The organism is Neorhizobium sp. USDA 3394 (assembly GCF_056280385.1).
Genome location: NZ_JBWCDU010000001.1, coordinates 3,235,755 through 3,676,120, shown reverse-complemented (window position 1 = coordinate 3,676,120; position 440,366 = coordinate 3,235,755). Strand labels below are relative to the sequence as shown.

447 protein-coding genes, 4 tRNA genes, 1 other RNA gene and 5 pseudogenes (2 of these 457 cut by a window edge) are annotated in these 440,366 nt (G+C 62.2%); 221 read left to right on the top strand and 236 right to left on the bottom strand.

The window, feature by feature from the left end; translation table 11 throughout:
* The 3 genes from ACZ9EJ_RS18205 to ACZ9EJ_RS18195 all read left to right on the top strand — a co-directional run.
* Window positions 1–123, top strand: partial view of an NAD(P)-dependent alcohol dehydrogenase gene (locus ACZ9EJ_RS18205; protein WP_046641191.1) — the final stretch only. Its footprint begins 933 nt before the window's first position; only the last 123 of its 1,056 coding nucleotides appear in the window; its start codon lies off the left edge, out of view; it ends in the stop codon at window positions 121–123.
* A gap of 153 nt (window positions 124–276) precedes the next feature.
* On the top strand, window positions 277–1,554 hold the full coding sequence (locus ACZ9EJ_RS18200) for a peptidoglycan-binding domain-containing protein (protein WP_476099511.1): 1,278 nt from the start codon (window positions 277–279) through the stop codon (window positions 1,552–1,554).
* Complete coding sequence (locus ACZ9EJ_RS18195; protein WP_476099509.1) at window positions 1,505–4,555, top strand: hypothetical protein; 3,051 nt, start codon at window positions 1,505–1,507, stop codon at window positions 4,553–4,555. Before ACZ9EJ_RS18200 ends, ACZ9EJ_RS18195 begins: the two co-directional genes overlap by 50 nt.
* A gap of 6 nt (window positions 4,556–4,561) precedes the next feature.
* Here ACZ9EJ_RS18195 and ACZ9EJ_RS18190 read toward each other — a convergent pair whose 3' ends face one another.
* From ACZ9EJ_RS18190 to ACZ9EJ_RS18140, 11 genes are all read right to left on the bottom strand, one after another.
* Window positions 4,562–5,266 (bottom strand): ParA family protein, encoded by a 705-nt coding sequence (locus ACZ9EJ_RS18190; RefSeq protein WP_046641189.1) that lies wholly within the window; start codon window positions 5,264–5,266, stop codon window positions 4,562–4,564.
* Window positions 5,267–5,382: 116 nt separating this feature from the next.
* Window positions 5,383–6,465 (bottom strand): protein-glutamate methylesterase/protein-glutamine glutaminase, encoded by a 1,083-nt coding sequence (locus tag ACZ9EJ_RS18185; RefSeq protein WP_046633530.1) that lies wholly within the window; start codon window positions 6,463–6,465, stop codon window positions 5,383–5,385.
* 3 nt (window positions 6,466–6,468) lie between these two features.
* On the bottom strand, window positions 6,469–7,332 hold the full coding sequence (locus ACZ9EJ_RS18180; protein ID WP_046641188.1) for a CheR family methyltransferase: 864 nt from the start codon (window positions 7,330–7,332) through the stop codon (window positions 6,469–6,471).
* A gap of 38 nt (window positions 7,333–7,370) precedes the next feature.
* Window positions 7,371–7,862 (bottom strand): chemotaxis protein CheW, encoded by a 492-nt coding sequence (locus tag ACZ9EJ_RS18175; RefSeq protein WP_046633534.1) that lies wholly within the window; start codon window positions 7,860–7,862, stop codon window positions 7,371–7,373.
* Window positions 7,862–9,784: a methyl-accepting chemotaxis protein gene (locus ACZ9EJ_RS18170; protein WP_046641187.1), complete on the bottom strand. Its 1,923-nt coding sequence runs from the start codon at window positions 9,782–9,784 to the stop codon at window positions 7,862–7,864. Before ACZ9EJ_RS18170 ends, ACZ9EJ_RS18175 begins: the two co-directional genes overlap by 1 nt.
* Before the next feature lie 185 nt (window positions 9,785–9,969).
* The gene (locus ACZ9EJ_RS18165; RefSeq protein ID WP_046641186.1) at window positions 9,970–11,784 is read right to left on the bottom strand and encodes a methyl-accepting chemotaxis protein; all 1,815 of its coding nucleotides are present in this window, start codon (window positions 11,782–11,784) and stop codon (window positions 9,970–9,972) included.
* A gap of 186 nt (window positions 11,785–11,970) precedes the next feature.
* Window positions 11,971–13,677, bottom strand: a complete 1,707-nt coding sequence (locus tag ACZ9EJ_RS18160) for a methyl-accepting chemotaxis protein (RefSeq protein ID WP_046641185.1) — start codon at window positions 13,675–13,677, stop codon at window positions 11,971–11,973.
* 24 nt (window positions 13,678–13,701) lie between these two features.
* Window positions 13,702–14,217, bottom strand: a complete 516-nt coding sequence (locus ACZ9EJ_RS18155; RefSeq protein WP_046633542.1) for a chemotaxis protein CheW — start codon at window positions 14,215–14,217, stop codon at window positions 13,702–13,704.
* Window positions 14,214–16,223, bottom strand: coding sequence for a chemotaxis protein CheA (locus tag ACZ9EJ_RS18150; protein ID WP_046641184.1), 2,010 nt, complete (start codon window positions 16,221–16,223; stop codon window positions 14,214–14,216). The genes ACZ9EJ_RS18155 and ACZ9EJ_RS18150 overlap by 4 nt, the downstream gene beginning before the upstream one ends.
* Window positions 16,220–16,588, bottom strand: coding sequence for a response regulator (locus ACZ9EJ_RS18145; protein ID WP_037080177.1), 369 nt, complete (start codon window positions 16,586–16,588; stop codon window positions 16,220–16,222). Before ACZ9EJ_RS18145 ends, ACZ9EJ_RS18150 begins: the two co-directional genes overlap by 4 nt.
* On the bottom strand, window positions 16,585–16,914 hold the full coding sequence (locus ACZ9EJ_RS18140) for a hypothetical protein (protein ID WP_052764640.1): 330 nt from the start codon (window positions 16,912–16,914) through the stop codon (window positions 16,585–16,587). The genes ACZ9EJ_RS18145 and ACZ9EJ_RS18140 overlap by 4 nt, the downstream gene beginning before the upstream one ends.
* A 334-nt stretch (window positions 16,915–17,248) precedes the next feature.
* Here ACZ9EJ_RS18140 and ACZ9EJ_RS18135 point away from each other — a divergent pair, with 334 nt between their 5' ends.
* From ACZ9EJ_RS18135 to ACZ9EJ_RS18110, 6 genes are all read left to right on the top strand, one after another.
* Complete coding sequence (locus tag ACZ9EJ_RS18135) at window positions 17,249–18,982, top strand: hypothetical protein (RefSeq protein ID WP_052764639.1); 1,734 nt, start codon at window positions 17,249–17,251, stop codon at window positions 18,980–18,982.
* Between the two features lie 179 nt (window positions 18,983–19,161).
* Window positions 19,162–19,569 (top strand): 30S ribosome-binding factor RbfA, encoded by a 408-nt coding sequence (gene rbfA, locus ACZ9EJ_RS18130; RefSeq protein ID WP_046633547.1) that lies wholly within the window; start codon window positions 19,162–19,164, stop codon window positions 19,567–19,569.
* 12 nt (window positions 19,570–19,581) lie between these two features.
* On the top strand, window positions 19,582–20,511 hold the full coding sequence (gene truB / locus ACZ9EJ_RS18125; RefSeq protein WP_046641183.1) for a tRNA pseudouridine(55) synthase TruB: 930 nt from the start codon (window positions 19,582–19,584) through the stop codon (window positions 20,509–20,511).
* A 155-nt stretch (window positions 20,512–20,666) separates the two neighbouring features.
* Complete coding sequence (rpsO, locus tag ACZ9EJ_RS18120; RefSeq protein WP_007762572.1) at window positions 20,667–20,936, top strand: 30S ribosomal protein S15; 270 nt, start codon at window positions 20,667–20,669, stop codon at window positions 20,934–20,936.
* A 334-nt stretch (window positions 20,937–21,270) separates the two neighbouring features.
* On the top strand, window positions 21,271–23,403 hold the full coding sequence (gene pnp, locus ACZ9EJ_RS18115; protein WP_046633550.1) for a polyribonucleotide nucleotidyltransferase: 2,133 nt from the start codon (window positions 21,271–21,273) through the stop codon (window positions 23,401–23,403).
* 89 nt (window positions 23,404–23,492) lie between these two features.
* Window positions 23,493–24,500 (top strand): class I SAM-dependent methyltransferase, encoded by a 1,008-nt coding sequence (locus tag ACZ9EJ_RS18110; RefSeq protein WP_046641182.1) that lies wholly within the window; start codon window positions 23,493–23,495, stop codon window positions 24,498–24,500.
* A 7-nt stretch (window positions 24,501–24,507) separates the two neighbouring features.
* Here the strand turns inward: ACZ9EJ_RS18110 and ACZ9EJ_RS18105 are convergent, their stop codons facing one another.
* The 5 genes from ACZ9EJ_RS18105 to fabA all read right to left on the bottom strand — a co-directional run bounded on the left by ACZ9EJ_RS18105 (window position 24,508) and on the right by fabA (window position 27,772).
* The gene (locus ACZ9EJ_RS18105; protein WP_046641181.1) at window positions 24,508–24,903 is read right to left on the bottom strand and encodes a type II toxin-antitoxin system HicB family antitoxin; all 396 of its coding nucleotides are present in this window, start codon (window positions 24,901–24,903) and stop codon (window positions 24,508–24,510) included.
* 9 nt (window positions 24,904–24,912) lie between these two features.
* On the bottom strand, window positions 24,913–25,095 hold the full coding sequence (locus ACZ9EJ_RS18100) for a type II toxin-antitoxin system HicA family toxin (RefSeq protein WP_046641180.1): 183 nt from the start codon (window positions 25,093–25,095) through the stop codon (window positions 24,913–24,915).
* 79 nt (window positions 25,096–25,174) lie between these two features.
* Window positions 25,175–25,981, bottom strand: a complete 807-nt coding sequence (gene fabI, locus ACZ9EJ_RS18095; RefSeq protein ID WP_046641179.1) for an enoyl-ACP reductase FabI — start codon at window positions 25,979–25,981, stop codon at window positions 25,175–25,177.
* A gap of 4 nt (window positions 25,982–25,985) precedes the next feature.
* The gene (gene fabB, locus ACZ9EJ_RS18090) at window positions 25,986–27,209 is read right to left on the bottom strand and encodes a beta-ketoacyl-ACP synthase I (RefSeq protein WP_046641177.1); all 1,224 of its coding nucleotides are present in this window, start codon (window positions 27,207–27,209) and stop codon (window positions 25,986–25,988) included.
* A gap of 47 nt (window positions 27,210–27,256) precedes the next feature.
* Window positions 27,257–27,772, bottom strand: coding sequence for a 3-hydroxyacyl-[acyl-carrier-protein] dehydratase FabA (gene fabA, locus ACZ9EJ_RS18085; protein ID WP_046633559.1), 516 nt, complete (start codon window positions 27,770–27,772; stop codon window positions 27,257–27,259).
* Window positions 27,773–28,088: 316 nt separating this feature from the next.
* Between fabA and irrA the strand changes: the two genes are divergently transcribed.
* Window positions 28,089–28,505, top strand: a complete 417-nt coding sequence (gene irrA, locus ACZ9EJ_RS18080) for an iron response transcriptional regulator IrrA (protein WP_046633561.1) — start codon at window positions 28,089–28,091, stop codon at window positions 28,503–28,505.
* 6 nt (window positions 28,506–28,511) lie between these two features.
* Here the strand turns inward: irrA and ACZ9EJ_RS18075 are convergent, their stop codons facing one another.
* On the bottom strand, window positions 28,512–29,168 hold the full coding sequence (locus ACZ9EJ_RS18075) for a trimeric intracellular cation channel family protein (protein WP_046641175.1): 657 nt from the start codon (window positions 29,166–29,168) through the stop codon (window positions 28,512–28,514).
* Window positions 29,169–29,284: 116 nt separating this feature from the next.
* On the opposite strand from ACZ9EJ_RS18075, the gene ACZ9EJ_RS18070 reads away from it, so the two are divergent.
* On the top strand, window positions 29,285–29,761 hold the full coding sequence (locus ACZ9EJ_RS18070; RefSeq protein ID WP_080955782.1) for a hypothetical protein: 477 nt from the start codon (window positions 29,285–29,287) through the stop codon (window positions 29,759–29,761).
* A 15-nt stretch (window positions 29,762–29,776) separates the two neighbouring features.
* Here ACZ9EJ_RS18070 and ACZ9EJ_RS18065 read toward each other — a convergent pair whose 3' ends face one another.
* From ACZ9EJ_RS18065 to ACZ9EJ_RS18050, 4 genes are all read right to left on the bottom strand, one after another.
* Window positions 29,777–30,565: a YdcF family protein gene (locus tag ACZ9EJ_RS18065; protein WP_046641173.1), complete on the bottom strand. Its 789-nt coding sequence runs from the start codon at window positions 30,563–30,565 to the stop codon at window positions 29,777–29,779.
* 18 nt (window positions 30,566–30,583) lie between these two features.
* The gene (locus tag ACZ9EJ_RS18060; RefSeq protein WP_046641172.1) at window positions 30,584–31,300 is read right to left on the bottom strand and encodes a YoaK family protein; all 717 of its coding nucleotides are present in this window, start codon (window positions 31,298–31,300) and stop codon (window positions 30,584–30,586) included.
* Between the two features lie 110 nt (window positions 31,301–31,410).
* Window positions 31,411–32,622 carry a TIGR03862 family flavoprotein gene (locus tag ACZ9EJ_RS18055; protein WP_251090370.1) on the bottom strand — a complete coding sequence of 404 codons (1,212 nt, stop codon included), beginning with the start codon at window positions 32,620–32,622 and terminating at the stop codon, window positions 31,411–31,413.
* 16 nt (window positions 32,623–32,638) lie between these two features.
* Complete coding sequence (locus ACZ9EJ_RS18050) at window positions 32,639–36,265, bottom strand: hydantoinase B/oxoprolinase family protein (RefSeq protein ID WP_046641170.1); 3,627 nt, start codon at window positions 36,263–36,265, stop codon at window positions 32,639–32,641.
* A gap of 203 nt (window positions 36,266–36,468) precedes the next feature.
* Between ACZ9EJ_RS18050 and ACZ9EJ_RS18045 the strand changes: the two genes are divergently transcribed.
* The 4 genes from ACZ9EJ_RS18045 to ACZ9EJ_RS18030 all read left to right on the top strand — a co-directional run bounded on the left by ACZ9EJ_RS18045 (window position 36,469) and on the right by ACZ9EJ_RS18030 (window position 39,967).
* A complete protein-coding gene (locus tag ACZ9EJ_RS18045; RefSeq protein ID WP_046633574.1) occupies window positions 36,469–37,053 on the top strand; it encodes a TRAP transporter small permease in 585 nt (194 codons plus the stop codon).
* Window positions 37,054–37,056: 3 nt separating this feature from the next.
* Window positions 37,057–38,370, top strand: a complete 1,314-nt coding sequence (locus ACZ9EJ_RS18040; RefSeq protein WP_046633576.1) for a TRAP transporter large permease — start codon at window positions 37,057–37,059, stop codon at window positions 38,368–38,370.
* A 34-nt stretch (window positions 38,371–38,404) separates the two neighbouring features.
* On the top strand, window positions 38,405–39,385 hold the full coding sequence (locus ACZ9EJ_RS18035; protein ID WP_046633578.1) for a TRAP transporter substrate-binding protein: 981 nt from the start codon (window positions 38,405–38,407) through the stop codon (window positions 39,383–39,385).
* 123 nt (window positions 39,386–39,508) lie between these two features.
* On the top strand, window positions 39,509–39,967 hold the full coding sequence (locus ACZ9EJ_RS18030) for a winged helix DNA-binding protein (protein WP_476099495.1): 459 nt from the start codon (window positions 39,509–39,511) through the stop codon (window positions 39,965–39,967).
* On the opposite strand, the gene ACZ9EJ_RS18025 is transcribed toward ACZ9EJ_RS18030, so the two are convergent.
* The gene (locus tag ACZ9EJ_RS18025; protein ID WP_046641169.1) at window positions 39,964–40,788 is read right to left on the bottom strand and encodes an alpha/beta hydrolase; all 825 of its coding nucleotides are present in this window, start codon (window positions 40,786–40,788) and stop codon (window positions 39,964–39,966) included. The genes ACZ9EJ_RS18030 and ACZ9EJ_RS18025 overlap by 4 nt on opposite strands.
* A gap of 202 nt (window positions 40,789–40,990) precedes the next feature.
* Here ACZ9EJ_RS18025 and ACZ9EJ_RS18020 point away from each other — a divergent pair, with 202 nt between their 5' ends.
* From ACZ9EJ_RS18020 to ACZ9EJ_RS17985, 8 genes are all read left to right on the top strand, one after another.
* A complete protein-coding gene (locus ACZ9EJ_RS18020) occupies window positions 40,991–42,616 on the top strand; it encodes an AMP-binding protein (RefSeq protein ID WP_046641168.1) in 1,626 nt (541 codons plus the stop codon).
* A 142-nt stretch (window positions 42,617–42,758) separates the two neighbouring features.
* A complete protein-coding gene (locus ACZ9EJ_RS18015; RefSeq protein ID WP_046633585.1) occupies window positions 42,759–43,895 on the top strand; it encodes an ABC transporter substrate-binding protein in 1,137 nt (378 codons plus the stop codon).
* A gap of 9 nt (window positions 43,896–43,904) precedes the next feature.
* Complete coding sequence (locus tag ACZ9EJ_RS18010) at window positions 43,905–44,828, top strand: branched-chain amino acid ABC transporter permease (protein ID WP_046633587.1); 924 nt, start codon at window positions 43,905–43,907, stop codon at window positions 44,826–44,828.
* Between the two features lie 4 nt (window positions 44,829–44,832).
* The gene (locus ACZ9EJ_RS18005; RefSeq protein ID WP_046641225.1) at window positions 44,833–45,810 is read left to right on the top strand and encodes a branched-chain amino acid ABC transporter permease; all 978 of its coding nucleotides are present in this window, start codon (window positions 44,833–44,835) and stop codon (window positions 45,808–45,810) included.
* The gene (locus tag ACZ9EJ_RS18000; RefSeq protein WP_046641167.1) at window positions 45,803–46,552 is read left to right on the top strand and encodes an ABC transporter ATP-binding protein; all 750 of its coding nucleotides are present in this window, start codon (window positions 45,803–45,805) and stop codon (window positions 46,550–46,552) included. Before ACZ9EJ_RS18005 ends, ACZ9EJ_RS18000 begins: the two co-directional genes overlap by 8 nt.
* Window positions 46,552–47,235: an ABC transporter ATP-binding protein gene (locus ACZ9EJ_RS17995; RefSeq protein ID WP_080955780.1), complete on the top strand. Its 684-nt coding sequence runs from the start codon at window positions 46,552–46,554 to the stop codon at window positions 47,233–47,235. Before ACZ9EJ_RS18000 ends, ACZ9EJ_RS17995 begins: the two co-directional genes overlap by 1 nt.
* A 2-nt stretch (window positions 47,236–47,237) precedes the next feature.
* Window positions 47,238–47,750 carry a MarR family winged helix-turn-helix transcriptional regulator gene (locus ACZ9EJ_RS17990; protein WP_046633591.1) on the top strand — a complete coding sequence of 171 codons (513 nt, stop codon included), beginning with the start codon at window positions 47,238–47,240 and terminating at the stop codon, window positions 47,748–47,750.
* 39 nt (window positions 47,751–47,789) lie between these two features.
* Window positions 47,790–48,719: a glutaminase gene (locus ACZ9EJ_RS17985; RefSeq protein ID WP_046633593.1), complete on the top strand. Its 930-nt coding sequence runs from the start codon at window positions 47,790–47,792 to the stop codon at window positions 48,717–48,719.
* 48 nt (window positions 48,720–48,767) lie between these two features.
* On the opposite strand, the gene ACZ9EJ_RS17980 is transcribed toward ACZ9EJ_RS17985, so the two are convergent.
* The 4 genes from ACZ9EJ_RS17980 to ACZ9EJ_RS17965 all read right to left on the bottom strand — a co-directional run bounded on the left by ACZ9EJ_RS17980 (window position 48,768) and on the right by ACZ9EJ_RS17965 (window position 53,049).
* Window positions 48,768–50,285, bottom strand: a complete 1,518-nt coding sequence (locus tag ACZ9EJ_RS17980) for a tripartite tricarboxylate transporter permease (RefSeq protein ID WP_046633595.1) — start codon at window positions 50,283–50,285, stop codon at window positions 48,768–48,770.
* Between the two features lie 22 nt (window positions 50,286–50,307).
* Window positions 50,308–50,802 (bottom strand): tripartite tricarboxylate transporter TctB family protein, encoded by a 495-nt coding sequence (locus tag ACZ9EJ_RS17975; protein ID WP_046633597.1) that lies wholly within the window; start codon window positions 50,800–50,802, stop codon window positions 50,308–50,310.
* Window positions 50,799–51,743: a Bug family tripartite tricarboxylate transporter substrate binding protein gene (locus ACZ9EJ_RS17970; RefSeq protein WP_046641165.1), complete on the bottom strand. Its 945-nt coding sequence runs from the start codon at window positions 51,741–51,743 to the stop codon at window positions 50,799–50,801. Before ACZ9EJ_RS17970 ends, ACZ9EJ_RS17975 begins: the two co-directional genes overlap by 4 nt.
* A 235-nt stretch (window positions 51,744–51,978) precedes the next feature.
* On the bottom strand, window positions 51,979–53,049 hold the full coding sequence (locus ACZ9EJ_RS17965; RefSeq protein ID WP_046641164.1) for an ABC transporter substrate-binding protein: 1,071 nt from the start codon (window positions 53,047–53,049) through the stop codon (window positions 51,979–51,981).
* A 77-nt stretch (window positions 53,050–53,126) separates the two neighbouring features.
* Here ACZ9EJ_RS17965 and ACZ9EJ_RS17960 point away from each other — a divergent pair, with 77 nt between their 5' ends.
* The 3 genes from ACZ9EJ_RS17960 to ACZ9EJ_RS17950 all read left to right on the top strand — a co-directional run bounded on the left by ACZ9EJ_RS17960 (window position 53,127) and on the right by ACZ9EJ_RS17950 (window position 55,914).
* Window positions 53,127–53,744, top strand: a complete 618-nt coding sequence (locus ACZ9EJ_RS17960) for a DUF1993 domain-containing protein (RefSeq protein ID WP_311523380.1) — start codon at window positions 53,127–53,129, stop codon at window positions 53,742–53,744.
* Window positions 53,745–53,827: 83 nt separating this feature from the next.
* Window positions 53,828–54,505, top strand: a complete 678-nt coding sequence (locus ACZ9EJ_RS17955) for a response regulator transcription factor (RefSeq protein ID WP_046602848.1) — start codon at window positions 53,828–53,830, stop codon at window positions 54,503–54,505.
* A complete protein-coding gene (locus tag ACZ9EJ_RS17950; protein WP_046641163.1) occupies window positions 54,502–55,914 on the top strand; it encodes a sensor histidine kinase in 1,413 nt (470 codons plus the stop codon). Before ACZ9EJ_RS17955 ends, ACZ9EJ_RS17950 begins: the two co-directional genes overlap by 4 nt.
* A gap of 173 nt (window positions 55,915–56,087) precedes the next feature.
* Here the strand turns inward: ACZ9EJ_RS17950 and nagA are convergent, their stop codons facing one another.
* Genes nagA through ACZ9EJ_RS17930 form a run of 4 tightly spaced genes read right to left on the bottom strand, consistent with a single transcriptional unit; the run spans window position 56,088 to window position 59,942 of the window.
* Window positions 56,088–57,248 (bottom strand): N-acetylglucosamine-6-phosphate deacetylase, encoded by a 1,161-nt coding sequence (gene nagA, locus ACZ9EJ_RS17945; RefSeq protein WP_046641162.1) that lies wholly within the window; start codon window positions 57,246–57,248, stop codon window positions 56,088–56,090.
* Window positions 57,245–58,276, bottom strand: a complete 1,032-nt coding sequence (locus ACZ9EJ_RS17940; RefSeq protein ID WP_046641161.1) for an SIS domain-containing protein — start codon at window positions 58,274–58,276, stop codon at window positions 57,245–57,247. Before ACZ9EJ_RS17940 ends, nagA begins: the two co-directional genes overlap by 4 nt.
* Before the next feature lie 17 nt (window positions 58,277–58,293).
* Window positions 58,294–59,058 carry a GntR family transcriptional regulator gene (locus ACZ9EJ_RS17935; protein ID WP_046641160.1) on the bottom strand — a complete coding sequence of 255 codons (765 nt, stop codon included), beginning with the start codon at window positions 59,056–59,058 and terminating at the stop codon, window positions 58,294–58,296.
* Window positions 59,055–59,942 carry a glucosamine kinase nucleotide-binding domain-containing protein gene (locus ACZ9EJ_RS17930; protein ID WP_046641159.1) on the bottom strand — a complete coding sequence of 296 codons (888 nt, stop codon included), beginning with the start codon at window positions 59,940–59,942 and terminating at the stop codon, window positions 59,055–59,057. The genes ACZ9EJ_RS17935 and ACZ9EJ_RS17930 overlap by 4 nt, the downstream gene beginning before the upstream one ends.
* Window positions 59,943–60,151: 209 nt before the next feature.
* On the opposite strand from ACZ9EJ_RS17930, the gene ACZ9EJ_RS17925 reads away from it, so the two are divergent.
* The 6 genes from ACZ9EJ_RS17925 to ACZ9EJ_RS17900 all read left to right on the top strand — a co-directional run bounded on the left by ACZ9EJ_RS17925 (window position 60,152) and on the right by ACZ9EJ_RS17900 (window position 66,429).
* Window positions 60,152–61,066, top strand: coding sequence for an N-acetylmuramic acid 6-phosphate etherase (locus ACZ9EJ_RS17925; protein WP_046641158.1), 915 nt, complete (start codon window positions 60,152–60,154; stop codon window positions 61,064–61,066).
* 26 nt (window positions 61,067–61,092) lie between these two features.
* On the top strand, window positions 61,093–62,361 hold the full coding sequence (locus ACZ9EJ_RS17920; protein WP_046633616.1) for an ABC transporter substrate-binding protein: 1,269 nt from the start codon (window positions 61,093–61,095) through the stop codon (window positions 62,359–62,361).
* Between the two features lie 179 nt (window positions 62,362–62,540).
* Window positions 62,541–63,485: a carbohydrate ABC transporter permease gene (locus tag ACZ9EJ_RS17915; protein ID WP_370649697.1), complete on the top strand. Its 945-nt coding sequence runs from the start codon at window positions 62,541–62,543 to the stop codon at window positions 63,483–63,485.
* Between the two features lie 15 nt (window positions 63,486–63,500).
* Window positions 63,501–64,340 carry a carbohydrate ABC transporter permease gene (locus ACZ9EJ_RS17910; RefSeq protein WP_007773655.1) on the top strand — a complete coding sequence of 280 codons (840 nt, stop codon included), beginning with the start codon at window positions 63,501–63,503 and terminating at the stop codon, window positions 64,338–64,340.
* Window positions 64,337–65,401 (top strand): Gfo/Idh/MocA family protein, encoded by a 1,065-nt coding sequence (locus ACZ9EJ_RS17905; protein ID WP_046641156.1) that lies wholly within the window; start codon window positions 64,337–64,339, stop codon window positions 65,399–65,401. Before ACZ9EJ_RS17910 ends, ACZ9EJ_RS17905 begins: the two co-directional genes overlap by 4 nt.
* A gap of 26 nt (window positions 65,402–65,427) precedes the next feature.
* Window positions 65,428–66,429, top strand: a complete 1,002-nt coding sequence (locus ACZ9EJ_RS17900; protein ID WP_046641155.1) for an ABC transporter ATP-binding protein — start codon at window positions 65,428–65,430, stop codon at window positions 66,427–66,429.
* Window positions 66,430–66,432: 3 nt separating this feature from the next.
* Here ACZ9EJ_RS17900 and ACZ9EJ_RS17895 read toward each other — a convergent pair whose 3' ends face one another.
* Genes ACZ9EJ_RS17895 through ACZ9EJ_RS17870 form a run of 6 tightly spaced genes read right to left on the bottom strand, consistent with a single transcriptional unit; the run spans window position 66,433 to window position 72,957 of the window.
* Window positions 66,433–67,332, bottom strand: coding sequence for a carbohydrate kinase family protein (locus ACZ9EJ_RS17895; protein WP_046641154.1), 900 nt, complete (start codon window positions 67,330–67,332; stop codon window positions 66,433–66,435).
* Window positions 67,329–68,369: an ABC transporter ATP-binding protein gene (locus tag ACZ9EJ_RS17890; protein ID WP_046641153.1), complete on the bottom strand. Its 1,041-nt coding sequence runs from the start codon at window positions 68,367–68,369 to the stop codon at window positions 67,329–67,331. Before ACZ9EJ_RS17890 ends, ACZ9EJ_RS17895 begins: the two co-directional genes overlap by 4 nt.
* Complete coding sequence (gene argH / locus ACZ9EJ_RS17885; RefSeq protein ID WP_046641152.1) at window positions 68,369–69,883, bottom strand: argininosuccinate lyase; 1,515 nt, start codon at window positions 69,881–69,883, stop codon at window positions 68,369–68,371. The genes ACZ9EJ_RS17890 and argH overlap by 1 nt, the downstream gene beginning before the upstream one ends.
* A 4-nt stretch (window positions 69,884–69,887) precedes the next feature.
* Window positions 69,888–70,730, bottom strand: coding sequence for a carbohydrate ABC transporter permease (locus ACZ9EJ_RS17880; protein ID WP_046633631.1), 843 nt, complete (start codon window positions 70,728–70,730; stop codon window positions 69,888–69,890).
* Complete coding sequence (locus ACZ9EJ_RS17875; RefSeq protein WP_046641151.1) at window positions 70,727–71,662, bottom strand: carbohydrate ABC transporter permease; 936 nt, start codon at window positions 71,660–71,662, stop codon at window positions 70,727–70,729. The genes ACZ9EJ_RS17880 and ACZ9EJ_RS17875 overlap by 4 nt, the downstream gene beginning before the upstream one ends.
* A 29-nt stretch (window positions 71,663–71,691) precedes the next feature.
* Window positions 71,692–72,957, bottom strand: a complete 1,266-nt coding sequence (locus tag ACZ9EJ_RS17870; protein ID WP_080955779.1) for an extracellular solute-binding protein — start codon at window positions 72,955–72,957, stop codon at window positions 71,692–71,694.
* Window positions 72,958–73,206: 249 nt separating this feature from the next.
* Between ACZ9EJ_RS17870 and ACZ9EJ_RS17865 the strand changes: the two genes are divergently transcribed.
* From ACZ9EJ_RS17865 to ACZ9EJ_RS17855, 3 genes are all read left to right on the top strand, one after another.
* Entirely contained in the window at window positions 73,207–74,433 is a 1,227-nt protein-coding gene (locus ACZ9EJ_RS17865) for an ROK family protein (RefSeq protein ID WP_046641223.1), read from the top strand.
* A gap of 18 nt (window positions 74,434–74,451) precedes the next feature.
* Window positions 74,452–76,854 (top strand): PIG-L family deacetylase, encoded by a 2,403-nt coding sequence (locus ACZ9EJ_RS17860; RefSeq protein WP_046641150.1) that lies wholly within the window; start codon window positions 74,452–74,454, stop codon window positions 76,852–76,854.
* A 77-nt stretch (window positions 76,855–76,931) separates the two neighbouring features.
* Window positions 76,932–77,762 carry a DMT family transporter gene (locus tag ACZ9EJ_RS17855; RefSeq protein WP_080955784.1) on the top strand — a complete coding sequence of 277 codons (831 nt, stop codon included), beginning with the start codon at window positions 76,932–76,934 and terminating at the stop codon, window positions 77,760–77,762.
* On the opposite strand, the gene ACZ9EJ_RS17850 is transcribed toward ACZ9EJ_RS17855, so the two are convergent.
* Complete coding sequence (locus ACZ9EJ_RS17850; protein ID WP_370649696.1) at window positions 77,689–77,970, bottom strand: cytochrome c3 family protein; 282 nt, start codon at window positions 77,968–77,970, stop codon at window positions 77,689–77,691. The two genes, ACZ9EJ_RS17855 and ACZ9EJ_RS17850, sit on opposite strands and share 74 nt — an antisense overlap.
* Here ACZ9EJ_RS17850 and ACZ9EJ_RS17845 point away from each other — a divergent pair.
* The gene (locus ACZ9EJ_RS17845) at window positions 77,875–78,108 is read left to right on the top strand and encodes a hypothetical protein (protein WP_251090351.1); all 234 of its coding nucleotides are present in this window, start codon (window positions 77,875–77,877) and stop codon (window positions 78,106–78,108) included. The genes ACZ9EJ_RS17850 and ACZ9EJ_RS17845 overlap by 96 nt on opposite strands.
* Here ACZ9EJ_RS17845 and ACZ9EJ_RS17840 read toward each other — a convergent pair.
* From ACZ9EJ_RS17840 to ACZ9EJ_RS17830, 3 genes are all read right to left on the bottom strand, one after another.
* Entirely contained in the window at window positions 78,105–79,244 is a 1,140-nt protein-coding gene (locus ACZ9EJ_RS17840) for a TIR domain-containing protein (protein ID WP_476099476.1), read from the bottom strand. The two genes, ACZ9EJ_RS17845 and ACZ9EJ_RS17840, sit on opposite strands and share 4 nt — an antisense overlap.
* A gap of 198 nt (window positions 79,245–79,442) precedes the next feature.
* Window positions 79,443–79,518: transfer RNA gene (locus ACZ9EJ_RS17835), tRNA-Ala, on the bottom strand.
* Window positions 79,519–79,686: 168 nt separating this feature from the next.
* Entirely contained in the window at window positions 79,687–80,076 is a 390-nt protein-coding gene (locus tag ACZ9EJ_RS17830; RefSeq protein ID WP_037080075.1) for a TIGR02300 family protein, read from the bottom strand.
* A gap of 249 nt (window positions 80,077–80,325) precedes the next feature.
* Between ACZ9EJ_RS17830 and ACZ9EJ_RS17825 the strand changes: the two genes are divergently transcribed.
* From ACZ9EJ_RS17825 to rpsA, 3 genes are all read left to right on the top strand, one after another.
* Window positions 80,326–80,967, top strand: coding sequence for an FMN-binding negative transcriptional regulator (locus ACZ9EJ_RS17825; RefSeq protein ID WP_046633643.1), 642 nt, complete (start codon window positions 80,326–80,328; stop codon window positions 80,965–80,967).
* On the top strand, window positions 80,964–81,623 hold the full coding sequence (cmk, locus tag ACZ9EJ_RS17820; protein WP_046641147.1) for a (d)CMP kinase: 660 nt from the start codon (window positions 80,964–80,966) through the stop codon (window positions 81,621–81,623). The genes ACZ9EJ_RS17825 and cmk overlap by 4 nt, the downstream gene beginning before the upstream one ends.
* Before the next feature lie 140 nt (window positions 81,624–81,763).
* Window positions 81,764–83,470, top strand: a complete 1,707-nt coding sequence (gene rpsA / locus ACZ9EJ_RS17815) for a 30S ribosomal protein S1 (protein ID WP_037080073.1) — start codon at window positions 81,764–81,766, stop codon at window positions 83,468–83,470.
* 76 nt (window positions 83,471–83,546) lie between these two features.
* Here the strand turns inward: rpsA and ACZ9EJ_RS17810 are convergent, their stop codons facing one another.
* From ACZ9EJ_RS17810 to ACZ9EJ_RS17800, 3 genes are all read right to left on the bottom strand, one after another.
* Complete coding sequence (locus ACZ9EJ_RS17810; RefSeq protein WP_255737319.1) at window positions 83,547–85,196, bottom strand: hypothetical protein; 1,650 nt, start codon at window positions 85,194–85,196, stop codon at window positions 83,547–83,549.
* Window positions 85,197–85,435: 239 nt separating this feature from the next.
* Window positions 85,436–86,482 carry a hypothetical protein gene (locus tag ACZ9EJ_RS17805; RefSeq protein WP_046641145.1) on the bottom strand — a complete coding sequence of 349 codons (1,047 nt, stop codon included), beginning with the start codon at window positions 86,480–86,482 and terminating at the stop codon, window positions 85,436–85,438.
* Between the two features lie 129 nt (window positions 86,483–86,611).
* Window positions 86,612–87,235, bottom strand: a complete 624-nt coding sequence (locus ACZ9EJ_RS17800; RefSeq protein WP_046633655.1) for a ribonuclease D — start codon at window positions 87,233–87,235, stop codon at window positions 86,612–86,614.
* Window positions 87,236–87,726: 491 nt separating this feature from the next.
* On the opposite strand from ACZ9EJ_RS17800, the gene ACZ9EJ_RS17795 reads away from it, so the two are divergent.
* The 4 genes from ACZ9EJ_RS17795 to ACZ9EJ_RS17780 all read left to right on the top strand — a co-directional run bounded on the left by ACZ9EJ_RS17795 (window position 87,727) and on the right by ACZ9EJ_RS17780 (window position 91,985).
* Entirely contained in the window at window positions 87,727–89,478 is a 1,752-nt protein-coding gene (locus tag ACZ9EJ_RS17795; RefSeq protein ID WP_046641144.1) for an alkaline phosphatase, read from the top strand.
* A 79-nt stretch (window positions 89,479–89,557) separates the two neighbouring features.
* Complete coding sequence (locus tag ACZ9EJ_RS17790) at window positions 89,558–90,022, top strand: hypothetical protein (protein WP_046633658.1); 465 nt, start codon at window positions 89,558–89,560, stop codon at window positions 90,020–90,022.
* Between the two features lie 2 nt (window positions 90,023–90,024).
* Window positions 90,025–90,714 carry an ABC transporter ATP-binding protein gene (locus tag ACZ9EJ_RS17785; RefSeq protein WP_046641220.1) on the top strand — a complete coding sequence of 230 codons (690 nt, stop codon included), beginning with the start codon at window positions 90,025–90,027 and terminating at the stop codon, window positions 90,712–90,714.
* Entirely contained in the window at window positions 90,711–91,985 is a 1,275-nt protein-coding gene (locus tag ACZ9EJ_RS17780) for an ABC transporter permease (protein ID WP_046641143.1), read from the top strand. Before ACZ9EJ_RS17785 ends, ACZ9EJ_RS17780 begins: the two co-directional genes overlap by 4 nt.
* Here the strand turns inward: ACZ9EJ_RS17780 and ACZ9EJ_RS17775 are convergent.
* From ACZ9EJ_RS17775 to rimP, 10 genes are all read right to left on the bottom strand, one after another.
* Entirely contained in the window at window positions 91,982–92,971 is a 990-nt protein-coding gene (locus tag ACZ9EJ_RS17775) for an Ldh family oxidoreductase (protein ID WP_046641219.1), read from the bottom strand. The genes ACZ9EJ_RS17780 and ACZ9EJ_RS17775 overlap by 4 nt on opposite strands.
* 51 nt (window positions 92,972–93,022) lie before the next feature.
* Entirely contained in the window at window positions 93,023–94,012 is a 990-nt protein-coding gene (gene tolA, locus ACZ9EJ_RS17770) for a cell envelope integrity protein TolA (protein ID WP_046641142.1), read from the bottom strand.
* Complete coding sequence (gene exbD, locus ACZ9EJ_RS17765; protein WP_046641141.1) at window positions 94,009–94,506, bottom strand: TonB system transport protein ExbD; 498 nt, start codon at window positions 94,504–94,506, stop codon at window positions 94,009–94,011. Before exbD ends, tolA begins: the two co-directional genes overlap by 4 nt.
* Window positions 94,507–94,512: 6 nt before the next feature.
* Entirely contained in the window at window positions 94,513–95,655 is a 1,143-nt protein-coding gene (gene exbB / locus ACZ9EJ_RS17760; RefSeq protein WP_046641218.1) for a tonB-system energizer ExbB, read from the bottom strand.
* A gap of 293 nt (window positions 95,656–95,948) precedes the next feature.
* A complete protein-coding gene (gene kduD, locus ACZ9EJ_RS17755) occupies window positions 95,949–96,707 on the bottom strand; it encodes a 2-dehydro-3-deoxy-D-gluconate 5-dehydrogenase KduD (RefSeq protein WP_046641140.1) in 759 nt (252 codons plus the stop codon).
* Window positions 96,708–96,841: 134 nt separating this feature from the next.
* Window positions 96,842–97,156, bottom strand: coding sequence for a hypothetical protein (locus tag ACZ9EJ_RS17750; protein WP_046641139.1), 315 nt, complete (start codon window positions 97,154–97,156; stop codon window positions 96,842–96,844).
* 144 nt (window positions 97,157–97,300) lie between these two features.
* Window positions 97,301–100,129, bottom strand: coding sequence for a translation initiation factor IF-2 (gene infB, locus ACZ9EJ_RS17745; RefSeq protein ID WP_251090391.1), 2,829 nt, complete (start codon window positions 100,127–100,129; stop codon window positions 97,301–97,303).
* A gap of 100 nt (window positions 100,130–100,229) precedes the next feature.
* Window positions 100,230–100,934: an RNA-binding protein gene (locus tag ACZ9EJ_RS17740; RefSeq protein WP_046634159.1), complete on the bottom strand. Its 705-nt coding sequence runs from the start codon at window positions 100,932–100,934 to the stop codon at window positions 100,230–100,232.
* Complete coding sequence (gene nusA, locus ACZ9EJ_RS17735) at window positions 100,931–102,547, bottom strand: transcription termination factor NusA (RefSeq protein ID WP_046639613.1); 1,617 nt, start codon at window positions 102,545–102,547, stop codon at window positions 100,931–100,933. Before nusA ends, ACZ9EJ_RS17740 begins: the two co-directional genes overlap by 4 nt.
* Window positions 102,548–102,613: 66 nt before the next feature.
* Window positions 102,614–103,204: a ribosome maturation factor RimP gene (gene rimP, locus ACZ9EJ_RS17730; protein WP_038592094.1), complete on the bottom strand. Its 591-nt coding sequence runs from the start codon at window positions 103,202–103,204 to the stop codon at window positions 102,614–102,616.
* A 241-nt stretch (window positions 103,205–103,445) separates the two neighbouring features.
* Between rimP and ACZ9EJ_RS17725 the strand changes: the two genes are divergently transcribed.
* The gene (locus tag ACZ9EJ_RS17725) at window positions 103,446–105,077 is read left to right on the top strand and encodes an MFS transporter (RefSeq protein ID WP_046639614.1); all 1,632 of its coding nucleotides are present in this window, start codon (window positions 103,446–103,448) and stop codon (window positions 105,075–105,077) included.
* Here the strand turns inward: ACZ9EJ_RS17725 and ACZ9EJ_RS17720 are convergent, their stop codons facing one another.
* Both ACZ9EJ_RS17720 and recR read right to left on the bottom strand, forming a co-directional pair.
* Window positions 105,078–106,346, bottom strand: a complete 1,269-nt coding sequence (locus ACZ9EJ_RS17720) for a lytic murein transglycosylase (RefSeq protein WP_046639615.1) — start codon at window positions 106,344–106,346, stop codon at window positions 105,078–105,080.
* A gap of 266 nt (window positions 106,347–106,612) precedes the next feature.
* Window positions 106,613–107,218, bottom strand: coding sequence for a recombination mediator RecR (gene recR, locus ACZ9EJ_RS17715; RefSeq protein WP_037080040.1), 606 nt, complete (start codon window positions 107,216–107,218; stop codon window positions 106,613–106,615).
* A 52-nt stretch (window positions 107,219–107,270) separates the two neighbouring features.
* On the opposite strand from recR, the gene ACZ9EJ_RS17710 reads away from it, so the two are divergent.
* Window positions 107,271–107,882, top strand: coding sequence for an MOSC domain-containing protein (locus ACZ9EJ_RS17710; protein ID WP_046639616.1), 612 nt, complete (start codon window positions 107,271–107,273; stop codon window positions 107,880–107,882).
* On the opposite strand, the gene ACZ9EJ_RS17705 is transcribed toward ACZ9EJ_RS17710, so the two are convergent.
* From ACZ9EJ_RS17705 to ffs, 4 genes are all read right to left on the bottom strand, one after another.
* Entirely contained in the window at window positions 107,879–108,490 is a 612-nt protein-coding gene (locus tag ACZ9EJ_RS17705) for a LysE family translocator (protein ID WP_046634147.1), read from the bottom strand. The genes ACZ9EJ_RS17710 and ACZ9EJ_RS17705 overlap by 4 nt on opposite strands.
* A 30-nt stretch (window positions 108,491–108,520) precedes the next feature.
* Complete coding sequence (locus tag ACZ9EJ_RS17700) at window positions 108,521–108,844, bottom strand: YbaB/EbfC family nucleoid-associated protein (protein ID WP_046634145.1); 324 nt, start codon at window positions 108,842–108,844, stop codon at window positions 108,521–108,523.
* 18 nt (window positions 108,845–108,862) lie between these two features.
* Window positions 108,863–110,749 (bottom strand): DNA polymerase III subunit gamma/tau, encoded by a 1,887-nt coding sequence (locus ACZ9EJ_RS17695; RefSeq protein ID WP_046639617.1) that lies wholly within the window; start codon window positions 110,747–110,749, stop codon window positions 108,863–108,865.
* 86 nt (window positions 110,750–110,835) lie between these two features.
* Window positions 110,836–110,932: signal recognition particle sRNA small type (gene ffs, locus ACZ9EJ_RS17690), an RNA gene on the bottom strand.
* Window positions 110,933–111,018: 86 nt separating this feature from the next.
* Here ffs and ACZ9EJ_RS17685 point away from each other — a divergent pair.
* From ACZ9EJ_RS17685 to ACZ9EJ_RS17670, 4 genes are all read left to right on the top strand, one after another.
* Window positions 111,019–111,426, top strand: a complete 408-nt coding sequence (locus ACZ9EJ_RS17685; protein WP_046639618.1) for an HIT family protein — start codon at window positions 111,019–111,021, stop codon at window positions 111,424–111,426.
* On the top strand, window positions 111,423–112,394 hold the full coding sequence (nudC, locus tag ACZ9EJ_RS17680; protein ID WP_046634139.1) for an NAD(+) diphosphatase: 972 nt from the start codon (window positions 111,423–111,425) through the stop codon (window positions 112,392–112,394). The genes ACZ9EJ_RS17685 and nudC overlap by 4 nt, the downstream gene beginning before the upstream one ends.
* A 119-nt stretch (window positions 112,395–112,513) precedes the next feature.
* Entirely contained in the window at window positions 112,514–113,209 is a 696-nt protein-coding gene (locus ACZ9EJ_RS17675; RefSeq protein WP_046639826.1) for a helix-turn-helix transcriptional regulator, read from the top strand.
* Window positions 113,210–113,278: 69 nt separating this feature from the next.
* A complete protein-coding gene (locus ACZ9EJ_RS17670) occupies window positions 113,279–113,647 on the top strand; it encodes a VOC family protein (protein ID WP_046639619.1) in 369 nt (122 codons plus the stop codon).
* Between the two features lie 268 nt (window positions 113,648–113,915).
* Here the strand turns inward: ACZ9EJ_RS17670 and ACZ9EJ_RS17665 are convergent, their stop codons facing one another.
* Both ACZ9EJ_RS17665 and ACZ9EJ_RS17660 read right to left on the bottom strand, forming a co-directional pair.
* Entirely contained in the window at window positions 113,916–114,779 is an 864-nt protein-coding gene (locus tag ACZ9EJ_RS17665; protein ID WP_046639620.1) for a prephenate dehydratase, read from the bottom strand.
* Between the two features lie 11 nt (window positions 114,780–114,790).
* Window positions 114,791–115,549, bottom strand: coding sequence for a 3-deoxy-manno-octulosonate cytidylyltransferase (locus tag ACZ9EJ_RS17660; RefSeq protein ID WP_046639621.1), 759 nt, complete (start codon window positions 115,547–115,549; stop codon window positions 114,791–114,793).
* 152 nt (window positions 115,550–115,701) lie between these two features.
* On the opposite strand from ACZ9EJ_RS17660, the gene ACZ9EJ_RS17655 reads away from it, so the two are divergent.
* Window positions 115,702–116,283: a c-type cytochrome gene (locus ACZ9EJ_RS17655; protein WP_046634131.1), complete on the top strand. Its 582-nt coding sequence runs from the start codon at window positions 115,702–115,704 to the stop codon at window positions 116,281–116,283.
* Between the two features lie 85 nt (window positions 116,284–116,368).
* Here the strand turns inward: ACZ9EJ_RS17655 and ACZ9EJ_RS17650 are convergent, their stop codons facing one another.
* Entirely contained in the window at window positions 116,369–117,313 is a 945-nt protein-coding gene (locus ACZ9EJ_RS17650) for an AEC family transporter (protein WP_046639622.1), read from the bottom strand.
* A gap of 388 nt (window positions 117,314–117,701) precedes the next feature.
* Between ACZ9EJ_RS17650 and ACZ9EJ_RS17645 the strand changes: the two genes are divergently transcribed.
* Window positions 117,702–118,694, top strand: a complete 993-nt coding sequence (locus ACZ9EJ_RS17645) for an adenosine kinase (RefSeq protein WP_046639623.1) — start codon at window positions 117,702–117,704, stop codon at window positions 118,692–118,694.
* Window positions 118,695–118,712: 18 nt separating this feature from the next.
* On the opposite strand, the gene ACZ9EJ_RS17640 is transcribed toward ACZ9EJ_RS17645, so the two are convergent.
* A complete protein-coding gene (locus ACZ9EJ_RS17640; RefSeq protein WP_046639624.1) occupies window positions 118,713–119,255 on the bottom strand; it encodes an SH3 domain-containing protein in 543 nt (180 codons plus the stop codon).
* A 252-nt stretch (window positions 119,256–119,507) separates the two neighbouring features.
* Here ACZ9EJ_RS17640 and ACZ9EJ_RS17635 point away from each other — a divergent pair, with 252 nt between their 5' ends.
* Window positions 119,508–120,512: a 2-hydroxyacid dehydrogenase gene (locus tag ACZ9EJ_RS17635; RefSeq protein WP_046639625.1), complete on the top strand. Its 1,005-nt coding sequence runs from the start codon at window positions 119,508–119,510 to the stop codon at window positions 120,510–120,512.
* A 2-nt stretch (window positions 120,513–120,514) separates the two neighbouring features.
* Here ACZ9EJ_RS17635 and ACZ9EJ_RS17630 read toward each other — a convergent pair whose 3' ends face one another.
* From ACZ9EJ_RS17630 to recF, 3 genes are read right to left on the bottom strand one after another with little or no spacing between them, the layout of a single operon-like run.
* Window positions 120,515–120,985: a GNAT family N-acetyltransferase gene (locus ACZ9EJ_RS17630; RefSeq protein ID WP_046634189.1), complete on the bottom strand. Its 471-nt coding sequence runs from the start codon at window positions 120,983–120,985 to the stop codon at window positions 120,515–120,517.
* A 14-nt stretch (window positions 120,986–120,999) separates the two neighbouring features.
* Entirely contained in the window at window positions 121,000–121,785 is a 786-nt protein-coding gene (locus tag ACZ9EJ_RS17625; protein WP_046639626.1) for a molybdopterin-synthase adenylyltransferase MoeB, read from the bottom strand.
* Window positions 121,786–121,828: 43 nt separating this feature from the next.
* On the bottom strand, window positions 121,829–122,953 hold the full coding sequence (recF, locus tag ACZ9EJ_RS17620; protein WP_046639627.1) for a DNA replication/repair protein RecF: 1,125 nt from the start codon (window positions 122,951–122,953) through the stop codon (window positions 121,829–121,831).
* A gap of 361 nt (window positions 122,954–123,314) precedes the next feature.
* On the opposite strand from recF, the gene ACZ9EJ_RS17615 reads away from it, so the two are divergent.
* From ACZ9EJ_RS17615 to ACZ9EJ_RS17605, 3 genes are all read left to right on the top strand, one after another.
* Window positions 123,315–124,814 carry a globin-coupled sensor protein gene (locus ACZ9EJ_RS17615; RefSeq protein ID WP_046639628.1) on the top strand — a complete coding sequence of 500 codons (1,500 nt, stop codon included), beginning with the start codon at window positions 123,315–123,317 and terminating at the stop codon, window positions 124,812–124,814.
* A gap of 70 nt (window positions 124,815–124,884) precedes the next feature.
* Window positions 124,885–125,442, top strand: coding sequence for a cupin domain-containing protein (locus tag ACZ9EJ_RS17610; protein ID WP_046639629.1), 558 nt, complete (start codon window positions 124,885–124,887; stop codon window positions 125,440–125,442).
* Window positions 125,435–125,641: a SlyX family protein gene (locus ACZ9EJ_RS17605; protein ID WP_046634112.1), complete on the top strand. Its 207-nt coding sequence runs from the start codon at window positions 125,435–125,437 to the stop codon at window positions 125,639–125,641. The genes ACZ9EJ_RS17610 and ACZ9EJ_RS17605 overlap by 8 nt, the downstream gene beginning before the upstream one ends.
* Window positions 125,642–125,656: 15 nt before the next feature.
* Here ACZ9EJ_RS17605 and ACZ9EJ_RS17600 read toward each other — a convergent pair whose 3' ends face one another.
* The gene (locus tag ACZ9EJ_RS17600) at window positions 125,657–126,835 is read right to left on the bottom strand and encodes a low temperature requirement protein A (RefSeq protein WP_046639630.1); all 1,179 of its coding nucleotides are present in this window, start codon (window positions 126,833–126,835) and stop codon (window positions 125,657–125,659) included.
* 352 nt (window positions 126,836–127,187) lie between these two features.
* On the opposite strand from ACZ9EJ_RS17600, the gene ACZ9EJ_RS17595 reads away from it, so the two are divergent.
* Together ACZ9EJ_RS17595 and ACZ9EJ_RS17590 are read left to right on the top strand one after the other, a co-directional pair.
* A complete protein-coding gene (locus ACZ9EJ_RS17595; RefSeq protein ID WP_046639827.1) occupies window positions 127,188–127,769 on the top strand; it encodes a LysE family translocator in 582 nt (193 codons plus the stop codon).
* A gap of 204 nt (window positions 127,770–127,973) precedes the next feature.
* Entirely contained in the window at window positions 127,974–128,957 is a 984-nt protein-coding gene (locus ACZ9EJ_RS17590; RefSeq protein WP_046639631.1) for a carbon-nitrogen hydrolase family protein, read from the top strand.
* 66 nt (window positions 128,958–129,023) lie between these two features.
* On the opposite strand, the gene dnaJ is transcribed toward ACZ9EJ_RS17590, so the two are convergent.
* The 3 genes from dnaJ to ACZ9EJ_RS17575 all read right to left on the bottom strand — a co-directional run bounded on the left by dnaJ (window position 129,024) and on the right by ACZ9EJ_RS17575 (window position 134,824).
* Entirely contained in the window at window positions 129,024–130,157 is a 1,134-nt protein-coding gene (gene dnaJ, locus ACZ9EJ_RS17585; RefSeq protein WP_046639632.1) for a molecular chaperone DnaJ, read from the bottom strand.
* A 97-nt stretch (window positions 130,158–130,254) separates the two neighbouring features.
* Window positions 130,255–132,156 (bottom strand): molecular chaperone DnaK, encoded by a 1,902-nt coding sequence (dnaK, locus tag ACZ9EJ_RS17580; protein WP_046634103.1) that lies wholly within the window; start codon window positions 132,154–132,156, stop codon window positions 130,255–130,257.
* Window positions 132,157–132,352: 196 nt separating this feature from the next.
* Window positions 132,353–134,824 (bottom strand): transglycosylase domain-containing protein, encoded by a 2,472-nt coding sequence (locus ACZ9EJ_RS17575; protein WP_046639633.1) that lies wholly within the window; start codon window positions 134,822–134,824, stop codon window positions 132,353–132,355.
* 198 nt (window positions 134,825–135,022) lie between these two features.
* Here ACZ9EJ_RS17575 and ACZ9EJ_RS17570 point away from each other — a divergent pair, with 198 nt between their 5' ends.
* The 7 genes from ACZ9EJ_RS17570 (at window position 135,023) to ACZ9EJ_RS17540 (ending at window position 137,467) form a co-directional block, all read left to right on the top strand.
* Window positions 135,023–135,196 carry a hypothetical protein gene (locus ACZ9EJ_RS17570; protein WP_255736467.1) on the top strand — a complete coding sequence of 58 codons (174 nt, stop codon included), beginning with the start codon at window positions 135,023–135,025 and terminating at the stop codon, window positions 135,194–135,196.
* A 149-nt stretch (window positions 135,197–135,345) separates the two neighbouring features.
* A complete protein-coding gene (locus ACZ9EJ_RS17565) occupies window positions 135,346–135,528 on the top strand; it encodes a hypothetical protein (RefSeq protein ID WP_037079960.1) in 183 nt (60 codons plus the stop codon).
* 119 nt (window positions 135,529–135,647) lie between these two features.
* Window positions 135,648–135,848, top strand: a complete 201-nt coding sequence (locus ACZ9EJ_RS17560; protein WP_046639634.1) for a hypothetical protein — start codon at window positions 135,648–135,650, stop codon at window positions 135,846–135,848.
* Window positions 135,849–135,982: 134 nt separating this feature from the next.
* Window positions 135,983–136,225 (top strand): hypothetical protein, encoded by a 243-nt coding sequence (locus tag ACZ9EJ_RS17555; protein ID WP_046634097.1) that lies wholly within the window; start codon window positions 135,983–135,985, stop codon window positions 136,223–136,225.
* A gap of 92 nt (window positions 136,226–136,317) precedes the next feature.
* Window positions 136,318–136,512, top strand: coding sequence for a hypothetical protein (locus ACZ9EJ_RS17550; protein WP_046639635.1), 195 nt, complete (start codon window positions 136,318–136,320; stop codon window positions 136,510–136,512).
* Between the two features lie 295 nt (window positions 136,513–136,807).
* Complete coding sequence (locus tag ACZ9EJ_RS17545; RefSeq protein WP_172716915.1) at window positions 136,808–137,020, top strand: hypothetical protein; 213 nt, start codon at window positions 136,808–136,810, stop codon at window positions 137,018–137,020.
* A gap of 75 nt (window positions 137,021–137,095) precedes the next feature.
* Window positions 137,096–137,467, top strand: a complete 372-nt coding sequence (locus ACZ9EJ_RS17540) for a hypothetical protein (RefSeq protein ID WP_046634095.1) — start codon at window positions 137,096–137,098, stop codon at window positions 137,465–137,467.
* Here the strand turns inward: ACZ9EJ_RS17540 and ACZ9EJ_RS17535 are convergent.
* The gene (locus tag ACZ9EJ_RS17535; RefSeq protein ID WP_046639636.1) at window positions 137,464–137,949 is read right to left on the bottom strand and encodes a YbaK/EbsC family protein; all 486 of its coding nucleotides are present in this window, start codon (window positions 137,947–137,949) and stop codon (window positions 137,464–137,466) included. The genes ACZ9EJ_RS17540 and ACZ9EJ_RS17535 overlap by 4 nt on opposite strands.
* Before the next feature lie 471 nt (window positions 137,950–138,420).
* Between ACZ9EJ_RS17535 and ACZ9EJ_RS17530 the strand changes: the two genes are divergently transcribed.
* Window positions 138,421–138,630 (top strand): cold-shock protein, encoded by a 210-nt coding sequence (locus ACZ9EJ_RS17530; RefSeq protein WP_007754264.1) that lies wholly within the window; start codon window positions 138,421–138,423, stop codon window positions 138,628–138,630.
* A 480-nt stretch (window positions 138,631–139,110) separates the two neighbouring features.
* Here the strand turns inward: ACZ9EJ_RS17530 and ACZ9EJ_RS17525 are convergent, their stop codons facing one another.
* Together ACZ9EJ_RS17525 and ACZ9EJ_RS17520 are read right to left on the bottom strand one after the other, a co-directional pair.
* Window positions 139,111–140,499, bottom strand: coding sequence for a M20/M25/M40 family metallo-hydrolase (locus ACZ9EJ_RS17525; protein ID WP_046639637.1), 1,389 nt, complete (start codon window positions 140,497–140,499; stop codon window positions 139,111–139,113).
* Window positions 140,500–140,630: 131 nt separating this feature from the next.
* Entirely contained in the window at window positions 140,631–141,062 is a 432-nt protein-coding gene (locus ACZ9EJ_RS17520; protein WP_037079940.1) for a MarR family winged helix-turn-helix transcriptional regulator, read from the bottom strand.
* A gap of 414 nt (window positions 141,063–141,476) precedes the next feature.
* On the opposite strand from ACZ9EJ_RS17520, the gene polA reads away from it, so the two are divergent.
* Window positions 141,477–144,467 (top strand): DNA polymerase I, encoded by a 2,991-nt coding sequence (polA, locus tag ACZ9EJ_RS17515; protein WP_046639638.1) that lies wholly within the window; start codon window positions 141,477–141,479, stop codon window positions 144,465–144,467.
* Between the two features lie 8 nt (window positions 144,468–144,475).
* Here the strand turns inward: polA and ACZ9EJ_RS17510 are convergent, their stop codons facing one another.
* The 16 genes from ACZ9EJ_RS17510 to phnG form a co-directional block, all read right to left on the bottom strand.
* The gene (locus ACZ9EJ_RS17510; protein WP_046634086.1) at window positions 144,476–144,772 is read right to left on the bottom strand and encodes a hypothetical protein; all 297 of its coding nucleotides are present in this window, start codon (window positions 144,770–144,772) and stop codon (window positions 144,476–144,478) included.
* 76 nt (window positions 144,773–144,848) lie between these two features.
* Entirely contained in the window at window positions 144,849–145,448 is a 600-nt protein-coding gene (gene phnN, locus ACZ9EJ_RS17505) for a phosphonate metabolism protein/1,5-bisphosphokinase (PRPP-forming) PhnN (RefSeq protein ID WP_046639639.1), read from the bottom strand.
* The gene (locus ACZ9EJ_RS17500) at window positions 145,448–146,587 is read right to left on the bottom strand and encodes an alpha-D-ribose 1-methylphosphonate 5-triphosphate diphosphatase (RefSeq protein WP_046639640.1); all 1,140 of its coding nucleotides are present in this window, start codon (window positions 146,585–146,587) and stop codon (window positions 145,448–145,450) included. Before ACZ9EJ_RS17500 ends, phnN begins: the two co-directional genes overlap by 1 nt.
* The gene (locus ACZ9EJ_RS17495; RefSeq protein WP_046639641.1) at window positions 146,584–147,297 is read right to left on the bottom strand and encodes a DUF1045 domain-containing protein; all 714 of its coding nucleotides are present in this window, start codon (window positions 147,295–147,297) and stop codon (window positions 146,584–146,586) included. Before ACZ9EJ_RS17495 ends, ACZ9EJ_RS17500 begins: the two co-directional genes overlap by 4 nt.
* A 112-nt stretch (window positions 147,298–147,409) precedes the next feature.
* A complete protein-coding gene (phnE, locus tag ACZ9EJ_RS17490; RefSeq protein ID WP_251090386.1) occupies window positions 147,410–148,753 on the bottom strand; it encodes a phosphonate ABC transporter, permease protein PhnE in 1,344 nt (447 codons plus the stop codon).
* Window positions 148,753–149,733, bottom strand: coding sequence for a phosphonate ABC transporter, permease protein PhnE (gene phnE, locus ACZ9EJ_RS17485; RefSeq protein ID WP_046639643.1), 981 nt, complete (start codon window positions 149,731–149,733; stop codon window positions 148,753–148,755). Before phnE (ACZ9EJ_RS17485) ends, phnE (ACZ9EJ_RS17490) begins: the two co-directional genes overlap by 1 nt.
* Before the next feature lie 71 nt (window positions 149,734–149,804).
* Window positions 149,805–150,716 carry a phosphonate ABC transporter substrate-binding protein gene (gene phnD, locus ACZ9EJ_RS17480; RefSeq protein WP_046634075.1) on the bottom strand — a complete coding sequence of 304 codons (912 nt, stop codon included), beginning with the start codon at window positions 150,714–150,716 and terminating at the stop codon, window positions 149,805–149,807.
* 80 nt (window positions 150,717–150,796) lie between these two features.
* On the bottom strand, window positions 150,797–151,654 hold the full coding sequence (gene phnC, locus ACZ9EJ_RS17475) for a phosphonate ABC transporter ATP-binding protein (RefSeq protein WP_046639644.1): 858 nt from the start codon (window positions 151,652–151,654) through the stop codon (window positions 150,797–150,799).
* Window positions 151,655–151,769: 115 nt separating this feature from the next.
* Entirely contained in the window at window positions 151,770–152,387 is a 618-nt protein-coding gene (locus ACZ9EJ_RS17470; RefSeq protein ID WP_046639645.1) for a DapH/DapD/GlmU-related protein, read from the bottom strand.
* A complete protein-coding gene (gene phnL / locus ACZ9EJ_RS17465) occupies window positions 152,384–153,094 on the bottom strand; it encodes a phosphonate C-P lyase system protein PhnL (protein ID WP_046639646.1) in 711 nt (236 codons plus the stop codon). Before phnL ends, ACZ9EJ_RS17470 begins: the two co-directional genes overlap by 4 nt.
* Window positions 153,095–153,106: 12 nt before the next feature.
* Window positions 153,107–153,883 (bottom strand): phosphonate C-P lyase system protein PhnK, encoded by a 777-nt coding sequence (phnK, locus tag ACZ9EJ_RS17460; protein ID WP_007758030.1) that lies wholly within the window; start codon window positions 153,881–153,883, stop codon window positions 153,107–153,109.
* A gap of 241 nt (window positions 153,884–154,124) precedes the next feature.
* Window positions 154,125–155,006 carry an alpha-D-ribose 1-methylphosphonate 5-phosphate C-P-lyase PhnJ gene (locus ACZ9EJ_RS17455; protein ID WP_046639648.1) on the bottom strand — a complete coding sequence of 294 codons (882 nt, stop codon included), beginning with the start codon at window positions 155,004–155,006 and terminating at the stop codon, window positions 154,125–154,127.
* Window positions 155,003–155,212, bottom strand: coding sequence for a hypothetical protein (locus ACZ9EJ_RS17450; RefSeq protein WP_251090385.1), 210 nt, complete (start codon window positions 155,210–155,212; stop codon window positions 155,003–155,005). The genes ACZ9EJ_RS17455 and ACZ9EJ_RS17450 overlap by 4 nt, the downstream gene beginning before the upstream one ends.
* Window positions 155,209–156,315 carry a carbon-phosphorus lyase complex subunit gene (locus ACZ9EJ_RS17445; protein ID WP_046639649.1) on the bottom strand — a complete coding sequence of 369 codons (1,107 nt, stop codon included), beginning with the start codon at window positions 156,313–156,315 and terminating at the stop codon, window positions 155,209–155,211. The genes ACZ9EJ_RS17450 and ACZ9EJ_RS17445 overlap by 4 nt, the downstream gene beginning before the upstream one ends.
* A gap of 90 nt (window positions 156,316–156,405) precedes the next feature.
* Window positions 156,406–157,008, bottom strand: a complete 603-nt coding sequence (gene phnH, locus ACZ9EJ_RS17440) for a phosphonate C-P lyase system protein PhnH (protein ID WP_046634061.1) — start codon at window positions 157,006–157,008, stop codon at window positions 156,406–156,408.
* Window positions 157,008–157,481 carry a phosphonate C-P lyase system protein PhnG gene (phnG, locus tag ACZ9EJ_RS17435; protein ID WP_046639650.1) on the bottom strand — a complete coding sequence of 158 codons (474 nt, stop codon included), beginning with the start codon at window positions 157,479–157,481 and terminating at the stop codon, window positions 157,008–157,010. The genes phnH and phnG overlap by 1 nt, the downstream gene beginning before the upstream one ends.
* 84 nt (window positions 157,482–157,565) lie before the next feature.
* Between phnG and phnF the strand changes: the two genes are divergently transcribed.
* Genes phnF through ACZ9EJ_RS17420 form a run of 3 tightly spaced genes read left to right on the top strand, consistent with a single transcriptional unit; the run spans window position 157,566 to window position 158,977 of the window.
* On the top strand, window positions 157,566–158,306 hold the full coding sequence (gene phnF, locus ACZ9EJ_RS17430) for a phosphonate metabolism transcriptional regulator PhnF (protein ID WP_046639651.1): 741 nt from the start codon (window positions 157,566–157,568) through the stop codon (window positions 158,304–158,306).
* Between the two features lie 58 nt (window positions 158,307–158,364).
* Window positions 158,365–158,664, top strand: coding sequence for a BrnT family toxin (locus ACZ9EJ_RS17425; protein WP_251090384.1), 300 nt, complete (start codon window positions 158,365–158,367; stop codon window positions 158,662–158,664).
* A complete protein-coding gene (locus ACZ9EJ_RS17420) occupies window positions 158,648–158,977 on the top strand; it encodes a BrnA antitoxin family protein (protein ID WP_046639653.1) in 330 nt (109 codons plus the stop codon). The genes ACZ9EJ_RS17425 and ACZ9EJ_RS17420 overlap by 17 nt, the downstream gene beginning before the upstream one ends.
* Before the next feature lie 13 nt (window positions 158,978–158,990).
* Here the strand turns inward: ACZ9EJ_RS17420 and ACZ9EJ_RS17415 are convergent, their stop codons facing one another.
* The 5 genes from ACZ9EJ_RS17415 to mepA form a co-directional block, all read right to left on the bottom strand.
* Window positions 158,991–159,626: a 2,3-bisphosphoglycerate-dependent phosphoglycerate mutase gene (locus tag ACZ9EJ_RS17415; RefSeq protein ID WP_046639654.1), complete on the bottom strand. Its 636-nt coding sequence runs from the start codon at window positions 159,624–159,626 to the stop codon at window positions 158,991–158,993.
* Between the two features lie 25 nt (window positions 159,627–159,651).
* Window positions 159,652–160,470 (bottom strand): 4-hydroxy-tetrahydrodipicolinate reductase, encoded by an 819-nt coding sequence (dapB, locus tag ACZ9EJ_RS17410; protein WP_046639655.1) that lies wholly within the window; start codon window positions 160,468–160,470, stop codon window positions 159,652–159,654.
* 154 nt (window positions 160,471–160,624) lie between these two features.
* Window positions 160,625–161,647, bottom strand: a complete 1,023-nt coding sequence (locus tag ACZ9EJ_RS17405; RefSeq protein WP_046639656.1) for a glucokinase — start codon at window positions 161,645–161,647, stop codon at window positions 160,625–160,627.
* Window positions 161,648–161,655: 8 nt separating this feature from the next.
* Window positions 161,656–162,036: a methylglyoxal synthase gene (locus tag ACZ9EJ_RS17400; RefSeq protein ID WP_046639657.1), complete on the bottom strand. Its 381-nt coding sequence runs from the start codon at window positions 162,034–162,036 to the stop codon at window positions 161,656–161,658.
* A gap of 119 nt (window positions 162,037–162,155) precedes the next feature.
* A complete protein-coding gene (gene mepA / locus ACZ9EJ_RS17395) occupies window positions 162,156–163,175 on the bottom strand; it encodes a penicillin-insensitive murein endopeptidase (RefSeq protein ID WP_046639658.1) in 1,020 nt (339 codons plus the stop codon).
* A gap of 232 nt (window positions 163,176–163,407) precedes the next feature.
* Between mepA and ACZ9EJ_RS17390 the strand changes: the two genes are divergently transcribed.
* The 9 genes from ACZ9EJ_RS17390 to pncB all read left to right on the top strand — a co-directional run bounded on the left by ACZ9EJ_RS17390 (window position 163,408) and on the right by pncB (window position 172,964).
* Window positions 163,408–165,243 (top strand): extracellular solute-binding protein, encoded by a 1,836-nt coding sequence (locus ACZ9EJ_RS17390; RefSeq protein ID WP_046639659.1) that lies wholly within the window; start codon window positions 163,408–163,410, stop codon window positions 165,241–165,243.
* A 144-nt stretch (window positions 165,244–165,387) separates the two neighbouring features.
* A complete protein-coding gene (locus ACZ9EJ_RS17385) occupies window positions 165,388–166,473 on the top strand; it encodes a microcin C ABC transporter permease YejB (protein ID WP_046639660.1) in 1,086 nt (361 codons plus the stop codon).
* Window positions 166,473–167,621, top strand: a complete 1,149-nt coding sequence (locus ACZ9EJ_RS17380; RefSeq protein WP_046639661.1) for an ABC transporter permease — start codon at window positions 166,473–166,475, stop codon at window positions 167,619–167,621. Before ACZ9EJ_RS17385 ends, ACZ9EJ_RS17380 begins: the two co-directional genes overlap by 1 nt.
* Before the next feature lie 63 nt (window positions 167,622–167,684).
* Complete coding sequence (locus ACZ9EJ_RS17375; RefSeq protein WP_046634036.1) at window positions 167,685–167,981, top strand: hypothetical protein; 297 nt, start codon at window positions 167,685–167,687, stop codon at window positions 167,979–167,981.
* Window positions 167,981–168,478 (top strand): type II toxin-antitoxin system VapC family toxin, encoded by a 498-nt coding sequence (locus tag ACZ9EJ_RS17370; protein WP_046639828.1) that lies wholly within the window; start codon window positions 167,981–167,983, stop codon window positions 168,476–168,478. Before ACZ9EJ_RS17375 ends, ACZ9EJ_RS17370 begins: the two co-directional genes overlap by 1 nt.
* On the top strand, window positions 168,475–170,103 hold the full coding sequence (locus tag ACZ9EJ_RS17365; protein WP_046639662.1) for an ABC transporter ATP-binding protein: 1,629 nt from the start codon (window positions 168,475–168,477) through the stop codon (window positions 170,101–170,103). Before ACZ9EJ_RS17370 ends, ACZ9EJ_RS17365 begins: the two co-directional genes overlap by 4 nt.
* 28 nt (window positions 170,104–170,131) lie before the next feature.
* Window positions 170,132–171,082, top strand: a complete 951-nt coding sequence (locus ACZ9EJ_RS17360) for a 2-hydroxyacid dehydrogenase (RefSeq protein WP_046639663.1) — start codon at window positions 170,132–170,134, stop codon at window positions 171,080–171,082.
* Window positions 171,083–171,163: 81 nt separating this feature from the next.
* The gene (locus tag ACZ9EJ_RS17355; RefSeq protein WP_046639664.1) at window positions 171,164–171,493 is read left to right on the top strand and encodes a hypothetical protein; all 330 of its coding nucleotides are present in this window, start codon (window positions 171,164–171,166) and stop codon (window positions 171,491–171,493) included.
* A gap of 166 nt (window positions 171,494–171,659) precedes the next feature.
* The gene (gene pncB / locus ACZ9EJ_RS17350) at window positions 171,660–172,964 is read left to right on the top strand and encodes a nicotinate phosphoribosyltransferase (RefSeq protein WP_046639665.1); all 1,305 of its coding nucleotides are present in this window, start codon (window positions 171,660–171,662) and stop codon (window positions 172,962–172,964) included.
* Between the two features lie 83 nt (window positions 172,965–173,047).
* Here the strand turns inward: pncB and ACZ9EJ_RS17345 are convergent, their stop codons facing one another.
* Entirely contained in the window at window positions 173,048–173,446 is a 399-nt protein-coding gene (locus ACZ9EJ_RS17345) for a DUF1236 domain-containing protein (RefSeq protein WP_046634025.1), read from the bottom strand.
* 247 nt (window positions 173,447–173,693) lie between these two features.
* On the opposite strand from ACZ9EJ_RS17345, the gene ACZ9EJ_RS17340 reads away from it, so the two are divergent.
* A complete protein-coding gene (locus ACZ9EJ_RS17340; RefSeq protein WP_046625484.1) occupies window positions 173,694–174,089 on the top strand; it encodes a response regulator in 396 nt (131 codons plus the stop codon).
* 103 nt (window positions 174,090–174,192) lie between these two features.
* On the top strand, window positions 174,193–175,200 hold the full coding sequence (locus tag ACZ9EJ_RS17335; RefSeq protein WP_046639666.1) for an NAD-dependent epimerase/dehydratase family protein: 1,008 nt from the start codon (window positions 174,193–174,195) through the stop codon (window positions 175,198–175,200).
* Between the two features lie 88 nt (window positions 175,201–175,288).
* Here ACZ9EJ_RS17335 and ACZ9EJ_RS17330 read toward each other — a convergent pair whose 3' ends face one another.
* From ACZ9EJ_RS17330 to ACZ9EJ_RS17320, 3 genes are all read right to left on the bottom strand, one after another.
* Window positions 175,289–176,122, bottom strand: coding sequence for an FkbM family methyltransferase (locus tag ACZ9EJ_RS17330; protein ID WP_052764549.1), 834 nt, complete (start codon window positions 176,120–176,122; stop codon window positions 175,289–175,291).
* A 93-nt stretch (window positions 176,123–176,215) separates the two neighbouring features.
* The gene (locus ACZ9EJ_RS17325) at window positions 176,216–177,643 is read right to left on the bottom strand and encodes a mannose-1-phosphate guanylyltransferase/mannose-6-phosphate isomerase (RefSeq protein ID WP_046639667.1); all 1,428 of its coding nucleotides are present in this window, start codon (window positions 177,641–177,643) and stop codon (window positions 176,216–176,218) included.
* A 30-nt stretch (window positions 177,644–177,673) separates the two neighbouring features.
* On the bottom strand, window positions 177,674–179,098 hold the full coding sequence (locus ACZ9EJ_RS17320; RefSeq protein WP_046639668.1) for a phosphomannomutase: 1,425 nt from the start codon (window positions 179,096–179,098) through the stop codon (window positions 177,674–177,676).
* Between the two features lie 236 nt (window positions 179,099–179,334).
* Between ACZ9EJ_RS17320 and ACZ9EJ_RS17315 the strand changes: the two genes are divergently transcribed.
* Window positions 179,335–179,664: a hypothetical protein gene (locus ACZ9EJ_RS17315; RefSeq protein ID WP_046639669.1), complete on the top strand. Its 330-nt coding sequence runs from the start codon at window positions 179,335–179,337 to the stop codon at window positions 179,662–179,664.
* A gap of 66 nt (window positions 179,665–179,730) precedes the next feature.
* On the opposite strand, the gene ACZ9EJ_RS17310 is transcribed toward ACZ9EJ_RS17315, so the two are convergent.
* From ACZ9EJ_RS17310 to ACZ9EJ_RS17295, 4 genes are all read right to left on the bottom strand, one after another.
* Window positions 179,731–180,000 (bottom strand): hypothetical protein, encoded by a 270-nt coding sequence (locus ACZ9EJ_RS17310; protein ID WP_255758420.1) that lies wholly within the window; start codon window positions 179,998–180,000, stop codon window positions 179,731–179,733.
* Window positions 180,001–180,175: 175 nt separating this feature from the next.
* On the bottom strand, window positions 180,176–182,083 hold the full coding sequence (locus ACZ9EJ_RS17305; RefSeq protein ID WP_046639670.1) for a methyl-accepting chemotaxis protein: 1,908 nt from the start codon (window positions 182,081–182,083) through the stop codon (window positions 180,176–180,178).
* Window positions 182,084–182,093: 10 nt separating this feature from the next.
* Complete coding sequence (locus tag ACZ9EJ_RS17300; RefSeq protein WP_046639671.1) at window positions 182,094–183,083, bottom strand: cytochrome-c peroxidase; 990 nt, start codon at window positions 183,081–183,083, stop codon at window positions 182,094–182,096.
* Between the two features lie 486 nt (window positions 183,084–183,569).
* Window positions 183,570–183,659: transfer RNA gene (locus ACZ9EJ_RS17295), tRNA-Ser, on the bottom strand.
* A gap of 223 nt (window positions 183,660–183,882) precedes the next feature.
* Between ACZ9EJ_RS17295 and ACZ9EJ_RS17290 the strand changes: the two genes are divergently transcribed.
* The 9 genes and pseudogenes from ACZ9EJ_RS17290 to deoA all read left to right on the top strand — a co-directional run bounded on the left by ACZ9EJ_RS17290 (window position 183,883) and on the right by deoA (window position 192,707).
* A complete protein-coding gene (locus tag ACZ9EJ_RS17290) occupies window positions 183,883–184,209 on the top strand; it encodes a hypothetical protein (RefSeq protein WP_052764550.1) in 327 nt (108 codons plus the stop codon).
* A gap of 252 nt (window positions 184,210–184,461) precedes the next feature.
* Window positions 184,462–185,454, top strand: a complete 993-nt coding sequence (locus ACZ9EJ_RS17285; RefSeq protein WP_046634009.1) for a BMP family lipoprotein — start codon at window positions 184,462–184,464, stop codon at window positions 185,452–185,454.
* A 75-nt stretch (window positions 185,455–185,529) separates the two neighbouring features.
* Window positions 185,530–187,053, top strand: coding sequence for an ABC transporter ATP-binding protein (locus tag ACZ9EJ_RS17280; RefSeq protein WP_046639672.1), 1,524 nt, complete (start codon window positions 185,530–185,532; stop codon window positions 187,051–187,053).
* A gap of 76 nt (window positions 187,054–187,129) precedes the next feature.
* Window positions 187,130–188,233, top strand: coding sequence for an ABC transporter permease (locus ACZ9EJ_RS17275; RefSeq protein ID WP_046634006.1), 1,104 nt, complete (start codon window positions 187,130–187,132; stop codon window positions 188,231–188,233).
* Between the two features lie 4 nt (window positions 188,234–188,237).
* On the top strand, window positions 188,238–189,209 hold the full coding sequence (locus ACZ9EJ_RS17270; protein ID WP_046634004.1) for an ABC transporter permease: 972 nt from the start codon (window positions 188,238–188,240) through the stop codon (window positions 189,207–189,209).
* Window positions 189,210–189,213: 4 nt separating this feature from the next.
* Window positions 189,214–189,606 carry a cytidine deaminase gene (locus ACZ9EJ_RS17265; RefSeq protein WP_046639673.1) on the top strand — a complete coding sequence of 131 codons (393 nt, stop codon included), beginning with the start codon at window positions 189,214–189,216 and terminating at the stop codon, window positions 189,604–189,606.
* Window positions 189,607–189,616: 10 nt separating this feature from the next.
* Entirely contained in the window at window positions 189,617–190,405 is a 789-nt protein-coding gene (locus tag ACZ9EJ_RS17260) for a purine-nucleoside phosphorylase (RefSeq protein ID WP_046639674.1), read from the top strand.
* A 212-nt stretch (window positions 190,406–190,617) separates the two neighbouring features.
* Complete coding sequence (gene deoC, locus ACZ9EJ_RS17255) at window positions 190,618–191,388, top strand: deoxyribose-phosphate aldolase (protein ID WP_046639675.1); 771 nt, start codon at window positions 190,618–190,620, stop codon at window positions 191,386–191,388.
* A 4-nt stretch (window positions 191,389–191,392) separates the two neighbouring features.
* Window positions 191,393–192,707 (top strand): annotated as a pseudogene (deoA, locus tag ACZ9EJ_RS17250) (thymidine phosphorylase).
* Here deoA and ACZ9EJ_RS17245 read toward each other — a convergent pair.
* From ACZ9EJ_RS17245 to ACZ9EJ_RS17215, 7 genes and pseudogenes are all read right to left on the bottom strand, one after another.
* On the bottom strand, window positions 192,708–193,241 hold the full coding sequence (locus ACZ9EJ_RS17245; protein ID WP_046634180.1) for a TIGR02281 family clan AA aspartic protease: 534 nt from the start codon (window positions 193,239–193,241) through the stop codon (window positions 192,708–192,710).
* Between the two features lie 106 nt (window positions 193,242–193,347).
* Window positions 193,348–193,977 (bottom strand): uracil phosphoribosyltransferase, encoded by a 630-nt coding sequence (upp, locus tag ACZ9EJ_RS17240; RefSeq protein WP_046639677.1) that lies wholly within the window; start codon window positions 193,975–193,977, stop codon window positions 193,348–193,350.
* Window positions 193,978–194,039: 62 nt separating this feature from the next.
* A complete protein-coding gene (locus tag ACZ9EJ_RS17235) occupies window positions 194,040–195,056 on the bottom strand; it encodes an adenosine deaminase (RefSeq protein WP_046639831.1) in 1,017 nt (338 codons plus the stop codon).
* On the bottom strand, window positions 195,053–196,273 hold the full coding sequence (locus tag ACZ9EJ_RS17230; protein ID WP_046639678.1) for a phosphopentomutase: 1,221 nt from the start codon (window positions 196,271–196,273) through the stop codon (window positions 195,053–195,055). The genes ACZ9EJ_RS17235 and ACZ9EJ_RS17230 overlap by 4 nt, the downstream gene beginning before the upstream one ends.
* 112 nt (window positions 196,274–196,385) lie before the next feature.
* On the bottom strand, window positions 196,386–196,979 hold the full coding sequence (locus ACZ9EJ_RS17225) for a TadE/TadG family type IV pilus assembly protein (protein ID WP_046639679.1): 594 nt from the start codon (window positions 196,977–196,979) through the stop codon (window positions 196,386–196,388).
* Window positions 196,979–197,617 (bottom strand): TadE/TadG family type IV pilus assembly protein, encoded by a 639-nt coding sequence (locus ACZ9EJ_RS17220; RefSeq protein ID WP_052764551.1) that lies wholly within the window; start codon window positions 197,615–197,617, stop codon window positions 196,979–196,981. The genes ACZ9EJ_RS17225 and ACZ9EJ_RS17220 overlap by 1 nt, the downstream gene beginning before the upstream one ends.
* Window positions 197,618–197,717: 100 nt before the next feature.
* Window positions 197,718–198,114 (bottom strand): annotated as a pseudogene (locus ACZ9EJ_RS17215) (pilus assembly protein N-terminal domain-containing protein).
* Window positions 198,115–198,533: 419 nt separating this feature from the next.
* Between ACZ9EJ_RS17215 and ACZ9EJ_RS17210 the strand changes: the two are divergent.
* The 9 genes from ACZ9EJ_RS17210 to ACZ9EJ_RS17170 all read left to right on the top strand — a co-directional run bounded on the left by ACZ9EJ_RS17210 (window position 198,534) and on the right by ACZ9EJ_RS17170 (window position 207,415).
* A complete protein-coding gene (locus ACZ9EJ_RS17210) occupies window positions 198,534–198,725 on the top strand; it encodes a Flp family type IVb pilin (RefSeq protein ID WP_046639680.1) in 192 nt (63 codons plus the stop codon).
* Window positions 198,726–198,844: 119 nt separating this feature from the next.
* A complete protein-coding gene (locus tag ACZ9EJ_RS17205; protein ID WP_046639833.1) occupies window positions 198,845–199,360 on the top strand; it encodes an A24 family peptidase in 516 nt (171 codons plus the stop codon).
* A gap of 113 nt (window positions 199,361–199,473) precedes the next feature.
* Entirely contained in the window at window positions 199,474–200,286 is an 813-nt protein-coding gene (cpaB, locus tag ACZ9EJ_RS17200; protein ID WP_037080285.1) for a Flp pilus assembly protein CpaB, read from the top strand.
* A 13-nt stretch (window positions 200,287–200,299) separates the two neighbouring features.
* Entirely contained in the window at window positions 200,300–201,841 is a 1,542-nt protein-coding gene (locus tag ACZ9EJ_RS17195; protein ID WP_046639681.1) for a type II and III secretion system protein family protein, read from the top strand.
* 6 nt (window positions 201,842–201,847) lie between these two features.
* Complete coding sequence (locus tag ACZ9EJ_RS17190; RefSeq protein ID WP_251090373.1) at window positions 201,848–202,591, top strand: CpaD family pilus assembly protein; 744 nt, start codon at window positions 201,848–201,850, stop codon at window positions 202,589–202,591.
* Window positions 202,592–202,602: 11 nt separating this feature from the next.
* Window positions 202,603–203,898 carry a CpaE/TadZ family protein gene (locus ACZ9EJ_RS17185; RefSeq protein WP_046633988.1) on the top strand — a complete coding sequence of 432 codons (1,296 nt, stop codon included), beginning with the start codon at window positions 202,603–202,605 and terminating at the stop codon, window positions 203,896–203,898.
* Between the two features lie 15 nt (window positions 203,899–203,913).
* Window positions 203,914–205,401 (top strand): TadA family conjugal transfer-associated ATPase, encoded by a 1,488-nt coding sequence (locus tag ACZ9EJ_RS17180; RefSeq protein WP_046633987.1) that lies wholly within the window; start codon window positions 203,914–203,916, stop codon window positions 205,399–205,401.
* Between the two features lie 13 nt (window positions 205,402–205,414).
* Window positions 205,415–206,428: a type II secretion system F family protein gene (locus tag ACZ9EJ_RS17175; RefSeq protein WP_046639682.1), complete on the top strand. Its 1,014-nt coding sequence runs from the start codon at window positions 205,415–205,417 to the stop codon at window positions 206,426–206,428.
* Window positions 206,429–206,440: 12 nt separating this feature from the next.
* The gene (locus tag ACZ9EJ_RS17170; RefSeq protein ID WP_046633983.1) at window positions 206,441–207,415 is read left to right on the top strand and encodes a type II secretion system F family protein; all 975 of its coding nucleotides are present in this window, start codon (window positions 206,441–206,443) and stop codon (window positions 207,413–207,415) included.
* Window positions 207,416–207,723: 308 nt separating this feature from the next.
* On the opposite strand, the gene ACZ9EJ_RS17165 is transcribed toward ACZ9EJ_RS17170, so the two are convergent.
* Window positions 207,724–208,557, bottom strand: coding sequence for a tetratricopeptide repeat protein (locus ACZ9EJ_RS17165; RefSeq protein ID WP_046633981.1), 834 nt, complete (start codon window positions 208,555–208,557; stop codon window positions 207,724–207,726).
* A gap of 141 nt (window positions 208,558–208,698) precedes the next feature.
* On the opposite strand from ACZ9EJ_RS17165, the gene ACZ9EJ_RS17160 reads away from it, so the two are divergent.
* The 9 genes from ACZ9EJ_RS17160 to ACZ9EJ_RS17120 all read left to right on the top strand — a co-directional run bounded on the left by ACZ9EJ_RS17160 (window position 208,699) and on the right by ACZ9EJ_RS17120 (window position 218,664).
* Entirely contained in the window at window positions 208,699–210,090 is a 1,392-nt protein-coding gene (locus tag ACZ9EJ_RS17160) for a leucyl aminopeptidase family protein (RefSeq protein WP_046639683.1), read from the top strand.
* A 102-nt stretch (window positions 210,091–210,192) separates the two neighbouring features.
* Complete coding sequence (locus tag ACZ9EJ_RS17155; RefSeq protein WP_046633977.1) at window positions 210,193–210,534, top strand: MarR family transcriptional regulator; 342 nt, start codon at window positions 210,193–210,195, stop codon at window positions 210,532–210,534.
* 37 nt (window positions 210,535–210,571) lie between these two features.
* Window positions 210,572–211,432 carry a C40 family peptidase gene (locus ACZ9EJ_RS17150; RefSeq protein WP_046639684.1) on the top strand — a complete coding sequence of 287 codons (861 nt, stop codon included), beginning with the start codon at window positions 210,572–210,574 and terminating at the stop codon, window positions 211,430–211,432.
* Between the two features lie 92 nt (window positions 211,433–211,524).
* Window positions 211,525–211,887 (top strand): hypothetical protein, encoded by a 363-nt coding sequence (locus tag ACZ9EJ_RS17145; protein WP_046633973.1) that lies wholly within the window; start codon window positions 211,525–211,527, stop codon window positions 211,885–211,887.
* A 157-nt stretch (window positions 211,888–212,044) separates the two neighbouring features.
* The gene (locus ACZ9EJ_RS17140; RefSeq protein WP_285229968.1) at window positions 212,045–213,193 is read left to right on the top strand and encodes an isovaleryl-CoA dehydrogenase; all 1,149 of its coding nucleotides are present in this window, start codon (window positions 212,045–212,047) and stop codon (window positions 213,191–213,193) included.
* A complete protein-coding gene (locus ACZ9EJ_RS17135; protein ID WP_046639686.1) occupies window positions 213,193–214,800 on the top strand; it encodes a carboxyl transferase domain-containing protein in 1,608 nt (535 codons plus the stop codon). Before ACZ9EJ_RS17140 ends, ACZ9EJ_RS17135 begins: the two co-directional genes overlap by 1 nt.
* Window positions 214,801–214,992: 192 nt before the next feature.
* On the top strand, window positions 214,993–217,008 hold the full coding sequence (locus tag ACZ9EJ_RS17130; RefSeq protein WP_046639687.1) for an acetyl/propionyl/methylcrotonyl-CoA carboxylase subunit alpha: 2,016 nt from the start codon (window positions 214,993–214,995) through the stop codon (window positions 217,006–217,008).
* Window positions 217,001–217,858, top strand: coding sequence for a hydroxymethylglutaryl-CoA lyase (locus ACZ9EJ_RS17125; protein WP_046639688.1), 858 nt, complete (start codon window positions 217,001–217,003; stop codon window positions 217,856–217,858). Before ACZ9EJ_RS17130 ends, ACZ9EJ_RS17125 begins: the two co-directional genes overlap by 8 nt.
* Window positions 217,858–218,664, top strand: coding sequence for a crotonase/enoyl-CoA hydratase family protein (locus tag ACZ9EJ_RS17120; RefSeq protein WP_046639689.1), 807 nt, complete (start codon window positions 217,858–217,860; stop codon window positions 218,662–218,664). The genes ACZ9EJ_RS17125 and ACZ9EJ_RS17120 overlap by 1 nt, the downstream gene beginning before the upstream one ends.
* A gap of 30 nt (window positions 218,665–218,694) precedes the next feature.
* Here the strand turns inward: ACZ9EJ_RS17120 and ACZ9EJ_RS17115 are convergent, their stop codons facing one another.
* From ACZ9EJ_RS17115 to ACZ9EJ_RS17100, 4 genes are all read right to left on the bottom strand, one after another.
* Entirely contained in the window at window positions 218,695–219,651 is a 957-nt protein-coding gene (locus ACZ9EJ_RS17115; protein ID WP_046639690.1) for a Bug family tripartite tricarboxylate transporter substrate binding protein, read from the bottom strand.
* A gap of 82 nt (window positions 219,652–219,733) precedes the next feature.
* Window positions 219,734–220,609, bottom strand: a complete 876-nt coding sequence (locus tag ACZ9EJ_RS17110) for an amidohydrolase family protein (RefSeq protein WP_046639691.1) — start codon at window positions 220,607–220,609, stop codon at window positions 219,734–219,736.
* Window positions 220,606–221,283, bottom strand: coding sequence for a TetR/AcrR family transcriptional regulator (locus ACZ9EJ_RS17105; RefSeq protein WP_046639692.1), 678 nt, complete (start codon window positions 221,281–221,283; stop codon window positions 220,606–220,608). The genes ACZ9EJ_RS17110 and ACZ9EJ_RS17105 overlap by 4 nt, the downstream gene beginning before the upstream one ends.
* A 125-nt stretch (window positions 221,284–221,408) precedes the next feature.
* Window positions 221,409–223,343, bottom strand: coding sequence for an FAD-binding monooxygenase (locus ACZ9EJ_RS17100; protein ID WP_046639693.1), 1,935 nt, complete (start codon window positions 223,341–223,343; stop codon window positions 221,409–221,411).
* 124 nt (window positions 223,344–223,467) lie between these two features.
* Between ACZ9EJ_RS17100 and ACZ9EJ_RS17095 the strand changes: the two genes are divergently transcribed.
* Window positions 223,468–223,956, top strand: a complete 489-nt coding sequence (locus ACZ9EJ_RS17095; RefSeq protein ID WP_046639835.1) for a MarR family winged helix-turn-helix transcriptional regulator — start codon at window positions 223,468–223,470, stop codon at window positions 223,954–223,956.
* A 21-nt stretch (window positions 223,957–223,977) separates the two neighbouring features.
* Here the strand turns inward: ACZ9EJ_RS17095 and ACZ9EJ_RS17090 are convergent, their stop codons facing one another.
* A complete protein-coding gene (locus ACZ9EJ_RS17090) occupies window positions 223,978–224,577 on the bottom strand; it encodes an ankyrin repeat domain-containing protein (protein ID WP_251090371.1) in 600 nt (199 codons plus the stop codon).
* Between the two features lie 263 nt (window positions 224,578–224,840).
* Here ACZ9EJ_RS17090 and ACZ9EJ_RS17085 point away from each other — a divergent pair, with 263 nt between their 5' ends.
* A complete protein-coding gene (locus tag ACZ9EJ_RS17085) occupies window positions 224,841–225,092 on the top strand; it encodes a hypothetical protein (protein WP_046609485.1) in 252 nt (83 codons plus the stop codon).
* 862 nt (window positions 225,093–225,954) lie between these two features.
* On the opposite strand, the gene ACZ9EJ_RS17080 is transcribed toward ACZ9EJ_RS17085, so the two are convergent.
* From ACZ9EJ_RS17080 to ACZ9EJ_RS17065, 4 genes are all read right to left on the bottom strand, one after another.
* Window positions 225,955–226,902 (bottom strand): flagellin N-terminal helical domain-containing protein, encoded by a 948-nt coding sequence (locus ACZ9EJ_RS17080; RefSeq protein WP_046639694.1) that lies wholly within the window; start codon window positions 226,900–226,902, stop codon window positions 225,955–225,957.
* Window positions 226,903–227,115: 213 nt separating this feature from the next.
* A complete protein-coding gene (locus tag ACZ9EJ_RS17075) occupies window positions 227,116–227,346 on the bottom strand; it encodes a type II toxin-antitoxin system CcdA family antitoxin (protein WP_046639695.1) in 231 nt (76 codons plus the stop codon).
* A 55-nt stretch (window positions 227,347–227,401) separates the two neighbouring features.
* Window positions 227,402–229,228, bottom strand: coding sequence for a translation elongation factor 4 (lepA, locus tag ACZ9EJ_RS17070; RefSeq protein ID WP_007770491.1), 1,827 nt, complete (start codon window positions 229,226–229,228; stop codon window positions 227,402–227,404).
* An 82-nt stretch (window positions 229,229–229,310) separates the two neighbouring features.
* Window positions 229,311–230,564, bottom strand: coding sequence for an MFS transporter (locus ACZ9EJ_RS17065; RefSeq protein WP_046639696.1), 1,254 nt, complete (start codon window positions 230,562–230,564; stop codon window positions 229,311–229,313).
* Between the two features lie 175 nt (window positions 230,565–230,739).
* Between ACZ9EJ_RS17065 and ACZ9EJ_RS17060 the strand changes: the two genes are divergently transcribed.
* The 3 genes from ACZ9EJ_RS17060 to ACZ9EJ_RS17050 all read left to right on the top strand — a co-directional run bounded on the left by ACZ9EJ_RS17060 (window position 230,740) and on the right by ACZ9EJ_RS17050 (window position 232,365).
* Complete coding sequence (locus ACZ9EJ_RS17060; protein ID WP_046639697.1) at window positions 230,740–231,315, top strand: helix-turn-helix domain-containing protein; 576 nt, start codon at window positions 230,740–230,742, stop codon at window positions 231,313–231,315.
* A 31-nt stretch (window positions 231,316–231,346) separates the two neighbouring features.
* Window positions 231,347–231,868: a GNAT family N-acetyltransferase gene (locus ACZ9EJ_RS17055; protein WP_046639698.1), complete on the top strand. Its 522-nt coding sequence runs from the start codon at window positions 231,347–231,349 to the stop codon at window positions 231,866–231,868.
* Window positions 231,869–232,002: 134 nt separating this feature from the next.
* Window positions 232,003–232,365, top strand: coding sequence for a hypothetical protein (locus ACZ9EJ_RS17050; protein WP_046634163.1), 363 nt, complete (start codon window positions 232,003–232,005; stop codon window positions 232,363–232,365).
* A gap of 47 nt (window positions 232,366–232,412) precedes the next feature.
* Here ACZ9EJ_RS17050 and ACZ9EJ_RS17045 read toward each other — a convergent pair whose 3' ends face one another.
* The 4 genes from ACZ9EJ_RS17045 to ACZ9EJ_RS17030 form a co-directional block, all read right to left on the bottom strand.
* Entirely contained in the window at window positions 232,413–233,033 is a 621-nt protein-coding gene (locus tag ACZ9EJ_RS17045) for an HAD-IA family hydrolase (protein ID WP_046639699.1), read from the bottom strand.
* Window positions 233,034–233,172: 139 nt separating this feature from the next.
* Entirely contained in the window at window positions 233,173–234,246 is a 1,074-nt protein-coding gene (locus tag ACZ9EJ_RS17040) for an alpha/beta hydrolase family protein (RefSeq protein ID WP_046639837.1), read from the bottom strand.
* Window positions 234,247–234,357: 111 nt separating this feature from the next.
* Window positions 234,358–235,551, bottom strand: a complete 1,194-nt coding sequence (locus ACZ9EJ_RS17035; RefSeq protein WP_370649698.1) for an MFS transporter — start codon at window positions 235,549–235,551, stop codon at window positions 234,358–234,360.
* 55 nt (window positions 235,552–235,606) lie between these two features.
* Entirely contained in the window at window positions 235,607–236,215 is a 609-nt protein-coding gene (locus ACZ9EJ_RS17030) for a TetR/AcrR family transcriptional regulator (RefSeq protein WP_046639701.1), read from the bottom strand.
* A gap of 189 nt (window positions 236,216–236,404) precedes the next feature.
* Between ACZ9EJ_RS17030 and ACZ9EJ_RS17025 the strand changes: the two genes are divergently transcribed.
* Together ACZ9EJ_RS17025 and ACZ9EJ_RS17020 are read left to right on the top strand one after the other, a co-directional pair.
* A complete protein-coding gene (locus ACZ9EJ_RS17025; protein WP_251090428.1) occupies window positions 236,405–236,575 on the top strand; it encodes a hypothetical protein in 171 nt (56 codons plus the stop codon).
* Between the two features lie 200 nt (window positions 236,576–236,775).
* Window positions 236,776–237,990, top strand: coding sequence for an MFS transporter (locus tag ACZ9EJ_RS17020; protein ID WP_046639702.1), 1,215 nt, complete (start codon window positions 236,776–236,778; stop codon window positions 237,988–237,990).
* Window positions 237,991–238,051: 61 nt separating this feature from the next.
* On the opposite strand, the gene ACZ9EJ_RS17015 is transcribed toward ACZ9EJ_RS17020, so the two are convergent.
* The 6 genes from ACZ9EJ_RS17015 to ACZ9EJ_RS16990 all read right to left on the bottom strand — a co-directional run bounded on the left by ACZ9EJ_RS17015 (window position 238,052) and on the right by ACZ9EJ_RS16990 (window position 241,569).
* On the bottom strand, window positions 238,052–238,273 hold the full coding sequence (locus tag ACZ9EJ_RS17015) for a hypothetical protein (RefSeq protein ID WP_046633939.1): 222 nt from the start codon (window positions 238,271–238,273) through the stop codon (window positions 238,052–238,054).
* A gap of 41 nt (window positions 238,274–238,314) precedes the next feature.
* Complete coding sequence (gene rpsU, locus ACZ9EJ_RS17010) at window positions 238,315–238,557, bottom strand: 30S ribosomal protein S21 (protein WP_037079713.1); 243 nt, start codon at window positions 238,555–238,557, stop codon at window positions 238,315–238,317.
* A 51-nt stretch (window positions 238,558–238,608) separates the two neighbouring features.
* Window positions 238,609–238,896: a hypothetical protein gene (locus tag ACZ9EJ_RS17005; protein WP_037079707.1), complete on the bottom strand. Its 288-nt coding sequence runs from the start codon at window positions 238,894–238,896 to the stop codon at window positions 238,609–238,611.
* 126 nt (window positions 238,897–239,022) lie between these two features.
* Window positions 239,023–239,232, bottom strand: a complete 210-nt coding sequence (locus ACZ9EJ_RS17000; RefSeq protein WP_007770461.1) for a cold-shock protein — start codon at window positions 239,230–239,232, stop codon at window positions 239,023–239,025.
* A gap of 358 nt (window positions 239,233–239,590) precedes the next feature.
* Window positions 239,591–240,697: a TRAP transporter substrate-binding protein gene (locus ACZ9EJ_RS16995; RefSeq protein WP_046627753.1), complete on the bottom strand. Its 1,107-nt coding sequence runs from the start codon at window positions 240,695–240,697 to the stop codon at window positions 239,591–239,593.
* Window positions 240,698–240,840: 143 nt separating this feature from the next.
* Window positions 240,841–241,569 (bottom strand): SDR family oxidoreductase, encoded by a 729-nt coding sequence (locus ACZ9EJ_RS16990; protein ID WP_046639703.1) that lies wholly within the window; start codon window positions 241,567–241,569, stop codon window positions 240,841–240,843.
* Window positions 241,570–241,736: 167 nt separating this feature from the next.
* On the opposite strand from ACZ9EJ_RS16990, the gene ACZ9EJ_RS16985 reads away from it, so the two are divergent.
* Entirely contained in the window at window positions 241,737–242,630 is an 894-nt protein-coding gene (locus ACZ9EJ_RS16985) for an AraC family transcriptional regulator (RefSeq protein WP_476099442.1), read from the top strand.
* Between the two features lie 55 nt (window positions 242,631–242,685).
* On the opposite strand, the gene ACZ9EJ_RS16980 is transcribed toward ACZ9EJ_RS16985, so the two are convergent.
* Window positions 242,686–243,792, bottom strand: a complete 1,107-nt coding sequence (locus tag ACZ9EJ_RS16980; protein ID WP_046639705.1) for a TRAP transporter substrate-binding protein — start codon at window positions 243,790–243,792, stop codon at window positions 242,686–242,688.
* 239 nt (window positions 243,793–244,031) lie between these two features.
* On the opposite strand from ACZ9EJ_RS16980, the gene mbfA reads away from it, so the two are divergent.
* Window positions 244,032–245,015: an iron exporter MbfA gene (gene mbfA / locus ACZ9EJ_RS16975; protein ID WP_046627760.1), complete on the top strand. Its 984-nt coding sequence runs from the start codon at window positions 244,032–244,034 to the stop codon at window positions 245,013–245,015.
* A 158-nt stretch (window positions 245,016–245,173) separates the two neighbouring features.
* Here mbfA and ACZ9EJ_RS16970 read toward each other — a convergent pair whose 3' ends face one another.
* The 3 genes from ACZ9EJ_RS16970 to ACZ9EJ_RS16960 all read right to left on the bottom strand — a co-directional run bounded on the left by ACZ9EJ_RS16970 (window position 245,174) and on the right by ACZ9EJ_RS16960 (window position 248,442).
* Window positions 245,174–246,754: a sensor histidine kinase gene (locus ACZ9EJ_RS16970; RefSeq protein ID WP_255742831.1), complete on the bottom strand. Its 1,581-nt coding sequence runs from the start codon at window positions 246,752–246,754 to the stop codon at window positions 245,174–245,176.
* Between the two features lie 139 nt (window positions 246,755–246,893).
* Window positions 246,894–247,508: a transglutaminase-like cysteine peptidase gene (locus ACZ9EJ_RS16965; RefSeq protein ID WP_046627765.1), complete on the bottom strand. Its 615-nt coding sequence runs from the start codon at window positions 247,506–247,508 to the stop codon at window positions 246,894–246,896.
* A gap of 130 nt (window positions 247,509–247,638) precedes the next feature.
* On the bottom strand, window positions 247,639–248,442 hold the full coding sequence (locus ACZ9EJ_RS16960; protein WP_046639707.1) for an alpha/beta hydrolase: 804 nt from the start codon (window positions 248,440–248,442) through the stop codon (window positions 247,639–247,641).
* Window positions 248,443–248,624: 182 nt separating this feature from the next.
* Here ACZ9EJ_RS16960 and infC point away from each other — a divergent pair, with 182 nt between their 5' ends.
* The 8 genes from infC (at window position 248,625) to ACZ9EJ_RS16920 (ending at window position 255,090) form a co-directional block, all read left to right on the top strand.
* Entirely contained in the window at window positions 248,625–249,161 is a 537-nt protein-coding gene (gene infC, locus ACZ9EJ_RS16955; RefSeq protein WP_046603008.1) for a translation initiation factor IF-3, read from the top strand.
* A 196-nt stretch (window positions 249,162–249,357) separates the two neighbouring features.
* Entirely contained in the window at window positions 249,358–249,561 is a 204-nt protein-coding gene (gene rpmI / locus ACZ9EJ_RS16950; protein ID WP_007751830.1) for a 50S ribosomal protein L35, read from the top strand.
* 39 nt (window positions 249,562–249,600) lie between these two features.
* Window positions 249,601–250,005: a 50S ribosomal protein L20 gene (gene rplT, locus ACZ9EJ_RS16945; protein ID WP_046627769.1), complete on the top strand. Its 405-nt coding sequence runs from the start codon at window positions 249,601–249,603 to the stop codon at window positions 250,003–250,005.
* A 157-nt stretch (window positions 250,006–250,162) separates the two neighbouring features.
* Window positions 250,163–251,245, top strand: coding sequence for a phenylalanine--tRNA ligase subunit alpha (pheS, locus tag ACZ9EJ_RS16940; RefSeq protein ID WP_046639708.1), 1,083 nt, complete (start codon window positions 250,163–250,165; stop codon window positions 251,243–251,245).
* A gap of 17 nt (window positions 251,246–251,262) precedes the next feature.
* Window positions 251,263–251,499, top strand: coding sequence for a DUF4160 domain-containing protein (locus ACZ9EJ_RS16935; protein WP_046627773.1), 237 nt, complete (start codon window positions 251,263–251,265; stop codon window positions 251,497–251,499).
* On the top strand, window positions 251,459–251,755 hold the full coding sequence (locus ACZ9EJ_RS16930) for a DUF2442 domain-containing protein (protein ID WP_046639709.1): 297 nt from the start codon (window positions 251,459–251,461) through the stop codon (window positions 251,753–251,755). Before ACZ9EJ_RS16935 ends, ACZ9EJ_RS16930 begins: the two co-directional genes overlap by 41 nt.
* A gap of 39 nt (window positions 251,756–251,794) precedes the next feature.
* Window positions 251,795–254,218, top strand: coding sequence for a phenylalanine--tRNA ligase subunit beta (pheT, locus tag ACZ9EJ_RS16925; protein WP_046639710.1), 2,424 nt, complete (start codon window positions 251,795–251,797; stop codon window positions 254,216–254,218).
* A gap of 254 nt (window positions 254,219–254,472) precedes the next feature.
* Complete coding sequence (locus ACZ9EJ_RS16920; protein WP_046639711.1) at window positions 254,473–255,090, top strand: hypothetical protein; 618 nt, start codon at window positions 254,473–254,475, stop codon at window positions 255,088–255,090.
* Window positions 255,091–255,105: 15 nt separating this feature from the next.
* On the opposite strand, the gene ACZ9EJ_RS16915 is transcribed toward ACZ9EJ_RS16920, so the two are convergent.
* The 3 genes from ACZ9EJ_RS16915 to ACZ9EJ_RS16905 form a co-directional block, all read right to left on the bottom strand.
* The gene (locus tag ACZ9EJ_RS16915; protein ID WP_046639712.1) at window positions 255,106–255,465 is read right to left on the bottom strand and encodes a nuclear transport factor 2 family protein; all 360 of its coding nucleotides are present in this window, start codon (window positions 255,463–255,465) and stop codon (window positions 255,106–255,108) included.
* Between the two features lie 76 nt (window positions 255,466–255,541).
* Window positions 255,542–256,537, bottom strand: a complete 996-nt coding sequence (locus ACZ9EJ_RS16910) for an aldo/keto reductase (RefSeq protein ID WP_046639713.1) — start codon at window positions 256,535–256,537, stop codon at window positions 255,542–255,544.
* A gap of 62 nt (window positions 256,538–256,599) precedes the next feature.
* Window positions 256,600–257,550 carry an aldo/keto reductase gene (locus ACZ9EJ_RS16905; protein WP_046639714.1) on the bottom strand — a complete coding sequence of 317 codons (951 nt, stop codon included), beginning with the start codon at window positions 257,548–257,550 and terminating at the stop codon, window positions 256,600–256,602.
* Window positions 257,551–257,741: 191 nt separating this feature from the next.
* On the opposite strand from ACZ9EJ_RS16905, the gene ACZ9EJ_RS16900 reads away from it, so the two are divergent.
* Window positions 257,742–258,728 (top strand): Gfo/Idh/MocA family protein, encoded by a 987-nt coding sequence (locus tag ACZ9EJ_RS16900; protein ID WP_046639715.1) that lies wholly within the window; start codon window positions 257,742–257,744, stop codon window positions 258,726–258,728.
* 6 nt (window positions 258,729–258,734) lie between these two features.
* On the opposite strand, the gene ACZ9EJ_RS16895 is transcribed toward ACZ9EJ_RS16900, so the two are convergent.
* Both ACZ9EJ_RS16895 and ACZ9EJ_RS16890 read right to left on the bottom strand, forming a co-directional pair.
* Complete coding sequence (locus ACZ9EJ_RS16895; protein WP_046639716.1) at window positions 258,735–259,109, bottom strand: GtrA family protein; 375 nt, start codon at window positions 259,107–259,109, stop codon at window positions 258,735–258,737.
* Window positions 259,106–260,104 (bottom strand): glycosyltransferase, encoded by a 999-nt coding sequence (locus tag ACZ9EJ_RS16890; protein WP_046639838.1) that lies wholly within the window; start codon window positions 260,102–260,104, stop codon window positions 259,106–259,108. The genes ACZ9EJ_RS16895 and ACZ9EJ_RS16890 overlap by 4 nt, the downstream gene beginning before the upstream one ends.
* A 137-nt stretch (window positions 260,105–260,241) precedes the next feature.
* Between ACZ9EJ_RS16890 and ACZ9EJ_RS16885 the strand changes: the two genes are divergently transcribed.
* A complete protein-coding gene (locus ACZ9EJ_RS16885; protein WP_251090423.1) occupies window positions 260,242–262,083 on the top strand; it encodes a hypothetical protein in 1,842 nt (613 codons plus the stop codon).
* 16 nt (window positions 262,084–262,099) lie between these two features.
* Here the strand turns inward: ACZ9EJ_RS16885 and ACZ9EJ_RS16880 are convergent, their stop codons facing one another.
* From ACZ9EJ_RS16880 to ACZ9EJ_RS16870, 3 genes are all read right to left on the bottom strand, one after another.
* On the bottom strand, window positions 262,100–262,330 hold the full coding sequence (locus ACZ9EJ_RS16880; RefSeq protein WP_046627791.1) for a hypothetical protein: 231 nt from the start codon (window positions 262,328–262,330) through the stop codon (window positions 262,100–262,102).
* A 140-nt stretch (window positions 262,331–262,470) separates the two neighbouring features.
* Window positions 262,471–262,746, bottom strand: coding sequence for a hypothetical protein (locus ACZ9EJ_RS16875; protein ID WP_046639718.1), 276 nt, complete (start codon window positions 262,744–262,746; stop codon window positions 262,471–262,473).
* A gap of 18 nt (window positions 262,747–262,764) precedes the next feature.
* A complete protein-coding gene (locus tag ACZ9EJ_RS16870) occupies window positions 262,765–263,028 on the bottom strand; it encodes a spike base protein, RCAP_Rcc01079 family (RefSeq protein ID WP_046639719.1) in 264 nt (87 codons plus the stop codon).
* 127 nt (window positions 263,029–263,155) lie between these two features.
* Here ACZ9EJ_RS16870 and ACZ9EJ_RS16865 point away from each other — a divergent pair, with 127 nt between their 5' ends.
* From ACZ9EJ_RS16865 to ACZ9EJ_RS16855, 3 genes are read left to right on the top strand one after another with little or no spacing between them, the layout of a single operon-like run.
* Window positions 263,156–263,323: a hypothetical protein gene (locus ACZ9EJ_RS16865; RefSeq protein WP_255742833.1), complete on the top strand. Its 168-nt coding sequence runs from the start codon at window positions 263,156–263,158 to the stop codon at window positions 263,321–263,323.
* Window positions 263,324–263,332: 9 nt separating this feature from the next.
* Window positions 263,333–264,940 (top strand): exodeoxyribonuclease VII large subunit, encoded by a 1,608-nt coding sequence (gene xseA / locus ACZ9EJ_RS16860; RefSeq protein WP_046639720.1) that lies wholly within the window; start codon window positions 263,333–263,335, stop codon window positions 264,938–264,940.
* Window positions 264,940–265,533 carry an NAD(P)H-dependent oxidoreductase gene (locus ACZ9EJ_RS16855; protein ID WP_046639721.1) on the top strand — a complete coding sequence of 198 codons (594 nt, stop codon included), beginning with the start codon at window positions 264,940–264,942 and terminating at the stop codon, window positions 265,531–265,533. The genes xseA and ACZ9EJ_RS16855 overlap by 1 nt, the downstream gene beginning before the upstream one ends.
* Here ACZ9EJ_RS16855 and ACZ9EJ_RS16850 read toward each other — a convergent pair whose 3' ends face one another.
* The 4 genes from ACZ9EJ_RS16850 to ACZ9EJ_RS16835 form a co-directional block, all read right to left on the bottom strand.
* Entirely contained in the window at window positions 265,534–266,475 is a 942-nt protein-coding gene (locus ACZ9EJ_RS16850; RefSeq protein ID WP_046639722.1) for a cyclase family protein, read from the bottom strand.
* Window positions 266,476–266,584: 109 nt separating this feature from the next.
* Entirely contained in the window at window positions 266,585–266,872 is a 288-nt protein-coding gene (locus ACZ9EJ_RS16845; protein ID WP_046639723.1) for an addiction module antidote protein, read from the bottom strand.
* On the bottom strand, window positions 266,872–267,168 hold the full coding sequence (locus ACZ9EJ_RS16840) for a type II toxin-antitoxin system RelE/ParE family toxin (protein ID WP_046628511.1): 297 nt from the start codon (window positions 267,166–267,168) through the stop codon (window positions 266,872–266,874). Before ACZ9EJ_RS16840 ends, ACZ9EJ_RS16845 begins: the two co-directional genes overlap by 1 nt.
* Window positions 267,169–267,218: 50 nt before the next feature.
* Window positions 267,219–268,472, bottom strand: a complete 1,254-nt coding sequence (locus ACZ9EJ_RS16835) for an aminopeptidase (protein WP_046639724.1) — start codon at window positions 268,470–268,472, stop codon at window positions 267,219–267,221.
* A gap of 79 nt (window positions 268,473–268,551) precedes the next feature.
* On the opposite strand from ACZ9EJ_RS16835, the gene ACZ9EJ_RS16830 reads away from it, so the two are divergent.
* The gene (locus ACZ9EJ_RS16830; protein WP_251090422.1) at window positions 268,552–269,361 is read left to right on the top strand and encodes a hypothetical protein; all 810 of its coding nucleotides are present in this window, start codon (window positions 268,552–268,554) and stop codon (window positions 269,359–269,361) included.
* A gap of 18 nt (window positions 269,362–269,379) precedes the next feature.
* Here the strand turns inward: ACZ9EJ_RS16830 and ACZ9EJ_RS16825 are convergent, their stop codons facing one another.
* The 3 genes from ACZ9EJ_RS16825 to ACZ9EJ_RS16815 are packed head-to-tail and all read right to left on the bottom strand — an operon-like array spanning window position 269,380 to window position 271,118.
* The gene (locus tag ACZ9EJ_RS16825; protein ID WP_046639839.1) at window positions 269,380–270,267 is read right to left on the bottom strand and encodes an MBL fold metallo-hydrolase; all 888 of its coding nucleotides are present in this window, start codon (window positions 270,265–270,267) and stop codon (window positions 269,380–269,382) included.
* 8 nt (window positions 270,268–270,275) lie between these two features.
* On the bottom strand, window positions 270,276–270,749 hold the full coding sequence (gene ybaK / locus ACZ9EJ_RS16820; RefSeq protein ID WP_046627812.1) for a Cys-tRNA(Pro) deacylase: 474 nt from the start codon (window positions 270,747–270,749) through the stop codon (window positions 270,276–270,278).
* Window positions 270,750–270,764: 15 nt separating this feature from the next.
* On the bottom strand, window positions 270,765–271,118 hold the full coding sequence (locus tag ACZ9EJ_RS16815; RefSeq protein ID WP_046627815.1) for an ArsC family reductase: 354 nt from the start codon (window positions 271,116–271,118) through the stop codon (window positions 270,765–270,767).
* A 174-nt stretch (window positions 271,119–271,292) separates the two neighbouring features.
* Between ACZ9EJ_RS16815 and ACZ9EJ_RS16810 the strand changes: the two genes are divergently transcribed.
* Both ACZ9EJ_RS16810 and ACZ9EJ_RS16805 read left to right on the top strand, forming a co-directional pair.
* Window positions 271,293–271,457 (top strand): hypothetical protein, encoded by a 165-nt coding sequence (locus tag ACZ9EJ_RS16810; RefSeq protein ID WP_251090421.1) that lies wholly within the window; start codon window positions 271,293–271,295, stop codon window positions 271,455–271,457.
* Between the two features lie 132 nt (window positions 271,458–271,589).
* Window positions 271,590–273,032 carry a methyl-accepting chemotaxis protein gene (locus tag ACZ9EJ_RS16805; protein WP_046639726.1) on the top strand — a complete coding sequence of 481 codons (1,443 nt, stop codon included), beginning with the start codon at window positions 271,590–271,592 and terminating at the stop codon, window positions 273,030–273,032.
* A gap of 19 nt (window positions 273,033–273,051) precedes the next feature.
* Here the strand turns inward: ACZ9EJ_RS16805 and ACZ9EJ_RS16800 are convergent, their stop codons facing one another.
* Both ACZ9EJ_RS16800 and ACZ9EJ_RS16795 read right to left on the bottom strand, forming a co-directional pair.
* The gene (locus ACZ9EJ_RS16800; RefSeq protein WP_046639727.1) at window positions 273,052–273,534 is read right to left on the bottom strand and encodes a VOC family protein; all 483 of its coding nucleotides are present in this window, start codon (window positions 273,532–273,534) and stop codon (window positions 273,052–273,054) included.
* Between the two features lie 76 nt (window positions 273,535–273,610).
* On the bottom strand, window positions 273,611–274,174 hold the full coding sequence (locus ACZ9EJ_RS16795; protein ID WP_052764553.1) for a 2'-5' RNA ligase family protein: 564 nt from the start codon (window positions 274,172–274,174) through the stop codon (window positions 273,611–273,613).
* A gap of 515 nt (window positions 274,175–274,689) precedes the next feature.
* Here ACZ9EJ_RS16795 and ACZ9EJ_RS16790 point away from each other — a divergent pair.
* Window positions 274,690–275,247, top strand: coding sequence for a methylated-DNA--[protein]-cysteine S-methyltransferase (locus ACZ9EJ_RS16790; protein ID WP_046639728.1), 558 nt, complete (start codon window positions 274,690–274,692; stop codon window positions 275,245–275,247).
* 46 nt (window positions 275,248–275,293) lie between these two features.
* On the opposite strand, the gene ACZ9EJ_RS16785 is transcribed toward ACZ9EJ_RS16790, so the two are convergent.
* From ACZ9EJ_RS16785 to ACZ9EJ_RS16715, 15 genes are all read right to left on the bottom strand, one after another.
* Complete coding sequence (locus tag ACZ9EJ_RS16785) at window positions 275,294–276,211, bottom strand: oxidoreductase (protein ID WP_046639729.1); 918 nt, start codon at window positions 276,209–276,211, stop codon at window positions 275,294–275,296.
* Window positions 276,212–276,259: 48 nt separating this feature from the next.
* A complete protein-coding gene (locus ACZ9EJ_RS16780; protein ID WP_046639730.1) occupies window positions 276,260–276,829 on the bottom strand; it encodes a TetR/AcrR family transcriptional regulator in 570 nt (189 codons plus the stop codon).
* Between the two features lie 254 nt (window positions 276,830–277,083).
* Window positions 277,084–278,661: a glutamine-hydrolyzing GMP synthase gene (gene guaA, locus ACZ9EJ_RS16775; RefSeq protein WP_046639731.1), complete on the bottom strand. Its 1,578-nt coding sequence runs from the start codon at window positions 278,659–278,661 to the stop codon at window positions 277,084–277,086.
* 61 nt (window positions 278,662–278,722) lie between these two features.
* Window positions 278,723–279,376, bottom strand: a complete 654-nt coding sequence (locus ACZ9EJ_RS16770) for a 5'-methylthioadenosine/S-adenosylhomocysteine nucleosidase (RefSeq protein ID WP_046639732.1) — start codon at window positions 279,374–279,376, stop codon at window positions 278,723–278,725.
* A complete protein-coding gene (locus ACZ9EJ_RS16765) occupies window positions 279,373–279,822 on the bottom strand; it encodes a PaaI family thioesterase (RefSeq protein WP_046639733.1) in 450 nt (149 codons plus the stop codon). The genes ACZ9EJ_RS16770 and ACZ9EJ_RS16765 overlap by 4 nt, the downstream gene beginning before the upstream one ends.
* Before the next feature lie 72 nt (window positions 279,823–279,894).
* Window positions 279,895–280,347 (bottom strand): TspO/MBR family protein, encoded by a 453-nt coding sequence (locus tag ACZ9EJ_RS16760; RefSeq protein ID WP_046639734.1) that lies wholly within the window; start codon window positions 280,345–280,347, stop codon window positions 279,895–279,897.
* Between the two features lie 37 nt (window positions 280,348–280,384).
* Complete coding sequence (locus ACZ9EJ_RS16755; protein WP_046639735.1) at window positions 280,385–281,467, bottom strand: DUF1513 domain-containing protein; 1,083 nt, start codon at window positions 281,465–281,467, stop codon at window positions 280,385–280,387.
* Window positions 281,468–281,471: 4 nt separating this feature from the next.
* Window positions 281,472–282,575, bottom strand: coding sequence for an imelysin family protein (locus ACZ9EJ_RS16750; protein WP_046639736.1), 1,104 nt, complete (start codon window positions 282,573–282,575; stop codon window positions 281,472–281,474).
* Window positions 282,575–284,044, bottom strand: coding sequence for a di-heme oxidoreductase family protein (locus ACZ9EJ_RS16745; protein ID WP_052764561.1), 1,470 nt, complete (start codon window positions 284,042–284,044; stop codon window positions 282,575–282,577). The genes ACZ9EJ_RS16750 and ACZ9EJ_RS16745 overlap by 1 nt, the downstream gene beginning before the upstream one ends.
* Window positions 284,045–284,164: 120 nt before the next feature.
* Window positions 284,165–285,442, bottom strand: coding sequence for an imelysin family protein (locus tag ACZ9EJ_RS16740; protein ID WP_046639737.1), 1,278 nt, complete (start codon window positions 285,440–285,442; stop codon window positions 284,165–284,167).
* A gap of 133 nt (window positions 285,443–285,575) precedes the next feature.
* Window positions 285,576–286,865, bottom strand: coding sequence for an RsmB/NOP family class I SAM-dependent RNA methyltransferase (locus tag ACZ9EJ_RS16735; protein ID WP_046627842.1), 1,290 nt, complete (start codon window positions 286,863–286,865; stop codon window positions 285,576–285,578).
* Between the two features lie 97 nt (window positions 286,866–286,962).
* Complete coding sequence (locus tag ACZ9EJ_RS16730) at window positions 286,963–287,373, bottom strand: septal ring lytic transglycosylase RlpA family protein (RefSeq protein ID WP_046639738.1); 411 nt, start codon at window positions 287,371–287,373, stop codon at window positions 286,963–286,965.
* Window positions 287,374–287,755: 382 nt separating this feature from the next.
* Window positions 287,756–288,628, bottom strand: coding sequence for an SDR family oxidoreductase (locus tag ACZ9EJ_RS16725; RefSeq protein ID WP_046639842.1), 873 nt, complete (start codon window positions 288,626–288,628; stop codon window positions 287,756–287,758).
* Complete coding sequence (queG, locus tag ACZ9EJ_RS16720) at window positions 288,628–289,803, bottom strand: tRNA epoxyqueuosine(34) reductase QueG (RefSeq protein ID WP_046639739.1); 1,176 nt, start codon at window positions 289,801–289,803, stop codon at window positions 288,628–288,630. Before queG ends, ACZ9EJ_RS16725 begins: the two co-directional genes overlap by 1 nt.
* Window positions 289,784–290,476 carry a glutathione S-transferase family protein gene (locus tag ACZ9EJ_RS16715; RefSeq protein ID WP_037079594.1) on the bottom strand — a complete coding sequence of 231 codons (693 nt, stop codon included), beginning with the start codon at window positions 290,474–290,476 and terminating at the stop codon, window positions 289,784–289,786. Before ACZ9EJ_RS16715 ends, queG begins: the two co-directional genes overlap by 20 nt.
* A gap of 156 nt (window positions 290,477–290,632) precedes the next feature.
* Between ACZ9EJ_RS16715 and ACZ9EJ_RS16710 the strand changes: the two genes are divergently transcribed.
* Window positions 290,633–291,439, top strand: coding sequence for an undecaprenyl-diphosphate phosphatase (locus ACZ9EJ_RS16710; RefSeq protein ID WP_046627851.1), 807 nt, complete (start codon window positions 290,633–290,635; stop codon window positions 291,437–291,439).
* 41 nt (window positions 291,440–291,480) lie between these two features.
* Here ACZ9EJ_RS16710 and ACZ9EJ_RS16705 read toward each other — a convergent pair whose 3' ends face one another.
* From ACZ9EJ_RS16705 to dnaN, 7 genes are all read right to left on the bottom strand, one after another.
* On the bottom strand, window positions 291,481–291,633 hold the full coding sequence (locus ACZ9EJ_RS16705) for a hypothetical protein (RefSeq protein WP_251090415.1): 153 nt from the start codon (window positions 291,631–291,633) through the stop codon (window positions 291,481–291,483).
* Between the two features lie 260 nt (window positions 291,634–291,893).
* On the bottom strand, window positions 291,894–292,874 hold the full coding sequence (locus ACZ9EJ_RS16700) for a complex I NDUFA9 subunit family protein (protein WP_046639740.1): 981 nt from the start codon (window positions 292,872–292,874) through the stop codon (window positions 291,894–291,896).
* Window positions 292,875–292,977: 103 nt separating this feature from the next.
* On the bottom strand, window positions 292,978–293,265 hold the full coding sequence (locus ACZ9EJ_RS16695; RefSeq protein WP_046639741.1) for a DUF1330 domain-containing protein: 288 nt from the start codon (window positions 293,263–293,265) through the stop codon (window positions 292,978–292,980).
* Between the two features lie 146 nt (window positions 293,266–293,411).
* Window positions 293,412–294,104 carry an orotidine-5'-phosphate decarboxylase gene (gene pyrF, locus ACZ9EJ_RS16690; RefSeq protein WP_046639742.1) on the bottom strand — a complete coding sequence of 231 codons (693 nt, stop codon included), beginning with the start codon at window positions 294,102–294,104 and terminating at the stop codon, window positions 293,412–293,414.
* Window positions 294,101–294,694, bottom strand: a complete 594-nt coding sequence (locus ACZ9EJ_RS16685) for a histidine phosphatase family protein (protein WP_046639743.1) — start codon at window positions 294,692–294,694, stop codon at window positions 294,101–294,103. Before ACZ9EJ_RS16685 ends, pyrF begins: the two co-directional genes overlap by 4 nt.
* Before the next feature lie 2 nt (window positions 294,695–294,696).
* Window positions 294,697–295,290 carry a phospholipid N-methyltransferase PmtA gene (pmtA, locus tag ACZ9EJ_RS16680; protein WP_046639744.1) on the bottom strand — a complete coding sequence of 198 codons (594 nt, stop codon included), beginning with the start codon at window positions 295,288–295,290 and terminating at the stop codon, window positions 294,697–294,699.
* 120 nt (window positions 295,291–295,410) lie between these two features.
* A complete protein-coding gene (gene dnaN, locus ACZ9EJ_RS16675) occupies window positions 295,411–296,529 on the bottom strand; it encodes a DNA polymerase III subunit beta (protein WP_046639745.1) in 1,119 nt (372 codons plus the stop codon).
* A 270-nt stretch (window positions 296,530–296,799) separates the two neighbouring features.
* Between dnaN and rsmI the strand changes: the two genes are divergently transcribed.
* The 9 genes from rsmI to ACZ9EJ_RS16630 all read left to right on the top strand — a co-directional run bounded on the left by rsmI (window position 296,800) and on the right by ACZ9EJ_RS16630 (window position 305,826).
* Window positions 296,800–297,717: a 16S rRNA (cytidine(1402)-2'-O)-methyltransferase gene (gene rsmI / locus ACZ9EJ_RS16670; protein ID WP_046639746.1), complete on the top strand. Its 918-nt coding sequence runs from the start codon at window positions 296,800–296,802 to the stop codon at window positions 297,715–297,717.
* Window positions 297,704–298,087: a YraN family protein gene (locus tag ACZ9EJ_RS16665; protein ID WP_080955697.1), complete on the top strand. Its 384-nt coding sequence runs from the start codon at window positions 297,704–297,706 to the stop codon at window positions 298,085–298,087. The genes rsmI and ACZ9EJ_RS16665 overlap by 14 nt, the downstream gene beginning before the upstream one ends.
* A gap of 123 nt (window positions 298,088–298,210) precedes the next feature.
* Window positions 298,211–299,533, top strand: coding sequence for a sn-glycerol-3-phosphate ABC transporter substrate-binding protein UgpB (ugpB, locus tag ACZ9EJ_RS16660; RefSeq protein WP_046627868.1), 1,323 nt, complete (start codon window positions 298,211–298,213; stop codon window positions 299,531–299,533).
* Between the two features lie 77 nt (window positions 299,534–299,610).
* Window positions 299,611–300,495 carry a sn-glycerol-3-phosphate ABC transporter permease UgpA gene (ugpA, locus tag ACZ9EJ_RS16655; RefSeq protein WP_046639747.1) on the top strand — a complete coding sequence of 295 codons (885 nt, stop codon included), beginning with the start codon at window positions 299,611–299,613 and terminating at the stop codon, window positions 300,493–300,495.
* A 9-nt stretch (window positions 300,496–300,504) separates the two neighbouring features.
* Window positions 300,505–301,353 carry a sn-glycerol-3-phosphate ABC transporter permease UgpE gene (gene ugpE / locus ACZ9EJ_RS16650; RefSeq protein WP_046639748.1) on the top strand — a complete coding sequence of 283 codons (849 nt, stop codon included), beginning with the start codon at window positions 300,505–300,507 and terminating at the stop codon, window positions 301,351–301,353.
* Window position 301,354: 1 nt separating this feature from the next.
* Window positions 301,355–302,455, top strand: a complete 1,101-nt coding sequence (locus tag ACZ9EJ_RS16645; RefSeq protein ID WP_046639749.1) for a sn-glycerol-3-phosphate import ATP-binding protein UgpC — start codon at window positions 301,355–301,357, stop codon at window positions 302,453–302,455.
* Window positions 302,456–302,565: 110 nt separating this feature from the next.
* The gene (locus ACZ9EJ_RS16640; protein ID WP_046627877.1) at window positions 302,566–303,069 is read left to right on the top strand and encodes a cupin domain-containing protein; all 504 of its coding nucleotides are present in this window, start codon (window positions 302,566–302,568) and stop codon (window positions 303,067–303,069) included.
* 75 nt (window positions 303,070–303,144) lie between these two features.
* On the top strand, window positions 303,145–304,095 hold the full coding sequence (gshB, locus tag ACZ9EJ_RS16635) for a glutathione synthase (protein ID WP_046639750.1): 951 nt from the start codon (window positions 303,145–303,147) through the stop codon (window positions 304,093–304,095).
* A gap of 195 nt (window positions 304,096–304,290) precedes the next feature.
* On the top strand, window positions 304,291–305,826 hold the full coding sequence (locus ACZ9EJ_RS16630) for a YifB family Mg chelatase-like AAA ATPase (RefSeq protein ID WP_046639751.1): 1,536 nt from the start codon (window positions 304,291–304,293) through the stop codon (window positions 305,824–305,826).
* A gap of 187 nt (window positions 305,827–306,013) precedes the next feature.
* On the opposite strand, the gene cysK is transcribed toward ACZ9EJ_RS16630, so the two are convergent.
* Together cysK and dut are read right to left on the bottom strand one after the other, a co-directional pair.
* Entirely contained in the window at window positions 306,014–306,982 is a 969-nt protein-coding gene (cysK, locus tag ACZ9EJ_RS16625) for a cysteine synthase A (protein ID WP_046639752.1), read from the bottom strand.
* A gap of 129 nt (window positions 306,983–307,111) precedes the next feature.
* Entirely contained in the window at window positions 307,112–307,582 is a 471-nt protein-coding gene (dut, locus tag ACZ9EJ_RS16620) for a dUTP diphosphatase (RefSeq protein ID WP_046639844.1), read from the bottom strand.
* Between the two features lie 98 nt (window positions 307,583–307,680).
* On the opposite strand from dut, the gene ACZ9EJ_RS16615 reads away from it, so the two are divergent.
* A complete protein-coding gene (locus ACZ9EJ_RS16615) occupies window positions 307,681–309,264 on the top strand; it encodes a peptide chain release factor 3 (protein WP_046627890.1) in 1,584 nt (527 codons plus the stop codon).
* Window positions 309,265–309,279: 15 nt separating this feature from the next.
* Here the strand turns inward: ACZ9EJ_RS16615 and ACZ9EJ_RS16610 are convergent, their stop codons facing one another.
* Together ACZ9EJ_RS16610 and ACZ9EJ_RS16605 are read right to left on the bottom strand one after the other, a co-directional pair.
* The gene (locus ACZ9EJ_RS16610) at window positions 309,280–310,224 is read right to left on the bottom strand and encodes a threonine/serine dehydratase (RefSeq protein WP_046639753.1); all 945 of its coding nucleotides are present in this window, start codon (window positions 310,222–310,224) and stop codon (window positions 309,280–309,282) included.
* 62 nt (window positions 310,225–310,286) lie between these two features.
* On the bottom strand, window positions 310,287–311,180 hold the full coding sequence (locus ACZ9EJ_RS16605; RefSeq protein WP_046639754.1) for a LysR substrate-binding domain-containing protein: 894 nt from the start codon (window positions 311,178–311,180) through the stop codon (window positions 310,287–310,289).
* Between the two features lie 110 nt (window positions 311,181–311,290).
* Between ACZ9EJ_RS16605 and ACZ9EJ_RS16600 the strand changes: the two genes are divergently transcribed.
* Entirely contained in the window at window positions 311,291–311,998 is a 708-nt protein-coding gene (locus ACZ9EJ_RS16600; protein ID WP_046639755.1) for a glutathione S-transferase family protein, read from the top strand.
* A gap of 72 nt (window positions 311,999–312,070) precedes the next feature.
* Here the strand turns inward: ACZ9EJ_RS16600 and otsA are convergent, their stop codons facing one another.
* On the bottom strand, window positions 312,071–313,447 hold the full coding sequence (gene otsA / locus ACZ9EJ_RS16595; RefSeq protein WP_046627898.1) for an alpha,alpha-trehalose-phosphate synthase (UDP-forming): 1,377 nt from the start codon (window positions 313,445–313,447) through the stop codon (window positions 312,071–312,073).
* Window positions 313,448–313,464: 17 nt separating this feature from the next.
* Entirely contained in the window at window positions 313,465–314,280 is an 816-nt protein-coding gene (otsB, locus tag ACZ9EJ_RS16590) for a trehalose-phosphatase (protein ID WP_046639756.1), read from the bottom strand.
* Between the two features lie 191 nt (window positions 314,281–314,471).
* On the opposite strand from otsB, the gene ACZ9EJ_RS16585 reads away from it, so the two are divergent.
* Window positions 314,472–315,266, top strand: coding sequence for a class II glutamine amidotransferase (locus ACZ9EJ_RS16585; RefSeq protein ID WP_046639757.1), 795 nt, complete (start codon window positions 314,472–314,474; stop codon window positions 315,264–315,266).
* Window positions 315,267–315,269: 3 nt separating this feature from the next.
* Here ACZ9EJ_RS16585 and coaBC read toward each other — a convergent pair whose 3' ends face one another.
* On the bottom strand, window positions 315,270–316,475 hold the full coding sequence (gene coaBC, locus ACZ9EJ_RS16580) for a bifunctional phosphopantothenoylcysteine decarboxylase/phosphopantothenate--cysteine ligase CoaBC (RefSeq protein ID WP_046639758.1): 1,206 nt from the start codon (window positions 316,473–316,475) through the stop codon (window positions 315,270–315,272).
* Between the two features lie 124 nt (window positions 316,476–316,599).
* On the opposite strand from coaBC, the gene ACZ9EJ_RS16575 reads away from it, so the two are divergent.
* Both ACZ9EJ_RS16575 and ACZ9EJ_RS16570 read left to right on the top strand, forming a co-directional pair.
* Complete coding sequence (locus ACZ9EJ_RS16575; RefSeq protein WP_046639759.1) at window positions 316,600–316,959, top strand: hypothetical protein; 360 nt, start codon at window positions 316,600–316,602, stop codon at window positions 316,957–316,959.
* Between the two features lie 223 nt (window positions 316,960–317,182).
* On the top strand, window positions 317,183–317,743 hold the full coding sequence (locus ACZ9EJ_RS16570) for a glyoxalase superfamily protein (protein WP_046639760.1): 561 nt from the start codon (window positions 317,183–317,185) through the stop codon (window positions 317,741–317,743).
* 28 nt (window positions 317,744–317,771) lie between these two features.
* Here ACZ9EJ_RS16570 and ACZ9EJ_RS16565 read toward each other — a convergent pair whose 3' ends face one another.
* The 4 genes from ACZ9EJ_RS16565 to ubiE form a co-directional block, all read right to left on the bottom strand.
* Window positions 317,772–318,548 (bottom strand): COG3904 family protein, encoded by a 777-nt coding sequence (locus tag ACZ9EJ_RS16565; RefSeq protein ID WP_046639761.1) that lies wholly within the window; start codon window positions 318,546–318,548, stop codon window positions 317,772–317,774.
* Complete coding sequence (locus tag ACZ9EJ_RS16560) at window positions 318,535–319,896, bottom strand: hypothetical protein (RefSeq protein ID WP_046639762.1); 1,362 nt, start codon at window positions 319,894–319,896, stop codon at window positions 318,535–318,537. Before ACZ9EJ_RS16560 ends, ACZ9EJ_RS16565 begins: the two co-directional genes overlap by 14 nt.
* A gap of 149 nt (window positions 319,897–320,045) precedes the next feature.
* Complete coding sequence (gene ubiB, locus ACZ9EJ_RS16555) at window positions 320,046–321,608, bottom strand: 2-polyprenylphenol 6-hydroxylase (protein ID WP_046639763.1); 1,563 nt, start codon at window positions 321,606–321,608, stop codon at window positions 320,046–320,048.
* Window positions 321,609–321,612: 4 nt separating this feature from the next.
* Window positions 321,613–322,389 carry a bifunctional demethylmenaquinone methyltransferase/2-methoxy-6-polyprenyl-1,4-benzoquinol methylase UbiE gene (ubiE, locus tag ACZ9EJ_RS16550; RefSeq protein WP_046627918.1) on the bottom strand — a complete coding sequence of 259 codons (777 nt, stop codon included), beginning with the start codon at window positions 322,387–322,389 and terminating at the stop codon, window positions 321,613–321,615.
* Between the two features lie 151 nt (window positions 322,390–322,540).
* Between ubiE and mutM the strand changes: the two genes are divergently transcribed.
* The 6 genes from mutM (at window position 322,541) to ACZ9EJ_RS16520 (ending at window position 328,331) form a co-directional block, all read left to right on the top strand.
* Entirely contained in the window at window positions 322,541–323,419 is an 879-nt protein-coding gene (gene mutM / locus ACZ9EJ_RS16545) for a bifunctional DNA-formamidopyrimidine glycosylase/DNA-(apurinic or apyrimidinic site) lyase (protein WP_046639764.1), read from the top strand.
* 32 nt (window positions 323,420–323,451) lie between these two features.
* Window positions 323,452–324,225, top strand: a complete 774-nt coding sequence (locus ACZ9EJ_RS16540; RefSeq protein ID WP_046639765.1) for an enoyl-CoA hydratase — start codon at window positions 323,452–323,454, stop codon at window positions 324,223–324,225.
* A 191-nt stretch (window positions 324,226–324,416) separates the two neighbouring features.
* Complete coding sequence (gene rpsT, locus ACZ9EJ_RS16535) at window positions 324,417–324,683, top strand: 30S ribosomal protein S20 (RefSeq protein WP_038594489.1); 267 nt, start codon at window positions 324,417–324,419, stop codon at window positions 324,681–324,683.
* An 856-nt stretch (window positions 324,684–325,539) separates the two neighbouring features.
* A complete protein-coding gene (gene dnaA, locus ACZ9EJ_RS16530) occupies window positions 325,540–327,105 on the top strand; it encodes a chromosomal replication initiator protein DnaA (RefSeq protein ID WP_046627924.1) in 1,566 nt (521 codons plus the stop codon).
* Between the two features lie 5 nt (window positions 327,106–327,110).
* A complete protein-coding gene (locus tag ACZ9EJ_RS16525) occupies window positions 327,111–327,728 on the top strand; it encodes a LysE family translocator (RefSeq protein ID WP_046639766.1) in 618 nt (205 codons plus the stop codon).
* Window positions 327,729–327,737: 9 nt separating this feature from the next.
* Window positions 327,738–328,331: a class I SAM-dependent methyltransferase gene (locus tag ACZ9EJ_RS16520; protein WP_046639767.1), complete on the top strand. Its 594-nt coding sequence runs from the start codon at window positions 327,738–327,740 to the stop codon at window positions 328,329–328,331.
* 11 nt (window positions 328,332–328,342) lie between these two features.
* Here the strand turns inward: ACZ9EJ_RS16520 and hemW are convergent, their stop codons facing one another.
* The 4 genes from hemW to rph are packed head-to-tail and all read right to left on the bottom strand — an operon-like array spanning window position 328,343 to window position 331,342.
* A complete protein-coding gene (gene hemW, locus ACZ9EJ_RS16515; protein WP_046639768.1) occupies window positions 328,343–329,536 on the bottom strand; it encodes a radical SAM family heme chaperone HemW in 1,194 nt (397 codons plus the stop codon).
* A 6-nt stretch (window positions 329,537–329,542) separates the two neighbouring features.
* Window positions 329,543–330,187 carry an RdgB/HAM1 family non-canonical purine NTP pyrophosphatase gene (rdgB, locus tag ACZ9EJ_RS16510; protein WP_046639769.1) on the bottom strand — a complete coding sequence of 215 codons (645 nt, stop codon included), beginning with the start codon at window positions 330,185–330,187 and terminating at the stop codon, window positions 329,543–329,545.
* Between the two features lie 8 nt (window positions 330,188–330,195).
* On the bottom strand, window positions 330,196–330,603 hold the full coding sequence (locus ACZ9EJ_RS16505) for a VOC family protein (protein WP_046639770.1): 408 nt from the start codon (window positions 330,601–330,603) through the stop codon (window positions 330,196–330,198).
* 22 nt (window positions 330,604–330,625) lie between these two features.
* Window positions 330,626–331,342 (bottom strand): ribonuclease PH, encoded by a 717-nt coding sequence (rph, locus tag ACZ9EJ_RS16500; RefSeq protein WP_038583334.1) that lies wholly within the window; start codon window positions 331,340–331,342, stop codon window positions 330,626–330,628.
* Between the two features lie 177 nt (window positions 331,343–331,519).
* Here rph and hrcA point away from each other — a divergent pair, with 177 nt between their 5' ends.
* The gene (gene hrcA, locus ACZ9EJ_RS16495; RefSeq protein WP_037079489.1) at window positions 331,520–332,599 is read left to right on the top strand and encodes a heat-inducible transcriptional repressor HrcA; all 1,080 of its coding nucleotides are present in this window, start codon (window positions 331,520–331,522) and stop codon (window positions 332,597–332,599) included.
* Between the two features lie 117 nt (window positions 332,600–332,716).
* The gene (gene grpE / locus ACZ9EJ_RS16490; protein WP_046639771.1) at window positions 332,717–333,358 is read left to right on the top strand and encodes a nucleotide exchange factor GrpE; all 642 of its coding nucleotides are present in this window, start codon (window positions 332,717–332,719) and stop codon (window positions 333,356–333,358) included.
* Between the two features lie 197 nt (window positions 333,359–333,555).
* Here grpE and ptsN read toward each other — a convergent pair whose 3' ends face one another.
* The 7 genes and pseudogenes from ptsN to lptC form a co-directional block, all read right to left on the bottom strand.
* A complete protein-coding gene (gene ptsN / locus ACZ9EJ_RS16485) occupies window positions 333,556–334,020 on the bottom strand; it encodes a PTS IIA-like nitrogen regulatory protein PtsN (protein ID WP_046627940.1) in 465 nt (154 codons plus the stop codon).
* 76 nt (window positions 334,021–334,096) lie between these two features.
* Window positions 334,097–334,672 carry a ribosome hibernation-promoting factor, HPF/YfiA family gene (gene hpf / locus ACZ9EJ_RS16480; protein ID WP_037079483.1) on the bottom strand — a complete coding sequence of 192 codons (576 nt, stop codon included), beginning with the start codon at window positions 334,670–334,672 and terminating at the stop codon, window positions 334,097–334,099.
* 248 nt (window positions 334,673–334,920) lie between these two features.
* Window positions 334,921–336,229, bottom strand: a pseudogene (gene rpoN / locus ACZ9EJ_RS16475) (RNA polymerase factor sigma-54); the annotation flags it as partial.
* 78 nt (window positions 336,230–336,307) lie between these two features.
* Window positions 336,308–336,478, bottom strand: a pseudogene (locus ACZ9EJ_RS16470) (RNA polymerase factor sigma-54); the annotation flags it as partial.
* 189 nt (window positions 336,479–336,667) lie between these two features.
* Window positions 336,668–337,474 (bottom strand): LPS export ABC transporter ATP-binding protein, encoded by an 807-nt coding sequence (gene lptB / locus ACZ9EJ_RS16465; protein ID WP_370649725.1) that lies wholly within the window; start codon window positions 337,472–337,474, stop codon window positions 336,668–336,670.
* Window positions 337,475–337,486: 12 nt separating this feature from the next.
* Window positions 337,487–338,041 (bottom strand): LptA/OstA family protein, encoded by a 555-nt coding sequence (locus ACZ9EJ_RS16460; protein WP_046627945.1) that lies wholly within the window; start codon window positions 338,039–338,041, stop codon window positions 337,487–337,489.
* 12 nt (window positions 338,042–338,053) lie between these two features.
* Window positions 338,054–338,722: an LPS export ABC transporter periplasmic protein LptC gene (lptC, locus tag ACZ9EJ_RS16455; protein WP_046627946.1), complete on the bottom strand. Its 669-nt coding sequence runs from the start codon at window positions 338,720–338,722 to the stop codon at window positions 338,054–338,056.
* Between the two features lie 206 nt (window positions 338,723–338,928).
* Here lptC and sppA point away from each other — a divergent pair, with 206 nt between their 5' ends.
* The 3 genes from sppA (at window position 338,929) to ACZ9EJ_RS16440 (ending at window position 340,649) form a co-directional block, all read left to right on the top strand.
* On the top strand, window positions 338,929–339,885 hold the full coding sequence (sppA, locus tag ACZ9EJ_RS16450; RefSeq protein ID WP_046639773.1) for a signal peptide peptidase SppA: 957 nt from the start codon (window positions 338,929–338,931) through the stop codon (window positions 339,883–339,885).
* A gap of 26 nt (window positions 339,886–339,911) precedes the next feature.
* Window positions 339,912–340,211 carry an integration host factor subunit beta gene (locus tag ACZ9EJ_RS16445; protein WP_046627950.1) on the top strand — a complete coding sequence of 100 codons (300 nt, stop codon included), beginning with the start codon at window positions 339,912–339,914 and terminating at the stop codon, window positions 340,209–340,211.
* A gap of 102 nt (window positions 340,212–340,313) precedes the next feature.
* Window positions 340,314–340,649 (top strand): lipopolysaccharide assembly protein LapA domain-containing protein, encoded by a 336-nt coding sequence (locus ACZ9EJ_RS16440; RefSeq protein ID WP_046627952.1) that lies wholly within the window; start codon window positions 340,314–340,316, stop codon window positions 340,647–340,649.
* Window positions 340,650–340,665: 16 nt separating this feature from the next.
* Here ACZ9EJ_RS16440 and ACZ9EJ_RS16435 read toward each other — a convergent pair whose 3' ends face one another.
* A complete protein-coding gene (locus ACZ9EJ_RS16435; protein WP_046627954.1) occupies window positions 340,666–341,121 on the bottom strand; it encodes an SRPBCC family protein in 456 nt (151 codons plus the stop codon).
* A 175-nt stretch (window positions 341,122–341,296) separates the two neighbouring features.
* On the opposite strand from ACZ9EJ_RS16435, the gene ACZ9EJ_RS16430 reads away from it, so the two are divergent.
* From ACZ9EJ_RS16430 to olsB, 5 genes are all read left to right on the top strand, one after another.
* Complete coding sequence (locus ACZ9EJ_RS16430; protein ID WP_080955698.1) at window positions 341,297–342,406, top strand: class I SAM-dependent methyltransferase; 1,110 nt, start codon at window positions 341,297–341,299, stop codon at window positions 342,404–342,406.
* Window positions 342,403–343,263, top strand: coding sequence for a TrmH family RNA methyltransferase (locus ACZ9EJ_RS16425; protein WP_046639774.1), 861 nt, complete (start codon window positions 342,403–342,405; stop codon window positions 343,261–343,263). Before ACZ9EJ_RS16430 ends, ACZ9EJ_RS16425 begins: the two co-directional genes overlap by 4 nt.
* Entirely contained in the window at window positions 343,260–343,751 is a 492-nt protein-coding gene (gene lspA, locus ACZ9EJ_RS16420; RefSeq protein ID WP_046639775.1) for a signal peptidase II, read from the top strand. Before ACZ9EJ_RS16425 ends, lspA begins: the two co-directional genes overlap by 4 nt.
* Before the next feature lie 120 nt (window positions 343,752–343,871).
* On the top strand, window positions 343,872–345,587 hold the full coding sequence (locus ACZ9EJ_RS16415) for a hybrid sensor histidine kinase/response regulator (protein WP_251089682.1): 1,716 nt from the start codon (window positions 343,872–343,874) through the stop codon (window positions 345,585–345,587).
* 99 nt (window positions 345,588–345,686) lie between these two features.
* Window positions 345,687–346,559: a l-ornithine N(alpha)-acyltransferase gene (gene olsB, locus ACZ9EJ_RS16410; RefSeq protein WP_046627958.1), complete on the top strand. Its 873-nt coding sequence runs from the start codon at window positions 345,687–345,689 to the stop codon at window positions 346,557–346,559.
* A 36-nt stretch (window positions 346,560–346,595) separates the two neighbouring features.
* On the opposite strand, the gene ACZ9EJ_RS16405 is transcribed toward olsB, so the two are convergent.
* The 3 genes from ACZ9EJ_RS16405 to ACZ9EJ_RS16395 form a co-directional block, all read right to left on the bottom strand.
* On the bottom strand, window positions 346,596–346,985 hold the full coding sequence (locus ACZ9EJ_RS16405) for a type II toxin-antitoxin system VapC family toxin (RefSeq protein ID WP_046639776.1): 390 nt from the start codon (window positions 346,983–346,985) through the stop codon (window positions 346,596–346,598).
* Window positions 346,982–347,239 carry a type II toxin-antitoxin system Phd/YefM family antitoxin gene (locus tag ACZ9EJ_RS16400; RefSeq protein WP_046627962.1) on the bottom strand — a complete coding sequence of 86 codons (258 nt, stop codon included), beginning with the start codon at window positions 347,237–347,239 and terminating at the stop codon, window positions 346,982–346,984. The genes ACZ9EJ_RS16405 and ACZ9EJ_RS16400 overlap by 4 nt, the downstream gene beginning before the upstream one ends.
* A gap of 66 nt (window positions 347,240–347,305) precedes the next feature.
* Window positions 347,306–349,603, bottom strand: coding sequence for an NADP-dependent malic enzyme (locus ACZ9EJ_RS16395; protein ID WP_046639777.1), 2,298 nt, complete (start codon window positions 349,601–349,603; stop codon window positions 347,306–347,308).
* Window positions 349,604–349,800: 197 nt separating this feature from the next.
* Between ACZ9EJ_RS16395 and mutS the strand changes: the two genes are divergently transcribed.
* The 4 genes from mutS (at window position 349,801) to murJ (ending at window position 358,130) form a co-directional block, all read left to right on the top strand.
* Window positions 349,801–352,449 (top strand): DNA mismatch repair protein MutS, encoded by a 2,649-nt coding sequence (gene mutS, locus ACZ9EJ_RS16390; protein ID WP_255743083.1) that lies wholly within the window; start codon window positions 349,801–349,803, stop codon window positions 352,447–352,449.
* Between the two features lie 120 nt (window positions 352,450–352,569).
* The gene (locus ACZ9EJ_RS16385) at window positions 352,570–353,601 is read left to right on the top strand and encodes a helix-turn-helix domain-containing protein (RefSeq protein WP_046639779.1); all 1,032 of its coding nucleotides are present in this window, start codon (window positions 352,570–352,572) and stop codon (window positions 353,599–353,601) included.
* Between the two features lie 112 nt (window positions 353,602–353,713).
* Window positions 353,714–356,551, top strand: coding sequence for a [protein-PII] uridylyltransferase (locus ACZ9EJ_RS16380; RefSeq protein WP_046639780.1), 2,838 nt, complete (start codon window positions 353,714–353,716; stop codon window positions 356,549–356,551).
* 10 nt (window positions 356,552–356,561) lie between these two features.
* A complete protein-coding gene (gene murJ / locus ACZ9EJ_RS16375; RefSeq protein ID WP_046627973.1) occupies window positions 356,562–358,130 on the top strand; it encodes a murein biosynthesis integral membrane protein MurJ in 1,569 nt (522 codons plus the stop codon).
* Here the strand turns inward: murJ and ACZ9EJ_RS16370 are convergent.
* Window positions 358,127–358,567: a peptidoglycan L,D-endopeptidase MepK gene (locus tag ACZ9EJ_RS16370; RefSeq protein ID WP_046627975.1), complete on the bottom strand. Its 441-nt coding sequence runs from the start codon at window positions 358,565–358,567 to the stop codon at window positions 358,127–358,129. The genes murJ and ACZ9EJ_RS16370 overlap by 4 nt on opposite strands.
* 373 nt (window positions 358,568–358,940) lie before the next feature.
* On the opposite strand from ACZ9EJ_RS16370, the gene ACZ9EJ_RS16365 reads away from it, so the two are divergent.
* The 16 genes from ACZ9EJ_RS16365 (at window position 358,941) to trmB (ending at window position 373,020) form a co-directional block, all read left to right on the top strand.
* Window positions 358,941–359,339, top strand: coding sequence for a VOC family protein (locus ACZ9EJ_RS16365; RefSeq protein ID WP_046639781.1), 399 nt, complete (start codon window positions 358,941–358,943; stop codon window positions 359,337–359,339).
* A 97-nt stretch (window positions 359,340–359,436) separates the two neighbouring features.
* Window positions 359,437–360,501, top strand: a complete 1,065-nt coding sequence (gene trpS, locus ACZ9EJ_RS16360; protein WP_046627979.1) for a tryptophan--tRNA ligase — start codon at window positions 359,437–359,439, stop codon at window positions 360,499–360,501.
* Window positions 360,502–360,636: 135 nt separating this feature from the next.
* Window positions 360,637–361,116 (top strand): universal stress protein, encoded by a 480-nt coding sequence (locus ACZ9EJ_RS16355; RefSeq protein WP_037079425.1) that lies wholly within the window; start codon window positions 360,637–360,639, stop codon window positions 361,114–361,116.
* Window positions 361,117–361,231: 115 nt separating this feature from the next.
* Complete coding sequence (locus ACZ9EJ_RS16350; protein ID WP_046627982.1) at window positions 361,232–361,798, top strand: NifU family protein; 567 nt, start codon at window positions 361,232–361,234, stop codon at window positions 361,796–361,798.
* 18 nt (window positions 361,799–361,816) lie between these two features.
* Entirely contained in the window at window positions 361,817–362,482 is a 666-nt protein-coding gene (gene tsaB / locus ACZ9EJ_RS16345) for a tRNA (adenosine(37)-N6)-threonylcarbamoyltransferase complex dimerization subunit type 1 TsaB (protein ID WP_046639782.1), read from the top strand.
* Between the two features lie 17 nt (window positions 362,483–362,499).
* On the top strand, window positions 362,500–362,994 hold the full coding sequence (locus tag ACZ9EJ_RS16340) for a GNAT family N-acetyltransferase (RefSeq protein ID WP_046628535.1): 495 nt from the start codon (window positions 362,500–362,502) through the stop codon (window positions 362,992–362,994).
* Window positions 362,995–363,035: 41 nt separating this feature from the next.
* A complete protein-coding gene (locus ACZ9EJ_RS16335) occupies window positions 363,036–363,464 on the top strand; it encodes a Fur family transcriptional regulator (RefSeq protein WP_046603134.1) in 429 nt (142 codons plus the stop codon).
* Window positions 363,461–364,264, top strand: a complete 804-nt coding sequence (olsA, locus tag ACZ9EJ_RS16330; protein WP_046639783.1) for a lyso-ornithine lipid O-acyltransferase — start codon at window positions 363,461–363,463, stop codon at window positions 364,262–364,264. The genes ACZ9EJ_RS16335 and olsA overlap by 4 nt, the downstream gene beginning before the upstream one ends.
* Before the next feature lie 43 nt (window positions 364,265–364,307).
* The gene (gene miaB, locus ACZ9EJ_RS16325) at window positions 364,308–365,720 is read left to right on the top strand and encodes a tRNA (N6-isopentenyl adenosine(37)-C2)-methylthiotransferase MiaB (RefSeq protein WP_046639847.1); all 1,413 of its coding nucleotides are present in this window, start codon (window positions 364,308–364,310) and stop codon (window positions 365,718–365,720) included.
* A gap of 25 nt (window positions 365,721–365,745) precedes the next feature.
* On the top strand, window positions 365,746–366,801 hold the full coding sequence (locus ACZ9EJ_RS16320; RefSeq protein WP_046627988.1) for a PhoH family protein: 1,056 nt from the start codon (window positions 365,746–365,748) through the stop codon (window positions 366,799–366,801).
* Between the two features lie 18 nt (window positions 366,802–366,819).
* Window positions 366,820–367,329 (top strand): rRNA maturation RNase YbeY, encoded by a 510-nt coding sequence (gene ybeY, locus ACZ9EJ_RS16315; protein WP_046639784.1) that lies wholly within the window; start codon window positions 366,820–366,822, stop codon window positions 367,327–367,329.
* A 9-nt stretch (window positions 367,330–367,338) separates the two neighbouring features.
* Window positions 367,339–368,523: a hemolysin family protein gene (locus ACZ9EJ_RS16310; RefSeq protein ID WP_046639785.1), complete on the top strand. Its 1,185-nt coding sequence runs from the start codon at window positions 367,339–367,341 to the stop codon at window positions 368,521–368,523.
* Between the two features lie 95 nt (window positions 368,524–368,618).
* Window positions 368,619–370,220 (top strand): apolipoprotein N-acyltransferase, encoded by a 1,602-nt coding sequence (lnt, locus tag ACZ9EJ_RS16305; protein WP_046639786.1) that lies wholly within the window; start codon window positions 368,619–368,621, stop codon window positions 370,218–370,220.
* Window positions 370,221–370,372: 152 nt separating this feature from the next.
* The gene (locus tag ACZ9EJ_RS16300; RefSeq protein ID WP_037079404.1) at window positions 370,373–370,789 is read left to right on the top strand and encodes a helix-turn-helix domain-containing protein; all 417 of its coding nucleotides are present in this window, start codon (window positions 370,373–370,375) and stop codon (window positions 370,787–370,789) included.
* Window positions 370,790–370,974: 185 nt separating this feature from the next.
* The gene (gene metK / locus ACZ9EJ_RS16295) at window positions 370,975–372,234 is read left to right on the top strand and encodes a methionine adenosyltransferase (protein WP_046627996.1); all 1,260 of its coding nucleotides are present in this window, start codon (window positions 370,975–370,977) and stop codon (window positions 372,232–372,234) included.
* An 84-nt stretch (window positions 372,235–372,318) separates the two neighbouring features.
* On the top strand, window positions 372,319–373,020 hold the full coding sequence (trmB, locus tag ACZ9EJ_RS16290; RefSeq protein WP_046639787.1) for a tRNA (guanosine(46)-N7)-methyltransferase TrmB: 702 nt from the start codon (window positions 372,319–372,321) through the stop codon (window positions 373,018–373,020).
* A gap of 4 nt (window positions 373,021–373,024) precedes the next feature.
* Here the strand turns inward: trmB and ACZ9EJ_RS16285 are convergent, their stop codons facing one another.
* Together ACZ9EJ_RS16285 and ACZ9EJ_RS16280 are read right to left on the bottom strand one after the other, a co-directional pair.
* Entirely contained in the window at window positions 373,025–373,282 is a 258-nt protein-coding gene (locus ACZ9EJ_RS16285; protein WP_037079396.1) for a BQ00720 family protein, read from the bottom strand.
* Between the two features lie 44 nt (window positions 373,283–373,326).
* Complete coding sequence (locus ACZ9EJ_RS16280) at window positions 373,327–373,755, bottom strand: Hsp20 family protein (RefSeq protein WP_046627998.1); 429 nt, start codon at window positions 373,753–373,755, stop codon at window positions 373,327–373,329.
* Between the two features lie 194 nt (window positions 373,756–373,949).
* Here ACZ9EJ_RS16280 and ACZ9EJ_RS16275 point away from each other — a divergent pair, with 194 nt between their 5' ends.
* The gene (locus ACZ9EJ_RS16275) at window positions 373,950–374,891 is read left to right on the top strand and encodes a nucleoside hydrolase (protein WP_046639788.1); all 942 of its coding nucleotides are present in this window, start codon (window positions 373,950–373,952) and stop codon (window positions 374,889–374,891) included.
* Between the two features lie 48 nt (window positions 374,892–374,939).
* Here the strand turns inward: ACZ9EJ_RS16275 and ACZ9EJ_RS16270 are convergent, their stop codons facing one another.
* The gene (locus tag ACZ9EJ_RS16270; protein WP_046639789.1) at window positions 374,940–375,839 is read right to left on the bottom strand and encodes a ribokinase; all 900 of its coding nucleotides are present in this window, start codon (window positions 375,837–375,839) and stop codon (window positions 374,940–374,942) included.
* Window positions 375,840–375,888: 49 nt separating this feature from the next.
* On the bottom strand, window positions 375,889–377,094 hold the full coding sequence (locus tag ACZ9EJ_RS16265; RefSeq protein WP_046639790.1) for a DNA recombination protein RmuC: 1,206 nt from the start codon (window positions 377,092–377,094) through the stop codon (window positions 375,889–375,891).
* A 111-nt stretch (window positions 377,095–377,205) separates the two neighbouring features.
* Between ACZ9EJ_RS16265 and def the strand changes: the two genes are divergently transcribed.
* The 3 genes from def to truA are packed head-to-tail and all read left to right on the top strand — an operon-like array spanning window position 377,206 to window position 379,479.
* A complete protein-coding gene (gene def / locus ACZ9EJ_RS16260; protein WP_046628003.1) occupies window positions 377,206–377,721 on the top strand; it encodes a peptide deformylase in 516 nt (171 codons plus the stop codon).
* A gap of 58 nt (window positions 377,722–377,779) precedes the next feature.
* On the top strand, window positions 377,780–378,715 hold the full coding sequence (fmt, locus tag ACZ9EJ_RS16255; RefSeq protein WP_046639791.1) for a methionyl-tRNA formyltransferase: 936 nt from the start codon (window positions 377,780–377,782) through the stop codon (window positions 378,713–378,715).
* Window positions 378,715–379,479 carry a tRNA pseudouridine(38-40) synthase TruA gene (truA, locus tag ACZ9EJ_RS16250; RefSeq protein WP_046639792.1) on the top strand — a complete coding sequence of 255 codons (765 nt, stop codon included), beginning with the start codon at window positions 378,715–378,717 and terminating at the stop codon, window positions 379,477–379,479. The genes fmt and truA overlap by 1 nt, the downstream gene beginning before the upstream one ends.
* Before the next feature lie 13 nt (window positions 379,480–379,492).
* Here the strand turns inward: truA and ACZ9EJ_RS16245 are convergent, their stop codons facing one another.
* The 4 genes from ACZ9EJ_RS16245 to dapD are packed head-to-tail and all read right to left on the bottom strand — an operon-like array spanning window position 379,493 to window position 382,787.
* Window positions 379,493–380,089, bottom strand: coding sequence for a hypothetical protein (locus ACZ9EJ_RS16245; RefSeq protein ID WP_046628537.1), 597 nt, complete (start codon window positions 380,087–380,089; stop codon window positions 379,493–379,495).
* Window positions 380,090–380,122: 33 nt separating this feature from the next.
* Complete coding sequence (locus tag ACZ9EJ_RS16240; protein ID WP_052764556.1) at window positions 380,123–380,743, bottom strand: hypothetical protein; 621 nt, start codon at window positions 380,741–380,743, stop codon at window positions 380,123–380,125.
* Window positions 380,727–381,923, bottom strand: coding sequence for a succinyl-diaminopimelate desuccinylase (dapE, locus tag ACZ9EJ_RS16235; RefSeq protein ID WP_046639793.1), 1,197 nt, complete (start codon window positions 381,921–381,923; stop codon window positions 380,727–380,729). Before dapE ends, ACZ9EJ_RS16240 begins: the two co-directional genes overlap by 17 nt.
* A gap of 9 nt (window positions 381,924–381,932) precedes the next feature.
* A complete protein-coding gene (dapD, locus tag ACZ9EJ_RS16230) occupies window positions 381,933–382,787 on the bottom strand; it encodes a 2,3,4,5-tetrahydropyridine-2,6-dicarboxylate N-succinyltransferase (RefSeq protein ID WP_046628012.1) in 855 nt (284 codons plus the stop codon).
* A 136-nt stretch (window positions 382,788–382,923) separates the two neighbouring features.
* Between dapD and ACZ9EJ_RS16225 the strand changes: the two genes are divergently transcribed.
* The gene (locus ACZ9EJ_RS16225; RefSeq protein ID WP_046628014.1) at window positions 382,924–383,790 is read left to right on the top strand and encodes an LOG family protein; all 867 of its coding nucleotides are present in this window, start codon (window positions 382,924–382,926) and stop codon (window positions 383,788–383,790) included.
* A gap of 73 nt (window positions 383,791–383,863) precedes the next feature.
* On the opposite strand, the gene ACZ9EJ_RS16220 is transcribed toward ACZ9EJ_RS16225, so the two are convergent.
* Together ACZ9EJ_RS16220 and ACZ9EJ_RS16215 are read right to left on the bottom strand one after the other, a co-directional pair.
* Window positions 383,864–384,520, bottom strand: a complete 657-nt coding sequence (locus ACZ9EJ_RS16220) for a hypothetical protein (protein WP_046639794.1) — start codon at window positions 384,518–384,520, stop codon at window positions 383,864–383,866.
* Window positions 384,521–384,629: 109 nt separating this feature from the next.
* A complete protein-coding gene (locus ACZ9EJ_RS16215) occupies window positions 384,630–385,343 on the bottom strand; it encodes a pyrimidine 5'-nucleotidase (RefSeq protein ID WP_046639849.1) in 714 nt (237 codons plus the stop codon).
* Between the two features lie 105 nt (window positions 385,344–385,448).
* Between ACZ9EJ_RS16215 and ACZ9EJ_RS16210 the strand changes: the two genes are divergently transcribed.
* Entirely contained in the window at window positions 385,449–386,351 is a 903-nt protein-coding gene (locus ACZ9EJ_RS16210; protein WP_046639795.1) for a DMT family transporter, read from the top strand.
* A gap of 71 nt (window positions 386,352–386,422) precedes the next feature.
* Window positions 386,423–387,196, top strand: coding sequence for an isocitrate lyase/PEP mutase family protein (locus ACZ9EJ_RS16205; protein WP_046639796.1), 774 nt, complete (start codon window positions 386,423–386,425; stop codon window positions 387,194–387,196).
* 19 nt (window positions 387,197–387,215) lie between these two features.
* Here the strand turns inward: ACZ9EJ_RS16205 and argB are convergent, their stop codons facing one another.
* Window positions 387,216–388,103 (bottom strand): acetylglutamate kinase, encoded by an 888-nt coding sequence (argB, locus tag ACZ9EJ_RS16200; protein ID WP_007771514.1) that lies wholly within the window; start codon window positions 388,101–388,103, stop codon window positions 387,216–387,218.
* Between the two features lie 352 nt (window positions 388,104–388,455).
* Here argB and ACZ9EJ_RS16195 point away from each other — a divergent pair, with 352 nt between their 5' ends.
* Complete coding sequence (locus tag ACZ9EJ_RS16195; protein WP_046639797.1) at window positions 388,456–389,013, top strand: fasciclin domain-containing protein; 558 nt, start codon at window positions 388,456–388,458, stop codon at window positions 389,011–389,013.
* Window positions 389,014–389,102: 89 nt separating this feature from the next.
* Here the strand turns inward: ACZ9EJ_RS16195 and yihA are convergent, their stop codons facing one another.
* From yihA to rpmH, 4 genes are all read right to left on the bottom strand, one after another.
* The gene (gene yihA / locus ACZ9EJ_RS16190) at window positions 389,103–389,750 is read right to left on the bottom strand and encodes a ribosome biogenesis GTP-binding protein YihA/YsxC (RefSeq protein WP_046639850.1); all 648 of its coding nucleotides are present in this window, start codon (window positions 389,748–389,750) and stop codon (window positions 389,103–389,105) included.
* 153 nt (window positions 389,751–389,903) lie between these two features.
* Window positions 389,904–391,709: a membrane protein insertase YidC gene (gene yidC, locus ACZ9EJ_RS16185; protein ID WP_046639798.1), complete on the bottom strand. Its 1,806-nt coding sequence runs from the start codon at window positions 391,707–391,709 to the stop codon at window positions 389,904–389,906.
* Entirely contained in the window at window positions 391,709–392,101 is a 393-nt protein-coding gene (gene rnpA, locus ACZ9EJ_RS16180) for a ribonuclease P protein component (RefSeq protein WP_046628031.1), read from the bottom strand. The genes yidC and rnpA overlap by 1 nt, the downstream gene beginning before the upstream one ends.
* 28 nt (window positions 392,102–392,129) lie before the next feature.
* Window positions 392,130–392,264 carry a 50S ribosomal protein L34 gene (rpmH, locus tag ACZ9EJ_RS16175; RefSeq protein ID WP_080719113.1) on the bottom strand — a complete coding sequence of 45 codons (135 nt, stop codon included), beginning with the start codon at window positions 392,262–392,264 and terminating at the stop codon, window positions 392,130–392,132.
* A 490-nt stretch (window positions 392,265–392,754) separates the two neighbouring features.
* Between rpmH and ACZ9EJ_RS16170 the strand changes: the two genes are divergently transcribed.
* The 3 genes from ACZ9EJ_RS16170 to ACZ9EJ_RS16160 all read left to right on the top strand — a co-directional run bounded on the left by ACZ9EJ_RS16170 (window position 392,755) and on the right by ACZ9EJ_RS16160 (window position 396,677).
* Window positions 392,755–394,794: a HAMP domain-containing methyl-accepting chemotaxis protein gene (locus tag ACZ9EJ_RS16170; protein WP_046639799.1), complete on the top strand. Its 2,040-nt coding sequence runs from the start codon at window positions 392,755–392,757 to the stop codon at window positions 394,792–394,794.
* Between the two features lie 237 nt (window positions 394,795–395,031).
* Complete coding sequence (locus tag ACZ9EJ_RS16165; protein ID WP_251089701.1) at window positions 395,032–396,462, top strand: sensor histidine kinase; 1,431 nt, start codon at window positions 395,032–395,034, stop codon at window positions 396,460–396,462.
* Window positions 396,463–396,600: 138 nt separating this feature from the next.
* Window positions 396,601–396,677: transfer RNA gene (locus ACZ9EJ_RS16160), tRNA-Arg, on the top strand.
* Window positions 396,678–396,741: 64 nt separating this feature from the next.
* On the opposite strand, the gene ACZ9EJ_RS16155 is transcribed toward ACZ9EJ_RS16160, so the two are convergent.
* Both ACZ9EJ_RS16155 and ACZ9EJ_RS16150 read right to left on the bottom strand, forming a co-directional pair.
* Window positions 396,742–396,954 carry a hypothetical protein gene (locus tag ACZ9EJ_RS16155; RefSeq protein ID WP_080955699.1) on the bottom strand — a complete coding sequence of 71 codons (213 nt, stop codon included), beginning with the start codon at window positions 396,952–396,954 and terminating at the stop codon, window positions 396,742–396,744.
* 112 nt (window positions 396,955–397,066) lie between these two features.
* The gene (locus ACZ9EJ_RS16150; RefSeq protein ID WP_046639800.1) at window positions 397,067–397,975 is read right to left on the bottom strand and encodes a LysR family transcriptional regulator; all 909 of its coding nucleotides are present in this window, start codon (window positions 397,973–397,975) and stop codon (window positions 397,067–397,069) included.
* 121 nt (window positions 397,976–398,096) lie between these two features.
* Between ACZ9EJ_RS16150 and ACZ9EJ_RS16145 the strand changes: the two genes are divergently transcribed.
* The 4 genes from ACZ9EJ_RS16145 (at window position 398,097) to ACZ9EJ_RS16130 (ending at window position 402,242) form a co-directional block, all read left to right on the top strand.
* A complete protein-coding gene (locus ACZ9EJ_RS16145) occupies window positions 398,097–398,729 on the top strand; it encodes a pyridoxamine 5'-phosphate oxidase family protein (protein WP_046639801.1) in 633 nt (210 codons plus the stop codon).
* Between the two features lie 138 nt (window positions 398,730–398,867).
* Complete coding sequence (locus ACZ9EJ_RS16140; RefSeq protein ID WP_251089676.1) at window positions 398,868–400,400, top strand: ArnT family glycosyltransferase; 1,533 nt, start codon at window positions 398,868–398,870, stop codon at window positions 400,398–400,400.
* Window positions 400,401–400,482: 82 nt separating this feature from the next.
* Window positions 400,483–401,190, top strand: coding sequence for an SDR family oxidoreductase (locus ACZ9EJ_RS16135; protein ID WP_046639802.1), 708 nt, complete (start codon window positions 400,483–400,485; stop codon window positions 401,188–401,190).
* Window positions 401,191–401,204: 14 nt separating this feature from the next.
* Window positions 401,205–402,242: a 4-hydroxyproline epimerase gene (locus ACZ9EJ_RS16130; RefSeq protein ID WP_046628041.1), complete on the top strand. Its 1,038-nt coding sequence runs from the start codon at window positions 401,205–401,207 to the stop codon at window positions 402,240–402,242.
* 3 nt (window positions 402,243–402,245) lie between these two features.
* On the opposite strand, the gene ACZ9EJ_RS16125 is transcribed toward ACZ9EJ_RS16130, so the two are convergent.
* Together ACZ9EJ_RS16125 and ACZ9EJ_RS16120 are read right to left on the bottom strand one after the other, a co-directional pair.
* Complete coding sequence (locus tag ACZ9EJ_RS16125) at window positions 402,246–402,932, bottom strand: tetratricopeptide repeat protein (RefSeq protein ID WP_476099396.1); 687 nt, start codon at window positions 402,930–402,932, stop codon at window positions 402,246–402,248.
* The gene (locus ACZ9EJ_RS16120; protein WP_476099394.1) at window positions 402,922–403,173 is read right to left on the bottom strand and encodes a hypothetical protein; all 252 of its coding nucleotides are present in this window, start codon (window positions 403,171–403,173) and stop codon (window positions 402,922–402,924) included. The genes ACZ9EJ_RS16125 and ACZ9EJ_RS16120 overlap by 11 nt, the downstream gene beginning before the upstream one ends.
* 231 nt (window positions 403,174–403,404) lie before the next feature.
* Here ACZ9EJ_RS16120 and pyrC point away from each other — a divergent pair, with 231 nt between their 5' ends.
* The 5 genes from pyrC (at window position 403,405) to ACZ9EJ_RS16095 (ending at window position 408,097) form a co-directional block, all read left to right on the top strand.
* Window positions 403,405–404,448, top strand: coding sequence for a dihydroorotase (gene pyrC / locus ACZ9EJ_RS16115; RefSeq protein WP_046639803.1), 1,044 nt, complete (start codon window positions 403,405–403,407; stop codon window positions 404,446–404,448).
* A 121-nt stretch (window positions 404,449–404,569) separates the two neighbouring features.
* A complete protein-coding gene (locus ACZ9EJ_RS16110; RefSeq protein ID WP_046639804.1) occupies window positions 404,570–405,748 on the top strand; it encodes a GGDEF domain-containing protein in 1,179 nt (392 codons plus the stop codon).
* 85 nt (window positions 405,749–405,833) lie between these two features.
* Entirely contained in the window at window positions 405,834–406,529 is a 696-nt protein-coding gene (locus ACZ9EJ_RS16105) for an orotate phosphoribosyltransferase (protein WP_046628047.1), read from the top strand.
* A 75-nt stretch (window positions 406,530–406,604) separates the two neighbouring features.
* The gene (locus ACZ9EJ_RS16100; protein WP_046639805.1) at window positions 406,605–407,531 is read left to right on the top strand and encodes a carbohydrate kinase family protein; all 927 of its coding nucleotides are present in this window, start codon (window positions 406,605–406,607) and stop codon (window positions 407,529–407,531) included.
* Between the two features lie 11 nt (window positions 407,532–407,542).
* Window positions 407,543–408,097 (top strand): hypothetical protein, encoded by a 555-nt coding sequence (locus ACZ9EJ_RS16095; RefSeq protein WP_046639806.1) that lies wholly within the window; start codon window positions 407,543–407,545, stop codon window positions 408,095–408,097.
* Window positions 408,098–408,299: 202 nt separating this feature from the next.
* On the opposite strand, the gene pgi is transcribed toward ACZ9EJ_RS16095, so the two are convergent.
* The 3 genes from pgi to ACZ9EJ_RS16080 all read right to left on the bottom strand — a co-directional run bounded on the left by pgi (window position 408,300) and on the right by ACZ9EJ_RS16080 (window position 413,092).
* The gene (gene pgi, locus ACZ9EJ_RS16090; protein WP_046639807.1) at window positions 408,300–409,925 is read right to left on the bottom strand and encodes a glucose-6-phosphate isomerase; all 1,626 of its coding nucleotides are present in this window, start codon (window positions 409,923–409,925) and stop codon (window positions 408,300–408,302) included.
* Between the two features lie 88 nt (window positions 409,926–410,013).
* A complete protein-coding gene (locus ACZ9EJ_RS16085) occupies window positions 410,014–411,258 on the bottom strand; it encodes an alpha/beta hydrolase (RefSeq protein WP_046628053.1) in 1,245 nt (414 codons plus the stop codon).
* A gap of 136 nt (window positions 411,259–411,394) precedes the next feature.
* Window positions 411,395–413,092: a long-chain fatty acid--CoA ligase gene (locus tag ACZ9EJ_RS16080; protein WP_046639808.1), complete on the bottom strand. Its 1,698-nt coding sequence runs from the start codon at window positions 413,090–413,092 to the stop codon at window positions 411,395–411,397.
* A 275-nt stretch (window positions 413,093–413,367) separates the two neighbouring features.
* Here ACZ9EJ_RS16080 and ACZ9EJ_RS16075 point away from each other — a divergent pair, with 275 nt between their 5' ends.
* Both ACZ9EJ_RS16075 and ACZ9EJ_RS16070 read left to right on the top strand, forming a co-directional pair.
* On the top strand, window positions 413,368–413,760 hold the full coding sequence (locus tag ACZ9EJ_RS16075; RefSeq protein WP_037079326.1) for a PRC-barrel domain-containing protein: 393 nt from the start codon (window positions 413,368–413,370) through the stop codon (window positions 413,758–413,760).
* 98 nt (window positions 413,761–413,858) lie between these two features.
* Window positions 413,859–414,971 carry a hypothetical protein gene (locus tag ACZ9EJ_RS16070; protein WP_046639809.1) on the top strand — a complete coding sequence of 371 codons (1,113 nt, stop codon included), beginning with the start codon at window positions 413,859–413,861 and terminating at the stop codon, window positions 414,969–414,971.
* Between the two features lie 20 nt (window positions 414,972–414,991).
* Here the strand turns inward: ACZ9EJ_RS16070 and nadE are convergent, their stop codons facing one another.
* The 3 genes from nadE to ACZ9EJ_RS16055 are packed head-to-tail and all read right to left on the bottom strand — an operon-like array spanning window position 414,992 to window position 417,805.
* On the bottom strand, window positions 414,992–415,990 hold the full coding sequence (gene nadE / locus ACZ9EJ_RS16065; protein ID WP_046628058.1) for an NAD(+) synthase: 999 nt from the start codon (window positions 415,988–415,990) through the stop codon (window positions 414,992–414,994).
* Complete coding sequence (locus ACZ9EJ_RS16060) at window positions 415,987–417,540, bottom strand: class I adenylate-forming enzyme family protein (protein ID WP_046639810.1); 1,554 nt, start codon at window positions 417,538–417,540, stop codon at window positions 415,987–415,989. Before ACZ9EJ_RS16060 ends, nadE begins: the two co-directional genes overlap by 4 nt.
* A gap of 10 nt (window positions 417,541–417,550) precedes the next feature.
* Window positions 417,551–417,805 carry an acyl carrier protein gene (locus tag ACZ9EJ_RS16055; RefSeq protein WP_046628063.1) on the bottom strand — a complete coding sequence of 85 codons (255 nt, stop codon included), beginning with the start codon at window positions 417,803–417,805 and terminating at the stop codon, window positions 417,551–417,553.
* Between the two features lie 159 nt (window positions 417,806–417,964).
* Here ACZ9EJ_RS16055 and xth point away from each other — a divergent pair, with 159 nt between their 5' ends.
* Window positions 417,965–418,738 carry an exodeoxyribonuclease III gene (xth, locus tag ACZ9EJ_RS16050; protein WP_046628065.1) on the top strand — a complete coding sequence of 258 codons (774 nt, stop codon included), beginning with the start codon at window positions 417,965–417,967 and terminating at the stop codon, window positions 418,736–418,738.
* Here the strand turns inward: xth and ACZ9EJ_RS16045 are convergent.
* Together ACZ9EJ_RS16045 and ACZ9EJ_RS16040 are read right to left on the bottom strand one after the other, a co-directional pair.
* Window positions 418,735–419,574: a GNAT family N-acetyltransferase gene (locus tag ACZ9EJ_RS16045; protein WP_046628067.1), complete on the bottom strand. Its 840-nt coding sequence runs from the start codon at window positions 419,572–419,574 to the stop codon at window positions 418,735–418,737. The two genes, xth and ACZ9EJ_RS16045, sit on opposite strands and share 4 nt — an antisense overlap.
* A gap of 24 nt (window positions 419,575–419,598) precedes the next feature.
* Window positions 419,599–420,549 (bottom strand): D-2-hydroxyacid dehydrogenase, encoded by a 951-nt coding sequence (locus ACZ9EJ_RS16040; protein ID WP_046628069.1) that lies wholly within the window; start codon window positions 420,547–420,549, stop codon window positions 419,599–419,601.
* A gap of 127 nt (window positions 420,550–420,676) precedes the next feature.
* Here ACZ9EJ_RS16040 and ACZ9EJ_RS16035 point away from each other — a divergent pair, with 127 nt between their 5' ends.
* Entirely contained in the window at window positions 420,677–421,789 is a 1,113-nt protein-coding gene (locus tag ACZ9EJ_RS16035) for an NAD(P)/FAD-dependent oxidoreductase (RefSeq protein WP_046639811.1), read from the top strand.
* 171 nt (window positions 421,790–421,960) lie between these two features.
* Here ACZ9EJ_RS16035 and ACZ9EJ_RS16030 read toward each other — a convergent pair whose 3' ends face one another.
* On the bottom strand, window positions 421,961–422,887 hold the full coding sequence (locus ACZ9EJ_RS16030) for a dihydrodipicolinate synthase family protein (protein WP_046639812.1): 927 nt from the start codon (window positions 422,885–422,887) through the stop codon (window positions 421,961–421,963).
* Window positions 422,887–423,591 carry a ribonuclease activity regulator RraA gene (locus ACZ9EJ_RS16025; RefSeq protein WP_046628075.1) on the bottom strand — a complete coding sequence of 235 codons (705 nt, stop codon included), beginning with the start codon at window positions 423,589–423,591 and terminating at the stop codon, window positions 422,887–422,889. The genes ACZ9EJ_RS16030 and ACZ9EJ_RS16025 overlap by 1 nt, the downstream gene beginning before the upstream one ends.
* 163 nt (window positions 423,592–423,754) lie before the next feature.
* On the opposite strand from ACZ9EJ_RS16025, the gene ACZ9EJ_RS16020 reads away from it, so the two are divergent.
* The 6 genes from ACZ9EJ_RS16020 (at window position 423,755) to ACZ9EJ_RS15995 (ending at window position 427,681) form a co-directional block, all read left to right on the top strand.
* A complete protein-coding gene (locus ACZ9EJ_RS16020) occupies window positions 423,755–424,786 on the top strand; it encodes a uroporphyrinogen decarboxylase family protein (RefSeq protein WP_080954026.1) in 1,032 nt (343 codons plus the stop codon).
* Window positions 424,787–425,022: 236 nt separating this feature from the next.
* Complete coding sequence (locus ACZ9EJ_RS16015) at window positions 425,023–425,730, top strand: alpha/beta fold hydrolase (protein WP_046639813.1); 708 nt, start codon at window positions 425,023–425,025, stop codon at window positions 425,728–425,730.
* Complete coding sequence (locus tag ACZ9EJ_RS16010; RefSeq protein ID WP_046639814.1) at window positions 425,727–426,080, top strand: extradiol ring-cleavage dioxygenase; 354 nt, start codon at window positions 425,727–425,729, stop codon at window positions 426,078–426,080. The genes ACZ9EJ_RS16015 and ACZ9EJ_RS16010 overlap by 4 nt, the downstream gene beginning before the upstream one ends.
* Window positions 426,073–426,915, top strand: a complete 843-nt coding sequence (locus ACZ9EJ_RS16005; protein ID WP_046639815.1) for a class III extradiol dioxygenase family protein — start codon at window positions 426,073–426,075, stop codon at window positions 426,913–426,915. The genes ACZ9EJ_RS16010 and ACZ9EJ_RS16005 overlap by 8 nt, the downstream gene beginning before the upstream one ends.
* Window positions 426,905–427,246, top strand: coding sequence for a YciI family protein (locus ACZ9EJ_RS16000; protein ID WP_251089861.1), 342 nt, complete (start codon window positions 426,905–426,907; stop codon window positions 427,244–427,246). Before ACZ9EJ_RS16005 ends, ACZ9EJ_RS16000 begins: the two co-directional genes overlap by 11 nt.
* Before the next feature lie 180 nt (window positions 427,247–427,426).
* Window positions 427,427–427,681 (top strand): DUF6074 family protein, encoded by a 255-nt coding sequence (locus ACZ9EJ_RS15995; RefSeq protein ID WP_046639817.1) that lies wholly within the window; start codon window positions 427,427–427,429, stop codon window positions 427,679–427,681.
* A gap of 66 nt (window positions 427,682–427,747) precedes the next feature.
* On the opposite strand, the gene ACZ9EJ_RS15990 is transcribed toward ACZ9EJ_RS15995, so the two are convergent.
* A tRNA-Thr gene (locus ACZ9EJ_RS15990) sits at window positions 427,748–427,823 on the bottom strand.
* Between the two features lie 130 nt (window positions 427,824–427,953).
* Window positions 427,954–428,910: an NAD(P)H-dependent flavin oxidoreductase gene (locus tag ACZ9EJ_RS15985; protein WP_046639818.1), complete on the bottom strand. Its 957-nt coding sequence runs from the start codon at window positions 428,908–428,910 to the stop codon at window positions 427,954–427,956.
* Window positions 428,911–429,159: 249 nt separating this feature from the next.
* Here ACZ9EJ_RS15985 and ACZ9EJ_RS15980 point away from each other — a divergent pair, with 249 nt between their 5' ends.
* On the top strand, window positions 429,160–430,401 hold the full coding sequence (locus tag ACZ9EJ_RS15980) for a hypothetical protein (protein WP_046639819.1): 1,242 nt from the start codon (window positions 429,160–429,162) through the stop codon (window positions 430,399–430,401).
* Window positions 430,402–430,404: 3 nt separating this feature from the next.
* Here ACZ9EJ_RS15980 and ppk2 read toward each other — a convergent pair whose 3' ends face one another.
* On the bottom strand, window positions 430,405–431,283 hold the full coding sequence (ppk2, locus tag ACZ9EJ_RS15975; RefSeq protein WP_046628093.1) for a polyphosphate kinase 2: 879 nt from the start codon (window positions 431,281–431,283) through the stop codon (window positions 430,405–430,407).
* Window positions 431,284–431,496: 213 nt separating this feature from the next.
* On the opposite strand from ppk2, the gene phoR reads away from it, so the two are divergent.
* Both phoR and ACZ9EJ_RS15965 read left to right on the top strand, forming a co-directional pair.
* Complete coding sequence (gene phoR / locus ACZ9EJ_RS15970) at window positions 431,497–432,744, top strand: phosphate regulon sensor histidine kinase PhoR (RefSeq protein ID WP_046639820.1); 1,248 nt, start codon at window positions 431,497–431,499, stop codon at window positions 432,742–432,744.
* A 24-nt stretch (window positions 432,745–432,768) separates the two neighbouring features.
* Window positions 432,769–432,865, top strand: a pseudogene (locus tag ACZ9EJ_RS15965) (DNA-binding response regulator); the annotation flags it as partial.
* A gap of 10 nt (window positions 432,866–432,875) precedes the next feature.
* On the opposite strand, the gene ACZ9EJ_RS15960 reads toward ACZ9EJ_RS15965, so the two are convergent.
* Window positions 432,876–433,313 (bottom strand): PACE efflux transporter, encoded by a 438-nt coding sequence (locus tag ACZ9EJ_RS15960; RefSeq protein ID WP_046639821.1) that lies wholly within the window; start codon window positions 433,311–433,313, stop codon window positions 432,876–432,878.
* 185 nt (window positions 433,314–433,498) lie between these two features.
* Window positions 433,499–434,035: a GcrA family cell cycle regulator gene (locus tag ACZ9EJ_RS15955; RefSeq protein ID WP_046639822.1), complete on the bottom strand. Its 537-nt coding sequence runs from the start codon at window positions 434,033–434,035 to the stop codon at window positions 433,499–433,501.
* A gap of 409 nt (window positions 434,036–434,444) precedes the next feature.
* Between ACZ9EJ_RS15955 and ACZ9EJ_RS15950 the strand changes: the two genes are divergently transcribed.
* The 3 genes from ACZ9EJ_RS15950 to ACZ9EJ_RS15940 all read left to right on the top strand — a co-directional run bounded on the left by ACZ9EJ_RS15950 (window position 434,445) and on the right by ACZ9EJ_RS15940 (window position 437,813).
* Window positions 434,445–435,641 (top strand): aspartate aminotransferase family protein, encoded by a 1,197-nt coding sequence (locus ACZ9EJ_RS15950; RefSeq protein ID WP_046639823.1) that lies wholly within the window; start codon window positions 434,445–434,447, stop codon window positions 435,639–435,641.
* A 52-nt stretch (window positions 435,642–435,693) separates the two neighbouring features.
* Window positions 435,694–436,611, top strand: coding sequence for an ornithine carbamoyltransferase (gene argF, locus ACZ9EJ_RS15945; RefSeq protein WP_046628103.1), 918 nt, complete (start codon window positions 435,694–435,696; stop codon window positions 436,609–436,611).
* Window positions 436,612–436,823: 212 nt separating this feature from the next.
* The gene (locus ACZ9EJ_RS15940; RefSeq protein ID WP_046628105.1) at window positions 436,824–437,813 is read left to right on the top strand and encodes an Hsp33 family molecular chaperone; all 990 of its coding nucleotides are present in this window, start codon (window positions 436,824–436,826) and stop codon (window positions 437,811–437,813) included.
* Between the two features lie 38 nt (window positions 437,814–437,851).
* Here the strand turns inward: ACZ9EJ_RS15940 and ACZ9EJ_RS15935 are convergent, their stop codons facing one another.
* The 3 genes from ACZ9EJ_RS15935 to ACZ9EJ_RS15925 form a co-directional block, all read right to left on the bottom strand.
* Entirely contained in the window at window positions 437,852–439,438 is a 1,587-nt protein-coding gene (locus ACZ9EJ_RS15935; RefSeq protein ID WP_052764559.1) for a tannase/feruloyl esterase family alpha/beta hydrolase, read from the bottom strand.
* 115 nt (window positions 439,439–439,553) lie between these two features.
* Window positions 439,554–439,946, bottom strand: coding sequence for a Co2+/Mg2+ efflux protein ApaG (gene apaG / locus ACZ9EJ_RS15930; protein WP_046628107.1), 393 nt, complete (start codon window positions 439,944–439,946; stop codon window positions 439,554–439,556).
* A 160-nt stretch (window positions 439,947–440,106) separates the two neighbouring features.
* Window positions 440,107–440,366, bottom strand: the end of a protein-coding gene (locus ACZ9EJ_RS15925) for an O-succinylhomoserine sulfhydrylase (protein WP_046639824.1). It continues 925 nt past the right edge of the window; 260 of the gene's 1,185 nt are visible here — the last part of the coding sequence; its start codon lies beyond the right edge, outside the window; the stop codon is at window positions 440,107–440,109.

Below are 440,366 nucleotides of genomic sequence, written 5' to 3'. Positions count from 1 at the left end.
CCGTTGATCACCGGCGTCTTCGATTTCAAGGATTCGATCCAGGCCTTCGAGCGCGCTGCAGCCGGACATCCCTCGGACGTCAAGCTGCAGATCGTGCTGAACGGCAAGGCCGCCCGACCGTAACCACTTGGCCGAGACCCCGGCCGATCCAAATCCAGGCTCGCCATTTTCATGAGCTGTTCGGCTCCTGCTATCGTCCAAAAGTGGTAACCGCGGTCGTTGTTCTACTGAGAGGTACGTGTATCGTTTGCGACAGCAACGGCGCGGGAGCTCAAAATGTCGGTCAGCAGTCGTGGGGTTGCAGCCTTCGGGCTGCTTCTTGGTTTGGTCTGTATCTCTGTTCCAGCCAACGCAAATGACAGCGATCGGATTCTCTCGCTATTTGGCGCATTGATCGACGGTTCCGGCCAACAGCAGGCACGAGGCCGCGCGCCCTCGCGGCAGGCTAGTACCGAGAGCCTTGGCTCGAAGGAGATGTACACCGCCCAGAACCGCCTGCGCGAGCTTGGCTACGACGTCGGCCAGCCCGACGGGCAGGCCGGGCCGAGGACACGCGAGGCAATCCGGCGTTTCCAGCGCGACAACGGGTTCAATCCCGATGGCACGCTGACCGGCGCGCAGTTTCACCACATGATGCAGAGCAGCGGTCCGTCTTCCGGAGAGCCGGCGCAAGCCACCGAAATCCCGCTCTCATCGAGTGAAATGGCGGACATGCAGAAAAGCTTGGGCAAGCTCGGCTTCGATGTCGGGGAGGCGGAAGGAAAGGGCGGCGCGAAAACTGGCCGAGCGATCGCAAAGTTTCTTTCGGACCGGGGTCACGATCCCTATCAGACATCCGTGCAGACGGCCTATCAGCTGGTGACCGAGGCGGCAGACGCCACGTCCAAGGATGCTCAAGGCGAGACTGGCGATCCGGCGATGACCGCCGCATCCAATGGCAATCCGGCCGATAAAGCGGTGGACCTCAACCTGGCCGATGTCGCGGGGGAATATATCGACTGGCCGCGCACTTCGACAACTTACGATGCGGACCGCGCCGCACTTCACAAGGAAATCACCCGCCGACTGATCGGCAGCGATCCGGAAATGCTGGACAATCCCGCCATCATGGCGCGATGGCTGGAGGAATTGGGCCGCGGCTATCGCGGGGTGTGGTCTCCACCCGAGATCGCCGGCGCCTATCGACGTTATGTTGATGGCAGCGAGTTCGACAGGCAGGCTGCTGTCGTCGATTTCCGGACGTTCATGTCGGGTCAGGGCGTGAAGACATCGATCCGCGTGACACGGATCCGCCCGGCGGAGTTCGGGGCCTACGATTTCAAGTCCGGGACTTTTCCGCTTCGTTACGACAGTGAATTCGAGACCGAGATGCAATTCTACGGTGCCGGCTCAAACTACTTCGTTGCCGAGGCCCCGGCTTTGAAAATACCCGCCAACCTGTCCATGGCCCCGGGCGAAAGCGGAAGCGCTCGCGGCCAGATTCAAGGCAAACGGCACGCGGTCCGTGAACATGTCCGCCCGGCTGAAAATCGGGAACTTCAAGGTCGAGAATGACAAGTCCAGCCAGAGAACGATCTTCGCTGAAGCCGTGGTCGAAAGGATCGCGTTTCACGAGCGTGCCAAAAATGGTGAAAATGGCCTCGGCCCGGTGATTACGGAGATCGAGATCAAGCAGCCGGAACTCGCCGCATCCCAGGCGAAGGTGCCGACAGCTAGCAACAGTCTGGAATCCTGGACACGCCTCGGCTTGGTTCCCCGGGATGGCCGTGTGCTATTGCCAGCCTGGAGTGAGGAGGCGCAAGCCCAAAAGGCAAAAACGGCGTTTGGCTTGCTTGTCGCCGGAAATCTACCCGCCCAGCCAAAATCATTGGGGACCGTTCGCCGTCTTGCGAGTTTGGCATCGCCCGCCGTCTATAAATCGCTGTTTCCGGCTGGTCGTGATGAACGGCAGTTCTTTGGGGATCTGGCAAACGACCCGTTCCGCCAGGACGAGATCATCAAGCGCTTCAACGCAGAAGTGCTCCCCCAAATCGTCTCCGACGCACCGCGGCTTCCTGTCCGGGCGCGCGTTTCGGTGGCGGTAGAACTCAGTGGGTACGATATCAGCCAGCAAGCCTTCGCGACAGGCTCTCATGCGGTGTCGCTGCCCGGAATAGAGCTTGCCTCAAATCTCCAGTTTCCGCGCATGCTCAAAGTCGGCACTCAGCAGGCAAGGGGCCTGGTCGAACGCGCGAAGCGAAACCAAGGGCGGCTCAAGCTTTATTACGGTGTGGACATGGAACTCACCAAGCTTTCCGTACAGATGCGCGAGGATCGCCTGGGTGTATATGAAAACGCCGACATTCGTTCGAAGTTGACCGGGTCGGCGACGGCAATTTCTCTGTTTGAAGATCCGGAACTGACACGCCTCGTCTTGACCCTTCCCCTGCATGACTTCGTTCCTCCGCCGGAAATATTGCCCGGTTCGCCTGCGCCGGATGGCCATTACCTTTCGCGCTGGAACATTTCCGCAATGGCGGCGGACCTGGCCGGTGATCCGGACCTGCCTCGTCGGCTGGTTGAAGCCTCGCGTTTCGTGACTGAAAAGAACGAGTTCGATCGCCCGGATGCGGTGCGCAAAGGCCTGAGCAGATTTGCCGCGTCAAAGCCGGATCCATCACGGTCGCTCTATCTGATGGGTGAGGTCACGCTCGGAACGTACGACGGCAATGAAGCATTCCAGATCTCAAAGGCACAATTTGCGGTCACGCTCGAACAGGAGGGCGAGCAGTTGGAGGGCGGTCTTATCAATGTGCAGGCGGAGAATTCCGATGCGCTGACACGCCTGCCGTTCGAAAGGGCGGCCGCGGAAAAACTGGTCAAGGATTATCCGGCCCGGAGTTTCCCCGTGCTGTTCAAGGTTCGTCCGCTGCGGGCGGAAATACTTGCCGGAGAGAAACCGCTCGCAAGAATGGACATCGCCATCGATGAAGTCCTGTTGATGGACAGGAAGCGCGCGGATCGGGTGCTTTTCTCCATTCCAACTCGCCCCGCGCCAACCGTCGCAAGCGGACCGTCCGCCCGGCTCGAGCGGGTTCCCGAACGGCTGGCGCTCAATCCCGAAAGCGCGGCACTCCTGCTTGCCAAATACGGCAAGATCACACTGGATGACGCGGCCCTCCGCTCACTCCTTGCCAGGCGCTGGGAAGAGGAACGCAACACAAGGAGTGATGTCATCAATCTCGATGCTGCGCCTTGGGGGCGCTTCTTTCCGCAAAGCTATCGTGAGCTGACCGACGCCGATTACGTGCGGCTGTTGCCGCGTTTTCGCCAATGGACCGAGCTGCGCATCGCTGCCTTACCCGACAAGCTGCGTTACGAAAACTACTACGACATGAGTGGTTCCGATAAATATTTCGGCTGGCCTGCCGAGCAGTATGCCGAGGCTTTTCAGGAAATCGGCATTGGGCGCCGGGAATTCACGGGGTATCGTGGCCACCTCTTTAACGAGCAGATCGAACAGGCCGGTGCCTGGGTAACGCCCAAAACCGTGTTGTCTCTGGTTCAGGACCTGAAGCCGCAGGCGCGCGCCGATGTCTATGTTCCGTTGGAGAACCTCCCGGCCCCACCGCGCGATGCCTTTGCGAGAGCGATTAGCCTGGACCTGGATGTTCGCGGCTCGGTGGTCGGGACCAGCCCGAGCGATGGAAAGCCGATGGTCATCCTCGACACGGTGCCGACCGAGGTCCGGTGGTTTGGCGAGAAGACTGCTGTCACACTGCGCAGCATGATCGCAAAATTCCGCATTGCACCGATCGGACCGCGCAAGTCCGTTGCTACTTCTACGCTGGATATCGTCGGCATCACGATCGGCATGACGCTGGGTGAGGCGGAAGCAGCGATCCGAAAGCACATGGCGGTTGATCGGGTTCTGGAGCTCAAGGGGGACTCACGGAACGTTTCCGTCGTGGCGGAAAGCGCGCGGCTTTACGTTGCCGCCGGCGGCATGGATATGATTGGCATCCTTTATGGCCCTATGGTTCTGGAGCCCAAGGTCTACGGTGTCGCGCGCAGCGTCTTTTCTCCGCTTGGATCGGTCACGCAGGATCACGTCCTTGCCGCACTCACGAAAAAATACGGGCCGCCTTCCAGCGCAGATGGATGGCGCTGGGGCGAAAGCACGGATCTGGGTGTCTGCGGCGATCAGGGCACGCCCAATAACGTGAACTGGACCGGTGCGACGGTGATCGAGGGCAAGCCGCTGTTCGCCCGCCAGGTAACGCTACAGCAGGTTATGGAAGATCCCACCGTCGCCGCCGAATTGCGCCTGTTGCGGCGCGTTCAATATCACAATTGGGGCTTTGATATCCGCACCAATGTGGAGGGCTGCAAGCCGACATTCATCGCTCAGTTCCAGGACAGCTACCGGGTCGGCTTCGCGGGCGAGCGAATTCCCGACGCCGATACCACGATATTGCGGAGCTGGCTGTTCGATCACGCCCCGCATTATCGCGCATTGAGGGAAGCCCAGAATGCTCCGAAGCCTGTAGCAGAAGCGATCGACCTCAAGCTCTGACGTGTGTCAGGCGGCGCGGACGAAGCGCTTCGAAAGCGAGGCCGGCTTGTGGAGCGGCACGCGGCGGAGCATTTCGAGCGCGAACAGGCGCGCGTTCTGCCGGGCCTTGTCGAGATTGCTGATGCGGTTCTCGTCCATCGTGTAGAGCGTGCCGCCGAGATCGAAGATGTCGCGGAAGGCGGCGCGTTCGATGATCGGCGTGTCCAGCACTTCGACCTTGCGTTCGGCAAGCAGCGTCTTGACCGCAAGCAGGGCGCGGGTGGTGACCATCGAGTTGACGCGGGTCAGCACCACCGAATGCGGCACGCGCAGATTGGCCTTTTCCTCGAGATAGCGCAGCAGTTCCAGCACGTTGGCGCCGCCTTGGGCGTCCATGGCGCAGCCCTGGATCGGGATCAGCACGTGGTCGGAAAGCCCGATCGCCTTGGCAAGCAGCGGGCTCTGCGCGCCCGGCAGGTCGAGCACGAAATAATCGGTCTTGTGGCGGTTCTCGGAAATATGCCGGTCGATCGAAGCCTGCGTCACGTAGGAAATGACGTTGAGCTTCTCATTGTGCGGCGAGAGCATGTGCCAGCGGGTGATCCAGTATTGCGGATCGGCATCCAGGATCGTGACGCGGTAGCCTTGCTCAACGAGTTCGGTTGCAAGAAGAAGCACAGCGGTGGTCTTGCCCGCTCCGCCCTTGGTGTTGGCAAAGGTAATGACTGGCATCTTGGGTCCCTGTCCGGCTACGAGCGTAAGATTGCTCTCTCACCGCACCCTCATGATGCGTTGCCCCATTCTTGCCAAACATGGTTAACGAGACGTGAAAAATCCGTTGCCAGATCTTACCGCCGACGATCGGCGGCGAGGATTTCCCGGGCGATCTGTTCGAGCGAAACGACCTTGTCGACGCCGCCATGGGCGATGGCTTCCTTGGGCATGCCGAAGACGACGGACGACGCCTCGTCCTGGGCAACCGTATAGGCTCCCGCCTGATGCATCTCGTTCATGCCGCGGGCGCCGTCGTCGCCCATGCCGGTCATGATCACGCCCATGGCGTTGCCGCCGGCCGAGCGGGCGGCAGACCGGAACAGCACATCGACCGAAGGCCGATGGCGGCTGACGAGCGGACCCGAGCGGATCGAGACCTCGTAACGCGCGCCGCGCCGTTCGAGCAGCATATGCTTGTCCCCGGGGGCAATCAGCACGTGGCCACGCAGCACGGGATCGCCGTCGGCGGCTTCCTTGACCTCTACTTCGCAGAGGCTGTTGAGGCGCTTGGCGAAGGCGGCGGTGAATTTTTCCGGCATGTGCTGGACGATGACCATGCCCGGAGAATTGGCTGGCAGGGCTTCGAGAAGCTCGCGCAGGGCCTCGGTTCCGCCGGTCGAGGCGCCGACGCAGACCACCATCTCGGTGGTCTTTGCCATGGCTCCGGCTCTGGGAGGTGGAAGCACCGCGTCCGCCGTCAGCTTGGCGGTCGTTCCGCCGTCAGAGATGCGTGACGGGCGCAGCCGGCCGACGCGGGCGCGAGCGGCTCCCTTGACCGCGGTGCGGATCCTTTCGCCGGATTCGGCAAGGTGGTCGGCCGCGCCGATCTTCGGCTTCAGGATGATGTCGACTGCGCCCGCCTCAAGCGCCTGCATCAGCGTTTCCGAGCCGCTTTCGGTCAAAGACGAGCACATCACCACCGGAATGGGATGCTGGGACATCAGCTTGCGCAGGAAGGTGATGCCGTCCATCTGCGGCATTTCCACATCGAGCGTGATGACGTCGGGGATTTCCTCGCGCAGCTTCCGCGCGGCCATGAAGGGATCGCTGGCCGCGCCTATCACTTCGATATCCGGGTCTGCAGACAGGACTGCCGTCAGGGTCTGGCGGACGCTGGCGGAGTCATCGATGATCAGAACTCGGATTTTGCCGCTCATGGTTCATACCCGCTTGAACACAGTATTTGCCACCTGCCTGATCGGCAGATCGAAGCCGGTCACGGTTTCAGAATGACCGATAAACAGATAGCCTCCGGGAAGCAGGGCTTCGCAAAGGCGTGACAGCACATGCTGCTGAGTAGGCTTATCAAAATAGATCAGCACGTTGCGGCAGAAGATCATGTGCATAGGATCGCCGATGGGATAGGCGTTATCCATCAGGTTCAGCCGCGCGAAACCGACGCGCGAGCGCAGTTTCGGCGAAATCCGCACTTCCTGCCGCCGGCTGTCGGACGAACGCATGACATATTTGCTCATCATGTCGGCCGGAACGGGCGCCAGGAGATCGCTCTGATAGATGCCGCGCTGGGCCTTCTGCAGCACGTCGGTCGACAGATCGGTGGCAAGCACGAAATAGTCGCGTTCCGGCGTCGACGAGCTCAAAAATTCCGAAAGCACCATGGCCATCGTATAGGGTTCGGCGCCCGTCGAGCAGGCTGAACTCCAGGTGCGGATGCGCCGGTCGGGGTAGGTTTTCAGGATGTCCGGCAACGCTGCCTGGATCATGTAGTCGAAGTGCTTCGGCTCGCGGAAGAAGTCGGTTTTGTTGGTGGTCACCGCATCGATGAGGAAGATCGATTCGGCCTCGATACCCCCGTGCTTGAAGAGGTAGTCGCAATAACTGTCGAAGGTCGGCATGGCCGTGACGCGCAGGCGCCGGCGAAGCCGTCCTTCGAGCATGGTCAACTTGCTGTGCGGCATCTTGATGCCGCTATAGTCGTAGATGTACTTCGAAAGCAGATCGAAGTTGCGCTTGCTCAGCCGGTCGTCGAGCGGCTGGCTCCTCATTGCTGCACTCACGCGCATGCCCCCGTACAAGAACCTATTCGGTTATGCGAATTCCATCATGCGACCTGGGACTGCGGCCCCACATCGGAGAGTGCCGACCCGGAATCCGAAAACAGCCGTGCAAGGTCGACAACGACAACGAAGCCGCTCTCCCGGCGCACCACGCCGGCGATGTAGTCGGAGCGCCAGCGTATCCCGATATCCGGCGCCGTCTCGATCTGTTCCTTGCGGAACGGCACCACTTCGAAGACCCGGTCCGCGACGAGGCCGAGCACCAGGACGCGATCGGCGACCGGCACATCGAGCACGAGGATGCGGGTATGCGGCGTCTTTACCGTTCTCGTCATGCCGAGGCGAAGACGAAGGTCGATCACCGGGACGCCCTGTCCGCGCACGTCGCGCAGGCCGAGCAGATAGTCCGGCCCGTGCGGGATCTTGAACGGCTCCTCGTGGTCGAGGATCTCGCGGACCACCTCCACGGGGACCGCGAAAATCTCGTCGCCGAGGCTGAAGGTTACGAACTGGGATTCGGAGGATATGCCTGCCATTACGCGCTCTCCCTGAAATCGTCATCGTCCGCGTCCGGGCCGCCCATCGACAGGTCGAGGGCAAACCCTTTCAAGCGGGCCTGTTGTGCGTTGACCGAATGACCGGCCGAATAGGCCTTGGACGTCGGCTGTGGTCTGGATTTTGCCGGTGCGGGCTTGGCGACCGTGACCGGCTGGCTCCGCTGCTTGGATCCGGCCCGATCGACCTTGAAGAAGGCGATCGAGGCCTGGAGTTCTTCGGCCTGGGCGGCGAGTTCTTCCGAAGTCGCCGACATCTGTTCGGAGGCCCCGGCATTCTGCTGGGTCACCTTGTCGAGCTGCTGGATCGCTTCGTTGATCTGGCTGGCGCCGATATCCTGCTCGCGGCAGGCGGCCGATATTTCCGACACGAGTTCCGCGGTCTTGTGGATGTCCGGCACCAGCTTGTTGAGCATCTCGCCGGCTTCCGTCGCGACCTGCACCGTTTCGCCGGAGAGGGCGCTGATTTCGGCAGCGGCAGCCTGGCTGCGCTCGGCAAGCTTGCGCACTTCCGAGGCGACGACCGCAAAGCCCTTGCCATGTTCGCCGGCACGTGCGGCTTCCACCGCAGCGTTCAGGGCGAGAAGGTCGGTCTGGCGGGCGATCTCTTGGACGATCGAGATTTTTTCCGCAATCGTCCGCATCGCCGAGACGGCGCGGCCGACAGCCTGGCCAGAGCTTTCCGCATCTCGCGACGACTGGCGGGCGATCTTTTCCGTCTGTGCAGCGTTGTCGGCGTTCTGCTTGATGTTGGCGGCCATCTGCTCCATCGAGGCGGACGCTTCTTCGGCAGAAGACGCCTGTTCGGTCGCGCCCTGGCTCAGCTGCTCCGAGCTCGATGAAAGTTCCTGGCTGCCCGAGGAGACGTTGTTCGACGCAGCAAGCGCATCGGCAACGACGCCGCGCAGGCGCTCCACCATGCTCTGAAGGGCGAGGCCTAGTGTATCCTTGTCGGAAAGCGGCTTCGGCGAAATGGTCAGGTCGCCATTGGCAATCTGGTCAGCGACATGCGAGGTCGTGCGCAGATTGGTGACCATGCTCTGCATGGCAATCCCGAGCACATCCTTGTCGGAAAGCGGCTTGGCATCGACAGAAAGGTCGCCCTCGGAAATCCGCTCGGCAATTGCCGCCGTGTTGCGCAGATTGCCGGTCATCACGTTGATGGTATCGATCAGATCCTTGATCTCGTCATTCGTCTTGACCTCGACCTTCTGGTTGAGGTCGCCGATCGCCACTGCATTGGCAACGGACGCAATCTTCTTGAGGCCGTTGTTGATGCCGAACGTGATCCACAGGGCGGCGCCGATGGCGATCAGCACGGCCGCAACCGAGGCGACACTCAAGACCATCATCGTCGAGGCGAACAGATCCTGGTTCGCTTTTTCGGTATTTGCCATGCCCCTGCGCTGGATATCGAGGAGAACCTTGATGGCCTCGCCCATATCGGCGGTCATGGTGCGCAGATCGCCCATGGAGAGCGCCAGGGCGCCGGCCTGGTCGCCGCGTGCCTGGATAGCCTGCAGCTCGTCGGATTTCTGCTGGAACTGCTTGCCGATCGTCAGCAGCTTTTCCCAATAGGGCTTGCCTTCCACGGAGGCGATCGAAAGCCCTTCCTGAACGGCCTTGAACATCAGTTCCGTGTTGACGTCCGCTTCCTTGTGGAATTTCGCGGCATCCGCGAGATTGGTCGCAAGCAGCGCGTTCTTCTGGGCGCGCACCGCATCGACCTCGTTCACATTGGCGGTGAGCGCAAGTTCCAGACGACGGACCGGGCCATCGACCATCTTGACGCTGGCGTCGTTGAGGCCGCCAAGGCTCAGGCTGCCGTAGACTGCAATGCCGACCAAGAGCAGCGTCAACAGGGCGAAAGCCAATCCCAATTTCAGTTTGATTGTAAACCGCATCTTAAATCCCCCAGTTCCTTCAAAAAGCCGACAAAGCTGCCTTACATTTCTGAGATGCGATCGAACAAAGCCTGACCCTAAGGCCGATAAGCCGGCGGCAGGAACCTCTTCGTTGTTCGCACCAACGTAGTCACGCTGGCGATCACGGGGCCGCCTGGCGGCCCCGCTTATTGATCAGGAAGCGCTCAGGCGCTTTCCCGGAAGTCGTCGTCGTCAGAATCAGGGCCGCCCATCGACATATCGAGGGCAAATCCCTTGGCGCGTGCCTGCTGGGATGCGACCGAATGGCCGGTCGGCCGGTGCGCAGGAGCTTTCGACGGCTGTTTTGCGCCAGGCTTTGCGGCTGCGTGAACCTTGACGCCCGGCTGAGGCCGAGCCTTCCCGCCGGCGCGTTCGACCTTGAAAAAGGCGATCGAGGCCTGCAGCTCTTCGGCCTGGGCGGCGAGTTCTTCGGAGGTCGCCGACATCTGTTCGGAGGCGCCGGCATTCTGCTGGGTCACCTTGTCGAGCTGCTGGATCGCTTCGTTGATCTGGGCTGCGCCGACGTCCTGCTCGCGGCAGGCGGCGGAGATTTCCGAGACCAGCTCGGCCGTCCTGTGGATGTCCGGCACCAGCTTGTTGAGCATTTCGCCGGCGTCCGTCGCGACCTGCACCGTCTCACCAGAGAGGGCGCTGATTTCGGCAGCGGCAGCCTGGGAACGCTCGGCAAGCTTGCGGACTTCCGAAGCGACGACCGCAAAACCCTTGCCGTGTTCGCCGGCACGGGCGGCTTCCACCGCAGCGTTCAGGGCGAGAAGGTCGGTCTGGCGGGCGATCTCCTGGACGATCGAGATCTTCTCGGCGATCGTGCGCATGGCACCGACCGCACGGGAGACGGCTTCGCCACTTGCTTCCGCGTCCTTCGACGACTGGCGGGCGATCTTTTCCGTCTGGGCGGCGTTGTCGGCGTTCTGCTTGATGTTGGCCGCCATCTGCTCCATCGAGGCGGAGGCTTCTTCGGCCGACGAGGCCTGTTCGGTCGCACCCTGGGACAGCTGTTCCGAGCTCGCGGAAAGCTCCTGGCTGCCGGACGAGACGTTGTTCGACGCCGCAAGCGCATCGGCAACGACGCCGCGCAGGCGTTCCACCATGCTCTGAAGGGCGAGGCCTAGTGTGTCCTTGTCGGAAAGCGGCTTCGGCGAGACGGTAAGGTCGCCGTTCGAAATCTGGTCGGCGATGATTGCAGTGTTGCGCAGGTTGCCGGTCATCACGTTGAGGGTGTTGACCAGATCCTTGATTTCATCGTTCGTCTTGATCTCGACCTCCTGGTTGAGATCGCCGACCGCCACCGCATTGACGGCATCCATGATCTTGCGCAGCCCTTTACCGATGCCGAGTGCAATCCACAGGGCGGCGATGATCGCAATCACCAATGCGATACCCGTCAGGCCGATTATGAAGTTTCGTGTCGTCTGATATTGCTCATCCGTATCGCGGTCGGCCTGTTCCATCAGGTCCTTGTTGGCCTCCACGCGCGCTTGGATCGTTTTTTCGATGTCGTCGATGACGGCGCGCCCGTCGCCTTTTGCAAGGGTGAGGGCCTGGTCGGCATTTCCATTGCGTACCGCCGACCGGATCGCGTCGTCGATACTGAAAAGCCGCTCGGCTTTCGTCGCCACGTCTCCCCAGGCCTTCCGGGCCTCATCCGTGGCCGAGAGATCCTGGAGCTTCTTCAGCGTCTCGTTGAAAAGCTTACGGTTGCGGTCGCTGGCCTGGATGTACTTGTCGATATCCTCTGCCGTTTCCGACGTCGCAAGGTTCATCTGCGCACGCGCAATGCGCAATTGGGTGCCCGAGAAATTTTCGGCTAGTTCCAGCCGCAATGCCGGACCGGCAATCAAGGCGCTGATGGCGGAATTGAGGTTGGCGAGGCTGTAAATTCCGTAGCCGGCGGTGACACCCAGAAGGCAAATCATCAGGCCGAAAGCCAGTCCTAGTTTTAGCTTAATCGTAAATCGCATAGCCCTATCCCCTCAAGGCAATAAAGTGCATCGGTTATTGCTTCCCTCCCCAACGGGCGGAAACGTTTGAAAACGAGAAGACCGATACATTCACCCTTCTGCGACGGTCCGGCTGTCCGGACATTCTCCCGCTTACATGCGGGAGGCGATCCCGGATCTCTGTCGATCCGGGATCGTTCAATTTCTTCAGGCGCTTTCGCGGAAGTCCGCGTCGTCGGCATCCGGTCCGCCCATCGACATGTCGAGGGCAAAACCCTTGGCGCGGGCTTGCTGGCTGAGCACCGAATGATCGGCCTTGTGAGACGGCTGGCCCGCAGCGCGGCGCATCGGGGCCGGCTTGCCAGTGGGCTTGTGGGCCGCAACGGTAGACGGAGCCCGCTTGACCTGCTTTTTGCCGCCGGCCTGATCGACCCGGAAGAAGGCGATCGAGGCCTGCAGTTCTTCGGCCTGCGAGGCAAGTTCTTCGGAGGTCGCCGACATCTCTTCGGAGGCGCCGGCATTCTGCTGGGTCACCTTGTCGAGCTGCTGGATCGCTTCGTTGATCTGGCTGGCGCCGATATCCTGCTCGCGGCAGGCGGCGGAGATTTCCGACACGAGTTCCGCGGTCTTCTGGATGTCCGGCACCAGCTTGTTGAGCATTTCGCCGGCTTCCGTGGCGACCTGCACCGTATCGCCGGAAAGCGCGCTGATCTCGGCAGCGGCGGCCTGGGACCGTTCGGCAAGCTTGCGGACTTCCGAGGCGACGACCGCAAAGCCCTTGCCATGTTCGCCGGCACGGGCGGCTTCCACCGCGGCGTTCAGGGCGAGAAGGTCGGTCTGGCGGGCGATTTCCTGGACGATCGAGATCTTCTCGGCGATCGTGCGCATCGCGCCGACGGCACGGCCGACAGCCTGGCCGGATGCTTCGGCGTCGCGGGACGACTGGCGGGCGATCTTTTCGGTCTGGGCGGCGTTGTCGGCGTTCTGCTTGATGTTGGCCGCCATCTGTTCCATCGAGGCGGAGGCCTCTTCGGCCGACGAGGCCTGTTCGGTCGCGCCCTGGGACAGCTGTTCCGAGCTTGCCGAAAGCTCCTGGCTGCCGGACGAGACGTTGTCGGATGCGGCGAGCGCATCGCCGACGACGCCGCGCAGGCGCTCGATCATGGTGTTGACGTAGCCAAGCAGTTCGCCGATCTCGTCCTTGCTGGTGATCGAGGCAAACTTGGTCAGGTCACCGTCGGCGACGTTCTGTACTGCCGTTACCGCATTGCGCAGACCCCTGTTGATCGAAAGGGCGATCCAGAGGGCGGCCAGCACGGCGACCAGGAAGGCGAAGCCCGCGACCGAAATCATGATCAGGCGGGTCTGGGCGTAATCCAGATCGGTTTGTTTGTCGGCCTCGTTGAGGCGGCTCTCCTCGAGTTTGACCACATCCGAAAGCAGCGCGTCGATCTCGTTGGTGACGGCGCGGGCCTCATTGTTGGAAATGCGCAGCGCGGAGGCTGAGTCACCGCCGAGCATGGAGTTGCGGATCCGGTCGTCCTGCTTGCGGAATTCGGCCGTGAAACCTGCAAGCTTCGCCCAAAGAACCTTGCCCTGTTCGGTTGCGTGCGCTTCAACCGTCTTGAGCGTCTCGTCAAAAACGCGGCGGGCCTCATCGCCCTTTGCGATATATCCCTGCATCTCTCCAGGATTGGCAGCCAGAAGCAGGTTCTTCTGCTGCCGGATCTGCTGGAGCTGCTCGTTGTTGAGGTTCTGGGCCAGTTTCAGACGCAGAGCCGGTCCCTGCAGCACGTTTTCGAGCGTGTCGTTGAGGCTGCCGAGGCTGAAGATGCCGTAGGTGGCGGTCGCCAGCAGCATGATGATGATGAAACCGAATGCTGAAGCCAGTTTAAGCTTGATTGAAGCGTGCATTTTGTGAATCCATCGAAAGGGTGATCAACCGTGGGAAGCCCCGGTCGCGGAACGGTCGTGTTGGGCAGAGAAGATCGCCTGGAGATTGGGGAGGATGATGAACTCCGCCCCCCGCTTGACGAGGCAATCGATAAAATCCGGCCGCCAGCGCATGCCCACGCTCGGCGGCGGTTCGCCGGCGGCGCGGAGCAGGGTGGTGACCTCATGCACTTTATCTGTACGGATACCCGCAAGAACCGGTTCGCCGCCGATGTTGATCGCGATCACGATGATCCGGCTGTCGATCGTCGGCTTGGTCGCTTCCATGCCGAATGCAAGCCGGATGTCGGCGAGCGGAATGACCTTGCCCCGGAAGTTGATGACGCTGCCGACGAAGGCTTTTGCGCCGGGAACCATGGTCTCGGGCAGGAGATCGAGGATTTCCTGCACGCTCACCGCTTCCAGCGCGAACATCTCGCCGGCGATGTCGAATGTCAGGACTTCCAGCTCGTCGCGGCCGCCCCATAGGTTTTCGGAGATCTTTCTGACTGCTTCGTTCATCCGGCCGCGCGCAGATGCGCCTCCTGTTGTTGTCCTTCGGCCACGAGATGGCCGACATCGAGGATCAGCGCCACGTCCCCGTCGCCGAGGATGGTCGCGCCCGAGAAGGTGGCGACGTCATGGTGCAGCTTCGACATTCCCTTGATGACCGTCTGGTGGTCGCCGATGATCTGGTCGACGACCAGGCCCACCCGCTCGGAACCCGTCGAGACGACGACTACCTTCTGGAAGGGATCGGGCTTGGTGCCGGTGCGGAAGAGGTCGCGAAGCCTGAGGAACGGCACCAGGCTGTCGCGCAGCGAGATGAAGCTGCGGCCGCGTGAGCGCATGTCTTCTTCGATCGGAAGTTCGAGGCATTCCTCTACCGCCGAAAGCGGAATGACATAGCGGCCGTCGCCGACCCGTACGAGCAGTCCGTCGATGATCGCGAGCGTCAGCGGGATGGCCAGCGAAATCTCGGAGCCCTTGCCAACGTGGCTTGTGACGTTGATCGTGCCGCGCAACGCGTCGATCGTCCGCTTGACTACGTCCATGCCGACGCCGCGGCCGGAAAGGTTGGTGACCGTCTGGGCCGTCGAGAAGCCGGGCTGGAAGATCAGCTGATAGAGTTCCTGGTCGGTGAGGTTGGCATTGGGTGCGATGAGACCGGAGGATTCCGCCTTGGCCCGCACCCGCTCCTTGTTGATCCCGCGGCCGTCGTCCTTGATGGTGATGATGACTTCGCCGGCCTGCTGGCGGGCGGAAAGCAGGATGTGGCCCGCCTCCGGCTTGCCGGCGGCGCGTCGCTCCTCGGGCGTCTCGAGACCATGGTCGCATGAATTGCGCACGAGATGCACGAGGGGATCGGCAAGGCGTTCGATCACGCTCTTGTCGACTTCCGTGGTTTCGCCCTCGGTCAACAGCTCGATCGTCTTGCCGGTTTCATGCGCCAGATCGTGTACCAGCCGGCGGAAGCGGCCGAAGAGTTGCGTGACCGGCACCATGCGCAGCACCATCATCGTATCCCGCAGTTCGCCGGAAAGGCGTTCCACGTCTTCCGAGACGGCCCTCAGCTGCAGATCGCCGCTGCCGCCTGCGAGCTGGCTGAGGCGCGACTGGGCGATCACGAGCTCGCCGACCCGGTCCATCAGCTCGTCGAGCTTTTCGGCCGGCACACGGACGTTTTCGGCGGTCTTTTTCTGCTTTGCATCGACAGGTGCCGGAGCAATCGGCGCAGGCGAGGCGACCGGTGCCGCGGCAGCGGCCTGGGTTGCCGCGGCAGGCCCGGCTTCCGTACTCGCCGTTTCGGTCTTGCCCGGCGTTCCGGCAGCGAGCGGAGGCTCCACCGTGACGACGTCGAGCTGCATCTCGTCCATGACGAAGATGAACACGTCGTCGATCGCCGAACGCGGTTGGGTGGTCAGGAGCTCGACTTCCCAGGAGATATAAAGATCGGTCGGGGCGAGAAGTTCGAGCGATGGGATGGCGGACCGGTCCGCCACGATCTTGCACTCGCCGAGCTCGCGCAGTTCGTCGAGAAGCGGCAGCGGATTGGTGCCGTTTGCCATCGCGTTCTGCGGCAGGCTGAAGCGGATCTTGAAATGGTTGCGGCCCGGCGCAGCCTTGGTGGGGCTGGCTGCTCCCGGGCTGTTGGCTCCATCGACGGCGGCGCGCAGATTGGCAAGAAGCGCTTCGCCCGTTGCCTCATGGTCGCCATTCGGCGTGTCGACCAGGGCTCGCATGTGATCCTTGGCTTCCAGAACTGCGGTAACCAGTTCCTGGGTTGCCGGAACCTCGCCCTTGCGGACGCGGTCGAAGGCCGTTTCGCAGTGATGGGTGAAAGCGGCGAGGGCATCGAAGCCGAACATCGCTCCCGATCCCTTCAACGTGTGGAGGCCGCGGAAGACCGCGTCCACCTGATCCTTGTCGCCGAGGTTTACGTTCAGGTCGAGAAGCCCTGCTTCGATCTGTTCCAGAAGCTCGGCCGCTTCTGTCCTGAAAACCGCGATAGGATCGGGAAAGCTCATCTGCCGAGTACCTTTCGGACGATCTTGACCAGGCTTTCCGGGTCGAATGGTTTGGTGAGCCAGCCGGTGGCACCGGCGGCCTTGGCTTCCTGCTTGATGTCGTTGTCGGATTCCGTCGTCAGGAAGATGACCGGAACGCCCATATGGGCCGGCATCTTGCGCAGTTCGCGGATCATCGTCAGGCCGTCCATGTTCGGCATGTTCAGATCGGTGACGATCAGGTCGAACTGTCCGGCCTTGAGTTTGGCGATGCCGTCCAGGCCATCAACGGCCTCGGTGATCTGATATCCGGCGTTGCTGAGGGCGACGCGCGTCGTCAGCCGGATGCTGGCGGAATCGTCCACTGTTAAGATGCTGGCGCTCATTGAATACCCCCTTGATGAAGCCAGAATTTCAGATCTTCGACGGACATCCCTTCGAGGAAGCCGCTGCGCTTCAGAACATCGAGCGTCGAGCCGCTGGCGGGCCGGGCCAACGCGATGTGCTTCCCGGCGGTATCGGCATAGATGCGTGCCGCCTCCAGGAGCTGAATGAAGCTGATGTCCACCTGGCAGTCATCGTCGAGTTCGATGGTTGCGGAGGCGGTCTTGTCGAGAAATTGCAGCATTTCCTGCTGGACGATGGTGATCGCGCGAACGGTGAGGTTCTGCGGCAGGCGAAGGCAATCTTCTTTAACATCGGAAGCAGGCATTGTTACCTCAAGATAATTCCGAAAGAGCTGAAATAGTTGGCCGAATTTGAACTTGCATCGTTAATGGTGGGTTAATCGCTTATGGCGACTTTTCGCGAAACAATACTTGCAGGTTGTATTTTGCACCATCGCGGAGACGGAAAAATTAACCACAAGTCGCAAATGAAGCTGAGTATTCCGCGAGAATTAACCCCTGCGCGCTCACAGTCCTTTTCGCACGGGACAAACCGTATCGGCAATCTGCCGGTGCGGGTCGTTCCAGAACAATACAGACGAGTCATCGTCGCTATCTTCAGCAGGCAGAGGTCCCGCGGGACCTGAAAGGTGAGGCAAAGTGGCTGTCAGGGCATCCATTTTCGACATCGCGAGTAGTTCGACGGGCGTTCTTGCCTTCGTCGACCGGATGGAAACGGCGCGGTCGCGTATCGAGGAACGCTTTCTTGACGGTGGGGCGGCGCTCCTGTCGATCCTTGACGTGCTGAACAAGCTGATCAGCTCTCTCGACCAGTTGACCGGTTCGCTGGATGAAGGAACGGCAAACGCCACGATGGCCGAGTTGAAGAGCACGGTCGAGCGCCTGTCGCACCTGACCAGGCTCGAATCCGGGCGCCAGATCGGCTTCCAGGAAATAGCCTGCGCAGAGCGCAAGCTCCGGCCCCAGATCGAGGAGATGCAGGAAACGCTGCGCTATCTGCGCACTTTCGCCGTGACCGCCAAGATCACCGGTGCCGGCATCTCTGATTTCGCCGGTTTCGCGGAGGAAATTCTTGCAAGAATTCAGGAGGGCTCGGGCCAGGTCAACGATCTGGCCGGCAAGCTGAGCACCCTCGGCCACGGTCTTGGACCTGTGATGGTCAAGGGAAAGGCGATCCTGGCGAGCTACGAGCAAACGGTGCCGCAGATCGTCGTCGGCCTCTCCAACGGTGCCACCGAGATCGGCAAGCACCGCAAGCTGCTGGTCGAGCGCGCCGCGAGGGTGCGTACCGTCGCAAGCGGCATCCAGTCGAAGCTCGCCTCGACGCTGTCGGCCATGCAGGTCGGTGATATCACCCGCCAGCGCATCGAACATTGCCAGTCGAGCCTGCGCATCCTTTCCGAGTATCTGGAGTCGCCCGCGGCCGCCAGGCTGACTGGCGACCAGCGCGAAAGCCTGTCGCTGATCATTCGTAAGCTCGTATCGCTACAGCTCAATCAATCCATCTCCGACTTCGATCGCGATACCGCAAAGATCGTCGCCATCGTCGCAAGCTTCCGGTCCGATCTGTCGCAGATCGAGGCGCTGCGTGCGACGATGACCGATGCCGACAGCGGCGACAACGACAATGCGATCCGGCAGCTCGAGAGCGGCGTGGCCGTAGCTCGCGGTGCCGTGCGCGAAATCGAGGAGGTTGCCCACCACGCCGGTGAGCTCAGCCGGTCGACCAGCGATACAGTCCGCGAACTTCTCAACGGCATCGGCATCGTCAAGGTCGTGCGCACCGACATTCACTATATGGCGCTCAACACCAACCTCCGTTGCGGCAAGATCGGTGAGGAAGGCAGGGCGATCAATGTCGTGACCGCCGAACTGCGCAACTTCGCCGCGGTGCTCGACGAGACTGCCGAAAAGATCCTGATCGAACTCCAGACACTTGAAATCGCTGCCAACAAGCTGACCGGCGCCACTGACGAAGAGAGCGAACAGAGCCTCGACCAGCGTCTGGAAAACGCGCTCGAAAACATCCGAGCCGTCGGCGACCGGATGGATGCCCAGATGCTGGCGCTCGGCGATCAGAGCAAGACGGCAGTCAGCGAGATGGACATCTCGCTCGCCCGGCTGAACTTCAACGCCGAACTCGGCGAGGTGCTGCGCTCCTGCGCCAATGAGATGGAACTCGATGAGGACGTCTTCGAAGCGCCGGGTCTCGAAGAGGCGCTGGCCGATGTCGGTGGCCGCATTGCCCGCCTTTACACAATGGTGAGCGAACGCGAGCTGCACGCGGCACTGCTCGGTACCGAGCCGCCGGTGGAAACCGTTGCCGTCACGACCGCCATGTCCGACGACGATATCGACGACGCCCTGTTCTGATCGGCCTGTGCCTGCAGGAGCCGGGTTTGGTGGGGGCTGCATCCGGCGGCCTGTCCTGTTAAGATAAAGCGAAGGCCGCGCCTTGACCTTTGGGCGCGCCTGGGTCATGTGACCGCCTTTGCTGACGCAGCGCTTGGAATACGGGACGAACCCCGCCAGTGCTCTAGAAGAGAAACACAATGAGCAAGCCAACATCCTCGGCGCCCTCCCAGCGCATGCTTCGCGTTGGCGAACAGGTCCGCGCCGCCATAACCCAGGTCCTCCAGCGCGGCGAAGTGCGCGACGACCTGATCGAGAAGACCGTGATCTCCGTGTCCGAAGTCCGCATGTCGACGGACCTGAAAGTCGCCACGGCCTACGTGACGCCCCTTGGCGTGCCGGATCACGCGGCGGTCATCGAGGCGCTGAACCGCAACGCCAAATACATTCGCGGCCGTATCGGCGGCCAGCTCCGGCAGATGAAATACATGCCGGAAGTCCGCTTCCGCGACGATACCAGCTTCGACAACTACAAGAAGATCGATGAGCTGCTGCGCTCGCCGGAGGTCCAGCGGGATCTCCAAGGCGACAGTGAAGACAAAGAATAGTCAAGAGAACGCATGTCCAAACCCCGCAAACCAAAGGGCCGCCCGGTTTCCGGCTGGCTGATCCTCGACAAGCCGGTGGATTTCGGCTCGACCGAGGCCGTCTCCAAGATCAAGTGGCTGTTCAACGCCCAGAAGGCCGGACACGCCGGCACGCTCGATCCGCTTGCCTCCGGCATGCTGCCGATCGCGCTCGGCGATGCGACGAAGACCGTGCCCTACGTCATGGACGGCCGCAAGATCTATGAATTCGCCGTCAGTTGGGGCGAAGAGCGCTCGACCGACGACCTCGAAGGCGAAGTGACGGCGGCATCGGATACGCGTCCCGACGAACAGTCGATCCGCGATCTCCTGCCGAACTATACCGGCACGATCAGCCAGATCCCGCCGCAGTTCTCGGCGATCAAGATCGCCGGCGAACGCGCCTATGACCTTGCCCGCGACGGCGAGACGGTCGATATCCCATCCCGTGAAGTGGAGATCTTCCGGCTGACGCTGCTTGGCGTGACCGCCGACAAGGCGCATTTCGAGGTGGAATGCGGCAAGGGCACCTATGTGCGCGCGCTCGCCCGCGATTTCGGCCGCGATCTCGGCTGTTATGGCCATATTTCCGAACTGCGCCGCACCTTTGTCGCGCCGTTCGCCGAGGAAAAGATGGTGCCATTGGCCGATCTCGTGGCGCTTGAAGAGATCGAGGACCGCGACGAACGCCTGGCGGCGCTTGATGAGTTCCTGATCGATACCGCCGAGGCGCTGTCCAGCCTGCCGCATCTGCCCGTTACAGACGATCAGGCGCATAGGCTGAAAATGGGCAATCCGGTCATCCTGCGCGGCCGCGACGCACCGCTTGCGGAGGCCGAGGCCTATGCGACGGTCCGCGGCAAGCTGGTCGCCATCGGCGAGATCGGCCAGGGCGAATTCCGGCCGAAGCGGGTGTTCGGCTGAGCGAAACATCCGCTCTTCCAATCCGGGCATGAATGGTTTATAGGCAGCGCCAGCAAGAAGGCAGCCTCTGGCGTTCATTTTGCTTTCACGGCCAATGCTGGACGACATCCCGGCCTTTGGCGTCCCTGTTTCCTCTCAAAAGAAAGGATCATCCGATGTCGATCACTGCCGAGCGTAAGACTGCCCTGATCAAGGAATATGCAACCGTCGAAGGCGACACTGGTTCTCCGGAAGTCCAGGTCGCGATCCTGACCGAGCGCATCAACAACCTGACAGAGCACTTCAAGGGCCACAAGAAGGACAACCACTCCCGTCGTGGCCTGCTGACGATGGTTTCGAGCCGCCGTTCGCTTCTTGACTATCTCAAGAAGAAGGACGAAGGCCGCTACACCAAGCTGATCACCAGCCTGGGTATTCGCCGCTAACAAATTTCCGGCGGGCCTGGGAACAGTGCCCGCCGGACGCCTTTTCGGGCATAGGCCCGATGAAACGCTGGAGCCGCGCTCAAGACTTGCGTGGTGGACTCCCGGCGGACCCGGATGGGCCGGATCTGCCAAACAAACCGTTGACCTGTCATGGGGCAGGATTGCCGGATGCTTTCGGCCAAAGCCCTCGGGGCTTTAGCCACGGCTCCTTTTGAGGATGCCGGCGACGTAAAGCCTCCCGTTGTCTTGCCCATGATGTGTCACATTGATTGCGGTCGACTGTGCGCTGCGCCGATATCGGCGATGCGTGTGCTCCCGCATTGAAGGACAAGACATGTTCAATACACATTCCGTCGAAATCGAATGGGCAGGCCGCCCGCTGAAGCTGGAAACGGGCAAGATCGCCCGCCAGGCTGACGGCGCGGTACTCGCCACCTACGGTGAGACCGTCGTTCTCGCGACCGTCGTTTCCGCCAAGGCTCCGAAGCCTGGCCAGGATTTCTTCCCGCTCACCGTCAACTACCAGGAAAAGACCTATGCCGCCGGCAAGATCCCGGGCGGCTATTTCAAGCGCGAAGGCCGCCCGTCGGAAAAGGAAACGCTGGTTTCCCGCCTGATCGACCGTCCGATCCGCCCGCTCTTCCCGGAAGGCTACAAGAACGACACCCAGGTCGTCGTGACTGTCGTGCAGCACGACCTTGAAAACGATCCGGACGTCTTGTCGATGGTCGCGGCGTCTGCAGCGCTGACGCTCTCCGGCGTTCCCTTCATGGGCCCGGTCGGCGGCGCCCGCGTCGGTTACATCAACGGCGAATACGTCCTGAACCCGCATCTCGACGAGATGGACGAGTCCACCCTCGACCTCATTGTCGCCGGTACGGGCGATGCCGTCCTGATGGTTGAATCCGAAGCCAAGGAACTCAACGAAGACATCATGCTCGGCGCCGTCATGTTCGGTCACCGTGGCTTCCAGCCGGTCATCGACGCGATCATCAAGCTCGCCGAAGTTGCCGCCAAGGAGCCCCGCGAGTTCGAACCGGAAGACCATTCCGAACTCGAAGCCGAAATGCTCAAGCATTTCGAAGCCGAGCTTCGCGAAGGCTACAAGATCACCCAGAAGGCTGACCGCTACGCAGCCGTCGACGCCGTCAAGGCGAAGGTCAAGGCACACTTCTTCCCGGAAGGCGTCGAGCCGAAGTACAGCGCCGAAGTCATCGGTGCCGTCTTCAAGCACCTGCAGGCCAAGATCGTTCGCTGGAACATCCTCGACACCAAGAGCCGCATTGACGGCCGCGACCTGTCGACCGTTCGTCCGATCGTCTCGGAAGTCGGCATCCTGCCGCGCACCCACGGTTCTGCCCTCTTCACCCGCGGCGAGACCCAGGCGATCGTTGTCGCCACGCTCGGTACCGGCGAAGACGAGCAGTACGTGGACAGCCTGACGGGCATGTACAAGGAACGCTTCCTGCTGCACTACAACTTCCCGCCCTACTCGGTCGGTGAAACGGGCCGCATGGGCTCCCCGGGCCGCCGCGAAATCGGCCACGGCAAGCTCGCATGGCGCGCCATCCGCCCGATGCTGCCGACCGCCGAGCAGTTCCCTTACACGCTGCGCGTCGTTTCCGAGATCACCGAGTCCAACGGCTCGTCCTCGATGGCGACCGTCTGCGGCACCTCGCTCGCACTGATGGACGCCGGCGTACCGCTGGCAAAGCCCGTTGCCGGTATCGCCATGGGCCTCATCCTCGAAGGTGAACGCTTCGCCGTTCTCTCCGACATCCTCGGCGACGAAGACCACCTCGGCGACATGGACTTCAAGGTAGCGGGTACTGCCGACGGCATCACCTCGCTGCAGATGGACATCAAGATCGCCGGCATCACCGAAGAGATCATGAAGGTCGCGCTCAGCCAGGCACAGGGCGGCCGCAAGCACATCCTCGGCGAAATGGCCAATGCCATTACCGAGAGCCGCGGCCAGCTCGGCGAATTCGCACCGCGCATCGAAGTGATGAACATCCCGGTCGACAAGATCCGCGAAGTTATCGGTTCGGGCGGCAAGGTCATCCGCGAAATCGTCGAAAAGACCGGCGCCAAGATCAACATCGAGGACGACGGCACCGTCAAGATCGCTTCGTCTTCCGGCAAGGAAATCGAAGCGGCCCGCAAGTGGATCCACTCGATCGTTGCCGAGCCGGAAGTTGGCGCTATCTATGAAGGCACGGTCGTCAAGACCGCCGACTTCGGCGCTTTCGTGAACTTCTTCGGCGCCCGCGACGGCCTCGTGCACATCTCGCAGCTCGCTTCTGAGCGCGTTGCCAAGACCCAGGACGTCGTCAAGGAAGGCGACAAGGTCTGGGTCAAGCTGATGGGCTTCGACGAGCGCGGCAAGGTTCGCCTGTCGATGAAGGTCGTTGACCAGGCCACCGGCCAGGAACTCAAGAAGGCTGAAGGCGAAGCCGCCGAATAAGGCCCTCTTTTTCCGAGACATCGAGGCGCGGAAGCTCTTCCGCGCCTTTTGTTTATCTGCTGTCACGAGACGAACCGACGAGACGAGCCATGAGCCGAGACGCCCTCAAGACCCTGTTCCACCCCTTCGATACCGAGGCAGTACCGATGCCGGGCGAAGGCGAGCGTGTGCTCTTCCTGGGCGCCGAGGCCGGCAATGCTTTGCCTGATGGGTTCGCAGCCGAGATCACCGCCGTACAGCCCTTCCGGCCGCTCTTCCGTGGCCTTCGCGAAGGCGCCTTTCCCGAGGCCGAGGGCGAGGGCTACGACGTGGGGCTGGTGCTCTGTGGCAAACATCGCGGCGAGAACGAGAACCGCGTAGCGGAGGCCTTGGAGCGCGTCAGAACGGGCGGCGTGATTATTGTGGCCGGCGGTAAGGAAGACGGCATCCAGCCGCTCCGCAACACTCTGCTGAAGCTTGGCATCGAACTCGACTACACGCCGAAATATCACGGCGTCGCGATATGGTTCGCCAGGCCCGCCGATGCCGATGCGGCGATCAAGGCGTTGAAGAAGTCGACCGTAGTGATCGATGCCCGGTTCGAGGCGGCACCCGGCATGTTCTCCCATGAACGCGTGGATGCGGGCTCGGAACTGCTTGCAGGCCGCCTGCCGACGGATTTCGACGGCAACGCCGCCGATTTCGGCGCCGGCTGGGGTTATCTCTCGGTGATGCTGGCGGAGAAGTCTAAGCGCGTGAACCGTATCGATCTCTTCGAGGCCGACTACCAGGCGCTGGAATTTGCCAAGCGTAACGTCGCGCGCAACTGCCCGGACCTCAACGCCCGTTTCTACTGGCAGGATCTCGGCGCCGAGCCGCCGAAGGAAAAATACGACCTCGTGATCATGAACCCGCCGTTCCACGAGACGCAGGCGACCGATCCCGAACTCGGCAAGACGATGATCCGCACTGCCGCCGCAGCGCTCAAGAACGGCGGCCGCCTGATGCTGGTCGCCAATCGCGGCCTGACCTACGAACCGGTGCTGGCCGAAGGTTTCCGCGAAAGCGGCGAAACTTGCCGCAACGCTCGATTCAAGGTTCTATGGGCGAAGAAGTAAGCCGATCCTAAGCCGCTTCGATATCCTTGCGGGCTGCGCTGGCCAGGAAGGCTGAACGCGTCAGCCCGCGCTCCTTTGCGGCGGCATCGATCGCATCCAGCATGCCCTTCTCGAAAGTCACGTTGGCGCGCACGACGCGTGTATCGTCTTCAATGAAGGGAATTCGCGCGAGGAACGCGCCGTTGGCAAGCTCCGCACGGATTTCGGTGCGGGACATCAGCTCTTCATACGAGGTGGGCACCGGCAGGGGATCATCCTCCGCCCAGAGGCGGAGCGCTTCGATCGCATTCGCGGTCAGATCGTCGTCCACGTCGGAAGCGGAGAAAACCGAAGGCAAATCCGGAAAGCTGATGCCGAAGGCGCTGTCACTGTCCTTGTGCACAAGCGCGATGAAGTATTTCATCGATCTACCTCAAACCCATCCTGCCTGCTTGGCAATCGCGAGCGCGGTCCCAGCAGGCAAATCTTTCTTCGGGTGCGGAACGATGATCGTTTGCGTACCCTTGCGGAGCTTGTGCTGTGAGCCCTTAATGGAGACGGGTTCGTAATCGTCGCGTTTCAATCTGGCGATGATCTTGTGACTGTTCCGCTCCACGGGCTCACCCCTGCTATCGCAAGAAGGTAGCGCAACTGAGGGGAGGGATCCAGGATGCGCATCATTGTGCGCATCTTGCTTATTCCGAATCCGCGTTCCGCAGCCGGTCGAGGCTCGGCAGCGACGTGATGTTGTAGCCGGCATCCACGTAGTGGATTTCGCCGGTTACGCCGCTGGAGAGGTCCGAGAGCAGATAAAGCGCCGAGCCGCCGATATCCTCGATGGTCGCGGTGCGGCGGAGGGGCGCGTTCTTCTGGTTCCAGGAATAGATCGCGCGGGCATCCGAAATGCCGGCGCCGGCAAGCGTGCGCACCGGGCCTGCCGAGATCGCGTTGACGCGGATGTCGCGCGGGCCGTAGTCGGCGGCGAGATAGCGCACCGAGCTTTCCAGCGCCGCCTTGGCGACGCCCATGACGTTGTAGTTCGGGATCACCCGCATCGAGCCGCCGTAGGTGAGCGTCAGGATCGCGCCGCCATCCGTCATCAGGTCGGCAGCCCGCTTGGAGATCTCCGTGAAGGAGAAACAGGAAATCACCATCGTGCGGCTGAAATTGTCGCGCGTCGTGTCCGCGTAGAGGCCCTTGAGCTCGTTCTTGTCGGAAAAGCCGATCGCGTGCACGACAAAGTCGAGCTTGCCCCAGCGCTCCTTGATCGCCGCGAAGGCTGCGTCCACCGAGGCGATATCCTCGACATCGCAAGGCACGACGAAATCCGAATTGAGTTCGGCTGCGAGCGGCTTGACGCGCTTGCCAAGTGCTTCGCCCTGGTAGGTGAAGGCGAGTTCCGCACCCTGTGCGGCGACGGCTTTCGAGATCCCCCAGGCAATAGAGTGATTGTTGGCGACCCCCATGATCAGGCCGCGTTTCCCCTGCATGATTCCGTTCATGGAATTACCCGTTAAAGCGCTGGAAGACGAGCGTGGCGTTGGTGCCGCCGAACCCGAAGGAATTGGAAAGGACCGTGTCGATCTTGGCGTCGTCGATGCGCTTGCGCACGATCGGAACGCCCTCGAATTCCGGATCCAGGTTTTCGATATGGGCGCTTTCGCCGATGAAGCGTTCCTGCATCATCAGAAGGCCGTAGATCGACTCCTGCACGCCGGCGCCGCCGAGCGAATGGCCGGTCAGCGACTTGGTCGACTGGATGTGCGGGATCTTGTCCCCGAAGACCTGGCGGATCGCGCCGATCTCCTTCGAGTCCCCGACAGGCGTCGAGGTGCCGTGGGTGTTGATGTAGTCGATATCGCCCTTTACGGTCGCCAGCGCCTGGCGCATGCAGCGCATCGCGCCCTCGCCCGACGGGGCGACCATGTCGTAACCGTCCGACGTCGCGCCGTAGCCGACGATTTCGGCATAGATCTTCGCGCCGCGGGCCTTGGCATGCTCGAGCTCTTCGAGAACCAGTACGCCCGCACCGCCGGCAATGACGAAACCGTCTCGGTCGACGTCATAGGCGCGCGAGGCCTTGTCGGGATCGTTGTTGTACTTGGTGGACATCGCGCCCATCGCGTCGAACAGGTTCGACATGGTCCAGTCGAGGTCCTCGTGGCCGCCGGCGAACATCACGTCCTGCTTGCCCCACTGGATCATCTCGGCGGCGTTGCCGATGCAATGCGCCGATGTCGAGCAGGCGGACGAGATCGAATAGTTGACGCCGTGGATCTTGAACCAGGTGGCAAGCGTCGCCGATGCCGTGGACGACATCGCCTTCGGCACGGCGAACGGGCCGATGCGCTTCGGGCTGTTGTTCTTGAGGGTGATCTCGGCGGCTTCGATCAGCGTGCGGGTGGACGGGCCGCCCGAACCCATGATGATGCCGGTGCGTTCGTTCTCGCCGATATCCTTGTCCTCGAGACCAGAATCGGCGATCGCCTGTTTCATGGCGACATGGTTCCAGGCGCCGCCCTGGCTGAGGAAGCGCATGGCGCGGCGATCCACCAGCTCGGTCGGATCGAGCGTCGGCCTGCCCCAGACCTGGCACTTGAAGCCGTGCTCGGCGAAATCGGGAGAGAAGGAAATGCCGGACTTTGCCTGACGCAAGGATTCTGTGACTTCGGCGGCGTCGCTCCCGATCGAGGATACGATACCGAGACCCGTTACAACTACCCGTCTCATCTCATCAAACCTTTTCTGCTTGTTCTTCTTTGGCCGCGAAGCAGGGATCAGGCGGCCTTTTCCTTCGACAGGCCGACACGAAGGTCCGTTGCCTGGTAAATGGTTTCGCCATCCGCCTTGAGCCAGCCATCAGCGGTGCCAAGCACCAGACGACCACGCATGACGCGCTTGAAGTCGATGCCATACTCGAGCAGCTTGGTGTCCGGGCGTATCATGCCCTTGAACTTCACTTCGCCGGTCGACAAGGCCATGCCGCGTCCGGGTTCGCCAAGCCAGCCGAGGAAAAAGCCGGTCAATTGCCACATGCCGTCAAGGCCGAGGCAGCCCGGCATGATGGGATTGCCTTCGAAGTGGCAGGGGAAATACCAGTCGTCGGGCTTAACGTCGTATTCGGCGCGAAGATAACCCTTGTCGAACGCTCCGCCCGTTTCCGAAATGTCGGTGATACGGTGGACCATCAGCATCGGCGGCAGCGGAAGCTGCGCATTACCGGGTCCGAAAAGTTCGCCATGGGCGCAAGAGATGAGTTCTTCGTAAGAGAAGCTGGACTGCCTGGGTGCCATAAATTTCCGTTCCCCCCGTTGAACCTTAGACCTTTTGTTTCAGCAGCTTTAGTGCAAGATCGGTCGGAATTGAAGCGTAACGATGAACTTGCGCTCCGCCTGGGGATGGCAGCCGAGCCACTGGAACATGCGTTTGTTCTGGTCCGCATATAGGAAGCTACAGACGCAAACCAGAGGCTTGTAGCGAAATTGCGCGTTTTTGGCGCTCCCGCGGCAGGTATCCTCCGGAAACTATTGAAAGTGCCCGCCGTAAAAGTTATATCGGAAAGTCAAGATACCTGACATGGGCGTTAAACGGCGGGAGCTGGCAGACAATATGGCAGAAGCCATTACGGACATCGAGACGAGACTGCGCCATTGCGGCCTTCGTCCGACGCGGCAGCGTGTTGCGCTTGCCGACCTGCTGTTCGCCAAGGGGGACCGCCACTTGACCGTCGAGGAACTGCACGAGGAAGCCACCTTCGCCGGCGTTCCGGTCTCGCTCGCGACCGTCTACAACACGTTGCATCAGTTCACCGAGGCCGGCCTTATCCGCGTGCTGGCGGTTGAAAGCGCCAGGACCTATTTCGACACCAACATTTCCGATCACCATCACTTCTTCGTCGAGGGCCGCAACGAGGTGCTCGACATTCCGGTCAGCAATCTGGAGATCGGCAACCTGCCGGAAGCCCCGGAAGGCATGGAAATCGCCCATGTGGACGTCATCATCCGCCTGCGCGAAAAGAAAAGCTGACGCTTCCTACTCTTTCCCTTTGTTTCCCCTCATGGCTTCGTCCTGGGCCCGTCCGGGCCGTGGTCTGTAGCGCGGCAATGTCCAGCCGTAGTGGATAGCGCCGCCGCGCAGGCCGAAGGCAAGAGCCGCACCCAGCCCGGAACTCGCGTAAAGCGGCAGGCCGAGCGCATTGGCGGCGGTAAACCCGCAGGCGCCGGCAAGTGCAGCGGTAATGTAGATTTCAGGTCGGAGCAGCACCGAGGGTTCGTTGGCGAGAAGATCGCGCAGGATGCCGCCGAAGGCTGCGGTCAGTGCACCGGTGACGATCGCGATTGTGGGTGACCCGGTAGCGGCCAGCCCCTTTGCCGCGCCTAGCACGCTATAGGCGGCAAGCCCGATCGCATCGAGCCAGATCAGCAGGCGAAAGCGCCATTCCACCCGATGCGCCGTGCAAAAGACAAAGGCGCCCGATATGACGCAGATCAGGATATAGGTCGGGTCGAGTACCCAGAAGACCGGCGTGCGGCCGAGGATGATGTCCCGTAGCGTGCCGCCGCCGAGCCCGGTGACCGCCGCGAAAAACAGGAAACCGACCAGATCGAGCTGCTTTCGCGAAGCGGCCAGCGCGCCGGTCGCGGCAAAAAGCGCTATGCCGGCATAGTCGAGTATCGTCAGCAATGACATGTCAGACCTTGTGATCCAGCGTCGCGCAAGTGCAGGCCGTTAGCATAGCCGCCGATCGTTGCGTGCGTCATCCTTCGACTTGCGCCGTGAACAGATGAATTTGCAGGGGTTCGCCAGTGAAAAAGCTCTTGATCATTGTCGCGCAGGCGCTCGTCCTGGTGTTTGCGTCAACGCTTGCTTTCGCCCAGCAGCCCCAGCGTTTCAGCGATCCGGAAATCTACGAGAAGAATTACTTCCGCAAGGAATGCAAGACTTCCGATTTCGGGCCGGCCTTCATCAAGCGCTTCGACATCAACAATGACGGCATGCTCGACCTCGTTTCCAACCAATCCGACATGACCTGCGACGGGGTCAAGGGACCGCGCTGCACCAGTGAAGGCTGCCCCTACAATTTCTATGTCCAGATCAAGGAAGGCGGCTACGTCATGGTCGCCACCGCTCAGCTTTATAAATATGATTTCGTTCAGTACTTCGGCAACATGGTCTTCGAATTGACGATGCATCCGCGCTTCTGCAGTCGCACCGACGCCGCGCCCTGCGAAATGCGCGTCCGGGTGCGCGGCCTTGATTTCAACATTCTGTCGAAAAAATAGAACGACCCGGGGGGCTCATCCCGGAAAGATCTCGCCGATCCGCCCGGCGAGATAATAGGCCGTCAGGCTCATCCACTCGCGGGCGGCGGTTGTCGTCAGCTGTGCGTTTAGCGCCGGCTGGGTGAAATCCAGCGACAGGCGGACGATGCCGCTGGTGCGGTAATCGACCGGCCATGGCGTGACCGTCATCCCGGCCGCCCGGAACAGGCCCATCGAGCGTGGCATGTGGAAGGCGGAGGTGATCAGCAGGCAGTTATCCAGCCCCTGAGCCTTGAGAAGCCCTGCGGTGTTGAGCGTATTCTCATATGTCGTGCGGGACGCGTTCTCCTTCAGCAGACGATCGGCGGGAATGCCGAAGGCGGAGAAGAACCGTTCGGAGGCCTGCGCTTCCCCTTCATACGCGCCACTGATCGAGCCGTCGCCGCCGGAAATCAGGATGCGGGCTTGCGGATGATTGCGGGCGAGCCGCAGCGCCTCGACGAACCGGTCGGCCGCCTGGTTGAGTTCGATGCCGCCGCGCACGGTCGTCACCTCGTTTTCGAGCACGCCGCCGAGCACGATCATGCAGGCAACCGCCTGCGTCTCCTGTGCCGGTTTTGGAATGCGCTCTTCGAGCACCTGCAGCGCAACCGTGCCGGTCGTCGTGAAGAGTGTCACGAACAGCACCAGCCCGGTCAGCAGTGCCGAGAGACCGGCGAGCCGGCGCCAGCCGACAAAAATGAGAATTGCGGCAAACGCGGACAGCAGAAAGGCAATCGAGAGAGGCTGGGCAAACACCCAGAAGAGCTTGGAAAGCAGGAACATCAAGAACTTTCGGAACGATCAGGCGCGGCGGCGGGCGGAGACGATCGGCTGCTGGAAATGCAGGTGCAGCGGGCGCGGAAGAAGCGCCGTCGCCAGTGCCACCGCAAGGGCCAGAACCGAAACGATCCAGAGCGCATGGCTGCCAGCATATTTCGTCAAAAAAGCGCCCGTCACGGCACCGCATGCCATTCCGGTCCAGGGAACCGTCTGGATCAGCCAGCCGGTCGGATTGCGGTCGCCGATCAGCCAACGGCCGATGCCGCGGCCGAAGCGGGAAAGCGCCCCGGTCACATAGGTGAGGCCGATCGGCAGCCCTTCGATATGTTCGACCGTCGCATTGATCATGCCCATCGACAGCACGATCAGATAGAATTGCAGCCGTGGATAACCGACCGTGGGGACGATCGAAGCCGCGGCCAGCAGGAGCGAGACGCCCGAGAGTACCACGAAGGTGCGGCGTGCCGAGACCGTATAGGCGAGCACGATGCCTAGCGCGTTGCCGAGGATGAAGACCCAGAGCGCGATGAAGAGGATGATCGCATGGCTGTAGTCGCCGTCGGCGAAGGAGATTGCCGCGCGGGTCGTGTTGCCGGTCATGAAGGACACGAAGTCGCCCGAGAGAAGCAGGCCTACCGCATCCGTCATGCCCGCCACGAAGGAAATCGCGGCAACGAGCGCAAGACCCGTCACGGTCCGCCGCCTGCGGATGATGCGTCTTCGTCTTTCCCTGGTCATGGAGGTCCTTTCCTCCGCGTAAATCTGCGCGAATCACGCCCCGAGACGTTGATCCAGGACAATGTCGGATAACTAGGAAAGAAATCGCAAATCGAGCGCCGAAGCGAGTCCTATTGCGAGTCCAGCCATGCCCCGAGGCCGTGTGCCGCAGAACGGCCCGTGGCGAGGCAGGCGGTCAGCAGGTAGCCGCCGGTCGGCGCCTCCCAATCGAGCATCTCCCCGGCGGCAAACAGGCCGGTAAGCGGTTTCAGCATGTAGTTTTCGTCCAGATCGCTCCAGGCGATGCCGCCGGCGGACGAGATCGCTTCCGCAATCGGCCGGGGACGAAGAACCGGGATCTGCAGGGCCTTGATCTGTTCCGCCAATTCCTGGGGAGCCATGCGGCTGGCATCCGGCACAAGTTCGCGAAGCAGCGCGGCTTTTACGCCCTCCAGCCCGGCGCCCTTGCGCAGCCGGTTCGAGAAACTCGCCTTGGCATCCTGCCGGGCAAGGTCGCGTGCCAGACGCTCCGCGGTACGGCCGGGCGTGAGATCGACGGTCAACGCCGCGCGGCCTTCGGCAACAAGCAGGTCCCGAAGTGCCGCGGAATGGGCATAGACAAGGCTGCCCTCGATACCGTGTTTCGATACCACGAATTCGCCCTGGAACGTGCCGGCGCCAGAGGTCGTCGAAACCGATTTCAGCGGCTCGCCGGCGAAACGCTCGCGAAACGCCTCGCTCCACGCGACATCGAAACCGCAATTGGCTGGCCGCAGGTCGGCGATCACGATGCCTTTGTCTCTCAGCCACGGCACCCACGCGGCATCCGAGCCAAGCCGTGGCCAACTGGCGCCGCCCAAAGCCAGCAGAGCTGCGTCGGGGCGAACGGTGACCGGCCCTTCCGGCGTTTCGAACCGATAACCGTTTTCGGCAAATCCCACCCAGCGATGCCGTGTGCTGAGCGTCACGCCCTGCGCCTCCAGCCGCCGCAGCCAGGCGCGCAACAGGGGCGAGGCCTTCATGGCTTTCGGAAACACGCGTCCGGACGTCCCTACGAAGGTCTCCGTGCCGAGACCGGCCGCCCAGGCCCGAACGTCGTCCGGCGTAAACGCCTCCAGGGCAGGGCGCAGGCGCGGGGAGGCGTTCCCGAATCGCTCTGCGAAACTCGAAAAATCTTCCGAATGGGTGATGTTCAGCCCGGACTTGCCGGCGAGCAGGAATTTCCGCCCGAAGGTCGGCATCGCCTCGTAGACCGTCACGGCATGGCCGGCAGCGGAGAGAACCTCCGCTGCCATCAGCCCTGCCGGGCCGCCGCCAATGATCGCGATCTGCTTCGTCATGATCTCCGGTTACGGCAGATCAGTCCGCTTTGCCATAGCCCCCGGCCGTCGGCGTCTGAACGGTCACCGCTTCACCGGCCTCGATGATCGTCTGGGCGCAGCCGCCGAGCTCTTCGAGCGTGCCGTCGAGGCGCCGCACGGTGGTGTGGCCAAGCTCGCCGGTTTCGCCGCCAGCAAGCCCGTGCGGCTTGATCGTCCGGTGCGAGGAGAGGATGGCGCAGTCCATCTTTTCGAGGAAGCGGATCGTCCGCTTCGTTCCGTTGCCGGCCGAGAACTTGCCCCTGCCGCCGGAATTTTCGCGGATATGGAAGTCTTCGAGCAGGACCGGATAACGGGTTTCGAGGATTTCCGGGTCGGTGAGGCGGGAATTGGTCATGTGCACATGGACCGCATCCGTGCCCTCGAAGCCGGTCCCGTCGTTGAACACACCGGCCGGCGAACCGGAGCACAGCGTCTCGTAATACTGGTAGGTCGCGTTGCCGAAGGTGAGATTGTTCATCGAACCCTGGCTCGCTGCCATCGCGCCGAGCGCCCCGAACAGCGCATTGGTCACATGCTGGCTGGTCTCGACATTGCCCGCCACCACGGCCGCCGGATATTGCGGCTTCAGCATCGACCCTTCCGGGACGATGATGCGGATCGGCCGCAGGCATCCCGCATTCATCGGAATGGAGCTTTCGACCATGACGCGGAAGACATAAAGCACCGCCGCGCGGGTCACCGGCTCCGGCGCGTTGAAATTGTTCTTCTTCTGCGGGCTGGTGCCGGTGAAATCGACGGTCGCCTCGCGCTTGGCCTTGTCGACCGTGATCTTTACCCGGATCACGCTGCCCTGGTCGGTCGGGTAGGAGAATTCCGAATCGCCGAGCTTTTCGATGACCCGGCGCACACTCTCTTCCGCATTGTCCTGTACGTGCCCCATATAGGCCTGCACCACGTCCAGCCCGAACTGCGCGATCATCTTGCGCATCTCGTGCACGCCCTTTTCGTTGGCGGCGATCTGGGCGCGCAGGTCGGCGACGTTCTGGGCGACGTTGCGGGCGGGGTAGGGGTGGTTGGAGAGGAGATCGGTGATGCCGGCCTCGTCGAAACGGCCACGATCGAGGAGAAGCACGTTGTCGAACAGCACGCCTTCCTCGTCCACTGTGGTCGCAAGCGGCGTCATCGAACCCGGCGCGGTACCGCCGACATCGGCATGATGGCCGCGCGAGGCGACGTAGAAGAGAATGTCCTTGCCCTCGGCATCGAAGACCGGCGTGACCACGGTGATATCCGGCAGATGGGTGCCGCCGTTATAGGGGGCGTTCAGCGCAAACACGTCGCCGGGGCGGATCCTGCCCTGGTTCTGGGCGATGACGCTTTCGACCGAGCGGTCCATGGAGCCGAGATGCACCGGCATATGGGGAGCGTTCGCCACCAGCGCGCCGTCAGCATCGAAGACGGCGCAGGAGAAATCCAGCCGTTCCTTGATGTTGACCGAGGAGGCGGTGTTCTGCAGCGTCACGCCCATCTGTTCGGCGATCGACATGAAGAGGTTGTTGAACACTTCAAGCAGAACCGGATCCGCCTGGGTGCCGATCGGCCTGGCGCGCGAAAGTTCCGCAACGCGCTTCAGCACGACATGGTTCAGCTTCGTGATCTCGAACGCCCAGCCGTCCTCGACGACGATCGTCTGATGCGGCTCGACGATCAGGCAGGGCCCATTTGCGCGCGAGCCCGGGTTGATATCGGCACGGCGATAGACCGGCGCCTCGCGCCATGCGCCGCCGGAGAAGAACTTTGTCTGTTCTGCCGCGGTCGGTGCGCTGTCATCGGTTGCAAATTCCGGTTCGTCGGAATCGGCGCCACCGCCGATCGCCTCGACCTCATAGGCCTCGAAGATGATCTCGCGGTTTTCGAAGATGAAGCCGAACTGCTTCCTGTGCGCCGTCTCGAAGGCGGCCGTCATCTCAGCCGCGCTGGCGAGTGTGACGGGCAAGGTCGTATCCGTGCCCTGATAGCGCAGGTGGGCGCGGTGAAGCACTTCGGTTTCGGATGCAGTCACCCCCTGCGAGGCCATTTCTTCCAGCACGCTTGCAGTCAGGTCATCGCGGATGGCTCCAAGCGTTTCCAGCGCGGCCGCAAGCTCGTGCGAGACCGTGCGCTGGCGGGTGGCGCGGATATCCGCAAGCCCCATGCCATAGGCGGAAAGGATGCCCGAGAACGGGTGGATCATCACGGTCGAGATGCCGAGCGCGTCTGCCGTCAGGCAGGCATGCTGGCCGCCGGCACCGCCGAAGCAGGTCAGCACGTAATGGGTAACGTCGTAACCGCGCTGGACGCTGATCTTCTTGACGGCATTCGCCATGTTCTCGACCGCGATCGCCAGGAAGCCGTCGGCCACTTCTTCCGGCGAACGGCCGTCGCCGATCACCTTGGCCATATTCTCGAAGGCGGCGCGCACGGCATCCGCATCGAGCGGCTGGTCGCGGTTGGGTCCGAAGATCGCCGGGAAGAGTTTTGGCGAGAGCTTGCCGAGCATGACGTTTGCGTCGGTGACCGTCAGCGGGCCGCCGCGGCGATAGGCCTTCGGACCGGGATTGGCACCGGCCGAATCCGGGCCGACGCGAAAACGGCCGTTCTCGAAATGCAGGATCGATCCGCCGCCGGCGGCAACCGTGTGGATCGACATCATCGGCGCGCGCATGCGCACGCCCGCCACTTCGGTTTCGAACGAGCGTTCCAGCTCGCCGTCATAATGCGACACGTCGGTGGACGTGCCGCCCATGTCGAAGCCGACCATCCGGTTAAAGCCCGCAAGCCGCGACGTCTCGACAGCGCCGACCACGCCGCCGGCCGGGCCGGACAGGATCGCATCCTTGCCCTGGAACAGCCGCGCTGCGGTCAGTCCTCCGGAGGATTGCATGAACATCAGCTGTGCGCCTTGGCCGTCCGTGGCTTCGAGCCCGGTGCCGAGTTCGCCGGCCACCTGCTCCACATAACGGCGCAGGATCGGCGACAGATAAGCGTCGACGACCGTCGTGTCGCCGCGCCCGACCAGCTTGATCAGCGGCGAGACTTCGTGGCTGACGGAAACCTGGGTGAAGCCGATATCGCGGGCGATCCCGGCCACCAGCTGTTCATGAGCCGGATAGCGATACGCGTGCATGAAGGCGATGGCGACGGCACGGAAACCAGCATCAAATTGCTCTTGCAACTGGCCGCGGATCGTCTTCTCGTCCGGTGCGGCCTCGATCGTGCCGTCGGCGCGAACCCGCTCGTCCACTTCGACCACGTGTTTGTAGAGCAGTTCCGGCTTGATGATCTTCTTGGCAAAAATGTCGGCGCGGGCCTGATAGCCGATCGCCAGCGCATCGCGGAAACCGCGGGTGGTGACGAGCAGCGTGTGCTCGCCCTTGCGCTCAAGCAGCGCATTGGTGGCGACCGTCGTGCCCATCTTCACCGCGCCGATCGCGTCGGCAGGGATGGCGGCCCCGGTCGGCACGCCGAGGAGCTCGCGGATGCCCTGCACCGCGGCATCGCGGTAGGCCTCCGGATTCTCCGACAGGACCTTGTGGGCCACGAGCGATCCGTCAGGCTTTCGGCCCACGATGTCGGTGAACGTGCCGCCGCGATCGATCCAGAAATCCCACTTAGCCTCGGTCATAATCCGCCCCTCAAATCAACTGACATGCCCTAACGAAAACATTTCGTCGATAAAACGTCAATGATTAGTTGACAGGAAAATGCACATTGAAGCATCATGCTCGCTGAACGGGCAGGAAGCCGCCAAGAGCTCCACCCGGATAACCGGCAACCGAGGGGAGCCGACCATGCCGTTTTTTCGATCCTGTAACGGGAGGGCCATCCATGTCCTCCGTTGATCCCCGCCACAGCATATTCCCGGATTGGCTCCGGAAGGTGCTGGATGGACTCTATCTGTTTTCCGGCTATCTCGCCGGACTTTTTCTCGTCGCCATTTTCCTGATCATGCTGGGGCTCTCGGCCGGGCGCCCGCTCGATATCGACTTGCCGTCCGGTGACGACTTCGCCTCCTGGTGCATGGCCGCAAGCGCCTTCCTCGGCCTCGCCCACACGTTCCGCTCCGGCGAGATGATCCGTGTCGGATTGCTGATCGAGCGTTTCAAGGGGCGTCTGCGGCAGGTCATCGAAATCGTCGCCCTGGCCACGGGCACTGCCGCCGCGGTTTACTTCGCCTGGTTCGCCTTCGACATGACGAAGACCTCCTGGCAGTTCAACGACCTGTCTCAGGGCGTCATCGCAGTGCCCTTGTGGATCCCGCAGCTCGGTTTCTGCGGCGGCCTGATCATCCTCGCGATCGCCTTCGTCGATGAACTCCTCCATGTCCTGTTCGGCGGCTCGCCGCGCTATGAGAAGCCGGAGCCGCAAACGGCCGAGGAAGTCATCGAGCGCGCCATGCAGAGTGGGGCGTGATCCATGAGCACGATCGAACTCGTTGAAATCGCCGGCGTCGTTCTTGTCGCCCTTCTGGCGCTGCTGGCCGGCGGGGTGTGGATCGGCATTTCGCTGCTGATCTGCGGCTTTATCGCCATGCTCTTCGTGCCCGGCATCCCGATCGGCGCCGTGCTCGCCACCAATTCCTGGAGCGGCGGCGCATCTTGGTCGCTCGCGGCCCTGCCTCTGTTCGTCTGGATGGGGGAAATCCTGTTTAGAACGCGGCTTTCGGAAGAGATGTTCCGCGGCTTGGCTCCCTGGCTCGGCTGGCTGCCCGGCCGCCTCATGCATGTCAACGTGCTCGGCTGCGGCCTGTTCGGCTCGATCTCCGGCTCGTCGGCCGCCACCACCGCCATGATCGCCAAGATCGCCCTGCCGGAATTGAAGAAGCGCGGTTACGACGAGATGGTCAGCCTCGGTTCTCTCGCCGGTGCCGGCACGCTCGGCATCCTCATCCCGCCGTCGATCACCATGGTCGTTTATGCGGTCGCTGCGAACGTCTCGATCATCCAGATCTTCCTCGCCGGCTTCCTGCCGAGCCTCATCGTCATGGTGCTTTATTCCGGCTACATCATCGTCTGGTCGCTTCTGAACCCGGACAAGCAGCCGCCCGCACCGCCGAAGATGAGCTTCATGGAGAAGCTCAAGGAATCGGCCAACCTCATCCCCGTCACGCTGCTCATCGTGCTCGTCTTCGCGACCCTCATTCTCGGCTGGGCGACGGCGACGGAATGCGCGGCCTGGGGCGTGCTCGGTTCGCTTGCCATCGCCGCCTGGTCGCGGACGCTGACGATGAAGGCCTTCTGGGACAGCGTCATGGGCGCCACCCGGCTTACCTGCATGATCATGCTGATCCTCACAGGCGCCGGCTTCATGTCGATCGCCATGGGTTATACCGGCATTCCGAACGCGCTCGCCGCCTGGGTCGACAGCTTCAACCTCAGCCCCTATGCGCTGATCGCGGTGCTGACGGTCATGTATATCCTGCTCGGCGCAGCGCTCGACGGGCTGTCGATGATCGTGCTCACCACGGTCGTGGTCCTGCCGATGATCCAGCAGGCCGGTTTCGACCTCGTCTGGTTCGGCATCTTCCTGGTGCTGATCGTCGAGATGGCGGAAGTCTCGCCGCCGGTCGGCTTCAACCTCTTCGTGCTGCAAACGATGAGCGGCCGCGACAGTCTGACTGTCGCCCGCGCCTCGCTGCCGTTCTTCTTCCTGCTTGTGGCGACTGTCGCCATCATTACGGTCTTCCCGGAAATCGTGATGGTTCTGCCGAAAATGGCATTCCCGGGTTAATCAGAGAAAGAAAAAGGGAACTGATATGAGGAAAATGATCTCTACTCTCGTTCGCTCGGGCCTTGCCGGCGCAGCGCTTCTGGCGGCTTCCGGCGCCGCTCTCGCCCAGACCGCCTGGGTCCTGCCGTCGGCCTATCCGCCGGCGAACTACCATGTCGAGAACCTGATGCAGTTCGCCAAGGACGTCGAAACGGCCTCGGGCGGCAAGCTGAAGATCACCGTTCATCCGAGCGCCTCGCTGTTCAAGGCGCCGGATATCAAGCGCGCCGTCCAGACCGGCCAGGCCCAGGCCGGCGAAGTGTTGATCTCGCTGCACGAGAACGAAAACCCGGTCTTCGGCATCGACGTCGTGCCGTTCCTGGCAACCAGCTTCGACGCGTCCAGGAAGCTCTATGCTGCCTCCAAGCCGGCGATCGAGAAGGCGCTCGATGCGCAGGGTCTCAAGCTCCTCTATGCGGCGCCGTGGCCGCCGCAGGGCATTTTCACCAAGAAGGACGTCAACAGCACCGCCGACCTCAAGGGCCTGAAATGGCGCGCTTACAACGTCGGCACGTCGCGCATCGCCGATCTCGTCGGTGCCCAGCCGGTCACGGTCCAGGCGGCCGAACTGCCGCAGGCTCTCGCAACCGGCGTCATCGATGGCCTGATGACCTCGAGCGCCACCGGCGTCGACAGCAAGATCTGGGAATCGCTGACCCACTACTATGACACCCAGGCCTGGATCCCCAAGAACGTCATCTTCGTCAACAAGGCCGCCTTCGCTGGCCTCGACCCGGCCGTCCAGAAGGCGGTCACCGATGCAGCCGCGGCAGCAGAGACCCGCGGCTGGGCGCTCGGTGCCGAAAAGACCTCGGCCTACATGGAAACCCTCAAGAAGAACGGCATGAAGGTTCTCGAACCGAGCGCCGATCTCAAGAAGGGTCTGGCCGATGTCGGCGCCAAGCTGACCGAGGATTGGCTGAAGAAGGCCGGTGCTGACGGTGCCGCCATTCTGGACGCCTACAAGAAGATGTGATTTGAGAGGCGCCGCAGGCATCCGCCTGCGGCGCGCTCGTCCCGGGAGGAAAAAACATGGCACTCATCGGAAAAGAGTGAATTCGGCCCGATCGTATCCTCCGGGCACCTGGCGAGCGGCGCATTGCCGGCGCTGTCGGAGATCGAATTCGGCATGATCATGCTGAACCACGCGTTCGGCCGCTGGATGGTCCGGTGCATGTCGGCTGCCGGCGTGCCGGATCTGTCGCCGATCGATATCCTCGTGCTGCACAATATCAACAGCCGCAACAAGGCAAAGACGCTGGCCGATATCGCCCTCGTCCTCAATATCGAGGACACGCATGTGGTGACCTACGCGCTGAAGAAGCTCGAACGCCTGAAGCTGATCAAGTCCGGCCGCCGCGGCAAGGAAAAGCTGGTCATGGTCACGGAAGCGGGCGCCGAAGCCTGCAATCGCTATGCGGCAGTGCGCGAGGAACTGCTGGTCAAATCGGTGCTGGCCACCGAGGTTTCGGGGGATACCCTGTCGGCCATGGCAGCCCGCCTGCGCGCGCTGTCCGGCCACTACGACCAGGCGGCCCGCGCCGCCGCATCGCTTTAGGAAAACAGCGCATCCATCAGCGGGTGGTCGGGGTCCGCCATGCCGTCGAGGATGGTGAAATGATGCTTGTCCGGCTCCTCGACCGCCTCCGTCTCGGCGCCAAGCCCCTTCCAGATGCTGGCAAGCAGCGCGTTCTGGCGGATGAACTCGGCGCGTTCGCCGGCCCCCACCCAGCAGGTCACTCGAGTTCCCGGCAACGGCTCCAGCAGGGCCGGGCTTTCCCGGTAGGCTTCTTCGGCGTCGATCCGCTGCTTTTCGTTCATCTTGGTCTTCATGATCGGCCGCAGATCGTGCACGCCGGAAAGCGAGACCGTGTTGACGATGCGGCTGCGCACGGCCTCCGGAAGCGGTGACGTGGCCGAGATCATCCGCGTCACCAGATGGCCGCCCGCCGAATGGCCGATCAGCCGGATCGGTCCCGCCACGTCCTTTGCAGCAGCCTCGATCGCCTCGCCGATTTCCACCGTGATGCCCGAAATGCGGTTCTCCGGGGCGAGCGTGTACATCGGCATGGCAACCGCATAACCGCGCTCCACGGCGCCGTTGGCGAATTGCGACCAGTAGCTGTTGTCGAGACCGATCCAGAAGCCGCCGTGGACGAAAACCACGAGGCCGGCCGGGTCGGCTTCGGGCAGGAAAAGGTCGAAGCGGTTGCGCGGCTTTTCGCCATAGGAAAGACCGAGCCTGGCGCGACCGGCGGCGGCAAGCGTCTCGCGATAAAGTCGTGCCGGTTCCACCCAAGCCGCCGGCCAGCGGTCGCCCTGGGGAATGTTGATGCCGTTGGCATAGGCATTGTCCCAGTCGCTAATCCGATGGCGCATGTTCACTTCTCTCGATCCGCTTGATTTCGAACATCATACTGTCACCGCATGAGCCCGCTTGGAAGCCCGTCGCAGCTTCAAAAATCGCAAGGAGGAAAATTATTACAAACTTAAACTTTCTCTCTTGCAACCGAGGGAAAGCAGTGCTTTTCTGAGTGAAAGGCAAAAAGCCGCTATATAAAAAACGCTTGGGAACGAAAATATGCTGGGACCGTCAGGCCATCTGGATACGTTTGCCCGCGACAATCTTCCGCCTCCGGATCAGTGGCCGGAAATCAGGCTTGATGGCTTCGATTATCCGGAATGGATGAACGCGGGGGTCGAGCTCACCGACCGTATGGTCGAGCGCGGCTTCGGCGACAACACCGCTCTCATCGGCAACGGCCGCCGCCGCACCTACAAGGAATTGTCCGACTGGACGAACCGCATCGCTCAGGCACTCACCGAGGACTACGGCCTGAAGCCGGGCAACCGGGTGCTGATCCGTTCCGCCAACAACCCGGCCATGGTCGCCTGCTGGCTGGCCGCGACGAAGGCGGGCGCGGTCGTGGTCAACACCATGCCGATGCTGCGCTCCGGCGAGCTCGCCAAGATCATCGACAAGGCTGAAATCTCGATCGCGCTCTGCGATACGCGCCTGATGGACGAGCTGGTCGCCTGCGCCAAGGAAAGCCGGTTCCTGAAACAGGTGATCGGCTTCGATGGGACCGCCAATCATGACGCCGAGCTCGATCGGGCGGCGCTCAACAAGCCGGTTCGTTTCGAAGCGGTGAAAACCGGCCGCGACGACGTCGCCCTGCTCGGCTTCACCTCCGGCTCCACCGGCGTGCCGAAGGCGACCATGCATTTCCACCGCGATATCCTGATCATCGCCGATGCCTATGCGAAGGAAGTGCTGGGCGTGACCCCGGACGACGTGTTCGTCGGCTCCCCGCCGCTCGCCTTCACCTTCGGCCTCGGTGGCCTTGCGGTCTTCCCGCTGCGTTTCGGTGCGGCCGCGACCCTCCTGGAGCAGGCGACGCCACCCAAGATGATCGAGATCATCGAGACCTACAAGGCGACGATCAGCTTCACTGCACCCACGGCATACCGCGCCATGCTGGCGGCGATGGATGCGGGCGCCGATCTGTCGTCGCTGCGCATCGCCGTTTCCGCCGGCGAGACCTTGCCCGGCCCCGTCTTCGACGAATGGGTCAAGAAAACCGGCAAGCCGATCCTCGACGGTATCGGGGCGACCGAGATGCTGCATATTTTCATCTCGAACCGGCTCGGCGATTCCAAACCGGCCTGCACCGGCAAGCCGCTCACCGGTTACGAGGCGATCGTCGTCGACGACGACATGAACGAAGTGCCGCGTGGCACGATCGGCAAGCTGGCGGTCAAGGGACCGATCGGCTGCCGTTACCTCGCCGACGACCGCCAGAAGGAATACGTCAGGGACGGCTGGAACCTGACGGGCGACAGTTTCGTCGAGGACGAGGACGGTTATTTCCACTTCGCGGCCCGCTCCGACGACATGATCGTCTCGGCCGGCTACAACATCGCCGGTCCCGAGGTCGAGGCGGCCCTCCTCAAGCACGAGGCGGTGCTCGAATGCGCCGTGATCGGCGTCTCGGACGAAGCGCGCGGAACGATCGTCGAGGCGCATGTGGTGCTGGTAAAGGGCGCCGAGGCAAGCGAGCTGATGGTCAAGATCCTGCAGGATCACGTCAAGGCGGTGATCGCCCCTTACAAATATCCGCGTTCGGTCGTCTTCACCGATGCGCTGCCGAAGACCGAGTCCGGCAAGATCCAGCGCTTCCGCCTGAAGCAGAAGCCCTCGGCTTAACCATGGTGATTGGCGGTTGAATTTCGCCTGACATGTAGAGTGGAAGTTTCCACGCAAATGTGGAAGACAAAGAAGACCCGGCGGATGTTGAAGTCCGTCGAAGGCATCGGGAACGACATAACAACAAACGGGAGTTCGTCACATGAAGAAAATGCTTGCTGCAGCCACTTTGGCGCTGAGCGTTGGCACCACCGGCATGGCTTTCGCCGAGCCTTTGAAGATCGGCATGATCACCACGCTTTCGGGCGGTGGCGCCGGCCTTGGCATCGATACGCGCGACGGTTTCATGCTGGCGATCAAGAATGCCGGCAACAAGGACATCACCGTTGTTACCGAAGACGATGCGCAGAAGCCGGAACTGGCCGTGCAGATCGCCGACAAGATGATCCAGAGCGACAAGGTCGACGTCCTGACCGGCATCGTCTGGTCGAACCTCTTGATGGCCGTTGCCCCGAGCGCGGTGGCCCAGGGCAAGTTCTACGTCTCGACCAATGCCGCGCCTGCAGCGCTTGCCGGCGCCAACTGCAACAAGCTCTATTTCAACGCCGCCTACCAGAACGACAACCTTCATGAAGCCATGGGCGAATATGCCAACAAGGGCTACAAGAAGATGTTCATCCTCGCCCCGAACTATCCGGCCGGCAAGGATTCGCTGACCGGCTTCAAGCGTTATTACAAGGGCCAGCTCGCTGCCGAAGTCTACACCCAGGTCGGACAGACCGACTATGCCGCCGAAATCGCCCAGATGCGCGCGTCCGGCGCCGACGGCATCTTCGTCTTCCTGCCCGGCGGCATGGGCATCGCCTTCATGAAGCAGTTCGCCCAGTCGGGCGTCAAAATCCCGGTCATGGGCCCGGGCTTCTCTTTCAGCCAGGATGTCCTGCCGGCAATCGGGGATGCAGCGATCGGCGCCAAGGCGTCCGGCCAGTGGGCTCCGGACTTCGACAATGCCGCGAGCAAGAAGTTCCTGGCGGATTTCCAGAAGGAATATAACCGCCTGCCGTCCATCTATGCCGTCCAGGCCTATGACGCCGCCCAGCTGATCGTTGCCGCAGCGTCCAAGGCCAGCGTCAAGAACGCCGCTGCCTTCGGCGCCGAGCTGAAGAAGGCCGACATCCAGTCTCCGCGCGGAAAGTTCAAGTTCAACACCAACCAGCATCCGATCCAGGACATCTACCTGACGGAAGTGGTGAAGCAGAACGGCGTCATCACCAACAAGACGGTGGAGAAGATCTTCGCCGATCACGGCGATGCCTATGCCAAAGACTGCAAGATCTAAGGTCCGCCCGTGACTTTGGCACTTGCTCTCGAGCAGTTGCTTAATGGCCTGCAGCTCGGCGTCATGTTGTTTCTCATGGCTGCCGGGCTGACGCTGATCTTCGGCGTCATGGGCCTGATCAACCTCGCTCACGGCTCGCTCTACATGGTCGGCGCATTCGCCTGCGCCACCGTGGCGGCATGGACCGGCTCGTTCTGGATCGGCCTGATCGCCAGCCTCGTCGCGGCTGCCGCCGCCGGGGCGATCGTCGAACTCGTGGTAATCCGCAGGCTCTACGACCGCGATCATCTCGACCAGGTGCTGGCCACCTTCGCGCTGATCCTGATGTTTTCGGAAGGCACGCGCTGGCTGTTCGGCTCCTTCCCGCTCTATCTCGATATTCCTCCCTTGCTGCAGGGCGCCGTCGCGCTGCCGGGCGGCACGGAATATCCGGTCTATCGCCTGGCGATCATCCTTGCCGGCGCGATCGTCGCCTTCGGCCTCTACCTGCTGATTTCCCGGACCCGGCTCGGCATGCGCATCCGCGCAGGCGAAAGCGACCGCGAGATGATCGGCGCGTTAGGCGTCGATATCCGCACGCTTTACACCGTCGTATTCGCGCTCGGCGCAGCCTTGGCCGGTCTTGCCGGCGCCATGGTCGGCGCGCTGCAGTCGGTGCAGGTCGGTATGGGCGAACCGGTGCTGATCCTCGCCTTCGTGGTCATCGTCATCGGCGGCATAGGCTCGATCAAGGGTGCGCTGCTCGGTGCGTTGCTGGTCGGCGTCACCGATACGATGGGACGTTTCCTGCTGCCGAAGATCCTGGCGCTGTTCGTCGCCCCGGCCCAGGCCGGCATGATCGGCGGCGCCGTGGCTTCGATGCTGATCTATATCGTCATGGCGGTCATTCTCGCGGTCAAGCCGCGCGGCCTCTTCCCCGCGGCACATGCGTGAGATCATGATCGTGACCCGCGAAAACCTCATCAACCTAGTCCTGGCGGCCGCGCTGCTCGCCGTGCCCTTTGCGGCGGACGCGCTCGGCCAGCCGTTCTACATCACGCTCGCAACCCGTATCGCCATCCTCGCGCTCGCCGCAACCGGCCTCAATCTGGCGCTCGGCCTCGGCGGTCTCGTCTCCTTCGGCCACGCCGCCTTTTTCGGCATTGGCGGATACGTTGCCGGCATCCTGGCCGCTCACGCCTTTTCCGGCGATCCGCTGCTGTTCGGGCTTTCCGGGACGAAGCAGATGTGGGTGATCTGGATCGTCGCAGTGATCATTTCAGGCCTTGTCGGCTTGGCGATCGGCGCGATCAGCCTAAGGACCTCCGGCGTCTATTTCATCATGATCACGCTCGCCTTCGCGCAGATGGTCTATTATTTCGCGATCTCCTGGCCGGCCTATGGCGGCGAGGACGGGTTGTCGATCCTCGTCCGCAACCAGTTCCCGGGCGTCATGACCATGATTCCGCTGAACTTCTTCCTGATCTGCTACGTCGCCCTGCTGCTGGCGCTCGGTCTCTTCGCCCTGATCCGCGCCTCGCGTTTCGGCACGGCGCTGCAGGCGGCGCGGCAGAACGAGGTGCGCGTCGCGACCGTCGGCATCCAGCCCTATCGCATCCGGCTCACCGCCTTCGCGATCTCGGCGGCGATCACCGGCCTTGCCGGCGCGCTGTTTGCCGATCTCAACCGTTTCGTCAGCCCGTCCATGCTCTCCTGGCATATGTCGGGCGAACTGATCGTGCTGATCATTCTCGGCGGCACCGGCCGGCTGTTCGGGCCGCTGGCGGGCGCGGCACTCTACGTGATCTTCGAATATGCGCTCGGTGGCCTCACCGAGCGCTGGCAGTTCTTCCTCGGCCTCATCCTGCTCGCCGTCGTGCTGTTTGCGCGGGGCGGTCTTCTGGGCCTGCTTGCCGGAAAGGCCAGACATGGTTGAGCCGGTTCTCCAGATCTCCAACCTCGTCAAGAATTTCGGCGCGCTGCGGGCGACCGATGGCGTGACGCTCGACCTTCGCCCCGGCGAAATCCACGCCCTGATCGGCCCGAACGGCGCCGGCAAGTCGACGCTCATCCACCAGATCTGCGGCACGCTTCGGCAGGATAGCGGCACGGTGCGTTTTGCCGGGCAGGATATCGGCTCGCTCGGCGTGGCCGATCGTGCCCGGCTCGGGCTTGGCCGCACCTTCCAGGTCTCGTCGATCGCTCCGGATTTTTCAGGGCTGCGGAACGTCATGCTGGCGGTGCAGGCGAAACAGGGCTCGAGCTTCCGCTTCTTCAAGCCGGTCATGCGCGACAGGTCGCTGATCGACACCGCGATGGCCATGTTGGAACGTGTCGGCCTCACCGCCCGCGCCCGCATTCCGGCGGCCGAGCTTTCCCATGGCGAACGCCGGCAGCTCGAAATCGCTATGGCGCTCGCGCTCGGCTCGAAAGCCTTCCTGCTCGATGAGCCGATGGCGGGAATGGGCCCGGAAGGCTCGAAATCGCTGACCCGCTTCCTCGATACACTGCGGCAGGAAGCGCCGATCCTGCTGGTCGAGCACGACATGGACGCGGTCTTCGCGCTTGCCGACCGGATTTCGGTGCTCGTCTACGGCCGCATCATCGCGACGGGGACGGTCGAGGAAATTCGCCGCGATCCGACCGTGCGCAGCGCCTATCTCGGAGACCACGCCTGATGCTGCTCGATGTGACCAGGATCGAAGCATTCTACGGCGCCAGCCAGGCGCTTTTCGGCGTCGACCTTTCGGTCGCGGAAGGCGAGGCCGTCGCCCTGATGGGCCGCAACGGCATGGGCAAGACGACCACCATCCGCGCCATCTGCAATCTCAATCCGCCGCGATCAGGCGCGGTGAAGATCGGCGGCACGGATACGAAGGGCAAGCGGCCGCACCATGTCGCCAAGCTCGGCATCGGCCTCGTGCCGGAAGGCCGCCGTTGTTTTCCGAACCTCACGGTGCACGAAAACCTGGTCGCCGCCGCCCGGCCCGGCCAATGGACGCTGGAACGCGTCAACGAACTGTTCCCCCGGCTTGAGGAGCGGCATGCGCAGATGGCGAGATCGCTCTCCGGCGGCGAGCAGCAGATGCTGGCGATCGGCCGGGCGCTGATGACCAATCCGCGCCTGCTCATTCTCGACGAGGCGACCGAAGGCCTTGCCCCGGTCATCCGCCAGGACATCTGGAAGGCGATCAGGCGGCTGAAAGCCGAGGGTTTGTCTATCCTCGTGGTGGATAAGACGCTTTCGGAGCTTCTGCCGGTTGCGGACCGCTGTGTCATCCTTGAAAACGGAAGAAGCGCCTGGAGCGGCAGGCCGACGGACCTGACGATGGAACTGCAGGATCGATATCTCGGGGTGTAGGCATGGAAGCAGAAGCGGCAAGCGCCGACCTGGAACTGATCGCCCATGGCCCTCATGGGAAGAACAAGCCTGAGACGCGGCTGTGGCTGCGCATGCTCTCCACCACCAAGCTGATCACCACAGAAATCCGCCGCCGCCTTCGCACCGAATTCAGTGCGACGCTTCCCCAGTTCGATTTGATGGCACAGCTCTATCGCGAGGCCGACGGCCTGCGGCTCGGCGAGCTCTCGAAGCGCACCATGGTCACCAACGGCAATGTCACGGGTCTGGTGGAACGGCTCGAGGCGGACGGCTTCGTGCAGCGCGTCACGCCCGATGGCGACCGCCGCGTCACCGTCGCCAAGCTGACGCCCGCCGGTACCGAGCTTTTTGTCGCCATGGCCGCCGCCCACGAGGGCTGGCTGCGCGACATCATGGCCGATGTCGATCCGGCGATGATCGCCTCATTGTGGTCGGAGATCGGCGCGGTGAAGGCTTCCGCCAGCAACCACCTTTCCGGCAGCGCCTTCGAATAGTAAGGCTCGTCTTGGGGCGCAACAATTCGGGGTGAAGAGATGGCAGACCTGCAGGCGATCGTCGACGAGATCCACGCGAAGCTGACGCCGCGGCTCGGCGAAGGCAAGGTGGCCGACTACATCCCGCAACTCGCCCATGTCGATCCGAAGAAATTCGGAATGGCGATCATCGGTGTCGACGGCCAGGTCTTCAAAGCTGGCGATTGCGACGAACCCTTCTCGATCCAGAGCGTCTCGAAGGTCTTCACCCTGACGCTGGCGCTCGGCAAGCATGGCGAGACCACCTGGAACCGTGTCGGCCGCGAACCCTCCGGCTCCGCCTTCAATTCGATTGTCCAGCTCGAGCACGAGGAAGGCAAGCCGCGCAATCCGTTCATCAATGCCGGCGCCATCGCGGTCAGCGACCTGGTGCTTGCCGGGCATACGCCGCGCGAGGCGATCGGCGAGATCGTCCGCTTCGTGCGCTATCTTGCCGACGACGATTCGATCGCCATCGACCCGGAAGTGGCGAAGTCGGAACAGGCGACCGGTTTCCGCAATTTCGCGCTCGCCAATTTCATGCGTTCCTTCGGCAAGCTCGACCATCCCGTCGAACATGTGCTGGGCGTCTATTTCCATCATTGCGCGCTCGCCATGACCTGCACCCAGCTCGCCAAGTCGGCCCTTTTCCTCGCCGCCTCCGGCCGCAATCCGCTGACCGGGCACACCGTGGTATCGAGGCAGCGGGCGCGGCGCATCAACGCGCTGATGCTCACCTGCGGGCATTACGATGGGTCGGGGGATTTCGCCTACCGCGTCGGCCTTCCCGGCAAGAGCGGTGTCGGCGGCGGCATCATGGCGGTAGCACCTGGCAAGGCGTCCGTCGCCGTCTGGTCGCCGGGCCTCAATCACAACGGCAATTCGCTGCTGGGTTCGCTGGCGCTCGAAATGCTGGCCACCAGAACCGGCTGGTCCGTGTTCGGCCAATAAAAAAAGCCCGACCGGAGCCGGGCTTTCAGTCTGTTGGCAGCTTTGTAATCAGTCTTCGCTGGCTGCCATCTGCGATAGGGCATCGCCGCGTCCGCGTGCACGCAGGACGAGGGGAAGAATGAGCGCGATCGCCGCAAGGCTCAGCAGTACTGCTGCGATCGGCGAGGTGAACAGCACCGTCACGTCACCCTGGCTGATCGCGAGCGCACGGCGAAGCTGCTGTTCGGCCAGCGGCCCGAGAATGAGGCCGACGATGACAGGCGCGATCGGATAATCGAAGACGCGCATGATGTAGGCAACGAGCCCGAAGACCAGAAGCATGCCGAGTTCGAACACCGAGGGATTGGCGCCGATCGTGCCGAGCGTCGCGAACACGAGGATGCCCGCATAGAGCCACGGCTTCGGAATGGTCAGCAGCTTCACCCACAGGCCGACCAGCGGCAGGTTGAGGACGAGCAGCATCAGGTTGGCGATCAAAAGCGAGGCGATCAGGCCCCAGACGAGCTGCGGGTTGGTCGCAAACAGAAGCGGACCCGGCTGCAGGCCGTACTGCTGGAAGCCGGCGAGCATGATCGCCGCGGTCGCCGAGGTCGGCAGGCCGAGGGTTAGGAGCGGCACCAGCGTGCCGGCGGCGGACGCATTGTTGGCGGCTTCCGGACCGGCCACGCCTTCGATTGCACCATTGCCGAATTCTTCCGGATGCTTCGAAAGGCGCTTTTCGGTCGCGTAGGACAGGAAGGTGCCGATTTCGGCGCCGCCGGCCGGCATCGCGCCGATCGGGAAGCCGATCACGGTGCCGCGCAGCCAGGCTTTCCAGGAGCGCCCCCAATCCTGGGCGGTCATCCAGACCGAACCCCGGATCGCTTCGATCTTGTCCGGCGCCGCTTCGCCCTGCGCGGCGATATAGAGCGTCTCGCCGATCGCGAACATGGCGACCGCCATCGTCGTCACTTCGATGCCGTCGAGCAGATCGGGAACGCCGAAGGAGAGCCGGTTCTGGCCGGTCAGCTGGTCGATGCCGACGAGCGACAGGGCAAGGCCGATGAAGAGCGAGGTGAGGCCGCGCAGCGTGGAATTGCCGAAGGCGGAGGAGACGGTGACGAAGGCGAGAACCATCAGCGCGAAATATTCGCGCGGACCGAAGACCAGTGCCAGCTTGACGATGTAGGGCGCGATGAAGGCAAGCGCCAAGGTGGCGATCAGGCCGGCGACGAACGAACCGATCGCCGCCGTCGCCAGTGCCGGGCCGCCACGTCCCGCGCGGGCCATCTTGTTGCCCTCGAGGGCGGTGACGATCGAGGCGCTTTCTCCCGGCGTGTTCAGGAGGATCGACGTCGTCGAGCCGCCATACATGCCGCCGTAATAGATCCCGGCAAACATGATCAGCGAGCCGGTCGCATCGAGCTGGTAGGTCACCGGCAGAAGCAGGGCGACGGTCGTTGCCGGACCGATGCCGGGAAGCACGCCGACCATGGTGCCGAGCGTCACGCCGATCAGGGCGTAGAAGAGGTTCATCGGCTCCATTGCCGACACGAGCCCCTGGAGAAGGAATTCGAATGTGCTCATGATCTTACTCTCGAGGGTCGTGTCACTGGATCAGGTGTTCCAGCGGACCTGCCGGAAGCGAAAGTTGCAGAACGCCGGCAAACAGCCACCAGATGCCAAGACAGACGACGATGCCGATCGGAATGCTGATCCACAGCCTGCGGGCGCCGAAACCCGCCGCGGCGAGGCCGAACAGCGTGCCCGTGGCGATCGAGAAACCGGCGATCCGAATGAGGATCATCTGCGCCAGGAGGCCGGCGACGACCCAGGCGACAGGCCCGAATTCCTGTTTTTCGCGCGCCGGAAAGTCACGCCGAAACGCGGCGAATACGGTCCAGATGGCGAGGCCGATCAGTGCGAAGGCAATCCAGTTGGGAACGGTGGCAGGGCCGACCTGGCTATAGCCGCCCATGTCCCGCAGCCGGTCGACATCCAGGAAGATGACGGCAGCGACGGCGACGAGGATGGCGGCAATAACAAGCGCCGCCCAATCGGGGCGGCGCTGTTCGGTGCTCGTTTTGTTGTTGTCGAGGCTCATTTAACCAGTCCGATGTCCTTCAGGATGGTTTCAGTCGCGGCAATGTCCTTGGCAAGCTGCGCGTCGAATTCCGGACCGGAGAGATAGGTGTCGATCCAGCCCTTGGTCTTCAGGCTGTCCTGCCAGGTCTTGGACTTGACGAGCTTTTCGACGTCGGCGGTCACGGCCTTCTTCTGCTCGGGGGTAAGGCCCGGAGCGGCAGCGACCATGCGCCAGTTCTGGATCACGACGTCAAGACCGGATTCCTTCAGCGTCGGGGCATTGATGCCTTCGAGCTTCTTTTCGGAGGAGATGGCGAGCAGACGCAACGCGCCGGCCTTGATCTGCGATTCGAACTCGCCGTAGGACGAGATGCCGGCCGTGACTTGGCCGCCGAGGATGGCGGCGAGTGCTTCACCGCCGCCGGAAAACGCGATGTAGTTGACCTTCGTGGGATCGACACCGGCAGCCTTTGCGATCAGCCCCGCCGTGATGTGGTCCGTACCGCCGGCCGAACCGCCGCCCCAGGAAACGGCGCCCGGGTTTGCCTTCAGCTTGGCGACGAGGTCGGCAACCGTCTTGATCTCGGATGCTGCCGGCACGACGATCACTTCGTATTCGCCGGTGAGGCGGGCGATCGGGGTGACGTCCTTCAGGGTGACCGGCGACTTGTTGGTCAGGATGGCGCCGACCATGACGTAGCCGCCGACCATCAGGGCGTTTGCATTGCCCTTCTGCTGGCTGGCGAACTGGGCGATGCCGATCGTGCCGCCGGCGCCCGGAACGTTCATGACCTGCACTTTGCCGGAGATCTTCTCCGTCTGCAAAGCGGTCTGCATGGTGCGGGCGGTCTGGTCCCAGCCGCCGCCCGGCGCTGCCGGAGCCATGATCGAATAGTCGGCCGCAGCGGCCGGAAGTGCGATTGCGCCGGCGAGAAGGGAAGCAAGGAAGAAATGTTTCAAGGGTCGATCCTCCGTTGGCGTCTTGATCCGACGCGATATGTTTGTGGCAAACGAGGGGGAGGGCTTGGCAAGCGGGAACCGCCTGGCCGATGTCCTCCCATCGTCAATCGAGTCCCCACCTCCAAATGGGGGCCGAATGCCCTAAGCCAGCATATGAAGCTGACATTAACCTGACATCTTCCCTGGACTTGCGGTTTGGCAAGGGGTTTCGACCCACCGCCGCCGAATTTTGTGTCTATTGCAGCCTGAGGACCTCGTTCCAGCGGGAAATCAGCCGCGCCCGCTTCACCTGGTCGAGATAGACCATCAGCCCGAGGCTGACCGGCACCGGCTTCAATTGTCCGCCAAGCATCTCCCGCAATGTCGTCGCTGTGTTATTGCCGGCGACCTCCGGGCTGACGGCCGGGATCTGCAACTCGCGGGCCATGATCGTCTGCCCTTCCTTCGACATGAAGAATTCCAGATAACGTTTGCCGAGATCCGGAGCGGTGGCGGCCTGCGGCACCAGGCCGATACGCGACATCACTACGGTGTAGTCCTTCGGCAGCACGATGCCGACATCCGGATGACGGGAAGCCCAGTCTGCGGCATAGGAGCCGAGAATGTTGTAGCCGAGCAGGAACCGCCCGTCGGCGACGCGTTCCAGGATCGCCTGACTGGTCGAGTAGAGCTTTACGCCCGCAGCACCCATGGCCCGGATCACCGACCAGATGTCGCCAAACTGCTCCTGGTCGCGCGCCATGAACAGGAAACCGACGCCGGAACGCTCGATGTCGTAGGTGCCGATCCGGCCATAGACAGCATCGCCCTGCTTCTGCAGGAATTCGACCAGTTCGGCCCGGGTCGAGGGTGGGGAAGAATCCTTGAAACTCGGCTTGTGATAGACGAACACGGCCGGTTCGAAGGTCAGTGCGTAGGCGGTATTGCGCCAGTTCGCCCAACCCGGCCATTGCCCGCTCATCGGCAGATCGCTGCGCTGGGCGTAGCCGTCATTGGCAAGCTTCACCTGCAGGTCCATGGCGGAGGAAAAGGCGAAGTCGGCCGTCTTGTTGCCGGCGTCCGTTTCCCTGACGATCCGGTCGTAGATCTCGCCGGTCAGCATGTCCTCGTAACGCACCGCCACGTCCGGATTGGCCGTCTGGAAGCCGGCGATCATCGGCTTGGCGAGCGGCTCGTCGAGCGAGGAATAGACCGTCAGCGTCGGCCCGTCGTCCCGACCGGAAAGTGCCCGGAACAGCTTGGTATCCGCCCCGGCGACGCCTGGCGAAAGGGCAAGACAGAGGAATGGGAAAAGCAGCCTTTTCATGTGGCCACAATGCCCCACCGCGCCGGCCGCGACAAGCCGATCGGGTGATCCGTAACATTCCCGCCACAGGGCACGCGATGCAACCGCCTGCCGGCTTGTTTTCCGATGCCGTTCCACTACCTGTGGGCGGTCTTTTCGCGCCGGAAGCTCCGGCGTTCCCGTCCGTCAACGAAAGTTTTCGCACCATGTCGCTTACGCTCTACGATATCACGGTACCGGTTTTCATCCGCGCTTTCGGCAACCTCACGGAAATCCTGAAGAAAGGCGAAGCCTTCGCCGACGAAAAGGGCATCGCCCACAAGGAACTGCTGGAAACCCGGCTGGTCGATGACATGTATCCGCTGACCTCCCAGGTCCAGCGTGCCAGCGACAGCGCGAAATTCGTGCCGGTCCGCGTCGGGCAGATCGAGAATCTCCCGATGGCGGATAACGAAGTGACCTTCGCCGATCTGCATGCCCGCATCGAAAAGACCGTAGCCTTCCTGAACAGCGTCGATCCGGCCAGCATGGCGGACCGCGAGGACGCCGAAGTGATCATCAAGTCCCGCGGTGGCGAGACGAAGTTCAGCGGCCGCAACTACGTCCTGGGCTTCGCGCTGCCGAACTTCTATTTCCACGTCACGACGGCCTATGCGATCCTGCGCCACAAGGGCGTCCCGATCGGCAAGATGGATTATATCGGCCGTTCGCAATAACCGTCGAAGTAACCACGGCATCACCACGTCCGTGACATCCCCGCTTCCGCGTTTATAATCATCCACGGAAGCGGGGAGATTTCGTGCGTATTCTTCTGGTCGAGGACAATCAGGCGCTGGCGGAGGGGCTGTCGACGATCCTGCGCGGCAGCGGTTATGCGGTCGATGCGGTCGCGGATGGCGCCTCCGCCGAGGCCGTCGCTGCGGCCGAAACCTATGATCTCGTCATACTGGACCTGAACCTGCCGGAAATGGACGGGCTCGACGTGCTGCGCGCCATGCGGGCGCGGGCGAACAAGGCGGCGGTGATGATCCTCACCGCCCGCGGCACGCCCGAGGAGCGGGTGAAGGGGCTCGATCTCGGCGCTGACGATTACATGATCAAGCCGTTCGACATCCCGGAATTCGAGGCGCGCATCCGCGTGCTGCTGCGCCGTCAGGCGGGTCTTCGCAGCTCGATCGTCAACTATGGCGGCGTCACCTTCGACTTGAATTCACGGACCTTCTCGAGCCAGGGCGTGACCCTGGACCTGCCCGCACGCGAGGTGGCGCTTCTCGAACTGCTTTTTCTGCGCGCCGGCAAGGTGGTCTCCAAGGATGCGATCATGGCCTCGCTGACCGGTTTCGACGATGACCTTTCCGCCAATGCCATCGAGCAATATGTCAGCCGCCTGCGCCGGCGTCTCGCCCCGCACGGGCTGACCGTGAAGACCGCCCGCGGCATCGGCTATTATCTCGAAACCACGGCACCGACGGCATGACATCCGTCTCTCCCGGCGCCCAACCCGTCTCGCCGATTGCCGCCTATTCCCTGCGCCGCCGTCTGCTCGCCTGGCTTCTCGCCTCGACGGCGGTGATCGGCACGATCGCCATGGTCGATACCTGGGACGAGGCGGTGGATACCGCCAACGACGTGTCCGACCGAGTGCTGGCCGGTTCAGCTCTTGCCATCGCCGAGCGGGTGATCGTCGCCGAAGACGGTTCTCTCGAAGTCGACATCCCCTACGTGGCCTTGGAAATGCTGACCTCGGCCGCCCAGGACCGCGTCTTCTACCGCGTCGATGGACCGCCCGGAAAATTCATCACCGGCTACCAGACGCTGCCGTCGATCCCCCGCCGGGAAGGCCAGGCAGCGGCGTTCGAGAATACCACGTTCCGCGGCGAGCCGATCCGCGTCGCCGCCCTTGCCCGTTCCGCCTCCACGGGCATCAATTCCGTGCCGTTCACGGTGACCGTGGCGGAAACCACCATCGCCCGCCAGCAGCTGACCCAGACGATCCTGATCCGCTCCGCGCTGCGCCTGCTGTTCATGATCGTCGGCGCCGCGATCATCGTCTGGGTGGCGGTGACGCTGTCGCTCCGGCCGCTCTACCGCTTCAGCGAGGCGATCGCCGAACGCAGCCCGGATGATCTCCACCCGATCAGCGAGCGCGTGCCGAACGAAGTGCAGGGCCTTGTCGATACGGTCAATTCCTTCATGGTCCGGCTCGAAAGCGCGCTGGAGGCGCTGAGGCATTTCACCGGCAACGCCAGCCATCAACTGCGCACGCCGCTCACCATCATCCGCACCCAGCTCGCACTCGCCGACCGCGCGACCGAGCTTGGCGAGGTGAAGGAGGCTGCCCGCAAGGCCGACGAGGCGGTGGCGGATGCCGAGCGCATCCTCGCCCAGCTCCTGCTGATGGCGAAGATCGACGCGGCCACCCGTTCCGCCTCCATGCAGCGGACTGACCTGACGGCGCTGGCGCGCGGAGCAACTGCCGACAATGTCCCGCTTGCCGCCGATGCCGGCATCGATCTCGGCTTCGAGGGGGAGGGGGAGATCATGATCTTCGCCGAACCGCTGCTGATCGGCGAACTGATGAAGAACCTGATAGGCAATGCGCTGCTTTACGCCGGAAACGGCGCCGAGGTGACGGTTCGCGTCAAGTCGAAAGACGGTGCCGCTGTGCTGGAGGTCGAGGACGATGGTCCCGGCATCCCGCCGGAAAAACGGGCTTCGGTGCTCAGGCGTTTCGATCGTGGCGACCGCTCGGACAAGCTGGGCACCGGCCTCGGCCTGCCGATCGTGGAGGAGATCGCCCGCCTGCACGGCGCGACGATGATCCTGGCGGAGGGGCGCGAGGGTAGGGGTTTGAAGGTCGAAATAAGGTTTCCGGTAGCCGGCTAAATTTGCACCGGGGCGTGGAGCAATTGCCCCTCATCCCCCTGCCGGGACCTTCTCCCCGCATGCGGGGCGAAGGAGGCTGGAGCGCCGGCAGTGCCACATATCCCTTCTCCCCGTCAAAACGGGGAGAAGGTGCCCGGCAGGGCGGATGAGGGGCTACACTGGGCCGAAAAGCCCTACTCCTGATGAACCTTGGCCCCGCCGATCCAGGTGCTCTTCATGCCAAGCTCGTTGGTGAGGATCACAAAATCCGCATCGAATCCCGGCTTCAGCGCGCCCTTGCGGTCGGCAAGGTAAGCTGCTTCCGCCGGATAGGTGGATGCCATGCGCAACGCTTCCTCGACCGGCAGGTCGAGCGCCTCATGCGCGAACCGCACCGACGAGATCATGTCGATATCGGCGCCGGCGAGCGTGCCGTCGGCAAGCGTCAGGCGCCCGTCCTGGCGAAGGATCTCGCGGCCGTTCAGCGTAAAGCTCTTCATGTCGGTGCCGATAGTCGACATCGCGTCGGTGACGATGAAGATCTTGCCCGGTCCGTTTTTTGAACGCAGCGCGACGCCCATCGCGGCCGGATGGACATGGATGCCGTCGGCGATGATCCCCACATGGAGCGAGCCGATATCGAGTGCTGCGCCGACGACGCCCGGCTGGCGATGGCCGAGCGGGCTCATGGCATTGAAGAGGTGGGTCACGGTGCGAACACCCGCCTCGGCATAGGTCTTTGCGGTCTCGTAGGTCGTATCGGTATGGCCGAGGCTCACCATGAAACCGGCCTGCGCCAGTCTTGCTGCCTGTTCTACAGTCACGTTCTCCGGCGCGACGGTAATCATCATTGCATCGAAGACGCCTTTGCAGGAGAGCATCAGTTCGATGTCCTTCTCCTCCATCGGCCGGATCAGCTTCGGATCATGCGCACCCTTGCGAGCCACCGAGAGATGCGGGCCTTCGAGATGCAGGCCGAGGAAGCCCGGCACGCCTTCGGCCTTGGCCTGCTTGCCGGCCTCGACCGTCCGGGATGTGATCTCATAGGTGTCGGTAATCAGCGTCGGCAGCAGTGCCGTGGTGCCGAACTTGGCATGCGCGGCGCAGATCTGCCTGAGACCCGCCACCGTTGGCTCCTCGTTCAGCAGCACGCCGCCGCCGCCATTCACCTGCAGATCGATGAAGCCGGGCACGATCAGCCCGCCGCTGGCATCGATCCGCTCGATGCCTTCCGGCAGCTTGGCCCTCGATTGGATCGCCTCGATCCTGTCGTCTACTAAAACGAGCGCGGCATCGTCATGCCAGAAGGTACCGTCGAAAATGCGGGCACCGGTAATGGCCTTTCGCGTACTCATAGCGTCTCGGTCACCTTCTTGAGCGCGACCGGTGCATCCGGATCAAAACCCTTGGCGCGCGACCAGGCTTCGACGAAACCGTAGAAGGGCAGGATGAGCGTCAGCGCATCGGTGATCGGATGGCCGGTTGCCACAAACGGCAGCCTGCGGGCGTCCTTGACCTTGTCGGAGGTCGCAAAGGCGAGGGCGCCCTTGGCGGAAAGGCTGTCGGCGATCTCGACGGCCGAAGCTTCCGCTGCATCGCGGGCCGCGAAGGTGACGACCGGAAAGCGCTTTTCGACCAGCGCTACAGGCCCATGCAGCACTTCCGCCGCTGAATAGGCCTCGGCGTGCATGTTGGAAGTCTCCTTGAACTTCAGTGCCGCCTCGCTGGCGATTGCCAGCGCCGGGCCGCGGCCGAGCATGTAGAGCGATTCCGCATCACCGAGCTCGTGCGCAAGCTCGCTCCAGTCGAGCTTGACCGCCTTTTCGAAATGCCCCGGCAGGTCGCGGATGGCGGTTTTCAGCGCCTCGTCGCCGACCCATTCCGACAACAGCGCAAGGCCGGCGACGATCGAGTTGACGAAGGATTTGGTCGCGGCAACGGCGAGTTCCGGCCCGGCATTGATATCGACCGCATAGGCCGAGGCGCTGGCGATCGGCGAGGGAAGCGTATTGGTGAGTGCCACGGTGACGGCGCCGGCCTTGGTCGCGGCTTCCGCCATCGCGACAATATCCGGGCTCTTGCCGGACTGCGAAATGGCGATCGCCGCACCGCCGTCGAGCTTTAGCTTGGCGCCGTAGATCGAGGCGAGCGACGGACCGAGCGAGGCGACCGGCCGGCCGGCGGTCAGTTCGACGGCATATTTGATGAAGGTTGCCGCATGGTCGGAGGAACCGCGCGCGATGGTGATCAGAAAGGCCGGGTCCTTTTCGCGCAGCGCCCGGCCGGCAGCAGCAAGCTCGGTCGCCGAGCCGTCGAGCAGACGTGCCACCGCTTCCGGTATCTCGTCGATCTCTTTGCGCATATTGGTCATATTGGTCAGCATAACATCGTCCTCGAACGTCAGTTTTCGCCAAGCGAGAGCTCGGCCACGAAATCATAGGCATCGCCGCGATAGAGCGAGCGTGTGAGCTCCACCACCCGGCCGGATGCCAGGTAGGAAACACGCTCGATCGAAAGCCCGGCGGAGCCGATCGGCACGGCCAGCAGCCCGGCATCCGGGTTCTTCATATTGCACGCCGATATCCGTTGTATGGCGCGCACCGGCCTCGCATCCTTTTTTCCAAGTTCGGCATAGAGCGAATTGGTCACCACGGAAGGATCGGGCAGGAAATCGGCGGAAATGCTGGCGCGCTCGATCGCGAGCGGCATGTCGTTGCCGAGGCGCAGGCGTCCGAGACGCGCAACCTTCGTGCCGGGCGCAAGGCCAAGCATCATCATCTCCTCGGGCGAGGGGTGGAAAAGTCCGCGCTCCAGCCATTCGGATCGCGTCACCAGGCCGCGCCTCGCCATGTCCTCGGTAAACGAAGTGAGCCGGGTCAGAGGCTGCTCGACGCGCGACATCGGCTTGACCACGAAAGTGCCGGACCCGTGCCTGCGTGTAAGCAGCCCGTCCTTGACAAGGTCATCGACGGCCTTGCGCACCGTGACGCGGCTGACATGGGCATAGTCGGCGAGATCGCGTTCGGCGGGCAGGGCGTCGCCATGGCCGAGCTTGCCGGTGCGGATCGCCTCTTCGAGGCTCTGGCGCAGCTTGCGGTAAAGTGGCCCGGTGCCGGCCGATTGCAGGCCGTCGAGCGGCAGGATGGCGGCGAGCGTCTGGTTCATGCGCGAAGCTCCGCCCGCGCCCCATAGGTCTTGACGGCAAGTGCCACCGCGCCGGTCAGCGCATCGGCAAGCGGTTCGGAAAGCCGGGCGCGATGCCGTTCGGCCAGATATTCGGGATAGAGCGGAGCGAGACCGCCAAGCAGGCAGAGCCGGCCCTTGCCTTTGGTGATTCCGTTCACCGCATCGAGCGCCTCGTCGATGCCGGTTGCCCCGGTCTTGAGGATCCGGATCGCCGCCTCGTCGCCCTGCCGCGCAAACTCGAACACCTTAGGCGTATGGCGACCGAAATCGCCTGGCTTCGCCAGCCGCGCGAAATCGACGACCTTTTCAGGATTGTTGTCGAACTCGGCGAGAACGGCCTTCGACAGGCCGGTCATCGGATGGATATTGTCATAGGCGAGCAGGCTTTCCTGCAGCGCAAGCTGGCCGAGCCGGGCGCCGCTGCCGAGGTCGCTCACCTGAAAACCCCAGCCGGCGACCGAATGAAGCTTGCCTTCATGCCGGGCGATATAGACTGTGCCGGTGCCGACGATCCCGATCGCCCCATCCTCGTTGCCGATTGCTCCCTGCAGCGCGATCACGCCGTCCGACACGATATCCGACTGCTCGAAAGGAAGTCGTGCCTGCACATAACTCACAGCATCGCCGACATTGTTACCCGCAAGGCCGAGCACGGCGGATGTGGCAGAAAGGTCCGGCTCAAGCCCGGCTTCGGCAAAAGCGAGGCGGGAGGCCTCGGCGATATGCCTGAGGGCCGTGTCGGGGTCGGTTAGAATATTGGAAGCGCCGCTTTTGCCGCGGCCGAGGATCATGCCGTTTCCGTCAGCAAGTGCCGCGCGGCAGCTTGTTCCGCCGCCATCGATTCCGATAAAATAGGCCGCCATGGGTACCTCCGCATCGAATAATACCAAAAACGTACCAATAACCAAGCATGATTTCAAAAAATCTCAGGTGAGATAGCTCATCCTGTTGATTATATAATCATATTTTGCAGGATTTTTGTCCAAATTATCGATCTGTTCATAAAAGTTAATTTTCCTTCTGGACAATTGGTATTTTTTTGGCATCATTTTGGACCAGAGGGAGAAACCGGATGAGCACAACTGCCACCGAAGCGAGACATGGGAAAGCGGAAGGGCTCGATATGCTCGAGCCCGCCGAAATTCTTGCGCTTCTCGCATCCGGTCAGCAGGCGGCTGCCAAGGTTGCCGATCAAGCCATTCCGGCGATCGCCAAGGCCGCCGATCTTGTTGCTGCAGCTTTGAAATCCGGCGGCAAGGTGGTCTATGCGGGCGCCGGCAGCGCCGGCCTCGTGGCGATGGCCGATGCCATGGAACTGCCCGGCACATACGGCATACCGCCCGAACGGATCGTCATCCTGTTTGCCGGCGGTGTTTCCACCATTGCCGATCTGCCCGGTGGTCCCGAAGACGATGCCTCGCTCGGCGAGCGGGACGCCGATATCGTCGAAGCCGCGGATTGCGTCATCTGCGTTTCTGCGAGCGGTTCGACGCCCTACACGGTTGCCGTCGCCGAAGCAGCGAAACGTCGCGGTGCGAAACTCGTGGCGATGGCCAACAATGCCGGCGCAAAGCTGTTCGAAGGGGCCGATGCGGCGATCCTGCTCGAAACGCCGTCGGAAGTTGTCGCCGGCTCCACCCGCATGGGTGCCGCCACGGCCCAGAAGATCGCCTTCAACATGCTGTCCACGCTCGCCGCCGTCAAACTCGGCCACGTGCATGACGGCCATATGGTCAATCTGCGTGCCGACAACGGCAAGCTGCGCATCCGCGCCGCCCGCATGGTGGCCGATATCGCCGGAATCGGTTTCGACGAGGCCCGTGCCTGGGTTGAGGCCTCCGAAGGTTCGGTCAAGGTCGCGGTCCTGCTCGCAGCCGGCGCGGCCGATGTCGAGGCCGCCAAGGCCCTGCTTGCCCGTTCGGACGATGTGCTGCGCATAGCGCTTGCCGAATTGCAGGCGTCCAAGAGTTCCATGAAACGCGCCTGAAAGGCGCATATAAAAGGGAGAACATCATGACACGCATATTGAAAAGCATTCTTTTTGCCACGACCGTACTCGCACCGGCGGGCTTTGTTGCCACCGGAGCGTCCGCTCAGACCGCCACGCTCACCATCGAGAGCTGGCGCAACGACGACCTGCCGATCTGGCAGCAGAAGATCATTCCCGCCTTCGAAGCCAAGAACCCGGGCATCAAGGTAACCTTCGCGCCGATGGCGCCGACGGAATACAATTCCGCCGTCAACGCCAAGCTCGAGGCGGGCACCGCGGGCGACCTCATCACCTGCCGTCCGTTCGACCTGTCGCTCGCCATGTTCCAGAAAGGCCAGCTTGCCTCGCTGAACGACCTGCCGGGCATTTCGAACTTCTCCGACGTCGGCAAGTCCGCCTGGAGCACCGACGACGGCAAGACCACCTTCTGCGTGCCGATGGCCTCCGTCATCCACGGCTTCATCTACAACAAGAAGGCCTTCACGGATGTGGGCGTCCAGATCCCGAAGACCGAGGACGAGTTCTTCGCGGTCCTCGAAAAGTTCAAGAAGGACGGCAAGTACATCCCGCTCGCCATGGGCACCAAGGACCAGTGGGAATCGGCGACCATGGGCTATTACAATATCGGCCCGAACTACTGGAAGGGCGAGGACGGCCGCAAGGCGCTGATCGCAGGCAAGGAAAAGCTGACCGACGCCGCCTGGGTCGAGCCCTACAAGACGCTCGCCAAGTGGAAGCCTTATCTCGGTGACGGTTTCGAAGCCCAGACCTATCCGGACAGCCAGAACCTCTTCACGCTTGGCCGCGCCGCCATCTATCCGGCCGGCTCCTGGGAAATCGCTCCGTTCAAGGCGCAGGCCGATTTCGAAATGGGCGCCTTCCCACCGCCGGTGAAGAAGGCCGGTGATACCTGCTACATTTCCGACCACAACGACATCGGCATCGGCCTCAACGCCAAGGGCAAGAACCTCGAAGCCGCCAAGAAATTCCTGTCCTGGGTCGCTTCGCCGGAATTTGCCGATCTCTACGCTAACGCCGCACCGGGCTTCTTCAGCCTCAACTCGACGCCGGTGAAGATGACCGACACGCTCGCTCAGGAATTCGTCTCCTGGCGCCAGAACTGCAAGCCGACGATCCGCCCGAGCGCGGCCATCGTCGGCCGCGGCCAGCCGAACCTCGACCTCGAAATGTGGCGCGTCTCGGCCAACGTGATCAACGGCACGCAAACCCCGGAACAGGCCGCTGCCGAAACCCAGAAGGGCCTCGACAGCTGGTACAAGCCGGCGAAGTAAGCCCATTGTGAATGGAGGGGGCTGCGCAACCCGCAGCCCTCATCCCTGTGCTTGTCACAGGGATCCAGCAGCGTCGCGTCTGCGACGCGGAAGACCCTTTCACGCGAAGGACTTCGCGTGGCTGGATTCCTGTGACAAGCACAGGAATGAGGGAGGAGAAGGCAAACCCGGAGCAAGCCGTGACAGATACACCATCGACAGAGGAAACCGCGATCAAACGCCCCACCCGCTGGCATATCGCCGTTTTCCTGGCGCCGGCTTTCCTCGTCTATACGGCGGTGATGATCCTGCCGCTGATCGAGACGCTCAGACTGTCACTCTTCAACATGGTCGAGGGCCAGCTTGCCTTCGTCGGCCTCAGCAATTTCAAGGTGCTCTTCGGCGATCCGCGCCTTTCCGCAGATTTCTGGAATGCGCTGCGCAACAACGTTATCTTCTTCATCATCCATATGCTGGTGCAGAACCCGGTCGGCATTGCAATCGCCGCCATGCTGTCGCTGCCCGGTCTCAGGTTCGCCGCCTTCTACCGCTCGGCGATCTTCGTGCCGACGCTGCTGTCCTTCGTCATCGTCGGCTTCATCTGGAAGCTGATCCTGTCGCCGATCTGGGGCATCGCGCCGAGCCTGATGGATCTCGTCGGCCTGAAATGGGCCTTCGCGCCCTGGCTCGGCAAGGCCGAAACCGCGCTGATCGCCGTCTCGCTGATCTCCGTCTGGCAGTATGTCGGCATCCCGATGATGCTGATCTATGCGGCGCTCTTGAACATCCCGGACGAGGTGCTGGAAGCCGCCGAATGCGACGGCATTACCGGCTGGAGCCAGTTCTGGAAGATCAAGCTGCCGCTGATCCTGCCGTCGATCGGCATCGTCTCGGTGCTGACGTTCGTCGGCAATTTCAACGCCTTCGACCTGGTCTACACCGTGCAGGGCGCGCTTGCCGGTCCCAACGGCTCGACCGACATTCTCGGCACGCTGCTTTACCGTACCTTCTTCGGTTTCCAGAACCAGATGGGCGACCGCTCCATGGGTGCCACCATCGCCGCGGTCATGTTCCTGATCATCCTCGCCGGCGTGGCACTCTACCTTTTCGTCATCCAGCGGCGCATGCGCCGATACCAGTTCTAAAAGGGAGCGTTAGACATGTCGAAAGCCCGCTCCGCCCCCGTCCGTGCCGCCTTCATCCACCTGGCGCTGATCGCCTATACGCTGGTGGCGCTGTTTCCGGTGTTCCTGACGCTGGTCAATTCGTTCAAGAGCCGCAGCGCAATCTTCAGCCAGCCGATGGCCCTGCCGACACCCTCGACCTTCAGCCTGATCGGTTACCAGACCGTGCTGAGCCAGGGCAATTTCGTCGGCTATTTCCAGAACAGCCTGATCGTTACCGTCGCCTCGATCGCGCTGGTCCTGCTGTTCGGCGCCATGGCCGCCTTCGCGCTGTCCGAATACCGCTTCCGCGGCAACACGCTGATGGGACTCTATCTCGCGCTCGGCATCATGATCCCGATCCGGTTAGGCACGGTGGCGATCCTGCAGGGCATGGTGGCCGCCGGCCTCGTCAACACGCTGACCTCGCTGATCCTGGTCTACACGGCTCAAGGGTTGCCGCTTGCGATCTTCATCCTGTCGGAATTCATGCGCACCGTCTCGGACGACCTGAAAAGCGCCGGCCGCATTGACGGCCTGTCCGAATACGCGATCTTCTTCCGCCTCGTCTTGCCGCTGGTGCGCCCCGCCATGGCGACGGTCGCGGTCTTCACCATGATCCCGATCTGGAACGACCTGTGGTTCCCGCTGATCCTCGCCCCCGGCGAGGCCACCAAGACGGTGACTTTGGGCGCCCAGATGTTCATCGGCCAGTTCGTCACCAACTGGAACGCGGTGCTTTCGGCCCTGTCGCTGGCGATCCTGCCGGTCATGGTTCTCTACGTCATCTTCTCGCGGCAATTGATCCGCGGCATCACCTCCGGAGCCGTCAAGTGACATCGTCCACCCGCCCCATCCGCGTCCTCGTCGCTGGCCTCGGCAACATGGGCAAAAGCCACGCGGTCGCCTATCATGAGAACCCGGGTTTCGAGATCGTCGGCCTCGTCAACCGTTCCAGCCGCGACCTGCCGGCCGGGCTCGAAGCCTATCCGATGTTTTCCGATTTCGAGCAGGCACTGAACGACACGAAGCCCGACCTCTGCTCGATCAACACCTATTCCGATACCCACGCGGACTATGCGGTCATGGCTTTCGAGGCCGGCTGCGACGTCTTCGTCGAAAAGCCGCTGGCAACCACCGTAGCCGATGCCGAGCGTGTTGTCGCAGCCGCCAAGAAGCACGGCCGCAAACTCGTCGTCGGTTATATCCTCCGCCACCATCCCTCCTGGATGCGGCTGATCGAGGAAGCGAGAAAGCTCGGGCCGCCCTTCGTCTTCCGTATGAACCTCAATCAGCAGTCCTCCGGCGCCAAATGGGACGTCCACAAGGCGCTGATGCAGACCACCTCGCCGATCGTCGATTGCGGCGTGCATTATATCGACGTCTGGTGCCAGATCACCGATGCGAAGGCCGTCGAAGTCCGCGGCATGGGCCTCAGGATGACCGACGAGGTCGCGCCGGACATGTACAATTACGGCCACATGCAGGTCCTGTTCGAGGACGGTTCGGTCGGCTGGTACGAGGCCGGCTGGGGGCCGATGATGTCGGAAATGGCCTTCTTCGTGAAGGACGTGATGTCGCCCAAGGGCTCGGTCTCGATCCTCGTCGACGCCAAGGCGAAGTCCGACGACATCGATACGCACACCAAGACCTCGGTCATTCGCGTTCATTCGGCCGAAACCGGCCCGGACGGCCAGTTCGTCCGGCGTGACGAGGATCTCGCCATGACCGGCGAGCCGGATCATCAGAAACTCTGCGATCTCGAACAGGCCTATGTGCTGAAGGCCATCCGCGAAAATATCGATCTCACCCGGCACATGGACGATGCCGTCCAGTCGCTGCGCATCTGCCTCGCGGCGGACGAGAGCGTGCGCACCGGCGCGCCCGTCCGCCTGTAAAAGCCTAGTTTGTAAGGAAAACGCCCTTGGGTTCGCTTCAACTGAAATCCATCCGCAAGGCCTTCGGCAGCAACGAGGTGCTGAAGGGTATCGACCTGGAGGTCAAGGACGGCGAGTTCGTGATCTTCGTCGGCCCCTCCGGCTGCGGCAAGTCCACGCTGCTGCGGGTCATCGCCGGCCTCGAGGATGCCACGTCCGGCTCTATCCGCATCGACGGCCAGGAAATGGCGACCACACCGCCCGCCAAGCGCGGCATCGCCATGGTCTTCCAGTCCTACGCCCTCTATCCGCACCTGACGGTCAAGGACAATATGGGCCTCGGCCTCAAGCAGGCCGGCACGGAAAAGGCGGAGATCGACACCCGCGTCGCCAAGGCCTCCGGCATGCTGTCGCTCGATCCCTATCTCGCCCGCCGCCCGGCGGAACTCTCCGGCGGCCAGCGCCAGCGCGTCGCCATCGGCCGCGCCATCGTCCGTGAACCGAAACTGTTCCTGTTCGACGAACCGCTCTCGAACCTCGATGCGGCTTTGCGCGTCCAGACCCGCCTGGAGATCGCCGGCCTGCACCGGCGTCTGAAGGCGACGATGATCTATGTCACCCACGACCAGGTCGAGGCGATGACGCTCGCCGACAAGATCGTCGTGCTCAATGCCGGCGCGATCGAGCAGATCGGCTCGCCGATGGAGCTCTACAACAAGCCGGCCAATGTCTTCGTCGCAGGCTTCATCGGCTCGCCGCAGATGAATTTCATCCCGGCCGAAAAGCTCGGCCAATCGGGCGCCAAGACGATCGGCGTTCGCCCCGAACATGTCGCCCTGTCACGCGAAAGCGGCGACTGGAAGGGCAAGGTCATCCATGTCGAGCATCTCGGCGCCGACACGATCGTCTATCTGGAAACCGAAGCAACCGGCCTTCTGACCGTGCGCCTGTTCGGCGAACATGCCTATGCACCCGACGACGTGGTGTTCGCGACGCCGGACAGGGCGAGCCTGCACCGCTTCGACGCGAACGACCGCGCCATCGTCTAAAAACTACTCGTTGCTCGCAAGCAGCTTGGCACCGCCGGCGGCCTGGACGGCGCGGCTGCCGAAGCGGATGCCTGCCCTGAGGCAGGCTTCTTCCGACGCCTCGTCCAGCCAGGCATCGATGAAGCCGGCATTAAAGGCGTCGCCGGCGCCGGTCGTGTCGATCACCGGCACGGTTTCGGCCGGCGCATGCAGCATCCTGCCGTTGGACATCAGCCAGGCGCCTTCGGCACCACCCTTCAGGAGGACGAGCGGAAAGGCGAGCGACAGCTTGGCGAGCGCGACTTCCGGATCGGCCGACCCGGTGATCGCTTCGGCCTCTTCGAGATTGGGTAGGAACAGATCGACGCCTTCGCAGGCCTGCAGCAGGCCGCGGTCATAGATCAGCGTCGCATCCCAGCTCGGATCGAGCGAAACGGTCAGGCCCTTTTCTTTGGCGCGGGAGACCAGATCCGGGATCTCGTGCAGCGTCGCATATTCGGCAATGTGCAGGTGGCGGACTTCCTCCCAGTCGAGAGCCGCTTCGAGCGTCGCGGGAAGCGCAGGCCCGGCGCGGCGGGTGAGGAAGGCGCGGTCCTGGCCGACCACCGCCGCGACTGTGACCTGTGGTCCGGCATCTTCCGCATGTTCGATGAAACGCAGGTCGACACCGCTGTCCCGGATTTGCTCTTCGACGCCTGATGACAGCGAATCCGTGCCGAGCCGGGCGGCAAGCGCCACCTTGCGGCCCGCATGGGCAAGATGCGCGGCCGCGATGAAGGCGCCGCCGCCGGCCGCGATCTCCATGCCACTGGCATAGATCTCTCGCCCGAGCACCGGCAGGTGGCCGAGGCCTGTAAAAATCAGGTCGCAATAGATCCGGCCGATGCTGAGCACCGCGGATCTGGTCTCTGCATGCGTCATCATGAACGGCCCAGAAATCTCTCTGTGCTGGCATCGAAAAGGTAGAGATCGCCCGGCGCGGCTTCGCAGGTGAGCGTACTTCCGACCGCCGGCACGAATTTTTCGCGCACGGTGGCGATGATTGGGGTGTCGGCAACATCCAGATGCACCAGCGTTTCCGGCCCCAAGGGTTCGACGGCGGAGACCGTTCCGGTCACCGTGAAACCACCTCTGCCGGAGACGGTCGCATGGGCGATCAGGTCGTGCGGGCGCACGCCGATCAGGATATCTCCCGCGGGCGCCATTTCCACGCCCGACCCCGTCCGGCGGCCGCGCACCAGGTTCATCGACGGGCTGCCGATGAAACGGGCGGTGAACACGTCGACCGGGGCATCGTAGAGTTCCGAGGGCGTGCCGACCTGCAGGATGACGCCGTCCTTCATCACCACGATCCGGTCGGCCATGGTCATGGCTTCGATCTGGTCATGGGTGACGTAGACGGTCGTGGTCTTCAGCTTTTGGTGCAGCCGCTTGATCTCGATGCGCATCTGGGCGCGAAGCTGGGCGTCGAGGTTGGAAAGCGGCTCGTCGAACAGGAAGGCGGACGGATCGCGCACCATGGCGCGGCCGATCGCGACACGCTGGCGCTGGCCGCCGGAAAGCGCGGCCGGGCGACGGTCGAGCAGGGCTTCGAGGCCGAGTATCTTGCCGGCCGCCTCGATCCGCTTGTCCTTCTCGGCCTTGCTGAGCTTCGAGGTATAAAGGCCGAAACCGATATTCTGGCGCACGGTCATATGCGGATAGATCGCATAGTTCTGGAACACCATGGCGATGTTGCGCTGCTTCGGCTCGCGCTCGTTGACCACTTCCGAGCCGATCTTCAGCGTGCCGCCGGAGATTTCCTCCAGCCCCGCGATCATCCGGAGCGTCGTCGACTTGCCGCAGCCGGACGGGCCGACGAAGACGACGAATTCGCCATCGGCGATCTGGAGATCGATGCCCTTGACGGCCTCGACCTTGCCGTAACGCTTCACCAGTTTTTCAAGTTCGATCGTCGCCATCAGCGGGCTCCCGTCAGGGCGGTGAATTTCTGGTTCAACTCGGCGGCTGCCTTCGCCTCATGCTCCGCAGCCTTTTTGGCTTCGGCCTCGAAGGCGGCGAGCTTGTCACGATAGGCTGTTATCGCAGCCTTCATCGGCTCCGGCGCGGGACCGCCGAAACGGGCGCGCACGGCGACGAAATGCTCGGGCGAGACGATTTGCCTGAATTTCTGGAGATCGACCGAAGGCTTGCGGCCGGCTGAATGTTCGAAAGCCTTGAGGAGGGGCTCGTAGCCGTCATTCGGCAGGTCGCCCTTGGACGCCACGACGCTCCTTGCCGTCGCAGCGGCAATCTCATGCGCCTCGCGGAATGACAGGCCTTCGATGCGAACCAGCGAATCGGCAAGCTCGGTAATGGTGATGCAGGACCGGCGGATATTCTGGTCGACCCGCTCCGGATCGATGCTGATCTGGCTGATCAGCGCGGCGAGCAGATCGAGCACGCGGCCGGCGGAGGCAAACGCCTCGTAGCCCATCCCTTGAGTCTCGCCTTCGCTGTCGTTCATGTCGGTGAAGGGCGTGTTGTGCATCACGTCGAGAACGGTGCGCGCCCGGCCCATCGTCTGGCTGGCAAGATGGCGCAGGTGTTCGATCGGCACCGGATTGCGCTTCTGCGGCATGATCGAGGAGATCTGCACCAGCGCGTTCGGCACGTAGATCTGGCCCACTTCGAAGCTCGTCCAGAACTGGAAGTCCTGGATCAGGCGGCCGAGATGCAGGAACATCAGCTCGATCGCCGAATAGGTCGAGGTCGTGTAGTCCACGGCCGCGATGCAGCTATAAGAATTGCGCAGCGGGCCTGAGAAGCCCAGCAGTTCGGCGACGCGGGCGCGGTCGATCGGAAAGCCGGACGTAGTGATCGCGGCTGCCCCCATCGGCGACAGGTCGACGATTTTCCGAGCTTCGGCGAACCGCTCGATATCGCGGATCAGCACTTCGATCGCGGCCGAGAGATAATGCCCGAACGTCGTCGGCTGGGCGGGCTGGCCATGCGTATAGGCAACGATCAGCGTCGCCTTCTCGCGCTCGGCGGCATCGACCATCGCGGCGAGCAGATTGCGGGCCTTGCCCATCAGCGCGTCGATCTTCTCCTTCAGGCCGAGCTTGAAGAGCGTGTGGTCGATGTCGTTGCGCGACCGGGCGGTATGCAGGCGTCCGGCGATATCGACGCCGATGCGGGCCTTCAGCTCCTTCTCGATCAGGAAGAAGAAGTCCTCCACCTCGCCGGTATAGACGAGCGTGGACGGATCGATTTCCGTGTCGATCGCCTCCAACGCGCCGGCGATCTTGGCCGCGAGATCCTTGTCGAGGATACCGGTCTCGACCAACATGACGAGGTGGGCGCGGTCGATCCGGCGGAAGCCGTCGACGTGATGGCTCTTGGCGCCGTCGAAGAGCGGCCGGAGCACGGTTTCCTTGTAGACCGGATCGGGGAACTTGCTGGTGTCGGAAAGGCGCGGGTTGATGTCGGCCATGGCTTTATCCTTTCAGGCCCGCCAGCATCACACCGCGGACGATGTAGCGCTGCAGGACGAGGAAGACGAGAAGAGTGGGAAGGGTGGCGATCGCCGCCCCCGTCATGATCATTTCCCACTGGATGGACTGCTCGACCGCGAAGCTCGAAAGCCCGACCGGCAGCGTATAGAGTTCCTTGCTGGTGGTGACGATCAGCGGCCAGAAGAACGCGGTCCAGTTGCCGAGGAAGGTGAAGATCGCGAGCGCCGAAAGCGCCGGCGTCACCAGCGGCAGCGCCACTTTCCACCAGATCTGGAATTCGTTGAGCCCGTCGACGCGCGCCGCCTCGATGAAGTCGTTCGGCACGGTTTCGAAGAACTGCTTCATCAGGAAGGTGCCGAAGGCCGTCATCATGCCGGGGAACATGATGCCCCAGTAGCTGTCCAGCCAGCCGAGCTGGCTCGACATCAGGTACCACGGGATGACCAGCATCTCGGTCGGGATCATCAGCGTCGAGAGGATCGCGATGAAGATGAAATAGCGCCCGCGGAACTCGAACTTGGCGAGCGTATATCCGACGAGGCTGTCGAAGAAGCAGTTCGACACGGTGACTAGGACGGCGATCAGCGTCGAGTTGAAGAACCAGCGCATGAACCGCCCGTCGGCGAGCACCGCGATATAGTTTGCCAGCGTCGGCGCGGCCGGAATGAGGCGCAGGTCATAGATCTGGTCGGCCGTCTTCAGCGATGTCGAGAACATGAAGGCGAGTGGCGAGACCATGATCAGGCCGCCGATGAACAGCACGGTCCAGGTGACGATCAGGCCGGGGCGGATCCTGCCGTGGCTGAGGCGAGTGGCTTCGCTCATTTCTTTTCCCTCAGGATCCAGAGCTGCAGCAATGAGACGATCAGCAGGATGGTGAACAGCACCACCGTCTGCGCTGCCGCGTACCCCATCGCATAGGAGTTGAAGGCGGTCTGGTAGATCATCAGAACCAACGGCTTGGTCGATCCGAGCGGTCCGCCGGGATCGTTGGTGGTCATGTTGTAGACCTGGTCGAAGATGCGCAGGAAACCGATCGACGAGAACACCACGAGGAAGACGGTGGTGGGTTTCAGGAGCGGCAGGGTGATCTTGCGCAGGATCGCCCATTCGCCGAGCCCGTCGATGCGCGCCGCCTCGTAGAACGTGCCCGGAATGGCGCGCAGGCCGGCCATGAAGATGATGATCTGGAAGCCAAGGCCGGCCCAGATCGCCGTCACCATGATCGAGAACAGCGCCTGGTCGGTCGAGCGGATGAACGGCTGCTGCGGAATGCCGAGCATGCCGAACACGTCGTTGATGACGCCGATCGGCGGCGGCTGGTAGAACCAGCGCCAGACCCAGGCCATCGCCGCCGCCGTGGTCAGGAACGGCAGGAAATACAGCGCCCGGATGAGATTGTGCATGAAGCGGACGCGATCGAGGAAAAAGGCGATCGTGAACGCGAGCACGAGGCTGATCGGCGTACCGATGATCAGGTAGGTGAACGTGTTCTTGAACACCTTCCAGAACTGCGGGTCCTTGAAGAGCTTGATATAGTTGGCGAACCACACGAGCTTCGGCGGCCGCACCAGATCCCAGTTTGTGAGTGACAGGTAGAAGGCCTGAAAGGTCGGGTAGAAGCGGATGATCGTGTAGAACAGGATCGGTACCGCCAGAAAGCTCCAGACCCAGAGGAGCCGTTTCGTCCGCATGGACAGTCCGCCACCGGAGCCGGGGCGGCCGGATGCCGCCCCCTGTTGTTCAATTGCTGCCATGACCGGCTCCGCTCGGCTTGATCAAGGGATTACGGCTTGGCCGCGTCGATCATTTCCTGCTCGGCTTCGGCGGCCTGAGCGAGCGAATCCTTGGTCGACTGACCTTCGAGCAGCACGCGGTTGACCATGTCGATCGCGTTCTGGCGCTGGCCCTGCTCATCCTTGAAGAGTGTCGTGTGGGCGTATTCCAGGCCTTTCAGGAACGGCGCGTAGATCGGGTCCTTCAGGTTGGCGTCCGTGAGCGCCGCAGAGCGCAGCGCCGGCAGTTCGCCCACCGTCTTCAGCCAGATCTCCATGGCGGCAGGCGAGGTGATGTAGGCGAGGAACTTCTTGGAAGCTTCCAGTTCTTCGCCCTTGGTCTTGGCGCTGATGCCGTTGGCGAAATAGCTCGCATAGTTGGAGCGCACGCCTTGCGCATTTGCCGGCAGTTCGGTCACGCCCCATTCGAAGTCCTTGATGGACTTGAACGAGCCGAGGCGGAAGGTCCCGTCGATCGTCATGCCGGCCTTGCCGCCGCGGAAGGCGGCCTGGCCTTCGTCCATGAAGCCTGCCTTGCCGATCTTCTTTTCAAGCTGCAGGCTGGTGTAGAAGTTGAGCGCCTTGAGGCCCGCCTCGTTGTTGTAATTGACCTTGGTGTCGCCGTCCTTGTAGGGCTCGCCGCCGAACTGGCGGATCAGCACTTCGCGCCACCACTGGTGATCCTGGCCGCCCATGTCGACCGTGGAGCCGGCAACCACGATATTGCCAGAGCCGTCGAGCTTGGCGATCTTCTGGCCGGCGGCGACAAATTCATCGAGCGTCTTCGGCGGGTTGTTCGGGTCGAGGCCGGCTTCGGTGAAGAGTTTCTTGTTGTAGAACAGGGCGAGCGAACGCACGGCCGTCGGCAGGCCGTAGTATTCGCCGTCGCGCTTCATGGCGGAAACGATCGGGAAGAAGTCCTTCTCGATCTTGTCATGCGGGAAGGCGTCCTTCGGCAGCGGGGCAAGAAGGCCGCCGGCGACGAATTTGTCGAGCCAGCCGTAGAAGAGCTGCATGACGTCCGGCGCGTTGCCGGCCATGTTGGCGGCGATCACGCGCGTCTGGTAGTCGGCATAGGGGAAGGTGACCTGCTTGACGGTGATGCCCGGATTGGCCTTCTGGAACTCGGCGATCAACTGGTCCATCGCCTTCACACGCGTATCGAAGACATACTGCCAGTATTCGATTTCGACCGCCTGCGCGGCATTGAATGCGAACGTGCTGAAACCGGCGACGAGTCCGGCGAACAAAGTTGCCTTGCGCATGTGAGCCTCCATTTGCCCCGCCGGGTGCACCGGTCTTGGGGTCTGATTGTTCCCTGCATTCGGACGCGACCTGCAGCCCGACGCGTTTATTGGTTTTCGGGAGACGAACCTCCCTTTCAAGCGCTGCGGCGCTTTGCCCCAGCCCTCCCCTTACGCTTTCCTGAGTGAGGTCGTTTGTCAATAAGATAATTTACTTGAATTATTCTATTGCGGGATGCCGTTTTCCGGCGTTATGAATTCTGCCAACCTAAGGTGGGCGAGATGACCATACACACGATCGGCACACACCCGGTGGCTATCGGCAAGAACCCCGAACGGAGCCGCGAGCACAATCGCCGCGTCGTGCTGGATGTGGTGCGCCGCCACGGTTCGCTCGGCCGCGCCCACATTGCCAAGCTCACCCAGCTGACGCCCCAGGCCGTCGCCAATATCGTCGACGAACTCGCCGGCGAGGGCCTGCTGATGGAAATGGGTCGGCTGAAATCCGGCCGCGGCCAGCCGCCGATCCAGTTCGCGGTCAATCCCGAGGGCGGTGCCACCATCGGTGTCGAAATAGCCGCCGACCACATGGTGACGGTGGCGCTCGACCTCTCCGGCGGGCTCCGGGCAAAGCGCATCACGCCGCTGAAAGATACCACCCCCGGGCATATTCTCGCCGCTTTCGCAGCGGAGCTTGCCGCGGTCACGGAACTGGTCGGTGCAAAGCTGCTCGGCACCGGCGTCGTCATGCCGGGTCCGTTCGAGATCGACGGCATGACCTCGGTCGGCCCGACGACGCTGCCGGGCTGGGCAGGGCTCGATGCCGCTCAGGCGCTCAGCGAAGCCTGCGGCCATTCGGTGATCGTCGAAAACGACGCGACGGCCGCCGCCGTCGGCGAGCGGCTGTTCGGCGCGGGTCTGGCGATCTCCAATTTTTGCATGATCTATTTCGGCGTCGGTATCGGCCTCGGCATCATCCAGGACGGCGCGCCCTATCGCGGCGCATTCGGCAATGCCGGCGAAATCGGCCACGTCACCGTCGTACCGAAGGGCAGGCCTTGTCCCTCCTGCGGCCAGCTCGGCTGCCTGGAAGGTTATGTTTCCGCCTATGTGCTCAAGGAAAAACTGAGCTGCGTCGGGATTTCCGACACCGAGTTTTCCGATCTCGAAAAGCTCCATGCCGACCGCCATCCGGTCGTCGAGGAATGGATCGACGAGGCGGCGACTTATCTCGGCCCAATGGTCGCCATGCTCGAAAACATCCTCGATCCGCAGACCGTCATCCTCGGCGGCGCGCTGCCGGATGCCATTATCGAGGACATCGTCGCGCGCATGGGCAACCTGCCGACCTCTGTCGCCAGCCGCAGGCAGCGCGATCTGCCCCGCGTGTTGCGCGGCCAGACGGGACAATTGACCGCAGCACTCGGCGCTGCCGCCCTTCCGCTTTTCGACATGGTGACGCCCAAGCTGGAGACCTCGCTTGCAGCGCCTGCCGATATTTCCGCCTGACCGATTGGAGAACCTTTCATGCTGACCGCCCGCGAACGCATCGAACGGCAGATGGCCGATCCCTCGCTCGTCCGGCTCCATCGCAAGCTTTCGCGATTGAAGTCGACGGTCACGATGATGAACACCGGCGCGCATCCGGATGACGAGCAGAACGGCATGCTCGCCTGGTTCCGTCTCGGCCTCGGCATGCGCGTCATCATCGCCTGCTCGACGCGCGGCGAGGGCGGCCAGAATGCGCTGGGCCCCGAACGTCTCGGTCCGCTCGGCGTCATCCGTTCCCGCGAGCTGGAAGAGGCGGCTCGGGCGATCGACAGCGACGTCTCCTGGCTCGGCCACGGCCCCACCGACCCGGTCCACGATTTTGGCTTCTCCAAGGATGGCGACGCCACCTTCACCCGCTGGGGCGAGGCCCGCACGGTCGAACGCCTGGTGCGCGCCTACCGCATGGAACGCCCGGATATCGTCATCCCGACCTTCCTCGACGTGCCCGGCCAGCACGGCCATCACCGCGCCATGACACGGGCCGCCGAGACGGCGATTACGCTCGCAGCCGACCCCAATGCCTATCCGGAACATTTCACCGAAGGCCTGAAGCCCTGGAAGGTCGCCAAATATTACCTGCCGGCCTGGTCGGGCGGCGGCGATACCTATGACGACGAAGTGCCGCCGCCGGATACGACGGTCACGGTTCTGGCCAAGGGTCGCGACCCGGCCACCGGCGCGGACTATGACCGGATCGGCGAATGGTCGCGTTATTACCACGCGTCCCAGGGCATGGGTCACTGGCCGAAACGCCCGGAGAAGGACTGGCAGCTGCATCTGAAGCTCTCCGCCACGCGCTTGAAATCCGAGCAGTCGGTGCTCGAGGGCCTGCCGGCATCGCTGACCGTGCTTGCCGGTTTCGCCGGTCTGCCCGCCAATGTGGCGGAAGCCCTGCGCTCTGCGGACGCCGCCATTGCAGTGGCATCAGCGGCCTTCCCGGACCGCGATGCGATCATCAGGGCGCTGACCGAGGCCGCCGGCTGGCTGGACATCGTAGCCACCTCCGCACCGGAAGAGTTTGCGACCCTGCAGGGTCACCGCATCGCCCGCAAGCAGAAGGAAGTCGATGCCGCGATCCTCGATGCCGCGGCGATCTTCGAACGCGCCTATGCCGATCCCTCCGTCATTTCCCCAGGCGGTGCGGCAGCGCTCACCGTCGAGCTTGGCGAAGGCGCTTCGACCCACAAGGTCGATGTCGCCCCGGTTCTCCCCGCTGGCGTCTTGTCCTCCATCCAGTCGCTCGCCCATGACCGGGTGTTCGCGCTGACCGCGGCATCGGACGCGCCGCTCTCCGGCCTCTATTTGCCCGCCTGGTCAGCGCTCGGCGGCAATGGCCATGCGCATGTAAAAATCTCGGCCGAGATCGGCGGACGTTTGGTCTCCGGCACATTCGATCTCGAAGAGCCGTTTGCCGTAACGCCCGCCCAGTCGCTGACCCTGCTGCCGGATGCGCTGCTCGTTCCCCTCGGCACGAAACAGACGGAATGGCCGATCAAGGCCAACGTCTCCGGCGTTAACGCGCCGGTCTCGTTCAAGACGCCCGGCGGCTGGGTGATGAAAAAAACCGATGACGGCTGGACTGCCTCTTCGACCGATGCGGCCAAGCCCGGCCTCGTCGATCTCGAACCGCAGATCGACGGCCGCCCGGCCTTCCAGGTCACGCCGATCGCCTACCGGCATATCGGCCGCACCAGTTTTCGCGCGCCCGCTACCTTAAAAATCCTGTCGGTCGATCTGAAGCTGCCTGAAGGCGCGCGCGTCGGTTATGTCGGCGGCGGTGCCGACCGGGTTGGCCTATGGCTCGCCCGCATGGGCCTCGACGTCACCGAGCTCGATGCACAGGCGCTAACCGGTGATCTGTCGCGCTTCACCACCATCGTCCTCGGCATCTTCGCCTTCGGCGTCCGCAAGGACCTTGCCGCTGCCACTGAGCGCCTGCGCCGTTTCGTCGAAGAAGGCGGCCACCTCGTCACCCTCTACCACCGCCCGACCGATGGTTGGGACCCGAACGAGACCCCGGTTCGCCGCATCGAGATCGGCTCACCGTCGCTGCGCTGGCGCGTCACCGATCCGAAGGCCGAAGTCACCGTGCTGGCCCCCGACCACGTTCTGCTCAATGGCCCGAACGCCATCGGCCCGCAGGACTGGCAGGGATGGGACAAGGAGCGCGGCCTCTATTTCGTCTCTCGCTGGGATGACGTCTACGAACCGCTTCTGGCCATGCACGACGCCAACGAACAGCCGCTCAAGGGCGCGCTGATCTCCGGCGTCATCGGCAAGGGCCGCCACACCCATACCAGCCTCGTGCTGCATCACCAGCTCGACAAGCTCGTTCCCGGTGCCTTCCGGCTGATGGCGAACCTCGTGCAGCCGGCGTGAGCACGGAGGCAGCGCCAGAACCGGAAGGCGTGCGGGCCTCGAATGCCCGCACCGGCATCGGCTGGCTGCTGCTCGACATGACGCTGGTCTCCGGCGGCATGACGGCGCTGGTGAAGGCGCAAGGGGCGACCTACCCCGCCTTCCAGCTGGTCTTCATCCGGGCGATGATCGGGCTGTTGTTCATCCTGCCGCTGATCTGGCAGCACCGCGCCGAAATGCGCCGCGTCAAACACCCGTGGCGCAACATTTTTCGCATTTCCTGCAATGCCGTGGCGCTCACCAGCAATTTCCTCGCCATCACCATGCTGCCGCTCGCCATGGTCAATGCCGTCGGTTTCTCCCGGCCGCTGATCACCATGGCCATGGCGGTCGCCATGCTCGGCGAAACGGTGAGCCGAATCCGCTGGCTCGGTGCCGGTTTCGCCTTCATCGGCGTGCTGATCGTCATGGCGCCGGGTACCTCGAGCTTCGATGTCGAGGTTCTGGTCGTGCTGATCTCGGTCGTCTTCGGTTCGCTGGCGATCATCCAGACCCGGGCGCTGAAGGACGAGAACACCACCGTGATGATGGTTTTCTACACGGTGGGGCTCGCCGTCATCACCGCCGTGCCCGCCGCCTTCACCTGGCAACCGGTTTTGCCCTTCGACTGGATTCCGTTGCTCGGCATCGGCTTCCTCGCCCAGCTCGGACAATATTGTTTCCTGCGTGCCTATCGGATCGCCGATGCGAGCGTGCTCGCCCCCGTCGGCTACCTCTCGATCGTCTTCGTGACGGTCACCGGCTACGTCTTCTTCGACGAGGTGCCCGAGGTGAGGGTGGTAATCGGCGTGCTGATCATCCTGGCAGCACTCCAGGGCGCCGCCTGGCTCGACCGCCGCCGCGGCCGGGCGCTGAGCAAGACGACCTGAGCTTGAGCGAAGGCCCCTTGAGCAAAGGGATGTGATGCGATGTGAGCGTCATCGGACTATGATTGCCGAACTTTATCCGCTTCCGCACGTTACGCAGGAGCAGGAGGCGCATATGGTCGCTCTTATGTTCGTTATGGCAATCGTTGCAGTTCTGGCCGGCATATTCGCAGTCGTCATCCAGCAGATGGCCAAGGTGCGTCGCCAGCAATATATCGATGAGCTTGCCGTCGACGACCTGGCCTGCACGAGCTTGCCGGAGCTGGAACGAAAGGCCGAGTGCCAGAACGCCGTCCGTCGGCGTTCTCGCCCGCTCTCGAGCAAACTTAGGTTCTCCTCTCCCTCTTAGTCGTGCTCATGTGCCGACATCCAGATTGAACAAGCGATTTGCATGTTCACGTGTTCGATGTTCACCCTGTCGTGTACCTCCTGCCAGATTGCTTCATGGTCTTTTTCAGGGTTTCTGTTCTGCGCTCGTTCTAGAGAACCTAAGACGAATTTAACATCATCGATGTCTGCGCCTTCAATACTGAATTCGGCGATAAAGCCCTCGATCACTGAGGTGACCATCTGGTCATGCTCTTCGGCCTGAGCTGCGTCTTCTCCACCACGATCGATGCTGATGACATGCTCTGGTAAGAATACGATAGTGCTGTCGAAGCTCAAATCATGCCAAGTATCGGTGCATACAGGGTCGTTAGAAAGCGTGCCAATATAATAGGGGCCGTTGGTCCCTGTGATCTTAATCCACATACGCTCGCCGCCGCCATCCTCCTCGTCGCTGCCAGGAGGGTAGGAGTATTTGAAGGCAGCCTTCACAAAGTCGCCGATCTGGAGATTGCGGCGGCTGGCGTCATTTGGAATTTCGAACGTGTCTGGATAGAGTTCGTTCATCACGACGCCGCTCTCTAACTCCCAGTGCTCGATCTCAAGATGCGCTAGCCGCACCGATGTGGTTGTAGCGTTAGAGATAAGGTCGCCGCCCAAAAATGCTGGCGGGCTGCCCAAAGGGGGGCGCTGGAGTGCAGGTTGGCCGTAAATGTGGCGCAAGAGATCTTCGAACTTGCGATCAAAGTCGTCATCGTTGCGCATATCGATGGCGAGTATTCCAGCGAAATGCGGCGGAACCGCGCAATCATTGGTGCCTAAGCTCATGCTCCCGGACCGGATTAGCGGCACGAACTTCGAGCGTGCTATACCGGCTGCTATGTGTGCGGTGATGATTTGCGCCTCATAACCCACTCCTCCGGCTCGGCTCAGTGACTTTGTGGCGTAGCTCGGGGTCGTTACCACCAGCACGAAATCTGCGGTAGGAAGATTTCTATCCATGAATAGAGTTAAGCTGTCTCCGGGCTGCACGTCCCACTGATCTAGGTGTACGTGTACGCCGTTTGCGACAAGGCGCTCCGCAAGTGCTCTGACCCAAGACTTATGTGTGTCGTCGTCCCACGAGTAGGAAATGAAGGCGGATTTGGTAGCAGTCATTTGTCAGTCTTGGTTTCTGGCGGATAGGGAGCATGGTTTAGACCGTAAATGCCAAGGCTTTCAAGCTGAAGTTGCGAGTGATTGCCACACAATCGAGAAGGAGCATTCGCACGCCCACGCGATCTGCATGGGTACGCACTTTTCCACGGCTGCGCGTAAGCCTTTGTTGGCAAGGATATTTCGGAAGCGCAAAGAATTTGGTGGAGCTAAGCGGGATCGAACCGCTGACCTCTTGCATGCCATGCAAGCGCTCTCCCAGCTGAGCTATAGCCCCATCAGGGTGGTCCGGTAGTTGCCGGTCCTGGGAAACTCCGCCGGGTGCCTGTAAGGGCTGTCCCGCTGGAGTGGCGGCTTATTACTTCCGGTTTACGGAGAGTGCAAGCCGTATTTTGTCCGCCCGGCAATTTTTATTGAATTGCCGGGCGTTAACTTGAAAATCGGATCAGACTTCGTCGTCGTCGCCGGTCACGCCGATGATGCCCGACATGTCGTCGTCATCTTCATCTTCGTCGGCTTCCAGGAAGGTATCGTCGTCGTCATCGCCGATATCGACATCGTCGTCATCGCCGATATCCGGGATATCGTCGCCGCTGGCCGCCTCGTCGCCCTCTTCGAGCGAGACGAGTTCGACTTCCGGATTTTCGGTATCGACTTCCTGGACGTCTTCTTCCTCGGCCTGTTCCATCTTCTTGGCGGCGCTGTGCTCCTCGAAGAAGGACAGCGGCCAGGATTTGCCGGAATAGGGAGAAACGACCGGATCGCGGTTCAGGTCGTAGAATTTCTTGCCGGTATCGGGGTCGGTTCGCTTGGTTCCGAGTTCCGCTTTTGCCACAGTCAGAGCCTCATGGGATGGCCGAATAGTTCGGCGCGCCGCTTGTATCGCGGCTTTATAGGGTGAAAATCTAAGCCGGTCCCCATAAGGCCTGCGCTCTTTGTTGTCAAAGACAAACTTTTCATGAACCCCATAAGGGCGAAAGCGGTGACCGATCCCAGGCTTTATGTTAGTCAGGACGGCAAAATTCCACCACGACGGGCAGGCCCCGCCGCCCGCCGCGGGCGGAAGCCACAAGAGGTCGAGACCATGTACCAGCCGCCGCATTTTCGCGAAGAGGATCTGCGAACCCAGCACGCGCTGATCCGCGCCCATCCGCTCGGTCTGCTGGTCTCATCCGGCAATTCCGGCCTGCTTGCCAATCCGGTGCCGTTCCATCTGGATGCCGAGGCTTCCGTTAACGGAACACTCCGGCTGCATCTTGCCCGCGCCAACGGCCAGTGGAAGGACATTCGCGATGGCGCGTCGGTTCTGGCCGTCTTCCAGGGCGCGGAATCCTACGTCACGCCCTCCTGGTACCAGACCAAGCGCGAGACCGGAAAGGTCGTGCCGACCTGGAACTATGCAATCGTCCAGGCCAGGGGCCCGGGGCGCATCGTCGAGGATGCCGACTGGCTGCTGTCGCAGATCAACGCCATCACCAGCCAGCATGAGGGGAGCCGCGCCATGCCCTGGGCCGTCACCGACGCACCCGACGATTTCATCCGGGCCCAGCTGAAGGGCATCGTCGGCGTCGAAATCGAGATCGCCGAGATCGAAGGCAAATGGAAGGTCAGCCAGAACCGTCCGGTCGGCGATAGGGAAGGCGTTGCGGCAGGGCTTGATGAAATGCCAGGCCAAGGCGATATGGCAGATCTCGTCCGCCAGTATGGGGCGAAGCGGGAAGCATGAGTTTGAATTCGAAGCCTGCAATCGTCATCGCCATCGACGGCCCCGCCGCAGCCGGCAAGGGCACGTTGTCGCGCCTGATTGCCGACGCCTATGGTTTTCACCATCTCGATACCGGGCTGACCTATCGCGCCACCGCCAAGGCGCTTCTCGATGCGGGCCTGCCGCTCGATGATGAGAAGGTCGCCGGGAAAATGGCGCGTGAGGTCGAACTCGCAGGGCTCGATCGAGATATATTATCCGCCCATGCCATCGGCGAGGCGGCCTCGAAGATCGCCGTGATGCCGTCGGTCCGCCGCGCGCTGGTCGAAGCGCAGCGTGCCTTTTCCCTGAGGCGGCCGGGCACGGTGCTCGACGGCCGGGATATCGGCACCGTCGTCTGCCCCGATGCTCCGGTGAAGCTTTATGTCACCGCATCCGCGGATGTCAGGGCGAAACGCCGTTACGACGAGATCGTCGGCAAAGGCGGCGAGGCGGATTACGGCGCGATCTTCGCAGACGTGAAGAAGCGCGACGAGCGCGACATGGGCCGGGCCGACAGTCCTCTGAAGCCCGCCGACGATGCGCACTTGCTTGATACCTCGGAAATGAGTATAGAGGCCGCGTTTCGGGCAGCGAAGACCATCATCGACGCCGCCCTGAAGAGACAATCGAATTAGAATAGCCCGAAGTTCGGTCCCCGCGCCGGATTGCCTCCCCCGGATAGTTCCGATGAGGGAGGCGGACCTGAACCTTTGGGCATGTGCAACACGAACCACCGGCGCTGTATGGGCCCGTATAGGGTACCTCAGGAGATTTCATGGCAGTATCTAACCCCACGCGGGAGGACTTCGCAGCCCTCCTCGAAGAATCCTTCGCTACCAACGATCTGGCTGAAGGCTACGTCACCAAGGGTCGCGTCACCGCGATCGAAAAGGACATGGCCGTCGTTGACGTCGGCCTCAAGGTCGAAGGCCGCATCGCGCTGAAGGAATTCGGCGCCAAGGGCAAGGACGGTTCGCTGAAGGTCGGCGACGAAGTCGAAGTTTACGTCGAGCGTATCGAAAACGCGCTGGGCGAAGCAGTTCTGTCGCGCGAGAAGGCTCGCCGCGAAGAGAGCTGGGTCAAGCTCGAACTCAAGTTCGAAGCTGGCGAGCGCGTCGAAGGCGTTATCTTCAACCAGGTCAAGGGTGGCTTCACTGTCGATCTCGACGGCGCCGTCGCCTTCCTGCCGCGTTCGCAGGTCGACATCCGTCCGATCCGCGACGTCACCCCGCTCATGCATAACCCGCAGCCCTTCGAAATCCTCAAGATGGACAAGCGTCGCGGCAACATCGTCGTTTCGCGCCGTACGGTTCTCGAAGAGTCCCGCGCGGAGCAGCGTTCTGAAATCGTTCAGAACCTCGAAGAAGGCCAGGTTGTTGACGGCGTCGTCAAGAACATCACCGATTACGGTGCGTTCGTTGACCTCGGCGGCATCGACGGCCTGCTGCACGTCACCGACATGGCATGGCGCCGTGTGAACCATCCGTCGGAAATCCTGTCCATCGGCCAGCAGGTCAAGGTACAGATCATCCGCATCAACCAGGAAACCCACCGCATCTCGCTCGGCATGAAGCAGCTCGAGTCGGATCCGTGGGATGGCATTGCCGCCAAGTATCCGGTCGGCAAGAAGATTTCCGGTACCGTCACGAACATCACCGACTACGGTGCGTTCGTCGAGCTGGAGCCGGGCATCGAAGGCCTCATCCACATTTCCGAAATGTCCTGGACCAAGAAGAACGTCCATCCCGGCAAGATCCTGTCCACGACGCAGGATGTTGACGTGGTCGTTCTCGAAGTCGATCCGTCCAAGCGCCGTATCTCGCTTGGCCTGAAGCAGACGCTCGAAAATCCGTGGCAGGCATTTGCCTACAGCCATCCGGCCGGCACTGAAGTCGAAGGCGAAGTCAAGAACAAGACCGAATTCGGCCTGTTCATCGGCCTCGAAGGCGACGTTGACGGCATGGTCCACCTCTCCGACCTCGACTGGAACCGTCCGGGCGAACAGGTCATCGAGGAGTTCAACAAGGGCGACGTCGTCAAGGCTGTCGTTCTCGATGTGGACGTCGACAAGGAGCGCATCTCGCTCGGCATCAAGCAGCTCGGCAAGGACTCGGTCGGCGACGCTGCTGCTTCCGGCGAGCTTCGCAAGAACGCCGTCGTTTCGTGCGAAGTCATTGCCGTCAACGACGGTGGTGTGGAAGTGAAGCTCGTCAACCACGAAGACATCACCTCCTTCATCCGCCGCAACGACCTGGCACGCGATCGCGACGATCAGCGTCCGGAGCGTTTCTCGGTCGGCCAGGTCTTCGATGCCCGCGTCGTCAACTTCTCCAAGAAGGACCGCAAGGTCATGCTGTCGATCAAGGCTCTCGAGATCGCAGAAGAGAAGGAAGCAGTTGCTCAGTTCGGTTCGTCCGATAGCGGCGCTTCGCTCGGCGACATCCTTGGTGCGGCTCTGAAGAACCGCGGCAGCAACGAGTAATCGAAGCTTCTCTGAGAATCAAAAACCGCCGGATGCAAGTCCGGCGGTTTTTTCATGCGCAGTTTTATGGATCGAATTACGTCCAGCCGGCCATGCGCCAATAGAGGTCGTTGGCCCGGTCGGCATCTTCGACGGCTTCCTTCGAAGCGTCGTCGCCTTCATCTTCCCGGGCGTGGTCCTCGTCCTCGCCCTCTTCGCTGAACGCCTGCTCGCCGGCCGAATGCTGCTGTTCGCCGTCCTCGTCGGTCTCCGAAAGCGCCTTGGTCTTGCGTTCCTCGGAGTCCCGCTCGCGCTCTTCCGGCGGATAGGCGACATAGGGCAGGGCAACGCCTTCGCGAAAGGCATGCGGCACGGCGATCGGAAGCGCGAGCTGTTCGGCAAGTTCCGTCGCGCCCGAGGCTCGGCCGCTTGCGTTTGCGGAAGGACCGGTCGTGCCGCCGGTCGAACCGGTGCTTTCCGGTTCGTCGGTAGCCGGCGGCAGGGATTTCGCCGCGGCGGTACTTGCCGCCTCGTTTGCCTGCATGGCGGATTTTCCGAGAAGCTCCTTGTCGGTCAGCTGCTGCAGCGCCTGTTGTTCCGGCAATTGCCTTGCCGCGACCGGCAGGCCGTCGAGAAGTTCGCTGGTGGCTTCGGCAAGCACTTCCGCGAGCCATATCGTCGTGGCCTCGTTCGCCATCTTCTCTGCGTTCGGTCCGCGAACGCCATTCTGCTGTTCGAGGCCGCGCTGCGAAAGCCGGGCCAGTGCAGGACCATCGTAAAAGACGGGTTGAGACATGCGCCGATCGCCGCCGGCGGCGCTTGCGGTCTGCCGGCCGTCCGGACGCGCGGCGGACGGGTTCTCCGTTGTCTCGTCTGGCCGAGCGGCTGCGGTTTCCGGCGCCTCGCTCTCGGGGAGCTCGGCCGCTTCCTGCGCGGATATAGACGCGGGTGCCGCGTCGAGATCGTTCTCGGCGCTCATCGGAGATGGATTGTTGTCGGTTGGTGTCGGCGAGGCCGCTGCTTCCGCCGAAAGCATGGTCGGGCCTGGAGTGGTGCTGGAAGTTGCCGTCGCATCCGGGTCCTGCGTAGCCGCACCCGCGGCCATAGCCTCAGGTGGCGCTCCGTCGGTCGCAGTTTCCTCGCCGGGCTGCGCAGCTTGGCTCTCGGCCTCTGCCGTGAGCACGGAAGTCTCGCTGGATGCCGATGGCGCCGCATTCGCCGGCTGCGGCAAAGTGCTCGGCACCTGTTCCGCCCCGGCATTCTGCCGGTAGGAGCTGACGACGGCCTTTGCCACGAGGTCACGCTCGAGCAGCTGCGCGGTCTCCAGCTGTATAGCGACTCGGGCAGCTTCCGGACCGGCCGGATTGTTGAGGATTTCGGTGAGCAGGCGTATCGAAATGCCCTTGACGAGCTGGTTGAGCGTGCGTTCGAGGGCCGCTTTTTCGGCCGGGTTCATCGTCTTGACCGCCTCGGAAAGGCGCTGGGCATAATCGGCCAATGCCTCGCCTTCGCGACGCGGAACCTTGATCAGCCTGCCGATGGTTTCGGCGAAGATGGAAAAACCCTGGGCGAGCTGGAGCTGCGCCGAGAGCGAAAGAACATCGAGCCGCCCGGCCGACATCGGCGAGGAACCGATCATCCCGCTGTTCGCGACGGTATTGGCCACGTCGATCCGCTGACGCAGCATCGGTTGTTGCGACGGTGTCTGGTAGTCGACGAATGAACTGGTACGAACCGGGGGCAGCATCGTCCGCTCCAATGTCTGATAGAGACGATAGGACAGCTCGGCTGAACGGGTTCTTGTCTTTTCGCAACGAACGGCGTTGCGACCGGAACGCCTCATGGCGTCGCCAGTGCCGATACACGGATATGACTATGGGGAAAAAAGGTTAACGAACCGCTAACGGGCCCCGCCTTTCGCTGACGGCTCAGCGAAAATGATCCATTGCGATGCAGATGAGGGTGGGACTGGGGGTTATTGCAGCGTCACGCAGCCAACTTCTTCTTCAACAATTCATAGATGCCGATCTCGTCCACGCGCACGGGCACGATATCGGCTTGGGATTCCTCGGCGCTGTCGGCGGCAAGCTCCTCGATTGCTTTCGCGGCCATTTCATTGGTCGGCGCTTCTTTGTCTGCCAGGACTTCGTCGGAGGCGGTGGATTCGTCCTCGGCGGAACTGTCGTCGGAAACGAGGCTGTTAGCCGCGTCGCCCGTGTCGGAATTGCCCACCTGTTCGGCGGCTGCGGCGAAAAGGGCCAGCAGCTCGGTATCGTCGACGGAGGCCGTATCGGTCGCACCATCGGCGGCCGGTTTTGCCGCCGCGTCATTCTTCTTCTCGATGGCATCCTGGATCTTCTGGACGTCTTCAAGTTTCTGGCCGGCCTCGGCCGCCTCGATGTCGGCCTGGCGTTCGGCTCGGGTTCCGGCATCTTCGACACGGGTCGGGTCGTAGCCCTGTGGACCGAGCTTCAGCTCTTCGAGTGTCTTCGGATCGGCGACATCCTCGAGCCGCTGCACGACGCGCTCGACTTCCGTATCGAGCTTGCCGCCATTGGCCTTTCGGTTGAGGCCGTCCATCAGGCGCTGGTTGTCATCGCCGTAGGGGTTCTTGATCGCCGAGAGCAGGGTGTCCATCGAGATGCCGATGTCTTCGAGGCCGAGATCTTCGACGAGTTCGCCGATCTCGTCCGGCATCATCTCTTTCAGCGCGTCTTCCAGCGCTTTTCCGAGCTTGTAGGACGAACGCGCTTCGTCGATATCGATGCCGAGCTTGGCGGCCAGGCGATCGACAAGCTCGATCTTCAGCTCGTTGGGGTCTGTCTTGGTAACGCCGAAAAGCGCGGAAGTGATCTTGTCGCGGGCCCGCCGGGCGTCTTCGCTGGCGCTGATACGGGCTTCGGTAACCGGGTCGCTCTTCTTGCCGGTCCGCTGGTCTTCGTCCTTCTTGCGCTGCTCCTCGATGCTGTCGAGCATCGACTGCATCATGTTGGTCGCGGCAAGCCCATAAGTCTGCTGGGTAGGGAGCAACATGCCCGAAATCCGGTCTCGTCGAGAGGTATACCGCGGGCAAAATTAGATTCGAACAGTTAACGGAACGTTACCGGACAACGAGAGGTTATGCCGCTCTTTCTCAGTTTTGAGCGGAAGCCCGCGCGGACGTCAGCTATGGGCGAAGATATCGGCCTCTTCCCAGCCCAGCAGGTCCAGCTTCGCCCGCGTCGGCAGGAATTCGAAACAGGCCTGGGCGAGCTCGGCACGCCTGTCGCGCACCAGGCGGTAGCTCAGCTTGTCGCGGAGCGCATGCAGATGCAGCACGTCGGAGGCAGCATATTCGAGCTGCGCCGGCGAAAGGACCTCGGCTGCCCAGTCGGATTGCTGCTGCGCCTTGGAAACGTCGACATCCAGCATCTCCTTGAGATTGTCCTTCAGCCCGTGCCGGTCCGTGTAGGTGCGGGTCAGGCGCGACGCAATCTTGGTGCAGAATACCGGCGTCGTGGTCACGCCGAACGTATGGAAGAGAACGGCGATATCGAAGCGGCCGTAGTGGAAGATCTTCTGGCGCGCCGGATCGGCAAGCATGGCGACGAGGTTTGGAGCCTCGTTCTGCCCGGCGGCGATGCGGATCACGTCAGCGGACCCGTCCCCGGGCGAAAGCTGCACGACACAAAGCCGGTCGCGTCGCGGTACCAGGCCCAGGGTTTCCGTATCGATGGCGATCGCCCCCGTATAACGCGCCGCGTCCGCTGCCGGAATGTCGCCTTCGTGGTACCTGATCTCTGCCATGTTGGTCTCCGTCCGTCTGTCTGCCGGAATTCGCTATAAACCACGTTTTTCCAGAGCGATATGGTGATCTTAGGGGCGCGGCGCAGCAGCCGCCGAAAAAGCCCCGCGAGCGATTCGATCGATCCCGGGCATTTGCTCAGCTCTGCGCTCAGCGCATTGCTGCATTGCGGCAAGATGGGTTGGCGTGATTAAACGATTAGCCTATATATTTACTCATCGAGCGACGCACTCCTCCTCCCAGTGTTGCTCGATACGGATCGACAACATCCTCCTCCTCCCAGTTGTCGATCAAGTTTAAAAGCCTGGCGCACCTCCTCCCGCGCCAGGCTTTTTCCGTTTCTGGAGCAGGATTTCCCTTCAAAAATGCTGTTGCTTTTGCCTCGCGGCAGTCTGGTTCGCGCGGGTCGCGACCTGTGGCTGGCGTCACGTGTGTGTCACGCACCGCCGATATACGAACCTCGCCTTCCCTTTGAATTTTTCGTGAGGTTACTATGCGCAAGATTTTTGCCGCCCTGGTCGTTTCGACCGTGCTTGCCGGCGCCGCCCAGGCCGCCACCGTATATCCGCTGGATCGCGCCACGATCCTCGCCGGCTCCCCCTTCGACTTCAAGGTCGAGTTCAACTCGGTCGTAAAGCCTGAAGACGTCAGGATCACCGTCAACGGTCAGGACTACAAGACCGCTCTCGGCAAGGAAATCCAGTTCGTCGCGGAAGAAAAGAACAAGGACAAGCTCCTCGGTTCTGCCGTCATCCTGCGCGGCCTGGCGCTCGCCAACGCGGGCGACTACAAGGTCGAGGTCTCGGCCGGTTCCGAAACCAGGACCGTCACCTGGAACGTCTACGGCACGGGCGCTGCCCCGAAGGCCAAGAACGTCATCTTCCTGCTCGGCGACGGCCTTTCGGTTGCCCACCGCACCGCTGCCCGCATCATGTCCAAGGGCATGACCGAAGGCAAGGCAAACGGCCGCCTCGCCATGGACGACCTCGATCGCATGGCTTTCGTCGGCACCTCGGCCACCAACGCGATCAACACCGACTCGGCCAACACGATGTCGGCGTACATGACCGGTCACAAGACCGCGGTCAACGCGATCGGCGTCTACGCCGACCGCACGCCGGACCCGCTGGACGATCCGAGGGTCGAAACGATCGCCGAAGCCCTCCGCCGCCAGACCGGCAAATCGATCGGTATCGTCGCCACGTCCGAAATCGAAGATGCCACCCCGGCGGCCGTCGTCGCCCACACCCGCAACCGCAACGACAAGGCAGAGGTCGTCGGCATGCTGCTCGACGTGAAGCCGGAAGTCGTGCTCGGCGGCGGTTCCGCTTACTTCCTGCCGCAGGCGACTGCCGGCTCGAAGCGAAAGGACGACAAGGACTTTATCAAGCTCTTCAAGGATGCCGGTTACACGCTGGCTACCGACAAGAACGAACTTGCCGCCGGCGCAAACGCCAACGGGCTGCTGCTCGGCCTGTTCCATCCCGGCAATCTGGACGTCACGCTCGACCGCGAGTTCCTGAAGAAGGGCACCGTCGAAAAGTATCCGAACCAGCCGGGTCTCGTCGCCATGACCAAGGTTGCTCTCGATCGCCTTTCCAAGGATCAGGACGGCTTCTTCCTGATGGTCGAAGCCTCCTCGATCGACAAGATGTCCCATCCGCTCGACTGGGACCGCGCCGTCGTCGACACCATCGAATTCGACCAGACGGTGGCGGTTGCCCGCGAGTTCCAGAAGACGCATCCGGATACCCTGATCGTCGTCACCGGCGACCATACCCATGGCGTTTCCATCATCGGCACGGTTGACGACGAAAAGCCGGGCACCGAGATGCGCGAAAAGGTCGGCATCTATGCGGAAGCCGGATTCCCGAACTACAAGGACGAAAACGGCGACGGTTATCCGGACAAGATCGACGTCTCTCGCCGCCTGTTCCTGGCCGCCAACAACGGCCCCGACCACTATGAAACCTTCCGCCCGAAGATGGATGGCCCGTTCGTTCCCGCCGTCCAGAACGAGAAGAAGGAATATGTCGTCAACGAACAGTACAAGAATGTACCCGGCGCAGTCTTCGTCCAGGGCAATATTCCGAAAAGCGGCGACAGCGGCGTACACTCGGTTGACGACATCGTCCTGCAGGCGGCCGGTCCAGGTTCGGAAGGGTTCAAGGGCTATATGGAACAAAGCGACATCTACAAGGTGCTCGCCGATACCTTCGCCCTCGGCAGCAAGCAGACCAACTAAGGCTGGCCGCCCGCCGCACCCGTGGTAAAACAATGTTCCCGGCCGAGACTTGGCCGGGAACACCGTTTCTGGAGGTTTCATGGAAAAGCGTTTTCCCCGGGGTTTCAGCCGGCGCAGCTTGCTGGGCCTGGCAGCCGCCGCTCCGTTGCTTGCGGCCGCCCGTTCCGCTGTCGCTGCCGATGACCTTGGTTTTAACGAACTCTATGGCAAGTACGGCGTTCTGGGTCTCGAATTTTCCGACAAGGTGAAGAAACTGGCTGGCCGGGAGGTTGCGATCCGCGGTTTCATGGCCCCGCCGCTGAAAGCCGAGGCCGCTTTCTTCGTGCTGACGGAAGTGCCGATGGCCCTTTGCCCCTTCTGCTCCTCCGACGCGGACTGGCCCGACAACATCATCGTCATCTATCTTAACCGCAAGCAGACATTCACCCAGGCGAACGAAACGATCGAAGTGCGCGGCACCCTTGAGGTCGGTTCCTGGAAGGATCCCGAGACCGGATTTGTCAGCCTTCTGAGGATCCGAGACGCGGCATATCAGGCCGCATGACCATGCTTTCCCTGCATTTGGACAGTCTGGGAAAATCGTTCCCCGGCCTCGGCAGCCCGGTTTTACTGGTCGACTTCCTGGCGATCACAGCCGGCGAGCGCGTTGCCGTCACCGGCGGTTCAGGCTCCGGCAAGAGCACGTTCATCAATCTCATTACCGGGCTCGAACGCCCGACCTCCGGAAAGGTCGTCTGGAGCGGTGAAGACATAACCCGGCTTTCCGAAACGGCGCGCGACCGCTGGCGGGCCGAACATGTCGGCCTCGTCATGCAGGATTTTCATCTCTTTCCTGGCCTCTCAGCCGTCGAGAACGTGCTTCTGCCGGCGCGGCTGGCGCGGGTCTCCGATAGGGCGCTGATCGCCCGCGCGCACGATCTCCTCGAAAGCGTTGGGCTTTCCCGCCCGGACCAGAAGATCGAGACCATGTCGCGCGGCGAGATGCAGCGCGTTGCGATTGCCCGCGCGGTCCTGCGCAAGCCGGGTGTGATCGTTGCCGACGAACCGACCGCCAGCCTTGATGTGGAAGCGGGCGAGACCGTCGGCCGGTTGCTTCTCGACATGGCGGCAGAGGCGAAAAGCATGCTGATCGTCGTCTCCCATGACCAGCGGCTGATCGATCGTCTGGATCGCCGCATCACGCTCAGCGCCGGCCGCATCGTCGCAGATGACCTGCGCGAAGAGGTGGCCGCATGATCCGTTTTATCCTCGCCGATCTGCGCCGTCTCTGGGCCGGCGCCGTCGTCGTCGTGCTTCTCGTGACGCTTGCCACCGCGCTCGGCGTCACCGTCACGCTGCAGGAGCGCGCCTTGCGGCTCGGCAGTGCCCGCGCCGCAGACAAGTTCGATCTGGTCATCGGCGCGGCGGGCAGCGAAACCCAACTCGTGCTCTCCTCGATCTTTCTGCAGCCGGCGCCGCTGCCGCTGATGCCGGGCGAGGTGCTGGCAAAACTCTCGAAGGATCCGCGGGTTGCCTGGGTGGCGCCGGTCGGCTTCGGGGATTCCTTTGCCGGCTACCCTTTGGTCGGCACCACCCGCGCACTGATCGGAAGCACCGTTTCCGGCTTTGCCGAGGGCCGCATGTTCGAGAAAGAGGGCGAGGCGGTGGTCGGCGCGGCCGTGAAGCTGCCGGTCGGTGCCGAAATCAAGCCGATGCACGGCACGGCGCAGATGGGCGGCGAGACCCATGCGGGCGTGGTATATCACGTGACCGGCAAACTGCCGCCGACGGGCACGCCCTGGGACCGCGCCATTCTCGTGCCGATCCAGGCGGTCTGGCACGTCCATGGCCTCGGCCGCGATCATGGGCATGAAGAGGAAGAACAGCACCACGAAGGCGAGGTCGCTGCGGCTGACCACCCCGACGAGGATCACGATCATCACGGCGCCATCGATGCCGATGCGCCGATCGACGAGAATTTCACAGCCGATGCGCCAGGGCTTCCGGCAGTCCTCGTTAAGCCGAAGACGATTGCCGATGCCTACAAGCTCCGCCAGGAATACCGCAACGGCAATACGCTGGCGGTTTTCCCGGGCGAGGTTCTCACCAGCCTCTATGCCACGCTCGGGGATGCCAGGATGGTTTTGAGCGCCGTCGCAGCCGGCTCTCAAGGGCTGGTGGCTGCTGCCCTGGTTCTGGTCACCGTCACCCATATCGGCCAGCGTCGGCGCCAGATCGGCGCGCTGCGGGCTTTCGGCGCGCCGCGGCTCTCGGTTTTCGCGATTGTCTGGCTCGAACTCTTCCTGCTGGTGGCTGCCGGCATCGGCCTCGGCTTCCTGACCGGCCTTGCCGCCGCCCGGCTGATCGCCAATGCCTTCACCGTTAAGAGCGGCATCATCCTGCCGGTCGGTTTTACCGGCGAAGATTGGCGCATGGCGCTGATCCTGCTTGGTGCATCGGCGGTCTTGTCCGCCGTGCCGGCCATCCTCGCCTACCGTCAATCGCCGGCGGCGGCGCTCCGGGCCTAAGCCAGCGCCTTGATCGCGGCGATCACTTCGTCTTCGACGTCCAGCCCCTGCTCGATCGCCTTCCGACGCGCGTTCTGGCCGCGCCGCCCGGGCAGGCGCACGCCCTCTTCGGAGGCCATCTCATGAGCCAGTTCGGCGATCCGCTCGGCCGTCGAAGCCGTGCTCGCGGAAGGATCGATGACGATCAGCGTCTGACCGACCGATGGCGGCGGCCCTTTTTCGTCCATGAACGAGCTTGCCTCGTAGGAGAAGTTCGATCCCGTGAGGCCCGCCGAGAGAACTTCCACCATCAGGGCCAGCGCCGCTCCCTTGGCGCCGCCCGAGGGCGCCATCAGGCCCTTGTGGGCCGCGTGCGGATCGGTGGTCGGCTTGCCGTCGGCATCGAAGGCCCAACCTTCGGGAATGCTCTCGCCCTTCTGCCGCGCCGCCATGATCTTGCCGGCCGCGACGGTGGAAAGTGCGAGATCGATGACCAGAGGATCCTCGCCGGCGACCGGCGTCGCGAAGGCGATCGGATTGGTGCCGAACAGCCGCTTCCTGCCGCCCCACGCGGCCATGGAGGCCGGCGCATTGGCAAACATCAGCGCCACGAGGCCCTGCTCGGCAAACCGCTCCACGGTCAGCGCCATCACGCCGGCATGATGCGACCGATGGATGGCGCCAAGCGCGATACCCTGTTCCCGGGCGATCTTCGGAAGCTCGGCCACCGCGAGATCGAAGGCCGGGTAGGCGTAACCGAGCGCCGCATCGACGACAAGCACGGCCGGACGCGGCCGGGTGGCGATGGCCTTCGCCTTGCCATCCACCTTGCCGGTGCGGGTCTGGCCGATATAGGCGGGAACACGGCGGAGGCCATGACCGTATTGCCCGGCCGCTTCCGCATGCACGAGGGCATGGGCGACGGAACGGGCGGTTTTGGGGAGAACGCCATTGGCTTCGAATACGCCCTGTACCAGCGTCTCGGCTTCACTCAAAGTAATATGCATGCAGGAGATCCAGGTGAGTTCACGGGCGAACACCGCGAGGAAATCAAGCGGTTATTCGCACTTTACCGGCTGGCTGAGTGAACTTGCAACACCGGAGGGCGGAGCAGGGATGGGCGAAGCGCGTCGGACAGCCGATGCGACATAGTCATCGATAGACGAGTTGCCCGACGATCCCGCGACCGCCACGTTGCTGATATTGCCGCCGCCGTCGAAGCTGAAACGGACCGTCACGACGCCAGTTCCGTTGCCGGGGCATTTGCGGGCGTATCGAGCAATCTTTGTCCGCACACGCGTCATCCACTGCTGCGGCGAGACCGACGAAGAGAAGAGGCTCGTGGAATTCTGGCTGGCGGCGGTGCGGTCCGATTGCCTGGCCTGTATCTTTGCCTCGGCCATGTCCGGCCGGGCCTGCTGCTGCTGTGGCTTCGGCTTCTGGACCTTCGTCACCGGCTCCTTTCTGGGCTCCGGCTTTTTCGGCTGTTCCGGCGGCTTTTCCGCGACCGGCGGAGGCAGAGGCCGCATTGCCGGCAACGGCACTTCGACATTTTCGAGCGCCGCCGTCATCTGTTCGTCGACCGGCTTGATCTCCTCGATCGGTTCCGGCGGCGGTTCGGGGATGGTTTCGGTAACCTGGGGCTCCGGCTCCGGCAGCGGTTCCACCATGGGCGGCTGCACCGGTTCGGGCTCCACCGGTTCGGCGACTTCCTGCGGCGGCGGTTCGACCGGCTGCTCGACGGGTTCGGCAACGGGCTCCGGCTGCGGTTCCTCGACCGGCTGGGTCTGCTCGCTCACCACCTGCTCCTGCTCCTGCATCTCAGGAGAGATCTGTTCTTCCTCGGTATTGGCAGATTCCGGCTCCGGCGCGAGCTCGATCATGATTGCCGCCGGCGGGGCGTTCTCGGCGAGGACTTCCGGCTGTTCGCGCATCAGATAGGCCGCGGCGCCGAAATGCACCGTCAGCATCAGCAGTCCGGCAGCGCCCCACAGCGCCAGCTCGCCGACGCGTCCGCCCGGACCTGCCTGCGAGACGACGAGGCTCATGGATTGCCTCCGGTTGCCGGTACGGCGGGTGCGGCCGCAGGAGCGTTGCCAGCAGGCGCGGGAGCGGCCGGTGCCGGCAGCGTTTCAAGCCCGACCAGCGCGATCTTGAGGTAGCCGGAATCGCGCAGCAGGTTCATGACCTCCATGAACTGGCCGTAGTCGACCGCCTTGTCGGCACGCAGGAAAACGCGGGTGTCCTTCTTGCCTTCCGTGACACGGTCCAGGGTCGCGGCAAGCTGCTCGCGCTGCACGGCGTCATTGCCGATATTGAGGCTGAGGTCTTCCTTGACCGTCAGGTAGAGCGGTTCTTCAGGCCGTTCCGCCGGCTTTGCGGTCGAGGCGGGAAGATCGACATTGACGTCGACGGTTGCCAGCGGCGCCGCCACCATGAAGATGATCAGCAGCACCAGCATGACGTCGATGAACGGCGTCACGTTGATCTCGTGGTTTTCGGAAAGCTCGTCGCCGTGCTGTTCGCGGATGCCGCCGGCCATGGTTGATCAGCCCCCTGCCACCAGCGACACCGGCGCCTTGCGGCCGCCCGGAGGAACCTTGCGGAAATCGAGGTCGCGGCTCACCAGCCGTTCCACACCTGCTGCGGCATCCGCCAGCAGCTGGCGGTAGCCGGTGATGGAGCGCGCGAAGACGTTGTAGATGACAACCGCCGGAATGGCCGCAACGAGGCCGATTGCGGTCGCCAGCAGCGCTTCGGCGATACCGGGCGCGACGACGGCGAGGTTGGTGGTCTGCGATTCCGAAATGCCGATGAAGGCGTTCATGATGCCCCAGACGGTGCCGAACAGCCCCACGAACGGGGCGGTGGAGCCGATCGTCGCAAGCGCGCCGGTGCCGCGCGACATGCGCCGGCCGGCATAGGCCTCGATGCGGGAAAGCGCCGATCCGACCCGCTCCTTCACGCCGTCGCCATGGGCATGGTCGATTGCGGCCTCGGAGAGCTGCATTTCTTCTGCCGCGGATCGCAGCATCAGCGCGGCGGGACCGCCGCGGCCACCGGCGGCGCCGACGGCTTCCGAAAGCGTGCGGGAGGTGCGGATGACCTTCAGCGTGCGCGCGGCGCGGGTACGTGCGCCCGCAAGCTCCAGCGTCTTTGCGAGCCAGACCGTCCAGGTGACGAGCGAGGCGAAGGCAAGCCCGATCATCACGCCCTTGACGACCCAGTCGGCCGCCATGAACATGCCCCAGGGCGAAAGGTTATGCGGCAGGTCCGAACGCTGTTCAGGCTCCAGGAACTGCGTGAACATGTCGATGGGCTGGCGCGCCGCCGGTGCCTGGGCCGGGCTGCTTGGCGCGGGCTGGGCGCTGTTGCTCGGCGGCGCTTGCGTCGGAATGGCGGGCTGCGCAGCAGAGGCTTCCGGCTGAGGGGCAGCGGGATTGGTCGGCTGCGCGGCGGACGGTGCGGCTGCCGGCTCGTTCGGTGCCGTGCGGGAGGTTGTCGGCGCTGCCTGCGCGGCGGGAGCGGGAGCGGCCTGCGTCGGCTGTGTGCTGGAAGGTGAGGTCGCCTGCGGCAAGGGCGGTGTTTGCGTCGACGCATCCGGTGCAGGCGCCTGCGCCATCACCGTCGAAGCCGTCAACACCACGGCCGCGAGAACGATCGGGAACCGGCTCCTGATTGGCTGGCGCATCGAAAAGGCGGGCTTCAGGGCAGCAGGCATGGCAGGCGATACTCCGGACTATTCGGCATCGCGGAAGGCGCCTTGGAGGCGCTGGTCGGCGATGACGGAAACGGGACATCGGAACGCCGCCGGCCACTGCCGCCGGGTTCGCGATGTTGCAGCTACCGGATAATAAACATGAGTAGAAATGGCAACTAATAAATCTGCGGGATGCCGATCAAATTTATGCGTGTCGGGGCAATTGCCCCGTTCGCGCATGGGATGAGCGCTCCTTGCCCGGAGAACCGTGCGGTTGGACGCGCTTAACGCGCCAGCCAGCCGCCATCGACCGGCAGCACAACGCCATGCACATAGTCGGATGCCGGCGAAGCGAGGAATACCGCGGCTCCGCCGAGTTCTTCCGGCCGGCCCCAGTGTCCGGCTGGAATACGGCTGAGGATTGCCGCATTGCGGTCCGGATCGTTGCGCAGCGCCTCAGTATTGTTGGTCGAGAAATAGCCGGGCGCGATGGCGTTGACGTTGATGCCCTTGCCCGCCCATTCGCAGGCGAGCAATCTGGTCAGGCCGGCAAGACCGCTCTTCGAGGCCGTATAGGAAGGGATGCGGATGCCGCCCTGGAAGGAGAGCAGCGAGGCGATATTGACGATCTTGCCGCCCTTGCCCTCGGTGATCAGCCGGCGTGCGAACGCCTGGGAGAGGAAGAACACGGTCTTCAGGTTGACGTCCATCACCGCATCCCAATCGGCCTCGGTGAAGTCGATCGCGTCGGCCCGGCGGATGATCCCGGCATTGTTGACGAGGATGTCGGCACGCCCGGTCCATGCGACCGTTTCGCTGATGACCCGATCGACCGGTTCTAGGCTCGAAAGGTCCGCCTGGATGGCCAGGCTACGCCCACCCGCCGCGCTGACCGCGGCTTCCGTCTCGGCCATCGAGGAGCGGCCAACCAGCGCCACATCCGCGCCGGCCTGCGCCAGCGCCACGGATATCGCCTGGCCGAGGCCTGTATTGGCGCCGGTGACGATCGCCGTCTTGCCTGTCAGGTCGAATGAAATCGGCATGTTGTCCTCCTCGGAAACTGAAAATGCGGATAAGGTAGATGCTTACCGTCGCGAACTCTCCGATAGAAGCTGAAAATTTTTGCCACGTCAGAAGTCGACGTCGAAAGCGGGATAAGCGCTGGATCCACGGCGCGCTATCGGCGGCGTATCAGGCCACGAACATAACTGATGTAACGTTCGGCTGTTGTAGCGTCGGGAAAAATTCGCCGAGGCAAAAGCAGATGCCCGCCGTCGTAGAAAAGAACCAGCCAGTTGCCCAGCGTTATCAACTTCCTGAGCCGTTTCGGATCCAGTTCGATCAGCAGGCCGTCGCCCTGCGCCCGGACGATGTCGGGCCCGAATTCCGCCTTTATGGAGCGAATCTCGCGCTTTTCCGAAACGATAAGCGGGGAAGGGCCCGTCTTCCGGAACCTCTTTGCCAGGGCATCGTAAAACCCCAGCAATCCCATCAGCTTCTGCCGCCTCTCGAAATGGCACGACAAGATCGATGCCCTTCCCGAGTTCCGCATCGGAAAGCACGTAGTCAAAATGCCAGGAGACGTCCGTGAAACTCACGGACGGCTCCTGAAATTGCTGAGGCTTGTCGCCGGAGGTCACAGCGTGCGCGTGATATGCTCCACGCGGAAGCATTCGATCGTATCGCCGACGCGCATGTCTTCGTAGTTCTCGAAGGCCATGCCGCACTCCTGACCCATCGGCACTTCGCCGACTTCGTCCTTGAAGCGCTTGAGCGTCTTGAGCTTGCCTTCGTGGACAACGACGTTGTCGCGGATAAGGCGGACGCCGGCTCCACGCTCGACCTTGCCTTCGACGACGCGGCAACCTGCGACCTTGCCGACCTTGGTAATGTTGAACACTTCCAGGATCTCGGCATTGCCGATGAAGGTTTCGCGGCGTTCCGGCGAGAGAAGGCCCGACATCGCCTGCTTCACGTCATCCACCAGATCGTAGATGATGTTGTAGTAGCGAATCTCGATGCCGGAGCGCTCGGCTGCGGCACGGGCCTGGGTGTTGGCGCGGACGTTGAAGCCGATGATCGCAGCGTTGGAAGCCTCGGCAAGCGAGATATCCGATTCCGTGATCGCGCCGGCGCCTGAGTGAACGATGCGGGCACGGACTTCGTCGGTGCCGAGCTTGTCAAGCGAGGCGATGATCGCTTCGATCGAACCCTGCACGTCACCCTTGATGACCAGCGGGAATTCCTTGAAGCCGGTATCCTGCAGCTTGCTCATCATCTGTTCGAGCGAACCGCGCTGACCGGACTGGCGGGCAGCCGCCTTGTCGCGGGCAAGACGCTGGCGATATTCGGAAATCTCGCGAGCGCGGCTTTCGTTTTCGACGACTGCGAACTTGTCGCCTGCAGCCGGCGTGCCGGAAAGACCGAGCACTTCGACCGGGGTCGCCGGCCCGGCTTCCTTGACGTGGTCGCCCTTGTCGGTGACGAGCGCGCGAACGCGGCCCCACTGATCGCCGGCGACGATGATCTGGCCCGGCTTCAGCGTACCCTTCTGGACCAGCACGGTCGCAACCGCACCGCGGCCGCGGTCGAGCTGGGCTTCGATGACGGTACCTTCCGCCGTACGGCTCGGGTCGGCCTTCAGGTCGAGGATTTCGGCCTGCAGCAGCACGGCTTCGAGCAGCTTGTCGAGGTTCGTCTTGTTCTTTGCCGAAACCTCGACGTCGAGCACTTCACCGCCCAGAGATTCAACGAAGACTTCATGCTGCAGGAGCTGCTGGCGGACCTTGTCCGGCTTGGCTTCGTGCTTGTCGATCTTGTTGATCGCCACGATGATCGGAACACCGGCCGCCTTGGCGTGGTTGATGGACTCGATCGTCTGCGGCATCACGCTGTCGTCGGCCGCGACCACCAGGATCGCGATATCCGTCGCCTGCGCACCACGGGCACGCATGGCCGTAAAGGCGGCGTGGCCGGGGGTGTCGATGAAGGTGATCTTCTGGCCGTTCTGTTCGACCTGATAGGCACCGATATGCTGGGTGATGCCACCGGCTTCGCCGGAGACCACGTTCGCATGGCGGATGGCGTCGAGCAGCGAGGTCTTGCCGTGGTCGACGTGACCCATGATGGTGACGACCGGCGGGCGGGAAACCATTTCGCCTACGTCGTCGGCAACGTTGAAGATGCCTTCTTCGACGTCGGATTCCGAGACGCGCTTGACGGTATGGCCGAATTCGCCTGCGATGATTTCGGCGAGGTCGGCGTCGATGACGTCGCCCGGCTTCATCATCTGGCCTTCCTTCATCAGGTACTTGATGACGTCGACGGCGCGTTCGGACATGCGCTGCGACAGTTCCTGGATGGTGATGGTTTCAGGCAGGATGACTTCGCGCATGACCTTTTCGCGCGTTTCCTGCATCTGGCTGCGGCGGAACTTTTCCTGCCGGCGGCGGGTTGCGGCCATCGAACGGCCACGGGCATTGCCGTCGTCGTCCGTGCTGACCGTGGTCACCGTCAGCTTGCCGCGGCGGCGTTCGTCCTCGGTCTTCGGGCGGGCCGGAACCTTGGCAGGAGCAGCGACGGGCACGCGGCCACGGCCGGGTGCGCCACGCGGCGGGCCGCGATCTTCGTCTTCTTCGTCAGCGCCCTTGCGGCGGCCGGCAACCGGCAGTGCCGCAGGTGCGGCGCCGGGAGCTGCAGGCCGGGGAGCCTGGGGACGTGCTTCGCCCGGACGGGCCGCAGGGGCTCCGGTGGCGGCGCGTTCGACGGGCTTTTCGGCAACCGCGGGTGCGACGGCAGGAGCCTCGGCCGGGGCGGCTTCCACCGGCTCGACCTTGGGTTCGGCAGCGCGGCGGGCAGCCTCGGCGGCTTCCTCGATCTTGCGGCGTTCTTCCTCGACCTTGCGGCGTTCCTCGTCTTCAGCGCGCTGCTTTGCCTCGATGACTTCGCGGGCCTGCGCTTCCATCAGCGCGCGGCGACGGGCTTCCATCTCTCCGGCGGAGAGATCGTGCAATACGGCACCGCCCTGCCGTTGCTGCGGACGCTGCGGCTGGCTGGATTGCGGGCGCTGCGGCTGACCGGACTGCTGCGGGCGCTGCGATTGATTGGATTGCGGCGGGCGCTGGCCGTGCTGCGGCTGTTGCGGCCGCTGGTTCTGAGCACCCGGCTGATGGACGCGCGCTGCAGGAGCAGCCGCTTGCGGCTGGGGCGGACGCTGGGGAGCGACGACCGGCTGCTGCGCAACGGCCTCTACCACCCGCGGCGCAGGCGCCGGGGCTGCTGCAGGCGTGATTGCAGGCTTCTCATCGAGCGGCCGGGTCGGCCGCCGCTTCACTGTCTCGACGACGACCGCCTTGGTGCGGCCGCGACCCATGTCCTGGCGGACGGTACCCTGGCTCATCCCCGATGGCTTCAGTGTAAGGGTCTTCTTTACGCCCAGTGTCTTGTCGTCTTTGTTGTCGGTCATTCCGTTCCTGTTCCTTCGGACAGGAACGGATGGAAGCCATCAGAACCCGTCGTTTAATCCGTACATCCAAAATGGCGGCCGGCTTCAGCCGGTGACCGCGTCATAGTTTTCGCTGGCCAGCGCCGCCATCTGCTCCGGATTGACCGACATCGCGGTACCTTTCGAGCATGGTTGCGCGCTTCACTACACCCTCACCCGCCTGCCCTGCAAGCGCGCAAGCATGGATAAAAGCATTCTGGCCCATCACTTCGTCCAATTCCGCGCTCGTAAAGAGCGAAAAGGACGGAATGTCTTCCCCGGTATTCGAACCGAGCTTCCAGGCCTTGCGGGCCTGGTCTATTTTCCTCACCCCATCGGCGGCCGCATCGGCCGCATGGAACACTGCGAGCGCCGCGCCGGAGCGCACGGCGGCATCCACCTTCGTAGCGCCGGTGACGAACTGGCTCGCCTTGCGTGCCATGTTCATCATGCCGACGAGATCGGCGGCGAGCAGGCGGTCCACCAGCGCGCCGAGATCCGCATCCGCCTTCGCCTCTGTCTTGAGGGCACGGGCGAAAAGCTTTTTCTGGACCGCCCGGTCGACGAGCGACCGTTCAGCCTTGATCCAGCAGCCACGGCCCGGAAGCTGACGCTTCAGGTCGGGCACGACCTGGCCATTCGGGCCAGCCACGAAGCGGATCAGCGTTTCCGGTGATCCCGCCTCGCGGGTGACGATGCAGGTCCGGTCGTTCACGACGATCTCGCCCAGGTCATCATCGACACGTCCGTCGTCGTTCTCGTCCGGCTCATTCGCGAGCGGGATCATTCCTGCTCAACGGCGTCCGCCTCCTCCGCTTCAGCTTCCGGCTCGGCGGCACCCTTTGCGAGATCTTCCTCGGTGATCCAGCCTGCGGCGAGGCGAGCCTGGACGATCATGTTTTCAGCCTCGACGCGGGATACGTCGAACTTCGAGAACAGGCCCTCGAACTTCTTCGTCACGCCGTCCTTGCGTTCGCTCCAGCCAACGAGGTCGTCGGCCGCGCAACCGGCAAAGTCCTCGATCGTCTTGATGCCGTCTTCGCCAAGCGCGACGAGCATCTGGGCGTTCAGGCCGTTGATCTGGCGCAGTTCGTCCTCGACGCCGAGTTCCTTGCGCTTGGCATCCATCTCGCTTTCGATCCGCTCCAGGTATTCGCGGGCGCGGGTCTGGATCTCGCTGGCGGTGTCTTCGTCGAAACCGTCGATCGAGGAGATTTCGTCGAGATCGACGTAAGCCAGTTCCTCGACCTGGGCAAAGCCCTCAGAGGCCAGCACCTGGCCGACCATTTCGTCGACGTCGAGCGCGTCCATGAAGAGGTTCGTGCGCTCGTTGAATTCCTTCTGGCGACGCTCCGACTCTTCGGCTTCCGTCATGATGTCGATGTCCCAGCCGGTCAGCTGCGACGCGAGGCGGACGTTCTGGCCGCGGCGGCCGATGGCGAGCGACAGCTGCTCGTCCGGAACCACGACTTCGATCCGCTCGGCATCCTCGTCGAGAACCACCTTGGCGACTTCGGCCGGCTGCAGCGCGTTGACGATGAACGACGCCGGGTCCTGAGACCACGGAATGATGTCGATCTTCTCGCCCTGCAATTCGCCGACGACCGCCTGGACGCGCGAACCGCGCATACCGACGCAGGCGCCGACCGGATCGATCGAGCTATCGTTCGAGATGACGGCGATCTTGGCGCGCGAACCCGGATCGCGGGCGACCGACTTGATCTGGATGATGCCGTCGTAGATTTCCGGCACTTCCATCGTGAACAGCTTCACCATGAACTGCGGATGGGTACGCGACAGGAAGATCTGCGGGCCGCGCTGTTCGCGACGGACATCATAGACGTATGCGCGCACACGATCGCCATAACGCATGTTCTCGCGCGGGATCATCTCGTCGCGGCGGATGATGCCTTCGCCGCGACCAAGGTCGACGATGACATTGCCGTATTCGACGCGCTTGACGGTGCCGTTGATGATTTCGCCGACGCGATCCTTGAACTCGTCGAACTGGCGGTCACGCTCGGCTTCGCGCACCTTCTGGACGATGACCTGCTTGGCCGACTGGGCGGCGATGCGGCCGAAATCCATCGGCGGCAGCGGATCGGCGATGAAGTCGCCGATCTTGGCATCAACGTTGCGGTCGAGCGCAAGTGCCAGCGGGATCTGCGTGCCGTAGTCTTCGGCGTGATCGACGACTTCCAGCAGGCGCTGGAGCCGGATTTCGCCGGTCTTGGAATTGATGTCGGCGCGGATATTGGTTTCCGAGCCGTAGCGGGAGCGGGCAGCCTTCTGGATGGCGTCGGCCATCGCAGCCAGCACGATCTCGCGGTCGATGACCTTTTCGCGCGCCACTGCATCCGCGATCTGCAGAAGTTCAAGCCGGTTCGCACTCACTGCCATTGTCGTTGGTCTCCGTAGGTCAAACGATGAGGCCCTTCCTGGGAAAGGCACAAGTCTCTGTTCGGTTTATTCGTCTTCTGCTTCTTCGTTCTGGTTCGCGGCCTGCGCCTTGGCGAGCTTGTCGGCCCGAAGCGCGTCGCGGATCAGATCGTCGGTCAGAATGAGCTTTGCCTCGGCCAGTGCCGAAAACGGGATCGTTACCCGTGGTTCCTCGCCATAGGCGACCTGATCCCGCTCGATCGTGAAGCCGTCCGCATCGCTTTCGGTGATCCTGCCGCGGAACCGCTTGCGATTGTCGATCATGATCGACGTTTCGCATTTGACCAGATGGTTCAGCCAGCGGGTAAAATCCGACTTGCGGACCATCGGGCGGTCGATGCCCGGCGAGGACACTTCCAGATGATACTCCCGATCGATGGGATCTTCCACATCCAGGACCGGTGAAATTGCCACGGATACGGCTTCGCAGCCCTCGACGTCCATGGTGCCGTCGTTGCGCTCGGCCATGATCTGCAGCGTCGCGCCGTTCTGGTTCAGCATCCTCACACGCACCAGGCGATAGTCCATGGCGGTCAGGACTGGCTCGATGATCTCGGCGACCCTCAGGTCAAGCCCGGTCTCGATGATGAGCCGCGGCTCGTATTCGGTTTGCGGCATAAGCTCTCCGGCAATCATTGCCCCATAGCTGGGCCCAATGTCTGGGTTACAGTGATCGCCTAACAAAAAAGAGCGGGTCCGGTGGGGCCCACTCTTCATCGGACGATCAAGAATATGGGGTGCATATACGCTTTCAGCCCCCCGAATGCAAGAGTCGCATATTCTGGGGCTACAGCGACTGGAATTTGCCTCTGCCGCGTCTATAACCGTTTGGTACGACGCACGAAAGAACGAGGACAAAGTGCCCGATCGGATATCGACCCTGGCTCCCTTCAGGCACCAAACCTTCAGAACGATCTGGATCGCCAGCCTCGCCTCCAATTTCGGCAGCCTGATCCAGGCGGTCGGCGCGGCGTGGATGATGACCTCGATCACCGATTCCGAGGACATGGTCGCGCTGGTCCAGGCTTCGACGGCGTTGCCGATCATGCTCTTTTCGTTGATCGCGGGCGCGCTGGCCGATAACGTCAACCGCCGCACCCTGATGCTGACCGCGCAGTTCTTCATGCTGGTCGTGTCGTTGACGTTGACGCTGTTTGCCTATCTCGACCTCCTGACGCCCTGGCTGCTTTTGGCATTCACCTTTCTGCTCGGCTGCGGCGTGGCGCTCAACAATCCCGCCTGGCAGGCGTCGGTGGGCGACATGGTTCCCCGCGAGGTTCTGCCGGCGGCGGTGACGATCAACAGCGTCGGTTTCAACATCACCCGCAGCGTCGGCCCCGCGATCGGCGGGGCGATCGTTGCGGCTGCGGGCGCCGCCGCCGCGTTTGCTGTCAATTCCATGAGCTATTTCGCTCTGATCTATGCCTTGATGCGCTGGAAACCGGAAGGCCGCGACAATGCGCTGCCGCGCGAGACGCTTATGCGGGCGCTTTCGGCCGGTCTCGGCTATGTCCTCATGTCGCCGAACATTCTCAACGTGCTGTTCCGCGGCCTCATCTTCGGTCTTTCGGCAAGTGCCGTCCTGGCGCTTCTGCCGATCGTCGCGCGCGATCTCGTTTCCGGCGGCCCGTTGACCTACGGCATCATGCTCGGCGCCTTCGGCGTCGGCGCGATCGCCGGTGCCATGGGCAATTCGCGCCTGCGCGAAAAGCTGTCGAGCGAGTCGATCGTCCGCCTGTCGTTTCTGGGTTTTGCTGCGAGCGCCGCGATCATCGCGATGAGTTCAAGCACGCTGCTGACCGCGGTCGTCCTGCTCGTGCCCGGCGCCTGCTGGGTGCTGGCATTGTCGCTGTTCAATACGACGGTGCAGCTGTCGACGCCGCGATGGGTGGTCGCCCGTGCGCTTTCCTTCTACCAGACCGCGACCTTCGGTGGCATTGCCGGCGGCAGCTGGGTGTGGGGTATCCTGTCAGATACGTTCGGCGTCTCGATTGCCCTGACGCTGTCGAGCCTGGTCATGTTGCTGGGCGCTCTGGTCGGCATGCGCTTGCCGCTGCCGCAGTTCAGCGATGCCAATCTAGACCCGCTCAACCGCTTCAACGTGCCGATGCTGAGCCTCGACCTGCAGCCGCGCAGCGGACCGATCGTCTCCCTGGTGGACTACACCATCGCCGATGAAGACGTGCCGGAATTCCTGGCGCTGATGTCGCAGCGACGCCGTATTCGCATCCGCGATGGTGCACGACAGTGGGCGCTGATGCGCGATCTGGAACATCCGGAGATCTGGACGGAGACCTATCATACCGCCACCTGGGCCGATTACGTGCGCCACAACCAGCGTCGCACCCAGGCGGATGCCGAGGTCTGGGACGCGATCCGCACTCTTCATCGCGGCGAAGAAGGCCCCCGAGTCCACCGGTTGATCGAGCGCCAGACGATCCCGCCGAGCGACGACATTTTCCACAAGTCGCCGCCCGACCTGCACCACTGACTACCGGATCTTCCCCTTGAGCGACGGATCGGGAAAACACGTTGGAGCAAGCCCGTTCTTCGCCTGCCAGTCGCCGAGCGCACGCCGGGTCTTGTAGCCCGGCAGGCCGTCGACATTGCCGACATCGTAGCCCTTGGCGACCAGCGCCTTCTGCATGGCGAGGACGTCGGAGCGCAGCATCTTGCCGACATCGCCCCAGGGTGCCTGGAACGGACCCCCGCCGGAGGCGATCCGATCGGCGAGATTGCCGATGAACAGCGCATAGAGATCCGAGTTGTTATATTCCTTGATCACGTAGAAATTCGGCGTGACGACGAATTCCGGTCCGTTGCGCCCTGCCGGCACCAGCATCATGCCGTCCGCCTTGAGGTCGGCCGCGGGAAAGGCCTTGCCGGAAATGCGGGCGATGCCGGTCGCCGCCCAGGCCGAGATGGGCTTGGCGAGATCCGGCCCCTCCTGCGCGCAGGAGACCTTTGCGGGGATCGTCACTTCGAACCCCCAGTCGCGGCCGCGTTGCCAGCCTTCCTTCTGCAGGTAGTGGGCAATCGAGGCGAGCGCATCCGGCACCGAATTCCAGATGTCGGGACGGCCGTCACCATCGAAGTCGACGGCATATTTGAGGTAGCTCGACGGCATGAACTGCGGCTGGCCGAGCGCGCCCGCCCAGGAACCCTTCATCGTCGCCGCATCGACATCGCCCCGTTCGATCATTTTCAGTGCTGCGATCAGTTCCTCGCGGAACATGTCCTTCCGGGTCGACATGAAGGCCTTGGTTGCCAGAACCTGCACGGCCGAATAGGGCATCCGCGCCTTGCCGAAACCGGATTCACGGCCCCAGATGGCAACGACGATCTCGCCCGGCACGCCATAGGCTGCCTCGATCTTCTTCAGCGTCGCCGAATAGGTCTCCGCCAGCCCGCGGCCGGTGGCGGCCAGTCCCTGCAGCCGCTTTTCGGAAAAATAGGCGCCGGGAGAGGAAAACTCCGCCTGGCTCTGGTCCTGCTGCTTCGGCGGCGTTGACCCCGGCGGCACCAGGTCCGGCAGGTCCCAGTTCAGCGTCACGCCCTGGAAGGCGGTTTTCAGCGTCCTCTCGGAAATCCCCGACTTCCTGGCCACCGGCCCCAGATCGCCGGCGATCCATCGCTGGAACTGCTTTTCGACGTCGGGACGGTTCTGCGCGAGAGCGGGGAGGGGGAGAAGGGTTGTGAATATGGCGAAAACCAATGCGAGGACTCGCCTGGAGGCACCCCCCTCTGTCCTGCCGGACATCTCCCCCTCAAGGGGGGAGATCGGATGGGGGTGACGTTCTGCCCAAATCACAGCAAGCGATCGGAAGAATTGCGGCATGCGCAGCCTGATGGAGGCCGGCGCAGGATTCTTAGGAGGAAGCGAAGGGCGTGCCTCTGGCCGATCTCCCCCCTTGAGGGGGAGATGCCCGGCAGGGCAGAGGGGGGCGAACTTGCTCAACGTTATCCTCATCAAGGCTCCAACCAGCGAGGTAGATGGGATACGTCTCCACATACTCAATGCTTCCTCTAAATCGCCGTCCGCGCCCGGAGCGCCGCCGTCAGTGTGCCCTCGTCGAGATAGTCCAGCTCCCCGCCAACCGGTACACCATGCGCCAGCCTTGTGATCTTCACGTCGATGCCGGACAGCTGGTCGGTGATATAATGTGCCGTGGTCTGCCCCTCGACGGTCGCGTTGACGGCGATGATGATCTCGCGGATGACGCCCTCGTTCACCCGGTCGATCAGTCCGCGGATGTTGAGGTCGTCGGGGCCGATGCCGTCGAGCGGCGAGAGCGTGCCGCCGAGCACGTGATAAGCGGTGTTCATCGCGCCCGTCCGCTCAAGCGCCCAGAGGTCGGAGACGTCTTCGACGACGATCAGCATCGTCTGGTCACGGCGGATATCGGTGCAGACGGTGCAGGGATCGACGGTATCGACATTGCCGCAGCGCGAGCAGATCTTCACCTTGTCATAGGCTTCGCCCATCGCGCTCGAAAGCGGCCCGAGCAGCTGTTCCTTCTTCTTGATGAGATGCAGCGCTGCCCGTCGCGCCGAACGTGGCCCGAGGCCCGGGACTTTTGCCAGAAGCTGGATGAGTTTTTCGATTTCGGGGCCGGTGACTCGCTTTGCCATGTTCTCCCTTTAGCCCATATGCTTGAAAAACGGAATCGCGGAAGGACCGCTCATGAAACTTCTCGCCATCTGCCTCGGCCATCCGGAAAGGCTCCAGGGCAAGAGCTTCAAGACCGGCATCTACAAGTCGGCCGTCAATGCCGCCGTTTTGATCGACAGGCTCGGCCTCGTCGGGGATGCGGTCTGCAATGCCAAGCACCACGGTGGCGAGGATCAGGCGATCCTGCTCGAGGGCACGCTGACACTGGACTGGTGGGCGGCCGAACTCGGCCGTGATCTTCCGCCCGGCGCATTCGGCGAAAACCTGATCATCGAAGGCCTCGACAACCGCGACGTCGCCGTCGGCGACCGTTTTCATATAGGCGAAGTCGTGCTTGAGGCGACGTGCGCCCGCTCTCCCTGCAACACGCTTGCGGTGAAAATGGACGATCCGAAGTTCCTGAAGACCTATACCAAAGCTGGCCGCCCCGGCATCTATTGCCGCGTTGTCACCCCTGGCATGGTTTCCGCCGGCGATCTCATCCGCCGCGAACTTTATACCGGCGAGCGCGTCATGATCGCGGAAATGCTGGCGGCCGTCGGCAGGAAACTCTCGGAAACCGAAAGAGCCCGCTTCCTGGCCGCACCCATCGGCCACCGTTGGCGGCCGACATTCGAGACCTAGCGGGTCGCGATCGCCGCTGCCGCACTGGCCATCGCCCCGGCCGAAACCCGGTTTGCGATCCTCACGGCCCGGGGGCTCTTCAGAAACTGACGGGCCTTGGCGGCAAGCAGCACCCAAGCTAGGTCGACGACCACGAGCACCAGGAACATCGCGGCGACCAGTTCCAGCCAGCCGGTCAGTGTCACGCCGCCGAGATCGATGATCGAAGGCAGCAGCGCCACATAGAACATCATGATCTTCGGGTTGCCGAGAGTCACGGTGAGGCCGGCGAAAAACATCTTGAGCACGGAGCGATTTTCCGGAAGCTCTTCGCCTGAGCCGGCAGGCTCGGTGAACCACATCTTCCATGCGAGATAGAGGAGGTAGGCGACGCCGATCCACTTGATGGCCACGAAGACGGCATGGAAGCTCTCCGCAATGGCGGCAAGGCCTGCGACCGCAAACGAAAGCCATATGGCCTCGCCGACCCACATCGCCGCGAGAAACGGCAATACGTCGCGATACCCCTTGGATAGAACGCGCGCCACGAGCGCAGCTATGCTGGGACCGGGCGAACCTGCAGCGACGAAAAGTGCCGCTGCGAAAACCAGAAGTGACGTCAACGTCATGGGACCCTCCCTATTCCGTCAGACCCAGGATCAGAACGGCATCTTGAAGCCGGGAGGGATCGGCAGGCCGGCGGTCAGTTCCTTGGTCTTTTCGGCGGCGATCGCCTCGGCGCGCTCCTTGGCGGCCTTGTGGGCGGCGACGATCAGGTCTTCGAGGATCTCGACATCGTCTTCCTTGAACAAGGACGGATCGATCTTGAGGCCGAGCATCTCGCCCTTGCCGTTGAGACGCACGGTCACCAGCCCGCCGCCGGATGTGCCTTCGACGTCGAGAGCGGCGATTTCCGCCTGCATCTGCTCCATCTTGGCCTGCATTTCCTTGACCTTGCCCATCATGCCCATGATGTCGCGCATCTGTCTCGTCCTCTTCTCTTATAGCTCGATGTCGTCGCCGGGCAGGATGTCGCCCTCTTCGGATTCCGCGGTCGCCGGCGCCGGCAGGTCCTCGGTCTCGCTCTCATCCTCTTCCGTCACGCGGATACGTACGTCGGTGATCCGGGCGCCGGGGAACTGGGCGAGGATCGCCGCCACGTCCGGATCGGCGCGGGCGTCCGTGAACTGCGCTTCCCGCACGCTCTTTTCGGATTCGACCAGGGTCGGCTCTCCGGCCTCGTTGCTGAGCGTCACCCACCAGGTAATCCCGGTCCATTCCTCCAGCCGCGCCTTCAAGTCGCCGGCAATGGTCTTCGGCGCGTCGCCGGAAAGGTTGATCTCCAGCCGGCCGGGCTCGATCTTCACCAACCGCACGAAGTTGCGCAACAGCGCCTTCAGCCGCGGATCGCGGTTCTTGGAGCAGAGATCGGCGATATCCGATATCGAATTGACCGCAACCTTCGGCACCGGCTTTTCAGCCGGCTGTTCTTCCACGCGGCCGACGGGGATTTCCCGCGGCATGGTGTTCGGCACGGCCTGCAGCATGGCGGTCGGCCCACCGGCCGGAATGCGCGGGGCCGACATCTCGGTGCCGCGCGCATTGACCGGCGACTGCGGCGGCGAAACGGGACGCCCACCGCCATTGCCGTTCGGAACCGGCGCCCGCTGGCCGTCGCCATTGGAGAAATCGGCAAGCCTGCGGGCGGCATCTTCCGGCGAGGGAAGGTGGGCCGCATGCGTCAGCCGGATCAGCACCATTTCGGCCGCACCCGCCGGGCGCGAGGAGTTTTCCGCTTCCGGAATGCCCTTCAAGAGCATCTGCCAGATGCGCGACAGGGTGCTGACCGCCACGCCGTCCGCAAATTCCCGGCCGCGCACGCGCTCCACTTCGCTGATCGAAGGATCGTTGGCGGCGTCCGGGATATATTTGAAACGGGTGGTCAGATGGGTGAAATCGGCAAGGTCGGTCAACACCACGACCGGATTGGCGCCGGCCTCGTATTGCGCCGTGAATTCCGAAAGCGCCGCCGTCACGTCGCCGCGCACGATGTGCTCGAAGAGGTCGACGATGCGCGCTCGGTCGGCAAGCCCCAGCATGCCGCGTACCGTTTCGGCAACCACACTGCCGCCGCCATGCGCAATCGCCTGGTCGAGCAGCGACAGGCCGTCGCGCGCCGAACCTTCGGCGGCACGGGCGATCATCGCGAGCGCCTCCTGCTCGGCCGGAATGCCTTCCTTATCGAGGATCGTCGTGAACAGCCCAACAAGATCGGCGGCGCTGATGCGGCGCAGGTCGAATCGCTGGCAGCGCGACAGCACGGTGATCGGAACTTTGCGGATCTCGGTCGTCGCGAAGATGAATTTCACATGTTCCGGCGGCTCTTCGAGCGTCTTCAACAGGCCGTTGAAGGCCTGTGTCGAGAGCATGTGCACTTCGTCGATGATGTAGACTTTGTAACGCGCCGAGACCGGGCGGTAGCGCACCTGCTCGATGATCTCTCTTATATCGTCGATGCCGGTATGGGAGGCGGCGTCCATCTCGATCACGTCGACATGCCGGCCTTCCATGATCGCCTGGCAGTGTTCGCCGGGTATCCTGAGGTCGATTGTCGGTTTGTCGATGTCAGTCGTCCGGTAGTTCAGCGCACGGGCGAGGATACGGGCGGTCGTCGTCTTGCCGACTCCGCGAACGCCGGTCAGCATATAGGCCTGGGCGATGCGGCCGGTCTCGAACGCGTTGGTCAGCGTGCGGACCATCGGCTCCTGGCCGACCATCAGGTCCGAGAAATCCTTGGGGCGGTATTTGCGGGCGAGCACGCGGTACCCGCTGCCTGCGGCGGGATTGGCGGCGGAGGTGCTTGAAGATGTGGGCCCGGTATCGCTCATTCAGTCCTGCCAGCCTGCGCGGGCCAATCCTGAGCACGGTCTTGACCGGGCCGGAAGCTGACCAAGATGGTAGTACAAGTAAAAGGGTGGGAGGCTGGCACGGCGACCCGTGCCTGGCTCGTTAGGGCTGCTTCCTTCCGGACCTGACCCGGTTGGCGAGTGGCTCGTCCACCACCAACCTCCCGCTTCCCATATCGTCAATAACGCTTCCAAATGCAAGCCAACCCTGTAAAAAACTGCTATCGAACAGAAAAACAAGCGAGGAAAGTTTGAGCGAATTCGAACTGGACGGCAGGATTGCCCGCGATTCCGATCTTGTGACGGTGCTCGGCCTCTGCCAGCTCCGCATCCAGAACGACAGCCGCTGGCCCTGGCTGGTCATGGTGCCGCAACGCGCGGGCATGACCGAGATCTTCGAGCTTTCGCCGGAAGAGCAGGCGCTGCTCTCCGCCGAGGTCAACAAGGTGGCAGCGGCCCTGAAGACGGTGACCGGCGCCACCAAGATCAATGTCGGCGCGCTCGGCAATATCGTCCGCCAGCTGCATGTCCATGTCATTGCAAGGTTCGAAGGCGATCCGAACTGGCCCGGCCCGATCTGGGGTTTCGGCCAGGCGGCGCCTTACGGCGAATCACAGAAACAAGATTTCCTCAACAAACTGGTTGAAGCGCTTTCATGACCGCGACCCTTTTCGAGACCGACGCACCCCATCCCGAACCGAGCACGCTGACGGCGTTTTCCGGCAACAAGCTGGATCGCCGGGCCGAGTACCGAGAAGACGACTGCGTCGAAAAGGCGCTTGCCGTCGAGGGCGCCCATATCCTCGCCTTCACCGGCAGCCGGGTGATCCTCAAGCATGACAGCCAGATCCTCGACCCGCTGTTTTCGCCCTACGAGCTTGCGGAACTCAAGCCGGATTTCGACAATGCCGTGCTGCTCGGTTACCACGAGACGGGCGAGCCGCGCATCGCCGTCCCGGTGCTGATCGCCGCAGAAGAGCTGGCAGGCCACTACAAGCCGACCGAGGCCCGCGCGCTTTTCCGCGACCAGCTGATCGAAGGCGAGCTGCAGGGCGAGGTCGCCCAGGCTGTCGCGCTGCTCAACTGGAACGCCGCCAACAAGTTCTGCGGCAAATGCGGATCGCCGACCGAAACCAGGATCGGCGGCTACAAACGGGTCTGCACCCAGTGCCAGCACATGACCTTTCCGCGCACCGATCCGGTGGTGATCATGCTCACCATAGACATGGAGCGCGACCGCTGCCTGCTTGGCCGCAGCCACCATTTCCAGGAGGGCATGTATTCCTGCCTCGCCGGCTTCGTGGAGCCGGGCGAAACGATCGAAGATGCGGTTCGCCGCGAGACCTTCGAGGAATCCGGCATCGAGACCGGCCGGGTGCGTTACCACGCCTCGCAGCCCTGGCCGATGCCGCATTCGCTGATGATCGGCTGTTACGCCGAGGCGAAATCCACCGAGATCAAGATCGATCCGCAGGAAATGGCGGATGTCCGCTGGTTCGAGCGGGCCGAGGCCGAGGCCATGCTCGATGCCGGCCCGGACGCTCCGGTTTTCGCTCCGGTCAGGGGGGCGATCGCCCATCGCCTGCTGCGCGACTGGATCGAGTGGGCGAGGAGCGATCAGGCGTAGCCTGAGCAATCGATCCAGTGAATCGATCGCAGCGTCGAACGCCCTGAGCCCAAGCGAAGGGCCGGCGGTCCGGCCGAATCGAGCTCGACTTCATCATGGGGCCGGAGGGTTTCAGCAAAATGACCGTTGCCCGCTCCGAGCGCCTGCTGGCCCTTCTCCAGACGCTCCGGCGCTACCGCCAGCCTGTCAGCGGCGCCAAGCTCGCCGCGGAGACCGGCGTCAGCCTGCGCACGCTTTACCGCGATATCGCGAGCCTACAGGCTCAAGGCGCCTTCATCGAAGGCGAGGCGGGTCTCGGCTACGTATTGCGGCCCGGTTTCATGCTGCCGCCAATGATGTTCTCGCAGGAGGAGATCGAGGCTTTGGTGCTTGGCTCCCGCTGGGTGGCGAAGACTGCCGATCCGCGGTTGGCCGCGGGCGCCGTCGATGCGCTGGCAAAAATTGCCGCCGTCCTGCCGGCAGATCTCAGGCAGGAACTCGACAGTTCGACGCTACTTGTCGCCTCGCCGCGGCGAGGTGAGGACAGGGCCGATCTCGGCATGATCCGAAGGGCGATCCGCGCCGAGCGTATCCTCGACCTCACCTATGAGGACGAAAAGGGGGCTTTGACCCATCGGAAAGTCTGGCCGTTCGCCCTCGGCTTCTTCGACAGCGTCAGGGTCATGATCGCCTGGTGCGAGCTCCGGCAGGATTTCCGGCATTTCCGCACGGACCGTATTGCATCCGCAGTCTCGACGGAAAAGCGTTATCCGCGCCGCAGGCAGGTGCTTCTCAAGGAGTGGCGGGAGAAGGAGGGAATTCCGCCTCAGCCGTGAAGGCTGCTGCCATTATCTGACAGTAGGCTGCGATAATCTCCGGTCAGTCCCAACCAAAGGAGAACTGACATGGTCCACCCCGATTTCACCATCCTCTTCGTCGACAATCCGCTCGCCAGCGCCGATTTCTACCAGTCCCTGTTCGGTACCGATCCCGTGGAAAGATCCCCGACCTTTGCTCTCTTCGTGCTGAACACCGGTATGAAGTTCGGTCTCTGGTCGCGCCACACCGCCGAGCCCTCGGTAACGGCCGGCACGGGCGCATCGGAGATCTGCTTCAAGCTTGATAACGCTGCCGGCGTCGACAAGGCCTATGCCGACTGGACAAGCCGCGGCCTGCGCGTGCTGCAGACGCCGGTAGAGCTGGACTTCGGCTATACGTTCGTTGTGACCGATCCGGACGGGCATAGGCTGCGGGTCTATGCGATGGGAGAGTGAACCGCCTGATGGTGCGGCATCCCAAACCCTCCCCTTGTGGGGGGTAGCCGGCAGGCTGGAGGGGTTTCGATATGGAGCGAAGTCCCCTCCCCAACCCCTCCCCACAAGGGGGAGGGGCTCCACGCGAAGTCGCGTGTCACCCAGCTACTTTCATACGAGGCACACCAAGTGTCCCGGTCGATCCTCGGGTTTTATCCGAGGATAAAAACGCCAACAGCACCAAGGTGCTAGTGTGTCCAGCTTGGGCAACCGTTCCCAGGCTCGCCTGTCAGTTCTTCTGCAGCGCCCCGCGCATCGGGTGGCCCTTGTACGTTCCGAGAACCCTGACCTTCTCCGAAAAGAACCGCAGTTCTTCCAGCGCCCGGCGCACCGGCGCGTCGTCCGGGTGGCCTTCGATGTCCGCATAGAACTGGGTCGCCACGAACTTGCCACCGAGCTGGTAGCTTTCGAGTTTCGTCATGTTGATGCCGTTGGTCGCAAAGCCGCCCATCGCCTTGTAGAGCGCGGCCGGAATGTTGCGGACGTTGAACACGAAGGTGGTGACCAGCACCTCGTCGGGATTGTTCCGCTGCACCCATTTTTCGTCGCGGGAGAGCACGACGAAGCGGGTGACGTTGTCGTCCCGATCTTCGACATTTTCCGCCAGTATTTCGAGACCATAGAGGTCAGCCGCAAGCCGCGGCGCGAGAGCGGCCATGGTGCGGTCGCCCTTTTCGGCCACCATCTTGGCGGAGCCGGCCGTGTCGCCCGCGACGACGGCCTTCCAGCCGTTCGAGCGGATGATCTTGCGGCACTGGCCGAGCGCATGGATATGGCTGTGTACGGTACGGATTTCCTCGTGTGTCACGCCGGGCAGCACCATCAGCTGGAAGCGGATCGGCATGAAATATTCGCCGATGATATGCAGCCGCGATTCTGGCAGCAGGTGATGGATATCTGCGACGCGTCCGGCGATCGTGTTCTCGATCGGGATCATCGCCAGGTCCGCATCGCCGTTTTCGAGCGCCTGGAAGGCGTCCTCGAAAGTCGGGCAGGGAAGCGGTTCCATGGTGGGGAACATGTCGCGGCAGGCCATGTCGGAATTGGCGCCGAAATCGCCCTGGAAGGCGATGCGATTGGTGAGTGCGTTCATGGGGTTATCCGTTACGAGGAGGCACGGGCAAAGAGGATCGCGCGGGCCTTTTCAAGGTCGGCGGGAGTATCGACGCCTAATGGAACCGAGTCAACGATCTCGGCGTCGATGCGCATGCCGGCTTCGAGCGCTCGGAGCTGTTCCAGCGATTCGCGCTTTTCGAGCACGGACGGCCCGAGCGACACGAACTTTTCGAGCGCGGCGCGGCGATAGGCGTAGAGCCCGATATGGTGGTAGAGCGGCCCGTTGCCATAGGGGGCTGTGGCGCGGGTAAAATAGAGGGCCTTCAGCCGGGTGGCCGAAATCGGCGAGCCGACGATTTTCACCACGTTCGGATTGGTCTTTTCGTGTTCGTCGGTGATCTCGACGGTGAGGGTGGCGATATCGGTCGAGGGATTGTCGAGCGGGCGCAACGAGGCGCGCACCGCTTCCGGCTCGATCGTCGGCAGGTCGCCCTGGACGTTGATCACGAAGTCCATCTGCGCGTCCGGATCGGCCTTCTGGACGGCCTCGAAAATCCGGTCCGAACCGCTCTGATGGTCCTGCCGGGTCATCACCACGTCGAAGCCCGCGGCGGCCACGGCGTCGTAGACGTCCTGGTGGTCGACGGCGACGATGATTCGCCCGGCTTGCGCTTCCTCGGCCCGTTTTGCTACCTGCACGATCATCGGCAGGCCGGCAATATCAGCCAGAGGTTTCCCCGGCAGGCGGGTCGATGCCATTCGCGCCGGGATCAACACCAGCGTCCGGTCAAAAGCCGAATTCTTCATGAGAGACCCTTCTATTCCCGCGTAAACAGTGTCAAAAAGTCTCACGCGCGGGACGATAATCGTGTTGCAACAACCATGCAAAAGACATAGGTTCCGCGCGATTTCAAGATGGTCCGCTTTCTCATGAGGCGGTTGCGAAGGAGCATTTGCGGATGAACCCCTATGTCAATATGGCGGCAGGCGCCCTGCTTGCTACTGTTTTCGTCTTGATGTCGGTGTCCATTGCCTCGGAAGGCATTTTCCATTCGGAGGTACCCGAGAAGGCAGGTTTTGCCATCGTCGCCGCCGAAGAGCCTGCAGCCGGTGAAGCCGCAGCACCCGCTGCCGCCGCCGTTCCGATCGCGCAGCTGCTGGCGAAGGCCGACGCCAAGGCCGGGGAAACCGCATTCAAGAAGTGTCAGAGCTGTCATTCCGGAGAGAAGGGCGGACCGAACAAGGTCGGCCCCGATCTCTGGAGCATTGTCGACCGCCCGATCGCCGGACATGAAGGCTTCTCCTATTCGGCCGGCATGAAGGAGTTTTCCAAGGGCGGTGCCGAGCACTGGACCTTCGACAACCTCAACCATTTCCTCGCCGCCCCGAAGGCTTTCGTGAAGGGCACGGCGATGGGCTTCGCCGGCCTGAAGAACGATGCCGAGCGCGCCAACCTGATTGCTTACCTGCGCACGCTGGCTGATTCGCCGGTTCCGCTTCCGGATCCGAATGCAGCCGCTCCGGCGCCCGCCACCAACTGATCGGCAATTCCAGGAATTGCAATTGAAATGCCCGGCGTCAGTCGGGCATTTTTGTTTGGGGCTTCGTGATCGAGGTGCGGCCGGCTCAGCCGAGCAGCCATGCCCAGAAGCCGACGGTGAAGACCCCGAATGCGGTGGTCATGCTGATCACCGAGGCTGCAAGGCTATGGCCGGAGCGGAAGCGTTGGGCGATCAGCCAGGCATTGATGCCGGTCGGCACCGAGGCGGTCAGCACCAGCGCCGCGGTCCAGTCCTTCGGCAGGGCAAACAGATAACTCATCAGGAAGACGAGCGCCGGCAGTACAAGGAGCTTCAGCACCGCGGCTGCCCCCGAAAGGCCGATATCGCCGCGGATCGGATATCTCGTCAGCGCCATGCCGATCGATATCAGGGCGACCGGGCTCGCCGCGGCGGAAATCTGATCGACGACGATGGCGATCGCCGACGGGAGATGCAGGCCGAGGAAATTGAAGGCGACGCCGATGATAAGGGCGATCACCAGCGGGTTGCGGGCAAGGTTGGAGCCCACCTGCCTGAGGACCGCGACGATGCCGCGTTTTTCGCCGCCGTCGACCTTGGCGGCCGCGCCCTCCATCAGGATAGTGCCGGCCACCATCATCAGCGGCAGGTGGATCGCAAGCAGGATGGAGATCGCCACCAGCCCATCCTTGCCGACGACTTGGGCGACCAGCGGCAGTCCGATGAAGACGTTGTTGGCGAAGGAGCCGGACATGCCGGCGATCACGCCGATCTTCGCATCCCTGCCGAAAACGCGGGTGGTGAGGATATGGCCGATCGTCCAGGTCATGGCGACCCCGAGGAAATATACGGTCCACAGCCGGAACGGTGAGGCGCCTTCGAAATGCGCATCCGCCAGCGTCCGGAAGATCAGCATCGGCACGGCGATCTTGAACACGAATTCGCCGAGCGCGTCGCCGGTCTCCTCCTTCAATATCCCGGTTTTCGCTGTCATCCAGCCGATCAGGATCAGGATGAAGAGGGGCACGACGTTCAGGAAGACGGAGGACAAGGGACAGGCTTTCTGTGGAGACGTTTTTATGCGTCTAACGCATGTCGCGGCTTGCGACAAATGCGTTTGGTGCAGAGAACCTATTTGGCAGGAACGCGCGGCGACAGGCGTCCAACAAAAAAGCGGGGCAATCCCCGCTTTCCCTCCTGGTCTCGTCCAGGACATCCGGTGGTCGGCCGCCAGTTCATCCGTGGTCGGCAACACAACCGGATCACCGAACGTATAACCTGTGATCGTGACAGCGAAGTGACGGCCTGGTGTCGGCTTATTGAGAGTAGGGGCAAAACGCCCGGATTACGGGCGGCGCGGTTATTTTCCCTTCCAATCGGTTCAAAACCCGAATACCGGTTTTCGCGACAAACTGCTTCCCAAAGAGGATAAAGACCGGATGCCCAAGTTCGACGTGCTCACCATCGGCAATGCCATCGTGGATATTCTCGCCCGCTGCGACGACGATTTCCTGAGCGACAATGCGATCACCAAGGGCGCGATGAACCTGATCGATGCCGAACGCGCCGAACTTCTCTATTCCAAGATGGGCCCCGCGGTGGAAGCGTCCGGCGGTTCGGCCGGCAACACGGCAGCCGGCATTGCCGGTTTCGGCGGCAAGGCCGCCTATTTCGGCAAGGTTGCGGAAGACCAGCTCGGCCAAATCTTCCAGCACGACATCCGCGCCCAGGGCGTGCACTACCAGACCAAGCCGGAAGGCACCCACCCGCCGACCGCCCGCTCGATGATCTTCGTGACGCCGGATGGCGAGCGTTCGATGAACACCTATCTTGGCGCCTGCGTCGATCTCGGCCCGGAACATGTCGAAGAGGACGTCGTTGCCGAGGCCAAGGTAACCTATTTCGAAGGTTACCTCTGGGATCCGCCGCGCGCCAAGGAAGCGATCCGCGAATCGGCCCGCATTGCCCATGAGCATGGTCGCGAAGTGTCGATGACGCTGTCCGATCCCTTCTGCGTCGGCCGCTACCGTGCGGAATTCCTCGACCTGATGCGTTCCGGCACGGTCGACATCGTGTTCGCCAACAAGCAGGAAGCGCTGTCGCTCTATGAGACAGAGGATTTCGAACTGGCGCTGAAGAAGATTTCGCAAGATTGCAAGCTGGCGGCGGTGACGCTCAGCGAAGAAGGCGCGATCATCGTTCGCGGCGAAGAACGCGTGAAGATCGACGCCTATCCGATCAGGGAACTCGTCGATACGACCGGGGCAGGCGACCTCTTCGCGGCCGGTTTCCTGTTCGGCTATACCCAGGACCGTTCGCTCAAGGATTGCGGCAAGCTCGGCTGCCTTGCGGCCGCCATCTGCATCCAGCAGATCGGCCCGCGTCCGATGGCGTCGCTCACTGAAGCTGCCAAGAAGCAGGGCCTCCTCTGAGGCCCCGCAGGGAAAAACTTACTTAAAGGCCTCGCCGGGATAGGCGCCCCAGATTTCGGCCTGGGCGATCCAACCCTCTGCGCCGTTGGTTTCGGCGCGGCACCAGTTGCCGTTGCACTCCTTGATCTGCAGCACGACGCCCGGCTCCAGCTTGGCGAGGATGGCGGCCGTCGCCTGCGGGTCGCGGCGCATGTTGACGTAGATATCCTTGCCCTTGCCGCGCATCCACGGGGCGGCCACTGCTGTCCGGTCGCCGGAGAGCAGGGCCTGGTTCACCCAGCCCTCGGTACCCTCGGCATCGCGAACCCGCCGCCAGTTTTCGTACTCCTGGATGATTTCCATCGGCGTGCCGGACTTCATATACATCCAGGAAACCGCGTAGTCCGTGCTCGGGCCGATGCGGATGTTGACCTTCCTCGACTTGAGGCTGACGAAACGCGGCAGCGGCAGGCCGCTCGGACCCTTGGCGGCGCCCTGAGCGTAACTCGGGGCGGATGCGGAAAGGGAGGCGACAAGCCCGAAGGAAAGAGCGATGAAGGAGCTGAGAATGGCGCGACGCATATGTTTGGTTCCGGCTGAGCGATCTCGGGCTTTCGGGAACCTCGCGAGGTTTTGTTTGTCTTCGCTGACGGGTCTGGTAGAAAACGCCCTGGATAAACCGAATATCGCGCGACTTGGTTAAGGACCTCCTAAAGCAGGTCGCCCGAAAGCGGGTACCGGTTTCGGGATAACGACATATGTCGAACAGAGCTTGAAGCACGAACCCCGAATACGTTCAGGTTTCGTGCTTCAAGGCGTCAGGCAGAGAGTTTCATGACGGCGAAGAAGAAACCCAAGGTCTACATTACCCGTAAGCTGCCTGATGCGGTGGAAACCCGCATGCGCGAGCTGTTCGAAGCCGAACTCAATATCGACGACACGCCCCGTTCGCGCGACGAACTGGCGGCCGCCATGAAGTCGGCCGACGTGCTGGTGCCGACGGTGACGGATCGTATCGACGAGGCGCTGATCGAGGAGGCAGGTCCCCAGCTGAAGCTGATCGCCAGCTTCTCCAACGGCTTCGATCATATCGATGTCGATGCCGCCGCCAGGAAGGGCATCACCGTCACCAACACGCCGAACGTGCTGACCGAGGACACGGCCGACATGACCATGGCGCTGATCCTCGCCGTCAACCGCCGGCTTGCGGAGGGGGCACGCATCCTGACGGAAAAGCCCGGCGAGTGGACCGGCTGGAGCCCGACCTGGATGCTCGGCCGGCGGATCTGGGGCAAACGTATCGGCATCGTCGGCATGGGCCGCATCGGCACTGCCGTCGCCCGCCGTGCCAAGGCTTTCGGCCTGTCGATCCACTACCACAACCGCAAGCCCGTCAACCCTGCGACGGAAGAAGAGCTGGAGGCGACCTATTGGGACAGCCTCGACCAGATGCTCGCCCGCGTCGATATCGTCTCGATCAATTGTCCATCGACACCGGCCACGTTCCATCTGCTGTCGGCGCGGCGCCTGGCGCTGATGCAGCCGGGTTCGATCATCGTCAACACCGCCCGCGGCGACATCATCGACGAGGCGGCGATGATCCAGCTTTTGCGGGACAACAAGATCGCCGGTGCCGGTCTCGACGTCTACCAGAACGAGCCGGCGGTGAACCCGAAACTCGTCAAGCTCGCCCATCAGGGCCGGGTCGTGCTGCTGCCCCATATGGGCTCGGCAACGATCGAGGGCCGGATCGACATGGGCGACAAGGTGATCATCAACATCCGCACCTTCTTCGATGGCCACCGCCCGCCGAATCGGGTTTTGCCCGGCCGCAACTGATCTCAGGTCAGCCGCTTTTGCATCTCGATCGAGGTGATGCGGGTAAAGCCCGGATGGGAATTTTCCGCGGTCTTCGCGAAACCCCATCTGGCGAACGTCGCGTGATTGGCGGTGAGTTCGATGCGGGTTTCGAGCCGCAGCACAGGCAGCCCGTTTTCCCGGGCGACGCCTTCCGCGACCGCCAGCAGCCGACGGCCGATACCCTTGCCCTGGCTTGCCGGCGCAATGGCGAGCTTGCCGATATAGAGGAAGCCGGGTTCCGGTTTGCAGAAGACGCAGCCGGCGAGCGTGCCGTTTTCGATCGCCGCAAACGCGATCTCGTCGCCGGCCTTCCGGGCGAGCGAGGCGAGCGTCAGGCGATGGGCGGAGGAAGGCGGATCGATGACGCCGTCCATATAGGCGAAGGAGGCGAGGATGAGCGCCAGAAGTTCGTCCCAGCGCCCGAAAGCTTCGTCGATGCGGGCAATCTCGATCGCCGGCACCTCGATCACTCCGCGGCAGCCTTGGCCGTGCGGCGCTTGTATTTGATCATGTCGAAACGGGCTGACAGAGAATCGTAGAGCATCAGCCGCCCGACCAGCGGTTCGCCGATGCCGGTCACGAGCTTGATCGCCTCCATCGCCATCAGCGTGCCGATGACACCGGTCAAAGCCCCGACGACGCCGGTCTCGGCGCAGGAGGGGATCAGCCCGGCCGGCGGCTTTTCCGGAAAGAGGTCGCGATAGCCGGGATTGAGGATGCCATCCGGCCCCGCCTCATAGGGTTTCATCACCGTCACAGAACCGTCGAACCGGCCGACCGCGCCTGTCACCAGTGGGATCCGGGTGAGTTCCGCGGCATCGGCCGCCGCGTAACGGGTGTCGAAATTGTCGGATCCGTCGATCAGAAGGTCGAACAGGGCGAGCTTGCGGGCCGCCCATTCGGCGGAAAAACGCTCCTCGAAATCGACGACCCGGACATGCGGGTTGAGCCGGGCGATCGCCTCGCGGGCGCTCCTGGTCTTCATCTCGCCGATCGTGCCGGTATCGTGGATGACCTGCCGCTGCAGGTTGGAGAGCGAAACCACGTCGTCGTCGATGATCCCGAGCGTGCCGATGCCGGCGGCCGCCAGATATTCGAGGATCGGCGCGCCGAGCCCGCCGGCGCCGATCACCAGCACACGGGCATTCTTCATCTTCTGCTGCCCCGTACCGCCGATTTCCGGCAGCAGGATATGGCGGCGGTAACGCTCGATCTCGTCTTGGCTCAATTTTTCCGGGGTCAGGCTTTCCATGGTGAAATCATATCACCGGCTGCCAGGTCGCGTAAGGTGGATTTCAAGCGCCGATGCCGCCATGCGCGACGGTAAAGAACTGTGCCCGGTCGGCCAGCGCCGAAAACATCGAGCGATCCGTGCCGGTCATGAAGGACTGGCCGCCGAGACCGTGGACGAGGTCGAAGAGGGCAGCCCGCCGGCCTTCGTCGAGATGGGCGGCGATCTCGTCGAGCAGCAGGATCGGCGCATAACCCGTCATGTCGGCGGTGAGCCGCGCATGGGCGAGGATGAGGCCGATCAGCAGCGCTTTCTGCTCCCCGGTCGAACAGCGTGCAGCATCCATGTCCTTCTCGCGATGGCGCACCAGCAGGTCGGAACGGTGCGGGCCGTCGAGAGTGCGACCGGCGGCGGCATCGCGGCCGCGGCTGTTGCGCAACATCGCGAGATAGTCTTCCTCGAGGTCGGCTGCCGGGCGATCCATCGCACCGTCCATGAAGCCCTCGAGCGCCAGGACCGGCGTTGGGAACGGTGTCTCGCCGGAATTGGCCGAAAGCGTGCGGAGAAGCCCGAGCATCTCCTGCCGGGCCGCGGCCATGGCAATGCCGAGGCCTGCCATCTGCGCTTCGATCGCGGACAGCCAGGATGGATCGAAGCGGCCTTCCGACAACAGCCGATTGCGGCTGCGCATGGCGCGCTCGAAATCGCTCGCCCGCCGGCCATGGGCGGGATCGAGCGAAAGGACGAGTCGATCGAGGAAGCGGCGGCGGTCCGATGAGGCACCGGTGAACAGCCCGTCCATCGCCGGCGTTAGCCACAGGACGCTCAAGTGATCGGAAAGCTCCTCGGTCGATTTGGCCGGCGTGCCGTTGATCCTGAGTTTGCGGGCGACGCTCTCGCCTTCGCCGGGTTCGATGCCGGTGCCGATCGAAACCTCGCCGTCCATGCCGTCGATATCCGCGAAGATGGTGAAACCGCCGGCAGCACCGACGCGCGTCACGTCGGACAGCACGGCCCGGCGCAGCCCGCGGCCGGGCGACAGGAAGGAGACGGCTTCGAGCAGATTGGTCTTGCCTGCACCATTCTCGCCGGTCAGCACCACATGGCGCCCGTCGAGCAGCAGTGCCGCTTCCGCATAGTTGCGGAAATCGGTGAGCTTCAGCCGGGAGAGGGAGGTCTTCTGCGCCATCGGGAATCTTAAAGTTTCGTGAAACAGGAGCTAAGGGCTCGAAGCGGGGATGGCAAGCTTTTGCTTGGGGATCGATTTCCTCCAACCTGGCCCCTGGTGAGGTCGTGGGCCGACGGCTGGTCGCCTTGGTCCTCCCGCCAGTTCCATATTTGAAACAGAGCGTCGACGGCCCGATCCGCGAACACCCGATGGGCGTTTCGCCGAAACATCATTTTCAATAACTCTAATTTATAATTATTCAAAAATTGGGAGGCATGGATAACAGGGCGTTAAAGCTTCGGTGCTAGAAATGCGGGGACACGCATACGCATCTCATATCCGGATGGCCGTGTGGACACCCTTCAATCTCCGGAGACCTCCCATGAAAGACCAGAACCACAAAGCCGATCTCGCCGAGCGCCTTGAATTTATCGGCCTTGGCCAAGAGCAGCGCCGGTCTCTGGCCGAGATTCGGCCCGTCATCAAGGACACGATCGGTGGCGCGCTGGATGCCTTCTACCGCAAGATCAAGGGCAATCCGCAGACCGCCAAGTTTTTCTCCAATGATGCCCATATCGCCCACGCCAAGAGCCGCCAGGTCACCCATTGGGATAGCATCGCTTCCGGCAGATACGATGCCGAATATGTGGAGGCGGTTTCGACGATCGGCCGCACCCATGCCCGTCTCGGTCTCGAACCGCGCTGGTATATCGGCGGTTACGCGCTGCTCCTCGATGGCATCATCCGCGCGGTGATCAGCCGGGAGATGAGCGGCTTCTTTCAGGAGAAAAAGGCGAAGGTGCTTTCCGAACATCTCTCCTCCGTCGTCAAGGCCGCCCTTCTGGACATGGACTACGCCATCTCGGTCTATCTCGAGGCGCTGGCCGACGAACGCAAGCAGGTCGAAGCCACGCAGGAAAAGGCCAAGCTCGAGCAGGACGCAGCGCTTGCGGCGCTCGACAGCGCGCTGAAGAGCCTTTCCGATGGCGATCTGACATTCGAACTCTGGCAGGAACTGGCACCGAATTTCGCCAAGCTGCGGCAGAACTACAATTCTTCCGTTGCCGAACTCGACGCGGCCATGCGCGAGATCAGCACCTCCGTCGAACAGGTGCGCGCAGAATCGGACGGAATTTCGTCGGCTACCGAAAACATGGCCAGGCGCACCGAGCAGCAGGCTTCCGCGCTTGAACAGACAGCCGCGGCATTGGAAGAGATTACCACCATTTCCGGCCAGGCCGCGCAACGGACCCGCGAAGTGCAGGTGATTGCCCGTGAATCCGCCTCGGAGACGGTCCGCTCCGGCAAGGTGGTCGAGGAAGCGATTGCCGCGATGGGCGACATCGAGCAGTCCTCGCAGAAGATGACCCAGATCATCGGGGCGATCGACGAGATCGCCTTCCAGACCAATCTTCTGGCGCTGAATGCCGGTGTCGAAGCGGCCCGCGCGGGTGAGCAGGGCAAGGGTTTTGCGGTCGTCGCGCAGGAAGTTCGCGAACTGGCGCAGCGCTCCGCCGCGGCCGCCAAGGAAATCAAGGAACTGATCGACCAGTCTTCGAACGACGTCCACCGCGGCGTCGAACTCGTCAACAAGACGGGGCAGGCGCTGGTCGGTATCGGCGATCGCGTCAAGTCGATCGACGACCATATCTCGTCGATCGCCCGTTCGGCCCAGGAACAGGCTTCGGGCATCGAGGAGATCAATTCCGCGATCCGCAGCATGGACCAGATTACCCAGCAGAACGCGGCGCTGATGGAAGAGACCAATGCCTCGACCCGGAGCCTCGTTGGCATCAGCGGCCGGCTGGCGGCGCTGCTCGGCCACTTCAAGACAAGGGCCGTGCGCGAGACCCGCGTCGAGCGTCCGCGCCTGCGCGCCTGATCTTCGACCTGAAACATGGACCGGGCGGTTCCGGTCGGCTAGTGTGCAGGCTCCATAGGGAGCCTGTGACATGACTGATCCGACCCGTGACGGGGACCGCCCTTCCCATATCCGCCACTGGACTGAGGTGGAAAAGCCCCAGGAGAAACACTATCGCGGTGATGACGAGCTGATGGGCTTCGGCGCCGCGCTCGCCCGGCAGTTCGGCCTCACGCGGCTCGGCATTCATCATCATCGCCTGCCACCCGGCCGCCGCACCTCCTTTCCGCATGCGGAGGAACTCGAGGAAGAATTCATCTACGTGATCGAAGGCAATCCGGAGGTCTGGTTGGATGGCGAGGTCTATCCGCTGAAACCGGGCGACTCGGTCGGTTTCCCGGCCGGAACGGGGATTGCTCATACCTTCATCAACAACACGGATGCGGAAGTGCGCCTTTTGGTCATCGGGGAGGCCAACAAGGACGAAAACCGGCTGTTCTATCCGAAGAACCTCGACCTGAAGGCGATCCGTTCGGACTGGTGGGACGACGCGCCTCGGCGCCCGCTCGGCGACCATGACGGCATGCCGGACAAGGTACGGGTCTGGAAGGCCGGTCAGACAGCAGCGAAGGAAACGACAGGTGAGTGACGAGGAAAGACTGGTCAGGCTGGAGGAGCTTGCCGCCTACCAAACCAAGGTGATCGAGGAATTGTCCGACCAGCTCGCCGAGCAGTGGAAGGTGATGGAACAGACACGCGCCAAGCTCGACCGGCTGACCGAGCGGTTTCTGTCGCTCGAGGAATCCTCGCTGGAAGCGCCGGCCGTCACCAGGCCGCCGCATTATTGATTGCCCGGTTGCCGCTCAGGCGGCGCGTGGCATGCGCCGCCTGAGCGCGACATATTCCCAGGTGGCGACGAAAAACAGGATCGCGGTGGCGAGGACCTGCATCGCGAAACTGGCGATGAAAGGTACCAGCAGGAAGCAGCCGGCAAGGAGAACGACGCCGGCGGCATGCGAATAGGGAATGAAGCGCGACGAGACCGTCTTCATCCAGGCCGTGCCGGCGAGGAACAGGATCGGCCCGCCGAGCAGCGCCAGTGCGTGGGCGTAGGAGCCTTTTTCCTGTGGATGCGAGAGGCTGAAATCCTCGCCGACGGCAGTGAGGATGATGCCAGCGACGATCGGCAGGTGGCCGTAGGTGAAGAGATGCTGGGCGGTGGCCTGCGGCTCGGCGGTTTCTTCCGCCTTGTCGGCCGCCTTTTCCTGCCCGTCATGGAAATAGATCCACCACATGATGATGGTCGAGAGAAACGCGAAGCACAGCACCAGCGGAGTGCCGGCATTGTCCATGTGGCTCGCGGCATTCTTGCCTGTGGTGACAATGGTCTCACCGAGCGCGATGATGACGAAGAGCGCGCAGCGTTCGGCCAGATGTTCGCCGTTGATGTCGAGCGTTTCGGGCGGCGAGGCGCCGATCGCCGGCACCCAGTAGCGCATCGCCGGCCCGGCATATTCGATGGCAAGGGCCGCCATCCAGAAGGTTGCCCGTATCTGCGGCTCCGCAAGCCCCCCGGCGATCCACAGCGCGCTGGATACGCCCAGCCAGGCGGTGATCCGGAAGAAGGTCATGAAGGAGGCGGCATCGGTTCCCCGGAACGCATAAAGCGCAAACAGCGAGCGGATGAGCTGCATCGCCGAATAGGCGAGCGCGAAGACGAGGCCCATGTCCGTGAAGGCCTTGGGCAGCGCGATGGCCAGCACGATGCCGCAGAACATCAGCGCGAAGAGCAGCAGCCTGACGGGTTCGATTTCGGTGTCGAGGAGGTTCGTGACCCAGGTCGTGTGGATCCACACCCACCAGAGCGCGAAGATGAACAGGATGGCCTCGGCGGCGATGCCGAAGCTGAAATCCGAGGCAAGCGTCTCGGAAAGCTGGATCAGCGCGAAGACGAAGACGAGATCGAAGAAAAGCTCCGGAAAGCTCGCCTTGGTCGATCGGGCATCGTCCTTTCTAAGCCAGTGGTGCTCGCTCTCGCTCATCCGGTTCCTCAGCTGGCGTTACGTGATTTCGGCCCGCGCTGCTATTTAGGGCGCCGTCCGTGAAAGCCGAGGTGTGGCCGCACGATGTGCCGGAGGCTTATCTGACCTTGAGGCCATGAACGAGTGTCGAACCACGAGGCCGAGCTCTCCCGGCTTAATATCCGGCCGGTCGGTGAGCAGCCGTTTCCATGCAAAGCTCGTTATGGTCTCCATGGCGAGCTTCGGCACGACCCAATCGGCCAGCATGCCGCGGCCGATAAACTAACTGATTTGACGGGTGTCAAACCGCGTGCTGAAAACGCTGTTAGAGATGAGGGGCCGGACCATGCCGGCCACTTCGACAGGCAGTTGCATGACCATTCCGGAATTTACCCTCGCCATCCTCCTGCTTCTCTGCACGCCAGGGCCGACCAATACGCTGATGGCGCTTGGTGGATATGCGCGCGGCTGGCTGAAGGGTCTGCCCCTGATCGCCGGCGAACTCGGCGGCTATCTGCTGGTGATCGTGCCGGTGGCAACCCTTGCGGCGCCTTTCTTCGATGCCTATCCGCAGGCGCTGGTCTGGGCGAAGCTCGCGGCAGGCGTCTGGGTGCTCTATTTGGGGTATCGTTTATGGACGTCCGAGAAGCAGGCGAAGGAAGCGGTGGAGATTTCCATCCGCCAGGTCTTCGTCACCACGGTTTTGAACCCCAAGGCGCTGATCATCGCGCTCGTCATCATGCCGCATGGCGGCCTCACCGAACTCGCGCCGTGGCTTGCGCTGTTTGCCGGACTGGTGCTCCTGGCCGCCAATGGCTGGATCGCCTTCGGCAGTTTCATGCGGCACACCGAGCGTTTCGAGGTGAAGCCGATCGTCGTGCGCCGCATCGCTGCCGCCTGCCTCGTGCTCTTCGCCATGATCCTCGCCAGCGCGTCGATCCAGTCGCTGGCCTGAGATAGACGACCTCGGCCCGAGTTGACGAATCAAGGCCGGGTCGGCATCTTTCGTTTTGCGTGGCCTACGCCGAACCTCCCCGGACCTTCCCCAGCATGGTCCTGACACGGAGGCAAAGGGACTTCAGTCTCGGGTCGCTATCTTGGTCCGACCGTTTCGGATGTGGTTGCTGGGGAACTCCGTCCGGGACGTGAAAGGCTCAAGATGACCCAGAACGGAAATTTCAAGCGCCGTGTCCGTGCCCGTGCCGCAAAGACAGGCGAATCCTATACCGCAGCCCTCAGCCATATCCGCGAGACTGCCCCGAACGATCCAGGGCCGCAGGCCAGATCGGTGCGCCTGGCCGTGGCCCAGACCACTCCCTATGTCGATCCCCGCAACGCAGCCGAGCTTCGCGCAAGCGGGGAGGAGATGCGCCACCTGATGCGCGAGGCGCAAAAGGCGAGCGTCCGGGTGATCCACTTTCCCGAAGGTGCGACCTGCTCTCCCAACAAGCGCATCATGTCTTCGACCGGCCGCGATCCGGTCGGGTCGTCCGACTGGAGCCGGTTCGAATGGACCGTCTTGCGCGAAGAACTGGATGCGACGCGGGCGTTGGCACGCGAACTCGGGCTGTTCGCGGTGATCGGTTCCGTGCACCAACTCACCGAGCCGCATCGGCCGCACAACAGCCTCTATATCGTCTCGGACAGAGGAGAGCTGGTGACGCGCTATGACGAGCGCCTGCTGTCGAACACCAAGATCTCGTTCATGTACACGCCGGGTTCGACGCCGGTGACCTTCGAGGTCGATGGCGTCCGCTTCGGCTGCTCGCTCGGCATGGAAACGCATTTTCCCGAAATCTTCAGGGAATACGAGCAGCTTGATGTCGATTGCGTCCTGTTCTCGACCACCGGCGCAACGCCGGCCTTCGCGGCCGAGGCGCTGGGACATGCGGCGAGCAACAGATACTGGGTGAGTTTCTCGGTGCTCGCCTATCCCGGCTTCATGCCGCCTTCCGGGATCGCCGCTCCGAGTGGCGAATGGGTGGCCCAATGCCGGGCAGATGCGACGCCCTCGCTTGCGATCGTCGATATCGACCACAATCCGGGAGAGATCGCCCGGCCCTGGAGGCGAATGGCGCGGGCCGGCATCTATGAGCCGCATATGGTGAACGACCCGCGCAGCGGCGGCCGTGACGCGTTCTAGGCGCCCAACGAAAAAGCCGCCCGCAACGGCTTGTTGCGAGCGGCTTCAAAGGGTCGGCTCAAAAACTCAGTTCTCGAAGAATTCCTTCATCCGGGCGAAGAAGCCCGTCGATTCCGGATTGTTCTCCTTCGAGGACAGTTCCTCGAATTCCTGCAGCAGCTCGCGCTGCCTCTTGGTGAGTTTCTGCGGCGTCTCGATCTGGATCTGGATGTAGAGGTCGCCCGTCTGCGAGGATCGCAGCACCGGCATGCCCTTGCCCTTCAGGCGGAACTGCTTGCCCGGCTGGGTGCCTTCCGGCACCGTCACGCGGGACTTGGTTCCGTCGAGCGTCGCCACGTCGAACGTGCCGCCGAGGGCGGCCGTCGTCATCGAGATCGGCACGGCGCAATAAAGGTCGGCGCCGTCGCGCTGGAAGAACTGGTGGGGCTTCACCGACAGGAAGATGTAGAGATCTCCCGCAGGTCCGCCGCGCGTACCGGCTTCGCCTTCGCCCTGCAGGCGGATGCGGGTGCCGTCCTCGATGCCGGCCGGGATGTTGACCGACAGCGAACGTTCTTCGGTGACGCGGCCCTGGCCGTGGCACTTGCCGCAGGGATCGGTAATCGTCTGGCCGCGGCCGTGGCAGGTCGGGCAGGTGCGTTCCACCGAGAAGAAGCCCTGGCTTGCGCGCACGCGGCCGGAACCCTGGCAGGTGCCGCAGGTCTTCGGTTGCGTGCCGGGCTTGGCGCCCGAACCGGAACAGACGTCGCAGGTGATCGAGGTCGGAACCCGGATCTGCGCCGTCTTGCCGGCAAACGCTTCTTCCAGCGTGATTTCCATATTGTAGCGAAGATCGGCGCCGCGTTCGCGACCGCCCGACGACCGACGGGCACGCCCGCCGCCCATCATTTCGCCAAAGATGTCTTCGAAGATATCGGAGAAGCCGCCCGCGCCTGCGCCCGAGAAGCCGCCGCCACCGCCGCCCATTCCGCCCTGTTCGAAGGCGGCATGGCCGAAGCGGTCATAGGCCGCACGCTTCTGGGGGTCCTTCAAGGTCTCGTAGGCTTCGCCGAGCTCCTTGAACTTCTTTTCCGCTTCTGCGTCGCCCGGATTCTTGTCGGGATGATATTTCATCGCGAGCTTGCGGAAGGCGCTTTTCAGCTCCTTCTCGTCGGCCGTCTTGCCGACACCCAGCGTTTCGTAAAAGTCTGCTTTTGCCATGGAGGTAACCGGCTCCGGAAAGGATTCCGGCTGCACGAAGGCAGCCGGATACTCTAGTCAACTATGGTCGAGGTCTGGCCATCAGGCAACCGGCGGATTAGGCGGACTTCTTGTCGTCCTTGACTTCCTCGTAGTCGGCATCGACGATATCGTCCTTGCCGTCCTCGGAGCCTGCGCCGCCTTCGGCCTGCTGGGCCTCATAGATGGCCTGTCCAAGCTTCATCGACACTTCCATCAGGGTCTGCGTCTTCGCCTGGATGTCATCGGCATCCGGCTCGGGAGCTTCGATGGCGGTCTTCAGCGAAGCGATAGCATCCTCGATCGCCTTGCGGTCGGTCTCGGAAACCTTGTCGCCATATTCCTTCAGCGACTTCTCGGACGAGTGAACGAGGCTTTCGGCCTGGTTCTTGGCTTCGACGCCGGCACGGCGCTTCTTGTCGGCTTCGGCATTGGCCTCGGCGTCCTTGACCATCTTCTCGATCTCGGCGTCGGAGAGACCGCCGGATGCCTGGATGCGGATCTGCTGTTCCTTGCCGGTGCCCTTGTCCTTGGCCGAAACCTGGACGATGCCGTTGGCGTCGATGTCGAACGTGACTTCGATCTGCGGCATGCCGCGCGGCGACGGCGGCAGGCCGACGAGGTCGAACTGGCCGAGCAGCTTGTTGTCGGCAGCCATTTCGCGCTCGCCCTGGGACACGCGGATCGTCACAGCCTGCTGGTTGTCCTCGGCGGTCGAGAAGACCTGGGACTTCTTGGTCGGGATCGTCGTGTTACGGTCGATGAGGCGGGTGAAGACGCCGCCGAGCGTTTCGATGCCGAGCGACAGCGGGGTCACGTCGAGCAGCAGAACGTCCTTGACGTCGCCCTGCAGAACGCCAGCCTGGATGGCGGCGCCGAGAGCGACCACTTCATCCGGGTTGACGCCCTTGTGCGGCTCCTTGCCGAACAGCTGCTTGACGACTTCCTGGACCTTCGGCATGCGGCTCATGCCGCCGACGAGAACCACTTCATCGATTTCCGCGGCGGTAACGCCGGCATCCTTGAGGGCTGCCTTGCACGGAGCGATGGTGCGCTGGACCAGATCGTCGACCAGGCTTTCGAACTTGGCGCGGGTCAGCTTCAGGGTCAGGTGCTTCGGACCGGAAGCATCAGCCGTGATGAACGGCAGGTTGATTTCGGTCTGCTGCGAGGAGGAGAGTTCGATCTTGGCCTTTTCGGCAGCTTCCTTGAGGCGCTGCAGAGCGAGCTTGTCGTTCTTCAGGTCGATGCCGTTGTCCTTCTTGAACTCGGCTGCGAGATATTCGACGAGACGCATGTCGAAGTCTTCACCGCCGAGGAAGGTGTCGCCGTTGGTGGACTTCACTTCGAAGACGCCGTCGCCGATTTCGAGAACCGAGATGTCGAACGTGCCACCGCCAAGGTCGTAGACGGCGATCGTCTTGCCGTCCTTCTTGTCGAGGCCGTAGGCGAGCGCGGCAGCGGTCGGCTCGTTGATGATGCGGAGAACTTCGAGGCCGGCGATGCGGCCCGCGTCCTTGGTGGCCTGGCGCTGCGCGTCGTTGAAGTAGGCCGGAACGGTGATGACGGCCTTTTCGACCTTCTCACCAAGATAGGATTCGGCAGTTTCCTTCATCTTCTGAAGGATCATCGCGGAAATCTGTGCGGGGGAATAGTTCTTGCCCTGGGCCTTGACCCATGCATCGCCATTGTCGCCCTTGACGATATCGAACGGAACGAGGCCTTTGTCCTTTTCGACGGTCGGATCTTCGTAGCGGCGGCCGATAAGGCGCTTCACGGCGAAGAGGGTATTGGTGGGGTTGGTCACCGCCTGGCGCTTGGCCGGCTGGCCGACGAGGCGTTCGCCGTCATCGGAAAATGCGACCATGGAGGGCGTGGTACGCGCGCCTTCGGCGTTCTCGATCACCTTCGCATCTTTGCCGTCCATGATGGCGACGCAGGAGTTGGTGGTTCCGAGGTCGATGCCAATTACTTTTGCCATTTTCTTCTCTCTCCTTTAAGCGAACCATCGGAACCCCTCAAAGGCATTCCATTGACAGTTCCTCGACTGGGATGGTGCGCAGCATCGGCTGCGGTCATGCGGCGTATATAAGGACGGGTTTTTAGGACTGCAAGGCGAGAAATCGCCCGTATCCGAGCAAAAAGAAGACTTTGCCGAGCAATACTGCGAATACGCTTCACTGACCCATGATCAAGTCGAAAAGCGTGGTCTGTCGGGCCTGGCCTCCGGGGCCCGCAATGCCGACGTCGCCGGGCGGAACGGGGCCGCCGCCGATCGCTCCGGGAGGCACCGGAGCAGACGAATCATAGGGGCCGCGATACTGGCGATAGTCGCGGACCGGGACGTCGCCAGGCGGTATCACCTCTCCCCGACGGCCGCGGTCGCCATAGATCTGCCGATTGTCGTAGATCTGTCTGTTGTCCCTGTTGTCGTATCCCTGGCTGTCGCCGTAGACCGGCCGCACGCGGGCAGGTTCCCGTTCGATCGAGGCAGAATCCTGGGCGGGAGGGCGCGGCGCCGGCGGGTAATCGGCGGGCGGTTCCGGAGCCTGGCGGGCGCCCGGCAGGATGCCGGAAATGATGTCGCCGATCGTCGTCGAGGGTGAATCCGGCTGGGCGGCAGGCGGCGGCAGATCGAGGCCGCGCCCGGTGCCGAACAGCGGCGTCGGCGTATAACCCTTCATCGCCGCCGTCATGTATTCCTTCCAGGCTTTTGCCGGAAGTCCGCCGCCGGTCACCTTTTTCATGAAGGCGCCGTCGTCGTTGCCGACCCAGATGCCGGTCGTCATGATGCTGGTATAACCGACGAACAGCGCATCGCGGAACGACTGGGTGGTGCCCGACTTGCCGGCTGCCTGCCAACCGTCGATCTTCGCGGCCTTGCCGGTACCCTCGTTGATGACGCGGTTCATCATGCCGTTCATCGTCGCCGCCACCGGCTCGCTGAGCACGCGCGGCGGGTTGGCGTAATCGGCCTCGTAAAGCACCTTGCCGTCCGGATCGGTGATGCGTTTGACGATATGCGGGGTCGCCTTGTAGCCGCCGTTCATGAACGACGCATAGGCCGAGGTCAGCTCGACCAGCGAGACTTCCGAGGTGCCGAGCGCGATCGAGGCATTCGCCTGGATATCGGAATCGATGCCGAGCCGGTGCGCGAGGCTTACCACCTTGTCCGGGCCGACCTGCATGACGAGCTGTGCGGCGACCGTATTCAGCGACTGCGCGAAGGCCGAGGCGAGCGTTACGGGACCGCGGTACTTTTCGTCGAAATTTTCCGGCGACCAGTTGCCGATCTTGACCGGCGCGTCGTTGACCATCGAGTCCGGCCGGGCGCCGGCTTCGAGTGCCGAGGCATAGACGAAGGGCTTGAAAGCCGAGCCCGGCTGGCGCTTGGCCTTGACCGCGCGGTTGAACTGGCTCGTTGCATAATCGCGGCCTCCGACCAGCGCCCGGATCGCACCGGTCGCATCGACCGAGACGAGGGCGGCCTGAGAGGCGTTGAGCTTGCTGCCTTCCTTCTTGAGAACATCGTTAAGCGACTTTTCGGCGGCAGCTTCTAGGCGCATGTCGAGCGTCGTTTCGACGGTCACGTCGACTTTCGGCTCGCCGATCAGGCTCTTCACCTCGTCGACAACCATGTCTGCGGCATAGTGCTGGGCGCCGGTCCAGTAGCTCTTCGCCTTGGCCGGTGGCTGCGACATGGCGGTCTTGAGGTCGCTGTCGGTGACATAACCTTCCTCGCGCATCGTGCCGAGCACGACCTGGGCGCGGGCCTCAGCCGCCTTCGGATCACGGGCGGGCGACAGGCGGGATGGGGCTTTCAGGAGGCCTGCAAGCGTCGCCGCCTCGCCGAGGTTCACGTCGCGGGCAGACTTGTTGAAATACCGCCGGGAAGCAGCCTCCACGCCATAGGCGTTCGAACCGAAGAACACCCGGTTCAGATACATGGCGAGAATCTGGTCCTTGGTGAACTTGTGTTCCAGCCAGAAGGACAGCAGCACTTCCTGGATCTTGCGCTCGAACGTGCGGTCCGGCGACAGGAACAGGTTCTTGGCAAGCTGCTGGGTGATGGTCGAGCCGCCCTGGATCGGCTGGCCGGTCAGGTTGTTGACCAAGGCGCGCGCCAGGCCGAGCGGATCGACGCCGAAATGCGAATAGAAACGGCGGTCCTCGATGGCGATCACCGCCTGCGGCAGGTAGGGCGACATTTCCTCGAGCGCCAGGGCTTCACCGCCGGTCGAGCCGCGATTGGCGACGACCGAGCCATCGACTGCGGTGATCTTCATGTTCGGCGGACGATCCGGGATCGACCAGGTGCTGGCGGCCGGCATTTTCGCGCCGTAATAAAGCACCAGCCCGCCGACGGCGATGCCGGCCCATATGCCGAGCACGAAACACCAGTATACGAGCCTGCGGAGCGGCGCGAAGAACCCGCCGCCCTGGCGACGGGGCGGAGCCTTCCTGTTGCGAGAGGAACGGGCACGTTCCGGGCGCTCGTCACGGTCTTCGTTTTCGGTTCTCGACGGGCGTTTGCCAGGCCGGCCGTTGCCCACGACCCGTTCGTCCGCGTCGAGGCGGAAATCGTCGCTCGGTCGCGAACCCTCGAAGGACGGTTCAACGCGTTTGTCTGATCTGCCTCTGGCTGCCATGGTGAGCCGGCATACCCCCGTTACGCGCCTGCCAAAACAGGCTGTTACTCGAATGTCTGATCGCCCAAGCTTTGGCTGGACTCTAAATGCGGCGATTTAAGGAGGCGTAAAGGAATGGTTTATCGGCTGTTACTTCTTGAACCGCTTGACTTCCATCTCTATTTATGAGAACAAATAGAGAACATTTGGAGGGTGCTGATGAGCAGAACCGAACAGGTGATCGAACGTGCAATGGCCGCGGTCGCGGCATCGAGGGCCCTGCGCGAGGCTGAAGCACAGCGGCGGCAAGAGACGTTTCAGAAGATACAGATCGCCAACCAGCGACGCCCGACCATTCCCAAAGGCATCCAGCTGCCGCTGGACCTTCATTGAGATGCCGCAACGCCCTGTTATGCCGGGCGTTGGCCTCCGTCATAAAAGCTGCCCGATACCGTATCCAACCTTAAAAAAATCCGATTCCTGATGGAACATGGAGACAAGATCCGCGTTACGACGGATTCGACCTTGGAGGAGGGGAGGATATGCAGAAAATCGTTGAGGCAGTCGTCCGGAACGGCGACCAGCGTGTCCCGGTTGGTCTGGTCACCGTCAAGCAGGCGCTTGAAATGCCTGAAAGGGGGGTGCTGGAATTCAGTCACCCCGCCTATGAGGCCGGAAAGACCGATATATTCGTCAACCGCGAAACCCTTTCAAAGCTGATGTAATCGCGGCAGGCGACGAAAAACAGGCAGTATGATGGCAGCTCGAAACGCGAATTCGTGATTTCGGGTTCATCGCGTTGCGGGCTAACTTGGCGACCGCAACCACAGCGAAGGAGAATGGCATGAAGACAGTTCTCGTAATCGCCGCCGTGATCGGCCTGTCGTCCACCGCAGCTCTTGCGGAATGCGCCGGCCACGTCACGGCTTCCGCCACGGTGGACAAGGACATCACCACGGCAAGCATTGCGGCTCCGAAAATGGACCCGCGCGAGGAAGCCGTCGTGCTGAAGCAGTCCGAAGGACAGGCTAAAGTCACCGAATAATCTTTCTGCCCGCGCCGGCTTCTCGTCGGCGCGGGCTCATTCGCCTTCAGATAAAGGGCCTGCCCTTCGAGATGGGAAGCTGGAGACGGAACCTCGCGTTCCGTTTGGGTGTTGTTCCCGAAAAGGAGACTCCCATGGCCAAAAAACCTCTCGCAGCCGGTTTTACCGGCGATGTCGCCGAAGAGACCGGCGTTGTCGCCCGCACGAAATCTGCTGTTCATCATGTCAAGGACGAGGCGGGCATGGTGGCCGCTCATGCCGTCGATCATCCGGCCGCTACCGGCTCGGCAATTGCCGTCATCGGCCTGCTGGGCCTAGCGATCGGCTATATGCTCGGCGTGTCGTCCGCTTCTCGCGACCGTCGCTGGTATCGCTGAAGGCGAGCGAGGTATTTCTTCGAAATACGGGCAGTTCCCGGAACCGTGGTCGGCTTCAGTCGTTGGTTTCCTGACATTAAAAGGAGACCATCATGCCCAATCGAGACCCCATAATGACCCCGAGCCCTCAGCCGCGCGGGCCGACACCGGCGGGCGGTATCCCCAACCGGACCCAGGAAAAACCGCCATTGACGCCTGCACAGGATCCTAGCGACACCAAGAACCCGCAGGATCCGACACTCGATCCCGCGCTTATGCCAACCGGCGATCCGGCGGGCATGGCATAAGCCGAGGTTGGAGCTTCATGCATCGTCTGTGGACACTTGTTGGACCCGTATAGGTAGTAACCCGTACGGGTCCACCCTTATATTGCACCCGTCTATTATTGTTATTGTCAATTTATTAGCCAAGGCTCAAAATCCTCGCTCCTGTGGCTTGTAGACCTTTTTGTCCTCGGGCGCCGACAAGGCCGGCGCAAGTCTGTCGCAATAGAAGGCCGCTGGTATTTTCTCCAGCCGCCATTGCTGAGCAGGGCGAGGGAAATGGTCCGCCGGTCGGGCGCCGTATGATCGGGAGGGTTATATGCCTACACAGATGGTTAGAAATCCTGTCAATCCCGACCAGCTCAGCTTGCTGCAGCAGGTCTTTGACCAGGCTTGCGCCGAACACCAGATCGACAAGGCGAGCCCTGATGCGGAGGCGCTCGCACTGATCCTGGTGAACTCCCTTCAAAAGGGCTCGGACGACAAGCAGAAGCTCTCGGCGCTGGCCGAGGCGCTGGCAAAAAGCCGATAGGTTCTGCTTTAAACGAGGAACCTATCAGTCCTTCGGCAGTTGAACGGTCTCTCGATCAACTCAAGGAGGCCGGTAATGGCAGAGCCAATCAGAAACCTGAATACACCCGCGAAGTCGGATACGCCCTCTTTCGACCACGAACCCAGCGAAAACGTCCGGACCGAGATTGCGACGCTTCGTTCCGAGATCGCCAATCTGCGCGAGATGCTCGCCGAAAAGACCGGCGCTGCCTATGACAAGGTCGCCGAGCGGGCCGGCAGTGCCGCGAGCTATGTCCAGCACGAGGCAAGCTCGGTCGCCGGTACCATCCGCGAACATCCCGCAGCCACCACGACGCTGTTCACCCTGATCGGCGCAATCGGTTTTGCGATCGGCTACGTGGTTGCGACCGCTTCGGCGGAAAACAAGCATGCCTGGTATGACCGCTATCTGAGCGGGCGCCTTTAAGCGGCATCGCCACCCGAAACCGGATCCTGACCGACATCGACCCAGGTCGCTGCGGTCAGGTCCGCCATACGGTCGGGACTGATGCGCACAGCGGCATTGATGGCGCCGGCCGCCGGCACGACTTCCGGGAATCTCCGAAGCGACACGTCGCAATAGATCGGGATCGGGGAGGGCAGTCCGAACGGGCACACGCCGCCGATGGGATGGCTGGTGATCTCGGCCGTCTCGCTACCGCCGAGCATGCGCGGCTTGGCGCCGAAATGATCCCGGAATTTGCGGTTGTCCAGTCGGCTGGTTCCCGAGATCACCACAAGCATGGTGATTTCGCCGGCGCGCAGGCAGATCGTCTTGGCGATCTGTTCGGGCGACACCCCGTGAGCGGCGGCGGCAAGCGGCACGGTGGCCGAGCTTTCCTCGGTAATGATGACGTGGACATCGGGCGCGTTGGCGGCGAAAAAGGCGCGGACGGATTCGAGACTCATGGCCGGAAATTGACGCAGGATACGGCGCGCCGCAAGTGGGCAATCAAGCCATGCGAGATTTGCAATGCTGCACTGCGATATCGTGACTGTTTTTTAAGCTCAGATCCTCTATGTTTAGATCATCGACGGGCGCACTCCTCCTCCCAGCGCCCCCGATGGGACCGACAACACCTCCTCCTCCCAGTTGTTGGTCAGTATCGGAAACCCGGCGCACCTCCTCCCGCGCCGGGTTTTCTGTTTTACGCGCCTTGAAATCGCTGGCTATTTCGCTTTCGAAAGCTAGCCGTAATTTTCCCGATCTTGACCTTTTTGACCGGAGCCATTATCTGGTTCGCCATCGATATTTGTTTGATAGCCAGCACTATGCGCCTCGCGGCGTTTGCGACGATCTCTCTTCAAATACGAAACTTCAACGTTCCAGGCGCTCGAGCGTGGAATAGTCGGTCATATTTGCAAGGGAAAGGCATCGTTATGGCTACCGGTACTGTAAAGTGGTTCAACGCAACCAAGGGCTACGGCTTCATTCAGCCTGACGACGGTTCGCAGGACGTTTTCGTTCACATCTCCGCCGTTGAGCGCGCTGGTCTCGGCCAGCTCAAGGACGGTCAGAAGATCTCCTACGAACTCGTCAGCGACAAGCGTTCTGGCAAGGTTTCCGCAGACCGCCTCCAGGGCGCATGATCTGCTGAAGACCTCGCTGTCGAACTCGCGAAAGGCCGGCTTGTCCGGCCTTTCTGCTTTTCTGGACCGAGTCGTTTCATTGTTTAGAGCGATTCTAAGTTTGGCCTCTTGTAAACGAAAACCGCAGCTCCCATCTAGGGTTCAATAGCGTTTCCGACGCACCGCATGCTCGGGGCTCCAAAAGCTTCAGCGAGCATGTGTGTTACGGCAAATACGGGCGACCGTGCCGTCTCAAGGCAGTTTTCATATCCGCGTTAACGGGATGTTTACTTAACCGAGGGACGATGACCGCTAGAGCCGCAGTGATCTGAAAAGGTCGAAGAGCGGCCGCGTCGGAAATGCTTGTCCCATTTCGAGTGACCACGGATGTACTGGCACCAGTGAATGGGAGTGGAAAGGTCGGGCTTGCCCGGCCTTTTTGTTTTTAAGGGCCTGGCGCGGAGACGCGTCAGGCCCTTCTCGGTTTCAGGCCTTCTGGGGTCAGTCCGCCAGCGCGGCGATGATGCGCGCCCACGAGCGGATACCCTTGTGGAAGGAGCGCAGGTCGTATTTTTCATTCGGCGAGTGGATGCGGTCGTCGCTGAGGCCGAAGCCCACCAGCAGCGATTCCATGCCGAGCGTCTTCTGGAAATCGCCGACGATCGGGATCGATCCTCCGACGCCGACGACCAGCGCCGGCTTCGGCCACTCTTCCGAAAGCGCCGTCTTCGCCTTGGTCAGCACCGGCGAATCGTAACCGAGCTGGATCGCCGGCGAGCCGCCATGCTTCAGGAACTCGACCGTGCAATCGGCCGGAATCTTCGAGCGCACATAGGCGCGGAAACTCTCGCGGATCTTTTCAGGATCCTGGCCTCCGACGAGACGGCAGGACACTTTGGCCGAGGCCTTCGACGCGATGACGGTCTTGAAGCCCTGACCCTCGTAACCGCCGCTGATACCGTTGAATTCGCAGGTCGGCCGCGCCCAGATGAGTTCGAGCAGCGAACGGCCCTTTTCGCCGGCCAGTTCCGACAGACCGACTTCGCCGAGAAAATCGTCGCGACCGGCGACCAGGCTTTCCCAGGCGGCCTTGATGTTGGACGGTGTCTCCTCCACGCCGTCGTAGAAGCCTTCGAGCGTCACGCGGCCGGTATCGTCATGCAGGCCTGCGAGGATCTTCGACAGGATCTGGATCGGGTTCGCGGCAGCGCCGCCATACATGCCGGAATGAAGGTCGCGGTTGGCGGCCGTGACGATGACTTCCTCGCCGACCAGGCCGCGCAGCGAAGCGGTGATCGCCGGCGTATCCGCATCCCACATGCCGGTATCGCAGACGAGTGCGTAATCGGCCTTCAGCTCGGCGGCATTCGCATCGAGAAACGGCTTCAGCGACGGCGAGCCGGATTCTTCCTCGCCCTCGAAGAGAATGGTGACACGCACCGGCAGCGAGCCGTGCACATCCTTGTAGGCCCGGCAGGCTTCGACGAAGGTCATCAGCTGGCCCTTGTCATCGGCAACGCCGCGGCCCGTCACCACCTTGCGGCCGGCACCGAGATCCTTGACCTTGGGGTCGAAGGGATCGTCCTCCCAGAGCTCGATCGGATCGACCGGCTGGACGTCGTAGTGACCGTAGAAGAGCACATGCGGCGCGTCGGCGCTGGCGCCCGGGTGATGACCGACGACCATCGGGTGGCCGGTCGTATCACGAACCGACGCCTCGAAACCGAGATCCTTCAGTTCCGAAACCAGCCATTCGGCCGCCTTGCGGCAATCCGGCTTGAAGGCGGGATCGGTGGATATCGACTTGATGCGGACGAGGCCGAACAGGCGCTCCAGGCTTGCGGGAAGATTCTGGTCGGCGCGGTCGAGGACGGAGGAAAGATCGGTCATGGGAATCCTGTCTTTGAAATGCGAGACCCTTGAGCCCAGGAGGCGGGAAGCGGCCCATCGTTTCGGATGTCCGACCTTGTTAGCAAGTCAGGGGCCGCGGAGACAATGGCAAAGACGCGAAGCCGCTGGCTTCAAATCTTGCGGGCGTTCTCGACGATCATGCGCATGTACTCGATCATCAACTCGCGCTCGAAGCGACGAAAGCCTGAGAACAGGGCGGCATCCGCCTCGGAGGCAGCTTCCACGGCCTGGACTTCCAGTTCGCGGCCGAGCGGGGTCAGCGTGATGATCTGAGCACGACGGTCGTTCGGATGGGGGGTGCGCTGGATCAGCCCGTCGCGCTCCATGCGGGCGAGCGTGTTGGCGAGCGTCGCCTGTTCGACTTCCAGCTTGTCGAGGAGCTGCTTCTGCGTGAGGCCGTCTTCCTGCCAGAGTTCGAGCAGGACGGGAAACTGACCGGGAGAAAAGCCAAGCACCATGGCCCGCTTCTGCAAGGAGCGCGCAAAGCCTTTGGCGAGTTGGCCCGCCAGGTATGTCGCCGAATGCGAGCGGTCGAATCCCATGGCTGGTCTTCATCCCTCCCTGAACGAGCCCGTTTGCGAGCAATATCTGCCAGATATATCGCACGCCATGCTTTCGCCAAGCCTGTGCGAATATGGGGGAAATGACAAGTCTTTCCTGCGAAAGGGCAATAAAAAACCGCCACGGCAGGGAGGGGACAGCCGTGGCGGTTCTGATGGAAGGACAAAGGCCCGGAGAGGGGGATAGGCCTTTGTCCGGTCTGGTTCGGCGGGGGACAGGCCGGCTGCCAGACTGCGGCGTGATCAATCGCCGGTGATTAGAAAATGTGGGGCCGAACCGGGGTTTTCAAGAGAAAGGCATATTACAAATCGGTAACGTTCCGGTGAGGGGTCGGAGGCCTCGCGGCGCTCAAGTTTTCGTGGACGGATCAAATGCCCCACGCTATTCCTTGCGCCATGAAAAAAGGCGATCATCTTTTCCTTATCGACGGTTCCGGCTTCATTTTCCGCGCCTTCCATGCGCTGCCGCCGCTCACCCGCAAATCCGACGGCCTGCCGGTCGGCGCCGTCTCCGGCTTCTGCAACATGCTGTGGAAGCTGCTGACCGATGCGCGCGACACCTCGGTCGGCGTGACGCCCAGCCATTTCGCCGTCATCTTCGACTATTCCGCGAAAACCTTCCGCAAGGACCTATACGACGCCTACAAGGCCAACCGTTCGGCGCCGCCGGAAGAGCTGATCCCGCAGTTCGGCCTGATCCGCCAGGCGACCCGCGCCTTCAACCTGCCCTGCATCGAGACCGAAGGTTTCGAGGCTGACGACATCATCGCGACCTATGCCCGCCAGGCGGAAGCGACCGGCGCCGATGTGACCATCGTCTCGTCCGACAAGGACCTGATGCAGCTCGTGACGCCGAACGTCCATATGTATGACAGCATGAAGGACAAGCAGATCGGCATTCCGGACGTCATCGAGAAATGGGGCGTGCCGCCGGAAAAGATGATCGACCTGCAGGCGATGGTCGGCGATTCGGTCGACAACGTACCGGGCATTCCGGGCATCGGCCCGAAGACGGCGGCCCAGCTTCTCGAAGAGTTCGGCGATCTCGACACGCTGCTTGCCCGCGCCGGCGAAATCAAGCAGGTGAAGCGCCGCGAGAACATCGTCGCCAATGCGGATCTGGCCCGCCTCTCGCGCCGGCTGGTGTCGCTGCGGCTCGATGTGCCGCTTGATCTGGATCTCGATGCGCTGGTGCTGGAGCCGCAGGACGGGCCGAAACTGGTCGCCTTCCTGAAGACCATGGAATTCGGCACGCTGACGCGCCGTGTCGCCGCCGCCTGCAACTGCGATGCCGATGCCATCGAACCCGCCGTCGTGAATGTCGAATGGGGTCAGGCCGCCCGAGGCCCGGATCTCGATGCCGGCGGGTCGCCCGCGGTCGATACCGGCGAGGCGGCGGCCGAAGCGCCCGCCAATCCGGCCAAGGCGCCGGTCGCCAAGGGCACCAGTGAAGCCACGCCTTCGGAATTTGCCAAGACCCGCATAGACGCCTTTGCCAATGCGAAGCTCGATCCGAACTGCTACGTGACCATCCGCGACCTCACAGTGCTGGACGACTGGATCAAGGCCGCGCGGGAAACCGGCCTCGTCGCCTTCGATACGGAAACCACCTCGCTCGATCCGATGCAGGCGGAATTGGTCGGCTTTTCGCTGGCGCTTGCGGACAATATTGCCAGCCCGTCCGGCCTTGAAGTCCGCGCGGCCTATGTGCCGCTCATCCACAAGACCGGCGTCGGCGACCTGCTCGGCGGCGGGATGGCGGAAAACCAGATCCCGACCAGGGATGCGCTCGCCCGCCTGAAGCCGCTGCTTGAGGACCCGTCGGTCCTGAAAGTGGCGCAGAACATGAAGTTCGATTACCTGCTGATGAGGCGTCACGGCATCACCGTCGAGGGTTACGACGACACGATGCTGATGTCCTATGTGCTGGAGGCCGGCAAGGCGAGCCACGGCATGGACGCACTGTCGGAGCGCTGGCTGAACCACAAGCCGATTACCTTCAAGGAAGTCGCCGGCAGCGGAAAGGCCGGCGTCACCTTCGATTTCGTCGATATCGACAAGGCGACCGCCTATGCGGCGGAAGACGCCGATGTGACGTTGCGCCTGTGGATGGTGCTAAAACCGCAGCTGGCGGCCGCGGGGCTGACGCGCATCTATGAGCGGCTGGAGCGGCCGCTGGTCTCCGTGCTCGCCCGCATGGAAGAGCGCGGCATCACCATCGACCGGCAGATCCTGTCGAGGCTTTCCGGCGAGCTTGCCCAGCGGGCCGCCGCCTTAGAAGACGAGATCTACGAACTGGCGGGCGAAAAATTCACCATCGGTTCGCCGAAGCAGCTCGGCGACATCCTGTTCGGCAAGATGGGCCTGCCGGGCGGCGCCAAGACCAAGACCGGCCAGTGGTCGACCTCGGCCAGCGTGTTGGAAGATCTGGCCGCCGAGGGTCATCCCCTGCCGCGCAAGATCGTCGACTGGCGCCAGCTCACCAAGCTGAAATCCACCTATACGGATGCGCTGCCGGGTTACGTCCATCCCGAGACGAAGCGGGTCCATACCTCCTATGCGCTGGCCTCGACGACGACCGGCCGCCTGTCTTCCTCCGAGCCGAACCTGCAGAACATTCCGGTGCGCACGGCGGAAGGCCGCAAGATCCGCACCGCCTTCATCACGACGCCCGGCCACAAGCTGGTTTCCGCCGACTACAGCCAGATCGAGCTGCGCGTGCTGGCCCATGTGGCCGACATTCCGCAGCTGCGCCAGGCCTTTGCGGATGGGATCGACATCCACGCGATGACCGCTTCGGAAATGTTCGGCGTGCCGGTGGAAGGCATGCCGAGCGAAGTACGCCGCCGCGCCAAGGCGATCAACTTCGGCATCATCTACGGCATTTCCGCCTTCGGGCTCGCCAACCAGCTGTCGATCGAACGTTCGGAAGCGGGCGATTACATCAAGAAGTATTTCGAGCGCTTCCCGGGCATTCGCGACTACATGGAAAGCACCAAGACCTTCGCCCGCGAGAACGGTTACGTCGAGACGATCTTCGGCCGCAGGGCACATTATCCGGAGATCAAGTCCTCCAACCCTTCGGTGCGCGCCTTCAACGAACGTGCGTCGATCAACGCGCCGATCCAGGGTTCGGCAGCCGACATCATCCGCCGAGCGATGGCGAAGATGGAACCGGCGCTGGAAACGGCGGGGCTGAACGGAAGAGCCCGCATGCTGCTGCAGGTGCATGACGAACTGATCTTCGAGGTTGAGGATGAAGAGATCGACAGGACCTTGCCGGTGATCATCTCGACCATGGAACAGGCGGCCATGCCGGCGATCTCGATGCGGGTGCCGCTGAAGGTCGATGCCCGCGCCGCCAGCAATTGGGACGAAGCGCATTGAGCTTGGGCTCAGTGTCCCTTCGGATAGAGAGATAGAAGAGCGGTCGAAAGCAGCTCGTCCGCATAGGTGCAGGCGGTGAGCCGGGTATCTTCCGGCATGTTCATCTCGTGACAGCGTTGGTGCACCGCTTCGAGAACGAGGTTGCTGATCCCGCGGGCGTGCTCGATGTCTGCGTTCTCGGACGTGTCCATGGCAAGCGCCAATGCCGTCATCGACACGATTTCCAGAACGACGACGCGCGCTTCCAGATCGACGGCGGTTGCCCCATCGGGATGTTGCCCTTCGCGCGGCTTGCTCTGGCTCATGATTTTTCCTTTCCTAATATAGGAAAGGCACATAGAGCCGGCTCAGGGACTTTAAAGGACGATCGAACGTTTTTCGCTAACCAATCCGGTGGCTCGCAAAGCAACCTTTGAGCGCCTCGACCAAGGCCCTGCCGGCGTCTTCGAGCGATCCGCTATTGTCGATCGTCACGACAGGGTAGTCGCCGGTCACGGCAAGCGAACTGCGTTCGAGACGCCGAAGTATCTCCTCGCGGGTTTCCCGTCCGCGCGCTTCGAGCCGGGCCGCGAGCACGTCGAGGCTGGCGGTGATGTTGATGACCACCAGCGACGGGTAAACATCCTTGAACCGGGCAAGTGCGGAACGTGAGCCGTTGGCGATGACCAGCCGGCCTTGAGCCACGGCCTCCTTCGTCTCGACAGGGATGCCGTATCGCAGGCCATGAGCACCCCAGGAGACGGCAAAACGGCCGGCCTGTTCCAGAGCCTCGAATTCCGCTTCGGAAACGCCATCATGGTCTTCACCGCCGGCGGCAGCGTTGCGGGTAATGACGCGTCGTACGAAGACGACATCATCGCGACCTTCGAGGAACCGGGCGGCATAGGCCATCAGCGTGTCCTTGCCAGCCCCGCTCGGGCCGACGACCGCGACCATGCAGCCGCCGGGTCCAGGTCCCGTTGTTGTCGGCTTGGCGTCCATCAGGCGACCCGCCGGCCTTCCCGCCAGACGGCGCGGGAGACGGGAACCCCCTCTTCGTGGTGGACGCGGACGATATCGGCGCGCAGACCAGTCGCGATCCGGCCCCGGTCGTCGAGGCTGACGGTGCGGGCAGGGGTGGATGTCACCATGGCGAGCGCCTTGGGCAGGGAGATGCTTTCAACTTCCGAGGCAAGCACGAAGGGCGCATGCAGCAGGCTGAGCGGCACGTAGTCGGAGGAGAGCACGTCGAGCACGCCGCGCTCGGCAAGGTCGCGAGCGGCGATATTGCCGGAATGCGACTTGCCGCGAACGATGTTCGGCGCCCCCATCAGCACGCTCATGCCTGCTTGGTGCGAAGCCTTTGCCGCGTCGAAGCTGGTCGGGAATTCCGCAAGCCGGACGCCATTGTCGATCGCCTCGTCCACATGCGAGAGGGTCGCGTCGTCATGACTTGCGACGGTGATGCCACGCTCGGCGCAGACCTTGGAGATCGCCGCGCGGTGCGGTGTCGCGTTGCGTGCGGATTCTTCCTGGCGTTTGGCCACGAAGGCGGCGAATGCCTCGTCGCTGAGGCCGCGCTTCTTCTGGTAGTAGAGCGTGTATTGATCCATCGTCTGGAACTGCCGCTGCCCTGGCGCATGATCCATCAGCGAGACGAGCCGCACATGCGGATCGTTCTCGAAGTCGACGAAATGCTCCATGCAATTGTCGGCGGAGACTTCGCAGCGCAGATGCAGGAAATGTTCGGAGCGCAGGCGGCCGTAGGCGCCGGCGGCGGCAATCGCATCCGCCATGGCGCGCATCTCGCCATGGGCAAAGCCGCCGTCCTCGTCGGCGCCCATGCGCAGGCAGTCGAAGACCGTGGTGATGCCGGAGGTGGCAATCTGTGCGTCATGAGCCTGGATCGCCGCAGTGGTGTTCCAGCGCACGCCCGGGCGCGGCGAGTAATGCTGTTCCAGATGGTCGGTATGAAGTTCGACGAGGCCCGGGATCAGGTAGTCACCCTCGAAATCCTCGCCGCTATGGACATTGCCTTCCGAGATATCGGTGATCCTGCCGTTCCGGATCTGGACGGAACCGGAGATCACGCTGTCCTCGAGCACGATGCGGGCATTGGTGAGCACGAGTTCGGCGGTCATGATGCGGTCTTTCTGTTTTCGAAGGCGGGCGCCAGCGGAAGCCAGCGATGGGCGATGAAGGGTGCGCCGCGCTCCGGCTCCACGAAGATGGCGAGCCCATCGACAGCCAGCGGCGCGTTTGCGAAATCGGCGAAGCGGCGGTCGAGTTCGCGGCGCATGATGGGCGCCTGCTCGGGCGGGACTTGGCCCGTCAGCGTCATGTGGAAGCGGAACTCGTCCATGACATAGGGATAACCCCAGCGGTCGAGATTGGCGCGCTGGGCGGAACTCAGCATATCAGGGTTGCGCCGTGCGATATAGGCCTCCGTCAGCGGCGCGCGAAAATGTTCGAACTCTTCGACGACGCGTCCGGCGTAGTGCTGGAGCTCGGGGTAAATGGTATCGGGAACCAGCGCGAAGAACCGCCCCAACTGGCCGACGATGATGTTCGGGATGTCGAACGCCGTGGTCTCTGCGGCAAAGCGCTCGACGGCCCTGAGCAACTCGGCTTCCGTCCGGTCCGGATGCAGTTCGAAGGGTGCCTTGAGCGTCGCGTGAAAAGCGTAGCGGCGCGGATCGGCGGTCAGTTCATGCACGGCTTCGCGGGGCAGGCCTTCGACATCTGGCGTCGGAAACGTTTCGGCGGTGAAGGCGTCGCGGCCGAGCCAACGCGCTGCCGCTTTCGTCAGCGGATGGTTTTCAGCGGGCGAAAAATAGAGAGCGTAGCGCAAAGCGGGATTCCGGAATCAGGAGAAGGCCGGCCGACCTTACCTGTCTGCCGGCCCGCGAAACAGGACCTTCGGCTAAAAGATTTCCATGACAGAATGATGATAATCAGGCCTTTCAGTGGCCCTTTTTACCCATGACGCGCGAACGCAGCGTGTTCGAGAGGTTGTCGAAGACGAAGACCACCAGAAGGATCAGCAGGACCATGTAGGCTACCTTGTCCCAGTCGGCATTGGTCTTCATGGATTCGAGCAGCTTGAGGCCGATACCGCCCGCGCCGACGGCGCCGATCGCGGTTGCCGAACGGGTGTTGGACTCCCAGAAATACAGCGATTGCGAGATGAAGATCGGCAGGACCTGCGGCACGACGCCGTAACGCTGCACGATGACCGGTGCCGCACCCACCGATTTGACGCCCTCGCGCTGCTTGTCGTCGACATTCTCCAGCGCCTCCGAATAGACCTTGCCGAGCGCGCCGGTGTCCGTGAAGAAGATGGCGGCGATGCCCGGCAGCGGCCCCGGCCCGAAGGCGCGGGTAAAGAACAGCGCCCAGATCAGCATGTCGATGGAGCGCAGGAAGTCGAAAAAGCGCTTCATGCCCCAGTTGAGCGGCCGGCTCGTCGTGATGTTGCGTGCCGCGACGAAGGCGAGCGGGAAGGCGATGATGGTGGCAAACAGCGTGCCGACAAAGGCCATGACCAGCGTCTGCATCAGCTTGGAGAGAATATCGCCATGCTGCCAGCTGCTATTGTTCAGAAAATTGTCGAGCGCCAGCGAGGCATTGGGCTGGGCCGGGTCGATCCGCTCGCCGAAGAGCATCAGCCCGGCGACGCTGGTGACGCTGCGGCCCCAGAAGGGCGATTGCGTGTCGAAGAAGAAATTTGCCCAGCCGAGGAAACGCCGCTGCACATAGACCTGGCTGTTGCGGATTTCCGCCTGGCCGGCAAAGCCGAAATGGACATTGACCTTGTTGCCGTCCTGTATCATCCGCGCCGGCGCACCGGCTGGCAGGATAGCCCGGTCTCCTTTGATCGCTACGGGATAGAGTTTGCCGTCGATATAGACGTCGACTTGGCTCGGGGTTACGTCGAGCCGGTCGTCGCTACCGAAGATAACCGTGTAGCCGCCATTGGAGGTCGGCTTCAGCCAGTCGATCGCTGCGCCGTCCGGATATTGCCCGCGGCTCGTCCATTGCGGGACGACCTGACCGTTCTGGAAGCGCAGGCGCGGCTGCGCGCGCCATGAATACCAGTCCTGGAGGTAGATCGCCGCGCGATCCCAGTTGCCGTTGACGAAGGTCGGGATGACGTTGAAGAAGGAGAAGCAGAACGCGAGGTAGACGAAGACTGCGACGGCCGCGATCGCCAGGCCCCAGCGCTGCAGGAAGCCGCGGTGAAAGACTTCCGGATAGGTGCTAAGCAGGCGTTCGCGATCGGCGGCATTGACGGCGAGATTGGACATCAGGCAGCTCCCCGGCCGAATTCGAACGATTGCTTGCCGATCAGCCGGCGGCGCAGCCAGGCCGAGAACTGGTCGACGCAGATGACCGTAATCAGAAGAAGAATGATGATTGCGTAGGTCTTGGCGGCGTGGTCGCGTCCGATCGACAGGCTGAACACTTCCCCGATGCCGCCGCCGCCAACGGCGCCGATAATGGTCGAGGCGCGCACATTGATCTCGGTCCGCAGCAGTGTGTAGGAGACGAAATTCGGCAGGACCTGCGGCAGGATCGCGAAGCGGACGCGCTCCAGCCAGCTGGCGCCCGAAGCGCGCAGGCCCTCGTCCGGCTTCATGTCGGCATTCTCGACCACTTCGAAGAACAGCTTTCCGAGCGCGCCGATGGTATGGACCGACACTGCGATGATCGCCGCGATCGGACCGATCGACAGGATCGCGGCCAAAAGGCCTGCGACGACGATTTCCGGAAAGGCGCGCAGGATTTCCATGATGCGTCTCACCACCCAGCGCGTGAGACCGGCGCCGACGAGATTGGTGGAGGCGAAGAAGCAGAGAAGGAAGGCGCCCGTGGCCCCGAGGATGGTCGAAACGATGGCGATGTTGATGGTGATCGCCAGCTGGTAGAAGAAGTTCGGAATATAGAAACTGTCGGTGATCCAGATACGGTCGCTCGTATAGTCGAACTTGATCGATCCGTCCGCATAGGGCGACGGCAGGTCGAACATGGCGCGGAAGATCTCCAGCGGGCTGTTCGGCACGAAGCTCTTGATGAAATCGAAGAAATACGGAAGGCGTTCGAAGAACTTGCCGGAATTGGCTTCGTTGGCGAAATCCAGCGACGCGCCGAGAACGATCAGGAAAACGACGATCGAGACGACGGTATAGATCCGCCGCGTCCGCACCTGGCTCTGGTAATGGTCGAGGATGGTGCGGGAGCTTTCCTGCAGCCCGCTGAACTGGGCGGGTTCGGCCGCGTGCGCCATTCTAGGGATCCTTGTTGAACGAGCGGCGGCATCGTCATGATGCCGCCGCAGGGTATTGATCAGACGTTGGATCAGCCGCCGATGACAGCCTTACGGGCGTCGATGATGGTCTGGTAGAAGCTCTGGTCGACCGGCGACCAATCAACGTAACCGCCGCCTGTGAAGGACTGGAAGCAGGTCTTGTCGGTCTTTGGCAGTTCGGCGAAGTAGGCGGTGACCTTCTTCTGAAGGTCGGCTGGCAGCTTCTGGGATACCATCAGCGGACCGTTCGGGATCAGCGGCGACTTCCAGACTTCGACGAGGTCGTCCATGTCGATCAGGCCCTTGTTGACCATGATGTGGAGGTTGCCCGAGGAATAACCCTGAGCCCAGTCGCCGGTGCCGGAGCCGAAGGTCGTGCCGACGTCGAACTTCTTGTCGAGAACGCCGAGAACGAGGTTCTCATGGCCGCCGCCGAAACCGGTTTCCGAGAAATACTGCTTGACCGGGGCGCCGACGGCCTTCGGGAGCGAGACGTTCGGGACGAGGTAGCCCGAGGTCGAGTCCGGATCGGCGAAGCCGAGCTTCTTGCCCTTGGCGTCGGCGAGCGTCTTGATGCCCGAATCCTTGCGGGCAACCATGATCGAGTAGTAGCCGGTCGAACCGTCGGCCTGCTTGGTGGTCAGGACCGGGGTAACGGCATTCGGGTCCTTGATGTAGATCGCTGCGTAGGAAGCCGCGCCCATGACGGCGAGGTCGATCGTGCCGCCGAGCAGGCCCTGGATGACGCCGTTATAGTTCGGCGACGGGAAGAGCTTGACTTCGGCAACGCCGGTCGCCTTGGAAAGGCCGGCCTTGACGCATTCGGTGCGGCGGATCTGGTCGGCTTCATTTTCACCGCCGTCGAGGCCGATACGCAGAACCTTGACGTCTTGGGCGAGGGCCTGGCCGGCGAGAGCGGAAATGGCGATCGTCGCCATCAGGATCTTGCGGAATGCAGACATGGAAGTCTCCTTTGGTGATTGGGGTGGTCAACCCGGAAAGGGCGTCAGTCTTCCGGCCGCGGGTCGCAGCCGGAAACGGGTCAGCGCATGGCGGCAGCTTCGGTCACCATGCCGGATGTGTCGATTGCGACCGCAGCCTCGCCGCGGCGGGTGGCTGCAAGGCTGGTCGATGTCATGGTCTCGTCGATCCCGGCGCCATCCTTGTCGGAACCGTAGATTTCGCGCACTGCATTGGCATTGAGTTCCTGCGGCGGACCGTCGAACACGACGCGGCCGCCCGCCATGCCGATGATCCGCTCGCAATAGCTGCGGGCGGTATCGAGCGTATGCAGATTGGTGATGACCGTGATGCCTTCGCGTTCGTTGATGTCGCGCAGCGCATCCATGACGATCTTGGCGTTGAGCGGATCGAGCGAGGCGATCGGCTCGTCGGCAAGCATCATTTTCGGTGCCTGCACCAGCGCCCGGGCAATCGCCACACGCTGCTGCTGGCCGCCCGACAATGTTCCGGCCGCCTGCAGCGCCGTCTGTTCGATGCCGAGCCGCTCGAGCGCCGCCATCGCCATGACGCGCTCGTCACGGCTGAAGATTTTCAAGAGGCTCATCGTCGTCGAGCGGTGATTGAGACGGCCGAGCAGCACGTTGGTCATCACGTCGAGGCGCGGCACCAGGTTGAACTGCTGGAAGATCATCGCGCAGTCGCGCTGCCAGTTGCGCAGTGCCCTGCCCTTGAGGGAGGAGACCTCGGATCCGTTGAAGTGGATGGAGCCGGAACTCGGCTCCTGCAGGCGATTGATCATGCGCAGCAGGGTCGACTTGCCGGCGCCGGAGCGTCCGATGATGCCGACCATCTGGCCCTGGGGAATCTCGACGTTCACGGCGTTCACCGCGATACGGTCGCCGAAACGGCGGGTGATGTCCCTCAACTCGAACTTCATGCTCTCTCGCCAATGCAGCCTTTTTCTGACTGCTCGATTAGCGATGGTTGATGAAGTCTGAATGTCGGTTTTATGTCGGTTTTATTATATTCCGAAAGCGCCTGCCGCGCTTTGGTTACGGGGCATGACGCGACACGAATTCTTCGGCCGAAAGTGCCCGGAAATCGTCGAGAGCTGCCCTCAGCTTCCGGTGGTCCCAATCCCACCAGGCAAGCCGGTCCATCGCGTCGCCGACCGCTTTTGTGAAACGCTCGCGGATGAGTTTTGCCGGCACGCCGCCGACGATCGTATAGGGCGCGACGTCCTTCGACACGACCGCGCCGGCACCGATCACCGCACCGTTGCCGATGGTGACGCCCGGCAGCACGGTGGCGCCATGCCCGATCCAAACGTCGTGGCCGATCGTGACGCGATGGTCGCGCCGCCATTCGAAGAAGCTCTTCTCGTCTTCGGCGTCGTCCCAGTAGCTGGCGGCGCGATAGGTGAAGTGGTGCAGCGTCGCCCGCCATGTCGGATGGTTGGTGGCGTTGATGCGCACGGAAGCCGCCATGTTGACGAACTTGCCGATCGTGGCGCACCAGATCGAGCCGTCCTGCATGATGTAGGAATAGGCGCCGATCTCGGCCTCGCTGATGCGGCAGCGCTCCGAAACTTCCGTGTACGGACCGAGCGTGGAATTGCTGACGTTCGCCGTTTCGTGGATCGCGGGCTGGAGCCCAACCTTGACGCTCATGCTGCGACTGCCTTTCGCGGAGAAAACTGCGAGACGTCGAGAACGCGGTCGGCAACGGCCTCACGCACTTCCTCGTCGTGGAAGATGCCGAGAAGGGCGACGCCTTCCCGCTTCTTGTCAGCGATCATGTCCACCACGACGCGCCGGTTGATCGCGTCGAGCGAAGCGGTCGGCTCGTCGAGGAGCAGGATGCGGTGGCTGGTGATGAAACCGCGGGCGATGTTGACCCGCTGCTGCTCGCCACCCGAAAACGTGGCTGGCGGCAGGCTCCAGAGCTCCCGCGGCAGATTGAGCTTGGCCAGAAGCTCGGCCGCCTTGTCGCGCGCTTCCGCGGCGGCGATGCCGCGGGCGACGAGCGGTTCGGCGACCACGTCAAGCGCGGAGACGCGGGGCACGGTGCGCAGGAACTGGCTGACATAACCGAGCGTATGGCGGCGCACGTCGAGCACGGTGCGCGGATCGGCACGGGCGATATCGACGATCCGGTCCTTGTGATCGACGAGGATCTGCCCGGCGTCGACGGCATAGTTGCCGTAGAGCATCTTGAGGATCGAGCTCTTGCCGATGCCCGACGGGCCGCCGAGCACGACGCATTCGCCGCTCGCGACCGAAAAGTTCACATCGTTGACGACCGGCAGCTTGATGCCGTCGCGCAGATGCATGGTGAAGCTCTTGAAGACCTCGGAAACGACGAGGGGAGTAGCCATGATCGTTTTTCCTCAGACCTGAAGAATGGAAGAGACGAGGAGCTGGGTATAGGGCTCGCGGGGGTCGTCGAGCACCCGATCGGTCAGCCCGTGTTCGATCACATGGCCGTCCTTCATCACCATCATCCGGTGCGAGAGGAGGCGGGCAACCGCGAGGTCGTGGGTGACGACGATCGCCGACAGGCCGAGATCGTTGACGAGGCCGCGCACCAGGTCGAGCAGGCGGGCCTGGACCGAGACGTCGAGGCCACCGGTCGGCTCATCCATGAATACCAGGCGCGGGCCGGTTACCAGGTTGCGGGCGATCTGCAGGCGCTGGCGCATGCCGCCGGAAAAGGCGCGTGGCTGGTCGTCGATGCGGTCGGTGCCGATCTCGACGCGGGTCAGCCAGTCGCTCGCCGTCTCGCGGATCTTGCCGTAATGCCGGTCGCCGACCGCCATCAGCCGCTCGCCGACATTGGCGCCGGCCGAGACCGTCATGCGCAGGCCATCGGCCGGGTTCTGGTGCACGAAGCCCCAGTCGGTGCGCATCAGGAAGCGCCGTTCGGCCTCGCTCATATGGTAGAGGTCGCGGAAATTGCCGTCGCGCATCCGGTATTCGACGCTGCCGGTGGTCGGCATCAGCCGGGTCGACAGGCAGTTGAGCAGCGTCGTCTTGCCCGAACCGGATTCGCCGACGATGGCCAGCACTTCGCCCGGCCAGAGCTCGAAGGAGACGTCCTTGCAGCCGATCCGGCTGCCGTAGAATTTCGAGACGCCGCTGACTTTGAGGAGGGGGGTGTCGGTCATGGCGTGTAGTCCTTGGATGTCGGTGCGTGTGGTTTATTCCTCTCTGTCCTGCCGGACGCCACTGCCTTCGCCGTCATCCTCGGGCTCGACCCGAGGATCCAGGCCATCGCGCTCCATGCGTCGAAATTTGGAGAGCCGCTGCGGCAAAAGAGTGTGGATCCCCGGGTCAAGCCCGGGGATGACGGAAGGTGAAGAGGGGGAGATGTCCGGCAGGACAGAGGGGGGTAAGCCACAACCGCCATCACTCAGCTGCCTCCTTGGCAGGCGCCAGCATGGCGCCGGCATGGCCGTGTTCGCGGCGGCCCTCGCAATTGTCGGTGTCTGAACAGACGAACATGCGACCGCCCTTGTCGTCCAGCACAACCTCGTCGAGATAGACGTTTTCGGCCCCGCAGAGCGCGCAGGGCTTGTCGAACGTCTGGATTTCGAACGGATGATCCTCGAAGTCGAGGCTGACGACGTCCGTATAGGGCGGCACGGCGTAGATGCGCTTCTCGCGGCCGGCGCCGAAGAGCTGCAGCGCCTCCGACCGGTGCATCTTCGGATTGTCGAACTTCGGCGTCGGCGACGGGTCCATCACGTAGCGGCCCGCGACCTTGACCGGATAGGCATAGGTCTTCGAAATCCGGCCGTTATGGGCGATATCCTCGTAGAGTTTCACATGCATGAGGCCGTATTCTTCCAGCGCATGCATCTTGCGGGTCTCGGTCTCGCGCGGCTCGAGGAAGCGCAACGGTTCCGGGATCGGCACCTGGTAGACGAGGATCTGGCCCTCGGCGAGCTTGTGCTCGGGAATGCGGTGGCGGGTCTGGATGATCGTCGCGTCCTTGGTGTGGGTGGTGACGGCGACATTGGCGACCTTCTGGAAGAAGGCGCGGATCGAGACCGCATTGGTCGTGTCGTCGGCGCCCTGGTCGATCACCTTCAGCACGTCTTGCGGGCCGATGATCGCCGCCGTCACCTGCACGCCGCCGGTGCCCCAGCCGTAGGGCATCGGCATCTCGCGGGAGGCGAACGGCACCTGGTAACCGGGGATGGCGATCGCCTTGAGGATCGCGCGGCGGATCATCCGCTTCGTCTGTTCGTCGAGATAGGCGAAGTTGTAAGTGGCGAGGTCCGTCATTTACGGCTACCTTTGAGCAATTGGGAGGGCATTTCATGGAATTCAGTGCCGAGACGCTTTCGAGTATCGTGCTCTTTGGCCTTATCGCGCTCGCGCTGCTCTATCGCGCCATTTTCGGACCGGGAAAGGGCAGCAGCAGTTTTGATGCGGATGGCGGCGATGGAGGAGACGGCGGCGACTGAAGGATGTGCGGCGGTTTCGGTCATTCCGCCGCCTCCCGCAGGTCCTTTCCGGCATTTCTGGCGGCTTCGACATCGGCGCGCATCTTGCGCACAAGCGCAAGCTCGGCCTGGAAGTCGACATAATGCGGCAGCTTCAAATGCTCGACGAAACCGGTCGCCTGGACGTTGTCGGAATGCGAGATCACGAATTCCTCGTCCTGCGCCGGCGCGGTAATGTCCTCGCCGAGCTCTTCGGCGCGCAGGGCGCGATCCACCAGCGACATCGACATCGCCTTGCGCTCGCTCTGGCCGAAGACCAGGCCGTAACCGCGGGTGAACTGCGGCGGCGCCTTGGACGAACCCTTGAACTGGTTGACCATCTGGCATTCGGTGATCCGGATGCGGCCGAGCGAGACGGCAAAGCCGAGTTCGGCGACTTCGATCTCGACTTCTACTTCCCCGATACGGACCTCGCCGACGAACGGATGGTTGCGGCCGTATCCCCGCTGGGTGGAGTAGCCGAGCGCCAGCAGGAAACCCTCGTCGCCGCGGGCGAGCGCCTGCAGGCGCAGATCCCGGCTCATCGGGAACTCCATCGGCTCGCGGGTGAGGTCGCCGGCCTGATGGTCCTCGGAAAACTCCCCATCCGCTTCGATCAGGCCTTCATGGGCGAGAATGTCGGAGACGCGCATGATGTGCTCCTGCGGCGCATCGCGGCGCTCCGGCTCCTCGACCGCCTCGTCGGTGAGCAGAGAAGGATCGAGCAGCCGGTGGGTATAGTCGAACGTCGCCCCGAGAAGCTGCCCGCCCGGCAGGTCCTTGTAGGTCGCCGAAACCCGCCGCTCGACCTTCATGGCAGCCGTATCGACCGGAACGGAAGAGCCGAAGCGCGGCAGAGTGGTGCGATAGGCCCGCAGCAGGAAGATCGCCTCGATCATGTCGCCGCGCGACTGGCGGATCGCAAGCGCTGCGAGCGCCTGGTCATAAAGCGAGGCCTCGGCCATCACGCGGTCCACTGCGAGGCCCAACTGCTCGACGATCTGCTCGATGGTGACGGAGGGAAGCGAGCGATCACCCCGGCGTCGGTCGGCCAGCAGTCTGTGAGCATTGTTGATGGCGGCCTCGCCACCCTTGACGGCAACATACATGGTTCATTCTCCTTGCCATTACCGGCATCCCATCAAGACGCGGGAAGGTTTGGTCGTTCGGCTTCGAAGGTTAAAAAGTCGGTCGACCGTTCATTGGGTGGCGATGCGTACAGTCCGCGGCAGGCACAACAGGTTCTTGCCGGCCGTCAGGATGACGTCGACGCCGCGCGGGAAGAGCGCCCGGTTGTCGGCCCAGAGCCGCAGAAAGACTTCCGGAAGGCCCTTCACCATGACGGTGGTCGCGTGCGGAATGCCAGGACCCGTCAGTGTCAGCGGCAGGCCTTCGCCAAGTGCTGCGACCTCGATCACCAGCGTCGTCGAGCGGTCCGGATATTCCTGCGTGCCGGCCGAGAAGAGGCCGAACGAGGCAAGCGCCGCGCCGGCTTCCACGAAAGCGAAGCGGGCCTCGGCCTTCTCGCGGGTGATCGGCGCACCGGTGTGGAAGCCGATCCACTCGCCGACGGCCGATTTGAAAAGCCCCGCACTCAGCCACACGGACGTTTCATGGTCGCAGAGCGTCATGGCGATCGCCCCGGCCGCTCCTCCAAGCGGCTCCGGCTGGCCGACATCCGGCCCGACGGTACGGATCGTTCCCGGACGGGCCATGCTGTCCATCAGCATGCGAAACACGTCCTGGGATTCGAAGACCGGCTCTCCGAACCCGCCGGAAAGCGCTTGCGTCTTGATGTTCATCAGTCGTCCCCCCGTACCATGGTGAAGAAATCGACGCGGGTCGCAGCCGTCTCCTCCGCCTTCTGTTTATCTTCCGTCGCGACGCGGGCCTCGATCGGACCGAGCAGCGCAGCCTCCACGAAATCGCGCGTGCCGGCCTCCTGCCAGAGCGCGTCGAAAATGGCTGCGAGCCGGACATTCGCCTTCGCGGTGCCGAGCGCCTGCGCATGGCCGGCGGTGCCGGATGCCAGAAGCACGGTCGCACGCGTCACCGTCGCCTCGCCGAGATTGAAGGGTGCGCCGCCACCGCCGATGCGACCGCGGACCATCACCAGTCCGGTCTCGGGCCCGCGCACCGGCTTGACCTCCGGTTTGGCTGGAAGCTTTTCCCAGGCGTCATGCAGTTCGTTCGTCGTCGCGCGCGCAAGAAGCCCGGCGGCGCGTCGGCGCGCGGCGATTTCTGCGTTCGGCTCGATTTGTTTCGCCAGGTCCATTGCCAAGCTCCTAAATGTCTATTGATATAGACAACCATACAAGTTATATGTACTACTAACTTTCTGATATAACAAGCGTGTGACATGGATACGGGGCAGACAAACGTTCACCGTCAAAACGGCGTGGCGCTATGGCGGCAGATCGCCGACCGCATTCGCGCCTCGATCGCCGATGGCGACTACGACGCGACCGGCAAGGTGCCGCCGGAATTCACGCTGGCCGCGCAGTTCGGCGTCAATCGCCATACGGTCAGGAGCGCGCTTGCCGCACTCGCTCAGGAGGGCATCGTCCGTTCGGTGCAGGGGCGCGGTACGCTGATCAAGCGCAAGGAACGGCTGAACTTCCCGATCACGCGTCGCACCCGGTTCAGCGAGGGCATCGGCGACCAGGCGCGGGAAAAGGAAGGCCTGCTGCTGCATTCGGCCCAGGAACCGGCCTCAGTCGACCTGTCGGCCCGGCTGCGCATTCCTGAAGGTGCGCAGGTGATCCGGCTGGAAACGCTGAGGAAAGCGGATCACCGCCCGGTTTCCCGCTCGACGACATGGTTTCCGGCCGACCGTTTCGGCGGCATCGAGGAGGCCTACAGCAAAAGCGGCTCGATCACGGTTGCATTCCGGATGCTCGGCCTTTCGGATTATCTGCGTGTCTCGACGGAGGTGACGGCTACCCATGCGGACGGTGCGGATCTCGCCGACCTGCAACTGTCGCCGGGAGCCATCATCCTCGTGGCCCGCGCCCTCAACACCGATCCGGACGGTGTCCCGGTGCAATACGCCGTCAGCCGCTTTCCGGCCGACATGGTGCAGTTCACGATCGAGAATTGAGTATCGGGATATGCTTGTGTAGTTGCAAAATTATAATTATATATTTGCAATGAACCTGATGCGTTTCGAATGGGATCTCGCAAAGGCGGCGACGAACGTCAAGAAGCACGGCATCAGCTTCGAGACCGCGGCGCGTGTTTTCGCCGACCCTTTCGTCCTGATCGAGCAGGATCGTATCGAAGGTGGAGAGCAGCGTTGGCAGGCCCTGGGTTCTGTTGATGGTCTCGCCATCCTGCTGGTTGCTCACACCGTCTATGAGGATGCGGAGGATGACGGTCAGACCTACGAGGTGATCCGCATCATTTCGGCACGAAAAGCCGATCCGAGAGAAAGACGACGTTATGAAGAAGAGCGCTGAGATCGTCAGATACGAAGTTGATAGGGATAGTCTGCCGCCTCTGACCGAGAAGCAGAAAGCTGAGCTTGCAGCCCTGTCGGAGCTTCCTGACGAGCAGATTGATTACAGTGACATTCCAAGGCTGACCGACGAACAACTCCAAAATGCCGGAAGGGGACGTTTCTATCGCCCCCTGAAACAGCAGATCACAGCCCGAGTGGATGCTGATGTGGTGGACTGGCTCAAGTCGCAGGGCAAAGGTTATCAGGCCCGCATGAATGCAATCCTTCGAAGGGAAATGCTGGCGTCGCTGAAATCCCAGAAGCGGACCTGATTGCTTCCGGCGCTCAATGCGCGCCGGACATGTCGCCGAGAACATCCTTGGAAGCGACGGTCGAGTCGGCCTTGAGCGTGTAGACCATCGGCACGCCGGTCGCGAGGTTGAGCTTGAGGATTTCTTCCTTGCTCAGCCGGTCGAGAACCATCACCAGCGAGCGAAGCGAATTGCCGTGTGCGGCCACGAGCACCTTTTCGCCGCGAAGCACGCGCGGCAGGATTTCCGTCATGTAGTAGGGCCAGACGCGGGCGCCGGTATCGCGCAGGCTTTCGCCACCCGGCGGCGGAATGTCGTAGGAACGGCGCCAGATATGCACCTGCTCCTCACCCCACTTGGCGCGCGCATCGTCCTTGTTGAGTCCGGAAAGATCGCCGTAGTCGCGCTCGTTGAGCGCCTGGTCGCAGATCGTCTCGAGATCCGGCTGGCCGACCTTGTCGAGGACGATCTTCAGCGTGTCCTGGGCGCGCTTCAGCACCGAGGTGAAGGCAATGTCGAACTTGATGCCCGTTGCCGCCAGCGCTTCGCCGCCGGCCTCAGCTTCCTGGATGCCGAGCGGCGTCAGATCCGGATCGCGCCAGCCGGTGAAAAGGTTCTTGAGATTCCAGTCGCTCTGGCCGTGGCGAACGAGGACGAGAGTTCCGCTCATGGGATGAATTCCTCCGGGAAGATTTTCAGGAAAGCCCGAGCACGTCGAGCATGGAATAGTTGCCGGGCTTCTTGTCGCGCGCCCAGAGCGCCGCGGCAACCGCGCCGCGGGCGAAGATCGAGCGGTCGCGCGCGCTGTGCGAGAGCGTCACCAGTTCCCCTTCGCCGGCAAGGACGACCGAATGGTCGCCGACGACCGAGCCGCCGCGCAGCGTCGCAAACCCGATCGTGCCGGTCGGGCGGGCGCCCGTATGGCCGTCGCGCACTCGGACCGACTGGCTTGCGAGATCGATGCCGCGGCCTTGCGCTGCGGCTTCGCCGAGCAGCAGCGCCGTTCCGGATGGCGCATCGACCTTGTGCTTGTGATGCATTTCGACGATCTCGATATCCCAGCCGGCGGCGGGCAAGGCCTTCGCCGCCTGCGCGACGAGCACGCCGAGCAGGTTGACGCCGAGGCTCATATTGCCGGACTTGACGACGCGCGCGTGACGGCCGGCCGCCTTGAACTTTTCCTCGTCCTCGACCGAGCAGCCGGTCGTACCGATCACGTGGACGATCCGCGCCTGCGCGGCGAGGACCGAGAAGGCGACGCTGGTCGCCGGCGTGGTGAAATCGAGCACGCCGTCGGCGTCGAGAAAAGCCTTCAGCGGATCGGAGGTTATGGGAACGTCGAGAGTTCCGACACCGGCAAGCTCGCCCGCGTCCTTGCCGATGAACGGCGAACCTTCGCGCTGAACGGCCGCGTGCAGCGTCACGCCTGCTGTTTCATGGATGACCCGGATCATGGCCTGGCCCATCCGGCCTGCAGCACCAACCACCACGAGTTTCATGTCATTTGCGGTCATGCGCGGTGCAGTCCTTGCTTCGTCGGTCGATCTTTTCGAGCGGTTACAGCTTGTTGGGACGAGCGTAAAGGCCGCTTTCGCACTGCGCAAGCATCTCTTGCCGCTCGTGTCCAGGAAAACGAGCCTCGCCCGCGACGATGATCTCGGGCCACTTCTAGCGTTGCCAGCGGCGGCCGTCCATGGAAAGGCCGTAGGCGGAAGGCGTGCGGGCAAAGCTCGCAAGGCCGGCGAGCGCCGCTTGCGGATGGGTTACCACGAAGGTCGGGATAGTGCCCATCAACTCCGTATGCGGCGCCTTGTCCTCGAAGGCGGCACGGAATTCAGGGCCTTTGAGCGCCGGGATGATCTTCTGTGAGATGCCGCCGGCGAGATAGACGCCGCCGCGCGCCATGAAGATCAGCGCCATGTCGCCGGCGACCCGGCCGAGATAGGTGGCAAATAGCGAAAGCGTTTCAACGGCCTGGGAATTGCCGCCATTCAGCCCATGGGCCGTGACGTCCGCCGGGTCGGAAAACGCGGGCTGCACCGCGTCCGCCGCGCAGACGGCCTGATAGATGTTCACGACGCCGCGCCCGCTCAGGATTTCTTCCGCGGAAACGCGGCCCTCGATGCGCTTGAGGTGCGGAAAAATCTCGAAATCCCGCTCCGAGCGTGGCCCGACATCCACATGTCCGCCTTCACCGGGAACCGGGAACCACATGTGGCGGGCATAGACGAGGCCGGCGACACCCAGGCCGGTGCCGGGACCCAGCACGACACGCGATGCCATATGCGGCTCGTTGTTTGCACCGAGCGTCTCGCGGTATTCGTCGGGCATGGCTGCGATAGCAAGCGCCTGGGCTTCGAAATCGTTGACCACCAGCACGTCCTCGAAGCCGAGATCGGCGATCATGCCCTTCGGCCGCACCACCCAGTCGCAATTGGTCAGATCGATCTCGTCGCCATCGATCGGCCCTGCGATGGCAAGGATCGCCGAACGGGGCTTTATCGAACTCCCTTCGAGCACGATTTTCTGGATCGCCTCATCGATCGTCGGATAGTCGGCGGTGCGCACGTTCGGGAACGGCTTCGGTTCCCCATCGGCGTCGAGGAGGATGGAGAAGCGGGCATTGGTGCCGCCGATATCGCCGATCAGGATCGGAAACGGCAACGTGTCGGTCTTCATGGTATCGGCCATCGGGAAGCTTAGTCCTTCTGAAAGTCGATGAGTTTTTCGGCGGTGGCGCGGTTGAGCGCCATCGGTATGTCATAGACCGTCGCAAGCCGCGTCAGCGCCTTGACGTCGACATCGTGGGGAAGGGCGCTCAGGGGGTCGATGAAGAAGATCAGCATCTGGACCTCGCCCGTGGCGATCATCGCGCCGATCTGCTGGTCGCCGCCGAGCGGGCCGCTCTTCAGCCGCGTCACTTCGAGGCCGGGGCAGGCATCCTGAACCCGGCCGCCCGTCGTGCCGGTAGCGACGATGCGGAACCGCGAAAGCGCTGCCTGGTGATGACGGGCAAAATCCGCCATGTCGTTCTTCTTCTGGTCGTGCGCGATCAGCGCAATGCAGGGCTTGGCCGACATGACTGGGTATCCTCGCCAGAACGATATTCAATCGATTTGTGACGCGTTCTAGCGTGCCGCTTCGCTCTTGGAAAGGTGGCGTCGAGACCGGCGTTTTCGATTGCCGGCCTCATCCGGACCTATTGCAGCGGACGCGGCGTCGGGATCGGCGTGTTATCGGAGGCGGGTGGCGGATCGTTGACGATCGCCTCGATGGTCTTTGCCGGTGCCGACGCGGCAGGCTGAGCCGTGTAGGCCACGGCGCTGCCGCCGAAGGTGGCGTCGTCTTCGGAGCGCGAGGGAGCGGCAAGCACGGCTGCACAGGCTTTCGGCAGATCCGAGAGCATGACCTGGCGAGGCTTGACCGGCTTCTTGTTCGGATCCGGCTTCGGCGGCGGCGCCCACGGCTCCTTGCTGAACCACCAGGCGAGGGAATTGTCGCAGCCGTCGCCCCTGGCGACCGGCGCCTGGCTCTGGCAGGCCGCAGCGCCGGCCGGGCAGTGGATGCGGATATGGAAATGTTCGTCATGGCCGTAGACCGGCCGCACCTTGCCGAGCAGGCTTCGGTCGCCGGTCCAGGTTTCGCATAGCTTCTTCTTGATGGCGGGGTTGACGAAGACCCGCTCCACCTGCGGATAGCTCGCCGCCTGCATGACGACCTTGGCGTGGGTGCTGGTCCAGCGGCTGGGATCGACGGTCAGGAACTTGCTCTTGTCGAGCATGGAGGTGAAGGGCAGGCTTTCGCGTTGCTGCGCGCTCAGAGGCTGGGCGGGTTTCGGCGTGAACCAGATATCGGCGTCGAGGCCGATCTGGTGTGAGGCATGGCCGGTAAGCATCGGACCGCCGCGCGGCTGGGAAATGTCGCCGACGAGGATGCCGGAACCCCAGCCGAGCCTTGCGGCATCGCCGGAGAACCGTTCGAGCAATGAGATCATTGCCGGATTGCCCCAGCGGCGGTTGCGCGAGAGGCGCATCGCCTGCCAGGTCGGTCCGTCGGTCGGTAGCGCCACGGCGCCGGACATGCAGCCCTTCGCATAAAAACCCAGCGGCTCCGCCTCCGCCATGCTCGGGAGCTTCACGGTGCCAAAAAGCTGTTTCGCCGGCGTGCCTTCCTGCGCTGCCACCGGCCCTGTGAAGGTGCCGCAAAGGAAAGCGGTCATCGTCAACCGCAAAATAGTACCCGAAATCGATCTCATGCCCATCCGCCGCAAATCACCTGATCGCCTCGAATCTACCGTGAAACAGGATTTTGGTGAAATGGAGATGGCGGAAGCCCAGCCGATTTCCGGTAGATAAACGCCGGATAAAACGGATGTGAGCGCCGGACTCCTGTTTTTCGCCGCCTTTTGTCCTATGCTTCACCGCAACAGAGAAACTCGGAAGAGGTAACGAATGGTTCTGGCTCGGCTGAAGGTAGGTTTCGCGATCGTCATGGCGACGGTTCTAGCAGCGTCGAACGTGCCGGCCCAGGAACCGAAATGGCGGCATGGCATGGCCGTTGTCGGTGACCTCAAGCTGCCGGAAGGCTTCAAGCAGCTTCCCTATGTCGATGTGAACGCGCCGAAGGCCGGCGAGCTGCGCCTCGGCGACGAAGGCACGTTCGACAACCTCAACCTAGTGATCGACCGGGGTGCGGTGGCTTCGGGCGTCAGCCTGATCTACGACACGCTCATGAAACGGTCGGAGGACGAGGTTTTCGGCACCTACGGCCTTTTGGCCGAGGCGGTGTCCTATCCCTACGATGTGTCTTCGGTGACGTTCCGGCTGAGGCAGGAGGCGAAATGGGCGGACGGGAAGCCGGTCACTCCGGAGGACGTAATCTTCAGCCTGGAGAAGCTGAAGGAGCACAGCGCCCTCTATTCCGGCTACTATCGGCACGTCACCGCTGCTGAAAAGACCGGCGATCGCGAAGTGACCTTCCGCTTCGACGAAAAGAACAACCGCGAACTGCCTTCGATCGTCGGCGATTTTCCGGTCCTGCCCAGGCACTGGTGGGAAGGCAAGGACGCACAGGGCAACCAGCGCGACATTTCCCGCACCACGCTGGAGCCGCCGATCGGGTCCGGCCCCTACAAGATCGGCGCCGTTCAGCCGGGCTCCACCATTCGTTACGAGCTGCGCGACGACTACTGGGGCAAGAACCTGCCGATCAACCTCGGCCAGTATAACTTCCGGACGATCAGCTATACCTATTTTTCGGATGCCGACGTGGAATTCGAGGCTTTCCGGGCGGGCACGATCGACTACCGCCAGGAAAACAGTTCGAGCCGCTGGGTCACCCGTTATGATTTCGATGCGGTGAAGGACGGGCGGGTTATCAAGGAAGCACTGACCAATCCGTTCAAGGCCGTCGGCGTCATGCAGGCTTTCGTGCCGAACATGCGGCGCGACATCTTCAAGGATTCGCGCGTCCGCGAGGCGCTGAACTACGCCTACGACTTCGAAGATCTCAACAAGAACCTTGCCTATGGCGGCCTGAAGCGGGTCGACAGCTTCTTCTGGGGCACCGAGCTTGCTTCATCCGGCCTGCCGCAGGGGAAAGAGCTGGAGATCCTCAACGGATTGAAGGACAAGGTTCCGGCGCGGGTCTTCTCCACTCCGTACACCAACCCTGTCGGCGGTGACCCCAACAAGGTGCGCGATAACCTGCGCACGGCCATCAGCCTGCTGAAGGAGGCGGGCTGGGAGCTGAAGGGCAACCGGATGGTCAATGCCAAGAGCGGGCAGGCCTTGGGTTTCGAAATTCTCCTGAACAGCCAGTCGCAGGAGCGAACCGTGATGCCGTATGTGACCAGTCTCAAGAAAATCGGCATCGATGTCCGGCTCCGGATAGTCGACGCGTCGCAATATATCAATCGAATCCGCAGCTTCGATTATGACATGATGTACGGGGTTTGGGCCCAGACCATGAACCCCGGCAACGAACAGGCGGACTACTGGGGATCGGCGTCCGTCAACCGGCCTGGATCACGCAACTATGCAGGCATCGCCGATCCTGCGGTGGATCAGCTGATCAACATGATTACCTTTGCCCAGAACCGGGATGATCAGGTGGCGGCCGTCAAGGCGATGGACCGGGTGCTGCTCGCCAACCACTTTGTGGTCCCCATGTTCTATTCAGGCGAAGCGAGGATCGCCTACTGGAACCGTATCACGCATCCGCAGAGACTGCCGGAATACAGCACAGGTTTCCCCGAGACCTGGTCGGCCAGAAGCGCCTTGAAGTGAAGATCTGGCGCGCCCTTGCGCCGCCGACCGGCACCTGTTCCAAATGAACCCGTATGATTCGCACCGGAAAAGAGGAAAGAGCCATTTGATCGGCATTGGGATATGCGGTGAGACAAGCCCCGTGGCCACGGGCGGGGCGCTCTGATGGGCGCCTATATTCTCCGCCGTCTTCTGCTGATGATACCGACGATCGTCGGCATCATGGCGATTTCCTTCCTCGTGGTGCAGTTCGCGCCGGGCGGCCCGGTCGAGCAGGTGATCGCCCAGATCCAGGGCCAGGATACCGGTGATCGGCTTTCCGGCGGTGGCGGCGACGTGCTCCAGCAACAGGGCGGAGGCGAGGAAAGCCGTTACCGCGGCGCTCAGGGCCTCGACCCCGAATTCATCGCCAAGCTCGAGAAGCAGTTCGGTTTCGACAAGCCGCCGGTGACGCGGTTCCTCGACATGATGTGGAACTACATCCGCTTCGACTTCGGCGAGAGCTTCTTCCGAAATACTTCGGTTCTGGATCTCATCATCGACAAGATGCCGGTGTCGATTTCGCTCGGCTTCTGGATCCTGATCGTCTCCTATCTGATCTCGATCCCATTGGGGATCCGCAAGGCGGTCAAGGATGGCTCGACCTTCGACGTATGGACCTCCGGCGTGATTATCATCGGTTATGCAGTGCCGAGCTTCCTGTTCGGCATCCTGCTGATCGTGCTTTTCGCGGGCGGTTCCTTCTTCGACTGGTTCCCGCTGCGCGGCCTGGTTTCGGACAACTTTTCGGAACTTTCCTGGTGGGAAAAGATCATCGACTATTTCTGGCACCTGGCATTGCCGCTGATCGCCATGTCGCTATCGGCCTTCGCAACCACCACTCTGCTCACCAAGAACTCGTTCATCGACGAGATCAAGAAACAGTATGTGACAACCGCGCGCGCCAAGGGCCTCAACGAGCGGCAGGTTCTCTACGGCCACGTCTTCCGCAACGCCATGCTCATCGTCATCGCCGGCTTTCCGGGCGCCTTCATCTCGGCCTTCTTCACCGGTTCGCTGCTGATCGAGAACATCTTCTCGCTCGATGGACTGGGGCGCCTCGGTTATCTCGCGATCGTCAACCGCGATTACCCGATCGTTTTCGGCACGCTCTACATCTTCTCGCTGATGGGCCTGTTCGTCAGCCTGATTTCGGACCTGATCTATACCTGGATCGATCCGCGCATCGATTTCGAGCGGAGGGATGTCTGATGGAGGCGACCGCCGCAAAGACCACCGTGCAGACGGCACCGCCGCAGAAGCGGCCCTGGATCACGCCGACCAACCGCCGGAGACTCGCCAATTTCCGCGCCAACGGGCGCGGTTACTGGTCCTTCTGGCTGTTCATGGTCCTTTTCGTGCTCAGCCTGTTTGCGGAACTCATCGCCAACGACCGGCCGATTATCGCCTCCTATAAGGGCGAGATCCTCTACCCGGTCCTCGTGGATTACCCGGAAGAGAAGTTCGGCGGCTTCCTGGCGACGACCGATTACCGGTCCGATTATATTCAGCAGGAAATCGAGGCGAACGGCTGGATGGTCTGGCCGCCGATCCGCTATTCCTACCAGACGGTCAACTCGAACATCCCTCATTCGGCGCCGACCGAACCCTTCTGGCTGATGGAGAAGGCGGATCGCTGCGCGGCCTATCCGCAGAAGGATCAGGACCCGAACTGCGTCCTCGGCAACCTGAACTGGCTCGGGACCGACGATCAGGCACGCGACGTGACCGCCCGCATGATCTACGGCTTCCGCATCTCGGTCCTTTTCGGTCTGGTGCTGACGATCTGCTCGGCAGTGATCGGCGTGACAGCCGGCGCGGTCCAGGGTTATTTCGGTGGATGGACGGACCTGCTGATGCAGCGGTTCATCGAGATCTGGTCGTCCATGCCGGTTCTCTACATCCTGCTGATCATCGCCTCGATCCTGCCGCCGGGTTTCTTCGTCCTGCTCGGCATCCTCCTGCTGTTCTCCTGGGTCGGCTTCGTCGGCGTGGTCCGCGCCGAGTTCCTGCGGGCCCGCAATTTCGAATATGTCCGCGCCGCCCGCGCACTCGGCGTCGGCAACTGGACGATCATGTCCCGGCACCTGCTGCCGAACGCCATGGTCGCGACACTGACCTTCCTGCCCTTCATCCTGTCGGGTTCGATCGCCACGCTGACCTCGCTGGACTTCCTGGGCTTCGGCCTGCCGGCCGGCTCTCCGTCTCTCGGCGAGATGATTTCGCAGGGAAAGAACAACCTGCAGGCGCCATGGCTCGGCTTCACCGCCTTCTTCACCATGTCCATCATGCTGTCATTGCTGATCTTCATCGGGGAAGCGGTGCGCGATGCCTTCGATCCCAGAAAGACGTTCGGGTGAGCGCGGGTCGTAATTGCGCGATGGATGCGCTAGATTGTCGGGGAGGCCAGCGAGCGTGACGCCATGAACAAGATCGTCAGAGAGCACTATCCAGTTGCCAACCTTCCCGAGGACCTGCGGGAGGGACTGGCTGCTGACGCGACCGTGAAGATCGTCGTTGAGGTGGAAGATGCCGCGATACAGAACGATATCGACAGATATCCCGGTTTCAAGGATATCCCGATGGTCGAGCGAAAGCCGATGAGCATTGCAGATACGCTGGAAGCCATCAGGAAATACAAGGCCGAAGGCAGGCCGTCTGTCAGCGTGGAAGAAGCCGTCTCCCGCATACGCGAATTACGCGATGAATGGGACGATTGATGCACGGGCTCGGAAAAATCTATCTCGATACGAATATCTTTATTCTGGCATTTGAGAACAACAGCGAAATCAGCGCCGCGTTGGGCAATCTCCTTTCGATAGACGACCATTCTCAGCGTTTCGCCACCAGCGAACTGACGCTGTCCGAATTGTTGGTCAAGCCGTACCGAGACGGAAATGATAGCGCCATCGACAAATATGAGGGGCTGATTCAAACAAACGAATGGCTCGAAGTGCTGCCCGTTTGCAGGCAGATGCTATGGCACGCCGCGATCCTAAGATCTCAAAACCTGGGGCTGAAGCTTCCGGACTCGATCCATATCTCTACCGCGTTCGGTGCCGGTTGCACTCACATGCTCACCGCCGATATGGGGCGGAAGGACATTTATGAAATTACGCATTTCCGCTACGGTCTCACCAAGAGTAGCTCACCTTTAACCGTCCTTCGCCCAGACGAAACGACGCTTAATTCACTCATCGAAAGCCTTGGCCGATGACAGAGCCGCTTCTTTCCGTCCGTGATCTCTCCGTCGCCTTCCATCAAGGCGGGGATACCTCGATCGCCGTCGATAGGGTTTCGTTCGACATCATGCCCGGCGAGGTGCTGGCGCTGGTCGGGGAATCCGGATCCGGCAAGTCGGTGACGGCCAATTCCATCCTCAAGCTGCTGCCTTATCCCTCCGCCAGCCACCCGTCGGGCCAGATCCTGTTCGACGGCAAGGACATGTTGAAGGCGCCCGAGCCGGAACTGCGCCGCGTGCGCGGCAACGACGTCACGATGATCTTCCAGGAGCCGATGACCTCGCTCAATCCGCTTCATTCGATCGAGAAGCAGATCGGCGAGATCCTAGAGCTTCATCACGGAATTGCGGGCCAGGCGGTGCGTATCCGCACCCTCGAACTCCTGAATCAGGTCGGCATACGCGAGCCGGAAAAGCGGCTGAAAGCCTATCCGCACGAACTGTCTGGCGGCCAGCGCCAGCGCGTCATGATCGCCATGGCGCTCGCCAACCGCCCGAAACTGCTGATCGCCGACGAACCGACCACGGCGCTTGACGTCACGGTGCAGGCCCAGATTCTTGACCTCCTGCGTGGCCTGAAGGGCGAGCACGGCATGTCGATGCTGTTCATCACCCACGACCTCGGCATCGTCCGCAAGTTCGCCGATCGCGTCTGCGTGATGACCAAGGGCAAGATCGTCGAGACCGGCACGGTGGAGGACGTATTCGCCAATCCGCAGCACGACTATACGCGTCATCTGCTCGCCTCCGAGCCCCGCGGCGAGCCACCGCCGGCCGATCCTTCCAAGCCGGTGGTGATGGAAGGCAAGGACATCCGCGTCTGGTTCCCGATCAAGGCAGGCTTCCTGCGCAAGGTTGTCGATCATGTGAAGGCCGTCGATGGCGTCGATCTGCAACTGCGCGCCGGCGAGACGCTCGGCGTTGTCGGCGAATCCGGCTCCGGCAAGACGACGCTCGGTCTCGCGCTTGCAAGGCTCATCTCCTCACAGGGCCGCATCGCCTTCGTCGGAACGGACATCGACAAGTTCTCGTTCAAGGAGATGCGCCCGTTCCGCGACCGTCTTCAGGTGGTCTTCCAGGATCCGTATGGGTCGCTGAGCCCACGCATGTCGGTCGGCGATATCGTCGCCGAGGGGCTGAAGGTGCATGAACGGTCGCTTTCCGCCGACGGCCGCGATGAGCGTGTCGCCTGGGCCTTGAGCGAAGTCGGCCTCGATCCGGCGACACGCTGGCGTTATCCGCACGAATTTTCCGGTGGCCAGCGCCAGCGTATCGCGATTGCCCGCGCCATGGTGCTGAAACCGCGTTTCGTGATGCTCGACGAGCCGACATCGGCGCTCGACATGACTGTTCAGGCGCAGGTCGTCGATCTCTTGCGCGATCTGCAGAAGAAGCACGATCTCGCCTATCTCTTCATCAGCCACGATCTGAAGGTCGTGAAGGCGCTCGCCAACCACGTCATTGTCATGCGGCTCGGCAAGGTGGTGGAAGAAGGTCCCGCGGACCAGATTTTCCAGGCGCCGAGAGAGGATTATACCCGTGCCCTGATGGCCGCCGCCTTCAATCTGGAAGCCGTCGAAATCGAAGCCATCAATCAGTAAACCTGAACCATATCAAGGTCATTTGCCCATGCCTGCCAGACATCCGGTCGTCGTCGATCTTAAATTCGAGCGCCGCGAGATTGATGCCGCACTCGCCAGCGCCTTTACCGGCCGCACCGTGCTGCACGCCTCCGATCCGGGAGCCGACATTTCCGAGGCGCGCTACGCGGTGATCTGGAAGCCGGACCCGGACCTGTTCCAGCGGGCGCCGAAGCTGGAGGTGCTGTTTTCCGGCGGCGCCGGCGTCGATTATATCCTCACCATGGCTGACCTGCCGGATATCCCGATCGTCCGTTTCGTCGACGAAAGCCTGACGACGCGGATGAGCGAATGGGTCGTGCTGCAGGCCCTGAGCCATCTGAGGCAGGTGCCGGCCTATCTCAGGCAGCAAAGCGAACGCCAGTGGCGCGAACTCTCCCAACCGGAAGCGAAGGACCTGACCGTCGGCGTCATGGGCCTTGGCGTGCTCGGCCAGGACTCGGTCCGCAAGCTGAAGATCATGGGTTTCGACGTCGTCGGCTGGTCGCGCAGCAAAAAGACGATCGAAGGCGTCGAGACCTTTGATGGCGGTGAACTCGATGCTTTCCTGGCTCGCACGGACATTCTCGTTGGCCTCCTGCCGCTGACGCCGGAGACGCGCGGCATCTTCAATGCGTCGTTGTTTGCCAAGCTTCGCCAGGGCGGGGCCTTGGGCAAACCGGTCTTCATCAATGCCGGACGCGGCGGCAGCCAGGTCGAGAGCGATCTTGTTGACGCGCTCGACAACGGCATTCTCGGCGGCGCATCGCTGGATGTCTTCGAGAAGGAACCGCTCGGTGCGGATAGTCCGCTCTGGACGAGGGGCAACGTCATTATTACCCCACACGCGGCTTCCGCGTCCGATGTGAGGGCGCTGTTTCGCAACGCGGAAACCCAGATGGAGCGTTACGAGGCGGGCGACCCCCTGCAGCACGTGGTGGACCGCCAGGTGGGCTACTGAGCCCTCCTGCCGGAACATTCGTATTCGCCGACCGTTTCTTGTGCATGAGCCGGGCATTCCGGCCGAACAAGGAGCGAAATCATGAATACCCGTTTCGATCCCCAGGAAGCCGAGACCCGTCATCCGAACCCGATCGGTTCGCCGCCGGTTGTTGAGACTGCCACGGAAGCGCGGCAGGGAAGCTGGGGCGCACCGGTCCTGAAGGTGCTGATTGGCGGCCTTATTCTGGCGATGGTCGCCTGGGCCGGCGCCGAGTGGTACGGCCAGAGCACCGCACCCCCGGCAGAGCAGACCGCAACGCCGCCGGCCGGTAGCACGACGCCCCAGAATCCGAATGCGCCGCCGACCGCCAGCCCTTCCACGCCGCCGGCCGCCGCGCCGCCGGCAACCAATTCGCAGTCCGGCAACTGACGCGCATCATTTCCGATTTTTTCGGCCGCGATCCCTCGCGGCCGAATTGCGTCTGGACTTGTTCTGCATTTTTTTCGATAAAAATGCCCGGAGGTTGATCAGCCGCTGCCTCCATAAGCATCGAAATCGGCGGAGCCGGCCCGGAAGGGCCGGGGCAGGGGCAGGCATGACCAAGACCGATATCGCGAGCAGGGTTTACAATCACACCTGGAAGCTCGACCCGATCATCCGCAGTCTGATCGATACGGATTTCTACAAGCTCCTGATGCTGCAGATGATCTGGAAGCTCTATCCGGACGTTGACGCCACGTTTTCGCTGATAAACCGCACAACCAGCGTCAAGCTGGCGGAAGAGATCGACGAGGGTGCGCTGCGCGAACAACTCGACCACGCCCGCACGGTCGGCCTGTCCAAGAAGGAGATGATCTGGCTCGCGGGTAATACGTTTTATGGCCGCAAGCAGATCTTCGAGCCGGAATTCTTGAACTGGCTGTCCACTTACAAGCTGCCGGAATACGAGCTTTCGAAGCGCGACGGCCAGTACGAACTGACCTTCCACGGCAAGTGGATGGAAACGACGCTCTGGGAAATTCCAGCCCTTGCGATCATCAACGAATTGCGTTCCCGTTCCGCCATGCGCTCGCTCGGCTTCTTCACGCTCGACGTTCTCTACGCACGGGCCAAGGCCAAGATGTGGGAAAAGGTCGAGCGCCTGCAGGCATTGCCGGGCCTGCGCATCTCCGATTTCGGGACGCGTCGCCGTCACAGCTTCCTGTGGCAGCGCTGGTGCGTCGAGGCGCTGAAGGAAGGCATCGGCCCGGCCTTTACCGGCACCAGCAACGTCCTGCTTGCGATGGACTCCGATCTCGAGGCCGTGGGGACCAATGCGCACGAGCTGCCCATGGTGGCTGCGGCCCTTGCCGAGACCGACGAGCAGCTGCGCGCCTCGCCCTACCAGGTCCTGAAGGACTGGAACCGGCTTTACGGCGGCAACCTGCTGATCGTCCTGCCGGATGCGTTCGGCACGGCGGCGTTCCTGCGCGATGCGCCGAACTGGGTGGCCGACTGGACCGGTTTTCGCCCCGACAGCGCCCCGCCGATCGAGGGGGGAGAGAAGATCATCGCCTGGTGGAAGAAGATGGGCCGCAACCCCAGGGACAAGCTTCTGATCTTCTCAGACGGACTGGACGTCGATGCGATCATCGACACTTACCGGCATTTCGAGGGCCGCGTGCGCATGAGCTTCGGCTGGGGCACCAACCTGACCAACGATTTCGCCGGCTGCGCACCGCACGCGATTGCCGGCCTGATGCCGATCTCCATCGTCTGCAAGGTAAGCGAGGCGAATGGCCGTCCAGCGGTGAAACTCTCCGACAATCCGCGCAAGGCGACCGGAGATCCGGCCGAGGTGGAGCGTTATCTCAAGTTCTTCGGCCAGGAAGACCGCGTCGATCAGGTCGTGCTGGTCTGATTGAAGCGTCAAACGACAACAGGCCCCGCGGGAAATCGGCGGAGCCTGCTTTTGTTGGTTGGCTATAGCCGCTGATCCGTGGCCTATCGGATGACCTGAACCACGGTATGGGTCTGCGGATCGACGATTACGCGCTGATTGTTGACCACCGTATAGGCATATTTCGGATTGCTTGGGACCGGGGTCACGACGACGCCCTGCGGAATCGGCTTGCCGACTGCGATCGGCTGTTCGACCACCACGGATGTGGTCGGCGCAGGCTGTTCCTGCACGTAGGTAACGACTTCGCGCGGCGGCGGATCGATGGCGGTACCGGCTACGGCGCCGACGACCCCGCCCACTGCGGCGCCGACTGGACCGCCGACGATGGCACCGGTAACGGCCCCACCGGCTGCACCGTTGACGGTGCTCTGCTGGGCCACGGCCTGAGTTGCGAAGGAAGCGGCGAGAATGGCGCAGGACGCCAGGATGATCTTCTTCATGGGTCTTCTCCCTTTCGTTGGACTTCCGAAGGGCTAACCCACCAGTTTCCGACTGGTTCCTGTCTCTCAGTCACCTTTCGTAAGCGGCTGAAATCTTGGGCGAGGAAGGATTGGGAGGAAAACAGGGCATGTTGACGGCCTCGCCAATCAGCGGGCTAGATCAAAAAATCGATGTCCGGACCTCCGATCCTATTGCCAAGCAGCGATCGGAGTCTATTTGCCTCCTTCAGTCTGGGAGGATCTGCCCGTGGAATATCGTTTCCTGATCGTCGAAGACAGTCTGCTGGTCGCGATGGATATCGAAGACGCCATCCATCGAAGCGGTCATGACGTCGTCGGAATAGCACCCGACATGACCGTGGCGCTGAACTATACCCGTGACACGGATATAGCCTTCGTGGACGTGCGCCTTGCCGACGGCGAGACCGGCCCTGAAATCGCCAAGGCGCTGGCGGAGTATGGCATCGTGGTGATCATGATCACCGGCAATCCGGGGCTCGTGGCGGCGGGCGTTTCCGGCGTTCTCGGCGTGATGGCAAAACCGCTGACCGACCAGGCGTCGATGGACCTCATCCAGTTCGCGGTCGATCGCAAGAACGGCCGGCCGGGCGTGCCGCCTGCGCGGCTGCGGCTTTTTCACTGAGGGCGGCCTGATTATCGGGCGGTCTAAATAACTTCTGCCCCTGAGATGACAGGGCCGGATATCCGCGCTATGGGATCGGCCCCAGAGCGACAGCGGGGCATACATGCGTTATTTCATCACCGGAACGGCAGGCTTCATTGGTTTCCACTTGGCGCGACGCCTGCTGGAGGATGGCCACGAGGTTCTCGGCTTCGACGGGATGACGCCTTATTACAGCCTGCGCCTCAAGGAAGCCCGCAACGCCGGGCTCGCGCAATTCCCGGCCTTTCGCCCGATCATCGGCATGCTGGAAGACAAGCCGCTGCTCGACAAGTCGGTCGAGGACTTCAAGCCGGATGTCCTGATCCACCTCGCCGCCCAGGCCGGCGTGCGCTACAGCCTCGAAAACCCCAAGGCCTATCTCGATTCCAATCTCATCGGCTCCTGGAATATCCTGGAGATTGCCCGCAACTACGGCGTCGGCCATCTGATGCTTGCTTCGACGTCGTCGGTCTACGGCGCCAATCCGGACATTCCTTTCCGCGAAAGCGACCGCGCCGACGAACCCTTGACCTTTTATGCGGCGAGCAAGAAGGCCATGGAGCTGATGGCGCACAGCTACGCCCATCTCTACAAGGTGCCGATTACCGCCTTCCGCTTCTTCACGGTCTACGGCCCCTGGGGCCGGCCGGACATGGCGCTCTTCAAGTTCGTCAAGGCGATGATCGAGGATCGCGAGATCGAGATCTACGGCGAAGGCAAGATGAGCCGGGATTTCACCTATATCGACGACCTGGTGAATTCGATCATCGACCTGTCCAAGGTCTATCCCAGCGAAGACAATCGCGTCGCGGACATCGACACGCTTTCCCATCAGGCACCGTTCCGTGTCGTCAATATCGGCGGCGGCCAGCCGTCTGGCCTCCTCGATTTCGTCGAGACCATCGAACGGATCATGGGAAAACCGGCCAAGCGCAAGATGCTGCCGATGCAGAAGGGCGATGTGCCGAGAACCTTCGCCAGCCCCGATCTTCTCGTGGCGCTCACCGGCCGCAAGCCTGAGATCGGCCTGGAGGAAGGCGTCAAGGCCTTCGTCCAATGGTATCTCGACCACCGCCACGAGATCGACTGAGCGGCTTCCTGCCGAGAAGGTGCATGCCGAAAACCGCACCGGAAAACACCGGAGCGGTCCTGACGGCTCGACGACTCGGTGTCATGTCCTAAAGCAATGGCGCGGCGATCTCGAAGGGTGCTCCCGACCTCAGTTCCGAGGAAACGTACCATCCATCCCACTGCGAGAACTGCGGAAAAACGCGAGTGTAGCCGTTTCTCAGCAAGAGTTCCTCGATACCCTTCTCGGTCCTGGGATTTTGCTCGACCGAAATGAGATTGAAACGTCGCCGGGCAAAATCGAAAGCGGAGAGGATATCGAGTTCGCTGCCTTCGGTATCGATGGAAATATAGTCGATCTCTCGTGGAGCGTCGTATTTGTCGAGGAGATCGTTCAGAGAGATCGTCCTGATGTCGAGAGCCGTTCCGCGCTTGCGAATGTCAGCGAAGTGATCGCCGTCAGCGAAAGACGCGATCGCGCTGAGCTCAGGATCGACGCCGTCCATGGCCAGAAACCTCACGACTTCTTCCGACCTGGAAGACACGCATAGATGTTCGATATGAACCGTCCGGTTTCTAGCAAGTTCGGCATGCCAGACGGGATTTGGCTCCGCCAGGATCCCGCGCCAATTGAGTTCTTTCTCAAGCAACCACGTATTGCTGTTGATCAGTCCATTCGTAGCGCCGAACTCGACAAAGAACCCGCCGCTCTTTTCCCCAAGCTCATAACAAACCCAGAGATCCTGCAGTATTTGCGCCTTGGATTTCCGGCGCCGCGCAATCGAGTATGCCATGAACGACAAGTCCTCGGATTGCAGCCAGTCCGTTACCTCGGGACGGTTCAGCCGCACGGCGTTGAATATTCTCCTTTGAAGGGAAGGCTTGTGCAGCCACGATCCGATGCTTCGCGCTGATGCAGACAACAGAAAATTCCGGGAGCGCATGCGATACCCTTTCCACTATCGGCGGATAATCCGCCTGTTTCAGAGCTGCAGAGAAAATAACCGAACAGGCTGCCGTAAACTTCCAGGAAGGCCTCAGCCGCGTCCGAACTCGTCGACGATGCGGATGATGTCGTCCTCGCCGAGATAGGAACCGGTCTGCACCTCGATCACTTCGAGCATGATCTTGCCCGGATTGGCGAGCCGGTGCACTTCGCCCTGCGGAATATAGATGGACTCGTTTTCCCTGACGATCCGGGTTTCCTCGCCGATCGTCACTTCCGCTGTGCCCTTGACGCAGATCCAGTGCTCCGAGCGATGGTGATGTTTCTGCAGCGAGAGCTTCTTGCCGGGCGTCACGAACAGCCGCTTGACCTGGAAACGGTCGCCGTTCAGCACCGACGTGTAGCCGCCCCAGGGCCGATAGGATGTCGGATGGGTTTCGGTGAGCGCCGCGGTCGCCTTGGCGGCGGCGAGCTGCTTGACGATCTTGCCGACATCCTGGCTGTCTTCCAGACGGCCGATATAGACCGCATCCTCGCTGGCGATGACGGCGACGCCGTCCAGTCCCTGTACGGCGAGATGGCTTGTGCGGGACATCACGAGCGAATTCTTCGTGTTGATCAGCGTCGCATTGCCGGAAGTGACGTTGCCGGCCTCGTCGCGGGCGCCGAGTTTCCAGACCGCGTCCCAGCTTCCCAGATCCGACCAGGCGAACGAGGAAGGCACGACCGCCGCATTGGAGGTCTTCTCCATGAGCGCGTAGTCGACGGAAATGTCCGGGCTTGCGGCAAATTCCTGCGCGTCGAGGCGGGTGAAGTCGAGGTCGCTCGACGCCTTGGCAAGAGCCGCGCGGGCGGCCACTTCCACCTCGGGCGCGAAGACGCCGAGTTCGCTCAGCACCTGACCGGCCTTGAACATGAAGATGCCGGAGTTCCAGGCAAAGCCGCCGGCCGACAGCATCTTCTCGGCCTCGGCCAGGATCGGCTTTTCGACGAAACGCTTGACCTTGCAGGCGCCGGAAGGCAACGCCTCGTCGATCTCGATATAACCATAACCGGTGGCGGGTTCCGTCGGAGCGATGCCGAAGGTGACGAGCTTGCCGGACAAGGCTGTCTCCCTGGCGATGCGGATCGCCTCGAAATAACCGGCATCCGCGGTGATCTCGTGGTCGGAGGCAAGCACCTGCAGGACGGCGTCCTCGCCGAACCGGCTTTCGACGAAGGCGGCAGCAGCGGCGACCGCCGGGGCGGTGTTGCGGGCGACGGGCTCCAGCAGGATGCCGGAAAGCTTGATGCCGAGTTCGCGGGCCTGTTCGGCCACCAGGAACCGGAAATCCTCGTTGGTGATGACGACCGGAGCCTCATAGAGCGTCTGGTCCGAAACGCGCGACAGCGTCGCCTGGAACAGCGTCTTGTCGCCGATGAACTGGATGAACTGTTTTGGGGCGCTGGCGCGCGACAGCGGCCAGAGCCGCGTTCCCTTGCCGCCGGCCATGATGACGGGGATGATCTTGCTATTCATTCCAATATCTCCGGCAGTTCTCGTCCAAAATTATCGTTCAAGCTTTGAAGCCCAGGCGCGGATGAGGTTCAGCCCCTCATGAAGCAAGGCTTTCGCTTCGTCCTCCGTCCCGGCCTCGACGTAACAGCGCATTTCCGGTGCGTTGCCCGATGGTCGGAAATGCACGATGCGCCCGTCTCCGAGCGTCACCCGCAGGCCATCGATATCGCTTTTGCCGGCAACTGTCGAAATCGGCGCGAGGAAGGCTGCAAGATTGGCGTCGGATTGTCTGAGATGCGCCATCAGCGCGGCGCTGGTCTCGACCGGGAAATTTTCGAGCCGGTCGGCTGCGGCAAACGGCAGCCGGAAGGCGGCGGCGACTTGGGACAGGGGTTTCTTTTCACGGGCGGCGAGCACAAGCGTCGCCAGCACCGGCAGGAAACTGTCGCGGGTCGGCAGCGCTGAGAGCGTGCCCGTGCCGGTATCGAAAGGCGAGGCGGTCAGAAGCCCGCCATTCGCCTCGAAGCCCATGATCCCCGTCTTGCCGGCTTCGACTGCTGCGAGCATGCCGGCGATCACGAAAGGCGATCCGACCTTGGTGCGGACAACCTCGAAATCCCCGGCCGCCTCGATGCCCGAATTGGAGGTTACCGGCGTCACGACGACCCGCGCTTTCAGGAACTTCGCCGCGATCAGGCCGAGCAGGTCGCCGCGCAATGGTTCTCCCGTTTCGTCCGAAACCAGCGGCCTGTCGCCGTCGCCATCGGCCGAAACGATCGCGTCGAGCCGGTGCTCACGCGCCCAGCCCTTGAGGAGCCCGATCGTCTCGATCGAGACCGCTTCCGTATCGACCGGAATGAAATCTTCGGAGCGGCCGAGCGGCATGGCATCCGCGCCATAACCTTCAAGAACCTGGACCATGAGGTCGCGGGCGACCGTCGAATGCTGGTAGACGCCGATCTTGAGGCCGGTGAGCGCGCCTTTCGGCAACATTGCGGCATTGCGGGCGAGGAACAGCGCCTCGGCCTTGGCCGAATGATCCGGCGCTTCGCCGGGCGTCGCATCGATCTCGCTTTTGTCGAGTTCGGCGGCGATCGCCGTAATCCGCGTTTCGTCCTGCTTGTCGATCTCGCCGTCGGGTCGGTAGAACTTGATGCCGTTGCGGTCCGCTGGGATGTGCGAGCCGGTGATCATCAGCGATGCCGCCTTGAGCTGAAGGCCGTAGAGCGCCAGCGCCGGCGTCGGCACCGCGCCGCAATCGATCGGCGAAAGGCCGGCGCGCTTCAGGGCCCCGATGCAGGTGGCGGCAATGCCGGGGCTCGATGGGCGGAAATCGCGGCCGACGAGCACGGTATCACCGGCTTGTGCCGCGCCCGTTTCCAGAAGATGCCGGGCAAAGGACTGGGTGTAGAGCGATGAAGCGCGCCCTTCCAGGTCAGTCACAAGGCCCCGAAGGCCGCTCGTTCCGAATTTCATGCGCTACCCACCAAGGAGATTCCAGCCCTGATCGTCCTAGTTCATTTCCTATGAAAATAAAGCCGAAACTGGCAAGACCCCAAATCGGTGGTGATTGGGGGAGGTACGCTCCTTCCGCAAGCTTGGCGGGCCAGGCGGAATGGTGCTATCATTTCTCCATGATCGGGCCTCCTTTGGAAGGACTGGCCTTCTTACTGAGTTCGGCTGCTTCGGGTTCGAAGTTTGGGAGAGCCGTGATGCGAGCGAATATCGCAAAGAGCGTCGCCTTCGTGGTACCGATCGCCGGCCTCGCGTTTCTCATGGCCGTGGGCGAGCCGGCCGAAGACGAGCTGTGCCCGGGCAACCTCGCGTTTGAGAAGTCCCGCCAACTCATCGAACAGCGCCCCGATATCGTCGATGTCGCCTGGGGCGATTTCCGCTGGATCGCCGATTGTCGGTTCTCCATGGGCGGCTATGCCGACATCAACACCGACAAGGGCCTGGACCGCAGGGATTTCGAACTCGTGGTCGCTTTCGATCCGCAGCTGCGCCGCTGGCAGCAGGTCAGCTTTTCGATCTCCCAATAACGCAACGCGCGCGCCGCGAACCGAGCGACCCGCAAGCCATGTCGGGCTAACGGGTCGGGATTGATTTTATCGGCAGATGCGTGTCGTCTTGGTGACCCATCGCCCGTGATGGCGGTACTCGACGCTCCGGACCCTGCAGTGCGGTCGGTAATGGTGCCTGGAATATTGCCGGTAGTAGGGGCGATGGTAGCGATGGTACCCCGGCCGATAATGGTGTCCGGCCGGCCGATATCCTCGATCGCCAATCGTTATGCTGAAACTGTCGGCGAGGGTCGGGGCCGCGGTCGTGGTGAGACATCCAAGCCCGATGATGCAGGCGGCAATGAATTTTTTCATTTTCTCCTCCTTCAGGTTGGCCGCTGGATTGGCGGTTTCCGTGAAGGTAGGCCGCGGAAAATGAACGAAGGCTGAGGGCTGCGTTCATGTTCCGTGAGAGTTGGCGGCCGGGGCGGAGCTCTCCGGGAAAGCTCCACCCATATCGGCAGCGCGACGCCCTGCGGCGTTGCCCGTCTCAGGCAGCCCGACCCGATCTGGTGCGGGATTGACCGCGATTGTCGATGCGGAACAGATTGACGATCTCGGCCAGTGCCTCCATTTCCCGGCTTGTCCGCTCGGTGGAGGCTGAAAGATCGCCAACGAGCCGGTTGCTGTGGGCGTTGAGCTCATCGAGATCTTTCATCGCGCTCGACAATTGCCGAAGGTTGGCACTTTGATTGTTGCTCTCGCTGGTTATCTGGCTGGAAAGCGAAGAGACGAATGCGATGGACGAGACGATCTGGGAAAATTGCTCGCTGGCCTGGCGGACCAGTTCTGCGCCGGCCTTCACCTCCGCCTGGCTTTTCTGAATGAGCGCCTTGACTTCGTGGGAAGCATTGGCCGTCGACTGGGCGAGAGAGCGCACCTCGGTTGCGACGACCGCGAACCCTCTGCCGCTTTCGCCCGCACGCGCAGCTTCGACACCGGCGTTGAGCGCCAGCAGGTTTGTCTGGAATGCCACATCCTCGATGACTCCGATGATTTCGGAAATCTTGCCGGAGGAGACGGTGATCTGCGCCATTGCGCTTTCCGCGCCGTTCATGACCTGGCTGCCGTTTTCAGCCATGTGGCTGGTATCCGAAATCACGCTGGTGGCCTCACCCGCCCGTTTGGAGTTCTGACCGACGGTTTCGGCAACGGCGTTTGTTGTCACAGCCGTTGTCTGAAGCATCGAAGACTGGCGCGTCGACCGCCCGTTCAATTCAGTGGTCCCACGCAGAATCTCGTCGCTGGATGCCGAGACGGAGGCGCAAGCATCGGCCAGTCGTGACACGACCGCCGAGAGGCGGCTCGTCACCGCATTGGCATTGTTCTGCAGTTCGGCAAATGCACCCTTGTGGACACCTTCGAACCGGATCGTCAGGTCGGCATTGGCAAGTGCATCCAGAACGCGGCTGGTTTCGTTCAGTCCGCCTTCGAAGCTCGATATCAGCGTATTGAGGCTTTGAGCCAGTTCGTGATGCTCGGGACGGTCGAATGGACCGTTGACGCGGCCGGAGAAATCGCCCTCGGTCGCCTTGTTGACGACGCCGCGCACCTGGCTCTGCAGCAGCCGCGCTTCCGCCGAGACATTGGCGAGGCTGGCGGTCTGGGATTGCGCTTCCTTCTCCAGCGTATCACGCATCCGGGCATTTTCACGGAACACGGCCAGGGCATCGATCATGGCGCGAATTTCCTTGGCACCCCGACGCTTCGGCACGACGACCTCGATGTCGCCGCCCGCAAGTAGCTTCATGGACGCCGTGATCCGCACGATCGGACCGGCAATCCGCTGCGCCACGAACAGCAGGATGACGACGCCCACGACCGCGAGTGCGGCGGCGGTCGTCAGTTCGTTGCGTATCTCGGTCTCAAGCGTGTCGCCGGCTGAAGCGACCCTGTCGGATGCTGCCTTGTCCACGACCGTGTTGATGTCGAGGATCTTTGCCAATATGGCCGTGCGCGAGCGGGTAAGCTGCTCGGTCGTCGGAATGGCGTTCGCCGGATCGAGTCCGAGCATGACACGCACATTGCTTCGCCATGCAGCGTGCAAATCGGTGAGATTTTTGACGTTGTCGGAAACGGCAGGCGACAGCGAGTTGCGGCTGAACTCGGCAAGCGTCGTCTCCAAAGCCCCATTCGTCGTGTCAAACCGCTTTTTGACCTCTTCGACCGAAACGAACGTCGTCATCGCCAGGAGATTTGTGACCACGCCTGACACATTCTCGAACTGTGCTCCGGTCCTTGCAGCCAGCGTCTTGGCGGCAATCGCGTCTTGCACGACGCGTTCCACATGCGCCTGGCCGTCGATCGCTTGCGATCCGACGAGAGCGGCAGCTCCCAGACCCGCGAGAATGGAGAGAATGAGGGGAAGAAGGATTTGGAATCGGACTGAAAGTGCCATGGCGTGCTACTCAGTTTGGTAATGTCGGCAGGAGCAAATCCTGCTGCTCGGGAGTGAGGGTCTTCAGGAAAGCGATCAGGTCTTCCCGCTCGCGGTCGGTCACGAAAAATGGGGATATGTGATCCGAGCGGGACGGGCTTTCGACACCGCCGCTTTCGTAGTGAGCAATCACGTCCTCCATGGTCGCCAGGCTGCCGTTATGCATATACGGGCCTCGATAGAGAGTGTTGCGAAGGCTCGGCGTCTTGAAAGCATACAGGGCTTTGGGATTGTTCGGCTCCACCTTGGCCCGCCCTATGTCGCCTGTGGGCAGCCCGGTATTGTGAAACTTGTGGTCGGTGAAGTTCCAGCCCGTGTGACAGACGGAGCAATTTGCTTTGCCGGTAAACAAGTCAAACCCTCGCTTGGCACTGTCCGAGACCGCTGCCTGGTCGCCGTCCACCCAGCGGTCGAACGGCGACCATGCGGAAACAACGGTGCGTTCATAGGTCGCGATCGCCGCCAGCAGCGTCTCCTGGGTCGCGCCCTTGTCCGGGAATATCTGCTTGAACCAGCTGTCGTAGTCGGAAATGGCCCGCAGGTCGGCGACAATCTGGTCAAGCTTGCCATTCATCTCCGCGGGTGCCGTGATTGGTCCTGCGGCTTGCGCCTCGAGCGTCGGCGAACGACCGTCCCAGAACAGGGAAGTGGTCCACGCAACGTTCAGGATTGTCGGTGCCTGCCGGGACAGATGTGTGTTGGCTGCCCCCACCGGCGTCTTGACCGGTACTTCGAACCCGAAGGACGGATTGTGACAGCTGGCGCAGTTCATGTTTTTCGCGCCCGATAGCCGCGGATCGAAAAACAACATCTTTCCAAGTGTCGCCAACTGCAACGAATAGGGCGTCACCTTGTCGAAGGGAATCGCGAGAGGCCGCTTGAAATCGGCAAGATTGCCAGCTGTCGCGCCCTGGAATGACGCGGTTGAAAAGAGGGCGAGGCAGAGAACCGAAAGGCGCATGGCTGAATTATCCAGAAGGTGAATTTAGCGCTCGAAGACCGGCCAGCTTGCGTTGGAGCCATCCGGTTGTCGTCTGAAAAGAAAGTAACCAGAAAGAGTAAAATTTTTGCATAACAAATTTCTAACTCAACCTATTATTGAAAATTGGCAAATGATAAGAAGCGACTTCAACCCGGCGTTCGGGCTGGCGGGGCGGCGTATCCCGTTGAAGGGCCTGACATGGCTTGGTTCGCCAGCCTCGCGCGATGCGCATTCTAGCGCTTTTGTCTTCCATCCTCGGACGGCGATACGGCTGCAGACATACAACCGATGCCGGCCGACCCGAAAACTCATGGATGATGGTTCGAATAATTCCTGGGGATTGCGCGACGGTTCCGAGGAACGGGGGCGCCGTTCGGCCCGAACGCCATTCGGGCAGGATGTGAGCAATCGAGGGGATTAGCTCCGGCCAGCAAATACGCAGCGAAAAAATCTATTAAAGGCCAATGGCGGACAAGGTGGGATTCGAACCCACGGTACGCTTTCACGCACACACGCGTTCCAGGCGTGCGCCTTAAACCACTCGGCCACCTGTCCTTGGTTGCTTTGCGTCGTCTGAGAAGCAAAACGTTGGAACGGCCGCGATATATACCGATCAATTCCCCGGGATCAACCCGAATCTGAACGTTTTTTGACAGTGGGCGGGAAAACCCGCCCGGGCGCGTTGCCAAGCATCGGCGTGCGGACTATTTCTTCTGCCATAAACGCCGTCGTGCTGCAGGCGGCGCGGTCTTGATCTACGACGCGGGCTTGTTCGGAAATGGCAGTCATACGATTCGTTTTCCATCTGCTCAGCGGGCTTGCGCTGGTTGCCGCGATCATTGCCGGCACCCTGGATTCGATCCAGTCGGTGTCATCCTCGTCGGTGGTGCTGACCAGTCTTGGCAACGCCTGGCTCAATCTCGATCCGGAAAGCCTGACGCTCGCGGAATTCGTCGTGAGCACATATGTCAGCCAGGATATCTGGCGGCCCTTCGTGACACCGGTGCTGGCGCAGCCGGCATTCGTGGTGTTTCTGGCAATCGCCCTGATCTTCTGGATGGCCGGATACAGCAGGCCGCATTTTGCGGGACGGTTTTCCGCCTGAAGCGGCTGGTCCTGCCGGCTCTTCCGAGGGCCGGCTTGAAGCCGCATGTTTGTGCAGTTTTTCCACAGCATTGTCGAAGTTTTCAGCAGGTTTGTTGTTTTTTACCAGTTGAAAAAAATCTCGTGAATTTTTCCGAAACCCGTGCAAGAGTGACCGAAGCCAGACCCTTGAAGAAAAAGGGCCGGTGGCCGCAGACATGCCCGGAAAACGGGATTGCGGGGGGACCTAACAGCTAAAAAACAGGGCTGCACGATGAAGAAAACCCTTTTGAGCCTCATTGCCATGGCTGCCATGTCGGCAACCGCGCTTGCCGCGGATATCAAGCCGGCGCTGGTCTATGGCACGGGCGGCAAGTTCGACAAATCCTTCAACGAAGCCGCTTCCGTCGGCGCCGAAAGGTTCAAGAAGGAAACGGGCATCGAATTCCGGGATTTCGAACCGACCAGCGACACCCAGGGCGAGCAGGCTATCCGCAACTTCGCAAGCCGCGGCTTCAACCCCGTGGTCGCCGTATCGTTCGCCTGGACCTCGGCCATGGAAAAGGTCGCCGCTGAATTCCCGGACACCAAATTCGTGATCGTTGATTCGGTCGTCAAGCTGAAGAACGTCCGCTCTGTCCTCTATAAGGAAGAAGAAGGCTCCTACCTCGTTGGCCTTCTCGCCGGCATGGCGTCGAAGACCGGCAAGGTCGGTTTCGTCGGTGGCATGGACATCCCGCTGATCCGCAAGTTCGCCTGCGGTTACGTTCAGGGCGTCAAGGCGGCCAAGCCCGATGCGCAGGTCTTCCAGAACATGACCGGCACGACCGGTGCTGCCTGGAACGACCCCGTCCGCGGTGGCGAGCTCACCAAGAACCAGATCGACCAGGGTGCTGACATCGTTTACGCGGCTGCCGGTGCGACCGGCCTCGGCGTGCTGCAGACTGCCGCCGACAACAAGAAACTGTCGATCGGCGTCGATTCCAACCAGAACCACCTGCATCCGGGTTCGGTCCTGACCTCGATGGTCAAGCGCGTCGATCTCGCCGTCTACAATGCCTTCAAGGACACCAAGGAAGACAAGTTCACGGCCGGCATCCTGTCCCTCGGCGTCAAGGAAGACGGCGTTGCCTACGCGCTGGACGACAATAACAAGGCGCTGATCACGCCCGAAATGAAGACCGCCGTCGAAAAAGCCAAGGCCGACATCATCGCCGGCACCATCAAGGTGCACGACTACATGTCGGATAAGGCCTGCAACAAGTAAGGCAGGTTTTGAGGGGCGCAGGGCGGTGATGATCGCCATGCGCCCTTTTTGCATATCAGGCGGAAGGGCGGACCATTGAGCCTCGATTCTCCGAAGGAGGCCGCGATCGAGCTTGTCGGCATCGACAAGAAATTCGGTACGGTACACGCGAACAAGAATATCAATCTGACGGTCGCCAAAGGCTCGATCCACGGTATCATCGGGGAAAACGGCGCCGGCAAATCGACCCTGATGTCGATCCTCTACGGCTTCTACCAGGCCGATCATGGGGAGATCCGCATTTCGGGAAAGCCGGTGACCATCCGGGATAGCCAGGCAGCGATCGCCGTTGGCATCGGCATGGTGCATCAGCACTTCATGCTGGTCGAGAATTTCACCGTGCTCGAAAACGTCATGCTCGGCGCCGAAGGCGGCCAGCTCCTCGCCAAGGGCGTTGCGAGCGCCCGCAAGGAGCTGAAGCGGCTGGAGGACGACTACGGCCTCGAGGTCGATCCGGATGGGATCATCGAGGAACTGCCGGTCGGCAGCCAGCAGCGCGTCGAAATTTTGAAGGCGCTTTATCGCGGCGCCGATATCCTCATCCTCGATGAACCGACGGGGGTGCTGACCCCGCCGGAGGCCGACCACCTCTTCAAGGTCCTGCGCGTGCTGCGCGATCAGGGCAAGACGATCATCCTCATCACGCACAAGCTGCGCGAGATCATGGCAATCACCGACACGGTGTCCGTCATGCGCCGCGGCGAAATGGTCGCGACCCGCAAGACCGCCGAAACGACCGTCGAAGAGCTCGCCGAGCTGATGGTCGGCCGCCGCGTCCTGCTGCACGTCGAAAAGGGGGCGGCCAATCCGGGAGCGGTTCTGATGTCGGTCAGGAACCTGACCGTCAAGGACAGCCGCGGGGTCACCATGGTCGACGACGTCTCCTTCGACGTGCGCGCCGGCGAGATCGTCGGCATCGCCGGCGTCGCCGGCAACGGCCAGTCGGAGCTTCTGGAAGCGATCGCCGGCATCCGCAAGCCGTCGTCCGGCGAGATCTTCATCGATGGCAAGCCCGTCGCCGGTGTCGATCCGGCGGGCCTGCGCGATCTCGGTCTTGCGCATATCCCGGAAGACCGCCACCACATGGGCCTGGTCCTGAAATTCGAGGAATACGAAAACTCGATCCTCGGTTATCACCGCGATCCCAGATACGGCCGCGGCCCGTTCCTCGACCTCGATGCGATGCGCAAGGATGCCGAGGAAAAGATCGCGAAATACGATATCCGCCCGCCGAACCCGCGGCTGCGGACCGCCAATTTCTCCGGCGGCAACCAGCAGAAGATCGTCGTGGCGCGCGAAATCGAGCGCGATCCGAAAATGCTGATCATCGGTCAGCCGACCCGCGGCGTCGATATCGGAGCGATCGAATTCATCCACAAGCGGATCATCGAGATGCGCGATGCCGGCAAGGCGGTACTGCTGGTCTCGGTGGAGCTCGACGAGATCCGTTCGCTCTCCGACCGCATCCTGGTGATGTTTGCCGGCAAGATCGTCGGCGAAAAGTCGGGCGAGGCGGGCGAACAGACGCTGGGTCTGATGATGGCCGGTATCGCCGCATGACGCTTTCAGCAATGACCCATCCGGAGCATGGAATGATTGAACTTTCGGCGGCAGCACGGCGGACGAGGGCAGGGGCATGAGCACCGCATCCGTTCCGCTTCCCGCCTGGATCAATTACGGCCTCATTCCGCTGCTCAATCTCATCCTGGCATTCTTCTTTTCCGGTCTGGTCGTGTGGGCGATCGGCGAAAGCCCGTTCGAGGCGCTGCAATTGCTGCTGGTCGGCGCACTCGGCCGTGGCGAGGGCATCGGTTTCACGCTGTTCTACACGACGAGCTTCATCTTCACCGGTCTTTCGGTGGCGGTCGCGATCCATGCCGGCCTGTTCAACATCGGTTCGGAAGGCCAGGCCTATCTCGGTGGTCTCGGCGCAGCGCTCGTGGCGCTCGCCATGGACAGTTATGTGCCGTGGTATGTGACCATGCCGTTCGCTGTCATCGGCGCCGCGCTGTTCGGCGCGGCCTGCGCCGCCATTCCCGCCTGGCTGCAGGCCAAGCGGGGCAGCCATATCGTCATCACCACCATCATGTTCAATTTCATCGTCTCGTCGCTGATGAACTACATGCTGGTGCGCCTGCTGATCGTGCCGGGCAAGATGGCGCCGGAAACCCGCACCTTCCTGCCCGGCGGCCAGCTCCCCAAGCTCGACTGGCTGATCGCCATGTTCGGCGGCAAGATCGGCGCAGCCCCGTTCAACTTCTCCTTCCTGATTGCGCTGGTCATGTGCTTTCTGGTCTGGGTGCTGATCTGGCGCACGAAGCTTGGGTATGAAATGCGCACGCTCGGCATCAGCCCGACGGCCGCCAGTTACGCCGGCATCCGCTATTCCAGGATCGTCATGATCACCATGCTGATCTCCGGCGGCCTTGCCGGCATGATGGCGCTCAACCCGGTGATGGGCGCCTCCGCCCGCCTGCAGATCGAATTCGTCGGGGGCGCCGGTTTCGTCGGCATCGCCGTCTCGCTGATGGGCCGCAATCATCCGGCCGGCATCATCCTGGCAGCGCTGCTCTTCGGCATTCTCTATCAGGGCGGGGCTGAACTCTCTTTCGACATGCCGGGCATCACGCGCGACATGATCGTCGTCATCCAAGGCATGGTGATCCTGTTCGCCGGTGCGCTGGAATATATGCTGCGCCCGTCCATCGTCCGGCTCTACCAGCAGCTCACCGGGAAGTAGGCTCATGGATTATTTCGATATTTTCATCAGCATCCTCGGTTCGGCGGTCCGCCTTTCGATCCCGCTCCTGTTCACGGCGCTTGCCGGCCTCTTTTCGGAACGCGCCGGCATTTTCGATATCGGCCTGGAAGGCAAGATGCTGGCGTCCGCCTTCGCGGCAGCCTGTGTTGCCTATTGGACCGGAAATGCCTGGTTCGGCCTGCTCGGCGGCATCGGCGTGTCCATCGTGTTTTCGTTCGTGCACGGCTTTGCCTCGATCACCAATCGCGGCAACCAGATCGTCTCCGGCGTGGCGCTGAACTTCGTGGCTGCCGGTCTGACGATCGTGCTCGGCCAGGCCTGGTTCAGGCAGGGCGGACGCACGGGGCAGGTTCCGCCCGAAGGCCGCTTCTCGTCCATCGTCCTGCCGGGCGCCGACATGATGCGCGACGTGCCGATCATCGGCCCGCTTTATGCCAACGTGATCTCCGGCAACAACATCCTCACCTACATCGCCTTCCTGATGGTGCCGATCTCCTGGTGGGTTCTCTATCGCACCCGCTTCGGGCTGCGCCTGCGCGCCGTCGGTGAAAATCCGGGCGCGGTGGATACCGCCGGCATTTCGGTTGCCTGGATGCGTTATCGCTCGCTGATCGTCGCCGGGTTCCTCTGTGGTTTCGCAGGCACCTATCTGTCGATCGCCCAGTCGGCCGCTTTCATCAACAACATGTCGGCCGGCAAGGGTTATATCGCGCTCGCGGCGCTGATCTTCGCCAAGTGGAAGCCGGTGCCGGTTATGCTCGCCTGCCTGCTCTTCGGGTTCCTCGATGCGTTCGCGAACTTCATGCAGGGCAAATCGATGCCGCTGATCGGCGAAGTGCCGGTACAGATCTTCCAGGCGCTGCCCTATATCCTCACCTGCGTATTGCTTGCCGGGTTCATCGGCACCGCTCGCCCGCCGAAGGCCGGCGGCGTGCCCTATACCAAGGAGCGCTGATCAGATGTCTCACGACCTTTTCGAAGCCGCCCGCGATGCGATGGCCAAGGCTCATGCCCCCTATTCCAAATTCCCGGTGGGTGTGGCGATCCGCGCCGATGACGGCCAGGTCTATCTCGGCGCCAATATCGAGAACATCTCCTTCCCTCAAGGGTGGTGCGCCGAGCCGACGGCGATCGGCGCGATGATCATGGGCGGGGGAAAGAAGATCGTCGAACTGGCGGTGATCGCCGAAAAGCTGGCGCTCTGCTCGCCCTGCGGCGGCTGCCGGCAAAAGATCGCCGAGTTCGCCTCCGCCGATACGCGCATCTATCTCTGCGACGATCTCGGCGTGCAGAAGACCGTCACCATGGCGGAACTCCTGCCTTTTGCTTTCGAAACCGACGTGATCGGCTGAGGAGGCAGGCATGAAGGACGTGATCGATCTGCTCGTCGAGCGCCTGGACGGCCTGATGCCGCGCCACGCGATCGTGCTGGGCTCCGGCCTCGGCTCGCTGGTGAATGAGGTGACGCAGGCCGTCCGCATCCCCTATGGCGCGCTGGAGGGCTTTCCGGTGAGCGGCGTCACCGGCCATGCGGGTGAGATCGTCGCCGGTTATCTCGGAGCCCAGCCGGTCATCATGCTCTCCGGACGTGCCCATTATTACGAGCACGGCGATGCCAAGGTGATGCGCTTTCCGATCGAGGTGATGAAGGGCCTCGGCGTCCAGTCGCTGATCCTGACGAACTCGGCAGGCTCCCTCAGGGAGGATATGCCGCCGGGCTCGGTGATGCAGATTTCCGACCACATCAACTATTCCGGCATGAACCCGCTGATCGGCGAGGAAGGTGACGGGCGTTTTGTCGGCATGACCACCGCCTATGACGCAGACCTTGCGCTCGACATGCGCAATGCGGCGATCCGTTGCGGTATTCCGCTGTTTTCCGGGGTCTACATGTGGTTCTCCGGACCGAGCTTCGAGACGCCGGCGGAAATCCGCATGGCGCGAACCCTCGGTGCCGATGCGGTCGGCATGTCGACTGTGCCGGAAGTCATCCTGGCACGTTATTTCGGGCTCAAGGTCGCGGCCGCGTCGGTCATCACGAATTTCGGCGCAGGCATGACCGGTGCGGAGCTCAGCCACGCGGAAACCAAGGACATGGCCCCCGTCGGCGGGCAGCGCCTGGCGGCCATCCTGAAAGAAATGTTGGCCTGATTGCACGATATATTTCAATCGGATACGTCTCGTGGGACCATGTGTCGCCCGGGTGCGGCTTGCATCTAATCGTTTGAACGATAAATATGGGCGAGCCGCTTGACCCGGAAGTCGAACAGATTTCGACGGGACCTGCGTCGCCTTTGAATTTACCGCGTCCCCGGCGCGCCACAGGCGCACGGTGCGGTAAGCAAGCCGGGGAGGCATTCGACATGGAACTCTTGAGCCCGCGCGAGGCGGCAGCCTTCGCGCTATCGCTTCTCGACCTGACGAACCTGCGCGAGGACTGCGACAACGCCGCGATCGAAAACCTGTGCCTGCGGGCGCAGACGCCCTATGGCAATACGGCGGCAATCTGCATCTGGCCGCGTTTCGTCGCCCATGCCCGCCAGATTTTGGGCCCTGAACATCCGGTCCGCATTGCGACCGTCGTGAATTTTCCGTCGGGCGATCTGGCGGTCGCGACCGTGATCGAAGAGACGCGGCAGGCGATCGAAGACGGCGCCGACGAGATCGACATGGTCATTCCCTATCGCAAGCTGCTCGCGGGCGACGAGGCGGCGGTGACCGAAATGGTCGAAGCTGTCCGCGCAGCCTGCCCCGATGCCTGCATGAAGGTGATCCTGGAGACGGGTGAGCTCAAGGACAGCGCGCTGATCCGTCGCGCTTCCGAACTGGCGATCGCCGCCGGCGCCGATTTCATCAAGACCTCGACCGGCAAGGTCGCCGTCAATGCGACGCTCGAGGCCGCCGACACCATGCTGCAGGCGATCCGGGATTCGAAGAAGCGGGTCGGATTCAAGCCCGCCGGCGGGATATCGACCGTTGCAGACGCCGATCTCTACTTCCGGCTTGCCGAAACGATCATGGCCCCCAACTGGATCATGCCCTCCACTTTCCGTTTCGGCGCATCCAGCCTGCTTGACGATATTCTCGGCGTGCTGAGCGGCGGTACCACCGTCCGCGCATCAAGCGGCTACTGACAGGATGATCCCGCAGGAAATCATCCGCCGCAAACGCGACGGAAAGGTTCTCGCCGGCGAAGAGATCGCGGCCTTCATTGCGGCCCTGACAAGCGAGGAAATCTCCGAGGGACAGGCGGCCGCATTTGCCATGGCTGTCTTCTTTCGGGGCATGTCCCGTGATGAGACGGTGGCACTCACTCTCGCCATGCGCGATTCCGGGACAGTGCTGAATTGGGACGGTCTTGGCCGGCCGGTGGCGGACAAACATTCGACAGGCGGCGTGGGCGACAATGTCTCGCTGATGCTCGCCCCGATCGTGGCGGCCTGCGGCCTTGCGGTTCCGATGATTTCCGGCCGCGGGCTTGGTCATACCGGCGGCACGCTCGACAAGCTGCAGTCGATTCCAGGTTACAACGTGATGCCGGATGAGACATTGTTCCGGAAGGTCGTCGACGAGGTCGGCTGTGCCATTATCGGACAGACGAGCGATCTCGCCCCCGCCGACCGCCGGCTCTACGGCATCCGCGACGTGACGGCCACCGTCGAATCCGTACCGTTGATCACCGCCTCCATCCTCTCCAAGAAGCTCGCGGCCGGGCTCGGCAGCCTCGTGCTCGACGTGAAGGTCGGCAACGGCGCCTTCATGGAAAGTGCGGACGAGGCGGAGACGCTTGCCCGCTCGCTGGTCGAGGTGGCGAACGGTGCCGGCGTCAAGACTGCGGCACTCATCACCGACATGAACCAGCCGCTCGCCGATGCGGCCGGTAATGCGCTCGAAATCGTCAACTGTCTCGATTTCCTCGCGGGGCTTAAGGCCGGCACGCGGCTGGAAACCGTCGTCCTGGCGGAGGCGGCGGAAATGCTGGTTCAGGCAGGCGTTGCGAGCGATCCGGGACAGGCCGAGGAAACCGCGCGGATGGCGCTGGCATCAGGCGAAGCGATGGAGCGTTTCGCCCGCATGGTCCATGCGCTCGGCGGACCAGCGGATTTCTGCGAACGGCCGGATGTCTATCTGCAGCGCGCGCCCGTGCGGTTGCGCGTGCCGGCGCCGCGCGATGGATACCTAGCCGCCTGCGAGAACCCGCGCCCTCGGCCTTGCCGTGGTCGAACTCGGTGGAGGCCGTAAACGCGCGGCGGATCCGATCGATCATCGCGTCGGTATCAACGAGCTGCTGCCCCTCGGGAGCCAGGTGTCGGAAGGCGAGCCGATCGCCATGGTGCATGCGGCAAGCCGTGAAGATGCCGAGCGGATTGCCGGGGATATCGCGCGGTTCTATACGGTCTCAGACGTTCCGCCCGCAGCCACGCCGGTCATCTTGAAGCGTATCGGCTGCTGATCACTGGATCAGCTTCAGGTTCCCGCCTTCCACCTGGAAGGATTTCAGCTTCTTGAGAAAGCTCATGCCGACGAGGGTGCCGGTCAGCGCCTTGTCGCGCAGCACGAACGCGTCGACGTCCTTGACCCGCACGCCGCCGATCTCGACCCGGTCGAGGACCACATGCGCCGCCTCGGTGCCGCCATTGGCGGTATTGACCGTGTAGCGGAAGTCCAGGCCGTTGGCGCTGTAGCCCAGCTTGCGCGCCGTGCTCTCGTTGATCGCCACCAGCGACGCGCCGGTATCGACGAGGCCATCGACGGGTTTGCCGTTCATTCGGAACGTGCCGTTGAAATGCCCGCGGCCATCCGCTTCCAGCGTCACGCTGCCGGACGTCACAGAAACCGGCATGGCCTTTGCCGGCGCCTCGACCCCGACAGTCGCCGCCGACGGATGATCGGCACGCTGGATCAGTGCGGGGATCTGTGTCGCCAGCAGCGCCGTAACGGCTGCAAAAATGACGGTGCGCAGAAGCATGAACAACCCTCTCGGCATGAACCGGACATCCGCTTCCTGCATAACCGACAAACCATAAGAAAACGGCCCGCGAAATCTCCGCAGGCCGTTCATTTCAAAGCTTGGTAAGCGAACTCTAAATTACTTACTTCGTACCGTACATGCGGTCGCCGGCGTCGCCTAGACCGGGCACGATATAGCCCTTCTCGTTGAGATGGCTGTCGATCGAGGCCGTGTAGATCCTCACGTCCGGATGCGCCGCGTGGAAGTTTGCGATGCCATCGGGGGCCGCCAGCAGGCAGAGGAAGCGGATATTGTGCGCACCGCGTTCCTTGAGCTTGTCCACGGCGGCGATCGAGGAATTTCCGGTCGCCAGCATCGGGTCGACGACGATGATCAGCCGTTCGGCGATATCTTCCGGCGCCTTGAAGTAATATTCGACTGGCTGCAGCGTCTCGTGGTCGCGATAGACGCCGATATGCGAGACGCGGGCCGAAGGCACCAGTTCCAGCATTCCTTCGAGAAGCCCGTTGCCGGCGCGCAGGATCGACGCGAAGACCAGCTTCTTGCCCTCGACGACCGGCGCCTGCATTTCGACGAGCGGCGTCTCGATGGTTTCCATGGTCAGTTCGAGGTCGCGTGTCACCTCGTAGCAGAGCAGCATCGAGATTTCCCGGAGCAGCCGCCGGAACCCCGCCGTCGAGGTTTCCTTCTTGCGCATGATCGTCAGCTTGTGCTGCACCAGCGGATGATCGATGACAGTGACGCCGTCCATGAGCTTCCCCTTTTCTGTTTGCCTGTTTCTTCTTTCAGGAAAAAGGCCGGTTCCGCAACCCGTCAGGCGCGCCTGGCCGCCTCATCCCCAGCCTCTGGCCCGCTCTGCGCGTCGAACCGGGCGATCAGCTTCGCTCTTGTTTCTTCATCCACGAAGGCAGCCTCGATCGCGGTGCGCGTCATCTCATCGATCTCGTCATCCGGCATCCCCATGATCGCCGAAGCGATATCGTATTCGCGGGCGAGCGAGGTGTGGAAGAAGGGAGGGTCGTCGGAATTGATGCAGACCCGCACGCCGGCGGCCTTGAGGCGCTTCAGCGGGTGGCTGTCGAAATCCGGAAACACGTTCAGCGCGATGTTCGAGCCGGGGCAGACCTCCAGCACGGTGCCGAGCTCGGCAAGCCGTTCCACCAGTGCCGGATCCTCGATCGCCCGCACGCCATGGCCGATCCGGGAAGGCTTCACCAGATTGAGTGCATCGGAGACGCTGAAGGCACCGCAGACCTCGCCGGCATGAATGGTGAGCCCGAGCCCCGCATCGCGGGCGATATCGAAGGCGCGCGCATAGTCTGCGACGCGGCCCATGCGTTCCTCGCCGGCCATGTTGAAGCCGGTCACCAGTGGGTTTTTCGCACGGGCGGCGTATTCGGCGGCCGAGACCACCCGGTCCGGGCCGAAATGCCGTTCGCCGGTGACGATGATCCGCGCTTCGATGCCGGTCTTTTCTCGTGCAGCATGGATGCCGTCGCAGATGCCGGCGAGATAGGCATCCGCCCCGAGCCCGATCCGGTCTCCGTGGTCGGGCGAGACGATGATCTCGCTGTAGATCGTGTTGGCGGCGGCGAGTTCCAGAAGATAGGTCTCGGTGAGCAGCGCGTAGTCGCCGGCGGTTTTGAACAGGGAGGCGACCGCATCGTAGCAGACGATGAATTCGGAAAAATCCGACCAGACATAGGCGCCGTCGCGCAGCACCTTGCTCGCATCGATGCCGTATTTCTCCGCCTGAAGCGCCGCCAGCGCTGGCGGTGTGGCGCCTTCGATATGGCAATGGATCTCGGCCTTGAGGAGGTGGCTGGTCAAAGGAAGCTCCATCCGTTGGGCCCAAGCGGGATCGAGAGATGCGCGGCAATGGTTTCCGCAATGTCCGCGTAGGTTGACCTGATCCCGATCGAGCGGGAGCGGATGCCCGGCCCGAACGCCATGACCGGCACCCGCTCGCGGGTGTGGTCGGTGCCGCGCCAGGTCGGGTCGCAGCCATGATCGGCGGTGAGAATGACGAGATCGCCGGGTTTGAGCCGCCGGTGGACGTCCGGCAAGGAGCGGTCGAAGGCTTCCAGCGCCGCGGCATAACCCGGCACGTCGCGGCGATGGCCGTAGAGCATGTCGAAATCGACGAAATTGGTGAAGACGAGATCCCCCAGCGCCGCCTCGTCCATGGCGGCGAGTGTCGCCTCCATCAGCGCCGCATTGCCGTTCGCCTTGATGACGCGTGAAACACCCTGATGCGCAAAGATGTCGCCGATCTTGCCGATCGCATGCACCGACCGGCCGCCCCGGATCAGCCGGTCAAGCAATGTCGGCTCCGGCGGCGGTACGGAGAAGTCGCGGCGATTGCCGGTGCGCTGGAACGTCTCTGCCGTTTCGCCGAGGAAGGGTCGCGCGATCACCCGGCCGATATTCATCGGATCGAGCAGCACCCGCACGGTTTCGCAGAGCCTGAGCAGCCGGTCGAGCCCGAAATGGGTCTCGTGGGCGGCAATCTGGAAGACGGAATCCGTCGACGTGTAGCAGATCGGCTTTCCGGTGCGGATATGTTCTTCCCCGAGCAGGGCGATGATTTCCGTGCCGGATGCGTGGCAGTTGCCGAGAATGCCTGCGATGTCGCCTTCGCGGCAGATGGCGTCCACAAGCTCGGGAGAGAATGCCTCGCCTTCGGTCGGGAAATAACCCCAGTCGAACATCACGGGCGTCCCGGCGATTTCCCAATGGCCGGACGGCGTGTCCTTGCCCCGGGAAATTTCGTTGGCCGCGCCGTGCAGGCCGAAGATCCGCTCCGGCATCGGCATGCCGGCGGGATAGTCGCCGCTGGCAAGTTTGGCGATTTCCAGAAGCCCGAGCGACGACATGTTCGGCAGATGCAGCGGACCCTCCCTCAGGCCCGCCCGATCGCCGACGCCGGCCGCGCAGAACTCCGCGATATGTCCGAGCGTGTTGGAACCCAGATCGCCATACTCATCGGCATCCGGGGCGCCGCCCACGCCGAATGAATCAAGAACGAACAGGAAGGCACGCGCCATCGGTCACCCGGAAGTTTGAATATTGTCAGCCGACTGTTCTGCTGGCCGGCCCGAATCGGGATTCATATAGCCGTGGGGCGTATTAGCAAAGGGGGATAACGTCCGATGCGCTTCAGCAATTGGTGCAGTTGACACTGTCTCCGAGGCGTTGGCGGTAGAAATATTCCCGTGCAATGGTGAGGTCCCGCACCTCACTCGGCAGGAGGCCGGGCATGAACATCAGGAGTTCATGGTGAACTGAGACTTCCGCCCGGACGAGGAAGGAATTGGCGATATGCATATCGGCCGGCACCTGAACCGCAGAGCCGATCACATACGGCCTGCCATTCTTGTCGTCCCATGACCAGGCAACGGTCGGACTGCCGGTAGCATCGAGTGCCACCCCTGTGACCTTGATGCTGAGCGTGTTGGGCGTATACGGCGCAAAAAGACTTGCGGTCACATCCTTCATCGTCATCAGGATCGTCTTGTCGACGCTCGTTTCCCGGGTCACCAGATCGGCGATGGTGCTGGCGCTGTGCGTCACCCGCTTGGAGACGCTGAGGCCGATGGTGATCTCGAAGGACGTGATATAGAGGCTGAGAAGGAGCGGCGCGATCAGGGCGAACTCCACGGCTCCGACGCCGCGGCTGTCAGCCACCAGCTGCTTGAGGCGGATCAACAGGCCAGAATATCGCGTCCGCGGCGGGCGATTTTGTTCTTCCATCACGGATAGTCCTCGGCTCGGAAGGCGGATGTCTCGACGATCAGGAAATAATTCGGACGTCCGCCGCCCTCAGGCCGCACATTGGTGATGTAAGGCCGGATCAGATCGGTGATGACGTCCCAGCGGTAATAGGCGCGCAGCATGTTGATACTTTTGGCGGGGCCTGGCGCATAGGTGAAGGAAGATGTGTCAAGCTCGCCGAAAGCACTGCCGGAGGTCGAACGCGGAATTGTCGTCGGGATCAGAGCAAAGCTGGCGAACGAGCGGACGTCGAGCAGGAGTTTATCCGGCGTCGTTATCTCCTCCTCGCTGCACTTGATAATGATCGATATTTCTTCGCAGAAGGCGCGGCGGAATTCTGTTTCGTTCTTGTCCGTGCCGCGATTGAGCCCATAGGTGATGTTGCCGGTCCTGAGCTTGCGCGCCATCGTATCGACGGCATTGGCGACAAGCTGCTCGCCCGTATAGGCGATGAAGGTTTCGACGATCGCAAAGACGATCAGGAAATAGGGAATGGCCAGCAATGCGAATTCGATTGCGGCTGCACCGTCCTTGGAGCGGGCAATCCGCCGCCACGCGCCCTTGGATCTTACGGGCATCGGCGCCCTGGTTCTGGTATCGTCATAATCCTGGCACATGGTTTCCGTCCGACAGCCCGGCTTGAGCGTGCCGATCCTATGGCTGGATTATTGAGATTCCGTTGCAGCGATTGTCCGCAGTTTAACCACCTGTCCCCGATCAGGGCGTAGCGGTGTTCTTGAACTCGGCGTGTTGCTCGCAATTGGGGGTGCAGGAGAGGATGGAACGTTCGGTTTGCCGGAAGACGCGCACCGTGTTTCCTTCGTCGATGGAAACGAGGACGCGTTCGTCGGCAATCGCATTGCCCTCCGCGTCCAGCAGCACGAGATTGGTCGTGCCGAAGCTGCGGCCGGTCAGGACAATCGTGGTCGAATCCGCAACGGTGGCATCGGTAGGCCACGTTCGAGTTGCCGACGATGACCTTGCTGACCGGCCTGTCGAGTTTCAGCACGCGCGCGTGATTCATGAATACGCGCAGAAGGTCTCCCTGATCCTGCGCTGCCGATTGCCCTGCGCCCGCGAAGACGACACCGCAAATGGCGAGGAGTCGGACCATGACGCTACGGAACAACATTGGATGGCCTTCAGGTGAGATTGTTATCTGCGCAAGGATGGCCGCGATTGGTGAATGAAGCGTTAAGCGGCACAGAAGGCCGTTCTTGCTCTCGTCTTAACGATTGCCGATTGGCCGGCATTGCAACTCACAGAAGCAAATTTCAGATTTTCTGCATTCAGATTAAGGCGCTGTAAAAAAATGAACATTAGCAAATTTTGAGTAGAAGGGGGCGGTCGCTCGAATGCAAGTTTTCTTCTTTCCCCTTCGTTTACCACGCAACCGGCAATCCTCCGTTAACCGGAAGGTAACGATGTTCCTTAAGCCGATGGCAATCGTCCCTCTGTAGGTTGCAGTCATCCGAACAACGGAAAACAGTTGTCGGGAAGTGCTGAACAACAAATGTGGAGTAGGAGAGTTCCATGACCAAGATTTTCGCTCGTTTTCTGAAAGATGAGTCTGGTGCGACTGCCATCGAATATGGCCTTATCGCAGCCCTCATCTCCGTTGCCCTGATCGCCGGAGCGACCACTCTCGGCAATTCGCTGAGCACGACTTTCAATACCATCTCTACCAAGATGACCACTGCGTCTACCAGTGCGTCTACCCGATAATTCGAGGTACCGCTTCGATATGTACGCAAAGCCGTCCGCAGGGGCGGCTTTGCCTATTTGAAACTCTAAGCCTTGCAGCCTTCGGCGTGCAGGTCAGCGGGATGGAACGAATGGCAAGCATGATTGTTGCATTTTTGGTTCTGTCGATCCTGCCACTCGGACTGGCGCTTGCCGCTATCTCTGATCTCGTCACGATGACGATCCCAAATCGGGTATCGGTAGCCCTTCTCGCTTCCTTTCTCATCCTCGCGCCGCTCTCTGGTCTCGCATGGCCGGAGATCGGCATGAATCTCGTCGCTGGCCTTGCCGTGTTCGGCGCCTGCTTCGGGCTATTCGCTTTGAACGTCATGGGCGGCGGCGACGCCAAGCTACTGACCGCGGCCGCGATCTGGTTCGGCTTCAATCACTCGCTTCTCGTCTTCCTGGTCACCGTCGGTTATGTCGGCGGCGCTGTGACCCTTGTTTTCCTTCTCCTGCGCTCGCAGGCGGGCTCGGTCATGGCCATGGGTATTCCCCTCCCGCCATCCCTCGTCAATGCCAAGAAGATCCCCTACGGGATCGCCATCGCGATCGCTGGCTTCCTGACCTTCGAGCAGGCACCGATCCATCTCTTAGCCATGAAGGCGTTTCAATAAAGGTTTCAGCGATTGAAAGATCGCGTTAACCAGAATTGTAAGCGTCTCATTAACTATAATTACACCATTGGAGGCCATTCTCCGGGAAGTTAGTATTCCCTCAAGGAATGGCCATGAAGCCCACCCGTATCATTATTCTAGCGGTTGCCGTGGTGGCGGCGGGCCTCGCCGGCATGATTGCCATGCGTCTTTCCGGCACCAAGGCACCCGAACTGGTGGAAACCGTCATCCAGAAGGAGCCCACGGTCAAGGTGCTCGTTACGGCTGAGAACCTTCCCGTGGGCAGCCGGCTGAACGACAAGTCGATGGCATGGATGTCCTGGCCCTCAAGCGGCATCGTCGACGGATTCATCACCGATTCCACGCGCCCCAATGCCATGACCGAGCTTCAGGGCGTCGTCGTCCGCATGCCGATGTTCAAGGGCGAGCCGATGCGCGCCGAAAAGATCGCCGATTCATCCAGCCGGATCATGTCCTCACTGCTGCCGTCCGGAAAACGGGCTGTCGCTACCGAGATTTCGGTTGCGACGGGCGCCGGCGGCTTCGTGCTGCCGAATGATCGCGTCGACATCATCATGGTGCGCGAGAACAAGGACAACGGCAACTACATCACCGAAAACATCCTGAGTAACGTTCGCGTCCTCGCGATCGACCAGCAGGTCCAGGAGAGCGAGGACGGCAAGAAATCCGTCGTCGGCACCACGGCGACGCTGGAACTGACACCGGACCAGGCAAAGGTCATCGCCGTTGCTCAGCAGATGGCTCAGCGGCTGACGCTTGCGCTACGCTCGGTCGCGGACTCGCAGGAAAGCGACACGGTAGCCCCGGACTATTTGCTGCATGGGGGTGATGGCAAGGCGGATATCCAGGTCATCAAATCGGGGGCGATCGTCAAGAGCACGGCGACGGCGGTGCAGGCGAAATGAACGGAGCGCTCAAGTGAACAGTCTGAAACACAAGATTCGTAGCTCGGTAGCGGCAGGCATGGCTTTTTGCCTCGCCTTTTCCGGCGTTTCGCTGAATATTGCCCCGATCAGCCTTCAGCCGGCGCAAGCCTTGGCGGCCGAAAACAGCGTCGTCCGCATCACCGAAGGCGGGCCCGGAATACGCAAACGGCTTCAACTCGGCCTCAACAAGGCCTTGGTCGTCGACCTGCCGTCCGACGCCCATGACATCCTGGTCGCCGACCCGAGCATGGCTGACGCGGTGACGCGCACCTCCCGTCGTATCTATCTGTTCGGCAAGACCGTCGGCCAGACCAACATCTTCGTCTTCGGACCCAACGGCGAGGAAATCGTCAGCCTGGACGTGGCAATCGAGCGTGATATTTCTGGTCTCGAGCAGAACCTTCGCCGTTTCCTGCCGGAATCGAACATCAAGGTCGAGATCATCTCGGACAACATCGTTCTGTCGGGCAGCGTCCGGACGCCGCAGGATTCGGCTCAGGCCGAAAAGCTGACCACTGCCTTCCTCAAGGGCGGTGAGGCGACCACCCGGAATATCACGGCTCAGGGCAATAACGGTGACGCCGACATCTTCGCCGAAAACCGACAGCAGTCCCAGATCGTCAACCTCCTGACGATCGAGGGCGAAGACCAGGTCACGCTGAAGGTGACGGTTGCAGAAGTCAGTCGGCAGGTGCTGAAGCAACTCGGTTTCAACGGCTCCGTGTCTGGCCCCAAAGGCTCGATTTCCTTTGCCAACCCCGCCAATCTTGGAAACGCCGTCGGCCTGGCCGCTCAAGGCGTCTTGTCCGGCAACATCGGCAATGTCGGTCTTTCGACTTACATGAACGCCATGGAACAGGCGGGCGTCATGCGCACGCTTGCCGAACCCAGCCTGACAGCCATTTCCGGCCAGCAAGCGAAATTTTATGTGGGCGGTGAATACCGCCTGCCTGGCCAGCAGGAAGTCGATGGGCAAGAGGGTACTGTCACGCAGACGGTCGACACGGTCGATTACGGCATTGAACTGAACTTCAAGCCCGTTGTTCTGTCCCCCGGACGCATCAGTCTGGTGATCGAGACCAACGTTTCGGAGCCGACTTACGAAGGTTCTGCCGTGACGGGTAACGGCGCCTCGCTGCGGATTCCGGGCAATACCTACATGTCGATCCGCAAGCGCGAGGCTTCGACCACGGTCGAATTGCCGTCCGGCGGCTCCATCGTCATCGCCGGCCTGGTGCAGGACAATGTCCGGCAGGCTATGTCCGGCCTTCCGGGTATTTCCAAGGTCCCGGTGTTCGGCACGCTTTTCCGCAGCAAGGACTTTATCCGCAACGAAACCGAACTCGTGATCATCGCGACGCCTTATCTGGTCCGCCCCGTTGCGCGCAACGAGATCGCCCGACCGGACGACAACTTTTATCCGGAAAACGATGCCGCGACCTTCTTCCTGAATCGCGTCAACAAGATCTACGGCCGCAAGGGACCCGTCGCGGCGGGCCAGTATCACGGCGCCGTAGGCTTTATCTACAAGTGAGCGGTCATGGACATTGAAACCCAGAAAATCTCGGCCGAAGGACAGGATGCGATGACCAAGGGTATAATCAGGTCCCGTCGCCGCGGGGTCGCTGCAGCCATGGCGCTTGCCGTATCCGGACTGCTCCTGTCGGCCTGCGGCAACAGCCAGCTCACGACGGGCTCCATCCCCGACGATTATCGCACCCGCCATCCGATCGTGTTGGCTGAAGGTCAGACGACGCTCGATATTCCGATCGCCTCCGGTGATGTCCGCCTGACGACCGGGATGCGGGATACGGTCAAGGGGTTTGCGCAAAACTTCATGGCGTCGCCGGCCGGCGTGATGCAGATCCAGGTTCCATCCGGCTCGTATAATTCCGGTGCGGCCCAGCATCTGGCAGGCGATATCCGCCGCGAGCTGACGCGTTCCGGCATCAAGCCGCAGCGGATCCTGATGAGCAGCTACGCTGCTTCGCCGAATGGCGATGCGGCGCCGATCCGGCTTTCCTACGTGACGACCAAGGCGATGACCGGCCAGTGCGGCGAGTGGCCGGCAGACCTGTCGGACAATACGTTCGGCAACAGGAACTGGTACAATTTCGGCTGCGCCAGCCAGAACAACCTTGCAGCCCAGGTCGCCAATCCCACGGACCTCATCGCCCCGCGCGCCATCACGCCGATCGATGCGGCGCAGCGCGCCAAGGTCATCAGCGATTACCGCGGCGAGAGCGGCGGTGAAGGCACGACGATCACGATTAACAACAATTGACGGGCAAGATGATGAGCGCGATCAACTACGAAATCCGCACTCCCGGCCAGGGTGAAGGGTTTGCCGAGGACGCCGATCGTCCGGGCGATTTCGACGCGTTGCGCCCGCTGCCGCGCATCTCTATCCATTCCTTCTGCGAAAGCGACGGGATGCAGCGCATGATGGATCGCATGGCCCGCGATCGCCGCATGGCCAAGGTCAATCTGCGTGTGACGATCGGCGGCACCAGTGCTGCCGCCAACATGTTTTCGTCCACCCCGACCCCGAACCTCATCATCCTGGAAACCGACGCCGAGCCGAAGAACCTGCTCCATGAGCTCACGCCGCTTGCGGAAGTGTGCGACCCTTCGACCAGGGTCATCGTCGTCGGCCGTTACAATGACATTTCGCTCTATCGCGAGCTGATCCGAAACGGCATTTCCGAATATCTCGTCGGCCCCGTGCAGATGCCCGACATGCTGGCTTCGATCTCGGCGATCTTCGTGGATCCTGAAGCCGAGCCGCTCGGCAAATCGATCGCCTTCATTGGTGCCAAGGGCGGCGTCGGGGCCTCGACGATCGCGCACAACTGCGCCTTCGGCATTTCGAACCTGTTCTCGACCGAAACCATCCTGGCGGATCTCGATCTGCCCTTCGGCACCGCCAATATCGATTTCGATCAGGATCCGGCCCAGGGCATCGCGGAAGCCGTCTTCGCGCCGGAACGCCTCGACGAGGTCTTTCTCGATCGCCTTCTGACCAAGTGCTCCGAGCATCTCTCGCTGCTGGCGGCTCCCTCGCTGCTCGATCGTGCCTATGATTTCGATCGCAACGCCTTCACGCCGATCATCGAGCTCCTGCAGCGCAGCGCGCCGATGGCCGTTCTGGATGTCCCGCATGGCTGGACGGAATGGACGCGGGCGGTTCTGTCGGAGGTCGACGAGGTGGTGATCTGCGCGGTTCCCGATCTCGCCAACCTGCGCAACACCAAGAACATGATCGATGCGTTGAAGAAGCTTCGCCCGAACGACCGTGCGCCGCATCTGATCCTGAACCAGGTCGGCATGCCGAAGCGTCCGGAGATCGCTCCGAACGATTTCATCGAACCATTGGAGATCGAGCCGATCGCCATCCTGCCGTTCGACGTGCAGTTGTTCGGCAATGCCGCCAATAGCGGCCGCATGATCTCCGAAATCGACGCGAAGTCGCCTGTCGCCGAAACCTTCTCCCAGATCGCCCATATCGTCACGGGCCGCATCGCCATGAAGAAGGTGAAGAAGGGTGGCCTCGGCAAGATGCTCGGCATGCTCGGGCGCAAGAAGGCATAACACCAGGAAACCGGTATGTTTGGAAAACGCGGAAACGAGGGATTTGGGAAGAGCGGCAGCGTAGCGCCGCCGGCGGCTGCACCTGTGCCTGTCGTGGCGCGGTCCGCTGCTCCGGAAGTCCTTGCCGAGCCGGTGCGCGATCCGGTCACCCAGCGGCAGCAGATCTCTTCGCCGCCGCCGCTCGCGCCGCAATCCGCGGCCCGCAAGCGCCCGGCGCGCACGGAACTCTATTACGACACCAAAAGCCAGGTCTTCTCGGCGCTGATCGATACGATCGACCTTTCCCAGCTTGCCAAGCTCGATGCGGAAAGCGCGCGCGAGGAAATCCGCGATATCGTCAACGATATCATCACCATCAAGAATTTCGCGATGTCGATCTCCGAGCAGGAGGAACTGCTCGAGGACATCTGCAACGACGTTCTGGGTTACGGCCCGCTGGAGCCGCTGCTCGCCCGCGACGACATCTCCGATATCATGGTCAACGGCGCGGGACAGACGTTCATCGAAGTCGCCGGCAAGACGATCGAATCCGAAATACGTTTCCGCGACAATTCGCAGCTCCTGTCGATCTGCCAGCGCATCGTCAGTCAGGTCGGCCGCCGCGTCGACGAATCCTCGCCGATCTGCGACGCGCGCCTGCCGGATGGTTCGCGTGTCAACGTCATCGCGCCGCCGCTTGCCATCGACGGGCCGGCGCTCACCATCCGTAAGTTCAAGAAGGACAAGCTGAACCTCGACCAGCTCGTCAAGTTCGGCGCGATCACGCCGGAAGGCGCCGTGCTTCTGCAGGTCATCGGCCGCGTCCGCTGCAACATCGTCATTTCCGGCGGTACCGGTTCGGGCAAGACGACGCTGCTGAACTGCCTGACCAACTATATCGACAAGGAAGAGCGGGTCATCACCTGCGAGGACACGGCCGAACTGCAGCTACAGCAGCCGCATGTGGTCCGGCTCGAAACCCGTCCGCCGAATATCGAAGGCGAGGGCGAGATCACCATGCGCGACCTCGTCAAGAACTGCCTGCGCATGCGCCCCGAGCGCATCATTGTCGGCGAAGTGCGCGGACCCGAAGTCTTCGACCTGCTTCAGGCGATGAACACCGGTCACGACGGATCGATGGGCACGATCCACGCCAACACGCCGCGCGAATGCCTGAGCCGTATGGAATCGATGATTGCCATGGGCGGTTATTCGCTGCCGGCCAAGACCGTGCGCGAGATCATCACCGGTTCGATCGACGTCATCATCCAGGCGGCCCGCCTTCGCGACGGTTCGCGTCGCATCACCCAGATCACCGAGGTGGTCGGCATGGAAGGCGACGTGATCATCACCCAGGACCTGATGCGTTACGAGATCGACGGCGAGGACGCCAATGGCCGCCTGATTGGCAAGCATATGTCGACCGGTATCGTTAAGCCGCATTTCTGGGACCGCGCCCGTTACTACAACGAGGAAAAGCGCCTTTCCGCCGCGCTTGACGCGATGGAAAAAACCAAGAGCTGAGGAGCAGGGTTCCATGTTCGGGCTGGATATCAATGTCGTGGCGATCATCGCCCTCGTGGCGGTCGCCGCGGCGGCGGTCTGTTACGCGCTGTTGTTCTCTCGCATGGAAGTGGAAAAGAAGGCCGATAGCCGGCTCAACCGGGTGAAATCGGCGGAAACCGATCTCAACAAGGTCAAGGCCGCGCGCGACCGCGTGCAGGAGCTTTCCAAGCGCCGCAAGTCCATGCAGGATTCGATCAAGGACCTGGAGAAGAAGCAGGAAGAGAAGAACAAGAAGATGGCCGACGGCAGCTTGAAGGCCAAGCTCCCCCAGACCGGCCTCTCCCTGACGATGGGCCGCTTCTATATGTTCAGCGTCCTTTTCGGCGTCTTCGTTTTCCTCGTGGCCGTGATCGCCGGTCTGCCGCTGCTCGCTGCTGTCGGTGCCGCTTTTGTCAGCGCGGTCGGGTTGCCGCGCTGGATCATCGGTTTCCTGGTGAAGCGTCGCCAGAACAAGTTTCTCGAGGAATTTCCGAATGCGCTCGACGTCATGGTGCGATCGATCAAATCCGGCCTGCCGCTCAACGATGCAATGCGGCTGATCGCTTCGGACGGCCAGGAACCGGTGAAGACGGAATTCCGCCGCGTGATCGAATCCCAGCAAGTCGGCTTGAGCATTCCGGAAGCCTGCACGCGCATGATGATGACCATGCCGCTGCCGGAAGTGAATTTCTTCTCGATCGTCATCACCCTCCAGGGCCAGGCCGGCGGCAATCTTTCCGAAGCGATCGGCAATCTTTCCAAGGTGTTGCGCGAGCGCAGGAAGATGAAGGCGAAGGTGCAGGCGCTGTCGATGGAAGCCAAGGCTTCGGCGGTGATCATCGGCGCCTTGCCCTTCATCGTCTCGCTGCTCGTCTACCTCACCTCGCCTCAGTACATCTCGATCATATTCACCGATCCGCGCGGGCACCTGATCCTTTTGTTTTCCGGTGTCTGGATGTCGATCGGCATCTTCGTCATGCGCAACATGATCAACTTCGACATCTGAGGGGATGGGGCGATGGAACTGGCCACGACGCTGACCGATCCGACCACGCTGATGGCCATCCTGGTGGCCGTGGCGGTTTTCGCGACCCTATACACACTGGCAAGCCCGTTCCTCGAAAAGGGAGACCTCGACAAGCGTATGAAGGCGGTCTCCACCGAGCGCGAACAGATCCGCGCCCGCGAACGCGCCCGCATGAATTCCGAACAGTCGAAGACGTCGTTGCGCGCGCAGAACAACCAGTCGGTCCGGCAGATCGTCGAGCGTTTCAATCTGCGCAAGGCGCTGGTGGACGACAACACCGTCAACAGGCTTCGTGCCGCCGGCCTGCGGTCGCAGAACGCCCTCAACATGTTCCTGCTGGCCCGTTTCCTGCTGCCCTTCGTTTTCCTCGCAGGCGCCATCGTCTGGATTTTCGTGCTCGGCAACCTTGCCACCCGGCCGTTCCCGATCCGGATGCTGGCGGCGATCGTCGTCGCCTATATCGGTTTTTATGCACCGAACATCTACATTTCCAACCGGGTGAAGAAGCGCCAGCATTCCATCAAGCGGGCCTGGCCCGATGCGCTCGACCTGATGCTGATCTGCGTCGAATCGGGGATTTCCATGGAAGCGGCGATGCGCCGCGTCGCCGAGGAGATGGCGCAGGCATCGCCGCCGCTGGCCGAGGAAATGGTGCTGACGACGGCCGAGCTCTCCTTCCTGCAGGATCGCCGCACCGCGCTCGAAAATCTCGGCATCCGCACCCAGCTCGATATCGTCAGGGCGGTTACCCAGGCGCTGATCCAGGCGGAACGCTACGGCACGCCGATTGCCTCGGCGCTGCGCGTGCTTGCCCAGGAAGGCCGCGACGAGCGGATGAACGAAGCGGAAAAGAAGGCCGCGGCCCTCCCGCCTAAGCTGACTGTGCCGATGATCCTGTTCTTTCTGCCGGTGCTGATCGCCGTCATCCTCGGCCCCGCCGGCATCCAGGTCGCCGACAAGTTTTGATGAGGTCGGCCGCGGTTTCGAGCCGACGGTGAACGCCACCTGAATTCCGGCTTCAGACCGCATTCAGCGGCGATCGATCATTATCCCCCCATCAGGCGAAAATTCCGTCCGTTTTACGAATGCGGATCGGATCGCCATATGATTTTGGAGGATACCCGATGCTGACCAAACTTTGCGTGAACCTCGTCCTGATCGGTGGAATCATCACGGTGATTTCGCGCCTCATCTGAAGGCGTACCGATGGAAGCCCATCCCGAAAACAGGAAAACCGGCGCAAGGCCGGTTTTTTGGGATGACGGTTGGCCCGGTCAATTCGTACTGGGCTTGCTCTTGCCATCCTTGTCGGCGAGCTTTGCCCAGGCATTCTGCTGGGATAACATCGAACGCAGGTAGGTGACGTTGGCGTCGGCCTGCTGCTGCGAGAGTTCCCGGCGGGCGATCTGTTCGGCTTCCGCGAAACGGCCCTGCAGGCCGACCACCAGCGCCAGGTTCTGGCGGACGCGGCTGTCGGCGGCGGGCTGGCCGGCGGCATTGCGCATGTAGGTTTCCGCCGTCTTCAGGTCGCCGGAAAGCACGTAGGACATTCCAAGGTTCGACATCACGCTTGGCTCGTTCGGCTGGGTTTCGAGCGCCATGCGGTATTTCTGGCGGGCCTCCGCCGATCGGCCGAGCTGATCGAGCACGGCGCCTTCGGCCGAATAGAGCCGCCAGTCCGGATGATCGGGGGTCTGGGCGCGGTTGATAGTCGCGAGCGCCTGTTCGAGCTGGCCGGCACCGGCCTGCGCCTTGCCATAGGCCGCCAGCACGTCCCGATCGGCCGGGTGGGCGATTGCCACCTGCTGCATCACGGCGAGCGCCTGCGCATTCTTGCCCGTCATTCCGAGCACTGTCGCATATTGCAGCCCGATCTGCTTGTTCTTCGGATCGCGGGCATAGCTTGCACCGACAGACTTTTCCGTGCTCGCAAGATCGTTCGCATTCATGCCGTCCATGGAGGCGGCAGAGACCTTCGGGATCGAGCCCGTCGTTTCTACATCCCGCTTCGTCGCGCAGCCGGTGACCGAAAGAGCGGCAAAAATCGCGAGGGCGGCGGTCTGGGCGAGGCGGGTCTTGCGAAGCGTCACGGCTGCGGAAGCGGTCATGGGGTGCGGTCTCGTTCGGTCCGGTGCCACGTCTTCCGAATAGGGAGCGGGCATATAGCGCATTTCCACTCCAGCAATAAACTGTTAACCCTAACAGATCGTTAAGATGAGCGATTCCAGCAGCTTCCGAAGGCTCCCTCCATGGCACCCTATCAATATATCGAACGTCCCTCTCCCTTCAGCGCGAAAGGAGCGGCGACCAGGCCGGTCCATGCCGTGACGCCTGCCGACATCGAACCGGGGAAGCTCGACGCGGCGGCACTCGCCTGGGCGAAGGCGGCGGGCTTCAAGGCCGAAGCCGGCGCGCTGCTTCTGGTCCCGGCGGGCAATGAAGTGGGCAGCGCCCTGTTCGGCCTCGGCAGCGATCCCGCCGAGGCGCCGTTCATCACCGGAAAACTGTCGAAGCTCTTGCCGGCGGGTGACTGGCATGTCGAGACCTCGGCGCTTGGCGATGCGCATCTTGCTCTCGGCTACGGCCTCGGCACCTACGGCTTCAGCCGCTACAAGTCCGAAAAATCGAAGGACGTGCGGCTTGCGATCCCGGACACGGCCGATGCCGTCGATGTCGAGCGCCAGCTGGCCGGTGTTTTCCTGGCCCGTGACCTCATCAATATTCCAACCAACGAGATGGGGCCGATCGAGCTGGAAGCGGCCTTACGGGCGCTGGGCGAACATTACGGCGCAACCGTTACCTCGATTGTCGGGGAGGACCTGCTCGCCCGGAATTTCCCGCTCGTTCACACGGTCGGCCGCGCCAGCGTGTCACCTCCGCGCCTGCTCGAAATGCGCTGGGGGGAGAAGGGCCATCCGCGGGTCACGCTGGTCGGCAAGGGCGTCTGCTTCGATACCGGCGGCCTCGACATCAAGGGCGCCGCCAACATGGCGCTGATGAAGAAGGACATGGGTGGTGCCGCGAACGTCATGGGACTTGCCCTGATGATCATGGATGCCGGTCTTGAAGTGGACCTGCAGGTTCTGGTGCCCGCGGTCGAGAACTCCATTTCCGGCAATGCCTTCCGCCCAGGCGATATCTACAGGAGCCGCAAGGGCGTCACCGTCCAGATCGACAATACCGATGCCGAAGGCCGGCTGGTTCTTGCCGACGCGCTCGCCTATGCGGATGAAAACCCGCCGGACCTGATGATCGACATGTCGACGCTGACGGGGGCCGCCCGCGTCGCGCTGGGCACCGAGCTTGCGCCCTATTTCACCGACGACGAAGCCCTGGCCGGCAAGCTGATGGAGACCGGCCGCGCTGAAGCCGATCCGATGTGGCGCCTGCCGCTCTGGATGGGCTACGACAAGGACATCCGTTCCCGCGCCGCCGACATCACCAATTCGCCCTCGGGCGGCATGGCCGGCGCGATCACCGCGGCACTTTTCCTCAAGCGCTTCGTCACCGCCACCAGAAGCTGGGTGCATTTCGACATCTACGGCTGGGTGGCGGCCGAAAAGCCGCAGGCGCCCGTCGGCGGCGAAGCGTTTGCGATCCGCGCGCTCTACCGCACGATCCGAGACATGGCCGCGAAGTAACAGGCCTCAAGAAATAAAACGGCTCCGAAACAAACCGGTAAGACCTTCGGCTTAAAGTCCGCCCGATATTGAACCAAGGCCGATTTTGAACCGAGGGTCGTGATGCCGGTTGAACTGACCGCCACGGAAGCGCTGGGCCTCTGGCACCGGGTATCGCTGGAGCAGGTGCGCCACGACGGCCGCGATCTGACATTGCGCCAGATGTCCATTCTGCTGCATATTTACCTCGTGCCGCCGCCGCATACGGTGCGCGGGCTGGCGGCGACGCTTGGCGTCAGCAAGCCGGTCATCACCCGCGCGCTCGACACGATGGGCGAGATGGGTCTGGTGGACCGCCAGCGCGACGAGCGGGACCGCCGCAACGTGGTGATCAAGCGCACGGTGGCGGGTGCGCTCTATCTGGAAAAGCTCGGCGACCTGATCATCCGGGAAGGCCGCCGGTGATGGGGCTTGCCGTGGAGCGCCCGAAGAGGATTTTGAGATGACGAAGCTGCTCGACAGACGCCTGCATGCCTTCCGCCCCGATCTCGCAGACGAGACGCTGAAGGGCAGCGTCGAGGCGGGCCAGTTCGTCCGCGGCGAACCCGCACGCATCGCAGTGCCGGTGGCCCAACTCCGCCCGGCACCGGACCTTGCCCGCGGCATCGATACCGAACTTTTGTGGGGTGAAACCGTCCGGGTTTTCGATCGTGCCGATGGTTTTGCCTGGGTGCAGGCCGATCAGGACGGTTATGTCGGCTACCTGCCGGAGACGATGCTGGGAAGCCTGGACGAACCCACCCACCGCATTGCCGTGCCCCGCACCTTTCTTTATCCGGAAGCCGAGCTGCGCAAGCCGCCGGTCGGCGCCCTGTCCATGGGTAGCCGCGTCACCGTTGCCGGCGAGGCGGAAACGCGCGGTACGCGTTATTTTGTCCTGGCGAGCGGTGAGGCGGTGATCGCCCGCCATTGCCTGCCCATCGCCGAGATGCTGGGCGACGATTATGTCGCCGTCGCCGAAAAATTCATCGAGACGCCCTATCTCTGGGGCGGCCGCTCCGGGTTTGGCCTGGATTGCTCGGCGCTCGTGCAGCTCGCCCTGATGATGACCGGCCATTCTGCCCCGCGCGACTCCGATATGCAGGCCTCGATCGGCAAAGAGATCGCGCAAGGGGAACTTCGCCGCGGCGACCTCGTTTTATGGAAGGGTCATGTCGGCATCATGGAGAGTGCCGAGACGCTTCTCCACGCCAACGGCCATACGATGAGCGTCGCCCGCGAGAATTTCGAGGCAGCCGTTCAGCGGATCGGTTGGATCTATCAGCAGCCCACCGGCTATCGCCGCCTGGATAACCGCCGGTGATCACGCAAACGTGGTCCCCGGCCCATGGATTGGACATCCTGCCGTCCATATCTCTCATTCGTCCGCAGTTTTCGTGGATGAGGAGTCGATTGATGCTCAAAGGTGCATGGATACTGCCGGCCGTGATGCTTGTGGCGCTGCTTGTCGCCGCGCTGGTTCCGGCCGAGGTATTCGCGGCCGAACCCCAGGCCTTTCCCAAGGATGTGCAGACATACTTCCGTAACCTGCCCGGCGTCGTGCCGGAGGAAGAACACGCGAAGAAGCAGGCCTACGAATGCACCAGCGATATCGAGAACGTCTATCGCAGCCGTGGCAGTTTCGACATTCTCTACGGCGACGTGATGCCGACCCGGATCTATCGCTGCAAGACGCCGAGCGGCATCACCTATACCGGCACGCGCATGCCCAACACCGAGTGGGTCCCCGGTCTCCATCCGCACCATCTTCCCGAATAAGGCAATCTTTGTTCAAAGCCGGCATGGCGGAAGACCGTATCTTGCGATGTCGGGCATGGGCGCTCTTGGCCCATTGACGACCTGCCGCCGCTGCCCCACTACTTTCTGATATACGGAACTTTGCACACCGGGAGGATGTAAGGTGTTCCACGCAAGCATGAACTTCGCGCTCGGCGAGGAGGTCGACGCTGTTCGTGAAACGGTCCACCGTTTCGCGCAGGAAAAGCTTGGCCCCCGCGCCGAAGAGATCGACCGCAGCAACGAATTTGCCCGCGACCTCTGGCCGGAACTGGGCGCGCTCGGCCTGCTCGGCATCACCGCCGATCCGGATTTCGGCGGCACGGGCCTCGGTTATCTCTCTCATGTGGTCGCCGTAGAGGAACTGGCCCGCGCCTCGGCCTCCACGTCGCTCAGCTACGGCGCCCATTCCAATCTCTGCGTCAACCAGATCAACCGCAACGGCAATGCCGAGCAGAAGGCACGTTACCTGCCTAAGCTCTGCTCGGGAGAGCATGTCGGCGCGCTCGCCATGTCCGAGCCCGGCGCCGGTTCCGACGTGGTCTCGATGAAGCTCCGCGCCGAAAAGCAGGGTGATCGCTATATCCTGAACGGCAACAAAATGTGGATCACCAACGGCCCGGATGCCGATGTGCTGGTGGTCTACGCCAAGACCGATCCGTCGGCCGACTCGAAGGGCATCACCGCCTTCCTCGTCGAAAAGGGTTTCAAGGGGTTCTCGACCGCCCAGAAGCTCGACAAGCTCGGCATGCGCGGCTCCAACACCTGCGAACTGGTGTTCGAGGATTGCGAGGTGCCGGCCGAAAACGTCATGGGTGCCGAGGGTGGCGGCGTCCGTGTCCTGATGTCCGGCCTCGACTACGAGCGCGTCGTGCTTTCGGCCATCGGCATCGGCATCATGCATGCCTGCCTCGATGTGGTCATGCCCTATGTCCATGAGCGAAAGCAGTTCGGCCAGTCGATCGGCGAGTTCCAGCTGATCCAAGCGAAGGTCGCCGACATGTACACGGCGATGAATTCCGCCCGCGCCTATGTCTATGCGGTGGCCGCCGCCTGCGATCGTGGCGCGGTGACGCGGCAGGATGCCGCCGCCTGCTGCCTCTACGCCTCCGAACAGGCAACCCAGCAGGCACTTCAGGCGATCCAGATCCTCGGCGGCAACGGTTATATCAACGACTTTCCGACCGGCCGGCTGCTGCGCGACGCCAAGCTGATGGAAATCGGCGCCGGCACGTCGGAGATCCGCCGCATGCTGATCGGCCGCGAACTCTTCAAGGAAACCGCCTGATGGCTGTCATCCGGTCGCAGGTCAACCTGAGGAGCGAAGCCGCCGAAGCGAACCGCGCCGCGATGCAGGCAAAGCTTGCCGAGGTCGAGGCGGCCGTCGCGCTCGCCGAGGCCGGTGGTGGCGAGGAGGCGCGGGCGCGGCATGCGAGCCGCGGAAAATTGCTTCCCCGGGAACGTATCGCCCGGCTGCTCGATCACGGCTCTGCCTTTCTTGAGGTCGGCGCAACCGCCGCCCACGGGCTTTACGGCGGTGCGAGCCCCTCGGCCGGCATCGTCACCGGCATCGGCCGGGTTGAAGGCCGCGAGGTGATGATCGTCGCCAATGACGCCACCGTCAAAGGCGGCACCTATTACCCGATGACGGTCAAGAAACACCTGCGCGCCCAGGAGATCGCCGAGGAGAACCGGCTGCCTTGCGTCTATCTGGTCGATTCCGGCGGCGCCAACCTGCCGAACCAGGATGAAGTCTTTCCCGACCGAGATCATTTCGGCCGGATCTTCTTCAACCAGGCGCGCATGTCCGCCAAAGGCGTAGCCCAGATCGCCGCCGTCATGGGTTCCTGCACGGCCGGCGGCGCCTATGTGCCGGCGATGTCCGACGAGGCGATCATCGTCAAGGACCAAGGCACGATCTTCCTCGCCGGCCCGCCGCTGGTGAAGGCCGCGACGGGCGAGGAAGTCTCGGCCGAGGACCTCGGCGGCGGCGATGTCCACACAAGGCTCTCCGGTGTGGCCGATCATCTCGCCCGCGACGACGCCCACGCCTTGGCGTTGGTCCGCCGCGCCGTTGCGGGCCTGAACACCCGCAAGCCGGATACCGTGGTACTGGCGACGCCCGAGGAGCCGCTTTACGACCCGGAAGAAATCGCCGCGATCGTTCCGTCCTCGCTGAGCACCCCCTACGACATCCGCGAGGTCATCGCCCGGGTGGTCGACGGCTCGCGGTTCGACGAGTTCAAGGCGCGGTTTGGCATGACGCTGGTCTGCGGTTTCGCGCATGTCTTCGGCATCCCCGTTGGCATCATCGCCAACAACGGCGTGCTGTTTTCCGAAAGCGCCCAGAAGGGCGCGCATTTCATCGAACTCTGCTCGCAGCGAAAAATCCCGCTGGTCTTCCTGCAGAACATCAGCGGCTTCATGGTCGGCCGCAAATACGAGGCGGAGGGGATCGCAAAGCACGGCGCCAGGCTGGTGACGGCGGTTGCGACCACGTCCGTGCCCAAGGTCACGATATTACTCGGCGGCTCCTTCGGCGCCGGCAATTACGGCATGGCCGGCCGCGCCTATTCGCCGCGTTTCCTGTGGACCTGGCCGAACAGCCGCATCTCGGTAATGGGCGGCCCGCAGGCGGCGGGCGTGCTGGCGACCGTCCGGCGCGACGCGATCGAGCGTGGCGGCAAGACATGGGGCGCGGACGAGGAAGCGGCCTTCAAACAGCCGGTGCTCGACCAGTTCGAGGAACAGAGCCACCCCCTTTATGCCTCCGCAAGGCTCTGGGATGATGGGATCATCCATCCGGCAAAGACCCGCCAGGTCCTGGCGCTGAGCCTCTCCGCCGCGCTGAATGCGCCGATTGAAGAGACACGCTTCGGCGTGTTCCGGATGTGAGGTTGGCTTGATGCAGCAGAGCACATCCAAAGACCCCTTCTGGCCTGCCGGCCATCTCCCCCACAAGGGGGGAGAAGACTCGCGGCAAAGCCTCGCTTCAAATCCACGGCCGGTGCGGCGGGGTAAGCCCCTCCCCCTTGTGGGGAGGGGTTGGGGAGGGGTTTACTCTTCCTGGTATCTCGGTGCTGCCCCATGCTGAGAAAAGTCCTGATCGCCAATCGCGGCGAGATTGCCTGCCGTATCATCCGCACCTGCCACCGGCTGGGTGTGGCCACCGTCGCCGTCTATTCCGACGCCGACCGGGACGCGCTGCATGTGGCGCTTGCCGGCGAGGCCGTTCATATCGGGCCGTCCCCCGCCGCCGAAAGTTATCTCCGCAGTGAAACGATCGTTGATGCGGCACTGCGGACAGGTGCCGACGCCATCCATCCCGGCTATGGGTTCCTCTCGGAGAATCCGGATTTCGCCGACGCGGTGACATCCGCCGGCATTCGCTTCATAGGCCCATCGTCCGACGCCATCCGCGCCATGGGCCTGAAGGACGCCGCCAAGGCGCTGATGGAAAAGGCCGGCGTCCCCGTCGTGCCGGGTTATCACGGCACCGAACAGGACCCGGATTTCCTGTTGGCCGAGGCGGAGCGCATCGGTTTCCCGGTGCTGATCAAGGCGCGGGCCGGCGGTGGCGGCAAGGGCATGCGGCGGGTGGAGGATGCCGAGGTCTTCAGGGAAGCGCTCGCTTCGGCGCAACGCGAAGCTTCGGCCGCATTCGGCGATCCCGCCTGCCTGATCGAGAAATACATCGCCCATCCGCGCCATATCGAGATCCAGGTTTTTGGCGACGACCATGGCAATGTCGTGCATCTCTTCGAACGCGACTGCTCGCTGCAGCGCCGCCACCAGAAGGTCATCGAGGAAGCGCCGGCCCCCGGCATGCCGGAGGAGATGCGCCTTGCCATGGGCGAGGCGGCCGTCAAGGCGGCGATGGCGATCTCCTATTCCGGCGCCGGCACGATCGAGTTCATCGCCGATGCCTCCGATGGGCTGAAGGCCGACCGTTTCTGGTTCATGGAGATGAACACCCGCCTGCAGGTGGAGCATCCGGTGACCGAGGCGATCACCGGCGTCGATCTCGTCGAATGGCAGCTGCGCGTCGCGTCCGGCGAGCCTCTTCCGCGCAGCCAGGACGAGCTTTTCATCAGCGGCTGGGCCTTCGAGGCCCGGCTTTATGCCGAAGACGCAGAGCGGGGTTTCCTGCCCGCCACCGGCAGGCTTGCCCATCTCGACCTGCCGGAAGAGTTGGCTCGCGTCGACAGCGGCGTGCGCGCTGGCGACCGCATCTCGCCTTTCTACGATCCGATGATTGCCAAGATCGTCACCCGAGGCCCGGATCGCCAGACCGCGCTCTCGCTGCTGTCGTCAGCGCTTTCCGAGGTTCGCACCACCGGCGTGACCACCAATGCTGCGTTCCTTCGTCGGCTAACGATCCAGCCGGATTTTATCGAAGGTTTGCCCGATACCGGCCTGATCGACAGGCATCTGGCGGAATTGACGATCGGTCAGGCCCCGTCTCGCGAGGTCATGGCCTTGGCCGCTTTGAAGCTTTCCGGCGCTCTGGAACAGAAGAGCGGAAGCGATCCCTGGGACCGCTTGTCCGGATTCCGGTTGTGGTCGGAAGCCTCCGATTTCGTCGAACTGGATTATCGCGGCCAGCATGTGCCGGTCTCGTTCGGATCGATCGGAGAGGGCGTCTATGCGGCCATGGTCGACGGCAAGCCGGTCGATTTTGGCCTCTCTCGCCTGGGCGCCGAGACTTGTCTTCTGGAGGCCGCCGGCCGGAAACATCGCGTCCACCTGGTCTCCGGCGAACGTGACGTGACGATCTTCGGCGATGGCGAGAACTGGCACTTCGGCCTCATCGACCCTCTCGCCGGCGAAGATGAAGTTGCCGGCGGCGGCGATCGCATCGTCGCGCCCATGCCGGGCCTCGTCAAACTCCTTCGTGCCACGCCGGGAGCCTCTGTCACAAAGGGCGAGGCCCTTGTCGTGATGGAAGCCATGAAGATGGAGCTGACGCTTGCCGCGCCGCGTGACGGGACGATTGCCGATGTCCTGGTGTCGCAGGGCGAACAGGTGATCGAAGGCGCCGTGCTGCTTATCCTTGAGCCGGAAGAGGGGGAAGCCAAGGATGGGGAGCCGCAGGATGGCTGACTTCGTCCGCATCCACGAAATGGGGCCGCGCGACGGCCTGCAGAACGAGAAGCGGCTCATTTCCACCGCCGACAAGATCCGCCTCGTCGACCTGCTTTCGGCCTGCCATTTCGAAAAGATCGAGGTGACGAGCTTCGTGCGCGCCGACTGGGTGCCGCAGATGGCCGACGGCGCCGAGGTCATGGCCGGCATTACCCGCCGCCCTGGAACGCTGTACACCGTGCTGACGCCGAACGTGCGGGGCTATGCGGCGGCGGTCTCGGCCAAAGCGGATGAAGTCGCCGTCTTCGCCTCGGCGTCGGAAGGTTTCAGCCACCGCAACATCAATTGCAGCATCGCCGAAAGCTTTCAACGGTTCGCGCCGCTGATCGACAGCGCCCGCCGCGACGGCATCCCGGTCCGCGCCTATGTCTCCTGCGCCGTCGATTGCCCGTTTGATGGTCCGACGCCGCCGGCCCAGGTGGCACGGGTGGCAACGGAGCTTCATGCGCTCGGCTGCGGCGAGGTGGCGCTGGCGGATACGATCGGCACCGGCACGCCGGAACGGGTCGCGGCCATGCTCGATGTCGTCCTGGAATACCTGCCGGCGGCACATCTCGCCGGGCATTTTCACGACACAAACGGCCGGGCGCTCGACAACATCACCGTCTCGCTCAAAAAGGGTCTGCGCGTTTTCGACGCCGCCGCCGGCGGGCTTGGCGGCTGCCCCTATGCGCCGGGCGCCGAGGGCAACGTCGCGACCGGCAAGACGGTCGATCATCTGCATGCGCTGGGTTTCGAAACCCGCATCGACCGCGACCGGCTGGCCGAGGCAGAGGCTTTTGCCCGCAGCCTGAGGGGAGCACGTTGATGGGCGCTTACGACACGCTGACGCCGGAACGGGATGCCCGCGGGGTGGTGACACTGACGCTCGCCCGGCCCGAAAAGCACAATGCCATGAACGCACGGATGATCGCCGACTTGAGCGACGCCGCCGGCAAGCTCGCAGCGGACGATGCGGTGCGTGTCGTGGTTCTCGCATCCGCCGGCTCCACATTCTGCGCCGGCGGCGATCTGCAATGGATGCGCGACCAGGCGGCGAGGGATCGCGCCGGCAAGATCGAGGGGGCGACAGAGCTTGCTCTTATGCTGAAGGCGCTCGACGACCTGCCGAAACCGCTGATCGCCCGGGTGCAGGGCAATGCTTTCGGTGGCGGTATCGGACTGCTGGCCGTGTGCGACATCGTGGTTGCGGCTGATAGCGCCTGGTTTGCGCTTACCGAAACACGGCTCGGCCTGATCCCAGCCACCATCGGACCCTACGTCGTCCGCCGGATCGGCGAGGGCCATGCCCGCCGCCTGTTCCTCAACGCCCGCCGCTTCGATGCTGTCACGGCCCGCGAGATCGGTCTCGTGTCCGTCGTTCGCACTGCCGGTGAACTCGATGCGGCAGTGGAGGAGGAGGTCTCGGCCTTTCTCGATTGCGCTCCCGGCGCCGTCGCCAGCGCCAAGAGCCTTGTGCAAAATCTCGCCCGCCGGACGATCGAAGATCCGGTCGGCTACAGCACCGGCCTGCTCGCCGACCGTTGGGAAAGCGCCGAAGGCCGCGACGGCATCGACGCCTTCCTCAATCGCCGGCCGATGCCCTGGGCGGCTCCCAAGGCAGGCGGGGATTAGTCCCGGATCGCCTCCGGGACCGATCTCGCGTTACTGTTTCGGGATACCGGCTTTCTGGATCACGTCCGACCATTTCTGGATGTCGGCCTTCAGGCGGCTGCCGATCTCCTCCGGCGTGCTGGAACGGGCCTCGACGCCGAGATCCGCGAACCGCTTCTGGAGAGCAGGGTCGGCCAGCACTTCGACAAGCGTGGCGTTCAGCTTCTTCACCGCTTCCGGCGGCGTGCCCTTCGGCGCGAAGATGGCGTTCCAGGAGGTCACGTCGAAGCCCTTGACGCCTTCTTCCGCGGCGGTCGGGACATTGGGCGAGAGGCTGGAGCGCGCTGGGCCGGACGAGGCGATGGCGGTCGCCTGGTTCTGCTGCAGGGCAGCCTTCAGCGCCGTCTGGCTGTCGACGATCACGTCGAGCTCACCGCCGAGCAGGGCGACCTGAAGATCCGGCGTGGCCTTGTAGGGCACGATGGTGAAATCGATCCCGGATGTCGACTTGAAGAGTTCAGCGGCAAGGTTCTGGCTGCTGCCGACGTTGATCGTCCCGACGTTGAGCGCGCCCGGCTTGGCTTTGGCGGCCTCCAGCACATCCTTGAGGGTCTTGAACTTGCCGCCCGATTTGGTGACGAACACGAAATCGAAATAGGCAAGGCTCGATACCGGCACGAAATCGGCGACCGGATCGAATTGCAGGTTCTTGAAGAGCGGTACGCTGATCGCGGTGCCGTTCGAGAGAAGCGCGAGCGTGTAACCGTCCGCCGGAGCGTTCAGCGCCGCCCGTGCCGCAACGGAACCGCCGGCACCCGGCTGGTTCATGATGACGATCTGACGGCCGAGCTTCTTGCCGAGCTGCTCGGCCACCAGGCGCGCCGTGATGTCGGCAATACCGCCGGGGCCGAAAGGCAGGACCAGGGTGATATCCCTGGACGGATAGGCGTCCTGCGCCAAGGCGCCGGTCGGCAGTACCAGTGCGAGGGCGACGGCCAGCGATTTCATCCATCGCGCCGGCTGTCGAAACCGGCCCGCCGATCTCCCCGTAATCGTGTAGTTCATTCTCTCCTCCTCCTTGTAAGGCCGCTCAGGCGGCAAAACCGTATAAACGTGCGGGATTGTCGACCAGCAGCCGCCGCCGATCCTCTTCCGTCAGCGCGAACCTCGGCACGAGATCGACGAGATCGGCCTCGTCGACCGGCTCCTTGAGGTTTGGATGCGGGAAGTCGGTGCCCCAGAGGCTCCGCTCGGGGCTCGCCTCCACCAGTGCTTTTGCAAAAGGCACGGCCGTATCGAACGGAAAACGCGAGATCCGCTCGGACCCGCAGACCTTGATCCAGCAGTTTTCCTGCCGCACCAGTTCCAGCAACGTCTGAAACGCCGGCTGATCGGTGCCGAGGCTGGTGTCGACGCGGCCCATGTGGTCGATGACGAAGGGGACCGGCAGGCGGGCGATCATGTCGGAAAGCGGAACGATGTCGCTCGCGTCGAGATGCAGCACCACATGCCAGCCGCGGCCCTTGATGCGGTCGATCACCCGGTTGAAGACGTCCAGGTCCGGTGCACCGCCGAGGTGGCGGACGAAATTGAACCGCACGCCGCACACGCCGCCATCGTCGAGCGCCTGGTAGGCGCGGTCGTCAAAGCTGTCGTCGACGATGGCAACGCCGCGGTATCGATCAGGCCGCCAGGCGATCGCGTCGAGCATGGCACGATTGTCGGTCCCGTGGCAGCTCGCCTGAACGATGACGGCGCGGGCGATGCCGAGCCTGTCATGGAGTTTCGCGAGCGCCTCTTTGGGTGCGTCGTCCGGCGTATAACGGCGGTTCGGCGCATAGGGGAAAACGGCGCCGGGGCCGAACACGTGGCAGTGGGCGTCGCAGCTGCCGTCGGGCAGCTTGAAATCCGGCCTCCGTCGGGCAATGTCTCCCCCGTCATGGCTCTCCTGCAGATTCCGGCTCATTTTTCCTCCGTCGCGTATTTCAAGGCCGCCGCTGATTGCCCGGCTTCGGCCCGTAGACTTCTAAAGCTCGCATAACTTGCCTCGACGAGTTGATCGACGGCAGCTTCCCGGTCGTTTCCGTCGACCGTGCCGCCCGAAAGGCGCGTCACGCGGTCGGGATTGATGAGGGCGTAATAGAGCGATCCGAGCAGGAACTGGCTGCGCCAGACGAGCCCGCTCAACGGCGCGCCGGGCACGCAGTCGGCGAGAGCCTTGATGAAGGCGCGGCTCGTCTCGTCGAATGCGTCCGCGATGATCGCCTGCGCATCGGGGTTTCCTTCCGCCGAAAGGACCGCCCGCATCCGGGTGAATTCGGCACCGCCGCCATCGCCCTCGGACGAGGAAACGAAGGCCGGCACGACATAGGCGCGCAGGATCGCCATGAGCCGCTGATCCGCATCGCCGATCCGCAGGGCTTCGCCCAGCAGTTCGCGGCGGCGGGCGTTCATCGGCACCGTGTGGCGCTCGTAAACCTCGCGCAGCAATTTTGCCTTCGAGCCGAAATGGTAGGTGAGGCTGCCGACATTGGCTCCGGACGCCTTGGCGATGTCCCGCAGCGAGACGGCATTGTAGCCGCTGCGGGAAAACAGGGTCACGGCGTTTCTGAGCAAGGCGTCCCTCAGGTTCGGTCGCATTGGAAATCCATTGTCAACTGTACGGTCAATTTGTACAGTTGTACAAATTGACCGTCAATCGAAATCGCGCGCCGAGAGGGTCGAGACGATTTGGGGGCGGGCGCCGGCTCCGGGAACTGATCCCGCTAACGTTGTGGAATCATGAATCCATCAAAAAAGGCAGCGAGTTCCGCATGCGCATCGAGCGGCAGGATGTGCGCGATATACTGGTCCGGCCGCACCAGGACCATGCACCCCTGTTCCCGATCGATGCCGCGCATGTCGAAAATGTCATTGCCGCTCTTAAGGTCGGGGCAGAACATCTTTTCGTAATCGCAGAGCCCGTAGCGGCCCTTTCGGGGCAGCAGGAATGCGGGCATTTCCTCGACGGCGAGCGTGCGATGGGCCTGCTGGAAGACGGCACGGACATCGATCGCCGAGTCGATGTCCTGGCCGGCCGGCGTATGTCTCTTCACTGGCGAGGCGGGGGAGTCCGCCAGGAAATCGCAAAGCGCCCGCAGCCGCGGGGAGGGGGCCGCGCGATCTTCCGCTCCGGCAAAGGCATAGATGCGCCAGCGACCGTCCGCCTTGGCGGCATGGCCGAGCTGCATTGGCTTGGCATCGACCAGCCGGATCACCGGCGCAGAATGGAACCGCGTGCCGATCGTCAGCCCCTTGGCGAGATGCTGATAGGTGGCTTCGCCGGTCAGCGCCGACGGCGTGTAGCGGGTCGCTGTGCCCGCGGTGTAGCGTCCCGATCGAACGAAATACTTCTGCACTTCCGCCGGCTCGACGCCTTCGCCATCCGGATCGTCGGGCGATTTCAGCGGCGCGCTCAGCATGGCCGACCACTCGCGGTCGAAGTCGATCAGTTCCTTGGCGATGGTCTGGCGTTCGGCGGAATAGCTGTGCAGCAGTTCGGGCCTGCTTCGTCCCTGCAGGACGGCCGCCAGTTTCCAGCCGAGGTTGAACCCGTCCTGCATCGAGACGTTCATGCCCTGGCCGGCTTTCGGGCTGTGCGTATGGCAGGCGTCGCCGGCGATGAACACATGCGGAAGGCGTGTCGCCAATGCGTCTTCGGCCACGTCGTCGAACCTGTCGCTCAGTCGCTGGCCGATCTCGTAGACCGACCACCAGGCGACCTCCTTCACCTCGAATGTGTAGGGATGCAGGATGCGCTGCACGGCCGCGATCAGCTTGTCGACGGTGATGTTCCGGCTCGCGACGCGCTCGTTCTCGTTGAGCTTGTCCATCTCGACATAGATGCGGACCATGTAGCCGCCTTCGCGCGGGATCAGCACGATGCTGCCTTCGCCGGCGGACTGGATCAGCGCCTTGAGGCGGATGTCGGGAAAATCGGTGACGGCGAGCACGTCCATGACGCCCCAGGCGTGATTGGCGGAATCGCCGTGCAGCGCCCGGCCGATCGACTTGCGCACCGTGCTGCGCGCCCCGTCGCAGCCGACGACGTAGCGGGCCTTGATGATCTCGATCTCACCCGCGTGGGAGGGGTCGAGACGCTCCAGCCTCGCGGTCACCGGATAGTCGGAGGCGGCGGGGTCGGTCTCCAGATCGATCAGGCGCCGCGAATAATGCGGTTCGAGCCTGGTCGGCGATTTGCGCATCACGTCGAGGAAAAAATCCTGCACGCGGGCCTGGTTGAGGATGACATGCGGGAATTCGGAAAGCCCGTCCTCCGTGTCGTCGATCCTGCCGCTGCGGACGATGTTCTCGCGCTTCAAGTCGTCGGGTTTCCAGAACGAGGTCTCGTTCACCCAGTAGGATTCCTTCATCACCCGCTCGGCAAAACCGAAGGCGTTGAACATTTCCATCGTGCGGCAGGCAATGCCGTCCGCCTGGCCGCGCAGCAAGGGGCCGGATCTCTGGTCGACGATGCAGGTCTTGATATCGGAAAAGGCGGATAGCTGTGCGGCAAGCGTCAGCCCCGCCGGCCCGCAGCCGACGATCAGGACATCCACTTCCTCAGGAAGCGGCAACCCCTCGGGGGGAGCGGCGTAGCGATCCTCCGGGTGAAAGATTTCCGGGTCGCCGGGTTCGAACCCATTCAGATGGAATTGCATGGAACCAGTTTCCTCCGCATGTTTCCTGATGGCGTCCGCGGAAACGGATTCGGCGGATCCAATATTGATCAGTATGCTGATCATCAGTATACGTGTCAAGCTTGCGGCGATTTTGGAGAATCTGGTGAAAGACAATGATGACATGCCGGGCCATCTCGCCCGCCGGTTCCAGCAGATCGCCGTGGCGGTCTTCCATGCCGAGGTCGAGCAAGCCGGCTACGATCTGACGCCCGTTCAATACGCGGCGCTCGCGGCGGTCAGCACCAATCCCGGGATCGATCAGGTGACACTCGCCGGGCTGATCGCCTACGACCGGACGACGATTACCGGGGTCGTCGACCGGCTGGTGCAGAAGGGCCTGCTGGTGCGCAATGCCAGCACCAAGGACAGGCGCGCCCGCGAACTGCAGATCACCGACGAGGGGCGCAAGACCTTGAACGGCGTTGCGCCGGTGGTCGAGGCCGCGCAGGAACTGATGCTGCGCGGGCTGACGGCAGAGGAGGGCGACGAACTGCTGCGGCTTTTGCGCAAGGCGATTGCCGCCGGCAACGAGTTGAGCCGCGCACCGTTGCGCGATACTTCCGAGACCGGCAAGAGCAAGCCTGTCATCTGACGGGTTCCGGTGGCCACGGCGTTAGCGTTTTGCGGTTTCGAGGATTTTTGCGATGTCCGCAAAGCCGCGTGACTTTGCGTGCTGCAATGCCGTTTTGCCTTCCTTATCCGCAATCCGGGTATTGGCGCCGGCTTCGACGAGAAGCCTGACGATCTGCACATGGGACGCACCGCCATCGCCGAGGACGACCGCTTCGAGCAGCGCCGTCCAACCGAGATTGTTGACGTGATCTACATCGACGCCAGCCTCGATCAGGGTTTTCACGGTCTCGACATGGCCGCGCTCCGAGGCCGGGATCAACGCCGTTCCGCCATAGCGGTTGGTGCTCTTGAGATCCGCTCCATGCGCAAGTGTCAGGCGCAGGATTTCCAGATGGCCGCGAGCACCGGCATAGAGATAGGGGCTGTCCTGGATACGGTCCTTGGCATTGACATCGGCGCCCGCCGCTATGAGCCGTTTGGCAGCCTCGATATCGTTGGCATGGGTCGCCGCAAGAAGCGCCGTCTCACCGCGCTCGTTGCGGGCATCGACGTTGACGCCGTTCGAAAGCAACGAGCCGATTGCCTCAGCATCGCCGCGCTCCGCTGCTTCGATCAAGCGGCTTTCTCTGGTATCGGACATGGCGGCTCCCGTGGTCATTGCGGATATTGTGATCGCCGTGAACATCGCCTTCAGCCCTCGGCCGGAATTTTTAGGCGCAGACATCTTGGTCCTCATTCATGTCTCTTCCTCCCGGAAACTGGCACTATCGAGGCCCGACCGCCCGGTTGCCGGAGCCTGCCGCGTATCGAAATCGTGCTCCGTTAACCTTTTGTTGACCATATTCCCCGAGCCTTGCCATCCACGCATCACGCGTTCGGTCCCGTGACAGCAAGGAGAAGAGCATGACGCTCGTAACATTGCCAAACAAGATCATGCGAAACAGCCATCACACGCTTCTGGTTATGCGCGACGGCGGCACATGCCAGGCCGTCTGCGTGGTCAACGACGGCAGGATCGGCGACGTGCGCTCGAAGCTGGGTCTCATCGAGACGATCGCCAACAGAAAGCTCGATCACGGCGAGGTAGCCTTCGACGGGCGCGTCTGGATTACCCATTCCGACATGCCGCGCCCGCTGCATGCGGGGCGCCACTGACGATGGCTGGAGCTGGCAGGACGGCATGGTAATCCCTTGGCGATCCGAATATTTACAGTTCGGACGGGGCGCTGAAAGCTGCCTCGTAAGATAGGTAATAAGTGACACCTCTCAGCGCCCCGTTCGGCTGTTTATGCCCGCGACTTCGGCCCCTCTGCCGTGGCCTTCCCGGACGATGTTCGTCTGACCCGTGGCGCCCGTCCGAATCCTCGTCCTCGGGTTAAACCCGAGGACTTATCGGCAAGGCTTCCACAGGTCTCCGCCGGTTTCTTCCGATTCCCTCGGGTTAATCCCGAGGTTCGAACGGACTTGTGAAAATCCGGCGAAACCATCCGGTTAGCCACCCTGTGTGCCGCACAGGCACGCCCGGCGCGCTGTTTCGGGCTTCAAGAGACGAAGGCTCGGTCCGTTTGCCTCCGTCTCTCCCCGTGTCGCCGGAGGGAGACCATTTTCCGCGAACCCCGGATGGAAGGACTTACGTCGTTTCCTGCCACCCGACGCCGGTCCCGCCTCGCCGGCACGCCTGCCGGTGTATCCGTGACGGAACGGGGGGATTGTAGGCCCGGTTGGGAGGGCGGGGATGCAAAGGAGGCTAAGTGCTTGATAGGGCTGACGGGGAGGTGCCCAATATGCCCCGATAGGTGGATCCTCGGGTCAAGCCCGAGGATGACGACTTCGGGTGTTGTGCCCTCTCGTCCGTCATCCGCCGCCCTCTCCTCCGTCATCCTCGGGCTTGACCCGAGGATCCAGTCGCCGTGCGGGCGCACGACGACACCCGGGCGTTGCACCTGGAAGGGTGCGTAAGGAGAACAGCCATATCCGGCCTCCGAGCAAACCCGAGGGCCGGATATCGGGGAGGGGATCAGCGGAAGAGGTCGAGAATGCGCTTCGACTGTTCGTTGACGATGCTGAGGCCGATCGTCTGGAGTTGCTGCTGCACCTTGGTGGCGGCAAGCTTGACGGCGCTCTCCTCCATGTTGGCATCGACGAGGCGCCCGACGCCGCGGTCGATCGCGTTCTGCAGCTTGGAGAGGAATTCCGTATTGGCACTGATGCGGCTCGACGTGGAGCCGAGCTTGGCGCCGGCGGAGGTGAGGCTCGAGAGCATGCTGTCGGCGGCGGAGATCATGCCGTCCAGCTCGTCTTCGGTCGTCGAATTCGAGATCTTGATTTCGCTGGCGGTTGCCGATCCCTGCGATCCCGTATCGAGAAGGTAATATTCGTAAGGAGTGCCGTTCTCCGTCGTGCCCGAATAGGCCTTGGTCAGAAGGCCGTTGGCCGCATCGCCGCTGCTGGTCAGCGTCGTCGCGGCGGTATCGAAATCGATCGTGTTGAGGGACGTGGAGCCGTCCGGGCTGGTCGATGCGGACGCAAGCAGCGACTTGATGCCCGGTGCTCCGGCCGAACTCAGCCAGTTCTCGCCGTTGAAGGAGGACGATTCGGCGACCGTGCCCAGTTGCTCCTTGAGCTGACTGATCTCCGCATTGATGGCGTCGCGGTCCACGCCCGGCGAACGCGCCAGGATGAGTTTCGCCTTGATCTCGGAAACGAGGCTGGTTGCGGCCTCCATGCCGAGCGAAGCCGTATCCGTCATCGCGGCGGCAAGGCCCGATGCGTCCCCGACTGCCGAAAGCGACATGCCCGTGGAACGCATGGAGGTGGCGATCGACCAATAGGCGGCGTTGTCGGATGCCGTATTGACCTGCCGACCCGTTGCCACCTGGACTGTGTTGCGTTCCAGCGCCTTGGCGGAACCGGTCAGCAATAACAGCGCAGAGGCCGCCGACTGATTGTAAGAAATGCTGCTCATGAAGCGTCTCGCAGGTGGGTAGGACACGTTACGGGCTCAGGCAGTGAAGATCGGCATCATGCCCTTGAGCTGTCGCCGCGTTGGCGCACGAACCCATCACCTGCATTGACGTTGCATGAGCGAGCTTTCAAAGCATTTGCAGGATTTATTAAGGTTTTAGTGATTGGCGGATTTTTTGAGGGGCGGGGGCGGCGATAAGATCAAACCGCATCGTCAGAACTGGCGATACTTTGCAAGCGGCAGGCCGTGTTTCTCGACATACTCATTGTGAAACCGGATTGCTTCGGCACTTTCCAGCCGCCAAAGGCGCTCCCGGTCGGCTTTGAGGGCCTTGGCGATGCCTTCCTCGGCGGCCTGCGAGAGGTCAATCTTCAGCGCGCGAGCCTCGGCAACAAGGTTGCCGTCTAACAAAAGCCTAGTCGATTTGCGGGCGGGCTGGGACATTCCAACCTCCAAGTTCATGCGCAAAATATATGCACATGAACGGTCATTGGAAAGATCAGTCGTCCTTCATCTTCAGCGCGGCGATGAACGCTTCCTGCGGGATATCGACCTTGCCGAACTGCCGCATGCGCTTCTTGCCTTCCTTCTGCTTGTCGAGCAGCTTGCGCTTGCGGGTGGCGTCGCCGCCGTAGCATTTTGCGGTCACGTCCTTACGCATGGCGGAGATCGTTTCGCGGGCGATCACGTTGCCGCCGATCGCCGCCTGGATCGGGATCTTGAACATGTGCCGCGGGATCAGGTCTTTCAGCTTCTCGCACATGTCGCGGCCGCGCTTTTCGGCCGCCGAGCGGTGGACCAGCATGGAGAGCGCGTCGACCGGCTCGCCGTTGACCATGATCGACATCTTCACGAGGTTGCCCTCGCGATAGCCGTGCAGATGGTAGTCGAATGAGGCATAACCCTTGGAGATCGACTTCAGGCGGTCGTAGAAATCGAACACAACTTCGTTGAGCGGCAGCTCATAGGTGAGCATGGCGCGCTTGCCGACATAGGTGAGTTCGGTCTGGATGCCGCGCCGGTCCTGGCAGAGCTTTAGGATGCCGCCGAGATAGTCGTCGGGCGTCAGGATCGTCGCCTTGATCCATGGCTCGCGGATTTCGGAGATGCGGACGACATCCGGCATGTCGGCCGGATTGTGCAGTTCGCGCTCGGTGCCGTCGCTCATCGTCAGCTGGTAGACGACCGAAGGTGCGGTGGCGATCAGGTCGAGGTCGAACTCGCGTTCCAGGCGTTCCTGGATGATTTCGAGATGCAGCAGGCCGAGGAAACCGCAGCGGAAGCCGAAGCCGAGCGCTGCCGAACTTTCCATTTCGAAGGAGAACGAGGCGTCGTTGAGGCGCAGCTTGCCCATCGCGGCGCGCAGGTCCTCGAAATCGGCCGCATCGACCGGGAAGAGGCCGCAGAACACCACCGGCTGAGCAGGTTTAAAACCGGGAAGGGCCTTGGCGGTCGGGCGCTTGTCCTCGGTGATCGTATCGCCGACGCGGGTATCGGCCACTTCCTTGATCGAGCCGGTGAAGAAACCGATCTCGCCCGGGCCGAGGCTGTCGACGGCCAGCATCTTCGGGGTCAGAACGCCGACGCGCTCCACCTGGTATTTGGCGTCGGTGCCCATCATGCGGATGGTCTGGCCCTTGGTCAGCACGCCGTCATGGATGCGCACCAGAACCATGACGCCGAGATAGGTGTCGTACCAGCTGTCGACCAGCAGTGCCTTCAGGGGCCCTGTTGCGCCGAGTTCGCTCTTCGGCGGCGGCAGCTGGTGGACGATCGCTTCCAGCACGTCCGGGATGCCGAGGCCGGTCTTGGCCGAGATCAGCACGGCCTGCGACGCGTCGATGCCGATCACTTCCTCGATCTGTTCGCGGATGCGGTCGGGTTCGGCGGCCGGCAGGTCGATCTTGTTGAGGACGGTGACGATCTCGTGGTTGTTGTCGATCGCCTGGTAGACGTTGGCGAGCGTCTGGGCCTCGACGCCCTGAGATGCATCGACGACCAGAAGCGACCCTTCGCAGGCCGACAGCGAACGCGAGACTTCATAGGCGAAGTCGACATGGCCGGGCGTGTCGATCAGGTTCAGGATATAGGTTTCGCCGTTGTTCGCCTTGTAGTGCAGGCGCACGGTCTGGGCCTTGATGGTGATGCCGCGCTCGCGCTCGATATCCATCGAGTCCAGCACCTGTTCCGACATGTCGCGCTCGGCAAGGCCGCCGGTCGTCTGGATCAGCCGGTCGGCGAGCGTCGACTTGCCGTGGTCGATATGCGCCACGATCGAGAAGTTGCGGATATGGTCAAGCGGAGTGCGGGTGGAATTGGTGCTCATGGCTCGCGCATATAGCAGCGCGAATCCCTGTCGCAAAGCGGAAAGATAACCTTTCGTTGAGGATAAAGCCCGGCGGCCTGGGCTATTTGGCGGGTATTTCCGCCTCCGGGTCGGTCATGATGGAAGCGTTCGGGAACTGGGCGCTCCGCACTCCGCAATTCTCCCGCTCGTCGGCAGGCACGCCCTCGCGTTCCTTGAGGCGCCAGACGACGTAGGCTGCATAGGCGATCGCCACCAGGATCACCGCGTAGATGAAGGTGTGCTGGCCGAAAGCCGGGGTGAGCAGCGTCACGCCGAGGGGGACGATGGTGGCCGCCGTCGACCAGGCCACCAGCAGCGTCGAGGAGAGCGGCACGAAATCGCCGGGGTCGGCCCGGTCGTTGGCATGCGCATTGGCGACCGAATAGACGGTCTCGACCGCGCCGCCGAAGACGAGGAAGACAAGCATCAGGATGATCATCATCGAGAAGGACACGAACAGCGCCGCAAAACCGGCCGCGACGATCAGTCCGCAGGTGATCAGCAGCACGAAACGGCGGTCGATGCGGTCCGAGAGCATGCCGAGCGGATATTGCACGAACAGCAGGCCAGTCTGCATCACCAGCATCAGCAGCGCCACATCGGTCTGCGCCACGTGATTGGTGGTGGCGTAGATCGGTACGAACCCCTGGATCACCATGGAAAGCCCGCCGGACGCGAGCACGCCGATCAGCCCGACCGGCGAGATGCGCCAGGCCATCTTGATATCGACATTGACATTGGCCGGCGCCGGCGGGTTCGGCAGGCGGGTGAGCCCGATCGGCAGGATGGCAAGCGCGGTGACGAAAACGACGGCGAGCGGCGCGAGATTGCCGTCCGTCGGAATGCGGCCGAACAGCCAGGCGCCGGCGCCAAGGCCCAGCACGAAGGCCATGTAGAAGAAGGACATCGCCCGGCCGCGCCATTCGTTCGAGGCGGCGTGGTTGAGCCAGCTCTGGGCGATGATGAAATTGACGTTGGAAGCCGCACCGTAGACGCCGCGCGCCAAAACCCAGTAAAGCGGCGGCGGGTTGGTGGCGATCAGCACGGCGGCGATGATTACCATCGCCATCGAGCAGGAGAACAGCCGCGCATGGCCGACCCGGCGGATCAGCGGGCCGCCGACGAGGCAGCCGACCAGGCCGCCAAAGGCAAGCGTCGGCACGGCAGCGCTGGCGGCCCAGGCGTCGCCCGTCTGAGTCAGCACGAAAGGAACATAGGCGGACATGATGCCGCTGCCGACGGCGGCGATCGTCATCGAGACGACGATGCTGGCGATCGACAGGGGCGACGCCGTCTCGATTGTCTGACCGTTCATCTGATCCCCCCGCAAGCACGGCCGTCGGCAGTTCCTGCCGACTTGAAGCCCGATGATTCTCCATAGCCGATGGACCATGACAGGAGCTATCGCGGAAGCGCCATCGCTTGTAAAATTCGACAGTTCCATCATAGTACCACTTGATTCCATGATAAGAGAATGCAATTCTCAAATCATGGAAACGACGGATCATGACATCGAGAACGCCATCAGCGAGCGGCTGAAGAGCTTGCGGGCCCGCGCCGGATTGACGCTGGACGAGCTGGCGAGCCGCTCCGGCGTCAGCCGCGCGATGATTTCGCGGATCGAGCGGGCGGAGGCGAGCCCGACCGCGGCGCTGCTGGCAAGGCTGTCGGAAGCGCTGGGCCTCTCGCTCTCCGCCTTCTTCGCCGATGATGAACCGCAGAACTCGCCGCTCAGCCGCAGGGCGGAACAGAAGCTGTGGCGCGATCCGCATACGGGTTATCTGCGCCGCTCGGTTTCGCCGCCGGGCACGCCGAGCAGGGTCGATATCGTTGAGGTGGATTTCCCCGCCCATGCGCGTGTCAGCTTTCCGCCGCGCGAGGAAAGCCGGGTGATGACCCAGCATGTCTGGCTCTTCGAGGGCGTGCTGGAGATGATCATCGGCGAAACCGTCCATAGGCTGCATCCCGGCGACTGCCTCTACATGGATATCGGCGACGCCTTCGACTTCCACAATCCATCCGACCAGCCGGCCCGTTACGCCGTCGTTCTCGACCGCGGCCGCTGAACCCTTTCAAGACGCCAGGAGCCTTTTCAAGATGACCGTCACCATCCGCATCCTCAATGCCGGCGAAACCCGCGCCGCGATCGGCGATCTCTCCGAGACCCTGTCCGACTGCGTCAACGGCGGGGCTTCGCTCGGCTTCATGCTGCCCTTCGGGCCGGAGGACGCGGTCGGCTACTGGCAGGAGATTGCCGATGCGGTCGAAAAAGGCGGCATCATCCTCGCGGTGGCCGAAGTCGAGGGTAAGGTTGTCGGCACGGTACAGGTGGGCCTTGCCTCGAAGCCGAACCAGCCCCATCGCGGCGACCTGATGAAGCTCCTCGTGCATCGCTCCGCCCGCGGGCTCGGCCTGTCGCGCAAGCTGATGGAGGTGGTTGAAGCGGAAGCCGCACGGCGCGGCCGCACGCTTCTGGTGCTCGACACGGCGACCGGCAGCGATGCGGAAAAGATCTATCCGCGCTTCGGTTGGGAGCGGGTCGGCGTTATTCCGGATTATGCCCTGTGGCCGCAGGGCGGTTTCTGCGCCACCACGCTATTCTACAAAAGGGTTGCTTGAGGGCGAAATAAAAATCCAGCAACACGGGTCCCTCCACCTCGATTTATTCTTGCAAATCAGGACATATGAATGGGCGTCGTTGATCAGGCGCTATCATGGGGGACTTCATGCTGACTTTTAATTCGCTGCCGGCGATGCGCCGCGCAGCCCTGGTGGTTCTGACTGCAACCATCTGCTCCACGGCCGGACAGGCGCTGTCCGCGGACGTGAGCTTCGTGATGCGAAACGAACATCCGAATGCCGTCGAGGTCGAACTTTACAGCCAGGACCGCAAGCATGTCTGGCCGGGCGGCAACCAAGTCTACTATCTGGATGATGGCGAATCCAAGCAGATCCATCTCTCCTGCAAGCAGGGCGAGAACATCTGCTACGGAGCTTGGGTCTCCGGCGACAAGCAGACCTATTGGGGCACAGGCCCGAACAACAAAGAGAGCTGCGAAGACTGCTGCTACGTCTGCGAAGGCGGCGAGACCGAGGAAATCAACCTGGTCGAGTAGGCAGGTCTGAAACAGGATCGGCCGCTCAGTCGGCCGATCCCTTCGGCTCAGCGGTTTTCTTCAACTGCCGTAAACGGGGCGATGGCTGTTTCCAGCGTCATCCCCGCTTTCCAATGAACCGCATTCCAGCCGAACAGGCGGGCCGCCTCGACATTCTCCAACGTGTCGTCGAGGAAGACGATGTCTTCTGGCCGTGCGCCCACTTCCGTGGTGGCAAGGCGGAAAAAATCCTGCGCCGGCTTGCGATGGCCGAACTTGGCGGAATAGAACATGCCGTCGAAATGGCGGGCGAGGCCGAGCTCATCCATCAAATAGGCGGCGCGCCGATGTTCCTGGTTGGTGGCGAGATAAAGCGCCAAGCCGGTTTCTCGGAACGCGGCAAGATCGTCGAGCAGCTTGTGGTCCAGCCGGGAATCGTTTTCGAACCAGTACCGGAGCAGCGTTTCCGCTTCGAGATGCGGGGCGATCTCACGAAGCACCGCGGTGAGGCGACGCTCGATCGGCTCCCGGCCGGTGACGATGTCCGGCCAGAAAGGCTTGAAGAATTCCCGCTGCCACACGTTCAGCGGCAGGCCGAGATCCCGTTCGAGATCGGTGGCGAACGGCAATCCGTCGGCGGGACGCCCGTGAACGAGCACGCCGTCGACATCGACCATCAGAATTTTCATTGTTTATTTTCCAGATCTGAAAACGGGCATATTTTTTGGACGCCGCTTCCTACCGGTGGATGATATCCGGATGATGACGTCCAGCGGATGCATTGCCCGATCCGCTGAACGAAGAAAACCCGAAGATCGCGCTTTTCGCTCAGCGGCCGGGTTCGAGGCCTCGCTCGAAAGCCGCAACGATGAGGCCGGTCAGTTCCCGGTGGATATCGGTCCGCGTTCGGCTGGAATTCTCGTCGCAGATCGGATCGGGTTCTTCGACGGATTTCAGGAACTCGGCCGCACCCGGTTTGCAGACGGGTAGGAAGCTGAAATGGTTGGCGCCGTTCACTTGCGCGTAAGTGGCGTTCGGGGCCTGTTTCGCCAGCGCGTCCGAAAGCACCGCGACCGGGATCTGCCCGAGGCTGCCGAGATTGATAAAGGCCACCGGAATATCGATGGCTCTCACGCTGCCGGCGGTGAAAGCCGTCGCAAGGCCGGGATCGACCATGACGGCCGCAGTGATGCGCGGATCGCGGTTCGATCGTTCGAAGCGTGTCCTGTTGATGCTTTCGAGATCGAATTTTTTGACCGCGACCTGCTCGCCATCGGCAAAACCGCGCCCGCCTCGGAACCAGATGCAGTCCATCATGGCCGGATAGTCGTCGCAATACCGTTTGTAGGCATCGAGATCGGCACGTGCACCGGCAAGCTCCATCGCCGTGCTGCCGCCGAGCGAGAAGCCGAGAACGCCGATATGCTCCGTGTCGATTGCCGCCTTCCAAGGGGCTTCGCCAGTCAATGCGGTGATGATGTCGGAAAGATCCTGAGTCCGTTCCCAGATCTTCGGTGTCGCGGCCGGTGTGGAATCGCCGCTCGTGGTGCCGGGATGGTTGGGACCGGCGACGATGAAGCCCGCCTCGGCGAGCTGGGTGGCAATCCAGGCCATGCCTTCGGCGCGGGAGCCGGAGCCATGGGATAGGAGCACGAGCGGAAAGCGACCGCTTTCGAGGGACGCGTTCTTCGATGCAGGCGATCCCTCGAAAATCCGGTTGTCGCCGATGGACGTCGTTTCGCCGTCACCCTTTGACGGATACCAGACGGTTACCGCAAGTGCCCGATCGTGTTCGGGCGAAACCACACTGATTTTCCGGACGCCGACGGGATCGGCAGCAAGGACCGGTGAACTGCTGATGCCCGCCAGCAGAAGAGCAAAAAAGCGAAGGATGGGTCGCATGGAAGCCTCGTTGATCTGAGAAACGAAGGCTGATCCCTGGCAGGAGGATGGCACGTTGGCGACCTCGATCACGTTCGAGGTCGTCCTCGAACGTGATCTTGTCCTGTCGCCTCAAGCCTTGGCGCGCTTTTCCGTCAGGAAATAGAGGAAGGCGATGACCGGCAGGGCGAGGCCGAGCGAGGAGGCAAGCAGCCAGCCACCTTCGGCAAAGGCCCAGGCGCCGACGGCCGAACCGATCGCGCCGCCGCAGAAGAAGGTCGCCATGTAGAGGCCGTTCAGCCGGCTTCTCAGGTCTGCGCCCAGATTGTAGATCGACCGCTGGCCGATCACGAGCGTCATCGTCACCCCGAAATCGAGCAGGATGGCGGCAAGCGTCAGCAGCGCGAGCGCGATGGTCGAGCCCTCCGGTGCGATATGGGTGATCAGGAAGGCGACGGCGACGGCGGCGATGCCGAAGATCGTCGCGGGCCGGCCAAGATCCCGGTCGGCAAGACGTCCGGCGATCGGCGAGGCGATGGCTCCCGCGACACCTGCAAGGGCAAAGAGCGCGATGCCGGCCTGGCTGAGCTGGAAGGCGGGGCCGGCGAGAACCAGCGGCGTCACCGTCCAGAACAGGCTGAAAGTGGCGAACTGGCAGGCCTGGTAGAAGGCACGGCGGCGCAGGACCGGCTGGGTGGCGTAAAGGCTGCCCATCGATGCGAGCAGGGCGAAATAGGAGAGCTTCGTCTGCGGCATGCGTTTCGGCAGCCGGGCGGCGAGCACGAAGCCGAGCACGACCATGACAGCTGCCGACAGCAAGAAGACGATGTGCCAGGAGGAGAACTCGGCAATGAAGCTCGAGACCGGCCGCGCCATCATGATGCCGATCATCAGTCCGCTCATGACATTGCCGACCACCCGGCCGCGATTGGCGTCGTTGGTCAGGCTGGCGGCGAACGGCACGATCATCTGGACCGCGGTGGAGCCGATACCGATCGCCAGCGATGCGGCAAGGAACGGCACCGACGCGGTCGACAGGCCGGCGCCGAGCAGCGCCACGGTGACGACGCCGATCATGGTGAGGATCAGCCGGCGGTTTTCGACAAGGTCGCCGAGCGGCACGACCAGCAGCAGGCCAAGGCCGTAGCCGATCTGGGTGAGGGTGACGATAAGGCCGGTTGCATGCGCCGGCAGGCCGATCGAAGCGGCGATCGGGCCTGCGAGCGGCTGGGAATAATAGAGATTGGCGGCGATGAGCCCGCAGGCCGCGGCCATCACGAAGGTCATGGCGGCGGATAGTCCCGATGCGGCCGCCGGCGTGGCCATCGTTGCGCTATTGGTGGTCATGAGAAGCTCCTTGGGAGGAAGGATCGGATAAAAATCAGTCGAGAAGTTTCATGGCCGTATCGACCACGGAAAAGGCACGGTCCCGGTTCGGCCCGGTCTTGCCCAGCACCCTCAGGCCCTGGGTGACCGAGAGCAGGACGTGGGCGGTGGTGACCGGGTCGATGGCCGGCGGAATGGAGCCATCCGCCTGGCCTTCGCGGATGAGCCCGTCGATCATGGCTTCGGTCCGGGCCATGGAGCGGTCGACCCGTTCGGCGGCTTCGGCATCGTAGACGGCAAGCTCGATCGCCGTTCCGACGACCAGGCAGCCGCGCCTGCCGCTTGCGCCATGCGAGGCCTCGGCATAGAAGCGCAGCATACGGGAAACCTTGTCGCGGCCGTTCTCGCCCTCGGTCAGTTCCTGTTCGAGAAGGGCGTTGCGGACCTGCTTGTAGCGGTCGAAGCTTGCGAGAAAGATCGCCTTCTTGTCCTTGAACGCCTTGTAAAGGCTGCCGGCGGCGAGCCCCATGGCATCCTTCAGCTCCGAGATCGAGGCCGCGTGATAACCCCTCTCGGAAAAGACGACGATCGCCTTGTCGAGCGCTTCCTCGATCTCGAATTCGCGGGGGCGACCCGGCGGGCGCGTCGCGGTGTTGATATCCATGATGCCGGCTTAATTTGGAAACGATCGTTCCCCAATAGAAGCATGTTTGCGTTTCGTCAAGAGCAAAGCCTGTTCGCGGCACGTGAAGCTTCGGTGTCGGTTGTCGCGCCGATCCGGACAATGAGCGGGGAACACTTGGCCTGCCGGGTGGTTACACCTCTGTCACCAACCCCAAAGCTGGAGGCAGACATGAGCAAGAGTGACGTAGAACAGGCCGTAAAACGCGCCGAACGCCAGGTCGAGAACACCAGTTCCGGTGGCCACCTGGGTGGCACCTATTATGGCCAGAACCCCGACGGCAAGACGGCATCGACGAACACGAATGTCGGCAAGAACCGTCCGAACACTGGCAGCAGCTAGAACGTCACCCCGATCAGGAGATTTGGAAAGCCCCGCCGCGTGCGGGGCTTTTTGTTATATGATCCCAAAATCCGGTTGCGAAAAAAAATCGGTTGGTGTGTCGGCAGGGAGGGGCCTCGCACGTCCTGGGTTCAAGGATGGCATTGCGATGTCGCGCGATCCGTCCGGATCTCGGAACCTGTGACACATGGGGAGTAGACATGAGCAGCAATTATCGTTGGGTCATCGTCGCGGCCGGCGCCCTGATGGGCTGCGTCGCCGTCGGCACGATGTTTTCGCTGGCCATCTTTCTGGATCCGATTGCCAGGGCGACCGGCTGGTCGCATGCCGGCATTTCGAGCGCGATGACGCTGAATTTCGTCGTCATGGGCCTCGGCGGCTTCATGTGGGGCACGTTAAGCGACCGTTTCGGGGCGCGCATCGTCGTGCTGATCGGAGCCGCACTTCTCGGCCTGGCGCTGGTGCTTGCCAGCCAGGCGCAGAGCCTCCTTGCCTTCCAGCTGATCTATGGCTGCCTGATCGGGCTTGCCGCGAGCGCCTTCTTCGCACCGATGATCGCCGTCACCATGTCCTGGTTCGACGAGCATCGCAGCCTCGCGGTCTCGCTGGTGTCGGCCGGCATGGGCATGGCGCCGATGACCATTTCGCCCTTTGCCCGCTGGCTGATCACGGCCTATGACGACTGGCGCCTGGCGATGCTCGTCATCGGCATCGGCGCCTGGATCCTGCTCCTGCCGACGGCTTTCCTGGTCCGCAATCCGCCGGTCGTTGCGGCCGCGGGCGGCATGGCGTCTGAAGCTCAGGCCGAAGGTGCCGGCATGCCGCTGTCGCTTGTGTTCCGCTCGCCGCAATTCCTGGTGCTCGGGTTTACCTTCTTCGCCTGCTGCGCGGCCCATTCCGGGCCGATCTTCCATATGGTCAGCTATGCGATGTTCTGCGGCCTGGCGCCGATGGCGGCCGTCAGCATCTACAGCGTCGAAGGGGCGGCAGGCCTTGGTGGGCGCATCCTGTTTGGGCTTCTGGCCGACAGGCTGGGCGTCAAGCCGGTGCTGATCGGCGGGCTGATGATCCAGGCGGCGGTCATCGCGGCCTATACGATGGCGAGCGATCTCAGCCAGTTCTACATGCTGGCGGTGATCTTCGGCGGCACCTATGGCGGCGTGATGCCGCTTTATGCGGTGCTGGCGCGGGACTATTTCGGGCCGAAGATCATGGGCACGGTGTTTGGTGCGGCGACCATGCTGTCGAGCATCGGCATGGCCTTTGGGCCGCTTGCGGGCGGCTGGGCCTTCGATCATTTCGCCAATTACGACTGGTTGTTCTTCGGATCGGCGCTGGTTGGCCTCGGGGCCGTGGCGATCGCTCTCGCCTTTCCGCCGCTGCCGCGCCAGCCGGCGCAGCTCCAGGCTGCCTGAGCAGCTCCCGGACTGTGAGCCACACAGCAAAAAGCCCGGAAAATTCCGGGCTTTTTGAAATTCAGTGATCGGCCGGGGCCTTGCGGCCCTTGGCTCGAGCAGGGGCCGGAGCTGGCTCCGCAGCTTCGCGTTCGAGACGAAGCTGCCTCAATTTCTCGGTTTTCTTTTCCCGCTGGCTCGCTTCCGCACTGATGATCGAGCGCGCGGTGTGATCTGTCGCAGCGGCTTTGTCGCGCGCGGAAAGCTTGATGGGATTGAAGAATTCGTCCTTGGTGGCGGCCATACTATCCTCCTTCCTGATGGGATGTCCGTGCGGTTGACTAATTATCCGCGCGCCGGACGGATCACTTTCTTAGGCGCCGGCAGGAGGCCTTCGCGCTGCATCTTCTTGCGCGCCAGCTTGCGGTAGCGGCGAACGGCTTCGGCCTTTTCGCGTACCCGCTTTTCGGAGGGCTTCTCGTAGGCGCTACGCGCCTTCATCTCGCGGAAGACGCCTTCGCGCTGCATCTTCTTCTTCAGCACCCGGAGTGCCTGCTCGACGTTGTTGTCTCTGACTAGAACCTGCAAACTAAATCCTTTCCATTGCGGGCAGATCCCGCGTTCGATCGAAGTGTTGAATCACTTGCCAATTCGAATGCTCGACGGCTTCAGCCACGGTCCGCTCGGAGCGTCGGCGGAAGCCTCGTCCTTCTTGGCGGACGATGCGGTCTCGGAAGTGTCGATATCGCTTTCGACGATCCGGCGCTCGAAATTCTCGCTGCCGAAACGTACCCGGTATTGGTTTTCACCGCGATCGGCTGCCGGCAAAAGGCCCACGACGCGGCATGTCCGGTCGCCAGTGGCGGTCCGGGTAAGGCCTGCCTTGAGGACGATGTTATCGCCTATGGCATAGACATTTGCGCTCATCGTGTTCTCCTTGGACCGGCCGAAGGCCGGGGCAAAACAAAAAGGCCGGGCGTTACCCCGACCTCTTCCCGTCATTCAAGCCGTCGCTGCCAGTACATCCGTGGTCAGCCGAGGCGAATGACATCCTTATGCGGCCCGGAGGTTGTCGGCCGAGCTCTTGCCGGACTTGCGGTCGCGAACGATCTCGTAGGAGATCTTCTGACCTTCCGTCAGGGAAGACATGCCGGCACGTTCAACAGCCGAAACGTGAACGAAAACGTCCGTCGCGCCGTCATCAGGCTGAATGAAGCCGAAACCCTTGGTGCTATTGAACCACTTTACGGTGCCAGTATTCATAACGATTTCCTTTCAATCGTTAGGGATTGCGGACAGTATTCCATCCGCTTTGATCGATATTTGAGAGGAAATCTGACTGAGCACCAGGCCCGTGAACAAAGGTCGCAAGCAATTTTCGATAGCGTCAATATAAGCTTTATCCGTTGATAATCAATGCTGCCGCGGAGATTTAATTTTCCGGGAGCTCAACGGTGATGCCGATTTTCTCTATCAACGGCATGATTTTACAATGCAATATTAAAATTAGCAACCGCCTTGGCCGGTTCGCAGGCCGGTGATGGCGCATTAACGACCGCTTTTCAGGTACCAAGCCCGGAGGTTCGCTCCGGGCTTGGTGCATTTAATCTGACGGCGACGGTCAGAGCGTGCCGGCGCGCTGCTGCGTCATCATGTAGGTGTCGTAGGAATATTCGGCGATCTGGGCCCAGAGATAGGCGTCCTTCTTGAACGCCTGCTGGCTGTCGTAGATCTTCTTGAAAGCCGGGCTCTTGGCCGAGAGTTCGGCATAGGTTTCCATTGCCGCCTTGAAGCAGACATCCATGATCTCGCGGCTGAAGGGTTTCAGGATCGCGCCTTCGGCGACGAGCTTCTTCAGCGCCGTGGCGTTATGGGCATCGTAATTGGCGAGCATGCTCATGTTGGCCGCGGCGCAGGCGTCGGTGAGGATCTGCTGGTAGCTCTTCGGCAGGCCCTTGAACTTTTCGAGGTTGAAGAAGGCATGCATGGCCGGGCCGCCTTCCCACCACGCCGGGTAATAATAATATTTGGCGACCTTAACGAAGCCGAGCTTCTGGTCGTCATAGGGACCGACGAATTCGGTGGCGTCGATCGTGCCCTTTTCAAGCGCGGCATAAACGTCGCCGCCGGCGATCTGCTGCGGCGTGACGCCGACCTTCTGCATGACCTGGCCTGCGAGGCCGGCGATGCGCATCTTCAGGCCCTTGAGGTCGTCGATCGTGTTGATCTCCTTGCGGAACCAGCCGCCCATCTGGGTGCCGCTATTGCCGGCGGGCAGGGCGTAGAGATTGCGCGGCGCCAGGAATTCGTTGATCAGGTCGTTGCCACCGCCGGCCGTGAACCAGGCATTGGTCATGCGGGCATTGAGGCCGAAGGGAATGGCGGTGCCGAGCGCAAATGCCGGATCCTGGCCGATGTAATAGTAGGAACAGGTATGGGCCATCTCGACCGTACCGTTGGCAACCGCATCGGCCGCCTGCAGCGGCGGCACGATTTCGCCGGCCCCGAAAGTCTGGATGGTGAACTTGCCATCCGTCGCGTTCTTCACGCTGTCGGCGATCTGGTTGGCGGCGTTGAAGATGATGTCGAGGCTTTTCGGGAAGGACGACGTCAGCCGCCAGTTCACTCTGGGGGATTCCTGGGCGAGTGCCGGAGCGGCGAGCGCGGTCGCAGCGGCTGCGCCGACCCCGGCCGTGGCGGCCTGCTTGAAGAAACGTCTGCGGTCCATGAAAGTCCTCCTTGAAGCGAAGTGGGCGGCCTGTCTCGGCCCCGTCGGTCTCGCTCATAATCCTTTCATTTCGGCAACGGCAAGGAAATTCCAAAAACTCGCACTGATGCCCGGCCGACGTTTGGGCCGACCGGGCGGGGGGATTACCAGGGAAGTGTATGGTCGTCGAAGAAATAGCCTGCCGTCGGTCCGTCCGGTCCGAGCATGGCAAGCCGCACCGGCGCCTCTGCTGCCTGTTCGACGGTGCGATAACCCGAATGGCCGTTCATGTCGGTCTTCGTATAACCCGGATCGGCGGCATTGACCTTGATGCCGAAGGGCTCGGCTGCCTTGGCGAACGAGACGGTGACGGCATTGAGCGCCGTCTTGGATGAATTGTAGCCGAGCGCATTGATGCCGTAGAACTGGTTCTGCGGGTCGAGCAGAGCCTGGAGCGATCCGAGTTCGCTGCTCAGCATGACGACACGTCCCGCGCCGGATGCCTTAAGCAGTGGCAGCGCCGCCTGGGTGAGGCGGATCGGGCCGAACGTATTCACCTCGTAGACCGCCTTGACAACCTCGATCGGTTCCTCGAACGGCTGGTGAGTAAAACTGTCGGCGATGCCGGCATTGTTGACGAGTGCATCGAGATGGTCGGTCTGGCGGCTGAGTTCGGCGATAGCTGAAGCGACGCTTTCGTCGCTCGTCACGTCGAGCTGCAGGACGTGGGCGTCGAGCCCCTGGTCGCGCAGTTTGCGGGCGGCCTCCTCGCCGCGACCGACATCGCGGCTGCCGATCCAGACGCGATAACCCTCGGCGGCGAGCCGTCTTGCGATCTCGAAGCCGATGCTCCGGTTGGCGCCGGTGACGAGTGCCGTTTTCTGTTTGGTCATGTGCAAAGCTCCTGTGGTTGCCGGCCACAGATGGCAGCGCGCGACCACCGGGCGTGAGCCGAGAACTGCCGATTTCTTGCCCAATCCTGCCGACTGCGGCTCCCGCATCTGCGGGGGCTCTTGCACCCGCGCCAGCCAATTGGCATCTCAGGGGCATGACGAAGCCTATGGATGAAATCCGCGATCTGGTCTTGCGACGTGCTGTCGGCCGCCGCACCGAAACGCCGGTGCCGCGTCTTGCCATCATGAAGGGAACGAATCCGACCAGCATGCTGCCCAGCGTCTACGAGCCGATGCTTTGCCTCGTGCTGCAGGGCTCGAAATGCGTGGTGATCGGCGACCAGGCAATGCACTACGATAGCGCGAGCTATTTCGTCTCGTCCGTCGAGGTGCCGGCCTCCGGGCAGATTGTCGATGCAAGCCCGGAACAGCCCTATCTCGCGCTCAGCCTGACGCTCGACATGGCGGCGATTGCCGAAATCCTCATCGATATGCCGGATGACGCGGTTGTGTGCTGCGGCGCCTGTTTCGGGGTGAGCCCCGTGACGCCGGAACTGGCCGATGCCTTCCTGCGCCTTGCCCGGCTGATCGAACGGCCGCAGGATGTTCGTGTGCTCGGCCCGCTGATCGAACGGGAAATCCTCTATCGGCTGTTGCAGGGGCCGCAGGGAGCGGCGATCCGCCAACTGGCGCGGCCGGAAAGCCGGCTCGGCCATGTCCGCCGGGCGATCGGTCACATCCGCACGCATTTCGATGCGCCGCTCAGGGTCGAGGAATTGGCACGGCTTGCGGGGATGAGTACTTCGGTCTTTCACCGCCACTTCAAGGAAGTGACCGCCATGAGCCCGATCCAGTACCAGAAAAGCATCCGCCTGCACGAAGCCCGCCGCCGGCTGCTGGCGGAAGCGGGCGATACGGCGCGGGTCGCCTTTTCAGTGGGATACGAGAGCGTAACCCAGTTCAGCCGCGAATATTCCCGCCAGTTCGGCGCCTCGCCGGCCCGCGATGTCGGCCGTCTGCGCGATAGGATGGTTGGCGAGGCCGAACTGGTCGAAGGCTGATGGACAAAAGCCCGAAGCGATGCTCCGGGCTTTTGATCTCACGAGTGGGCGCTGATTACAGCGTGCCCTTGCGCTGCTGCACCATCATGAAGGTGTCGTAGCTGTATTCGGCGATCTGGTTCCAGAGATAACCTTCCTTCTTGAAGGCCTGCTGGCTGTCATAGATCTTCTTGAAGGCGGCGTTCTTGGCGTTGAGTTCGGCATAGACTTCGAGCGCAGCCTTGTAGCTGGCTTCGAGGATTTCCGGGCTGAACGGCTTCAGGACCGCGCCTTCCGAAACGAGCTGACGCAGCGCCTTGGCGTTGCTGGTGTCGTAGCGGGAAAGCATGTTCTGGTTGGCATTGGCGCATGCATCCTTGATCATGCGCTGGTAGCTCTTCGGAAGGGCGTTGAACTTGTCCTTGTTCATGAAGGCGTGGACGGCCGGGCCGCCTTCCCACCATGCCGGATAATAATAGTACTTGGCGACCTTCACGAAGCCGAGCTTCTGGTCGTCATAGGGACCGACGAATTCGGTGGCGTCGATCGTGCCCTTTTCGAGCGCGGCATAGACGTCGCCGCCGGCGATCTGCTGCGGGGTGACGCCGAGTTTCTGCATCACCTGGCCTGCGAGGCCGGCAATCCGCATCTTCAGGCCCTTCAGGTCTTCGATCGTGTTGATTTCCTTGCGGTACCAACCACCCATCTGGGCACCGGTATTGCCGGCCGGCAGCGCGAAGAGATTGTAGCCGCCGAGGAAGTCGTTGAGCAGTTCGTTACCGCCGCCGACCGAGAACCAGGCATTGGTCTGGCGGGCGTTGAGACCGAACGGAACGGCGGTACCGAGCGCAAACGTCGGGTCCTTGCCGATATAGTAATAGGCGCAGGTATGCGCCATTTCGACGGTGCCGTTGGAAACGGCATCTGCTGCCTGCAGCGGCGGCACGATTTCGCCGGCGGCGAAGGCGTGGATCGTAAAGTTGCCGTCCGAGGCTTCCTTGACGCTTTCGGCAATGTCGGTGGCGGCGGACCAAAGGATGTCGGTATTCTTGGTGAACGACGAGGTCATCCGCCAGGTGATCTTCGGGGATTCCTGGGCGATGGCAGGCGCTGCAAGCGCGGTCGCGGCAGCGGCGCCCACGCCGGCGGTCGCTGCCTGCCGGAAGAAGTTTCTGCGGTTCATGGGATTAGTGCCTTCTAAACTTTGGGAGATGCCCGGATTTTGCCCGTGCGGGGCCGCTCATAATCCTTTCATTTCGGGAACAGCAAGCAAAAAATCCAAAATATTACGCTGCAGCGCAGCAAAGCTTTCCGGATATTGCGTTGTGTTTTCCCGGCGCCTTTCTATCGGGCGCAGGGCAGAAATCCCTTGAAGTTTTCAGGCGAGGCCTTAGTTTAGAATTATTCTAATAAGAGGTTTTCATGCTCGCCCGCCTTCTTTCCAGTTCCAAGCGCCCGTTCGCCTCTCTCGACGAGAAGGAAATCCTGGCGCTCGCCATCGCCTCGGAAGAGGAGGATGCGCGGATTTATCTCGCCTACGCGGACAATCTCAAGGATCAGTTTCCCGCATCCGCCAAGGTCTTCGAAGACATGGCGGAGGTCGAGCAGACCCACAAGAACATGCTGATCGAGATGTTCCGCTCCCGCTTCGGAGAGCGCATCCCGCTGATCCGCCGCGAGCATGTGAGGGGTTTCTACGAACGAAAGCCGGACTGGCTGACCCGCAACCTGCCGCTCGACAGCATGCGGGAACAGGCGGAGGCCATGGAGCAACAGGCTTTCCGCTTTTATACCGAAGCGGCAAAGCAGGTCTCCGACGCCTCGACGCGGCAATTGCTGGGTGATCTGGCAATTGCCGAACAGGGGCATGAGGATATCGCCCGCATGCTCGGCGACAAGCACGTGACGGACGACGTCAAGACCGAGGAGGACGAGACCGCCCGCCGCCAGTTCATCCTCACCTATGTGCAGCCGGGCCTGGCGGGGCTGATGGACGGTTCGGTTTCGACGCTCGCGCCGATCTTTGCGGCAGCCTTTGCGACGGGCGACACCTGGTCGACCTTCCTGATCGGCCTGTCGGCCTCGGTCGGTGCCGGCATTTCCATGGGCTTTACGGAAGCCGCCCATGACGACGGCAAGATTTCCGGGCGCGGTTCACCGGTGAAGCGCGGGTTTGCCTCCGGCATCATGACGGCGCTTGGCGGCCTCGGCCACACGCTGCCCTATCTCATCCCGCATTTCTGGACCGCGACCATCGTCGCCGCGATCATCGTCTTCTTCGAACTCTGGGCGATCGCCTTCATCCAGAACCGCTACATGGAAACGCCGTTCCTGAGGGCAGTCGTCCAGGTGGTGCTCGGCGGATCGCTGGTTCTGGCAGCGGGTATCCTGATTGGGAATGGGTGAGAAGCGGTCGGGCAAAGCCCGAGCAATCGATCCAGTGAATCGATTGCAGCTTCGAACGCCCTGAGCCCAAAGCGAAGGGCCGGGATCCGGCGCGTCAAACGCCCCGAGCCCAAATGGGCAGGCAAGAGCCTGCTGGTGAGACGCCCGGAGCTGTGCCCTCACGCCGCCGCTTGTGATGCCCGTGTGCGGGGCACATCGAGCGAAAACACCGCGCCGCCGTCGTTGCCGGTGGTGAAATGGCCGCCAAGCTGCTTGACGAAATTGGCGATCAGTTTGCTGCCCATGCCGCCCGTTCGGCTGAAGGCCTCGATGCCCGGCCCGTCGTCGCGGATGACGAGGTGCAGATTGTCGCCGTCTTCGCGGAGTTCGACAGAGAGCCTGCCGTTCTGGCGGCCTGCAAAGGCATATTTGAACGAGTTGGAAACGACCTCGTTGATGATCATGCCAAGCGGCAAGGCCTGTTCGCGATCGACGGTGATCGCCTGCAGATTGAGGTCGAGCACGACAGGCGTCTCATAGCCGGAGGCGATGTCGTTGATCAGCTTGGTCGCATAGGGCGCCACCTCGACCCGTTCGAACTGATCGTTCTGGTAGATCTGTTCGTGCACGGCGATCATCGCGGCAATGCGCCTCGTCATGTCGTCGCGAGCATCGACCGGCAAGGCCTGCAGCCGTACGAGCGCCAGCACCGCCTGGAGATTGTTCTTCACCCGGTGATGGATTTCCCGCAGCAGGAAACGGTTGCGCTCCACCGCCTGCTCCAGTTCTTCGTTGCGGGCCGCCATGCGATAGAGAAGGCGGTTGATCCAGAAGGCGCCGAGAACCAGCAGCGCCATCAACGGCAGCATGACCAGCGTATCCGAGAAGAGATTGCGCCAGAACTGGTCGAGAATCTCCTGCCGTGCGATGGCCGCCAGCGCGATGACTGGCCATCCTGAGACTTTCCAGAAGGCGACGATGCGGGCATGGCCGTCGATCGGCGAGACCGGGCTGTGGTAGAAGCCGGTGGGCATTTCACGCGTCATCGGATACCAGGCGGTCGTGCTGAGATCGATGGCGCGCATTGCCGCCGGCCGCCGGGCGATCAGCCACCCGTCATCCCTGATGATCAAGATCGTGGAATTCGGCCCGAGCCCCATCGAGGCCCAGAAACCGTCCAGGCTCTCGTTCGGGATGGTAATGCTGGCGACGCCGCGGAAAATCCCATCTCGTTCGATCCGTCGGGCCACGGTGAAGGATGGCTCGCCGGCCTGTTCGTTGTCGAGCAGCCGGGTGAAAGTCAGCGCCTGGCCATCCCTCAGTTTGCTGAAATATGAGCGCTCGCTGTGATTGTCGGAGACATTTCCGGGAGTATTTCCGCCGGCGCTGGAAAAGCGGACTACGCCGGCGTCATCCAGAAGCGAATACTGAAAACCCGCCGGCAGTTCCCCGACAGCCCGCGGCAGGTCGGCCGCCAGATCGGGCGAACCGTCGATCGGCCTGTCTCTCACCTCGGTCCCGATACGCCGCAGGGCCTGGTCGCTTGCTTCGATCATCCATTCCAGATGGGCCGCGACCACATGCGCGGACGAGAGTGCGCGAGCTTCGCCTTCCTTCAGGGCAGTCCGGTAGTTTTCGAGGATGATAAGGCCGGCGACGGCCAGCAGGGCAACGGCGAACAGGCCGGTCAGCAGGATCGGGAGGGTAGGCCTCGCTGCACGGGCCGCGTGTGGCAAGCCTGTTTTCACATCGTCACGCACAACCCGCTCCGGTTTCAGAGATTCCCTCCTAGCAGGTTGGTTGCATCGGGGAAATGTCTTCCGACAAGGCGATACCAAAAACATTCGCCCGCAACCTCAATGATGCGGGCGAATGTCAATATTTACTCAGGGGTGCATGTTATTTCAATGCGCCGACCAGCAGGTCGCGGCCGTTTTCGATCGTGACCCAGCGTCCCGTGTTGAACGAGGCCTGACGCTTCAGGAAGGTGTAAGGGGTCGAAAACCACGGCTTCACCTCGTTATCGAGGTTGTCCAGGATGAAATCCCCGTCGGACGTGCGCAGCGTCAGGACCGCATGGCCTTCGCCGTCCGGTTTGCGGACGACGGTCATCAGGAGATCGGAAAGGGCAAAACCCTGCGCCGCAAGTTCCTTGCGCTTCTCGAGCGCAAAGTCCTCGCAATCGGCGAAATTGGTCGGATAGCTCCAGAGCTCTTCGCGGCCGTAGACTTCCTTGTCTGTCTTGGCGATGTAACGGGCGTTGACAGCCCGGTTGATCTGGCGGACGGCAGCCCAGCCTTTTGCACTGACCTTGGGGGAAGGAGCGGAGCGGCTCTTGATCGAACATTCCGCCGCATATTTCTGACAGAATTCGTAATGGCCGATCGGCTGGGAGGTAACGGCACCGGTGACCATCGCGGCCATTGGCCTTGGAGCCGGAACTGCAGCACTCACTGGTACAAGCACGCTAACTAGGATCACGGCTATACGCCGCGCCTGCAAGGCTATCATCATGGACCCGTCCCTTCAAATCCTAATGAAACGTTAAGGGCTGACGGGAGAGAGAGTCAATCGGCGAGTTTTGTTAACGGGTCATCGCTCGCATTATGGTTAAGGCTGCAACATTTTTGTATCAGCCCAAAATTTAATCATTAAATATTAGGGCCGATACCGCGGCCCGCAATTTTTCGATATCCTGGGGCCTGGAGAGCCGGTGATCTCCGTCGCGGATCAGCGTCAGGACGACGTCGTCGGCCGGCAGGAACTCAACGAGCTTCAAGGCGTGGGCATAAGGCACGTCCGGATCCTTCATGCCCTGCAAGATGTGGACCGGGCAGCCGGTCTCTATGATCCCCGTCATGACCAGATTGCGGCGGCCGTCCTCTATGAGGGCGCGCGTATAGATATTGGGCTCCGGGCTGTATTCGGAGCGCTCCTCGAGATAACCGTGCTCGGCAAGCGACTGCCGTTCGGCCTCGGTGAGCTTGGGCTCGATGAGTTCCGCCGTGAAATCCGGCGCCGGCGCGATCAGCACGATGCCGTCGACCTTCGCAGCCTTCTTGCGCCTTTTCAATTCCTGCACGAGGCGCAGCGCGATCCAGCCGCCCATCGACGAGCCGACCAGGATGACGCGTTTCGGCTTGATGTCTTCGAGGACGGCGATTGCCTCTTCCAGCCAGCGCGAGATCGTCCCGTCCCGGAAGGCGCCGCCGGAAGTGCCGTGGCCCGAATAGTCGAACCGGATCGCCGCGAGCCCGAGTTCGCCGGCGAGCGCGTCGAGTTCGGCGGCCTTGGTTCCCGTCATGTCCGACCGGTAGCCGCCGAGCCAGACGAAGGCAGGCCCCGGCTTCTTCCTGCGCGCGGCCCGGCGGATGATTGCGATCTCCCGCGCAAGCGTTCCGGAGCCGACGGTGATCGTTTTGCGGGTGAGGCTGGCTGTGTCGGTCATGGTGGAATCCTGAGGGTTTGCCGCGCTTATAAAACAGATTCGCGACATGCGGACAGCAGGTGATTTTTTCGCGCGGCTATGCTATTGACTTCGCCGTAGCGATCACGACATTGCCGTCGGCCGCAAGCCGGACGCTCTCGATGTGTCGCTGCGGTGCCGAAACAATCTAGGAGAATACGACCATCCGCAGACCATTCAAAACCGATGCCCCTGTTAAGGACGGGCCGCGCTCCAACCGGGAAATTCGCATTCCCAAGGTCCAGCTTATCGATGCCGAAGGCTTGAACCTTGGTATCGTTCCGACCGAGCAGGCTCTCAAGATGGCTGAGGACGCCGGCCTCGATCTCGTCGAGATCTCGCCGAACACCGAGCCGCCAGTGTGCAAGATCCTCGACCTGGGCAAGCTGAAATACGCGAACCAGAAGAAAGCGGCAGAAGCCCGCAAGAAGCAGAAGATCGTCGAAATCAAAGAAATCAAGATGCGTCCCAACATCGACACGCATGACTATGACGTGAAGATGAAGGCGATGAACCGCTTCTTTGAAGAGGGCGACAAGGTCAAGGTGACGCTGAAGTTCCGCGGCCGCGAAATGGCCCACCAGGAACTCGGCATGAAGCTCCTGCTTCAGGTGAAGGACGACACCACGGAAATCGCCAAGGTGGAAGCCGAGCCGAAGCTTGAAGGCCGCCAGATGATGATGGTGCTGGCGCCGAAATAAGCGCCCACCATTTGCTTTCAGCGGATTTGCCGGCATTTCGGCCGGGCTTTTGCCGCGCTTTTCTTTCCCATTGCGCTTTTGGCCGACTGCGGTTATAAGCGCGCGTTCCGAACGGTCCGGCAGGGCATGCCGTGGCTGTTCTAAATGCTTGAAACCAGCATCGTCTGTGGTTTCGATACAAAACTGGAGTAGCAAAATGCCCAAGATGAAGACGAAATCGGCTGCCAAGAAGCGGTTCAAGATCACCGCCACCGGCAAAGTCGTTGCAGCCGCCGCTGGCAAGCGCCACGGCATGATCAAGCGGTCCAACAAGTTCATCCGCGATGCGCGCGGAACGATGATCCTTGCCGAACCCGATGGCAAGAAGGTTATCAAGAACTACCTGCCGAACGGTCTCTGAGACCCTCGTCACTTTTGGATCAGTTAAGGAGATCATGACATGGCACGCGTAAAACGGGGCGTCACTTCCCGCGCCAAGCACACCAAGACTTTGAAGGCAGCCAAGGGCTTCTACGGCCGCCGCAAGAATACGATCCGGGCCGCCAAGGCTGCCGTCGATCGTTCGCGTCAGTTCGCCACGCGCGACCGTCGCGTCAAGAAGCGCAATTTCCGCGCCCTGTGGATCCAGCGTATCAACGCTGCCGTTCGCGAATCCGGCCTGACCTACGGCCGCTTCATCGACGGTCTCAACAAGGCTGGCATCGAAGTCGACCGCAAGGTTCTCTCCGACATGGCAATCCATGAGCCGGAAGCGTTCGGCGCTCTGGTTGCCGCTTCGAAGAAGGCTCTTGAGTACCTCAAGGACGCCGGCACCACCAACGAGTTTGAAAGCGCGGTTCGTTAACCAGCGCTTCCCAAACTTAATTAGCTCTACTGATTTTGGGAAACCCGCGCTGGTTACGGCTGGCGCGGGTTTTTCTTTTGGCATCCCCGCACCTCATTCCCCAAGCAGCCGTCACGACCTCGCCATACATCTCGCCGAGCATCAAACGGAAGAAACCATGTCCGATCTTGAAAACCTGAAAACTTCGCTCCTGGCGGAAATCGCCGGCACCAGTGACGAGGCGGCGATCGAGGCCGTTCGCGTCGGCGCACTTGGCAAGAAAGGCTCCGTCTCCGAGCTCCTGAAGACGCTGGGCTCGATGTCGGCCGAAGAGCGCCAGACCCGCGGCGCCGCGATCAACGCGCTGAAGAACGAGATCACCGACGCCATCGCCGAGCGCAAGACGGTGCTGAAGGATGCAGCGATCGAGGCTCGCCTCAAGGCCGAGACGGTCGATGTCTCGCTGCCGGTGCGCTCTTCGCCCGCCGAACGTGGCCGTATCCATCCGATCAGCCAGATCGTCGACGAGATCACCGCCATCTTCGGCGACATGGGCTTCTCGATCGCCGAGGGCCCGGATGTCGAGACCGACTATTACAACTTCACCGCACTCAACTTCCCCGAAGGCCATCCGGCCCGCGAGATGCACGACACCTTCTTCTTCCAGCCGGACGAGAATGGCGAGCGCAAGGTCCTGCGCACGCATACGTCCCCGGTGCAGGTCCGCACCATGGAATCGCAGAAGCCGCCGATCCGCATCATCATTCCGGGCAAGACCTATCGCCAGGACAGCGACGCGACCCACTCGCCGATGTTCCATCAGGTCGAAGGCCTCGTCGTCGACCGCAAGTCGCATGTCGGCAACATGCGCTGGATCCTCGAAGAATTCTGCAAGGCCTTTTTCGAGGTCGACAGCGTCACCATGCGCTTCCGTCCGTCCTTCTTTCCGTTCACCGAGCCGAGCTTCGAAGTGGACATCCAGTGCGACCGCTCCGGCCCGATCGTCAAGTTCGGCGAAGGCACCGACTGGATGGAAATTCTGGGTTGCGGCATGGTGCACCCGAACGTACTGCGCGCCGGCGGGCTCGATCCGGACGAGTTCCAGGGCTTTGCCTGGGGCATGGGGCTGGACCGCATCGCCATGCTGAAATACGGCATGCCGGACCTGCGCGACTTCTTTAACGCCGACGTCCGCTGGATGAACCACTACGGTTTCCGCCCGCTCGACATGCCGACGCTGTTTGGTGGGTTGAGCGCCTGAGCCAGAGAGCCTGACAAATGCCGACCCTGCTGATCTGGCATGGATACAAGTTCCGGTTCTACGCTTTGGATGTGGGCGAACCGCCGCATGTCCATATCGTCAAGGATTCAAAATCCCTGAAGGTCTGGCTGAGGAGTTTGGAAGTCGCGCAGAATAAAGGGTATAGTGACCAGGAAATTGCGAGGCTGCTGAAGGTAGCCTCGGAACATCGTGATGAATGGCTGGGCGTTTGGCATGACTTCTTTGGCCTTTGAAACTGACGAGATGCGGCCCGTTCGGGCCTGGTGTGCCGACGGCGAAGTTCATGTGGCGCTCGCCGACGGTCGTGTTATCGCGACGCCTCTCTGGTGGTATCCGTTCCTATCGAAGCTGACCGACGACCAGCTGAACGACATCGAATTGATGTACGAAGGAATCTGGTGGGCCGCTGTCGATGAGGGCATTTCGGTGAAAAGCATGTTCCTGGGCATAAAGGCACCTGGTGCCAAGGCGCCGGAAAAGGCCGCCTGATCCGATTTTCCTGATGATTTTGAGACGAGAACAAAGACAATGAAATTCACACTCTCCTGGCTGAAGGATCATCTGGAAACGGATGCGACCCTCGATGAAATCTGCGAGCGCCTGACCGCGATCGGCCTCGAAGTCGAGCATGTCGATGACAAGGCGGCCTACAAGCCGTTCGTCATCGCCAAAGTCCTCTCGGCCGAAAAGCACCCGTCCGCGGATCGCCTCAAGGTACTGATGGTCGATGCCGGTGACGGCAAGCCGGTGCAGGTCGTCTGCGGCGCGCCGAACGCACGCGCCGGTCTGGTCGGCGCGTTTGCGAAACCTGGAACTTACGTTCCGGGCATCGACGTGACACTGGCCGTCGGCAATATCCGCGGCGTCGAAAGCCACGGCATGATGTGCTCGGAAAAAGAGCTCGACATGTCGGACAATCACGACGGCATCATCGATCTGCCCGAGGATGCGCCGGTGGGTACGCCGTTCGCTTCCTATGCGGGCCTCGACGATCCGGTCATCGAGATCAACCTGACGCCGAACCGTCCGGACTGCACGTCGATCCACGGCATCGCCCGCGATCTTGCTGCGTCAGGTCTCGGGACACTGAAGCCGCAGGCAAAGCCGGACTTCAAGACCGAAGGCCAGACCTCCGTCGACCTGAAGATCATTCTCGACGATGAGCGCCTCTGCCCCGGTTTCGGTCTGCGCTTGGTGCGCGGCGTCAGGAACGGCCCAAGCCCGCTGTGGATGCAGCAGCGGCTTAAGGCGATCGGTCTTCGCCCGATCAACGCGCTGGTCGACATCACCAATTTCATGACCTTCGACCACGGAAGGCCGATGCACGTCTTCGACGCCGCCAAGGTGAAGGGTGACCTGACGGTGCGCCGCGCGTTGGAAGGCGAGACGGTGCTCGCGCTCGATACCCGCGAATACAAGCTCAACCCCGGCAACGTCGTCATCGCCGACGACAACGGCGTCGAGTCCATCGGCGGCATCATGGGCGGCGAACATTCGGGCTGCGACGAGAACACGGTCGACGTTCTGATCGAATCGGCACTCTGGGACCCGATCAACATCGCTAAGTCCGGTCGTTCGCTCGGCATCATCACCGATGCCCGCTACCGGTTCGAGCGCGGCGTCGATCCGGAATACATGGTTCCCGGCCTCGACCGCACCACTCAGCTGGTGCTGGAGCTTTGCGGCGGCGTGGCCGCGGAAGCGAAAGTCGTCGGTTACAAAGGCCATCAGCCGAAGGTCGTCGATTTCCCCTATTCGGAAGTAAAGCGCCTCACCGGCCTCGAAGTCTCGACCGAGGAAAGCCGCCATATCCTGACGCGCCTCGGCTTCGTCGTTGAAGGTTCCGGCGCCCGCGTCTCTGTGACCGTTCCGTCCTGGCGGCCGGATGTCGATGGCAAGGCCGATCTCGTCGAGGAAGTCATGCGCATTCACGGCGTCGATCAGATCAAGCCGGAGCCGATCGAGAAACTGTCGAGCGTCAATGGCAAGATCCTGACGACCCTGCAGATCCGCACTCGTACCGCCAAGCGGGCGCTTGCCTCGCGCGGCATGCTGGAAGCGGTCACCTGGTCGTTCATTCCGGAAGACCAGGCAAAGCTCTTCGGCGGTGGTGCCCGGGCGCTGAAGCTCGCCAATCCGATTGCAGCCGACATGTCCGACATGCGGCCGTCGCTTCTGCCGGGTCTGCTTTCGGCAGCGCAGCGCAACGCCGACAAGGGCTTTGGTGACGTGGCGATCTTCGAAGTCTCCGGCACCTACGAAAGCGACAGGCCGGAAGGCCAGCGCCGCGTCGCCGGCGGCATCCGCCGCGGCACGGCTTCCATCAACGGCACCGGCCGTCTCTGGTCGAACAACGCCAAGGGCGGCGGCAAGCCGGTCGACGTCTTCGATGCCAAGGCCGATGCGCTGGCCGTTCTCGAAGCCTGCGGCCTGCCGATGGGCAATGTGCAGATCGAGAAGGGCGCACCGGAATGGTATCATCCGGGCCGCTCCGGCACCATCAAGATGGGCCCGAAAGTCGTGCTCGGTTATTTCGGCGAGTTCCACCCGAAGACGCTGGCCGCCCTGGACGTTTCCGGCGCTCTCTGCGGCTTCGAGGTCTTCCTCGATGCCATGCCCGAGCCGAAGAAGAAGGCGACGCGCACCAAGCCGCCGCTCGAGCTTTCGCCCTTCCAGGTGGTCAAGCGCGACTTCGCGTTCGTGGTTTCGAGCGATGTCGAGGCCGGCGCGATCGTCAAGGCGGCGTCGACTGCCGACCGCAAGCTGATCACCGGCGTCAACGTCTTCGACGTGTTCGAGGGCGCTTCGCTCGGCGAAGGCAGGAAGTCCGTGGCGATCGAAGTTCTGATCCAGCCGGTCGAGCGCACGCTGACCGACGAGGATTTCGACGCGCTGACGGCCAGGATCGTCGCCAATGTCGAGAAGACCACGGGCGGCACCTTGCGCGCCTGAAACGGGTGGCCTGAATCACCTCTCGAATATAGCCTGCACCCAACGGGTCGGGCTATGTTGGTGTAACATCTCCTCATCCCTGTGCTTGTCACCGGGATCCAGCCAGCCCAAGTCTTTGGGCTGTAAAGCCTCTTTTCGCCGCGCAGACGCGCGTCGGCTGGATTTCTGTGACAAGCACAGGAATGAGGATCGGGAGCTTTCAGACCAACGGGAACTGTGAACCTCTCCTCAGAGAAGTTTTCGGGAGGCTAAGGATGCGCACGCCGGGATCGATGAAGGGGCTTGAGGAACTCGGCCGGGTGCGGCTGTCGAAGAACTTCTTCTTCCGCGATTTCCTGTTTTCGGAGATCGCCAATTTCTACGCCATCCCGAACATGCCGGAGGACCCGGATCTGGCGATCGAGGCTGGCCGCCATCTTTGCGAGGAACTGCTGGAACCGCTGCAGGCGAACTTCGGGCGGTTGCACCTGCGCTCCGGTTATCGCTGCGCCAAGGTCAACGAATTCGGCAACAAGAACAACCTCAACTGCTCCTCTAATGCCAATACCGCCGCCGATCACATCTGGGACCGGCGCGATGCCAGGGGCTTCATGGGCGCCACCGCCTGCGTCGTCTTCCCATGGCTGATCGACAACCATCACGAGGAGGGCGATTGGCAGAAGATGGCTTGGTGGATCCACGACCACCTGCCTTACTCGTCGATCATGGTCTTCCCGAAACTCTGGGCGATGAACATCCAGTGGCATGAAAAGCCCGCCCGGCGGATCCGCAGTTTCGCTGAGCCACGCGGTGTCCTCACCAAGATCGGAATGCCCAACAACGAAGGCGATCATTCCGAGCACTACCTCGGGTTTCCTGTGCTTAAACGGTAAGCGATAGCGGACCGTTCAGGAATGCAGGTGATAGAGCTTGTTGACGATCATCCAGCGGCCGTCGATCTTCAGCAGCGAGAGGTAATCCGAGAACCGCATGCCGGCGAACTGATCGACGACCTTGACCGTTGCCGCATCGCCGGTGACGTCGAGCGTTTCGATCTGGATCAGCGGCTGCGTGCCGGCGGGGGCTGCACCTTCCGAGGTGACCGCCCCGATGAAATCGTCAAGCGACAGCCACTCGACCGCGCCATCGTAATTGCCGATGATGCACGCTTTCGGATGAAAGGCCTTCCGAAGCGCCGCTTCATGCGCAAACGTCATTCCGTCCACATAGAGATGGATCACCGCCTGAACGGCCCGCTCCTCGGACATCGATCTCCTCCCGTGTTAGCTCCATCATGCTAACACGAGAAGATGGAAATCCAAGGTTGCGTTAGCAAGAGTAAACTTAACGATTGGTCCAGGCCATCGCCTGCGCCGCATAGCGGGTGCCGGAGAATTTTTCCGGCGCCAGCAGATCACCGAGCGTCTTCAGCTCGTCCGCCGAGAGCGAAATCTCCGTCGCGGCAACATTCTGCTCCAGATGCGGGATCTTTCGCGCGCCTGGGATCGGCACGATGAAATCGCCCTGCGCGAGAACCCAGGCGAGCGCCAGTTGCGCGGCGGTGACGCCCTTCCGGGCGGCCATATCCTCCAGCATCTTCACCAGGGCGGCGTTGGCGGCCATGTTCTCGGCGCTGAAGCGCGGCAGCGTGTTGCGGAAGTCGGCGGGGCCGAAATCCTCCGGCTTCTGGATCTTGCCGGTGAGGAAACCGCGGCCGAGCGGGCTGAACGGCACGAAACCGATATCGAGTTCGCGGCAGGTGTCGAGGATCTCGCCTTCCGGCTCGCGGGTCCAGAGCGAATATTCGCTCTGCAGGGCGGTGATCGGATGGACCGCATGGGCGCGGCGGATGGCGGCGGCACCGGCTTCGGAAAGCCCGAGCGCACGCACCTTGCCTTGCCTGACCAGGTCGGCCATCGCGCCGACGGTGTCTTCGATCGGCACGTTGGGATCGACACGGTGCTGGTAAAAGAGGTCGATCACCTCGACGCCGAGGCGTCTCAGCGAGGCCTCGGCCACTTCGCGCACATGTTCGGGCCGGCTGTCGAGGCCGGACATCGCTTTGGCGTCAGACGCATTCGGATCGATCTTGAACCCGAACTTGGTGGCGATGACGACCTTGTCGCGGAAAGGCTTCAGGCCCTTGCCGAGCAGTTCCTCGTTCTTGAAAGGGCCGTAGACTTCCGCCGTGTCGAAGAAGTTGACGCCGAGATCGACGGCGCGGTGCAGCGTCCTGATCGCTTCCTGTTCGTCCTGGCCGCCGTAACCGTGGCTCATGCCCATGCAGCCGAGGCCGACGGTCGAAACGGTCAGTTCTTTTCCAAGCTTCCTCATTTTCATGAGAGCCTCCTTTTGTGATCGTCGAAAACTGACGGGCGTCTCGTGGCCGCCCGCCGGATGGATCATGCGCCGGCTTCGTTGAGCAGTTTCATCTGGTCGGCCGAGAGCGTCAGGTTGCCGGCAGCGATGATCGCGTCGAGCTGGCCGACGCTGGTGGCGCTGGCGATCGGCGCGGTGACGCCGCGGGTCTGGATGAGCCACGCGAGCGCGATCGAGGCGGGCTCGGCATTGGTCTCGACCGAGACCTCGTCGAGAGCTGCGAGGATGCGCAGGCCCTTGTCGTTGAGATAACCGAGCGCCCGGCCACCGCGTGCCTTGCCTTCGGTGTCGGCCTTGTCGCGATACTTGCCGGTGAGGAAGCCGGAGGCGAGGCCGTAATAGTTGATGACGCCGATCTCCTGGCTGACGCAAAGGTCGGCAAGCGGGCCTTCGAACGTATCGCGGTCATAGAGATTGTATTGCGGCTGCAGCACGTCATAGCGGGGCAGGCCGACTTTGGCCGCGGCCTCGAAGCTCTCCTGCAGCAGCTTGGCGTCGTAGTTGGAGCAGCCGATCGCACGGATCTTGCCCTGTTCCTTCAGCTTGGCGAAGGCGCCGAGCGTTTCCTCGTGGCCGACGGTGTCGTCCGGCCAGTGGGCGAGGTAGAGGTCGATATAGTCGGTCTGCAGGCGGCGCAGGGAATTTTCGACCTCTTCGAGGATCCACTTGGCCGACAGGTCTTTCTTGCCCTGGCCCATATCCGAACCGACCTTGGTGACGATGACCGCCTTGTCGCGGGAAATGCCACCGCTCTTCAGCCAGTTGCCGATGATCGCCTCGGACTCGCCGCCGACATGGCCTGGCACCCAGCGATTATAGGAATCGGCAGTATCGACAGTGTTGAAGCCGGCGTCGAAGAAACGGTCTAGAACGTCGAAGGAGGTCCTCTCGTCGGCGGTCCAGCCGAAAACGTTGCAGCCGAGAACGACGGGCGAAATGGAAAGGCCGGTCCGGCCGAGTGCGCGCAGCTCCATGATATTCCTCCAAAATTTATTAAGTGAGTGGATGAGCCTGAGAAAGGAGCCCGAGATTAGCCGATGTTCCGCCGCCGACCAGTCCCTATTTTGGGCGGACGATCACTTTTTCAAGCACCGCATCCGGCGTGCCGTTGCGTGGGTGTCGGCAGGCCAATAAGGTGCGGCAACAACGCCATAGGGAGGCTCACATGCTGCGTTTCGGAATCCTGTCGACTGCCAAGATTGGCCATGAGCAGGTGGTGCCGGCGATCCAGGACGCGGAAAATTGCGTCGTCACCGCGATTGCCAGCCGTGATCTCGCCAAGGCGCGGGCGCTCGCCGACCGTTTCGGCGCCCCGCATGCCTTTGGCTCCTACGACGAGATGCTCGCGTCCGACGTCATCGACGCCGTCTATATCCCGCTGCCGTCCAGCCAGCATGTCGAATGGTCGATCAAGGCCGCCGAAGCCGGCAAGCATGTGCTGTCCGAAAAGCCGATCGCCATCAAGGCGAGCGAGATCGAGGACCTGATCAGGGTGCGCGACCGTACCGGCAAGCTGATCTGCGAAGCGTTCATGGTCACTTACGCGCCGGTGTGGCTGAAAGTGCGCGAACTCCTGAGCCAAAAGGCGATCGGCGAGCTGAAACACGTGCAGGGCTCGTTCAGCTATTTCAACCGCGACCCGTCCAACATGCGCAACATCCCGGAACTCGGGGGCGGCGCTCTGCCGGATATCGGTGTCTACCCGACGATCACCACCCGCTTCGTCACCGGCCAGGAACCGCAACGGGTGCAGGCGCGCGTGGAGCGCGATCCGGGTTTCGGCACGGATATTTATTCCAGCGTCAAGGCGGATTTCGGTTCGTTCGAAATGACGTTCTATATCGCGACCCAGATGGCGGCCCGCCAGCTGATGGTCTTCCACGGCACCGAGGGTTACATCGAGGTCAAGTCGCCCTTCAATGCCGGCCGCTGGGGCGCCGAGGAAATCGAGCTCACCAACCAGAACCACGCGGTGTCGCAGATCTTCCGCTTCCCCGACAGCCGGCAATACAAGCGCCAGGCGGAGGCCTTCGCAAAGGCCGCCAGGGGCGAGCCGGTCGAAGTCGTGACGCTCGAGAACTCGCTGGCGAACCAGAAGTTCATCGACGCCATCTATCGCGCCGGCGGGCACGACGGCTGGGAAAAGGTCTGAACGACATTATTGCCGGAAGACAAAGCGCGAATAGCCAAAGAAGCTGTAGGCCATCGCGGAGAGCGAAGCGAAGATCACCGCAATAACCGGCTGCAGGAGTGGCGCGCGGTACATGAGTACCGAATAAATAGCGTAGTTGACGACCGCCGACGTCGCGCCGACTGCCCAATAACGGAAGCCTTCGGTGACAAGCGGATGTCCGGAGGAGCCAAACGTAAGGCTCCTATTGACGAGCCAGGTGAAGGCCATGGCGGTCATGATTGCCGGAATGCGGGCGAGAAACGGACCGAAGCCCGAGAATTCGATCAGGACATAAGTAACCCCTGCATCCAGGAGAAAACCGCCGCCGCCAGCGATCAGAAACCAGAAGAGACGTTTCATGCGGCGGTTTTACCGGCCTTGCTGCGCCGGACAGGTAGGGTTTCGGGCGGAGTTGCTGCGATTCGTTGAGGCAGGCTCATATAGTGGATGCGGAGCTGTTCGGCGCGGGCGCGGGACACGGAATCGAGGATCAGCCCGGCGGTGAAGATTAACAGCGAAACCAGCATCAGCACCAGCGAGAAGACCCAGGTGGGCATCCGCTCCACGAGGCCGGTCTGGAAATAGGCGACGAGGACGGGGGCCATGAAGATCAGGCTTGCCGCCATGAAGGCGCCGCTGATCAGGCCGAAAAACGCGAACGGCCGGGTTTCCTTCATCAGCATGGCGAACATCCAGAGGATCTTGGCGCCGTCCTTGAAGGTCGAGAGCTTGGAATGCGAGCCTTCCGGGCGCCTTCCGTAGTCGAGTTCGATCTCGCAGACCGGCAGCTTCAGCAGCGAGGCATGCACCGACATCTCGGTCTCGATCTCGAAGCCGCCAGAGACGGCCGGAAAGCTCTTGACGAACCGGCGCGAGAAGGCGCGGTAACCGGAGAAGATGTCGGTGAAGTCGGAAGCGAACATCGTCCGGTAGAGGAAGTTGAACAGCCGGTTGCCGGCCGCATGACCCTGCCGCCCCGCATCCGCATGCACCCCGCGGCGGGTGCCGACCACCATGTCGGCGCGCTCGGTCAAAAGCGTGCGGACAAGCTCTTCCGCGTCCTGCGGCGCATAGGTGCCGTCGCCATCGGCCATGATGTAGACGTCCGCCTCGATGTCGGCGAACATGCGGCGCACCACATGGCCCTTGCCCTGCCGGCGCTCGCGCATCACCAGGGCGCCCGCCAGCATGGCCTGAAGTGCGGTGCCATCCGTGGAATTGTTGTCGTAGACATAGACCCGCGCACCCGGAAGTGCCTCGCGAAAGCCGCGCACGACGCCGGCGATGGTCACGGCTTCGTTGTAACAGGGCAGCAGGATGGCGATGTCGAAATGGCCGGTCAGGGCGTCGGTCATGTTGTTCACTCGATACACTGAAAACCGAACGCGGGAGTCTCCCGTGCCGCAGGCTTTACTATTTCTTGGGAAGGTTAAGGCTAGGTTTCCTCGACCTTCGAAACAGGCGAAAAGTCCGCACCAAGATGACGGAAAACATGGCAGACAGATCCTTATCGAGGGCGACAGACCAGTCCGCCGTGCCGCTGTTGTCGCAGCTTCTGCCGGCGGTTGCCCTTTACACGGCCATCGTCGCCATTGCGGCTCTCTCGTTTTTTCTCCCTGGTGCGACCGATTACGTCGGGGCTGACAATGACGACGTCATGCGGCTCGTCGAGGTCAGGGATTTTCTCGGCGGCCAGAACTGGTTCGATCTCACCCAGTACCGGCTCGGTCTCGAGGGCGGCACGTTGATGCACTGGTCTCGGTTGATCGATCTGCCGATCGCGCTGCTGATCCGGCTGTTTTCGCTCTTCCTCACCCCGGACAAGGCCGAGGCGGTCGTCGTCACGATCTGGCCTCTCCTTCTGGTGCCGCTTCTGCTGCTGCCGCTTGGCCTGGCTGTCCGCCGCTTGGCCGGTGTTGCGGCCATGCATATCGCACTTGGCCTCGGCGCGCTCTTCGTCCTCGGCTGCGTCCGCTTCAAGCCCGGGTCCATCGACCATCACAACGTCCAGCTTATGCTTGTGATGTGGATCGCTGCCATGCTGGTCGATCCGCGGAGGCGGGCATCAAGTTATATTGTCGCTGCCATCGCCTGTGCACTGGCATTGGCGATTGGCGCCGAAACGACACCTTTTGTTGCCGTCGCCTGTGTGTGCGTCGCGCTTCTGTGGGTTTGGCACGGCCAGGCATTTTCCCGACCAGCCCGTTTCTTCGGCCTGTCGCTCGCGCTGTCCGTCTCGGCGGCCTTCTTCCTGACGATACCCGCGCGTGCCTATGCGGTCGTCACCTGCGACAACTTCTCGCTCGGCTTCTATACGCTTTCCGCCCTCGGAGGAGCGGCGCTGTTTCTCCTCGCGAGCCTGCCGAGGCAACCCGATCGTATCGTCCGCATCGCCCTGGCCGGCGGCACCGGCGGTCTGCTTCTTCTGACCGCACGCATCATCGCGCCGCAATGCCTTGCCGATCCGTTGAGCACGCTCGACCCGCTGTTGCTCGAGCTTTGGTTGAACGGCGTGACGGAGGCGCGCTCGTTTCTGGCCGAGGCCCAGACCGAACCGGAAATGGTGGGCGGGTTCTACGCCGTCGGGCTTTTTGCGATCGTCGTCTGCCTTGTCCGCAGCCTGAGGCGCGAAGAGACCGAACTGCATCTCGTGCTTCTCGCGCTGACCGGGGCATCATGGGGGATCGCGTTGCTGCAGGTGCGTGGCGCTTTCTTCTCCAACATGCTGGCCATCCTGCCGTTGTCGCTGCTGATCACCGATCTGCGGCGCGCCTCCGCAGCCGATCCGGAAAGTCCCAGTGCCGCCTTTGCCTATGTCAGCACGGTGCTGATGTCCGTGCCGGTGGTCTGGGCCCTGGGCGGCGTCCTTGCGGTGCATGGCTGGAAGCAGGCGGCCGACATGCGGGCGCTTTCGAGTGCCGGCATGTCCGATGGCGAAGTCGGCGAGTGCGGCGATCCGGCGGATATGGCCGTGTTGAACACATTGCCTGCGGGCGTCATAGCCGCGCCCTCGAACAGCGGGGCGGATATCCTGCGCTGGACCCCTCACAGGGTCCTGACGGCACCCTACCATCGCAACCAGAAAGGCATGCTGACCGAACTCTATATCGGTCTCGCCCAGCCGGGCGAGGCGAAGGCCTTCATGAGAGGGGCCGGCGTGACGGCGCTGGCCTTCTGCAAGACCGATCCGCAGACCGATGCGCTGATCAGGCGCAAGCCGGACGGGCTCTATGCCAATCTCGCCCGCGGCCAGGTGCCCGACTATCTGCAGCCGTTCGGACAACCGAGCCAAAGCGGCTTCCGTCTCTACAGGGTGCTGCCGGACAAGAATTGATCGTGGATGAAGTGCCTTATGCCTCGCGGCGGGCATCCAGGGCGAAAAGACCGGCGAGGAACGCAATCAGTCCGGCATTGTAGCCGAGGACGGCGATCAGAAGATTGAAAAAGGACGCCGGGCCGGGTGATACGGCGGTCGCAAGCGCAAATGTCGCGGTGATCATGACGGCAATGAAAGCGGTCGAGAACGCGGACCGCATCATGCCGACGCAAATGCCTATCGATGCAGCGGTCAGGAAAAGCACTGGGATAACTCCTCATCGGCCTTCAGTGAAACTGAGCCTATTAGCGATTTGCTAATAAATGCTTTCGTTCCAGCGTGGCAGGCATCCATGCGCCACGCGATGGCTGTGATACGACCTGATTCGGTGCCGCGTGGCCATGTTCAATGGCTCTGGTTCTTGCTAGAGGCGCCGGCATCCACAAGATATGGCGTCAATGAACAAGGCAGTTCTTCGCCTCGCCAGACCAGCCGGACATGGTAGCCCGAAACCGGGCAGGTGAGGGCGACGACCTCGCCCTCGAATTCGGCCGTTTCGCCCGTCGGCTTGCGGATGATGCCGTCACCAGATACGGCATCAAACGCTATACGGATCTCGCCGAGCACGGACATCGCTTGCTGCCTGTCCTCGAAGCGCAGCAGCAAGGGTTCACGCCGCATTGCGGACCACCGTTCCCCTTAGACGAGCCCGGTGATCGCCGCCGCCGTCGTGCCGGTTGCGAACACGCGGGTCACCCGCAACGGAAGCAGGCCGCCAGCCGGCACGTTCGAAAGTGCCAGCGTTTCGCCGGACAACATGCGGACGGACAGATGCCCGCCGGTCCCCACATAGAGCGCGCGCGTCGTCTCCGGCAGGTCTGAGCTGTCGCTGGGCGTGATCGAAAATCCGGAGGCGGCGGGGCCGGAAAGAGAGGCTTGCGTATTGGCGAAACGGTCTGGCATGGACGAGATCTCCTTGAATATCGCTTGCCGTCATTGTCGCCCTCCTCTCTCCGGCGGGGAAAATGCGAAGCTTTAAAAAAAGCGCCGCGCCGGAAGTTTCCTGCATCTCCGGAGAAGGAGATGTAGCGTGTCCGGCAAAAGAAAAGATGCAGCGTCAAATGCTTGGGCACGATCGGCCGACCGGCTCGGCTTCAACGCATCATCGAAAGAGCCGTTCGAAACGGCTTTTTTCGCGGGCGCTTCATCCCCGTTTCGGTTGCCTGGTACTGGTGAAATCGCCACGCTCTTCCTTTAGAAGAAAAGGATGACCAGTTTGCTCGACAACGATTCGCCCACGAACCTCACCGAGTTTTCGGTGTCGGAACTGTCCGGCTCGATCAAGCGCACGGTCGAGAACGCGTTCGACCACGTGCGCGTGCGCGGCGAGATCTCCGGTTATCGCGGCCAGCATTCCTCCGGCCACGCCTATTTCTCGCTGAAGGACGATCGCGCCCGGATCGACGCCGTGATCTGGAAGGGCAGCTTCCCGCGGATCAAATTCCGCCCGGAAGAGGGTATGGAAGTGATCGCCACCGGCAAGATCACGACCTTCCCTGGTTCCTCAAAATACCAGATCGTCATCGAGAACCTGGAGCCGGCGGGTGCGGGCGCGCTGATGGCGCTTCTCGAAGAACGCCGCCGGCGGCTGGGCGCCGAGGGCCTGTTCGACCAGAGCCGCAAGCAGCTTCTTCCCTTCCTGCCGCGGGTGATCGGCGTCGTGACCTCGCCGACCGGCGCGGTCATCCGCGATATCCTGCATCGCATAGCCGACCGGTTTCCGGTGCACGTCATCGTCTGGCCGGTCAAGGTGCAGGGTGAAGGATCGGGTGACGAGGTGGCGGCCGCGATTCGCGGCTTCAATGCGATGGCATTCGGTGGGCCGATCAAGCGGCCGGACGTGCTGATCGTCGCGCGTGGCGGCGGCAGTCTCGAAGACCTCTGGAGCTTCAATGACGAGGCGGTGGTGCGCGCCGCGGCGGACAGCGAGATCCCGCTGATCTCGGCCGTCGGCCACGAAACCGACTGGACGCTGATCGATCACGCCGCCGATGTCCGTGCGCCGACGCCGACGGGTGCCGCCGAAATGGCCGTGCCCGTCAAGGCGGACCTCGAAGCGCAGGTCGCCAATCTCACAGCTCGCCTTCGCAGCGCCACCAGCCGCCAGATGGACCAGAGCCGCCAGTCGGTGCGGGCGCTGGTCCGCGCGCTGCCGTCCATCGACCAGTTGCTCGCCTTGCCGCGCCGGCGTTTCGACGAGGCGGCGGCTGGTCTCGGCCGCGGGCTGGAGCGCACGACGGTGGTCAAGCGCCGCAGTTTCGAGCGGGCATCATCCGGTCTTCGGCTGGAGCTCCTGACCAGCCGTCTTGCCCAGCAGCGGCAATTGCTGGCCGACCGGCTGACGCGCAGCGACCGCTGCCTGGAGCGGCAACTGCTGAAGGAGAACAACCGCGTCGCCAAGGCCGGCGCTTCGCTTTCGGCGCTTCCTGCAAGGCTGCTCGGCCAGTTGCAGCGCGAGCGCCAGCACCTCGCGTCGATGGCCCGCCATGCGGACACGGCGATTTCGCACACGCTGATACGCAGCCGTGCGGCAATCGCCGCACAGGATCGCGTTCTGCAATCGCTCTCCTACAAGAACGTGCTGAAGCGCGGCTTTGCCGTGGTGCGCGGCGAGGACGACCGGCCGCTGACGCGCGCCGCCGGCATTGGCGAGGGGCAGGGTATCTCCGTGGAATTCGCCGACGGGCGGATTACGGCGGTGACGGGCGAGGGTGGCGATCCTGCGGTTCCGTCCGCCGTGTCGTCTCAGCCCAGGAAGCGGGCCGCCAAGTCGGAGCCGACCGGAGACGCGCCGAAACAGGGCACGCTCTTCTGATGCACGTCCTCCTGGTGCTTTCCCATCCGCTGCCGGAAAGCTTTGCGCATTCGGTTGCCCGTTTGGCGCGTGAGACCCTGGAGGCGAACGGCCACACGGTCGATCTGCTCGATCTTTATGCGGAGAATTTCGATCCGCGCCTGACGGAACGCGAACGGCGCGCTTATTTCGATGTGCCCTACGACACGTCCGAGGTAGCGGATCTGGTGGCGCGGCTGCAGAAGGCCGAGGCGCTGATATTGGTCTTCCCGCAATGGTGGTTCAACCTGCCGGCGGTGCTGAAGGGTTTCTTCGACCGGGTCTTTGCGCCGGGCGTCGCCTTCCGTCACGACAAGGCGGGCGGAAGGATCGTCCCGCTGCTCACCAACATCCGCCATTTCTGGGTCTTCACGACCACGGGTTCGCCCTGGTGGGTGGTGAAGTTCTACATGGGCGATCCCGTGCGCCGCCAACTCAAGCGCGGCATCGCGGTCTTCTGCAACAGAAAGGCCGAATTCCGCATGCTGGCGCTGCACGACATGGACCGCGCCACGGCAGACAGGCGCGGTCGGCATCTGGAGCGCGTCAAGGCCGCGCTCCAATCCTTGCGGTAGTCAGCGCACCCGCATGCCCGCCTTCTCGTCGAAATGCAGCGGCTTGTCGAATTTCTGCAGTGGAGCCTCCGGGACCGAGCCGATCGTCACGCCGAATTGCCAGTCCGGTGGGCATATAGCGATATAGCGGGCATAGCCGCCAACGCCGCCGCCGAATTTCGGATAGCCGATCGCCACCAGCGCACCCGTTTCCGGCACCTTGTCGAGGTTCGCCACGCCTTCTGCCTGCGCGAACCCGTTGTGCATCAGCCAGTATTCGCCTTCGAGGTTAGGTGTCGTATCGGTATCGAGCGGCTCGTGGCCGTGAAACAGGATCTTTCGCTCCAGATGCAGGAATTTCAATGCATCGAGGCTGACGCCGGGAAACGGCTTCGTGGTGGAAAGCGACGGATCCGGCCATTTCTTGTACCAGCCGGAGCGCACGAAGACGACCGAGCCTTCCGGGATCCTGCCGTTCTTCTTCTCGAAATCGGTGATGTCGGAGACCTGCAGGTGATAGCCGGCATCGGTCTTCACCTTGTCCTCGATATTGATGACGACGAGAGGCCGCACGGCATAGGTGGCGGGAAGTTCGTCGATCGCCGCATATTCCGGCGCCCAATGGGCCGGCGGATCGAGCTGCGTACCGAGCTGGTCGGTCGCGAGGTTGTAGGTGGATGCGGCGAAACCATGCTTCTCGTAGGTAAAGGTGTCGCCCTTCTTGGCATAGCCATCCAGATCGACACCGGCCGCAGCCTGACCGAAGGCCGATTTGCCGAAGCCCGCCCATACCGGGATATTCGGCGTGATCGTGTGGGTGAGGTCCACGTATTTGGCGCCCTTCAGGGTCTCGTTATAGACCCTCCAGAGACCGGGCTCCTGGGCGGAGACGCTGGTAACGGAGGCAATGGCGAGAAGTGTCGCGCCAAGCGGTGCAGCCAGACGCATAAGAGAAATGGGCATGCTGTTCCCTCTTTTCGGATTGTCCTGATCGGCGTGAGCCGACACATCAAGTGTGCGGGCACGACCAGTTTCCTGCCGTAGAAGAGGGAAAGTCAACTCTGCCGGGAAATCAGGAATGGACCTTGGCAGTCAGCTCGATCCCCAACGATTTCATCACTGCAATCGTCGTCTTGAGCGTCGGGTTGCCGGTGGCGCTGAAGGACCGGTAGAGCTGCTCTCGGGAAAGGCCGGTGTCCTTGGCAATCTGCATCATCCCCTTGGCGCGGGCGACCACGCCCAAGGCGTGCGCAATATAGGCCGCATCAGCCGTTTCGAAAGCTTCGGCCATAAATGCCGCAATCGCCTGATCGGAGCCCAAGTCTTCGGCTGGATCATAAGCGGTCAGTTTCTCAGCCATTACTCACTCCATTCCATCGCGAGTCGCTTTGCAGCCCTGATGTCCTTTGCCTGGCTGCTTTTGTCGCCGCCACAGAGCAGAACGATCAGGACATTGCCACGCTGCTGAAAGTAGATGCGGTAGCCCGGGCCGTGGTGAATGCGCAGTTCGCTGACACCGTCACCAACGGGAGCCGCATCACCAGCATGCCCGAAAGCGAGCCGGTCCAGGCGCGAGGCAATCAGTGCGCGAGCCCGTTCGTCCTTCAGACGCGTGCGCCATTTCAGAAACGTTTCCGTCTGCTTGAGCTCGAACACGGACCACATGTAGTTTAAAAACTACATGTGGTCAACGGATCATGAGCTTATCAGGCCCACTCGCCCTTGCGCATCACCGGCACCTTCGAGCCGTCGGCGCGCAGGCCGTCGATGTCGACCTTGTCGGAGCCGATCATCCAGTCGATGTGGATCAGGCTCGAATTGCCGCCCTGGGCCTTGATCTGGTCCTGGCTGAGCGACGCACCGTCGAGGAAGCACTTCGAATAGCACTGGCCGAGCGCGATGTGGCAGGAGGCGTTTTCATCGAACAGGGTGTTGTAGAACAGGATGCCGCTCTTGGAGATCGGGGAGGAATGCGGCACCAGCGCCACTTCGCCGAGCCGGCGGGCGCCTTCGTCGGTATCGAGCACCTTGTTCAGCACTTCCTCGCCCTTCGAAGCCTTCGCCTCGACGATCCGGCCGCCTTCGAACTTTACCTGGATATTGTCGATCAGCGTGCCCTGGTGGGAGAGCGGCTTGGTGCTGGAAACATGGCCTTCGACCTTCAGCGCATGCGGCGTGGTGAAGACTTCTTCCGTCGGGATGTTCGGGTTGCAGGTAATGCCGTTCTTGGCCGTCGAGGCGCCGCCATGCCATTCGTGGCCGTCGGCAAGCCCGACCGTCAGGTCGGTGCCCGGGCCGGTAAAGTGGAGCGCCGAAAAGCGCTCGCCATTCAGCCATGTCGAGCGCTTCTTGAGATTTCCGTTGTGTTCGGCCCAGGCCGCGATCGGATCGGCGAGATCGACGCGTGAGGCGGCGAAGATCGCGTCCGCCAGCTTGCCGACCGCGACGTCTTCCGGAACGTCCGGGAATACCTGGCGCGCCCAGGAGGGGTTGGGGTAGGAAACGATGTTCCAGTTGATGTCGAAATTGGCGATCTTTTCGAGCGCCGGCTTATAGGCCATGGAATTGGCCTTGTTGGCGCGCGCCACCTTGGACGGGTCTTGTCCCGAGAGCATCATCGGATTGTCGCCGGAGATGGCAAGCCGCGCGGCACCGTTGGCATAAGCCTTGGCCATGCCGTCGTAAAGCCAATCGGACGCCTTGTCGAAGCTTGCATCGGACGCGTATTCGTAGCGCGCGAGCGTCGTCTCCTCGTCGGAATAAAAGGTCGACACGATGCCGGCGCCGGCGATATAGGCGTGTTTGGTGAGGAGCCGCACGAGCGGCAGAGCGGCGATCGGTGCCGTAATCACCAGATCCTGGCCCTTCTCGAGGCGCAAGCCCACCTTGATGGCGACTTCCGCCAGCTTCTCGAGCTTTTGAGGATCGACGACAGTTTGAAAATTCGGCACGATTGTCATGTTAGACCTCACCTGATTTCTGTGATCGAAGAGACTTAAAGAGGTTTGGGGCAAAATTGAAGCTGAGGGATAGATGTTCATGAAAACCGTCTGGCTGTGCGCCGCTCTCTCGGCCGCCTCGGCTTCTCCCGCTCTCTCGGCCGACTTTGCGGCCACCATGTTCGATCATCAGGTGGCCATCGCATCCGATGACGATCAGGAGAAACTGACGATCGACGGCCGGCAAGTCCATTCCAACCGGTTCCTGCTGATCGACAATATAGGTCTGGTCGCAGGTGTGCCGTTCGTCGTGGTGGTGAGTTCGGACGGTGGCAACGCCTGCCCAGGCTCGCCTCTTGTCGTGTCGTTCCCGCAGGGGGAAGAGCCGCGGGTCGATGAGCCGATAGACGATTGCCGCGGCGCCGCCTCGATCACCGCGGAAGACGGCCATCTTCTGCTTGCGACGCAGGCGGTTGCCGGCCAGCCGAGCCTGCGCTGGACCTGGACGCCCGAAAAAGGCTTCGCCGAGGCCGGCAAGGTGGCCTTCCAGCCGAACGCCACGATGGGGTGGGATGACATGAAGAAGGCGGGGCATCCGTCCGACCTCCTCGGCATCGGGCCGATTGCCGAGGCGGCAAATGTAATGCTCGGCGAACATAGGCAGGAGTTCGAGCGTTCCATCACCGGGCCTGGCAGCGGTGCGTTCAGAAACGGCTTCTATATCGGCGAGGCCTGCACGCCGCATATGTGCACCGAGGCGGAGGCACTGATCGCCGCGGATATTTCGGCGCGAAAGCTCTACCTCGCCTGGAAGCCTGCGGGTAAGAAGATCATCCTGCGTCCAGCGGTCCGCAGATGGCCAGCACCGGCGCTCGCCGCTCTCAAACAATGGTCGGCAAAGTGGCCGTGACGATGGGACAATGCCCGCTCAGCGAAACAGCGCCGCTTTGAGCGCGGAGATGTTGCTGGCATGAACCTCCTCGTAGGGCGCGAAATAGAGCACGGCGCCCGAGGCGATTTCCTCCGAGACGAATGATTTCAAGGAGGGGTCGATATCCTGACCTGCGGCGATTGCGCCCGCCATGTGGCGCAGATAGGCGCGGTTGGCACCGATGAGGTCCGGCCCATAACCGCCCGACGCAATCCGCTCCGCATCGCCGTGCGCCGGCAGGATTTTTGCGATCGGCCAGGAGGCCATCCGGGCGAGCTCCGCGATATGCGTGCCGATTTCGGCGGCCTCCGAAATATAGGTGGCGGTGTCTTCCAGCGTGTCGCCCGCAAGCAGAAGCCGTTCGTCCGGCATCCAGACCACGTTGCCGTCGGCGCTATGGATGGCGAAATGGTGGAGTTCGATCCGGCGTGTGCCGACCGTCAGGTCCAACCGGCGGTCGAACAGGGTGGTCGGCAAAACGAGGGGTGAGATCGGCGGGTTGGCGCTTTCGATCTTCTCCCGGTTTTCTTTCAGCTTCTCGGCCGTCAGCGTCAGCGCGATGATTTCGCAATCGGCAAAGATGGCGTTTCCAGCAATATGATCCTTGTGCCAGTGGCTGAGCACGACGCGGATCTTGGTAACGCCGAGCCCCTCCAGATGGGTGCGGATCGCCTTGGCGTGGTCGAGCGAGATATGCGTGTCATAGACCAGCGCCTCGCCCTGATCGACGATCGCATAGGACGCGACGCCGAGCGAATAGGCGCCGTCATCCAGCCAGTTCGCGGTTTTCGCATGCAGCCGTTTGCCAGGCACCCGGCCGTCGTAATAGGCAAAGATCCCCGGATAAGGCTCGAGAATTCGAAGGGTCGAGGTCTTTTCACTCATGATCGCATTCACGCCACCAGCGGCGCAGCGACCGCCTTCAGGGCATCGCGGGCTGCCTTCGGGTCCAGTCGCACCTGCAATCCGCGCTGGCCGCCATTGATGAAGACATGCGGCTCGTCGAGCGCGGTGATCTCGATCGCGGTCGGCACGAGCTTCTTCTGACCGAAGGGGCTGATGCCGCCGACATGATAGCCGGTCGCCCGTTCCGCATCGGCGGGCTTCATCATGCTCGCAGATTTGCCACCGAATGCGGCCGCGAGCTTCTTCATAGAAACCTCGTGGTCCGACGGCACCACGACGCAGACCGCCCTGCCGTCCACCTCCGCCATCAGCGTTTTCAAGACGCGACGCGGCTCCTCGCCGATCGCCTCCGCCGCCTGCATCCCGATCCGGTCCGCATTCGGATCGTATTCATAGGTGACAGTGGCGAAGGCGACGCCTGCCTTTTCGAGCATCTGGGTAGCGCGGGTTGCCTTGGACATGGATGAATCCTGGTTTCAGATACCGGCGAATGCCTCTTCATAAACCTCCGGCTTGAAACCGACGATAAGCTTCCCGTCCGCTTCCAGCACCGGCCGCTTGATCATCGAAGGCTGGGCAAGCATCAGGGTGATCGCCTTCTCGCGATCGAGGTCCGTCTTGTCTGCTTCATCGATTTTCTTGAACGTGGTGCCGGCTCGGTTGAGCACGATCTCCCAGCCGGCCCTGTCCGTCCAGGTATCTAGATGAGCACGGTCGATGCCCTCGGCCTTGTAGTCGTGAAAAGTGTAAGCGACGCCCTTGCGGTCGAGCCAGTCGCGCGCCTTCTTCATCGTGTCGCAGTTCTTGATGCCGTAGATCGTGATTGCCATCGAAGCCTCTTCATTTCGGCTCGACCGATACCAAGGGCACCCCTTGCCGTGCAAGCCTTTCGGCGTGGTTAACCGTTGTTATGTGACAGTTGCATGGCTCCCCTGTTTCGTTGTGCATTGCACAAGAACAGCACAGGCATCATATTTTAGCAGAACGAAAAAGGAGAGTTTCACATGTCCGTACAGAAGAAAATCCGTGGCAGCGCCATTGGCCGCGCCTTCGCAGTTATGAGCGCCGCAATCTCGGTTTCGGCCGCCGTGGAAAACCATCGCCGCCCGAGCCACCGCGACCTGACCACCCTCGGTATCGACCCGAAGGCTTTCGATCGTCTCGGCTAATCAGTCTTTCCCTGCCCTGTTTGGCGGGGAAGGGGCTTTGCATCTCAGCCTTAAGTATAAGACTTTTCGGAGTACCCGCGGAAACTGTCCGTTAACCATGGCATCCTATATTCCCCTAATATTCCGGGAGGTATGGATTTGGTCGGGCAGGTTGTCAGGGAAGAAGCGCCGTCGGGGCCTATGCCTGTCGACGGCGAAATATTGAAGCGGTCCGTAGCAAAACTGGCGAACGAGGCTTCCGCGCTCGGCCTTCATCTGGTCGATATTGCCGGTGCCATCCAGGATACGGCGGCGCAATCTTCCGCACACGCCACATTGCTTGGCCGCCTGACGCAGTCCGCTCAATCGATCGCGGACGCCAACGGCCACGTTGCCCGCTCCCTCCAGGAATCCGACAAGCTGACTGCGAACGCGCGCAAGGTGCTCGGCGAGCAGGCCGAACAGCTTTCCGGCTCGATCACCGCGATCGATCACATGGTGCATGCGTCCCAGGAAATCGGCGCCGAGATCAAGCTGTTTTCCACGGCGCTCGGAGACGTTGGACGTTTGGCGGATGCGATCGGCATGATCGCCCGGCAGACGAACCTTCTGGCATTGAATGCCGCAATCGAAGCGGCGCGTGCGGGCGAAGCCGGCAAGGGTTTTGCCGTGGTTGCCGCGGAGGTACGGGCGCTGTCGCTGCAAACCTCCCAGACCACCAGTTCGATCCAGGCCACGCTCGATCAGTTGAACAGCCGCATCGACAAGCTGGTAATGGCCGGCGAAGGTGCCAGCCAGTCGGCCGAGGGCGTCAAGACGACCGCGATGAAGGTTCAGGGCTCGTTCAAGGGCGTCGAAGGCGTCATGACTCAGATCCTCGACAAGGCGTCCTCGCTCGCCGGAACGACGGAAACGGTCGACAGGCAATGCGGCGAATTTGCCTCGTCGATTGCTTCCGCGGCAAGCGCGATCCTGAAATCCAATGATCAGTTGCAGCAGACCTCGTCCCGCGTCGGAGAGGTGGTGACGATTTCCGAACGGATGATCCAGACGACGGCGAGTGCCGGCATAGAGACCCCGGACACGCCCCATATCCGTGCGGTCATGGCCTATGCCGCCGAGGTTTCGTCCGCCTTCGAGGCAGGCGTAAAATCCGGTCGCGTCGATCTTGGCGCATTGTTCGACCGGCAATATGTTGCGATCCCCGGTAGCGACCCTGTCCAGTACATGACGCGCTTTACGGAATTCACCGATACCGTGCTGCCGCCTATCCAGGAACGGGCGGCAGAAAGCGATGCGCGGGTCGCGTTCTGCGCCGCAATAGATGAAAACGGCTACCTGCCGACCCACAATCGAAAATTCTCGCAGCGCCAGCGTCCGGGCGACGTGACCTGGAATACCGCCAACTGCCGCAACCGACGCATCTTCAACGACCGCGTGGGCTTGGCGGCAGGCCGCAACAAGGAGCCTTTCCTGCTGCAGACCTACCGCCGCGACATGGGCGGCGGTGAGTTCGTGCTGATGAAGGACATTTCCGCCCCGATCACCGTCAACGGGCGCCATTGGGGCGGTCTGCGTCTCGCTATCAAAGTCTGATATCGGGAGGCGGCGTCGGTCATCCCGCGTAGGCCGCGTCCAGCTCGGCAATATGGATCTTCTTCATCGAGAACATCGCCTGCATGACGCGATGGGCGCGGGCGCTGTCGCTATCCGTCAGCATTTTCGGCATCCTGGTGTAAGTGACCTGCCAGACCAGCCCGAAACGATCCGTCAGCCAGCCGCACGGCTGTTGCTGGCCACCCTCGACGAGCTTGTCGTAATAGTGGTCGATCTCGTCCTGCGTCTCGCAATGGACAAGGAAGGATACCGTGCCGTTGAACTTCGCCCAGGGTCCGCCGTTGATCGCCGCGAAATTCTGGCCCTCGAGCTCGAAGCCCATCGCCATCACCGAACCCTTGAGTCCGGGACCGGCATCGCCATAACGCGAGACATCGGTGATCTTCGAGTTCTCGAATACCGAGATGTAGAAATTGACGGCTTCTTCCGCGTTGTTGTTGAACCAGAGATGTGGGACGATCCTCTGCTTCTGGATGGCCATTGTTCTCTCCTTAAATGGGCGACCGTCCATAGGACGCTCAGGCGTCCGCCGATCCGACACGCCTGGCAAAGTTCTTTCAGATCATCATGCGCAGCTGTTCCGGCCGCGTCGGATAGGCAGGAGCATTCGGATCGAAGCTCCATCTTCCGAATTCCTCGTGCCGGGTTTCGCCGTAATGGCTGTAGACCAGCATGAACTCGCCGGCGATCCAGGCATAATTCCGCTCGATGGGCATGGGTTCTATGCGCCCGCAGCCATAGATCAGCGTGACATGCGGCGTAGTGTCCGCCATCCAGCAGTTCGGAAGGTTGTGACGGGTGAGCGCGCGGCGCAGCATCTGCGCGAACTGGACGACCAAAGGATTGCCCAAGGCGCGGTAGAGGGCAAGATGACGCTTGCCTCCGAACAGGGCGCTGCTGTCGAGCGTGATCGGGACAGGTCTCGCCTGGAGACTGGCTGCGACCAGTTTGGCGGCCTCGATAAGCGACATGGGCGGCTCTTCGAACTGTTCCATGCAGAGCAGGCTCATGTGGAGAAGATCGGCGGGATAGGCATCGCGGGTATTCTCGTTCGTCGCGTGGATCATTGCGTCGCCATGCATGACCAGACCGAGGGGAGCGGACGGCTTGAGCACGAACATGAGCTTGCTCCTGCGCCGGGCAGGCGGGGGCGGTTTTGAAAGCCAGCCTTCGCCAAAGGGGAGCGAAGGCTGGCCAGCGTGCTTGCGCAAGCTCATCTTGCTACCGTCATAGTAATGCGACCTCATGCCGTTGCGTGAAACCTAGCGGGACTCCTTGGAAGAGTAAAGAACAAACAAGGAACAATTGCAATCATGGTTAATCGCAAGCCGGAAGTCCGAACGTTCGGAGCCCATGTCGGCGAGCATGTTTTCCGACACTTCAAGCCTGGAAAGACAGCGCATCGTCGTATTCGCAGATACCCGTCGCACCAGCCGGCAGGATCCAGCCTTCGCCGCCGCCAGTCGCATGCTTTTCCAGCCAATGCCTGCGCTCCGCTCATGGGGAAAATTTGAGAAGCGGCCAAGGAGCTTGAACCGACAGTTCTGTGAGAACATAGCCCTGCAGGCAAGAAACGGGTTGAATCCTCGGGCTCAAGGCACGATTTTAAGGTCAATCCAAATGCGGAGGTTTCCTCATGACAACGCATCAATACCTGATTTTTGAAACAGCAGGCGGCTTCTGCGGCATCGCCTGGAACGAGGTCGGTATCACGCGTTTCCAGCTCCCGACCAGGAGCGGGGATTCGACCGAAAAGCTGCTGCTGCGACGGCTGCCAAAGGCCGAGCCGGGTACCCCGCCGGCCGATGTTCTGGAGGCTGTCGATGCCGTGAAGCGTTATTTTGCAGGCGAAGAAGTCGATTTCTCGAAGGTCAAACTCGATCTCGAAGAGCAGGATGATTTTTTCAAGCAGATCTATGCAGCGGCCCGCCGGATCGGCTGGGGGCATACGACGACCTATGGCGCGATCGCCAAGCAGCTCGGCGCCGGTCCTGAGGTGGCTCGCGATGTCGGCCAGGCGATGGCGAAAAACCCCGTGGCGCTGATCATTCCATGCCACCGCGTGCTTGCCGCCGGTGGCAAGATCGGTGGGTTCTCGGCTCCGGGCGGCTCGACCTCTAAGACCCGCATGCTGGAACTCGAAGGCGTGCGCCTGACACCGCCGGAGCCGGCACAGCAATCCCTCGGGTTCTGAAACATTCGTCCACGCTCCTCTATCGCCAACCACCTGCTCGCTTGGGTCAGACGGCCGGCAAGCCTGGATCGACGCCGGTCATGGCGATGGAGACGTCCCAGAGCCGCTTCGAAAGCGCGGGATTTTCGGCATGCGGCGCGCGCCTTGCTTCGCCGGCTACACCGCGGATTCCGCCAAAGCCGGTGGGACCATAATAGCCTCCGGGCTTCACCTTGCCGGTCGCAGCCAGAAGTGCCGGCCACGCGCCCTTGTCGGCGCTATTGAGCAACAGGCCGACGATTGGGCCTACGATCCGGATCAGCCCCATGTGACGGCCAAGACTTGTACTGGCGATGCCAGGGTGGATGCCGATCGCTGTGACGGGTGACTTCGCCGCGCGCAGGCGACGATCCAGTTCGAAGAAGAACAGCGCGTTCGCCAGCTTGCTGGCGCCGTAGCGATCGGTCTTGACGTAGCTCTTGTCGGCGTTGAGATCGTCCCAGTCGATCTTGGCCTTCAGATGCGCGACGCTCGAGGTCACGACCACCCGCGCTCCCGGCGTCTCCGCCAGCTTCGGCAGGAGCAGCGAGGTGAGCGCGAACACGCCGAGATGATTGATGCCGAACTGCGATTCGAATCCCTGCTTCGTGCGCGTCAGCGGCGGGTTCATGATCCCGGCATTGTTGATGAGCGCATCGATCCGAGGCTCCCTCGCGGCGATCTCGGCTGCGGTGCGAACGCTGTCGAGGTCACCGAGGTCCAGCGGCAACCAGACGAGATCGGCGTTCGGCGTGATCCGCTTGATCCGCGCGATGGCATCCTGCGCCCTGGCCTGCTCGCGGCAGCCAAGCAGGACGCGCGCGCCCCTGGCGGCAAGCACCCGCGCGATTTCGAATCCTACGCCGGCATTGGCGCCTGTGACTATGAAGCTTTTTCCCGCCTGTTGGGGGACGTTGGCTTCGGTGAAACCCTTGCTGTTAAACATTTTCGATCCTTCATATGAGTGATTACATACTCATTTATTGGTTAAAATTCAGGCGGCGGACCCGTTCCAGAACAGGTCGAATCCGGCCTGCCGGATGGCGTCACTTTCCTGAGGCTTGGCTGTGACCGCGTTGATGCTGATGTCGGCCAGGTCGAAGAGAATGGTATCGATGTAAAAGGCGATCCTGTCAGGCGCGGCATGGCCGGCGAGACACTCCTCCACCATCGTCCGCGCATCCCGCAGCATGGCGTGGCACCGGTTCCGGCTTTCCGCCGTGACGCGATCCGACACCTTCAATTGGCGAAGGGCCTTGCGCTCTATGGCGTGGGCCAGTCCCCAGTCAATCAGACGGTTCCAGACCGCGAATAGTCGGTCTTTGGCGGAGGCGCCCGCCGGATAGGGCGCCAGCATCGTCTCTGTAAGATCGGCCTCGATCTCGAGAAAGAGCTGGTTGAGCAGATCGTCCTTGGTTGGAAAGTAAGTGAAAAGCGTTCCTTCAGACACGCCAGCAGCCTTTGCGATCTTGGCCGTGGATGCGCCTGTGCCAAGGTTCGCGACGAGCTCGGCCGCTGCATCGAGCAGTGCCTGTCGTTTTTCTTCACTGAGGGGACGTGCCATATTTCCGTGCAACGATATTGAGTGAGTGGATACTCAATTATGTAGAGGATGGTATGATATTCGTCAAGGGACGCGGCCCGCATCTTCGAGGCTCACGACTCCCAAGCAGGAATGTCCGCTAATCTCCATGGGCGTCGCTCCGAAGCGGACCGAGCACAAAGTCTCCCAAGCGGACATTATTCGGTATCTGTCGAGACGTGTAGACCGCCTACACCACGACACAGTTTCCCGCAGTATGCGAAACTACGCTCCCGTCACTCCCACTCGATCGTGCCGGGCGGCTTGCTGGTCACGTCGTAGACGACGCGGTTGATGCCGCGGACTTCGTTGATGATGCGGGTGGCCGTGCGGCCGAGGAAGTTCATGTCGTAGGGATAGAAATCCGCGGTCATGCCGTCGACCGAGGTGACGGCGCGAAGCGCACAGACGAAGTCGTAGGTGCGGTAGTCGCCCATGACGCCGACCGTCTGCACCGGCAGGAGCACGGCGAATGCCTGCCAGATCGTGTCGTAGAGACCGGCCTTACGGATTTCGTCGAGATAGATCGCGTCCGCCTTGCGCAGGATGTCGAGCTTTTCGCGGGTGACGCCGCCGGGGCAGCGGATCGCGAGGCCCGGACCCGGGAAGGGATGGCGGCCGATGAAGCTTTCCGGCAGGCCGAGCTCGCGGCCGAGTGCCCGCACCTCGTCCTTGAACAGTTCGCGAAGCGGCTCGACCAGCTTCATGTTCATCCGCTCGGGCAGGCCGCCGACATTGTGGTGGCTCTTGATGGTGACCGAAGGCCCCCCGGAGAAGGAGACGCTTTCGATCACGTCCGGATAGAGCGTGCCCTGGGCGAGAAATGCCGGAGATCCCTTGCCGTCGGCGGCGATCTTGGCGGCTTCCGCCTCGAACACCTCGATGAACAGCCGGCCGATCGTCTTGCGCTTCACTTCCGGGTCGGTGACGCCCTCGAGCTGGCCGAGGAACAGATCGGAAGCGTCCACATGGACAAGCGGGATGTTGTAGTGGTCGCGGAACATGCCGACGACCTGCTCGGTCTCGCCCATCCGCATCAGGCCGTGGTCGACATAGATGCAGGTCAGCTGGTCGCCGACCGCCTCATGGATCAGCACGGCCGCGACGGAGGAATCGACGCCGCCGGAAAGGCCGCAGATCACCCGTTCCTTGCCGACCTGTTCGCGGATCTTGCGGATCATCTCGGCGCGATAGGCAGCCATCGTCCAGTCGGACTTCAGGCCGACGATCTTGTGCACGAAATTGGAGAGCAGCTTGGCGCCGTCGGGCGTGTGCACCACTTCCGGGTGGAACATGGTGGTGTAATAGTGCCGGCTCTCGTCGGCCGCGATCGCGAAAGGTGCGTTTTCCGAGGTCGCGATGACTTCGAAACCTTCGGGAAGCTGGGTGACGCGGTCGCCATGGCTCATCCAGACTGGATACCGGCCGCCGACCTCCCAGAAACCTTCAAACAGCGGGCTCTTGGCCTTGATCTCCACATCGGCGCGGCCGAATTCCGCTGCGTGCCCGCCTTCGACGACACCGCCGAGCTGGGTCGCGAGCGTCTGCTGGCCGTAACAGATGCCGAGGATCGGAACGCCGCTGTCGAACACCGCCTGTGGAGCGCGGGGGCTGCCTTCGGTGGTGACCGATGCCGGGCCGCCGGAGAAGATCACGCCCTTGGGCTTAAGCCTCTCGAACGCCGCGCCGGCGTTCTGGAAGGGGTGGATTTCGCAGTAGACGCCGGCTTCACGGATGCGACGCGCGATGAGCTGCGTCACCTGGCTGCCGAAATCGATGATGAGAATGCTGTCGGGATGAGCTATCTGGGTCATGCCGAGCCTTTAAAGAAACTTCCCCTTTCTGGCAACGGGGAATGAGGCGAAAATCGCGCGTTCAGAGCGCGATCGCGCCATCCTCCAGTCCCTCGAACAGGCTGTCGACCGCATCCGCCAGCTTCCGGTCGATCACATGCAGGTATTCGGTCCAGTCGCCGACATGCTTCAGCTCTTCCTTGCCGTCGGAAATGCCGCGCAGGCCGATCAGGGGCAGGCCGAAGAGCTGGCAGCAGCGCAGCACCGCGAATGTCTCCATATCGACCATGTCGGCGCCGACGAGATCGTAGGCGGCGCCTGAGACGATGTTGCCGCCGGTCGATAGCGAGGCTTCCCTGACGCCCGGGATGCGCAACGGGAGCGGAATGACCGCCGGATGGTCGAGGAAAGGCGTTCGGCCCTTTTCGAACCCGAGCGGCGAGGCGTCCATGTCGCGATAGGCAACTGACGAGGCCTGGTAGATTTCCGTCTGCTCAAGATTGCGGGACCCGGCGGAACCGAGCGAGACGACGAGATCGGGCAGATCGTCCGTCGCTTCGAGCCGGGTCAGCGCATGGGAAAGCACGACAGCGGCCTCCACAGGGCCGACGCCGGTCATCAGCGGCTTGATGCGGGATTTGAGCGCCGGGCCGTATTCGGCATCGACGGCCATCACGAAGAGAATGGATTTGCCGCCGGCGAGGCTAGGTTCGCCGAGCGGAAGTGAAGACGTCATCCCGTTATATCCTCTCGGCCGCGGATCACCATCATGGTGCCGGTCATGGAAGCAATGAGTTTGGCGGGGCCGTCGCCGATCGCATAGGCGCGGCCGTCGGCGACTATGATCGTCGAGCCCGGCTTGGTGATCTCACCGCGGAACAGGAAGCGTTCGCCGCGGCCGGGCGACATCAGGTTCACCTTGAATTCGATGGTGAGGATCGATGCTTCCGGTTCGATGACGGTATAGGCGGCATAACCGCAGGCGGCATCGAGCGCCGCGGAAATCACGCCGGCATGCAGGAAACCGTGCTGCTGGGTGAGCTTGATGTCGAAAGGCAGCTCGATCTCGACTATCGCCTGCTCGACGCGTGTCAGCTCGGCGCCGAGCATCGCCATCGCGCCCTGGCGGCCGAAGCTTTGGCGCACCCGCTCGCGGAAATCGCCCGTATCTTTCCCGTTCATGTCCCGTCCCTTTTCGCAGTTGCGAAATTGGCATGCCGGGAGATGTTCGGCAAGCCGTCCGATCGAGCGTGCCTAATTGAGGACGACGATCGACAGGTTGAGGAGCGTCGCGAAGGCGACCCAGAGCGCATAGGGCACGAAAAGCCAGGCGGCCCTGCGGTTTTCCCGCCAACTGGCGGCGATGAACAGCAGGATCGAGACCAGCAGCGGCACGATGACGACGAGGCCGAGAACAGGGCTCTGCAGTCCGAAGAAGGCCGGCGACCACAGAAGGTTGAGCGCGGCCTGGATGGCAAAGAGAATGAGGCGCCGGCCGTTGTTCTCGTCATACCATGTTTCGGAAAGGGCGACGCCGATCAGGACATAGAGGACCGTCCAGACCGGCGCGAAGATCCAGCCCGGCGGATTGAAGAAGGGTTTGTTGAGCGCCTGATACCATTCGCCCGGCTGGTTGCTTGCGCCGCTCAGGGCACCGAGTGCGACGCAGGCGACGATGAAGACGATCATAACGACGGTTTTGCTCATCCCGCCGCAACTAGGGCGCTCCGGCAGCCAGGAAAGGTCAACCCAGCCGGACGATGTGCTGATCCCAGGCGACCTTGCTGCGCGTCTCGTTGAACTGCCCGTCATAGGACGAAACGGCGATGCCATGAGCTGCGGGCGCGACGCCGGCAGCCTCGCGGACGGTTTCTTCCTTCACCACCGCCCCGGTTTTCGCGTCAAGCGTGACCGCGGCCCCGCCGACGGGCGAGGTGAGGCCGACGACGCCGTCACGGCGATTGACCGCGATAGCGCCGACATAATTGCCGAGCCGGACGGTCATTTCCTCCGGCAGCGAGACGAAGGACAGATCCTCGCCCTTGGAAAACCAGCCGGCAAGCGGCGGCAGGGCATTGCGCGCACCTTCCCATTGGCAGGCGAACCAGATGCGGCCGTTTTCCGCGATGTCGAGATGGCGGGTGGAGAGCTGCTTCAATGAGGGGGGCAGGCGGTGCCGCTGGATGAGCGCGCCGGTCTTCGCGTCGAGCAGAACCAGCGATGGTTCCATGCGATCGACATTGAGCTTGGTGCGGCCGAAATCCGGATGGGTCTCGATGCCGCCATTGGCGATGACCAGCAGCTTGCCGTCATCCGAGACGGTCATGTCATGGGTGCCGATGCCGTGGGCGTCGAACTCGCCGATGCGGCGGAATTTGTCGCGCGCATCGTAGACGCCGATCATGCCGCGTTTGCCATCGAAATCGTTTTCGCTGGCGTAAAGGAAGCGGCCGTCCGGCGAGAAATGGCCGTGACCGTAGAAATGCCGGCCTTCCGGCGAAGTGATCATAACCGGTTCGGCCTGCCGCGACGGGTCGAACACCATCGCGAACGTGCCCGGGCGGCGGGCGAAGGCGACGGTGCGACCGGTCGCAGTACTATAAGCCATGCCATGAGCGCGGGCGGGGAGGGCAACACGGTCGATAATCGCGCCGCGTTCCGAGACCGTGGCGACGCCGAAGGAGCCGTCCGGCGCGCGAAAGCCCGAGGCATAGACTGCGTCGGCCCGCTCGAGCGCCACCAGCGAGCGCGGCGAAAGGGCGGCGGTAAAGGCGATCCCCGCCGCCTTCAGGAAGCCTCGTCGATCGATGGCCACGCCGCGCCACATGGTCTTAGTCGCCGTCCGAGAAGGAGAAGCCGGAACTGAGGCCGATCGCCCCGCCATAACCATCGTTCAGCTTGGCGATGACGTCCTTGCCGTCCGCGAGCAGCGTATCGAGCTTCTTCCGCTCGGCGGCATTATCGACCGCCTTTTCGAGATCCGGCGTGATCTTGGCAGAAAGCTCGATCATCGACTTCAGCTGCGCCTGCGTGGCGGCAACGATCGGCCGGTCCTTCTCCTTCAGCAGTTCCACCATGCCGGATTTTTCGAGCAGGGTGGAAAGGCCTTCGAGATTGCCCTTGATGGTCGGCCAGGTGTTTTCCGAGCGCCAGAACAGTGCCTGTTTCGGGAATTTCGCCTTGTCGGAGCCCTTGTAGAAAGTCTCGATCCGCTGGTCGCGCACCGCTTCCGCACCATGCACGAGAATGCCGAGCAGTGCCGTGATCGCCTCGCCGCCGGTGCGGAAATTGAGGTTGTCAGGCCCCGGCTGCTCCCAAGCCTTCTGGATGCCGTCGGGCGCGTCCCAGATATCGGAAAGCTCCTTGGCGACATTGGCGATATTGCCGGCGATGGCCGCGCCGTAGCGGCAGCGGTAACTGTTCTTCGCCTTCAGAAGTTCGTCGGAACCGGTGCCGGCAAGAACATATTCGAGCGCGCCAAAACCCTGCATGGCGACGCTCTTGGTGCCGAGCGTGGCGGGGTCGGTGGCGGTCTCATCGACCTTGGAGAGGACGGACTGCACCTGCTTCAGTCCCGTGCTCTTGCGATCCGGGTAAAAGAGGATGCGCTCGAAGCGGTTCTGCTCGATGACGGGACCGACGCGGACCACTTCGATATGAGCCCAACTGACCGCCGCATCGCGGAAGGCACTTTTCGCGGCGTCGTATTTCGCCTTGGAGGGCGCCTCGCAGAGCGCCTTCATCGCGGTCGTCATGTTGCCCGCGGATTCGTGGAATGCGTCATAGCCAGGCCGGATAAACCCATCGACCGCAGCCGTCATCACCCTGGTGACGTCAGCCATCGGCAGATCCACGGATGGAGCGGCATCGCTCTCCTGCGCAAAGGCGGTGGCGGGAAGCAGCGAGACGAGTCCGGCAAAGAGAATCTTGCGCATCAGAGCGACTCCAGAAATTTGAGGAGGGCGGCACGGTCTTGTCTCGAGAGCGCGGCGAAGGCGTCGCGGGATTTCTGCGCTTCCCCGCCATGCCAGAGAACGGCTTCGGTGAGGTTTCGCGCCCGGCCGTCATGCAGGAAGAACGTATGGGCGTTGACGGTTTCGGTCAGCCCTATGCCCCAGAGCGGCTGGGTGCGCCATTCGTTGCCGCTCGCGACGCCCACCGGCTGGCCATCGGCCAGGCCTTCGCCCATGTCATGCAGCAGGAAATCCGAATAGGGCCAGATAAGCTGGAAGGCATGCGCCTTGTTGCCGGCATCACGGCTGGTCACGAATTTCGGCGTGTGACAGGCGGTGCAGCCGGCCTGGTAGAAAAGTTCCTTGCCCTTCAGAACTGTCTTGTCGCCGATATCGCGGCGGGCCGGCACCGCGAGGTTTTCGGAATAGAAGGTGACGAGCGGCAGAACCGGATCGGGTGCTTCGACCGGCCCCAGCCGCTGCTGCACGCCGGTCGGCATGGCGAGGCACGCAGCCTCCGCCTTCGTGCAGTCGCCGTGGTCGAACGGATTGTCGGGGGTCGAGATGCCGAGGTCGCCGGCAAAGGCGGACGAGCTCTGGTCGCGGACCGAGGCATTCTGCGCCTTGAAGCCGAAGCGGCCGAGCTTCAGTTCGCCGGTCTTGTGGTCGCGCACCATGGCCGGCTTGCCGGAAACCCCGTCGCCGTCCTTGTCGTCCGGGTCGGCCAGGCTAAGGATGTCGGCGTCGTGGATCGACTGGATGAGACCCATGCCGATCATCGGCGGAGCGATGCGCGGCGACAGCGTCACGTCGCCTTCCATCGCGCCGTAGCCGAGGTCGGCAACCGAATAGCTCGGCTTGCGCAGGTGGATGATTTCGCCGTCACCGAGCTTCACCGGGATTTCCTGGTAGGAAATCTGCATCCGGCCTTCGGAGGCGAGGCCGGACACTGCGAGGTCCTGCAACTGCTCGCCATAGATCGCGTCGGGAAAATTGAGCTTCCTGTAATCTGCGACCGCCTCGCGCTCCTCGTCGGTGCGCGCCGGACGAGCGAGACGGAAGAACATCGAGGTCGCGTCGGCACCGCCTTCGGGTGGATGGCCGCGGCCGTCCTTCAGGTGGCAGCTCTGACAGGCGCGGGCGTTGAAGAGCGGGCCGAGCCCGTCGGACGCCTGTGTCGAGGACGGCGCCGAGACCCAGAGCTTGGTGAACAGCGCATTGCCGAGCTTGAACGTCCCCTCTTCCTCGAAGGTGATGTTGGCGGAGAAATGCGAGAATGCATCGCCATTGACATCGGCGCGGCTGGTCGCGGCCCCGGCGGACATGGTCTCGAACGGCTCGGGCTTGGAGAAATCCGTCGTCGGGCGGGTAACGCTCTCGACGCGCTTCTGGTCCTTCGGATTGAGATCCGTGCGGACGGTCGGGAAAAGAGCATCGCCACCGATCGCCATCAGCGGCGTGAGAAGAAGAGCACCCGACAGTGCCGGCAACAGGAAGACGAAAGACCTGGGCGTTCTCATGGGAAATCGGGCCGCAGGCTGAAGGTCAGCCGCGGCCCGCCTTTTCATTGCTTATTTGAAGACGGCGTCAGGATTATCGAGGCTGTCGGAACCTTCAAGCTCTACTTTGCCAAGCTTCAGCGACGCAATGACGCGCTCGACGCTCTTGCTCTGGTCGATCAGGCCGTCGATCGCCTTCTGGACGACCGCATTGCCCTCTTTATTGCCTTCGCCGATCATCTGGTCATAGGCCTCGACCGTCTTTGCCCGGTCGGCCATGGCGTTCATGGCGGCGAGCGTCGCGTCGAGCTTGCCGAGCATTTCGGTGTCGAGCGACTTGTCGGTTGCCGCAACCAGTTCGGAGAGCGAAGGCCCGGTCATCTTGGTGCCGTCGACGCGGGTATATTCGCCCGTATAGGCCGACTTGATGCCGATCGCGTCGTTGAGATGCGAGTTGTAGGTGTTGTCGGAGAAGCAATCGTGCTCTTCTTCCGGATCGTGCAGCAGCAGGCCGAGTTTCATGCGCTCGCCGGCCAGTTCGCCATAGGAGAGCGAGCCCATGCCGGTCAGGATGGCGGTCAGGCCCTTCTTGGAATTGGCCTCGACGTTTTTGGTCGCCTTGCCCTTGGGGCCCCAGGCGGTGACCATGTCCTTGAGGTCGGAGACGAGCAGGGCGGACGCGGCCTTCAGGTAGTCTGCGCGGCGGTCGCAATGGCCGTTGGTGCAATTGGCCTTGTCGTAATCCGTATAGGAGCGCTTGCCGGCGCCCGGTCCGGTGCCGTTCAGGTCCTGGCCCCAGAGCAGGAATTCGATGACGTGGTAGCCGGTCGCGACGTTCGCCTCGATCTCGCCGGCCTCGTTGAGGCTGCGCAGCGTCTTGGCGTCGAACTTCGAGAGGTTGAGCGTCTTGCCGTTGACCTTGATCTTCGGGTTGGCGATGACATTGGCGGTATAGAGCGCGTTCTCGTCGCTCTCTGTGCCATAGGAGGCGTCGACATAGTCGATCAGACCTTCATCGAGCGGCCAGGCATTCACCTTGCCTTCCCAGTCGTCGACAATCGGATTGCCGAAACGATAGACTTCCGTCTGCTGGTAGGGAACGCGTGCGGCGAGCCAGGCGTCCTTGGCAGCCTTCAGCGTCTCTTCGCTGGGCTTGGCGATCAGCGCGCTGACGGCCTTGTGGAGGGCCTGCGCGGTCGTCAGCGAGTCCTCGTATTTCGCATGCGCCAGCTCGGCATAATGCTTGAGGACGGCGGCGGATGTGGTGGCGGCCTGCGCCTCAGTCACGACGAACGCCGCGGAGGCGGCGAAAAGCGCCAGGGCGGCGCCGAGAACGGTCTTTCGGATCATGTCCCTCTCCTTCACGGCTCGGATTTCCCCGGCCGTTCAAAGGGTTCATCGCGCAATTGGAAACTGGTGTCAAACTATCTAGTTTAGAATAGTTTAAAAAAGGAATTCGACTTCAACTTTCACCCCAGCGAACTCAAACTTTGCGTTGCATGCGGCAGAAAAAGAATCCGTCCGTATCGGTACTTGCGGGCGTCAACGTTACGGTCAGTGCATCCCTGGAGCGAGGCTGCGGCGCCTCTTTTCCGAAAATGTAGTCCCAGTGCTCGGCGGCAGGCACGATGGAGAATTCCGGGTTTTCGGCGCAGAAGCGCGAGACCTGGGCATCGTTCTCCTCCGGCAGGATGGAACAGGTGACATAGAGAAGTGCGCCGCCCGGCTTCACGAAGATGGCGGCTTCGGAAAGCGCCTCCTGCTGCTGGGCAATGCGCTCGTCGAGGTTCTTCGGGGTCAGCCGCCATTTGGTGTCCGGGCGGCGGCGCCAAGTGCCGGTGCCGGTGCACGGCGCATCGACCAGGACCGCGTCCAGCTTGCCTTTCAGCGCGTTGAGTTGGCGCGCGTCGTCATGGACCTGGACATTGCGGGTGCCGGCGCGGCGCAGCCGTTCGATGATCGGCGCCAGCCGCTTGCGGTCGGCGTCATAGGCGTGGATCTGGCCCTTGTTGTGCATCGCGGCCGCCATGGCGAGCGTCTTGCCGCCGCCGCCGGCACAATAATCGAGAACCTGGTCGTGTTCGCCCGGCTGCACGAGCTCGGCGACGATCTGCGAGCCTTCGTCCTGAACTTCGAACCAGCCTTTCTGGAACGAAAGCTCGGCGGTAACGTTCGGCAGGCGGGACGCTCCTTCACCAGCGGCAATCCGGATGCCGTTGCGGGCGATGCGTGAAGCCTTTGCGTTCGAGCGTTCCAACGCCTTGACGACCTTCTCGCGAGACGCCTTCAGCGTGTTGGCGCGCAGATCGAGGGTCGGGCGGCCGGCCAAGGCCTTGGCCTCGGCGAGCCAGTCCTCGCCGAAATTGGCTTCGAAGGAAGGCTGGATCCAGTCGGGTATGTCGCCCTGAACATGCAGGGGCGCATCCTCGAGATTGCGGGAGGCGAGCGACGAGAGGTTCGCCTCGGTCAGAGCCGGCGGCGCGAAGCGGTCGTCGGTAAACTCGGCCTGCAGTGCCTCGGGTGTGAGGCCCCATTGCCGGATGAGGACTGCGTAGGCGAGTGCGGCCGGGCTTTCGTCATCCATCAGCCAGGCATGCGACAGCCGCATGCGCAATGCGTCGTAGACAATGTTGCCGATTGCGGCCCGATCGCCGGAACCGGCGAAACGATGGGCAAGGCCCCAGTCCTTGAGCGCATCGGCGACAGGGCGCCTGCGCGTCTCGATATCGGCCAGCACCTCAATGGCTCCGGCAATTCGTCCGCCCAATCGCATGTCGCTCTCCGTCTCGGTTGCACCCGTGTGGCACGGGTCGTAACCGTGAACGCGCGATAGGGCAATAGGCCGGCCTAAACCGTCTCTCCGGTCAGCCTCAGCCTTCGATCGCTTTCAGGCCCTTGCCCGGGACCTTCTGATCGCTGGCGTCGACGATCTGGTAACAGACCTGGGCAGTGCCGGAACTGATCATGCCGATGTTCTTGGCCGCGGCCTTGGAAACGTCGATCACCCGGCCGCGGATGAATGGCCCGCGGTCGTTGATACGCACGACAACGCTTTTGCCGTTGCGCTTGTTCGTCACGACAACCTTGGTGCCGAATGGCAGCGTCCGGTGTGCCGCCGTCATCAGAGAGGGGTTCATTCTTTCCCCGGATGCGGTCTTGGAGCCGAGGGCATACCAGGATGCGTGACCGCATCCAGGCGCAGCATTGGCCTGCGCGGCGCCGAGTGTTGCAAAAGCAGCAATGGAGGCCGCGGCGAAAGTCGAGCGTCGAATTGTTGTCAAGTCGGTCGTCCCCGTTCGTTTTGTCCCTGCACGTTGCGTGCAAAATGGCTAAGCGGGGCGAAAAGTGGCGAAAAAGTGGGGTCTGCGATCACGGAACGTTACAGCCTGTAACATTTGTGATTAGATTACTGTCGATCTTTTTAAGAAGCCAGCTAAGCTTCTTCGGAAGAAAACCTTTAAAAACAGTCAGAAAGAGGAATGTAGTTTCAGAGAGACTCGCAAGGAGTTTGCGATCACGAAAACTGCAGAAAAAAATTTATCGTGATGCGGGGCCTATTGCCTCATTTGGGCAAATTTTGTGGCGCTCAGCCGTAAGGATTAAGAAATAATAACTAGATCAACCGATCAGGATGAAAATTCCAACCGTTTCAAAATGGGAATTTCAACCTCGCCAGCAGCCCGAAGTCCACATTTCGGCGAGCGACATCCGGTAGTTCGGGAAGCGGAACTCGAACCCGGCCGCGCGGATCTTGGCGTTCGAAACGCGCTTGTTGGCGCCATAGAAGGAGCGCGCCATCGGCGTCATGTCGGCAGTCTCGAAATCCTGTTCCGGCGGCGGCTCGACGCCCATCAGCCGTGCTGCTTCGACGATGACATCCTGCGGCGGACCGGGCTCGTCGTCGGTGACATTGTATAGGCCGCCCATATTGCCCTTCGCGAGGAAGAGCGCCGCCCCGCCGATGTCTTCGACGCGGATCCGGTTGAAGACCTGGTCTCTCTTTATAATGCGTCTCGCGGTGCCGCGTGCGAGATTGACGAAGGCGTTGCGGCCGGGCCCGTAGATGCCGGAGAGGCGCAGGCTCGCCACAGGCAGGCCGGCGGCCCGCCCTTCGGCGGCCCAGGCATCTTCCGTATCGACCCGTTCAATAGACCGGCCGTGGATCGGACTGCCCGGGGTCTCCTCGGTGACCCAGCCGCCGCCATGATCGCCATAGACGCCGACGGTCGAGAGATAACCCACCCATTCGAGCTTCGGGCAAAGCGCGCGCAGCCGTCCGGACATGAGCTTCAGCAGCGGATCGCCCTCGGCGCCGGGCGGGATCGACTGAACCAGATGCGTCGTTTCCCAAAGCTCTGTCAGCAGTTCCTCGCTGAACGGGCTGCCGTCGAACACGAAGGCCTTGATGTCACGGGCCGCGAGCTCCAGCGCCTTATGGGCCGTCCTGACCGTGCCGGAGACCCGGTGGCCCTGAGATTTGAAGGCCTCGGCGATCGCCTGGCCCGAATAGCCGCATCCGAAGATCATCACATTCATCAGGCCGCTCCCGCCAGTCGCCATTCTTCCCGCACGTCCGGATCGTCTTCCACACCGCGCGCCTCGGCAAACCGCGCGAAGTCGATATCCGTCATCAGGTGCTTCAAGGCCCATATAGCCATGCCACGCACCGCAGGCGAGGGATCGCCGGCAAGCTCGAGACATTGCCCGACGAGGCTGGCATCGCCGGAATTGCCGGCGGCGATCAGCACGTTGCGGATGAACCGATCCCGCCCGATGCGCTTGACCGGGGAGCCGCTGAAGAAGGTCCGAAAAGTCGCGTCGTCCAAGGTCAGCAGAAACGCGATCGACGGCTCCTTCAGGTCCTCGCGCGCCTGCAGCTTCATCTCGGAGGCGCTTGCCGCAAACTTGTTCCAGGGACAGGCGGCAAGACAGTCGTCGCAGCCATAGATGCGGTTGCCGATCAGAGGCCGGAATTCCGGGTCGATCGGGCCTTTGTGTTCGATCGTCAGGTATGAAATGCAGCGGCGGGCGTCGAGCCGATAGGGCGCCGGAAAGGCAGCCGTCGGACAGGCGTCGAGACAGGCCCGGCAGGAACCGCAATGGTCTGTTTCAGCCTCGTCGACGAAAAGGTCCGCCGTAGTGAACAGGCTGCCGAGGAACAGCCAGGAACCGTGGGTGCGGTTGACGAGATTGGTGTGCTTGCCCTGCCAGCCAAGCCCGGCCGCCTCCGCCAGCGGTTTTTCCATCACCGGTGCGGTATCGACGAAGACCTTCACGTCCTCGCCGGCGCGCGCCGCAAAGCGCGTCGCGATCTCCTTCAGCCGGCCCTTGATGACGTCGTGATAATCGCGGTTGCGCGCATAGACCGAGATCACCGCCTTGTCGTGCTTTTCGAGAATGCCGCGCGGGTCTTCGTCCGGCCCGTAGTTCAGCCCGAACATCACGATCGAACGCACTTGATCCCACAGGACCTTCGGCGCGGCGCGGCGCAGCCTCGTCTCCGCCATCCAGTCCATGCTGCCGTGATGGCCATCGGCCAGAAAGATTTCCAGCCGCTCCGGCGCCTGCGGAATGCTGTCCGGCCCTGTGATCCGGCAAAGATCGAAGCCCTGGGCCGCCGCTTCCTCGCGAATGAAGGCGGTCAGCTTCTCCCGCCGCCGAAGCGTCTTTTCTTCCTCCCGCGAGGTCGCGTCAGAAATCAAGGTCCGCATAATGGGATACCGGGGTGAGGCCGCGGATGCGTTCGGCAAGCATCGGCCGGAAGGAGGGGCGCGATTTCAGCCGCTGATACCAGTCCTTGGCAACCGGTGTCTCCGACCAGTCGATTTCTCCAAGATAGTCGAGGATCGAAATCGAGGCGGCGGCGGCAAGGTCGGCATAGCTCAGCCGGTCGCCCGCAAGCCAGGGCCGGGAGCCGGCAAGCCAGGAGAGGTATTTCATATGCTGGCGGATGTTGGCACGCGATGTGCGCAGCACCTTCGAGTCCGGCGCGCCGCCGCCCTGGGCGGTCGTCATCTGCAGCTTGTAGACCCGCTCCCGGGTCAGTGGCCGGGTGACATCCTGCTCCATCTTCTGCAGGAACCATTCCGTCAGGCGCCGGATCTCGGCGCGCTGCCACGGGTCTTCGGCCAGCAGCCGGCGGTCGCGCTTCAGCACGCCATGGGTTTCGTCGAGAAATTCCAGGAGCACGGAAGGGCCACAAAGCACTCTCATGCTGTCGTCGACATAGACCGGGAGCGTGCCCGCAGGATTGAGCGTCAGGAATTCCCGCCGCTTTTCCCAGGGCTGCTCCTCGACCAGATCCGCCTGGAAGCCATATTCGGCCAGAATCAGCCGGACGAACCGCGAGGCCGAAGACATGGAATGATGATAGAGCGTGGGCATGGATACTTGAACTTCACGAACTTCGTATAGGAGGGGCAGGGGCGCCTCGCGCGCCCGCCTGACATATGGCAGCTATATGGATTTGGTAGTCCCAAGACAAGCAATGGCTCATAAACTGCTTAAAACTGCCCTTATCTGCTCAATAAAGGATTAAGAATGGCGGATCAGTCCATCATCAGTGCGCTCGTCCTCGGTTTGATCGAGGGGTTGACTGAATTTCTTCCCGTTTCCTCGACCGCCCACGTTCTTTTGGCTGGTCATTTCCTCGGTTTCCAATCTCCCGGCAACACTTTCGCGGTCCTGATCCAGCTCGGTGCGATCCTCGCCATCCTGCTCGTTTATGCCCGCAAGCTGCTGCAGATCGCGGCCGACCTGCCGACCAGTCCCAAGGCGCGCAGGTTCGTGGCAACGGTGCTGATCGCGTTCCTGCCCGCGGCGGTGATCGGCGCTTTCGCCCACGGTTTCATCAAGGCCGTGCTGTTCGAAACGCCGATGCTGATCTGTATCATGCTGATCCTCGGCGGCTTCGTGCTGCTCGTGGTCGACAGGATCAAGTTCCAGCCGAAATACCACGACGTGATGGATTATCCGCTGTCGCTCGCCTTCAAGATCGGGCTCTGCCAATCCGTGGCGATGATCCCCGGCACGTCGCGTTCCGGCGCAACGATCGTCGGCGCTCTGCTGCTTGGCGCGGACAAGCGCTCGGCGGCGGAATTTTCGTTCTTCCTCGCCATGCCGACCATGCTCGGCGCCTTCGTGCTCGATCTCTACAAGAACCGTAGCGCCCTGAGTTTCGATGACGGCGCCATCATCGCGGTCGGATTTATCGCCGCCTTTGTCACTGCGATATTGGTGGTGCGCTCGCTGCTCGATTTCGTGTCGAGCCGCGGTTATGCGCCGTTCGCCTACTGGCGAATCGTCGTCGGCGCTCTCGGCCTGATCGCGCTCCTACTGGGAGCATAAAAAGAAGGCGGCTCAAAAGGCCGCCAGCTTTCTCGATCAATTTAGTGACGGATGGATGACGTGCTGCACGGGTCGACGCCGTATGCGGGCGTGCATTCGCTCTTGCCGGCTGCGCCAGTCGTCGGGGCCATGAAGGAGCCCGCGAGGATGATCAGCGCCGCGCATGCAAAAAAGAGGGCGATGGGCTTGCCCATGGAGGAATGCCTTTCGATGGAAGATTTTATCGTCACGGTTGCGCCGCTTGTTTGGTGAGGGAGGATCTATGGGTTGGATTAGAAGAATTCAATAAAGGATTTTGCTGAACCGGCCGTTAACGCGACTGCATCAGCCACTGCGACCTTTGTGCCACAATCCTTGCCCGAAACATGAGCGACAACAAAGGGGTGCCCGAATTTTCAGCGGGCACGGCCGGCATGCCGGAGCGAAATCTATCGCGATATATGGTTAACGAATGTCAGGCGGCGCGGCCGGAACCGGTGTACTGGCCCTGCGGGCGGTACTGCACAAGGTAGGATGGCAGGATCGAAGAGGCGAGCGTCGGGCGGATGCCTATCCCCTGCAGCGTGCGGCCTTCCGTGGCGGCGGCATCGGAAACCACATTATCGGTCTTCAGCAGCTTCACCTGGTCGCTGGTGATCGGCGGCTGGACGAAGGGGATCAGAGACGCGATGCTGCCGATCAACGATGCGATGCCGAAGGGCAACGAGACCAGCGCATTGCTGCGGTTGGTGACGCGCAGTACCGTCTCCAGACACTGGCGGAAGGTCATGACTTCGCCGCCGCCGAGCTCATAGATCTTGCCGGACGCGATCGTACCGTCGACGGAACGGGCGACGGTCTCGGCGACATCCTCGACATAGACCGGCTGGAACTTCGTCTTGCCGCCGCCGATCAGCGGCAGGGCGGGGAAAGTGCGGGCCATGGAGGCGAACTTGTTGAAGAAGCTGTCTTCCGGCCCGAACACGATCGAAGGCCGCAGGATCACGGCATCCGGCAGCGTCGAAAGGATCGTCGCCTCGGCGCGGCCCTTGCTGCGGGCATAGGACGATTCCGAGTTGGCATCGGCGCCGATCGCGGAAATATGGGTGAGCTTGGCGCCGGCCGCACGTGCCCCGTCGACGACCGCGCGAGCACCAAAATCCTGGACCGCGTCGAACGTGTTGCGGCCGCTTTCGAACAGGATGCCGACGCAGTTGACCACATGCGAAGCGCCTTCGACGGCCCGCAGGACCGACTGGCGATAGCGCAGGTTCGCCTGGACCAGCGAGATCTGCCCGACATAACCGGCGGGCAGCAGGAACCCTGCGAGATCCGGGCGGCGGACGGCGACCCGGACCCGATAACCGCGCTTCACCAGCGCGCGCACCACATGCCTGCCGACGAAGCCCGATCCTCCGAAAACGGTGACGAGCGGCGGAAGGTTGTTGATGGTCATGGCGTGCTCCGGGAGCCTGTGGGACGAGATGAGTGCTGTTTAACCGAATCGCGGCGCGGGTGGAAGTGTCTCCACTGCCGCACCGACCGCGACAACCGGGTTCTTAAAGGCCGTCGAGGACGACGATTTCGCCATCTGCCACTTCCTGGCGGATCTTGATGGCGATCGCATATTCGGGCGAATTGTAGCAGTCGATGGCGGCCTGCATCGAAGGGAATTCGATGATGACGTTGCGGGCGCGGGACTTGCCCTCCATCGCAGCCATCGCGCCGCCGCGGGCGAGGAATTTGGCGCCGTATTTCTCGAAGGCGGGCGTGGCCGCTGCGATATAATCCTTGTAGCGTTCCGGATCGCGGACATCGACGCGAGCGACCCAATATCCCTTGGCCATGGTATTTCCTCCAGCGTGTTTTCGGTTGCGATGACTTCAGGCAAATTCCGGGACGAGTCAATATGACGGGCTTGCACCTGTCAGGCGACCACCGGTACTCATCCCGGATCACGACCGGAGAAAACGTCTCCGGTGCCAACCAATTGTCAGAGCACGCCCTGCATCTCGGCGAGGATGGCTTGTGCCGCAGCCTTCGGATCCGGCGCCTTGACGATCGGACGACCGACGACGAGATGGCTTGATCCGGCCCGCAATGCGTCCGAAGTCGTCATGACCCTCTTCTGGTCGCCGGCTTCCGAACCCGCCGGGCGGATGCCGGGCGTGACGATCGCCATTCCGGGGCCGACGATCTTGCGGACCGCAGCCGATTCCTCGGCCGAACAGACGATGCCGCCCATGCCGGCGGCCAGCGCCTGTTCTGAGCGTCGCAGAACCAGCGTGTGCGGATCGTATTCGTAACCGGCATCGACGAGGTCCGTCTCGTCCATCGAGGTCAGGACGGTCACCGCGAGCAGGCAGAGGTCGGAGCCCTTGGCTGCCTCGACCGCGGCGCGCATCGCCTTCGGATAGGCGTGCAGGGTGAGCATGGTCATGCCCATCTTGACGATGTTCTCGACGCCCTTGGCGACCGTGTTGTCGATGTCGAGCAGTTTCATGTCGAGAAAGACCTGTTTGCCGTCTTTCACGAGGTCGCGGGCGAATTCGAGGCCGCCGGCAAATACGAGCTGATAGCCGATCTTGTAGAAGGAAACGGTGTCACCGAGCGTGGAGACCATCTTTTCGGCTTCGCCGATGGTCGGAATATCGAGGCCTACGATGAGGCGATCACGAGCGTTCATGCCTGGAACCCTTCCCATTTTTCGATGGGCGTCCAGTCGCATGAGAGCGCCCGATCCGCAAGGGTGAAGCAGAAGAGATTTCCCCCGCCACCCGGCTGGTCCCGGTCACGGGCGATCGGGGAGCCGGTGAGGTGGCATTTCAACAGCGTTCCAACGCCGCCATGGCCGACGAAGGCGATCGGCACGTGTGGATCGTGATCGGCGAGAATTCTGGTGACCGCCGAAACGATGCGGCTCTGGGCGTCCACGGCGCGCTCCCAGCCCTTAAAGCTCTCTTCCGGGTGGGCGAAGAACCAGTTGGCAGCATCCTCGAACAGCGGCGGCGGCAGAAAGCCTGTCGCCGAGCGGTCGTTCTCGTGGGTGTCGTGCGCAATCTCGACCGAAATCCCGGAGGCGGCGGCTATGATCCCGGCGGTCTCTATCGCTTTCACCTCGTCGCTGGAGATGATCCGGCCGAGCTTCTTTGCCCAGTCGGACTGTGCGGCCTCATGTGCGCGGGCAGCGCCGACATCCGAAAGCCCCCATTGAGGCACCGGAACGTCCGGATCGATACGGACCTGCGGATGAGTGATGTAGAGACCGAATGTCATGGTCAGCCGCGGCTATAGGTCCAGAGCTGAGCCGGGGGAATATTGCGGACCACGAAGTCGTAATGCTTGATCCTGTAGCGGTCGGGCTGGGCGATGATCGGCGAGACCGGGCCGTAGGTGATCTGCATCACGGGCCGGCCGGCAGGGATGCGGTCGAGCAGGTCCTCGAGCATCGCGATGCGACGCTCCATCGGGAAGCTCAAAAGCGGGATCGCCGAAACGACGCTGTCGAAGGTCTTGTCCTTCCAGGCGCCGAGCGTGCGCTTGAGATCGAAGGCGTCGCCGTTGATGAAGTTCACACCGGGATAGGTACGGACGAGATGCTGGAAGAAATCGGTCGAATATTCGACGGAGACGAGCTTGTCAGGCGAGACGCCGTGCTTCAGGATCGCCTTGGTGATGATGCCGGTGCCGGGTCCGAGCTCGAGCACGGGCAGGCCGGAGCCCGTGTCGATGACGCTTGCCATGCGTTTGGCGGTGACGGAGGAGGTGGGGCAGATCGCGCCGACCCGTTTGGGGCCGTCGATCCAGCCTTTGAAGAACCGGATCTCGTCGTCGAACTTGCGGCCAAGCCGCTCCTTCAGGCGCAGTTCCATTTTTTTATCATCTCCCTTTTCGCCCCATGTGGACCATCATGCCGCAAAAGCAAGGAAAAATGTCGCACCGGGAAAACCGCATGAAAAAGGCGGCTGGAGTTTTCCAGCCGCCTGGATGATTTAAACCCGCATCGGCATCAACACATAGAGGGCATCATCGCCCGCCGTGTCGCGTACCAATGTCGGAGAACCGGCATCCGCCAGCATGAAGATCGCGTCGTCGCCGGAAAGCTGGGCGGTGATGTCGAGCAGATATTTGGCATTGAAGCCGATTTCCATCGGATCATTGTCGTAACCGACCGCAACTTCTTCCGTAGCACTTCCCGAATCCGGGTTGTTGACCGTCAGCATCAGCTGGCCGTCGTTCAGCGACAGTTTCACGGCGCGGCCGCGTTCGGAGGAAATGGTCGAGACGCGGTCGACGGCCCTGGTAAAGCTCTGGCAATCGACGCGCATTTCCTTGTCGTTGCCGGTCGGGATGACCCGCTGGTAATCCGGGAAAGTGCCGTCGATCAGCTTCGAGGTCATCACGACCGAGCCGATTGTGACGCGGATCTTGGCATCCGAAACCTCGACCGTGACGACCGCTTCCGGATCGTCGACCAGTTTCTGCAGCTCGCCGACAGTCTTGCGGGGAATGATGATGCCCGGCATTCCCTCCGAGCCCGACGGCGCCTGCACATCGGCGCGCGCCAGACGGTGACCGTCGGTGGCGACCGCGCGAAGCTTCAGGTCCCCGTCGGCTTCGATCGTGTGGAAGAAGATGCCGTTCAGGTAATAGCGGGTCTCCTCGGTGGAGATCGCGAACTGAGTGCGGTCGATCAGCATTTTCAGATCGGTCGCCTTCAGCTTGAACGTATGCGTGAAGCTGCCGGCGGTGAGATCCGGGAAGTCCGATTCCGGCAGGCACTGCAGCGAGAACTTCGAACGGCCGGATTGCACCGTCATCGAGCCGCCGTCCGGGTTGGTCGCGAGCAGCACCTCGGAACCGTCCGGCAGCTTGCGGACGATTTCATAAAGCAGGTGTGCCGGAACCGTCGTGGCCCCGGCTGTTTCGACCATGGCCGGCAGGACCTCGGTGATCTCGAGATCGAGGTCGGTCGCCTTCAGGTCGAGGCTGGCGCCGGACGCCCGCATCAGCACGTTGGAGAGGATCGGGATCGTGTTCCGCCGCTCCACCACGCGATGCACGTGGTTCAGCGACTTCAGAAGGTTGGACCGCTCAAGAGTAATACGCATGGACGCTATCGCTTTCGACCGTGGCGATCCGGCAGGGCCGGACCCCTGATATTCTGCCGGCTTTGGACCAGCCGGATGATGTGGACGGGCAAAATGGCAGACAACCCGTTCGAAAAGCAAGAGGTGAACAAGGCGTTAGCAAGTCATTTCACATCTGTCTCACGCACTGCACACAGAAAATATGCGTTCTCAACAGCTTGCCCGTTACTTGCCGAAGCCGGTCGGCTTGCCCATAAAGGCACATGACCATCCATCTGCGCGTGACGCCCCTTGACCGATGAACCGAAGAGCAGCCAGCGAGGCTATCGCGTCGCCAATACTTTCGTGCCCGCGCGGCCGCTGGAGCCGGCGCTTTATCTGGTCGCAACTCCGATCGGCAATCTCGGCGACATCACGCTGCGGGCGCTCGAAACGCTTTCCGGTGCCGATGTGCTGGCCTGCGAGGATACTCGGGTGACCCGCGTGCTGCTCGACCGCTACGGCATCGTCAACCGACCCTACGCCTATCACGAGCACAATTCCGACGAAGTCGGGCCGAAGCTGATCGCCGCGCTGGAGGAGGGGAAATCGGTGGCGCTGGTCTCCGATGCCGGCACGCCTCTCGTTTCCGATCCCGGCTACCGGCTCGGCCAGATGGCGATCGAGGCTGGCCACAAGGTTGTGCCGATCCCCGGTGCTTCGGCGCCGCTCGCAGCCCTCGTCGGCTCCGGCATGCCGTCCGACGCATTCCTGTTTGCCGGTTTCCTGCCGGTCAAGGACAAGGGCCGGCGGGACCGGCTGGCCGAGCTTTCGAAAGTGCCGGCGACCTTGATCTTCTTTGAATCGCCGCATCGCATCGGCGCAACCCTCGCTGCCGCTGCGGAAGTCCTCGGGAATGGCCGGCGTGCGGCGGTCTGCCGCGAGTTGACGAAGACGTTCGAGGAATTTCGCCGCGGCACGCTGGAGGAGCTTGCGGCCTACTACAATGACGATCGCGTCGTGAAGGGCGAGATCGTGCTGCTGGTGGCGCCGCCGGAGGCCGAGGAGCCTCCCGGCGAGATCGAGGTGGACGCGCTGTTGCGCCAGTTGGCGGTTGCCATGCCGGCCGCCAAGGCCGCCGCCGAAGCTGCCCGCGTGACGGGACTTCCGCGCAAGGACCTCTATCAGCGGCTTCTGGACCTGAAGGGCGAGGCGGGTGGCGGAGAGTGACCCGGGCCTGAAACGCCGCAAAGTAGAGCGGCAGAAGGCTCAGAGACGGGGCCATGTCTCGGAATATCTCGCGGCACTTTATCTCCTGGTCAAGGGTTATCGGGTTCTGGCGATCCGTTACCGCACCAGGCTCGGGGAGATCGATCTGATCGTCCGCAAAGGCGATCTGGTAGCCTTTGTCGAGGTCAAGGCGCGGATCGGCGAACAGGAGGCGATCGACGCCGTCGGTTACGTCACTCAGAACCGAATTCGAGCAGCCAGCGATGTCTGGCTTTCAAAGCGGCAGGATGCCGCGAGACTGTCCCGGCGTTACGATGTGATCGCGGTGCTTCCGGGCCACCTGCCGCGGCATTTTGCGAACGCTTTCTGACGCTGATGTGAAATTGTTGCATAGGTGTGCAATGTAACATTTCTGACATGAAACTGTTAAGGGCCTGTCACAGCGTAGCCCTATTGCGATCCTCACCCCAACAAAGGTGGAGAGGACCTTAAAATGTTCAAAAAGCTTTCGATGGCCGCGCTCGCGGTCGCACTGTCCGCGACCTCGTCGCTTGCTGCGACCGAGGTCACCTGGTGGCATGCCATGGGCGGCGAGCTCGGCAAGAAGCTCGAAGAGATCGCTCAGAAGTTCAACGAGAGCCAGAGCGATTACAAGGTCGTTCCGGTCTACAAGGGTAGCTATCCGGAAACGTTGACCGCCGCGATCGCTGCGTTCCGTGCCGGCCAGCAGCCGGCCATCGTTCAGGTTTTCGAAGTCGGCACCGGCACGATGATGGCCGCCAAGGGCGCCGTCTATCCGGTCTACAAGCTGATGGCCGATGAAGGCGAGCCCTTCGACACCAAGACCTTCCTGTCTCCGGTCACCGGCTATTATTCCGATACGAAGGGCAACATCCTGTCGCTGCCCTTCAATTCCTCCACGCCGATCATGTACTATAACAAGGACGTCTTCAAAAAGGCCGGCCTTGATCCCGAGGTTGCCCCGAAGACCTGGAAGGAAGTCGAGGAATTCTCGAGGAAGATCGTTTCCTCCGGCGCGGCCAAGTGCGGCCTCACCTCGGCCTGGATCACCTGGGTCCAGACCGAAAACCTTTCGGCGCTGCACGACAAGCCTTTCGGCACCCTGCAGAACGGTTTCGGCGGTGTGAAGTCTGAATTCACCTTCAATGGTCCTCTGCAGGCCAAGCACTGGGCAAACCTGAAGAAGTGGCAGGACGAAGGCCTGTTCAAGTATGGCGGCCCGGTCGGCGGCGACCAGGCGGCGACCATGTTCTATTCCCAGGAATGCGCCATCACGATGAACTCCTCCGCAGGTCGCGCAGGCGTCATCAACAACGCCAAGACCTTCACGCCGGGCTTCGCTCCGCTGCCTTATTATGACGACGAGATCAAGGAGCCGAAGAACTCCATCATCGGTGGCGCCACCCTCTGGGTGCTGAACGGCAAGGAAAAGGCGACCTACAAGGGTGTGGCCAAGTTCTTCAGCTATCTCTCCAAGCCGGAAGTCCAGGCCGATTGGCACCAGTTCACCGGTTACCTGCCGATCACCAATGCTGCGTACGATCTCGGCCAGAAGCAGGGTTACTACGCAAAGAACCCGGGTTCCGACATCGCCATCAAGCAGATCACCCGCGGTACTCCCTCGGAAAATTCGAAGGGCGTGCGGTTCGGCAACTTCACCCAGGTCCGCACCATTGTCGACGAAGAGTTCCAGGCACTCCTCGCCAACAAGAAGGACGCCAAGCAGGCGCTCGACAGCGCGGTGCAGCGCGGCAATGCGCTTCTGCGTGAATTCGAGGCTGCCAACTCGAACTGATTGTTCCGATTGCTCAGGGGAGGACCGGCTGCCGCCGGCCCTCCCTTGCTTGCTTGTTACGTTGTGGTGAGGGACCGGTGGATACCAAAAGAACAACCTTCAACAACCGCCTGCTGCCCTATCTGCTGCTCGCGCCCCAGCTCGCTATCACGCTCGTCTTCTTCATCTGGCCTGCCGCGCAGGCCGTGAAATCCTCCTTCGAGCGGGAAGATCCGTTTGGTTTCTCGACCGTTTTCGTAGGGTTGACCCACTATCGGCAGTTGTTTGCGGACCCGAACTATCTGGATGCGCTCTGGCGCACCGCCGTATTCGCGGTGTCCGTCACCGCCCTTTCGATGCTTCTCGGCCTGGCATTCGCGGCAGCGGTCGACCGCCTGGCGCGGTCCGCAAAAATCTACACCACTCTGCTTGTCTGGCCCTATGCCGTCGCACCCGTCGTGGCGGGCGTCCTGTGGTGGTTTCTCTTCAATACATCCACCGGCCTGCTGCCCTTCTTCCTGGAGCGCATCGGCATTCGCTGGGACCATGATCTCAACGGCACGCATGCCATGATCCTGATCATCATCGCGGCAGCCTGGAAGCAGATCTCCTACAACTTCCTTTTCTTCCTGGCCGGGCTGCAGTCAGTGCCCCAGTCGCTGATCGAGGCCGCCGCCATCGACGGTTCGGGCCCGGTGCGGCGCTTCTTCACCATCTCTCTGCCGCTTCTGTCGCCGACGACGTTTTTCCTGTTCATCATCAACGTGAACTATACGATGTTCGACACCTTCCCGATCGTCGATGCCACGACCGGCGGCGGTCCCGCCCAGGCAACGACGACGCTCGTCTACAAGGTCTACCAGGACGGTTACGTCGGTCTGAACATAGGTTCGTCCTCGGCGCAGTCGGTATTGCTGATGTTGATCGTGATGCTGCTGACCTTCGTTCAGTTCCGCTTCGTCGAACGCCGCGTCCAGTATTGAGGAACGATCATGGTTGAAAATCGCCCCTTTCTGACCTTCCTCACCCACGCATTCCTGATCCTGGGATTTCTGGTGGTGGCTCTGCCCGTCTATGTCGCGATCGTGGCGTCGACCCATGACGTCTCGACGCTGATGAGCGGACCTGTCCCGCTTCTGCCGGGCTCGCATCTCATCGAGAACTATTCGACCATTCTGACGAGCGCCGCCGCCGCTCACGGCTTGCCCAACTATTCGCACATGGCGCTGAACTCCCTGATCATGGCGTTGGCGATCACGGTCGGAAAAATCGCCATCTCGATCCTTTCCGCCTTCGCGATCGTCTATTTCCGGTTTCCGTTCCGGCTGCTGGCCTTCTGGATCATCTTCGTGACCCTGATGCTGCCGGCGGAGGTACGCATCATGCCGACATACAAGATCGTCGCCGACCTCGGCATGCTGAATTCGTGGGCCGGCCTGACCATCCCCCTGATCGCATCGGCCACGGCGACCTTCCTGTTCCGCCAGTTCTTCATGACGGTCCCCGACGAGCTTCTGGAAGCGGCCCGTGTGGACGGGGCAGGCCCTATGAAGTTCTTCCGGGACATCCTGCTGCCGCTCTCGCGCACCAATATCGGCGCGCTGTGCGTCATCCTCTTCATCTATGGCTGGGTTCAGTATCTCTGGCCGCTCCTGGTGACCACCGACCCCGGCTATTACACGCTGATGATGGGGATGAAGCGCATGGTCACCGTCCAGGACGGTGTCATCCAGTGGCAGCTGGTCATGGCAGGTTCCGTTCTCGCCATGCTTCCCCCCATCCTCGTCGTGGTTTTCATGCAGCGGTTGTTCATCCGCGGGCTCACTGAAACGGAGAAATAACATGGCTGGAATTCACATTTCAGAAGTTTCGAAGATCTATACCGGCGGCGTGAAGGCGGTAAGCTCCGTCTCTATCGACATCGTCGACGGCGAGTTCATCGTCCTCGTCGGTCCTTCGGGCTGCGGCAAGTCCACGCTGCTGCGCATGGTTGCCGGGCTGGAAGCCATTTCCGCGGGCGAGGTCAAGATCGCCGGACGGGTCGTCAACCAGATCGAGCCGGCCGAGCGCGATATTGCCATGGTCTTCCAGAACTATGCGCTCTATCCGCATATGACGGTCTACAACAACCTCGCCTACGGCCTGAAGAACCGCGGCACGCCCAAGGCCGAGATCGACGCTCGTGTCGCCGAAGCCGCCCGCATGCTGGAGATCACCCAGTATCTGGAACGCAAGCCCCGCCAGCTTTCCGGCGGCCAGCGCCAGCGTGTCGCCATGGGCCGCGCCATCGTCCGCAAGCCGGCAGCCTTCCTGTTCGACGAGCCGCTCTCCAACCTCGACGCCAAACTGCGTGTTTCCATGCGCGGCGAGATCAAGCGCCTGCAGCGCCGCCTCGGTACCACATCCATCTACGTGACCCACGACCAGCTCGAAGCCATGACGCTGGCCGACCGCCTGGTCGTCCTGAACGGCGGCCAGATCGAGCAGATCGGTGCACCGCTGGAAGTCTACCACGCGCCGGCCTCCACCTTCGTTGCAAGCTTCATCGGCTCGCCGGCCATGAACCTCGTCAAGGGCGAGCTGCATGGCGACAAGCTGGCGATCGGCCCGGCGATGGTCGCCCTCAACGGTTTCGCGCCGACCTCCGGTGCCGTCACCGTCGGCGTCCGCGCCGAGGATCTGCGCATCGCCCGCGACGACGAGGAGGCTCTGCCCTTCCGTCTCGAATATACCGAGGAACTTGGTGCCCAGCGCCTGATCCACGGCACCGTCGGCGACCAGCAGATCACCGCTGCCGTTTCTCCGGAGATTGCGCTGTCGCCGGACATGCGCATTGCCGTCGATGCCAAGCGCCTGCACTTCTTCTCGATCGAAACGGGCAAGCGCCTGCCGGGCAACGTTCCGGCGGAGGCAAAGCTTGCGCCGGTCGAACCGGTTATCTGAGGGCCCAATCCGAAATTGAGGCCGATCGTTAAAATTCTAGCATCGGCCTGAAGAGTGGGCTTACTCTTTGCCACTAGCATCTCCCGGAATTGACAGCTTCCGGGGGAAAGATGAGTTGGCACGTCCTCGCCGCGACCGCAGCGGCAATTGCATTTCGGTACAAGTCCTACACGCCCGAGAAGCCGAAGGTTAAGCCGTTCATCGGCGCCTGCCCGCATTCTCTTGAAATGAAGCCGATGCCGATCGAGCCCACATGGGTGCTCGCCGGCGATCCGCAGGCGCGCGCCGGTTCCCATTCCACCGCCGAGGACGATTGCGCGACGACCGGCGTATGGGAATGTACCGCAGGCGAGTTCCGCTGGTATTTCCACTGGGACGAAACGGTGGTGATCCTTGAGGGCGAGGTGCACGTGACTGCCGAGGACGGCACTGAGCGTGTCCTCCAGGCAGGCGATGTCGCCTATTTCAAGGGCCGGACCTGGGCCACCTGGCGGATCGACAAATATCTGAAGAAGGTCGCCTTCATCCGCCGGCCTTTCCCGAAGCCGATCGCCATGCTTTTCCGCCTGCGCAACATGTTGCGGGCAAAGACGCAGGTCGGCATCTCCGCGTGATATCGGCCGGATTGCAGTTGCCTTTGGAAGCCCGCCATCCTACATCAGGCGGGCCAATCCTAGGGGGCTGAAGTCATGGCGAAAATCCGCAAGGTCGCGTTCCAGATGGACCACATCTCCGGCATCAATATTGCCGGCGATTCCACCTTCGCCATGGCGCTCGAGGCGCAGGCGCGTGGCTTCGAACTGTTTCACTACACTCCCGACCGCCTGACCATGCGCGACGGCAAGATCTTCGCCGCTGTCGAACCGTTGCAGGTACGCGACGTCAAGGGCGATCATTTCACGCTCGGGGAGAAGGAACGCATCGACCTCTCGGAGATGGACGTCGTTCATCTGCGCCAGGATCCGCCCTTCGACATGGGCTATATCACCTCGACGCATCTGCTCGAGCGCATCCACCCGAAGACGCTTGTCGTCAACGATCCGGCCTGGGTGCGCAACTCGCCGGAGAAGATCTTTGTCACCGAATTCGCCGACCTGATGCCGGCAACACTGATCAGCCGCGATCCGGGCGAAATCGCCCGCTTCCGGGAAGAGATGGGCGATATCATCCTGAAGCCGCTCTACGGCAATGGCGGTGCCGGGGTTTTCCACTCCGCCCGCGACGACCGCAATTTCACCTCGCTGCTCGAAATGTTCGGCCAGATGTATCGCGGCGAACCCTATATCGCCCAGGCCTATCTGCCGGCCGTGCGCAAGGGCGACAAGCGCATATTGCTGGTGGATGGCGAGCCGGTCGGCGCGATCAACAGGGTTCCCGCCGAACACGACAGCCGCTCCAACATGCATGTCGGCGGCCGCGCCGAGGCGACCGAGATCACGCCGCGCGAGAAGGAAATCTGCTCCCGCATCGGACCCGCCCTGCGCGAACGCGGCTTCATCTTCGTCGGCATCGATGTGATCGGCGACTACATGACCGAGATCAACGTCACGTCCCCGACGGGCATCCGAGAAGTCAAGAAGTTCGGCGGCGCCGACGTCGCAAGCCTCCTCTGGGATGCGATCGAGGCAAAACGCGCCTGACGAAGGCAAGGCGTTTAGGATACGGATCGCCTTTGTTCTCGCGATACAACCGCCTGCAATCCACATGCAGCGGATGCGTGAAATTGTTCGTTCAATGTTCTTGTTCCATTCTTATTTCTATGCCAGATTGCAATTCCTGGCACGGAAAGCGTGTATCGCTGGCGTCCCGGACATGAAGTTAGGGGCGGGGTGGATATGGTTTCGCGCGTCAGCACGGTCGCATTCCAGGGCATAGAAGGCGTTCCGGTCGACGTGCAGGTCATGGTCGGGCCGGGCAAGATCAACATGCATATCGTCGGCCTGCCGGACAAGGCGGTAGCCGAGAGCCGCGAGCGGGTGCAGGCGGCATTGCACGCCTCGGGACTTGCCATGCCGCCGAAGAAGATCACCGTCAATCTGGCGCCGGCCGACCTTCCGAAAGAGGGATCCCATTTCGACCTGCCGATCGCGCTGGCACTCATGGCGGCGCTGGGCGCCGTTCCCGGAGATGCGCTTACCGGTTATGTGGTGCTTGGGGAACTGAACCTCGACGGCACGCTTGCGCCTGTGGCCGGCGCACTTCCGGCGGCAATTGCCGCCAACGCCCTGGGAAAGGGCCTGATCTGCCCGGCCGACAGTGGCGCGGAAGCCGCCTGGGCCGGCGCCGATATCGATATCGTCGCACCGCGCAGCCTGATCGCGCTTGCAAACCATTTTCGTGGCACCCAGGTCATCTCGCGTCCACAGGCGGCGATCCGCGCCTTGCCCGCCAACTTGCCGGATCTGGTCGATATCAAGGGTCAGGAAAGCGCCAAGCGGGCGTTGGAAGTCGCCGCCGCCGGTGGGCACAACCTTCTGATGGTCGGCCCTCCCGGCTCCGGCAAATCCATGCTGGCGGCGCGGCTGCCCTCCATCCTGCCGCCGCTCTCGGCCGCCGAGCTGCTGGAAGTGTCGATGATCCATTCGATCGCCGGGCAACTTTCCGGCGGCAAGCTTTCCGACCGCCGGCCCTATCGCACGCCGCATCATTCGGCCACCATGGCGGCACTCGTGGGCGGCGGCCTGCGCGCCAGGCCCGGCGAAGCGTCGCTTGCCCATCACGGCGTGCTGTTCCTCGACGAATTTCCCGAATTCTCGCCGCAGGCATTGGATGCGCTTCGCCAGCCCTTGGAAACCGGCGAGTGTATTATCGCCCGCGCCAATCATCGGGTTTCCTATCCCGCCAGCATCCAGCTCGTCGCCGCCATGAACCCGTGCCGCTGCGGCATGGCGGGCGAACCCGGCCATTCCTGCGCCCGTGGGCCGAAATGCATGTCGGACTACCAGGGGCGCATTTCGGGTCCGCTGATGGACCGGATCGATATCCGCATCGACGTGCCGGCGGTCTCGGCCGCCGATCTCATTCGCCCGATGCCGGCGGAAAGCAGCGCCGACGTCGCCAGGCGCGTGGCGGCAGCACGTGACAGGCAGCGGGAGCGTTTCGAACATGCCGGTTTTCCACGGGTACTCACCAATGCCCGCTGCTCGACGGCATTGATCGAGAAGATCGCCGAACCCGATCCGGGCGGCCTCCAGCTACTCAGGGATGCGGCGGAAAAGCTCAAGTTCTCGGCTCGCGGATACCACCGCATATTGAAGGTCGCCCGCACGCTCGCCGATCTCGACGGCAAGGACACCGTCGGCCGCATCCATCTCGCCGAGGCGATTTCCTACCGCATGGTCGGCGAACGGCTGGCGACGGCCGCGGCGTGAGGCAGAAGGTTAGGGATGGGGTTGCGAAGGCCGGTAGGTGGCGATGAATTAGCTCTGCGGCCAGGGCAGGCGGTCACCGATGGCCAAGCTCCACTTGGGCGGACCGCGCTTAGGCAGACGCGGATAGCATACCCTTCCGTCGTCATCCTCAGGTCAAGCCCGAGGACGACGACCTGAAGAAGTGCAGCTAACCCCCCAACCCCTCAAACAGCGCCGTCGACAGATAGCGCTCGGCGAAGGACGGGATGATGACGACGATGGTCTTGCCGGCATTTTCCTCCCGGCTGCCGACTTCGATAGCGGCCTGCAGCGCCGCACCGGAGGAGATGCCGACCGGTACGCCTTCGAGCCTGGCCACCAGTCGGGCCATCTCCATCGCCTCACCGCTGTTGACGGTGATGATCTCGTCATAGATGTGGGTGTCGAGGATTTTTGGCGCAAAGCCGGCGCCGATGCCCTGGATCTTGTGCGGGCCCGGCTGGCCGCCGGAGAGTACAGGCGATTCCTCCGGCTCGACGGCAATGACCTTGAGCGCCGGGTTGCGCTCCTTCAGCACCTGGCCGGCGCCGGTGATCGTGCCGCCGGTGCCGATGCCGGAGACGAAGATATCGATCTTGCCGTCGGTATCGTTCCAGATTTCCTCGGCCGTCGTCTTGCGGTGGATTTCCGGGTTGGCCGGGTTCTCGAACTGTTGCGGAATGATCGCGTCCGGCAGCGTCGCGGCGAGTTCTTCCGCCTTGGCGATCGCCCCCTTCATGCCTTTCGGCCCTTCGGTCAGCACCAGTTCGGCGCCGAGCAGGGCGAGCATCTTGCGCCGCTCGATCGACATCGTTTCCGGCATGGTGAGGATCAGCTTGTATCCCTTGGCGGCGGCGGCGAAGGCGAGCGCAATGCCGGTATTGCCGGACGTCGGCTCGACCAGCGTCGTCTTGCCGGGCGTGATCTTGCCCTGGGCTTCCAGGCTCTCGATCATCGCCACCCCGATGCGGTCCTTCACCGAAGCGATCGGGTTGAAGAATTCGAGCTTGGCCAGAAGATTGGCCTTCACGCTCTTTTCCCTGGCCAGCTTGTCGAGGCGCACAATCGGCGTGTCGCCGATGGTTTCGGTGATCGAGGAATAGATGCGGCCGCGTCCCGGCTTTCTGGTCTCTGGCATGGTGCTCTCCCTGAGTTTGGAGAGAAGTTAGGGCGTGTTACCGGCGAAAGCCAGCAAGGCGGAACCCGCCGCAAAGAGAAATGGAAATTTTGTTCCCGGAAGTCGCCGGCAACGAAAACGCCTTTGCGTTCAAAGGCCGGTCGAGCCGAAGCCGCCGGCACCGCGGGCAGTCGTGGAGGTTTCGGTAATTTCGGCCACCCGAGCCTGGGTCACCGGCGCGATCACCATCTGCGCGATCCGCATACCGCGGGTGATGACGAAGTCCTCGTCGCCGAGGTTGACCAGCAGTACCTTCACTTCGCCGCGATAATCGCTGTCGATCGTGCCGGGCGTGTTGAGGCAGGTGATGCCGTTCTTGAAGGCAAGGCCGGAGCGCGGCCGCACCTGGGCCTCGAAACCTTCCGGGATTTCGAAGATGAAGCCGGTCGGTACCAGCGCCCGTTTGCCGGGCGTGATCGTCAGCGGCATGTCGGTCTCGACGGCGGCGCGCAGGTCCATGCCGGCAGCACCCGCGGTTTCATAGGCTGGCAGGTCGAGGCCGGCGCCGTGAGGGAGCCGGACGAGATTGAGCTTCGGCGAGGAGGGGGCGTGAATATTCATCATGTCATTTGCCGACCCGGTGTTACTCCGGTCAAACACGAATTGAAAGTTATCCACGGAGTCGTTAGATACGCGGCAACGTAAAGGATCTAGAAAAAATGCCCGAAACGATTGCCGAGGCGGTTTCCCGCCGTCGCACATTCGCAATTATTGCCCATCCAGACGCGGGCAAGACGACGCTGACCGAAAAACTGCTGCTGTTCGGCGGCGCTATCCAGCTCGCCGGCGAAGTGAAGGCGAAGAAGGATCGCATTCAGACGCGGTCCGACTGGATGAAGATCGAGCGCGAACGCGGCATCTCGGTCGTCACCTCGGTGATGACTTTCGAATATGACGGCAACGTCTTCAATATTCTCGATACGCCGGGCCACGAAGACTTCGCCGACGACACCTATCGCACGCTGACGGCGGTGGATGCCGCGGTCATGGTCATCGACGCGGCAAAAGGCATCGAGCCGCGGACGCTGAAGCTGTTCGAAGTGTGCCGCATGCGCGATATCCCGATCATCACCTTCATCAACAAGATGGACCGCGAAAGCCGCGATCCCTTCGAGATCCTGGATGAGGTCGAGGAAAAGCTGGCGCTCGACACCGCTCCGGTCACCTGGCCGATCGGCCGGTCCAAGACCTTCTGCGGATCCTACCATCTGGCAGACAATACGGTTCGCGGTTCGGATACCGAAATCAAAGCGACCCCGGTCAACGGACCTCAGAGCGTTGCCGATCGCCTGCCGGAAAACGAACGGGCGGCCTTCGTCGAGGAGACCGAACTGGCGATCGAGGCTTGCCGGCCGTTCGACCGTCAGGCCTTCCTCGAAGGCCACATGACGCCGGTCTTCTTCGGCTCCGCATTACGCAATTACGGCGTGCGCGACCTGATCGACGCGCTTGGCGATTTCGCGCCGCCTCCGCGCGACCAGGTGGCGGATGTCCGCACCGTGCATGCCACCGACGAGAAGATGACCGCCTTCGTTTTCAAGATCCAGGCGAACATGGATCCCAACCATCGCGACCGTATCGCGTTTGCGCGCATCTGCTCGGGCAAGCTGGAGCGCGGCATGAAGGCGCGGCTGGCGCGTACCGGCAAGCAATTGGGGCTCACGGCGCCGCAATTCTTCTTCGCCTCGCAGCGCCAGCTCGCCGACACCGCCTATGCGGGCGATGTGGTCGGCATCCCGAACCACGGCACGCTGCGCATCGGCGACACGCTGACCGAGGGCGAACAGCTCGTCTTCCAGGGCGTACCGAACTTCTCGCCGGAAATCCTTCGCCGCGTGCGGCTGGAGGATGCCATGAAGGCGAAGAAGCTGAAGGAAGCCCTGCAGCAGATGGCGGAAGAGGGTGTCGTTCAGCTCTTCTCCCCGGAAGACGGCTCGCCGGCCATCGTCGGGGTCGTCGGCGCGCTGCAGCTCGACGTCCTGAAGGAACGGCTGCAGGGCGAATACGGCCTGCCGGTTTCCTTCGAAATGTCGCGCTTCTCGATCTGCCGCTGGATCTCTGCCGAAAATCAGGCGGATCTCGACAAGTTCCTGACGGTCAAGCGCGGCGATATCGCCCGCGATCTTGATGGCGATCCGGTTTTCCTGGCGCAGGACAGTTTCTCGCTGCGCTACGAGTCGGAGCGTTATCCGGCCATCAAGATGGTCGCGATCAAGGAATATCAGGTCGCGAAAGCGGCCTGATACCGTTCCGGTGTCTTAGCCGAACTTGACCGCTGTCGTATTGGACCCGCAGACCAGCACGCAGACGCGCTCATCGGGGCCGGGAACATATTTGCCGGACAGCAGGGCTGCGAAGGCCGCTGCACCGCCGGGTTCGGCAACGATGCGGGCGCCGGCCCAGAGTGCCTTCTGAGCCGCGAGGATTTCGTCGTCGGTGACCAGCAGCGGAGGCTGGACATATTTCTGCGCGACAGGGAACATCAGTTCGCCGACCTGCTTCGGCGCCAGCGAATCCGCCGCGATGCCGCCGGCCGGCGCATCCACGGGGCGGCCGGCCTTGAAGGCTTCGTAAAGCGTCGGCGCACCGTCGGATTCCACCGCGACGATCTTCACCCGGCCGCGGAACCAGGAGGCGATGCCGCCGATCAGCCCGCCGCCGCCGACGGCCACGAGCAGCGTCGTCATCTCGGGCAGGTCGTCCTCGATCTCCTTGCCGAGCGTGCCCTGGCCGAGCAGGGTTTCCACCTGGTCATAGGCATGGGCGGCGATTGCACCGCTCGTCGCCACATAGGTCTGGCTCGCGGCCAGTGCATCGTTGTAGCGATCTCCGCCGACCACCAGCTCGGCACCATAGGAGCGAATGAGGTCGATCTTCGCCTGGGAAGCCACGCTCGGCACGAAAATATGCGCCGGAACGCCGAGCCGCATCGCCGCATAGGCGACAGCCGCCCCGTGATTGCCGCCGGACGCGGCGACGACGCCGGCCGTGGGGACATTGCGTGTCAAGAGGTTGGTGAAGGCGCCACGGGCCTTGAATGAGCCGGAATGCTGCAGCAGTTCGAGCTTCAGGTCGATCGGCAGTGGTGTCCCGCCGAAATCGCGCATGTCCACGCGCATGACCGGCGTGCGGCGGATATGCGGGCGGATGAGCTTCTCGGTTTCCGCGATACGTTCTGGCGTGACTGTGTGTTCGATCGACATGACGGCCTCTTGGGAATCGAAAGGCCATGGGTAGCCGCCGGGCCGCCGAAATGAAAGTCCCTTTAAGCGCCGATCCGTTCGCTGAGAAAATCGACGACGGCGCGCACCGCCGGAAGCTGCCCGCGTCGGTGCGGCATCAGGATCGTCGTCGTGATGCTGCCGGCGGTCCAATCGGGCAACAGGCGGATCAGCCTGCCCTCGTCAAGCGCCCCGCGGCAGACGGAAGTCGGCAGGCAGGTCAGGCCAAGGCCTGCCATCGCTGCCTTCATGATCACCATCGGCTCGTCGGCGGAAAGCACGGATCTGGGTGTCACGACGACCGCTTCGCCATCGCCTGAGGCCAACTTCCAGACCATGTCCGTCGGGCCTGCGGTGACCGCCTTGTGTCCGGCGAGATCCTCCGGCCGTAAGGGCTCGCCATGGATGCGAACATAATCCGGTGAGGCGACGACGAAGAAAGGATGCGTCGCAAGCTTCTTCTGCAGCAGCGTCGAATCCGGCAGCGGTGCCTGGTGGCTGCGTACTGCAATGTCGAAACCCTCCTGAACGATATCGACGAACCGGTCGCTCACATGCAGCGAAAGATGCAGTTTCGGATATCGTGCCGAAAGCTCGGCGAGATGATCGGCGAGCGTGAATTGTGCGGTCGGCACCGCAGCCGTCATTCGCACGATGCCGCTCGGCTCGCCGAGATGGGTACGCACGATGGTCTCCGCCATCTCCGCCTCGATCACAGACGCCTGCGCATGCCGGAAGAAATCGCGGCCAAGATCGGTCAGCGAAAAACTGCGGGACGTCCGCTGGATCAGCCGCACGCCCAGCCGGTCCTCAAGTTCCGCCACGCGTTTGCTGACGGTGGATTTCGGCACGCCGAGCCTGCGCCCTGCCGCGGAAAAGCCGCCATGCTCCACGGCCTGCACGAAGAAATAGAGATCGTTGAGGTTGGGCAAAGTCATCCTCAGCTTCCATGTCTGTAGACTTAAAGGCGGAAAATTGGCGTCTACCGCGCCAGCGTCCATAAAATCATATTGGCGGTGTCTCAAAGTTTCAATCCAGGGAGTATGAAATGACACCGATCCTGTTTTACGGCGTTCCGGAAGGATGTTCCTTCGGCTCGATCGTCGCGCTTGAATGGACCGGCGCGCCTTATCGGCTGTGCCGCGTCGAAATGCCGGCCGTGGTTTCGAGCAAGGCCTACAAGCCCGTCAATCCGATCGGCGAAACACCCTCGCTGATGCTGCCGGATGGCCGGGTGATGAGCGAAAGCATGGCGATCCTCAACCATATCGCCGCGCGCACGGTGGCGAAGGGCTGGGGTTTCGATCCGAAATCGGAAAAATTCGACCGGCTGAACCAGATGCTGGCCTTCCTCAATACCGCTTTCTTCAACGCCTTCGGCCCGCTCTGGTACACGGTGGAGCACGAACTGGAGCCGCAGGCTAAAGAGGCTCTTCGCGCTTACGGCATCGCCAAGGTCGAAAAGGCACATGCGCAGCTCGAAACCCTCCTTGATGGCCGCGATTGGCTGCTCGGCGACGGGAAGAGTTTTGCAGACGCCTATTTCGCCGGCATCGCCCGCTGGAACGATTTCCACCGGGTCGTCGACCGTAGGCAGTTTCCGGCGCTCAATGCGCTCTACGAGCGCCTGCAGCAGGACCCGGCAGTACGGTTCGCCTGGGCCATTGAGCATCAGGAGGAGGCGCAGACCAGCGGCCAGTTCCTCGGCCATGTGAGCCTGGAAGAAGTGCTCGGATCTCTGAAGCAGGCGGCGTGATCGCCGAATTCATACGCAGTGATGGCGTCCTTGGGGACGCCATGACCAAGCATCCTGAGACTTTTAAGGGGCTTATGCCGCGGTGAGGTCCTTGAGGAAGTCGTCGCACCAGCGGGTGACGTCGTGCTCGAGGAGATGCTCCATCATGCGGCCCCAGCGCTCCTTGCGCTCCTCGATCGGCATGTTGATGCCGCGCGCGATCGCGTTCGCCGTTCCTTCGATGTCATAGGGATTGACCAGCAGCGCCCCACGCAGTTCCCGCGCCGCGCCAGCGAAACGCGACAGCACCAGAACGCCCGGGTTTTCCGGATCCTGAGCCGCGACATATTCCTTGGCGACCAGGTTCATGCCGTCGCGCAGCGGCGTGACGAGTCCAATCTTGGCAAGCCGATAAAGGCCGGCCAGAACCGGCCGGCCGATCGAGCGGTTGATATAGCGGATCGGCACCCAGTCGACCGTGCCGATCGCACCGTTCACGCGGCCCGCCTGCTCGGCCACCATCCGCTGCATCTGCTCGTATTCCGGCACTTCCGAGCGGGATTTCGGAGTGATCTGCAGGTAGGTGACGCGGTTGTGATGGGCGGGGTTGGATTTGACGAAGTGCTCGAAGGCGTCGATCCGCTGGGTGATGCCCTTGGAGTAGTCCAGCCGGTCGACGCCGATGATCAGGTCGCGCCCTTCGATACTCTGCTTGGCCTTGCGCACGATGATATTGCTCGCCGCTTTCTTCGCGTATTCGGCAAAGGCGGCAGTTTCGATACTGATCGAATAGAAACCGCCCTTGAAGGTCCGCCCGTAGGAGCTCAGCTTCCCCCCCTCCAGTGCGTCGCCGATGCCTTCGCGCACGAGTCCGCCGACGAAATTGGCGAGGTCGTGGTCCGTCTGGAACCCGACCAGATCGTAATACGACAGCCCTTTCATGATCTCCTCGTGAACGGGCATGGTGAAGAGCACGTCAGCCGGCGGCCAGGGAATGTGCAGGAAGAAGCCGATCTTGTTCTTGAGGCCCATCTGGCGCAGCTCCGCGGCCAGCGGAATCAGGTGGTAGTCGTGTATCCAGATGACGTCGTCTTCCTGGATGAGCGGCGCCAGCTTGTGGGCGAAGAAGCGGTTGACGCGGAAATACCCAGCCATTTCCTTGCGTCCATATTCGGCAAGGTCCATCCGGTAATGACAGATCGGCCAGAGCACGCGGTTGGCAAACCCGTGGTAATATTCCTCGACATCCGTCTTGGTGAGATCGGTGAGCGCATAGGTGATGTTGCCGTGCTGCTGCATATCGAGCGGTGCCGGCTCCTTGGCGCCGCTGGATTTGCCGGACCATCCCATCCAGATGCCGCCGTGCTCCTCCAGGGCGGCCTGCAGCGCGACAGCCAGCCCGCCGGCTGGGGCATCGCCGCTCTTTTGCGGCAGGGAGACACGGTTCGAAACGACGACAAGTCGGCTCAAGATATTGTCCTTTCAGCTCACGCGGCATCGGTGTTTAGGCCACCCGCAAGCGTTTCGATTGCCGCGCGCAATGCAGCGGCCGAGGGGAGGGTGGATTTGGCTTCCGTGTCACCCGGCGTCTCGGTGATACGGATGGAATGGCCGCCGAGTTCGTTGGCGGTGCGGAACATCGCCTCGTCGGTCACGTCGTCACCGATCGCGATTGGTCTTCGGCCCTTGAACGGCGGTTGATCGAGAAAGGCCTGCAAGGCGTGGCCCTTGCTCGCCTGGGCCGGCCTGATCTCCATCACCATCTTGCCGTGCTGGAGCGTGAAGTCCGGCCCGGCCATATCGAGGTAGCGGGGCATGGCCGCCTCGACAACCTCGCGTTGCTGCGGCGCCTGGCGATAATGAGCGGCCACGGCCGCACCCTTGTCCTCCACCAGAACACCCGGCCATTGACTGGCTTCGCGCAGAAGAGCCGCCTTCACATCCTCGAACGCGGCGTTGATCTCGACGCGGCTGATCGCCCCTGAGGGATCGCGGCGTTCGGAGCCGTGCAGGCCGGCGATCGGGAATTTATATGGCGTGAAAAGCCGGTCAGCATAGGGAAGGGCCCGGCCTGTGACCAGCGCCAGCGCGCCGCCAAGCCTCATGGAAAGACGATGCAGGTTTTCGGGCAGCTTCGGCGGTACGACGATCCCGTCCGGGGTCTCGGCAAGCTCGATCAGCGTGCCGTCGATATCGAGAAACAGCGCCCATCGCTCCGGTTCGAGCGTGAGCCTGGCGAGAACGGGATCCCCCGGAATGAGCGCTTCTGCTGCAGCTGGGCTCGACTGTTCTTTACGCGACATGTGCCTCTATCTAGGCCGCCAAACTCCGGCGGCAACCTCGAAAGATCACGCCTTGTCGCAAAAAGTGATAGGTTCTTTAGCAAGAAACCGGCATGAAGCCGTCGGATTCATGTTTCATTAAGCCTTTGTCGGGACCCTGAAGTCCTGGATCAGTCCGCGAACGGGCGGCAAAGTCGGAGCAGAAATAACCCATGTGTCGTTGGGCAGCCTATCGTGGCGAACCTCTCTATCTCGAAGAACTCGTATCCTCACCGGCCCATTCCCTGATCGAGCAGTCCCATTGCGCCACCCGCGCCAAGACCGCGACGAATGGTGATGGTTTCGGTATCGCCTGGTACGGAGATCGGCCGGAACCCGGCCGTTACCGCGACATCCTGCCGGCGTGGTCGGACTGCAATCTGAAGAGCCTGGCGCGGCAGATCCGTTCGCCGCTCTTCCTCGCCCATGTGCGGGCGGCAACCCATGGCGCGACGCGACGCGACAACTGCCATCCTTTCGTCCAGGGCCACTGGTCATTCATGCACAACGGCCAGATCTCCGGCTTCGATCGCATCCGCCGGCACATGGAGGGCATGCTCTCGGACGCGCTGTTCGATGCCCGCACCGGCACGACCGATTCCGAGCTTCTCTTCCTGCTCGCGTTGCAATTCGGCCTGGATACCGATCCGTTCCAGGCCATGGAAAGGGCGATTGCCACGGTCGAGGACCTGTCTATCGAAAAATCGGGCGAGGCATTGGTGCGCTTCACCGCCGCCTATTCCAACGGGCGGGAACTCTACGCAGTGCGTTACGCCACCGACCATAAGCCGCCGACGCTCTATGCGGCGCCAATGGGTGGCGAGACGGGTCATTGCCTCGTGTCCGAACCGCTGAACGACGAGGCCGATACCTGGGTGGAAATCCCGGACGGCAGCGCCGTCGTCCTTGATGGCGATGGCATGCGGGTCTCGCTCTTCCGGCCGAATGCGCTGTCCGAGGCAGCCTGAAATCTATCCCAGCTTCGAGGCGATCAGTGCCGCAAGGCGCTCTGCCACCTCGTCCTTGCCGAGATCGGGCCATTCGTCGACGCCGTTGGCGCTGATGATTTTTACCCGGTTGCGGGTGCCGCCCATGATGCCGGTTTCCGGCGAGACGTCGTTGGCGACGATCATGTCGGCGCCCTTGCGTTCCAGTTTCGCGCGGCCGTTCTTTTCGACTTCCTGGGTCTCCGCGGCAAAGCCGACCACGATCTTGGGCCGTTTCTCATGATGGCCCACGGTCTTGAGGATATCCGGGTTTTCTGTCATCAAGAGGGGAGGCGGAGCCTCGCCGGGCTGCTTCTTGATCTTCTGGCCGGCCGACGAGGCGACGCGCCAGTCTGCGACCGCGGCCACCATGACGGCGATATCGGCCGGCAGGCGGGAGGTCACCGCCTCCAGCATTTCCTCGGCGCGTTCCACATGTACGGTCTCGACGCCAACGGGATCAGGTATGGTCACCGGTCCGGAGACGAGCGTCACATCCGCGCCGAGCTTGGCAAGTGCCGCGGCAATCGCATGGCCCTGGCGGCCGGAGGAACGGTTGGCGATATAACGCACCGGGTCGATCGGCTCGTGCGTCGGGCCGGATGTGACGATCACCTTTTTGCCGGCAAGCGGTTTCGGCGCGCCGTCCAGCAGTTTGACGGCTGCCGCGACGATTTCCAGCGGCTCGGCCATGCGCCCGGTGCCGCCCTCGTTGCTTTCCGCCATCTCGCCGGCCATCGGGCCTATGAAATGGATGCCGTCGGCCTTCAGCGTCTCGGCATTGCGCCTGGTCGGGTGAGCGGCCCACATTTTCGGGTTCATCGCGGGCGCGATCAGGACCGGTCGGTCGGAGGCAAGCAGCACCGCGCTCGCAAGGTCGTCCGCCAGCCCATGCGCCATCTTGGCCATCAGGTCGGCGCTGGCGGGTGCGATGATCACTAGGTCGTTGTCGCGGGCGAGCCTGATATGGCCGACATCCTGCTCGTCCTCGCGGGAAAACAGGTCGATATAGACATGGCTGGCGGACAGCGCGCCGACCGCGAGCGGTGTGATGAATTCCTGAGCCGCCCTGGTCATGATCGGACGGACTGATGCCCCCCGCTCGCGAAGCCGGCGGATGAGATCGAGGCTCTTATAGGCCGCGATGCCGCCGGAGATGATCAGAAGGATGCGCTTGCCGGAGAGTTCCATGCCATTACCCGATGCCAGAATAGCGGGAAGCTAAGCCTTTGGCTGCCGAGTTGCAATTGCCTTCCCGCTGACGGCCGCGGAACAGTTGCAGCTGACGGGAGTTCGGCTGCAAAGGAGAGCCGCCATGAAAAAGAATTTCATTCCGAAGAAGATAGCCGGATTCAAGGTGCCGAAATCCGTGCGCCGGTCGTCATTGCTGCGCAACATGCTGGCGAGCCGCACCGGCCGGCAGATGCTGGCGAGAGCCCTCGTCGCCGGTGCCAATGCTGCCGCTACCGTCCTCACCGACGAGCGGGCCGACATCCGTAAGCCTGGCAAGACAAGCGGCCGCAAACGCGCCCTTGCCGCAGGCGTCGCGGGCGAGGCGATCGAGAGCGCGACGGCCGCAGCAACAGATGTCGTCACCAGTCCGACGCGCCCGCTCTTCAAGGCAGGCGCCAAGGCGAAGCAGGGCCGGATCTTCCCGGAACCGGTCACGCACTGACGCGAAAATAATCCGAACATCTTGCGCTGAATTCTGGACTGCATTACTCCTGTTTGCGGCCGGATGCGGCCAGCCGCCCGCGGCGCCCAGAGCGCCAAGGTGAATGCATCCACCGCCTCTCATCCTTTGCCAATCCGGCCAGCGATGACGAACGGATCAGCAATGCGGGCGCTGATTGATGGGACCCGACCGGTCCTTGTTCGTCTGTTGAAAGGATGATGAGATGCGCGATTTCCGCGATGCAAAACTGATGGCGAAAAGCCTGCGCGAGGCGCTTGCCGAACGTAAGGTCGAGCTGACGCATAGCCAGGTCCTGGAACTGGTTGCGACCCAGTTCGGCTACGACAACTGGAATATCCTTGCTGCAAAGATCGACGCGTCGGAGCCGCAGCAAAGCAAGTCGGCTGCGGTGTCGATCCAGCCGGCCATTCCGATCTTCCGGATATTTTCGATCGACAAGGCGATGGAATTCTACCGCGATTTCCTGGGCTTCACCGTGGACTGGGAGTACCGCTTCGGCGAAAACTTCCCGCTCTATTGCCAGGTCTCGCGAAGCGGCATGCTGATACACCTCTCCGAGCATGCGGGCGATGCCTCGCCCGGCGCGCGGGTCTTTGTGCCGATGACGGGCGTGCGCGCCTTCCAGCAGGAGCTGATCGGCAGGAACTACCCCTATATGAAGCCAGGGCTCGAACAGGCGGATTGGGGTCTGGAAGTGACGGTCATCGACCCGTTCAGCAACCGCATCACCTTCTGCGAACGGGAGATCAAGGCACAGGGCTGACCTGGTGCCCTCAAGGTTCGGCGGGACGCTAGATCTTCTTCCTGGCCGTCGCGAGCGGCTCGGTCGTCAGCCTGAAATCCGCCATTTCCTTCGGTGTCAGGTAATAGAGCCGGTCCGGCGGCGTTTCGAGCGCATGGATCCACAGGCCCGCGCCGATGCCCATCTGGTCTAGATGGCGGGCGACCCGCGCGGTGGTCGCCTGCGCGGCGGACATCGCCTGTTCCGCCGACGGCCGATCCTTGGCTCCGTTGAAAACCTGGTGCACGCCGATCACCGCATCCTTTTCCGCCAAACGGCCGATGCCGCCGGCAAACATGATCGGGCAGGATGAGGCGCAGAGCGCCTTCGCCGCGACTTTGGTGTCGAGCTTCCTGTCGCGGATCAGCTTCGACATGGCAAGTGCATCGTCCACCGAGCCGCCGGGCGAATTGAGGGCCACTGTCTTCACGTATTCGCCGCGCGTTTCGACCTCCTTGGCGAAGCGGGCGGCAGCACCGGGATCGATCGTCCCTTCGGCCAGCAGCACGCCGCCTGTGGTGAGTTCGAAGGTCATCGGCTTGCGCAGCACTTCCCGGGGACTGGCCGGCTGTACAGGTGGCGCTGCCGGTACGCCCTCGGTCAAGGCCGGCGGCAGTACGGGCTGGTCTTCGCGCATGGGGTCGAAGCCGGGCAGGGCGGCGTTCATCGCCGTCATGTCGCGAACATCGACGACGAGGAAAACCGCCGCAGCCGAGAGAAGAATATAGAAGGCGCCGCGCATCAGCACGCCTTCGTCAAGCTTCCTGATCGCCTCACCGATCCTCATGCGACCGGTCCCGGCTGCGCGATTTGAGGTCGATGGCGGTGATGTTGTTCGGCTCGGCTTCGGACGCTGGTTCCGGCGTTGATTGAGGTGCCGGCTGCGGTCTTGGCGCCAATGTCCTGTCGTCGGCTTCCGCCTTCGCAATCGGCTGCTCGATGGTCACGCCGCTCGCCGTGACGGCACGCTGAACCTCAAGCGCCCGCAAGAGTTCGGCAGCCGTGATCCGTTCGGCGAAGGGCAGGTTTTCCTCCTGTCGGCGGATCGCGCCATGCACGGTGGCGAGAATGAACACCATCACGCCGGGCAGGAGGTCGATGGAAATAGCCCCGGCCCAGGCGGGAATGAAGTCCTGCGCATAATGGAGCACGGCTTCGGCGGAGGAGAGCGGCACGAAGCGGCGCTCCTGCACCGGCGGCCGGGCGAGGATCTCGTCGGCGGCCTTGGCGAGCGCCTTGGATTGCGCCGTGACCGAGGTGCGGACGGTGTCCATCACCTGGTTCTGGCGGTTGACGAGATCGGCAGCACCTCCATCCGGGACCGGCGCGATGAACCCGACCGACAGGTCGTCCGCCGCGCGGCGGATCGACGGTGCGATCGAGGTCTGGGCGAGCGAGGTGATGACGCCCGTCAGTGCCACGGCTTCGGTGGAAAACTGGTCGGCACGCGGCTCGATCGTGCCCGGCGCGGAAACCAGCGAACGCATCGTCTCAAGCCGTTTCTGCCCTCGGGCGAAGAGCTCGTCCACCTGCTCGCGCGAGGTGTTGATGTTGGCTGCAAGCGACTTCATCTGCGCCGACATCTGGCTGAGGAGCTGTACGACGCTCCCTGATCCGGTCGTGCCGGTGAGCGAGCCGGATTGCCGCTCGACGCCCGCGAGCTGGGAGAAACGCTCGGACGCGCGCTGGATATCCGGCAACAGGCTTTGCGCCGCGAGCGCATTCTGGTGGGCGCGGTCGAGATCGGCGGTATAGTCCTCGACCGTCTCGGAGAGATGCTGCTCCACGGCCGCGGAGCCGGCAAGTGCCGCCGCGTTCAGCCAGCTCGACATGGCAAGGATCATCGCAGCACCCACCGCCATGACGCCAAGCATGGCGGTGCGTCCCGCACGGGTCGTCACATGCGGATAGAACCGGGCCATGTAGGACCAGAAGGCATAGATGCCGACCGAGACCGAAGCGGAATAGATGACGGCGGCAAAAAACACGGCCGTCGGTGACCCGTCGAGAATGCTGCGCGCACCGAGATAGGTGTAGACGCCGGATGCCAGCGCCAACACGGCAAGCGCGAAGCGGGTCATCGTCTCGACGGCTGCGACGCCGTCATGCAAGCGTTGAGTTGCGCCTAGCGCCATGAAACGTCTCCGGAAGGCCAGGTCCCAAAAGGAATGTATTCCTTAACAGAGAATGAGAACTCGGCGGAATAAAGGCCGCTTTGGAGTTGCAATATGGCGAAAGCCCTTGCGGAGCAGGGTTTTCGCATCGTCAGGGGACCGGATAAACCTCAGCTCAGCGTGAACGCGAGATACAGCAGCGACAGCGCGATGATCCAAAGCGCGACGCGCCCCGAGCGATTGTGTCGCGCCTCCGACCTGCCGATGGCCTCTGTCGTCTCGGGATCGAAGCGCAGGCCGTGCTCGCTCATATGGACGAGTTCCTGGTGTAGCGTCTCCGTCTTGGCAGCGATCTCCGGCAACGTCTCGGCAAGCTTGACGGCAGCTTTGACGCCATCGCGCAAGTCCGAGACAATGCGCTTCGGCCCGAGATTGTCGCGGATCCATTGGCCGACGACCGGTTCCGAGGCCTTCCACATGTTGAATCGCGGATCGAGCATGCGCGACACGCCCTCGACCACGACCATGGTCTTCTGCAGCAGGATCAGTTCGGTGCGGGTCTGCATCTCGAACAGGTCGGTGACTTCGAAGAGCAGCGCCAAGAGCCGCGCCATGGAGATCGTTTCCGCCGGCTGGCCGTGGATCGGTTCGCCGATCGCGCGGATCGCCTGGGCGAAGCTCGCCACGTCGTGATGCGCCGGCACGTAGCCCGCCTCAAAATGCACTTCCGCGACGCGCATATAGTCGCGGGTAATGAAGCCGTAGAGGATTTCGGCGAGGAAACGGCGCTCCTTCTTGCCGAGCCGCCCGACAATGCCCATGTCGACGGCGACGATCGTGCCGGCAGCGTCGACGAACAGATTGCCGGGATGCATGTCCGCATGGAAAAAGCCGTCCCGTAGCGTGTGGCGCAGGAAGGACTGGATCAGTATCTCGGCGAGCTTTTCGAGATTGTGGCCGGCGGCGCGAAGACCTGCAACATCCGACATCTTGACGCCGTCGATCCACTCCATGGTGATCACGTCGCGGCCGGTGCGTTCCCAGTCGACCAGCGGCACCCGGAAGCCGGGGTCGTCCTTGGTATTCTCGGCAATCTCGGAAAGCGCCGCGGCCTCCAGGCGCAGGTCCATTTCCACCTTGGTGGTCTGTTCGAGCGTTCGCGTCACTTCGACCGGCCTTAAGCGCCGGCTGGAGCGCATGAAGCGTTCCTGCATGCGCGACAGGAGATACATGCTTTCGATGTCATGGGCGAAACGCTGGCGCACGCCCGGGCGCACCACCTTGATGGCCACTTTCCTGTCGTTGACGACGCCGGGATGGACCTGGGCGATCGAGGCGGCCGCGATCGGCTCGCCGAAGGAGGAATAGAGATCGCCGATCGTCCGGCCGAGCGATGCCTCGACCGCCGCTTTCGCAATCTCGGTCGGGAAGAAGGCCATCCGGTCCTGCAGCATGGCGAGATCGACGGCCCAGTCGACCCCGACCACATCCGGACGGGTTGCAAGGAACTGGCCGATCTTGACATAGGAAGGCCCCAGCCGGTCGACGGCACGGGTCAGCCGCTCGCTGCGCGCCTGCGTCTTGGAGCGAAACCGCGCCAAGGGCTCGACCAGTGCCTTGATGAGGCCGACGGAAGGCGGCATGTCCTGGGTCGGCAGCGCCGATACCACACCCTCACGCACAAGAACCCAGCCGACGCGGGCAAGCCGGAAATAAGCGCCAATCGTGCTCATGCGTTCAGAGTTTCCAGCCGGAATGCAGCGCCGCGATGCCGCCGGTATAATTGGTATAGGTGACGCGTGAAAAACCCGCATTGCGGATCATCGCCGCAAAATTCTCCTGGTTCGGGAATTTGCGGATCGATTCCACCAGATATTGGTAGGGCTCGGCCTCGCCGGTGATCATCTTGCCGAAGCGCGGGATCGCCTTGAACGACCATTCCTCGTAGAAGCGCTCGAGAAGCGGCATCTCGACTTCGGAAAATTCCAGGACCAGCAGTCGTCCGCCGCGTTTCAGCACGCGATAGGCCTCCTTCAGCGCCACGTCGATATGCGGCACGTTGCGGATGCCGAAGGCGATCGTATAGGCATCGAAGGAGTTCGCCTCGAAAGGCAGCGACTCGGCATTGGCCTCGACGAAGGCGAGATTTTCGGAAAGGCGTTTCTTTTCGGCCCGCTCGGCGCCGACCGCCAGCATCGAGCCGTTAATGTCGAGCACGGTCACATGGGCCTTCCGGTCGGAAGCCTCGACGATGCGGAAAGCGATGTCGCCCGTGCCGCCGGCCACATCCAGGGTTTTATAGCCGACGTCCTTTCTCGGATTGAGCGAGGCGATCAGCGCATCCTTCCAGACGCGGTGCATGCCGGCCGACATCACGTCGTTCATCACGTCGTAGCGTTTGGCAACCTTGTGGAAGACGTCGTTGACGAGGCCCTGCTTCTCGCCGTCCGCAACCTTGCGGAAGCCATAGGACGTTTCCATCCCGCCGTCGGCGCTTGTACGGGCTTCAGTCATCGGTGAACTCCTAACGTCTCTCTTCTGGCCGGCGACCATAGCGAAATCGCTCATCGCACGCTATCTGTGGCGCGTGTCATTACATGGGTGCGACATCCGGTCCGGTCTATAGACCAGGCGCGATGTCGTTGAAACAGGAAGTTAGTCGATCATGCCCGAATTGCCAGAGGTGGAAACCGTCCGGCGCGGTCTCGCCCCGGCAATGGAAGGTGCGGTGATCGCCAGGCTGGAACTCAATCGCCCGGACCTGCGCTTTCCGTTGCCGGAGAATTTTGCCGATGCCGTCCACGAACGCCGTATCGTCTCGCTCGGCAGGCGCGCCAAATACCTGCTGATCGACCTGGAGGACGATCTGACCGTGATTAGCCATCTCGGCATGTCCGGGTCATTTCGGATCGAGAATGAAGCGCTCGGCGAGTTTCACCATCCGCGTTCGAAGGATCAGAAACACGATCATGTCGTCTTCCATCTGAGACAGAAGGAAGGCCTGCTGCGCGTCATATACAATGACCCGCGCCGCTTCGGCTTCATGCAGCTCTGGAAGCGCAGCGAGCTCGATCTTTATCCGGCCTTTGCCGAGCTTGGGCCGGAGCCGACCGGCAATGCGCTCGACGCCGATTATCTGGCGGCGAGGTTGGCGGGCAAGAGCCAGCCGCTCAAGGGCGCCCTCCTCGACCAGACCGTGATAGCGGGTCTCGGCAATATCTACGTCTGCGAGGCGCTGTGGCGCTCGCATCTTTCGCCGAAACGCGCCGCCGGCAGCGTCGTCACCAAGACCGGCAGGCCGAACAAGGAACTGGTCCTCCTCAAGCAGTCGATCCGCGATGTTATTGCCGATGCGATCGCCGCCGGAGGTTCGTCGCTGAGAGATCATATTCAGACGGATGGCTCGCTTGGCTATTTCCAGCACTCCTTTTCCGTCTACGACCGGGAAGGCGGCGCTTGCCGCACGCCGGGCTGCGGCGGTACCGTCGCGCGCATCACCCAGGCGGGCCGCTCCACCTTCTATTGCCCGGCCTGCCAGAAATAACCGCCGCCAGAAACATAAAGAGGAGACATTCGATGAGCTACGAAACCCTGCTGACCGAAACCCGGGGCGCCGTCGCGCTCATCACCCTCAATCGTCCGAAGGCGCTGAATGCGCTGAACTCGACCGTCATGGTCGAATTGACCGAAGCGCTTTCCGCCTTCGGCAAGGACGAGGCGATCGGGGCGATCGTGCTGACCGGCTCGGAAAAGGCCTTTGCCGCCGGCGCCGATATCAAGGAAATGCAGGGCATCGATTTCGTCGAGGCTTATGTCAACGACTTCATCTCTGGCTGGGAGGCGATTGCCGCCACCCGCAAGCCGATGATCGCCGCCGTCTCCGGCTTCGCGCTGGGCGGCGGCTGCGAGCTTGCCATGATGTGCGATTTCATCATCGCCTCGGAAACCGCGAAGTTCGGCCAGCCGGAGATCACCCTCGGCGTCATTCCCGGCATGGGCGGCTCGCAGCGGCTGACCCGCGCCGTTGGTAAGGCGAAGGCGATGGACATGGTCATGACCGGCCGGATGATGGATGTGGCGGAAGCGGAGCGGGCAGGGCTGGTGTCGCGGATCGTTTCGCCGGAGCGTCTGCTCGACGAGGCGGTCGAGGCGGCAGCGAAGATCGCCTCTTTCCCGCGCGCCGCGGTGCTGATGGCCAAGGAGGCCGTCAATCGCTCCTTCGAGACGACGCTGGCAGAAGGCCTGCGCTTCGAACGGCGGCTTTTCCATTCGTTGTTTGCGACCGCCGACCAGAGGGAAGGCATGGCCGCCTTCGTGGAAAAGCGCAAGCCGCAGTTCTCCAACCGGTAAATCGCGCAAAAGCGGATGGTCATCCGCCAAAATGCGCGTTGACTGGGGCGGGTATTCCGGTTATATGCCCGCCCACAGTTGGGAAAGCCTGATCATGGCTTCCTCTATTGCTCCCGAATTGCTGGATTGATGGTCGCAAGGACCGGCGCGGCAACGGCGGAGTTTGGTTCGAATTCGTAGAGAGGCATGAAATGGCCAATACAACTTCGGCGAAAAAAGCGACCCGCAAGATCGCTCGCCGTACCGCAGTCAACAAGTCCCGCCGCTCGCGCGTTCGCGGCTTCATCCGTAAGGTCGAGGAAGCCATCGCTTCCGGCGACATGACCGTTGCTGCAGAAGCCCTCAAGGCTGCCCAGCCGGAGATCCAGCGCGCTGCCACCAAGGGCGTGCTTCACAGCAACACGGCATCCCGCAAGGTGTCCCGTCTTGCTGCACGTGTGAAGGCCCTTTCGGCCTGATCATTTCACAAACTGTATCATAATGAAGCCTGGTCCTCTCGACCGGGCTTTTTGTGTTTCTCTCAGGGCTCCTTATATTTATCCGGCTCATTAACAATTTCGTGTCATCGGCGTGACAGAAAATAGTTATTATAATCAATGAGTTATTGGAGGTCTATGAGTCTGTGGGTGACTTTGGCGATGGTCAAAAGCCCCCAGGTGGAGTCAAGAAGATTTTTATTTTTTCTGTGAACGATCGTTCAGAATGTATGTCAATTTTGAATCCCATTGATTCAACAGCGATTCTCCATGACGGCCTCTGTGACATTCAAATCACGCTCCCGGAGTCAACGCCCGCCTCTTAATTTTGCGTAAAATTCATCATTGATCTTGGCATTTGATCCTGCCTAAATGACCTTCAGCAAGGGGCGCGGGGATTACTTCAGAGGGCTGCCGGTTACCGTCACGTGTTGGGCGGAAGGCAGACTTTTACCCTTTGCAACGGGATAAATTCTCCCGTTTTCCTGATAACCATCGGTTGCGATCCGGAAATTGGCATTTCCGGAAACGGTCGGTTTTTGTCAACGCGATCCGGTCCAGTGTCCGGGTGAAGGAGGTGGAAGAAGTTCGAACGGCTCACGATGAGGATGAGGGCGTTCGTACATGCGGGGTGGCTCCCGCAAGCCCAGACCGTTCACGAGGCGGGCTGAGCGCGACTTTCGATCGGCTGCGAGGACGAGCGAAGGTTTTGAAAAAAAGGGGACGGGCGGCGACGGTTCTCAATGATTGGGAATGGTTTGCCATGCCTTGAAACGAAGTTTGTTCTGGCGGCGTTAACGAGAACCGCCAGGCTACGAGATTTGGAAGGCGGCGAATTATGCATATGAATACTATATCAGCCCGTGCAGGTAATGGGGACCAGGCGCGGCAGGCATTTGATCCAAGTTGCTCCCAGGCGGCAGGGGAAACGACGGAAATGAAGCATAATGCTCTTTTTGAGCGGTTTAGTGCGCGTCTGAAGGCACAGGTCGGTCAGGATGTTTATGCAAGCTGGTTCGGGCGTTTGAAGCTGCATTCCGTCTCAAAGAGCGTTGTTCGGCTCACGGTGCCGACCACTTTTCTGAAGTCCTGGATCAACAATCGTTACCTCGATCTGATCACCACCATATTCCAGGCGGAAGACGCCGAGATCCTGAAGGTCGAAATCCTGGTGCGTAGCGCAAGTCGTAGCACCAAGGCCCCCGTGGCAGGTGAAGAGCGCAGCCTGGCACCGGAACCCGCTGTTGTTGCCTCGTTTCCGCGTTCTCAAGGCCCCCGCGAGATTGGCAAGATCGCGACCTTCCCGTCGCCGTCTGCTGCGCCGGCGCGTTCTGCCCAGGCTCCCGGACCGCTGTTCGGCTCCCCGCTCGACAGCCGTTTCACCTTCGACACTTTCGTGGAAGGCCCGTCGAACCGGGTAGCGCTTGCTGCGGCCAAGACCATCGCCGAAGCCGGCGCCAGCGCGGTCCGTTTCAATCCGCTCTTCATTCATTCGGGCGTCGGCCTTGGCAAGACGCACCTTCTGCAGGCGATCGCCAATGCGGCAGTTGGCAGCGAGCGCATGCCGCGGGTGGTCTATCTGACGGCGGAATATTTCATGTGGCGTTTCGCGACCGCGATCCGCGACAACGACGCGCTGACGTTGAAGGACTCTCTGCGCAATATCGACCTGCTGATCATCGACGACATGCAGTTCCTGCAGGGCAAGATGATCCAGAACGAGTTCTGCCATCTCCTGAACATGCTGCTCGACAGCGCCAAGCAGGTGGTGGTTGCCGCCGATCGGGCGCCCTGGGAGCTGGAATCGCTCGATCCGCGCGTCCGCTCGCGTCTGCAGGGCGGTGTGGCAATCGAAGTCGAGGCCCCGGATTACGAGATGCGTCTCGAAATGATCAAGGGTCGGCTGGCGACCGCCCGCCAGGACGATCCGTCACTCGATATCCCGGCGGAAATCCTGAGCCACGTCGCCCGCAATGTGACCGCCAGCGGTCGCGAGCTGGAAGGCGCATTCAACCAGCTTCTGTTCCGTCGCTCCTTCGAACCCTCCCTGTCGATCGAGCGTGTCGATGAACTGCTCGCGCATCTGGTCGGCGCAGGCGAGGCCAAGCGCGTCCGTATCGAGGACATCCAGCGCATCGTGGCGCGTCATTACAATGTGTCGCGCCAGGAACTGGTCTCGAACCGCCGCACCCGGGTGATCGTCAAGCCGCGCCAGATCGCCATGTATCTGTCGAAGACGTTGACGCCGCGTTCCTTCCCGGAAATCGGTCGCCGTTTCGGCGGCAGGGACCACACGACCGTCCTGCATGCCGTCCGCAAGATCGAGGAATTGATTTCGGGTGACACGAAGCTCAGCCACGAGGTAGAACTGCTGAAACGGCTGATCAACGAGAACAACGCTTAAAATATATGTTTCTGCTTTCTGTAGCAACAATCTGGGCCGTGGCGTGCATAACGCCAGGGCCCAATACGCTTCTGGTCATGCGTTATGCGCTGACCGCGCCGCGCCGCGTTCCTATCCTGGCGGCGATGGGGACCATTACCGGCACGCTTTGCTGGGGTTTTGCCGGCTGGCTGGGGATCAATGCCCTCTTTCAGGCGGCTCCCTTTGCCTATGTAGTACTCAAGATCGTCGGCGGGCTTTATCTCGTCTGGCTCGGATTGAAGATCTTCCTGGATGCGCGAAAGTCGCGCCAGTCGGCTGATATCGTGGCGGCTCGGGTCGAGGTGCCGCTCAAGACCGCCTACCGGATGGGGCTGGCAACCAATCTTGCCAATCCGAAATCGGCGCTCTTCGTCGCCAGTCTTTTCGCCGCGACCATGCCGGCCGGAACGCCTTTCCTGTATGGCCTGGCGGCGATTGCCGTCATGGTCGCCGTCTCGACAGTCTATTATACCTTCCTGGTCGCGCTGATCACCCACAGATCGGTGGCGGCGGCCTATCTCAAGGCCAAGAAGAAGATCGATCTCGGCGTCGGCATGATTTTCGTCGGTTTTGGCACCAAGCTGCTGATGTCGCAGCGCTGAGGATCAGCGATGGCCATCGAGAAGGATCCCACGGCCAGCTTTTATAGCGAAAACGCGGTGATCTACGCGGCAAGTTCTGCTGCGAACACACGCCGCCTCGATAGCTTCCTGTCAAAACTCGCGCCCGGCGCCGCCATCCTCGAACTCGGCTGCGGCAGTGGGCGGGATAGCGCGGTGATGATCACGCGGGGTTTCGACGTCACGCCCACGGATGGCACGCCGGAGATGGCGGAGCAGGCCGCCAAACATCTGGGCAGGTCGGTTGACGTGCTCCAGTTCGGGGAAATCGACGCGGTCTCGGCGTTTGACGGCATATGGGCCAATGCATGCCTCCTGCATGCGCCGCGGGTGGAACTCGGTGGCATTCTCGGCCGCATTCACAAGGCCTTGCGCCCGGGCGGCGTCTTCTACGCGAGCTTCAAGGCCGGGGAGGCCGAAGGTCATGATGGCCTCGGACGTTATTACAACTATCCGTCCAGGGCCTGGCTAAGCGCCGCTTACGAGGCTTTCACCTGGACTTCCGTCGATATCGATGAAGTTCACGGCAGCGGTTACGACAAAAAGCCGACCGACTGGCTGCATGTCCTGGCGGTAAAAGCTTAAGCGCCGGATTTTCAGCAGGCGAGATCGGCCACCACTGCGTCGAGGATCAGCATGCCGGACGGCGTGCAACGCAGCCGCGAATTGCCGAGGCGCTCGATGAAGCCGTGTTCCAGCAGCCGCTCCTCGCGGATCGGGTCCGGGTCCCGGCCGGAAAGCTGCTGCCAGCGGGCGAGATCGACCCCTTCCCGCAGGCGCAGGCCCATCAGCAGCAATTCGTCGGCCTGTTCCTCGAAGCCGAGGATTTCCTCGTCCAGCATGCCATGGCCGATGCGTTCCACCTGTTCCAGCCAGGTTTCCGGACGGCGTTCGGTGGAGGTCGCGATCTTGTCTCTTCCGCGCATCAGGCGCCCGTGGGCGCCGGGTCCGATGCCCGCATAGTCGCCATAGCGCCAGTAAGTCAGGTTATGGCGGCTTTCAGCACCGGGGCGGGCGTGATTGGAAACCTCGTAGGCAGGCATGCCGAACCGCTCGGTAATCTCCTGCGTTGCCTCGTAGAGCGCTGCCGACTGGTCGTCATCCGGCACGATCAGCTTGCCGGCCTTGTGGAGGCCATAGAAGGGCGTGCCTTCCTCGATGGTGAGCTGGTAGAGCGACAAGTGATCGACCGCGTAGGATATCGCTTCCTTCAGTTCTGCTTCCCAGGCCTCGACCGTCTGTTTCGGCCGGGCATAGATGAGGTCGAAGGACATGCGCGGAAAGATCTCCCGCGCCAGCCTGATCGCCTTCAGGGCATCGGCCACGTCATGCAGCCGGCCGAGGAATTTGAGGTCCGGATCGTTGAGTGCCTGCACGCCGAGCGACACGCGGTTGACGCCGGCAGCGCGATAGCCGCGGAAGCGGGTCGCCTCGACGCTGGAGGGATTGGCCTCCATGGTGATCTCGATACCGTCAGGCACATGCCAGTGCCTGGCGATGCCGTCGAGGATCGCCGAGACTGTCGCAGGATCCATCAGCGACGGCGTGCCGCCGCCGAGAAAGATGCTGGTGACGGTCTTCGGTCCGCTCATGCGCCGCATCACTTCCATTTCCTTGAGGAAGGCGGCGGTGAAGCGCGGCTGGTCCACCGGCTGGTGGCGCACATGGCTGTTGAAGTCGCAATAGGGGCACTTGGCCGCGCAGAACGGCCAATGCACATAGACGCCAAAGCCCGGCTCGCCCGTATCAGGCAGTAGGGTATCGCGCAGAAGAGGAGCGGCTGAATTCAAAGCGCCTCAAGCCTCCAGGCAGGTTTCAACGAAACGCTTGAAGGCACGCGCACGGTGCGAGAGCGCTTCCGGTTCGCCGGGTTTCCAGCCGTGTTTCTGATCACTGCTCATTTCACCGAAGGTAATATCATAGCCCTGCGGTTGGAAGATCGGGTCATAACCAAATCCCTGGGTGCCGCGCGGCGGCCACGCCACGGTACCTTCCACCTCGCCGCGGAACATTTCCGTGTGTCCATCCGGCCAGGCGAGACAGAGCACGCTCACAAAGCGGCAGCTACGCTGCTCCGGCCTTGTTGCGCCGCGCTCCTCCAGCGCCGTCTCGACCTTCTCCATCGCCATCTGGAAGTCGCGGCTGCCGTCCTCGCGCTCTGCCCAGTTGGCGGTATAGACGCCGGGTGCGCCATCGAGCGCGTCGATGACGATGCCGGAATCATCCGACAGCGCCGGCAGTCCGGAGGCTTTGGCAGAGGCGAGCGCCTTGATCGCGGCGTTTTCCTCGAATGTCGTGCCCGTTTCGTCGGGCTCTTCGAATTTCAGTTCGGCGGCGGATTTCGCGGAAAAGCCGAAGGGACCGATCAGCTCTGCAATCTCGCGGATCTTTCCGGCATTGTGGCTGGCGACGACGATCGTTTTCGTATCGAGCTTGCGCATTTCAATTCCTATTCGATATTCCAGAGCCTCGGCTCTGCGCATTCCAGGCTGTTGCCGGCCGGATCGCGGAAATAGATTGAGCGGGCACCGTTCGGCCAGCGGAAATCGCTTTCGATGGCAATGCCTGCCTTGTTGAGCTTTTCCCTGAGCAAGTCAATCGCTTCGCTCGTCATGCGAAAGCAGATATGCCCCGGTCCTGTCGCACCATGGGGCGGAACCGGCAAGGCACCGGCGGGCGGTGGCTTCACCGTCTCTGCGGGGTTGAAGATCAGCAGGATGCCCGGCCCGCATCGGAAGAACACATGCCTGTTGCCGGCGCGCAGAACCTTTTCAAGTCCGAGGATGCCGCCGTAGAAGGCATCGGCGGCATCGAGATCGTCAGCATAAAGTGCGGTTTCGAGAATGCCTTCGATCAAAGAGCACCTCTCTCAGCGAGTTTCAGGCAATCGCCTGCTTCTGCATCGCCACCAGTTCCTGGGTGCCGTCCTGGGCAAGCGCCAGCAGCTTCAGGAACTCTTCCTGGCTGAAGGGCTTGCCCTCAGCCGTACCCTGCACCTCGACGATACCGCCGGAGCCGGTCATCACGAAATTGGCGTCCGTCTCGGCAGCCGAATCCTCGATATAGTCGAGGTCGATGACCGGCTGGCCGGCAAAGATGCCGCAGGAGATCGCAGCGACGTGGTCCTTCAGCACCTTGTCGACCTTGGTCATCGAGCGGGCTTCCATCCACTTCAAGCAATCGTAGAGCGCGATCCAGCCACCGGTGATCGACGCCGTGCGCGTGCCGCCGTCCGCCTGGATGACGTCGCAGTCGATGGTGATCTGCTTTTCGCCGAGCGCTTCGAGATCGATGACGGCGCGCAGGGAGCGGCCGATCAGGCGCTGGATTTCCTGGGTGCGGCCGCCTTGCTTTCCGGCGGCGGCTTCACGCTTCATGCGGTCGCCCGTGGCGCGCGGCAGCATGCCGTATTCCGCGGTCACCCAGCCCTTGCCGCTGTTGCGCAGCCACGGCGGTGTCTTTTCTTCCAGGCTCGCGGTACAAAGCACATGCGTGTCGCCGAACTTGACGAGGCATGAGCCTTCGGCATGTTTGGAGAAATTGCGCTCGAATGAGACCTTGCGCATCTGGTTCAACTGTCTGCCTGAAGGCCGCATGCTTCACTCCCTGGATTTCTGTTTCCGCCTTCTACGGCCCCGGCCCAGCTTTTGCAAAGAAAAAGGCCTGAGGCCCTCTGAGGGCGAATGATTATGCCCGTGATGATTTTCCCTTTGGAGAAGGCGCGGCGAATGACTATATTTTATCGAAAGATCAATGGAGCGGTGAAGGTTTAGATGGGATTTTCGGCATCGACGGGTAGGGACAGCGGTTCTGTGCTCGATGACCGTTCGCGCGAAATTTTCCGCCGCATCGTGGAAAGCTATCTGGAGACCGGCGAACCGCTCGGCTCTCGAAATCTTTCCCGCCTGCTGCCCATATCGCTGTCGCCGGCGTCGGTGCGCAATGTGATGAGCGATCTCGAGGAACTGGGCCTCATCTACTCCCCGCATATCAGCGCCGGCCGCCTGCCGACCCAGTCCGGGCTTCGCTTTTTCGTCGACGCGTTCATGCAGGTCGGAGACCTGTCGGCCGAGGAGCGTGCCAATATCGACCGGCAGATTCGGCCCGCTGATCGCGACCAGCCGATGGAAAGCCTGATGGCAGAGGCGAGCCGCATGCTGTCGGGCGTCTCGCGCGGCGCCGGGATCGTCATTACCACCAAGAGCGACCCGGTTCTAAAGCACGTCGAGTTCATTCGTCTCGAGCCGACCAAGGCGCTTGCGGTGCTTGTCGGCGATCATAACCAGGTGGAAAACCGCATTATCGAACTTCCGGCCGGCGTGACCTCGTCGCAGCTGACCGAAGCGGCCAATTTCCTCAACGCCCACCTGAGCGGCCAGACGCTGCCGGAACTGCGCGGCCAGCTGAAGACACTCAAGGATCAGGTACAGGGTGAGCTCCACGCGCTCTCGCAGGAACTGGTCGAGCGCGGTCTTGCGGTCTGGTCCGGCGACAGCGAGGAAGGCAAGCCGACCCAGCTTATCGTCCGCGGTCGTGCCAATCTGCTCGAAGGTCTGGCAGACGTTGCCGATCTCGATCGCCTGCGGTTGCTTTTCGACGATCTCGAGAAGAAGGACAGCCTGATCGAAATTCTCGATCTCGCTGAAAAAGGACCGGGCGTGCGAATCTTCATCGGCTCGGAAAACAAGCTGTTCTCCCTGTCGGGCTCCTCGCTCATCGTCGCGCCCTATCGTGACGGCGAAGACCGGATCGTCGGTGCCGTCGGCGTCATCGGCCCGACGCGGCTCAACTATTCGCGCATCGTGCCGATGGTGGATTACACCGCGCAGCTGCTTGCCAGGCTGTCGCGCTGAATTCGCGACGTAGCCGCCCCAACTTTCCCACCAAGCCTTGATTTTTTCACTTTAAACCTCGATATCGGGCACAAATCCAAGCCCGTAAATCCAAGCCAAGAATAACCGGAGACCGTCATGACCGACGAAACCAACAAGAACGGACCTGACGCAACTGCCGCGGAGAACACGGTTGAAGCTGTTGCATCTGCTCTTGAGGACGCGGCCAACCAGAAGAATGCCGAGGCGCCTGCCGCCGAACCGGATCCGCTGGAATTGCTGAAAGCCGAAAATAACGAGCTGCGCGACCGCTTCCTGCGGCTGGCGGCCGAAATGGATAACCTGCGCCGCCGCACCGAACGCGAGATCAAGGACGCCAAGGCCTATGCGGCAGCCGGCTTTGCGCGCGACATGCTCGCCGTTTCGGACAACCTGCGCCGGGCGCTGGACGCCGTGCCGACCGAAATGCGAGCCACGGCGGATGCCGCTCTGACCACGCTCCTCGAGGGCGTCGAGATGACCGAGCGCTCCATGCTGTCGGCGCTGGAACGCCACGGCGTGAAGAAGATCGATGCGGAAGGTCAGAAGTTCGATCCGAACTTCCACCAGGCGATGTTCGAGATCCCGAACTCTGCTGTTCCGAACAATACCGTCGTCCAGGTCGTCCAGGCCGGGTTCACGATCGGCGAACGCGTGCTGCGCCCCGCCATGGTCGGTGTTGCCAAGGGCGGCCCGAAGGCGGAAGCCTCCGCGGAAGCCGCCGGCGAGAAGAACGCCTGAGAGCTTTGAAAAGCGGGCGCAAGCCCGCTTTTCGCTTTGCGTCAGACGCTCAATCGGCGTTTCTCAGTCCTGAGGGCAAGCGTCCGCGCCGTCAGGTCACGCGTATTTTCCAGTCAAACGGGTCCTCAAGAACAAAACCGCCCGGCGCTTTGTCAGCGGCCGGGTGGTTCGTTTCGTCCCCACGAATGTGTATGCGGTCAGGCGGCGTGGTTAGCCTGCTCCTCGTTGAGGAAGGCATAGATCGCCGAAGCGGAATCGGTCTTGCGCAGCTTGGCGACGAGGTCCTGGTCCCGCAGGACGCGGGCGATGCGCGACAGCGCCTTCAGATGGTCAGCCCCGGCGCCTTCAGGTGCGAGCAGCAGGAACACCAGATCGACCGGCTCGTCATCGAGCGCTTCGAAATCGACCGGCGCTTCAAGGCGCGCGAAAATACCCTTGATCGACGAGATGCTGTTGAGCTTGCCGTGCGGGATGGCGATGCCATGGCCGACGCCCGTGGAGCCGAGCCTCTCGCGCTGCAGGATGATGTCGAAGATTTCTCGTTCGCTCACACCCGTCAGCTTGGAAGCCTTGGCCGCCAGCTCCTGCAACAGCTGTTTTTTGGAATTTACCTTTAGGGTAGGAATAATCGCATCTTGCTGCAGCAAATCTGCCAATGCCATTCTCGTCATCCTTCGTGCCGCAAGAGCTTGTGCCCTAGGCGAAGGGGAGCGCCGTTGCCGACGCTCTCCCCAGGTGTCAGTTCTTGATATTGGTGGAATCGATCCAACCAATATTGCCGTCGTTGCGGCGGTACACAATGTTCAGGTGTTCCTTGCCGGGGCTGCGGAACAGAAGAACAGGCTCGTCTGTCATATCAAGTGCCATGACGGCGCTTGCGACCGTCATCGTCTTCAACTGCTTCGAACTTTCCGCGACGATCGTCGGCGCGAAATCCTCGGGTACTTCCTCCCCTTCATCCGGTACGCTGTCCATAACAGTGTAGGCAACTTCCGCATAACCATTCACATGGTTGCCGGCATGATGGTCCTTGAGCCGCCGCTTGTAGCGACGCAGACGCTTTTCGATCCGCTGTGCTGCGGCATCGAAACTGATCTGCGGATCATTCGCCTCCCCAGCCGCATGCAGGACGATCCCGGTGTCGAGATGCACCTTGCAGTCGGCAGAAAAGCGCGAACCAGCCTTTTCCACGATGACTTGGCTCGAATAGCCTCCGTCGAAGTATTTTGTAACCGCTTCTCCGATTTGGTCCTCGATCCTTTGACGGAACGAATCGCCAATTTCCATATGCTTACCGGATACACGCACACTCATGGAGTTCTTCCTTCTTGTCGTGACTTGCGTGTTCCAGTCTACGCCAAGCCGTCCCCTCATCCAAGCCGTTCACACGCCACTGCGCTAAATTGCTGCAATCGGTGCCTGTCTGGATAATGGGATAGGTTTCGTGCCATGTCCCGTGCAGTTGCGGCGGGCTTCTAGCGCCCGATGTTTTAAATGTCAACGGCGGCCGGTCTTGGGGTTTCTACGTAGGCCTGTGGAAAACCGCCTGTTTCGGCCGTGTCTCAGTATGCCGCGACCCCGGCGATCGCACGCTTTTCGCGGCGACGTTGTACGGAGGAGGGGATGTTCATCGCCTCGCGGTATTTCGCGACGGTCCGGCGCGCAAGCTCGACGCCGCCCCGTTTCAGGCTGATCACGATATCGTCGTCCGAAAGCACGGCCTCCGGCGTCTCCTGGGCGATGAGCAGGCGAATCCGGTGGCGCACGGCTTCCGCCGAATGGCTGTCGCCGCCTTCTTCCGCCGAGCCGATCGACACCGTGAAGAAATATTTGAGTTCGAACAGGCCTCGCGGCGTCAGCATGTATTTGTTGGAGGTGACGCGGCTGACCGTCGATTCATGCATCTTGATCGCTTCGGCAACGGTCTTGAGGTTGAGCGGCCGCAGGTGATCGACGCCGTGCATCAGGAAGGCATCCTGCTGCCGGACGATTTCGGTCGCCACCTTCATGATCGTCTTGGCGCGCTGGTCGAGGCTGCGTGTCAGCCAGTTGGCGTTCTGCATGCAGTCGGAAAGGAAATTATGGTCGTCGCCGTTTTTTCGGGCAGTTCTTCGACACCGTCTGGAAATAGGTGTGGTTCACCAGAACACGCGGCAGCGTGTCCGGATTGAGTTCCACCATCCAGCCGCCGTCGGATGCCGCGCGCACGACGATATCCGGCGAAATCGTCTCCGACATGCCGCGCTCGAAACCCGCGCCGGGCTTCGGGTTAAGGCCGCGAATTTCCGCCAGCATGTCGATGAGGTCTTCGTCGTCGACACCGCAGATCTTTCGAAGTGACGCGAAGTCGCGTTTGCCGAGCAGATCCAGGTGTCGGATCAGTGCATCCATCGCCGGGTCGAGCCGGTCCTTTTCGCGAAGCTGGATTGCCAGACATTCGCTGAGCGATCGTGCGAAGACGCCCGGCGGATCGAGCGTCTGCAGCGAGTGCAGGATGGTTTCGACATGCTCGGCACTTCCGCCGAGGCGGGCGGCGATCTCCTCTATGTCGCCCAGCATGTAACCGGCCTCGTCGAGCTGATCGACCAGATGCTGGGCAATCAGGCGGCTGGCCGCATCGACGATCAGAAAAGGGATCTGCTGGTTCAGGTGGTCGCGCAGCGTCACCTGGCCGGCGACGAAATCATCGAGGTCGTAGTCTTCGCCGGACTCGCCGCCCGGCATCGATTTCCACTGGCTGAGCAATTCCGGCGCATCGGCGCGCCGCGCCGGGCCGTCGTCCGGGAAGACGTTTTCGAAACCCGTATCGAGCCCTTCGCCGAGCCTCTCGGCGCTGATGGAGGAGGAGCCCTCATACCAGTCGCTATCGACTTCAGCGGCTGCCGAACTCTCGCGGCCTTCGGTCGGCGCAAAGTCGTCGGCGGGTTCGAAGCCTGTTTCCGCGTCGTTTTCGCCCTCGCTTGACGTAATTTCGAGCAGCGGGTTCTTTTCGACTTCCTGGGCGATGAACTGGTTGAGTTCGAAATGCGTCATCTGCAGCAGCTGGATGGATTGCATCAGCTGCGGCGTCATCACCAGCGATTGGGTTTGGCGTAGGAAAAGATTAGCGGATAAACCCATGGCTGACGCGAAACTCCCCTGCAATCCCCTTGAACCACTCGGTCATGGAGTGGTGGACGCTCGACTTCGCCGAGCCCCACAAGGCCAAATTTGCATCTGGCACAAGAATTGCTTTTTTGAAAGATTTGGTCAAGCGCTGCAGTGCGGGAAAGTAAATTTCTTTGTCACACTGCAACGACCAATTCGCGCCTACAGGCTGAATTTGTCACCGAGATAAAGACGGCGAACATCCGGGTTGTTGACGATATCGTCTGCCCGGCCATGCGTCAGCACTTCGCCCGCGTGGATGATGTAGGCCCGGTCGATCAGGCCCAGAGTCTCGCGGACGTTGTGATCCGTTATCAGAACGCCGATTCCGCGTGCCGTCAAGTGGCGCACGAGGTTCTGAATGTCGGAGACCGAGATAGGATCGACGCCGGCAAAGGGTTCGTCGAGCAGCATGAAGGCCGGGTCGGTTGCAAGCGCCCGGGCGATTTCGAGGCGCCGGCGTTCGCCGCCGGAAAGCGCCACGGCCGCCGATTTCCGCAACTGGCTGATGTGGAACTCTTCGAGCAGCTCGTCGAGCTTGGTCTCCCGCTTGTCCCTGTCGGGCTGGTGCACTTCCAGCACCGCACGGATGTTTTCCTCGACGGTCAGGCCGCGGAAGATCGAAGCTTCCTGCGGCAGATAACCCACGCCCAGGCGGGCGCGGCGATACATTGGCATATGGGTGACTTCGTTGCCGTTGATCGCGATCATGCCTTCGTCCACCGGCACCAGGCCGGTGATCATGTAGAAGCAGGTCGTCTTGCCCGCACCGTTCGGCCCGAGCAGCCCGACGGCCTCGCCGCGGCGCACGACCAGCGACACGCCGTTGACGACGCGACGGGTATCGTAGGTCTTCGAAAGACCATGCGCGACCAGTGTACCCTCGTAGCGCGCTTTATCGCGTACGACGAAGGGTTCGGGCGCGGACGGCTTCCTTGCCGACAGACTGGGGAGGAACGGTATTTTCACGTCAGATGTCTATTATTGCTTCGGTCGCGATTTCGGGTCGAGCAGGATTTCCACGCGCCCGCCGCAGGCGTCGAGCTTGGCCTGGCCGGTTTCCATCAGTACGGTGAGTTTGCAGCCCTTGAAGACGTTGGGGCCCTCGGAAAGAACGACCTGCTTGCCGGAAAGTACGAAGGTCTGGGATTTCATGTCGAATTCCCCCTTCTCGGCGGTCGCCTGCTGCGTTCCCGAGGTCAGGAACACCGTCTCGTCAAGAAAGATCTTGTCGATATCGGCGCTGCCCGAGGTCACCGAGCCACCTTCACCGGTATAAAGAACCGTCATCTTGCCGGCCTTCATCGTGGTCGTGCCCTGCACGACCTGGACGTTGCCGGTAAAATAGGCCTTCTTTTCCTGCTCCTTGATCTCGAGCTGGTCGCTCTGGATCTGGATCGGCTGGTCGCCGGAAAGCTTCAGGCCTTCCATCTGGCTGGTGGTGGTCTGGGCCTGCGCGGTCGCCGCCAGACAGGAGATAAATCCTGCCGCGATCAGAACTGCGGTATTGCGTGTAAGAAGGCGGCGATTGATCATGACGGCCGGGCTCTATTTGCCTTGGTTGCGGATTGTGGCTGGATCGAGGTGAACGCGAACCTGGCCCTTGAAGGTGATGGTACGCCCCTTATCCGTTATCTTTAAAGACTCTGCAACAATAGAGCCTTCTTTCATGGAGATATCGACGTGCTCGGGTGATTCCATCACACCTGCGTTGATATCGAGATGCGCGGACTTGAAGCGGGCGGTGATCCCGTTGCTCAGATTGACGTCGAACGGGGAGTTCAGGTCGAGCATGTCCGTGCCGCGGTCGAAGTCGGCGGCAATAGCGGTCACGCGCGCGATCACGTCGTCGTTGACCGGTACGGCGGCCTTGACGTCCTCGAGCGTAATCATGTTCGAGTTCTTGATATCCTGCAGCGCGCGGGTGGCGGTCATCGAGTAGCTGATGCCGTCCTGGTTGCGGCCGGAGATCGCCGGCCGTTCCATGACGATCTTGCCGTTTTCGATCCGGGCGTTTTCAATCGAGAGGTTCTCCGGCAAATAGGCCCGGATGATCGAGACCCCGATGAAGGCGGCCGAAATCACGCCAGCCAGGATCGGCAGCAGGATCTTGAGCCTGCGCACGATCGCGGAATGCGCCAGCGCCGCCTGATAGGCATCTGCCCGAGGCTCCAGCGCCGCCGCAAAGCCTGCCGTTTTTCGAATATGCTGCAGCATGAGTGCCGGATAGTTCCTTACTAGCCCGTCTCCGTTCTCACCCCGGTTGTGACGGATGAGCGGTTGCGAGCTTTGCTTTGTCCGCCAATATGGTTTTGATTCAATCAACAAACAATAATGGACAACATAAAAACGTGATGTGGTCCGCTGCAAAACACGTTAGAGAGCCTATTTAGCAACGGCGGTTCATCTCGAAGGGTGATTTTATGGATCAAATGGCAATTGCGGACCGGCGTTCCCTGCGCCGCAAGCTGAGCTTCTGGCGGGTCGTCGCACTTGTTTTCCTCGTCGGCATCGGATTCGCGCTTTACCGTGCCGTGGCCGGCGAGGGTGCCGGCTCTGCGGTGCCGCATGTCGCCCGCATCGAAATCTCCGGTATGATCACCGATGACAAGGACCTGCTGGAGCGTCTCGACAAGATCGCCGAAAGCAGCCAGGCCAAGGCGCTGATCGTCTCGATCTCTTCGCCGGGCGGGACGACCTATGGCGGCGAGCGCATCTTCAAGGCGATCCGAAAGGTCTCCGAAAAGAAACCCGTCGTTTCCGATATCCGCACATTGGCCGCCTCCGCCGGCTACATGGTCGCCACGGCCGGCGACCAGATCGTCGCGGGCGAAAGCTCGATCACCGGATCGATCGGGGTGATCTTCCAGTATCCGCAGATCGACGAGGTGATGAAGAAGATCGGCGTCTCCCTGCAGGAGATCAAGTCTGCCCCGCTGAAGGCCGAGCCGTCGCCCTTCCATCCGGCAAGCGAGGAAGCCAAGACGATGATCCGCAACATGGTCATGGACAGCTACGCCTGGTTCGTCGATCTCGTTGCCGATCGCCGCATGCTGTCGCGCGACGAGGTTCTGAAGCTTGCGGACGGCTCGATCTTCACCGGCCGCCAGGCGCTCAGCGCCAAGCTTGTCGACAAGCTGGGCGGTGAGGAGGACATCCGCGCCTATTTTGAATCGCGCGGCGTTTCCAAGGACCTGCCGGTCGTCGATTGGAAGCAGCGCAATTCCTCCTCGTCCTTCTGGTTGGCGAGCGTCGTCAGCGAGCTGTTCAAGCTCTCCGGTTTCGGCCAGACAATCACTCCCGACGCCCTTCGCACCTTCGGCGCAGACAAGTTGTTTCTTGACGGTCTTGTCTCCGTTTGGCAGGTTGGGCGCGGTTGAAAATCTAAACTTTTCAGGGGGCAACCGTGATCAAGTCAGAACTGGTGCAGATCGTCGCGGCTCGCAATCCGCATCTCTACCACCGCGACGTCGAGAACATCGTGAACGCCGTCCTCGACGAGATCACGGATGCCCTGGCAGGCGGAAATCGTGTCGAACTGCGCGGCTTCGGTGCGTTTTCCGTGAAGAACCGCCCCTCCCGGTCCGGCCGCAATCCGCGCACCGGAGAGAGTGTTTTCGTCGAGGAAAAATGGGTTCCTTTCTTCAAGACAGGCAAGGAACTGCGCGAGCGACTGAATCCGGGTCTTGACGACGTAGAGGACTGATCCTTCCGGCGCGACTTGCCGCCGCCCTTGAAACCCCATAAAGCGCGCCTATTCTGCAACAGACGCTGGTAAACAGCAGGTAGTCTGCTGCCGGAGAATCAGATGGACAAGTTCAAAAAGATCGTCTCGCTCGTGGTTTTCGTGCCGCTCGGCATCGTGCTGATCGTGCTCGCCGTCGCGAACCGCCAGATAGTCACCCTGGCGCTCAATCCCTTCCGCCCGGAAGATGGCGTGCTGGCCGTGAGCGCACCGTTTTTCCTGTTCCTGTTCTTGGCCTTGCTGATCGGGATGTTCATCGGCTCGTTCGTGACCTGGTGGAGCCAGGGCAAGCACCGCAAACAGGCTCGCGTCGAAGCACGCGAAGCTGTCCGCTGGCAGAACGAACACAAGGCCGCGGTCGCCGGACGACCGGCCTCGAACCAACTTCCTTCTAGGTAAATCAGGGTGAGCTGAATCAGGCCTGCGCGGCCTTGGCGACCACCGCCTTGTTGAAATCCGCGAAAAACTGGCCCGCGAGCTTCTGCGATGTGGAATCGATCAGCCGCGAGCCGAGCTGCGCGATCTTCCCACCCACCTGAGCCTTGGTCGAGTAGCGCAGCAGCGTATCGCTGCCGTCTTCGATCAGCGTGACAGTGGCGGAACCCTTGGCAAAACCCGCGATGCCGCCTTTGCCTTCACCTGAGATCGTGTAGCTCTCCGGCGGGTTGATGTCGGAGAGCGTCACTTCGCCGGCAAAGTTCGCGGAAACCGGACCGACCTTCAGTTTGACGGTCGCGGAGAGCTCGGTCGGAGACTTCTGTTCCAGCGTCTGGCAACCCGGGATGCATTGACGCAGGATCTCCGGGTCGTTCAGCGCCGCCCAGACCACTTCGCGGGGTGCTGCAATGCGTTCTTCGCCGCCCATATCCATGTGATGATCCTCCATCCGCCGTTGCTAGACTTATTGCAAGGGTGGTGATCTTTGCCAAGGGGGACAAGAGGCGGACAGGCCCGGTCATCAATAAAACACGCAGCCGTCGGTTCCCCGGCTTTGAAGAATGGCGAGCAAATGCTATCTGCTGCCGCAAGTCTCAAAATCCAGGCGGATGAACGTATTGAAGAACAAGGAAAGGCGGCCGGGTGAAAAAGCCCGGAGCGAGGCGGGCAACCGGTCCTCCCGCGGGCACGCCACTGCAAAACCTGCCGCAGCCAGGCAAGCCCAGCGGCCGCAGGAAAGGGTCGCGAAACCCGCGCCAGCCGCGGCACCGGCAGAAACCCGCCCGCTTTTGCCGCGTAGCGGCGAGCGGCCGCCTGAGCGCGTGCCGATCATTCTCGAATCGTCCGGTGCCGGCGATTTTCACCTGATCGATAGCGGCAACGGGCTTAAGCTCGAGCAATACGGCCCTTATCGCATCGTCCGGCCGGAAGCCCAGGCGCTCTGGCAACCGTCTCTTCCCGCCCACGTATGGGAAAAGGCGGATGCACTTTTCACCGGAGACACGGATGAGGACGGCATGGGCCGCTGGCGCTTCACCAAGGAAGCGCTTGGCGAAACCTGGCCGCTGTCGCTGCTCGGCACCGATTTTCTCGGCCGCTTCACCTCCTTCCGCCATGTCGGCGTCTTCCCGGAGCAGATCGTTCACTGGGAGTGGATGAAGAACCGCATCGAGGAGGCGAAACGGCCGGTGAAGGTGCTGAACCTGTTCGGCTACACCGGCGTCGCCTCGCTGGTCGCGGCGGCTGCCGGGGCGGAAGTCACCCATGTCGACGCTTCCAAGAAGGCGATCGGCTGGGCGCGGGAAAACCAGTCGCTCGCCCGCCTCGACAAGGCGCCGATCCGCTGGATCTGCGAGGACGCGATGAAGTTCATCCTGCGCGAGGAGCGTCGCGGCAACCGCTACGACATCATCCTCACCGATCCGCCGAAATTCGGCCGCGGCCCGAACGGTGAAGTCTGGCAGCTTTTCGATCATCTGCCGCTGATGCTCGACATCTGCCGCGAGCTGCTGTCACCCAAGGCGATAGGCCTTGTGCTGACAGCTTATTCCATCCGCGCCAGCTTCTATTCCATCCATGAGCTGATGCGCGAGACGATGCGCGGTGCCGGCGGCGCCGTGGAATCGGGCGAACTCGTCATCCGCGAGGCGGGGCTGGACGGCAAGACGCCGGGCCGCGCGCTTTCCACTTCCCTTTTCAGTCGCTGGGTGCCGGCATGAACGACGATTTTCAGAAATCCGGACCACGGCGGGTCGGCCAGGTGAAGGAAGTCACCTCGCTTTCCAATCCGATCGTCAAGGACATCAAGGCGCTCACCAATAAGAAGGACCGCGAAGAGAGCGGCACCTTCATGGCGGAAGGCTTAAAGCTGGTCATCGACGCGCTGGAGCTAGGCTGGGAAATCCGCACGCTGGTCTATGCGAAGGCGGCCAAGGGCAAGGCGCTTGTCGAGCAGGTGGCCGCAAAGACCGTCGCCCATGGCGGGCTGGTGCTGGAGGTCAGCGAGAAGGTGCTCTCCTCGATCACCCGCCGCGACAATCCGCAGATGGTCGTCGGCATTTTCGAGCAGCGCTGGAAAAGGCTGGACGATCTGAAGCCGGGCAGGGATGAGACGCTGGTCGCGCTCGACCGCGTGCGCGATCCCGGCAATCTGGGTACGATCATCCGCACCGCGGATGCGGCAGGCGCGACCGGGGTAATCCTGGTCGGCGACTGCACCGACCCGTTTTCGCTGGAAACCGTGCGCGCCACCATGGGCTCGGTCTTTGCCGTACCGGTCGTCAAATGCTCGGTGGAAGAATTCCTGATCTGGCAGAAGCGCTCCGGCACCCAGGTCGTGGCGACCCATCTCGCCGGCGCCGTCGACTATCGCACCGTGGATTATTCGAAAAAACCGGTCGTGCTGCTGATGGGCAACGAGCAGTCCGGGCTACCGGATAATCTCGCCAGGGCTGCCGATCGCACCGTTCGCATTCCTCAGCAGGGCAGGGCGGACTCGCTTAATCTCGCCGTCGCGTCCGCCGTGATGCTCTTCGAGGCCCGCCGCCATCTGCTGACCCTGGACGAGAAGAAATGACCGCACGCGTAGCCCTTCTTTCGCGGCCTCTGGTGGCTCTGATCGTCATCGTCATCGCCGTCGTCCTCGATCAGGTGGTGAAGATCGCCGTCGAGAATTATCTTCCGATGCAGGAGGCGGTGCCGCTTCTGCCGGTGCTGGCGCTCTATCGGACCTATAATCTCGGCGTTGCCTTCTCGCTGCTGTCCGGCATGGAACGGGAATTCATCGTCGGCATGCGGGTGCTGATCGTCGCCTTCGTGCTCTGGCTCTGGCGCCGCACTCCGAAGGAGCGCGCTTTCGCCCACAGCGGCTTTGCGTTGATCATCGCCGGTGCGATCGGCAACCTGATCGACGGCTTCGTCTATGGTCACGTGATCGACTACATCCTGTTTCACACCGAGACGTGGTCCTTCGCCGTCTTCAATCTGGCCGACAGTTTCATCACCATCGGCGCCGGCCTGGTCATCCTCGACGAAGTGTTCGGCCCGAAAAAGACCGATCAGTAAAATTTTACCTGATTGCTCTAAGGATTGGGAAAGAAACCCGGTTAGTCTTTCCCAATGCGAGATATCGCCGACATACATGAACGGATCTCGAAGGCGTTCGCGTCTCCCGCCGCGGCCGATATGGCTGAACCGGTGCCGGAAAAGGTCGTGCCCGCATTGGGATTGCGGCAGGATGAAGAAAAGAGGGCGCCGCGCCGCGTCTTTGCCTCGCTCTTTTCCCGGATATCCGAGTGGCGCCGCCAGCGCACTGTCCCCCGGCTCCAGCATGCATTGAAGAATGCCGAGGCGGCCAGCGCCGCGAAATCCCGACAGATCGCCACCGTCGTCCACGAAATCCGCACGCCGCTCAACGGCATTCTCGGCATGACCCATCTTCTCGGACAGACCAAGCTGACGGCGGAGCAGCAGAACTATCTGAGCGGCATTCGCCAGTCCGGTTATGCGCTGGCGCAACTCGTCGAAGACCTGCTCGACTATTCGACGCTGGAAGCCGGCCGCTTCCGGCTCAACAACCGGGCCGAAAATCTCCGTCACCTCATCGAAAACGTCGTCGAGATGCTGGCGCCGCGCGCCCACGAGAAACGCATCGAGATCGCCGCGACGATGACTGCCGATCTCCCCGACCTTCTCGATCTCGATCCGGGCCGCATCCGGCAAGTGCTTTTCAATGTTATCGGCAATGCGGTGAAATTCACCGCCCATGGCGGCGTGCTGGTGCGGGCGGCGGTCGAAGAAGGCAACGTCGCCATTGCCGTCATCGATACCGGTCCCGGCATGGCGAGCGATGAACTGACGCGGGTTTTCGGTGAGTTCGAGCAGGCGGGGTCCGCCGAGACCCGCAGCGGCGGCACCGGTCTCGGTCTCGGCATCGCCTCGCGCATCCTGACGGAGTTCGGCGGCTCGCTTTCCGTCGTCAGCCAGAGGGGAGCCGGCAGTACGTTCACGATCAGATTCCCCCTTCATTTCGCGGAAACGGCGCAATCGGGTACCGGTGAACGCAACCAGTTGCTGGCCATGTCCCGGGTTCTGCTTCTGGCGCCGGAAGGACCTGCCGCCAAGGCGACGGTCGCGACGATCGAAACCCTTGGCGGTCGTTGCCGGCACGTCGCCAACACGGCTGACGCCCAGATGCTGATCGACCGCGCCGATACAGGCCCGCTGCCCTATACCGACCTGATCGTCGATCACCGGCTGGCCTCCGATTATGCCAATGAAAAGGCGCATGCGCCGCTCCACCGCATCCTGCTCGTCAACCCCGAGGAACGCGCCTCCCAGCCACAGGATTTTTTCGACGCCTGGCTTATCCGGCCGCTCCGGGAAAAATCTCTGATCGACGTCCTGAGCGGTCGCCTGCGCGGTTTCGGCACGCGCGACGCGCTGAATGACAATCAGGCCATGCCTCCGCCGCCCGTTATCGAAAAACATGCCGAAGGGCTCAACGTGCTGCTCGGTGAGGATGATCCCGTCAACGCGCTGATCATCCGCTCGGTTCTTACGAAGGCCGGGCACCGGGTCCGTCTCGTCGACGATTTCCCCACGCTGATCGACACGGTGCGCAAGCATGACATGCCGCTCGATCTCATCATTTCCGACATGTACATGCCTGGAGGAGATGTCTTCAATCTTCTGGCGGCGCTGCGCGCCGAGGAGCAGGAGGGCGCCCGGCCTGTGGTCCCGGTGATCGTGCTGACAGGCGAAAGCCGCGAGGCGACGCATCGCGAGGTGCTGCTGAATGGAGCCAGCCGCGTCTTCGCAAAACCGGTCGATCCGCTGACGCTTCTGGAGGAGGTCCGAATTCTGGGAGTTCTCTCCACCGAGCGCCAACAGGCGCGTTGACGCGATCATCCCTGGAACCTATTGTGACAGCGAATGTCACGTTCTTGTCGCAGAGAAGTGATTTAAGGCGGTGATCAAACCGGGACGGGGAGAATCACCTTGGCAATCGAACTCCTGAACCGTGAAGTGATACCTGAAACAACCCAGGCGCCGGCCTCTGCTCCGGTAAGCGGCGATGTCTTCGGCCGCATTGGCACGCTCGAAACGCGGCTTGCCCGCAGCGAGCGGGAAATCGATGCCGCGCAGGCGGTTCGCTACCGTGTCTTCGTCGAAGAAATGCACGCGGCCTTGAGCCCGGACGCCATGCGCCGCCGTCGCGACGTCGATGCCTTTGATGCGATCTGCGACCATCTTCTGGTCGTCGACAACGCGATCGAAGGTGATATCGAAGATCAGATCGTCGGCACCTATCGGCTCCTGCGCCAGGAAGTGGCGCTGGCCAATAACGGCTTCTATTCGGCGTCGGAATTCGACATCGAGCCCTTGCTCGCGCGTCATCCCGACAAGCAGTTCATGGAGCTCGGCCGCTCCTGCGTGCTGCCGGACTATCGCACCAAGCGCACCGTCGAACTGCTCTGGCAGGGCAATTGGGCCTATTCGCTGAAGCACGGCATGAACGCGATGTTCGGCTGCGCATCCTTCCCCGGCGTTTCGCCCGAAGAACACGCCATGGCGCTGTCTTTCCTGCACCATACGGTCTCGGCCAAGGGCGATTGGGCGGTTTCGGCACTGCCGGAACTCTATCGCTCGATGGACCTGATGCCGATGGAAGGCGTCAATACCCGCAAGGCACTCTCCCTGTTGCCGCCGCTGATCAAGGGATATCTGCGACTCGGGGCCATGGTGGGCGACGGTGCGGTCATCGACCACGCCTTCAACACCACCGACGTGCTGATCGTCCTGCCGATCGCCTCGATCTCGGACCGCTACATCACCCACTTCGGCGCCGATGCGGGGCGTTTCGCGAGCTGAGTTATCAGCAAAATGATGGTTTTCGCCCGACGAGAATTACCTTACGAGCTGAATCGTTCCATTATATCGCGCGATCGTCTCATCTGAGGTCAGCAGCAGCATACCTTCCGAAATGCTCTGCGCGATCAGCATTCGGTCGAATGGGTCTTTATGGATGGGCGGCAGGCCCGCCAAGGCAAAAGCGTGGCGGCTGCTTAGAGGAAGTTCTTCATATTCGTTGTCCAGCAACTCGGAATAGAGCTGCATGACATCGACCTGGTAGTCGGTCTTTCCGAGTGCGCTCTTGATTGCAAGCTCCCAGAGGCTTGCGGCGCTGAAAAAGAAACGGTGTTCGCCATCTTCCAAAAGGCGCTCAACGATTTTAGGTAACCTCGGCGACTCTTGGGATATCCAGACAAGAAGATGCGAGTCGAGAAGGATCCTCACTTGTGCTCGCCATAGAACATGTCTTCGATCTCCTTGGCGAACATCGTGTCGAAGTCGTCCGGAACCGAAATCTGGCCCTTCAGAAAGCCGATCCGGCGTTTCTTCTTCGGCTCTTCCGCAGGCGCCTCTTCCAGCGGCACGACCTTCACCATCGGCTTGCCGGCCTTGGCGATGACGAAAGCTTCGCCGTTCGCAGCCTCTTCGACGAGGCGCGACAAATGCGTCTTGGCTTCATGGATGTTGACGGTCTTCACGGAGCAAGCCTCCAGGTGGACTTAGTTCACTGAACTTAGTCCACCTGGATCCCGTTTACAAGAAACTCACGTCCCGGCGTTGTAGGCAGCGATTGCCGCCATGTTGACGATGTCGCTGTCCTTCGCGCCCATCGAGGTGATCTGCACCGACTTGTCGAGACCGACGAGCAGCGGGCCGATCACCGTCGACGCACCGAGTTCCTGCAACATGCGGGTCGAGATCGAGGCGGAATGGATCGCCGGCATGACCAGCACGTTGGCCGTGCCGGAGAGCCGGCAGAACGGATATTGCTCCATCCGGTGCGAGTTGAGCGCCACGTCTGCGCCCATTTCGCCGTCATATTCGAAATCGACGCGACGCTGGTCCAGGATCTTGACCGCCTCGCGAACCCGTTCCGACCGCTCGCCGATCGGCTGGCCGAATGTCGAATAGGCAACGAGTGCGACACGCGGCTCATAACCCATCCGCTTTGCGACGCGGGCGGCTTCGACAGCGATATCAGCGAGATCCTCGGCATTCGGCATGTCGTGGACAGCCGTGTCGGCGACGAAAATCGTCCGGCCTCGCGCGATCACCAGCGATACGCCGATTACCTTGTGCCCTGGCTTCGGATCGATGCAGCGGCGGACATCCTGAAGCGCCGTCGCATAGTTGCGGGTCGTGCCGGTCACCATCGCATCCGCATCGCCGATGGCGACCATGGTCGCGGCGAAATGGTTGCGGTCGTTATGGATCAGGCGCTGGACATCGCGATGGAGGAGGCCTTCGCGCTGCAGGCGCGCATAAAGGTGGTCGATATAGGCATCGACGCGATTGGAGAGGCGTGCATTGACGACCTCGATGCCGGGACGGTCGAGATCGATGCCGGCCTTTTCAGCCGTCGCGCGGATGACGTCGTCACGGCCCAGAAGGATGGCTGTGCCGAGCTTCTGGTTGGTGAAGGAAATCGCCGCGCGCATGACCTGTTCTTCTTCGGCCTCGGCAAAGACGACCCGTTTCGGGAAACGGCGAACGCGCTCGTAGATGCCTTGGGTCGTCGCGGCGATAGGATCGCGACGGGCGGAAAGCTCGCGGCCATAGGCGGCAAGGTCGGTGATGTTCTTGCGGGCGACGCCGCTCTCCATTGCCGCTTCCGCGACAGCGACCGGGATCGCCGAGATGAGACGCGGGTCGAACGGGACGGGGATGATGTATTGCGCACCGAAGCGGGGGCGGTTGCCCTGGTAGGCGGCGGCAACGTCGTCCGGCACGTCTTCGCGGGCGAGATTGGCGAGCGCGTTGACGGCGGCGATCTTCATCGCGTCGTTGATCTGGCTGGCCCGCACGTCGAGCGCGCCTCGGAAGATATAAGGGAAGCCGAGCACGTTGTTGACCTGGTTCGGATAGTCCGAACGGCCAGTCGCCATGATCGCGTCGTCGCGGATGCGGGCGACTTCTTCCGGCGTGATTTCCGGATCGGGGTTGGCCATCGCGAAAATGATCGGCCTGTCGGCCATCGAGCGGATCATCTCTTCGGTAAAGGCGCCCTTCTGGGAAAGACCGAACACGACGTCCGCGCCTTTCATCGCCTCTTCCAGGGTCCGCTTGGTCGTTTTCACCGCATGGGCGGATTTCCATTGGTTCATGCCTTCGGTGCGGCCCTGGTAGATCACGCCCTTGGTGTCGCAGAGGATGACGTTTTCCGCATTGAAGCCCATTGCCTTGATGAGTTCGACGCAGGCGATTGCGGCGGCACCGGCGCCATTGCAAACGAGCTTGGTGGTCTTGAGGTCGCGGCCGGTCAGCTCCAACGCATTGATCAGGCCGGCGGCGGCGATGATCGCAGTACCGTGCTGGTCATCATGGAAGACCGGGATATCCATCAGTTCGCGCAGGCGGCTCTCGATGATGAAACATTCCGGCGCCTTGATGTCCTCGAGATTGATGCCGCCGAAAGAAGGGCCGAGGAACCGCACGCAGTTGATGAACTCGTCGACATTTTCCGTATCGACTTCAAGGTCGATGGAATCGACGTCGGCGAAGCGCTTGAAGAGCACCGCCTTGCCTTCCATCACCGGCTTCGAGGCGAGCGCTCCGAGATTGCCGAGGCCGAGGATCGCCGTGCCGTTGGAGATGACGGCGACCATGTTGCCGCGCGTCGTGTAGTCATAGGCGGTTGCCGGGTTTGCGGCGATTGCCAATACCGGCACGGCGACGCCCGGCGAATAGGCCAGCGACAGGTCGCGCTGGGTGGCCATCGGCTTGGTGGGATTGATTTCGAGTTTACCCGGGCGGCCTTCCGAATGGAAATCGAGTGCTTCCTGTTCGGTCACGGAAGCGCGCGCACGTGCGTCCTTCCCCGTGGCCTTGTCCTTAGCAGGCATGTCTCCTCCAGCTTTTTGTGGGCAGCCGTCCTCTAGGCCGCGGCAGATGTTGTCTTTCAGGTGTCTTCATCGATAGTGTCGCAAGTTCCAGCGCGCAACAAAAAATCGGTTCCGTGACCCAGTTTGAAAGATTCCCCATCGAGGCCCTGAATACTGCCGAGCTTGCCTCGGAGGAAAGTCGCGCGTCCGCAACGCCGATGATGGAGCAATATATCGAGATCAAGGCGAACAATCCGGGTTCGCTGCTCTTCTACCGCATGGGCGATTTCTACGAACTGTTCTTCGAGGATGCGGTCGATGCGTCCCGTGCGCTCGGCATCACGCTCACCAAGCGCGGCCAGCATCTCGGCCGCGAAATCCCGATGTGCGGCGTTCCCGTGCATGCCGCCGACGACTATCTGCAGAAGCTGATTTCGCTCGGTTTCCGTGTGGCCGTCTGCGAGCAGGTGGAAGACCCGGCGGAGGCCAGGAAGCGCGGCTCGAAATCGGTGGTGAAGCGTGACGTCGTCCGGCTGGTGACGCCCGGTACGATTACCGAGGAAAAACTCCTCTCACCCTCCGAGTCGAACTATCTGATGGCGCTTGCCCGCATCAAGGGCGCCGCCGAACCGCTTCTGGCGCTCGCCTGGATCGATATCTCGACCGGCGTCTTCCGGCTGGCGGAGACCGATCAGTCCCGGCTGCTCGCCGATATCCTGCGCATCGAGCCGCGTGAGCTGATTCTGCCGGATACGATGTTTCACGACGCTGAACTCAAACCCGTCTTCGACGTGCTCGGCAGGGTCGTGGTGCCGCAGCCGTCAGTGCTCTTCGACAGCGCCAGCGCCGAGGGCCGCATCACCCGTTATTTCGGCGTAAGTACGCTTGAAGGTTTCGGCAATTTTTCCCGCGCCGAGCTCGCCGCCGCCGCGGCCGCCGTCGCCTATGTGGAAAAGACCCAGCTTGCCGAACGGCCGCCGCTCGGCCGCCCGGAGCGCGAAAGCGGCGCCTCGACCCTGTTCATCGACCCGGCGACCCGCGGCAACCTGGAACTGACCAAGACCTTGTCGGGCGAGCGTGAAGGCACGCTTCTGAAGGCGATCGATCGCACGGTAACCGGCGGCGGGGCTCGCCTGCTCGCCGAACGGCTGATGTCGCCGCTGACCGATCCAGACCGTATCAACCGGCGCCTCGATTCCATCTCCTTCCTGCTTGAAGAGCCCTCGCTCTGCAGTGAACTGCGCTCCGGGCTGAAGCACGTGCCGGATATGCCGCGCGCCCTGTCGCGCCTGGCGCTCGATCGCGGCGGCCCGCGTGATCTCGGCAGTATTTTGCAGGGGCTGGAAGCGGCCCGCGGTGTCGCGGCCTTCCTTGACCGGGCCATGCTGCCCGAGGAACTGGGACAGGCCCTCGACGATCTGAAAGCCTTGCCGCTTCATCTGGAATCCATGCTCGGCAATATGCTGGCGCAGGAACTGCCGCTCCTGAAGCGCGACGGTGGGTTTCTTGCCGATGGCGCCCATTCGGAACTGGACGAGGTGCGGGCGTTGCGCGACCAGTCGCGCCGGGTCATCGCTGCGCTGCAGCTGCAATATGCCGAGGAGACCGGCATCAAGTCGCTGAAGATCAAGCACAACAATGTGCTCGGTTATTTCATCGAGGTGACCGCCGGCAATTCGGGCACGATGACCGACACGCCGGAAGGCAAGGCGCGCTTCATCCATCGCCAGACCATGGCAAGCGCCATGCGTTTCACGACGACCGAACTTGCCGATCTCGAAAGCCGCATCGCCAATGCCGCCGACAAGGCGCTGACCATCGAGCTCGAAGCCTTCGACAGGATGGTCGCAGCCGTGACCTCGGAGGCAGAAGCGATCAAGGCCGGCGCCCGGGCGCTGGCGGTGATCGATGTCGCGGCGGCTCTTGCCATGCTCGCCGACGAGTGGAGCTACCGTCGCCCGGTCGTCGATGCCTCGCGCATGTTCGCGATCGAAGGCGGCCGCCATCCGGTGGTCGAACAGGCTCTGCGCAAACAGTCTGTCGGCCCGTTCATCGCCAATGATTGCGATCTTTCCCCGCACAATGGCGGCGAATTCGGCGCGCTCTGGCTGCTGACCGGCCCGAACATGGGCGGTAAATCGACCTTCCTGCGCCAGAACGCTTTGATTGCCATCCTCGCGCAGATGGGTTCGTTCGTGCCGGCGACGTCGGCTCATATCGGCATCGTCGACCGGCTTTTCTCGCGCGTCGGCGCGTCGGACGATCTGGCCCGCGGCCGCTCCACCTTCATGGTCGAGATGGTCGAGACCGCCGCCATCCTCAATCAGGCGAGCGACCGTTCGCTGGTCATCCTCGACGAGATCGGCCGTGGCACTGCGACCTTCGACGGCCTGTCGATCGCCTGGGCGGCAGTCGAGCACCTGCACGAGGCGAACAGATGCCGTGGCCTGTTCGCCACCCATTTCCATGAGCTGACGGTGCTGTCGGAAAAACTGAACCGGCTTTCCAACGCCACGATGCGGGTGAAGGAATGGGATGGCGAGGTGATCTTCCTGCACGAAGTCGGCCCCGGTGCTGCCGATCGTTCCTACGGCATCCAGGTCGCGCGGCTTGCGGGGCTTCCCGACTCGGTGGTCGCCCGCGCCCGTGACGTGCTGACCAAGCTCGAGGATTCCGACCGTAAGAACCCGGCAAGCCAGCTGATCGACGATCTGCCGCTCTTCCAGGTCGCCGTCCGCCGCGAAGAAGCCAAGCGCGCCGGGCCTTCCAAGGTCGAGGACGCCCTGAAGGCCATCAACCCGGATGACATGACGCCCCGCGAGGCTCTGGACGCGCTTTATGCGCTGAAGAAGCAGCTCAAGGCCTGATGCTTGACGAGGGTTCTCTGTTGATGTGTCGCATCAAATGAGTCGACCACCTGCCTTTCGACCTGGAACATGATAAAGGCCCCAAGATCATAATCGAGGCCGTTTCATCGGGTATCCTGCGTGTTGTCCGTTCCCTTGCCTTTTCTTGCCGGCCTCGTCTTCGCGCTGACGCTTTATCGCAGCCTGAAGGGCGTCGATCTGCCCGGCACGCGGCGTTATTTCTACGCCTTCCTTGTGCTTTATGCATTTCAGGGCGTCGGCGTAGGGCTGCGCTTTGGCTACGGCGTCAATGGATTGGTGCCCTTGCTGCCGATCACCGCGTCAATCATGCCGCCGCTCGCCTTCCTGGCGTTCCGCGGCTTGACCGCAAAAACCCTCAAGCGGCCTTGGTTGCATGTCATGGTGCCCTTGACCGTGGCCATGGCGGTTGGCTTCTTCCGCGATCTTGTCGATCCACTGCTGCTGGTGATCTTTTTCGCCTATGGCGTTGCGCTTTACCGTCTGACCCTTTCGGGCGGCGGCGACGTGATGGCGGAGGCTTCCCTGCAGCGGGTTCGTCCAGCCGTGCGAGCCGCCCGGCTGACCGCGGGCCTGATGCTGTTCTTCGCCGTCAGCGACGCCGCACTGGCGGTCTACACCGATATCTATGGCCCCGGTGATGTGCCTATGGCCGTCATGGTCATGAACCTTACGGCGATCGCGGCGGTGATCGTCTACTATTTCGCTCCCGATTTCTCCTCGCCAAAACCGACTGCCGTTTCTCCCGCACTCGAGCCGACCGAAGAAGACAGGGTCGCGCTATCCCGCATCGAGGCGGCTCTGGAAGACGGCGAGCTTTACCGGAGCGAGGATCTGAGCCTCGCAAAGCTTGCCCGCAGAGCAAGGCTGCCTGCCCGCGAGGTCTCTGCCGCCATCAATCGCGCGACGGGGCTGAACGTCTCGCAATTCGTCAACGACCGCCGCGTCGCCGAAGCCTGCCGCCTTCTGCGGGAAACCGAGCGGACGGTGATCCAGATCATGCTGGATGTCGGCTTCTCGACGAAATCGAACTTCAATCGTGAATTTCGTCGGGTGACGGGAACAAGCCCCAAGCAGTGGAGGGCCGAGGCAAGGGCGGCACAAGACGCGGGTGTCAGAAAAACATCGGCTTGAACTTCGACGCAGGAAGCAACAACTTTGAAACGTCCGATGATGATAATCGTTGGTCAAGGTGCCTCAAAACGATTATAGCCTCGCTCCGCAGGCCGGGCACCGGCAGGATAACATGGCCAGACACGATATCGATTTTTCTGAACTTCTCGACGTGGCCCGTCTTCGGGCCGATTGCAGGGCGATCGTCAAGGACAAGGATCGCCCTCAGCTCGAATTGCGGGCGGCACTTCTGCCGTTGCTGCGCCGGGCAAGCGTCGAGGGCCGCGAAAAGGCCCGCCAGCTTCTCGCCAAGGACGGCAGCGGGCTGAATTGCGCCCGCCGTATTTCCTGGCTCCAGGACCAGTTGATCCGCGTTCTCTACGACACGATTGCCGAAGGTCTCTATAGCGAGGGTACGGATATCGCCGTGGCGGCCGTCGGCGGTTACGGCCGCGATACGCTGGCGCCCGGTTCGGACATCGATCTCCTGTTCCTGCTGCCTCCCCGAAATACCGAGACCATGCGCAAGGCGGTCGAGTTCCTGCTCTACGTTTTATGGGACATGGGCTTCAAGGTCGGTCATGCGACCCGCACCGTTGAAGAATGCATCCGGCTGTCCAAGACGGACATGACCATCCGCACCGCCATCCTGGAAAGCCGCTACATCTGCGGCCGCGAGGCGCTGGTGAGCGACCTCGAGAGCCGTTTCGACAACGAAATTGTCGCCGATACCGGTCCGGAGTTCATCGCCGCCAAGCTTGCCGAGCGCGACAATCGCCACGAGAAGGCAGGCGATACGCGTTATCTGGTCGAGCCGAACGTCAAGGAAGGCAAGGGCGGCCTGCGCGATCTCCACACCCTCTTCTGGATCGCCAAATATTACTACCGGGTTCGCGAAACAACGGAACTCGTCAAGGTGGGGGTTCTGTCCCGGGAAGAAGCGCGCTCGTTCGAAAAGGCCGACGACTTCCTTTGGGCGGTGCGTTGCCAGATGCATTTTCTCACCGGCAAGGCCGAAGAGCGTCTCTCCTTCGACATCCAGCGCGAGATTGCCGAGAGCCTCGGTTATCACTCGCGCCCCGGCCTTTCCGCCGTCGAACGCTTCATGAAGCACTATTTCCTCGTGTCGAAGAATGTCGGCGATCTGACCCGCATTCTCTGCGCCGCGCTGGAAGAGCAGCAGGCGAAGGCGGCACCCGGCCTCACCAACCGCGTCATCTCACGCTTCACCAAACGTCTCCACAAGATCCCCGGCACGGTGGAATTCGTCGTGGACCGCGGCCGCATCACGCTTGCCGATCCGAACGTCTTCAAGCGGGATCCGGTCAATATCATCCGCTTTTTTCATGTGGCCGATATCAACGGGCTGGAGCTTCATCCCGATGCGCTGAAGCGCATGACCCGCTCGCTCTCGCTGATCGACAACGATGTGCGCGAAAACGAGGAGGCCAACCGGCTGTTCCTCTCGATGCTGACCTCGCGGCGTGATCCGGCGCTGATGCTGCGCCGGATGAACGAGGCGGGCGTGCTCGGCCGCTTCATTCCGGAATTCGGCAAGGTCGTCGCGATGATGCAGTTCAACATGTATCATCACTATACGGTCGACGAGCACCTGATCCGCTCGGTCGAGGCGCTGTCGGAAGTCGATCGGGGCAAGGCCGCCGATATCCATCCGCTTGCCAACAAGGTGATGCCGAGCATCGAAGAGCGCGAGGCGCTTTATGTCGCCGTGCTGCTGCATGACGTCGCCAAGGGCCGCCAGGAGGATCACTCGATCGCCGGCGCCCGTATCGCGCGCAAGCTTTGCCCGCGTCTCGGTCTCAATGCCAAGCAGACCGAACTCGTCGTCTGGCTGATCGAAGTCCATCTGCTGATGTCGATGACCGCCCAGACCCGCGACCTGCACGACCGCAAGACGATCACCGACTTCGCCGAGAAGGTGCAGTCGATGGACCGGCTGAAGATGCTCTTGATCCTGACCATCTGCGATATCCGCGCCGTCGGCCCGGGTGTGTGGAACGGCTGGAAGGGGCAGCTGCTGCGCACGCTCTACTACGAGACCGAGCTGCTGCTCTCGGGCGGCTTCTCGGAAGTCTCGCGCAAGGAGCGCGCCAAGGTCGCCGAAGAAGAGCTCTTCAAGGCGTTGGCCGAGTGGAGCGCCAAGGACCGCCGCACCTACTCGAAACTGCACTACCAGCCTTACCTCCTGTCGGTCTCGCTGGAAGATCAGGTTCGCCATACGAAATTCATCCGCGATACCGACAAGGCGGGCCAGGCGCTCGCCACCATGGTGAGGACGGACAGTTTCCATGCCATCACCGAGATCACCGTTCTGGCGCCGGACCATCCGCGCCTGTTGTCGATCATCGCCGGCGCCTGCGCCGCGGCGGGCGCCAATATTGCCGATGCGCAGATCTTCACGACCTCCGACGGCCGGGCGCTCGACACCATTCTGATCAACCGGGAATTCCCGGTGGACGAGGACGAACTGCGCCGCGCCGGCACGATCAGCCGGATGATCGAGGATGTGCTCTCGGGCAAGAAGCGGCTGCCGGAAGTCATCGCGACGCGCGCCAAGTCGCGCAAGCGCAACAAGACCTTCACCATTCCGCCGTCGGTCATTCTCTCGAACGGCCTATCGAACAAGTTCACGGTCATCGAGGTGGAATGCCTCGACCGCACCGGCCTCTTGGCGGACATCACCGCCGTGCTCGCCGATCTCTCGCTCGACATCCATTCGGCACGCATCACCACCTTCGGTGAAAAGGTCATCGACACTTTCTATGTCACCGATCTCGTTGGCCAGAAGGTCGTGAACGAGAACCGCCAGGGCAATATCGCCGCGCGGCTCAAGGCTGTGATGTCCGAGCAGGAGGACGAACTGAGGAGCGGCATGCCTGCGGGCATCATCGCACCGGCCCCCAATCCGGATCAGGCGGCGCCGCCGCGCAAGTCGAAGGCAAGCATGTGAGCTCCGTCCGATGAGCCTCGTCAAGAAATTCGCGACGGTCGGCGGCGCGACCCTCGGTAGCCGGATTTTCGGTTTTGCGCGCGAGACCTTGATGGCGGCGGCGCTCGGCACCGGTCCCATGGCCGACGTCTTTTATGCTGCGTTCCGCTTCCCGAACCTCTTCCGCCGGCTGTTTGCCGAGGGCGCCTTCAACGCCGCCTTCGTGCCGCTGTTTTCGAAAGAGATCGAGGCGAACGGCGTCGAGGGGGCCAAGCGCTTTTCGGAAGAGGTTTTCGGCGTTCTCTTCTCCGCCTTGATGATCATCACCATCGTCATGGAACTGATGATGCCATGGCTGGTGGAATGGATCATCGCACCGGGCTTCGCCGACGACCCCGAAAAGACCTCCATCACCGTCCGCCTTGCAGTGGTGATGTTTCCCTATCTGATGTGCATGTCGCTGACGGCGATGCTGAGCGGGATGCTCAATTCGCTCCATCATTTCTTTGCGGCCGCCATCGCCCCGGTTTTCCTGAACGTGGTGATGATCGGGGCGCTACTCTACGGTCTCTGGATTGATGCCGATCCGCTGACGATTGCCTGGTATCTCTCCTGGAGCGTGCTGGCGGCCGGCATCCTGCAGCTTGCCGTCGTCTATGCCGGCGTGCGCCATGCCGGCATCAATATCGGCTTCCGCCGCCCCAGGATGACGCCGAACGTCAAGCGCCTGCTGGTGCTCGCGGTGCCGGCGGCGGTCACTGGCGGCATCACCCAGATCAACCAGATCATCGGCCAGGCGATCGCCTCCGGCAAGGAAGGCGCGATCGCCGCCCTTCAATATGCCGACCGTATCTACCAGCTTCCGCTCGGCGTGGTCGGCGTCGCCGTCGGCGTCGTGCTCCTGCCGGAACTTGCTCGTGCCCTGAAGGGCGGGCATCTCAAGGAAGCCGCCAATACCCAGAACCGCTCGATCGAATTTGTGCTGTTCCTCACGCTTCCGGCCGCAGCCGGGCTTTGGATCCTGTCGGACGCGATCATCCGGGTGCTCTATGAGCGCGGCGCCTTCTCCGCCGAAAACACCTCGGTCGTCGCCTCAGTCCTTGCCATATACGGCATCGGTCTGCCGGGCTTCGTGCTGATCAAGGCGTTGCAGCCCGGTTTTTATGCCCGCGAGGACACCAAGACGCCGATGCGTTTCACCATGCTCTCGGTCGTCATCAATTCGGGCCTGGCGATTTCGCTTTTCCCGCTGATCGCCGAACGCGGCATCGCAACGGCCGAGGCGGCGGCGGGCTGGATAAATACCATTCTGCTGTTCGCGACGCTCGTCTGGCGCGGCCATCTCACATGGGAATGGGCACTCGCCAAGCGCACGGTGCTGCTGCTCGTCTCGACCGCGATCATGTCCGCGGCGCTGGTCTATGCGCTTAGCTATGCCGGACCGTGGCTGACCCCGGATGCCCTGCTGATCCATCAGGTCGCGGCACTCTCCTGCCTGCTCGTCCTGGCTATGGTTGTCTATTTCGCCTGCGCCTTCCTGATCGGCGGCGCCGACATTGGCATGATACGCCGGAACATCAAGCGGAAGCCGAAGATTTAACCCCGCTTGCGCCGCCCGCAATACGCCCACCGGCGTTTAGGCCCGACATCCACATGGACGATGCCGTTGCAATAACGGCCGATGCCGCCGATGCCGGGTGCGTTGGCCGCGGCGGCGAGGATTGCTCGTTCCGATACACCCGGGACCCGGATGTCGGCCGCATAACAATGACTATGCTGCGACCTGCCCGAATGCGGGCGATGGCCGGATGTGACCATCGGCTTGCGGCCGGTTTCGCGCGCGATATGCGCAAGGATGGCCCCCAGTTTTTCCGGAAAGCAACTGGTGCGAACGCTGATCCGCTGCACGGTAAAGAAGGCAGAATAATCGTGCTTGAAGGAAGTGCTTCTTCGCTTCTGGTTTTCGCCAGCTTCTGCGGTGACATTCAAGCCTAGCGCCAATAGGCAGGAAAGCGCGACGCGAAATATGATGCGCATGGGTATCCCCCGAGGACAGACCGTGTCGTTCATGACCGGTTAACCGTGGTACGCCTGGGTATTTCCTTTTCAAAAAGGGCATGAATAAGGAGAATTTTGCTCAGAAATGGGATTCTGGCTGCCTAAAAGACTAACATTCATTAATCTATTCGGAGAGGCATAGAGAAAAATTTTGCCTTTAGGCGTATTGACTTAGGAGTTATACGCCCAATGAGGTAGGCGTTTCGTGGCCCTACCTCGAATGATATGTGGGCTGCTCTTTTGTGGCTGTAGTGTATCGCGAGACCTTCTGAATGGAGCTCATCGCTCCACCAAAACCGCCCCCGGCCGGCAATCTGCAGGCGGCTAGATCACTCGAATCCGGAGTTTCCGTATGCCCGTCCAATCGCTGTTTCTCGTGGCCCTGATCGTCGACGACTACGATCGAGCGAAGGACTTTTATTGCGGCGTGCTCGGCTTCGATTGCCTGGAGGACAGCGTGCAGCCGGAGGGCAAGCGTTGGGTCGTTGTGAAGCCGAAGGGCGGCGAGGGCGCGGCCCTGTTGCTGGCTACGGCCGCCACCGACACGCAGAAGGCGGCGATCGGCAACCAGACTGGCGGGCGGGTCGGCTTCTTTCTGAAGACCGACGATTTCGCCCGCGATCATGCCGCCATGACCGCCAGGGGCGTCCGTTTCCTCGAGGAACCGCGGCATGAAATCTACGGGTCGGTGGCGGTGTTTGCCGATCCCTACGGCAACACCTGGGATCTGATTGAACACGCGGCACGCTGATGCTCTTGATCCTCTGCGCTTCGCCGTGCATAAGCCCGCGCGTTAGCAACATGACCCTTCGGGTCTGGGGCCCTCCACCAGCCTAATTGAGGACGATATGAACACCTTTAAGCCGCTTGTCTTTTCAGGCGTCCAGCCGACCGGCAATCTCCATCTCGGCAACTACCTCGGCGCGATCCGCAAGTTCGTGGCGCTGCAGGAAAACAACGACTGCATCTATTGCGTCGTCGATCTGCACGCGATCACCGCCCAGCTCGTCCATGACGACCTGCGGGGGCAGATCCGCTCGATCGCCGCCGCCTTCATCGCTTCGGGTATCGATCCGAAGAAACATATCGTCTTCAACCAGTCGGCCGTGCCGCAGCATGCGGAGCTCGCCTGGGTCTTCAATTGCGTCGCCCGCATCGGCTGGATGAACCGCATGACCCAGTTCAAGGACAAGGCCGGTAAGGACCGCGAGAACGCCTCGCTCGGCCTGCTCGCCTATCCGAGCCTGATGGCCGCCGACATTCTCGTCTACCGTGCCACCCACGTGCCGGTCGGCGACGACCAGAAGCAGCACCTGGAGCTTGCCCGCGATATCGCCCAGAAGTTCAACATCGACTTCCAGGAAAAGATCCGCGCGGCCGGCACCGGCGTCGACATGGTCGTCGGCGAAGAGCCGATCCATGGCTTCTTCCCGCTGGTCGAGCCGCTGATCGAGGGGCCGGCGCCGCGCGTCATGTCGTTGCGTGACGGCACCAAGAAGATGTCGAAATCCGATCCGTCGGACCTTTCGCGCATCAACCTGATGGACGATCCGGAAGAGATCGCCAAGAAGATCCGCAAGGCCAAGACCGATCCGGAAGGCCTTCCGAGCGAAATCGAAGGCCTCAAGGGCCGCCCGGAAGCCGACAATCTTGTCGGTATCTATGCAGCCCTTGCCGACCGGACCAAGGCAGACGTTCTCGCCGAATATGGCGGCCAGCAGTTCTCGGTCTTCAAGCCGGCTCTGGCCGACCTCGCCGTGCACGTGCTTTCGCCGATCACCTCGGAAATGCGCCGCCTGATGGACGATACGACCCATATCGATGCCATCCTCAAGGATGGTGGCGAGCGCGCCCGCGCCCGCGCCGAGAAGGTCATGGGAGACGTCTTCGACATCGTCGGTTTCCTGCGCTGAGATCATCGGCGCCTTTCGAGTCACGCAGAAATTGCATACCCGTCACGACATTCGTGGCGGGTTTTCATTTTTTTCGGTTGGTATAAGTTCCGCATCACGACTGCTTGGGTCGTCTACATGCGAAGGAGGGGCGGCATGGTATCGAAACGGCTTTCGCGGCTTGAAGGACACCGGCGCAAGTTCATGGCGGTCATAGACGGCACGCCGGAATGTGAAAAGGCGGTCCACTACGCGGGGCGCCGCGCCAAGAACTCCAACGGTGGTCTCGTCCTGCTTTTCGTCATTCCCGAAGGCGATTTCCAGCAATGGCTGGGCGTCGAGCAGATCATGCGTGCCGAGGCTCGGGAAGAAGCGGACGCGGTGATGGCCAAGACCGCCCAGAAGGTGCGCGAGACGATTGGAATCGATCCGGAAATCGTCATCCGCGAAGGCAACGCCAGCGAACAGATCATCCAGTTGGTCGAGGAAGACCGCGATATCGCGGTTCTCGTGCTGGCCGCCGGGTCCACCAAGGAAGGGCCGGGACCCCTGGTATCCGCGGTTGCTGCCTTCCCGATTCCCGTCACCGTGCTGCCCGACACGCTGACCGCCGAGGAAATTGACGCACTGGCCTGATTGCGGACTTGATCTTGCGCAGGCAAAGGAGCACTTGAACGAAAAGCTGATACGGCTTATCTTCTTTTGAAGAGTTCTAAATTTGCGAGGGGCGCCGTGCCCCAGGAGAGACGAGATGTTCATTCAGACGGAAGCCACCCCCAACCCGGCGACCCTGAAGTTCCTGCCTGGCAAAGTCGTTATGGATAAAGGCACCGCCGATTTCCGCAATGCCGGCGAGGCGGAAGCATCTCCGCTGGCCGAGCGGCTGTTCGGCATCTCCGGCGTCACCGGCGTCTATTTCGGCTACGACTTTATCACAGTCACCAAGGAAAGCGCCGAATGGCAGCACCTGAAGCCGGCGATCCTCGGCTCGATCATGGAGCATTTCATGTCCGGCGCGCCGGTCATGGGCGGTGCGTCCACGCTTGCTGAAATATCCGACGTGGAAGGCGAGTTCTTCGACGAGGACGACGAAACGATCGTCGCGACGATCAAGGAACTGCTTGAAACCCGCGTCCGCCCGGCCGTCGCCCAGGACGGCGGCGACATTACCTTCAAGGGTTTCCGAGACGGCACGGTCTACCTCAACATGAAGGGTGCATGCTCCGGCTGCCCGTCTTCCACGGCGACACTGAAGCACGGGGTGCAGAACCTGCTCAAGCATTTCGTTCCGGAAGTGCAGGCCGTCGAAGCGCTCTAAGCCCGCCGGCCCCGTTGAATGATTGTTCTCGCCATCGATACCGCCGGGGTGGATTGCTCCGCAGCGCTCTACGACAGCGCCGCCGGCAAAGTGCTGTCTGAAATCACCGAGACGATCGGCAAGGGCCATGCCGAAAGGCTGATGGCGGTCATCGACGAGGCGCTGGCCGCAGCCGGTCTTCCTCTCAAAGCCGTCGAGCGAGTTGCAGTCGTCATAGGGCCGGGCTCCTTCACCGGCATTCGCGTCGGCGTGGCCACCGCCCGTGGTCTGGGGCTTGCCCTCGGCGTGGAATCGGTCGGTGTGACCACTCTCGAGGCCCTCGCGGTCAAGTTTCTTGGCGAACACAAGGGCCAGCCGGTCGTTGTCGCGATGGATGCCAAGCGCAACGAGGTCTACACCCAGGCGTTTTCCGCCAACGGGGAGGCGTTGAGCCAACCTGCGGCACTCTCGCCGGAAGATGCTTCGGAACTCGCCAAGTCTCATTCGGCAGTAATGACCGGCTCCTGGACCGAGCATTCCCTTGGCAAGGAAGTTGCCGAACATGACGGGCGGGACCGTTTCGATATTGCGGTGGTCGCCCGCATCGCCGCCGAAAAACCTGTGGATGCGCAACGTCCCAAACCATTGTATCTTCGTGGACCAGATGCGAAACCGCAGACCGGTTTTGCCCTTGCCCGTTCGTGAATGTACAGACTGCGCCGATGCTCGACGATTACCTGACCTGGAAGCCGTATTTCGAAGTCGTGCCGATGGAGGCGAGCGATTGCCTGGAGATCTCCGAACTGCATGGCCAGCGATTTCCGCGTCAGTGGAGTGACGGGGAATTCCAGAACCTGCTCCTGCAGCAAAATGTCTTCGGTTTTATCGCCCGTCAGACCAATGCGTTTTTCTCCAAGCCGCTCGGCGGCTTCGTTCTGTCGCGCGAGGCGGCGGGTGAGGCGGAGATCCTGACGGTCGCCGTCAACGAGAAATTCGGTCGGGTGGGGCTCGGCTGGCGTCTGATGCAGGCCGCCCTGCGCGAGGCGGCGGCGCGTGGCGGGGAGAGCATGTTCCTGGAAGTGGAGGCGGCGAATCGCCCTGCTGTCGAGCTTTACCGCAAGCTCGGTTTCCAGAAAGTGGGCGAGCGCCCGGCCTATTATGCCGGGCCGGACGGGACGCGATCCACGGCGCTTGTCATGAGCCGAGTTCTTCGCTAGTCCGTTAGTTTCTACGGGAACGTTTCGAAGGCCAAAACGACATGACAGACCTTTCCAAGACCCTGGAGGAGCTGTGTGCCGAGAAAGGCATGCGAATGACGGATCAACGCCGCGTGATCGCGCGTATCCTGCAGGAGTCCGTTGACCATCCGGATGTCGAGGAACTCTATCGCCGGTCCTCCAAGGTCGATCCGCGCATCTCGATCTCGACGGTTTACCGCACGGTAAAATTGTTCGAGGACGAAGGGATCATCGAACGTCACGATTTCCGCGACGGCCGCTCGCGTTACGAGACCGTGCCGGAGGAACATCACGACCACATGATCGATCTCAATACCGGCAATGTCATCGAGTTCCGCTCGGCGGAAATCGAGGCGCTGCAGGAACGCATCGCCCGGGAGCATGGGTTCCGTCTCGTCGGCCACCGGCTGGAGCTCTACGGCATCCCGCTGGACAAGGACGATAAGTGATTACTTGGGCGCGGATTGGCTTCGTTTTCGTTGCTCTTTTCGCAGTTACGCTGGTCCTGTTGCCGTTTCAGCTCCTCGGCCTCGCCTTCGACCTCAAGATCCGCCGTTATCTCCCGCGCTACTGGCACAAGACCGCCTGTTTTCTGCTTGGCATCCGCATTCATGTGCACGGAACGCTGGAGCGCCGCCGGCCGCTGATGCTGGCCTGCAATCATGCGTCGTGGAAGGATATTCTCGTGCTCGGCGCAATCGCCGACGTCGTTTTCATTGCCAAGATGGAAGTGTCGGAATGGCCGGTCTTCGGCACGCTCGCCAAGCTGCAGAAGAGCATCTTCGTCGTCCGTGAACAGAAGCGCCGCACCGGCGATCAGGTGAACGAGATTGCCGAGCGCATGGCGGCCGGCGAGATCGTCGTGCTTTTTCCCGAGGGTACCACCTCCGATGGCAACCGGCTTCTGGAGGTCAAGTCGTCATTGTTCGGCGCTGCCGCCGCTGCGGTGCAGCATACGCCCGAAGGCGTGGTGCATGTCCAGCCGGTGGCGATCGCCTATACCCGCATCCACGGCATGGCCATGGGCCGTTACCATCGGCCGATCGCGGCGTGGCCTGGCGATATCGAACTCGTGCCGCATCTGCTCGGCGTCCTGAAGGAAGGCGCGCTCGACGTGGACGTCGCCTTCGGGGAAACGGTCGATTTCCGCGCCGGCGACAACCGCAAGCATCTGAGCATGGCCGTGACCAGCCGGCTTCGGCGCATGCTGATCCGCCATCTGCGGGGTCGTGACTACGACACCCTTTAGGAAACGCTTCATTTCCGGGTCTTCTTGCGGTATGGAGCGAGCCATGAACGAACACGTCTCCCTTTCCGTGGCCGCCGACGAGCCGGTCCAGCGCTCGAATTCCCGCAAGGTCTTCATCAAGACCTATGGCTGCCAGATGAATGTCTATGATTCGGGCCGCATGAGCGATGCGCTGGCGGGCGAAGGTTACGTGCCGACCGAGGAGATGGGCGAGGCCGACCTTATCCTCCTCAACACCTGTCACATCCGCGAAAAAGCGGCCGACAAGGTCTATTCGGCGCTCGGGCGTCTTCGCGACATGAAGAAGGCGCGGGCTGCCGAAGGCCGGGAGCTGATGATCGGCGTCGCCGGCTGCGTCGCCCAGGCCGAAGGCGAGGAAATCATCCGACGCGCGCCGGCCGTCGACGTGGTGATCGGCCCGCAGACCTATCACCGCCTGCCGGAAGCGCTGAGGCGCGCTCGCGGCGGAAAGCCGGTCGTCGACACCGAATATGCGGTCGAGGACAAGTTCGAGCACCTGCCTGTTACCGAGAAGGCGAAGATCCGCGCCCGCGGCGTCACCGCCTTCCTCACCGTCCAGGAAGGATGCGACAAGTTCTGTACCTTCTGCGTGGTGCCCTATACGCGCGGTTCTGAAGTCTCTCGCCCGGTCCAGCAGATCGTCGACGAAGCCTCGCGGCTGGTCGATAGCGGCGTGCGCGAGATCACGCTGCTCGGCCAGAACGTCAATGCCTGGCGTGCTGAAGGTCCGAAAGGCGGCGAATGGAGCCTCGGCGACCTGCTTTATCGCCTTGCGGAAATCCCAGGCCTCGCTCGTCTGCGCTACACGACCAGCCATCCCCGCGACATGGATGACCGGCTGATCGAGGCCCATCGCAACCTGCGCAGCCTGATGCCCTACCTGCATCTGCCGGTTCAGGCCGGTTCGGACCGTATCCTGAAGGCGATGAACCGTCGCCACACGGCTGCCGAATATCTTCGCCTGATCGAGCGCATTCGCGAAGCCCGGCCGGACATCGCCATCGCCGGAGATTTCATCGTCGGTTTCCCCGGCGAGACGGACAAGGACTTCGAAGATACGCTGCGCCTCGTCGAGGACGTGAACTACGCGCAGGCCTATTCCTTCAAATATTCGACCCGCCCCGGCACCCCCGGCGCCGATCTTGGCGATCAGGTGCCGGAAGAGGTGAAGGCGGAGCGGCTCGAAAGATTGCAGGCCCTGCTCTTGAAACAGCAGGCCGAATTCGCCAAATCCTGCGTCGGAAAGGTCATCGACCTGTTGCTGGAAAAGCCCGGTCGCATGCCAGGACAGATAATTGGACGCTCTCCCTGGCTTCAGTCTGTGAATGTTGATGCAAAAACATCGCAAATCGGTGACATTATACAGGTACGAATCAGTGGAACCGGCCCGAACAGCTTGTTTGCCGACCCGGCAGAGAGTTTAATAGGAGCCTGAGCTAACATCGAGGAGCTTGCCCTACTTGAACGGACGTGAATTGGTTTCTTCATCCGCGCGCCACCCCCGAACCGCCGCTACCGACGCCAATCACTTTGTCCTGACGTTCGAGAACAATAGGTTCGCCAGCGAGCTTTTCGGTCAGTTCGATCAAAATCTCAAACTTCTCGAAGAACGGCTTCACATCGATGCCAGGGCACGCGGCAATTCGGTGGCGATCTCCGGCGATCTGACGGCGACCAACCAGGCGCGCCGGGCGCTGGATTTCCTCTATGAGCGCATCCAGAAGGGCGGTTCGGTCGATACCTCCGACGTCGACGGGGCGATCCGCATGGCGCAGGCGGCAGACGATCAGCTGCAACTGCCGACGCTCGAGAAAAAAGCCAAGCTCTCGATGAGCCAGATTTCCACCAAGAAGAAGACGGTCGTCGCACGCACGCCAACCCAGGACGCCTATATGCGGGCGCTGGAACGGTCGGAGCTCGTCTTCGGCGTCGGTCCGGCTGGTACCGGCAAGACCTATCTCGCCGTCGCCCATGCCGCACAGCTTCTGGAGCGCGGCGCCGTCGATCGCATCATCCTGTCGCGTCCGGCCGTCGAAGCCGGCGAGCGCCTGGGCTTTCTGCCCGGCGACATGAAGGACAAGGTCGATCCCTATCTGCGGCCGCTCTATGACGCCCTCTACGACATGATGCCGGGCGACAAGGTGGAGCGGGCGATCACCGCCGGCGTCATCGAAATCGCGCCGCTCGCCTTCATGCGCGGCCGCACGCTCGCAAACGCCGCCGTTATTCTCGACGAGGCACAGAACACCACGTCGATGCAGATGAAGATGTTCCTGACCCGTCTCGGCGAAAACGCCAGGATGATCATCACGGGCGACCCGAGCCAGGTCGATCTTCCGCGCGGCGTGAAATCAGGCTTGGTGGAGGCGCTGCAGATCCTGAAGGGCGTCGAGGGCATTTCGGTGATCCGCTTCAAGGATACCGACGTGGTCCGCCATCCGCTGGTCGGCCGCATCGTCCGGGCCTATGACGCGCAATATGCCGTCCACGAGGAAAGCGAGGAAGTCGACCGGTAACGGTCGGCTCCAAACCTTATGCCCCAACTCGACATACAGATCAGCATTGAAGACGAGGGCTGGCCCGAAGAGCCGGCCCTTTTGGCCTTGAGCGAAAAGACGCTTGGCGCGGCGGCCGAGTTTCTGGCGGGCCAGGAAAAACAGCCCTTCCCGAAGATCGCCCCGGAATTGTCGCTGGTCTTTACCGACGACGCGGCCATCAAGGAGATCAATGCCGAATGGCGCGGCAAGGACAAGCCCACCAACGTCCTGTCCTTCCCCGCCTTTCCGCTCGAACCCGGCAAGATGCCGGGGCCGATGCTCGGCGATATCGTCATCGCTCGCGAGACAGTTGAGCGGGAAGCGGTTGATCTTGACAAGAGTTTCGAGGATCATCTGACCCATCTGCTCGTCCACGGTTTCCTGCATCTATTCGGCTACGACCATATGCAAACGGACGAAGCGGAAAGAATGGAAGCGTTGGAGACTCGCATTTTGGCCACCCTTGGCCTATCTGACCCCTATGCGGGGCAAGACCCGATAGTATAGTCTGGATCAATGAACGACTTTTCGACAAACCCGACCCGTGAGGGCAAGGACGCCGACTCGAGTTCCTCGGAAGAGGGCAGTAGTCCGTCTCGAGCGGAAGCCCACAAACACCAAAGCTCTTTCTGGTCGCGCGCGGTCAGGCTGCTCAGGCCGTCGCAGGGCGAGAAGCTCCGCGAGGATCTTGCCGACGCGCTGATGACCGACACCAATATCAGCAATGCCTTTTCGCCCGAGGAACGGGCGATGCTGCACAACATTCTCCGGTTCCGTGAGATCCGCGTCGAGGACATCATGGTGCCGCGCGCCGACATCGAGGCGGTCGACATGACCATGACGATCGGCGAGCTGATGATCCATTTCGAGGAAACCGGCCGCTCTCGCATGCCGGTCTACAACGACACGCTCGATGATCCGCGCGGCATGGTCCATATCCGCGACCTCCTTTCCTATCTGGCCAAGCAGGCTCGCAACAAACGCCGCACCAGCGCGCGCGCTGCACCCACCCAGCCGATGCCGCTTGCCACCGACAAGCCGGAAAAGGCGGAGAAGACGGTGCGCACCCCGCGGCCTGCCTTCGACCTCGGCCGCGTCGACCTGGAGCAGACGGTCGCCGAAGCAGGCCTGATCCGAAAGATCCTGTTCGTGCCGCCCTCCATGCTCGCTTCGGACCTGATGCAGAGCATGCAGGCGGCCCGCACCCAGCTCGCGCTCGTCATCGACGAATATGGCGGGACCGACGGTCTCGTCACCCATGAGGATATCGTCGAAATGGTGATCGGCGACGTGGAGGACGAACATGACAATGAAGAGGTCATGTTCTCGCGCACCAGCGAGGATGTCTTCGTCGCCGATGCGCGTATCGAACTCGAGGAGATCGCCAAGGCGATCGGTTCCGATTTCGACATTCGCGACCGCCTCGAAGACGTCGATACGCTGGGCGGGCTGATCTTCTCCGCGCTTGGCCGCATCCCGGTGCGCGGCGAAGTGGTGCAGGCGGTGCCCGGTTTCGAATTCCAGATCCTGGAGGCCGATCCTCGCCGCATCAAGCGCGTCCGGATCCTGCGCAAGCGGACGCTCGCGCGCCGCCGCCAGAAAGGGGAGGGCGAAATAATGCTCACTGATCAGACACCGACAACTGCCCTGCTACCGGCGCCATCCGCTCAGGACGCCGACGGACGCAATCACCAGCCTTGAAAGATCCCTGAGGTGTCCGCCTCTTTGACCTCACGACAAGCCCGCCATTTTTTGAAAGACTGCAGCCGCTGATTCGGGGGCGGAAGGGAACATAGATGGAGCGGCTGGCGGGCAGGATCATGCTTCTCTGGGGCTTCCCGCGCGTCGCCGTTGCTTTTGTCGCAGGTGCGCTCGGTGCGCTCGCCCTGCCGCCTTTCGGCTTCTTCGCAGCGCTTTTCATCTCCTTCACGTTGCTCGTCTGGCTGATGGACGGTTCCACCGGCAATCCGGATGGGGGACGTTTCGCGCGGTTCCGGTCGGCATTCTGGATCGGCTGGGTCTTCGGTTTCGGCTATTTCGTCGCCGGCCTCTGGTGGCTCGGCAACGCGCTTCTGGTGGAAGCAGACGAATTTGCCTGGGCACTGCCACTCGCGGTTCTTGGCTTGCCTGCCTATCTCGCGCTCTTTTACGGTCTTGCGACGGCGATTGCCCGCATATTCTGGTCGGATGGTTTCGGGCGGATGGCCTCGCTCGCCTTCGGCTTCGGTCTGGCCGAATGGCTTCGCGGCTTCGTCGCCACCGGCTTCCCCTGGAATGCGGTCGGTTATGGCGCGATGCCCATGCCGCTGATGATGCAGTCCGCAGCCGCGCTCGGCATTTTCGGCGTGACGGTTCTTGCCGTCTTCGTATTTTCGGCGCCCGCCCTGATCGGCACCAAAAAAGGCATGCGGACCGGACTGACGCTCGCAGTCCTGCTGTTTGCCGCCCATCTGGGTTATGGCGCCTATCGTCTGCACGTCGCCGACGCCACGCCGGTTCCGGCTGCAGACAATCAGCCGGTCGTCCGCATCGTCCAGCCGGTAATCGACCAGGCGCGAAAACTGGACGATGCCGAGCGGGCGGCGATCTTCGAGGAACATCTTGCGTTGTCGGCTTTGCCGCCCGAGAACGGCGGCAAGCGGCCTGACATCATCGTCTGGCCGGAAACCTCCGTCCCCTTCATTCTGACCCAGAACCCGGATGCGCTGACCCGCATCGCCGAGGTGCTGCAGGATGGCCAGGTCCTGATTACCGGCGCGGTGCGTTCCGAAGATGCAGGCGCGGGCCTCGCGCCGCGTTTCTACAATTCCATCTATGTGATCGACAGCGAAGGCCAGATCGTTTCGGCCTCCGACAAGCTGCATCTCGTCCCGTTCGGGGAATATGTTCCCTATGAGGACCTCCTGCGCAATCTCGGCATTCCCGATGCAATCGCCATGCCGGGGGGATTCAGTGCGGCGCCGGTGCGGGCCATGCTGACCCTGCCGGGCGGCAGGACCTTCTATCCGCTGATCTGTTACGAGGCGATCTTCCCCGACGAGATCGGGCCGGAGGTGGAGCGGGTAAGCGCGCTTCTGAATGTTACCAATGACGGCTGGTTCGGAGCGACGCCGGGGCCTTATCAGCACTTCCAGCAAGCTCGAATCCGCGCCGTCGAAAACGGCCTTCCGCTGATTCGCGGGGCAAATACAGGCGTTTCGGCGGTTGTCGACCCCTTCGGAAGGATGATCCGTGGCCTGGACTATAATCAAAAAGGCGTGATGGACGCAACCCTGGGCGGTATTTCAATCCCGCATTGGGATGTGAATGCTCGGGAACAGCACTTCTGGTTGGTTCTTGCGCTGATGTTGTTGATTGCAGCCATCTCGCGCGCTGGTTTTAATTTTAGGACGAATTGACCAAAAACCCCTAAAATTGCATAGTGGTCTCAGCCTTTCGTCTCGCCATATGCTTCAAACGTTGAGCCTGTTGTGACCAGCCGCGCGAAGTGTATCTCCACACGCAGACCGGGTTGTGAGGATTGAACCACAAACGTCGTCAGGACATCGTTATGATTGAAAACAAAAAGAAGCCGAACCCGATCGATATTCATGTCGGGAGCCGAATTCGCCTTCGCCGCACCATGCTCGGAATGAGCCAGGAAAAGCTCGGTGAAAGCCTTGGCATTACGTTCCAGCAGATTCAGAAATACGAGAAGGGCACGAACCGCGTTGGTGCGAGCCGTCTGCAGAACATCTCCAGCATTCTCAACGTGCCGGTCTCCTTCTTCTTCGAAGATGCGCCGGGCGATCAAGGCGGTCAGGGCGGCATGGCGGAAGCCTCAAGCTCCAACTACGTGGTCGATTTCCTCTCCTCCTCCGAAGGCCTGCAACTGAACCGGGCTTTCGTGAAGATTTCGGACCCGAAAGTTCGCCGGCGTGTGGTAGATCTCGTCAAGGCCCTGGCAGCGGATGCCGAGGTCGAATAAAGCTCATCGATATCAGCACAGAAGCGGCCTCCGGGCCGCTTTTTTGTTGCCTGCTTCAGAGCGTCGGGTGTTGCGGGAATGCCCGACTTGTAGACATAAAGATATATTTATGTCGTTGTACGCTTGTGTTTGTCGATGGAAATCACTAACACAGGTGCGTTCGTTTCTTTGAGGGGAATCCCGTAATGCGCGCAAGTTATCTGTTCACCAGCGAGTCCGTTGCCGAGGGCCATCCGGACAAGGTTTGTGATCGTATCTCCGATGAAATTGTAGATCTTGTGTACCGCGAGGCGGCCAAGACCGGCGTCGATCCCTGGACCGTGCGCATTGCCTGCGAAACGCTGGCAACCACGAACCGAGTCGTCATTGCCGGTGAAGTCCGCCTGCCGCCGAGCCTGATGAAGAAGGACAAGGACGGCAAGGACGTCATCAATCCCTCGAAGTTCAAGTCGGCCGCCCGCAAGGCGATCCGCGACATCGGTTACGAGCAGGAAGGCTTCCACTGGAAGACGGCCAAGATCGACGTGCTGCTGCATTCCCAGTCTGCCGATATCGCGCAGGGCGTTGACAGCGCGGCCGACAAGCAGGGCGACGAAGGTGCCGGCGACCAGGGCATCATGTTCGGTTACGCCTGCAAGGAAACGCCGGATCTCATGCCGGCACCGATCTATTACTCCCACAAGATCCTGCAGTTGCTCGCCATCGCCCGCAAGAAGGGCGAGGGCGACGCCGGCAAGCTTGGCCCAGATGCCAAGAGCCAGGTGACCGTGCGTTACGAGAACGGCAAGCCGGCTGCGGTCGACTCGATCGTTCTTTCCACCCAGCACCTCGACGAGAGCTGGGATTCCAAGAAGGTCCGCCAGGTCGTCGAACCCTATATCCGCGAAGCGCTCGGCGACCTGCCGATCGCCAAGGATTGCAAGTGGTACATCAACCCGACCGGCAAGTTCGTCATCGGTGGCCCGGATGGTGACGCCGGCCTTACCGGCCGCAAGATCATCGTCGACACCTACGGTGGCGCGGCTCCGCATGGCGGCGGCGCATTTTCCGGCAAGGACACGACCAAGGTCGACCGTTCGGCCGCCTACGCCGCCCGTTATCTGGCGAAGAACGTCGTTGCCGCCGGCATTGCCGACCGCTGCACCATCCAGATCTCCTACGCCATCGGCATCGCCCAGCCGCTGTCGATCTATGTCGACCTGCACGGCACGGGCAAGGGCGTGACGGAAGACCAGGTGGAAGCCGCCATCCGCAAGGTCATGGACCTGTCGCCGACCGGTATCCGCCGCCATCTCGACCTCAACAAGCCGATCTATGCCAAGACTTCGGCTTACGGCCATTTCGGCCGCAAGGCCGGCCGCGACGGTTCCTTCTCCTGGGAGAAGACCGATCTGGCGAAGCCCCTCAAGGATGCGCTGAAGGAAGAGACCCTCAAGGCTGCCTGATCGGCCTTTACGGATAGCTCAATAAAACTGTAAAGCGGGTGCCTCCTGACGGAGACGCCCGCTTTTATCATGAGAGACCAACCTATGACCGAACCGCAGCACCCGAGCCGCAGCACCGAAGCCTTCTTCGGCCGCCGCAAGGGCAAGCAGCTCCGCGAACGCCAGGCGGAAGGAATTGCGACGCTGTTGCCTGCGCTGAAGCTCGATCTTCAGGCGCCAGCGCCGGCGGTGCTTTCGGAGCTATTTCCGGTACCGGTCGAGGAACTGCGGCTGGAAATCGGTTTCGGCGGCGGCGAGCACCTGGTCCACCGTGCGCAGGAGAATCCAAAAACCGGCTTCATCGGCGTCGAGCCTTTCGTCAATTCCATGGCGAAACTTCTGTCGCGCCTCGACGAACTGGGGCTTAGGAACATCCGGGTCCATGACGACGACGCCACGCAGGTTCTGGACTGGCTGCCGGATGCATCGCTCGATCGCATCGACCTGCTCTATCCGGACCCTTGGCCGAAGCGGAAACATTGGAAAAGGCGGTTTGTGTCTGCGGTCAATCTCGACCGTTTCCACCGCGTGCTGAAGCCGGGCGGTCTGTTCCTGTTCGCATCCGACATCGACACCTATGTCAACTGGACGCTGATCCATTGCCGCGACCATGGCGGTTTCCAATGGCAGGCGGAGCAATCTTCCGACTGGCTGACGCCCTTCGCCGGCTGGCCAGGTACGCGATACGAGAACAAGGCCCGCCGGGAAGGCCGTTCCTCGGCCTATCTGACGTTCAGGAGAGCCTGAAAGGTCAGTGCAGGCTGACGGTCTTCAGGTCGTCTTCAGCAGCCTTGAAGAAGGTGCTGGAGCGATTGTCGGTCAAAAGGATCGGCGTGCCATCTGCGCCGAACAGGGCCCAAAGATCGAGACTGGGATCGATATCCGGGGCTTCAGGGAAGCAGCGGGACACTTCGTCCGACCGCATCTTGCGAATATACCCGACCTCTCCAGCGCCCAGATGAGCAAGTTCGGACTGCGTCAAACGCGTATTCGCTTCTTTCAGGAGCATTCCAGCCTCCAGCATTGAGGGGCAACGGCATTGGCGCCGTTGACCTACTCTGAGACGGAAATGTTAATTTTTCGCACCATGCGTGCGGGCTCCGGCCGGATAAGGTCAACCGACAGCAAACCGTTCTTGAGCGAGGCGCCGGAAACCTGCATTCCGTCGGCGAGCACGAACATACGCTGGAACTGGCGTGCAGCAATGCCGCGGTAAAGATAGTCGCGATCGCCCTGTTCCGTCTGGCGTCCGCGAATGACGAGGTGGTTTTCTTCCGTCGTCACATCGAGCTCGGCTTCGGAAAAGCCGGCCACGGCCAGCGTGATTCGCAGCCGCTCAGGCGCCCCGGAAGCATCGGCGCGGAGGCGTTCGATGTTATAGGGAGGATACCCGTCGTTCGCCTTCGCCAGGCGTTCGAGTGTCTTTTCCATGGCGTCGAAGCCCAGAAGCAGAGGGCTCGCAAACGGCGTCATTCGGCTCATCGTCCAGTCCTTGCAACAAGCGACCATGTTGGCGCCCGCCGGGCGGCCCGCCAACTCAGCCGTTATATGGGAGGTTCCGGCCGCGACCGCAAGGATGAGCGGCGGGGCTGATGGTCACGGCTGCTCGATGCCGCCGATACGGCACTTGACAGAATGTCAGGTTGTGGACCACTTCCCGGAAAAAAGGAGCATTCATGCAGCGCAGGAAGATTATCATCGATACCGACCCGGGTCAGGACGATGCCGCGGCGATTATGCTTGCCTTTGCGAGCCCCGACGAGATCGAGGTGCTTGGTCTCTGCGCGGTCGCCGGAAACGTGCCGCTTTCCTACACCAGCCGCAACCTCCGGATCGTCTGCGAACTCTGCGGCAGGCCGGATGCGCCGGTTTACGAGGGGGCGCTGAAGCCAACCACGCGCCCGCAGGTCACCGCCGAGCACGTGCACGGCAGGACGGGCCTCGACGGCATCGAATTACCCGAACCGACAATGCCGGTGAAAGATATCCATGCGGTCGACCTCATCATCGACACCTTGCGCACCGAGCCTGCCGGAACGGTCACGCTCTGCACGCTCGGGCCGCTTACCAATATCGCGCTCGCTCTTGAGAAAGCGCCGGATATCGCTGGGCGCGCGAAGGAACTGGTGATGATGGGCGGCGGCTTTTTCGAGGGTGGCAACATCACGCCGGCCGCCGAGTTCAACATCTATGTCGATCCCGAAGCGGCAAAGACCGTGTTCGCCTCGGGCATGCCGATCGTCATGATGCCGCTCGACGTCACGCATCAATTGCTGACGACTAAAGCCCGTGTCGAGAAGATCGCCGCGCTCGGCACGCATCCCGCAAAGGTTCTGGTCGCATGGCTCGCCTTCTTCGAGCGCTTCGACATCGAAAAATACGGCTCCGATGGCGGGCCGCTGCATGATCCGACGGTCATCGCCTACCTCATCAAGCCCGAGCTCTTTTCGGGCCGCGACTGCAATGTCGAGATCGAGACGCAATCGGAGTTGACGGTGGGCATGACGGTGGTTGACTGGTGGCGCGTCTCCGGCCGCAAGCCGAATGCCAAGGTGATGCGTCATGTCGATGCCGACGGCTTTTTCGAATTGCTGACCGAGCGGGTTGCCCGGCTCTGAGGTGGAGCAAGCAGGCAAGGAAAATGCCACCGGAAGCTCGATCAGAGCTTAGACCCTGGCATCGACCGCCTCGGCAGGCGGGATCGACGGCTGGGCGCCGCGGCTGAGGCAGGCGAGCGAACCGGCCACCGCTGCCCGGCGAAGTGCTTTCGCAAAATCGAGCCCCTGTTCGAGGCTGGCGGCCAGATAACCGCAGAACGTGTCGCCGGCGCCGACCGTATCGACCGGTTCGATCTTCAGGCCCTCGGCCGTCACGATCGCTCCGTCGCGGATCGCAACCACGCCGTCGCCACCGAGCGTGACGACGAATGTCTGGCCGGTTTCCGCATGCAGCTTTCTCAACATGTCCTGGCGGGCCGCAGCGTCCGGGATCGGGCTTCCGGCCAGCAGTTCGAATTCCGTTTCATTGGCGACCACGATATCTGCGAGCCGGGCTAGCCGGGCCGCATCGCCGGTCAGCGGCGCCGTGTTGATCACCGTCAGCACGCCTTTGGCACGCGCCGCGTTGAGCGCCGTCTCTACCGCCTCGGCCGGGATTTCGAGTTGCAGCATCAGGATATCGCCGGCCTTCATGGCCTTGACCGCCGCCTCGGCCTGCGCCGCGCTCACCGTACCGTTGGCACCGGCCACCACCGCGATCATGTTTTCGCCCGTGCCCCCCACTAGGATCAAGGCCGTGCCGGTTGGATCGGTTACGCGCGCGACCGCGGAGAGATCGACCTTAGCGTCATCGAGAAGTGCCAGCGCCGGCGTCGCAAAACCATCCTCCCCAACGGCTCCGGCCATATGCACCGTGCTTCCGGCGCGGCGGGCGGCGAGAGCCTGGTTGGCGCCCTTGCCACCGGCGGCGGTCGCAAAGCTTGATCCCTCGACCGTCTCGCCCGGTTGGGGCAGACGCTCGGTCGTGGCGATGAGATCCATGTTGATGGAGCCGAGGACGGTGATCATGGCGGGCCTGCGTGCTAGATTTAAAGTCGCGCGACACTGCCCGAGAGAGTTACTCCTCGTCAACCACCCGCAGTTTGAGAAGACCGGTACGGCTTTCGACCACCTTCGCCTGTGGCAGGTCTCGGACTGCTTCGGCTACCACCGGAGCCTCCAGCTCGAGAGCCTCGATCTTGGCGCCGCGGCGGTTGAGCTTGTCGGTGGACGTCATGATCTGCTCGACATCCTTCTGCGCCGCGAAGAAATGCGCCTGGAGCTTGCGGGTGCGGTCGTCAAGACGCGAAAGATCCTCGATCAGCAGCGCCACTTCGCCCTGGATGAGATGCGCTTGCTCGCGCATCCGCTGGTCCTTCAAGACCGCCTGGATGACCTGAATGGACAGCATCAGCAGTGAGGGCGAGACAATGACGATCCGGGAACGTTGGGCCTTCTGCACGGCGCTCTCGAAATGCTCGTGGATCTCGGCGAAGATCGATTCCGACGGCACGAAGAGGAAGGCCATTTCCTGCGTTTCGCCCGGGATCAGGTATTTTTCCGAGACATCGCGGATGTGGACCTCGAGGTCGCGCTTGAATGCCTGGCTGGCGGCCCGCCGGGCCTCAGGAGCGGCGGCCTCGCGAAAAGCGTTCCAGGCTTCGAGCGGAAATTTGGCGTCGATCACCAAAGGCGGAGCGCCGTTCGGCATCCTGATCGTGCAGTCGGGCCTGGTGCCGTTCGAAAGCGTGGTCTGGAAGCCGTAGGCGCCCATCGGCAACCCGTCGGCAATGATCGCTTCCATTCGACCCTGGCCGAAGGCGCCGCGTGTCTGCTTGTTGGACAGGATCGCCTGCAGGCCGACGACGTCCTTTGCGAGAGTCTGGATATTGTTCTGGGCAGCGTCTATCACCGCCAGCCGTTCCTGCAGCCGCTGCAGGTTCTCGTGCGTCGACTTGGTCTGCTCGGTGATGCTAGCGCCGATCCGGTGCGTCATGCCGTCGAGCCGCTGGCTGACCGACTGGTTGAGTTCCGATTGCCGCGTCGAAAGCGTTTCCGCCATGGCCGACAGCCGGCCCTGCATTTCGCTCTGGGCTCTCAGGAGTTCGGAAAGCCGGGCCTCACCTTCCATCGCCCGCAAGTCCGCATCTTCCCGCCGCTGAAGGGATGCCCGGCGCGCCAGAAACAGCCATAACAGCAGCAATGCCGCTCCACACATCACCGCCACCACGGCAGCGCGGGGGTCGTCGGAGAAACGGGAAAGGCTCGCAACAAGGTTATCCATGGCGGGAAACTAACAGAATTTTGCGGCTTGAAAAGATCAAAACGTGAACACTCTGCTTCCTCGGGCCGTAATTTCTATTCCTTCGGAAAAAAAGATGGGTTATGGGAAGCCATGACGATCAAGCCTCTGATTATTCTGCCTGACCCGATCCTGCGTCAGGTTTCCAAGCCGATAGAGCGTGTTGACGCCGAGCTTCTAAGGCTCGCCGACGACATGCTGGAGACCATGTACGACGCGCCGGGCATCGGCCTTGCTGCGATCCAGATCGGCGTGCCGCGCCGCCTGCTCGTCGTCGATATCGCGCGCGAGGGCGAGGAAAAGCAGCCGCAGGTCTTCATCAATCCGGAGATCGTCAAATCCTCCGACGAGAGTTCCGTCTATGAAGAGGGCTGCCTCTCCATTCCGGAATATTATGCCGAGGTGGAACGCCCGGCGACCGTCAGCGTCAAGCATCTCGGCCGTGACGGCAAGGAATATGTGGTAGAGGCAGATGGCCTGCTCGCCACCTGCCTGCAGCATGAGATCGATCACCTCAATGGCGTGCTTTTCATCGACCATATTTCCCGCCTGAAGCGCGAGATGGTGATCAAGAAATTCACCAAGGCTGCCAAGTCCAAGGCGGTCTGAACCGCCGCTCAGGCGATCCGAAGCAAGAAGGCGCGGTCTTTTGGGACGCGGAACGTCCATGTCTCTTCGCATCATCTTCATGGGAACGCCGGAATTTTCCGTGCCGACGCTGCAGAGCCTCAAGCACGCGGGCCATGAGATCGTCGCGGTCTATACCCAGCCGCCGCGCCCGGGTGGCCGTCGCGGGCTCGATCTCGTGAAGTCGCCGGTGCATCAGGCCGCCGAACTGCTGGGCATTCCTGTTTTCACGCCGGTGAATTTCAAGGATCCCGAAGAGCGCGAAAAGTTCCGCGCGCTCGATGCGGATGTTGCCGTCGTCGTCGCGTATGGCCTGCTGCTGCCGGAAGCGATCCTGACCGGCACCAAGCTCGGTTGCTATAACGGCCATGCTTCGCTCCTGCCGCGTTGGCGCGGTGCCGCACCGATCCAGCGGGCGATCATGGCCGGCGATAAGAAAACCGGGATGATGGTCATGCAGATGGAAAAGGGCCTCGATACCGGCCCCGTCGCGCTGACGAGCGAAGTGGAAATCGGCGACAACATGACCGCCGGCGAACTGCACGACAGGCTGATGCTGGTCGGCGCCCGTGCGATGGTCGAGGCGATGGGCAAGCTCGAAGCCAACGACCTGCCGTTGACGCCGCAATCGTCGGAAGGCGTGCTTTATGCCGCCAAGATCGACAAGGGCGAGACGCGCATCGATTTCTCGAAGTCGGCACGAGATGTGCACAACCACATCCGCGGCCTGTCACCGTTTCCTGGCGCGTGGTTCGAGGCCGAGATCAACGGAAAGCCGGAGCGCGTAAAGGTTCTCGGGTCGGAGGTCGGCGAAGGGCAGGGGGAGCCCGGAACGGTTTTGGACGACACGTTGACCGTTGCCTGCACCGAGGGTGCCGTGCGGCTCCTGAAATTGCAGAAGGCGGGGGCTAAGCCTCTGGTGGCGGCGGAGTTCCTGCGGGGCACGCCGCTTGGGCCTGGCACGAGGCTCTCCTGATGCCACGATTCCGCATGACCGTCGAATATGACGGCACGCCTTATGTCGGCTGGCAGAAGCAGGAGAACGGCCATTCGGTCCAGTCGGCACTTGAAAAAGCCATCCTGTCGCTGACCAAGGAAACGGTGCTGGTCAAGGGTGCCGGGCGCACGGATTCCGGCGTTCATGCGCGCGGACAGGTCGTGCACGTGGATCTCTCGCGGCCATGGGAACCGCACAAGCTGCGCAATGCGCTGAACGCCTATCTGGGAATGGCTCACGAGAAGGTGGCGGTCATTGATGTGCGGGCTGTCGATGACGCATTTGATGCGCGCTTTTCGGCCGTGCGCCGGCACTATCTCTACCGTATCATTTCGCGCGCCGCACCATTGGCGCTGGAGGCAAAGCGCGCCTGGTGGGTGACCCGGGATCTGGACCACGAAGTCATGCACGCCGCCGCCCAGACACTGGTCGGAAAGCATGACTTCACGACATTTCGTTCGGTTCATTGCCAGGCGAAAAGCCCCGTCCGCACACTGGACCTGCTGGACGTAACGCGTAGCGGTGATCTGATCGAAATTCGCGCGACGGCGCAGAGTTTCCTGCACAATCAGATACGTTCGCTCGCCGGTACGCTTAAACTTGCCGGCGAAGGCCGCATGACGCCGGCAGACGTCCGCGCAGCGCTGGATGCGCGCGATCGCAAGGCCTGCGGGCCGGTGGCGCCGCCGGAGGGGCTTTATTTCATGCGCGTCGATTATCCAGGCGACCGAGTAGAGCCCTGAAGCGCCTGCTTCATCAGAGCGGATAGATGCCGAGGAAACGCTGCAGCGCTTCGGTCAGCAGCATGCCCGGCACGATCAGCACCAGCACCAGCGTGGTGACCATCAGCGGCTGTGGCCCGCAGATCATCCGCATCACCCGCGATACAGCGACGATCATGGCGATCAGCAGTGCGAAATGGACAAAGGCCAGAACGGCATCGAGGCTGGGCGGCAACAGGAAGCGCAGGCTCAGGAGACCGTAGAGATAGGCAAACGGAACCGAGAGCCAGTTGACGGTGACTACGACGGCCGGAAACTTTCGGGCAATGCCGAGAAGCGAGCAGAGTACGCCGGCAAGGATCAGCGGCACCAACCAGTTGAAGATTTCCAGCATCGCCATGCGAACGAAGAAAATCCCGCCGATCCCTGCGCCGGGCGGCATGCCTTCGAGCAGATAGTCACGCCACCACAGCCACGAGATGAACGCTCCCGGCAGGCACCAGACGAACGCCCAGAACGAGCGCATCATGCCGCGATCGGAAATGTCGAGCAGGCGGAAACCCTGCGCATCGCCCCGGATCAGCAGCCACAGACCGCTCAGATAAAGTCTGACTTCAGCATAGGAGGGCAAGGCGGCCTCCTCGCAAAACGGCGAAATCACGCATCAGGTTAACGAAACCCCCATGAGATTCTCCAGTTTGCGCGCAACAATGACTTCCGCCAGAACCACGAGCCCCAAGGTCGCAATTCGGATCATCACCGGGCCGCCCATGACGGTTCTCAGGATGCACCACATGAGAAAAAGGGCGGTGATCAGAAGGGTTGTCGCCAGCGCGATCGAGCCGTAGCCGGCAAGGCTTGCAAGGGCACCATGCTGATCGGAGAAGAAGGCGACAGGCGCCAGGATGACATAGGTCGCATTGGCGAGCGGGACGGTAAACCAGTTGCGCACTACGATCAGAATCCGGACGAGTGGCATGAAGCGCAGAATGAGGCCGAGGGCGACGAGCGCTACGGTCGGCACGATCCACTGGGCCGCTTCGAGGACCAGCATCTTCAGGAAAAAGATGAAGGAATAGTCCTCTCGTTGAGGGAAGTGGCGGAGGTATTCCATCCACCGGAAGATCCAGCCGACAACCAGTGCCGGCGCGCACCAGGCGACCGCCCAGAACGAACGCAACACGCCCTCGTCCGAGATGTCGAACGGCCGCAGGCCGCGCGCATCCCCGCGGATCAGCAGCCAGAGGCCGCCGAGGTAAAGCCTGACGTCATGATAGGAGGGCATTATCGAACCAGCGGGAGATGAATGTCCCATAGATCTGGGTAAGCGTCTCCAGATCGGCAAGGGCCACGCGCTCGTCGATCATGTGCATGGTCTGTCCGACCAGGCCAAATTCGACAACAGGGCAGTAATCCTTGATGAACCGGGCATCCGACGTGCCGCCGGTCGTGGAAAGTTTCGGCACCTTGCCGGTCACGCTTTCGACAGCGCCGGAAAGCGAGGCGATCAGGGCATTGTTGCGCGTGAGGAAAACGTGGCTTGGACGTTCCGCCCAGGTGATGTCGTAGCGCGCCGGATCTCGATCCGGGCGAAGTGGACCGGAGGCAGCCGCCGCATCCAGCCGTCGGACGATCTCTGCCTTGACGGTGTCGGCGGTCCAGGTGTCGTTGAAACGGATGTTGAAGGCGAAGGTGGCTTTTGCCGGAATGACATTGGTCGCCGGATTGCCGACATCGACCGATGTCACTTCCAGGTTGGAGGCAGGGAATTCCGGCGTGCCGCCGTCGAAGGGCGGGTCCATCAGCACTGAGGCGAGCGGCAAGAGACCGCGCACCGGATTGTCGGCAAGATGAGGATAGGCCGCATGGCCCTGGACGCCGAAGACGGTAACCTTGCCGGAGACCGAACCGCGCCGGCCGATCTTGATCATGTCGCCGAGCACATCGGGATTGGTCGGCTCACCGACCAGGCAGGCATCCCAGGTCTCGCCCCGTTCAGCGGCCCATTTGAGCAGCTTTTCGGTCCCGTTGACCGCCGGGCCTTCCTCATCGCCGGTGATCAGAAAAGAGATCGAGCCTTTTGGCGCGCCATGTTGCTCTATATGGCGGGCGACGGCGGCGACGAAACAGGCGATCCCGCCCTTCATGTCCACCGCGCCGCGGCCGAACAACTCATTGCCGACAATCTCGCCAGCAAACGGCGGTCGGCTCCACGACGTTTCATCCCCCGGCGGCACCACGTCCGTATGCCCGGCAAACATCAGATGCGGGCCGTCGCTGCCGAGCCGGGCATAGAGGTTCTCGATGTCCGGCATGCCGGGCTCCGTCGCCACCATCCGCTCGACCTTGAAACCGAGCGGAAGCAGCATGGCCTCCAGCGCTGCCAGCGCGCCGCCCTCGGCGGGTGTTACCGAAGGGCAGCGGATGAGCGTCTGGAGATTGGCGATGGGATCGGCACTGGACATCGGATGGGATCAGTCGCGCAACAGTTCGTTGATGCCGGTCTTGGAACGGGTCTTTTCATCGACGCGCTTGACGATCACAGCGCAGTAGAGGCCGGGGCCTGGCTCGCCGTTCGGGAACGGCTTGCCTGGCAGCGTACCGGCGACGACGACGGAATAGGGCGGTACTTCGCCATAGCTGATCTCGCCGGTGGCGCGGTCGACGATCTTGGTCGACTTGCCGATGAACACGCCCATGCCGAGCACGGAACCTTCGCGGACGATGCAGCCTTCGACCACTTCCGAGCGGGCGCCGATGAAGCAATTGTCTTCGATGATGGTCGGGCCGGCCTGCATCGGCTCCAGCACGCCGCCGATGCCGACGCCGCCGGAAAGATGCACGTGTTTGCCGATCTGTGCGCAGGAGCCGACGGTCGCCCAGGTGTCGACCATGGTGCCTTCATCGACATAGGCGCCGAGGTTGACGAAGGAGGGCATCAGGACGACGTTTTTGGCGATATAGGCCGAGCGACGCGCGACCGCGTTCGGCACGGCACGGAATCCGGCCGCCCGGAACTCGCTCTCCCCCCAGTTCTCGAACTTCGAGGGCACCTTGTCCCACCAGGTCGAGGCGCCGGGACCGTTCTTGACCACTTCCATGTCGTTGAGGCGGAAGGACAGCAGAACAGCCTTCTTCAGCCACTGATGCACCGTCCACACGCCGTCTTCGCCTCGGCTTGCAACCCGCGCCTTGCCGCTGTCCAGCAGGTTGAGCGCTTCTTCGACCGCGTCGCGGATCTCTCCCTTGGTCGAAACCGTTACGGTGTCGCGGTTGTCGAAGGCCGTCTCGATGGTCTTTTCGAGGGAAGAGAAGTCGGGGCTGCTCATGGGAAATCCTTAAACGTCACTCTGTATCGTGATGGCGGGAGAGGTGGCCATTTGGTGTCATTTGATCTAAGCGACCGCCACTCAAGCGTCAATGTGAATTGGCGTCAATGCATTTGACGCCGGAAGGATCATGCGAATGGCAAAGGCGAAGAAGGATGGCCCGCGGCGCAAGGACGGGGTCTGGGATCCGCTGAAGGACAACAAGGCGGACAAGAATGCCGCCGCCGTCCTGCCGAAGACGCCACAGACGGAATCGCGATCCTATCGCCTCGCCTATGCCGATGACGAATTCCTCAGCCGCGAGGAACTTCGCCCCGTCCGCCTTCAGCTCGAGCTGATGAAGACCGAAATGGCGTTGGCCGAGCGGGGCATCAGGTCGACCGTCGTACTGTTCGGCGGCGCGCGCATCCCGGCTCCCGGCCAGAGCGCCTGGGCCGCCCGCAACGACACCCAGCGCCAGAACCTCGAAGCGGCCTCGGTCTATTACGACGAGGCCCGCAAGTTCGCGGCCCTCTGCGGCAAGCACTCGGCAGGCTACAATCATCAGGAATACGTGGTGGTGACCGGCGGTGGGCCGGGCGTCATGGAGGCTGGCAACCGCGGTGCCGCGGAAGCTGGCGCCCCGAGCATCGGCCTCAACATCATGCTGCCGCACGAACAGGCCCCCAACCGCTTCGTGACGCCGGAGCTCAGTTTCAACTTCCACTATTTCGCCATCCGCAAGATGCATTTCATGATGCGGGCGAAGGCGGTCGTGGTTTTCCCTGGTGGGTTCGGCACGCTCGACGAAATGTTCGAGGCGTTGACCCTCATCCAGACCAAGCGCATGGAGCGCATACCGCTGATCCTGTTCAGCGAAGCTTTCTGGCGCGGCATCATCAATTTTGGCGCACTCGCGGAATTTGGCACCATCGCGCCGGATGACCTCAGCCTCATCAATTTCGTGGAGACCGCGGAACAGGCGTGGAAGATCATCGCGGATTTCTATGATATCGAAAAATAAAAGAACCCGCCCCTTGGGGAAAGGGGCGGGTCCTTTGGACGACTGTCGGAGCTAGTTCCAAGGGGGCGGAGAACTAGAGGGGGCGGTCCGGCAGGTCGTCGATGGAAACGGTTCCATCCTTGTTGGTGTCCATGCGGGCGAACAGCTTGTCGGATGCAGCGGAGGCTTCCGCTTTGGTGATCTTGCCGTCCTTGTCTTCATCGACCATGCGGAACATGCCCTGGCCCATCATCTGGCGGCCGTGCGGGTGTTCCCATCGAGCGTCCTCGCGGCGCCCGCCGTGGCGGCCCTGACCATCATGGTTCCATGCGGAATGATCGCGGTCCCGGCGATGGTCGTCACGTCGGTCGGCCATATCGCGGTCGGATTGGTCATCCTTCTTGTCCGCGGTATTGGCGACTTCCGGCGGGTTGTTCTTGCGGAACTCTTCCATCTTCGCCTGGCGATAGTCGAGCATTTCGCCGCGCGTCAGCGAACCGTCCTTGTTGGCGTCGACTGCGGTGAAGAGCTTGTCCTGGAAGGCGGTCGTCTCGTCCTTGGATACCTTGCCGTCCTTGTCGGCATCGGCGTTCTTCAGAAGGCGGACGAACATCACGTCCTGCATCATCGCGCGGCCGGGACCATCATGGCGGCCGGGACCATCACGCCCTGGGGCTGCAAAGGCAGGAATGGCTGTGCCGGCGATCAGCACTGCTCCAAGGGTCGCCAGAACGATCTTCTTCGCGTTCATTGTGGTGGTCCTTCAGGTTGTTTCGATAGCCTGAAGATAGAGCCTGCAACGGCCAAGACCACTTAAACATCCGTAATGTGGATGAATTTTTAGTAATGCTGATAAAACCTTAGCCGATATTGAGGCCGTTCAGGAAGGCTGTCAGATCGTCCGTGACGTAGTCGATATGATCGTCCTCGTCGCTGAGCTTTTCCCACCTTTCCATCAGCACCGTATCGAGGTTGCGCGGCACCAGGAGGATCGTGCGCATGCCGAGCGCCTTCGGCACCTGCAGGTTGCGCGGCAGATCCTCGAACATCGCGGCTTTCTGCGTATCGACCCGGTGAAGGCTGGCGAACTTGTCGTAGGTCGCGCCTGCCGGCTTCGGCACGTAGTTGGCCGCGACGATGTCGAAGATGTCATCGAAATTGTCGAGGATGCCGAGCGCCCTGGCAGCGGCTTCCGCATGCGGCACGCTGCCATTGGTGAAGATGAACTTGCGGCCGGGAAGCGCCTTGATCGCCTCGCCGAGCTCCGGATGCGGCAGAAGCGACGAATAGTCGATCGCATGCGCCTGTTCGAGAAACCCGTCCGGATCGATGCCGTGGTTCAGCATCAGGCCCTGCAGCGTCGTGCCGTGTTCATGGTAATAGCGCTTCTGCAGCGCTTTCGCTTCCGCCGGCTCGAGCTGCAGCAGTTGCTGCACATAGGCCGTCATGTTCTTGTCGATCTGCGCGAACAGATTGATGTGATGCGGATAAAGCGTGTTGTCGAGATCGAATACCCAGTCGCGGACATGGGCGAAATCGGCGGGATCGGGCAAGGTCTGCGGCTTTTTTTCCATGGCCACTTTATGCACCGGCACGGCGGCAAAGAAAACGAAAAAGACGAACGTTTTCGGCCAAGGCCGGCCTTGGCGATCTGCCGGAACGCGTGATACCGCCAGCATATGGAACTCTGGATCCCCATCACCATCGCCGCCGCCTTTCTGCAGAACCTTCGTTCTGCCCTGCAGAAGCGTCTGCAGGGTTCGCTCGGCACGCGCGGCGCGAGCTTCGTGCGCTTCGGCTACGGTTTTCCGATTGCGATCCTCTATGTCCTCTGCCTTCACCATTTCGCCGGTTATCCGTTTCCGGCATTGAACTGGACCTTCGCCCTATGGGCGGTGATCGGCGGCCTGGCGCAGATCTTTGCGACCATGATGCTGGTGCATCTCTTTTCGCTGCGGAATTTTGCGGTCGGGACGGCGTATTCCAAGACCGAGCCGGTACAGGCTGCGATATTCGGCTTCATCCTGCTCGGCGAGAAGCTGACGCCGGGCTCGGTCGCGGCGATCATCGTCGGGGTGATCGGCGTGATGACGATCTCGATGGCGCGCATGCCGCTTTCCTGGCGCAACATGCTGGTCGCGCTGACCAGCCGCACCGCCGTGATCGGCATCGCCTCGGGGGCGGTCTTCGGTATTTCGGCCGTTTCCTATCGCACGGCTTCGCTGTCGCTGGGCGGTCCCGGACCGGTCATGGAGGCCGCGGTGACGCTCGCCTGCGTCACGACTTTCCAGACGGCCTTCATGCTGGTCTGGATGTTCTGGAAGGACAAGCGCGAGATCGTCCAGGTCGTTCTTTCGTGGCGTTCGTCCTCTCTGGTGGGCCTGGCAGGCGTTGTCGGCTCGGCCGGCTGGTTCACCGCGATGACCTTGCAGCAGGTGGCCTATGTCCGTGCGCTCGGGCAGATCGAACTCGTCTTCACCTTCATGGCGTCCTATTTCCTTTTCCATGAACGGGTGAACCGCATGGAAGTGTTCGGCTGCCTCTTGATCGTCGGCGGCATCCTCGGGTTGCTCTTTTCCTGATTGGCGCCCGATTTGCGGCGGCATCCATCATCGAATCCAGTTAGGGTAGGCGATCAACGGGAGGATCATCCATGTCTCAGAACGACAAGGCCGCCGCGTTCGGCGCACTGCACCGGAAGGGCAATCCGGTCATCATCTACAACATCTGGGATGCCGGCACCGCCAAGGCGGTTGCGGAGGCTGGCGCGAAGGCGCTCGGCACCGGAAGCTGGTCGGTAGCCGCGGCGCAGGGGTATGCCGACGGCGAGAAACTGCCGCTCGATGCATTGCTGGGCACGGCGAAATCGATCACCGCAGCGGTCGACCTTCCCTTGTCGGTGGATTTCGAGGGCGGTTATGCGGACGATCCGACCGAACTCGCTACCAATGTCGCCAGGGTCATCGAGGCCGGTGCGATCGGCATCAATTTCGAGGACCAGGTGGTCGGCGGCAGTGGCATCTATCCGGTGGAACGGCAGGCCGAGCGCATCCGCGCCATCCGGGCCTTGGCAGACACGCGCGATATGCCGTTCTTCATCAACGCGCGCACCGACCTCTTTCTGCAGGAAGGTGACCGGACGAAGCATGCCGCGCTTCTCGATCGGGGGATCGAACGTGCCAAAGCCTATGCCGAGGCTGGGGCAAACGGGTTCTTCGCACCGGGACTGGCCGACGAGGAGTTGATCGAGACGCTCTGCAAGGCCTCGCCGCTTCCGGTCAACATCATGATGTTCAACGGTGTTCCGTCGCCGAAGCGTCTCGGTGAACTCGGGGTTGCCCGGGTCAGCTACGGGCCGGGACCCTATCGCGCGATGATGACCAAGTTGAAGGAAGACGCCGCGGCGGTTTTCACCGCCGCCGGCTGAGCCTTGGAGCCGTTGGCGATCAGGGAACGATCAGCGTGCCGGCGCCGTGCTCGGTGAAGATTTCGAGCAGCACCGAGTGGGCGGTCTTGCCGTTGAGGATGACGACGCCCTGGACGCCGGCCTTGATCGCCTCGATGCAGGTCTCGACCTTCGGGATCATGCCGCCGGAGATCGTGCCGTCCTTGATGAGGGCCTGGGCCTGGGCGACCGTCAGTTCCTTGATCAGCTGCTTGTCCTTGTCGAGAACACCCGGAACGTCGGTGAGGAAGAGCAGGCGGGTGGCACTGAGCGCGCCGGCGATGGCGCCTGCAAACGTGTCGGCATTGATGTTGTAGGTCGCACCGTCACGGCCTGGAGCGACCGGCGCGATGACCGGGATCATTTCCGATTTGGCGAGCAGGTCGAGCAGGGTGCGGTCGACTTCCACCACTTCGCCGACGAAGCCGAGGTCGAGGACCCGCTCGATATTGCTGTCGGGATCGATGATGGTCTTCTTTGCCTTTTCGGCAAAGACCATGTTGCCGTCCTTGCCGCAAAGGCCGATCGCCCATTCGCCGGTCTGGTTGATCAGCGCGACGATTTCCTTGTTGATCGAGCCGGCGAGAACCATTTCGACGATCTCGACCGTCTTCTGGTCGGTGACGCGCAGGCCGGCTTCGAACTTGGATTCGATGCCCATCTTCGTCAGCATCGCGCCGATCTGCGGCCCGCCGCCATGCACGACGATCGGGTTGACGCCCGACTGCTTGAGAAGCGCGATATCCGCTGCGAACGCCTTGCCGAGCTCCGTATCGCCCATGGCGTGACCGCCGTATTTCACGACGATCGTCTTGTTTTCGTAACGCTGCATGTAAGGCAGCGCCTGCGCCAGAAGCTTGGCCTGAAGTTCGCTTTCGGAAGCCGTCATCGGATACCCCTGAGTATTAAGTGGGGCCTTTTAGCGCATGTTTTTGACAGAGGAAATAATCAGTCCGCCAGATTGTCGCCCAATCGACGTGTCGGCGCCGGATAAATGGTGGTCGCATTCCGGCGAAACTCTCCCAGGGAGGGGCCAAAACCCCACAGCCTGCAGATGAAACGATAGATATAAATCAACAAAAACGGAAGCTTGAGAGCTTAACGCCTGTTTCCTTGTCAGCGTTGAAACTCTTCTTCTCCGCCTTCCGTCTCTTGTGATGTCTCCGCCGATGTCGGGACGCCATGCCTTGGGAGGCGCGCATCCGCGCCGGGGCAATTAGTTTCGTTAAGAGGAAGCCATCATGTTGAAAACCGCATTCCGCACGCTCGCTATCGCCACCGTTCTGTCAGCCAGCGCCGTGACCGCCTTCGCCGCCAATCCGAAGGTCGGCGGCGAGGCGATGTACGAAGACAAGAACATCGTCGAAAATGCCGTGAACTCCAAGGACCACACGACGCTCGTCGCGGCCGTCAAGGCTGCCGGCCTGGTGGAGACGCTCCAAGGCAAGGGACCGTTCACGGTTTTCGCGCCGACCGACGAAGCCTTCGCCGCTCTGCCCAAGGGCACGGTCGAAACGCTGCTGAAGCCGGAAAACAAGGCTCAGCTCACCAAAGTGCTGACCTGCCATGTGGTCGCGGTCAGCGCCATGTCAACCGCCATCGAAAAGATGATCAAGGACGACAAGGGCACCCATGACGTCAAGACCGTCGGCGGCTGCATCCTGAAAGCCAAGGAAAGCATGGGCAAGATCACGCTCACCGACGAAATGGGTGGCGTGTCGAATGTCACGATCGCCGACGTCAAGCAGTCGAATGGCGTGATCCACGTGGTCGACAAGGTGCTGCTGCCGAAAATGTAAAGGCCGGTCACATCCGTTTGGGGCTTTTGCATCAGGATCCGGTCGCCTCGCTGGGGGCGGCCGGATCTGCCGTTTCTAAATATGCGGTGTCAGAGCGGTCGGCCGACGGTTTCGGCGATCGCCTGGCGCAGTTCCTCGATCCCCTTGCCTTTTTCGGACGAGGTGGAGAGCACGAACGGAAAGGCCGCGGGGTGCTTGCGGATCTTTTCCTGCGTCTCGGCCAGCAGCTTCACCACGGCCGGTTCCTTGATCTTGTCGGTCTTGGTCAGCACGATCTGGTAGGAGACGGCGGCCTTGTCGAGCAGGTCCAGGACTTCCTCGTCATTTTTCTTGATGCCGTGGCGGCTGTCGATCAGCACATAGACGCGCTTCAGCGTCGCGCGGCCGCGCAGGTAGTCGAAGACGAGCTTTGTCCAGGCATCGACGGTTTCCTTCGGCGCCTTGGCATAACCGTATCCCGGCATGTCGACCAGCGCCATTGGCGGCAGGTCGTTAGCTGCGCCCGAATAGCCGTCCGGCACGAAATAGTTGAGTTCCTGAGTACGTCCGGGCGTATTGGAGGTGCGCGCCAAACCCTTCTGGCCGACGAGCGCGTTGATCAGCGACGACTTGCCGACGTTTGAGCGGCCGGCAAAGGCGACTTCGAGCGGGCCTTCCGGTGGCAGGAACTTCATCGAGGGCACGCCGCGGATAAAAATCCAGGGGCGGCCGAAAAGCGGCTTGTCGTCCGTGCTCATGTCTGCCGGCATCGGTTCTGGTCGTCCTGTTCTGTCGAAGGGCACGGCTTCAAGGTTTTGGCCGGCATTGTCAAGCTTTCGGGACTTTCCAGCCCTATTCCAAAAGAAAAACCCCGGACCAGCCGGGGTTCCTCATCGGTGTCTTGGCGGACGCTACTTTGTCGGCGCTTCTTTTCGCCGGAACAGGCCCTTGAGATTGTCGAAGAGTTCGACCTTGGCGCCATGACGCTTCATGATGATCGCCTGCTGCGTCACCGACAGGGCGTTGTTCCAGGCCCAGTAGATGACGAGGCCGGCCGGGAAGGATGCAAGCATGAAGGTGAAGACCAGCGGCATCCAGGTGAAGATCATCGCCTGGGTCGGATCCGGCGGCGTCGGGTTCATGCGCATCTGCACGAACATGGTAACGCCCATGATAAGCGGCCATACGCCGATCATCAGCGCGTGCGGCACGTCGTAGGGCAGCAGGCCGAAGAGGTTGAAGAGCGACGTCGGGTCGGGAGCGGACAGGTCCTGGATCCAGCCGAAGAACGGCGCGTGCCGCATCTCGATGGTGACATAGATGACCTTGTAGAGCGCGAAGAAGACCGGGATCTGCAACAGCACCGGCCAGCAGCCGGCGATCGGGTTGATCTTCTCTTCCTTGTAGAGCGCCATCATGGCCTGCTGCAGGCCCATCCGGTCGTCGCCGAACTTGGCCTTCAGCTCTTCCATCTTCGGCTGCATGCGCTTCATGTTGGCCATGGAAGCGTATTGCTTGCTGGCGAGCGGGAAGAACAGCGCCTTGACGACGATGGTGGTGAGCAGGATCGCCACGCCGAAATTGCCCACGTGACGGAAGAAGAAGTCCATCAGCTGGAACATCGGCTTGGTGATGAAGTAGAACCATCCCCAGTCGATCAGGCGGTTGAACTGCGGAACGCCGAACTCCGTCTCGTAGCGCGAGATCAAGGGCACTTCCTTGGCGCCGGCGAAGACAAGGTTCTTGAGCTCGGTGGATTGACCCGGCTGAACCGTCAGGTCGTCGCCCTTGTAGTCCGCCTGATAGCTCGCCTGAGCACCGGCGAAATGCGAGAAACGAGCAACATAGGGCAGCGTCTGCGGCGGCACGATGGTGGCAGCCCAGTACTTGTCGGTGATCCCCATCCAGCCGGACGTGGATTTCTCGTTGGTGAACTGCTCTTTTTCAATATTGGCGTAGGTGTGTTCGTCGAGGCTGCCGCTCTCGCCCATCACGCCGATGAAGCCTTCGTGGATGACCCAGACGGAGGGCGTCGCCGGCTTGTTGTTGCGCAGCACGCGGCCATACGGCGTCAGCGTCACCGGGCCGGCCGTCTTGTTGTCGACCTTGTCGGCGACGGTCAGCATATAGTGGTCGTCGATCGAAATCGTGCGCGTGAAGGTCACGCCCTTCTCGTTGGTGAAGGTCAGCGTCACCGGCGTCTGCTGGGTCAGCTTGTCGCCGCTTGCGAGCGTCCACTGCGTGCCCGTGCCGGGGGCAGCGCCGATCGATTCATTCGGGATATAGCCGATTTCCGTGAAATAGCCGTCGGTCGTATCGGACGGCGAAAACAGCGTGATGATCGGGCTCTTGTCGTCGACGGTCTCGTGATATTCGCGCAGCTTGAGGTCGTCGAAACGGGCGCCGGTCAGGTTGATGGAGCCGATCACGGCCGGGGTCTCGATCTGGACGCGCTGCGACCGTGCGAGCGCCTGGTCGCGGGAGAGCGCGGCAGCTGCCGGGTTGGCGCCGGGCAGGTTGCCCAGTACGCCGGAACCACTCTGAGCGCCGGGGCTCTCGGGGGAAACCGGCTGAGCGCTTTCGCCCTGAAGCGCACGGCGGGCTTCTTCGGCACGCTGCTGGGCTTCCATCCTCGGGTTCATATAGAGGAACTGCCAGGCAAGAACGATCAGCACCGAGAGCGCGATCGCGATGAAGTAATTGCGGTTCTTTTCCATCATGCTTTCCTGGAACGGGTCTCCTCGGACCGCTTTGGTCTCGGCTTGCTTTCGATACGCTCGATAAGCTGGGCCGTCATATCCGCAAAGGGAGCCGTAAGCACCTCCCGCCGCGCGACAATCACATAGTCGTGTCCGTTCTTCATTGCAAATCCGGCAGATTGCCTCACCGCCTCGCGGAGACGGCGGCGCATGCGGTTGCGTTCGACCGCGTTGCCATGTTTCTTGGTAACGGTGAAACCGACGCGCGGCGCTTCGTCCGGCTGGTTTCGATCAAGGACTTCCAGAAGGAAGTTCCGCCCTCGGCGAGCTTCGCCTTCCCGGACGGCAAGGAACTGCGGCCGGCTTTTAAGCCGCCCGACAGTTTTCTCGTTCTTTGTCTCAGTCGTCATCGCCCGGTCGTCTCGGGCATCTCAGGCCTTAGGCCGAGAGACGCTTGCGGCCACGGGCGCGACGTGCGGAAAGAACCAGGCGACCACCTTTGGTGGCCATACGGGTACGGAATCCGTGGCGGCGCTTGCGGACAAGCTTGGACGGTTGATAGGTACGCTTCATTTATTTTAATACCGCGGTGTGCGGCCCTTCTTGGAGTTTGCCGTCATCACGACGGCAAGAGCGCTTCGGAAAAACGATCTGCGCAAGCGGCTGCATGCGTGCAAGCCCGCCGGAGCTGAACGTGGGCGGCTTATAAGAGGACTCCATCGCAAAAGTCAATCGCTGCCGGGATTTTTGGCCTGTAAGCGCACAGCTGCCCAATCTTGATCGAGGCTGCCCGCCTGGCGACAGTGCAGAGGCGGCTGCACTAATATTCCCCCATGAATTTGGGGGTAAAAAATAGTAGGCGCGAGCCATCCTCCCTGTCAAATGTCAAATATCTCAACCGAGGCGCGCGCCGGGAATAATTGTGCCCGCGGGGGCTGCGCACGCACTTTTTATCTAAGCTTTTCTTTAATTTCTCAGGGCTAATTTTAGCATTGAATGGAAGAGTATCTGGTTTACGGGCCTGCCTTCCTCGCAAGATAAGTCCCGTCTGGAAGGGTAAGAAATGAAAATTCGAGGGAAAATCAACCTCCTCGTCGGCCTCATGAGCCTCGTCGCCTGCTTTATCGGCGGCATGGCCCTGTTTGCCATGGCCGAATATCGCCAGATGATGGTTCAGTATGAACTGGCCGCAGACCGGGCTCACAAGGGCGAACACCTGAACCGGCTCGTCACCGCCGTGGTAATGGAATCTCGCGGCGTCTACATGTCGAAGGATATCAAGGAGGCCGCCAAATTCGCCGATGGCATCCTCGCGTATCTCGATGAGATGGGCAAGCTTCTCAAGGAATGGGACAAGATCGTCCCGGCCGACGAGCGTGCCTTGTTCGATAAGCTGCTGGCCCGTTCCAGGGAGTTCAACGGCTTCCGGACCGAGACCGCGCGCCTGGGTCGGGAGGTGAGCCCGGCTGCCGCCAACGAGCAGGGCAACAACGACGCCAACCGCAGCAACCGCAAGGCCTACCAGACCGAGATCGATGCCATCGTCGGCACCGACAAGGCCGTCCTCGCCGCGGTAAATGAAGAGCTCAACAGCTTCACGCGGACCCTCTTCATACTCGTCTCCGCGGTCACCCTGGCAGGCGTTGCCGCCGGTGCGGGCTTCGGCCTCTATCTGGGGCGTCGCCAGCTCAGCCAGCCAATCACGGATCTGACCAGAGCGATGAAGCACATCGCCGGCGGCGAGTTCGACACGGTCGTCAATGGTGCGAACCGCGCCGACGAGATCGGCGACATGGCAGCCGCGATCGAGATCTTCCGCAGGAACGGCATCGAAGTCGCTCGCATGAATGCTTCCGAAGCGACCATGCGCGGCAAGAACGACGACCTGCAAGCGCGGATGGCCGCCGTCGTCGCAGCCGCGGCGGAAGGGGATTTCACCCGCCGTATCGACAAGCAATGGGGCGAGGAGAGCCTCGATCGTTTCGCTCGTGACGTCGACATGCTCGTCGAAAGCGTCGATGCCGGCGTGTCCGAAACCCGGCGCGTCGTGAAAAGCCTTGCCGAGGGCGACCTCACCGACAGCATGCGGGGCAATTTCAAGGGCGCATTCGCCGAGCTGCAGCACAATGTCAACGGGACCATGGATACGCTGCGTGGCACGATGCGGAATGTCCGCACCGCCACGGGCTCCATCAACGGGAGCGCCGCCGAGCTGAGCCGCGCGACCAATGACCTGTCCCGCCGCACCGAACAGCAGGCCGCGGCCCTGGAAGAAACGTCCGCGGCGCTTGCCGAGATCACCGCCGTGGTGAAGACGTCGACCGAGCGGGCGCATGAGGCAACCGTCATGGTCGGAGAGGCCAAGCAGAGCGCGGTCCAGTCCGGCGAGGTGGTGCGTAGCGCCGTCGACGCTATGGGCCGCATAGAGCAGGCATCCCGCGAAATCGCCCAGATCACCAATGTCATCGACGAAATTGCCTTCCAGACCAATCTTCTGGCTCTGAATGCAGGGGTCGAGGCTGCCCGTGCAGGCGAAGCCGGTAAGGGTTTCGCTGTCGTCGCTCAGGAGGTCCGCGAACTCGCCCAGCGCTCGGCAAGTGCGGCAAAGGGCATCAAGGCGTTGATCAGCAAGTCCGGCGAGGAAGTCGCCGGAGGCGTGATGCTGGTCCAGAAGACCGGCGAGGCACTGTCGGAAATCGAAACCCGCGTGCTGCGCATCAACGATCATATCCATTCGATCGCCGTCGCTTCCCGCGAGCAGGCAACGGGGCTTGCCGAGGTCAATACCGCCGTCAATCAGATGGACCAGGTGACGCAGCAGAATGCCGCCATGGTCGAGGAGACGTCCGCGGCGACGCAGACATTGTCTTCCGAGGCCGACAGCCTGTTTGCACTCGTCTCCAATTTCGACATCGGCCAGGAGGGCGAGCGCGCCACCGAGCGCGTCGCCGAGCCAGTCAAGACTTCGCGGCCGGTTGCAGCTGCTGCCGTCCATCGGCCGCGCGTCTCTCCGGTCAAGGCGATGACGGGCGCGCTCTCGCGGGCTTTCGGCGGAGCGGCCGTCGCAACGGCAGCGGTTGCCGGAGAATGGGAAGAATTCTGATCCAAGTCCGCATATCAGTCGAATAAGGAAGCGGAGGGGGCAACCTCTCCGCTTTCTCTTTTGCACTGCGGCAAATGGGACTGGTAAAAAAATGACGAACCTCTAAAATGATCAATCATCCGTAGGCTCGTATCAATCCGGCGGGCCGGGTATTCGGAAATGGAGATCCGCATGGACGACGAGGTTCATACCTCGGGGCGCTCGGGGTCCACGCCGGAAGGCGTAGGCCCGGAAACCATGCCGCGCCTTTTCCGCGGCCTTTCCGGCAGGCTTCTCTGGCTGACCGTCATTTTCGTGATGATGGCCGAAGTGCTGATCTTCGTCCCCTCCGTTGCCACCATGCGGATGAACTGGCTGCGCGATCGGCTGGATACGGCCGCTGCTGCCGGCATCGTCATCGACGGGCTGCAGCCCGCCGAGCTTCCCCGCGCCGTGCAGGACGATACGTTGCTTGCGACCGGCACCAAGGTGATCGCCCTGCGCAAGGACGGCACCTCGCGGCTGCTGGCCGCTACGGACACGCAGCCGCAGATCGACGAAGTGTTCGATCTTGCCAATGTCCCGATAGTATCTTCGATGCGCGACGCACTCGACACGCTCGTCTTTGGCGGTGGCCGCGTCATGCGCGTTTATGGCCCGATCGGCGACAGCGACATGGTTATCGAACTGGTCATGACCGATGACGCGTTGCGCAAGGACATGCTGAAATATTCCAAGACGATGTTTCTCCTGTCGCTGCTGATCTCCCTGATTACCGCCGTGCTGATCTTCCTCGCCATCAACCGGATGATGATCATGCCGATCCGGCGGCTCACCCATAGCATGCAGCTTTTCTCGGAGCAGCCGGACGACCCCGCCCGCGTCTTTAGCGCCGATCGTTCCCGGGGGGAGCTCGCAGTCGCCGGCCGGCACCTCACAGCCATGCAGGCGCAATTGCAGCGAACGTTGAAGCAGCAGAAGAACCTGGTCGATCTTGGCCTCGCCGTTTCGAAAATCAACCACGACATGCGCAACATCCTGGCATCGGCGCAGTTGATGTCGGACCGCCTGACGGATGTGGACGATCCGATGGTGAGGAGTTTCGCGCCGAAACTGTTGCGCACGATCGACCGGGCGGTAGGTTACACGAACGAGGTGCTGGCCTACGGTCAGGCCTCCGAGGCAGCGCCCCGGCGCCGCCGCATCCGCTTTGCAGCGCTCGCCCAGGAGGTGCGCGACATGCTGGCGATCGATCCGGAGATAGGCATCGAATTCCTGGATCAGATCGCCGCCGATCTCGAAGTGGATTGCGACAGCGAGCAGATTTTCCGTGTCATCCACAATCTCTGCCGCAATGCCGTGCAGGCGCTGCTGAACTTCGATCCGCAGGACGCGTCCATGGTTCGCCGGGTCACGGTCTCCGCGCACCGGGTGGGCAGCGTTGTCAGCATCACCATCGACGACACCGGCCCCGGCATGCCGCGAAAGGCCCGTGAAAACCTGTTCTCCGCTTTCCGCGGTTCGGCGCGATCGGGCGGCACGGGCCTCGGCCTGGTCATCGCCCGCGAGCTTGTCCTGGCCCATGGCGGCACGATCGCACTTGTGGAGAAACCAGGCCCCGGCACGCAGTTTAGAATAGAAATTCCCGACCGTCCGGTCTCTCTGGAGGACTACCGGGTTCGGGCCTGACGCAAATAAATGTTGCTTCTCAACGGTTTGAGCGAGAAGTGACAGCAAAATGACGTTGCCCTCGGTAAAATCGCTTGCAATCGGAATGCGGACGTTTTAGAGGATCGCCACGCAAGCGGTGACGCACTGCTTGCAGACGCACCCGTAGCTCAGCTGGATAGAGCACCAGACTACGAATCTGGGGGTCAGGAGTTCGAATCTCTTCGGGTGCGCCATTCTTTCAATCATCTCTGAACATCGTTGCGAGCTGATCGGCTGCCGGTAGCAACGCGCGCCCGCCTAGCTCCCGCGACGCCGCATTGATGATATGAGATACCCCAGTGCAAACGTCATTGCGGCAACCGCGATTCCGGTGCTGATCACGCCCGCAGGCGTTATTCTGGCACTGCCTTGCAAGGTAATGTTCTTCCCCACGCGCAGATCGAAAGTGGATTTGATTTCCTCAGGGTGTGAGGGGAGTGCGGTCGGAGGTTCTTCCTGAATAACTGCCATTTTGAAGCTCCCGTGCAAATGTGCTGCGGCCGAACATCCATTCTAAGATAGGGTGGATGGCACAATAACAAGCAGTTCCCAGGTTCATCTCGTTGGGCGTGCCACGGCGATGTTAGGCGGCGGTGCCGAGCCTGCCGAGCGCCTGCCGCAGTCTCGGTGCGGCAAAATCCAGGAAGCTGCGCATCTTGAGCGGCATCTGGCCACGCGCGGCGTGAACGAGATGGATGGGTGCGGGCTCCGGCTCGAAGGATTCCAGGATGATCCGGAGCGCTCCGGCCTTGATTGCTTCCGCCGCCTGATAATGGAGCAGCCGCGTTACCCCGACGTTGCGGATCGCTGCCTCCGCAGCCGCCTCGGCGGTCGAGACGGAAAGGCGCGATGCAGCCGCGGTCGCGCTCAATCCTGCCGGCAGCATTTGACGAATTGACGTTGGGGCCGGCCCTTCGAATGTCACCCACGGCATTTTTCGAAGATCCTCCGGTATCTGTGGAACACCATGGGCCGCAAGCAGGGCCGGACTGGCGCAGATCACCATCCGCATCGATCCGACCCGTGTCGCAACCATCGTGCTGTCCGGCAATTGGCCGATCCGGACTGCCATATCGACATGATCGTCGACGAGATGAACGTTGCGGTCCGCCAGCTGCAAGCGAATGTTGATCTCGGGGAACAGGGCCAGGAAATCGATCACGATGGGCAGGACATGGAGCCGGCCGAACATGATCGGCGCTGTGACGACCAATTCGCCCTTTGGCGTTGTGAACTCACCGACGGCCTCCCGTTCCGCATCCTCGACCTGTTCGAGAATGCGTCGCGCCGCCGCTACATAGGTAGCTCCGACATCGGTCAGGGTGAGTTTGCGGGTCGTACGGATCAGCAGGCGCGTGCCGAGCGATGCCTCGAGCTCCGAAATCTTCCGGCTGAGCGTCGGCACCGGCACCCGGAGCGCCCGACCCGCGGCAGACAGGCTACCCTTGTCCACCACCTCCAGCAGCATCGACATGGCTTCGAAGCGATCCATCCGCTTTTCCATTTTTTGAAAGGATGAGTTCCAATAATACCATATTATGCTGGATTATAGAAAAGGTTATGCATCCTTCTCCACGGCGCCGATAGCGGCTCTGCCGGGAAGGAGTTCCTTCATGTCTTATGGCTTTCTCGACATCGCCATCACACCCAGCGTCCGGGCCGCACAGAAGGCTATGGGCGCCGACCACATCTGGCAGAACTTCGCCGGCGATCGTGACTTCGATCGCCTGACGGAAAATGAGGCGGCCTTCATCGCCGACCGGGACAGCTTCTACATGGCGACGGTGTCGGAGACGGGTTGGCCCTATGTCCAGCACCGGGGCGGCCCGCGCGGCTTTCTGAAGGTGATCGACGACCGGACATTGGCCTTCGCGGATTATCGCGGCAATCGCCAGTACATCAGCACCGGCAATGTTGCGGCAAACGACAGGGGATGTCTCTTCCTGATGGATTACGCCCGTCGTGCCCGGCTGAAAATCTATGTGCATGTCGAGGAGGTGGGGCTCGACGCGGATCCTGCCCTGGCCGCGCTTGTCATCGATGCGGACTATCGGGCGAAGCTCGAACGCATTTTCCGGCTGCGGCTCGAAAGCTTCGACTGGAACTGTCCGCAGCACATCACTCCCCGCTTCACCGAGGGACAAGTCGCGGAGGCGGTCCGTCCCCTTCGCGACCGACTGGCCGAGCTCGAATCCGAAAACGCCGAATTGCGCGCCCGCCTTGCCATCCATGGAGATACCGAATGAGCGATCGACCGGCACTGGCGGAAAATCCGCACTAGGCCAATTTCGGGGGAGTTATCAAATCAGCGAGCTCGGTTTCTATTGATCCGCGCCGCAGGCTGTGCCATCCGCTTCGTGTGATAACTTTCTCATAAGGCGAAAATGAATCGCGAGAGCGTGGGCGCGGTGCGTTCAGAAGAGTTGAACAAACCCGGTCGGCTGGCAGCGTTTCTGGCTGGCGGCCTTCGGCCCGCGGCGCTTTTCCTGGGCGCTTATTTCCTGCTGAGCATCGCTGTCCGCCTGATGCTGCCCAACGCACTGACGCTGGACGAGGCCGAGCAGGCGCTGTTTTCACAATACTGGCTTGCCGGGTACGGGCCGCAGCCGCCTTTCTACAACTGGGTTCAGAATGCCTTTGTCAGCGTCATCGGCATCTCGCTCTTTTCGCTGACCTTGCCGAAATTCCTGATGCTGCTGTTGTGCTACGTATTCTTTGGCATGGCGGCGCGTGAGATCGACGCCCGACCCGCCTTTGCGGCGATGGCGATGCTCAGCCTGCTCACCCTGCCGCAGCTTTCCTACATGCCGCAGCAGGATCTGACGCACACCGTGGCGGTGCTGATGGCGACGTCGCTGTTCCTCTACGGCCTGTTCCGAACCCTTGTCCGGGCCGATTGGCAGGGCTACGTGATCGTCGGAGTAGCGACCGGCATCGGCATGATCTCGAAATACAATTTCGGGCTGCTGCCTGCCTCCGCCCTCATTGCCGTATGCTGCGACAGGGAATGGCGTGCCCGGCTTTTCGACCTGCGGATCCTCCTGACTGCGGTCATTAGCCTGGCAATCGTCCTCCCGCATGCGCTTTGGCTTCTCGGCAATCTCGATCTCGCGACATCCGGCACGATCGGCAAGATGGTCGAGGCGAATGCCCCGCATGGTATTGCCCGCATCGCACGCGCCCTAGCCTCGCTGATGCTCGCCTGCATCGCGTTCGGCGCCCTGACCGTCATCATCTTCGCAGTCGCCTTCAAAAAGGACTTCAGGCGATCGCTGACCGCCGGCGACCGCTGGACGCGCCTGCTGGGCCTGATGATGGCAGTGGGCCTGCTGGGTGTCGTAGGGGTGATCCTTTTCACGGGCACGACCAAGATCACCGAGCGCTGGCTGGATCCCTATCTCCTGCCTCTGCCACTCTATCTCCTGCTGAAGCTGGAACGAGCGGGCATCGATGCCACGCTCCATCTCAAGCGCCTCGTCCCCGTCTTCATCGTCATCATGGCTGTGACATCGGTTCCGCTGGCGGGCAAGACTTTCACGGCTGGGCTCACCGGCGCCTATACACGGATCAACTATCCGCTCGCCTCCGTCGCGGAGGCGCTGAAAGCGGAAGGCCGGCCGGCCGTGATCGTTGCGGCCGGCATGCATCTCGCCGGCAATATGCGGCTACAGTTTCCCGATGTGCCGGTCATCAATTCCGAACAGCCGATCGCCGGCTTCCCGGCCCCGGATGACATGAAGGGGCCGGTTCTGGCGATCTGGAGCGAAGGCGGGGGCGGCACGGGCTCGCCGCCGATCGATCTTTCCTCTGTCGATACCCTCGGATTAACCGCGTCGCCTGCAAAATCTCTCTCGCGGCCCTATTATTACGGCGACGGCAAGATGCAGCTCAACCTCGGTTATCTCTGGCTTCGCTGAAGACGGTAGGCAAACCGGCGAGGCTGATATATCTGTTCGGGAAGCCTGTTCGCAGGCGGATAAAGACCCCAAGGAGATTCCGATGGCTGAGACGGAAAAGGTCGCGCTGATTACCGGCGGCGGGCGTGGCATGGGTGAGGCGATCGCCCGCGAACTGCACGCCGAGGGTTACAAGCTTGCGCTGATGTCGCCCTCGGAAAGCTGCGAGAAGCTGGCAGCCGAACTCGGCGGCGTGGCCTCCCGCGGCGTCGCGGAAAAGGCCGAGGAAATCCAGGCGATCTTCGACCTTACCATGAAGACCTATGGCCGCATCGATGCCGTGGTCAATCATACCGGCCATCCGCCGAAGGGTGACCTGCTCGACATCAGCGACGAGGATTGGACGCTCGGCTCGGACATGATGATCCTGTCGCTGGTGCGCATGGCGCGGCTGGTGACGCCGGTCATGCTGAAACAGGGCAAGGGCGCCTTCGTCAACATCACCACCTTCGCCGCCTTCGAGCCCTCGCTCGTCTTCCCGGTTTCCTGCACCTACCGCGCAGCTGCAGGTGCCTTCACAAAGCTCTACTCGGATCGTTATGCGGCCGACAACATTCGCATGAACTGCATCCTGCCGGGGTTCATCGACAGTCTCGATCACAAGCCCGGAACGGCGGAAAAGGTACCGATGAAGCGCGTCGGCCAGGTAGAAGAAATCGCAAAGACGGCCGCCTTCCTGCTGTCGGATGGAGCCGGCTACATCACCGGGCAGAACATCCGCGTCGATGGCGGCATCACCCGTCACGTCTGATCGGAGTATCTGAAATGAGATGGAAGCGCACGATCCAGCTGCTGGACGTTCATTGCGAGGGTGAGATCGGCAAGGTCGCGATCGGCGGCGTACCGAAGATCCCGGGCGAAACGGTTGCGGCCCAACTTCACTGGCTGAACACCGATCCGAAAGGCAACGAGCTTCGCCGCTTCCTTTGCCTTGAGCCGCGCGGTGCGCCGATCGGCTCGGTCAACCTGCTGCTGCCGGCGAAGCACCCCGATGCGGACGCCGCCTTCATCATCCTGCAGCCCGACCAGGCGCATGCGAGTTCCGGTTCGAACTCGATCTGCGTGACGACGGCACTTCTGGAATCCGGCATTGTCGAAATGCAGGAGCCTGAAACCGTCGTGACGCTTGAAACCGCGGCCGGCCTCGTGCGTGCGACCGCCACCTGCCGCGATGGCCGCTGCGAGAAGGTGAAGCTCACCATGGTGCCGTCTTTCGTGCATCAGCTCGACGTCAAGGTTCAGACCCCGTCATGGGGCGAGATCACGCTCGATCTTTGTTACGGCGGGATCTTCTACGGGCTGGTGGATGTCGGCCAGATCGGCCTGACGATCGAAAAGGGCAATGCTGCAGCGCTCGTCCAGGCCGGCATGGTGCTGAAGGACCTGATCAACAAACAGGTCGAGGTCGTGCACCCGGAAATTCCGGCGATTTCGGGCGTCGCTTACGTGATGTTCCGCGATACGGAAGCCGACGGCACGGTGCGGACCTGCACGACGATGTGGCCGGGGAGGGCGGACCGTTCGCCCTGTGGCACCGGCAATTCCGCCAATCTGGCGGCGCTCCATGCGCGCGGTAAGGTAAAGGTTGGGGACGTCTTCAAGTCGCGCTCGATCATCGGTTCCCAGTTCGAGGTGGGGCTGGCGTCCGAAACGGAGGTCGCAGGAAAGCCGGCGATCATCCCGACGATCACCGGCCGCGGTTTTACCTTCGGTCTGCATCAGATTGCCCTTGATCCGTTTGACCCGCTGTCGGACGGATTTGCAATGACCGACGTGTGGGGCCCATCCGCCGGGGAAATCTGAGTTTCAGATTTCCTTGCCGGTGCCGGCCGACTGTTCCATGTCGCCGGGCTTCAGCACCAGCGAATTGACGCCTTCGGTCGTAGCGCGGTCGGTCGGATCCGGGACAACGCCCAGCTCCTGCATCTGCATAAATTTGTAGGCGCCGAAGACGTCACCTTTCTCCGCGGCCTTGCCGTACATTTCGGCCGCCTTGAGGACATTGGCTTCGATGCCTTCGCCGGCTTCGTACATCAGCCCGAGGTTTATCATCGCATCGGCATTGCCGCGCTGAGCCGCAAGGTCGTACCAGGCGATCGCCGTCTGGTCGTCCTGCTCCACGAGTTGGCCTTCGTCATAGATAGCGCCGATATTGAAGGCAGCGGTATCGTCGCCTTCCGCAGCCGCCTTTTCGAACCAGGTGAGCGCCCGCTTGATGTCCGGCTGGGTGCCGAGGCCGTCGCGATAGGCAACTCCGAGATTGTAGGCAGCAAGCACGTTGCCACTATTGGCAGCCTCGGTATAGAGCTGGAACTCAGACTGCTCGTCGCCTAGCCGACCCATCAGCATGCCGAAATTTACCTTGGCGGCGGCGTAACCGGCCTGGACGGCTACATCGTAGGCGTTCATCGCCTGGTCGGCCTGCTGGGTCTTATTCAGAGCCCGGCCAAGCTGATAGGCGAACCGCGGATTGCCGGTCGTATCAAAGGCCACGCGGCAGGCGTCCACGGCGGTGGCCGTCGATCTCGGAAATACCGACCGGCGCAAATGCGCCGTTACGCTGCTGATCGTAAGGGCTGCCCGCAAGACGGTCGCATTCCGTCTGCATCGCCGAGACGAACTGCAGGCTGGCACGTTCCTCGGCGCCGGGCGAAACCGTCAGCGCGCAAAGCGCGACGGCAGTACCTGTGGCAATTGCAAAACCCCTGTTGACTTTGGATAGGCGGGATTTCATTGTCCGCTCCGATTTACTGATTCTTCAGATTGCTTAACGAACGCTGCAAGCTGGCGCCGGTTCCGTGCGCCTTTCATGTTTCGTGCATGGAAAGCCTCTGGGCTCCGCACATTTGCGTGAAAATTACCACGCGTCTGGCCCGGCGGATTGCAGGTTCCTGTCATGATCTGATTGTTTTGTCCGAACCATTGATGTTATGGCGGACGGATCGATCACGTCCGGAAGCCTCCCATGAAAACGCTTAAGCTCCGCCGCCCCGATGACTGGCATCTTCACCTGCGCGACGGCGACGTCCTGCAAGCGGTGATCGGCGATACGAGCCGGCATTTCGCGCGCGCCATCATCATGCCCAACCTCGTGCCGCCGGTGGTGACGACGACGGATGCCAAGGCCTATCGCGAGCGCATTCTCGCCGCCCTTCCGGCCGGCGACCGCTTCGAACCGCTGATGACGCTCTACCTGACGGAACACACCGATCCGGACGATGTGGAAGAGGGCAGAAAGAGCGGCCTGATCTCGGCCGTAAAGCTTTATCCCGCGGGTGCGACGACCAACTCCCATGGCGGCGTGCGCGACTTCAACAAGGCGATGCCGGTTCTGGAGCGCATGGCGAAGATCGGCCTGCCGCTCTGCGTGCATGGCGAGGTGACCACGCCGGAGGTCGACATATTCGACCGCGAGGCCGTCTTCATCGAAACGGTGCTCGATCCGTTGCGCAAACGCCTGCCGGACCTGAAAGTCACCATGGAACATGTGACGACCGCCGACGGCATCGATTACATCAAGTCGTCGAAGGGCAATCTCGCCGGCTCGATCACCACCCACCACCTGATCATCAACCGCAATGCCATCCTCGTCGGCGGCATTCGCCCGCATTATTACTGCCTGCCGGTCGCCAAGCGCGAGAACCATCGCCTCGCACTACGCGCGGCGGCGACTTCCGGTGATGCCCGCTTCTTCCTCGGCACCGATTCCGCCCCCCATGTCGATCCGCTGAAGGAATGTGCCTGCGGCTGTGCCGGCATCTACACATCGGTCAACACCATGAGCTGCCTTGCGCATGTGTTCGAGGACGAAAATGCGCTCGACAGGCTGGAGGCTTTCACCTCGCTGAACGGCCCAGCCTGGTATGGCCTGAAGCCGAACGAGGAGACGATTACGCTTGAAAAGCGCGAAGAGCCGGTGAAGTTTCCGGACAAGCGCGATAGCGGCGCCGGGCCGATTACGGTCTTCGATCCGATGTTCCCGCTGCACTGGCATGTGCTTGATAAGTAAATGCTAATGATGTCCGGATTGATGTTGTTCAGATCGATCCGGTAACCTTTTGGATAGAATCCGGGCTTAGCTTGGCGCCCAAGATTTTCTGGCGGGGATGAACCCGAAGAGAAAGCTAGGCATGATGCTCGACTACCATTCTCTTCTGCTCGCGCTGGGCGTCTCGGCGGCGTGCCTGATGGTGACGCTGTTCGGGACATGGTATTCGCGCCGCTCCGATTCCTTCCTTCTCACCCTTGTGATCGCGCTCTGTCTCACGGTTTCAGGCATCTTCGCCTACAGCACCTATACCGTTGAGGCCGACGTCGTCGGTGGCTCGATTGCCTATACGTTCCTGATGGCGGGGTTCAGCACGATCTATGCGGCATCGGTACAGTTCCGCAGCGGGACGCGGCCCTGGAGAATGGCCGGTGCCATTACCGCCGCTTTCTTGATTTTCGGCCTGCCGCTGATGATCGTCGGCCTCGACGGTCTGGGGTTCATCGTCATGAATCTTGGGGCGGCCGTGCTGCTTCTCGAAACCGCCAGGCAATATTGGCAGGCGCGCCGGGAAGCGCCGGGACCGCTGATTGGAATGGCGGTGCTCTACGCCGCCACCGCGGTGTCTTTCGCCCTATGTGCTATCGTCCTGATCGACGGACAACAATGGGTGCTGGGCCACGCGCCCGACAACTGGGCCGAAAACCTCAATATCGCTGTCTGCATCGCCGGCATGACCGGCATCGGCGCACTGTCTCTGGCGCTGCATCAGTGGCGCATGGCGGCCCACCATCGCCACGAGGCGATCACCGATGCGCTGACAGGGCTTCTCAACCGCCGCGCTCTCTTCGAGCAGCATGGCCACCGCACTCTGGGTTCATCGACCGCCGTCGTCGTTTTCGATATCGATCGGTTCAAGGCCATCAACGACCAGCACGGCCATGCCGCCGGCGACGAGGTGCTGAGGTTGTTTGCCGATGATCTCAGAAGCGGCACGAAAATTCGGCACACCGTGGCTCGGCTGGGCGGCGAGGAATTCGTGATGATCCTCGTCAACGTCCTTCCCGGACGCGCCGAACGGATCGCCAATGACATCTCTCGTCGCTTCGCCGCTCGCGAGATCATTATCGGCGACGCGGTGCTCAAATGCACGGTCAGCGCCGGTGTCGCGGTCGGTGCGCCGACCGGACAGCCTTTCGAAACCGTGCTCGGCCTAGCCGACAACGCGCTCTATGAAGCAAAACGGGCCGGCCGCGACCGCGTGCATGTCGCCGGCTATCTGCGCCCCGTGGATACGAGCGAAACACGCACCACCGCCTGACTCCATCCTTATTTTTCGCATCGTCTGGCATACTCGGCCGCATGCTGCTATTGCGGCGCGTGGTTTTGACAAAAGGAGCGGGCGTATGATTCAAACCACATTTCCGGACCGCGGCGTAATGGCCGAACTGATGGCGAAGATGCTCTGGGAGATCGGAGCGGTCCATTTCAGCGCCGATAAGCCCTACAAATTTGCCTCCGGCCTGATGAGCCCGGTCTATATCGACTGCCGCAAGCTGATTTCCTATCCGCGCATCCGCTCGGCGATCATGGATTTCGCGGCCGCGACCGTCATGCGCGACGCCGGTTTCGAGAAGTTCGACTGCGTTGCCGGCGGCGAGACTGCAGGCATACCCTTTGCGGCTTTCCTCGCCGAACGCTTGGGCCTGCCGATGATCTACGTTCGCAAGGCGCCGAAGGGCCATGGGCGCAATGCCCAGATCGAGGGCCATCTGCCGGAGGGCGCGCGCGTGCTGGTCATCGAGGACCTGACGACTGCCGGCGGCAGCATGTTCAAGTTCATCGATGCGATCCGGGCAGCCGGCGCTACCGTGGATCACGGCATCGCGCTCTTCTTCTATGATATCTTCCCGGAAGCCTACGAGCGTTTCTCGAACGGCCAGGTGAAGCTTCATCACATCGCCACCTGGCGCAACGTCCTGGCGGCAGCCAGGGACGGCAAGCTTTTCGATGACAACACCCTGTCGGAAGTCGAGGCCTTTCTCGACGCGCCGCTGGCCTGGTCGGGCCGCAACGGCGGCGTCAGTGAGATCGCGCTCTGATTTTTTGCTCTGGCCTTTTGGCAAAAGCTCGCTTAATCGATTGAAAACTGCTGAGAAAGCGCGCGGGAGGATTTTATGATTTTGTGCTGCGGCGAAGCCCTGATCGATATGCTTCCGCGTGACACCACGCTCGGTGAAAAAGGCTTTGCGCCTTACGCGGGCGGTGCGATCTTCAACACCGCGATTGCGCTTGGCCGGCTCGGTCAGCCGACTGCGTTTTTCACCGGCATTTCCGACGATCTGATGGGCGACGTCCTGCGGGACACGCTGGCAAAGAGCGGCGTGGATTACAGCCTTGCTGCTGTCTCTTCCCGACCGACCACGATTGCCTTCGTGAAACTCGTCAACGGCCAGGCGACTTATGCCTTCTACGACGAAGGCACTGCCGGCCGGATGATCACCGAGGCCGACCTGCCGGCGCTCGGCGATGACTGCGAGGCCATGCATTTTGGCGCGATCAGCCTGATCCCCGAACCTTGCGGCGGCACTTACGAGGCGTTGATGGCCCGCGAATACCAGAAGCGGGTGATCTCCTTCGATCCGAACATCCGCCCGGGCTTCATCAAGGACAAGCCGAAGCACATGGACCGCGTCCGCCGGATGGCCGCGATGTCCGATATCATCAAGTTCTCCGATGAGGATCTCGACTGGTTCGGCATGCAGGGCGACCACGATACGCTGGCGGCGCACTGGCTGGATCAGGGCGCCAAGCTGGTGGTCCTCACCCGCGGCGCGGATGGGGCGACCGGCTATACCAAGGGCTTCAAGGTGTCGGTGCCGAGCGAGCGCGTCACGGTGGTCGACACCGTCGGCGCCGGCGATACGTTCGATGCGGGCATTCTGGCCTCGCTGAAGATGCAAGGCCTGCTGACCAAGGAAAAGGTCGCGGGCCTGGCCGAGGATGCCGTGAGCAAGGCTTTGGCACTCGGCGCAAAGGCCGCTGCCGTCACAGTGTCGCGGGCGGGCGCCAACCCGCCGTTTGCCCACGAGATCGGGCTGTAGGCGGTCGGCTTATGCTTCGGGGCACCGATAAGTTCACTCTGCCCACTTGGATAAGGATACCACTAGCGGCCGGCACCACACTGGCCGCGCTACCGATCTTCTCCGAGATTGTTGGCTTCAGTTTTCTGCCGGCTCCCGATTGGGTCGCGAGAACTGAAGCGGCCGCAATATTTGCCGGGGGCGTCATGGCAATCTTTGTTTGGTGGGTCGCCTTTAAAACGGCAAGTGCTGTTAACGCTGGTGGTTTCAGGAGAGCCATGGCGATATGGGGCACGCCGGTCGTGGGGTTTCTATTGGGCAAGATAGCCTTGGTCGTCGGGGTGCCGATGATGATTGCGATCGTATTCGGTCAATCGGTCGAGCTGGCATTTAAGGTCGAATCTTCCCGCTCTGAATCCAGACGCTGCCCAGTTCCCATTTTTATCGCCGACATGCCATTCTTCTTTAATCGCCTTTGTCTTCCTTTCCCTGAGGGCAAATACTTTCAGCCCGGCGGCACCCTTTTGGTCCGGGGACGAGGAACGGAAATGGGTGTTTTCGTGGGTATCCTACGAGGAGGTAACTGACGATCGCTCAATCGGATCGATTGCGGGCTTTCGTGCGGAGAATCGCGAGCATAGGGATCTTTGAAGACGAAGGCGTTGTCGGCAATCTGGTGGGCGGCGCGATGGCCCGCAACTGTGCGAGCCGTGCGGCTGAGTTCTTTGCCTTCCATGAAACCCTCCGTCTGCAAGGGAAATAGTTCGGCCCCTGATGAGGGCCGAAACGTCATTTCCGGGCGGCGAGCAATGCCTTCACCAGCCCCTGCGTCGAGGCGTCGTGGCTGCCGGCGCTCTCCTTGCCTTCCACGACGGGCAGCAGGCCGGTCGCCAGCTCCTTGCCGAGCTCGACGCCCCACTGGTCGAACGAGTTGATGCGGAAGAGCACGCCTTCGACGAAGACGCGATGTTCGTAGAGCGCGATCAGCCGGCCGAGGGCGAATGGCGTCAGCTTGTCGTAGACGAAGGTGATTGACGGGCGGTTGCCGGTGAAGACGCGATGCGGCGCGATGAAATCGGCCTGTTTGTCGCCCATTCCCTTCGAGGTGAGCTGCGCCTTGGCTTCCGCCACGCTGCGGCCCTTCATCAGCGCTTCCGACTGGGCGAGGCAATTGGCGATCAGCAGCTCGTGCTGGTGGCGCAGATGCGGCTCGAAACTGTTGGCGGCGATCATGAACTCCGCAGGGATCACCGTCGTGCCCTGGTGGATGAGCTGGTAGAAGGCGTGCTGGCCGTTGGTGCCGGGCTCGCCCCAGACGACCGGACCGGAATTGCCCTCGACGGGCGTGCCGTCGATCGTCACGCCTTTGCCGTTCGATTCCATGTCGAGCTGCTGCAGATAGGCCGGGAAGCGCAATAGCCGCTGGTCATACGGCAGGATGGCGCGCGACGGATAACCGAGAACGTTGCGGTGGTAGAAGCCGATCAGGCCGAGCAGCATCGGCAGGTTCTGGCGCACCGGCGCGGTGCGGAAATGCGTGTCCATCGCATGCGCGCCATCCAGGAACTTGCCAAAGTTCTCCGGGCCGACAGCGATCATCAAAGGCAGGCCGATCGCAGACCAGATGGAATAACGTCCGCCGACCCAGTCCCAGAACCCGAAGATGCGGTCGCTCTCGATGCCGAAGGCGGCGACCTTGTCGAGCGCGGTGGAGACGGCGCAGAAATGATGCCCGACGGCCGCTTCCCCGAGCTTGTCGGCGATGAAGGCGCGCGCCGAGGCGGCGTTGGTCATCGTCTCTATGGTCGTGAAGGTCTTGGAAGCGACGATGAACAGCGTCGTTTCCGCATCAAGCAGCTTCAGCGTGTCGGCAATATGCGCGCCATCGACATTGGAGACGAAATGCGCCCGCGGGCCGTCGTGGAAAGGTGCGAGCGCCAGGGTGACCATGACCGGGCCGAGATCGGAGCCGCCGATGCCGATATTGACGATATCAGTGATCTTCTTGCCGGTCGCGCCCTTGAGCGCCCCCGAGCGGATGCCGTCGGCGAACTTGCCCATGGCGGCGAGCACGCCGTTGACATCCGGCATCACGTCCTTGCCATCGACCAGGACAGGCGTGTTGGCGCGGTTGCGCAGCGCCGTATGCAGTACGGCGCGGCCTTCAGTGAAGTTGATTGCGACGCCCGAGAACATCTCCTCGCGCTTGGCGGCAACCCCGCCGGCATCCGCCAGCTTTTCGAGCAGCACCATGATCTCGTCATTCACGGCCGTCTTGGAATAGTCCATGAGGAGGTCGTCGAACGTGGCACTGAACTTCGCGAAACGACCGGAATCGGCGGCAAAGGCAGCGCGGATATCCGTGGCATTGGTTTTCGCGACGGCGGCTTTCAGGTCTTGGACGATGGCCTGCATGGGTGATTCCTCGGCATTCGGAATGGGACGATCGGGAACCTATTCCGTTTCTATGTCAAATCAAGCACGGTCGAAAGCGATGGCGTGTTTATTGCCCGACAGCGGTCGTCACCGTATTGCCGACGGCATTGCCGAGCCGGTCGACCTGGTCGTTGTAGGTGCGTCGCGTCGCCGGATCGAAGATCGCGATCGGCGTGCTCACGGCGACACTCGCCGCCCCGCCGACCGTCTGGGCAGCACCCAAGGCCACGGCGCCGAGCCGGTCGCCAAGGCCAACATCCGAGTCGCTCACAGCCTGCCCGGCGATCAGCCGGTTGCCGATAAGCTTCACCACTTCCGGGCTTTCGGCAAATTTGCCGTGGTTCAGCCGGTCGCCGGTCTTGAGCGCGGTGAGGTCGAGAACCGCGATTCCCGCTTTCTCGAATTCGCTGCGATAGGGCTCGACGGTCGGATCCACCTGGCCGAGCCGGTCGATATTGCCGGAAATCCGTCGCGACAGGCTGAGCGCCCGGTCGTCGCGGGAAACGAACAGCGTGAAATGCGGCCGCTTCTCGCCGATCTCGGCAAGCTGCTGGCCGAACACGTCGACATCGAGGTCGGGGGAGGCGAGGATGACGTTCTGGATCTTCGGCGCCACGCGGCCGTCCCGAATTGCCATCTGGCGGAGCGCCTCGACGGTCAGCCACGATCCCATCGAATGGGCCATGACGGTGATTTCCCCGACGTTCGGCTCTTTCGCCAGCCGGCGCAGCATCTCCTCCAGCGCATCGCGGGAATAGTTGGTGCTTTCCTTGTCGTAGTTATAGGCGAAGACGCTGCCGCGCGACGGCCAGGTGAACAGCACCGGCGCCACATCGGCATTGGAGTCGTGGACGATCTGGGCGAAGCGGTAGACCGCGTCCTCGTAGCGGTTGTTGAAACCATGCACGAAGACCAGCACGCGCCGGCTTTTGCCCAGGTGGCCCTTCAGCCAGGATTGAGCCGCCGGGGTGGCGAGCGGCGTCACGGAAACGGTAGCGAACTCCTTCGCGGGATTGGCAGGCAGCTTCGATGGCCACTGCACCTGCCCGACCTCGCGAGCCTTGTCCGGCGGGATGGAGACCGCAATCTCGGTAACGACGGGTTCCTTGCCACGCTCGCCGGAGAAGAGGACGCCCGGCGTTTGGGAAGACCGGCGAGTGGTTGCCACCAGCACGTCGACCTTCGAGGTTCCGGCTGCCTGGCTATTGGTCGGAATGAGCACGCCTTCGGGACGCCCCGCACAGCCTGCAAGGACGCTCAGCACCGTGACGACGGCTATCACGCGAAACGAAAATCCGGCGCGGCTTTCCAAGCGAACTCCAACATGCTTTGACCAGCCCCCCCGGAAAGGGCTAATCAATGACTGCCGCGTCGTCCACCGCTAACGGAAGGATTCGGCTTTGTGACATACGCTTGGTCGTCGTCTGTCGCAGCGTTGCAACGGTAGGTTAGCCGCGCAGCTCCCGCCGCAGGATCTTGCCGACATTGGATTTCGGCAGCTCGGTGCGGAATTCGATGAAGCGCGGGCGCTTGTAGCCGGTCAGGCTGGCCACGCAATGGGCCTTGAGGTCCGCCTCCGTCAGGTTGGGATCCTTCTTGACCACGAAAAGCTTCACCGCCTCGCCGGAATGTTCGTCCGGCACGCCGATCGCCGCACATTCCAGCACGCCGGGATGGGTTGCGACGACCTCCTCGACTTCGTTCGGATAGACGTTGAAGCCTGAGACGAGGATCATGTCCTTCTTTCGATCGACGATCTTCGTGTAGCCCTGACGGTCCATGTAGCCCATGTCGCCGGTCCGGAAATAGCCGTCTGCCGTCATGACCTTGGCCGTTTCGTCCGGTCGGTTCCAGTAGCCAGCCATCACCTGCGGGCCGCGGATGCAGATCTCGCCGACATCGCCGAGTTCCACCTCGGAATCGTCGTCGTTACGGATCGAGATTTCCGTGGACGAGATGGGAAGCCCGATCATGCCGCTGAATTCGGTGGCGTCGAGCCGGTTGGCGGTGGCGACCGGCGAGGTTTCCGACAGGCCGTAACCCTCGGTGATCTGGCAATGGGTCATTTTCAGCCAGCGTTCGGCGACCGGCCGCTGCACCGACATGCCGCCACCGAAAACGAGGATCATCGAGGAGAAATCCAGCTTCTGGAAGTCCGGATTGTTCATCAGCGCATTGAACAGCGTGTTGAGCCCGGGGAAGACGTGGATCTTGTACTTCTGCAGTTCCTTGACGAAGGCCGGAATGTCGCGCGGATTGGCGATCAGGATATTGTGGCTGCCGGTCGCAACCCCCATCAGCGAATTCACCGTCAGCGCGAAGATATGATAGAGCGGCAGGGCGCAGACGAACTGGATCTGCTCCGGGCGCGGTTTGTCGAGGAAGGCGGTTTCCAGCCACAGGCCCATCTGTTCCTTGTTGGCGAGCAGGTTGGCATGGGTGAGGATTGCGCCCTTGGAAACGCCGGTCGTGCCGCCGGTATATTGCAGGAAGGCGATATCGCGAGGCGAGACCTCGACCGGGTTCATCGTCTGTCGGGCGCCTTCGGCGATCACCTGCTTGAAGCTTCGTGCCGATGGCAGCGACCATTCCGGCACCAGCTTCTTCACCTTGCGCACGACCAGATTGACGATGTGGCCCTTCAGGCCGAGCATGTCGCCCATCGTGGCGACAACCACCTGCTTGATCTCCGTCTGGGGCAAAGCCTGCTGCACGGTATGGGCAAAGTTCTCAAGAACGAAAATCGTCTTGGCGCCGGCATCTTTCAGCTGGTAGGCCAGTTCTCGCGGGGTGTAGAGCGGGTTGACGTTGACGACCACCATGCCGACCCGAAGGATGCCGTATACGATAACCGGGTTCTGCAGAATGTTCGGCAGCATCACCGCCACGCGGTCGCCCTTGACGAGGCCCTGGGCCTGCAGCCAGGCACCGATCTTGCGGCTTTCCGCTTCGAGCTGACGGAAGGTCAGCGACTTGCCCATGCTCGAAAAGGCCGGGCGGTCCGCATACCGAGCGCAGCTGTCCTCGAAGAGGCCTCCGAGTGAATGATGCTGCAGCGGCGGGATCTCGGCCGGCACCGTCGGCGGATAGGAGGCGAGCCAGATCTTGGGTGGATTGGCACCGGTACGTGCGGTGACTTCGTTCATGCCGACCTCCTCTATCGTTCTTGTTGTTGTTCCGCGCTTTCCCGGCGCGTGCAAGTCAGGTCCTCCACCTTCCCCGCGAACAACAGATTATGCCATGCCGCGACAGCATCAAGCCATCCGCACAGATTTAAACAGCTATCTAACTTTGACGTAAACGTCAACGATAGCCTGAGGCTGACAACCGAGCGTATTTGGACCGAAGCCGGAACATCCGAAAGGGTCGGGCGTTTTCCAAGCGTAACAAAATGCATGAGGAATCACAAAGGAGGCGCACAATGTTGCATCACGAACCACGAGCCGGACAGGACCCCTATGTCAAGGACACTCCGTCGCTGATCGCCAGCGATAAGGTGGAAGGGACCAAGGTCTATGGCGCCGACGGCAAGCATATCGGCTCTATCGCCCGCGTGCTTCTCGAAAAGCGCGGCGGCCGCGTCGGATATGCGGTCCTGAGCTTCGGTGGCTTTCTCGGCATCGGCGACGACTATTACCCGCTCCCTTGGGAAAAGCTTCGCTACGACGAAGAGCTCGACGGTTATCGCATCGACCTGACCAAGGACCAGATCACCGGCGCCCCGCGTTACCGCGATCTGAACGACGATACGTGGTACAACGACAAGGGCCGGACGATCTACGACTATTACGGCGTTCCGCCGTACTGGATGTAAGCGTTCCGTCAACGGAATTCCGGAGGCTCCGCGTTGCGGGGCCTCTTTTCGTTTATTTAATTCTCCTGATGCAAGGTCCTCGCGACAAGGGGATGGCTATGACGGGAAAGACGGAAGCGGGCACGGTCCGCGATTTCGAGCGCGGCGATATCGAGGCTGTGGCGCAGCTTTTCCAGGAGACGTTTCGCAAATCGAATGCGCCGTCGCCCTCATTGATAGCCTATCTGGAAGAAGCCTTTTTCGATCATCCCTGGGCGGAGCCGGATATTCGGTCCAAGGTGTTCGAGAAGGGGGATGGAGGGGTCTCCGGTTTCATCGGCGTCTTTCCGTCCCGGCTGGAGCTTGATGGCCGGCCGCTTCGCGCCGCCTTTGCCGGCTCGATGATGGTCCAGAACCCGAAGGAAAATCCACTCGCCGGCGCACGGCTGCTGCGCTCCTTCCTCGCTGGCCCGCAGGATATCTCGCTGACCGAAACCGCCAACTCCACGGCGCTCGGCATGTGGCAGAAGGCTGGCCATGTGCTAGATCCCGGTTACAGCATGAATTGGCTGCGCATCCTGCGTCCCGCTTCCGCGGCGGTCGAGGTGCTGGCCAGGCGGCTGGGTCCCGCGGCCCTCCTGCGCCCCTTCGGCCGGATTGCCGACCGCGGCTCGGCTCTCGTCCGTATGACGCCTCTTCGTCCGGCCGAGCGCAGCGCCTCGAAAATCACCTTCCGCGACGCCACCCGCGAGGAGTTCGGCACGGCGCTTCTGACACTTGCCTCGAACTATGCCCTTCGCCCGCGCTGGGATGATCGGTCGTTGGCGTGGTTCGTGGATCAAGCGGAAAACAAGCGGAATTTGGGCTATCCGGAATGGCGCGTCGGCTTCTCTGCCGACGGGCGAGCGGTTGCGGCCTACGTGTATTTCGCCGGTCCCGGCGAGATCGGCTGGTTGCTGCAGGCATTGTCGGCGCCGAACGCGGCCGCGGAAATGGTCGACGACCTGTTTGCCCATGCTTACGAGATGGGATGTTCCGGCATACGCGGCGGCGGGCATCCATGGCTGATCCCGACGCTGATGAGCCGCAAGACCATTTTCTACGGCCGCTCGTTCTTTGTCGCGCAGGCGCGCGACAAGAGCCTGCTGGAGCCGATCAGGTCCGGCCAGGCGCTGATCAGCGGCCTTGCCGGGGAAGGCTGGACGCGCCTGATCGGCGACCGGTTCGACTGAGCTTTCTTAGCCGAGCCCACTTAACCGAGCATAGTCACCGGCTCGGCATGCAGATATTCAGCCACCTTCCGCTTCGAGGCGATATTGCGCCAGACGGCGTCCACCTCGTCCGGCGTCAGCCCGGCGGCGTCGCCGACTTCTTCCCGCGCAATCCCGTTGTCGAGCCCGTAGAGGCAGAGGTCCATGCGATCATAGGGAAGCGAGAAGTAATACTCGTCCTGGCCCTGCGGCAGCGACCATGTGTCCGTCGTCGGTGGGCGCCGGCGAATGTCGGCGGGCACGCCGAGTGCTTCGGCAAGCTGGTAGACCTGGCTCTTGTAGAGATGCGCGATCGGCTTGAAGTCCGCAGCGCCATCGCCGTTCTTCACGAAAAAGCCCTGATCGTATTCGAGCCGGTTCGGCGTGCCGGCGACGGCAAAGTTCAGCCGGTCGGCGTGGTAATATTCGATCTGCTTGCGGGTGCGCTGTTTCATGTTGGCGGCCGCGATCATGCCGAGATAGACCTCGAGCGGCATGCGGTGGCGGCTCTGTTCGCCGGCCGGATTGGCGACAACAAGCCAGGAAATATTGTAGCCGCGGCCGGTCAGCGCATTTTCCAGCACCACCTTGCAGCCCCAGCCTTCGCCAAATTCCGGAACGATCTGGCGGATGAAACCGTCGCGGCGGGTATAACATCCGGCCGCGGCAAGCGCCGGACCGATATCTTCGAGAACGGTTTCGACACCGACCGCTTCTGCAAGCGCCTTGCCGAGCTTCAGGCTGTCCGGATCGGAATCATGTTCCGGCATGAAGATGCCAGTCACCTTGCCCGGACCGAGCGCGCGGGCGCAAAGGGCGGCGGTGACGCTGGAATCGATGCCCCCGGACAAGCCCAGCACGGCGCCGCGCTTGCGCAAGTCCTTCAGCACCGTCTCCCGCAACCAGCCGCAGATGCGCTCGATCTCGGCCTCCGCATCGAGCTTCAGGGTTTCAGCCGAGAATTTCCCCGCCCTTTGGGCCTGCTTCAGGCTCTGGATCATGCGACATTCCCCCGTGTGACTGTGTTTGTTTCGTCCGCGCCGAGCCGGATCTTGCCGGTCGTCGTGCGTGGCAGTGCGTCGCGGAACTCGACGCTTTTCGGCACCATGTAATCTTCAAGCAACTGAGCACAGTGGCGGATGATTTCCCGCTCGGTAAGCGTCACGCCGTCCTCCACCACCACATAGGCGCGGACGACCTGGCCGAAGATCGGGTCGTCGATGCCGCCAACCGCCGCTTCCCTGATGCCGGGCAAGGCATAGAGCGCGCGCTCGACCTCCTGTGGACTGACCTTTTCGCCGCGTGTCTTGATGATGTCGTCGCGCCGGCTGACGAAATAGAGAAAGCCGTCCGCATCCGCATGGAAGAGATCTCCGGTGTGCAGGCGCCTGCCGCCCGCAACCGGCGAAAGTGCCCGTACCGAGGTCAGGCCGTTGGCCCAGTAACCGGACATCACATGCGGCCCTTCGACAACGAGTTCACCGATCGTGCCCGGAGGAACGGGACGTCCGTCCTCATCGATCACGAAAGCACTGGTTCCGGGAATGGCGCGGCCGACAGAAAGCGGCCGGCGGGAAACCTCCTCAGGCGGCAGATAGGTGGCGCGCAGGCATTCGGTCTGGCCGTACATCAGGAAAAGCCGGGTGTCGGGAAAAAGCTGCTGCAACCGCTCGGAAAGGGCCGGCGGCATGGCTGCGGCGGCGCTGGTGATAGTGCGCAGATGCGGCAGGAAACCCGGCTCCAGGTCCTTCATGCCGGTAATCAGGGCGGCCATCGGCGGCACGAGCGGGAAACCCGTCGCCTTTACCTCCGCCAGCCGTTCGAGGATCTTCCGCGGAAAGGCGAAGCTCTTTTCGAGAACCAGCGTGCCGCCAGCCATCACCATCGTCACCACCTGCGTGATGCCGTAGCCGAAGGACAGCGGCAGGACGCTGAGCACGACGTCCTCGGCCGTATTGCCGAGATAGGTGACGATCGCCTCGCAGGCGGCGCCAACGTTGGCGTGGGTGAGCATCACGCCCTTCGGTTGGCCGGTTGAACCGGAGGTATGCAGCAGCAGCGCCAGCGCTTCGATGTCTTCGAAGTCCCTGAGCGGAACGGAAACCTCACCGCTGACCAGATTTTCGAACCGCATTCCACGACCGAGATCGTCGCCGGCATCCGCCTGGACGACGACCGTCAGCGGCTGCATCTTCGTTCTGGCGATGGCCGCATCCACGGTTGCCCGCTGGCGGGCATGGGTGATCACCGCGGCGGCCTCGGTACTGTTTAGAATGACAGAGAGCTTTTCCGCCTTGATTGACGGATAAAGCGGGCAGGGCACGGCGCCGGCCTTCCAGAGGCCGAAGAAGCTGACGACAGCCTCGTGTCCGTTTTCCAGCACCATCAGCACCCTGTCACCCGGCTTGATGCCGTCGCGGGCAAGGCTTTCGGCGAGCCGATCGGACGAGGCGTCGAGCTCCGCGTAGGTCAGCCGGATATCGCCTGCGATCAGCGCGGGCTTGGGGCCGAACCGTCTGGCGCTGTCGCGCAGCCTTGCCTCGATGCGCACCGGCGCAGCCTCAGGCCGCAGCCAGCTTGGTCGACAGGTAGCTCGTCATGTTGTCGATGCTGTCGAGGTTTTCCGGAACGATTTCCTCGTCGGCGACGGTAATGCCGTAGGTCTGCTCCAGGAAGGCGATCAGTTCGAGCACGCCGGTGGAATCGATCACGCCGCTTTCGAGCAGCGACTGGTTGTTGGAAACCTGCGCGTCGGCGCGGAAAAGAAAATTCTCCGCGATGAATTCGCGCACGCTATTTTCGATTGCTTCCGCCATCGACGGCCTCTCCACAAATAGTTTTTGCCCGCGCGGACGGGGCGCGGTCGATTGAAGAGGCATCTTCCGGACTATCCCTGAACGTTTTGCTAATTTGTAAAACGCTTTTGTTCACAAGCTTAACCGCATCCAAATGCCGGCCTCGGCGTTGGTGCTTCCATGAAGATCGCGACCTTCAATGTGAACGGCGTCAACGGTCGCCTCGACCTGCTCCTCGAATGGCTTGAGGAGGCCACGCCGGATGTCGTCTGCCTGCAGGAGCTGAAGGCGCCGCAGCAGAAGTTTCCGGCCAGTTCACTCGAAAAAGCGGGCTACGGCGCAATCTGGCATGGCCAGAAGAGCTGGAACGGCGTCGCCATCCTTGCCCGCGGTGCCGATCCGATCGAAACGCGCCGTGGCCTGCCGGGCGATCCCGAAGATCTTCACAGCCGCTATATAGAAGCCGCCGTGCGGGGCGTGCTGGTCGGATGCCTCTATGCCCCGAACGGCAATCCCGCCCCCGGCCCGAAATTCGCCTACAAGCTTGCCTGGTACGAGCGGTTTTCGACCCACGCCCAGGCGCTTCTGGATACGGGTGCGCCCATCGTCCTTGCCGGGGACTATAACGTCATGCCGACAGATCTCGATGTCTACAAACCGGAACGCTGGCGGGATGACGCACTGTTCCGGCCGGAGGTACGAGAGGCCTTTTCCCGGCTGCAGGAGCAAGGCTGGACAGATGCAATCCGCAGGCTGCACCCGGGCGAGCGCATCTATACGTTCTGGGATTATTTCCGGAATGCGTGGGGCCGCGATGCGGGATTGCGGCTCGACCACCTGTTGCTCAGCCCCTCGATCGCGGACCGGCTGGAGGCGGCCGGCGTCGATCGCCATGTCCGCGGCCGCGAACATGCCAGCGACCATGCGCCGACCTGGATCGAACTCGCCGACTAGACCAGATCGATCGCCATCTCCGACTGGGTGAGGCTACTTTTCCGCCAGCTGATCCGCCGCATGAAGCGGTCGAGCAGACCCTCCGGCACGTTTTCGATGATGAACAGCCTGCGGCCCGGATAACGGGCGGCGAGGGCATCGGTCAGCGACCGGCCAAACCCCTGCCGGCGATGGGCGGGATCGACTGCGAGACCGAAGAGCCGGATGTCCTTGCCCGTATCATCCAGAAGCACGGCAGCCTTGCCGTCGAGCGCGAACCCTTTCAGCGGCGGCCCGGATTTCTGGAAACTGCGGGGATCTGTCTGCCAGGTGAGATCGGCGTCCGCGAACCTCGCGAGCATCCCGGCAGCCGTCCCGAGCTCGCATTCCTCCGCCGGCGCCACATCAGGCGCGGCAAGCTTGCGGCTGCGGCCGAAGCCCACGAGTTTACGGGTATTCACAAAGCCGAGCGACAGATAGAGATCGCGCGCCCGCTCATTGGTGTTGATCACTTCGAGGATGAGTTTTCGGTCGCCGCGCGCCTTCGCGGCCTCGATCGCATCCAGCATCACGCTGCGCCCAACACCCTTGCCGCGGATCGTCGGCCCCATGCCGATCGCGCCGACCCGCGAGAGATCGCCCCGCCGGCCAATCAGCAGAATGCCCGCCGGTTTTTCGCCGTCGAAATAGACCAGGCTCTCATCGAGGTCGACATGATCGCGCTCGATGCGCAACTGCAGCGACGGGACCGTCACGTTCATCGGCACCACATAGCCGGAAAAACCGGTGGTGAAGCCTTCAACCGCATCTTCCAGTGTGCATTCCGAGAGGCGGCGACGGGAAATGGCGGATGTCATGACTTGTCTCCCAAGTGTGCCACCTCAGAGCACGTTGGACGGCGAACCCTTTTCGAAATTCTCTACATGGGTGATGACCTGCGCCCAAAGCGTCTGCATCGCCTCGTCGCTCGCCCAGGCCACATGCGGGGTGAGGATGAAGTTCGGCCGTTCCAGGATCGTCAGCAGCGGATTGTCCGGTGCCGGCGGTTCCTTGGTCAGCACGTCGAAACCGGCGCCGCCGATAAGTCCTTCGTTCAGCGCGGTCACCAGATCCGCCTCGTTCACCAGTCCGCCGCGGGCGGTGTTGATGATCAGCGGATGCCGCTTCATCTTTCTGAACTCGGCAAGGCCGATGAGGTCGCGGGTCGCCGGTGTCAGCGGCATGTGGAAGGTGATGATATCGGCGGTTTCCAGCACCTCGTCGAAGGCGGTGTAGCCGGGCTCGACCTTGTCCGCATCTTTCCGGGCTGCGAAGATGACCTTCATGCCAAAAGCTTCGGCGATCTTCGCCACCGACTTGCCGAGGGTGCCGCGGCCGAAAATGCCGAGCGTCGAACCGGCCAGATCCTTGATCGGGTGGTTGAAGAAACAGAACTGGTTGGCGCGTTGCCATTCGCCGGCGATCACGTCCTGGCGGAAACCGACGATCGAACGGCGAAGCGCGAAGATCAGGCCGAACGTGTGCTCCGGCACGGTGTTGACCGCATAACCGCGCACGTTGGAGACGGTGATCCCGCGCTCCTTGGCGAAGGCGAGGTCGATTACGTCGTAACCGGTGGCGGCGACCGTAATCATCTTCAGCTTCGGGGCATTGGCGATCGACTGCTCGCGCACCGGTGCCTTGTTGGTGATGACGATATCCGCGTCGGCGATGCGGGCGGCCACATCCTCCGGTGCCGTCTTGCCGTATTCGACCCATTCATGCGCAAAGGCGGGCCGGGCGATCGTCACCGAAGGGCCGATCGTGTCGCGGTCCAGAAACACGACCTTCATCGCGAAAATTCCTGCATGATTTGAAACTCCTCCCAATCGAATCCATGGCGGCCGAAGCGCTGGCCGCGATGGATTTCTCGTATATCATCCCGCCTGTCATCCGGAAGGCCAAAGTGCGGAGAATGTCATGAGTGAGGTGCTGGCGCTCGATTGCGTCGTCATCGGCGGCGGCGTGGTGGGGCTGGCGGTGGCCCGCGAAATGGCAATCGCCGGGCGCGAGGTGGTCGTGTTGGAGGCGGAGCCGATGACCGGCAGCATCACCTCTTCCCGCAACAGCGAAGTCATCCACGCCGGGCTTTATTACCCGACCGGCAGCCTCAAGGCGGAACTCTGCGTCGCCGGCAAAGAGAAGCTCTACGAATATTGCCGTGATCGCCACATCCCGTACAAAAGATGCGGCAAGCTGGTCGTCGCCTCGAACGAGGCCGAAGTAGCCTATCTCGAAAAACTGCTGAAACAGACGGAAGCCAACGGCGTCGACGATTGCCGGCTGATCGACAGCGCCGAACTTGCTCACCTCGAGCCGCAGATCGCGGGCTTTGCCGCGCTGGTCTCCCCCTCGACAGGCATCGTCGACAGCCATCGCCTGATGGAAGCCTATATCGCCGATATCGAAGCCCCTGGCGGCGGCATCGTGCTGAACTCGCCGGTCCTCGGTGGCGAGCTTCTGACTGATACCGTGCGGCTATCGGTCGGCGGTCGCGATCCCGTGGAGATCGAGGCGAAACTGGTGGTGAATGCAGCCGGGTTGAGTGCCTGGGCGATTTCCGAGGGCATGATCGGCCTCGACCGGAAAACATTGCCCCAGCGTCACTATGCAAAAGGCTGTTACTTCTCACTGATCGGCCGCGCGCCGGCGGAGCGGCTGATCTACCCGGTGCCGGAGCCCGGCGGGCTTGGCGTTCACCTGACACTCGATCTCGCGGGCCAGGCTCGTTTCGGCCCGGATGTCGAATGGGTGGAGACGATCGACTACGATATCGATCCCCGCCGCGCCGACAAGTTTTATGGAGCGATCCGCCGCTACTGGCCAAATCTGCCGGACGGCGCCCTGCAGCCGGCCTATTCGGGCATGCGGCCGAAAGTCGTCGGTCCGAATGGGGGAGGGGGTGGCGACTTCGTTATTCAGGGGCCCGAAACGACCGGCCACCCGGCCTACGCCGCGCTTTACGGCATCGAAAGTCCGGGGCTGACGTCTTCGATGGCGATCGCGGAGAGGGTTCGGCGGCTTGTTTCATAACGCTCAGAGCAAGTTGCCCCCTCACCCTACCTCCGCTTCGCTCGGCCACCCTCTCCCCAAGGGGGGAGGAGGAGCGGAGACGTTGCGGCAAATTCCCTCTTCTCCCCAGCGGGGAGAAGGTGGCCGGAAGGGTCGGATGAGGGGGCACTCGCCGTCGCCAATGACATCGTCTCAAAACGCCGCGCGCTTGTCCTTCTTCGCGAGACGAGTGAGCAGATAGTCAACTTCCGCCTTTGCAACGGGGCTCAGCATCTGGGCCGGCTTGCGTTGTGCATCCGAGGTAATGACGCCGCGCCGTTTCAGCACGTGCTTGCGGATCGCGAGACCGATGCCGGCCTGCTGCTCGTAGCGGATCAACGGCAGATGTGCATCGAACAGGTCATGTGCCTCGTCGCGTTTTCCCGCGGCGAAGAGACCGACCAGTTCTGTCAGCATGTCCGGGAAACCGTAACCGGTCATCGCGCCGTCGGCGCCGCGTTCCGGTTCGAAATCGAGGAACATGCCGCCATTGCCGCAGAGGATCGAGAAGGGACGCAGTTCGCCGGCCTTCTGCATGGCGCGCAGCTTCGAGACCTTTTCCAGCCCCGGCCAGTCCTCGTGCTTCAGCATCAGGCAGGAGGGATGGTTGGTGATGATCCTGGCGATCACGCCCGGCGACATCACCACGGTCAGCGTCAGCGGATAATCCTGCAGCACCCACGGTACGTCTTCCCCGACCGCTTCGACGGCGCCGGCGAAATAGTTGACGATCTGGTCGTCGGTGCGCAGGACCGGCGTCGGCGCAATCATCACGCCGGCGGCCCCCATGTCCATCGCATCGCGAGCGAGCGAACGCATGCCGGCAAAGCCCGGCGCCGAGACGCCGACGATGATCGGCACTTTTGCCCGTGAGACGACGCGCTTGATGATGGCGCGGCTTTCGTCCGGCTCCATCTTCGGCGCTTCGCCCATGATCCCGAGAATGGTGATCCCGGTGCAGCCGCTCTCTTCATAAAAATCCGTCAGCCGGTCGATCGAGGCAAAATCGATCGAGCCGTTTTCGAAGAATGGCGTGGTGGCGATGGCGTAGACGCCTTTGGTCTCAATCCCGAAAGTCATTATTGGGCGTCCTTCCAGGCCTGGTAGCGTGCCTTTGTTTCTGCATTCATCGGATAGAGGCCGGGCAGCGGCACGCCGCGGTCCACTTCGGTCATGATCCAGCCTTCCATGCGTTCCTGTTCCGGCGCTTCGGCGACGACCGCGTCGAGCAGCTTGGCCGGGATCAGCACCGCGCCGTCATCATCCACGACGATAATATCATCCGGGAAAACGGCAACGCCGCCGCAGGAGATCGGCTCCTGCCAGCCGACGAAGGTGAGGCCGGCGACCGAAGGCGGAGCGGCGATACCGTCGCACCAGACCTTCATGCCGCTGCCAAGCACGCCTTCGGCATCACGCATCACGCCGTCGGTGACAAGTGCCGCCACGCCGCGCTTCATCATCCGGGAGCAGAGGATGTCGCCGAAAATGCCGGCATCGGTGACGCCGAGCGCATCCGCGACCGCGACGCAGCCTTCCGGCATCGCCTCGATCGCGGCGCGGGTGGAGATCGGCGAAGCCCAGCTTTCCGGGGTCGCCAGATCCTCGCGGGCAGGCACGAAGCGCAGCGTGAAGGCCGGCCCGACGACGCGGCCCTGGCCCGGCCTCAGCGGCTTGGTGCCGCGCATCCAGACATTGCGCAGCCCCTTTTTCAAAAGCACCGTGGTCAGCGTGGCGGTGGAGACGCCCTTCAGCGTCTCGATGATCTTGGGGTCCAGCGGCATGAATTCTCCTTGGGAATCTTGAATGCCCCCTTCGCAGACGGCGGGCGATATTCGGTTGCGACTTCTCGTTCGTCAAGGAACTAACGCCCCTGTCGTCATTGACACGATGGCCGTCTGTCGAGGTATAACGTCTTTCAACACTGACACATGGGAGGATGAGACAGTGCTTTTTCCAACGACACTCGTCGGCAGTTATCCGCAGCCGGAATGGCTGATCGACCGCGCCAAGCTTGCGGGCCGTTTCCCGCCGCGCGTCCGCGCCAGGGAGCTCTGGCGCATCCCCCAGGAATACCTCGCCGAGGCACAGAATGACGCGACGATCATGGCGATCAAGGCGCAGGAGGAGGCCGGCCTCGACATTATCACCGATGGCGAAATCCGCCGCGAGAGCTATTCCAACCGCTTCGCGACCGCGCTCGAAGGTGTCGATCTCGACAATCCGGGCTCGGCGCTCGATCGTTCCGGGCACCCGAACCCCGTTCCGCGCATTACCGGCAAGATCCGCCGCAAGCACGCGGTCGAGGCTGAGGACGTGAAATTCCTGCGCAGCCACACGGACCGCAAGATCAAGATCACCGTTCCCGGCCCCTTCACCATGTCGCAGCAGGCCCAGAACGATTTCTACAAGTCGGAAGAAGAAGCCGCCTACGACTACGCCGACGCGGTGAACGCCGAGATCCGGGATCTCTTCGCCGCAGGCGCCGACGTGGTGCAGATCGACGAGCCTTACATGCAGGCCCGGCCGCAGAAGGCGGAACAGTATGGTCTCGCAGCGCTCAACCGCGCGCTTGACGGCGTCAAGGGTACGACGGCCGTGCATATCTGCTTCGGTTATGCGGCGATCATCCACGAGCGGCCGTCAGGTTATTCCTTCCTGACCCAGCTTTCGGGCTGCTCCTGCCATCAGGTGTCGCTCGAAACCGCGCAATCGAACCTCGATTGCTCGACGCTGACCGGCCTTTCCGGCAAGACCCTGATGCTCGGCGTCATCGACCTGTCGGACATGAATGTCGAGACCCCGGAAACCGTCGCGGACCGCATCCGACGGGCGCTGCCTTATGTCGAGGCGAAGAACATCATCGTCGCGCCGGATTGCGGCATGAAATATCTGCCGCGTGACGTCGCCTTCGGCAAGATGAAGGCGATGGTCGAGGGCGCCAGGATCATGCGCCGGGAATTCGGTGAAGCCGCCTGATTTCCATTCGAGTGCCTGGGTAACGGGGGCGATTGCCGCGGCAGTCGCCCTTTTTTGCGGTCCGCGGCCGCGCGATTCGATAATTTGTATCCCAAATGCATAAGTTTTGGCGATTAATAGCTCCAAGTTCAGACTATTGTATCCCAAATAAAATCGATGTATACATTGGGCCAGAGGATTTCGGCTTGCGGTTCGGGTATCCGCCCGCGCGGCACGGCTGGCCCGATAGGAAGATCATGACGACCCTTGTTCTCATACCCGGGCTTGTATCGGACTCGATGGTCTGGGCGCCCTTGGCGGAAGCGGCTTGCGGCTCCATGCCGGTTCATCACGCCGATCTTTTCGAGGGTACATCGATTGCCGGCATGGCTCGGAAGCTTCTCGACGATGTGGCGGGCGATGTCGTTGCCGCCGGCCACTCGATGGGCGGGCGCGTCGCCCTGGAAATGGCGCGCATGGCGCCGGACCGGGTCCGTGGTCTCGTGCTGGCCAACACCGGGCATCATCCCAAGCGCGAAGGCGAAGAGGTCAAGCGGCAGCAGATGATCGATCTCGGCAACCGCAGCATCGAGGAACTGGCGCAGCAATGGCTGCCGCCGATGCTCGACCCAGCCCGGGTTGGTGACAGGCAACTGATCGGACGCCTCCACGCAATGGTCCTCAGGGCAGGCTCGCAGGTCCATGAGCGCCACATTCGCGCCCTCATCGGCCGCCCGGACGCCAGCGCCTATATCGCCGATCTTGGCTGCCCCATCCTGCTTGTCGCGGCCCGCCAGGATGGCTGGAGCCCGATCGCCCAGCATCAGGAAATCGCCGACGCAGCGCCGGATGCGGAGCTCGTCATCATCGAAAATGCGGGGCACTTCGCTCCCGTGGAACGGCCCGTGGAAACGACCGCCGCCATCACCGAATGGCTGGCGCGCAGATTTGGAGAATCCCAATGAGTGAAGCAGCAGCTACGATACCGGATACCCCCCTCTTCGACCGGGCAGGCTCGATCCGCGGCTACCGGATCAACAAGATGGCGATGGCGCTTGGCCAGCCCGCCAACCGCGCCGCCTTCAAGGCCGACGAAGAAGCCTATCTCGATAGTTTTGGCCTGAACGCCCACGAAAAGTCGGCGGTCATGGGCCGCGACTGGCACGAGATGGTGCGCCTCGGCGGCAATCTCTTCTTCATCCTGAAGATTTCGGCGGTCGATCCGACCCCGATCACCAGGATCGGTGCGGCCCAGGCCAGCATGGAACACGAAGACTTTCTGCATCTGAGACTGGGAAAAAAGCGCAATGGCTAAGATCATCGGCGGGCTTGGAACGAGCCACGTTCCCTCGATCGGCGCGGCACTCGACAAGGGGCTGCGCGACACGCCGGACTGGAAGCCGTTCTTCGACGGTTACGAAGTCGGCAAGCAGTGGATGCGGGACGCCAAGCCCGATATCGCCGTCGTCGTCTTCAACGATCACGGCAATACCTTCTTCCTCGACCGCGTGCCGACTTTTGCCGTTGGCGTCGCCGAAACCTACAATCCGGTCGACGAAGGCTGGGGCCCGCGCGCCATCCCGGCATTCGAGGGTGCGGTGGATTTCTCCTGGCATTTCGTCGACAAGCTGGTCGAGCGTCATTTCGACCCGATGGTCTGCCGCGAGATCGAGGTGGATCACGGCCTGCAGGTGCCGATGGAGCTGTTCTTCGGCCGGCCGGACGCCTGGCCGGTGAAGGTCCTGCCGATCTGGGTCAATACCATCCAGTATCCGATCCCGACGCCGCAGCGCTGCTGGGATATGGGCACGGTCCTGCGCGAAGCGATCGAGAGCTGGCCGGGCGACGAACGCGTCGTCATTCTCGGCACCGGCGGCCTGTCGCACCAGCTGCAGGGTGCTCGCGCCGGTTTTATCAACCAGGCCGCCGACCGCGCCTGGCTTGACGGCATCGCCAACAATCCGGAACCCTATCGCGCCATGAGCCGCGAGGACTACGTGGAACAGTTCGGCTCCGAAGGCGCCGAGCTGATCATGTGGCTTGTCATGCGTGCCGCGATGAACAGCGACGTCAACCTCATCCACAAACACTACCACGCCCCGGCTTCGATGACCGGCGCCGGCATGGTCGTGTTGGAAAATGCGGCCTGATCCGATGTTCTTCCTGATGCGCTGCCTGCACCATGAAGGCCAGGACGCCGCCCGCGATACCCACCGCCCGTCACACCGGGCCTGGGTCCAGTCGGGCGGAGAAGGCCTCGCCGCCGTGCTGATCGGCTCCGCCCTCGTTGACGAAGGCGGTTCGTCGATCGGCAATTTCGGTATTATCGAGGCCACGAGCCTTGTGGAGGCGCAGGCCTTTGCCGAGGGCGATCCCTTCAATCGCGCCGGCATTGTCGCGGCGATCGAGCTGACGCAGCTGCCGGACACGTTCCAGGCGGCTCGGATCAGCGACCCGATGACCCCGCGCAAGAATAGCTAACACCGTCCTTTCGGAAGCCAGCAACAGAAAGGCGACGCCATCCATGTCAGGAAGGCGCCGCCTTTTGTCGTTCCGCTCAACGCCCGGGAAAAGATGGCAGCAGCCGTTCAGTCTTTGTGAAGGACTGGCAGCCAATGTGTTGCAATTCCTGGGCGATTCGCCCGACAGTACGGAGAGTACATGACGCTGCTGCAATTCCCCGCCGATCGGCGCACCGCTGACGTTAAACGTTGCGCCGAAGCGCTTCTGCGGCTTCACGGCGAACAGGCGAACCGTTTCTGGCGATCGGAAATGGCCGGTTTCGCGGCAGCTCTCAGAGCCCAGGGCGTGGCAGACGAGGAAATTTCCCACCAGGCCGGCCTGTTCATGCACGCCGTCCAGATGCAGCTGCAGGACATTTGCATCGACGACGGGACGAACCTGGCCGCAGGTTGATCCGCTCCAGCCGCTGATCCGGCGAATGTCGGCGGTGTGTGCTCTGTCCGAATGCTGATTGATAAGTGGTGCCGCTTGCAGGACTCGAACCTGCGACCCCATCATTACGAATGATGTGCTCTACCACCTGAGCTAAAGCGGCACGGGCAGCGGCCGGTTTTGCCGGGGCTGCGAGTGATGCGGCTGATACAGGCAATGACCTGCGATTTCAAGCCGGGTTTTTGGCTTCTCGACGATTTTCCTGAAAAGACGGTTGTTATCCAGCCGTCAGTTCAAATTGCGAGGCGCTCGCGCGCCGTCCGGTATTCGTTTTCCAGCCGCTCGACGAGTTCGGCGACCGGAACCACCGCCTTGACCGCGCCGACGCCCTGGCCTGCCCCCCAGATCTCCTTCCAGGCCTTCGGCCCGCTGACCGCCTGGTCGAAATCCATCTTGGACGGGTCGGCAACCGGAAGGGCGTCCGGGTCCATGCCGGTGGCGGTGATAGAACCCCTGAGGTAGTTGCCGTGGATGCCGGTGAAATAGTTGGAGTAGACGACGTCGGCGGCGTTCGAATCGACGATCATCTGCTTGTAGCCATCGACGGCGCGCGCCTCCTTCGTGGCGATGAAGGGCGAGCCGATATAGGCCATGTCGGCGCCCATGGCTTGCGCGGCAAGGATGCCGCCGCCGGTGGCGATCGCGCCGGCCAGCAGCAACGGCCCGTCGAACCATTCACGGATTTCCTGCACCAGCGCGAAAGGCGACAGCGTGCCGGCATGCCCGCCGGCGCCGGCAGCCACCGCGATCAGCCCGTCGGCTCCCTTGCGGATCGCCGAATTGGCGTGGCGGTTGTTGATAATGTCGTGCAGCACGATGCCGCCATAGGAATGCACGGCGGCATTTACCTCCGGCACTGCCCCCAGCGAGGAAATGACAATCGGCACCTTGTACTTCACGCACATCATCAGGTCGTGCTCCAGGCGCTTGTTGGAGGTATGGACGATCTGGTTGACGGCGAAGGGGGCTGCCGGCCTTTCGGGGTTGGCTGCGTCGTAGGCAGCGAGATCCTCGGTGATCATGGCCAGCCACTCGTCGAGTTGGCTTTCCGGCCGCGCATTGAGCGCCGGGAAGGCGCCGACGACGCCGGCCTTGCATTGCGCCAGCGTCAGTTCCGGATGGGAAATGATGAACAGCGGCGACGCGACCACGGGCAGGCGGAGCCTGTCCTTGAGGACTGCTGGAAGCATGGATCAAAAACCTCCCGATTGACCTTTACGCAAACGTAAATCCGTCTACCAGATCGCGGGAGCCTCGAAAAGCCGGGGGAAAGATTTTTGGAAGCAGATCTCCGCGACGACCGGCGAAGTCTCCCGACATATCCTGTCCTTATTTTTCGCCATGGTGCAATCGAAGGCGGTGCTTGCAGTTCCGCGGCGGAGAGGTTACCGAAACGTAAACTCCCGCGCAGTGGGAATGAGAATGAAGAAGGACCGGCAGTGAGCGGTTTGGAAACGGCCATCAGGAACGCACTGGATCGCTCGAACCGGGCGGACCGGGAGATCAGGGCGCGTATTTATCAATCGGCGCGTCAGGCGCTGGACGCCGGCCTTCGCAAGCAGGGCGTTACCGACCGGTTGATCATCATGCAGCAGCATGAACTCCTGGAGCGCAAGATCCACGAGATCGAAATGGCGGAAGTCGAGCGCCTGGCCGAACCGGCGCCGGAACCCACCGTCGAACTCGATCCGGAACTGCCATATGCGGCAGAATCCATGGCCGTTGAGTCTCCGGTCATGGAGGCTCGCCCTCGGCCGGAAACGCCGCAACGGTCGGCTTCTCCGCCGCCTGTAGCGCCGCCCATCGATACCGTTTCCGGCGAGACGCGCTCTCCCGCTCCAACTGCCGCTGCTGCTGCGATGTCCTCCGGAGATCTCGGCGGCGTGAGCCCCGCGCGCGGCGCGCGGATCGAAACCCAGCAATTCGAACCGGCGCCCCAGGCGAAAGCGGCAAAGCCGGGCAAGACGAACAAGAGCGCCCGGCCGTCATCCGATAGCGGGCTCGACGTTCCCCCGGAACGCGCGGCCAAACCGCGGAAGCGTCGGAGTTTCCTGTCGCATCTCCTGACCTGGTTCATCACACTTGGCGTGGTTGGCGGCGCCTGCTGGTGGTTCTATCAATCCGGTCTGGTGCAGTCGATCGTCGAGGAAGCGATGAAGTCGGCCGACCGCTCGGTCGCCGGTCAGGGATCGGCCCAGGGGCCGACAGCCTTCGATCCGCGCAGCGGTTTTTCCGACGATTGGGTGGAGATCTTCGTGCCCGCCAAGGTGGCGGAGCTGAAAGCCGGCGGCCAGGCGAAAATCGAGGCAATCGCTGCCTCGGAAGGTCAGGCTGTGCGCATCGCATCGGCAACGTCAGGCGACGAGGGCGATGTCTCGGTGGACGTGCCGCCGGAAGTGCTTCGCGAAATGGCCGGCAAGAGCTCGACGGTGGCCCTGACCCTGCAGTCGGGACAGGACAGTTCCGTACAGCTGTCGGTCCGCTGCGATTTCGGAAGCCTCGGCAGCTGCAGCCGCCATCGCTTTACGGCAACACAGGAGAAGCTGGAGGCGCTCTTCCGGGTGACCTTCGAGCGGTCGCTTGCCCCCAACCGGCCCGGCCGCTTGATCTTCAACAGCGGTATCGACGGCGCAGGCCGGGCTGTGCTGCTCTATTCGGTGCGTATCCTGCCGGGGCAATGATCTCTATTTCAGGAATTTCGGGCCGAAACCGAAGATCTTGTCGTCAATCTCGCCGATAGCCTCCTTGTCCTTACCCTCATAGTCGAGCGACAGGATGTGGCGAATGACGTTCAGGCGGGCGCGGCGCTTGTCGTTGGCGCGTACGACCGCCCATGGCGTCTCCTTGTTGTGGGTCCTTTCGAGCATCGCGTCGCGCTTCTCGGTGTAGTCGTCCCACTTGTGGAGAGCGGCGATGTCCATCGGCGACAGTTTCCAGATCTTGAGCGGATCGTGCCGCCGGTCATGGAAGCGCTTGAGCTGCATCTCGCGGCCGATATCCAGCCAGAACTTGAAGAAGATGATACCTTCGTCGGAAATCGTGTCCTCGAAGCGCGGAACCGCCTTCATGAAATCCTTGTACTGGTCCGGCGTGCAGAAGCCCATCACCGGCTCGACCCCGGCCCGGTTGTACCAGGAGCGGTCGAACAGCACGATCTCCCCCGATGTCGGGAAATGCGAGATATAGCGCTGGAAATACCATTGGCCGGCCTCGGTCTCCGTCGGTTTGTTGAGCGCCACCACGCGGGCCGAGCGCGGATTGAGGTAGGCATTGATCGAAAAGATCGTGCCGCCCTTGCCGGCCGCATCGCGCCCCTCGAACAGCGCCATCATCCGCTTGCCGGTCGCCTTCAACCAGAACTGGACCTTGACGAGCTCGACCTGCAGTTTTTCGAGCTGCTTTGCGTATTTGTCCTTGTCCAGCTTGTCGTCATGGGGATATCCGCCGGAGGCGAGGGCATGTTCTTCGATCCAGGCCGGCAGTACCGGGTCGTCGATATCGAACCGCTTGAGCTTGCCGTTGATGTCGATGTTGACTGCCCGGCTTTCGATTTCATCCGCCATGATAATGCTTCCTCCGATCGATCCCCGTATGGGGCGGTAGCCGAAATGTAACGCAAGTTCGAAATTCTGCTACCGTCCGGAGAACGCCATTTTTCCGATATCCCACGGGAAGCGATGTATATCTGTCATGCAAGGGATATATGAGCGCGTGTTCAACCTGTGAAAGCTGCGAGTCTGTCTGTGGAGTCGGTACTGGAGAAATGGCGTCGGGGTATGGGCACGCTCGTTGCGAGGGCCCGCCAGGAACGAGCTCTGTTGCTGCTTCTGACCCTGCTGGCGATGATCGCCTTTCTGATCGGCATGGATTGGGTGGGCGTCCTGGTGGGCTGGCTGCTCCTGGTGCTGGTCGCCGTCGGCCGCAGGCCTGTCGTTCTTCCGCCGCCAGCCCCGCAGATCATCGAGGAGGAGCGGCCGGGCTTCCAGCCGCTGCCTCAGGTGGCGGCAACTCTTAGTGCCTTGGATACGCCGGCTTTCGTGCTCGGCGAGGACGTCACCGTCCTCTATCAGAACAAGGCCGCCGAAAGAGCCTTCGGAATTCTTTCTCCCGGTTCGCATCTCTCGGCACGGCTGCGGTCCCCCGGCATTCTCGACATGGTGCGGGAAACCATTGCCACCGACGAGCCCAACCAGATCGAGCATTCCGAGCGGCTGCCCTCCGAGCGCGTCTATACCCTGCGCATCGCGCCCATCGATTTCGGCAAGTCCATGCAGCAGGGCGCCGGAGGAGTACCGCAGAAGCTCTATCTGCTCTCCTTCAGGGATATCTCGGAACTGCGCCGCATCGATCGGATGCGGTCGGATTTCGTCGCCAATGCCAGCCACGAGCTGCGCACCCCGCTTGCCTCCCTGCGAGGCTTCATCGAGACCCTGCAGGGGCCGGCACGCTCCGATCCCGCCGCGCACGAGCGGTTCCTCGCCATCATGTTCGACCAGGCGACGCGCATGAGCCGTCTCGTCGACGATCTCATGTCGCTGTCGCGGCTGGAGCTCAAATCCCATATCGCCCCGGACCAGACGATCGACCTGAAGCCGCTGATCAGTCATGTGCGGGATGCGCTGGTGCCTCTTGCCGACGATCTCGGGGTGGAAATCCGCACGCACCTGCCGGAAGGCAAGGTGGAGGTTCTGGGCGATCGCGACGAGCTCGTCCAGGTTTTCGAAAACCTGATCGAGAACGCCTGCAAATACGGCCAGGAAGGCAAGTTCGTGGACGTTTACCTCAGGAACGGTGCTTCCGATCCGGTGGAAGTGACGGTTGTCGACCAGGGCCCCGGCATTCCGGCCGAGCACGTTCCGCGGCTGACCGAGCGCTTCTACCGGGTCAGCGTGGCGGACAGCCGTTCCAAGAAAGGCACGGGCCTCGGCCTTGCAATCGTCAAGCACATCCTGACCCGCCACAGAGCCCGTCTGATCGTGAAGTCGGAAGTCGGCAAGGGAAGCGAGTTCACCGTCAGGTTCTGACGTGACATAAAAAGCGCCGCTATCGACATACATGTCGAGCGCCTCGGGAAGGCGCTCAACTTCTCCAGCAGGCAGGATGTGATCCGCCGTTCGCGGCGCGGATTATTCGATGGAATCTTGAGGAGGCGGCGTCACGCCGCCTCGGTCTGCCGCTGCCATTCGGGCAGCGGAAAGATGCGGTCATAGACCCAGTTGAACACGAAGGCATAGATCACGTAGAAGACCGCGAACGAGACGTCCATGGTCAGCGCATGGACGAGGCTGATGTCGAGATACCAGGCGATCAGCGGCAGAAGCGCGATCAGCAGACCAAGTTCGAACAGCACCGCATGCGCCACGCGTATTGCGGTATTTTTCTGCGTGCCGCCCCTAAAGCGCTGCATCAGGTGATCGAAGCCGAGATTGTAGAGATAGTTCCAGCCGGTGGCGATGGTCGCACTGCCGATGCCGACCACGCCGATATCGGCGGCCGGCATGCCGAAGGCGAAGGAGCCGAGCGGTGTGATGAGAGCAAGCCCGATCAGTTCGAAGCTGATGGCATGGCGGATACGGTCGCGTGTCGAGCGCATGATGACCTCCTGGGTACTTCCCGGGTCGTCCCGGAGTGTCTGCCCGAATGGGGGAGGTCGTCCTCACCGACTTTCAGATAGGCGCAATGCCGATCCGGAGCAAGGCTTGGCCGGCATATCTGCCATGCGCAACAAAAAAGCGGGCCTGGGCCCGCTTTCGATCTTGCCTCGTGTCGCGCCGCCGCTCAGACCCGAGCAGCAACCTTGCGGCGCTCGTTGACCGGCTGGTAGGCGAGCTTTGCATGATAGCTGCAATAGGGCGAAGCATCCGGAGATTCGCAGCCGCAGAAGTGGAAATCTTCCTTGAGCGGATCGCCGACCGGCCATTTGCAGGTGCGCTCGGTGAGTTCGGTCAATGCAAGGCGACGGGAGATCGGCACCACCACGTTGGAGGCGGGACGATATTCCATCTCCTGGTAAGGTTCGATTTCGATCTCTTCCTTGACCATCGTCGCGCCGACGGCGCGGGTAACGGTCCGGGTCGTGACGCGCGATGCATAATTCGGAGCCCGCGGCGCCGATGTCGTGCGCTTGGCCGCAGATGAACGGCTGGTCGCTACCGTGCCGCCGGCTTTCGCCCGGCCCGGCAGGCTGAGACGGTGCACCTTGCCGATCACGGCATTTCGGCTTACGCCTCCAAGTTGCGCTGCGATCTGGCTGGCGCTGAGGCCCTCCGACCATAATCTTTTGAGCTTCTCGACACGCTCGTCTGTCCAGTTCATGCCCGTTCTCCGCCTTTGAACGTTGCTGGCATGCAGAATCCTTCCACCTTTGCTGCGAAATTCATTTCGCAGCACCCACTATATCTATGCTTGAGGTGACTAGTTCCGCCGCATGCAGTCTAGTAATTGATCTTTAACCTAGTGTGAGGCTGACTCCGTGGCAAGAGTCGGGAGAATCTGCGGGAATCGATTTCGTGGTTTTCCCCAACTTGCTGTCCGGGAGAGTCATTTTTGTCACATTGGCCGGTGCCTGTCGGTTTCAGGCCCGGGCCCGCCCAAAACGCCGGGCTTTGTTGACATTGACGGCCTAAACCACGATAGTGCCCCCGCCGCCCAGTGGGCGGCATTTTTAATTCTTTCGGCCCCTTTCCCAGGGCCTTTCTGGACCGCCTAGAGGAGTGATGTCGCCATGGCTGAAGCCGCGCTTTTCGACACGTTTGCCCGGGCTCCGCTGCGTTTCGAGCGCGGCGAGGGCGTATGGCTTGTGACGGAAAGTGGGGAGCGATATCTCGATTTCGGTTCCGGCGTCGCCGTCAATTCGCTTGGCCACGGCCACCCGCACCTTGTCGGCGCGCTGAAGGCGCAGGCCGACAAGGTCTGGCACACGTCCAACCTCTTCGAACAGCCGGGCCAGGAGACGCTGGCGCGTCGCCTCGCCGACAATTCTTTCGCGGATAAGGTGTTCTTCACCAATTCCGGCGCCGAGGCGCTGGAATGTGCGATCAAGACCGCGCGCCGCTACCAGTTCGTGAAGGGTCATCCGGAGCGCTTCCATATCATTACCTTCGAAGGCGCCTTCCACGGCCGTACGCTGGCGACTATCGCTGCCGGCGGCCAGGCAAAATATCTCGAAGGCTTCGGCCCGAAGGTCGAAGGCTTCGATCAGGTGCCGTTCGGCGATATCGACGCCCTGAAGGCCGCGATCACCGATGCAACCGCGGCTATTCTGATCGAGCCGATCCAGGGAGAGGGAGGCGTCCGACCGGTTCCGAAGGAATTCCTCCAGGCGTTGCGCCAGATCTGCGACGACAACGGTCTGCTGCTGATCTTCGACGAAGTGCAGACTGGCGTCGGCCGTTCCGGCAGGCTGTTCGCCTATGAATGGGCGGGCGTGACGCCCGATATCATGGCGCTTGCCAAGGGCATCGGCGGCGGTTTCCCGCTCGGCGCGTGCCTTGCCACGGCGGACGCCGCGTCCGGCATGACCGCTGGCACCCATGGCACGACCTATGGCGGCAATCCGCTCGCCACGGCGGTCGGCAATGCGGTGCTCGACGTGATCCTGGGCGATGGCTTCCTGGAAAACGTCCGCGATGTCGCCCTGGTCTTGCGGCAGGGGCTTGCGAGCCTCAAGGACCGCTTCCCCAACGTCATCGAGGACATTCGTGGTGAAGGCCTGCTGCTCGGCGTGAAGGCGAAGGTGCCCGCGGGTGATCTGGTTGCCGCCATACGCGGCGAACACATGCTGGCCATTCCGGCCGGCGACAATGTGGTGCGTCTCCTGCCACCGCTCACAGTCACAGCGGAGGAAGCCCGAGAGGGACTTGCCCGCATCGAGAGGGCGGCGGAAAAGCTTTCCGCCTCTCAGATGAAAAAATCGGCCTGAGCGGGCAAAGGGGGACGCCGTCGCAGGTTTCCCGCTTCACAGGAAACATCACATGGCATCTCCAAAACATTTCCTCGATCTTTCCGCCGTTTCCCCGGCTGATCTCAGGGCTATCCTCGACGACGCGAAGATCCGCAAGCAGGCCACCAAGGCCGGCACCGCGGAAAAGCCGCTCGCCGGCAAGATGCTGGCGATGATCTTCGAAAAGCCCTCCACTCGCACCCGCGTCTCCTTCGATGTCGGCATGCGCCAGCTCGGCGGCGAAACGCTGTTTCTGTCGGGTACCGAAATGCAGCTCGGTCGCGCCGAGACCATCGGCGATACGGCCAAGGTCCTGTCGCGTTACGTCGATGCGATCATGATCCGTACCACGGATCACGCCCGCATGCTGGAGCTCGCCGAACACGCGACCGTTCCGGTCATCAACGCCCTGACCGATGACACGCATCCCTGCCAGATCATGGCCGATATCATGACCTTCGAGGAACATCGCGGGCCGGTCGCCGGCAAGACGATCGCCTGGACCGGCGACGGCAACAACGTGCTGCATTCCTTCGTCGAAGGTGCCGCCCGTTTCGGCTATCGCATGAACATGGCGGTGCCGATGGGCTCGGAACCCGCTGACAAGTTCCTGAACTGGGCGCGCAACAACGGCGGCAACATCATGCTTTGCCATGATGCCGAAAAGGCGGTTGCCGGCGCCGATTGCATCGTCACCGACACCTGGGTGTCGATGAACCAGGAGCACAAGGCGCGCGGCCACAACGTCTTCCAGCCGTTCCAGGTCAATGCCGACCTGATGAAGCGTGCCGACAAGGATGCATTGTTCATGCACTGCCTGCCGGCCCATCGCGGCGAGGAAGTCACCGACGAGGTGATCGACGGTCCGCAGTCGGTGGTCTTCGACGAGGCTGAAAACCGCCTGCACGCGCAGAAGTCCATTCTCGCCTGGTGCTTCGGCGCCGTCTGAGTTCAGCGTCCCGGACGTGGCGGAAGCGGAGGGCGGCGGCGATGGAACCTTGATTTCCGCCCCGCAATCCCCCATCTGTCGGCTTTCAACAATACGCCGTCTTCTGGACTGGCGTTTCAACACACATCGTCGACGTCTTTTCCTCCGGCCAGCGGTTCCGCTCGGGCTGGCGCTTGTGTAAAGGTTTTTGGGTCGGCGGAAGGAGCGAAGTCATGGCGGAAGCGACTGTGGAACTCAACGAACTCGACTTTGCCGGCGACGACCGGGTCGTTCCCTTCCAGGTGGAGGGTCTCGACGTGCGCGGCCGGGCGGTCCAGCTCGGGCCGCTGCTCAACTCCATCCTCAGCCGTCACGAATATCCAGGCCCGGTCGCGCGGCTGCTTGCCGAGGCGATCGTGCTGACGGCCCTGCTCGGCACCTCGCTGAAATTCGATGGCAAGTTTACGGTGCAGACCAAGGGCGACGGCCCGGTCGATCTGCTCGTCGCGGATTTCTCGACGCCCGACAGTCTTCGTGCCTATGCCCGCTATGATGAGGAAGCGCTGGCCGCTGCCGTCAAGGAAGGCAGAACCTCGCCGCCTGATCTCCTCGGGCACGGGGTGCTTGCCTTCACCATCGACCAGGGTCGCGGCATGCAGCCGTATCAAGGCATCGTGCCGATGGACGGCTCATCACTCGAAGAGATCGCCGGCGTCTATTTCCGTCAGTCGGAGCAGATCCCGACCAAGGTCCGCCTGGGCGTTGCCGAACTGTTCGACCGCGATGCCGATGGCAAGCCGCGTCACAATTGGCGGGCAGGCGGGCTTGTCGCGCAGTTCCTGCCGCAGGCGCCCGAGCGCATGCGGCAGCCGGATCTGCATGGCGGTGACGGTGATGAGCGCGATTTCGAATTTGCCCATGACGATTCCTGGGCCGAAGCCCGCACGCTGGTGGAAACCATCGATACCGATGAGCTGACAGACCCGCGGGTCGCAATCGAACGGCTGCTGTTTCGTCTGTTCCATGAGCGCGGCGTGCGGGTCTATGCGCCGCACCCGGTGTTCGACCGCTGCAGCTGCTCGCGCGACAAGATCAAGGGCGTTCTCTCAGGGTTCTCCGCCGAGGAGATCGAGGCGAGCGAGGAAGACGGCGAGATCGCCGTCACCTGCGAGTTCTGCTCGACCACCTATCGCTACACTGCCGACGAATTCGCCGCAGCCTGATTGTCGAACGGCGGGAGTTCCCTCCCGCCGTTTTCACTTCAAGGCATCTTGCATTCAAAGTTCGCGCCATCCTTGAGATCGCCGCTGCCGGAATATTTCGCCGATTGCGGATAGGGGCAGAGCGGCCGCGTCATCACCGGCTTGCCTTCCCTGATCTGCCTCGCCTGGATCACCGTCGGCGCCTTGCCGTTCTCCACCCAGTCCATCAGCGGCGTGAAGGCGTCGAAGACATCCGTGCCGTAACCCGCGGTGCAATGGAACATGCCGGGCACCATGAACAGGCGGTAGAACTCCGCCGTCCGCTCGGCGCCCATCTGTTTGCGGACGGCTTCATAATAGTTGACGCCCATCATCGGGTTGAGCGCCGGGTCGGACCAGCCGAAATAGGTGATCATCCGCCCGCCGCGTTTCTGGAATTCGCTGAGATCCGGATTGGTGGCGTCGACGATCTCGCGGATCGCACCGATCTTCGGATATTCGCTATCGAAGTCGAATGTCTTCCAGTCGATCGCCTTTCCCGAGGCAGGCAGCATCGCCATGTTCTTGACGAAGGTCTCGCCATAGGCCAGCTGCCGGCTCGGTCCCTGGTCGGATACCATCCACATGTCCCAGCCGCTCACTCCGGTCGGATCGACACCCTCCGTGCCGAACTGTACCCCGGGGAAAATCGCTTCCCCCTTGATCTTCACCCCGCCGGCGAGTGTTTTCAGCGTCTCCACTTGCGCCGGCGTAAAGCAGTCGGAACCTCCCGCCTCGCAGGTCTTCAGATCCTTGGCCGGATCGAAATTGCATTGGCGAGGATCGGCGATCAGCCCGTCCTTGGCACCGTCGGTCGCATCGCACTTGTCCATCACCGCCTTGGCGAGCACCGGAAGCTGAGCCCGGCTGATCGGCGCCTTCAGCAGAGCCCGCGCATTCCAGACGCCCCAGATCTGCGTATTGGTGAGATCGAGAACCGGAGCTCCGGCGAGGATGCCGTCGAAATCGCCCGGATAGCGCTGCGCTGCCATCAGGCCTTGGCGTCCGCCGGTCGAGCAGCCGTCCCAATAGGAGAAGGAGGGATGCCGGTCGTAATAACGCGCTGCAATCGCCTTGGCGGTGTCGACCGTCACATGCACCGCGCGTGAGCCGTAGTCGATCAACAGACCGAGATCCTCGGCGAAATCTCCGAGCTTGTAGGTGGCAGCATCATGGCCGGTATTCTGCTGGACGGTCAGGAAGCCTTTCGAAAGCGCGGCATTGCGGGTCGCGATCCGCGACGCCGCGGCAAGATCCTCCCCGGCAAAACCGCCATTGCCGAACATGTAAAGCCGCCGGTTCCAGCTGTCTGGCAGGGTGATCTCGAAGCGAATCTGCGGCCGGATATAGCCCGTTACCTGGCAATGGCCGGGGACCGTTCCCACGCCGGCCACGTGCCTGGCCTTCAGCGCCGTGACCTCGCCAAACGATTGGCTGTTCAGCATGCCGCAGGCGATCTGCGGCGACACGGTGGCGGACGCGAAATCCGGCCTGTCCTTCTGATCGGTGAAACTGCTCTTGTTTTGGGCGAGTGCCGGGGTGAAGGCCGCAAGCGCCAGAAATGCGCAGGGCGCCAGCAGAATGGTCTGCTGAATCGATCGTGTCATCAAGTTCTCCTCCCAAAGACCGGTTGACCACGTCAAGATGCCGCAGGAGGGAAGGGGTAACAAATAGAAAAATCGACGCCACCCATAACCTCTAGGTTGTCGTCGGTGGCGCGGTCTAGTTGAGGACGCGCATCAGGCCCGGTGAATCCAGCGAGAAGGCCGGGATCGTCACCTCGAAGGTTTCGCCGTCATCGGTCTGCATGTCGTAATGGCCGAACATCAGGCCGGATGGCGTGTCCAGCGGACAGCCCGAGGAATATTCGTAACTGTCGCCGGGCTTCAGCCGCGGCTGCTCGCCGACGACCCCCGGCCCGTCCACTTCATCGACGATGCCGTTCTGGTCGGTAATGTGCCAGTAGCGATGCACGAGCTGTACGGTAAGCGTCGAATGGTTCTCGATGACGATGCGATATCCCCACACATAGCGGCTCTCTTCCGGGTTGGATTGCTCCTCCAGATAGTAGGGCTCGACGGCGACATCTATATCTCTTGTCCGGGCGCGATACATGCGACACCTCAACAACGCTCACTGCTTCGATATTGTACAGGGGGGCCGCAACGTCAAGAAATCTCGCGGTTTGAACAACCGAGTGTGAGCATTTGTTGAAGTTAAGGATAATCGGGATGGTGAATCTCCTGGTCGATCCACCATCCCGGAAAGCGAACGCTTACATGCCCGCCTGGGAAAGCGCCCGGGCGAAATCCTCGATCAGGTCATCGGTATCCTCGATACCGGCAGACAGGCGCACGGTGCCGGGCGAGATGCCGAGTTCGGCGCGGGCCTCATCCGTGAGGTTCTTGTGCGTCGTCGTTGCCGGATGGGTGATCAGGCTCTTGGCGTCGCCGAGATTGTTGGAAATCTGCACGATCTCCAGCGCGTTCTGCAGCTTGAAGGCCGCTTCCTTGCCTCCCTTCAGCTCGAAGCACA

What these genes read in the sequence shown, in the direction of transcription:
- ACZ9EJ_RS18200 (WP_476099511.1), top strand. Translation starts at nt 277, where the DNA reads ATGTCGGTCAGCAGTCGTGGGGTTGCAGCCTTCGGGCTGCTTCTTGGT.
- ACZ9EJ_RS18190 (WP_046641189.1), bottom strand. Translation starts at nt 5,266, where the DNA reads ATGCCAGTCATTACCTTTGCCAACACCAAGGGCGGAGCGGGCAAGACC.
- ACZ9EJ_RS18185 (WP_046633530.1), bottom strand. Translation starts at nt 6,465, where the DNA reads ATGAGCGGCAAAATCCGAGTTCTGATCATCGATGACTCCGCCAGCGTC.
- ACZ9EJ_RS18180 (WP_046641188.1), bottom strand. Translation starts at nt 7,332, where the DNA reads ATGCGCGTGAGTGCAGCAATGAGGAGCCAGCCGCTCGACGACCGGCTG.
- ACZ9EJ_RS18175 (WP_046633534.1), bottom strand. Translation starts at nt 7,862, where the DNA reads ATGGCAGGCATATCCTCCGAATCCCAGTTCGTAACCTTCAGCCTCGGC.
- ACZ9EJ_RS18170 (WP_046641187.1), bottom strand. Translation starts at nt 9,784, where the DNA reads ATGCGGTTTACAATCAAACTGAAATTGGGATTGGCTTTCGCCCTGTTG.
- ACZ9EJ_RS18165 (WP_046641186.1), bottom strand. Translation starts at nt 11,784, where the DNA reads ATGCGATTTACGATTAAGCTAAAACTAGGACTGGCTTTCGGCCTGATG.
- ACZ9EJ_RS18160 (WP_046641185.1), bottom strand. Translation starts at nt 13,677, where the DNA reads ATGCACGCTTCAATCAAGCTTAAACTGGCTTCAGCATTCGGTTTCATC.
- ACZ9EJ_RS18155 (WP_046633542.1), bottom strand. Translation starts at nt 14,217, where the DNA reads ATGAACGAAGCAGTCAGAAAGATCTCCGAAAACCTATGGGGCGGCCGC.
- ACZ9EJ_RS18150 (WP_046641184.1), bottom strand. Translation starts at nt 16,223, where the DNA reads ATGAGCTTTCCCGATCCTATCGCGGTTTTCAGGACAGAAGCGGCCGAG.
- ACZ9EJ_RS18145 (WP_037080177.1), bottom strand. Translation starts at nt 16,588, where the DNA reads ATGAGCGCCAGCATCTTAACAGTGGACGATTCCGCCAGCATCCGGCTG.
- ACZ9EJ_RS18140 (WP_052764640.1), bottom strand. Translation starts at nt 16,914, where the DNA reads ATGCCTGCTTCCGATGTTAAAGAAGATTGCCTTCGCCTGCCGCAGAAC.
- rbfA (WP_046633547.1), top strand. Translation starts at nt 19,162, where the DNA reads ATGAGCAAGCCAACATCCTCGGCGCCCTCCCAGCGCATGCTTCGCGTT.
- truB (WP_046641183.1), top strand. Translation starts at nt 19,582, where the DNA reads ATGTCCAAACCCCGCAAACCAAAGGGCCGCCCGGTTTCCGGCTGGCTG.
- rpsO (WP_007762572.1), top strand. Translation starts at nt 20,667, where the DNA reads ATGTCGATCACTGCCGAGCGTAAGACTGCCCTGATCAAGGAATATGCA.
- pnp (WP_046633550.1), top strand. Translation starts at nt 21,271, where the DNA reads ATGTTCAATACACATTCCGTCGAAATCGAATGGGCAGGCCGCCCGCTG.
- ACZ9EJ_RS18110 (WP_046641182.1), top strand. Translation starts at nt 23,493, where the DNA reads ATGAGCCGAGACGCCCTCAAGACCCTGTTCCACCCCTTCGATACCGAG.
- ACZ9EJ_RS18105 (WP_046641181.1), bottom strand. Translation starts at nt 24,903, where the DNA reads ATGAAATACTTCATCGCGCTTGTGCACAAGGACAGTGACAGCGCCTTC.
- fabI (WP_046641179.1), bottom strand. Translation starts at nt 25,981, where the DNA reads ATGAACGGAATCATGCAGGGGAAACGCGGCCTGATCATGGGGGTCGCC.
- fabB (WP_046641177.1), bottom strand. Translation starts at nt 27,209, where the DNA reads ATGAGACGGGTAGTTGTAACGGGTCTCGGTATCGTATCCTCGATCGGG.
- fabA (WP_046633559.1), bottom strand. Translation starts at nt 27,772, where the DNA reads ATGGCACCCAGGCAGTCCAGCTTCTCTTACGAAGAACTCATCTCTTGC.
- irrA (WP_046633561.1), top strand. Translation starts at nt 28,089, where the DNA reads ATGGCAGAAGCCATTACGGACATCGAGACGAGACTGCGCCATTGCGGC.
- ACZ9EJ_RS18075 (WP_046641175.1), bottom strand. Translation starts at nt 29,168, where the DNA reads ATGTCATTGCTGACGATACTCGACTATGCCGGCATAGCGCTTTTTGCC.
- ACZ9EJ_RS18065 (WP_046641173.1), bottom strand. Translation starts at nt 30,565, where the DNA reads ATGTTCCTGCTTTCCAAGCTCTTCTGGGTGTTTGCCCAGCCTCTCTCG.
- ACZ9EJ_RS18060 (WP_046641172.1), bottom strand. Translation starts at nt 31,300, where the DNA reads ATGACCAGGGAAAGACGAAGACGCATCATCCGCAGGCGGCGGACCGTG.
- ACZ9EJ_RS18050 (WP_046641170.1), bottom strand. Translation starts at nt 36,265, where the DNA reads ATGACCGAGGCTAAGTGGGATTTCTGGATCGATCGCGGCGGCACGTTC.
- ACZ9EJ_RS18045 (WP_046633574.1), top strand. Translation starts at nt 36,469, where the DNA reads ATGTCCTCCGTTGATCCCCGCCACAGCATATTCCCGGATTGGCTCCGG.
- ACZ9EJ_RS18040 (WP_046633576.1), top strand. Translation starts at nt 37,057, where the DNA reads ATGAGCACGATCGAACTCGTTGAAATCGCCGGCGTCGTTCTTGTCGCC.
- ACZ9EJ_RS18035 (WP_046633578.1), top strand. Translation starts at nt 38,405, where the DNA reads ATGATCTCTACTCTCGTTCGCTCGGGCCTTGCCGGCGCAGCGCTTCTG.
- ACZ9EJ_RS18025 (WP_046641169.1), bottom strand. Translation starts at nt 40,788, where the DNA reads ATGCGCCATCGGATTAGCGACTGGGACAATGCCTATGCCAACGGCATC.
- ACZ9EJ_RS18020 (WP_046641168.1), top strand. Translation starts at nt 40,991, where the DNA reads ATGCTGGGACCGTCAGGCCATCTGGATACGTTTGCCCGCGACAATCTT.
- ACZ9EJ_RS18015 (WP_046633585.1), top strand. Translation starts at nt 42,759, where the DNA reads ATGAAGAAAATGCTTGCTGCAGCCACTTTGGCGCTGAGCGTTGGCACC.
- ACZ9EJ_RS18005 (WP_046641225.1), top strand. Translation starts at nt 44,833, where the DNA reads ATGATCGTGACCCGCGAAAACCTCATCAACCTAGTCCTGGCGGCCGCG.
- ACZ9EJ_RS18000 (WP_046641167.1), top strand. Translation starts at nt 45,803, where the DNA reads ATGGTTGAGCCGGTTCTCCAGATCTCCAACCTCGTCAAGAATTTCGGC.
- ACZ9EJ_RS17995 (WP_080955780.1), top strand. Translation starts at nt 46,552, where the DNA reads ATGCTGCTCGATGTGACCAGGATCGAAGCATTCTACGGCGCCAGCCAG.
- ACZ9EJ_RS17990 (WP_046633591.1), top strand. Translation starts at nt 47,238, where the DNA reads ATGGAAGCAGAAGCGGCAAGCGCCGACCTGGAACTGATCGCCCATGGC.
- ACZ9EJ_RS17985 (WP_046633593.1), top strand. Translation starts at nt 47,790, where the DNA reads ATGGCAGACCTGCAGGCGATCGTCGACGAGATCCACGCGAAGCTGACG.
- ACZ9EJ_RS17980 (WP_046633595.1), bottom strand. Translation starts at nt 50,285, where the DNA reads ATGAGCACATTCGAATTCCTTCTCCAGGGGCTCGTGTCGGCAATGGAG.
- ACZ9EJ_RS17975 (WP_046633597.1), bottom strand. Translation starts at nt 50,802, where the DNA reads ATGAGCCTCGACAACAACAAAACGAGCACCGAACAGCGCCGCCCCGAT.
- ACZ9EJ_RS17965 (WP_046641164.1), bottom strand. Translation starts at nt 53,049, where the DNA reads ATGAAAAGGCTGCTTTTCCCATTCCTCTGTCTTGCCCTTTCGCCAGGC.
- ACZ9EJ_RS17960 (WP_311523380.1), top strand. Translation starts at nt 53,127, where the DNA reads ATGCAACCGCCTGCCGGCTTGTTTTCCGATGCCGTTCCACTACCTGTG.
- ACZ9EJ_RS17950 (WP_046641163.1), top strand. Translation starts at nt 54,502, where the DNA reads ATGACATCCGTCTCTCCCGGCGCCCAACCCGTCTCGCCGATTGCCGCC.
- nagA (WP_046641162.1), bottom strand. Translation starts at nt 57,248, where the DNA reads ATGAGTACGCGAAAGGCCATTACCGGTGCCCGCATTTTCGACGGTACC.
- ACZ9EJ_RS17940 (WP_046641161.1), bottom strand. Translation starts at nt 58,276, where the DNA reads ATGCTGACCAATATGACCAATATGCGCAAAGAGATCGACGAGATACCG.
- ACZ9EJ_RS17935 (WP_046641160.1), bottom strand. Translation starts at nt 59,058, where the DNA reads ATGAACCAGACGCTCGCCGCCATCCTGCCGCTCGACGGCCTGCAATCG.
- ACZ9EJ_RS17930 (WP_046641159.1), bottom strand. Translation starts at nt 59,942, where the DNA reads ATGGCGGCCTATTTTATCGGAATCGATGGCGGCGGAACAAGCTGCCGC.
- ACZ9EJ_RS17925 (WP_046641158.1), top strand. Translation starts at nt 60,152, where the DNA reads ATGAGCACAACTGCCACCGAAGCGAGACATGGGAAAGCGGAAGGGCTC.
- ACZ9EJ_RS17920 (WP_046633616.1), top strand. Translation starts at nt 61,093, where the DNA reads ATGACACGCATATTGAAAAGCATTCTTTTTGCCACGACCGTACTCGCA.
- ACZ9EJ_RS17910 (WP_007773655.1), top strand. Translation starts at nt 63,501, where the DNA reads ATGTCGAAAGCCCGCTCCGCCCCCGTCCGTGCCGCCTTCATCCACCTG.
- ACZ9EJ_RS17895 (WP_046641154.1), bottom strand. Translation starts at nt 67,332, where the DNA reads ATGATGACGCATGCAGAGACCAGATCCGCGGTGCTCAGCATCGGCCGG.
- ACZ9EJ_RS17890 (WP_046641153.1), bottom strand. Translation starts at nt 68,369, where the DNA reads ATGGCGACGATCGAACTTGAAAAACTGGTGAAGCGTTACGGCAAGGTC.
- argH (WP_046641152.1), bottom strand. Translation starts at nt 69,883, where the DNA reads ATGGCCGACATCAACCCGCGCCTTTCCGACACCAGCAAGTTCCCCGAT.
- ACZ9EJ_RS17880 (WP_046633631.1), bottom strand. Translation starts at nt 70,730, where the DNA reads ATGAGCGAAGCCACTCGCCTCAGCCACGGCAGGATCCGCCCCGGCCTG.
- ACZ9EJ_RS17875 (WP_046641151.1), bottom strand. Translation starts at nt 71,662, where the DNA reads ATGGCAGCAATTGAACAACAGGGGGCGGCATCCGGCCGCCCCGGCTCC.
- ACZ9EJ_RS17870 (WP_080955779.1), bottom strand. Translation starts at nt 72,957, where the DNA reads ATGGAGGCTCACATGCGCAAGGCAACTTTGTTCGCCGGACTCGTCGCC.
- ACZ9EJ_RS17865 (WP_046641223.1), top strand. Translation starts at nt 73,207, where the DNA reads ATGACCATACACACGATCGGCACACACCCGGTGGCTATCGGCAAGAAC.
- ACZ9EJ_RS17860 (WP_046641150.1), top strand. Translation starts at nt 74,452, where the DNA reads ATGCTGACCGCCCGCGAACGCATCGAACGGCAGATGGCCGATCCCTCG.
- ACZ9EJ_RS17855 (WP_080955784.1), top strand. Translation starts at nt 76,932, where the DNA reads ATGACGCTGGTCTCCGGCGGCATGACGGCGCTGGTGAAGGCGCAAGGG.
- ACZ9EJ_RS17845 (WP_251090351.1), top strand. Translation starts at nt 77,875, where the DNA reads ATGGTCGCTCTTATGTTCGTTATGGCAATCGTTGCAGTTCTGGCCGGC.
- ACZ9EJ_RS17840 (WP_476099476.1), bottom strand. Translation starts at nt 79,244, where the DNA reads ATGACTGCTACCAAATCCGCCTTCATTTCCTACTCGTGGGACGACGAC.
- ACZ9EJ_RS17825 (WP_046633643.1), top strand. Translation starts at nt 80,326, where the DNA reads ATGTACCAGCCGCCGCATTTTCGCGAAGAGGATCTGCGAACCCAGCAC.
- cmk (WP_046641147.1), top strand. Translation starts at nt 80,964, where the DNA reads ATGAGTTTGAATTCGAAGCCTGCAATCGTCATCGCCATCGACGGCCCC.
- rpsA (WP_037080073.1), top strand. Translation starts at nt 81,764, where the DNA reads ATGGCAGTATCTAACCCCACGCGGGAGGACTTCGCAGCCCTCCTCGAA.
- ACZ9EJ_RS17810 (WP_255737319.1), bottom strand. Translation starts at nt 85,196, where the DNA reads ATGCTGCCCCCGGTTCGTACCAGTTCATTCGTCGACTACCAGACACCG.
- ACZ9EJ_RS17805 (WP_046641145.1), bottom strand. Translation starts at nt 86,482, where the DNA reads ATGTTGCTCCCTACCCAGCAGACTTATGGGCTTGCCGCGACCAACATG.
- ACZ9EJ_RS17800 (WP_046633655.1), bottom strand. Translation starts at nt 87,235, where the DNA reads ATGGCAGAGATCAGGTACCACGAAGGCGACATTCCGGCAGCGGACGCG.
- ACZ9EJ_RS17795 (WP_046641144.1), top strand. Translation starts at nt 87,727, where the DNA reads ATGCGCAAGATTTTTGCCGCCCTGGTCGTTTCGACCGTGCTTGCCGGC.
- ACZ9EJ_RS17790 (WP_046633658.1), top strand. Translation starts at nt 89,558, where the DNA reads ATGGAAAAGCGTTTTCCCCGGGGTTTCAGCCGGCGCAGCTTGCTGGGC.
- ACZ9EJ_RS17785 (WP_046641220.1), top strand. Translation starts at nt 90,025, where the DNA reads ATGCTTTCCCTGCATTTGGACAGTCTGGGAAAATCGTTCCCCGGCCTC.
- ACZ9EJ_RS17780 (WP_046641143.1), top strand. Translation starts at nt 90,711, where the DNA reads ATGATCCGTTTTATCCTCGCCGATCTGCGCCGTCTCTGGGCCGGCGCC.
- ACZ9EJ_RS17775 (WP_046641219.1), bottom strand. Translation starts at nt 92,971, where the DNA reads ATGCATATTACTTTGAGTGAAGCCGAGACGCTGGTACAGGGCGTATTC.
- tolA (WP_046641142.1), bottom strand. Translation starts at nt 94,012, where the DNA reads ATGAGCCTCGTCGTCTCGCAGGCAGGTCCGGGCGGACGCGTCGGCGAG.
- exbD (WP_046641141.1), bottom strand. Translation starts at nt 94,506, where the DNA reads ATGGCCGGCGGCATCCGCGAACAGCACGGCGACGAGCTTTCCGAAAAC.
- exbB (WP_046641218.1), bottom strand. Translation starts at nt 95,655, where the DNA reads ATGCGCCAGCCAATCAGGAGCCGGTTCCCGATCGTTCTCGCGGCCGTG.
- kduD (WP_046641140.1), bottom strand. Translation starts at nt 96,707, where the DNA reads ATGCCGATTTCATTCGACCTGACAGGCAAGACGGCGATCGTCACCGGC.
- ACZ9EJ_RS17750 (WP_046641139.1), bottom strand. Translation starts at nt 97,156, where the DNA reads ATGGGATTGCTGGGGTTTTACGATGCCCTGGCAAAGAGGTTCCGGAAG.
- infB (WP_251090391.1), bottom strand. Translation starts at nt 100,129, where the DNA reads ATGACCGACAACAAAGACGACAAGACACTGGGCGTAAAGAAGACCCTT.
- ACZ9EJ_RS17740 (WP_046634159.1), bottom strand. Translation starts at nt 100,934, where the DNA reads ATGATCCCGCTCGCGAATGAGCCGGACGAGAACGACGACGGACGTGTC.
- nusA (WP_046639613.1), bottom strand. Translation starts at nt 102,547, where the DNA reads ATGGCAGTGAGTGCGAACCGGCTTGAACTTCTGCAGATCGCGGATGCA.
- rimP (WP_038592094.1), bottom strand. Translation starts at nt 103,204, where the DNA reads ATGCCGCAAACCGAATACGAGCCGCGGCTCATCATCGAGACCGGGCTT.
- ACZ9EJ_RS17720 (WP_046639615.1), bottom strand. Translation starts at nt 106,346, where the DNA reads ATGTCCGGCAGGACAGAGGGGGGTGCCTCCAGGCGAGTCCTCGCATTG.
- recR (WP_037080040.1), bottom strand. Translation starts at nt 107,218, where the DNA reads ATGGCAAAGCGAGTCACCGGCCCCGAAATCGAAAAACTCATCCAGCTT.
- ACZ9EJ_RS17710 (WP_046639616.1), top strand. Translation starts at nt 107,271, where the DNA reads ATGAAACTTCTCGCCATCTGCCTCGGCCATCCGGAAAGGCTCCAGGGC.
- ACZ9EJ_RS17705 (WP_046634147.1), bottom strand. Translation starts at nt 108,490, where the DNA reads ATGACGTTGACGTCACTTCTGGTTTTCGCAGCGGCACTTTTCGTCGCT.
- ACZ9EJ_RS17700 (WP_046634145.1), bottom strand. Translation starts at nt 108,844, where the DNA reads ATGCGCGACATCATGGGCATGATGGGCAAGGTCAAGGAAATGCAGGCC.
- ACZ9EJ_RS17695 (WP_046639617.1), bottom strand. Translation starts at nt 110,749, where the DNA reads ATGAGCGATACCGGGCCCACATCTTCAAGCACCTCCGCCGCCAATCCC.
- nudC (WP_046634139.1), top strand. Translation starts at nt 111,423, where the DNA reads ATGACCGCGACCCTTTTCGAGACCGACGCACCCCATCCCGAACCGAGC.
- ACZ9EJ_RS17675 (WP_046639826.1), top strand. Translation starts at nt 112,514, where the DNA reads ATGACCGTTGCCCGCTCCGAGCGCCTGCTGGCCCTTCTCCAGACGCTC.
- ACZ9EJ_RS17670 (WP_046639619.1), top strand. Translation starts at nt 113,279, where the DNA reads ATGGTCCACCCCGATTTCACCATCCTCTTCGTCGACAATCCGCTCGCC.
- ACZ9EJ_RS17665 (WP_046639620.1), bottom strand. Translation starts at nt 114,779, where the DNA reads ATGAACGCACTCACCAATCGCATCGCCTTCCAGGGCGATTTCGGCGCC.
- ACZ9EJ_RS17660 (WP_046639621.1), bottom strand. Translation starts at nt 115,549, where the DNA reads ATGAAGAATTCGGCTTTTGACCGGACGCTGGTGTTGATCCCGGCGCGA.
- ACZ9EJ_RS17655 (WP_046634131.1), top strand. Translation starts at nt 115,702, where the DNA reads ATGAACCCCTATGTCAATATGGCGGCAGGCGCCCTGCTTGCTACTGTT.
- ACZ9EJ_RS17645 (WP_046639623.1), top strand. Translation starts at nt 117,702, where the DNA reads ATGCCCAAGTTCGACGTGCTCACCATCGGCAATGCCATCGTGGATATT.
- ACZ9EJ_RS17640 (WP_046639624.1), bottom strand. Translation starts at nt 119,255, where the DNA reads ATGCGTCGCGCCATTCTCAGCTCCTTCATCGCTCTTTCCTTCGGGCTT.
- ACZ9EJ_RS17635 (WP_046639625.1), top strand. Translation starts at nt 119,508, where the DNA reads ATGACGGCGAAGAAGAAACCCAAGGTCTACATTACCCGTAAGCTGCCT.
- ACZ9EJ_RS17625 (WP_046639626.1), bottom strand. Translation starts at nt 121,785, where the DNA reads ATGGAAAGCCTGACCCCGGAAAAATTGAGCCAAGACGAGATCGAGCGT.
- recF (WP_046639627.1), bottom strand. Translation starts at nt 122,953, where the DNA reads ATGGCGCAGAAGACCTCCCTCTCCCGGCTGAAGCTCACCGATTTCCGC.
- ACZ9EJ_RS17615 (WP_046639628.1), top strand. Translation starts at nt 123,315, where the DNA reads ATGAAAGACCAGAACCACAAAGCCGATCTCGCCGAGCGCCTTGAATTT.
- ACZ9EJ_RS17610 (WP_046639629.1), top strand. Translation starts at nt 124,885, where the DNA reads ATGACTGATCCGACCCGTGACGGGGACCGCCCTTCCCATATCCGCCAC.
- ACZ9EJ_RS17600 (WP_046639630.1), bottom strand. Translation starts at nt 126,835, where the DNA reads ATGAGCGAGAGCGAGCACCACTGGCTTAGAAAGGACGATGCCCGATCG.
- ACZ9EJ_RS17595 (WP_046639827.1), top strand. Translation starts at nt 127,188, where the DNA reads ATGACCATTCCGGAATTTACCCTCGCCATCCTCCTGCTTCTCTGCACG.
- ACZ9EJ_RS17590 (WP_046639631.1), top strand. Translation starts at nt 127,974, where the DNA reads ATGACCCAGAACGGAAATTTCAAGCGCCGTGTCCGTGCCCGTGCCGCA.
- dnaJ (WP_046639632.1), bottom strand. Translation starts at nt 130,157, where the DNA reads ATGGCAAAAGCAGACTTTTACGAAACGCTGGGTGTCGGCAAGACGGCC.
- dnaK (WP_046634103.1), bottom strand. Translation starts at nt 132,156, where the DNA reads ATGGCAAAAGTAATTGGCATCGACCTCGGAACCACCAACTCCTGCGTC.
- ACZ9EJ_RS17575 (WP_046639633.1), bottom strand. Translation starts at nt 134,824, where the DNA reads ATGGCAGCCAGAGGCAGATCAGACAAACGCGTTGAACCGTCCTTCGAG.
- ACZ9EJ_RS17570 (WP_255736467.1), top strand. Translation starts at nt 135,023, where the DNA reads ATGAGCAGAACCGAACAGGTGATCGAACGTGCAATGGCCGCGGTCGCG.
- ACZ9EJ_RS17565 (WP_037079960.1), top strand. Translation starts at nt 135,346, where the DNA reads ATGCAGAAAATCGTTGAGGCAGTCGTCCGGAACGGCGACCAGCGTGTC.
- ACZ9EJ_RS17560 (WP_046639634.1), top strand. Translation starts at nt 135,648, where the DNA reads ATGAAGACAGTTCTCGTAATCGCCGCCGTGATCGGCCTGTCGTCCACC.
- ACZ9EJ_RS17555 (WP_046634097.1), top strand. Translation starts at nt 135,983, where the DNA reads ATGGCCAAAAAACCTCTCGCAGCCGGTTTTACCGGCGATGTCGCCGAA.
- ACZ9EJ_RS17550 (WP_046639635.1), top strand. Translation starts at nt 136,318, where the DNA reads ATGCCCAATCGAGACCCCATAATGACCCCGAGCCCTCAGCCGCGCGGG.
- ACZ9EJ_RS17545 (WP_172716915.1), top strand. Translation starts at nt 136,808, where the DNA reads ATGCCTACACAGATGGTTAGAAATCCTGTCAATCCCGACCAGCTCAGC.
- ACZ9EJ_RS17540 (WP_046634095.1), top strand. Translation starts at nt 137,096, where the DNA reads ATGGCAGAGCCAATCAGAAACCTGAATACACCCGCGAAGTCGGATACG.
- ACZ9EJ_RS17535 (WP_046639636.1), bottom strand. Translation starts at nt 137,949, where the DNA reads ATGAGTCTCGAATCCGTCCGCGCCTTTTTCGCCGCCAACGCGCCCGAT.
- ACZ9EJ_RS17530 (WP_007754264.1), top strand. Translation starts at nt 138,421, where the DNA reads ATGGCTACCGGTACTGTAAAGTGGTTCAACGCAACCAAGGGCTACGGC.
- ACZ9EJ_RS17525 (WP_046639637.1), bottom strand. Translation starts at nt 140,499, where the DNA reads ATGACCGATCTTTCCTCCGTCCTCGACCGCGCCGACCAGAATCTTCCC.
- ACZ9EJ_RS17520 (WP_037079940.1), bottom strand. Translation starts at nt 141,062, where the DNA reads ATGGGATTCGACCGCTCGCATTCGGCGACATACCTGGCGGGCCAACTC.
- polA (WP_046639638.1), top strand. Translation starts at nt 141,477, where the DNA reads ATGAAAAAAGGCGATCATCTTTTCCTTATCGACGGTTCCGGCTTCATT.
- ACZ9EJ_RS17510 (WP_046634086.1), bottom strand. Translation starts at nt 144,772, where the DNA reads ATGAGCCAGAGCAAGCCGCGCGAAGGGCAACATCCCGATGGGGCAACC.
- phnN (WP_046639639.1), bottom strand. Translation starts at nt 145,448, where the DNA reads ATGGACGCCAAGCCGACAACAACGGGACCTGGACCCGGCGGCTGCATG.
- ACZ9EJ_RS17500 (WP_046639640.1), bottom strand. Translation starts at nt 146,587, where the DNA reads ATGACCGCCGAACTCGTGCTCACCAATGCCCGCATCGTGCTCGAGGAC.
- phnE (WP_251090386.1), bottom strand. Translation starts at nt 148,753, where the DNA reads ATGTCCAATCTCGCCGTCAATGCCGCCGATCGCGAACGCCTGCTTAGC.
- phnE (WP_046639643.1), bottom strand. Translation starts at nt 149,733, where the DNA reads ATGGCGCACGCGGCCGAACCCGCCCAGTTCAGCGGGCTGCAGGAAAGC.
- phnD (WP_046634075.1), bottom strand. Translation starts at nt 150,716, where the DNA reads ATGTCTGCATTCCGCAAGATCCTGATGGCGACGATCGCCATTTCCGCT.
- phnC (WP_046639644.1), bottom strand. Translation starts at nt 151,654, where the DNA reads ATGAAGTTCGAGTTGAGGGACATCACCCGCCGTTTCGGCGACCGTATC.
- ACZ9EJ_RS17470 (WP_046639645.1), bottom strand. Translation starts at nt 152,387, where the DNA reads ATGAGCGTCAAGGTTGGGCTCCAGCCCGCGATCCACGAAACGGCGAAC.
- phnL (WP_046639646.1), bottom strand. Translation starts at nt 153,094, where the DNA reads ATGGCTACTCCCCTCGTCGTTTCCGAGGTCTTCAAGAGCTTCACCATG.
- phnK (WP_007758030.1), bottom strand. Translation starts at nt 153,883, where the DNA reads ATGACCGACACCCCCCTCCTCAAAGTCAGCGGCGTCTCGAAATTCTAC.
- ACZ9EJ_RS17455 (WP_046639648.1), bottom strand. Translation starts at nt 155,006, where the DNA reads ATGACGGACCTCGCCACTTACAACTTCGCCTATCTCGACGAACAGACG.
- ACZ9EJ_RS17450 (WP_251090385.1), bottom strand. Translation starts at nt 155,212, where the DNA reads ATGACCGAAACCGCCGCACATCCTTCAGTCGCCGCCGTCTCCTCCATC.
- ACZ9EJ_RS17445 (WP_046639649.1), bottom strand. Translation starts at nt 156,315, where the DNA reads ATGTATGTTGCCGTCAAGGGTGGCGAGGCCGCCATCAACAATGCTCAC.
- phnH (WP_046634061.1), bottom strand. Translation starts at nt 157,008, where the DNA reads ATGAACATCAAGACGCAAGCGCTTTCCGGCGGGTTCGGAGAGCCGGTC.
- phnG (WP_046639650.1), bottom strand. Translation starts at nt 157,481, where the DNA reads ATGGACCTGGCGAAACAAATCGAGCCGAACGCAGAAATCGCCGCGCGC.
- phnF (WP_046639651.1), top strand. Translation starts at nt 157,566, where the DNA reads ATGGATACGGGGCAGACAAACGTTCACCGTCAAAACGGCGTGGCGCTA.
- ACZ9EJ_RS17425 (WP_251090384.1), top strand. Translation starts at nt 158,365, where the DNA reads ATGCGTTTCGAATGGGATCTCGCAAAGGCGGCGACGAACGTCAAGAAG.
- ACZ9EJ_RS17420 (WP_046639653.1), top strand. Translation starts at nt 158,648, where the DNA reads ATGAAGAAGAGCGCTGAGATCGTCAGATACGAAGTTGATAGGGATAGT.
- ACZ9EJ_RS17415 (WP_046639654.1), bottom strand. Translation starts at nt 159,626, where the DNA reads ATGAGCGGAACTCTCGTCCTCGTTCGCCACGGCCAGAGCGACTGGAAT.
- dapB (WP_046639655.1), bottom strand. Translation starts at nt 160,470, where the DNA reads ATGACCGCAAATGACATGAAACTCGTGGTGGTTGGTGCTGCAGGCCGG.
- ACZ9EJ_RS17405 (WP_046639656.1), bottom strand. Translation starts at nt 161,647, where the DNA reads ATGGCCGATACCATGAAGACCGACACGTTGCCGTTTCCGATCCTGATC.
- ACZ9EJ_RS17400 (WP_046639657.1), bottom strand. Translation starts at nt 162,036, where the DNA reads ATGTCGGCCAAGCCCTGCATTGCGCTGATCGCGCACGACCAGAAGAAG.
- mepA (WP_046639658.1), bottom strand. Translation starts at nt 163,175, where the DNA reads ATGACCGCTTTCCTTTGCGGCACCTTCACAGGGCCGGTGGCAGCGCAG.
- ACZ9EJ_RS17390 (WP_046639659.1), top strand. Translation starts at nt 163,408, where the DNA reads ATGGTTCTGGCTCGGCTGAAGGTAGGTTTCGCGATCGTCATGGCGACG.
- ACZ9EJ_RS17385 (WP_046639660.1), top strand. Translation starts at nt 165,388, where the DNA reads ATGGGCGCCTATATTCTCCGCCGTCTTCTGCTGATGATACCGACGATC.
- ACZ9EJ_RS17380 (WP_046639661.1), top strand. Translation starts at nt 166,473, where the DNA reads ATGGAGGCGACCGCCGCAAAGACCACCGTGCAGACGGCACCGCCGCAG.
- ACZ9EJ_RS17375 (WP_046634036.1), top strand. Translation starts at nt 167,685, where the DNA reads ATGAACAAGATCGTCAGAGAGCACTATCCAGTTGCCAACCTTCCCGAG.
- ACZ9EJ_RS17370 (WP_046639828.1), top strand. Translation starts at nt 167,981, where the DNA reads ATGCACGGGCTCGGAAAAATCTATCTCGATACGAATATCTTTATTCTG.
- ACZ9EJ_RS17365 (WP_046639662.1), top strand. Translation starts at nt 168,475, where the DNA reads ATGACAGAGCCGCTTCTTTCCGTCCGTGATCTCTCCGTCGCCTTCCAT.
- ACZ9EJ_RS17360 (WP_046639663.1), top strand. Translation starts at nt 170,132, where the DNA reads ATGCCTGCCAGACATCCGGTCGTCGTCGATCTTAAATTCGAGCGCCGC.
- ACZ9EJ_RS17355 (WP_046639664.1), top strand. Translation starts at nt 171,164, where the DNA reads ATGAATACCCGTTTCGATCCCCAGGAAGCCGAGACCCGTCATCCGAAC.
- pncB (WP_046639665.1), top strand. Translation starts at nt 171,660, where the DNA reads ATGACCAAGACCGATATCGCGAGCAGGGTTTACAATCACACCTGGAAG.
- ACZ9EJ_RS17345 (WP_046634025.1), bottom strand. Translation starts at nt 173,446, where the DNA reads ATGAAGAAGATCATCCTGGCGTCCTGCGCCATTCTCGCCGCTTCCTTC.
- ACZ9EJ_RS17335 (WP_046639666.1), top strand. Translation starts at nt 174,193, where the DNA reads ATGCGTTATTTCATCACCGGAACGGCAGGCTTCATTGGTTTCCACTTG.
- ACZ9EJ_RS17330 (WP_052764549.1), bottom strand. Translation starts at nt 176,122, where the DNA reads ATGCGCTCCCGGAATTTTCTGTTGTCTGCATCAGCGCGAAGCATCGGA.
- ACZ9EJ_RS17325 (WP_046639667.1), bottom strand. Translation starts at nt 177,643, where the DNA reads ATGAATAGCAAGATCATCCCCGTCATCATGGCCGGCGGCAAGGGAACG.
- ACZ9EJ_RS17320 (WP_046639668.1), bottom strand. Translation starts at nt 179,098, where the DNA reads ATGAAATTCGGAACGAGCGGCCTTCGGGGCCTTGTGACTGACCTGGAA.
- ACZ9EJ_RS17315 (WP_046639669.1), top strand. Translation starts at nt 179,335, where the DNA reads ATGCGAGCGAATATCGCAAAGAGCGTCGCCTTCGTGGTACCGATCGCC.
- ACZ9EJ_RS17310 (WP_255758420.1), bottom strand. Translation starts at nt 180,000, where the DNA reads ATGAAAAAATTCATTGCCGCCTGCATCATCGGGCTTGGATGTCTCACC.
- ACZ9EJ_RS17305 (WP_046639670.1), bottom strand. Translation starts at nt 182,083, where the DNA reads ATGGCACTTTCAGTCCGATTCCAAATCCTTCTTCCCCTCATTCTCTCC.
- ACZ9EJ_RS17300 (WP_046639671.1), bottom strand. Translation starts at nt 183,083, where the DNA reads ATGCGCCTTTCGGTTCTCTGCCTCGCCCTCTTTTCAACCGCGTCATTC.
- ACZ9EJ_RS17290 (WP_052764550.1), top strand. Translation starts at nt 183,883, where the DNA reads ATGGCAGTCATACGATTCGTTTTCCATCTGCTCAGCGGGCTTGCGCTG.
- ACZ9EJ_RS17285 (WP_046634009.1), top strand. Translation starts at nt 184,462, where the DNA reads ATGAAGAAAACCCTTTTGAGCCTCATTGCCATGGCTGCCATGTCGGCA.
- ACZ9EJ_RS17275 (WP_046634006.1), top strand. Translation starts at nt 187,130, where the DNA reads ATGAGCACCGCATCCGTTCCGCTTCCCGCCTGGATCAATTACGGCCTC.
- ACZ9EJ_RS17270 (WP_046634004.1), top strand. Translation starts at nt 188,238, where the DNA reads ATGGATTATTTCGATATTTTCATCAGCATCCTCGGTTCGGCGGTCCGC.
- ACZ9EJ_RS17265 (WP_046639673.1), top strand. Translation starts at nt 189,214, where the DNA reads ATGTCTCACGACCTTTTCGAAGCCGCCCGCGATGCGATGGCCAAGGCT.
- ACZ9EJ_RS17260 (WP_046639674.1), top strand. Translation starts at nt 189,617, where the DNA reads ATGAAGGACGTGATCGATCTGCTCGTCGAGCGCCTGGACGGCCTGATG.
- deoC (WP_046639675.1), top strand. Translation starts at nt 190,618, where the DNA reads ATGGAACTCTTGAGCCCGCGCGAGGCGGCAGCCTTCGCGCTATCGCTT.
- ACZ9EJ_RS17245 (WP_046634180.1), bottom strand. Translation starts at nt 193,241, where the DNA reads ATGCCGAGAGGGTTGTTCATGCTTCTGCGCACCGTCATTTTTGCAGCC.
- upp (WP_046639677.1), bottom strand. Translation starts at nt 193,977, where the DNA reads ATGGACGGCGTCACTGTCATCGATCATCCGCTGGTGCAGCACAAGCTG.
- ACZ9EJ_RS17230 (WP_046639678.1), bottom strand. Translation starts at nt 196,273, where the DNA reads ATGGCGCGTGCCTTCCTGTTCGTTCTTGATTCATTCGGCGTGGGCGGC.
- ACZ9EJ_RS17225 (WP_046639679.1), bottom strand. Translation starts at nt 196,979, where the DNA reads ATGGAAGAACAAAATCGCCCGCCGCGGACGCGATATTCTGGCCTGTTG.
- ACZ9EJ_RS17220 (WP_052764551.1), bottom strand. Translation starts at nt 197,617, where the DNA reads ATGTGCCAGGATTATGACGATACCAGAACCAGGGCGCCGATGCCCGTA.
- ACZ9EJ_RS17210 (WP_046639680.1), top strand. Translation starts at nt 198,534, where the DNA reads ATGACCAAGATTTTCGCTCGTTTTCTGAAAGATGAGTCTGGTGCGACT.
- ACZ9EJ_RS17205 (WP_046639833.1), top strand. Translation starts at nt 198,845, where the DNA reads ATGATTGTTGCATTTTTGGTTCTGTCGATCCTGCCACTCGGACTGGCG.
- cpaB (WP_037080285.1), top strand. Translation starts at nt 199,474, where the DNA reads ATGAAGCCCACCCGTATCATTATTCTAGCGGTTGCCGTGGTGGCGGCG.
- ACZ9EJ_RS17190 (WP_251090373.1), top strand. Translation starts at nt 201,848, where the DNA reads ATGGACATTGAAACCCAGAAAATCTCGGCCGAAGGACAGGATGCGATG.
- ACZ9EJ_RS17185 (WP_046633988.1), top strand. Translation starts at nt 202,603, where the DNA reads ATGAGCGCGATCAACTACGAAATCCGCACTCCCGGCCAGGGTGAAGGG.
- ACZ9EJ_RS17180 (WP_046633987.1), top strand. Translation starts at nt 203,914, where the DNA reads ATGTTTGGAAAACGCGGAAACGAGGGATTTGGGAAGAGCGGCAGCGTA.
- ACZ9EJ_RS17175 (WP_046639682.1), top strand. Translation starts at nt 205,415, where the DNA reads ATGTTCGGGCTGGATATCAATGTCGTGGCGATCATCGCCCTCGTGGCG.
- ACZ9EJ_RS17170 (WP_046633983.1), top strand. Translation starts at nt 206,441, where the DNA reads ATGGAACTGGCCACGACGCTGACCGATCCGACCACGCTGATGGCCATC.
- ACZ9EJ_RS17165 (WP_046633981.1), bottom strand. Translation starts at nt 208,557, where the DNA reads ATGACCGCTTCCGCAGCCGTGACGCTTCGCAAGACCCGCCTCGCCCAG.
- ACZ9EJ_RS17160 (WP_046639683.1), top strand. Translation starts at nt 208,699, where the DNA reads ATGGCACCCTATCAATATATCGAACGTCCCTCTCCCTTCAGCGCGAAA.
- ACZ9EJ_RS17155 (WP_046633977.1), top strand. Translation starts at nt 210,193, where the DNA reads ATGCCGGTTGAACTGACCGCCACGGAAGCGCTGGGCCTCTGGCACCGG.
- ACZ9EJ_RS17150 (WP_046639684.1), top strand. Translation starts at nt 210,572, where the DNA reads ATGACGAAGCTGCTCGACAGACGCCTGCATGCCTTCCGCCCCGATCTC.
- ACZ9EJ_RS17145 (WP_046633973.1), top strand. Translation starts at nt 211,525, where the DNA reads ATGCTCAAAGGTGCATGGATACTGCCGGCCGTGATGCTTGTGGCGCTG.
- ACZ9EJ_RS17140 (WP_285229968.1), top strand. Translation starts at nt 212,045, where the DNA reads ATGAACTTCGCGCTCGGCGAGGAGGTCGACGCTGTTCGTGAAACGGTC.
- ACZ9EJ_RS17135 (WP_046639686.1), top strand. Translation starts at nt 213,193, where the DNA reads ATGGCTGTCATCCGGTCGCAGGTCAACCTGAGGAGCGAAGCCGCCGAA.
- ACZ9EJ_RS17130 (WP_046639687.1), top strand. Translation starts at nt 214,993, where the DNA reads ATGCTGAGAAAAGTCCTGATCGCCAATCGCGGCGAGATTGCCTGCCGT.
- ACZ9EJ_RS17125 (WP_046639688.1), top strand. Translation starts at nt 217,001, where the DNA reads ATGGCTGACTTCGTCCGCATCCACGAAATGGGGCCGCGCGACGGCCTG.
- ACZ9EJ_RS17120 (WP_046639689.1), top strand. Translation starts at nt 217,858, where the DNA reads ATGGGCGCTTACGACACGCTGACGCCGGAACGGGATGCCCGCGGGGTG.
- ACZ9EJ_RS17115 (WP_046639690.1), bottom strand. Translation starts at nt 219,651, where the DNA reads ATGAAATCGCTGGCCGTCGCCCTCGCACTGGTACTGCCGACCGGCGCC.
- ACZ9EJ_RS17110 (WP_046639691.1), bottom strand. Translation starts at nt 220,609, where the DNA reads ATGAGCCGGAATCTGCAGGAGAGCCATGACGGGGGAGACATTGCCCGA.
- ACZ9EJ_RS17105 (WP_046639692.1), bottom strand. Translation starts at nt 221,283, where the DNA reads ATGCGACCGAACCTGAGGGACGCCTTGCTCAGAAACGCCGTGACCCTG.
- ACZ9EJ_RS17100 (WP_046639693.1), bottom strand. Translation starts at nt 223,343, where the DNA reads ATGCAATTCCATCTGAATGGGTTCGAACCCGGCGACCCGGAAATCTTT.
- ACZ9EJ_RS17090 (WP_251090371.1), bottom strand. Translation starts at nt 224,577, where the DNA reads ATGTCCGATACCAGAGAAAGCCGCTTGATCGAAGCAGCGGAGCGCGGC.
- ACZ9EJ_RS17085 (WP_046609485.1), top strand. Translation starts at nt 224,841, where the DNA reads ATGACGCTCGTAACATTGCCAAACAAGATCATGCGAAACAGCCATCAC.
- ACZ9EJ_RS17080 (WP_046639694.1), bottom strand. Translation starts at nt 226,902, where the DNA reads ATGAGCAGCATTTCTTACAATCAGTCGGCGGCCTCTGCGCTGTTATTG.
- ACZ9EJ_RS17075 (WP_046639695.1), bottom strand. Translation starts at nt 227,346, where the DNA reads ATGTCCCAGCCCGCCCGCAAATCGACTAGGCTTTTGTTAGACGGCAAC.
- lepA (WP_007770491.1), bottom strand. Translation starts at nt 229,228, where the DNA reads ATGAGCACCAATTCCACCCGCACTCCGCTTGACCATATCCGCAACTTC.
- ACZ9EJ_RS17065 (WP_046639696.1), bottom strand. Translation starts at nt 230,564, where the DNA reads ATGAACGGTCAGACAATCGAGACGGCGTCGCCCCTGTCGATCGCCAGC.
- ACZ9EJ_RS17060 (WP_046639697.1), top strand. Translation starts at nt 230,740, where the DNA reads ATGGAAACGACGGATCATGACATCGAGAACGCCATCAGCGAGCGGCTG.
- ACZ9EJ_RS17055 (WP_046639698.1), top strand. Translation starts at nt 231,347, where the DNA reads ATGACCGTCACCATCCGCATCCTCAATGCCGGCGAAACCCGCGCCGCG.
- ACZ9EJ_RS17050 (WP_046634163.1), top strand. Translation starts at nt 232,003, where the DNA reads ATGCGCCGCGCAGCCCTGGTGGTTCTGACTGCAACCATCTGCTCCACG.
- ACZ9EJ_RS17045 (WP_046639699.1), bottom strand. Translation starts at nt 233,033, where the DNA reads ATGAAAATTCTGATGGTCGATGTCGACGGCGTGCTCGTTCACGGGCGT.
- ACZ9EJ_RS17040 (WP_046639837.1), bottom strand. Translation starts at nt 234,246, where the DNA reads ATGCGACCCATCCTTCGCTTTTTTGCTCTTCTGCTGGCGGGCATCAGC.
- ACZ9EJ_RS17035 (WP_370649698.1), bottom strand. Translation starts at nt 235,551, where the DNA reads ATGGCCACGCCGGCGGCCGCATCGGGACTATCCGCCGCCATGACCTTC.
- ACZ9EJ_RS17030 (WP_046639701.1), bottom strand. Translation starts at nt 236,215, where the DNA reads ATGGATATCAACACCGCGACGCGCCCGCCGGGTCGCCCCCGCGAATTC.
- ACZ9EJ_RS17025 (WP_251090428.1), top strand. Translation starts at nt 236,405, where the DNA reads ATGAGCAAGAGTGACGTAGAACAGGCCGTAAAACGCGCCGAACGCCAG.
- ACZ9EJ_RS17020 (WP_046639702.1), top strand. Translation starts at nt 236,776, where the DNA reads ATGAGCAGCAATTATCGTTGGGTCATCGTCGCGGCCGGCGCCCTGATG.
- ACZ9EJ_RS17015 (WP_046633939.1), bottom strand. Translation starts at nt 238,273, where the DNA reads ATGGCCGCCACCAAGGACGAATTCTTCAATCCCATCAAGCTTTCCGCG.
- ACZ9EJ_RS17005 (WP_037079707.1), bottom strand. Translation starts at nt 238,896, where the DNA reads ATGAGCGCAAATGTCTATGCCATAGGCGATAACATCGTCCTCAAGGCA.
- ACZ9EJ_RS17000 (WP_007770461.1), bottom strand. Translation starts at nt 239,232, where the DNA reads ATGAATACTGGCACCGTAAAGTGGTTCAATAGCACCAAGGGTTTCGGC.
- ACZ9EJ_RS16995 (WP_046627753.1), bottom strand. Translation starts at nt 240,697, where the DNA reads ATGGACCGCAGACGTTTCTTCAAGCAGGCCGCCACGGCCGGGGTCGGC.
- ACZ9EJ_RS16990 (WP_046639703.1), bottom strand. Translation starts at nt 241,569, where the DNA reads ATGACCAAACAGAAAACGGCACTCGTCACCGGCGCCAACCGGAGCATC.
- ACZ9EJ_RS16985 (WP_476099442.1), top strand. Translation starts at nt 241,737, where the DNA reads ATGGATGAAATCCGCGATCTGGTCTTGCGACGTGCTGTCGGCCGCCGC.
- ACZ9EJ_RS16980 (WP_046639705.1), bottom strand. Translation starts at nt 243,792, where the DNA reads ATGAACCGCAGAAACTTCTTCCGGCAGGCAGCGACCGCCGGCGTGGGC.
- mbfA (WP_046627760.1), top strand. Translation starts at nt 244,032, where the DNA reads ATGCTCGCCCGCCTTCTTTCCAGTTCCAAGCGCCCGTTCGCCTCTCTC.
- ACZ9EJ_RS16965 (WP_046627765.1), bottom strand. Translation starts at nt 247,508, where the DNA reads ATGATGATAGCCTTGCAGGCGCGGCGTATAGCCGTGATCCTAGTTAGC.
- ACZ9EJ_RS16960 (WP_046639707.1), bottom strand. Translation starts at nt 248,442, where the DNA reads ATGACCGACACAGCCAGCCTCACCCGCAAAACGATCACCGTCGGCTCC.
- rpmI (WP_007751830.1), top strand. Translation starts at nt 249,358, where the DNA reads ATGCCCAAGATGAAGACGAAATCGGCTGCCAAGAAGCGGTTCAAGATC.
- rplT (WP_046627769.1), top strand. Translation starts at nt 249,601, where the DNA reads ATGGCACGCGTAAAACGGGGCGTCACTTCCCGCGCCAAGCACACCAAG.
- pheS (WP_046639708.1), top strand. Translation starts at nt 250,163, where the DNA reads ATGTCCGATCTTGAAAACCTGAAAACTTCGCTCCTGGCGGAAATCGCC.
- ACZ9EJ_RS16935 (WP_046627773.1), top strand. Translation starts at nt 251,263, where the DNA reads ATGCCGACCCTGCTGATCTGGCATGGATACAAGTTCCGGTTCTACGCT.
- ACZ9EJ_RS16930 (WP_046639709.1), top strand. Translation starts at nt 251,459, where the DNA reads ATGAATGGCTGGGCGTTTGGCATGACTTCTTTGGCCTTTGAAACTGAC.
- pheT (WP_046639710.1), top strand. Translation starts at nt 251,795, where the DNA reads ATGAAATTCACACTCTCCTGGCTGAAGGATCATCTGGAAACGGATGCG.
- ACZ9EJ_RS16920 (WP_046639711.1), top strand. Translation starts at nt 254,473, where the DNA reads ATGCGCACGCCGGGATCGATGAAGGGGCTTGAGGAACTCGGCCGGGTG.
- ACZ9EJ_RS16915 (WP_046639712.1), bottom strand. Translation starts at nt 255,465, where the DNA reads ATGTCCGAGGAGCGGGCCGTTCAGGCGGTGATCCATCTCTATGTGGAC.
- ACZ9EJ_RS16910 (WP_046639713.1), bottom strand. Translation starts at nt 256,537, where the DNA reads ATGAAAATGAGGAAGCTTGGAAAAGAACTGACCGTTTCGACCGTCGGC.
- ACZ9EJ_RS16905 (WP_046639714.1), bottom strand. Translation starts at nt 257,550, where the DNA reads ATGGAGCTGCGCGCACTCGGCCGGACCGGCCTTTCCATTTCGCCCGTC.
- ACZ9EJ_RS16900 (WP_046639715.1), top strand. Translation starts at nt 257,742, where the DNA reads ATGCTGCGTTTCGGAATCCTGTCGACTGCCAAGATTGGCCATGAGCAG.
- ACZ9EJ_RS16895 (WP_046639716.1), bottom strand. Translation starts at nt 259,109, where the DNA reads ATGAAACGTCTCTTCTGGTTTCTGATCGCTGGCGGCGGCGGTTTTCTC.
- ACZ9EJ_RS16890 (WP_046639838.1), bottom strand. Translation starts at nt 260,104, where the DNA reads ATGACCGACGCCCTGACCGGCCATTTCGACATCGCCATCCTGCTGCCC.
- ACZ9EJ_RS16885 (WP_251090423.1), top strand. Translation starts at nt 260,242, where the DNA reads ATGGCAGACAGATCCTTATCGAGGGCGACAGACCAGTCCGCCGTGCCG.
- ACZ9EJ_RS16875 (WP_046639718.1), bottom strand. Translation starts at nt 262,746, where the DNA reads ATGCGGCGTGAACCCTTGCTGCTGCGCTTCGAGGACAGGCAGCAAGCG.
- ACZ9EJ_RS16870 (WP_046639719.1), bottom strand. Translation starts at nt 263,028, where the DNA reads ATGCCAGACCGTTTCGCCAATACGCAAGCCTCTCTTTCCGGCCCCGCC.
- xseA (WP_046639720.1), top strand. Translation starts at nt 263,333, where the DNA reads ATGACCAGTTTGCTCGACAACGATTCGCCCACGAACCTCACCGAGTTT.
- ACZ9EJ_RS16855 (WP_046639721.1), top strand. Translation starts at nt 264,940, where the DNA reads ATGCACGTCCTCCTGGTGCTTTCCCATCCGCTGCCGGAAAGCTTTGCG.
- ACZ9EJ_RS16850 (WP_046639722.1), bottom strand. Translation starts at nt 266,475, where the DNA reads ATGCCCATTTCTCTTATGCGTCTGGCTGCACCGCTTGGCGCGACACTT.
- ACZ9EJ_RS16845 (WP_046639723.1), bottom strand. Translation starts at nt 266,872, where the DNA reads ATGGCTGAGAAACTGACCGCTTATGATCCAGCCGAAGACTTGGGCTCC.
- ACZ9EJ_RS16835 (WP_046639724.1), bottom strand. Translation starts at nt 268,472, where the DNA reads ATGACAATCGTGCCGAATTTTCAAACTGTCGTCGATCCTCAAAAGCTC.
- ACZ9EJ_RS16830 (WP_251090422.1), top strand. Translation starts at nt 268,552, where the DNA reads ATGAAAACCGTCTGGCTGTGCGCCGCTCTCTCGGCCGCCTCGGCTTCT.
- ACZ9EJ_RS16825 (WP_046639839.1), bottom strand. Translation starts at nt 270,267, where the DNA reads ATGAGTGAAAAGACCTCGACCCTTCGAATTCTCGAGCCTTATCCGGGG.
- ybaK (WP_046627812.1), bottom strand. Translation starts at nt 270,749, where the DNA reads ATGTCCAAGGCAACCCGCGCTACCCAGATGCTCGAAAAGGCAGGCGTC.
- ACZ9EJ_RS16815 (WP_046627815.1), bottom strand. Translation starts at nt 271,118, where the DNA reads ATGGCAATCACGATCTACGGCATCAAGAACTGCGACACGATGAAGAAG.
- ACZ9EJ_RS16810 (WP_251090421.1), top strand. Translation starts at nt 271,293, where the DNA reads ATGTCCGTACAGAAGAAAATCCGTGGCAGCGCCATTGGCCGCGCCTTC.
- ACZ9EJ_RS16805 (WP_046639726.1), top strand. Translation starts at nt 271,590, where the DNA reads ATGGATTTGGTCGGGCAGGTTGTCAGGGAAGAAGCGCCGTCGGGGCCT.
- ACZ9EJ_RS16800 (WP_046639727.1), bottom strand. Translation starts at nt 273,534, where the DNA reads ATGGCCATCCAGAAGCAGAGGATCGTCCCACATCTCTGGTTCAACAAC.
- ACZ9EJ_RS16795 (WP_052764553.1), bottom strand. Translation starts at nt 274,174, where the DNA reads ATGTTCGTGCTCAAGCCGTCCGCTCCCCTCGGTCTGGTCATGCATGGC.
- ACZ9EJ_RS16790 (WP_046639728.1), top strand. Translation starts at nt 274,690, where the DNA reads ATGACAACGCATCAATACCTGATTTTTGAAACAGCAGGCGGCTTCTGC.
- ACZ9EJ_RS16785 (WP_046639729.1), bottom strand. Translation starts at nt 276,211, where the DNA reads ATGTTTAACAGCAAGGGTTTCACCGAAGCCAACGTCCCCCAACAGGCG.
- ACZ9EJ_RS16780 (WP_046639730.1), bottom strand. Translation starts at nt 276,829, where the DNA reads ATGGCACGTCCCCTCAGTGAAGAAAAACGACAGGCACTGCTCGATGCA.
- guaA (WP_046639731.1), bottom strand. Translation starts at nt 278,661, where the DNA reads ATGACCCAGATAGCTCATCCCGACAGCATTCTCATCATCGATTTCGGC.
- ACZ9EJ_RS16770 (WP_046639732.1), bottom strand. Translation starts at nt 279,376, where the DNA reads ATGACGTCTTCACTTCCGCTCGGCGAACCTAGCCTCGCCGGCGGCAAA.
- ACZ9EJ_RS16765 (WP_046639733.1), bottom strand. Translation starts at nt 279,822, where the DNA reads ATGAACGGGAAAGATACGGGCGATTTCCGCGAGCGGGTGCGCCAAAGC.
- ACZ9EJ_RS16760 (WP_046639734.1), bottom strand. Translation starts at nt 280,347, where the DNA reads ATGAGCAAAACCGTCGTTATGATCGTCTTCATCGTCGCCTGCGTCGCA.
- ACZ9EJ_RS16755 (WP_046639735.1), bottom strand. Translation starts at nt 281,467, where the DNA reads ATGTGGCGCGGCGTGGCCATCGATCGACGAGGCTTCCTGAAGGCGGCG.
- ACZ9EJ_RS16750 (WP_046639736.1), bottom strand. Translation starts at nt 282,575, where the DNA reads ATGCGCAAGATTCTCTTTGCCGGACTCGTCTCGCTGCTTCCCGCCACC.
- ACZ9EJ_RS16745 (WP_052764561.1), bottom strand. Translation starts at nt 284,044, where the DNA reads ATGGCGATCGGTGGCGATGCTCTTTTCCCGACCGTCCGCACGGATCTC.
- ACZ9EJ_RS16740 (WP_046639737.1), bottom strand. Translation starts at nt 285,442, where the DNA reads ATGATCCGAAAGACCGTTCTCGGCGCCGCCCTGGCGCTTTTCGCCGCC.
- ACZ9EJ_RS16735 (WP_046627842.1), bottom strand. Translation starts at nt 286,865, where the DNA reads ATGCGATTGGGCGGACGAATTGCCGGAGCCATTGAGGTGCTGGCCGAT.
- ACZ9EJ_RS16725 (WP_046639842.1), bottom strand. Translation starts at nt 288,628, where the DNA reads ATGAATGTGATGATCTTCGGATGCGGCTATTCGGGCCAGGCGATCGCC.
- queG (WP_046639739.1), bottom strand. Translation starts at nt 289,803, where the DNA reads ATGCGGACCTTGATTTCTGACGCGACCTCGCGGGAGGAAGAAAAGACG.
- ACZ9EJ_RS16715 (WP_037079594.1), bottom strand. Translation starts at nt 290,476, where the DNA reads ATGCCCACGCTCTATCATCATTCCATGTCTTCGGCCTCGCGGTTCGTC.
- ACZ9EJ_RS16710 (WP_046627851.1), top strand. Translation starts at nt 290,633, where the DNA reads ATGGCGGATCAGTCCATCATCAGTGCGCTCGTCCTCGGTTTGATCGAG.
- ACZ9EJ_RS16705 (WP_251090415.1), bottom strand. Translation starts at nt 291,633, where the DNA reads ATGGGCAAGCCCATCGCCCTCTTTTTTGCATGCGCGGCGCTGATCATC.
- ACZ9EJ_RS16700 (WP_046639740.1), bottom strand. Translation starts at nt 292,874, where the DNA reads ATGACCATCAACAACCTTCCGCCGCTCGTCACCGTTTTCGGAGGATCG.
- ACZ9EJ_RS16695 (WP_046639741.1), bottom strand. Translation starts at nt 293,265, where the DNA reads ATGGCCAAGGGATATTGGGTCGCTCGCGTCGATGTCCGCGATCCGGAA.
- pyrF (WP_046639742.1), bottom strand. Translation starts at nt 294,104, where the DNA reads ATGAACGCTCGTGATCGCCTCATCGTAGGCCTCGATATTCCGACCATC.
- ACZ9EJ_RS16685 (WP_046639743.1), bottom strand. Translation starts at nt 294,694, where the DNA reads ATGACATTCGGTCTCTACATCACTCATCCGCAGGTCCGTATCGATCCG.
- pmtA (WP_046639744.1), bottom strand. Translation starts at nt 295,290, where the DNA reads ATGGAACTGCGCCTGAAGGAGCGGCTTGGCCGCAAGTTCGACGACGAG.
- dnaN (WP_046639745.1), bottom strand. Translation starts at nt 296,529, where the DNA reads ATGCGTATTACTCTTGAGCGGTCCAACCTTCTGAAGTCGCTGAACCAC.
- ugpB (WP_046627868.1), top strand. Translation starts at nt 298,211, where the DNA reads ATGTTCAAAAAGCTTTCGATGGCCGCGCTCGCGGTCGCACTGTCCGCG.
- ugpE (WP_046639748.1), top strand. Translation starts at nt 300,505, where the DNA reads ATGGTTGAAAATCGCCCCTTTCTGACCTTCCTCACCCACGCATTCCTG.
- ACZ9EJ_RS16645 (WP_046639749.1), top strand. Translation starts at nt 301,355, where the DNA reads ATGGCTGGAATTCACATTTCAGAAGTTTCGAAGATCTATACCGGCGGC.
- ACZ9EJ_RS16640 (WP_046627877.1), top strand. Translation starts at nt 302,566, where the DNA reads ATGAGTTGGCACGTCCTCGCCGCGACCGCAGCGGCAATTGCATTTCGG.
- gshB (WP_046639750.1), top strand. Translation starts at nt 303,145, where the DNA reads ATGGCGAAAATCCGCAAGGTCGCGTTCCAGATGGACCACATCTCCGGC.
- ACZ9EJ_RS16630 (WP_046639751.1), top strand. Translation starts at nt 304,291, where the DNA reads ATGGTTTCGCGCGTCAGCACGGTCGCATTCCAGGGCATAGAAGGCGTT.
- cysK (WP_046639752.1), bottom strand. Translation starts at nt 306,982, where the DNA reads ATGCCAGAGACCAGAAAGCCGGGACGCGGCCGCATCTATTCCTCGATC.
- dut (WP_046639844.1), bottom strand. Translation starts at nt 307,582, where the DNA reads ATGAATATTCACGCCCCCTCCTCGCCGAAGCTCAATCTCGTCCGGCTC.
- ACZ9EJ_RS16615 (WP_046627890.1), top strand. Translation starts at nt 307,681, where the DNA reads ATGCCCGAAACGATTGCCGAGGCGGTTTCCCGCCGTCGCACATTCGCA.
- ACZ9EJ_RS16610 (WP_046639753.1), bottom strand. Translation starts at nt 310,224, where the DNA reads ATGTCGATCGAACACACAGTCACGCCAGAACGTATCGCGGAAACCGAG.
- ACZ9EJ_RS16605 (WP_046639754.1), bottom strand. Translation starts at nt 311,180, where the DNA reads ATGACTTTGCCCAACCTCAACGATCTCTATTTCTTCGTGCAGGCCGTG.
- ACZ9EJ_RS16600 (WP_046639755.1), top strand. Translation starts at nt 311,291, where the DNA reads ATGACACCGATCCTGTTTTACGGCGTTCCGGAAGGATGTTCCTTCGGC.
- otsB (WP_046639756.1), bottom strand. Translation starts at nt 314,280, where the DNA reads ATGTCGCGTAAAGAACAGTCGAGCCCAGCTGCAGCAGAAGCGCTCATT.
- ACZ9EJ_RS16585 (WP_046639757.1), top strand. Translation starts at nt 314,472, where the DNA reads ATGTGTCGTTGGGCAGCCTATCGTGGCGAACCTCTCTATCTCGAAGAA.
- coaBC (WP_046639758.1), bottom strand. Translation starts at nt 316,475, where the DNA reads ATGGAACTCTCCGGCAAGCGCATCCTTCTGATCATCTCCGGCGGCATC.
- ACZ9EJ_RS16575 (WP_046639759.1), top strand. Translation starts at nt 316,600, where the DNA reads ATGAAAAAGAATTTCATTCCGAAGAAGATAGCCGGATTCAAGGTGCCG.
- ACZ9EJ_RS16570 (WP_046639760.1), top strand. Translation starts at nt 317,183, where the DNA reads ATGCGCGATTTCCGCGATGCAAAACTGATGGCGAAAAGCCTGCGCGAG.
- ACZ9EJ_RS16565 (WP_046639761.1), bottom strand. Translation starts at nt 318,548, where the DNA reads ATGAGGATCGGTGAGGCGATCAGGAAGCTTGACGAAGGCGTGCTGATG.
- ACZ9EJ_RS16560 (WP_046639762.1), bottom strand. Translation starts at nt 319,896, where the DNA reads ATGGCGCTAGGCGCAACTCAACGCTTGCATGACGGCGTCGCAGCCGTC.
- ubiB (WP_046639763.1), bottom strand. Translation starts at nt 321,608, where the DNA reads ATGAGCACGATTGGCGCTTATTTCCGGCTTGCCCGCGTCGGCTGGGTT.
- ubiE (WP_046627918.1), bottom strand. Translation starts at nt 322,389, where the DNA reads ATGACTGAAGCCCGTACAAGCGCCGACGGCGGGATGGAAACGTCCTAT.
- mutM (WP_046639764.1), top strand. Translation starts at nt 322,541, where the DNA reads ATGCCCGAATTGCCAGAGGTGGAAACCGTCCGGCGCGGTCTCGCCCCG.
- ACZ9EJ_RS16540 (WP_046639765.1), top strand. Translation starts at nt 323,452, where the DNA reads ATGAGCTACGAAACCCTGCTGACCGAAACCCGGGGCGCCGTCGCGCTC.
- rpsT (WP_038594489.1), top strand. Translation starts at nt 324,417, where the DNA reads ATGGCCAATACAACTTCGGCGAAAAAAGCGACCCGCAAGATCGCTCGC.
- dnaA (WP_046627924.1), top strand. Translation starts at nt 325,540, where the DNA reads ATGCATATGAATACTATATCAGCCCGTGCAGGTAATGGGGACCAGGCG.
- ACZ9EJ_RS16525 (WP_046639766.1), top strand. Translation starts at nt 327,111, where the DNA reads ATGTTTCTGCTTTCTGTAGCAACAATCTGGGCCGTGGCGTGCATAACG.
- ACZ9EJ_RS16520 (WP_046639767.1), top strand. Translation starts at nt 327,738, where the DNA reads ATGGCCATCGAGAAGGATCCCACGGCCAGCTTTTATAGCGAAAACGCG.
- rdgB (WP_046639769.1), bottom strand. Translation starts at nt 330,187, where the DNA reads ATGCGCAAGCTCGATACGAAAACGATCGTCGTCGCCAGCCACAATGCC.
- rph (WP_038583334.1), bottom strand. Translation starts at nt 331,342, where the DNA reads ATGCGGCCTTCAGGCAGACAGTTGAACCAGATGCGCAAGGTCTCATTC.
- hrcA (WP_037079489.1), top strand. Translation starts at nt 331,520, where the DNA reads ATGGGATTTTCGGCATCGACGGGTAGGGACAGCGGTTCTGTGCTCGAT.
- grpE (WP_046639771.1), top strand. Translation starts at nt 332,717, where the DNA reads ATGACCGACGAAACCAACAAGAACGGACCTGACGCAACTGCCGCGGAG.
- ptsN (WP_046627940.1), bottom strand. Translation starts at nt 334,020, where the DNA reads ATGGCATTGGCAGATTTGCTGCAGCAAGATGCGATTATTCCTACCCTA.
- hpf (WP_037079483.1), bottom strand. Translation starts at nt 334,672, where the DNA reads ATGAGTGTGCGTGTATCCGGTAAGCATATGGAAATTGGCGATTCGTTC.
- ACZ9EJ_RS16460 (WP_046627945.1), bottom strand. Translation starts at nt 338,041, where the DNA reads ATGATCAATCGCCGCCTTCTTACACGCAATACCGCAGTTCTGATCGCG.
- lptC (WP_046627946.1), bottom strand. Translation starts at nt 338,722, where the DNA reads ATGCTGCAGCATATTCGAAAAACGGCAGGCTTTGCGGCGGCGCTGGAG.
- sppA (WP_046639773.1), top strand. Translation starts at nt 338,929, where the DNA reads ATGGATCAAATGGCAATTGCGGACCGGCGTTCCCTGCGCCGCAAGCTG.
- ACZ9EJ_RS16440 (WP_046627952.1), top strand. Translation starts at nt 340,314, where the DNA reads ATGGACAAGTTCAAAAAGATCGTCTCGCTCGTGGTTTTCGTGCCGCTC.
- ACZ9EJ_RS16435 (WP_046627954.1), bottom strand. Translation starts at nt 341,121, where the DNA reads ATGGATATGGGCGGCGAAGAACGCATTGCAGCACCCCGCGAAGTGGTC.
- ACZ9EJ_RS16430 (WP_080955698.1), top strand. Translation starts at nt 341,297, where the DNA reads ATGAACGTATTGAAGAACAAGGAAAGGCGGCCGGGTGAAAAAGCCCGG.
- ACZ9EJ_RS16425 (WP_046639774.1), top strand. Translation starts at nt 342,403, where the DNA reads ATGAACGACGATTTTCAGAAATCCGGACCACGGCGGGTCGGCCAGGTG.
- lspA (WP_046639775.1), top strand. Translation starts at nt 343,260, where the DNA reads ATGACCGCACGCGTAGCCCTTCTTTCGCGGCCTCTGGTGGCTCTGATC.
- ACZ9EJ_RS16415 (WP_251089682.1), top strand. Translation starts at nt 343,872, where the DNA reads ATGGCTGAACCGGTGCCGGAAAAGGTCGTGCCCGCATTGGGATTGCGG.
- ACZ9EJ_RS16395 (WP_046639777.1), bottom strand. Translation starts at nt 349,603, where the DNA reads ATGCCTGCTAAGGACAAGGCCACGGGGAAGGACGCACGTGCGCGCGCT.
- mutS (WP_255743083.1), top strand. Translation starts at nt 349,801, where the DNA reads ATGATGGAGCAATATATCGAGATCAAGGCGAACAATCCGGGTTCGCTG.
- ACZ9EJ_RS16380 (WP_046639780.1), top strand. Translation starts at nt 353,714, where the DNA reads ATGGCCAGACACGATATCGATTTTTCTGAACTTCTCGACGTGGCCCGT.
- murJ (WP_046627973.1), top strand. Translation starts at nt 356,562, where the DNA reads ATGAGCCTCGTCAAGAAATTCGCGACGGTCGGCGGCGCGACCCTCGGT.
- ACZ9EJ_RS16370 (WP_046627975.1), bottom strand. Translation starts at nt 358,567, where the DNA reads ATGCGCATCATATTTCGCGTCGCGCTTTCCTGCCTATTGGCGCTAGGC.
- ACZ9EJ_RS16365 (WP_046639781.1), top strand. Translation starts at nt 358,941, where the DNA reads ATGCCCGTCCAATCGCTGTTTCTCGTGGCCCTGATCGTCGACGACTAC.
- trpS (WP_046627979.1), top strand. Translation starts at nt 359,437, where the DNA reads ATGAACACCTTTAAGCCGCTTGTCTTTTCAGGCGTCCAGCCGACCGGC.
- ACZ9EJ_RS16355 (WP_037079425.1), top strand. Translation starts at nt 360,637, where the DNA reads ATGGTATCGAAACGGCTTTCGCGGCTTGAAGGACACCGGCGCAAGTTC.
- ACZ9EJ_RS16350 (WP_046627982.1), top strand. Translation starts at nt 361,232, where the DNA reads ATGTTCATTCAGACGGAAGCCACCCCCAACCCGGCGACCCTGAAGTTC.
- tsaB (WP_046639782.1), top strand. Translation starts at nt 361,817, where the DNA reads ATGATTGTTCTCGCCATCGATACCGCCGGGGTGGATTGCTCCGCAGCG.
- ACZ9EJ_RS16340 (WP_046628535.1), top strand. Translation starts at nt 362,500, where the DNA reads ATGCTCGACGATTACCTGACCTGGAAGCCGTATTTCGAAGTCGTGCCG.
- ACZ9EJ_RS16335 (WP_046603134.1), top strand. Translation starts at nt 363,036, where the DNA reads ATGACAGACCTTTCCAAGACCCTGGAGGAGCTGTGTGCCGAGAAAGGC.
- miaB (WP_046639847.1), top strand. Translation starts at nt 364,308, where the DNA reads ATGAACGAACACGTCTCCCTTTCCGTGGCCGCCGACGAGCCGGTCCAG.
- ybeY (WP_046639784.1), top strand. Translation starts at nt 366,820, where the DNA reads ATGCCCCAACTCGACATACAGATCAGCATTGAAGACGAGGGCTGGCCC.
- ACZ9EJ_RS16310 (WP_046639785.1), top strand. Translation starts at nt 367,339, where the DNA reads ATGAACGACTTTTCGACAAACCCGACCCGTGAGGGCAAGGACGCCGAC.
- lnt (WP_046639786.1), top strand. Translation starts at nt 368,619, where the DNA reads ATGGAGCGGCTGGCGGGCAGGATCATGCTTCTCTGGGGCTTCCCGCGC.
- ACZ9EJ_RS16300 (WP_037079404.1), top strand. Translation starts at nt 370,373, where the DNA reads ATGATTGAAAACAAAAAGAAGCCGAACCCGATCGATATTCATGTCGGG.
- metK (WP_046627996.1), top strand. Translation starts at nt 370,975, where the DNA reads ATGCGCGCAAGTTATCTGTTCACCAGCGAGTCCGTTGCCGAGGGCCAT.
- trmB (WP_046639787.1), top strand. Translation starts at nt 372,319, where the DNA reads ATGACCGAACCGCAGCACCCGAGCCGCAGCACCGAAGCCTTCTTCGGC.
- ACZ9EJ_RS16285 (WP_037079396.1), bottom strand. Translation starts at nt 373,282, where the DNA reads ATGCTCCTGAAAGAAGCGAATACGCGTTTGACGCAGTCCGAACTTGCT.
- ACZ9EJ_RS16280 (WP_046627998.1), bottom strand. Translation starts at nt 373,755, where the DNA reads ATGAGCCGAATGACGCCGTTTGCGAGCCCTCTGCTTCTGGGCTTCGAC.
- ACZ9EJ_RS16275 (WP_046639788.1), top strand. Translation starts at nt 373,950, where the DNA reads ATGCAGCGCAGGAAGATTATCATCGATACCGACCCGGGTCAGGACGAT.
- ACZ9EJ_RS16270 (WP_046639789.1), bottom strand. Translation starts at nt 375,839, where the DNA reads ATGATCACCGTCCTCGGCTCCATCAACATGGATCTCATCGCCACGACC.
- ACZ9EJ_RS16265 (WP_046639790.1), bottom strand. Translation starts at nt 377,094, where the DNA reads ATGGATAACCTTGTTGCGAGCCTTTCCCGTTTCTCCGACGACCCCCGC.
- def (WP_046628003.1), top strand. Translation starts at nt 377,206, where the DNA reads ATGACGATCAAGCCTCTGATTATTCTGCCTGACCCGATCCTGCGTCAG.
- fmt (WP_046639791.1), top strand. Translation starts at nt 377,780, where the DNA reads ATGTCTCTTCGCATCATCTTCATGGGAACGCCGGAATTTTCCGTGCCG.
- truA (WP_046639792.1), top strand. Translation starts at nt 378,715, where the DNA reads ATGCCACGATTCCGCATGACCGTCGAATATGACGGCACGCCTTATGTC.
- ACZ9EJ_RS16240 (WP_052764556.1), bottom strand. Translation starts at nt 380,743, where the DNA reads ATGCCCTCCTATCATGACGTCAGGCTTTACCTCGGCGGCCTCTGGCTG.
- dapE (WP_046639793.1), bottom strand. Translation starts at nt 381,923, where the DNA reads ATGTCCAGTGCCGATCCCATCGCCAATCTCCAGACGCTCATCCGCTGC.
- dapD (WP_046628012.1), bottom strand. Translation starts at nt 382,787, where the DNA reads ATGAGCAGCCCCGACTTCTCTTCCCTCGAAAAGACCATCGAGACGGCC.
- ACZ9EJ_RS16225 (WP_046628014.1), top strand. Translation starts at nt 382,924, where the DNA reads ATGGCAAAGGCGAAGAAGGATGGCCCGCGGCGCAAGGACGGGGTCTGG.
- ACZ9EJ_RS16220 (WP_046639794.1), bottom strand. Translation starts at nt 384,520, where the DNA reads ATGAACGCGAAGAAGATCGTTCTGGCGACCCTTGGAGCAGTGCTGATC.
- ACZ9EJ_RS16215 (WP_046639849.1), bottom strand. Translation starts at nt 385,343, where the DNA reads ATGGAAAAAAAGCCGCAGACCTTGCCCGATCCCGCCGATTTCGCCCAT.
- ACZ9EJ_RS16210 (WP_046639795.1), top strand. Translation starts at nt 385,449, where the DNA reads ATGGAACTCTGGATCCCCATCACCATCGCCGCCGCCTTTCTGCAGAAC.
- ACZ9EJ_RS16205 (WP_046639796.1), top strand. Translation starts at nt 386,423, where the DNA reads ATGTCTCAGAACGACAAGGCCGCCGCGTTCGGCGCACTGCACCGGAAG.
- argB (WP_007771514.1), bottom strand. Translation starts at nt 388,103, where the DNA reads ATGACGGCTTCCGAAAGCGAACTTCAGGCCAAGCTTCTGGCGCAGGCG.
- ACZ9EJ_RS16195 (WP_046639797.1), top strand. Translation starts at nt 388,456, where the DNA reads ATGTTGAAAACCGCATTCCGCACGCTCGCTATCGCCACCGTTCTGTCA.
- yihA (WP_046639850.1), bottom strand. Translation starts at nt 389,750, where the DNA reads ATGAGCACGGACGACAAGCCGCTTTTCGGCCGCCCCTGGATTTTTATC.
- yidC (WP_046639798.1), bottom strand. Translation starts at nt 391,709, where the DNA reads ATGGAAAAGAACCGCAATTACTTCATCGCGATCGCGCTCTCGGTGCTG.
- rnpA (WP_046628031.1), bottom strand. Translation starts at nt 392,101, where the DNA reads ATGACGACTGAGACAAAGAACGAGAAAACTGTCGGGCGGCTTAAAAGC.
- rpmH (WP_080719113.1), bottom strand. Translation starts at nt 392,264, where the DNA reads ATGAAGCGTACCTATCAACCGTCCAAGCTTGTCCGCAAGCGCCGCCAC.
- ACZ9EJ_RS16170 (WP_046639799.1), top strand. Translation starts at nt 392,755, where the DNA reads ATGAAAATTCGAGGGAAAATCAACCTCCTCGTCGGCCTCATGAGCCTC.
- ACZ9EJ_RS16165 (WP_251089701.1), top strand. Translation starts at nt 395,032, where the DNA reads ATGCCGCGCCTTTTCCGCGGCCTTTCCGGCAGGCTTCTCTGGCTGACC.
- ACZ9EJ_RS16155 (WP_080955699.1), bottom strand. Translation starts at nt 396,954, where the DNA reads ATGGCAGTTATTCAGGAAGAACCTCCGACCGCACTCCCCTCACACCCT.
- ACZ9EJ_RS16150 (WP_046639800.1), bottom strand. Translation starts at nt 397,975, where the DNA reads ATGGATCGCTTCGAAGCCATGTCGATGCTGCTGGAGGTGGTGGACAAG.
- ACZ9EJ_RS16145 (WP_046639801.1), top strand. Translation starts at nt 398,097, where the DNA reads ATGTCTTATGGCTTTCTCGACATCGCCATCACACCCAGCGTCCGGGCC.
- ACZ9EJ_RS16140 (WP_251089676.1), top strand. Translation starts at nt 398,868, where the DNA reads ATGAATCGCGAGAGCGTGGGCGCGGTGCGTTCAGAAGAGTTGAACAAA.
- ACZ9EJ_RS16135 (WP_046639802.1), top strand. Translation starts at nt 400,483, where the DNA reads ATGGCTGAGACGGAAAAGGTCGCGCTGATTACCGGCGGCGGGCGTGGC.
- ACZ9EJ_RS16130 (WP_046628041.1), top strand. Translation starts at nt 401,205, where the DNA reads ATGAGATGGAAGCGCACGATCCAGCTGCTGGACGTTCATTGCGAGGGT.
- ACZ9EJ_RS16120 (WP_476099394.1), bottom strand. Translation starts at nt 403,173, where the DNA reads ATGAAATCCCGCCTATCCAAAGTCAACAGGGGTTTTGCAATTGCCACA.
- pyrC (WP_046639803.1), top strand. Translation starts at nt 403,405, where the DNA reads ATGAAAACGCTTAAGCTCCGCCGCCCCGATGACTGGCATCTTCACCTG.
- ACZ9EJ_RS16110 (WP_046639804.1), top strand. Translation starts at nt 404,570, where the DNA reads ATGATGCTCGACTACCATTCTCTTCTGCTCGCGCTGGGCGTCTCGGCG.
- ACZ9EJ_RS16105 (WP_046628047.1), top strand. Translation starts at nt 405,834, where the DNA reads ATGATTCAAACCACATTTCCGGACCGCGGCGTAATGGCCGAACTGATG.
- ACZ9EJ_RS16100 (WP_046639805.1), top strand. Translation starts at nt 406,605, where the DNA reads ATGATTTTGTGCTGCGGCGAAGCCCTGATCGATATGCTTCCGCGTGAC.
- ACZ9EJ_RS16095 (WP_046639806.1), top strand. Translation starts at nt 407,543, where the DNA reads ATGCTTCGGGGCACCGATAAGTTCACTCTGCCCACTTGGATAAGGATA.
- pgi (WP_046639807.1), bottom strand. Translation starts at nt 409,925, where the DNA reads ATGCAGGCCATCGTCCAAGACCTGAAAGCCGCCGTCGCGAAAACCAAT.
- ACZ9EJ_RS16080 (WP_046639808.1), bottom strand. Translation starts at nt 413,092, where the DNA reads ATGAACGAAGTCACCGCACGTACCGGTGCCAATCCACCCAAGATCTGG.
- ACZ9EJ_RS16075 (WP_037079326.1), top strand. Translation starts at nt 413,368, where the DNA reads ATGTTGCATCACGAACCACGAGCCGGACAGGACCCCTATGTCAAGGAC.
- ACZ9EJ_RS16070 (WP_046639809.1), top strand. Translation starts at nt 413,859, where the DNA reads ATGACGGGAAAGACGGAAGCGGGCACGGTCCGCGATTTCGAGCGCGGC.
- nadE (WP_046628058.1), bottom strand. Translation starts at nt 415,990, where the DNA reads ATGATCCAGAGCCTGAAGCAGGCCCAAAGGGCGGGGAAATTCTCGGCT.
- ACZ9EJ_RS16055 (WP_046628063.1), bottom strand. Translation starts at nt 417,805, where the DNA reads ATGGCGGAAGCAATCGAAAATAGCGTGCGCGAATTCATCGCGGAGAAT.
- xth (WP_046628065.1), top strand. Translation starts at nt 417,965, where the DNA reads ATGAAGATCGCGACCTTCAATGTGAACGGCGTCAACGGTCGCCTCGAC.
- ACZ9EJ_RS16045 (WP_046628067.1), bottom strand. Translation starts at nt 419,574, where the DNA reads ATGACATCCGCCATTTCCCGTCGCCGCCTCTCGGAATGCACACTGGAA.
- ACZ9EJ_RS16040 (WP_046628069.1), bottom strand. Translation starts at nt 420,549, where the DNA reads ATGAAGGTCGTGTTTCTGGACCGCGACACGATCGGCCCTTCGGTGACG.
- ACZ9EJ_RS16035 (WP_046639811.1), top strand. Translation starts at nt 420,677, where the DNA reads ATGAGTGAGGTGCTGGCGCTCGATTGCGTCGTCATCGGCGGCGGCGTG.
- ACZ9EJ_RS16030 (WP_046639812.1), bottom strand. Translation starts at nt 422,887, where the DNA reads ATGACTTTCGGGATTGAGACCAAAGGCGTCTACGCCATCGCCACCACG.
- ACZ9EJ_RS16025 (WP_046628075.1), bottom strand. Translation starts at nt 423,591, where the DNA reads ATGCCGCTGGACCCCAAGATCATCGAGACGCTGAAGGGCGTCTCCACC.
- ACZ9EJ_RS16015 (WP_046639813.1), top strand. Translation starts at nt 425,023, where the DNA reads ATGACGACCCTTGTTCTCATACCCGGGCTTGTATCGGACTCGATGGTC.
- ACZ9EJ_RS16010 (WP_046639814.1), top strand. Translation starts at nt 425,727, where the DNA reads ATGAGTGAAGCAGCAGCTACGATACCGGATACCCCCCTCTTCGACCGG.
- ACZ9EJ_RS16005 (WP_046639815.1), top strand. Translation starts at nt 426,073, where the DNA reads ATGGCTAAGATCATCGGCGGGCTTGGAACGAGCCACGTTCCCTCGATC.
- ACZ9EJ_RS16000 (WP_251089861.1), top strand. Translation starts at nt 426,905, where the DNA reads ATGCGGCCTGATCCGATGTTCTTCCTGATGCGCTGCCTGCACCATGAA.
- ACZ9EJ_RS15995 (WP_046639817.1), top strand. Translation starts at nt 427,427, where the DNA reads ATGACGCTGCTGCAATTCCCCGCCGATCGGCGCACCGCTGACGTTAAA.
- ACZ9EJ_RS15985 (WP_046639818.1), bottom strand. Translation starts at nt 428,910, where the DNA reads ATGCTTCCAGCAGTCCTCAAGGACAGGCTCCGCCTGCCCGTGGTCGCG.
- ppk2 (WP_046628093.1), bottom strand. Translation starts at nt 431,283, where the DNA reads ATGGCGGATGAAATCGAAAGCCGGGCAGTCAACATCGACATCAACGGC.
- phoR (WP_046639820.1), top strand. Translation starts at nt 431,497, where the DNA reads ATGGGCACGCTCGTTGCGAGGGCCCGCCAGGAACGAGCTCTGTTGCTG.
- ACZ9EJ_RS15960 (WP_046639821.1), bottom strand. Translation starts at nt 433,313, where the DNA reads ATGCGCTCGACACGCGACCGTATCCGCCATGCCATCAGCTTCGAACTG.
- ACZ9EJ_RS15955 (WP_046639822.1), bottom strand. Translation starts at nt 434,035, where the DNA reads ATGAACTGGACAGACGAGCGTGTCGAGAAGCTCAAAAGATTATGGTCG.
- ACZ9EJ_RS15950 (WP_046639823.1), top strand. Translation starts at nt 434,445, where the DNA reads ATGGCTGAAGCCGCGCTTTTCGACACGTTTGCCCGGGCTCCGCTGCGT.
- argF (WP_046628103.1), top strand. Translation starts at nt 435,694, where the DNA reads ATGGCATCTCCAAAACATTTCCTCGATCTTTCCGCCGTTTCCCCGGCT.
- ACZ9EJ_RS15940 (WP_046628105.1), top strand. Translation starts at nt 436,824, where the DNA reads ATGGCGGAAGCGACTGTGGAACTCAACGAACTCGACTTTGCCGGCGAC.
- ACZ9EJ_RS15935 (WP_052764559.1), bottom strand. Translation starts at nt 439,438, where the DNA reads ATGACACGATCGATTCAGCAGACCATTCTGCTGGCGCCCTGCGCATTT.
- apaG (WP_046628107.1), bottom strand. Translation starts at nt 439,946, where the DNA reads ATGTATCGCGCCCGGACAAGAGATATAGATGTCGCCGTCGAGCCCTAC.